Origin of the sequence: Streptomyces sp. A2-16, assembly GCF_018128905.1 — a bacterium.
Lineage (GTDB): Bacteria > Actinomycetota > Actinomycetes > Streptomycetales > Streptomycetaceae > Streptomyces.
In genome coordinates this window covers 7,740,860-8,202,232 of the sequence record NZ_CP063808.1, presented here as the reverse complement: position 1 = coordinate 8,202,232, position 461,373 = coordinate 7,740,860, and the positions used below count along the sequence as shown (strand labels likewise).

Sequence of the window (461,373 nt, the reverse complement as noted above, 5' to 3'; positions counted from 1 at the left end):
CGGGCCGCGGAGGCGTTGGAGGCGTTGCGGTGGTCGTTGGCGACCGGGGTCGCGCCGGTGATGATCACCAGTGCGCTGGCCCAGGGCGTGCGGGCGATCGGGAAGCTGTCGTCGGCTCGGGGCGGGCGGCCCGCTGATCTCGCGCGGGAGCTGGGGATGCCGCCGTGGAAGATCGATCGGGTGCGGCAGCAGATGCGGGGGTGGACTCCGGACGGGGTCTCCGTCGCGCTGCGGGCCGTGGCCGAGGCGGACGCCGGGGTGAAGGGCGGAGGGGACGATCCCGAGTACGCCCTGGAGAAGGCCGTCGTGGCGATCGCCCGGGCGGCCCGATCCCGGGGACGCGGCTAGCGCCGGGCGGCGGCGCCGCTGGGAGGCGGGCCGGCCCGATCGCGGCGTGCCACTCGCCGTACGCCCACTTCACCCACTTCGTCCAGCCCGCCCACTCCTGCGGTGCGTTGGGGTGCAATCCATTGCGTGCGTCTGCGGAGCGCCCCGCATCGCCGGGGAGCCGGCACGCCATCGCTGGCTCCCCTCATGGCCGGACGCGTCGGCGGCAAGCCGTGCGTCCGCGAGGCAATCCGTCTGGCCGCGCGCGCACGAGCAGTACGCGGTACCCCACTCCCCAGCCCTTCATCCGCCAGCCCCCACCTCCCCCAAGGTGCTCCCCCCACCCCCCAGGAGGAGAATCAAGGCGTCAGCCGAACATCGCCGGAATACGGAGAGGTGGCGGTCGTCATGGCTGAGCATCCGCATGCAGTGCTCGTACGCAAGGGGTTCGAGGCGTTCACCCGTGGGGATCTGGACACTCTGCGGGAGTTGATCGCGAAGGACGCGACGCATCACGTGCCGGGCAGTCACCCGCTCTCGGGGGACTTCAAGGGGCAGGACGCGATCATCGACATGTACCAGAGGCTCGGGCAGGAGACCCAGGGGTCGATGCGGCTCGAGATGCTCGGGATCGCCGTGGACGGGCGGGGGCACGCCGTCGGGATGTGCCGGGTCACCGCCGAGCGCAAGGGGAGGCGGCTGGACGACACCGGATGCATCGTCTTCCGGATCGTCGGGGACAAGGTCACCGACCTCGACGAGTGTGTCGCGGACATCGACAAGAACAACGAGTTCTGGTCGGACTGACCCCCTCGGGGACCGCAGCACGACACGCATGCCGAAGGCCCCGGCGCTTCCGCCCTGGGGAAGGGCGAGGCGCCGGGGCCTTCGCTTGAAGCTGTCGAGCCCGTACCCGCGTGGCGAACGCAGGCCGCGTACAGGCTCTGGGTGCCGGTCGGGAGCGGATGAGAGAGGGCCCGCTCTGGGTCCTTCCGGCGGTCAGATCAGAAGGTGTGGCTCAGAGACCCGCGACCTTGGAAGCAAGCGCCGACTTCTTGTTGGCGGCCTGGTTCTTGTGGATGACGCCCTTGGAGACGGCCTTGTCGAGCGCACGCGCAGCAGCGCGCTGGTACTCGGTGGCCTTCTCGGCGTCACCCGCGGCAGCGGCCTCACGGGCCTTGCGGATCGCGGTCTTCAGGGAGGACTTGACGGCCTTGTTGCGCAGCCGGGCCTTCTCGTTGGTCTTGATCCGCTTGATCTGGGACTTGATGTTCGCCACGAATGAGCCTCTACAGGTTCAGGCACGGAGACAGAAGGATTCCGAGCGGAAGAGCAAGGAAGACCCTGGTTCCGTACCAGGTGATTTCTTGGAGTCGCGTCTCGTGCTGAGAGGGCATGAGACACAGCCACCCAGGGTACCAGCGGCTCCGCGAGTGGCCCAAACCGGTCGCCGGTCCCCGCCCGTGGGACCATGGAGGCTACGTATCGATCCGACCCGAGACCGCAGACACTGCGGACGCCTCAAGAATCAGGACCCTGCGTGCCCGCGATCCCCAGCCACGTGCCCGAGCCGAGCCGTACCGACCCGGCTCTGATCCGCAACTTCTGCATCATCGCGCACATCGACCACGGCAAGTCCACGCTCGCCGACCGGATGCTCCAGCTGACCGGCGTGGTCGAGCAGCGCCAGATGCGTGCTCAGTACCTCGACCGCATGGACATCGAGCGTGAGCGCGGAATCACGATCAAGTCGCAGGCGGTGCGTCTGCCGTGGGCCCCGACCCACGACAAGAGCAACACGCACATCCTCAACATGATCGACACCCCGGGGCACGTCGACTTCACCTACGAGGTCTCGCGGTCGCTCGCCGCCTGTGAGGGCACCGTCCTCCTCGTCGACGCAGCCCAGGGCATCGAGGCCCAGACCCTCGCCAACCTCTACCTGGCGATGGAGAACGACCTCACGATCATCCCCGTGCTGAACAAGATCGACCTGCCGGCCGCGCAGCCCGAGAAGTTCGCCGAGGAGCTCGCCAACCTCGTCGGGTGCGACCCGTCCGACGTCCTCAAGGTCTCCGCCAAGACCGGACTCGGCGTCGACGCGCTGCTGGACCGGGTCGTCAAGGAGGTCCCACCCCCGGTCGGTGTGGCCGACGCCCCCGCCCGCGCGATGATCTTCGACTCGGTCTACGACTCCTACCGCGGTGTCGTCACCTACGTCCGTGTCATCGACGGCCAGCTCAACAAGCGCGAGCGCATCAAGATGATGTCGACCGGCGCCACCCACGAGCTGCTGGAGATCGGCACCAACTCGCCCGAGATGCTGGGCGCCGACGGTCTCGGCGTCGGTGAGGTGGGCTACCTCATCACCGGTGTGAAGGACGTCCGCCAGTCCAAGGTCGGTGACACCGTCACCAGCCAGCAGAAGGGGGCGACCGAGGCGCTCGGGGGCTACAAGGACCCGAAGCCCATGGTCTTCTCCGGTCTGTATCCGCTGGACGGCTCCGACTACCCCGAGCTGCGCGAGGCCCTCGACAAGCTCCAGCTCAACGACGCCGCGCTCGTCTACGAGCCCGAGACCTCGGCCGCCCTCGGCTTCGGTTTCCGTGTCGGCTTCCTGGGGCTGCTGCACCTGGACGTGATCCGGGAGCGTCTGGAGCGCGAGTTCGGCCTCGACCTCATCGCCACCGCGCCCAACGTGGTCTACCGGGTGGTCATGGAGGACGGCACCGAGCACACCGTCACCAACCCGAGCGAGTTCCCCGAGGGCAAGATCAACGAGGTGTACGAGCCCGTCGTACGCGCCACGATCCTCGCGCCCACCGAGTTCATCGGCTCGATCATGGAGCTGTGCCAGACCCGGCGCGGCACCCTGCTCGGCATGGACTACCTGTCCGAGGACCGGGTCGAGATCCGCTACACGCTCCCGCTCGCGGAGATCGTCTTCGACTTCTTCGACCAGCTGAAGTCCAAGACGCGCGGATACGCCTCGCTGGACTACGAGCCCACCGGCGAGCAGACCTCCAGCCTGGTCAAGGTCGACATCCTGCTGCACGGCGACAAGGTGGACGCCTTCTCCGCGATCACCCACAAGGACGCGGCCTACGCCTACGGTGTGCGGCTCGTCGCCAAGCTGCGCGAGCTCATCCCGCGGCAGGCCTTCGAGGTGCCGATCCAGGCCGCCATCGGTTCCCGGGTCATCGCCCGCGAGACCATCCGCGCCATCCGCAAGGACGTCCTCGCCAAGTGCTACGGCGGTGACATCTCCCGTAAGCGGAAGCTGCTGGAGAAGCAGAAGGAAGGCAAGAAGCGGATGAAGATGGTGGGTTCCGTGGAGGTTCCGCAGGAGGCCTTCATCGCCGTGCTCTCCAGCGATGACAGCGCGGGGTCGGGCAAGGGCAAGAAGTAACCGCGGGTTACACCCGGTTACCTGTCGAATCGGATGGAAAGGGGTCCGTCGTGCGAAAGTGCGGCGGGCCCCTACGCGTGCGTAACGTCGCGCTCTGTAGGAAGTGACAGGCCGCCGCCCCTTACGAACGGGTCGGCCGCGCTTTACTCTGATCTCTGCTCGATAGTTACTCGCGAGTTAAACAGCAGCCGCAACCAGAGCCAGCCGCACTGTCGCGGGCCCCGGAGGATGTCGTGAGCGACACACAGACACTGATCGAGAACCGTCCGCCGAGTGTGGCCACCCTCTTCCTGGAGCGTGTCGCGGCCACACCGGACGCCGAGGCGTACCGGTACCCGGTGCCGGCGGCCGCCGGCCAGAGCCCGGACGAGTGGAAGTCGCTCACCTGGGCGCAGGCCGCGGAGCGGGTGCACGCCATCGCGGCCGGGCTGATCGAGCTGGGGGTGCAGCCCGAGCAGCGGGTCGCCCTCGCCTCGTCGACCCGCCTCGACTGGATCCTCGCGGACCTCGGCATCATGTGCGCCGGCGCCGCCACGACCACGGTCTATCCGCAGACCAACGCCGACGAGTCGGCGTTCATCCTCTCCGACTCCGAGAGCCGGGTGCTGATCGCGGAGGACGCGGCCCAGCTCGCCAAGGCGGTCGAGAAGCGCGGCGAGCTGCCCTCGCTCACCCATGTCGTGGTGATCGACCCGGCGGGCGTGGAGACCGGCGACTTCGTGCTCACGCTCACCGAGCTGGAGGCCCGGGGCGCCGCCCGCCTGGAGAAGGACCCCGATCTGATCAAGGAGCGGGTCGGCGCGATCACCAAGGACCAGCTCGCGACGCTGATCTACACCTCCGGCACCACCGGCCGTCCCAAGGGCGTACGGCTGCCGCACGACAACTGGGCCTACATGGCCAAGGCGATCGCCGCCACCGGTCTGATCAGCGGCGAGGACGTGCAGTACCTGTGGCTGCCGCTGGCGCACGTCTTCGGCAAGGTGCTCACCTCCGGGCAGATCGAGGTCGGTCACGTCACCGCCGTCGACGGCCGCGTCGACAAGATCATCGAGAATCTGCCGGTCGTGCAGCCGACGTACATGGCGGCCGTCCCGCGCATCTTCGAGAAGGTCTACAACGGGGTCGCGGCGAAGGCCCGTGCGGGCGGCGGCGCCAAGTACAAGATCTTCCAGTGGGCGGCCGAGGTGGGCCGCGAGTACGCCAAGGCCACCCAGGACAACTTCCGGCGCACCGGGGTCGCCTCCGCGCCCTTCGGCCTGAGCGCGAAGCACAAGGTGGCCGACGCGCTGGTCTTCGCGAAGATCCGCGAGGCGTTCGGCGGGAACCTGCGGGCCTGTGTCTCCGGCTCCGCCGCGCTCGCCCCCGAGATCGGCTACTTCTTCGCCGGCGCGGGCATCCACATCCTCGAGGGCTACGGCCTCACGGAGTCCTCGGCGGCCTCCTTCGTGAACCCGGGCGAGGCCTACCGCACCGGCACGGTGGGCAAGCCGCTGCCCGGCACGGAGGTCCGCATCGCCGACGACGGGGAGATCCTGCTGCGCGGCCCCGGGATCATGGAGGGCTACCACGGGCTGCCCGAGAAGACCGCCGAGGTCCTCGAGGCCGACGGGTGGTTCCACACCGGGGACATCGGAGAGCTCTCGCCCGACGGGTATCTGCGGATCACCGACCGCAAGAAGGACCTCATCAAGACGTCCGGCGGCAAGTACATCGCGCCCGCCGAGGTCGAGGGGCAGTTCAAGGCGGTGTGCCCGTACGTCTCCAACATCCTGGTGCACGGGGCGGACCGTAACTTCTGCACCGCGCTCATCGCCCTGGACGAGGTGTCGATCCTGGAGTGGGCCAAGGAGAACGGGCTCGAGGGCAAGCCGTACGCCGAGGTCGTCGCCGCCCCCGTCACCGTGTCCATGGTCGAGGGCTATGTGAAGCAGCTCAACGAGGGGCTTCAGCGGTGGCAGACGATCAAGAAGTTCCGGTTGCTGCCGCGGGATCTCGACGTGGAGCACGGGGAGATCACGCCGAGTCTGAAGCTGAAGCGGCCGGTTGTGGAGCGGGAGTACAAGCACCTCATCGAGGAGATGTACGCGGGCTCTCGCGAGGCGTGAGGGGTGGCAGGGGAGCGTGCGCGACCGGCGGTGCGTCGTGGCCGGTCGCGCAGTTCCCCGCGCCCCTGAGGGGTCTCACCGGTTCTCCAGAAGGTGCCGGAGTTCCTTCACCTGAGTGCGCTGAGATTCCGTCAACTCGTCTTCCAGGGCTGCCAGTCGCTTGCCGACCTCCTCGTAATCGGCCCGTTGCCGTGCCAGCAGTCGCTCCAACTGCTGGTTCTTCCTGTGCAGGTCCAGGAACACGCTCACCTTCGCCCTCAGCACCCACGGATCGAACGGCTTGGTCAGGTAGTCCGCCGCGCCCGTCGCGTAGCCGCGGAAGGCGTAGCCCGAGTCGTCGTCCGTGCCGGTGAGGAAGATGATCGGGACGTCCTTCGTCTGGTCCAGGCGTTTGATGTTGGCGGCGGTCTCGAAGCCGTCCATGCCCGGCATGCGCACGTCCAGCAGGACCAGGGCGAACCGGCGGCGGAGCAGGGCCTTCATCGCCTCCTCGCCCGAACGGGCGCGGACCAGCGGTTCGTTGAGGGACCCCAGGACGGCCTCCAGTGCGATCAGGTTGTCCTCCATGTCGTCGACCAGGAGGATGCCGGCACTGTCGTCGGTCCTTGCCTCAGCGTTCATGTGACTGCCTCATTCAGTCGTCGGTGGGCGGTACCACCGCCTCCTCGGCGTCGGTCCGCTCCTCGGTTCGTGCGCCCTCTGGGTCAAGGAGCGCGCATACCACGGTCAACAGCTGGTCGACGTCCACCGGCTTGGGCACGTAGTCGTTCGCGCCGCGCGCGATCGACTTCTCGCGGTCTCCGGGCATCGCCTTCGCGGTGAGCGCGACGATGGGCAGCCCGGACCAGCGAGAGGTGCGGCGGATGGCGGCGATGGTCTCGTAGCCGTCCATCTCCGGCATCATGATGTCCATCAGCACGAGTTCGACGTCCGGGTTGCGCTCCAGGGTCTCGATGCCCTCGCGGCCGTTCTCCGCGTACAGGACCGGCATGCCGACCCGGCCCAGCACATGGGTGAGGGCGAAGACGTTGCGGATGTCGTCGTCGACGATCAGCACCCGGCGCCCGGGCAGCACCTGCCCCGCCCGGCCCGCCTTCCACGCCTCCAGCTTGGTGGGCGCGGGCCAGGAGTCCTCGGCGTCGTGGGCGGTCGGATAGGGCTCGGTGGACAGGTCCTCCGGGGCCGGCAGGGGGTGGTCCTCGGTGGTCGGGCCGGTCGCCGTGTGGCCGGGGCTGACGACAGGGACGTACAGCGTGAAGGTGGAGCCCTTGCCGGGTTCGCTCTCCGCGACGATACGGCCGCCCAGCAGGCCCGCGATCTCCCGGCTGATGGACAGGCCGAGTCCCGTGCCGCCGTACTTGCGGTTGGTGGTGCCGTCGGCCTGCTGGAACGCCTCGAAGATCACCGGGAGTTTCTCCCGCGCGATGCCGATACCGGTGTCGGAGACCGCGAAGGCGACCACGTCGTCGCTGTCGAGGACGTATGCGTGCTCGGCGTCCTTGACGCGGTTCACGCGCAGTTCGACCCGGCCCGTGGCGGTGAACTTGATCGCGTTGGAGAGCAGGTTGCGCAGGATCTGCTGGAGGCGCTGCTCGTCCGAGTACATCTCGCGCGGCACGTCCTCGCCGACCGCCACCTCGAAGGCGAGCCCCCGGTCCAGGGTGAGCGGGCGGAAGGTGGCGTGGACGTAGTCGAGCAGCTTGATGAGCGGCAGCTTCTTCGGGCGTACGTCCATCCGGCCGGCCTCGATCTTCGACAGGTCCAGGATGTCGTTGATCAGCTGGAGCAGGTCGGAGCCCGAGCGGTGGATCGTCGTCGCGAACTGCACTTCCTGGTCGGAGAGATGGCCGTCCGGGTTGTCGGAGAGGAGCCTCGCCAGGATCAGCAGGGAGTTCAACGGCGTGCGGAGTTCGTGGGACATGTTCGCCAGGAACTCCGACTTGTACTGGGACGAGGTGGCCAACAGGGCCGCCTTCTCCTCCAGTTCCGCGTTGGAGCGCTGCAACTCCGCCTGTTGCATCTGAAGTTCGTCCGAGCGTTCCTGGAGCTGCATCGCCAGGCGCTGGGACTCGCCCAGCAGGGACTCGGTGCGGGAGTTGGCGATGATGGTGTTGATGGCGACGCCGATGGTGTTCACGAACTGGTCGAAGAAGGCCAGGTGGACATCGGAGAAGCGGGAGAAGGACGCCAGCTCGATCACGCCGAGGAGCTTGTCCTCGAAGAGGATCGGGATGATGACGACACTGCTCGGGGCCGCCTCGCCGAGGCCGCTGTTGATCTTGATGTAGTCCGGCGGGGCCTCCTCCACCAGGATGCGCTTCTTCTCGCGGGCCGCCTGGCGCACCAGACCGTGGACCGGCATGCCGCCGGTGTCGACGGTCGCGCCCTGCGCCGAGCCGTAGCCCGCGATGAACGCCAGCCCCTTCGCGGGCACGGTGGTGTGCAGCGAGGCCCCGTCCTCGTCCGGGTCGGCCAGGAAGAACGCCCCGTACTGGGCGTTCACCAGCGGGGTCAGCTCGCGCAGGATCAGGTCGGCGACCTCCATCAGGTCCCGGTGGCCCTGCATCAGGGCGGCGAGGCGCGCGAGGTTCGACTCCAGCCAGTCCTTGGCGCGGGTCGTCTCGCGGAGGTTGGCCACCATCAGGTTGATGTTGTCCTTGAGCTCCGCGACCTCGCCCTGCGTCTCGACGGTGATCGAGCGGGACATGTCGCCCTGGGCCACCGCGGAGGCGACCTCGGCGATCGCGCGGACCTGGGTGGTCAGGTTGGAGGCGAGTTCGTTCACGTTGGTCGTCAGCCGCTTCCAGGTGCCGTACACGCCCTCGACCCGTGCCTGGCCGCCGAGTTGGCCCTCCGAGCCGACCTCGCGGGCCACGCGGGTGACCTCGGAGGAGAAGGAGGAGAGCGTGTCGACCATGGTGTTGATGGCGGTCTTCAGCTCCAGGATCTCGCCGCGGGCGTCCACGTCGATCTTCTTGGAGAGGTCGCCGTTGGCGACGGCGGTGGTGACCTGGGCGATGTTGCGGACCTGTGAGGTCAGGTTGTCGGCCATGTAGTTGACGTTGTCGGTCAGGTCCCGCCAGACCCCGGAGACGCCGAGCACCTGGGCGCGCCCGCCGAGCCGCCCGTCGGTGCCGACCTCGCGGGCCACCCTCGTCACCTCGTCGGCGAAGGCCCGCAGTTGCTCCACCATCGTGTTGACGGTGTCCTTCAGTTCGAGGATCTCGCCGCGGGCGTCGACGGTGATCTTCTTGGAGAGGTCGCCGTTGGCGACGGCGGTGGTGACCTGGGCGATGTTGCGGACCTGCGACGTCAGGTTCAGGGCCATGAAGTTGACGTTGTCGGTGAGGTCCTTCCAGACGCCCGACACGCCCCGGACCTGGGCCTGGCCGCCCAGATTGCCTTCCGTGCCGACCTCGCGGGCGACCCTCGTCACCTCGTCGGCGAAGGCGGAGAGCTGGTCGACCATGGTGTTGATGGTGGACTTGAGCTCCAGGATCTCGCCCTTCGCCTCCACCGTGATCTTCTTGCCGAGGTCGCCCTGCGCCACCGCCGTCGACACCAGGGCGATGTTGCGGACCTGGGAAGTGAGGTTGTCCGCCATGAAGTTGACGTTGTCGGTGAGGTCCTTCCAGACCCCGGACACGCCTCGCACCTGGGCGCGGCCGCCGAGGTTGCCCTCGGTGCCGACCTCGCGGGCGACGCGGGTGACCTCGTCGGCGAAGGCGGAGAGCTGGTCGACCATGGTGTTGATGGTGGACTTGAGCTCCAGGATCTCGCCCTGCGCGTCCACGGTGATCTTCTGACTCAGGTCGCCGTTGGCCACGGCCGTCGTCACCTGGGCGATGTTCCGCACCTGTGACGTCAGGTTCGACGCCATGAAGTTGACGTTGTCGGTGAGGTCCTTCCAGACCCCGGACACGCCCCGCACCTGGGCCCGGCCGCCCAACTGCCCCTCGGTGCCGACCTCGCGGGCCACCCGGGTGACCTCGTCGGCGAAGGCGGAGAGCTGGTCGACCATGGTGTTCACGGTCAGCTTCAGTTCGAGCAGCTCGCCCGTCGCCTCGACCGTGACCGTCCGGGTCAGGTCGCCGCGGGCCACCGCCGTCGTCACCAGGGCGATGTCCCGGACCTGAGCGGTCAGCCGGGACGCCATGGTGTTGACCGCCTCGGTCACATCGCGCCAACTGCCCGAAAGACCCGTCACCTTGGCCCGCCCGCCGAGCCGGCCCTCGGTGCCGACCTCGCGGGCCACCCGGGTCACCTCGCCGGTGAACAGGGAGAGCTGGTCGACCATCTTGTTCACGGCCCGGCCCAGACGCCGCAGATCACCGCGCAGCTGCCGGTTGCCGTCGTGCAGATCGACCCGCTGGGTCAGATCGCCGCCGGCCACCGCGTCCAGGACCCGGGTCGCGTTGGCGGCCGGGGCCACCAGGGCGTCGAGCAGCTGGTTCACGTCGTCGACCCGGGAGGTCCACGTGCCCTGCCCCGGGCTGGGGGAGAGCCGCTCGTCGAGCCGGCCGTGCCGCACCAGCTCCCGCTTGACCCGGTTGACCTCGCCCGTGAAGTGGACGTTGCGGTCCACCAGCTGGTTGAAGACGGCCGTCAGTTCGGCCACGATGCCGTCCCCGGACTCCGGCATCCGGCGGAAGTCGCCGTCCCGGGCGGCGGTCATCGCGGCGAGCAGAGGGCGTAGATCCGATGCTCGAATCCGGTCGGCATTCTGCCCTTCTTCGAGCACAGGCGTACCACTGTTCTCACTCATGGCGGCCCACTTCGGTAACTCGGCGCTTATGGGCGTGGCCAGTCTGTCACTCTGTCCGCATCGACTGAGGTGTATTCGTCCGAACTGCTCGGGGAGACGGACATGGGGGCCATTCCTGTGCAACGGGAGTCCGTTGCCCGTGCGCCCGCCGCGCCCCTGCGCGGCGACGGTGTGCTCCCGCACGCCCCGGCGCACACCCACGCCACCCTCCCCGGCGCTCCGCACGCCCCGGGCGCGGCCCGGGCCCTGTTACGGGCGGCGTTCGCCGAATGGGCGGAACTGGCCCTGCCCGGTACCGAGTTCCTCACCGACCGGCAGGCCGACGACGCCGTGGTCGTCGTCAGCGAGCTCGTCACCAACGCCGTCGTGCACGCGGGCACCGACGTCGAGGTGAGCTGCCGCCTGGAGGCGCACACCGGTGCCCTCGTCGTCGAGGTCCTGGACCGCCACCCCTCGCGCGCCCCTCGCGACGGTGACGCCGAACCCTCGTACGGCACACCGGAGTACGGGCGCGGACTGCGCCTGGTCGCTGCCCTCGCGGAGGCCTGGGGCATCACCTACCGCACCGGCTCCAAGACCGTGTGGGCGCGGCTGCCGGCCGGCGGGAAGGAGGCCCTCGACGGAATCCGGGCGTACGCCGGGGACGACGCCCACGAGCGGGGGCTGCGGGTCGCCGGGATACTCGCCCCGGTACCGCCCCAGCCCCCGGTACCGCCCCAGCCCCCGGAACCGCCCCAGCCCCCGCCCCGGGCCCAGGACCCGCTCGCACCCGTGTCCCGCGGCGAGCCGGGGCACACGGCCTCACCGGTCTCCCGCAGCGAGCCGGAGAACACGCACCCGCCCGTGCATCGCGCAGAGCAGGGACACACGGCCTCGCCGGTCCACGGCGGCGAGCCGGGGGACACGCACCCGCCCGTGTACCGAGCAGAGCAGGGGCACACGGCCCCGCCGGTCCACGGCGACGAGTCGGCGCACACGGTCCGGCCCATTTCCCGCGATGAGTCGGCGCACACGGTCCGGCCCATGTCCCGCGACGAGCCGGCCCACACGGTCCGCCCCGTCTCCCGTGGCGAGCTCGACCGGGACTGGCTCAACCGCGGTGCCCTGTCCTTCCTCGCCGAGGCCTCCGACCTGCTCGCCGGGCAGCTCGACGAGAACCTGGTCGCCGCGCTCGCCGGCCAGCTGATCGTGCCGCGGCTGGCCGACTGGTGCGCGGTGTGGCTGGAGGACGAGGTCGCCGGACGCTGGGGATCCCCGCGCGCGGGTGAGACCGGGAGCGGGACGGCCTGGGGCGAGGCGGGCCTGTCCGGGCCCCGGCTGGCCCGGGTCTGGCACTGCTCGGAGAACCGGATCGAGAGCCTGCGGCGGGCCCTGGAGAAGGAACCGCCCGGCCTGCCGGGACCGGACCACGCCGGCCCGCTGCCGTTCCCCTGGCCCGGCGAGGCACTGGGCCCGCACGGAACACACGGCTCGGCGCTCGCCTACCGCCTCACCGCGGGCGGCCGCCCGCTGGGCACCCTGGTCATCGGCCGGGCCGGGCTGGTCTCCTTCCCCGACGAGGTCACCGGGCTCGTCGAGGACCTCAGCCGCCGGGTGGCGCTCGCCATCGGCGCGGCCCGCCAGTACGCGCGCCAGGCCACCATCAGCGCGGTGCTCCAGCGCGGCCTGCTGCCCGGCGCGGTCGCCGAGATCCCCGGGGTGCGCAGCGCCCTGGTGTACGAGCCGTGCGACAAGGGCGGACCCAGCGGCGACTTCTACGACCTCTTCCCGGCCGGCGACGGCCGCTGGTGCTTCGCCGTCGGCGACGTCCAGGGCAAGGGCCCCGAGGCGGCCGTGGTGATCGGGCTGGCCCGGCCCTGGCTCCGGCTGCTGGCCCGCGAGGGCTACCGCGTCGCCGACGTCCTCGACCGCCTCAACCAGCTGCTCCTCGACGACGCCACGGAGGCCGCTGACGCGGCGGCCCGGGCCCTGGCGACCGCGGGCGGGCGCCCCATGAACCCCGGCGACGGCCCGCAGACCCGCTTCCTGTCCCTCCTGTACGGCGAGCTCGCGCCCTTCGACGGCGGAGTGCGCTGCACCCTCGCCTCCGCCGGACATCCGTTGCCGCTGCTGCTCGGGGCGGGCGGCCAGGTCCGTACGGCCGCCCGGCCGCAGACCCTGCTCGGAGTCGTCGAGGACGAGACGTACACCAGTGAGACCTTCGAGCTGCGGCCCGGCGACAGTCTGCTGTGCGTCACCGACGGGGTGACCGAGCGGCGCAGCGGGCCCCGGCAGTTCGACGACGAGGACGGGCTCGCGGAGGCGCTCGCCGGGTGCGCGGGACTGGACGCCGAGCTGATCGCGGAGCGGATCAAACGGCTGGTCCACGAGTTCGGGGCGCGGCCCCCGGATGACGATCTGGCGCTGCTGGTCCTGCAGGCGGAGTAGGCGTCCGCCGGGGTGCTGGACAATGGAGGACATGCCTTCCGCACTCCCCGACGGCGACCCCGTCCCCGACGACGGCTCGCTCCCCGCGTCCGCGCTCGCCGGGTCCGCCGACCGCCCCCTCGGCTTCTACCTGCACGTCCCGTACTGCGCGACCCGCTGCGGCTACTGCGACTTCAACACCTACACCGCGACCGAGCTGCGCGGTTCGGGCGGAGTGCTGGCCTCCCGCGACAACTACGCGGACACCCTGATCGACGAGATCCGCCTGGCGCGCAAGGTCCTCGGCGACGACCCGCGCCCGGTCCGCACGGTGTTCGTCGGCGGCGGTACGCCGACACTGCTGGCCGCGGACGATCTCGTACGGATGCTCTCCGCGATCCGCGACGAGTTCGGCCTGGCCGCGGACGCGGAGGTGACGACCGAGGCGAACCCGGAGTCGGTGGACCCGGCGTATCTGGCCGCGCTGCGGGAGGGCGGCTTCAACCGGGTGTCCTTCGGGATGCAGAGCGCCAAGCAGCACGTGTTGAAGGTGCTGGACCGCACGCACACACCGGGCCGGCCGGAGGCGTGCGTGGCGGAGGCCAGGGCGGCGGGGTTCGACCACGTGAACCTGGATCTGATCTACGGCACCCCCGGGGAGACCGACGACGACTGGCGGGCGTCCCTGGAGGCGGCGATCGGGGCCGGACCGGATCACGTGTCGGCGTACGCGCTGATCGTCGAGGAGGGCACCCAGCTGGCCCGGCGGATCCGGCGGGGCGAGGTGCCGATGACCGACGACGACGTGCACGCGGACCGGTACCTGATCGCGGACTCCGTGCTCGCCGACGCGGGGTTCGACTGGTACGAGGTGTCGAACTGGGCCACCTCGGAGGCGGGCCGCTGCCTGCACAACGAGCTGTACTGGCGGGGCGCCGACTGGTGGGGCGCGGGCCCCGGAGCGCACTCGCACGTGGGCGGGGTGCGCTGGTGGAACGTCAAGCACCCGGGCGCGTACGCGGCGGCGCTGGCGGCCGGGAGGTCGCCGGGGGCCGGGCGGGAGCTGCTGTCCGACGAGGACCGGCGCGTGGAGCGGATCCTGCTGGAGCTGCGGCTGCGGGAGGGGGTGCCGCTGTCGCTGCTGCGGGAGGAGGGGCTGAGCGCTTCTCGGCGGGCGCTGGGGGAGGGGCTGCTGGAAGCCCGGCCCTATGAGGAGGGGCGGGCCGTGCTGACGCTTCGCGGACGGTTGCTGGCGGACGCGGTGGTTCGGGACCTGGTGGACTGAGGGCCCGAGGGGGTGGGGGCGGTGTCGTCCGGCGGCCGCGAGTTCGTTCGTGGCTTGTCGCGCAGTTCCCCGCGCCCCTGGGTGGGTTTCACTGAGCCGTGACGAAGTCGATCAGTTCCTCCACTCGCCCCAGCAGCTCCGGCTCCAGGTCCTTGTAGGAGTTCACCCGCTTCAGGATCGCCTGCCACACCGCGCCCGTGTTCTCCGACGGCCAGCCCAGCGCCCTGCACACGCCCGTCTTCCAGTCCTGGCCGTGCGGTACCCGGGGCCACGCCTCGATGCCCAGGGACGACGGCTTCACCGCCTCCCAGATGTCGATGTACGGGTGGCCGACCACCAGGGCGTGTTCGCTGGTCACCGACGCGGCGATACGGGACTCCTTGCTGCCCGGCACCAGGTGGTCCACGAGTACTCCCAGGCGGGCGTCCGGCCCGGGGGCGAACTCGGCCACGATCGCCGGCAGGTCGTCCACGCCCTCCAGGTACTCCACGACCACGCCCTCGATGCGCAGGTCGTCGCCCCAGACCTTCTCCACCAGTTCCGCGTCGTGGCGGCCCTCGACGTAGATACGGCCGGCGCGGGCCACGCGCGCGCGTGCGCCGGGCACGGCCACCGAGCCGGAGGCGGTGCGGGAGGGCCGTACGGGAGCCGTGGCCGCGGGTCGCACCAGCGTCACCACCCGGCCCTCCAGGAGGAAGCCGCGCGGCTCCAGCGGGAACACCCGGTGCTTGCCGAAGCGGTCCTCCAGAGTCACTGTTCCCGCCTCGCAGCGAATCACCGCGCCGCAGAAGCCGGTGCCGGGCTCCTCGACCACCAGGCCGGGCTCGGCGGGCACCTCCGGCACCGGCCGGGGCTTCTTCCACGGAGGGGTCAGGTCGGCGGAGTACTGGCGCATTCGGATGACGATAGGAGAAGCCGCACGGGACTCCTCACGACACGCCGAAGCGGGCCGCCAGCGCGTCCCGCTGCGACCGTACGAACGCCGCGTCCACCACCGCTCCGTGACCGGGTACGTACAGCGCGTCCTCGCCGCCCAGGTCGAGGAGGCGGTCCAGCGCGGCGGGCCAGTGGCCCGGTACCGCGTCCGGGCCCGCCTGCGGTTCGCCCGACTCCTCGACCAGGTCGCCGCAGAAGACGACCTCGGGGGAGCCCGGCACGAGGACGGCGAGGTCGTGGGCCGTGTGGCCGGGGCCGACGTTGGCGAGCAGGACCTGGCCGCCGCCGCCGAGGTCGAGCGTCCACTCGCCGGAGACGTGGTGCCGGGGGGAGACCAGGGCGTCCGCCGCCTCGTCGGCGACCGCCGGGTCCAGCCCGTTGCGTACCGCGTCGGCCCGCAGTTCCGCCCGGCCCAGCCGCCCCGCCAGCACCGATTCCGTACCCACGGCGCCGAACACCTCCGCCCCCGCGAACGCCGCCGCACCGAAGACATGGTCGAAGTGGGGGTGGGTCAACGCGAGATGGGTCACACGGTGGCCGGCCAGTTCCTCGGCCTGTGCGCGCAGGCGGGCGCCCTCCGCGAGACCGGAGCCCGCGTCGATCAACAGGGCCGTGCCCTCGCCGATCACCAGGCCCGCCGTGCAGTCCCAGCCGGGCAGCCGGCACCGCCCCACCCCGGTCGCGACCCGCTCCCACCCGAGCTCTTCCCAAGTCACCGTCATACCGCGACGCTAGCCGTACAACCCGTCACGCCAGGACCAGCCTTGCCCGAGGAGTACCCCACCGCCGTACACTGGCCGGGGAGCGTTGGCACTCGGGCGGACAGAGTGCCAGGCGAAGGTGCCAAGGGAACGACCTCTGGAGGTGTGCGCGATGCTGAGTGAACGCAGGCTTCAGGTGTTGCGCGCGATCGTCCAGGACTACGTCGGCACCGAGGAGCCGGTCGGGTCGAAGGCCCTGACCGAGCGGCACAACCTCGGCGTCTCCCCGGCGACCGTCCGCAACGACATGGCGGTCCTGGAGGACGAGGGCTTCATCGCCCAGCCGCACACCAGCGCCGGGCGGATCCCGACCGACAAGGGCTACCGGCTGTTCGTCGACAAACTGGCGGGCGTCAAGCCGATGACCGCGCCCGAGCGGCGCGCGATCCAGAACTTCCTCGACGGCGCCGTGGACCTCGACGACGTCGTGGCCCGAACCGTGCGGCTGCTCGCGCAGCTGACGCGGCAGGTCGCCGTCGTGCAGTACCCGTCCCTCACCCGCTCGACCGTGCGGCACGTGGAGCTGCTCTCGCTCGCCCCGGCGCGCGTGATGCTCGTGCTGATCACGGACACCGGCCGGGTCGAGCAGCGCATGGTCGACTGCCCGGCGCCCTTCGGGGAGGCCTCGCTCGCCGATCTGCGGGCGCGGCTCAACAGCCGCGTCGCGGGACGGCGGTTCGCCGATGTGCCGAGGCTGGTCGAGGACCTGCCCGAAGGCTTCGACGTCGAGGACCGGGGTACGGTCACCACAGTGCTCTCCACTCTCCTGGAGACGCTCGTCGAGGAGAACGAGGAGCGGCTGATGATCGGCGGCACCGCCAATCTCACCCGCTTCGGACATGACTTTCCCCTCACGATCCGGCCCGTCCTGGAGGCCCTCGAGGAGCAGGTCGTTCTCCTCAAACTCCTTGGTGAGGCCGGGGATTCGGGCATGACCGTACGTATTGGTCATGAGAACGCCTACGAGGGACTCAACTCCACTTCGGTGGTGTCGGTCGGCTACGGTTCGGGCGGCGAGGCAGTCGCCAAGCTCGGCGTGGTCGGACCGACCCGCATGGATTACCCGGGAACGATGGGAGCGGTACGCGCAGTGGCACGGTACGTCGGACAGATCCTGGCGGAGTCGTAAGTGGCCACGGACTACTACGCCGTTCTCGGCGTGCGCCGCGACGCGTCGCAGGATGAGATCAAGAAGGCGTTCCGTCGGCTCGCGCGCGAGCTGCACCCGGACGTCAACCCGGATCCGAAGACCCAGGAGCGGTTCAAGGAGATCAACGCCGCTTACGAGGTGTTGTCGGACCCGCAGAAGAAGCAGGTCTACGACCTCGGCGGCGACCCGCTCTCGCAGGCCGGCGGCGGTGGCGCGGGCGGCTTCGGGGCCGGTGGGTTCGGGAACTTCTCGGACATCATGGACGCGTTCTTCGGTACGGCCTCGCAGCGGGGTCCGCGCTCGCGCACCCGCCGCGGCCAGGACGCGATGATCCGTCTGGAGATCGAGCTCGACGAGGCGGCCTTCGGCACGACGAAGGACATCCAGGTCGACACGGCGATCGTCTGCACCACCTGCAGTGGTGAGGGCGCGGCGCCGGGCACCTCCGCGCAGACGTGCGACATGTGCCGCGGGCGCGGTGAGGTGTCGCAGGTGACGCGGTCCTTCCTGGGCCAGGTCATGACGTCCCGCCCGTGCCCGCAGTGCCAGGGTTTCGGCACCGTGGTTCCGACCCCGTGCCCGGAGTGCGCCGGCGACGGCCGGGTCCGCTCGCGCCGCACGCTGACCGTGAAGATCCCGGCCGGTGTGGACAACGGCACGCGGATCCAGCTCGCGGGTGAGGGCGAGGTCGGCCCCGGTGGCGGTCCCGCCGGTGACCTGTACGTCGAGATCCACGAGCTCCCGCACTCGCAGTTCCAGCGGCGCGGCGACGATCTGCACTGCACGGTCACGCTCCCGATGACGGCGGCGTCCCTCGGCACGAAGGTTCCGCTGGAGACGCTGGACGGCATGGAGGAGGTCGACATCCGGCCCGGTACCCAGTCCGGCCAGTCGATCCCGCTGCACAACCGGGGCGTCACCCACCTGCGCGGCGGCGGCCGGGGCGACCTCATCGTCCACGTCGAGGTCCAGACCCCGACCAAGCTGGACCCGGAACAGGAACGCCTGCTCCGAGAACTGGCGAAACTGCGCGGCGAGGAACGGCCTACCGGCCAGTTCCAGCCCGGGCAGCAGGGGCTGTTCTCGCGGTTGAAGGATGCCTTCAACGGCCGCACGTGAGCGGCGGGGCGGCTGCCGGGGGTCCGGGGGTCGTCCCCCGGGCAGACACCGTCAGCCCGGGCAGCAAGGGCTGTTCTCGCGGTTGAAGGATGCCTTCAACGGGCGTACCTGAGTCGTGTGCAGGTCGGATTCGGACTTGTTCGGAGGACGTGACAACATGCCGTCATGTCCTCCGCACTGACCGATCTCTTCCCTCATCCGATCGTGCAGGCCCCCATGGCGGGCGGCGTCTCCGTGCCGCGGCTCGCGGCCGCCGTCGCCGATGCGGGCGGGCTCGGATTCCTGGCCGCCGGGTACAAGACGGCCGACGGGATGTACCAGGAGATCAAGCAGCTGCGCGGGCTGACCGGACGGCCCTTCGGCGTCAACCTGTTCATGCCGCAGCCCGAATACGCCGACCCCGCCGCCGTCGGGGTCTACGCCCACCAGCTCGCCGGCGAGGCCACCTGGTACGAGACCGAGCTCGGCGACCCCGACAGCGGCCGTGACGACGGGTACGACGCCAAGGTCGCCGTACTCCTCGACAACCCCGTGCCCGTGGTCTCCTTCCACTTCGGCATCCCGAGCAGCGACGCCCTGGAGTCGCTGCGCCGCGCCGGCATCTTCACCCTCGTCACCGCGACCACCCCCGAAGAGGCCCTCGCCGTGCAGTACGCGGGCGCCGACGCGGTCATCGCGCAGGGCGTCGAGGCCGGCGGTCACCAGGGCACCCACCGGGACCTCCCCGAGCAGGACGGCTCCGGCCTCGGGCTGCTGTCCCTGGTCGCCCAGATCCGCGAGACGGTCACCCTCCCGATCGTCGCCGCCGGCGGCATCATGCGCGGCAGCCAGATCGCCGCCGTCCTCGCCGCCGGCGCGAGCGCGGCCCAGCTCGGCACCGCGTTCCTCGCCACCCACGAGTCCGGCGCCCACGACGTGCACAAGCGGGCTCTGACCAACCCGCTGTTCGTCCGCACCGAGTTGACCCGCGCCTTCTCCGGCAGACCGGCCCGCGGCCTGGTCAACCGCTTCCTGCGCGAGCACGGACCGTACGCCCCCGCCGCCTATCCCGAGGTCCACCACCTCACCGCCCCGCTCCGCAAGGCCGCCGCCAAGGCCGGTGACGCCCAGGGCATGGCGCTGTGGGCGGGCCAGGGGCACCGGCTGGCCCGCGAACTGCCCGCGGGGCAGCTCGTGGAGATACTCGCGGCCGAACTCGACGCAGCCAGGACAGCGTTGTCGGGCAAGGGGGACCTGCGATGACCGCCCCGGTGTTCGTGGTCGAGCACTTCGACGCGGACGGCGGCGGACGCTACGTCCTCGACGGCCCCGAAGGCCGCCACGCGGTCTCCGTGAAGCGGCTCCAGCCCGGCGAGGAGGTCGTCCTCACCGACGGCGCCGGACGCTACGCCGTGTGCGACGTGATCGCCGCCGAGGGCAAGGACCGGCTGGTCGTCCATCTGACCTCGGTCTCCGAGGAACCGGAGCCCGCTCCCCGGATCACCGTCGTCCAGGCCCTGCCCAAGGGCGACCGCGGTGAACTCGCCGTCGAGACCATGACCGAGGTCGGCGTCGACGCCGTCGTGCCCTGGCAGGCGGCCCGCTGCATCACCCAGTGGAGGGGCGAGCGGGGTCTGAAGGCGCTCGGCAAGTGGCGGGCCACCGCCCGCGAGGCCGGCAAGCAGTCCCGCCGGGTGCGCTTCCCGGAGGTCGCGGACGCGGCGAGCACCAAGCAGGTTGCCGCACTTCTCGCCAAAGCCGACTTCGCCGCCGTCCTCCACTCCGACTTCGAACGCGGCAGCGAGCCGCTGGCCACCGCCGAACTCCCCGCCGAGGGTGAGATCGTGCTGGTCGTCGGCCCCGAAGGAGGCGTCGCCAAGGACGAGTTGGCGCTCTTCGAGGAGGCGGGTGCGCGAGCCTACGTCCTCGGGCCCACCGTCCTGCGCACGTCGACCGCCGGTACCGCGGCGACCGCCCTGCTCCTCGGCCGCACCGGCCGCTGGTCCTGACACCTGGGAGAACGTCCGTGGAACTCGCCCAAGTACGCCTGCTCGTCACCGACTTCACCGCCTGCTACCGCTTCTACGCCGATGTCCTCGGCCTCAAGCCCCAGTCGGGGGCGACGAGCGGGCCGTACGAGAAGTTCAGCCCCGCCACCGGCTCGGCGGGCATCGCGCTCCAGGACCGCTCGATGATGGCCGAGGTCCTGGACGAACTGGGCGACACCGCCACCGGCCACCGCTCCCTGGTGGTGCTCCGCGTCGACGACCTGGACACCTACTGCGAGCAGATCACCACCCGGGGCGCCACGCTCCTGCACGGCCCGGCCCCCATGACGAACCGCATGCGCGTGGCCCACCTCAAGGACCCCGAGGGCAACCTGGTGGAGCTTCAGGAGTGGCTGCTGCTGCGGGGGTGAGCGCGGGCGCTGTTCCGGGCGTGAGCGGCGCGCGGGTGGCCGTATGCGCCCTACCGCCGGACGGCACGTGGTGGCAGGCTGCCCCCATGGTGGCGTTGAGACGGAACAGGCGTCGGCCGCGCGGGGTGCGAGCAGCGGGGGTGACGGGCGTTGCCGTGCTGGCCGTGGGTGCGCTCGCCGCCTGCGATCCGACCGGCGTGGTCAGCTCCGCGACCGTGTCGTACACCACCGACCAGCTGGTCACCAAGGAGCTGAACCGGCAGAAGGCCGACGTGAGTTGGCTGACCTGCACGGCCTCGTACGACAACGGCGACCGGACGCCGAGCGCCAGTGTGAACACCGTGGCCACCGTCGACTGCGACGGCAAGACGCGGGACGGCAAGGACATCACCGTCAAGGGCAAGGTGACCCGGACCGTCAGCGGCGCCTGCGTGCGCGGCGACCTGACCGCCACCGTGGGCGGAAAGCAGTGGTTCCGCGTGGAGGGGCTCGGCGACTGCAACGCCACCCCCACCCCGCCGGTCAACAACCCCGGACAGCCCGGCCCCACCGTGACCGTGACCGTCACCAAGACCATCTGGTGCCAGAACGACCCGCAGTGCTGGCCCGACGGCAAGTGATCGAAACCTCTGTGCACGCGGGGTGCCCGTGCGTAGGGTGATCGGGTGACACAGCCTGCGACGTCTGCATATCTCCGGTTTCCGCATCTGCAGGGCGAGTTGGTGGCCTTCACCGCCGAGGACGACGTGTGGCTCGCGCCGCTCGACGGCGGACGCGCCTGGCGGGTCAGCGCGGACAACGTCCCGGTCACCCACCCCCGCATCTCGCCCGACGGCACCACCGTCGCCTGGACCTCCACCCGCGACGGCGCGCCCGAGGTGCACATCGCCCCGGTCGACGGCGGACCCGGCAGAAGGCTGACCCACTGGGGCAGTGTGCGCACCCAGGTGCGCGGCTGGACCCCGGACGGCGAGGTCCTCGCCATCACCACCCACGGCCAGGCCAGCCTGCGGCGCAGCTGGGCGCACACCGTCCCGCTCGACGGCGGACCCGGCACCACCCTTCCGTTCGGGCCCGTCGGCCATGTCGCCCACGGCCCGGCGACCGTGATCCTCTCCGCGCCCATGGGCCGGGAGGCCGCCTGGTGGAAGCGGTACCGGGGCGGCACGGCGGGCAAGCTGTGGATCGACCGCGACGGCGACGGCGAGTTCGTCCGGCTCCACGACGACCTGGACGGCAACCTGGAGTACCCGGTGTGGGCGGGCGACCGGATCGCCTTCCTCTCCGACCACGAGGGCACCGGAGCCGTCTACTCCTCCCTCGCCGACGGCTCCGACCTGCGACGGCACACCCCCCTCGACGGCTACTACGCCCGGCACGCCTCCGGTGACGGCACCCGGATCGTCTACACCAGCGCCGGTGAGCTGTGGATCCTCGACGACCTCGACTGCGCCGAGCCGCGCCGTCTCGAGGTCCGGCTCGGCGGACAGCGCGCCGACCGGCAGCCGTACTCGCTGGACGCCTCCCGCTGGTTCGGCTCGGCCGCCCCCGACCACACCGCGCGCGGCAGCGCGGTCGCCGTGCGCGGCGCCGTCCACTGGGTCACCCACCGCTCGGGCCCGGCCCGCGCCCTGGCCGCCGAACCCGGCGTCCGGGCCCGGCTGCCGCGCACCTTCCGCACGGAGGGCGAGGAGTGGGTGGTGTGGGTGACGGACGCGGAGGGCGACGACGCCCTGGAGTTCGCGCCCGCCACCGGACTCGCCCCCGGCGCCACCCCGCGCCGCCTCGCCGCCGGACAGCTCGGCCGCGTCCTGGGTCTCGCCATGGCCCCCGACGGCAGCCGGGCCGCGGTCGCCGCGCACGACGGCCGCGTGCTGCTCGTCGAGCGGGAGACCGGCGAGGTCCGCGAGGTCGACCGCAGCGAGGACGGCGACGTACGGGGCCTGACCTTCTCGCCCGACTCGGCCTGGCTCGCCTGGGCGCACCCCGGCCCCGGCCCGCTCTCCCAGCTCCGTCTCGCCAACACCACCGATCTCTCGGTCACCGAGGCCACCCCCCTGCGCTTCCAGGACTACGCCCCCGCCTTCACCCTCGACGGCAAGCACCTGGCCTTCCTCTCCAACCGCGCCTTCGACCCGGTCTACGACGAGCACGTCTTCGACCTGGCCTTCGTGGTCGGCGACCGCCCGCACCTGATCACCCTCGCGGCGACCACCCCGTCCCCGTTCGGCCCGCAGCGCCACGGCCGTCCCTTCGAGGCCCCCGACAAGGACGAGACCCCCGACAGCGAGGGCACCCCGACCACCCGTGTCGACCTGGAGGGCCTCGCCGACCGGATCGTGCCCTTCCCGGTCGAGGCCGGCCGCTACTCCAACCTGCGGGCGGCCAAGGACGGCCTCCTGTGGCTCAGGCACCCCGTGCGGGGCGTCCTCGGCTCCTCCCGGGCCACCCCGGACGACCCCGACCCCAAGACCGACCTCCAGCGCTACGACCTCGCCCAGCAGCGCCTGGAGCACCTCGCCACGGACGCCGACCACTTCGCCGTCAGCGGCGACGGCAAGCGGGTGCTGCTGTGGACCGACGGCCGGCTGAAGGTCGTACCGAGCGACCGGCGTGCCTCCGGCGACGACGACAGCGACACCAACGTCTCCGTCGACCTCGGCCGGGTCCGCCAGACCGTCGACCCCTCGGCCGAGTGGCGGCAGATGTACGAGGAGACCGGCCGCATCATGCGGGACCAGTTCTGGCGCCCCGACATGAGCGGCGTCGACTGGGCCGGGGTCCTCGACCGCTACCGCCCGGTCCTGGACCGTCTGGCCACCCACGACGACCTCGTCGACCTCCTGTGGGAGGTGCACGGCGAACTGGGCACCTCGCACGCCTACGTCACCCCGCGCGGCAACCACGGCCACGGACCCCGGCAGGGGCTCCTCGGCGCCGACATCTCCCGTCACGAGGACGGCCCGCAGGGATCGCCGGTGTGGCGCATCGACCGCATCCTGCCGACCGAGACCTCTGACCCCCACGCCCGCTCCCCGCTGGCCGCGCCCGGCGTGGCGGTCCGCGCCGGGGACGCGATCGTCGCCGTCGGCGGCCACCCGGTCGACCCGGTCACCGGCCCCGGCCCCCTCCTCGTCGGCACGGCCGACAAGCCGATCGAGCTGACCGTCTCCCCGTCCGGCGGCGGCGAGCTGCGCCACGCCGTCGTCGTGCCGATCTCCGACGAGGAGCCCCTGCGCTACCACGCCTGGGTCGCCGACCGCCGCGCCTACGTCCACGAGAAGTCGGGCGGACGGCTGGGATACCTCCACGTCCCCGATATGCAGGCCCCCGGCTGGGCCCAGATCCACCGCGACCTGCGCGTCGAGGTGGCCCGCGAGGGCCTGGTGGTCGACGTCCGCGAGAACCGCGGCGGCCACACCTCCCAGCTGGTCGTCGAGAAGCTGGCCCGCCGCATCGTCGGCTGGGCGGTGCCGCGGGGGATGCGGCCGTACAGCTACCCCTGGGACGCGCCCCGCGGTCCCGTCGTCGCCGTGGCCAACGAGTTCTCCGGCTCGGACGGCGACATCGTGAACGCGGCGATCAAGGCGCTGGGCATCGGCCCGGTGGTGGGCACGCGCACCTGGGGCGGGGTCATCGGCATCGACAGCCGCTACCGCCTGGTCGACGGCACGCTGATCACCCAGCCGAAGTACGCGTTCTGGCTGGAGGGCTACGAGTGGGGCGTCGAGAACCACGGCGTGGACCCGGACGTGGAGGTCGTGCAGCGGCCGCAGGACTACGCGGCGGGCAGGGACGCCCAGCTGGACGAGGCGGTGCGGATCGCGCTTGAGGCTCTGGAGGCCAGTCCGGCGAAGACTCCGCCGACGTCGCCTCGTTAAGATGCCTCAGGACCTCAACGGAAGGAACCACATGGCAGGGGAACCCCAGGACGACTGCCTGTTCTGCAAGATCGTCGCAGGTCAGATCCCGGCGACCATCGTTCGCGAGACAGACACCACCGTCGCCTTCCGGGACATCAACCCGCAGGCCCCCACCCACGTCCTGGTGATCCCCAAGGCCCACTACGAGAACGCAGCGGTTCTCGCCGCCGCCGCCCCGGAACTTGCCGCGGACGTCCTGCGCGAGACCCAGGCCGTCGCCGACGACGAGAAGCTGGAGAGCTACCGCACCGTCTTCAACACCGGCAGCGGCGCCGGCCAGACCGTCTGGCACGCCCACGCCCATGTGGTCGGAGGCCGCGGCCTCCAGTGGCCCCCCGGGTGACTCGGCGTGTCCGTACGTGAGTTGGTCGTCCTCGGCACCGCCAGCCAGGTCCCCACCAGACACCGCAACCACAACGGCTACCTGCTGCGCTGGGACGGCGAGGGCATCCTCTTCGACCCCGGCGAGGGCACCCAGCGCCAGATGCTGCGCGCCGGGGTCGCCGCCCACGACCTCAACCGGATCTGTGTCACCCACTTCCACGGCGACCACTCCCTGGGCCTCGCGGGCGTGATCCAGCGCATCAACCTCGACCGGGTCCCGCACGAGATCACCGCCCACTACCCGAAGTCGGGGCAGCGTTTCTTCGACCGGTTGCGGTACGCGACGGCGTACCGGGAGACCGTCCGGCTCACCGAGGCGCCGGTCGCCGAGGACGGGGTGATCGCACGGACCGGCGGCTGCACCCTGGAGGCCCGCAGGCTCTCCCACCCCGTCGAGTCCTACGGCTACCGCCTCACGGAACCCGACGGCCGCCGCATGCTCCCCGACCGTCTCGCCGCGCAGGGCATCAAGGGGCCCGACGTCGGACGCATCCAGCGCGAGGGTTCGCTCAACGGCGTCCTGCTCGACGACGTCAGTGAGATCCGGAGCGGTCAGCGGTTCGCGTTCGTCATGGACACCCGCCTCTGCGACGGCGTCCACGCCCTCGCGGACGGCGTCGACCTGCTCGTCATCGAGTCGACCTTCCTCGACGAGGACGAGCAACTCGCGGTGGAGCACGGCCACCTGACCGCCGGTCAGGCCGCGAGGGTCGCCCGGGACGCCGGTGTGCGGCATCTCGTGCTCACGCACTTCAGTCAGCGCTACGCCGAGCCGGAGGAGTTCGAACGGCAGGCGCGGGCGGCCGGGTACGAGGGCGAGCTGACCGTGGCCCACGACCTGCTGCGGGTACCGGTTCCGAAACGGCGATAAAGCGGCCGTACGATGCTTTGATGTCCCTCCCCAAAGCTGAACTGCACCTGCACATCGAAGGCACCCTGGAACCGGAGCTGGCTTTCGAGCTGGCCGCGCGCAACGGCGTCGAGCTCCCGTACGCCTCCACGGACGAGCTCCGCAAGGCCTACGACTTCGAGGACCTCCAGTCCTTCCTGAACCTGTACTACGAGCTCATGGCCGTCCTGCGCACCGAGCGGGACTTCGAGGACCTGGCGAACGCCTATCTCGCCCGGGCCGCCGCGCATGGGGTGCGGCACGCGGAGATCTTCTTCGACCCGCAGGCGCACGTCGCGCGGGGTGTGGAGATGGGGACGGTCGTCGAGGGGCTGTGGCGGGCGCTGGGCGACAGCTCGCGGAACCACGGCGTGTCGACGCAGCTGATCATGTGCTTCCTGCGGGACGAGTCCGCGGAGTCCGCCTTGGCGACCCTCGAGGCCGCGAAGCCGTATCTCGACCGGATCGTCGGGGTCGGGCTCGACTCCGCCGAGGTGGGGCATCCGCCGGTGAAGTTCCGCGAGGTGTACGAGGCCGCGGCGGCGCTGGGGCTGCGGAGGGTGGCGCACGCCGGGGAGGAGGGGCCGCCGGAGTACATCGTCGAGGCGCTGGACGTGCTGGGCGTGGAGCGGATCGACCACGGGCTGCGGTGCGTGGAGTCGCCGGAGCTCGTGGAGCGGCTGGTGCGGGACCGGGTGCCGCTGACTCTGTGTCCCCTGTCCAATGTGCGGCTGCGGACGGTCGACGTGCTGGGTGATCATCCGTTGCCGGCGATGCTGGACGCCGGGCTGATGTGCACGGTGAACTCCGACGACCCGGCCTATTTCGGGGGTTACGCGGGGGACAACTTCGAGGCCGTTCAGCAGACTCTCGGGCTCGGCCAGGAGCGGTTGCGGGAGCTTGCCCGCAACTCCTTCCTCGCGTCCTTCCTGGAGCACGACGAGGAGCTGCGGGCTCGGTACCTCGCCGAAGTCGAGGCGTACGAGTTCTGAGCCGACGGCTCCTACGCCGCCGTCGCCCTGTCGTAGGCCTGGGTTTCCACCTGGATCTCCACCACCGGGAGGGTTCGCCTGCCCGCGCCCAGCGCCACCAGCGTCATCGGCACCGCGATCAGCAGCAGGCCCGCCGCCAGGACCGTGCCCATGACCGGGAAGCCGGCCCGGGACGCGAGGAGGCTGCCGGTCAGGGGGCCTGCCGCCGTGCCCAGTGAGGATGCCGAGCCGACCAGGACCGCCCAGCGGCCTCGGGGGTCCAGGGAGGCGGCCAGGCCGATGACGTACGACAGGACGATCGGGTAGAGCGTGTTCCACGCGATCTCACCGGTCGCGAAGGACGTCAGGTCGGTCGCGGAGGCGCTGAGGGTGATGCAGGCGGCGATGAGGACCGTGCCGCCGCCGATGGGCAGCGCGCGGCCGAGCCGGGGGCCGAGGGCGCCCGCGCCGACGACGCCCAGCAGGCCCGCGCCGAGGGCGATCGCGAAGACCGCGCCGACCGTCGCCTCGGAGAGGTGGGCCTGGGCGAGCCCGATGCGGCCGCTGACACCCCACAGGGCGTTCTGGGCGAGGGACCAGCAGAGCAGGGTGGCGGCGAGGAGCAGGCCGGAGCGGCGGTGGGGGAGCGGGGTGGCGGTGTCCCGGCCGCGGGCGGGGGCCGTGCGCAGCGGGAGACGGCCGGTCAGGGGCCAGACCGCCAGCGCGGTGAGGGCGATCGCGGCGAGGGGCCGGCCGTGGCCGGGGCCCAGGTGCGGGACGGCCAGGTAGACGGCGCCCGCGAGGGCGGAGACGCCGAGGAGACCGACCGTGGTGGTGCGGTGCGGGTCCGGCTGGGCGGCGATGCCGGTGGCGGCCACCGCCGTCGACGTACCGGATCCGAAACCGCCGATCAGGGCGCCCACGACGACCGCCGGGACCGCGTGGACGAGGGCGGCGCCGCCGTAGCCGAGGACGGCGAGGGTCAGGCCGATGCGGGCGAGGGTGCGGGGGCCGAAGCGGTCGACGCGGGAGGCGAGCAGGAAGCCCGCCGCCGCCGAACTCAGCAGCAGCGCGCTGCCGACGGCACCGGCCTCGGTGGCGGTGAGCGGAAGCCCCGAGTCGAGCCTGCCGACGGTGGTCGGCAGCAGGTAGGGGGCGAGGTAGCCGGCCGTGAAAAGGGCAATGAGGGGCCAGGGCAGGGTGGAGCGACGGGCGAACACGGGCGTTCCCAGGGCATGCGAAAGAAGCGGCTCGAAAAGGGGGTTGGGCGCAAGCCGTCGACGGACAGGAACGCGCGAGGAATTTGTATCAAGCACGCGGTTGTGGAGACAGCCCGGGTCGCGTGATCTGGATCACGTCCCGTTTGGGGTGGGGGTCGGCGGGTAGAAGAGCGCCTTTTCGCTGTGCCTAACGCCAGTGCGGGGCGCCTCCCGCACCCGGTGCCGTCGCCTCGATCTTGGCCCTGATCTCCCGCATCACCGCGACGATCCGCTGTTCGTGCTCCGGCGTGAGGCGGGCCACGGGGACCGAGCAGCTGATGGCGTCCTGGGCGGGGGAGTCGTAGCGCAGGGCGAAGCCGAAGCCGACGATGCCGAGGACGCCCTCCTCGCGGTCGATCGAGTAGCCGCGGGCGCGCACCTCGGTGAGGTCGGTCAGCAGGGTGTCGCGGGTGGTGTGGGAGTTCGGTGTGAGCGCCTCGTACGGCCCCTCGGGGAGCCGTTCGTCGGGCCGCTCGGCCAGCAGTGCCTTGCCCAGCGCGCCGACGTGCGCCGGCAGCCGGCGGCCCACCCTGCTGATCGTGCGCAGGTACTCGTGCGACTCGCGCGTCGCCAGATAGGCCACGTCCCGGCCGTCGAGCCGGCCCAGGTGGATGGTCTCGCCCAGCGCCTGGGACGCCTCGTCGAGATACGGCCGCACGATCCGTACGCGCGGATCGGAGTCCAGGTAGCTGGTGCCGGTGAGCAGGGCGTGGATGCCGATGCCGTAGAGCGATCCGGTGACGTCGGTGCGGACCCAGCCGCGCGAGATCAGCGTCTGGAGCAGCGCGTACATCGAACTGCGCGGCACGCCCAGCGCGTCCGCGAGCTCCTGGAGCCGGGCCGGGCGGTCGCCGCGCGCGGCCAGCAGTTCGAGGAGCTCGACCGTGCGGGCGGCCGACTTCACCTCGCGGACGCCCCCGGTCTCCGGGCGCTCGGCCCCTGTCTCCGACATGCGCCGATGGTAATCGGACCATCGAACCGGGCACGGCCCATTGACGGGGACGGTTCGCCTACCTAATCTCCATCTTCATACGTAGATATCGTCTACATAGGGAGATGGCGAGGGTGACCTCCGACCCGGACACGGCCCGACGGCTGCGGGAGGGCATGGCACGCGGTGTGCTGTCGTTCCCGCTCACGAGCTTCCACGACGACGGCGGCCTCGACCCGGACGGCTTCCGCGCCCACGTCGCCGCGCAGATCGCCACAGGACCCGGCGCGGTCTTCCCCGCCTGCGGCACCGGTGAGTTCTTCTCCCTGGACGAGGACGAGTACCGCCAGGTCGTCACCATCGCGGTCGAGGAGGCCGGCGGCCGGGTGCCCGTCGTCGCCGGGACCGGCTACGGCTGGGCGCAGGCCGTCCGCTTCGCCCGCATCGCCGAGGAGGCGGGGGCCGACGCCCTGCTGGTCCTCCCGCACTACCTGGTCGCCGCCCCGCAGGACGGGCTGGTCGCCCAGCTGGAGCAGATCGCGGCGCGAACCCGGCTGCCGCTCATCGCCTACCAGCGCGGCCAGGTCGCCTTCGGCCTGGACGCGTTCCGGCGCATCACCGGGATCCCCGGGGTCATCGGGCTCAAGGACGGGCACAGCGACCTCGACCGGCTCCAGCGCCTCACACTGGCCGCGCCCGAGGACTTCCTGTTCTTCAACGGCGCCTCCACCGCCGAGATCCAGGCCCGCGCCTACGCCACCGTCGGCGTCCCCGCCTACTCCTCCGCCGTCCACGCCTTCGCCCCCGAGATCGCCGACGCGTTCTTCGGCGCACTGCGCGACGGCGACCGGGGCCACGGCACCGTCGAGAAGCTGCTGCGCGACTTCTACGTTCCGCTCGTCGAGCTCCGGGACCGGGTGCCCGGGTACGCCGTCTCCCTGGTGAAGGCGGCGGCACGGCTGCGGGGGCGCCCGGTCGGACCCGTGCGCGCACCCCTCACCGACCCGTCCGACGCCGACCTGGCCGACCTGCGCCTGCTGCTGACCACCGGCCTCGACCTCGTAGGAGCCGCGCTGTGAACCTCACCATCGCCGATGTCCGGCTGACACCGATCCTCGTCGCGGATCCGCCGCTGCTGAACACGCAGGGCGTCCACCAGCCCTACACGCCCCGGCTGATCGTCGAGGTCGAGACCGCCGACGGGGTCACGGGGGTCGGGGAGACGTACGGCGACACCAAGTACCTGGAGCTGGCCCGGCCGTTCGCGAGCAAGCTGATCGGACGTCAGGTCGGGGATCTGAACGGCCTGTTCACGCTCGCGGACCAGGTGGCCGTCGACTCCTCCCAGGTCTCCGGCCAGGTCGACGTCGGAGGGCTGCGGGGCGTGCAGACCGCCGACAAACTGCGGCTGTCCGTCGTCTCCGGGTTCGAGGTGGCCTGTCTCGACGCGCTGGGCAGGGCGCTGGGCCTGCCGGTGCACGCGCTGCTCGGGGGCAAGGTGCGGGACGCGGTCGAGTACAGCGCCTACCTGTTCTACAAGTGGGCCGCGCACCCCGAGGGCGTGGCCTGTGAGAAGGACGACTGGGGGGCGGCTCTCGACCCGGCGGGGGTGGTGGAGCAGGCCCGGCTGTTCACCGAGCGGTACGGCTTCACGTCCTTCAAGCTCAAGGGCGGGGTGTTTCCGCCGGACGAGGAGATCGCGGCCATCAGGGCGCTTGCCGAGGCCTTTCCCGGACACCCTCTGCGGCTCGACCCCAACGGGGCCTGGAGCGTGGCGACCTCGCTGAGGGTGGCCGAGGAACTCGGGGACGTCCTGGAGTACCTGGAGGATCCCGCGCTGGGGACCGCCGCGATGGCGGAGGTGTCCGCCGGGACCGGCGTCCCGCTCGCCACCAACATGTGCGTGACGACCTTCGCGGAGATCAAGGAGGCGTTCGCCCGGGACGCGGTCCAGGTGGTGCTGTCCGATCACCACTACTGGGGCGGGCTGCGGAACACCCAGCAACTCGCCGCGATCTGCCGGACCTTCGGGGTGGGGGTGTCGATGCACTCCAACACGCACCTGGGCATCTCCCTGGCCGCGATGACGCAGGTGGCCTCCACGGTGCCGAACCTCCACCACGCCTGCGACTCGCACTACCCGTGGCAGTCGGAGGACGTGCTGACCGAGCGGCTCGCCTTCTCCGACGGCAGGGTCGCGGTGTCCGACGCACCCGGGCTCGGCGTCGAACTCGACCGGGAGAAGGTGGAGTTCCTGCACCGGCGGTGGCTGGACGACGACGGTTCGCTGCGCGAGCGGGACGATGCCGCGGCCATGCGGGTCGCCGAGCCGGGATGGGTGACGCCGGCCGTGCCCCGCTGGTAGGCGCGGCCACGGGACGAAGCCGGGCGCGGCCACGGCCGACCGATGTGGTGGGCGGGTCGGGGGTGAGCGGCGGACCCTTGTCGGCGCTGTGGTGCAGACTGGCCTGATCGGCACCACGCGCAGGGAGCTCACCGTGATCGCGTCCAACGGGAAGGGACCGTCGTACAACGGGAGGGCCGGGCAGTGCCAGGCCCAGCTCGATCCCCTGGCCGCCGTGCGCGCACCCGGCGACCCGCCCTGGGACGTCTACCTCACCGGCACCGTCTTCCTCGACATCATCTTCACCGGGCTCGGCTCCGCCCCCGTGCGCGGGACCGAGTCCTGGGCGCGCGGGATGGGGTCGAGCCCCGGCGGTGTGGCGAACATGGCGACGGCCCTGGCCCGGCTCGGCCTGCGCACCTCGCTGGCCGCGGCCTTCGGCGACGACCACTACGGCGAGTACTGCTGGGACGCCCTGGAGCAGGGCGAGGGCATCGACCTCTCCCCGTCGCGCAGGGTCCCCGGCTGGCACTCCCCGGTCACCGTGTCGATGGCGTACGAGGGCGAGCGCACCATGGTCTCCCACGGCCACGAGCCGCCCTCCGCGGAGCCCGCGCCCAACCGCCCGCCACAGGCGCGAGCGGCGGTGGCGTCGCTGGAGCCGGGCAAGCGCGCCCCGTGGATCGCCCAGGCGGCACACGACGGCACCCGCATCTTCGCCGACGTCGGCTGGGACGAGACCGGTGCCTGGGACCTGGCGGGCCTCGCCGACCTCGAACACTGCGAGGCCTTCCTGCCGAACGCGCAGGAGGCGATGCGCTACACCGGCGCCACCTGCCCCCGCGAGGCCGCGCACGCCCTCACCGAACATGTGCCGCTCGCCGTGGTCACCCTCGGCGCGGACGGCGCCTACGCGGTGGACCGGCGCACCGGTGAGGCCGCCGAGGTCCCGGCGATCGAGGTCGAGGCGCTCGACCCGACCGGCGCCGGGGACGTCTTCGTGGCCGGCTTCGTCACCGGCACCCTCGCGGGCTGGCCGCTGGCGGACCGGCTGGCCTTCGCAGGGCTGATCGCCGCGCTCTCCGTCCAGGAGTTCGGCGGCTCCCTGTCCGCGCCGGGCTGGTCCGAGATCGGCGCCTGGTGGCGCAGGGTCCAGTCCGTCGACTCCCAGGACCCGGCCGCGCTGCGCCGGTACGCGTTCCTGGCGGACCTGGTCCCCGAGGAGGAGGCCCCCGGCTGGCCCCTGCGGAGAGCGGTCCCGACGATCGGGTTCGGCCGGTCGACCTGAGGACACCGGGCCGGGTGGCACCGCGGCCCGTCCTCGTGAGCGCGGTGCGGGCCGGGCCGTCAGTGGTCGTCGGCCCGCTGCAGTGTCGACAGCACCTGTTCCCTGACCACCTCTCGGGCCTCGGCGGGCAGCGCCGCGAGCGCCGTGGTGCCCAGGGCGTCCAGCACGCTGTCCGGGCCCCCGTCGCAGGGGACGCTCTCGGCCAGGAAGTCGTAGCCGTCCCGGACGGCGACCCACAGGACCGGACGGGTGCCGGGGTGCACGGCCGTGGCGACGACCAGGGGCGGGGGGCCGCCGGGGGCCTCGGCCACCTTGCGGTAGCCGCTGACCAGCGGATCGCTCCAGCGCAGGCTCAGCAGCAGCGGCTTCTTCGCGAGCACTTCGCCGAGCTCGGCGTCGAAGGGGCCCTCCGCCGCCAGCACCCGCGCACGGGCGTCCAGGACGAGTGCCGCGGGCAGCAGACAGCGCAGGGTGCTGCCGACGATGTTCCCGCCGACCGTGGCGGTCCGGCGCACCGCCCCCGTGCCGATGCCGGCCGCGGCCCGGCGCAGCACCTCCGGCACCCGCTCGTCGATCCGGTGCAGCAGGACCGCCGCCCCGATCTCCCCGCCCCCCAGGACGTTCGCCTCCGGCACCTCGCGCAGCGACACGGCCTGCTCGGGGAAGCCGTCGCGTTGCCAGGCGGCCCACACGAGCGTGGCGCCGCCGACGGGTATCGCCCCGTCGGTCAGACACTCCTGTGCCTCGGACAGGGAGGTGGGCAGACGCAACAGCACGGGCTTCCCGCTTTCTCCGTACGGACTTCGCGGCCACCGCCGCCGTCCAGGTCTTCGAACACACGTGGTAGCGAACGCAATCCTCCCCGGGGCACGGGGGGAGCATGCAGGGCTCACCGCTGCAGAGAGGGCGCCCTCGTCGTCGAAAAGCCCTACGGCGTTGTCGGTGCACCGTCGTACCCTTGAAACCGCGAGGCCGCCTCCAGTTGCGCGGCCGTGACGAGGAGGAACCGCAGGCCTTCAGCGCCGGCCCATGACTCAGACACCCACAGGTCACACCCCCGCGCAGGGGCAGGCGAGAGCACAGTTCACCGTCCCCGCCCAGCACCCCATGGTCTCGGTCCTGGGGTCCGGAGACTCCCTCCTGCGCGTGATCGAGAAGGCCTTCCCGGCGGCCGACATCCATGTCCGGGGCAATGAGATCAGCGCCACCGGCGAGGCGGCCGACGTCGCCCTCGTCCAGCGCCTGTTCGACGAGATGATGCTGGTGCTCCGCACCGGACAGCCGATGACGGAGGACGCAGTGGAACGCTCGATCGCCATGCTGCGAGCGAGTGAGAACGGGACGAGCGACGGCCAGGAGACCCCGGCCGAGGTGCTCACACAGAACATCCTGTCCTCGCGCGGCCGCACCATCCGCCCCAAGACCCTCAACCAGAAGCGGTACGTCGACGCGATCGACAAGCACACGATCGTCTTCGGCATCGGCCCCGCCGGTACCGGCAAGACCTACCTCGCCATGGCCAAGGCGGTGCAGGCCCTGCAGTCCAAGCAGGTCAACCGCATCATCCTGACCCGGCCGGCGGTGGAGGCGGGGGAGCGCCTCGGCTTCCTGCCGGGCACGCTCTACGAGAAGATCGACCCGTACCTGCGCCCGCTGTACGACGCGCTGCACGACATGCTCGACCCGGACTCGATCCCGAAGCTGATGGCGTCGGGGACGATCGAGGTGGCGCCGCTGGCGTACATGCGTGGGCGCGCGCAACCGCGCTTCACGAACGTACTGACGCCGGACGGCTGGCGTCCTATCGGGGACCTCCAGGTCGGTGACCTGGTTGTTGGCTCCAACGGCGAGCCGACTCCGGTTCTTGGCGTGTACCCGCAGGGCGAGAAGGACGTCTATCGCGTCACGGCCCAGGACGGCTCCTGGACCCTGGCCTGCGGTGAGCACCTGTGGACGGTGAGGACGCGCGACGACAAGCGCCGGGACAAGCCGTGGCGGGTCCTGGAGACCCAGGAGATGATCGGCAATCTGCGGGCGGCGCATGCTCGCAGGTATGAGCTGCCGATGCTCACGGCGCCGGTCAGTTTCCCTGAGCGTCAGGTTCCCCTGGACCCGTACGCCCTGGGACTTCTTCTGGGCGACGGGTGCCTGACGGGAAGTACCACTCCGTCTTTCGCGACCGAGGACCGCGAGCTGGCCGAGGCTCTGGAGGCCGCGCTGCCCGGTGTGGCGGTACGACACAAGAGCGGGCCCGACTACGTACTCAACCGGATCAAGTCCCCCGGCGACGTGGTCACCCTGGAGAATCCCGTCACGCGGGTCATGCGCGAGCTGGATCTCCTGCGTACTCGCTCGCACACCAAGTTCGTCCCGGACGACTACCTGTACAACTCGGCCGACGTACGACTGGCAGTCCTCCAGGGTCTGCTCGATTCCGACGGTGGACCCGTCACGCAGAAAGACCGCACCTGCCGGGTTCAGTTCTCGACCGCGTCGATCCTCCTGCGTGACGACCTCATCGCCTTGGTCCAGTCGCTCGGCGGCGTCGCCTACACGCGTCGTCGTCTCGCCGAAGACCGCAAGCAGGGCACAGCACTGGCTGCCCACCGCTACGACAGTCACGTCGTCGACATCCGTCTGCCCGAAGGCATTGAACCGTTCCGTCTCGCCCGCAAGCGCGACAAGTACCGCGCGGCGGGAGGCGGCGGACGCCCGATGCGGTTCATCGACAGCATCGAGCCCGCGGGCCGGGAGGAGACGGTCTGCATCCAGGTGGCGGCCGAGGACTCGCTGTACGTCACGCAGGACTACCTGCTCACGCACAACACCCTCAACGACGCCTTCATCATCCTCGACGAGGCCCAGAACACCTCCCCCGAGCAGATGAAGATGTTCCTCACCCGGCTCGGCTTCGACTCGAAGATCGTCATCACGGGTGACGTGACCCAGGTCGACCTTCCCAACGGCACCAAGTCGGGCCTGCGCCAGGTCCAGGACATCCTGGAGGGCCTCGACGACGTGCACTTCTCCCGCCTGTCGTCCCAGGACGTCGTACGGCACAGGCTGGTCGGCCGTATCGTCGACGCGTACGAGAAGTACGACAACGAGAACGGTACGGAGAACGGCACCCACAAGGGCGGCCGGAACAAGCGGAAGTAGACAAGCCAGCACCATGTCGATCGACGTCAACAACGAGTCCGGAACCGAGGTCGACGAGCAGGCGATCCTCGACATCGCCCGCTACGCGCTCGCGCGGATGCGCATCCACCCGCTCTCCGAACTCTCGGTGATCGTCGTGGACGAAGATGCCATGGAGCAGCTGCACATCCAGTGGATGGACCTGCCGGGGCCCACCGACGTCATGTCCTTCCCGATGGACGAGCTCAGGCCGCCCAGCAAGGACGACGACGAGCCCCCGCAGGGCCTCCTCGGCGACATCGTGCTGTGTCCCGAGGTCGCCAAGAAGCAGGGCGAGGAGGCCGAGACGCAGCACTCCATGGACGAGGAGCTCCAGCTCCTCACCGTCCACGGCGTGCTGCACCTGCTCGGCTACGACCACGAGGAGCCCGACGAGAAGGCCGAGATGTTCGGCCTGCAGGCGGCCATCGTGGACGGATGGCGGCAGGAGAAGGGGCTGACCGGCCCGTCCCCCGCGCCGACCGTCTCATGAGCCTGCCCCTGGTCTCCGGCGCGATCGCCCTGGTCGTCGTCGCCTGGCTCGCCGCCTGCGCGGAGGCGGGCCTCGCGCGCGTCTCCAGCTTCCGCGCCGAGGAAGCCGTACGGAACGGCCGGCGGGGCAGCGCCAAGCTCGCGCAGATCGCCGCCGACCCGACCCGCTATCTCAACGTGGCGCTGCTGGTGCGCGTCGCCTGCGAGATGGCGGCGGCCGCCCTGGTCACCTACGCCTGTCTCCAGGAGTTCCCGGGCACCACCCGGGCCCTGCTGGTCGCGATCGGCGTCATGGTGCTGGTGTCGTACGTGGCGGTGGGCGTGTCCCCGCGCACCATCGGCCGCCAGCACCCCCTCAACACGGCGACCGCGGCCGCGTACATCCTGCTCCCGCTGGCCCGGATCATGGGCCCGATCCCGTCGTTGCTGATTCTCATCGGCAACGCGCTCACCCCCGGCAAGGGCTTCCGCCGGGGCCCGTTCGCCTCCGAGGCGGAGCTGCGCGCACTGGTCGACCTCGCCGAGAAGGAGTCCCTGATCGAGGACGAGGAGCGCCGGATGGTGCACTCGGTCTTCGAGCTGGGCGACACCCTGGTGCGGGAGGTCATGGTCCCGCGGACCGACCTCGTCGTCATCGAGCGCTACAAGACGATCCGTCAGGCCCTGACCCTGGCCCTCAGGTCCGGGTTTTCGCGCATACCCGTCACCGGGGAGAGCGAGGACGACGTCGTCGGGATCGTGTATCTGAAGGACCTGGTCCGCAAGACGCACATCAGCCGGGACGCGGAGAGCGAGCTGGTCTCCACGGCCATGCGGCCCGCGGCCTTCGTGCCCGACACCAAGAACGCCGGTGACCTGCTGCGCGAGATGCAGCAGGACCGCAACCACGTGGCCGTCGTCATCGACGAGTACGGCGGCACGGCCGGCATCGTCACCATCGAGGACATCCTCGAGGAGATCGTCGGCGAGATCACCGACGAGTACGACCGTGAACTCCCGCCGGTGGAGGACCTCGGCGACGACCGCCACCGGGTCACCGCGCGCCTCGACATCACCGACCTCGGCGAGCTGTACGGGCTCGAGGAGTACGACGACGAGGACGTGGAGACCGTGGGCGGGCTGCTCGCGAAGGCACTGGGCCGGGTGCCCATCGCCGGGGCGTCCTCCGTCGTGGAGCTTCCCGACGGGCGCGGGCTGCGACTGACCGCGGAGGCCGCCGCCGGACGCCGGAACAAGATCGTGACGGTGCTGGTGGAGCCGGTGGGCGCCCAGGAACCGGTGGAAGCGGAGAAGGAGTCCGAGTGACCGCCGAGGAACTGCGCGCCCTGTGCCTGTCGTTCAACGCGGCGGTGGAGGACTTCCCGTTCAGCCCGGAGATCTCGGTCTTCAAGGTGCTCGGCAAGATGTTCGCCCTGAGCTGGCTGGACAACCGCCCCCTGACGGTCAACCTCAAGTGCGACCCCGAGGACGCGATCCGGCTCCGCGCCGACCACCCCGGGCTGATCATCCCCGGCTACCACATGAACAAGCGTCACTGGAACACCGTCACCGTCGACGGCGAGCTCCCGGACCGTCTGGTCCGGGAGCTCGTCGAGGACTCGTACGACCTGGTGGTGGCCGGTCTACCGCGCGCCGAGCGGCTCCGCCTCGACCGCCCCTGAGCGCACCCGCAGACCCACCGCGACCAGGACCGCCGCCGCCAGCACGAGCGCTGTGTCCAGGGCGAGGACCGTGTGGACACCGGACAGCAGGTCGTCCGAGGTGGTGGCGAGGACGCCCAGCAGCGGGATGCCCACGGTCAGGCCCACCTGCTGCGTGGAGGTGACCAGGCCGGTGGCCAGGCCCTGCTCCTCGTCCGGGACGCCGGAGGTGACCGTGACGCCGTACGAGATGATCGCGCCCAGGTGGCACATGCTGGCCAGGGAGACGGCGGCCGTGGCGAGCCACACGGACCAGGTCCCGGAGTCCAGGCCGAGCAGGGCGGCGGTCAGCGCGCCCTGGCCGACGAGCGAGCCGACCAGTGAGCGGCGCGGGCCGAACCGGCCGATGACCTTCGGGGCGTAGGCGCCGGCCACCGCCGACAGAACGCCCTGGACGCCGAAGACGAGGCCGGTCTCGAAGGCCGACAGGTGCAGGATCTCCTGGAGGTAGAGGGTCAGTGCGAAGACGACCGTCGACATCATCGAGAAGGTGACCAGACCGCCGATGTTGCCCCACGCCACCGTGCGGCGGCGCAGCATGGGCAGGGACACCAGGGGCTGCGCCGTACCGGACTCGACCTTGACGAAGGCGGCGAGGAGCAGCAGGCCCGTGACGAGGGTGACGACGACGTCCGGGCGGCCGAAGCCGTGGTCGGCGGCCGTCGACAGGGCGTAGATCAGGGCGAGCAGGCCCGCGGTGACCGTGATCGCGCCGGGCACGTCCAGACGCGGGCGGTCCGGAGTGCGGGACTCCGGCACCAGGGCGGGGGCCAGCGGGAGCACGATCAGGGCGAACAGGGTGAGCAGGCCCATCGTGGAGCGCCAGCCGAGGGTGTCCGTGAGGGTGCCGCCGGCCACCATGCCGACGGTGAAGCCGAGCGAGAGCAGGGTGCCGGAGATGCCCAGGGCGCGGTCGCGGGCCGGGCCCTCCGGGAAGGTCGTGGTCAGCAGGGACATGCCGGTCGGCACGATCGCCGCCGCGCCGAGACCCTGCAGGGCGCGTCCGGCGAGGAAGGACGCCGGGTCCCAGGCGAAGGTCGCGAGCAGGGAGGCCGCGCCGAACAGGGCGAGGCCCGCCAGGAAGAGCTTCTTGCGGCCGTAGAGGTCTCCGATGCGGCCGAACAGCAGCAGGAAGCCGCCGGACGGCAGCGCGAACGCCGTGACCGCCCACTGCAGGGCGGACGGGCTCATGCCGAGGTCCGCGCCGAGGACGGGCAGGGCGACGTTCAGGACGGAGAAGTCCAGCGCGACCATGAACTGGGCGGCGCACAGGACGAACAGGACGAGCTTGTCGCGTGTCGACAGCCGGGGGGTGTCGAGCGAGTCGGTGGTGGGGCTTGTGGTGTCGATCGCCATGGGCAAGAGCCTGCGGCCGGCGGAATAGCCGTGGGGAGCGGCAAGTTGTGCTGGTGGTGGCACCACCAGGCAACAAACGAGGGGGAAGCGTCCGTGCCTGAGGCCGTACCCAAGAGCGAGCGGCACCGTGAGCTGCGCGAGTTCCTGATGAGCCGGCGGGCGCGGGTCTCGCCCGCCGAGGCCGGGCTGCCGGACGGCGGGGCGCGGCGGCGGACGCCCGGCCTGCGGCGCGAGGAGGTCGCCGTGCTCGCCGGTGTGGGCGCCTCCTGGTACCAGTGGCTGGAGCAGGGGCGGGACATCTCCGTCTCCCCGCAGGTCCTCGACTCCGTCGGGCGAGTGCTGCGGCTCAGCAACGCCGAGCGGCGGCACCTGTACGTCCTCGCCGGGCTGAACCCGCCCGCGCCGGAACCGGCCGCCGACCAAGGCTGCGAGGCGCTGCGGCGGCTGATCGACGCCTGGATGCCGTACCCGGCGCACATCATGGACGCGTACTACAACTGCGTGCTGTACAACGACGCCGCCGGGTGGGTGCTCGGGATGCGGCCGGAGAACACCCAGAACTGTCTCGTGGACTTCTTCACCGACCCGCTGTACCGGTCGCGATCACACAGCTGGGAACAGAACGCGCGCACCGTCGTCGCCCAGTTCCGGGCGGCCTCCTCGGCGAGGCCGGACGACGAGGGGTACCAGGAGGTGCTGGCCCGGGTCATGGAGTCGAGCGCCGAGTTCGTCGCGCTGTGGGAGCGGCGGGACATCGAGGACGCCGGGGTGATCCGCAAGGAGCTCGACCATCCGCTGGTCGGGCTGCTGTGCGTGGAGTCCACGGCGATGAGGGTGCCGGCCCGCTCCGACCTGACGGTCGTCCTGCACACCCCGCTGGACGAGGCGAACACCGCCGCCAAACTGGAGTGGCTGGCCTCACCGGAGGGGCGGCGCGGCGCGATGTACCCGGTGGCGGGGTGACGCGCCCGGCGCCGGGCGTGCTTCGTATGCTCCTGTCATGACCGACAACAGCGCGCTTGACCCCGAGGACCGCAAGATCGTCACCCTGGCCCGTTCGGCGCGGGCCCGTAACGGGGTGCCCGAGGGGGCGGCCGTACGGGACGAGACGGGGCGGACGTATGTCGCCGGGACCGTGAGCCTGGATTCGTTGCGGTTGAGCGCTCTGCGGACGGCCGTGGCGATGGCCGTGGCGTCCGGGGCGAAATCGCTGGAGGCGGCGGCCGTGGTGACCGCGGCGGAGGCCGCCGCGCCGGAGGACCTGGCCGCTGTGCGGGATCTCGGCGGGGCGGGCACCCCGGTGCTTGTCGCTGCACCGGACGGGACGGTACGGCTGACCCAGTCGGCCGGCTGACGCTTTTTATTCGCTCAACATTTCCGCCGCGTGACGTTTTGTTTTCCGTACCGGAATAGGGCCGGGTGATTGTCCCTTCGGGGTGGGCACTTGTCCCGGTCGGGGAGAGGACATTGTCACCCGGTGATGGTGACTGCTGTCCGTAGAAGGTTTCCGCGGTGCCGCCATAGAGTCACTTTCTGAAAACCCGGGACGACGGGTCCCCGCGATCGGAAAGGCGGCCGATGAAACGCGTGCACCGAACCGAAGTGAAGGCGGAAATCGTAAGGGAACCGGGCGCGAAGGAAACCACGCACCGGAAACTGATCGACACCCCCGACGGCGCCGACCGCTTCGTCCTCACCGAGTTCGAGGTGGCGCCGAACGGCTCCACCCCACCCCATCACCACGACTGGGAGCACGAGATATACGTGCTCGACGGCTCCATGGGCCTCGTCCTGCCCGACCAGGGCCGCACCGAGCAGGTCGGACCGGGCGAGGCCATCTTCATCCCGCGCGGCGAACCGCACGGCTTCGTCACCGGCCCCGACCAGACCTGCCGTTTCCTCGTCGTCGCCCCGTGCGAACGACCCCCCGTGCGCAACGTGTTCCTCTCCGAGGACCCCTACGAGTACACGCAGATGCCCGAGTACACGAGCCTCCTGGAGCGCAAGTGACCACCACCACGGCAGCCGCGGACCTCGACTCCTCCCGGGTCCACTCCGTCCTGACCGCCTACCTCCAGTCCAAGGCCGTCTTCACGGCGATCGACCTCGGCGTCTTCGAGGCACTGGAGAAGCAGCCCGCCACCCTGGCCGAACTGGCCGACGGACTCGGCCTCGAACGGCGCCCCGTCCGCGCCCTGTTGGTCGCGCTCACCGGCCTGGAGCTGGTGCGCGCCGAGGACGGCAGGTACCTCAACTCCGAGGAGGCCAGCCGCTATCTCGTGGCCGGCCGCCCCGAGTACATGGGCGGGTTCGCCGCCCACCAGAACTCCCACTTCGGCCACTTCGCCCGCCTCGACGAGGCCGTCCGCAGCAACGCCTCGCTCAACCAGCGTGTCCTCAAGCAGGGGTACCGCGACCAGGGCGCCGCCCAGGGCGAGGGCCGCGAGGGCACCGGGCGGCTCATCCAGGCCATGCGGGTCAGCTCCCGGCTCCAGGCGGGCAAGCTCGCCGAGGCCGCCCCGCTGGACGGCGTCCGCCATGTCGTCGACCTGGGCTGCGGCTCCGGCGACTACTCCATCGCGCTGGCCACCCGCCACCCCGAGCTGCGGGTGACGGCCCTCGACTACCCGGCGGTGACCGACCTGGCCCGCGCCAACGTGCGGGAGGCCGGGCTGGAGGACCGCGTCGAGGTCAGGGCCGCCGACATCATGGCGGACGAGTGGCCGGCGAGCGACGCCGTCCTGCTCTCCCACGTGCTCGACGGCTACGGCCCCGAGCGCGCCGCGCACCTGGTGCGCCGTATCCACACGCATCTGCCCGCCGACGGGCTGCTGCTGGTGCACTCCCACATGCCCACCCTGGCCTCCGGACTCTTCCCCGCGATGTTCGGGCTGATCCTCCTGGTCAACACCGAGGAGGGCGAGGTCCGCGACGTGGACGAGATCCGCGGCTGGGTCGAGGACGCCGGGTTCCGCCGGATCACGACCCGGAACGTGTCCCTGCTCTCCGGCCTGCTCACGGCCACCAAGTAGGTACCGGTGATGACGGACGCACCGTCTCCCGCCGAGGCGCTCGCCCGCTACGAGAACGCCCCCGACCCCGGTCCGCTGCTGGCCCTGAACTTCGGCTTCGCCAGGGCCAGGGCGCTCGGTGCGGCGGTGGAACTGGGCGTGTTCACCGCACTGGCCCGGACCCCGCGCACCGCCCGCGAACTCGCCGTGGACCTGGGCTGCGACCCGCGCGGGGTACGCGATCTGCTCGCCGTACTGGAGGAGTTCGGGCTGCTGGCCGCGGACGGCCACGGGCGGTCCGAGCCGGCGGAGTCCGAGCCCCCCACCGCCGACGGCGAGCCGCGTCTCGGGCTCACCGGGCTCGCCCGCGCGTATCTCGTCGACGGCCGACCCGGCTGTCTCGGCGGGCACTTCGCCGACGTGCTCGCGCAGTGGGACCGGTGGGCCACGCTGACCTCGGTCGTCCGTACCGGCGAGCGCTCCGGGGACCTCGGTGCGCCGGCCGCGCGGGGGCGGCATCCCGGGTTGTTCGGGGGCGCGTTCCCGCTCGCCGTCCGGGTCGCCTTCGACGCGGTGCGTGAGCTGCGGCCCGTCCCGGCGGGCCGGGTGCTGGACCTTGCCTGCGGCGCCGGAGAGTGGGGCATCGCGCTGGCCGCCGCCGACCCCGGCGCCCGGGTCACCGCGCACGACGACCCGGCACTGCTGGCCCAAGCGCGGGCGCGGGCCGAGGAGTTCGGGGTGGCCGAGCGGTTCCGCTTCGTGCCCGCCGACTTCGACGCCCCGCCGTTCCCGGACGCCGGGTTCGACACCGTCGTCCTCGCGCACGCCGGCCGTTTCGCCGGACCCGCGGACACGGCCCGGCTGCTGAGGGAGGCCGCCCGTGTCCTGCGCCCCGGCGGCACCCTGCTGGTGGCCGACGTCATGCGCCCGCAGCCGGACGGGCCCGCCCTGAGCCGGCCGATGCTCGCGCTCAGCCTGCTCGTCAACACCGCCGACGGCACGGTCCTGGCGGCCGAGGAATACCGCGCCCTCATGGAAGAAGCCGGCGTCACGGCAAAGGAATGCGTCACACGGGGGCTGGTGACGGCCCAGACAGGTGAAAGGCGATAAAACCATGCGAGAAGTGGTCGTCACCGGGCTCGGAGTAGTCAGCCCGGCCGGAACGGGAAAGCAAGCCTTCTGGGACACCGTCTCGGCGGGCAAGAGCGTCACGAAATCCCTTTCCGACATCACGAGTTCCACCCTTTTCAAGTCCTTCGAATTCGCCTCGGACGCGGTCGCCGAGGTCCCCGATTTCGAGGAGCAGCTCCCCGCGCTGCCCCCGGAGGTGCGGCGCCTCGACCGTTACGTCCAGTTCGCCGTGGTGGCGGCCCTCCAGGCCGTCCGGGACGCCGGTCTCGAGGCCGGCGGCCACACCCCGGAGCGCACCGGCATCTCCCTGTCCACGGCGATCTGCGGCACCCCGAAGATGGAGGAGGAGTTCCTCGCCGTCACCGACGAGGGCCGGCTGCCCATCGACCCCGCCAAGGCCGGCCGCGACCTGTATCTGGCGTCCATGTCGAACACGCCCGGGGCCGTGCTGTCGGCGCTGCTCAACGCGCAGGGCCCCTGTGTGACTCTGTCCACGGGCTGCATCGGCGGTATCGACGCGGTGGGCCACGCCTTCGAGACGATCGCCCACGGCGACGCCGACATCATGATCGCGGGGGCCAGCGAGGCACCGATCACCCCGGTGACCGTCGCCTCCTTCGAGATCATCAACTGTCTCTCCCGCGCCCACCGGGACCGCCCCGAGACGGCCTCGCGCCCCTACGACGCCGACCGCGACGGCTTCGTGCTCGGCGAGGGCTGCGGGGTGGTCGTCCTGGAGGAGCGCGAGCACGCGCTGCGCCGGGGTGCCACGCCCTATCTCCAGATCGCCGGGTTCTCGCACAGCTCCAACGCCATCCACATGACCGACCTGCTCTCCGACGGGGCCGACCTGACCCGCGCCATGAGCCAGGCCATCGAGCGCTCCGGGGTGCGACCCGGCGACATCGACCACGTCAGCTCGCACGGCAGCTCCACCCGGCAGAACGACACCTGCGAGACCAGCGCCCTCAAGCTCGCGCTCGGCGAGCGCGCCCTCCAGGTCCCGGTGAACTCGGCGAAGTCCATGCTCGGTCACGCCCTGGCCGCCGCCAGCGCCATGGAGATCGTGCTGTGCGCCCTCGCCGCGGAGCACTCCTACGTCCACCCCACCGCCAACTACGAGAACCCCGACCCCTCCTGCGACCTCGACTACGTGCCGGGCACCGGGCGTCCCTGGGACGGCGAGGTCATCCTCAAGGACGCCAGCGGCTTCGCGGGGCTGCACGCGGCGATGGTCGCCCGGGCCGAGCGCGCGGGGGTGGCGCGATGAGCGTCGTCGTCACCGGCATCGGCGCCCTCACCCCGGCCGGCACCGGCCTCGACCCCCTGTGGGAGAGCGCCCGCGACGGGGTCTCGCACCTCGCCGCCATCGACCGCTTCGACGCCTCGGCGTACGCCTGCCCGGTCGCCGGCCAGTCCGGCTTCGACGCGGAGAGCGAGCTGCCGTCCCGCTTCGTCAAGCGCACCGACCGCTTCACCCACCTCGCCGTGCACGCGGTCCGCCAGGCGCTGGCGGACGCCCGGGTCGTGGTGGGCGAGGACACCGACCCGGAACGCACCGGCGTCATGGTCGGCAACGTGCTGGGCGGTTGGGAGTTCGCCGAACGGGAGCTGCGCAAGCTGTGGACCGACGGCCCGCGAGCCGTCAGCCCCTACCAGGCCACCGCCTGGTTCCCGGCGGCACCGCAGGGCAACATCTGCATCGACCAGGGCATCAGGGGGCCCGCCCGCACCTTCGTCGCCGACCGGGCGAGCGGGGCGTACGCGTTGATCGGCGGCGCCGAGGCGCTGCTGCGCGACCGGGCCGACGTGGTGCTCGCGGGCGGGGTGGAGGCGCCGCTGTCGCCGTACGGCTGGCTCTGCCTGGAGACCAGCGGGCTGGTCGCCAAGGCCCGCGCCTCGCTCGCCCCGCACGAGCTGTACCGGCCCTTCGACGCGGGACACGGCGGCAGCGTCTTCGCCGAGGGCTCGGTGTTCCTGGTGCTCGAACGCCGGGAGCACGCCGAGGCCCGCGGCGCCCGGATCCTCGGCGAACTCGCCGGCTGGGGCGTCAGCACCGACGGCTACATGCCGTACTACACGGTCGAACCCACCGGACAGGTGCTGGCCCGGGCCATGAGCACCGCCACCGAGCGGGCCGGGATCACGGGCGGCGACCTGGGCGCGGTCTTCGCGCACGGCTCGGCCATCCCCTTCGAGGACGTCACCGAGGGCTACGCCCTGTACGAGGCGTTCGGCGCCGACGCGGGCCGGCTGCCGGTCACCGCGCCCAAGTCCGGCTTCGGGCATCTGCTCGGCGCGGCGGCACCGGCCGACGTGGCGCTCGCGCTGCGGGCCATGGCGGAGGGCTCGGTGCCGCCCACCGTGAACGTGGACCGACCGGCACCGGGCATCGACCTGGACCTCGTCCGCGACGGGGCGCGCCGGGACACCGGCTGGGAGCACACGCTGGTGGTCTCCCGCGGACTGGGAGGGGTGAACGCATGTCTGCTGCTGAGGCGTTGATGGCCCAGGTCATCGGGGCCACCCCCGCGACGGTGCGGGGGGTCGGCATCGACGTGGTCGACGTACAGCGGCTGCGGGCCATGCTGGAGCGGCGCGGACAGCCGCTGTGCGACCGGCTGTTCACCCCCGCCGAGCAGGCCCTGTGCGAGGGCGGCTCGCCGCGCCACCGGGCCTGCCGGATGGCGGGCCGGATCGCGGCCAAGGAGGCGGTCCGCAAGACGCTCGGCGGCTACGGGCAGGGCTGCGGCTGGCTGGACATCGACGTCGGCCGCGCGGTGTCGGGACAGCCGGTGCCACGGCTGTCCGGACGGGCCGAACGGGCGTTCCGGCTGGCCTCGTTCACCGGACTGCATCTGAGCATCACCCACGAGGCGGGCGTCGCCGTGGCGATCGCAGTCGCCGTCTGACGACCGCACAGGAACGACCGAACCGCACAGGAACGACCGAACCGCACAGGAACGACCGAACAGGCTGAGGAGACAGGACGTCATGGACGTACGGGAACAGGTGGTCGCCGTCATGCGCGGGGTCGGGTTCGACGCCGGGGAGCTGGCGGACGACCGGCGGCTGGCGGAGGACCTCGACATCGACTCGACCGAACTGGTGGAGATCGTCGTCGCGTTGGAGCAGCACTTCGGGATCGGTATCGACGCCGAGGCCGAGGGCGGGTTCACGGTCTTCGGGGACCTCGTGGAGTGTGTCGGACGGCTGCTGTCCGCGGGCAGCACGGTACGGGGGTGACGCGGTGCCGCGCATCGAGAACGCCATCGTGATCGGGGCCGACGCCGAGCTCGTCTTCGACCTCACCAACGACATCGCGCGCTGGTCGGAGATCTTCGACGAGTACAGCGACGCCAAGGTCCTCTCCGAGGAGCGCGAGGGCCGGTGGACGGAGATCGTCTTCGAGCTGACCAACGAGGAGGGGGCGAGCTGGCGGTCCTGGCGCATCCTCGACCACCGCGAGCTCGTCGCGGTCGCCGAACGCCGGGACCCGCTCTACCCGTTCCGCTACATGCACCTGCGGTGGAGCTACGAGCCGGTCCCCGAGGGCACGGCGATGACCTGGGTGCAGGACTTCGAGCTCGACGAGAAGTTCCCGGTGCCGCTGGAGACGGTCCTGGAGCGGATGAACACCCACACCCGCCACAACCAGGCCGGCATCAAACGCAAGATCGAGTCCGGAGACGTACGGCCGTGAGGTCCCCGGTGCGGGTCGCCGTCACCGGGTCCATCGCGATGGACCACCTCATGTCCTTCCCCGGCCGCTTCACCGAGCAACTCGTGCCGGACCAGCTGCACAACCTGTCCCTGTCCTTCCTCTCCGACCGGCTGGAGATCCGGCGCGGTGGCGTCGCCGCCAACATCGCCTACGGGCTGGGGCGGCTCGGCGCCGCCCCGGTGCTGGTCGGCGCGGCCGGGGCCGACTTCGCCGACTACCAGGTGTGGCTCAAGCAGCACGGTGTCGACACCGACTCGGTGCTGGTGGTGCCCGGTGAGCACACGGCCCGGTTCGTGTGCACGACGGACGCGGACCACAACCAGATCGCCACGTTCCACGCGGGCGCGATGCGGGCGGCGTACACGATCGCCCTGCGGGACGTACGCGAACGGGTCGGGGCGCTGGACCTGGTGGTGGTGTCGCCGAACGACCCCGCGGCGATGCTCCGGCACACCGGGGACTGCCGTGGCGGCGGGCTGTCGTTCGTCGCGGACCCCTCGCAGCAGATCGTCCGGATGGGGCGGGAGGACGTGCGGTCCCTGCTGGCCGGGGCCCGGCTGCTGTTCACCAACGCGTACGAGTCCGCGCTGCTGCGGGAGTGCACCGGCTGGACCACCGGGGAGGTGCTGGAGCGGGTCGGCACCTGGGTCACCACGCTCGGCGCGGACGGCGTACGGCTCGAACGCGCCGGCCACGAGCCGGTGGTGGTCCCCGGAGTTCCCGAGGTGGCCGTCGCCGACCCGACCGGCGCGGGGGACGCACTGCGCGCGGGCCTGCTCGCCGCCCTCACCCAGGGCGTACCGCTCGCCTCCGCCGCCCGTCTGGGCTGCGTCCTCGCCTCCTTCGCCCTGGAATCCGTCGGCACCCAGACCTACGCCCCGTCCGCCCGCGCGGTGGCGACCCGCCTCCGCGATGTGTACGGCGACCGGACGGCACGGGAACTGGCCCCGATGCTGGGGAGGTCGCGGTGAGCCGGGAGGGACGGCCGGTGGTCGGGCGGGCCGGGGAGGTCGGGGAGCACCCGATGGGTCGGCAACGGCGGCTTCGCGTGGGGCCGTTGCTGATTCCCCTGGTCGTCGCCGGGGCCGTGCCCGCGGTGCTGGGGCAGTGGCTGTCCGGGCCCCGGCTGCCGCTCGCGGGCTGGGCCGCGGCGGTGGGCGGTGGCGCCCTCGTGGTGCCGGGGGGCTGGATGGTCGCCGACGCCGTCGACCGGGTCTATCTGCGGCAGGCCACCCCGCTCGGCGACCGGCCCCCCGAGCGGCTGGTGCGGTCCGGCTGGTACGCGGTGGTCAGGAACCCGATGGCCGCCGGGATGACCCTCGTCCTGGCCGGCGAGACCCTCCTGTGGTCGGCACCGAGCATCGCCCTGTGGGCCGCGTTCGTGCTGGGCGTCTCCTGGACCGCCGTCCGGCGCGTCGAGGAACCGAGCCTGGCCGAGACCTTCGGCGAGGAGTACGCCGCCTACCGGCGCGCCGTGCCCGCCTGGATACCCGGCACCGCGGTACGGCACCGCCCGCACCCGAGCGAGGAGTAGCAGTCGTGTTCGTCGACCTGAGCATCCCCGTCAGCCGCCGGGCCCCCGGCGTCGAGTTCGAGCAGTGGCTCCACCACGACGGCATCCGCCATCTCTCCCGCAGGATCCGGGCGTTGCCCGGCGACAGCCGCAGGGACCGGTTCGTCAACCACCTGCGCTGGCTCACCGGCAGCCGCCGGCTGCGCGCACGGGACCTGCCGGGCGGCTGCTTCCTGTCCAACGAGTTCTACCGGATGTCCGTCCACCAGGGCACCCACGTCGACGCGCCCTTCCACTACGGCCCCGAGTGCGAGGGACGCCCCGCCAAGAAGATCATGGACCTGCCCCTGGAGTGGTTCTGCGGACCCGGTGCGGTGCTCGACGTACGCGGCTGCGGGGGCCGGGTGACGGCCGCCGACGTCAAGGAGGCCTTGCGCACGACGGGCGCGGACGTGGGCCCCGGCTCGGTCGTGCTGTTCCGCACCGACTCCGATCTGCGCCTGGGCACACCGGCGTACTTCACCGAGTCCACGGCCATCACCCCGGAGGCCGTCGACCACCTCCTCGACCTCGGGGTGAAGGTGCTCGGCACCGACTGCTGGAGCTTCGACGGCCCGGCCCGGCGGATGGTCGAGGACTTCTTCGCCGCCCGTGACCCCGAGACCCTGTGGCCGACCCATCTGCACGGCAGGCACCGGGAGTTCATCCAGATCGAGGGGCTCGCCGGACTGCGGGCGCTGCCGGAGGGCCCGTTCACCTTCATGGCTTTCCCGGTCGCCCTCGCCGACGCCGGCGCGGCCTGGTGCCGGGCGGTGGCCCGCACCGGGCCCGCGGAATGACCCACCCGAAGGACCACCGGCATGACGACCCACCGACGCACCGCCCAGCTGTTCACCCTGTCCGCCCCGACCCCGGAGGCGCTGCGCGAGGCCGCGCGGGAGGCCGCCGCCCGGCTCGCCCGGGCCGATGACGCCACCCTGGAGCGGCTGTGCGCGCAGGCCGCGCGAGGGCCGCATTCCGGCCATCGGATGAGCGTCGTGGGCCGGACCCCCGGCGAACTCGCCGACCGTATCCGCGCCCACCTCGCGGGCGAGCCGGTCAAGGAGGTCGCCGCAGGTCACGCGAGCCCCGGGGGAGCACCGCCGGTCGGATTCCTCTTCAGCGGCCAGGGCGCCCAGTTCGCCGGCATGGGACAGGGCCTGTACCGCACGGAAGCGGTGTTCAGGGAGACGTTCGACCGCTGCGCCGAGGCGGCCCGGCCCTTCGTCGCCGTACCGCTGCACGACCTGCTCGACCCCGCCGCCGGTGCCGTGGTGCACCGGCTCGCCCATGCCGTGCTCGGCACGTTCTGCCTGGGCACGGCCCTCGCGGAGCTGTGGCGCGGCTGGGGCGTGGAGCCGGCGGCGGTGCTCGGCTTCAGCTTCGGCGAGTACGGCGCCGCGTGCCGCGCGGGAGTCCTCTCGCCCGAGGACGCCGTACGGCTGCTCGGCACCGCCGTCACCCTCGCCGAGCGGGTCACGGACGGCGCGATGGCGGTGGTGGGCCTGGGGGAGCGGGCCGCGCGGGACCTGCTCGCGGACACCGAGCCGTCAGTCGGGATCGCCGCGGTGATCTCACCGCACGAGGTGTCGCTGTCCGGCCGGGCCGAGGCGCTCGCCCGGATCGTGGACCGGCTCACCGCCTCCGGGGTGCGCACCAGCGCCCTGCCGGTGCGGGCAGGCCTGCACTCGCCGCTCCAGGAGCCGGCCCTGGCCGAACTGCGCGAGGCGGCCGGCACCGTCCGTGCCCGCGCGCCGCGACTCCCGTACGTCTCCACGGTGACCGGCGCCCAGGTCACCGGGCCGGTGGAACCCGAGCACTGGTGTCGTCACCTACGGGGCCCGGTGCGGTTCCCGGACGCCCTCGGGGTCCTCGACGCACAGGGGATCCGGATCTCGGTGGAGGTCGGTCCGGGGCGGGCCCTGGCCGGGCTCGGGGCGCGCTGTCTGCCGGGCGGCGGACGGCTGTGGCCGGCCTCGCTCGGCCGCTCCACCGACGGCACCGGCGCGATGCTCGCGGCGCTGGGGCGGCTGCACACGGCCGGGGTGCCGGTGCGCTGGCCCGCGGTCTTTCCCGGGGCCTCCTCCGCGGTATAGGAGGCCCCGCGGCTCCCTATACTGGGCCCGATGGTTGACGAAGAAATCACCCGCTCGGCTCCGGGGCGGCCCCGCAGCGCGGAAGTGTCCCGGGGAATCAATCTGGCCGCACTGGCCCTGTTGCGGGAACGCGGGCCCCAGGGAGTCACCGTGGAAGCGGTGGCCCAGTATTCGGGTTCCGCGAAGACGACCATCTACCGCCGGTACAAGGACCGTTATGAACTCCTGCGGTCGTCGTTGGCGTTCGTCGAGAATATCCCCGAACCCGAATCCGGGCTTCCGGTACGGGAGAGATTGAACTATTTGCTACGGCAATTCAGGCATGGTCTGGAGGAGGTCGTGGGGCTGCGCGCCCTGGTCGCCCTGCTGCACGGCGACGAGGACCCGGAGTTCACCCGGGCTTTCCGGGAGACCATCCTGCGGCCGCGTCTGGAGACCATCCTCGCCACCCTGCGGGACGGCGTGGCCGACGGGGAACTGCGGCCCGACGCCGACTACGAGACGGTCGTCAGCATGATGGCGGGCTCGTACATCGCCCGCTACGCGGTCCAGGGCACCCCACCGCCCGCCGACTGGGTGGACTCCGTGGTCGACACGATCTGGCCGGCGATCCGCGCCTGAGGTCCGGCCGCCTCGTCGCCCCGGGCCTCACCGGCGTTCGCCCCCGGACCTCACGCGATGTGCTCCGGACGCAGGCCCACCCCGATGAAGCGGGCCGTCCAGCGGGTCAGGAAGGGGAAGCGGCGCACCAGGCGGGCCGCCAGGGGCCGTTCCACCGTGGTGCGGCGGTCCTTCGGGTAGAGGTCCGCCAGCATGTGCACCTGGGCCGTCTGCACCGCCCGCACCGGGAGTTCGCGGCGGCGCTGCACCCGGGCCAGCTCCTGCGGGGACGGGGTGCGTCCGGCGCGCAGGGTGGGGCCGAGCATCCGGGCGGCGGCCACCGCGTCCTGCACGGCGAGGTTGATGCCGACCCCGCCGGCCGGCGACATGGCGTGCGCCGCGTCCCCGATGCACAGCAGGCCCGGGCGGTACCAGGTGCGCAGCCGGTCCACCCGGACGCCGAGCAGCTTCACGTCGTCCCAGTCGCGGATCTCCCGCCGGACCCGGTCGCCGAACGGCGGGTGCACGGACGCCACGTCGGCCCGGAGCCGGTCCAGACCCTCCGCCCGTACGGCGTCGTACTGGCCCTGGGGGATGACGTAGGCGATCTGCCAGTAGCTGCCGCGGTCGATGGTGATCAGCACGAAGCCCCGGCCGGTGTGCAGAAAGCTCATGGTCTCCTCGGGCTCGCGGGGGAGGCGGAACCAGAGCACGTCCATCGGCGCCGCACTGGCCGACACCGGCAGCCCGACGGCCCGCCGCATGGTCGAGTGCCGGCCGTCGGCGGCGAGCACGAGGTCGGACCGGATCTCCAGCGGCCCGTCCGGGGTGTCCGCGCGCACCCCGCGCACCCGGTCGCCCTCGCGGATCACCGAGATCCCCTCGGCCTTCTGGTACAGCCGGAAGCCGGGCAGCTCGCCCGCCTTGCGGGCCAGGAAGTCCAGCACGTCCCACTGCGGCATGAAGGCGATGTACGGGAAGGGGCCGCCGATCCGGGAGAAGTCGGCGAAGGTCACCGGACCCGCGGCGGTGCGCACGGTGATGTCGGTGACCTTGGTGTGCGGGATGCGCAGGAACTCCTCCAGATACCCCAGTTCGTCGATGACCCGCAGGGTCGAGGGGTGCACGGTGTCCCCGCGGAAGTCCCGCAGGAAGTCGCCGTGCTTCTCGAGGACGACCACCTCCACGCCCTGCCGGGCGAGCAGCAGGCCCGCCATCATGCCGGCGGGGCCGCCGCCGACGACGACACACCGGGCGGTCTCGGTCTTCATGGAGTGCTCCTGGGGGTCCGGGACCGGGCGCGGGTCAGTGCCCCGCCGCGATCGGCAGGGGGTCGCCGTCGGGTCCGGTCGTGGTGAGGTCGCGGCCGCGGATCAGCGGGATCACGGCGAGCGCGCCGACGAACGCCACCACCGCCGCCACCGTCAGGATCGAGTTGAGTCCGTCGACGAACGCGGTGTGCGCCGCGTCGGTGAAGAGCCCCCGCTGCTCCGGGGGCAGCTTGGGAAGTACGGCGCCGATCTGGCCCGAGGCCACGGCGTGGCCCAGTTCGTCGGCCCGCCCCTGGAGCGGGGTGCCGGCGAGGGTCTCGGCGACCGCGTCGCGCACCCGGTCGGCGAAGACCGCGCCCAGGGAGGCGATGCCGAGGGCGATGCCGAGCGAGCGGCAGGTGTTGCTCAGGCCCGAGGCCACGCCGACCCTGGCCGGTTCCACGGCGCCCATCGCGGCGGCGACCACGTTGGGGTTGACCACGCCGACCCCGAGCCCGGTGACCAGCTGCCCGGCGAGCAGCGCGGTCCAGTCGTCGGAGGCGTCCAGGCCGCCCATCAGCAGCAGGCCGAGGCCGATGAGGGCGAGGCCCGCGGAGACCAGCCAGCGGGCCGGCAGCAGGGTGCCGGCCCGGGCCGCGACCGCGGAGGCCACGAAGATCGACAGGGTCAGGGGCAGCAGCCGGAGCCCGGCCGCCAGCGGGGCGAGGCCGAGCACGGTCTGGAGGTAGAGCGTCAGGTACAGCAGCAGCGCGAAGGCGGTGGAGCTCATGGCCAGCACGCCCACCGCGGCGCCCGTGGTGGTGACCTTCCGCAGGACGGCCCCCGGCAGCAGGGGGTCCGCGCGGTGCCGTTCGATCAGGACGAAGGCGGTCAGCGCGACGGCCGACAGGACGAATCCGCCGAGCACCGGGGCGCTGTCCCAGCCCTCCTCGTTGGCGCGCAGCAGGGCGAAGGAGAGCGAGCCGAGCGCGGTGCCGAAGGTGAGGAAGCCGGGCCAGTCGATCCGGCCGGGGCGCTCGGCCCGGGACTCGGCGACCCGGGCGGCGGTGGCGATCAGGGCGAGGACGCCGACGGGCAGGTTGACCAGGAAGATCCACCGCCAGCCGGCGCCCTCGACCAGGACCCCGCCGGCCAGCGGCCCGACCGCGAGCGCGGCTCCGCTCACCGCGCCCCAGACCGCGAGGGCGACATGGCGGTCGCGTTGGTCGGGGTAGGCGGCGGCGAGCAGCGCCAGGGACGTGGCGAGCAGTGCGGCGCCGCCCACGCCCTGGAGCACGCGCGCGGCGATCAGCATGAGCGGGTTCTGGGCGATGCCGCACAGCAGTGAGGCGAGCGTGAAGACGGCCATGCCCCAGGAGAAGACGGCCCGCCGGCCGAAGCGGTCGGCGAGCGAGCCCGCGGTCAGCAGCACCGCGGACAGGGCCACGGCGTAGGCCGCGACCACCCACTGGAGATCGGTGAGGGTGGCGTCGAGGGCTTCCTCGATGTCGGGCAGCGCGATGTTCACGATCGTCACGTCGAGCAGCAGCATGAAGCTGCCCACCGACACCACACACAGCGTCCACCACCGGTTGAGCGCCATGTTCCCTCCTCGGTCCGGCGGTTGGGCCGGGGTGATTTAAATACGCTACGAGTAGCGTAGCGTATTTGCCCAGGAGGGAACAGGGCGCACCGGTGGCACCGGTCAGGGTTCGACGGCGGCCCCGGGACGCAGGTGCAGTGAGCGCCTGGCGTAGAGCGCGGTCTGCACCTGGTTCTGGGTGCCGAGCTTGGCGTAGATGCGGCTGAGGTAGTTGCGCACGGTCTTCGGGCTGATCCCGAGGCGTTTGGCGATGCCGTGGGTGGCGTGCTCGTCGGCCATGAGGAAGAGGATCTGCCGCTCGCGCTCGGTGAGCTGGGACAGTGGCGAGGCGTCGTCCTCCGGGTTGCCCGACAACAGCTCCAGTACCTGACCGGCCGCGACGGTGGAGAGGGCGGCGCCCTCCCGGTGCACGGTGAGCAGGGTGTCGCGCAGTTCGTCCGCGCCGATGTCGCGGGAGAGATAGGCGTTGACGCCGGCCGCGAAGGCCTCGCGCATGTAGACCGGTTGCTGGTTGGTGGCGAGGACGACGATCCGGACGTGCCGGAAGTCGCGGCGGATGGCCCGGGCCACCTGGGCTCCGTCGCCCCCGGCGGGGCCGAGCCCCATGACGACGAGGTGCGGTCGCTCCCGCCGGACCAGCTGGAGTGCCGACACCCCGTCACGGGCGAGGGAGACCACGGAGAATTCCGCGAATCCCTCCAGGATTTTCTGGAAGCCCTCGGCCACCAGTCGCTCGCTGTCCACGAGCAGAACTCGTATGGATGACATGCGGTCCCTTCGTTCCCCTCAACATTCGCATGCGTGAAGAGAGCACGTGGGTGCAGCGATGATTGCCCCCGTTGACGTCCCCGCTTCCTTCGCTGGTCGATAAGTTCCGCTGTAGACCGATGTTACACGTAGTCGGAGAATCTTTTCGGTCAGTGTGGGAGGCCTCATTCCGGCGCCCCTGCCTGCGTTTATGGATACTTCACGCAGGTGGGAGCTCTCGAAAGCGCATGCCCGCCGACGGCTTGGATGTTGTCGTTCCGAGAATGAGATCCGGACTTTGTTGTTCCGGTCGACTTCCGCCCAGTGCGACATCTATATGTCGGCGTTCTGAAAATTCCGGAGACGGAGTGTTGCGGTGCGGTGATCGGTCGGTCGTGGCGGTCGGCGGTCCGAATATCGCCCTTGTCGACCCGTGCCCCGTACGCATCAATGGAACCGGTAGTTCCGACGGACCGTCAGATTCCAGCTCGCGCGGCGTCCCGCACCACGCCCGTGAAAGCCGGCCGTTCGCCGGGATGAACCCCCCCCGTCCATCCCCACATGGCAGTCCCCACCACGGGAAGGGAACCGGATTCCATGAAAGGCAAGCGCATAGGCACAGGTGCGGCACTGGCCGTCGGCACGCTCGCGGCCGCCGGACTCGCGTTCGCACCCGCCGCCCTGGCCGTCACCCCCGACACCGCGACCATCGACGCGGACTGCGGCCTGTACGGCAGCGGCCAGGCCACCCTCACCGCCACCCAGGACGGCACCGCCGCCACCGTCACCGTCACCTCGGCGATCAACGCACCGCTCGCGCTCTCCGAGGACTCGATCTCCTCGACCCTCACCTTCGTGAACGCGAACGGCGGCACCACCACCTTCACCGGCACCGAGAACCCCGCCATCGCCGCCGGTGACCCCGTCACCGTCGGTCCGCTCAGTGGCACCGTCAACTCCGGCGACAGCCTGGAGTCGTACGGCGGCTCGCTGCAGATCGTCGTCTTCGGCATCACGGTCACCTGCACGGCGACCGGTCCGCAGGCGCCGGGACCGTTCGTGTTCGACTGATCCTCCGGCAAGTCCCCTGGCTGCCGCAGGAGCTGACGCACTGTCAGGTTTCTGCGGCAGTTCCATTGACTTTTCACGCAATCCGCACATCAATGCCCCCTGTCGGCGCAGGACTTTCAGGAGCTTCCGGAGGGGGCACATCCATGGGTTCGACGACTCGAAGACGCCGTCTGGCGTCCTTTCTCGGGGCGACCGCGCTCGCGGTCACCGCGGGTGGCGCACTGGCCTGTCCGGCCGGTGCCGCCACCGACGTGGACTTCGCCACGCACTGCATCCCGCCCGCGGTCGCGGGCATCCCGCCGATCGACGGCACCACGACGGCCAGGATCGCCGTGGACAACACCAGCCCCAAGGTGGGCGACACCGTCACCGTGACGTACACGGTGGTCAAGCCCGCCGCCAGCAACCCCACGGCCATCGCCCTGCCGGCCGACATCATGACCCCGACCGGCAAGGTCACCCTCGGCGGCGCCCAGAGCGGCGCCGTGACGGTCGCGGGCCCGAAGAAGAACGACCCGGTGCCGGGCAACGGCGCCTTCCCGTCGTTCTCCATGACCGGCACCTTCAAGGTCACCTCACCCGGCGCGATCACCCTCTCGCCCGGCGACTACAACATCCACACCAGCTACATCCTCGAACTGGACACGCCCTGCACGGTGATCACCCCGCCCGCCCCGGTCTCCGAGACGGTCACCGCGACGGACGCCAACCCCGTCAACCAACGGGACATCACGCTGGGTTCGGCCTCCGGGAAGCCCGGTGACAGTGTCACGGTCACCGGCAGCAAGTTCGCCCCGGGCGCGACGGTCACCCTGGCCGGGCGGGCCGGCAGCGCCCAGACCGCGGACACCGCCACCGCGACCGCCGACTCCACGGGCGCCTTCAGCGGCTCGCTGGTCGTCAACGACAAGACGACGACCGGGGTCGTGGCCTACGAGGGCAGCGCGTGGAGCGACGCCAAGGGAGCGGGGCCCAAGGCGTACGTCGTCATCGACGACACGCCCGTCCCCGCCGGCAGCCAGAAGATCACCACCACGGTGAAGGCCGGAACGCTGTCCATGTCCCAGGCCGGGGACACCGTCAGCCTCTCGGCGGTGGACTACGGCAAGGGCGGCGCCTCGACCGGCAACCTGAACCAGGTGACGGTCAAGGACTTCCGCGGCGGGCCCGCCGGCTGGTCCCTCACCGGCAAGGTCACCGACTTCACCGGACCCGGAGCCAAGATCGACGCCGGTGCGCTGAGCTGGAGTCCCGCCTGCGCCACCAAGGCGGGCAGCCCGAGCACCTGCCAGGCCGGTTCCGCCGGCGCGGTCGGATCCTCCGGGGCGACCCTCGCGTCCACGCCCAACTCCGCGCTCACCGGCGGTGAGTTCACCGTGGATGCCGGACTCTCGCTGAACGTGCCGGCGTTCACCCCGGTGGGCACGTACTCCGGCGTTCTCACCCTCACGCTCAGCTGACCGTACGGGCGCCCGCACCCGCCCGTCCCGTCCTTCTCGCACCCGTGGGGGTCCGCACCCATGCGCAAGCTGTACGTCCTCCTCCTGAGCCTGTTCCTGGTCACGGCCGCCGCGCCCGCCCACGCCGCCGACAACGGCAGCTGGTCCGTGTACCCCGCCGCCTCCCAGATCGCCGCGCGGCCCTACTTCTATCTCTCCGCCGACCCCGGGCAGAGCATCGACGACCAGGTGGTCGTCAGCAACAAGACCGGTGAGCCGCTGACCTTCCGGCTCTACGCCGCCGACGCCTACAACACCGCCCGCGACGGCGGCTTCGCCGTGCGCACGGTCGCGGAGAAGCAGCGCGGGGTGGGGGCCTGGGCGAAACCCGCGAAGTCCCGGGTGACCGTCCCCGCACACGGCAAGGTCACCGTGCCCTTCACGCTGTCGGTGCCCGAGGGCGCCGAACCCGGCGACCACCCCGGCGCGTTGGTGGCGCTGGACGAGCGGGTCGACAAGGGCGACGGCGCGGTGGCGCTCGGCGTGCAGCGGGCCGTCGCCGCCAGGATCTACCTGCGGGTGGGCGGACCCACCGTGCCGGCGATCACCGTCGAGGACGTCCGCGTCAGCCATCACCAGCCGCTGGTACCGGGCTTGGGCGACAGCGGCGCGACGATCTCGTACACCCTGCGCAACACCGGCAACGTCACTTTGAACCCGAAGGTGGAGCTGCGGGCGACGGGGTTGTTCGGGCGGACGTTGCTGGCGCGCGACCTCGCGAGGATTCCCGGTGAGTTGCTGCCCGGGCAACGGGTACGGCTGAGCGAGCCGTGGCGCGGGGCGCCGCAACTCGACTGGGGGGATGTGAAGTTGACGGCGAGTGCGAAGGACACGCGGGAGTCGGCGAGTGCGGGGTTCTTCGCGGTGCCGTGGCTGGTCGCGGTGGTGCTGCTCGTGGTGGGTGCCGTGGGAGGGGGGCTGTGGGTTCGGTTGCGGCTGCGGGCCGGTGGGGGCTGGTCGCGCCCACGCGGCGGAGCCGCACATTGACCCAGCCCCACGCCCCCGAAGGGCGCTCCTCGGGCCGTCTCTCCTACAGCGCGTCCGGCCCGCGCTCGCCCGTCCGCACCCGTACGACCGTCTCCACCGGGAGCGCCCACACCTTGCCGTCGCCGATCTTGCCCGTGTGGGCGGCCTTGACGATCGCGTCGATGACCGTGTCCGCGTCGGCGTCGTCGACGACCACCTCGATACGGACCTTGGGGACCAGGTCGACCTGGTACTCGGCGCCGCGGTACACCTCGGTGTGACCCCGCTGCCGGCCGTAGCCGCTGGCCTCGGTCACGGTCAGGCCGTGGACGCCGATCTCCTGGAGCGCGGTCTTGACCTCGTCGAGGCGGTACGGCTTGACGATCGCGGTGATGAGCTTCATGCCTGGGTCTTGGCCTTCTGAGCGGAGGGGACGGAGGACGCGCCGACCGGGGCGCCATGGCCCAGGACGCCGTGATCGTATGCGGTCTCGGCGTGCACCGTAAGGTCCAGGCCGGTGTGCTCGTGCTCCTCGTCGGCCCGGAAGCCCATCACCTTGTCGATCAGCTTTCCGATGCCGTAGGTCATCAGGAAGGCGTACGCCCCCACGACGACCACCGCCACCAACTGCTTGCCGAGCTGGGCGAGCCCGCCGCCGTACAGCAGGCCCTCGGCGCCGCCGGTCATCGCCTTCTCCGCGAAGACGCCGATCAGCAGTGTGCCGATGATCCCGCCGACCAGGTGCACACCGACGACGTCGAGCGAGTCGTCGTAGTTCAGCTTGAACTTCCAGCCCACGGCGTACGAGCAGACGACACCGGCGGCGAGGCCGACGACGAGCGCGCCGAGCAGGGAGACCGAGCCGCAGGACGGGGTGATCGCGACCAGACCCGCGACCGCGCCGGAGGCCGCGCCGAGCGTGGTCGGGTGGCCGTCGCGCTTCTGCTCCACGAAGAGCCAGCCCAGCAGGCCCGTGCAGCCGGCCGCGAGGGTGTTGAGGAAGGCCGCGGCGGCGAGGCCGTTGGCGCCGAGTGCGGAGCCCGCGTTGAAGCCGAACCAGCCGAACCAGAGGAGACCGGCGCCCAGCATGACCATGGGGAGGTTGTGCGGGCGCATGGCGTCCTTCTTGAAGCCCAGACGCGGGCCGAGGAGCAGCGCGAGGGCGAGACCGGAGGCGCCGGAGGTGATCTCGACGGGCAGACCGCCCGCGAAGTCGAGCGCGCCGAGCCTGTCCAGGATCCAGCCGCCCGGGCCCCACACCCAGTGGGCGACGGGAACGTATACGAGCAGCGCCCAGACCGGGACGAACACCAGCCAGGCCCCGAATTTCGCCCGGTCCGCGATCGCGCCGCTGATCAGCGCGGCCGTGATGATCGCGAAGGTGAGCTGGAAGGTGGCGAAGAGGAGGGTGGGGACGGTGCCGTGGACGCTGTCGGGGCCTAGGCCGGACATGCCCGCGTGCTTCAGGCCGCCGATGAGTCCGCCGCCGATGTCCGCGTCGAAGGCCAGGGAGTAGCCGGCGGCCAGCCACACCACCGTGACCAGGGCGATCGACACGAAGCTCATCATCAGCATGTTGAGGACGCTCTTCGTGCGGACCATGCCGCCGTAGAACAGGGCCAGGCCCGGGGTCATCAGCAGGACGAGGGCGGTGGCGGCGAGCAGCCAGGCGGTGTCGCCCGTGTCGATACCTTGCGCGGCGAGGGTCACGGTCGTCTCCAACGGTGTGGGGGCTCGTCAGAGGTTCACCGGCGTGCGTTTCCGGCCGGGCACGCCGGTGTTTCCGTGATGTTTCGTTGCGTGGAGGTTTCCGGGAGCTCACCGGGGAGCGGGTGTGGGGACGCTTGTGCGGCGGGGCTCTGTGGATCAGGGAGAATGGGGCGCATGAGCGTTCGCAGTCAGTCATCCGAGCCGTCGGCCTCGTCGCAGGCACCCCACCGCGCCGGCTTCGCCTGCTTCGTGGGCCGCCCCAACGCGGGCAAGTCCACCCTCACGAACGCTCTGGTCGGCCAGAAGGTGGCGATCACCGCCAACCAGCCGCAGACGACGCGGCACACGGTACGGGGGATCGTGCACCGGCCGGACGCCCAGCTGATCCTGGTCGACACCCCGGGGCTGCACAAGCCGCGCACGCTGCTGGGCGAGCGCCTCAACGACGTGGTGCGCACCACGTGGGCCGAGGTCGACGTGATCGGCTTCTGTCTGCCGGCGAACGAGAAGCTCGGGCCCGGTGACCGGTTCATCGCGAAGGAGCTGGCGGGGATCAAGAAGTCCCCCAAGGTCGCGATCATCACGAAGACGGACCTCGTCGACTCCAAGACACTGGCCGAACAGCTCATCGCCGTCGACCAGCTCGGCAAGGAGCTGGGCATCGAGTGGGCGGAGATCGTCCCGGTGTCGGCGACCGCGAACAAGCAGGTCGACCTGCTGGCGGACCTGCTGATCCCGATGCTTCCCGAGGGCCCGGCGCTCTACCCCGAGGGCGACCTCACCGACGAGCCCGAGCAGGTCATGATCGCCGAGCTGATCCGTGAGGCGGCCCTGGAGGGCGTCCGTGACGAGCTCCCGCACTCCATCGCGGTGGTCGTCGAGGAGATGCTCCCCCGCGAGGACCGCCCCGCCGACAAGCCCCTCCTCGACATCCACGCCTTCGTCTACATCGAGCGCCCCAGCCAGAAGGGCATCATCATCGGCCCCAAGGGCAAGCGCCTGAAGGAGGTCGGCATCAAGAGCCGCAAACAGATCGAGGCGCTCCTCGGCACACCCGTCTTCCTCGACCTGCACGTCAAGGTCGCGAAGGACTGGCAGCGGGATCCTCGGCAGTTGCGGAAGCTGGGGTTCTAGGGGCTTGGGCTTGTCTCCTGGGGGTTCAGGTCCTGCAGGCCCACCACTCTGAGCAGGTGGAGGCGTTCGTACGCCTCCGTTCCCGGGCGGGCCGTGTGGACCACCAGGAGGTGGTGGTGTTCGTGGCTCACCATGACCTCGCAGTCGAGTTCCAGCAGGCCGACCACGGGGTGCACGAACCGCTTCGTGGCCTTGTTGCGCTGGGACACCTCGTGTTCGTCCCACAGACGCGCGAACTCCTCGCTGGCCGACCGGAGTTCGGCGACCAGCGCACTCGGTTCCGGGTCGTCGGGGCGGGCCGCGGCCACCGCGCGCAGGGTCGCGACCTGGGTGCGCGCGTGGTCCGCCAGGTCCTCCTCGGGGAAGAGCGTCCGCGCGGTCGGGTCCAGGAAGAACCGCCGGACCAGGTTGCGGTCCCGCCGCGGGCGTGACATCACGTCCCCCACCAGCGCCCGCGCCATCGCGTTCTGCGCCAGCACCTCCCCGCAGTCGTTCACCACCTGCGCCGGGGTGTCGTGCAGCCGGTCCAGGATCAGCAGCAGCCCCGGCCGGACATGCGCCGACGCCGTCTCCCGGCGCGGGGGCTCCTCGCCGACCAGATGGAACAGGTGGTCCTGCTCCACCGCGGTCAGACGCAGCGCCCGGGCCAGTGCCGTCAGCATCTGGCGGGACGGCCGGGGGCCCCGGGACTGCTCCAGCCGGGTGTAGTAGTCCACCGACATGCCCGCCAGCTGCGCCACCTCCTCCCTGCGCAGTCCGGGCGTACGACGCCTCGCACCCGGCGCGAGGCCCACGTCGGACGGGTTCAGCCGGGCACGGCCACGGCGCAGGAAGTCGGCGAGTTCGGCTCGGTTCACCCCTCCAGCGTGCGGCACCCCGCCCGCCTTATCCAGGGACTGCCGATCCCCCGATCAAGAGGTCTCTCCCGGTGCGTGCGCGGCCGTCCCACGCTGGTCCCGACGAGAGGAGCAGAACATGCTGACGTTGGTGACAGGTACGACGGGACAGGTCGGCCGCCGCTTCGTGCCGAGGCTGATCGCGCAGTCCCGGTCGGGGGAGCGGGTGCGGGTTCTCGTACGGGACGCCTCGCGCGGCGAACCCTTCGCGGAACTCGGCGCCGAGGTCGTCGTGGGAGACCTGAGGGACGCCGAGGCGCTCGGCAAGGCCGTCGCCGGGGTGGACGCGGTCGTGAACGTCGCCGCCTCCTTCCGGGGCGTGCCGGACGAGGAGGCCTGGGCCGTCAACCGGGATGCGGCGGTTGAGCTGGGCCGGGCCGCGGCGGCCTCAGGGGTCCGGCGGTTCGTGCAGGTCAGCACCGGTCTTGTGTACGGCACCGGGCGTGGCCGGCTGCTCACCGAGGACGACGAGAGCCGGCCCGGCGGCTCCATGTGGGGTGCCTATCCCGCGTCCAAGGCGGAGGCCGAACGGGAGCTGTTCGCGCTGGAGGGACTCGATGTGCGGGTCGGACGGCTTCCCTTCGTCTACGGCGAGGGGGACCCGCATCTCGCGCAGTCCCTGATGTGGGCGAAGAACTGGGCGTCGGCGCAGCGGCTGCACATGGGGCACCACGCGGATGTGGCGCAGGGGCTGCTGCGGATCCTGCACGCGCCGGGGATCTCGGGGCGGATCTACAACATCGCCGACGACGCCCCGGTGACGGCGGTGGAGTTGCATCAGCTCAACGGGGCGGAGATTCCCGGGGAGTTGTACGAGCGGGCCGACCCCGATCCGTGGCTGGTGCTCATGTCCACGGAGCGGATTCGGCGGGAGCTGGGGTATCGGCCGGTGTATCCGTCGGTCTATGCGGCTCGGGAGGCGGGAGCGCTGTGAGGCCGGTGGGCGGGTGCGGGTGCGGGTGCGGGTGCGTTGTGGCTGGTCGCGCCCACGCGGCGGAGCCGCACATCGATACAGCCCGCACCCCTGGGCAGTTCTAGTCGACGCCCTTTATACGGTCCACCAGCACCGCCCCCGCCAGACCCACCGCCGCCGCCACCCCGTACAGCACCCGGTACCCCCCGAGGTGTGTGACGATCGGCGCCGCCAGTGCGGGGGCGGCCACCTGGGGCAGGGAGTTCGCCACGTTGATGACGCCCAGGTCCTTGCCCCGGTCCAGGGCCTTCGGCAACACGTCCGTCATCAGCGCGAAGTCGACCGACATGAACACCCCCAGCCCGACCCCCAGCAGTGCCGCCACGATGATCGCGCTCGGCCAGGTCTGCCATACCGCTAGCAGGCCCGTGGCCACCGCCATCAGCACTCCGGACCAGCGGACGAAGGGCTTGCGGCGGCCCACGCGGTCGGACCAGACGCCGCCCACCACGACCGTGGCCAGCAGCGCCACGCTGTCCACCGCGGTGAGGATCAGGACGCCCTGCTCGGGGTCGTCGTGGTGGAGGCGGTCGCGCAGGTAGTAGAGGAGGTAGAGGATCACCAGCGCGTTGCTGAGGTTGATCAGGAAGCGGGTCAGCCAGGCCCAGGCGAAGTCCGGGTGGCGGCGCGGGCTCAGCCAGAAGCCGCGCGCGAACGACCGCCAGGACCACGGCGGTCGGTCCGTGGCCGCCAGTCTCAGATCCCGGTGGCGCAGTACGTACGGCAGCACGCCCGCCAGCGTGAACACCGCGCACGCCGCATAGCCCGCCGCGATGCCGCCCGCCGCCGTCGCGAGGCCCGTGCCGACGACCGCGCCGAGGATCTGCGCCGCGCCGATCCAGCCGCCCACCGCGCCGCGCTGGAGGCGCGGCACCCGGTCCGGCACCGCCGCCGTGACCGCCGCGAAGGCCGCGTTCAGGGTCAGCTGGACCAGACACCAGCCGAGCATCATGAGCCACAGCCCGCCCGCCCCGGCGAGCACCAGCAGCGACAGCGCGCCGCCCGCCGCACCCGCCACGATCCACGGGCTGCGGCGGCCCCAGCGGGCCGTGGTGCGGTCCGACAGCGCGCCGAAGAACGGGTTCGCCGCCAGCGACACCACCGCGCCCACGCCCGTCACCCACGCCAGCAGCGTCTCCTTCGACATGCCGGTGCCCGGCGCGAAGTCCTCCGCCTGCCGGGCCAGCAGGATCTGCAGGGGGCCGTACCAGCCCACCCAGATCGCCACGTTGGCGAGGGAGAGCGACGCCGTCCAGCCCTTGCCGACCCGGTCGACGGGTTCGGCGAGGGCGTCCGAGCGGGTGGTCGTCACTTCTGCGCCCGGAGCAGCTCCCGGTACCAGCCGTACGACGCCTTCGGGGTCCTGGCCAGGGTCTCGAAGTCGACGTGCACCAGCCCGAACCGCTGCGCGTACCCCTCCGCCCACTCGAAGTTGTCCATCAGCGACCACACGAAGTACCCGCGTACGTCCACACCCGCCTCGACCGCCTTGTGCAGGGCGCGGACGTGGCCGTCCAGGTAGGCGACCCGGGCCCGGTCGTCGACGCCCTCGTAGGAGCAGCCGTTCTCGGTGATGACGACGGGCGGGAGCCGGTCGCCGTAGCGCTCGTGGAATGTCGTGAGCAGTTCCGTCAGGCCTTCCGGGACCACCGGCCAGCCGAAGTCCGTCACCGGGACGTCCTCGATCTCCTGGACGGAGAAGGGGAGTTCGGCGGGGATGGTCAGGCCGCCGAACTCGATGTCCTCGCCCTTCGGGGCGCCCACGCGGGTCGGGGCGTAGTAGTTGACGCCGTAGAAGTCGAGCGGCTCGGAGATGACCTTGAGGTCGGCCGCCACGTCTCCGGGCATCAAGTCGCCCAGCCCCGAGGGGTATTCGCCCAGGAGCACCGGTTCGGCGAACAGACGGTTCAGCAGCAGGTCGTAGAAGTCGGCGGCCTCGACGTCGGGTTGCTCCTGCGAGGCCGGCCAGGTCGGGCCGTGCGAGTTGGCGATGCCGATGTCCGTGGCACCGGACGCGCGCAGTGCCTGCACGGCCAGGCCGTGGCCCAGGAGCTGGTGGTGGGCGGCGGGCAGGGCGTCGAACATCAGCTTCTCGCCGGGCGCGTGGGCGCCGAGCGCGTGGCCGAACAGGGTGTGCTCGGCGGGCTCGTTGAGGGTGATCCACTTCTTGACGCGGTCGCCGAGGCGGTCGGCCACGAGGGACACGTACTCGGCGAACCGGTAGGCGGTGTCCCGGTGCAGCCAGCCTCCGTTCGCCTGCAACGCCACCGGCAGGTCCCAGTGGAACAGGGTCGGCACGGGACGTACGCCCGCCGCGGCCAGTTCGTCCACGAGGCGGTCGTAGAAGTCGAGGCCCTTGTCCGTCCGGACCCGCGGCCAGGAGATCGAGAAGCGGTACGCGTCCACGCCCAGCCCGGCCAGGAAAGCCACGTCCTCGCGGTAGCGGTGGTAGTGGTCGCAGGCCACCTCCGCCGTCGAGCCGTCCTTCACCCGTCCCGGCTCGGCCGTGAAGGCGTCCCACACGGACCGCTCACGCTCGTCCGCCGCTCCCTCGATCTGATGGGCCGAGGTCGAGACCCCCCACAGGAAGCCGTCGGGGAACCGGGGGATCGCCTGCTCTTCAGTCGCCATGCGCCGGATCATGCTTACCGGCGGGTAAGGAAGTCAACGGGCAGGCGTGAACAAGCAGTCAAGCGCCCTCTTTGAGTACCTTCGAGATCAGTTTCCGTTGCTCTTCCGTCAGCCGGGGATCGGCCGCGTACACCGTCCTGCCGTCCACGGTGATCTCGTAGTTGAAGCCGTCCGGAACCCCGATCGGGGGAGTGCCCCGGCCGGCGGCGACCGCCTTCTCGGCCAGGGCCTGCCATTCGTGGGCATCGGGCCGCCCGGAGGTGTCGACCTCCTTGTGCCGCTCGATGCCCGCGAACCCGCCCGTGCGCCTCACCTGAATACGCATGGGTCCCTGTCTAGTACGGACTCACAGGATCCGCACCCCGACCTGCTCCCAGGCCTTCGACACGGCCTGGAGTTCCTCGCCGCCGTCCCCGAAGCGTTCGCGCGCGGCCTTGAGGGTGAGCTTCGCGAAGTCGTTGAACAGCGCCCGGTCGGAGAGCTCGCCGCCGGTGAGGACGTCGTACCAGATCTGGCCCGCGCGCTCCCAGGCGTGGCCGCCGAGGGCGGTCGCCACCAGGTAGAAGGCGTGGTTGGGGATGCCGGAGTTGATGTGCACGCCGCCGTTGTCGCGGCCGGTGCGGACATAGTCGTCCATGGTCGCGGGCTGCGGGTCCTTGCCGAGCACGTCGTCGTCGTACGCGCTGCCCGGCTCCTTCATCGAGCGCAGGGCCTTGCCGGAGACGCTGGGGGCGAGGAGCCCGGCGCCGATCAGCCAGTCGGCCTCGGCGGCCGTCTGGCCGAGCGTGTACTGCTTGATGAGCGAGCCGAAGACGTCGGACATCGACTCGTTGAGGGCGCCCGGCTGGCCGTAGTACGTGAGGTTCGCCGTGTACTGCGTGACGCCGTGGGTCAGTTCGTGGCCGATGACGTCGATCGGGATGGTGAAGTCGAGGAAGATCTCGCCGTCGCCGTCGCCGAACACCATCTGCTCGCCGTTCCAGAAGGCGTTGTTGTAGTTCTCGTCGAAGTGCACGGTCGCGTCGAGCGGGAGGCCGTCGCCGTCGATCGAGTGGCGGGTGTAGGCCTTCAGATAGAGGTCGAAGGTGGCGCCGAGACCGGCGTAGGCGCGGTTGACGGTCGCGTCCTGGCCGGGGTCGGAGCCCTCGGCGCGGACCTTCGTGCCCGGCAGGTCGCTCTTGTGCCCGGCGTCGTAGATCGTCCGCAGCGGCTGGTCCGACGGTGCCTTCGCCGTCGGCGCGGCCGCGAGGCCGAACTCGGTCGTCACACGGCGCCTGCCGCGCAGTTCACTGTCGCGCATGAGGGTCTGCTGCGCGGGACCGGAGAGTGCGGGGTCGTCGTTCCGGGCCAGTTTGTCCAGGACATGTGGCGGTACGACGGTGCAGAAGACGGGCCTGAAGCCCCCGTTGGTCGTCATGTGCGGCACCCTTGCACTGAGTCATGACCGTGTCACTACCCGCAACCATGATTGGTGAAATATACGGACAGGGATGCACACGCTCCGTGACGAAGTGGTATGGCGCACTTTTTGTCCCGTTTATCTCTCGGGTCCCGCATACTGATACGGCGCCCCGCACCCGAACCGGCTCGGCTAGCATGCTTCGCATCATGCGTTTCGGGCTGCTTCTTCTTAGCTGCCGCGGCGAGGGCCTGTAGTCCAGGTCGACTCCCTCCCCGCGGAGCTTCGCGTTGCGTGTCGGCCGTCCTTTCCGGACACCTCTAGGAGCCCCGCAATCATGGCGAACCGCCAGCAGCCCAGCACCATGCCGATCCACAAGTACGGTCAGTACGAGCAGGTCGACATCCCGGACCGCACCTGGCCGAACAACCGGATCACCGTCGCCCCCCGCTGGCTCTCCACCGACCTGCGTGACGGCAACCAGGCCCTGATCGACCCGATGTCGCCCGAGCGCAAGCGCCGGATGTTCGACCAGCTGGTCAAGATGGGCTACAAGGAGATCGAGGTCGGCTTCCCGGCATCGGGCCAGACCGACTTCGACTTCGTACGGTCGATCGTCGAGGAGCCGGGCGCGATCCCGGACGACGTGACGATCTCCGTACTGACCCAGGCCCGCGAGGACCTGATCGAGCGGACCGTCGAGTCGCTGAAGGGCGCCAAGCGGGCCACCGTGCACCTGTACAACGCGACCGCTCCCGTCTTCCGTCGCGTGGTCTTCCGCGGCTCCAAGGACGACATCAAGCAGATCGCCGTCGACGGCACCCGTCTGGTGATGGAGTACGCGGAGAAGCTGCTGGGCCCGGAGACCGAGTTCGGCTACCAGTACAGCCCCGAGATCTTCACCGACACCGAGCTGGACTTCGCGCTGGAGGTCTGCGAGGCGGTGATGGACGTCTACCAGCCGGGTCCGGGCCGCGAGATCATCCTCAACCTGCCCGCCACGGTGGAGCGTTCGACGCCCTCGACGCACGCGGACCGCTTCGAGTGGATGCACCGCAACCTGTCCCGCCGCGAGTACGTGTGCATCTCGATCCACCCGCACAACGACCGCGGCACCGCCGTCGCCGCCGCCGAGCTGGCGCTGATGGCCGGCGCCGACCGCGTCGAGGGCTGTCTGTTCGGACAGGGCGAGCGCACTGGCAACGTCGACCTGGTCACCCTGGGCATGAACCTGTTCTCGCAGGGCGTCGACCCGCAGATCGACTTCTCCGACATCGACGAGATCCGTCGCACGTGGGAGTACTGCAACCAGATGGAGGTCCACCCGCGCCACCCGTACGTGGGCGACCTGGTCTACACGTCCTTCTCCGGCTCCCACCAGGACGCCATCAAGAAGGGCTTCGACGCCATGGAGGCCGACGCGGCCGCCAAGGGCGTCACCGTCGACGACATCGAGTGGGCGGTCCCGTACCTGCCGATCGACCCGAAGGACGTCGGCCGCTCCTACGAGGCCGTCATCCGGGTCAACTCGCAGTCCGGCAAGGGCGGAATCGCATACGTCCTGAAGAACGACCACAAGCTGGACCTGCCCCGCCGGATGCAGATCGAGTTCTCCAAGCTCATCCAGGCCAAGACGGACGCCGAGGGCGGCGAGGTCACCGGGTCCGACATCTGGGCGGTCTTCCAGGACGAGTACCTGCCGAACCCCGAGAACCCCTGGGGCCGTATCCAGGTCAAGAACGGCCAGTCGACGACCGACACCGACGGCGTGGACACGCTGAAGGTGGAGGCCACGGTCGACGGCGTCGACACGGTCCTGACCGGTACCGGCAACGGCCCGATCTCCGCCTTCTTCGACGCGCTGGCCAAGGTCGGCATCGACGCCCGGCTGCTGGACTACCAGGAGCACACGATGAGCGAGGGCGCCTCCGCGCAGGCCGCCTCCTACATCGAATGCGCGATCGACGGCAAGGTTCTGTGGGGAATCGGCATCGACGCGAACACGACGCGTGCATCCCTGAAGGCGGTCGTCTCGGCCGTCAACCGAGCCGCTCGATAATCCCTCTGACCGGGGGTTTTGGGGCCTTGATCGCTGTATACGGCGATCAAGGCCCCGTCGTTTATCGGCCATCGGCCCGTGGAGGTCACGAGCAGGTCTCGTCCGGGGTGCTGACTCCACCTCACTCATGTGGCTAACATCACGCAAGCGCGGCGATGTTGCCGCGGGGTTACGCGGAGGTGTGACGTGCTGCCTGGACGGGGACGAAACGGCCGTGCCGCCAGGCCTGCGCGCCTCCTGGGCACCCGTACCGCGTGGACGACCGTCGGCGACGGCGAGTTCTTCTGCCCCGGGTGCGGGGGAGACCGCAACTACCAGCGCCTGACCGGCCGTCGACGCGTGGTCCTGCTGGGTGTTCCGGTCCTGCCGCGCGGCGACACCGGCCCGGTGGTGGAATGCGCGGCCTGCCGCCGCCACTTCGGCACGGACGTCCTCGACCACCCGACCACGACCCGCTTCTCGGCGATGCTCCGCGACGCCGTCCACACCGTCGCCCTCGCGGTCCTCGCGGCGGGCGGCACCTGCTCGCGCACCTCCCTGGAGGCCGCCGCCGTGGCGGTCCGCGCGGCGGGCTTCGACGACTGCACGGAGGACCAGCTGGAGGCCCTGGTCGAGGCCCTCGCCGAGGACACCGGCCGGGTCCACGACCGCCCCTGCGGAGCCGGCCTCGCCATAGAGCTCCACGAGGCCCTCGACCCGCTCGCCCCCCACCTCGCCCCCGCGGGCCGCGAGTCGATCCTCCTCCAGGCGGCCCGCATCGCCCTCGCGGACGGCCCCTACACGCCCCCGGAGCGGGACGTCCTCACGACGGTCGGCACGGCCCTGACCATCTGCGCCGACGACGTCACCAGACTGCTGGCCGCGGCCCGCACCCCGTCCTGATACTCCCCCGGGAGTAGCGCGCGCCCCGGGCCACCCCTGGCAGTACCCCCCGACTCGCCCTCCCGCCCGACGAACGAAGGCCCTTTCGCCGGAAGTCTGGAACCGACCCAGACGTCCGACCGGAGGGAGGCCCGTCGATGGGGGCCGCAAAGATGAGCGCACGGCGGCGACGTGCCGTGCCCTGGCTCGTGCTGGGGCTGTGGATCGTCGTCCTGGCGGCCGTGTCGCCGTTCGCGTCGAAGCTCGCGGACGTACAGCGGGACCGGGCCGTGGACTACCTGCCGGCGAGCGCCGACTCGACGCAGGTCGCGAAGATCCAGGAACGGCTGCCCGGGGGCGAGGCCACCCAGATGGTCGTCGTCTACCACCGGGACGGCGGACTGACGGCGGCCGACAAGGCCACCGCCGCCCGGCAGATCGGGCGGATCGCGGACGAGCACACGCTCACCGCCGTACCGCGCGGCATACCGTCCGCGGACGGCACCACCGTGATGTACCCCGTCGCCAGCACCGAGCCGGGCACCGACGAGAAGGCCCGCGACCGGCTCGTCAACGACGTGCGGGACGTCGCGAAGGGCGAGGACGGCCTGAGCGTCGAGGTCGGCGGGGAAGGAGCCCTCGCCACCGACGCCGCCGAGGTCTACAACTCGCTCGGCGGACCGCTGCTCTACACCACCGCCGCGGTCGTCGCCCTGCTGCTGATCCTCATCTACCGCAGTCCGCTGCTGTGGCTGGTGCCGCTCGGGGTCGCGGGCATGTCGGAGTTCCTCGCGCGAGGCGTGGCCTACGGGCTCAACCAGGGGTTCGGGACGTCCGTCACCGGTCAGAGCGGCGGCATCATGACGATCCTGGTGTTCGGCGCCGGCACCGACTACGCCCTGCTGCTCGTCTCCCGGTACCGGGAGGAACTCCGGCGCACCGAGCGGCCGTACGACGCCATGGCGGCCGCGCTGAAGGGCTGCGGGCCCGCCGTGCTCGCCTCCTCCGGGACCGTGGCCGCGGGCCTGCTCTGTCTGCTCGCCGCCGACCTCAACAGCAGCCGCGGAATGGGCCCGTTGGGCACGGTCGGGGTACTGGTCGCGCTCGCCGCGATGATGACGCTGCTGCCCGCGGTCCTGGTCCTGCTCGGCCGCCGGGTCTTCTGGCCGCTCGTGCCGCGCTACGGCAGCACACCCAAGGCCCGCCGGTCGCTGTTCGCCGCGATGGGCGGCTCGGCCGGGCGGCGGCCGCTCACCGTGCTGGCCGGCGGGGCCGTGCTCCTCGGGGCGCTCGCGCTGGGCGTGCTGAACCTGCCCGGCAGCCTCAAGCAGGAGGACTCCTTCACCAGCAGGCCAGACGCCGTCGCCGCCATGCGGACGCTCGCCGCGGCCTACCCGGAGCGGGGCACCCAGCCCATCACCGTCATCGCCCCGGACGACCGCGCCGACGCGGCCCTCGCCCGGATCCGCGGCACCGAGGGCGTCGACAGCGCCCGCACGGGGCGCACCGGGGACGGCTGGACCGAGATCTCCGTCACCGCCGTGAACGCCCCCCAGTCCGCCGGGGAGACCGCGACCATCAAGGCCCTGCGCGACACCCTCGACGGCTCCTACGTCGGCGGGCCCAGCGCCGAACAGCTCGACCTGAAGGACACCAACGCACGGGACCGCATGATCGTCGTGCCGATCGTCCTCGTCTCGGTGCTGCTCATCCTGATCGCCCTGCTGCGGTCCCTCGTCGCGCCGCTGCTCCTGGTGGCCGCCGTGGTCGCCGTGTGGGCCGCCGCCCTCGGCATCGGCGGGCTGGTCTTCGGGCCGGTGTTCGGGTTCGAGGGCACCGACCCGGGGCTCGGGCTGCTGTCCTTCGTGTTCCTGGTCGCCCTCGGCGTCGACTACGGCATCTTCCTGATGCACCGCATGCGCGAGGAGTCCCTGGCCGGCGTCGAACCGGTCACCGCGGCCCTCACCGCGCTGCGCACCACCGGCGGGGTCATCGCCTCGGCGGGCACGGTCCTTGCGGCCACCTTCGCGGTGCTCACCAACATGCCGCTGGTCCCACTCGTCGAACTGGGCTTCGTGATCGCGGTGGGCGTGCTCCTCGACACCTTCCTCGTGCGGACCTATCTGGTCACCAGCGCGGCCGTCGCACTGCGCCGGAAGGTGTGGTGGCCGGGGCCGCTGTCCCGGGCGCCCGAGCCGCCGGTACGGGCCGAGCGCCAGCCGGAACCCGTGTGACGAGGTCACTCCAGGGCGCCCTTCCCTCCCGGAAGGGCGCCTTCCTCCCCGAGGATGACACCGTGCAGCAGACCACCGGACCCCGACTCGGCGAGCGCGTCATGGCGGCCGTCAACCGCGACCCGCGGACCGCCCCGCACGGCACCCGCAACGACGCGCTGCTCGCCGCCGTGCTGGCGGTGGCCGCCGTGTGCGTCGGACTGTTCACCGACGAGGCCCGCCGCCCGGACGCCCTCGGCTGGACGCTGCTGCTGGCCGCCCACGTGCCGATCGTGTGGCGGCGACGCCGCCCGCTGCTCGTGCTGGCCGCGACGGTGGCGCTGATCGTGCCCTACCACGCCCTCGACAACAACCACCTCGCCCCCACCCCGGTCGCCTACGTCGCCCTCTACACGGTCGCCGTCACCGGCCGCCCGCTGCGCACGGTCCTGACGGGCGTCACCGTCGTCGGCCTCTCCACGAGCGTCATGCTCACCGTCAGCACCCATCAGGCCGTCGAACTGCTGCGGATCTCCGGCTGGATCATCGCCGTCCTCTTCTGCGGCATCGACGTCCGCTACTACCGCCAGTACGTCGCCTCCATCGTCGAACGCGCCGTCCGCGCCGAACGCACCCGCGAGGAGGAGGCCCGCCGCCGGGTCGCCGAGGAACGCCTGCGCATCGCCCGCGACCTGCACGACCTGCTCGCCCACACCATCACCCTGATCGGCGTGCAGACCTCCGTCGCCGCCCACGTCCTGGCCGCCGACCCCGAACGCCTCGACCGGGAGGCCGTCGCCAAGTCCCTCGACGACATCGCCGAGACCTGCCGGACCGCGCGCGGCGAACTCCGTACGACGCTGGAGGTGCTGCGCGAACACGGCCTCACGGACACCCGCGGCCCGCTGCCCGGCCTCGACGGCCTGCCCGACCTCGTCGCGGCCGCCCGACTCGCCGGCGCCCGCGTCGAACAGGACCTGCGCATCCGCACCGACCCGCCGCCCGCGGTGGGCGCCGCCGCCTACCGGATCGTCCAGGAGGCGCTCACCAACGCGGTCCGGCACGCGGGACCCGAACCCGCCGTACGCCTCAGGCTGTACGACGAACCGGGCGCCCTGCGCGTGTCGGTGACCGACGACGGCACCGGGCCCACCCCCGGCCACACCCCAGGATTCGGACTGGTCGGCATGCGCGAGCGGGCCCGCAGCGTAGGTGGCACACTCGACGCCGGACCACGCCCTGACGGCGGGTTCGAGGTGACGGCGGCACTGCCGCTCACCGTGGGGGAGGGAACCGTATGACCATCCGCGTGCTGCTCGCCGACGACCAGACCCTGGTGCGGGCCGCGTTCGCCATGCTCGTCGAGTCGGCGCGGGACATGGAGGTCGTCGGAGAGGCGGCCAGCGGCAGGGAGGCCGTCGGGGCCGTGCGCGAAGTGCGGCCCGACCTCGTGGTGATGGACATCCGCATGCCTGACCTGGACGGCATCGAGGCGACCCGGCTCATCGCCGCCGACGAGGAGCTCGCCGGAGTGCGGGTACTCGTCCTGACCACCTACGACACCGACGAGAACATCGTCGAGGCGCTGCGCGCGGGAGCCTCCGGCTTCCTCGTCAAGGACACCCGGCCCGCCGAACTCCTCGACGCCATCCGCACGGTCGCGGCCGGCGAGGCGCTGCTCTCCCCGGGACCGACGGCCAGGCTGATCGAACGGTTCCTGCGCAGCCCGACGGTCCCCGTGCCGGGCGGCGGCCCCGAGTGCCTCTCCGACCGGGAACGCGAGGTGCTCGCGCTGGTCGCCCGGGGCCTGAACAACACGGAGATCGCCGACACACTGGGCCTGAGCCCCCTCACCGCGAAGACCCACGTCAGCCGGATCATGGGGAAGCTGGGGGCACGGGACCGGGCGCAACTGGTCATCGTGGCGTACGAGTCGGGGATGGTGACTCCGGGGGCCATGTGACGGTGCCCCCGGCCGGAGCGCCCGGAAGGAGCCCGGCCGCGGCCAGGAACTCCCCCACCCGCTCCACCTCCGCCGCCGACAACGGCACCTGTGGCTCCGCCGTCGCCGGGCAGTCGATCACGCCCCGCAGGTGCAGCGCCGCCTTGAACGCGCCCAGGGCCGACGAGGAGGCTCCCATGCGGGCCGGGTCGCCCACGGTCACCATGCCGAACAGGGCGCACAGCCGCTCCTGTTCGGCGCGGGCCCCCTCCAGGTCGCCCGCCCGGTACAGCCGGTCGAGACGGACGTACCCCTCAGGGTCGACGTTGGCGAGACCGGGCACCGCCCCGTCCGCGCCGACCGCGAGGGCCGCGTCGACGACGACCTCGGAGCCGGTCAGGGCGCTGAAGCCGGTGATGCCGGGATGGGCGCGGGCGCCGGAGACGACCGTACGGAAGGCGGCGAGGTCGCCGCTGGAGTCCTTGAGGCCGGCCAGGACGCCCTCGGCGGCCAGGTCGAGGATCAGCTCCGCGGGCAGTTTGGTGTGCACGCCCGTCGGGAGGTCGTAGGCGATGACCGGGACCGGGCTGCTCGCCGCGACGAGCCGGAAGTGGCGGGCGATCTCCGCCGGATGGGTCCGGGTGTAGAAGGGCGCCGTGACGACGACCGCGTCGGCGCCCGCCGCCGTGACGGCCCGCACATGGTCCAGGACCCGGGCCGTCGTCATGTCGATCACCCCGGCCAGCACCGGGAGCCGGCCCCCGACGTGCCCGGTCACCGCCTCGACCACCAGCCTGCGCCGATCGTCGGTCAGGAAGGCCGCCTCGGACGAGGTGCCCAGCACGAACAGCCCGTGCACCCCGGCCGCGACGAGATGATCGACGAGCCTGAGCAGCGAGGGCACGTCCACCTCGCGGTCCGGTGTCAACGGCGTGCAGACGGGCGGGACGACACCGGTCAGCGGGGCGGGAAGGATCATCGGGGCTCCTCGGGATCGGCCGTCCACCGATCCTCCCGCACGAGGTGAGGGGGCGCCGACCCCTGTACGGCGCCCCCACACCCGATGTGCCTCGCTACGGCAGGTCGCGCATGTACGTCTTGTCCTCGTCGGAGTCGTAGATCAGCTTGCCGTCCTTGTCGTAGCCCTTGAGGTGCGGGCTCCTGGTGACCTGCTCGGTCAGGGTGCCGGAGGCGACGAACCAGCCGTGGTCGAGGACCGCCTGGCTGTCGGCGCCGCCGTAGGAGACGGTCACCTTGGCCACCGTCGGATCGACCGTGCCGATGAAGCCCCACCCGAACGGCAGTTTCCAGTGGCCCTTGTCCAGGAACGACTGCTGGTAGAGCTTGTTGGCGTTGATGTCGGCCAGCACGGGCGGGGAGTCCGGCAGCCGGTCACTGCCGACACTGGTGTTCAGCCCGGAAGCCTCACCGTCCTTGATGTTGCAGACCAGCCGGGTCTCCTTCGGCTTCTCCTTCACGGCGACCACGAACATGCCGTCACCGGGCGAGTTGGAGTCACCGGTGCTGTTGAGCGCCAGGATGATCCGGTACTCGTCGGCCTTGCCCAGGTCCGCGTTCGCGGTGCCGCCGTGGGCCACGCGGTCCCGGTCGTAGGCGAGGCACTTGTCGAGCCCCCGCGCCGCCTGGTCCAGCGTGATCCCGTCCCGGAGCTGCCCCGCCGTGGCCGGTCCCGCCGGGCCGCTGGGCGTGGGGGAGGGGGTGGACACCGTCGTGGGGCTCGCGGATGCCGCGGCCGGAGTCGAGGGCTCCGTCGCCCCCGCTCCCGAGCCGCCCACCGCGAACGCCCCCACCGGCACCGCGGCCAGGGTCACCAGGGCCGCCCCGGCCATCACCACCCGGCGGCGCCGCTCGGCCACGCCCTGGCGGCGGATCTGCGGATACGGCACCGGCGAGGGCCGGATCGTGTAGGCGTCCTCGGAGAGCAGTTCCCGCAGTTGCTCCTCGAAGTCCCGCTCCCCTTCACTCATGTCGCTCATTTCGTGCCTCCCTGCGGGGCGCGGTCCATGACCTGCGCGAGCCCCGGATACGTGCGCAACTTCGCCAGCCCCTTGGACGCCTGGCTCTTGACCGTGCCCGGCGAGCAGCCGAGCACCTCGGCGACCTCCGCCTCCGACAGGTCCTCCCAATAGCGCATGACGACCACCGCCCGCTGCCTGGGCGGCAGTCCGGCCAGCGCCCCCAGCAGGACACCCCGCTCGTCGACCCGTGCCACGGACTCGTCCCGGCCCGCCCGCTCGGGCGGCGCGTCGGTGAGCGACTCCTTCACGCGCCGCTTGCGGAATCGGTCGCTGTTGCACGTGACGAGCATCCGCCGGACGTAAGCCTCAGGGTTGTCGCTGCCCGAGACACGCCGCCAGGAGCGGTACGCCTTCGCCAGCGCCGTCTGCGTCAGGTCCTCGGCGTGATGGGCGTCGCCGGTGAGCAGATAGGCGGTCCGCACGAGGTGCGACCATCTGGCTCTGACGAATTCCTGGAACCGATCCTCTTGTTCGGCCTGCATCTAGCACCCTCCCTCGCCCCTCAGACCACGGGGGGAGCCGATTCGGTTGCCCGTGCGACGACGAGGGGTTCGAATGTGTCCATGAACGGGTGGGAGGAACAGGGGCCGGGCATCCTCAGGCTGCCGTCAGGACGCCTGGTGCGGGGACGAGGACTGCGGAACCGGCTGGATCCGGCCGCGCCGACACCGTCGTACGGCGTCTATCTGCTCGGTGACAGGCCGCCGGAGGTCGCCTGGGAGGCCCGCTGGCTTCGCTGGCCGGACTTCCGGCTGCCCGCGGACCGCGCGGAGGCCCGGGAGGTGCTCACCGAGGCCTGGCGGCGGTCCGCCGGCGAACGGGTGGAGATCGCCTGCGGCGGAGGCAAGGGCCGCACCGGAACGGCCCTCGCCTGCCTGGCGGTTCTGGACGGCGTGCCGCCCGGGACGGCGGTCGCCTACGTGCGCGAGCACTACGACCGGCGAGCGGTGGAGACGCCCTGGCAGCGCCGGTACGTCCGGCGGTTCTGAGCCCTCAGCCCAGCACGCCGGCGACCACCGCGGCCGCGTCGGCGACCAGCGCGTCGTCGCGTACGGCGTCCGGCTCGGGCATGGTCGACAGCACGGACAGGACGATCGGGTCGCCGTCCCCGGTCCACACGACACCCACGTCGTTGGCCGTGCCGTAGGAGCCGCTGCCCGTCTTGTCGGCGATCGTCCAGGTCTTCGGCAGACCCGCGTGGAAGCGGTTCACGCTGGTCGTGTTGCTCAGCAGCCAGTGCGTGAGCAGCTCCCGGTCCCGGCGCTCCAGGGCGTCGCCGAGGACCAGCCGGCCGTAGGTGCGGCCGATGGCGTACGGGCTCGTCGTGTCCGTGCGCTGCCACGGCTCGGCGGTGTTGAGCTCGGGCTCCCAGCGGTCGAGCCGGGTCACCCCGTCGCCGAGGGAACGGGCGAAGCGGGTGATCGCGGTGGGGCCGCCGAGTTCCCGCAGGAGGAGGTTGCCGGCCGTGTTGTCGCTGTAGGTGATGGCCACCTCGGCGAGCTCGGCGATCGTCATGCCCTCCGCGAGGTGCTCGGCCGTCCGGTCCGAGCCCGGGATCACCAGGTCGTCCTCGGTGTAGTGGATGCGGCGGGCCAGCACCTCGCCGTGCCGGTCGAGGTCGCGCAGCACGGCGGCGGCCGCGACGGCCTTGAACACGGAACACATGGGGAAGCGCTCGTCGGCGCGGTAGCGGACGGACCGGCGGGTCGGGACGTGGTGCGCGAAGACGCCCAGCCGGGCGTCGTACCGCTCCTCCAGGGCGCGCAGCCGGGCGGCGACACCGTCGGCGGCGTACGCGGCCGTGCCGGTCAGGAGCGTGGCCGCACCGGCCGCACCGGCCAGCAGGGCGCGTCGGGACAGCTTTCCGGAGCCTAAGATCTCGCTCTCCTTCGTTCGGGGAATGAAGTCGATCTCCGCATTGACCGACGCCGCCGGTCATCCCTTGGTTGCGCCGCCGTGGCGAGTGGTGCGCTCACTCGCAGTGGAGGTCCTCGGCGGGGCGCTTGCCGGTGGCCAGGAAGCGGGACACCGCCGCGTCGCCGCACGCCGTGCCGTTGCCCAGGTAGGCGTCATGGCCGGTGGAGTCGTTGAGGACCATGACGGCACGTCGGCCGAGTGCCGCGCGCAGCTTGAGGGCACCGCTGAGCGGGGTGGCCACGTCCCGTTCGTTCTGGACCATCAGGATGTCGGCCGGACCGCGGTCGGTGACATGCACCGGCGCCTCCCTCGGCTCCCAGGGCCAGGCGGCACACGTCATCGCGTTCCTCGGCATGCCCCCGGTCAGCGGGAACGCGGCACGGCTCCTCGCCACGTCCTCGCGGTACACCGCCGGGTCGCTCGGCCAGTCGGCGTCGTTGCAGATGGTGGCGGCGCCGACGGCGGTGACGTTCTGGAGCACGGCCTCGGGCGGCCCGGCCGGCGCGGGCGGGCCCGTGCCCTTGCGTGCGGCGAGGATCAGCTTGGCGAGAGCCGGGTAGTCGTCCGGGTCGTAGAAGGAGTCGAGCATCGTCTGGCGCAGGACGTTGCCGTTCAGTTCCTCGGGGTTGGCGCCGGGCCAGGGGATCGGCTCGCGGTCCAGGCGGGCGGCCAGGCGCAGGAAGAGCGGGCGCACCTCGGCGGCCGTGTCGGCCAGCCGGTCCGGATTGCCGGGCGTGGAGGCCCACTTGGCGAACTCGGGGAAGTTGTCCTCGGCGCCCCGTTCGAACGCGGCGAGCCAGGCCCGCTCCGCGAGGACGGGGTCCGCGTCGTCGTTGCTGTCCAGGACGACCCGGTCGGTGCGCCGCGGGAACAACTGGAGGTAGGCGTCGGTGACATAGGTCCCGTACGACACGCCCCACATGGACACCTTGCGCTCGCCGAGCGCGGCCCGCACGCGGTCGAGGTCACGGGCCTCGTTGAGGGTGCTGATGTGCCGGATCAGCTCGCTGCCGTTGCGCGCGCACGCCTCGGAGACGCGCTTTGCCGCAGCCATGTTCGCCTCGACCGAGCCGTCCGCGGCGGGCCAGGGCAGGAGCGTGGTACGGGCCAGGTCCCGGTGCTCGAGCCCGCAGTCGACGGCCGTCGAGGGCGCCATCCCGCGCGGCGCGAAGCCGATCAGGTCGTAGGCGTCCCGCACTTTCTTCGGCAGTTTCTGCCCCTTGCCGGAGGGGTCGTTCATGCTGTCGCCGCCGGGTCCGCCGGGGACCAGCAGCAGGGCACCGCGCCGGGCGCCGGGATTCTCGCTGCGGATGCGGGAGACGGCGATCCCGATCTTCGGACCGTCCGGGTCGGCGTAGTCCATCGGCACGGCGACGGTCGCGCACCGCTGGCGCGGATCGACGCCGCTGCCCGCGCACTTGGTCCACTTCAGAGCCGGGGCACCGGAGCCGGCGGCGGTGGAGTCGGAGACGGTGGCGGAGGCGGACAGCGGGGTCAGGACACCGAGGACGACACCGGAGGCGGCGGTGATCAGGGCGAGGCCTTTCGTCATCTGCTTCATGGCCATGAGCCTCGCCGAGCCCGCGCGTTCCCCCCATCCGGCCAACTGCCGTGTCGGCACGGGGGTTTACCCCATGCCACCGGCTCCGGAATTCCCCCTGCGCGGACATTCGCCGACCCGCGCAGACATTATCCGCGCGGTTTTCGAATGGCTTGATCGAACTGTCTCGTACAGGTTCCGCACGGACAGCCGCGGTGAACCATTGGCCATGACAAACATCCTTGCAAAGGACGAGTGAAACCCGAAAAGGCGGGGGAGTTCGGGAGAATGGGAGTCGGGAGGGAATCGGTGACGAAAATGCCCGTGGGTTCGTACGTCGTGGACACCCGTACCGGGAGGTTCGGCGTCGTGATGGGGCATGAGGGGCCGTACGTCCAGCTCAGACCGTACGGCGGCGGCAGGGAGTGGGACGCGGCGCCGGACGCGGTACGGGAAGCCGCCCCGGCAGAGCGGCCCACGGTCACCGCGCCGCCACCGGCCACTCCAGCATCCGCCCCTCGTGCAGACGGGGAATCCGGGGGACACAGGTCACCGGGGTCCGCTTCTCCAGTGCCTCGCACAGATCCACGAGCATGAGATCCATGCGCGGCCACAGCATGCGGTACTCGGGATCACCGAACGACATTTCCCCGATTTCTCCCGCGTGCTGCGGCCGGTGGTCCACGAACAGCAGATCCCCGCAGATGTTCCGGGCGAGGGGAACCCACCGGATGTCGGCCGTCCGGCCGACGACCAGGTCCTCCTCGCCCTCCTCGAGGGCGTCCTCCACCGTCGCGACGAGATCCCGGTGCGCCTCCAGGATCCCGTCGACGTCCAGCAGGCCGTAATCGAGGAGAAAGGCGCCGGGTTCGGTACTGGCCCGCCGCGCGACGACTCCGTCGTGCAGCTCCAGAGTCGCAGCCATGTCGTCGTGCACGGCGAAGCCGAGCCCGTCCGCCGGCCGCCCGAGCTCACCGTCCGCGCAGCCCGGCCGCAGCGTGGCGAGGTCCGCCGGTGCGTGCGCGCCGAGCCAGTCGGTGAAGCGCTGCCACAGCGCGACGAGATCAGGTGTTCCGGAGGTCATGGGAGCTGTGTACCGGACTGCGGCGGGCACGGTTCCCGGGTAGGCGAGAATGGGCTCATGCATCTGTTCCGCGACGACGCCATCGTGCTGCGCACCCGGACGCCGGGTGAGGCGGACCGGATCGTGCCGGGCCTCCCCGGGGGGCGGCGACCCCGATCGGGCACCCGCGGGGGTGTGCGATGAGTCTCTTCCGGGACGACGGGGTCGTGCTGCGGACGCAGAAGCTCGGGGAAGCGGACCGGATCATCACGCTGCTCACGCGCGGGCACGGGCGGGTGCGGGCCGTGGCCCGAGGGGTGCGGCGGACGAAGTCGAAGTTCGGCGCGCGGCTGGAGCCCTTCTCACACGTCGACGTGCAGTTCTTCGCCCGGGGGAGCGAACTGGTCGGGCGCGGGCTGCCGCTGTGCACCCAGAGCGAGACCATCGCGCCCTACGGCGGCGGGATCGTCGCCGACTACGCCCGGTACACCGCCGGGACGGCCATGCTGGAGACCGCCGAGCGGTTCACCGACCACGAGGGCGAGCCCGCCGTGCAGCAGTACCTGCTGCTGGTCGGCGCCCTGCGCACCCTCGCCAGGGGCGAGCACGCGCCCCACCTCGTCCTCGACGCCTTCCTGCTGCGCTCCCTCGCGGTCAACGGCTACGCCCCCAGCTTCAGCGACTGCGCGAAGTGCGGCATGTCCGGCCCGAACCGCTTCTTCTCGGTGGCCGCCGGAGGCTCGGTCTGCGTGGACTGCCGGGTGCCCGGCAGCGTCGTACCGTCGCCGCAGACCCTGGAACTTCTCGCCGCGCTGCTTACGGGAGACTGGGAGACCGCGGACGCGAGCGAGCCGCGGCACGTCCGGGAGGGCAGCGGGCTGGTGTCCGCCTACCTGCACTGGCACATGGAGCGCGGGCTGAGATCCCTGCGCTACGTAGAGAAGCAACCCTGAGAGGGAGACGAGAACCACCATGGTCGTACGCGGGATCCTCGGTCGTCAGCGCCGCGAGTACAGGACGCCTGAGCCGCACCCGTCCGGGGCCCGCGCGCCCAAGCTCCCCGGTGAGCTGATCCCCGAGCACGTGGCGATCGTCATGGACGGGAACGGCCGCTGGGCCAAGGAGCGCGGCCTGCCGAGGACGGAAGGGCACAAGGTCGGCGCCGAGCGGGTCCTCGACGTGCTGCAGGGCGCGATCGAGGCCGGCGTGAAGAACATCTCGCTCTACGCCTTCTCCACCGAGAACTGGAAGCGTTCGCCCGACGAGGTCCGCTTCCTCATGAACTTCAACCGCGACTTCATCCGCAAGACCCGTGACCAGCTCGACGAGCTCGGGATCCGGGTGCGCTGGGTGGGCCGGATGCCCAAGCTGTGGAAGTCCGTCGCCAAGGAGCTCCAGGTCGCCCAGGAGCAGACCAAGGACAACGACAAGCTGACCCTCTACTTCTGCATGAACTACGGCGGCCGCGCCGAGATCGCCGATGCCGCGCAGGCCCTCGCCGAGGACGTGAAGGCGGGCCGCCTCGACCCGTCCAAGGTCACCGAGAAGACCCTCGCGAAGTACCTGTACTACCCGGACATGCCCGACGTGGACCTCTTCCTGCGGCCCAGCGGCGAGCAGCGCACCTCCAACTACCTGCTCTGGCAGAGCGCCTACGCCGAGATGGTCTTCCAGGACGTCCTGTGGCCCGACTTCGACCGCCGTGACCTGTGGCGGGCCTGCGTCGAGTTCGCCTCCCGGGACCGCCGCTTCGGTGGGGCCGTCCCGAACGAGGAGCTGCTCGCCATGGAGGAAGCGATGAAGGGCGACCCGGAGGCCTGAGGCCCCCGACCCGCCCTTCGTCACTCAAGGGATCAGCTCGTCGTCACCGCCGTGTCGTCGATCACGAAGCTCGTCTGGAGCGAGGAGTCCTCGACACCGGTGAACTTCAGGGTGACCGTCTGACCGGCGAAGGCCGACAGGCTGAAGGACTTCTGGACGTATCCACTGGCCGCGTTGAGGTTCGAGTACGTGGCCAGGGTCGTCGAACCGGCGGTCACCGTCAGCTTGTCGTACTGGGTGCTGGTGGTGGTCTCCGCCGTGTCGACGTGCAGGTAGAAGGTGAACGTCGTGCCCGTGCAGCCGCTCGGGACGGTCACCGACTGGGAGAGCGTGTCGGTGTGGGTGGAGCCGTAGCCGTCCAGCCACGCCTTGTAGGAGCCGGTGCGGGCGGCCTGGTCGCTGTCGTTGGTGATCACACCGCTGGACGCGGTCCAGGTCGTGTTGCCGGACTCGAAGCCCGCGTTGCCCAGCAGCTGCGCCGAGGTGCAGCTGCCGCCGCCGGCGGCGTTCACGGTCCAGGTGAAGGACGCCGTGCCGGTGGCCCCGGTGCTGTCGGTGACCGTGACGGTCGTGCTGTACGACCCCGCGGTCGTCGGCGTACCGGAGATCGCACCGGTGGAGGAGCTGATCGACAACCCGGTGGGCAGACCGGTGGCCGCGTAGGTCAGTGAGCCGCTGTTGGTGCTGCTCGCGCCGATCTGGAGGCTCACGGCCGTGCCGACCGTCGAGGTCTGGCTGCCCGGGTTGGTCACCGTCACGCCGGTCGACGGCACGGTGATGTGGCTGCCGACGTTGATGCCGGCGAACGCGTTGCCGACTCCGGCGTACTGCGTGGAGCTGCTGCCGTAGAGGGCGGCGGCCGCGTTCAGGGCGGCGGTGCGGGCGCCCGCGTAGGTGGTGCTGGACGTCATGTACGTCGTCAGCGCCTTGTACCAGATCTGCAGGGCGGCGGCCCGGCCGATCCCGGCGACGGCGACCCCGTCGGAGGTCGTGCTGGTGTAGGTGACGCCGTTGATGGTCTTGGTGCCGCTGCCCTCGGAGAGCAGGTAGAACATGTGGTTCGCGGGCCCGGACGAGTAGTGCACGTCGAGGTTGCCGACCCCCGAGTACCAGCTGTCCGCCGAACCGCCGTCCTTGCTCGGCTTGTCCATGTAGCGCAGCGGGGTGCCGTCGCCGTTGATGTCGATCTTCTCGCCGATGAGGTAGTCGCCGACGTCGGAGGAGTTGTTCGCGTAGAACTCCACGCCGGTGCCGAAGATGTCGGAGGTGGCTTCGTTGAGGCCGCCGGACTCGCCGGTGTAGTTGAGGCCCGCCGTGTTCGAGGTGACGCCGTGGGTCATCTCGTGCCCGGCCACGTCCAGCGAGGTCAGCGCGTGGGTGCCGCCCGAGCCGTCGCCGTAGGTCATGCAGAAGCAGTCGTCGTCCCAGAAGGCGTCGACCCGGACAGCGTGGTGCCCAGGGTGACCGTGCCGCTGTACTGGCTGTTGCCGGTGCCGGTCTCGACGCCCTCGAAGCGGGAGAGCTCGGCGCCGGTCGTGGCGTCGGTGATGACGTGCAGCTTGCTGGGAGTGCCGTCGTCCTGGAAGCCGGAGACCACCGTCTCCCAGGCGAGCTTCGGGGTGCCCGAGCCGGCCCAGATCACCTTGCGGGCGCTCTGCGCGGCGGGGTTCTCGGCCTTGAGCGCCTCGGCGGTCCTCAGCGCCTTGGTCTCGGCGGCCGCCTTGCCGAAGGCGGCGGTCGTGGACTTGACCGAGACGGTACGGCGGTTGTTGTTGAAGGTGGTGCTCACGGTGCCGGCGGCCGTCGAGGCCGGGGGCGTGTGCACGACCAGGTCGCCGCCGAGGACGGGCAGGCCGTCGTAGGTGCGCTCGTAGCGGGTGTGCAGGGTGCCGTCGTTGTCCTTGACGACGTCCTTGACGACCAGCTTCTCCTTGGCGCCGAGGCCCAGGGAGTCGGCGGTCGCCCCGGCCCTGCCGGACGCGCTCTTGATCAGTGCCGTGCGCTGGGCCGGCGAGAGCTTGGCCTCCAGGCCGCCGGTGCGCAGCGGGCTGGGGTGGGGGGAGGCGGGCCCGGCGGCGGCGGGGACCGTCTGGACGCCTACGGCGAGGAGGGACGCGGCGGCCACCAGGGACGCGGCGAGGGCGGATCTTCGTGGGGAGGGTCTCACTCGTACTCCTACTGCGACGACGGGGGTGGAGGTGCCGTGCGGGAACTGCGTGAGAGCTGGCAGGAGAGTGGCACGGTTGTCCGGGTCATGTCATGCAGTGGAGTGGGAGCCAAGGGTTATCCCTCGGCTCCGCTGTGAGTCGCTTGTGGGTCAGGCCTGGGCGGCAGCGCAGTCCGCGCAGGTGCCGAAGATCTCCACGGTGTGCGCCACGTTGACGTAGCCGTGCTCGGCGGCGATCGCGTCGGCCCACTTCTCGACGGCCGGACCCTCGACCTCCACGGCCTTGCCGCAGACCCGGCAGACCAGGTGGTGATGGTGGTCGCCGGAGGAGCAGCGGCGGTAGACGGACTCGCCGTCGGAGGTGCGCAGGACGTCGACCTCGCCCGCGTCGGCGAGGTTCTGGAGGGTCCGGTAGACCGTGGTCAGACCGACGGCGTCGCCCTTGTGCTTGAGCATGTCGTGCAGTTCCTGCGCGCTGCGGAACTCGTCGACCTCGTCGAGGGCCGCCGCCACGGCGGCCCGCTGCCGGGTGGCGCGGCCCTTCACGGGCGGTCCTGCGGTCGTCACGGGTTCCTCCTTCGTTCGGCACCTGCCGGGCCATTGTGCCAGCCCGGCCTGTGCCCGGTCAGACGCCGACCGTGCCCTCCGGTTCCCGAGTGGCCGGAATCGCACACTCGGCGGGGTCTCCGGCCGGCTGCCGGGCGGCGAGCGCGCGGGCGCGGCGCCGGGCCAGCGGGGTGGCGAGGGCGGTCAGCAGGACGAAGGCGGCGATGGTCAGCAGCACGATCGTCGCGCCGGGCGGCACGTCCTGGTAGTACGAGGTCACGGTGCCGCCGATCGTCACGGTCACCCCGATCGCGACCGCGATGGCGAAGGTGGCCGCGAAGCTCCGGCTGAGCTGCTGCGCCGCCGCCACCGGCACCACCATCAGCGCGCTGACCAGCAGCAGTCCGACCACCCGCATGGCGACGGTCACCGTCACCGCGGCCGTGACCGCCGTCAGCAGGTTGAGCGCGCGCACCGGGAGACCGGTGACCCGGGCGAACTCCTCGTCCTGGCTGACCGCGAAGAGCTGCCTGCGCAGCCCGAGGGTGACGAGCACGACGAACGCGGCCAGCACGCAGATCGCGGTCACGTCGGACTGGCTCACCGTCGACAGGGAGCCGAACAGGTACGAGGTCAGGTTGGCGTTGGAGCCGCCGGGTGCGAGGTTGATGAACATCACGCCGCCGGCCATACCGCCGTAGAAGAGCATCGCGAGCGCGATGTCGCCCCGGGTCTTGCCGTACCAGCGGATCAGCTCCATGAGGACCGCGCCGAGCACCGAGACCAGGGTCGCCATCCACACCGGCGACCAGGAGAGCAGGAAGCCGAGGCCGACGCCGGTCATCGCGACATGGCCGATGCCGTCGCCCATGAGGGCCTGGCGGCGCTGGACGAGGTAGATGCCGACGGCGGGCGCGGTGATGCCGACCAGGACGGCGGCGAGCAGGGCCCGCTGCATGAAGGCGTAGTCGAGGAAGTCCATCAGCTCAGCAGTCCTGTGCGCATCGGCTCGTGCTCGTGGGGGTGGACGTGGTCGTGGCCGGGCAGGGCGTGCTGACCGACCGCGCGTGGGGGAGGACCGTCGTGCAGGACGCAACCGTCCCGCAGGACGACCGCGCGGTCGATCAGCGGTTCGAGGGGGCCCAGTTCGTGCAGGACGAGCAGGACCGTGGCGCCCTGGGCCACCTGTTCCTTCAGCGTCCGCGCCAGCACCTCCTGGCTCGCCAGGTCCACGCCCGCCATCGGCTCGTCCATGATCAGGAGTTCGGGTTCGGCGGCGAGGGCGCGGGCGATCAGCACGCGCTGGTGCTGGCCGCCGGAGAGGGCGTTGACCGAGTCCTTCGCGCGGTCCGCCATGCCGACCAGCTCCAGGGCCCGTCGTACGGCCTCGTGGTCCGCCCTGCGCAGGACGCCGAAGCGGGCGCGGGACAGCCGCCCGGAGGAGACGATCTCGGTGACGGTGGCGGGGACCCCGCCCGCGGCGGTGGTGCGCTGCGGGACGTAGCCGACCCGCGCCCAGTCCCTGAAGCGCCCGCGCGGGGTGCCGAAGAGCTCGATCTCCCCGGCGGCCGCGGACACTTGGCCGATGATCGTGCGGATCGCGGTGGACTTGCCGGAGCCGTTGGCGCCGAGCAGCGCGACGACCTCACCGCGGTGCACGGTGAGGTCGATGCCCCGCAGGACGGGGCGCGAGCCCAGATCGGCGCGGACTCCGCGCAGCGCGACGACGGGCTCGGTCATGCCGTCCTCCGGTGTCATTTCGCTCCCAGGGCGCCCTGCAGGGCCTTGAGGTTGGCTTCCTGGACCGAGAAGTAGTCCTTGCCGCGGGACTTCTCGGTGATGCCCTCGATCGGGTCGAGGACGTCCGTCTTCAGCCCGGCGTCGGAGGCGATGGTCTTCGCGGTCCTGTCGCTGACGAGCGTCTCGTAGAAGACGGTCGTGACGCCGTCGGCCTTCGCCATCTTCTCAAGGTCCTTGACGCGGTCGGCGCTCGGCTCCGACTCGGGGTCGAGGCCGTTGATGGCCTCCTCGGTGAGGCCGTAGCGCTCGGCGAGGTAGCCGAAGGCGGCGTGGGTGGTGATGAAGACCTTGGTGCCGGTGTTCGCGAGGCCGTCCTTGAACTGGGTGTTCAGGGCGTCCAGCTTCTTCACCAGGGCCGCGGTGTTGGCCTTGTAGTCGGCGGCGTGGTCGGGGTCGGCCTTCTCGAAGGCGGCGCCGACGCCCTTGGCGACCTCGGAGTACTTCACCGGGTCGAGCCAGATGTGGGGGTCCTTGCCGCCGGATTCCTCGCCGTGTTCGTCGTCGTGCTCGGCCGCGTGGCCGCCGACCTCGTTGCCGTGCTCCTCCAGGGAGGTCAGCGCGGCCGCGTCGATCTTGGTCTTGATCTCGGACTGGGAGACCGCGTCGTCGACGGAGGGCTGGAGGTTCTTCAGGTAGAGCACCGCGTCGGACTCCTGGAGCTGCGCGGTCTGCTTGGCGCTGATCTCCAGGTCGTGCGGCTCCTGACCGGGCTGGGTCAGGCTGGTGACGTGCACGTGGTCCCCGCCGATCTGCTCGGCGAGGAAGGCCATCGGGTAGAAGGACGCGACGACGTCGAACTTGTCGGTGTTGCCCGCGGCGGCGCTGTCGGTGGAGCACGCGGAGAGGGCGGCGAGGGCGCCGGCGGCAGCGACCGTGGGTATGAGGCGGCGTCGTACGTTCATGACAGTCATTTTCATCAAATATGGAAACCGTTGTCAACAAAGTCCGGGTCGCGAACCGATTTGATACGGGGGGTGGCGGCGCCGGTAACCTGAGGCATTCGCTGCCGTCCATTCGTCATGAAGAGAGCACCGTGGCCGCCGACAAGATCGACACCATCGTCAGCCTGAGCAAGCGCCGGGGCTTCGTTTTCCCCTGTAGTGAGATCTACGGCGGTCAGCGCGCCGCCTGGGACTACGGACCGCTGGGTGTCGAGCTCAAGGAGAACCTGAAGCGCCAGTGGTGGCGTTACATGGTGACGTCCCGCGAGGACGTGGTCGGTATCGACTCGTCCGTGATCCTGGCCCCCGAGGTCTGGGTCGCCTCCGGTCACGTGGCCACCTTCTCCGACCCGTTGACCGAGTGCACCTCCTGCCACAAGCGGTTCCGTGCGGACCACCTGGAGGAGGCGTACGAGGCCAAGAAGGGGCACGCCCCGGAGAACGGCCTCGCGGACGTGAACTGCCCCAACTGCGGCAACAAGGGCCAGTTCACCGAGCCCAAGCAGTTCTCGGGTCTGCTCTCCACCCACCTCGGCCCGACGCAGGACACCGGCTCCATCGCCTACCTGCGTCCCGAGACCGCACAGGGAATCTTCACCAACTTCGCCCAGGTGCAGACCACTTCGCGCCGCAAGCCGCCGTTCGGCATCGCGCAGATGGGCAAGTCCTTCCGCAACGAGATCACGCCCGGCAACTTCATCTTCCGCACCCGCGAGTTCGAGCAGATGGAGATGGAGTTCTTCGTCAAGCCGGGCGAGGACGAGAAGTGGCAGGAGTACTGGATGGAGCAGCGCTGGAACTGGTACACGGGCCTCGGTCTCCGCGAGGAGAACATGCGCTGGTACGAGCACCCGGCCGAGAAGCTCTCGCACTACTCCAAGCGCACCGCCGACATCGAGTACCGCTTCCAGTTCGGCGGCAACGAGTGGGGTGAGCTGGAGGGTGTGGCCAACCGCACCGACTACGACCTCGGCGCCCACTCCAAGGCCTCCGGCCAGGACCTCTCCTTCTTCGACCAGGAGGCCGGCGAGCGCTGGACGCCGTACGTCATCGAGCCCGCGGCCGGTGTCGGCCGCGCGATGCTGGCGTTCCTGCTCGACGCCTACGTCGAGGACGAGGCCCCCAACGCCAAGGGCAAGCTGGAGAAGCGCACGGTGCTGCGCCTCGACCACCGCCTCGCCCCGGTGAAGGTCGCGGTCCTGCCGCTGTCCCGCAACCCCGAGCTGTCGCCGAAGGCCAAGGGTCTCGCCGCCGCGCTGCGCCAGAACTGGAACATCGAGTTCGACGACGCCGGCGCGATCGGCCGCCGCTACCGCCGCCAGGACGAGATCGGCACGCCGTACTGCGTGACCGTCGACTTCGACACGCTCGAGGACAACGCGGTGACGGTCCGCGAGCGGGACTCCATGAAGCAGGAGCGGGTGTCGCTGGACCAGATCGAGGGCTACCTGGCCGGCCGCCTCGTCGGCTGCTAGGTCCCCTGCTGTCACTGGCCCCCGATACAGGTCCCTCTTTGGTCCTGTATCGGGGGCCGCTGCGTGTCCAGGCTGGCCCCATGAGCCTCGCCTTCCTCCTCACCACCCTCGTGGTGGTCGCCACTCCCGGCACCGGTGTCGTCTACACGCTGGCCGCCGGGCTCTCCCGCGGCCGTCGCGCGAGCGTCGTCGCCGCGTTCGCCTGCACCCTCGGGATCGTGCCGCACGTCCTGGCCGGCGTCACCGGGCTCGCCGCACTGCTGAACGCCAGTGCCGTGGCGTTCCAGGCGGTGAAGTACGCCGGGGTCGCCTACCTCCTGTACATGGCCTGGGCGACCGTGCGGGACAAGGAGGTGATCGACGTCGACCGGGACGGCGCGCCCCGGTCCGCGGGCCGGGTGATCGTCCGAGGGGTGCTGATCAACCTCCTCAACCCGAAGCTGACGATCTTCTTCTTCGCGTTCCTGCCCCAGTTCGTGAGCCCGGCCGAACCGCACGCCCTGCCGCGCATGCTCGCCCTGAGCGGGGTCTTCATGCTGGCCACCTTCGTGGTCTTCGCCGGGTACGGGGTGCTCGCGGCCTCGGTCCGCACCCATGTGATCTCACGGCCCCGGGTGATGGCGTGGCTGCGGCGGACGTTCGCGGGGTCCTTCGTGCTGCTGGGGGCCAAGCTGGCCACGACCGACGTGTGAACGCGGAGGAACGGCGGCGGCAGGTGACGGCGGGCGGCAGCTGACAGCTGACAGATATTGAAATCTGTCAGCTGTCATGGCAGGGTGGGCGGCATGACGATGCGAACCCGAACCCTCGGAACCACCGGCCCCCAGGTCTCCGCCCTCGGCCTCGGCTGCATGGGCATGTCCGCGCTGTACGGCGACGCGGACCGCACGGAGTCCATCGCGACGATCCACGCCGCCCTGGAGGCGGGCGTGACCCTGCTCGACACCGGCGACTTCTACGCCATGGGGCACAACGAGATGCTGATCGGTGAGGCGCTGCGCACCGCGCCCGCCGCACGGCGCGAACAGGCCCTGCTGAGCGTCAAGTTCGGCGCCCTGCGCGGCCCCGGCGGCGAATGGGCCGGCTACGACGGCCGCCCCGCCGCCGTGAAGAACTTCGCCGCGTACTCCCTCCAGCGCCTCGGCGTCGACCACATCGACGTCTACCGCATCGCCCGGCTCGACCCCGACGTCCCGATCGAGGAGACGGTCGGCGCGATCGCCGAACTCGTCGAGCAGGGCTACGTCCGGCACGTGGGCCTCAGCGAGGTCGGCGCCGAGACGATCCGCCGGGCCGCGGCCACCGCGCCCGTCGCGGACCTCCAGATCGAGTACTCCCTGATCAGCCGGGGCATCGAGCGGTCCGTCCTGTCGACCACCCGCGAGCTGGGCATCTCGATCACCGCGTACGGAGTCCTGTCCCGTGGCCTGATCTCCGGCCACTTCACCGCCGACCGGCGGCTCGGGACGGACGACTTCCGCGCCCACTCGCCCCGCTTCCAGGGGGACAACCTCCGGCACAACCTGAACCTGGTGGAGGCCCTGCGCAAGCTCGCCGAGCAGAAGGGCGTCTCGGTCGCGCAGATCGCCATCGCCTGGGTGCTCGCCCAGGGCGAGGACATCGTCCCGCTGATCGGCGCCCGCAGCCGGGAGCGGCTCACCGAGTCGCTGGGCGCCCTGGACGTCGTACTGGACGCGGACGACCTGGCCGCGATCGAGGCGGCCGTGCCCGCCGACGCGGCCGCCGGTGAGCGGTACGCGCCCGCCGCGATGGCCCATCTGGACAGCGAGCGCTGACCGTGGCGCCCGGTACGGTCTAGGACATGGCACCGACCACCGAGACCCTGACCGCCGAGCGCATCCTCGAAGCCACCGAGGAGGTGCTGCGCCGCCACGGCCCGGCCAAGGCCACCGTGGTCGACGTGGCCCGCGCGCTCGGCGTCAGCCACGGCAGCGTCTACCGGCACTTCCGGACGAAGGCGGCGCTGCGGGAAGCAGTGACGAAGCGGTGGCTGGACCGGGCGACGGGCATGCTGGCCGCGATCGCCGAGGCGGACCGCGACCCGCAGACCCGGCTGCGGGACTGGCTCGCCGCGCTCTTCGAGGCCAAGCGCCGCAAGGCGGGCGACGATCCGGAACTGTTCGCCACGTACACGGTCCTGACCGGCGAGAACGTCGAGGCGGTCATCGAGCACATCACCGAGCTGACCGGCCAGCTGACCCGCATCGTCCAGGACGGCGCCGACGCGGGCACCTTCACCGTCACCGACCCGGCCACCACGGCCCGCGCCCTCTTCCAGGCCACCGGCCGCTTCCACGACCCCTGCTACGCCCGGGAGTGGGAACAGCCGGGCGTGGAGGAGGAGTTCACGGCAGTGGTGGACCTGCTCACACGCGGTCTCAGGGCCTGACGGCCGCTACGTCTGGGACGGGTCCACCGTCGCCTGGTGCGCCTGCGCCAGATGTTCCTCCGCCTTCAGCCAGGGCAGGAACTGCGCGGCCTTGCGCCACCCGCAGGTGTCGCATCTGATCGTGCGCTGCGGGCCCTTGCGGAGCACCTGGACGACATGCTCGCGCCCGTGCTGGTCCCACCGGCTCACCTTGCTCGTGCTGGTCTGCACCATGACGCCTCGCCTCCGACGAGGAGTGTGCTGCAAGACCAACATCAACAGGAGAACCTTCACCGTGAGTTGGTCGAATCGTGAGCGGGCTCAGTCGACGACACGCGGCAGCCGCAGGCTCAGCAGTCCCGTCAGCGCCACCCCCACCAACTGCACGAGCAGGGTCGTGACCAGGGCGTCCCGCATGCCCATGCCCGGTACCAGGGCGAGGAAGAGGCTGCCGAGGGTGGCGACGCCCAGGGCCAGGGAGGCCTGCTGGGTGGTCACCATCACACCGCTGCCCACACCGGCCCGCGCGGGCGGCACCTCGGACAGGACGATCCTGAAGACCACGGGCAGTTGGAGCGCCTGGCCGACTCCCGCGATCGCGCCGCCGGGCAGCAGGGGAAGCAGGCCGAGGTCCGGCCAGGAGAAGTGCGCGGCCAGGATCATCAGGCCCAGGCCGACCCCCTGGATCAGCGCGCCCGCGGTCACCACCCGGGTGCCGTACCGGGCGATCAGCCGCGGCCCGGCGATCGACGTGAACAGGAACGTCACCGCCAGCGGGACCAGGGCCAGCCCCGCCTGGACCGGGCTGCGGCCCGCTCCCTCCTGGAGGGCCACCGCGATCACGAACATGAAGCCCGCGAAGCCCATCGAGAAGGGCAGGATCAGCAGCAGGCCGCGGCGCAGCGACACCAGCTCGAACAGGCTCGGGGGAACCAGCGGTGTACGGCCCCGGCGGTCCGCCCCGCGTTCCACCGCGAAGAACGCCGCCGCCAGGAACGGGAACGCGGCCAGCGACAGCCACGTCCACAGCGGCCAGCCCGCCGCCCTGCCCTCGGTCAGCGGGGCCAGCAGCGCCAGCAGGGTCGCCGCCAGCAGGACCGTGCCCGGACCGTCGACCGGCTCGGGGCGCGGCGAGCGGGTCTCCGGGACCGTACGGGCCGCGAGGAGCAGACCGGCCAGCACGACCGGGACGTTCACCAGGAACGCCGCCCGCCAGCTCGTGCCCGCGATGTCCGCCGCCACCAGGACACCGCCGAGGATCTGGCCCGCCACCATCGCCAGGCCGGCGGTGGCGCCGTAGAGGCCCATCGCCCGCGCCCGGCGGGGTCCGGCGGTCGCCGACTGGATGGTGGCGAGGACCTGCGGCAGCATCGCGGCCGACGCGGCGCCCTGCGCGACCCGCGCCGCGACCAGCGTCCACGCGGTCGGCGCGAGCCCGCACGCCAGCGAGGTCAGGCCGAAGGCCAGCATGCCGCCCAGGAAGAGCCGGCGCCGCCCGAAGAGATCGCCGAGCCGGCCACCGAGGACCAGCAGGACGGCGTACGCCAACCCGTAGCCCGCCACGACGAGTTCGAGGACCGACTCGCTCGCGGAGAGGTCCGCGCCGATGGTGGGCAGGGCGACGTTGACGATGAAGAAGTCGATGAGGGGGAGTGCGGCGGCGAGCAGCACCGTGAACAGTCCGAGGCCGCCCAGCTCGGGTGGCGCGGCGGCGCGGACGGGGCGTGGAGTCGTGGTTTCGGTCGTCACACCATGGAGCCTGCGCCCGCTCCCAGAGGGGTACCAGAGTTTTCTTATCCTGGTAGAAGAACCACCTGGCAACAGGGTCCGGGTGGCGGCAGGCTGGAGGCATGACGACCATGGCCCAGGAGACCGCCGTACCCGCGTCCGCGTCCCCCGCGGAGATCCGGCGCCATGAACTCGCCGCCTTCCTGCGCCACCGCCGCGAGCACATCGCCCCCGAGCAGGTCGGCCTGCCCCGCGGCCGCCGGCGCCGCACCCCGGGCCTGCGCCGGGAGGAGGTCGCCCAGCTCTCCGCGGTCGGCGTCACCTGGTACACGTGGCTGGAGCAGGCCCGTGACATCCAGGTGTCGGTGCAGGTCCTGGACGCCCTCGCCCGCGCGCTGCTCCTCGACCCCAGCGAGCGCTCGCACCTCTTCCAGCTCGCCGGGGCGGTCGACCCGACGCCCGCCACCGTCTGCCCGTCGATCACCCCCGCCATCCGGCAGGTCCTCGCACAGCTGGAGCCGGTCCCGGCCTGTGTGCAGAACAGCCGGTACGACATCCTCGCCTACAACCGCACCTACGGCCTGCTGCTGTGCGACCTGGACGCGGTGCCGCCCGAGGACCGCAACTGCATGATCCTCTCCTACACCCACGACGACTGGCGCTCCTCGATCGTCCATCTCCCCGAGGTGCAGCGCCTGATGGCCGCCCGCTTCCGTGCCACCATGGCCGGACACCTCGCCGAACCGGGCTGGAAGATGCTCCTGAAGCGGCTGCGCGCGGAGTCCCCGGAGTTCCGCGAGGTCTGGGACCGGCACGAGGTCGTCGAACACCGGAGCCGCCGCAAGGAGTTCAGGAACCGCTACGTCGGCGATGTCTCCGTCGAGCACACCGACCTGTGGCTGGGTCCCGAGGCCGGGCCGCGCATGGTGACCTACGCCCCCGCCGACGAGGAGTCCCGCCGACGCCTGGAGAAGCTGCACGCGATCGCCCTGGAACGGACGCCCGCCGTCCCGGCGTGAGCGAGATCTCAACAGGCCTTCCCCCACGGCTCCCACCTCCTGCCATGCAGCAGATGGATGCAACATGCACCTGGTGTATTGGATCGCGCCCCCGTCCGCTCGGTGTACTTCCCGGACTGATCGAGACCGCGCCACAAGCGCGGTCCAGTCACACGGGAGAGCAACAGCGTGTACGAGCAGTTCCTGTCGGCGAAGCTGCGTGACCTGCGAGCGGGCGGACAGTACCGGGAGTTCGTGGACATCGACCGGCGGGCGGGGGCCTATCCGACGGCCCTGCGCCGCCTGTCCGACGGCACCCGGCGGGAGGTGACCGTCTGGTGCAGCAACGACTACCTCGGCATGTCCCAGCACCCCGAGGTGCTGGACGCGATGCACCGGGCGGTCGACGAGTACGGGGCCGGGTCGGGCGGTTCGCGCAACATCGGCGGAACCCACGCCCACTACCGGGCACTTGAGGCATCGCTCGCCGAATGGCACGGCAAGGAGGCCGCGCTGGTCTTCCCGACCGGTTACGGCTCCAACGACGCCACCCTCCAGTGCCTGCTCAGGCTGCTGCCCGACCCGATCGTCCTCTCGGACGAGCTGAATCACGCCTCGCTGATCAACGGCATCCGCAGCACCCGCGCCGAGCGTGCCGTTTTCCGCCACAACGACGTAGACCACCTGCGGGAGTTGCTGGCAGCGCAGCCCCACGACCGGGCGAAGATCGTGGTGTTCGAGTCGGTCTACTCCATGGACGGGGACGTCGCCCCGATCGAGGAGATCGTCGAACTCGCTCGTGAGCACAACGCGTTGACGTTCCTGGACGAGGTGCACGCGATCGGCATGTACGGCCCGCGCGGCTCCGGCATCGCCGCGGACCTCGGCGTCGACCACCTCGTCGACATCGTGCAGGGCACCATGGCCAAGGCGATCGGCGTGATCGGCGGCTACATAGCGGGCTCCGCGACCCTCGTGGACGCGGTGCGCAGCTTCGCCTCCGGGTTCATCTTCACCACCTCGCTGCCGCCCGCCGTCGTGGCCGCCTGCCACGCCAGCGTGGAGCACTTGAAGAACTCCGAGGCGGAACGGCTGGCCCTGCACGACAAGACCCGCCTGCTGCGCGACGCGCTCGCCGCGGCCGGGATCACCGTGATGCCGTGCAGCACCACCCACGTGCTGCCCGTCCTGGTCGGCGACGCCACCGCGTGCAAGCGGGCCGCCGTACGGCTGCTGGACGAGTACGACATCTACCTCCAGCCCATCAACTCCCCGACCGTGCCCGTCGGCACGGAGCGGTTCCGCGTCAACGTGACCCCGAACCACACCGACGACGACATCGCCCACCTCGTCGAGGCCCTGTCCGAGGTCCTCGCCCCCGCCGACGCGCGGCGCCCGGCCGAGGCGGTGGCGGCATGACCGTCGTCCGTCCCGCCGGCCTCGCGGACATCGAGGAACTCATCCGGCTGCGCGCCCACCTGCTCGACGCCCCCGACGCCAACCTGCCCTACAAGGCGGGCAGTTCGTCGGCCCGGGAAGCCTGGCGGCGCGACTACCGGTCCTGGCTGACCGAGCAGCTCACCGCACCGGACGGCATCCGGGTCGCCGTCGTCCCGCTGCCCGACGGCACCGGCCTCGCCGCCTGCGCGACCGCGATCGTCGACCGGCGCGCCCCCTCACCGGCCTGCCCCTCGGGCCGCGCGGGCTGGCTCCAGTCCGTCGTCGTCGACCCCGCCTCCCGGGGCCACGGGCTCGGCGCCCGGCTCCTCGAACACCTGCACGGCTGGCTCGCCGGACAGGGCGTCGACGAAGTGCTGCTGCAGACCACCGAGAACGCGACCGGCTTCTACCAGCGGCTCGGATTCGCCCCCAGCGGCGAGGAGTTGCTGTTCCGCACCCTGACCCCGAGGAGCGTCGCCGCGTGAACGTCCTGATCGTCGGCATGGGCTACGCCGGCTCCCGCTTCCTGACCGCCTTCCGCAGCCTGGACCAGTCCTTCGAGCTGGCCTACCACGCCCGGAACCGCACCCGGGAGGACATCCCGTACTTCCCGACCCTGGAGGGCGCACTCGCCGAGCACGCCCCCGACCTCGTCGTGGTGGCCGCCACCGACTCCGCCCACACGGACATCCTCACCCGGCTGCACGGCTACCGCGGCTTCGTCCTCGCCGAGAAGCCCCTCACCTCCCCGCACGACGACCTGGACGCCGTCGTCAAGGCCGTCACTGGTGCCCGCGGCTTCGCCCTGGACCTCGTCGAGCGCTACTCGGACGCCACCGAGGCGCTGCGCAGCTACGTCCACGAGCACGAACTCCGGCTCGTACGCGCCCACTTGACGTGGGGCAAGGACCGCATCAACGACCACCGCCCCACCGTCGGCGTCACCAGCGAGGTCATCCACAGCCTCGACCTGGTCCGGTACGTCACGGGAGGCGACGAGCACCTGGAGGTGCGGGACGCCCTCGGCGTCACCTCCGACTTCTCGGTCTCCGGTCCCGAGGTCCTCGACAGCGTCGCTCTGACCGCCACGCTCGGCGAGGCACCGGTGACGGTGTACAGCAGCTTCACCAACATCGTCCGCCAGCGCACCGTCGACCTCGCCTTCCGGGACCGCGACGGGGGCCTGGTGTACGCCAGTTGCGTCTACGACACCCCCGTCTGGGACGCCGACCACCTGCGCGTGTGGCGGCGCGAGGACGGCCAGGAGCACACCCTGTGCGAGGTCGACACCCGGGACGTCCAGGTGCCCGACGCACAGCGCGCGGTCGTCAAACTCCGCCGCCTCGCCCTGGACGTCGTACGCCACGTCGCCGACGGGACCCCGCCGAGGGTGCCGTTCGCCGACCTCGCCGAGTCCGTCGCGACACAGCGCCTGCTCAACGACATCGAAACCACCGCCCGCACCACCGGCCCGGCCCGCTACTTCCCGCAGGGCCGCACCCCGGTGACCGAAGTGGACTGGGAGCGCCTCGGATGACCACCCCCGCCACCGCCACCACCCCCATGAACCGGCTCTACATCCTGGTCCTGGGCGCCTTCGCACTCGGCCTCGACGCCTACGTCATGGCCGGACTGCTGCCCAAGGTCGCCGCCGACCTGCACACCAGCGAGTCCGCGGCCGGCCAGATGGTGACCCTGTTCACCCTCTGCTACGCCCTCGCCGCACCGGTGTTCGCCACCGCCCTGGCAGGACGGCCCGCCAAGACGATCCTGACCGCGGCCCTGCTGCTGTTCACCGCGGCCAACGCGCTGACCGCCGTCGCCGGCAGCCTGGCCGTGCTGCTCGTCGCCCGGGCCCTCGCGGGTGTCGGCGCGGGCGTCTACTCGCCCATGGCCGCCGCCACCGCCGCCTCCCTCGCCGGGGAGGAGCGGCGCGGGCGGGCCCTCGCGCTGGTCATGGGCGGGATGAGCATCGGCACGGTCATCGGCGTGCCGGTGGGCGTCCTGCTCGCCGACCACGTCGGCTGGCGCGGCACGCTCTGGCTGATCACCGGCCTCGGCGCCGTGGCCAGCGCCGGGGTCGTGCTCGCCCTGCCCCGCCTGGAAGCCACCCCGCCGCCGCCCCTGCGCGAGCGGGCCCGCATCCTGGCCCGGCGTCCCGTCGCCGCGATCGCCGGGGTGTCCCTCATCGCCGGTGTCACCAGCCTCGGCCTGTACACCTACCTCGCGCCCTTCCTCGCCGACGCCGGCGGCATCGACGGGACGCTCGGCGCGATGTGGGCCTGGGGCCTGGGCGGCGTGGCCGGAAGCCTGCTGATCGGCCGGATCGTCGACCGCACGGGACGGCCGTACGCCGTCGTCACCGTCGTCCTGCTCCTGCTGTGCCTCTCCCACCTGCTGCTGCCCCTCGCCGCCCGGTCCGCCTGGGTGCTCGCCGTGCCGCTGGTGGTGTGGGGCGCGACCGGCTGGGCCCTCCAGGTGCCCCAGCAGCACCAGCTCATCGCCGCCCGCCCCGACCAGGCGCCCGTCGCGGTCTCCCTCAACAGCTCGGCCGTCTACCTCGGCAGCGCGCTCGGCTCCGCCCTGGGCGGGGTCGTCCTCTCTGCCGGAGTGGCTCCCGCGGACCTGCCGTACTGGACGGGCGCCCTCGTGGCCCTCGGGCTGGTGCTGCACCTGGTCCTGGTCCGCATGCCCCGCTCCCGGGACGCGGCCGAGGGGCCCGGCCGGAACGCGTCGGTACCGGAATCGGTCACCGCGGGTGAGTAGTACCGTCGGGACAATGGACGTAGGACTGCAACAGCTGCGCTGCTTCCTCACGCTCGCCGAGGAACAGCACTTCACCTGGGCCGCGGAACGGCTCGGCATCGCCCAGCCCACGCTCAGCCGCACCATCCGCAGGCTGGAGGAGCACGTCGGCTGCCAACTGCTCGACCGGACCACCCGCCACCCCCGGCTGACCCCGGACGGCGAGCGGCTGCGGACCGAGCTCCAGGTACTGCTGCCCCGCCTGGAGGCGGCCCTGCGTCCCGTCCCGCAGGACGAACCCCTCAGCCTCGGCTACACCTGGGGCTTCCCCCGCAGGCGCGGCCGGGACGCCATCGACCTCGTCGAACGCCGGCACCACATCCTGGTCGAGCCGGTGCGCCGGGACGAGCGGCTGGCCGGCGTCCACACCGGGGCGGTGGACGCGGCGCTGCTGTGGGGAGCGGTCGAGGATCCCCGTCTGCACACCGTGGAGATCGCCCGCGAGGAGCGAGTGGCTGCGGTGTCGGTCCGCTCGACCCTTGCCACCCGGTCCCGGGTCAGCTGGCGCGATCTGGGCCGCCGCTGCCTGGTCCTCAACACCGTCAGCGGGACCCTGACGCCGGACGACTGGCCGACGGGGGCCCGCCCCGAGATCGGCGCCGAGGCCACCAACCTGGACGAGTACCTGCACGCCGTGGCGGCCCGCCGGGGAGTGGGCGTCCTTCCGGCGTCGGTCGCGAGCCAGCACCCCGACCCCGACGTCCTGTACCTCCCGCTGGCCGGGGCCCCGCCGGCGGTCCTCCACTACGTCTATCCGCGCACCAACCCCCACCCGCACGCGGAGAACCTCGCCGAGGCGCTGCGGGACGCGGCCCGGCCGGTGCTGCAGAGCGCCTGACCTGTTCGCCGGGGAGTGAAGCGTTGAGTCGACCGCGCCGAGTCGTCCGGCCAGAGGGGAGCGGGGTCGCGTCGATGTGCGGCTCCGCCGCGCGGGCGACCGGTCCGCCCGACTACGCGCTGACCCCCGCCGCTTCGCGCACCTCGGCCGACTCCAGCCGCTCGGCCGTGCGCTCAGCGGTCCGCCGCGCCCACTGCCCACTGGTCACGGCGCCGAGAAGCAGCACCGCGAGACCGCATCCGGCCAGAATCCACCACCCCGGTACCGCGGCGGACACGAACGCCTCCCGGTACGACGAGGAACCCACTCCGGACGCCAGCACCGCCCCGACCACCGCGACCCCGAGCGTCTGCCCGAGCTGACGGCTGGTGGAGGCGACGGCCGCCGCGACCCCGGCCTGGGCCCGGGGCATGCCCGACACCGCCGTGTTCGTGATCGGCGCGTTGACGAACCCGAACCCGATCCCGAAGACCACGTACCCGAGCAGCAGCGTCACGTCGGACGTCTCCGCGTCGAAGGCCGCGAAGAGCACCCCGCTCGTGGTCATGGCGAGCCCCGCGACCACCAACGGCAACCGCGGTCCCCGGCTCCCCACCAGCCGCCCGGCCAGCGGCGCGCACAGGAACATCGGCACCGCCATCGGCAGCATCCACAGACCGGCGTGCAGCGCGTCCAGCCCCCGTACGTTCTGCAGGTACAGCGTCGACAGGAACAGGAACCCGCCCAGACCCGCGAACGCGCTGATCGCGATCACCGTGGCTCCGCTGAAGGGCGCGGAGCGGAAGAACCGCAGGTCGATGAGGGGCTCGTCGCGCCGGGGCTCGTACCAGAGGATCCCCGCGAGGGCGACGACGGCCACGACGGCGAACGGCAGCACCGAGGCGAACCCCGAGGCCGGCGCCTCGATGATCGCGTACGTCAGCGAGCCGAACAGCGCGATCACCAGGAGCTGTCCGACCGGGTCGGGGCGGCGGGCCTTGGGCGCACGGGACTCGGGGACGTACCGCAGGGTGAGCAGCAGCGCCGCGAGCCCCACCGGCAGGTTGACCCAGAAGATCGAGCGCCAGCCGACCGAGTCCACGAGCACACCGCCGACCAGCGGACCCGCGGCCATGGAGATACCGACGACCGCGCCCCACACCCCGATCGCCCGCGCCCGCTCGCGCGGGTCCGTGAACGTGTTGGTGATGATCGACATCGCGACCGGGTTCAGCATCGAGCCGCCGACCGCCTGCACCATGCGGAAGGCGATCAGCGCGTCGAGGTTCGGCGCGACGGAGCACAGCGCGGAGCCGATCGTGAAGACGATCAGGCCCGCCATGAAGACCCGCTTGCGGCCGATCCGGTCGGCTGTGGAGCCGGCCAGCATCAGCAGGGAGGCGAGAACCAGGGTGTACGCGTCGATCGTCCACTGCAGGCCCGCCGTGCTCGCGTCCAGGCCTCGCTGCATGGCGGGCAGGGCGACGTTGAGGGCGGTGGTGTCGAGGCTCACGATCAGGAGGCTCATACAGCAGATCGCGAGAACCAGCATGCGTCGGCGAGGGCTGAGCTCGGGCATGCGGTTCATCGTACGCCGACTTCGATAGTGCGTCTAACTAATGGTTGGTACATGATCGATGTACGGGCACCGCGGGGCGTGCGTGACAATGGGGGAATGCCCACGACCGCGTCCGCTGAGAAGACGTCCCTGAAGATCGGCCCGCACGCCGTGCAGCCGCCTGTCGTCCTGGCTCCCATGGCCGGGATCACCAACGCGCCCTTCCGCACGCTGTGCCGGGAGTTCAGCGGGGGCAAAGGGCTGTTCGTCAGCGAGATGATCACCACACGGGCGCTGGTCGAGCGCAACGAGAAGACCATGCAGCTGATCCACTTCGACGAGAGCGAGAAGCCCCGTTCGATCCAGCTGTACGGCGTCGACCCCGCCACCGTCGGCAAGGCCGTCCGCATGATCGCGGAGGAGGATCTCGCCGACCACATCGACCTCAACTTCGGGTGCCCGGTGCCGAAGGTGACGCGGAAGGGGGGCGGGTCCGCGCTGCCGTTCAAGCGTCCGCTGCTCCGGGCGATCCTGCGGGAGGCCGTCAGCGGGGCGGGGGACCTGCCGGTCACGATGAAGATGCGCAAGGGGATCGACGACGATCACCTGACGTATCTGGACGCGGGGCGGATCGCGGTCGAGGAGGGCGTGACGGCGATCGCGCTGCACGGGCGGACGGCCGCCCAGCACTACGGCGGCACGGCGGACTGGGACGCGATCGCCCGGCTGAAGGAGCATGTGCCGGAGATTCCCGTGCTCGGCAACGGGGACATCTGGTCGGCGTCGGACGCGTTGCGGATGGTGGAGTCCACGGGGTGCGACGGGGTGGTCGTGGGGCGGGGGTGCCTGGGGCGGCCGTGGCTGTTCTCGGACCTGGTGGCGGCGTTCGAGGGGCGCGCGGAGTTCCGTCGGCCGGATCTGCGTGAGGTGGCCGACGTCATGGTCCGGCACGCGACGCTGCTCGGGGAGTGGATCGGGGACGAGGCCCGTGGGGTCATCGACTTCCGCAAGCATGTCGCCTGGTACCTGAAGGGTTTCGCGGTCGGCAGCGAGATGCGCAAGCGGCTCGCGATCACGTCGTCGTTGGCGGAGCTGCGGGCCGGGCTGGACGAGCTGGACCTGGAACAGGCGTGGCCGGTGGGCGCGGACGGGCCGCGTGGCCGTACGTCGGGCAACAACCGGGTGGTGCTGCCGGATGGGTGGCTGAAGGATCCGTACGACTGTGCGGGGGTCGGGGAGGATGCGGAGCTGGACACGTCGGGGGGATGACGGATGCCTGCGGCGGCCTGCGCGGGTGGGGTGGGGGCTTGTGCAGCGCGTGCGGTTCGGTGGGTGGGTCGGGGCCGGGGTGGGGGGTATCCGTCCTCGGTCCGGCGGTAGCTGTCCATCGATCAGGGGCCCTGTAACGGACGCCGGCCGCTGCGGGCGGACACCCCCCACCCCGTCCCCTGCGCGCCGTCGGCGGCTTGCGGCCCGTCGTGCCGCACGGTCCGGCGAACGGCTCGTGGTGCCGCGCGTCCGGCGAACGGCTCGTCGTGCCGCGCGGTCCGGCGAACGGCTCGTGGTGGCGCGCGACGTGGCCTTCGGTCCGTTGCGGCGCTCGTGGTGGCGAACGGCCCGTCCGGGCGCAGGGTCACTGCAACCCCCCAGGGGCGCGGGGAACTGCGCGACCGGCCACGACGGACCCGTAGTCGCCCGACCACCTGATCCGGCACCCCTCTAGGCGCCCGGTCCAAGCCCAGCGCAGCTGCCCGCGGGGAACTGCGCGACCGGCCACGACGGACCCGTAGTCGCCCGACCACCTGATCCGGCACCCCCATAGGCACCCGGCACCCCCCTCACCCCTTCGACGGATGCGGAGTCGAGCCGTAGGCCGTCAGGAAGCGGTCTCGGAAGGAGCTCATCTTCCAGACCGGGGCGTTGTGGGCCGGCTTGAGGCCGTCCGTCCAGTTCCAGGACGCGATCTTGTCGAGGACCTTCGGGTCCTTGGCGACGATGGAGATCGGTACGTCACGGCTGGCGTTCTCGCCGCTGACCCGGGCGATCGGCTGGTGGTCGCCGAGGAAGACGAGGACCGTGTCGTCGCTGCCGTAGCGCTCCAGCCACTGGGTGAGTGAAGTCACCGAGTAGGAGATGGACTTGCCGTACTCCTGCTTGGAGCGGGTGGGGTCGGCGATGATGTCGGAGGCCTTGTTGCCGGCCTTCTGGATGGCCTTGAAGACCGAGCCGTCGCCCAGGTCGTCCCAGTCGACCATCTTCGGGATGGGCGCCCAGGGCTGGTGGCTGGAGGTCAGGATGATCTCGGACATCAGCGGCTTGTCGCGCTTCTTGCCGTGGACCTGGCGCTGGTAGGCCTCCAGGGCGTACTGGTCGGGCATCGTCGACCAGCTGAACTTGGGTCCCTTGTAGCCGAGCTGGAAGGCGTTGTAGACCTTGTCGAGGCCGTAGTACTTCTGCTCGGGCCAGCCCTTCTGGACGCCCGGCATCACCCCGACCGTGTCCCAGTCGCCGGTCTTCTTGAAGGCCTTGGTGAGACTGAGGTGGTCGCTGGCCATGACGGTGCGGTAGCGCTGCTGGTTGTCGATCCAGAGGCCGGACAGGGTCGTCGAGTGGCCGAGCCAGCTGCTGCCGCCGTACGTCGCCGAGGTCAGCCAGCCGCTCTTCGCGTGGAAGCCGGCCTTCGCGAGGGCCGCGGTGCTGGTGTCGAGGGTCTTGTCGACGCCGGGCGCGATGCCCGGGTCCTCGACGGCGCTGCGGCCGTAGCTCTCGATGAAGGTGAAGATCATGTCCTTGCCGCGCAGATCGGGCACCAGCTGGGAGCCCGGCGTGTTGCCGAAGGCGTCGACCTTGGCGACCTTCTGGAACTCCGCCTCGTCCCGCACGGTGTACAGCACCCGCTTGGCCTGGAGCGTGGCGAGCGCGGCGGTGTGCTCGGAGGCCAGCGGGGTGCCGAAGACCTGGAGCCCGAGGGCGGAACAGGTGACCCAGACGGTGGCGGCGAGGAGGGTTCCCCGGGTGGCGAGCTGCCGGTCCAGGACCACCAGCAGACTGCTCAGCCTGACCATGGCCCATGTCATCAGGGAGAGCAGCAGGAGCACGAGGACGACCACGCCGACCACGGCTCCGACCGCCACGGCCCCGCCCATCGAGTCCGCGACGTACGACTGGGCGTCGTCGAGCAGTTCCCAGTCGAGGACGACGTTGAAGGGCCGCCCGAGGTAGTCGTTGAACCCCATGTCCAGCAGGTTCAGGATCGTCATCACTCCGAGCCCCACCCCGGACGCCACGGCCACCACCAGCCGCGGCCTGCGTGGCAGCGCGAGCGCCACCGCCGCCCCGAGGATCGCCTCGGCCGGAATCCGCGCGAACTCCCGCGGGTGCAGATAGGTGATCTTGTTCGGCAGCAGCAGGGCGCCGAGGACGAGCAGGAGGGCGAGGACGTCGAGGGCCCGGCGGGCGTTCCGTACGGCGGTGGGGTGGGCGTCCCTCCGGCGGGCGAGACGTGTGCGCAGGGACGGCTTGTCCGTGTCGGTCGCCTCGGTCTCGGGCGACGTGATCTCTGCAAGGGTCTCGGACACCCGAGGGTCCTTCCGTACGGGTCCTGGTAGATGGCGGACCCGATATGGGGTCTCGGATCCGCCACAGTCCCGTACGGCCCGCCTCGGGCCACGGTTCACGCCCCAGGGCAAACACCGGCCCAACGCTTGGTCAACGGTGAGGGTGTCCGGTCAGGCGCCCCCGACCGCCGTCAGCAGCGCGAGGGGTGCCGCCGCGGAGCGGGACTCCCGCACACACGCGTGCGGATACGGCACCGGCTCCCCGTGGGACTCCCGCCCGTACCCCGCCAGCACCTCCGGCAGCCGGTGCCCGGTGGCCGTCGCCGCGTCCACCAGGCCGTGCGCCACCGAGCGGGCCTCGTCGTGCAGTCCGTACCGGGCCAGCCCCAGCGTGATCAGCGCGTTGTCGTGGGGCCACACCGATCCCCGGTGGTACGACAGCGGGTGGTACGCCGCCTGTCCGGCCGCCAGGGTCCGGACCCCCCACCCGGAGAAGAAGTCAGGCTCCAGCAGGCGCCGCCCCACCAGCTCTCCGTACTCCTTGTCGAGCAGCCCCGACCACAGCAGATGCCCGGCGTCGGAGGCCAGCGCGTCGACCTGACGGCCCTCCCCGTCCAGCGCGAGGGCGGGGAAGGAGCGGTCCGGCATCCAGAAGTCCCGCTGGAAGCGGTCCCGCAGGTCCGCCGCGGCCTGTTCGAGGAGGGCCGCGTACGTCTCGTCCTCCCACACCGTGCGGGCCACCCACGCGGTCCTGCGCAGCGCGTCGTACGCGTAGCCCTGGGCGCCCGCCGCCATCACCGGCCCGCTCGGGCGCGTCCCGTCGGCGCCGCAGATCGACCCCGGGGAGTCCTTCCAGTTCTGGTTGGCGAGGCCGCCCTGGTCGGCGCGGTAGACGAGGTAGCCGCGCGAGGTGAGCCCGCCGTGGTCCAGCATCCAGCCGATCGCCGCGCGGGCATGGGGCTCCAGGCGCCGGGCGAGCGAGAGGTCCGCGGTGTGTTCCACGTACGCGCCGAGCAGGACGAGGAACAGCGGGGTGGCGTCCACCGAGCCGTAGTAGCGGCCGTACGGCACCTGCTCGAAGTGCGCGAGCTCCCCGTGCCGTACCTCGTGCACGATCTTGCCGGGCTGGGCCACGGAGGCCGCGCCGGTCTCGGTCGCCTGGGTCGCGGCGAGGGCGGGGAGGGTGGCGGCGGCCAGCTGGGGGCGGTAGGGAAGGGCGAAGAGCGAGGTGAGGAGGGCGTCGCGGCCCAGGAGCGTGAGGAACCACGGGGCTCCGGCGGCAGGGACGCGCAGTTCCTCGCCGTCCGGGCCGGTCGCCGGTACCTGGAGCGAGGCGAGGTCGGCCAGACCGCGGGCACAGGCGGCGGCCAGCTCGGGCCAGCCGGTCGGGAAGGCGACGCCCTCCACGAACTCGCCCTCCATCGCGAGGTGCTGGCGGTTCAGTGCGGCGGGGGAGCTCGGCACCCGCAGGGCCCGCGTGTCACCGTGCGGCCTGGCCATCACGCGCAGGGTCAGCTCGGCCGTGCCGTGCGGCTCCAGATCGAGCGTCCAGACCAGGCGCCTGGCTCCGGTGCCCGTCTCCTCGACGCCGTCCGGGGCGGGGTCGGCCGTCACCGTCGTACGGGACCGCCATTCGCGGCGCTGGTAGCCGAACTCCACTCCGTCGTCGAGGACTTCGCGGGAGCGGGTGGCGCCGGTCTTCGGGTAGGTGCGGTAGTCGGAGCGCAGTTCGAACTGGTCGGTGAAGTCGGCGTCCGCGGTGATCGCGAGCCGGACCGTCGTCGAAACCGGGCGGTTGCTGGTGATCCGCAGGGACTCGACGAACGAGCCGTCCCCCACGGCCTGCTCGCGGAAGAGGGTGTAGGCGGGGGTGTCCTGGCGGCCGCCCCGCGGGACGAGGACACAGCGCGCGGTGTCGCCGTCGGCCACCGGCGACAGCGCTTCCGGTACCGCGCCGTCGACCGTGAGCTGCCAGCGGCTCAGATGCCGGGCGTCGCGGACGAACAGCCCGTCCGGGGAGCTGCCGCCGCCCCGGACGCCGCTGATGTCCCCGCCGTCACCCACGGCAGCGAACGTCCCGCCGTGCACGAGCAGATGATGCCGGTCCGTCATCGCCGGTTCCCTCCCTTGAGTCCCATGTCCGCCGTGACTGTGCTGCCGCTGTGCAGCAGGTCGAGCGCGAGCGCGGCGGTCCAGCTGAAGCCGGTCGCCCCGCAGGCCGCACCGGTGTACGGGTCGACGTACTCCGCGAAGTCCGTCGACTCGGCGAGTCGGAGGACCGACTCCCGCAGGGCGTCGGCCTGGTGGAGCTCCCCCTGGGTGCGCAGTCCTCGCTCCAGCAGCCACGCGGTGTTGAACCAGGCCGGGCCGCGCCAGTAGCGGTGCGGGTCGAAGGCCTCGCCGAGGAGATCGTGGCTGGGCGGCAGGACGGTGGTGGTGCCGAGGCCGAAGTGGGGGCCGCGGGCGGTCCGCACGAGCGTCGTGACGATGTCCCGCGGGAGTCCGGGGAGCAGGAGCGGGATCAGACCGGAGACCCCGCGCTCGGGGATCAGCGTGCCGTGCCGCTCCGGGGCGGGCCCGCGCAGGTCCCGGCAGAGGAACATCCCGCTCGCCGGGTCCCACAGTCGCTCCACCAGCGCTGCCGTCAGGCGTTCCGCGCGGGCGTGGCGGGCCGTGCCGGGGGCGCCCAGCTCGGCGGCGATCCGGGCGAGGGCGTGCTCGGAGGCGATGAGCAGCGCGTTGAAGGCGGGGTCCTCGACGGCGAACCCGCCGGTGCCGACACCACGGCCCCCGCCCACCCCGACACCATGGCCCCCGCCCACCCCGTCCCTGTACCCGGCGTCCCGGTAGTCCGTCGCCAGGCGCACGTACCGCCCGTAGTCCAGATCCGTCGGCCGGTCCTCGGCGGCTCCGTGGTCGAGGTCGGCGCGGCGGAAGGAGCGGGCCGGCGCCGGGGTGACGCGGGAGAGCGGGACGTCCCAGGCGGGGCTGTTGTCCATACCCTGTTCCCAGGGGTGCACGACGGACGCGAGCCCGCCGCCGCCCAGGTCCCGGCTGTGCAGGAGATAGCGGTGCCAGGCGGCCAGGCGCGGGTACACCGTGGCGAGGAAGCCGCGCGCCCGCGACAGGCCGGGGTCGGCGCGGTGGACCAGCCACGCGGCCAGCGCGTGGACCGGTGGCTGCACGATGCCGGACGTCTGTACGGTGCGCGGGGCGCCCGCGGCGCGTCCCGCGGTGGAGGACCGCCAGAAGTCGGGGCTCGGGAAGTACGCGTCGAGGGGCACGGAGGGGTTGAACACGATGTGCGGAACGCGCCCGTCGTCCCACTGGGCCGCCAGCAGGGTCTCCAGCTCGGTCTGCGCGCGCAGCGGGGAGAGGTGGCGCAGGCCGATCGCGATGAACGCGGAGTCCCAGGACCACTGGTGCGGGTACAGGCTGTGCGAGGGGACCGTGGAGGTGCCGGTCCAGTTGCCCTCCAGCACCCTCGCCGCCCCGACCTGCAGGGGATGTGACGAACCCGGCGGATCGTATGCGATCGAACGCTCCGCGGAAGGGGTGATGAGCTGGGCAGTGCGATCCACTCGGGGCTCCCCGAAAGACGTATGGCTGACCGGTTCGGTCAGGGCTACCGTAGGGTTACGTCTATTTAACACGCAAAACCCAATATGTAATGCAGAGTTGAGAAACACAAGGGGGTGCGCATGGCTGGACGGAGTCAGACCGGCGCCGGAGATCTGCTCGAACTGGTCCGCAGCGGGCGAGCCGTCACGCGCGGAGCGCTCCAGCAGGCCACCGGACTGTCCCGGGCGACCGTCGGCCAGCGCCTCGACCGCCTCTTCCGCGCGGGCTGGCTCCGCGAGGGCGCCGGAGGCCCCGTCGACTCCCCGCTGGGCGGCCGCCCCTCCATCACCCTGGAGTTCGACGACGCCCACGCCGTCGTCCTGGCCGCCGATCTGGAGACCCGCCACGCGCGTGCGTGCGTGCTCTCCCTGACCGGCGAGATCCTCGCCGAGCACAGCGGCACCCTGGTGATCGAGGACGGCCCGGACGCCGTGCTCGGCGAGCTGGGCCGCTGGTTCGCCGAACTGCTGGAGAAGGCGGGACAACGGCCGGAAGAGGTCTGCGGCATCGGGCTCGCCGTCCCGGGCCCGGTCGACATGGACAGCGGCCGGGTCGTGCAGCCGCCGATCATGCCCGGCTGGGACGGCTACGACATACGAGGCCGCCTCGCCCGGTCCTTCATCGAGCACACCGGGGCGGGCCCGGTCCCCGTGCTCGTCGACAACGACGCCAACCTCATGGCGTACGGCGAACAGCGCACCGCCCGCCCCGACTGCTCGGCCTTCGTCCTGGTCAAGGTCTCGACCGGCATCGGCGCCGGAGTCGTGGTCGACGGCTCGATCTACCGGGGCGTCGACGGCGGCGCGGGCGACCTGGGCCACATCCGGGTGCCGGCCGGCGCCGAGGCGCTGTGCCGGTGCGGTTCCTACGGCTGTCTCGCCGCCGTCGCGAGCGGCGGCGCCGTGGCCCGACGGCTGGCGGCGGCCGGGGTGCCGGCGGCCTCGGGCTCGGATGTGCGGGACCTGCTGGCGTCCGGGCACCCGGAGGCGGCGGCGCTCGCGCGCGAGGCGGGGCGGCAGGTCGGGGACGTCCTGGCGACCGTCGTGACCCTGCTCAACCCCGGGGTCCTGATGATCGCGGGAGATTTGGCCGGAACCCCCTTCCTCACGGGTGTCCGGGAGCTGCTGTACCAGCGGGCGCTGCCACGCTCCACCGCCCGCCTCGAGGTCGTGACGTCACGGCTGGGGGAGCGGGCCGGGCTGGTCGGGGCGGGTGCGCTGGTGGTGGAGCATCTGTACGCACCCGAGCGGGTCGAGGAGCGGTTGCTGGCGATGGGCGTATGACGTCCGTGTTTCCGTCCCGAGGCGCGTCCGCATGGTGAAATCCGGGCCGCTGTGGCAGCGTGATTCTCGCCACGCCTGATAGGGGTCGCGCTCGAATGAGCGGATCTTGGGCGACTGCACTTCTCCAAGGGGTGGCACTCAGTGCCACCCCTTGATCGTTCATCGACCGAAATCAGGCGTGCCTCATGCCGCTCAGATGAGCGATTCTGGCGGTCTCTGGGGAGTGCTGCGTTCAAGAAGTGAAAACATCAGGGCCCTGTCGCTTGCCAAGCTTTGACTTTCGATCCGCTGGCGGACGACTGGTTACGGGCGTATGACGCCCGAGTAGACGTACCCAGAAGCCTTCGATCTGGGTATGTTCCTCGCCGTCAGGGCAGCCACCGCGTCCTCGAGGGAGTCGAGACCCGTGTCGGAAAACAAAGAACCCCACGTAGCGAAGTTCGTCTACGACTTCACCGAGGGAAACAAGGACCTCAAGGACCTCCTGGGTGGCAAGGGCGCGAACCTCGCCGAGATGACCAACCTGGGACTCCCCGTTCCCCCCGGCTTCACCATCACGACCGAAGCCTGCAAGGTCTACCTCGACAGCGGCGAGGAGCCGGCGGCACTGCGTGACGAGGTGAGTGCGCACCTCGACGCGCTGGAGGCCCGCATGGGCAAGAAGCTCGGCCAGGCCGACGACCCGCTGCTCGTCTCGGTCCGCTCCGGCGCGAAGTTCTCCATGCCCGGAATGATGGACACGGTCCTGAACATCGGTCTCTCCGACAAGTCGGTCCAGGGTCTCGCCAAGCAGGCCGGCGACGACCGTTTCGCCTGGGACTCCTACCGACGCCTCATCCAGATGTTCGGCAAGACCGTCCTCGGCGTCGACGGCGACCTCTTCGAGGAGGCCCTCGAGAGGGCCAAGGAGGTCAAGAAGGTCACGGTCGACACCGACCTGGAGGCCGCCGACCTCAAGAAGCTCGTCACCGCCTTCAAGAAGATCGTCAAGAAGGAGGCGGGCCGGGACTTCCCGCAGGACCCGCGCGAGCAGATGGACCTCGCCATCCACGCGGTCTTCGACTCCTGGAACACCGACCGCGCCAAGCTCTACCGCCGCCAGGAGCGCATCCCCGGCGACCTCGGCACCGCGGTCAACGTCTGCTCGATGGTCTTCGGCAACCTCGGCCCCGACTCCGGCACCGGCGTCGCCTTCACCCGTGACCCCGCCTCCGGCCACCAGGGCGTCTACGGCGACTACCTCCAGAACGCCCAGGGCGAGGACGTCGTCGCGGGCATCCGCAACACCGTCCCGCTCGCGGAGCTGGAGCAGATCGACAAGAAGTCGTACGACCAGCTGATGCAGATCATGGAGACGCTGGAGAACCACTACAAGGACCTCTGCGACATCGAGTTCACGATCGAGCGCGGTCAGCTGTGGATGCTCCAGACCCGGGTCGGCAAGCGCACGGCGGGTGCGGCCTTCCGGATCGCCACACAGCTCGTGGACCAGGGGCTCATCGACGAGGCCGAGGCGCTCCAGCGTGTCACCGGCGCCCAGCTGGCCCAGCTGATGTTCCCGCGCTTCGACGAGAACACCAAGGTCGCGCAGGTCGGCCGGGGCATCGCGGCCTCGCCGGGCGCGGCCGTCGGCAAGGCGGTCTTCGACTCGTACACCGCGGTGAAGTGGTCGCGTTCGGGCGAGAAGGTCATCCTGGTCCGCCGGGAGACCAACCCCGACGACCTCGACGGCATGATCGCGGCCGAGGGCATCCTGACCTCGCGCGGCGGCAAGACCTCCCACGCGGCCGTCGTCGCGCGCGGCATGGGCAAGACCTGTGTCTGCGGCGCGGAGGAGCTGGAGGTCGACACCAAGCGGCGCCGGATGACCGTGCCGGGCGGGCATGTGGTGGAGGAGGGCGACCTCATCTCCATCGACGGCTCCAGCGGCAAGGTGTACCTCGGTGAGGTGCCGGTCGTGCCGTCGCCGGTCGTGGAGTACTTCGAGGGCCGGATGCACGCGGGCGCCAACGACGCCGACGAGCTGGTCGAGGCCGTGCACCGGATCATGGCGTTCGCCGACCGCAAGCGCCGCCTGCGGGTGCGTGCCAACGCGGACAACGCCGAGGACGCGCTGCGCGCCCGCCGCTTCGGGGCGCAGGGCATCGGTCTGTGCCGTACCGAGCACATGTTCCTCGGCGATCGCCGTGAGCTGGTCGAGCGCCTCATCCTGGCCGACACGGAGGCGGAGCGCGAGGAGTCGCTGAAGGCGCTGCTCCCGCTGCAGAAGCAGGACTTCGTGGAGCTGTTCTCGGCGATGGACGGGCTGCCGGTGACGGTACGGCTGCTGGACCCGCCGCTGCACGAGTTCCTCCCCGACATCACCGAGCTGTCGGTCCGCGTGGCGCTGGCGGAGTCCCGCCAGGAGCCGCACGAGAACGAACTCCGGCTGCTGCAGGCCGTGCACCGGCTGCACGAGCAGAACCCGATGCTGGGCCTGCGCGGCGTGCGTCTGGGCCTGGTCATCCCCGGCCTGTTCACCATGCAGGTCCGCGCGATCGCCGAGGCGGCGGCCGAACGCAAGAACGCCAAGGGCGACCCGCGCGCGGAGATCATGATCCCGCTCGTCGGCACCGTCCAGGAGCTGGAGATCGTCCGCGAGGAGGCCGACCAGGTCGTCGCGGAGGTCGAGGCGGCGACGGGCGTGGAGCTGAAGCTGGCGATCGGCACGATGATCGAGCTCCCGCGTGCCGCGCTGACCGCCGGTCAGATCGCGGAGGCGGCGGAGTTCTTCTCCTTCGGCACCAACGACCTCACCCAGACGGTGTGGGGCTTCAGCCGGGACGACGTGGAGGCCTCGTTCTTCACGGCGTACCTGGAGAAGGGCATCTTCGGAGTGTCGCCGTTCGAGACGATCGACAAGGACGGTGTCGGCTCCCTCGTGAAGCTGGCCGCGGAGGCGGGCCGTAAGACCCGCCCCGACCTCAAGCTCGGCGTCTGCGGCGAGCACGGCGGTGACCCGGAGTCGGTCCACTTCTTCCACGAGGTGGGTCTGGACTACGTCTCCTGCTCGCCGTTCCGTATCCCGGTCGCCCGCCTGGAGGCGGGGCGCGCGGCGATCACGGCGAACGGGAGCGACCACCGGTAGGCCTCCACGGCCCCTGCAGCCCCGGAGCCGTCGCCCGTCCCCGACCCTCATCCGATGGGCGACGGCTCCGGACCGCGAAGAGAGGGCGGCACCCTTGTGCGGGGGTGTCGCCCTCTCCAGCATGTGCGGGGGTGCCGGGGGTGCCGGGGGTGCCGGGGGTGTCGCTCTTTCGAGAGGGCTTCCTCGGGAAGTGCGCGGCGGGCTCTCAGCGGGTGATCGGGACGGCGAAGGGCGCGAACCCGCTGGAGCGGATCACGTGCGGCACGAACAGGATCGCGGCCTCGGTCGCCCGCGGTCTCGATCCCGCCGAGGTCCGTGATCCACTCCTGTTGCCGGCCGAGGTCGGCGAGCAGCCCGCGTACGACCTGCTTGGCCTCCGCGTCCTCGCCGGAGAGGAAGGCGGTCGGTGGCTGCGCGAGCGCGGCGAGCGCGGTCATCACCGGGTGGAGCATCGTGTTGAGCGTCTTGACGACCCGGGTGTCGGGGAGAGCTGAAGGGCCGGGCGGCCGGTGGTGCGTGAGATCGCCCGGCATCCCGTGTCCGTGGTCGCGCCTCAGCGCGCGGCGCGGCGCCTGCGCGCCGAGGCCACCAGCGTGCCGCCGGTGAGGAGGACGGCCGAGCCCGCGGCGGCGAGATACACGGTGGTGTCGCCGCCGCCACCGGTCTCGGCGAGGTCCGTGCCCTTCTCGCCGGTGTCGTCGGCCGCTGCCGCCGCCTGGTCGTCGTGCGCCTTGAAGTCCGCGGGCGGTCGGTCGCAGCCGATGCCGTCGCCGTCCCGGTCGAGCCGGCTGCCGTAGTGCTCGTCGCCCTCGGGGATGTTCGCGTAGCCGGCGGCGTACGCCTCGGTGCAGTTCTCGAACGGGTGGTCACCGTCGTGTGCCGAGGCGGCGCCCGGCAGCACGGCCAGCGCCAGCGCGGCGACGACGACGGCGCCGGGCTTGCTGAGCAGTTTCACAGCAGGTCCTTCCGGGTTCATGGCGATATCCGTCTGCATGATCAAGAAGTGCGGATCAGCCGGATATGAGGTGACGAACCTAGTGAGACCCGCATGCCGTGTCGGCGACATGAGAAACCCGTGATGCGAACGTGACGTGACCGGAAGGTAGCTCTCCGCGACCCTCGCGCCGCCGCTTCAGCTGTCGCAGGCCACCCCGTCGTTGTCCCGGTCCAGGTGGGAGGCGTACCCGGGCTCGCCGCGACGAATGGGCGCGGCACCGGCGGCACGGGCCTCGGAGCAGTTGGCGTAGTAGGTGTTGTCGGACCCGGAGTCGGACCCCGCGTCGGACCCGGAGCCGGTGTCCGCCTCGGCGCGGGCCGTGACCGTCCTGGTGACCTTGACCGTCCTGGTGGCGGTCACGGTGGCCGCGGGTTCCGGCTCCGGGGCCGCCGTCGTCGTCGCGGTCGTCGTCACGGTCACCGTCGGCTGCGGCTTGGCGGCGGCCGGCTTCGCGTCGTCCGCCGTCCCGTCCTGGTCACCGGCGCCTATGCCGATGCCGACGAAGAGCGCGAGCGCGAGGGCGGGCAGGACGAATCTCTTCCGGGCCCACTTGGGGGCGGTCCTGGAAGCGGACGGCGGCGCCGGCGGCCACGGCGGGGCGGGCTGGGTCTGGTACGGGTTGGTCATCTCGTCCCCCTGAAGGTGTTACGTGTGGAGGTGACCGTATTGCCGACATCGCGATTGTGGAGGTGAAGTGTTCAACCTGTGACCAATGCATGTCATCCGGTGTGCCGCGCTCGTAGGCTGGAGCCACCCCAGCTGTGGAGGGAGCCCGGTCATGTCAGGGTGGAGTGTCGAGGACGTTCCCGATCAGAGCGGGCGGGTGGCCGTCGTCACCGGGGGCAACAGTGGGATCGGGTACGTCACCGCGCGGGAACTCGCCCGCCGGGGCGCCCGCGTGGTCCTCGCCTGCCGCAGCGAGGCGCGCGGTGTCCAGGCCCGGGACCGGCTGGTCGGCGAGGTTCCGGGCGTGGAGGCGGAGTTCGCCCGGCTGGACCTCGGGGACCTGGCCTCCGTACGGGAGTTCGCGGCGACGTATCCCTACGACCGCCTCGACCTGCTGATCAACAACGCGGGCGTGATGGCGCTGCCGTACGGCACGACCGCGGACGGCTTCGAGACCCAGTTCGGCACCAACCACCTGGGCCACTTCGCGCTCACCGGCCTCCTGCTGCCGACGCTGCTCGCGACCCCCGCCGCGCGCGTCGTGACCGTCTCCAGCACGGCGCACACGCTGGCCAACATCGACATCGACGACCTCAACAGCGAGCGCCGCTACCGGCGTTGGATCGCCTACGCCCGCTCCAAGACCGCCAACCTGCTCTTCGTCCACGAACTGGCCCGCAGGCTGGCGGCGCACGGCTCGGACGTGATCGCGGCGGCGGCGCACCCCGGCTACGCGGCCACCAACCTCCAGGCGACGGGCCCCAGGATGGCCGGCCGCAGGGCGGCGGAACGTTTCATGGAGATCGGCAACCGCTTCTTCGCCCAGTCCGCCGACGCCGGAGCCCTGCCCACCCTCTACGCGGCCACCGCCCCCGGCGTGCTCCCCGACTCCTTCACCGGTCCCGCCCTGGCGGGGTGGCGCGGGTCCCCGGCCCCCTCCAGGCGGGCCTCCTGGACCCGCAACGACCAGGCGTCCCACCGCCTGTGGGTCGCATCGGAGCAGCTCACGGGGGTGGCGTACGACGCGCTGAAGGTCTGAGCCCTCAGTCCTTCCGGCCCGTCACCGCCACCGTCACACCCAGCCCGATCATGGTCAGCCCGCCGACCCCGCCCACCAGGGAGAGGCGGCGCGGCGAGCGCGCGAACCAGCCCCGAGCGGTCGCCGCGACCAGCCCCCACACGGCGTCGGAGATCAGCGCGATGACGTTGAACACCAGCCCGAGCAGCAGCATCTGCGCGGTCACATGACCGTGATCGCGGTCCACGAACTGCGGCAGCACGGCGGCGAAGAACACGATCGTCTTGGGGTTGGTCACCCCGACCGCGAACCCCTCCCCGAACGTGCGCAGACCCCCGTGCCCCGCCGCGGTGGCCGCCACGTCCTCGGCGAACGCCGCCCGCAGCGACCCGCGGCCGCGCCACGCCTTGACGCCCAGGTACACGAGGTAGGCGGCACCGGCGAGCTTGAGCGCGGTGAAGACCAGGACCGAGCGCTCCACGATCGAGCCGACCCCGAACGCCACGGCGAGGACCAGCACGTAGGCGCCGGCCGTGTTGCCCGCCACCGTGGTCAGGGCGGCACGCCGGCCCTGGGCGAGGGCCCGGCCGATCACGAACAGCACGCTGGGTCCTGGGACCACGATCAGCAGGAACGACATGGCCGCGAAGGCGAGGAGACGGTCGGTGGGAACCATGCCCTCATGCAAGCACGGGGCACTTTCACCGCTCCAGCGGATTTCCGGGCCGCCGCCCCGCCGCCCCGCTACACCGCCGCCCCGCTACACCGCCCGCACCTCGTACGTCGTGATGCGCACTGACTCGTCGTCCAGGCACTGCCCGGTCTCCAGGTCGAACCGCTGCTTCAGCAGGGGGGAGGCGACGAAGGGGCGGCCCTGGTGGGTGCCGGTCAGGCCGCGGGAGAGGACCGCCGCCCCGCCGAAGGGGTCGCGGTTGTCGACGGCGTACAGGTTGCCCGCACGGTCGCGGAACAGGGCCGCCTGACGGCCGTCGGGCAGCAGGGCCGCCACCCCCCGGCCGGGGAGCAGCCGGGCCAGCTCGCAGACCGCGAACCAGTCGCCGTTCAGCTGGAGTTGGACCTTCAGGTCGGTGGTCTCGGGTGCCAGGGTCATCGCTGGGCGCTTCCTTCCAGGGGACGGTGGCCGATGGTCAGCAGCGGCAGGTCGGGCTTGATCTGGTCGCGCTCGGGGACGAAGCCGACGACCGGGTCGGGGGTGTCCGGCGCGTTCACGAAGGACACGAACCGGGCGAGCTTCTCGGGGTCGTTGATGGTGGTCGCCCACTCGTCGGCGTAGTGCGCCACGTGGGCCGTCATCAGGGACTCCAGCTCCTCGCAGATGCCGAGGGAGTCCTCCACGACCACGTCACGGACATGGTCCAGGCCGCCGGGGATGCGCTCCAGCCAGGTCGAGGTGCGCTCCAGGCGGTCCGCGGTGCGGATGTAGAACATCAGGAACCGGTCGATCAGCTTGATCAGTTCGGCGTCGGTGAGGTCCTGGGCCAGCAGGTCCGCGTGGCGGGGGGTCGCGCCGCCGTTGCCGCCGACGTACAGGTTCCAGCCGCTGGAGGTGGCGATCACCCCGAAGTCCTTCGACTGGGCCTCGGCGCACTCGCGGGCGCACCCGGAGACCGCCGACTTGAGCTTGTGCGGCGACCTGAGCCCCCGGTAGCGCAGCTCCAGGTCGATCGCCATGCGGACCGAGTCCTGGACGCCGTAGCGGCACCAGGTCTGCCCGACGCAGGACTTCACGGTGCGCAGCGACTTGCCGTAGGCGTGCCCGGACTCGAAGCCGGCGTCCACCAACCGGGTCCAGATGAGAGGGAGTTGTTCGACGCGGGCGCCGAACATGTCGATCCGCTGGCCGCCGGTGATCTTCGTGTAGAGGCCGAAGTCGCGGGCGATCTCACCGATCACGATGAGGCCCTCGGGGGTGATCTCACCGCCGGGGATGCGCGGCACGACCGAGTAGGAGCCGTTCTTCTGGATGTTGGCGAGGAAGTGGTCGTTGGAGTCCTGGAGGGCCGCCTGCTCGCCGTCCAGGACGTAGCCGCTCGCGCCGATCGTCGGGGCCAGGGAGGCGATGATCGAGGCGACCGCCGGCTTGCAGATCTCGCAGCCGTCGCCGCCGCGGGCGCCGTCGCGGCCGTAGCGGTCCAGCAGGTCCTGGTAGGTGTTGATGCGCAGGGCGAGGACGATCTCGTAGAGCTCCTCGCGGGTCTGCGAGAAGCACCCGCACAGGCCCTTGTCGACCTCGACGCCGGACGCCTCCAGCTCGGCGGTGACCAGCTGGCCCAGCACCTTGACGCAACTGCCGCACGTGGTACCGGCCTTGGTGCACTTCTTCACCTCGGGCACGGTGGTGCAGTTGTGCTCGGTGACCGCTCCGCGGATCGTGCCCTTGCGGACGTTGTTGCAGGAGCAGATGATCGCGTCGTCCGGCAGCGCGGTCGGGCCGAGCTGGACGGACTCGCCGGCACCGGCGGGCAGCACCAGCGACTCGGGCTTGACCGGCGGGACCGAACCGGTGAACGCCTTCAGCGTGCCGTACGCCTCCGCGTCACCGACCAGGATGCCGCCGAGCAGCGTGCCGTCGCGGCCGATGACCAGCTTCTTGTACAGGCCCGCACGCGAGTCGGAGTAGACGACGTCGAGGCAGTCCGCCGTCGCGCCGTGCGCGTCGCCGAAGGATGCCACGTCCACGCCGAGCAGCTTCAGCTTGGTGGACAGGTCGGCGCCCAGGAAGGCGGCCTCGTCGGAGGCGATGGTCGCCGCCGCGGTCTCGGCCTGCTCGTAGCCGGGGGCCACCAGACCGTAGACGCGACCGTCGGCGGCCAGCGCGCACTCGCCGATCGCGAAGACGTGCGGATCGGCGACCGTGCGGCACTGCTCGTCGACCGTGATGCCGCCGCGCTCGCCGACCGTCAGGCCGCAGTCCCGGGCCAGCTGGTCGCGGGGACGGACACCGGCGCTGAACACCACCAGGTCGGTGGCGAGTTCGCTGCCGTCGGAGAGCTTCATGCCGGTGACGGCGCCGTCGGAGCCGACGACGATCTCCTGCGTGCCGACGCCCGTGTGGACGGAGAGCCCCATCTCCTCGATGGTGCGCAGCAGCGCCGCGCCACCGCCCTCGTCGACCTGCACCGGCATCAGCCGCGGCGCGAACTCGACGATGTGGGAGGTGAGTCCGAGCCCCTTCAGCGCACCGGCCGCCTCCAGACCGAGCAGACCGCCGCCGACCACGGCACCGGTGGTGCGGGTCTTCGCGTACTCCTCGATGGCGAGGAGGTCCTCGATCGTGCGGTAGACGAAGCAGCCCTGGGCGTCCTTATTCGGGACCGGCGGCACGAAGGGGTAGGAGCCGGTGGCGAGGACGAGGGTCTCGTAGTCGAAGACCTGCCCGGACTTCGCGGTGACCTTCTTCGCCTCACGGTCGATCGTGACGGCCGGGTCGCCGACGTACAGCTCGATGCCGTGCGTGGCGATGAACTCCATGTCCGTCATGGAGAGTTCCTCGGGCGTCTTCCCCGAGAAATACGAGGTGAGCGCGACGCGGTCGTACGCGGGACGCGGCTCCTCGCAGAGCACGACCACACGGTGGGTCGCGGTCAGGCCGCGCTCGGCGAGCGCCTCCAGAAAGCGCTGGCCGACCATGCCGTGGCCGACGAGGACGATCGTGGGGGTGGCCTCCGTGGCCTCCGGGTGGGCGGTCATCAGGAGCCTCCATCGTTGGTGAGCAGGTGGAGCAGCGGTCCGCCGTCGGAGGGGAGCGGCTCTGCTCCCTCCCAGGCGCGGGCGAGCGCGCCGACGGTGCCGAGTTCGCCGACGAGGACCCCGCCGACCAGGCGGTCGTCGCGGACGACGACCTTGCGGTAGGTGCCGCGGGTGGCGTCCGCGAGTTGGACCACGTCGTCGCCCGGGAGCGCCTCGGTCTCGCCGAACGCGGCCAGGTCGAAGGCGGTCTGCCCGGCGAGCGTGAGCCGGGTCAGCGAACGGGTGCCGGTGTAGCGGGCGTTCGTCCGACCGGCGAGCAACTCGGCGAGCACATCGGCCTGTTCGAGGGCCGGGGTGGCGAGGCCGTAGACCGTGCCGTCGTGCTGGGCGCAGTCGCCGATGGCGTGGATGTGCGGGTCGGACGTGCGCAGTTCGTCGTCCACGACGATCCCCTTGCGCACCTCCAGGCCCGCGGTCTGCGCGAGGCCGACACGGGGGTGGACCCCGCAGGCCAGGACCACGATCTCGGCGTCCAGGGCGTAACCGTCGGCCATCTCCACCGAGCGGACCGCACCGCCGACACAGCGCACGTCCCGCACGCGCAGGTCGGTGTGGACCTCGACGCCGAGGTCCCCGAGGTGGCGCCGGACCAGCTTGGACGCGCTCGGGTCGAGCTGGCGCTCCATGAGCCGCTCGGACTGCTGGGCGAGGATCACCTGGGCGCCGCGCTGGGCGAGCGCACGGGCCGCCGAGACCCCGAGGAGCCCGCCGCCGATCACGACGGCCTTCACTCCCGGCCGGACCGCCTCGGACAGACCCAGGCAGTCGTCCATGGTCCGGAAGGCGTGGACGCCCACGGGCAGCTCGTGGTCGGGGGTGAACAGACCCCGCAGCGGCGGCAGCACCGGGTTCGAGCCGGTGGCCAGGACCAGCGTGTCGTACGCGATCTTCGAGCCGTCCGCGCACTCGACGGTCCGGGCCCCGCGGTCGATGCCGGCGACCCGCGCCCGGGTCAGCGCGGCCGGCGCCGGGAGCGCGATCACCTCCGGGGTGTACCGGCCCGCCAGCACCTCGGCCAGGAGCACCCGGTTGTACGGGCGGTGCTCCTCCTCGCCGATCAGCGTCACGGGCGTGCCGAGCTCTCCGAGCCGCCGGGCGAGCCGGACGCCCGCGAGCCCGGCGCCGATCACCACCACACGCGTATTCGAGGTCATGTCCAGGAGCGTGCGTGGTGGGTGTTTCCCGACCGCATCACCTCTGTTTCCCGCGAGGAACGCTGCCCTCAGCAGTGGCCGGGGGTGGGTGTGAGGGTTCGGAGCCGGGGCCGAGGGCGGGTGTGAGGGTTCGGGGCCGGGGCCGGGGGAGCGCTGTGAGGAAGCCGTACGCCCGCGGACCGCGCGTGATCGAGCCGCCCACCATGGTCCGGCCGGGGCGCCCGCCGGCCTTCGCCTCGCGCCGGCCGCCGATATTGCGTACGAACAGGGGCCCGCCTGAGGCTACGGTGACGCCGTGACGACTCAGGTGATCGTGCTCAACGGGGGTTCCAGTTCCGGCAAGTCCGGGATCGTGCGATGTCTCCAGGCGGTCCTGCCGGACCCGTGGCTGGCCTTCGGCATCGACGGCTTCGTGGAGTCGCTGCCGGCCTCGCTCCGGGCGGGCGACGCGGGAATCGAGTTCGCCGCGGACGGCGGGGTGAGCGTCGGGGAGGAGTTCTCGCGCCTGGAGGCGGCCTGGCGGGCGGGGGTCACGGCGACGGCCTGGGCGGGCGCCCGGGTGATCGTCGACGACGTGTTCCTGGGCGGCGCGCATTCGCAGGAGCGGTGGCGAAAGTCGCTGGACGGACTGGACGTGCTGTGGGTCGGCGTGCGCTGCGAGGCCGCCGTCGCCGCGGGCCGCGAGCTCGTCCGGGGCGACCGGGTCAGCGGGATGGCCGAGAAGCAGGCGGAGATCGTCCACCAGGGCGTGGTCTACGACCTCGAGGTCGACACCACCCGCACCGAGGCCCTGGACTGCGCGCGCACCATCGCCGAGGCGGTCGTCAGCGGCTCCCCGTGAGGTGCGCGAACACCACCACGTTGCCCCGGTATCCGGTCGCCCGTGAGTAGCCCCCGCCGCAGGTGATCACCCGCAGCTCCGGTCTCTTCGCGGCCCCGTACACCTTCTCGTCGGGGAAGTCCTTCGCGTCGTACACCTCGACCGCGTCCACCGTGAACACCGCGATGCCTCCGTCGCGCCGGTCCACCTCGATCGCACTCCCCTTGCGCAGTGCGCCGAGGCCGTAGAAGACGGCCGGTCCGTCCGCGTTGTCGACGTGCCCGGCGACGATCGCGGTGCCCGTCTCGCCGGGGGTGGTGCCGGCCTCGTACCAGCCGGCGAGGTTCTTCCTCCTGGCGGGCGGCACATCGAGGCTGCCGCTCGCGGTGAGGGCCAGGGCCGTCAGCGGCGCGTCCACGTGGATCGAGGGGATGCGGACGCGGTCGGGCGGGGACGGCGGCAGGGCGGGCGCGGCGGCCCGCCCGCTGTCCCGTCCCGCGTGCGCCTGGGCGGCGGACGGCTGGGGCGGGGCGTGTGTCTCGGCGCCGCTGCGCAACAGCCACGCGCCGCTGCACAGGGCCACCAGGGTGACGCCCGCTATGGCGGTGTTGCCGAAGCTGCGGTTGCGCACAGGAGCCTCCTCTACGGCTGGCCTGCCCGTCCCCCTCCGGGCCGCGAGGGGCGTCGGACCCGGAGGGGGAGGGGACATGCGGTACCGGCGGACGGACAGCGGAGGGTGTCCGTCAGATCCCGTCGCCTCTCGCCCGGCGATGCAGGAGCCAGGTACCGCCCGCGGCGGCGACGGCGAGAGCCGCCACGCCGGCCGCGGTCTGCACGGGGTCGGGGCCGAGCGCGCCACCGACCCCCGTCTTCACACTTCCTCTGGGATGCACCGGCTGCCGCTGCGAGGTCAGCGTCACCACCAGGTCACCGGTCACCCGCCGGCCGCCCTCCGCGCAGGTCGCGGCGATCTCGTACGTCCCCGGCTGCGCGCTCGGCGGCACCCGGAACTGTCCGATCGCGTCCTCCTCGTGGGTGCTGGGCGCCAGCGTGAAGGTGCCCGCGCCCACCGCGCTGGCGTCGCCGGTCGCCGTGCCGCCGTCCCCGCACGCCGTCGTGTTCACGGTGACCTGCCCGCCGGGCACCACGGAGGACGGGAACACCTCGAGCCCGTCCGTGTCCCCGGCGTGCGCGGGCGCACAGAGGAGACCCGCGGCGGCGACGGCGAGCGCACTGCCGGTCAGCAGGCGGACGGTGGGGCGCATGGTGCTCCTTCGAGCTCTCGGGTGGGTCCCTGTGCCTTCGAGGTAAGTGGCAGTGGGCCGAGCGCGCTTCCTGAGGGTGCGTCAGAAATACGGTGAATGGGTGTCAGATCGGCGCGGACCGAGGCTGATCGCTCGGAGTTTCAGCAGGTCACGGCGGTCTGGCGGGGGTGACGTCGAAGAGAACCCGAAGGGCGCAGGGCGCGCGTGTGAACGGGTGACCCGTCGGCCAGGGGCAGCGCTTGACCTCAACTTTGGTCGAGGTATCAGGCTGTCCTTCATGCAGACACACACCGCTCCTCTTCATGTCGCCCTGATCGTCGGAAGCAACCGCCACGGCCGCTTCGGACCCGTTGTCGCCGACTGGCTCCTGGACCGCCTGCACGACCGCGACGACCTGGTCACCGAGGTCGTGGACGTGGCTGAGGTCCCCCTGCCCATGACCTTCGCCCGGACCGAGGAGGCGGCCGCGGCCCTCGCCTCGGTGACCCCCAAGCTCGCAGCGGCGGACGCCTTCGTCGTCCTCACCCCCGAGTACAACCACAGCTACCCGGCCGGTCTTAAGAACCTGATCGACTGGCACTTCACGGAATGGCAGGCCAAGCCGGTGGCCCTCGTCTCCTACGGCGGCATCTCCGGCGGCCTGCGCGCCGTGGAGCACCTCCGGCAGGTCTTCGCCGAACTCCACGCGGTGACGACGAGGGACACGGTGAGCTTCCACAACGCGGGCGGCTCCTTCGCCGACGGCCGCCTGAAGGACCCGTCGGGCCCGGAGGCGGCGGCGAAGACGATGCTGGACCAGCTGGTGTGGTGGGGGAGGGCGCTCAGGGAGGGGAGGACTGTCCGGCCGTACGGCGGATGAGGTGCGCCGCGGGCGGGGCTACCGTGAGGTGATGGGCATGGAACAGCGCATCACCCTGATCACGCTCGGCGTCCTCGACCTCGCCCGCGCCAAGGCCTTCTACGAGGCGCTGGGCTGGCGTGGCCAGGAGGTCGCGGAGACGGTCTTCTTCCAGGCGGGCGGGCTGGGCCTGGTTCTGTGGAGCCGGGAGAAGCTCGCGGAGGACTGCGGACTGGAGCCGGGCCCCGCGAGCGGCTTCGGCGGCATCGCACTGGCCCACAACGTCCGCTCGGAGGCGGAGGTGGACGACCTCCTCGCCAAGGTGGCCGAGGCAGGCGGCACCATCACCAAACCGCCCGCCGTCAACGCGATCGGCTTCTACTCCAGCGCCTTCACGGACCCGGACGGCCATGCCTGGGAGATCGCGTACAACCCGGGCTTCCCACTGGCGGAGGACGGCTCACTGACTTTGCCGGACTTCGGCTGAGCGACGGGGCGGCCTGGCGATTGGGAGACTGGGCGACCGGGCTGAGGCGAGGAAGGGGGGACACCGGCGGTGGAGCGTATCCGCGCCCGCGAGCCGGATGCCATCGCTCTTCCTCGGCCTCAGCCTCGGTCCCGGCCTCAGCCCCCGCCGCCGGACGAGAACTCCTCCGCGAGCCCGCGATGCCGTTCCGCGACCCGCTTCGCCTCGGTGGGGGTGACGGAGGACCCCGGCAGGCTCCCGAGGCGCTCGATCTCGTCGGCGAAACGCAGATGCTCGGCGCGCGCGTGCTCCCGGCAGGCCAGACACGTCACCCGGTCGGGCCGCGGCGAGGTCATGGCGTACGGCACCCGCAGCCCGCACCCGGTGCCGACGACGCTCGGCAGATCCCCGGCCAGCCCGAACGTGGCCGCGAGCATGGTGCGCACGGCGGCCTCGCCGCGGACCACCTTCACCTCGACATGGATGTGCGGGTCGTTTTTGCCCACCTGCCCCTCCTCCTGCCACCGGTACGGCCGCCCCGGAGACCCGGGGCGGCCGCATCACACGCCGGAAGAGCGGTGGACGTCAGTTCACGTTCACCGCGCTCCAGGCCGCCGCCACCGCGTTGTACTCCGTGCTGCCCGCGCCGTACAGATCCTTCGCCGCGTTCAGTGTGGCCGTCCGCGCCCCCGCGTAGTTCGTCGAGGACGTCATGTAGACGGTCAGCGCCCGGTACCAGATGGCGCCCAGCTTGTCCCGGCCGACGCCGGTGACCGTGGAACCGTTGGACGTCGGCGAGTTGTAGCTGACGCCGTTGATGGTCTTCGGACCGCTGCCCTCCGCCAGCAGGTACGCGAAGTGGTTCGCGACCCCGGAGGAGTAGTGGACGTCGAGGTTGCCGACCGAACTGCTCCAGGAGTCGGCGGAGTTGCCGTCCTTGGAGGGCTTGTCCATGTAGCGCAGGGCGTCCCGTCCGAAGCCGGAGCGGACGATCTTCTCGCCGATCAGGTAGTCCCCGGCGTCCGAGGAGTTGCCCGCGTAGAACTCCACCAGCGTGCCGAAGATGTCGGAGGTCGCCTCGTTGAGCCCGCCCGACTCTCCCGAGTACGTCAGCGCCGCCGTCTTCGACGTCACACCGTGGGACATCTCGTGTCCCGCCACGTCCAGCGACACCAGCGGGCCGAGCTGCGTCCCGTCACCGTCGCCGTACGTCATGCAGAAGCAACTGTCGTCCCAGAAGGCGTTGTTGTACTTGTTGCCGTAGTGGACCCGGTTGTACGAGCCCTTGCCGTCACCGCCGATGCCGTTCCGCCCGTGGACGTTCTTGTAGTAGTCCCAGGTGACGTCGGTCCCGTACTGCGCGTCCACCGCCGCGGTGGCCCGGTCCGAAGTCGCCCCCGTGCCCCAGTGGTTGTCGGCGTCGGTGAACAGGGTCGCGGGCGCCCGGCTGATGCAGATGTTCAGGAAGCACAGGTCGGTCTTGTTGGCCGCGTCGCCGGTGTACGTGTTTCCGCGCGCCGCGTCCTTGAGCTGGTACGTCGACCCCGACTGCGTGGTGTTCAGCGCGACCGTGCCGCTGTACAGAGACTTCCCGTCGCCGGCCGCCTGCTCGATGCTGTCCCACGCGTCGATCTGTGCACCCGTGCGGGCGTCCGTGAGCACCGTCCGCGCGACCGGGTTGCCGAGCGAGTCCTGTGCGGCCGCGTTGGTCTGCCAGGCCAGCTTCGGGGCCCCGTGCAGGGCGTCGACGACCAGCTGCGGCTTGGCGGTGAGCTTCTTCAGCGTCTCGCCCAGGTTGGCCGCCTTGAGCGCGTTCGCCGCGAGGTCGGCCGCCTTCGGGGCGGACAGGGCCGGGGTGACGCTCGACAGGGATATCGCGCGCCTCGTGGCGCGCGAGGAGCTCTCGTACGCCCCGTTCGGCGCCAGGTGGAGCACGAAGTCACCGCCCAGCACGGGCAGTTGGTGGTAGGTGCGGTCGTAGCGCACGTGCTGCGTGCCGTCGGCGTCGACGATCACGTCACGGACCTTGGTGCCCTGGGCGGAGGTGAGCCCCAGCGCCGAGGCCCGGTCGGCCAGGACGGAGGCGGCGTTCTGGAGTGCGGTGGCCCTGGTCGGCTTGTCCGCCGCACCGGCGGCGGGGGAGAGGGCGGCGGCCAGCAAAGTGGCGGCGGTGGCGGCGACTCCGGCGGTGGCGAGACGACGGGAACGGGCACCTCGGACGTACGGCCGTATCCGACTCATCGGTCTCCTCTGAAAGGCGCCAACGCGGCGCGTGGGGGGTGGGGCGGACGTTGACGAAGATTTAAGAGGCCATGACAAGCCATGTCCATACCGCGTCACGTGCAGGTGTGTGAGGGGAGAGAATCGTTTCTGTGACCCCTGCACGACTCCCGTTCTTCGTCTACGGCACCCTCCGCCCCGGCGAGGTCAACCACGACCTCTTCCTGCGCGGCCGGATCTGCTCGGAGGAGCCGGGCCGGCTACCGGGTGCGCTGCTCTACGACGGTCCCGGGTACCCGTACGCGGTGGAGGAGCCGGGCGGCGGACCGGTCCTCGGTGAGCTTGTCACCGCGAGCCCCGAGGAGTACGACGAACTGCTCGCCGCTCTCGACGAGTTGGAGGAGTACGCGCCGGGCGATCCACGCAACCTCTACGAACGGGTCGCCCGCGAGGTGGTGCGCGTCGCCGACGGGACGGCCGTGCGCGCGTGGGTGTACGTGGCCGCGCCCTCCGTCGCCGTACGCCTGCGAGCGCGCGGCAAGCTGATCGAGAGCGGTGACTGGCCGGCGAGGTGAGCTACCGCTCCACGGCCGCCGAGGTGAGCTACCGCTCCACCGCCTCCACCCGCACCGCGCACGCCTTGAACTCCGGCATGCGCGACGTCGGGTCCAGCGCCGGGTTGGTGAGGGTGTTGGCGCGGCCCTCGCCGTACCAGTGGAAGGGCATGAAGACGGTGTCGGGGCGGATGCCCAGCGTGATGCGGGCCGGTGCCACGGCCCGCCCGCGCCGTGAGACCACGGCCACCGGGTCGCCCTCGGCCGCCCCCAGCCGCTCCGCCAGCCGGGGGTGCAGCTCCACGAACGGTCCCGGCGCGGCCGCGTTCAGCTCGTCCACCCGCCGGGTCTGCGCACCGGACTGGTACTGCGCCACGACCCGGCCGGTCGTCAGCAGCACCGGGTACTCCTCGTCGGGCTCCTCCGCGATCGCCCGGTGCGAGACGGGGACGAACCGGGCCCGGCCGTCCGGGTGGGCGAAACGGTCCAGGAAGAGCCGCGGGGTGCCGGGGTGCACGTCCTCGTCACCGGCGGGTGCGTCCTTCTCCGGCGTCGGACACGGCCAGAACACCCCGTTCTCCTCCGCCAGTCGCCGGTACGTGATGCCGGAGTAGTCGGCCGGACCGCCCGCGCTCGCCCGGCGCAGCTCCTCGAAGACCTCCTCGGGGTCCGTCGGGAAGCCCTTCTCCACTCCGAGGCGGTCGGCGAGTTCGTGCATGACCTCCAGGTCGCTGCGGATGCCGACCGGCGGGGTGATCGCCTGCCGGCGCAGCAGCACCCGGCCCTCCAGGTTGGTCGTCGTGCCCGTCTCCTCGGCCCACTGCGTCACCGGCAGGACCACGTCCGCGAGGGCCGCCGTCTCCGAGAGGACTACGTCACAGACGGCAAGGAAATCAAGGGACTTGATGCGCTCCTCGATGTGCGCGGCGCGCGGCGCCGACACCACCGGGTTGGAGCCCATCAGGAGCAGCGACCTGATGTCGGTGCCGAGCGCGTCGAGCAACTCGTAGGCGCTGCGCCCCGGTCCGGGCAGCGAGTCGGGGTCCACGCCCCACACCTCGGCGACATGGGCCCGCGCCGCCGGGTCGTCCAGCTTGCGGTAGCCGGGCAACTGGTCGGCCTTCTGGCCGTGTTCGCGCCCGCCCTGGCCGTTGCCCTGCCCGGTCAGACAGCCGTAACCGCTGTACGGGCGTCCCGCGCGTCCGGTCGCCAGGCACAGGTTGATCCAGGCGCCCACGGTGTCGGTGCCCTTGGACTGCTGCTCGGGCCCGCGCGCGGTGAGCACCATCGCGGACTCCGGCTCGCAGAACATCCGTACAGTGTCCCGGAGTTGGGGCACCGGTACCCCGGTGATCCGCTCCACGTACTCCGGCCAGTGGGCCATCGCGGCGGCCCGGGCGTCCTCCCAGCCGGCCGTGCGCTCACGGACGTACTCCTCGTCGACGAGCCCGTCGGCGACGACCAGGTGCAGCAGTCCGAGCGCGAGGGCGAGGTCCGTGCCGGGGCGGGGCATGAGGTGCAGATCGGCCTGCTCGGCGGTCCTGGTGCGGCGCGGGTCGATGACGATCAGCGTGCCGCCGTTCTCCTTGAGCTCGGTGAAGAACCGCAGGGCGGGCGGCATGGTCTCGGCGAGGTTGGAGCCGACGAGGATCACACAGCCGGACTTCGGTATGTCCTCCAGCGGGAAGGGCAGCCCCCGGTCGAGGCCGAAGGCCTTGATGCCGCCGGCCGCTGCGGACGACATGCAGAAGCGCCCGTTGTAGTCGATCTGCGAGGTGCCGAGGACGACCCGCGCGAACTTGCCGAGCGTGTACGCCTTCTCGTTGGTCAGGCCGCCCCCGCCGAAGACCCCGCACGCGTCCGGGCCGTGCTCCGCGCGCGTGCGGGACAGTCCCTCGGCGATCCGGTCCAGTGCCTCGTCCCAGCCGGCGGGCACGAGTGTGCCCCCGGAGCGCACCAACGGGGAGGTCAGGCGCACCCGGGACGAGAGCACCGCGGGCGCGGTACGGCCCTTGCTGCACAGCGCTCCCCGGTTCACCGGGAAGTCCGCGCGCTCGCTCACCTCGACGGTCCCGTCCGGAGCGGGGGTGAGGTTCATGCCGCACTGCAGGGCGCAGTACGGGCAGTGCGTGGGCGTCGCGGAGTTCTGCATGCCCTTCAGCGTGCTTCGGCCGTGTTACGCCGGGGACGACCCTTTGTTACGCGCCCAAGACGGCGACCTCCCTATCGGCGCCCGGAAGCCGTGAGGCGCATACGCGCCCACCTGAGAGTCGCCGCCGCGCGGCGCGGAAGTTGCCTGCGATGTGAAAGGCGCCACATGTGGCGCATTCCGTCGCGTGCTTGGCCGATCACACATCGTTGAGTGTTGAAAAACCGGGGCTACAGTCGAAAGCGGATCCAGCTTGGCGCCAGGCACACCGTGATGCGAGAAGCCAGCCAGGAGGTTCCGCCAGCATGTCCTTGCGCCACTTGGTCCCCCGCGACCAGCATCTCTTCCGGGCCTACGGCCACGGACCCACCGTTCCCGTCCCCGACCCGCTCGTCCACCGTGCGATCGAGCGCCGGGCGGCCGCGAACCCGCGTGCCGTGGCGGCGGAGCACGCCGGTGCGACGATCACCTACGGCGAGCTCGACCGGTACGCCGACGCCCTCGCCGCCCGTCTGGTCCGCGAGGGCGTCCGCCCGGGCGACCACGTCGGGCTCTTCGTCCGCCGCTCCGTGCCGATGCTCGTCGGTCTGCTCGGCATCCTGAAGGCGGGTGCCGCCTATGTCCCGCAGGACATCGGCCTCACGCCCCCGGCCCAGCTCGCCCATGTGGTCCGGGCCGCCCGCACCCGGATCGTCCTCACCGTCGCCGAGCACGCGGCCCGTGTCCCCCGCGGCCCCCATGTGATCACCCTCGACGAACCGCTGCCGTACGAGCCGACGGCCGCGCCCGCGCGGACGGTCCGCCCCGACGACGGCTGCTATGTCCTGTTCACCTCCGGCACCACGGGCCGCCCCAACGGCGTGAAGGTCACCCACCGCAACGTGGCGAGCCTCCTCCTCACCGAGCCCGGCGGCCTCGGCATCCGGCCCGGCGACCGTGTGGCCCAACTCCTCAACATCGCCTTCGACATGGCGGCCTGGGAGATCCTCGGCTGCCTCACCCACGGCGGCACCCTCGTCATCCGCGGCCGGGACATCACGGCGACGGCCCGCACGGCCGACGTCCTGATCGCCACCCCGACCGTCCTGTCCGGCATCGACCCGGCGCTCTGCCGGCGGGTGCGGACGGTCGCCGTCGCCGGGGAGCCCTGCCCGCGTCCCCTCGCCGACCGCTGGGCGCGCGGGGCCCTCTTCTACAACTGCTGCGGCCCGACCGAGACGACCATCGTCAACACGATGAGCCGTCACGACCCGTCGGCCCCGCTGCTGACCATCGGCCGTCCCACCCCCAACAACACGGTCTACGTCCTGGACGCCGACCGTCGCCCGCTGCCCATCGGGGCCGTCGGCGAGATGTGGGCGGGCGGCGACTGCGTCTCGGCGGGCTACCTGGACAACCCCGCCCTGAACGCCGAGCGTTACGCCCCCGACCCCTTCCTCGGCGGCGACCACCGGATGTTCCGCACCCGCGACCTCGGCCGCTGGACCGCCGACGGCGAGCTCGAACACCTCGGCCGCACCGACGACCAGGTCAAGGTCCGCGGTTTCCGCGTCGAGCTCGACTCCGTCTCCTCGGTCCTGGAGGCCGTCGAGGGCTGCGCCCGTGCGGTGACCCTGAAGCGGGACGCCCGCACCCTGGTCTCCTTCGTCTGTCCGGCGGACGTCGACCCCGAGCGGGCCCGGCGGGCGGTCGCGGACGCGCTGCCGTACTACTGCGTCCCCGAATGTGTCATGCCCCTGCCATTCCTGCCGGAGACGGACCGGGGCAAGGTCGACAAGGAGGCGCTGCTGCGGATGGCCCTGGAAGGGGACCGGGCGACTCTTCAAGGAGCGGTCCGATGACCACATCTCTCGACCGGCAGGACGTCGACCTGCCCCCGCTCGTCCCGAGGCACCGCCGGCTGCTCAAGCACCCCCGCCTGATGCACTACAACCGGCTGGCGGCCCTGGTCGTCATCGCCAACCTCGTGTTCCTGTGCACGAGTTGGGTCCCCTCGGCGCAGACCATGGGCGACGCGGCGCTCGTCAACCTCGCCCTCGCCGTCGTCGTCCGCCAGCAGTACGTCATCAACCTGCTCTTCCGGCTGGCGACCTCGGCCCCGACGAGCTGGCCCCTGAGGATCCGCTGGACGCTCGGGAAGGTCTACCACTTCGGCGGCCTGCACGTGGGCGGGGCACTGGCGGGCACGGCCTGGTTCCTGGCCCTGACGACCGGAACCCGCAACGGCCCCCTCATGGCGGTCGGTTGGACCCTGCTGGCCCTGCTGGCACTCATCGTCGCCACGGCCCTGCCGCCCTTCCGGTCCCGCCACCACGACCACTTCGAGAAGATCCACCGCTTCGGCGGCTGGACGGCCCTGGCCCTGTTCTGGGCGCACACGCTCCTCGCCGCCCCCGGCCCCTTCGAGGTGACCGTCCTCACCGTCGTCACCTTCAGCGTCGCGCTGCCCTGGCTACGGCTGCGCAAGGTGGCCGTACGTCTCGAACGTCCCTCCTCCCACGTCGTGCTGGCCCGCTTCGACCACGGCGAGACCCCCTTCGCGGGTTCCTCGACGGCGATCAGCCGCAGCCCGCTCAAGGAATGGCACTCCTTCGCCAACGTCCCCGCGCCCGGCCAGCCCGGCTTCCGGCTCACCATCTCCCGGGCCGGCGACTGGACGGGGGCCTTCATCGACGACCTGCCGGCGAAGGTCTGGGTCAAGGGCATCACGACCGCCGGAGTCGCCAACATCGAGGTCCTGTTCAAGAAGGTGGTCTACGTGGCGACCGGCAGCGGCATCGGCCCCTGTCTGCCCCATCTCCTCGCCGCCGAGGTCCCCTCCCGCCTGGTCTGGGCGACCCGCGACCCCCGCGCCACCTACGGCGACGCCCTCGTCGACGAGATCCTCGCCGTCCAGCCGGACGCGCTGGTCTGGGACACCTCCCGGCACGGCAAGCCCGACATGGTGCGCCTCGCCCACCAGGCCTACCGGGACTTCGGGGCCGAGGCCGTCATCTGCATCTCCAACAAGAAGCTGACCTGGCAGGTGGTGCACGGTCTGGAGCGGCGGGGGATCCCCGCGTACGGCGCGATCTGGGACTCGTAGAAGGGAAGGCCGATGAACAACCTGAAGCTGGAACGGCACGGCGGCGTCGTGACCGTGCGTCTGCACCGCCCGCACGTCCTGAACGCGCTCAGCTCCGAGTTGCTGACCGAACTCCTCGCGGTCCTGCGCCCGTTGGACGAGGACCGGGAGGTCGGCTGCTTCGTCGTCACCGGTTCGGAGCGGGTCTTCGCGGCGGGCGCCGACATCAAGGAGATGGCCGGGAAGTCGGCCGTGGACATGGCGGCCGAGGACTACTTCGCCGCGTGGGAGGAGTTCGCCGACCTGCGCACCCCGAAGATCGCCGCCGTCAACGGCCCCGCCCTGGGCGGCGGTTGCGAACTGGCGATGATGTGCGACCTCGTCGTCGCGGGGGAGTCGGCGGTCTTCGGACAGCCGGAGATCAAGCTCGGGGTGATCCCGGGCATCGGCGGCACCCAGCGCCTGACCCGGCTGGTCGGCGGGGCGAAGGCCATGGACCTGATCCTCACCGGACGCACGATGGACGCGCGGGAGGCGGGGCGCTGCGGCCTCGTCTCCCGGGTCGTACCCGACGACCGGGTCCTGCCGGAGGCCCTGGAGGCGGCCGCGACGATCGCCTCGTACGGGCGTACGGCGGTCAGGGCGGCCCGTGAGTGCGTGCACCAGGCACTGGAGACCGGTCTGCGAGACGGCATCCGCTTCGAACGCCGGGTCTTCCACGCCCTGTTCGCGACGGCCGACCAGAAGGAGGGCATGACCGCGTTCCTGGAGAAACGCGCCCCGCGCTTCACCGGACGCTGACGGCGCGCCCGGGGACGGGCCTTCGTGGCCCGTCCCCGGGCCCGCCCGCGCACAGGGGCGGACGCGGAGTCGCCCGCCGCCCGCTCGCTCAGCGCGCCGACGCCAGCGCGTTCGTCACCCCGGGTTCCTTGGGCCCCAGGAACCGCGGATCCGGCCGGAACACCGCGTCCAGGGCCGCCTTGCCGGCCGCGAAGACCTCCCGGGTGCCGCCGTAGTACCAGGTGGCGTCGTGCTTGGCAGCCACGCCGACGCCGTACGACGTGACCCCCGCCGCCTGACAGAGCGCCACCGCGCGCCGGATGTGGAACCCCTGGCTGATCAGCACCGCCTTGTGGACGCCGAAGATCTTCCGGGCGCGGACACAGGAGTCCCAGGTGTCGAAGCCGGCGTAGTCACTGACGATCCGTCCGTCCGGGACGCCGTGCCGGGTCAGATAGGCGCGCATCGCGTCGGGCTCGTCGTAGTCCGCACGGCTGTTGTCACCGGTGACGAGGACCACCTCGATCCGGTTCTCCCGGTACAGCTTCGCCGCCGCGTCGAGCCGGTGCGCGAGATACGGCGAGGGCTCGCCGTCCCACAGCCCGGCACCGAAGACCACGGCGACCTCGGTGCGCGGCACGTCGGCCGTCGTCCGCAGCCGGTCGCCCGTCACGACGTACATCCAGGTCGACGGCAGCAGTGCGAGCACGCACCCCGCCATCACGGCCTGCACGAGCCTGCGCCGCCCGGCACGCGTGCGTGGCAGGCGCGGTCTGCATACCCTCGGCAGTCGCATCGGACGTCCCTCCCCGGTCGCTCTCGACAAGCAGAGACGTGCCGTCGGGCCGACCGGTTCGTCCGCCGACGCGTGAGCAGACTCACGTCAGGACGCGAATGCGCAGGTCACGCCTCCTCACACGGCCGATCCCGGCGTGGTGAACCGCTGGAAAGCACGCGTTATTGCTGGGAAACGGGGAGGCAACCTCGGGCCGTCACCATCGATGCATGAACCGGATCAGCAGCCAGCCCAGCCTCGTCTCCCTCGACGACCGGCGCCGCCCCGAGCCGCCCGCGCTCGTCCTGGTGGCCCACGGCAGCCGCGATCCGCGCACCCTCGCCACGGTCCACGGCCTCCTGGACCGGGTCCGCGCACAGCGCCCCGGCCTGCCGGTCCACCTGGGCCACATCGAGCTCAACGAGCCACTGCTCCCGGACACGCTGGCGTCCCTGGGCACGGCGGAAGCGGTCCTGGTCCCCTTGCTGCTGAGCCGCGGCTACCACGTGAAGCGCGACATCCCCGAGATGGCGGCGGCCTCCCCGGCACGCACACGCGTGGCCGCCCCGCTGGGCCCGCACCCCCTCCTGGTGGACACCCTGCACGCCCGCCTGACCGAGGCGGGCTGGAGCACGGACGAGGAGACGCGCCGCACCAGCGCGGTGGTCCTCGCGTCCGCGGGCTCCCGCGACCCCGACTCGGCCGTGGACACCCGCCGCACGGCCCAGCTGCTCTCGGACCGCCTGGGCGTCCCGGTGGTCCCGGCCTACGCCTCCGCGGCGACCCCGACGGTCGACACGGCGATCCGCGCACTGGCGGCGCGAGGCCGCGACAGGGTGGCGGTGGCGTCGTACTTCACCGCCCGGGGCCTGTTCGCCACGCAATGCGCGCAGAAGGCTCCGTGGCTGGCGTCGGCCCCCTTGGGCACGCACCCGGCGATGGCCGACCTGATCCTGCACCGCTACGACCAGGTGGCCGACCTCAGCGGCGCGGGGAGCCGCGCGGCCGGCCACGAACTGCCCGCGCTCGCGGTGTAGCCGGTACCCGGCAGACGTACAGGCGAATTGTCAGTCACTGCCCGTACTGTCAAGACATGCCGTACGACCCGCAGTCAACAGAACGCTGGGCCCCAGAACCCGACAAACGCCCCGGCCGCACCGCCTTCCAGCGCGACCGGGCAAGGATCCTCCACTCCGCCGCGCTCCGAAGGCTCGCCGGCAAGACACAGGTCGTCACCCCGGGCACCCGCAGCCAGGTGTGGGACGCCAGCCCCCGCACCCGCCTCACCCACTCCCTGGAATGCGCCCAGGTCGGCCGCGAGCTCGGCGCGGCCCTCGGCTGCGACCCGGACCTCGTGGAGGCCGCCTGTCTCGCCCACGACCTCGGCCACCCGCCCTTCGGCCACAACGGCGAACAGGCACTCAACGAATTCGCCGACGACTGCGGCGGCTTCGAGGGCAACGCGCAGTCCCTGCGGCTGCTGACCCGCATCGAGCCCAAGCGCTTCACCGAAGAGGGCTCGGTGGGGCTGAACCTCACCCGGGCCACCCTCGACGCGGCCACCAAGTACCCCTGGCCGCGCGGGGCGCAGGCGTCCCGGAAGTTCGGCGTCTACGAGGACGACCGCCCCGTCTTCGACTGGATCCGCAAGGAGGCCCCCGGCACCCGCACCACTTTCGAGGCCCAGGTCATGGACTGGTCCGACGACGTGGCGTACTCGGTCCACGACGTCGAGGACGGCCTGCACGCGGGCCACATCGACCCCAACTGCCTGCACGCCGAACCGGAACGCGCGGCCGTCTTCGAGGTGGCCCTCGGCCGGTACGTACCGCAGGACACCGACCCGGCGGAACTCGCCGCGGCCCTCGACCGCCTCCAGGACCAGGAGTGGTGGCCGCACGGCTACGACGGCTCGGCCGTCGCCCAGGCCCGCCTCAAGGACGCCACCAGCCAGCTCATCGGCCGCTTCTGCCTGTCCGCCGAGGCAGCCACGCGCGCGCGGTACGGCACCGGCAGGCTCACCCGGTACGACGCCGAACTCGTCGTACCGCACGGCACCCGCCTGGAGTGCGCGGTCCTGAAGGCCGTCGCCGACCGGTACGTCATGCAGCGCGCCGAGCAGGAGCGGCTGCGGGCCGACCAGCGGGTCGTCGTCGCCGAACTGGCCGAGGCGTTCACCGTCCGCGCCCCGGACGGCCTCGACCCCCAGTTCCGCGCGCTCTTCGACCGGGCGCCCGACGACCGCGCGCGCAAGCGGGTGATCGTGGACCAGATCGCCTCCCTGACCGACGCGTCCGCCCGCTCGCTTCACGCCCGTCTCACGGGGCACCTGTGATGCTTGCGGGACACAAGTTGTGCGGAGAAGACGGGAGTGACATGGAACGAGTCCGAATGTGACCCTCCGTGGCCTGATCGGGCCACTCCCTCTTCCCCCATCACGCTCCGTGCGGGACGCTCCCATGTGGCGGCACCTTTACGAGGAGGCATCAAGTGGTCGACGCGGATCAGACTTTTGTCATCGTGGGCGGAGGTCTCGCCGGCGCGAAGGCGGCCGAGACGCTCCGGACGGAGGGCTTCACCGGCCGCGTGATACTGATCTGCGACGAACGCGACCACCCCTACGAGCGCCCGCCGCTCTCCAAGGGCTACCTCCTCGGCAAGGAGGAGCGCGACAGCGTCTTCGTGCACGAACCCGCCTGGTACGCGCGCAACGACATCGAGCTGCACCTCGGCGAGACCGTGGACGCCATCGACCGGGCGGCGAAGACGGTCCGCTTCGGCGAGGACGGCACCTCCGTCCGCTACGACAAGCTGCTGCTGGCCACCGGCGCCGAACCCCGCCGCCTGGACATCCCGGGCACCGACCTGGCCGGTGTCCACCATCTGCGCCGCCTCGCCCACGCCGAGCGTCTCAAGGGCGTCCTGGCCACCCTGGGCAGGGACAACGGCCACCTCGTGATCGCCGGCGCCGGCTGGATCGGCCTCGAGGTCGCGGCGGCGGCCCGGGAGTACGGCGCCGAGGTCACCGTCGTCGAGCCCCTGTCGACCCCGCTGCACTCCGTCCTCGGCCCCGAGCTCGGCAACCTCTTCGCCGAACTCCACCGCGAGCACGGCGTCCGCTTCCACTTCGGGGCCCGACTGACGGAGATCGTCGGGCAGGACGGCATGGTCCTCGCGGCCCGCACCGACGACGGCGAGGAGCACCCCGCGCACGACGTCCTCGCAGCGGTCGGCGCGGCCCCGCGCGTCGCCCTCGCCGAGGCGGCCGGACTCGAACTGGCGGACCGGGCGCACGGCGGCGGCATCGCGGTGGACGGACAACTGCGCACCTCCGACCCGGACATCTACGCGGCGGGCGACGTGGCCTCCTTCCACCACGCCCTCTTCGGCGACCGGCTGCGGGTCGAGCACTGGGCCAACGCGCTCAACGGCGGCCCGGCGGCGGCGCGAGCGATGCTGGGCCGCCAGGTGACGTACGACCGAGTGCCCTACTTCTTCTCCGACCAGTACGACCTGGGCATGGAGTACAGCGGCTGGGCGCCCCCGGGCACGTACGACGAAGTGGTGATCCGGGGAGACGCCGGCAAGCGCGAGTTCGTCGCCTTCTGGGTGAAGCAGGGCCGCGTGCTGGCCGGGATGAACGTCAACGTGTGGGACGTCACAGAACCGATTCAGGGACTGATCCGGTCCGGGGCTCAGGTGGACACGGAGGCGCTGGCGGACCCGCACGTTCCACTCGTCAGCCTCGTCCCGTAGGTGTCAGTACCTCCCCGTAGACTTCACGCGTGGCAGGACGGATCAACGACGAGGACGTGAAGGCGGTACGGGACGCGGTCCCGATCGACGCCGTGGTGTCCGAGTACCTCCAGCTGCGCAACGCGGGCGGTGGCAACCTCAAGGGCCTGTGCCCCTTCCACGACGAGAAGTCGCCGTCCTTCCAGGTCAGTCCGAGCAAGGGTCTCTTCCACTGCTTCGGCTGCCAGGAGGGCGGCGACACCATCACGTTCGTGATGAAGGTCGACCACCTCTCCTTCTCCGAGGCGGTCGAGCGCCTCGCCGGCCAGGCCGGCATCACCCTGCGCTACGAGGAGGGCGGCTACAACCCCTCCCACCAGCGCGGCGAGCGGATCCGCCTGGTCGAGGCCCACAAGATCGCCGCCGACTGGTACATGGAGCAGCTGGCGAGCAGCCCGGAGGCCGACACCGGCCGCCAGTTCCTCGCGGAGCGCGGCTTCGACCAGGCGGCGGCCGCGCACTTCTCCGTCGGCTACAGCCCCCAGGGCTGGGACCACCTCACCCGCTTCCTGCGCGGCAAGGGCTTCACCGACAAGGAGCTCCTGCTCTCCGGACTCTCCCAGGAGGGCCGCCGCGGCCCCATCGACCGCTTCCGCGGCCGCCTGATGTGGCCCATCCGCGACATCGGCGGAGACGTCGTCGGTTTCGGCGCACGCAAGCTCTACGAAGCGGACAACGGCCCGAAGTACCTCAACACGCCCGACACGGCGATCTACAAGAAGTCCCAGGTCCTCTACGGCATCGACCTCGCCAAGAAGGACATCGCCAAGGCGTCCCGCGCGGTCGTCGTCGAGGGCTACACCGACGTCATGGCCTGCCACCTCGCCGGCGTCACGACCGCCATCGCGACCTGCGGCACTGCCTTCGGCAGCGACCACATCAAGATCCTCCGCCGGCTCCTCATGGACAACGGCTCGGCCCGCGTGATCTTCACCTTCGACGGCGACGCGGCCGGCCAGAAGGCGGCCCTGCGCGCCTTCGAGGACGACCAGAAGTTCGCCGCCGAGACCTACATCGCCATCGCACCCGACGGCATGGACCCCTGCGACCTGCGCCTCGCCAAGGGCGACGACGCGGTCGCCGACCTGGTCGAACCCCGCACCCCGCTCTTCGAGTTCGCGCTGCGCCAGATCGTCGTCCGCTACGACCTCGACACCCCGGCCGGCCGAGCGGCCGCCCTCGACGAAGCGGCCCCCATCGTCGCCCGCATCAAGAACAGCGGCGCCCAGCACGAGGTCGCCGTCCAGCTCGCCGGCATGCTCGGCATCCTCGACACCCAGTTCGTGGTCAAGCGGGTGGCCCAGCTGGCCCGTTGGGCCCGCGACCGCGGCGGGAAGGGCCCGGCCCCCTCGGGACGCGGCTCGCAGCAGCCGTCGTACGACGGAGCCCACCGCCCCGCCGTCTCCGGCCCCGCCCTCACCCTGCGCAACCCCGTCTACGCCACCGAGCGCGAGCTGCTCAAGCTCGCCCTCCAGCGCCCCGAACTGGTCTCCCCGGCCTTCGACGCGTACGGCATCGACGAGTTCACCGCCCCGCCCTACGCCGCCGTGCGCCAGGCCATCATGGACGCGGGCGGCGCCGAGTACGGCGTCCAGGACTCCCAGGACTATCTGGTCCGCGTCCGCGAGGCCGCCCCCGACGACGCGGTCCGCGCGATGGTCACGGAGCTGGCCGTCGAGGCGATCATGCGCAAGACGGTCGACGAGAACTACGCGGGCGACCAGCTCGTCACCGTCCGCCGCCGCGCCGTCGACCGCCGCATCCAGGAGATCCAGGGCACCCTGATCCGCCTCGGCAACGGCGGCGACCCGGCCCACCTGGCCGCCGTGCAGAACGAGGTGTGGGTCCTGCAGCAGTACGGCCAGGCACTGCGCGAGCGCGGAGCCGCCGCCCTCTAGCCACGTGTACGGCGGAGTAACTGCGCGGTCACGGCCCGATTGCAAAAAGTCACCGCACGCCCCTCGTGGCGGCGATGTGTCGTACTCCACACTGGGTTCCGGTGCCTGAGTCCTCGGAGCGCGGCCGATCCGTCCCCAGCGGGTCCCAGACCCCCGCGATTCCGCTCAACGAGTACGGGACGGACAGCGGCGAGGCCGCCGACTCCGCCCCCGAAGTACCGCTGCCGCACCCCCTGGCAGCGATCATCCTGGAGGTCGCCCCCGTGCAGACCCAGACCCTCACACAGACCGAGAACAGTACCGACGACACGACAGAGCAGGACGCCGAGACCGACGTTCTCGTCGCGGTGCCCCCGCAGAGCCGTGTCGTGCACCACCCCGAGGCGGAGCCGGACGCGCCGCCCGCGGAAGCCCTCGAGCACGTGGAGACGGAGCCGGTCGAACCGCCCGAGCCGCCCCGCGGCCGCGTCGACACCGGCGGCCCGTCCTCGGACCTGTTCCGCCAGTACCTGCGGGAGATCGGCCGGATCCCGCTGCTCACCGCGGCCGAGGAGGTCGAACTCGCCCGCCGGGTCGAGGCCGGGCTGTTCGCCGAGGAGAAGCTGCTCAACACCCCCGACCTCGACAGCCAGTTGGCACTCGACCTGGACCGCCTGGTGGTGCTGGGCCGGATGGCCAAGCGCCGTCTCATCGAGGCGAACCTGCGGCTCGTGGTGTCCGTCGCCAAACGGTACGTCGGCCGCGGCCTGACCATGCTCGACCTGGTGCAGGAAGGCAACCTGGGCCTGATCCGGGCGGTCGAGAAGTTCGACTACGCCCGCGGCTACAAGTTCTCCACCTACGCCACCTGGTGGATCCGCCAGGCCATGTCCCGGGCCCTCGCCGACCAGGCCCGGACGATCCGGGTCCCGGTCCACGTCGTCGAGTTGATCAACCGTGTCGTGCGCGTCCAGCGCCGCATGCTCCAGGAACGCGGCTACGAACCCACCCCGGAAGAGGTCGCCTCCCACCTCGACCTCGCCCCGGAACGCGTCAGCGAGGTGCTGCGCCTGGCCCAGGAGCCGGTGTCCCTGCACGCCCCGGTGGGCGAGGAGGACGACGTCGCGCTCGGTGACCTCATCGAGGACGGCGACGCGGCGTCTCCTGTGGAGTCGGCGGCGTTCCTGCTGCTCAGGGAGCACCTGGAGGCGGTGCTGTCGACGCTGGGCGAGCGCGAGCGCAAGGTCGTACAGCTGCGGTACGGGCTCGCAGACGGCCGGCCTCGCACGCTGGAGGAGATCGGGCGGATCTTCGGCGTGACACGCGAGCGGATACGCCAGATCGAGTCGAAGACCCTCAACAAGCTGCGGGACCACGCCTTCGCGGATCAGCTGCGGGGATATCTGGACTGAGGGAAGGGGCCGCTCGCAGGCGGCCCCTTCCGGCTAGTCGACCTCCGCCACCGCCTGCGCGAACTGTGCCTTGTACAGGCGCGCGTACGCCCCGCCGGCCTCCAGCAGGTCCGTGTGCGTGCCCTGTTCGACGATCGAGCCGTTCTCCATCACGAGGATGGTGTCCGCGTCCCGGATGGTCGACAGGCGGTGCGCGATCACGAACGACGTGCGCCCGTGCGCCAGTTTGGCCATCGCCTTCTGGATCAGTACCTCGGTACGGGTGTCGACCGAACTCGTCGCCTCGTCCAGGACCAGGATCACCGGGTCCGACAGGAACGCCCGGGCGATCGTGATGAGCTGCTTCTCGCCCGCGCTCACCCCGCTGCCCTCGTCGTCGATGACGGTGTCGTAGCCCTCGGGCAGGGTCCGCACGAACCGGTCCGCGTGGGCCGCCCGCGCCGCCTCCTCGATCTCGCCCCGGGTGACCTCGCGCGAGGCGCCGTACGCGATGTTCTCCGCGATGGTGCCGCCGAACAGCCAGGTGTCCTGCAGGACCATGCCGATCCCGGCGCGCAGTTCGTCCCGGGACATCCTCGCGATGTCCACGCCGTCGAGGGTGATCCGCCCGCCCGAGACGTCGTAGAACCGCATCAGCAGGTTGACCAGGGTCGTCTTGCCGGCACCGGTCGGGCCGACGATCGCGACCGTGTGCCCGGGTTCGACCTTCAGCGAGAGGTCCTCGATGAGCGGCTTCTCGGGGTCGTAGCGGAAGGACACGTGCTCCAGGGCGACCCGTCCGCGCAGCTCCTCCGGCTTCTCGGGGACCTGGGGATCCGCCTCCTGCTCCTCCGCGTCCAGGAGTTCGAAGATCCGCTCGGCCGAGGCGACACCCGACTGCACGAGGTTCGCCATGGACGCGACCTGCGTGAGCGGCATCGAGAACTGGCGCGAGTACTGGATGAAGGCCTGCACGTCCCCGATGGACAGCGAACCCGACGCGACCCGCAGCCCGCCGACGACCGCCACCAGCACGTAGTTGATGTTCGAGACGAACATCATCAGCGGCTGCATGACCCCGCTGTTGAACTGCGCCTTGAACCCGGCCTCGTACAGCGCCTCGTTCTGCTCGGCGAACTGCGCGGCCGACTCGTCCTGACGCCCGAACACCTTCACCAGGTTGTGCCCTGTGTACATCTCCTCGATGTGGGCGTTGAGCTTGCCCGTGGTGCGCCACTGCTGCACGAAGTGCGGCTGCGAGCGCTTGCCCACGCGCGTGGCGACGACGAACGACAGCGGCACCGTGACCAGCGCGACCAGCGCCAGCAGCCAGGACACCCAGAACATCATCGCGAGCACCCCGATGATGGTGAGCAGGGAGTTGATGAGCTGGCCCATCGACTGCTGGAGGGTCTGCCCGATGTTGTCGATGTCGTTCGTCGCCCGGGACAGGACCTCGCCGCGCTGGCGCTTGTCGAAGTACGACAACGGCAGCCGCGACAGCTTCGTCTGCACGTCCTCGCGCATCCGGAACATCGTGCGGTTGACGGTCCGGTTGACCAGCCGCGTCGCCACCGCCATCAGCAGCCCGGCGATCAGGAACACCCCGACCGCGAACAGCAGGACATGTCCCACGGCGGTGAAGTCGATGCCCTCGCCGGGGGTGAAGTCGGTGCTGCGGAGCATGTCGGCGACCTGACCCTCGCCGCGGGCCCGCATCTGGGCGAGCACCTCCTCCTTGCTCGCCCCGGCGGGCATCTGCCGTCCGATGATGCCCGCGAAGACCAGGTCGGTGGCCTCGCCGAGGATCTTCGGCCCGACCACGTTCAGGCCGACGCTGACGACCACGCAGGCCAGCATCGCGTAGAGGGTGAAGCGTTCCGGCTTGAACTGGGCGAGCAGCCGCCTTCCGGACACCTTGAAGTCGATCGAGCGGGTCTCGGGACCGCCGCCTGCCATCATGCGCCCCATGGGCCCGGCCATCAGGCAGCCTCCGCTTCCGTGAGCTGGGAGAGCACGATCTCCCGGTAGGTCTCGTTGTCCGCCATCAGCTCGCGGTGGGTGCCGGTGCCGACGACCCGCCCCTCGTCGAGGACGACGATCCGGTCGGCGTCCCGGATGGTGGCCACCCGCTGGGCGACGATCACGACGGTCGCCTCCGAGGTCTCCTCGGCGAGCGCCGCGCGCAGGGCCGCGTCGGTCGCGTAGTCGAGGGCGGAGAAGGAGTCGTCGAAGAGGTAGATCTCCGGCCGCTGCACCAGCGTGCGCGCGATGGCGAGACGCTGGCGCTGCCCGCCGGAGACGTTGGTGCCGCCCTGGGCGACGGGGGAGTCGAGCCCGTTCTCCAACCGTTCGACGAAGTCCTTGGCCTGCGCCACCTCCAGCGCGTGCCACAGCTCCTCGTCCGTGGCGTCCGGATTGCCGTAGCGGAGGTTGGTGGCGACCGTGCCCGCGAAGAGGTACGGCTTCTGCGGGACGAGCCCGACGGTCTTCGCGAGCAGCTTCGGATCGATGGTCGACACCTCGGTCCCGTCGACGAGCACCTCGCCGTCGGTCGCGTCGAACAGCCGGGGGACGAGCCCGAGCAGCGTGGACTTGCCGCTGCCGGTCGAGCCGATCACGGCCGTCACCTCGCCGGGCCGGGCCACCAGGTCGATCGCCTTGAGCACGGGCTCCTCGGCACCGGGGTAGCGGAAGCCCCCGCCCCGGATCTCCAGATGTCCGTGCCGCCGCAGCTCGGTGACGGGCGCCACCGGCGGGACCACGCTCGACGAGGTGTCCAGCACCTCCTGGATGCGCTCGGCGCACACCTCCGCGCGCGGCACCATCATGAACATGAAGGTGGCCATCATCACGGACATGACGATCTGCATCAGATAGGCGAGGAACGCGGTCAGATCACCGATCTGCATCCCGCCGCTGTCGATCCGGTGGGCGCCGAACCACACCACGGCGATCGACGACAGGTTCACCGTCGTCATGACCACGGGGAACATCAGCGCGAGCAGGTTGCCGGTCTTGAGGGAGATGTCCGTGAGGTCGGTGTTCGCCTTCCGGAAGCGCTCCTCCTCGTACTCGTCGCGCACGAACGCCCGGATGACCCGGTTGCCGCTGATCTGCTCGCGCAGCACCCGGTTCACGGTGTCCAGACGCACCTGCATGGACCGGAACAGCGGCCGCAGCCGCCGTACGATCAACGTCACACAGATGCCCAGCGTCGGCACCACGGCCACCAGCACCGCGGACAGCGGCACGTCCAGGCCGAGCGCCAGCACGATGCCGCCGACACACATGATGGGCGCCGACACCAGCAGGGTGAACGTCATCAGGGCCAGCATCTGGACCTGCTGCACGTCATTGGTCGTGCGGGTGATCAGCGTGGGCGCGCCGAACTGGCCCACCTCGCGTGCCGAGAACGACTGCACCCGGTCGAAGACCGACGCCCGCAGGTCCCGGCCGAGCGCGGCGGCGGTCCTGGCGCCGTAGAACACGGCCCCGATGTTGCACACCACCTGCGCCAGCGAGATGCCGATCATCAGAGCGCCGAAGCTCAGGATGTAGCCGGTGTCGCCGTTCACGACACCGTTGTCGATGATGTCCGCGTTGAGCGTGGGCAGGTAGAGGGTGGCGCAGGTCTGGAGGAACTGCAGCAGCACCAGGAAGGCGATGGGTTTCTTGTAGGGCCTGAGGTAGGTCCGCAGAAGTCGTATGAGCACGCTACGTCTCTCGGAGTCGGCGACGGGGCGGTTTGGTTGCCCCTGGCCCCTATCGTCGGACACTCCACCCGTGTTACCTCAACCGATTAAGCCGAGAGCAGTGCTTCGTACGGCCTTACGGGTCCCCCTCGGGCCGGACTCCTACCGGACCCTTACCTTCCGCGGCTTGCCTATCGGAACGCCCCCGGATACGTCTGCTCCCGCACCGACACGAACTGCTGCCGCACCGCCTGTCCCACCGCCAGCTCGTCGCCCGGCTCCAGGACCTGCCCGGCCGGCCCCTGCCACATCGGAGGGGTCCGCGGGTCGAGCGTGCCCTGCGAGGCGCCGAGCGCCCAGGCCGCCTGCCGGGCGGCACCGATCGCCGCGTAGTCCGCCGGCTGCGGCACCACGACCTGCGCGCCGAACAGCGCGGGCGCCGCGGACTGCACCGCGGACAGCTCGGCGGCGGCCCCCAGCAGGAAGACCCGCCGCACCTCGACCCCTCGCCCGCGCAGCACGTCGAGCGCGTCGGCGAGCCCGCACAGCATGCCCTCGAACGCGGCCCGCGCCAGGTGCTCCGGCTTCATCGACTCCCGCCTGAGCCCGGTCAGCGTCCCCGCGGTGTGCGGCAGGTTCGGCGTCCGCTCACCTTCCAGATAGGGCAGCAGTACGAGGCCGTGGGCGCCCGGCGTCGACTTCATCGCCAGGTCGGACAGGCTCTCCAGGTCGCCCAGCCCGAGCATCTCTGCGGCCCCGCGAAGGGTCCGTACGGCGTTCAGGGTGGTGACGACGGGCAGGTGCATGCCGGTCGCGTCGGCCAGGGAGGTGATCATCCCGCTGTTGTCGACGAGCGCCTCGGGGTGCACGGCCATCACGGACCCGGACGCGCCCAGCGAGACGACGGCGTCCCCGAGCCCGATCCCGAGCCCGAAGGCGGCGGCCATGGTCTCGCCGGTCCCGGCGGAGATCAGGAGCCCCTCCGGGGTCGTACCGGCCGCTTCCGCTGGGCCGATCACCTCGGGGAGCATCGCCTGGTGGCCGAGGGCCAGCTCGACGAGGTCGGAGCGGTAGGCGCCGGTGGCGGCGGACCAGTAGCCGGTGCCGGAGGCGCCGCCGCGGTCGGTGGTCCTTCTGACCGGCCGGCCCAGCAGCTGCCACACCAGCCAGTCGTGGGCCTGCAGGAGGACGGCGGTGCGCAGGGCGGCGTCCGGTTCGGTCTTGTTCAGCCAGCGCAGCTTGGTGACGGGCTGCGCGGCCTGCGGCACACACCCCACCGCCTGGGCCCACGCCTCGCGTCCGCCGAGCGCGTCCACTAGGTCGGCCGCGGCGACCTGCGCGCGCTTGTCGCCGCCGACCATGGCGGGGCGCACGGTGTTGCCCTGGGCGTCCAGGGGCACGACGGCGTTCTGCTGCGAGGACACACCGATGGCCTGAACGCCCTCGAGGAGACCGCCGCCGGCGGCTTCGCCGAGGGAGAGGAGCCAGGCCTGGGGGTCGACGTCGGACGGCCGGCCCTCGACCGGATGGGGCGCGTACCCCTGTTTGAGCACGGCACCCGTGTCCGCGTCGCAGACGACGATGCGAGTGAATTCGGGTGAGCTGTCCAACCCGGCGACTATCCCCATGGCGCAAATTCTATGGGCGTAGCGTCGTGGGGGTGCGCGCGGTTTCGCGGGCGCGGGACCGGCGGCGCCGACGGCGCCCCGCGGCGCGGCCGCGGATCGGTCCGGCCCCGTGCCCCCGGGTGGGTCGCGTCACCCTCGGTTCAGGTGTTGCTCGTGCCCCAGTCGTCCTGCGCGGTGCCGTTGGTGTTGCGGTCCCGCAGCGAGCGCACCCGCTGGGTGACGGACTCCGGCACCCGGTCGCCCACCTTGTCGCTGACCGCGTGGTACGCCTTGCCGGCGAACTGGCGGCCCTGCTGGGCGGCGGTCTCCGCGGTGTTGCGGACTGCGGGGTTCTGGGCGACCTGACGGGCGGATTTCTTCAACTGTTCGTAGCGCTCGCGCCCGGCACGGGTGCCCAGCACGTAACCCAGAGTCAGTCCGACCACGAACGTGAGCTTGTAGCGCATGGCGGCCACCCTCTCCTTGCGTAGGTATCCGGTGCGACGTCGGTGTCGGGGGAACCGATTGGCGGAGCACCCCCCTGCTTGCGCTAATGTATGTGTCGCAGCGAGCGCCCGCCCCCTGGCGAATACCCAGGGAGGTACGTTCGATGCAACGAGGCGATCCTCCGTAGCTCAATTGGCAGAGCAGCCGGCTGTTAACCGGCAGGTTACTGGTTCGAGTCCAGTCGGGGGAGCTTCGATCTTCCGTAGCTCAATTGGCAGAGCAGCCGGCTGTTAACCGGCAGGTTACTGGTTCGAGTCCAGTCGGGAGAGCAGGAAGAAGGAGGACCCCGATGGGGTCCTTTTTCATGTCCGCCGCAACCGTGCAGGTCACAGCGGAGTCCTCAAGGGCATGCGAAGTCGCCCCTGCGAAGCAGGAGATCGTATGAGCGGCTATGCTGCGGCAGACGGCGCGCACGCATGTACGCGACACGCCGCTATGGGGCGGTAGCTCAGCCGGTTAGAGCAGCGGACTCATAATCCGTCGGCCGTGGGTTCGAGTCCCACCCGCCCCACCACGCACCCCTGTGACCTGCGGAAACGTTCATTTTTGGGTGGCGGGGCGTCAACTTTGCCTGGACGGACTGAATCCGCTGCTGGTCCATGCTGCCTTCCCGGAGCCTCCTGCCTCAGGGGGCAGGTACTGTCCACGACTGGCCCGTGGGAAGCAGATGGCAGGACGAGTGCGCTGCGGACGCAGCACGCCGGTGGCGGAGCCTTCCTTCACCGACCTGAACGCGTACTTCGAGAAGTGGGGACCCGGACCTCTCGAGCCCGCGCGGCGACGCGCGGCGATCGCCGACTACGTGGCACTCCTGGTCAAACACCGCGCCCTCCTCGCGTTCCTGGCCAAGGAAGGCGACCGCCGGGACCACGAGCCCGTGATGCGCCAGTGGCCGCGGGGCGCGAAGCAGTTCGCCCAGCTCACCTACGGCAACGAGGAAGACCTCAGCGAGCGCCTCTACCTCGCCGCCGCCATCCGAGGCGGCCTTGCCCTCGCACCGGTCGGCTTCCCCGAGGTCGCCGACGACGAGCTGCGCGAGCACCTGCAGGTGGCCGCCGAGCGCCTGCTGGCCCGCCCCCGCCGCCGAACCGCCTGAGCGGCCAGGCGCAGGACGGAAACCGACGACTCGGCCGCGAGCTGTCGCGCTCGACCAGCGCGACCAGGCGCAGCTGCGGGAACCTGCCGCCGCACGGAGCGGCGTAGCAGGCCAGGGTTTCGCTCGTGCGCTCCAGGTCGAACCCCGGGCGATGACCAGGCGCCGCGCCTCGGAGGTGTCGATCGCCCGCAGAACTCGGGCTCGGGTCGGACCGCCCGTGCCGGTGCTGGCCTGGCTGCTGTCGTCGACGGCGGACAGGGCCCTGTGCCGGGCCTTCCAATCCGTGGAAGGAATTCTTCGACAGGCGCCTGGCGGGCGGTGACAGTGGAGATCACATTGTCCGTGATTCCGAGGTGATCAGCGATGACGACTCAGGCAACAGCACCAGTCGGGGCAGCCGAACAAAAAGAACTCCGCCGCGCGTTCTCGCTGTTCCCCTCCGGGGTCGCCGCGGTCGCCGCGCTCGTCGACGGGTCTCCGGTCGGTCTGGCCGTGAGCTCGTTCACGACTGTCTCCCTGGACCCGCCACTGGTGAGCGTCGCGTTCGGGAACCAGTCGCGGACCTGGGCGCGGCTGCGTGAAGTGAGGCAACTCGGCATCAGCGTCCTGGCGGACCAGCACGCGGACTACGCGCGCGTGCTGGCCGGACCCGGCGACCGGTTCGCCGGCGCCGACTGGACCGCCACACCCGAGGGCGCGGTGCACATCGGAGGCAGCGCACTGATGCTGAGCTGCTCGATCGCCGAACTCACCACGATCGGGGACCACGAGGTCGCATTCCTCCTCGTGGAGGACGTGCGTGCGCAGTCGGCCGTCGAACCGGTGCTGTTCCACCGCAGCAGGTTCCGCCGCGTGACCGACAGCATGTAGTGAACGCCCGTTGTCCTGATTAACATCGGGGACATCTAGGTGGACGTACTTGGAGTCTCGATGGCGCAGAAGCCCGGCGGCGAGTCCAACAGCCACGTCGGGCGCGTGTTCGGCCTGATGGATCTCCTCGGCGCGGAAACCTCGCCGCTCACGCTCAGCGAGCTGGCGCGCCGCGCGGACCTGCCGATTTCGACGGCGCATCGGCTGCTGGGCGAGCTCGTCGCGTGGGGCGGCGTGGAGCGCACCGAGTCGGGGACGTACCGGCTGGGAGAGAAGATCTGGCGCCTCGGCGTGTCCTCGGCCTGGGAGCGCGAGCTGCGCAGGACCGCCCTCCCGTTCGCCAATGAACTCGCCGCGCGCACCGGGGCGGCCGTCGCGCTGAGCACGATGATCGGCGACCGGCTCGTGTGCATCGACACCGTGCGCGGCAAGCTCGACAGCATCCGCCTGACGCACGCGGGCGACGAACTCCCGCTGTTCGCGACCAGCGCGGGCAAGCTGTTGATGTCGACGGTGGACAAGACCGCGCTCTCCGAAGCGCTCCGTACGCGCCTGGAGAGGCACACGCCGTACACGCAGGTCCTGCCCCGCCTCGTCGTGGCGCAAGTCGAAGCTGCCCGACAGGCCGGGTACGCCATCGCCCGCGCGGAGAGCTCCCCCGGGCAGTCCTCGCTGTCCGTGCCCGTGGCGACCGGGATCGACCGCACTCCGATGGCACTGACGGCGCTGGTCCCCGCGTCCGACGCGAACCTTCCGCGGCTGATCCCCCCGCTGCGGGAGTACGCCCAGCTGATCTCCCGGGAGATCGCGAACCCGGACTGATCATCCGGGGCGCCTTTCCGCATACTGGAAAGATCTCCTCGACCGTCCTCCCGCCTCCCGCGCATAGTCGTCGCAAGGTCACGAACACCGGGAAGCGGAAGGCCGTCTCATGTCTCTGGAACTAGGCATCTTCGACTCGTTCGATCTCGCCCACGGCAGTGTCGGGGAACTGCTCGACGACCGGTTCCGCTTCGCGCAGGAGGTCGAACGGCTGGGGTTCGGGCACTATCACGTGACCGAACACCACGGCACGCCGCTCTCGGTCGTCCCGTCGCCGAACCTCTTCGTCGCGGCCCTGAGCCGGATCACCAGCACGCTGCGCATCGGCACCCTGGTGAACGTCCTGCCCGCCTACGAGCCGTTCCGCCTGGCCGAGGAGATCGCCGCGCTGGACCAACTCTCGCACGGCAGGCTCGACTTCGGCGTCGGCCCCGGTGTCAGCTCAGCGGAACTCGGGATCCTGGGCGTCCAGGGCGATCAGGCCCGTGCGATCTACGAGGAGACGCTCACGGCGGTGACGACGGCGCTGCGCACCGGCCGGATGAAGCATCGGGGAACCCTGCTGCGCGATTACGACGCGGCGCTGTCCGTGCTCCCGGTCCAGAGCCCGTACCCGCAACTGTGGTACGCCTCCGGCAGCGCGGCCACCGCGGAGTGGGCGGCATCCAACGGCATCAACTTCGTCACGCGCTGGGAGAACGGCCGGGTCGCCGAGGTGGGCAACACCTTCTGGACGACCTGGGAGAAGCACCGCGCCGACGAGGACCGGCTCAATCCCATCGCCGGCCGGCCGCGTCTCGGCATCTCCAGCCCCGTCGTGGTCGCGGGCAGCCGGGCCGAGGCGGAGGACGTCTTCCACCGCGCGAGTGCCCTGCTCGAGCAGCGCATCCTGCACCTGTGGCACGAGAACGACGACCACCGGCTGGACGGTGTCTTCTCCGCTGAGAAGGTCCTGGCCAAGGGCAACGCGTTCGTCGGCACCGCGGACTCCGTGCGCGACGAGATCGTGGCGCAGATCGAGGCGTCCGGTATCAACTACCTCGAACTGTCGATCATCTTCGGCGACATCGGGCTGGCCGAAGCCACCTCCACCGCCAGGGCCGTCGCGGATCATGTCGCCCCGGCAGCCCGCGAGGCCGCGGAGAGGACGCTGCGCCTGCGCGGAGTCCCGGCCGCATGACGAAAGGCACCACGATGCGTGTGCACGTCGAATCAGGAGAGCTCGAAGGGACCGTCGAGGACGGTGTGGCCGCGTTCCTCGGTGTTCCCTACGCGGCCGGGCCCACGGGCGGGTCGCGGTTCCTCCCGCCCACCCTGCCGCCCAGGTGGGAGGGGGTCAGGCCGGCCACCCGATTCGGTGCGACCGCACCGCAGCCGGGAAGCCTTCGGGCTCGGATGATCCTCGGCCGGTCCGGACCCTCCGGCCCCGACTACCTCGTACTCAACGTGTGGACACCCCAGCCGGACCGGCGCGCGAATCTGCCGGTGCTCGTATGGATTCACGGCGGCGGGTTCACCAACGGATCGGGCGACGTGCCCGCGTTGCGTGGAGCGACGCTTGCCAAGGACACCGAAACCGTCGTCGTCACGGTCAACTACCGGCTCGGCCCGCTCGGCTTCGCCTGGCACCCCGAACTGACCGGCGACCACGCCAACCTGGGCCTGCTCGACCAGAGGGCCGCGCTCGACTGGGTCGGCCGCAACATCACCGCGTTCGGCGGCGATCCCAGCCGTGTCACCCTGGCCGGGGATTCGGCAGGCTCGATGAGCGCGGCCATACAGTCCGTACTGCCCGGCGCCGACACACGGATCGCCGCACTGTCCCTGCACAGCGGAGTCCCCCGCCTCACCGAACCGGACCCCGCGGCCGACGTCGTACAGCGCCTGGCCGCACAACTCGACGTACCCGTTCGACAGCTGGCAGAGCTCGACGACAGTACTCTGATCGCCGCCGCGTCCGCGATCGCCCCGACCCACCGCTTCGGCCCTGTCGCCGCGGGCGAACTCGCAGACGGCCTCCCCGCGCCCTCCGCGATCCCGACCAGGCTCAGCACCACGTCCGACGAGGGCACGTTCTTCGTGCTCGACGAACGCTCCCCGCGCCGGCTGACGTCGACCGAGGCCGAAGCCCTCGCCGCCGCGATGCTGCCCGGCGACGGCCATCGCCGCTACAAGGAAGCAGCCCTGTCACTCCCGCCGGCCAGAGCGGACGACCCGCATTGGGCGCTGTCCGCCGCCGTGACCAGCGCCCTTTTCGAAGAACCCGCCGACGCCTGGGCCGGCACCGCACCGAGCCGCGTCCGGCGCACCCGCTACAGCCGCCCCGCGACCCTGTGGCACGGCTGGCTCGGCGCCACCCACACTCTCGACGTGCCCGTACTGTTCGGCAACCACCACCACCCCGAACTCGCCCGCCTCTACGCAGGCGACGAAGGAATCGACGACGTCTCCCTCCGTCTACGACGCGACTTCCGAGCCTTCCTCCACGGTCACCCGCCGACGACAGAACGACCAGACGAGGACCACAGCGAAACCAGTCAAGTCAGCTGAGAAGCCGTTGCCTTTTCGATCGTGAGTGGTGGCGGTCGATCGCATGAGGAAGGGACCTCCTGAACAGCTCGTGGGTGTCGAATCCATGGAGCAACAGGAGGTCCCCTGGTGGCGCGGTCTTCCGTGTCGATTGCCGGGCAGGGTCCAACTCGCCCGCTCCAACGGGTGATTGCCTCGCGCCAACTGCCGGGCCGTCTCGCGTGCTTCACGCCGCGCGAAGCGGTGCGCGATCGCGTCCATCACCGCCCCGAACGCCTTCGCCCACCCCTGCTCGACTATCGCGGCCCCCACGGCCACCGTATGTTGGCTTCGTTCACGAGTTTCGACAGCAGATGTACGCCTCACCGCGCAGCGCGTGGACGGCGGCGTGTTCGATGTTCATGAGAAGTGACAGCGGCCGTGAGGCGGCTGGCCGAGCAGTCGCCTCCGCCGGTCGAGGACTGAGCCACGGTCACGGCCTGGTGGCCAACCAGACGGTCACGGCCGCGGTGGCGGTGAGTGCGACATTGAGTGTGATCCGGCGGTCTTCTCCGGTCAGGTGAACGGCGATCGCACCGGTCTGCAGAAGTACGAAGCCGATGGCTGCGGCCGACGCCAGCCAAGGAGCGGTACCGGTCAGCGGTGGCAGGATCAGACCGGCCGCGCCGAGTATTTCGACCGCCCCCAGCGCCCTGAGGGCGGGCAGGGGAATACGGTCGACCCAAGCCATCATCGGTCGGAGTTGATCGCGGCTGCGGATCACCTTCAGCGTGCCTGCGTAGAGGTAGAAGAGCGCGAGCAGTCCCGCGACGATCCAGTAGGCGATGTTCATGGTTTCCGTTCACGGGGGCCCCGGTTCGCGGGGTCCTGTCGATTGCGTCGAGTGCCAGGGAAGCCCCTGCAGACGGCCGGTCCGTCGCCCGAGGGGTTCGGACGCGAAGGCGGGAGCGCCACGGCCCCAGAGGCCGAAAGGCGGCCGGGCCGTTCCGTCCCGCCGACTTCAGGCGAGGTCGGTCGCGGGCTGTGTCGCGTAGCGGCTCATCGTGTCGATGTTGGCCTGCGGCGTCAGCGGCTGTCCGGATGCGAGCACCTCCTGAAGGTCTCGGAAGTACTGCACATACAGGTCAGGGGTGAATGTGCTGAGCATGACGGCGGGTTGGTCGGTCAGGTTGGCGAAGGTGTGCGGGGTGCCGGGCGGAACCATGACGAGCGTCCCCGCGGCGGCGTCGTAGTCCTCGTCCCCGACGGTGAACCGCACGGTGCCGGAAAGAATGTAGAAGCCCTCGTCGTGCAGGCCATGGCGGTGCTGCGGCGGGCCCTGCGTGTGCGGGGCGAGGACGGACTCGGCGATCGCGAGACGGTGCCCGGTGTGGCTGCCGTCCTCGAGAACGCGCATGCGTGTGGTGCCCAGAACGATCATTTCGCCGTCGTGGGGACCCACCACCGATACGGCGGGGTCGGTCTCCGGCTCGCTGGTCTTCGCTTTTTCGGTCATGGTCACAAGTGCACCGCCGGGACTTCGCCGGTGTCCAAGACCCATTCGGCGGAGCCGATACCTCATGGGTATCGTTGCAGCGTGGAGCTACGAACCCTGCGCTATTTCGTGGCGGTCGCCGAGGAACTCCACTTCGGCCGGGCCGCCACCCGACTGCACATGAGTCAGCCGCCGCTGAGCCGGGCGATCAAGCAGTTGGAAGCCGAGGTCGGGGCCCTGCTCTTCGCCCGCTCGACCACCGGCGTCACGCTCACTCCAGTGGGCGCGGTGCTGCTCGACGAGGCGCGAGCCCTGCTCGACCACGCCGACCGCGTCCGGGTACGTATGAGGACAGCAGCCGGCGTCGCGACTATCACCGTCGGCATCTTGGGCGACGGCGCCGACCCGGGAGTGGCCAGGCTGGCCGCGGCCTACCGCCGAAACCACCCCGGAGTCGACATCCGCATCCGCGACACCGATCTGACCGACCCGACGTGCGGACTGCGCGCTGGACTGGTCGACGTCGCCCTCACCCGGGCACCGTTCGACGAGACCGCCCTGACGGTGCATGCGCTGCGGACCGATCCGGTCGGCGTGGTCCTGCGCGCCGACGATCCGCTGGCCCGCCGCGATGAGCTGCGGCTGGCCGAGCTGCGCGACCGCCGGTGGTTCCAGTTCCCGCAGGGCACGGACCCCATCTGGCAGTCGTACTGGAACGGTGGCAGGCCGCGGGAGGGACCAGTGGTGCGCGCCGTCCAGGAATGCCTGCAGGCTGTGCTGTGGAACGGCACGGTCGGCCTGGCCCCGCTCGGACACGACCTGCCCGCGGAGTTCACCGTGGTGCCGCTGATCGACATGGCGCCGAGCCGAGTGGTGGCGGTGTGCAACGAAGGAGACACCAACCCGTTGACCCGATCATTCATCAAGATCGCGACAGCCGCGTACCGCCACTGAGGATCGGCAATGGCGCTGCCGCAGCTCGTGAACAATTCGAACGCTGCAGCCCTCGTGATCGCCTCCGGAAATGGTGAATATCTGCTGTCGCTTCTCGTGAACAAAGCCAGGCCTCGGTCGCACAGAAGTCGGCGGTCTCGGTGGCTGCCTGCCGGCGGGGCTCTGGCCGCGGCGTCGGTCTCGCTGTGGACGCTTGTCACGCCCAATGGCGCGACGGCCGCGACGGCGCGGGCGGCGCAGGAGGTCTGTCGTGGTCTGGCTGCGCCGTCGGTGGCGGGGGCACGGGTGGAGTCGATCAAGGCGACGGTGCGGCCGGCCGTACGAGCCTGCCTCGTCTCTCCGCCCGCATCGGCGGAGTCGAGTCCGTGCCACGCTGGTCGCCCTGGGCGCCTGCCGGACGGGACGTCCCTGAGCGAGCTGCGCGGGCGGCGCAAGGGTGAGCGGGTGTTTGTGTGCGTGATCGAGTTTCTCCGTCAAAGGCGCCGAGACCGGCATCAGCGAACTCTTCGCGCTGATCACGACCCTGACTGACCACTGAAGATCGAGATCCGCAGGACGCACGCCGGGGACGGCTCGCACGGGAAGGTCCGGCTGCACGCGGGGTGGCCGACGGAGAGAACCTCAACCGGTGTTCTCGGACTCGCCGTTGGGATAAAGCCTTCGTGTCGGCTCGGCGCCCGGCCCGCCCCGGCGAGGGAACCTCAGGGTGCAGTGCCGTCTCCCTGCAGGGTGAGCATTTTGGCGAGCAGACGGTTGAGTTCGGTTCTCTCACTCTGGGTCAGTGACGCCGTCATGGCCTCTTCCACCTGGACTGTTACGGGCAGTGCTTCGTTGAGGGTGCTACGGCCTTCCGGGGTGAGGTGTACGAGCTTGCGGCGCCGGTTGGCCGGGTCGACGGCCGCATGGATGAGGCCGGCGCGGTCCATACGGTCGATGAGGTAGCCGCAGGTCGACTTGTCGAAGCCGCCGCGTTCCCCGATGGTCTGCTGGTCCAGCGGCTGCTCGACGGCGAGCAGGGCCAGGACGGCGAGCTGGGGCGATGTCGGGCCTCCAGGCATGGCGCCGGACCAGAGCGCCGCGAAGCGCTGATTCGCCCGTCGCAGCAGGTGACCCGTCGCTTTGAGGGGGTCGAGAGAGTCAAGTCCCGCCCGACCCGGCCTGTTCGTGTCCTGCTCCTGCATGTCCAGCCCTTCACTTCTGCGCATCGACATTTGCGCTTCGCGCTTCCTCGCTCTACCTTAGTCCAAGCACGGACATTCCGTGTTCTTACATTCCGAGTGCGGAGTGTTGCTGGAAGGAGGGCCGATGCGACTGGTGGTAGGCATGACCGGTGCCACGGGCGCGATCATCGGCATACGGCTGCTGGAGGCGCTGCGCACGCTCGACGTGGAGACCCATCTCGTGCTCAGCCAGTGGGCCAGAGCCACGATCGAGATGGAGTCCGACTGTTCCGTCCGCGACGTCCGTGCGCTTGCCACGCGGACCTACGGCCCGAAGGACCAGGCCGCCGCCATCTCCAGCGGATCGTTCCGCACCGACGGCATGATCGTGGCTCCGTGCAGCATGAAGACGGTGGCCGCCATCCGTATGGGCTACGGCGAAGGGCTGATCGGCCGGGCCGCCGACGTCACCCTCAAGGAACGGCGCCGACTGGTGCTGGTACCCCGTGAGACGCCGCTCAGCGAGATCCACCTGGACAACATGCTGGCCCTGTCCCGGATGGGCGCCTCCATCGTGCCGCCCATGCCGGCCTTCTACCACCGCCCCGAATCCGTCGACGAGATCGTCGACCACACGGTCGCGCGGCTGCTGGACCAGTTCGACCTGGAACTGTCCGACACTCCCCGCTGGGAAGGCCCGCCGCCTCGGAAGAACGCTCCCGCCACCCCAAGCCTCATCTGCACCGAGGGAGACGCACCCGCCTCCCGGGAGGTATCTCATGCAAGCGCCCCATGACGATCTGCGCAGCTTCCTGAGCGCGCTCGAAGCCGACAAGCAGCTGCTGCGCATCGACCGTGAAGTCAAGCCCGAGCCCGATCTCGGCGCTGCCGGCCGTGCCGTCGCCAACCTCGACGGCAACACGGCACCGGCCCTGCTGTTCGAGAACATCAAGGGCTTCAGCGACGCACGCGTCGCGCTCAACGTCCACGGCTCCTGGGCCAACCACGCACTGATGCTCGGCCTTCCCAAGGAGACCTCCCTCAAGGAGCAGTTCTTCGAGCTCGGTGACCGCTGGCAGAAGTTCCCTGTGCCGGTCGACCGCCGCACCGAGGCACCGTGGCAGGAGATCACCGTCTCCGAGGACATCAACCTCTTCGAGCTGCTGCCGGTCTTCCGCCTCAACCCCGCCGACGGCGGCCCGTACATCGACAAGGCAGCCGTCATCACCCGCGACTCCGCCGACCCGGACAACTTCGGCAAGCAGAACGTCGGGATCTACCGCATGCAGGTCAAGGGACCCGACCACCTCGGCCTGCAGTCCGGACCCCCGCACGACTTCGGCCGCCACATCATGGCCTCCGACGGCAAGAAGACCGGCCTGCCGATCGCCATCGCCATCGGCAACGACCCCGTCCTGTCCCTGGTCGCCAGCACCCCGCTGGCCTACGACCAGTCCGAGTACGAGATGGCCGGCGCCTGGCGCGGCGGCGTCCCCTACCCGATCGTCAAGGCCCCGCACACCGGACTCGACGTGCCCTGGGGATCCGAGGTCGTCCTGGAAGGCGAAGTCCTCTACGGGGACCGCGAGTTCGAAGGCCCCTTCGGCGAGTTCACCGGCCACTACTCCGGCGGCCGCGCCCTGCCCGTCGTCAAGGTCCACCGCGTCCACATGCGCCGCAACCCGATCTTCGAACACCTCTACCTCGGCCTCCCCTGGACCGAGATCGACTACCTGATGGCACTCAACACCTCCGTGCCCATATACCGGCAGCTCAAGGAGGCGTTCCCCGAGGTCCAGGCCGTCAACGCCATGTACACCCATGGCATGGTCAACATCATTTCCACCAAGGTCCGCCACGGAGGGTTCGGTCGCGTCGTCGGCCTGCGCGCGCTGACGACCCCGCACGGCATCGGCTACTCCAAGCTCGTCATCGTCGTCGACGAGACCGTCGACCCGTTCAACCTGGAACAGGTCATGTGGGCCCTGTCCGTGAAGTTCAACCCCCAGCACGACGCCATCAGCATCCCGCGGATGTTCGGCAACCCCCTGGACCCTGCAAGCGATCCCCAGGGAATCACGACCCGCCTCGTCCTGGACGCCACGACCCCCAGGTCCCCGGACATCCGCGGTGAGGACGACCAGCTCATCACCCCCTACCCGGAGACCGCCGACTGGGAGCGCACCCTCAAGGAGATGCTGCGATGACCGCCGTGACCACACCTCACATCTGCCCCCGCTGCAGCTCGCCGAACATCAGCCTGGTCGCCGAGTCGCCCCTCCCCGGGCACTGGGTCATGCGCTCCTGCTCCCGGTGCTGGTACGCCTGGCGGTCCACCGAACCCGCCGCCGCCTCCGACCCCGACGCCTATCCCGAAGACTTCCGCCTGACCCCCGACGACATCCAGCACGCCCCGCGCCTCGTCTAGGGCGCGTGTCGAGGATCCGTATCAAGGGCGCCGGTGAACAGTCGGTGGGTTCCGGCAGCTCACGCATGCGCGGCACTTCACTCACGTCCACGTGATCAGCAAATCCCCCAGTCGGTAAGTCCATCGACTTACCTCGCGTCTCGACAAGGAACAGACACATGAATCGTCTTGCGGGCAAGCGCGCCCTCATCACCGGCGGCACGAGCGGGATCGGTCTGGAGACCGCGCAGCGTTTTGTCGCGGAGGGGGCGGACGTGCTGGTCACAGGCGTGACCCCGGCCAGCATCGACAAGGCGCGACAGGTCCTCGGGGACAAGGTGCCGGTGGTCCGGGCGGATGCGCGCGATCTCGATGCGCAGCGCGGCCTGGCGGAGCGGGTGCGTGAGCACTTCGGAGAGCTGGACGTGGCCTTCCTGAACGCCGGCGTCTCGGACTGGCGGCCGTTCGAGGACCACACGGAGGACAGTTTCGACCGGCTCTTCGACATCAACGTCAAGAGCGTCTTCTTCCTCACGCAGGCCCTGATACCCGTGCTGGCCAACCCGTCCTCGGTCATCCTCAACTCGTCCAACAGCGCGCACGGCGGCTACGGGCGGGCGAACGCCTACGCGGCGACGAAGGCTGCTGTCAGCTCCCTGATGCGGTCGTGGAACGCGGACCTGCTCAAGTCGCACGGCATCCGGTTCAACGCGATCAGCCCTGGGCCGGTGGACACCCCGCTGTACTCCAAGTTCGGAGAGCAGCGCGCGGCGATGCTGGAGGCGATCAGCTCCGGCATCCCTGTGGGACGCATGGGTATGCCCGGAGAGATCGCGGAAGCCGTCGTGTACCTGGCCTCCGATGCCTCGGCCTTCACCGTGGGCCAGGACCTTGTCCTGGACGGTGGCCAGGCCGTCCTCTGACAGCGAGGGTGCGCTGGGAGACGGGCGGGGCCGGGTATCACGCGCAGATCAAAGCGGAGTTCCGCGCTCATCATCCGCGCCGCCCGCGACCTCTTCCTCGCCCAGGGATACGACAAGACCTCCCTGGCCCAGAACACCAGGGAGGCCCGCGTCTCCACCGGCACCCTCTTCATGTGCAGTACGTCGAGCCGCCTCCGCCCGGCGATCCCGGAACGGCCTGACTCACATCGGCCGCGACTACACCTGCCTGGTCTCGCGGCCCGGCACGGCGGCGCTGTGCCGCCCCATCAGCACCGAGCTTCCCCAGACGCCGGAACTCGCTGACATCGTCGGCACCGGCTCAGCCGTCGATCGCGGTCCCTTCTTCGACCGGCTCTGCGACTACCTCGAGGCCGAAGTACAAGCCGGCACCCAACTCGTAGGGACCGTGCGCTGAGCGTCGGCGGGCGTCGCGGACGACGTGCCATTCGGCGAACGAGCGGATGAGATTGACGTGCCGTGGTGGCAGTTCGGCCACGGTCCGCGCGACCCAGTCGGTGAAGAGGGCGAGATTCTCATGTCCGGTCGGTAGAAGAGTTCGTGAGTCCATCGAACGGTTGAATGCGGTCCCGGCTTACGGGTGACGCGGAACAGGGCCTCCTCCCGCGAGACTTGCCAGATCGTCGAGCCTGAGTCGCCGATGAATCGCAGATCAGACACGAGGAGAGGACTCCCACCATGTCCAGGGACTTCAGCAGGCGTCGGCTGATCGCCGCAGGCGCGGGCGTCGCGTTCGCCGGGGCCGCCGCCGGGCAGGCGTCTGCCGCGCCCGGCGCCCGAAGCGCCGGGGCTTCCCTGTTCGGAGTCCGTGAGGAGCGGCGCTCCCTGGAAGAGCTGTACGAGGCTGCCGTCGCCGAGGGCGGCAAGCTCGTCCTCTACCAGGGCGGCGACGTCGACAGCCAGGCCGCCGGCGTTCGGACCGCATGGGCCGCTGCCTTCCCCGAGGTCGAGCTGACGGTCGCCGTCGACTACAGCAAGTACCACGACGTCCGGGTCGACAACCAGCTCGCGACCGGCACCCTGGTCCCCGACGTCGTCCAGTTGCAGACCCTCCAGGACTTCACCCGCTGGAAGCGTCAGGGCAAGCTGCTGCCCTACAAGCCGGCCGGTTTCTCCGAGGTGCACAAGGGCTTCAAGGACCCCGACGGCGCGTGGACGGCGTTGATGGTCATCGCCTTCAGCTTCATGTACGACATTCAGGCCGCCGGCGCCCAGGCCCCGAAGACCGCCGCCGACCTGGTCGACGCCCGCTGGAGGAACGCCATCGCGTCCTCCTACCCCCACGACGACGACGCGGTTCTCTACCTCTACAGCCTCTACCAGCGCACCTACGGCTGGGACTGGGTGGCCGCCTTCGCGGCCCAGCAACCGCAGTTCGCGCGCGGCACCCACACCCCTGGCGCCGCGGTCACCGGCCGGCAGAAGACCATCGGCGTCGGTGGCTCCGGCAGCGCGGTCTCCACCTCGACCACACTGAAGTGGGTCCTCCCGGACGATGCGCCCTTCATGGCCTGGGGCCAGCGCGCTGCGATCCTCAAGCAGGCCGCTCATCCGGCGGCGGCCAAGCTCTACATGAACTGGCAACTGTCCGAGGCTCGCCAGAAAGCGGCCTTCAACGGCTGGTCGGTCCGCGAGGACATCACTCCGAACGCGAGCCTCAAGCCCGTCTGGGACTTCCCGAACGCTCACGTCGACGGCTTCCCGAAGTTCATGGAGGACCGGGCCGAGGTCGAGCGCCTGAAGCAGACCTTCGCCCTGTACTTCGGTGAGGTCAAGGGCGACCCGTCGCCGGGGTGGTTGGGCCTGCACCCGGGGCGGTGACCACGTGGAGGGTGGTTTACCGGGGGCACACAGACGCGTCCTAGACTCCTGGCACCGTTGTCGACTGCGTTCGGCCCGCCGCAGGGAGCCCGTGTGTCCCCTTCCCACCCCGTCGCTCAGCGACGGCAGTTCCCGACCGTGCGGCACTTCGCGCACCTGGTCTTCCTGCTTCCGGTCGCGGGCACTCTCGTGCGGCTCGTCGAGCTGAACAGCGAGTTGTGCTGGAGGGTCGCACCGGCCACCGCCGCCCTCGGCCTGCTCTACATGGCCGGGCCGGCCCGCTGGGACCGTTTCGGTGCCGCGGGACGGCCGGTCTGGCTGTGGACGCTGGTACTTCTGTGGGCCTGGACCTCCTGGGAGATCCCGGTACCACTCGCCTTCGCCTACACATGGCTCGCTGTTCCGCTGGCGGTGCTGGCACTGCGGATGCCCGGGCGCGGGGTGACGGTCGCGACGGTGGGCGCGATCACGGCCGGGCTGCTCGCCTCGCTGGTACGGATCGGCGGCGTCGACGCCGATGTGCTGGGACCCCCGCTAGCCGCCCTTGGCGCCACGGTCGTCCTCTACCGTTCCCAGCAACGTTTGAACAGCCAACTGGAGTCCACGCGCGGTGAGTTGGCGAACCGTCAGCGTGAGGCCGGACGGCTCGCCGAGCGGGCGCGAATCGCCCGGGACCTGCACGACACCCTCGCTCAGGAACTCGCGGGCAGCCGCATGCTCCTCCAGGCCGCCGAACGGGACTGGCAGCGCAACCCGGACGCCGCCCTGCGCCAGGTGCGTGCTGTCTCCCAGGCCCTCGGTGCGCACCTGGAGGAGACCCGGAGCATCATCAGCGACCTCACACCGCCCGCCCTGGAGCGGGACGACCTGGAAACCGCCCTGCGCGGGCTGTGCACCCGCCTGCAGTCCGCCACCACCGCACCGCACGTCGCCTTTCGTGCGGAAGGAGCACCTCACCTCCTGCCCACCGAACGTGCCGTGACGCTGCTGCGCGTGGCTCAGGGCCTGCTCGCCAATGCCCGCGAACACGCCCGGGCGACCCACGTCCATGTCACTCTCACCCACGGGGACGGCTGGGCGGCTGTCGAAGTCCGTGACAACGGACGGGGCTTCGACCAACGGATCGCTCAACCCGTACGCCCGAACCGGGGGTTCGGACTGGTCGCCGCCAGGGAACGCCTGAGCTCCCTCGGCGGCACGCTCACCGTCGACAGCACCCCGGGCCACGGCACCAGCGTCCGGGCCGTACTGCCGGTGGCCGACCGCGACCTGGTCGGCGCCTCGTGACCGAGAAGACGCTGCGGGTGCTGATCGTCGACGACCACACCGTTGTACGAGCCGGTCTGCGTGCTCTTCTGGAGGGCGAGCCAGGCCTCGATGTGATAGCCGAGACGGGCGATGGCAGGGAGGCCGTACGGCTGGCCCAGCGACTGCGGCCCGACGTGGTGCTCATGGACCTGCGGCTGTCGGACGCCGCAACGTCGGACGACGGCTTCGGCGGGATCGAGGCGACACGCCGTATCACCGCCGCCGCACCGGGCGTCCATGTCGTCGTGCTGACCAGCTACAGCGGTCGTGGCGATGTCGTCCGCGCCGTCGAGGCGGGCGCCCGGGGTTACATCCTCAAGGCCGGCCCGCCCGAGGAGCTGTTCCGTGCCGTGCGCGCCGCAGCGGCCGGCGGCATGGGCTTGGCCCCCGAGGCGGCGGCTCGCCTCGTGGGTCGGTCCGCCGAACCGGGGCCCGTGTTCACCGATCGTGAGTCCGAGGTCGTTCGACTGCTCGCCGAGGGGCTCAGCAACCGGGCCATCGCCTCGGCCCTGTTCGTCACGGAAGCCACGGTCAAGACCCACCTGGTCAGGATCTATCGCAAGCTCGGCACCGAGAACCGGGCCGGCACGGTCAGTGAGGCCGTGCGGCTAGGACTGCTCGAACTGGACGTGGGCTGACCGTTCGGGGGATACCGCGTGCAGCTCCGTGGCCGTGCTGATCAGCAGGACGCAGAAGCACTCCGGCCGCCGTCGATCCACGGAGCAGCCGGCCCCTGTCATGCGCCGTGCCAGACCGGACAGACGGTCGGAAGCGTCGGCCACGAGCAATGACGAGCCAGGTGCCGTGCCGGGCCGATCCCTCACCTGACTCAGGACGGCCAGAAAGATTCCCAGCACGCCCGGCTGCTCGTCGGTGAGCAACGCGCCGGCCTCTCGGACGACGACCGTCAGGTCGTGGTCCGCGTTGTCCACCACCGTGCGCAGGCAGTCGAGGAAGGCGTCCCAGCGGTGGCCGAACCAGTCCGGGAATCCGAGCCGGGCGCCCATTCGGGTCCTCGATCCGTTGATCAAGGCGTCGGACGGCTCAACTGCGATGCTCCGGAGCCGCGTTGCTCATCCATCCTGCGGTGCTCGACCTGCCGCGTGAACGTCGACAGGTTCGGTGGGAGGGCGGTGCCGGACTGTCATGGTCCGGCACCGCCCTTCTCGCTACGTGGCGCACTGACCCAGTGGGCCGACGCGGTGCGGGTCGGTCACTTCCTACGCAAAGACGGACAACAGGAGGGCCATGCCCAAGCCCAGCACGCTCACCAGGGTCTGCACCACCGTCTGCGTCTTGGTGGCTTGGGTGAGATCCATGCCGAAGGATTCCTTGACCAGCCAGAAGCCGGCGTGGTTCACGTAGTTCAGCCCGAGGGAGCCTGCCCCGATGGCCACCACGAGCAGCGATGCCTCCAGGCCGCCTCCGCTGACCATGGGGGCGATGATGCCGGTGGCGGAGACGATGCCGACGGTGGCGGAACCGGTGGTCAGCGACAGCAGGAGTGCGATCAGCCAGCCCAGCACGATGACGTTCAGATGCGCCCCCTCGGCGGCGGAGGCGATCGCGTCGCCGATGCCGGAGTCCTGGAGAACCTGCTTGAACGCACCACCGCCACCGATGATGAGCAGGATGGCGGCGATGGACTTCAGGCTGTCCGTCAGGGATGCGCGGACCTCCTCGCCGGAGCGGCCTGTGCCCAGAGCGGTCACGCCGAGAGCGAAGAGCAGCCCGGCGAGCATCGCCACGACGGGTTCGCCCAGGAAGGTCAGCGCGGAACTCACGGTGCTCGTCTCGTCGAGCACCGTTTCGGCGAGGGTACGCAGCAGCATGAGGGCGACAGGGACGAGCACCGCGGTGATGGCCAGCCCGGTCGGTATCCGGGAACGGGAGGTGACGTCCGTATCCGCCGATGACGCATGCGGAGCGCCGGCCGTCACGCTGACGGGCGACTTCTCCCGGACGGACTGCGACGCACCCGTGAACTGCGCGACAAGAGCCTCGTCCGGGCGGACCTCGGCAAGGCGCGGCGCGATCCACCGGGCGTAGACGGGGCCGGCCAGGATCACGGTGGGGACGGCGCAGACGAAGCCGACGACCATGGTGAGGCCCAGGTCGGCGTGGAGACCGGTCATGGCGGTGAGCGGCCCCGGGTGCGGCGGCAGCATGCCGTGCAGGGTGGACAGCGCGGCGATGGCCGGTACGCCGAGCAGGACGTAGGGGGAGCCCTTCGTGCCGCCCTGGGCCTCCAGCCGGCGCGCCACGCTGAAGATCAGCGGCAGCAGCACGATCAGGCCGACCTCGAAGAACATCGGGATGCCGATCACGAACGCCGCGGCCGTGACCAGCCAAGGCAGCCTTTGGGTACTGGAGCGGTCGATCAGGGCGTGGGCGAGGGCGTCGGTGGCACCCGAGTCGGACAGCAGGCGCCCGAGCATGGCGCCCAGGGCCAGTGTGATGCCCACGTCCCCGAGGGTGCCGCCGGCACCGTCCTCAAGGGACTCCACCAGTTTGGCGGCGGGCTCACCGGCGGCGAGGCCGGTGCCGACGGTGACGACGATGAGCGCGACGAACGGATGGATGCGCAAGCGGGAGTTGATGAGGTAGATCAGGGCCGTGATCGCGATGGTGAGGATGAGCAGCAACCACCAGGTGTGCGTGGTCATGCGGGTGCCTTTCGACGGACAGGTGATGGGCATGGCGAAGTGAGCCGCAGCGCGGAGGGGTGTTTGTGCGGCTGGTGTCAGGAGGGGCGGGCGGTAGCCCGGTCAGTCCAGTCCGAGATCCCTGACGAGACGGGCCACAGATGTGTCCTGTTCGGACAGGTACGCGGCGAAGGCGTCGCCGGTGGTGAACGCGTCGGTCCAGCCATGGCGGCGGAGTTCCGCTTTCCATTGCCGGGACCGGTGCATCGCCGTCAGCGCTTCGATCCACCGCTTCCGGTCGGCGCCTTTGATGCCGGGCGGCGCCACGACTCCCCGCCAGTTGCTGAAGACCAGGTCGATGCCGGACGCCTTGAGGGTCGGTACTCCGGGCAGTGCGTCGATCGGTCGTGGGCTGGTCACCGCCAGGACCCTGAGCTGACTGGCGTCGATCTGGTCGAGGAACTCGCCGAACCCGGTGGTGGCGAAGTCGACCTTGCCGTCGAGGAGAGCGGGCAGCAGGTCGCCGCCACCGCCGCCATAGGCGACGTAGCCGACCCTATGCGGCTTGATACCGACGGCCTTGGCCAGCTCCATGGCCAGCAGGTGGTCCGGTCCGCCGGGTGAGGACCCGCCCCCGACCTTCAGGCTCGCGGGATTCCTCTTCCAGGCGGCGATCACATCGTCGATCGACCGGTAGGGCGAGTCACGGCGCACGACCACCGCGCCGGCCTCCTCGACCAGCCGGGCCAGCGGAGTGGTCTCGATGACGGACGCCTTCGCGTGTGCCACGTGCGACGCACCGATCACTCCGAGACCCATCTGCAGAGCGAGCCGGCCGTTGCCCCGCTCGTTCACGATGCGCTGCAGGCCGACCGTGCCGCCTGCTCCCGGCAGGTTGAAGACCTGCACGCCGGAGTCCACACCGGTCTCCTGCAGCACGCGGGCCACTGTCCGGGCCGTGGTGTCGTAGCCGCCACCGGGGGTGTTCGGAACCATGATCCGCAGCCCGGTGTCGGCTCCTTCCCCGTCGGGCAGCACCTGGCACCCGGTGACGAGAAACAGTGACAGCGCGAGGATGGCGCCGCGAAGGGCGTGCGAGCGACCTCTCATGGCACCTCTCTTCCGCAGCCGTCGGGATGGACGTCATGATTGTGCGGCCCGTGGTGCGAGCCGCCCAGTTTGTGTCAGCAGTAGAGATTGAGTTCGTTGTGGTCACCAGTTTTCGGCGTCATACCCTCGCGGGCGAGATGCTGGCGCTGCAGCTCGCCATCGTCGTGGTCGTGCTGCTGGCGGTCGCGGCGCTCTCGCTCGCCCAGTCGGAGGCCACCTTCAGCCGGGTCGAGGGCCGCCGCGTGAGTGCGCTGGCCGAGCAGTTGGCCGCCAATCCACTGGTGCGCAACCAGCTCCCACGACCGGCGCCGGAGGAGACGCTGGCCCCGCTGACGCACTCCACGCTGGTGCAGTCCGGGATCACCTCCGTGACGATCGCCGACTCCTCCGGTCGCATCGTCAGTTCGACCAACCCGACGGTCATCGGTGACCGGCTGCGGCTCGGACCGGGGGTGGCCCGCGGACGGGGCTGGTCCGGCTCGCTCACCTGGGACGGCAGCCGCGAACTGGTGGCGCAGGTGCCGGTGCTCGGCGCGGCGAGCGGGGACCTGGGGCGCACCCTGGGCACCGTCATGATCGGGGAGGCGTCCCCGACGGTGTGGCAGCGGCTCAGCGGTGCTTCTTCCTATCTCCTCGCCTACCTGGGCATCGCCAGCGGGCTGGGCCTCGCCGGCTCCTGGCTCCTTGCCCGACGGGTCAAACGCCAGACGCTCGGTCTGGAGCCGCGAGAGATCACCGGGCTCGCCGAACACCGCGAGGCCATGCTGTACGGGATCGCCGAGGGCGTGGTCGCCCTGGATCCCCAGCAGCGCGTCACCCTGGTGAACGAGGTGGGCAGACAGCTGCTCGACCTGCCCGAGGAGTGCGTGGGCCGTACGCTGGGCGAGCTCGGCATCGACGGCCGTCTTCACGACGTACTCACCGGCACCCGGCCCGAAGCGGAGCACGGGCCCGACGAAGTGGTCATCCGGCACGGTCGCGTGCTGGTGATGAACAGGATGACCGTCACGAAGAACGACCGCCTGCTCGGCTCGGTCACCACGCTGCGGGACCGCACCGAACTGGCTCGGCTGGAACGCGAGATCGGCTCCTTCCGCAGCACGTCCGAGCTGCTACGGGCCCAGACACATGAGTTCGCCAACCAGCTGCACACCATCTCCGGACTCATCCAGATCGGCGAGCAGGACGAGGTCGTACGCTACGTTCGGGCGCTCACCCGGCGCCGCCAGTCCCTGGACATGACCATCGGCCGCCGCATCCACGATCCGGCCGTCGCCGCCCTCCTCATGGCGAAGGACTCCCTCGCGGCCGAACGCAGGATCACCCTGAAGATCTCGGACGTCACCTCCCTCGGCCGGCTCGCTTCGGAGGACGCCGCCGACGTGGCGACCGTGGTCGGCAACCTGGTCGACAACGCCATCGACGCCGCAGCCGGAAGCGGCCTCGACGACCGGGAACCCTGGATCGAGGTCGAACTCCGGCAGGACGCGTCCAGCGTGGAGATCGTGGTGTGCGACTCGGGCCCGGGCGTGGCTCCCGAACTCGCCCAGGAGGTCTTCCACCACGGTTTCACCACCAAGGCCGCCGCGGAGGGCGAGCGGGGCATCGGCCTTGCACTCACCCAGCTCGTCTGTGAACGACGGGGCGGGGAGATCAGGGTGACCAACACCGCCGAAGGCGCCCGGTTCACCGCGCGCATGTCCGTGAGCCACTCGACGGAAGCGATCGAGGAAGGAGCAGCACGTTGACGGACACCTCCGGCACGATCGACGTTCTCGTCGTCGACGACGACTTCATGGTGGCTCGGGTCCACCGCACCTTCGTCGAGCGGGTGCCTGCGTTCAGGGTCGTCGGCACCGCGGGCACGGGTGAGCAGGCCATCACCGCAGTCGACGAACTGCGCCCGGATCTCGTGCTCCTCGATCTCTATCTCCCCGATGTCTTCGGCCTGGACGTCATCCCGCGGCTGCGCACCGCGGGACACGACTGCGACATCATGGTCATCAGTGCCGCGCGCGAGGCCGACACCGTGCGCGGCGCGGTCCGCCACGGTGTCGTGGACTACCTCCTCAAACCCTTCGACTACGAGGACCTGAAGCCCCGCCTGGACCGGTACGCCGCACGGCGCGGCCGGCTTCTCACCACGGTGGTGCGCGGCCAGGCCGACATCGACCGGGCTCTGTCCGCAGGGTCTGTCCCCGCTGCTGTCGCCGGACTCCCGAAGGGCCTGAGCGTGGAGACCGCCGACCTCGTCCAACGCACGCTTCGCGATGCGGACGGCACCCTGTCGGCCGCCGAATGCGCGGCCGCCACCGGTATCTCCCGTGTCAGCGCCCGCCGTTACCTGGAGTACTTCCACACCACCGGCACGGCGGCCGTCGCCCTGCGCTACGGCGCGGCCGGCCGGCCCGAGCGGCGCTATGGCTGGCGAGGGTGAGAAAGAGAGTGTCCCTCCCGTCATCGGAATCGGTCTGAAGTGCGACGTAGGGATTGGCATTGATCGACAAGGGGTGCCGAGATCCTCAAAGGACTCATAATCCGTCGGCCGTGGGTTCGAGTCCCACCCGTCCCGCCATGCACCCCTGTGACCTGCGGAAACGTTCATTCTTGGGGCGCTGGGGCGTCAACTTTGCCTGAACGGACTGAATCCGCTGCCTCAGGGGCCGTACAGGGGCCGGGACGGCGAAGGTGGGTCCAGCATCGAGCTCTCGCCGAGCGATCAGCACCAGCGAGAATCCGGCGAGGGTGGCGAACAGCGCCGAGGCCCGGCCGCTCGCCAGCCAGACGAACCAGGTGCCCGCGCCGTCGCTGTTGGTGGGGAAGGGATTGAAGGGGCCGACGTGCACGGCGAACATCCCGAACACGGGCGCCACTCCGACCAACCGTGCGGTCGACGAAGGGCGTTTCGTCGCTGTGGCGGACTCGGGTGCGGGCAAGGGCTGGGCAGGCGCCTTCCTGGCGCTTTCGATCTCGGTCACCGGGACAACCTTGCCGAGGCGGGGGCGCGGTCGACCATCCGCCGTGCTTCAGGAGGTCCCCCGCTGGTCGGCCGACCGGTCCCCTCCGATCGGCGGGGGCCCGGTCTCCAGCACACCTGTGGTGTCGCCGCGGGGCCGCGTCACTCTTACCGGATGTGTCGGGCCAGTCCGGTCGCCCTGCCCATCAGCCATTCGAGCGGTCCTCGCTTCACGAAGCGGGACCAGAGGGTGGCGAGGACGGTGACGGACGCGATGAGGCCGAGCAGGATGTGCAGCGGCGGGACGGCCGATGTCTCGGTGTCCAGGAGCCAGATGGCGACGATGTGGTAGACGTACGCCGTCAGTGACATCGAGCCGACCGCGATGACGGGCTTGGCCAGGCGGCGCAGCCGGGGAAAGGCGTCCATGGCGGCCAGGCACGCGGTGATCACCAGGATCGCCACACCCGTGGCGGCAATGATGGACAGGGTCGCCTCGCTGTGCGGCGCTGAGGCCAGCATCCCGGCGGGGGCGTCGCCGAAGATGCCGATGCTGTCGGGCGACACGGACGACACCGACGACATGCCCGGCCCCTCTTCGGCTTTCCGGACGGCTTCGGCGGCACCGGGTACGAGACGCACCGCGAGCCAGGAGCCGCCGTAGCCGGTGACGGCGAGGGCGACGCCGGTGAGGGCCAGGCGTATCCGGACGGACGTGGCAGCCAGGTCGCAGCGGGCGAGGGCCATTCCGGCGATCACGAACGGAACCCAGGTCAGGGCCGGGTAACCGCCGGTGAAGAACAGTGAGACGGGGCCGTCGGCCTGGCCGTAGGAGAGGAACACGCGGCCGCCGACCACCGGCTTCAGCGCGTACAGCAGCTGCGGACCCACCAGGGCCCATCCTGCGGCGATCAACGCCAGTGGCTTGGCGCCCAGCCGGTACAGGGGCAGCACGAGCAGGAAGAACAGTCCGTAGAAAGCGAGGATCGGCACGACCGGGGTGCCCGTCAGGGTCAGGGCGGTGCCGAGGGCCAGCAGGATCACGGCCCTGATGATCACCTTGGCGACGGCCTGCCGGCCGGCCAGGCCGGTCTTCGGTGTGCGGCGGCCGGTGATGAGGGCGACCGCGAAGCCGGCCAGGACGGCGAACAGGGCGGATGAGCGGCCTTGCGCCAGTTCCATCAGGAAGCCGATGACCCCGCCCTGGCTGGGGGCGGGGCCTACGTGGACCGCGTACATGCCGAAGACGGCCAGGCCGCGGGCCAGGTCCAGCCCGATCAGCCGGCCCACGCCGGGTGCGCCGGTCGAGGGATCGCTGCGCTCGCGTTCGGGGGACGGTGCGTCGGCCGTGAGCGGCGGGGAGTCCGGGTGATGGGTCATGACCCTCAGGCTGGAGACCCGGGCCGATCATGGACCATCCGGCAGAAGGCTGCCGTGTCCCTGCCGGGTGGTGGGTGCTACCCCGCCGTGTGGCTGGAGCTGCCGCTCGCTGGGCCGCAGGAGCTCCACCTGGCTTTAGGGTCGAGTCGACATGAGGCCGGACGGCATGGACGAAGGTGAGGCGGAGCGCGTGATCCGGGTAGTGGTGGTCGACGACGAGGCACTGGTCCGCTCGGGCTTCGAACTCATTCTGGGCGCGTCCGAGGACATCGAGGTCGTCGCGACCGCGAGCGGCGGCCACGCGGTGGAGACCGTCCGGCGGGAGCGGCCGGACGTGGTGCTGCTGGACATCCGGATGCCGGACGTCGACGGGCTCACCGTCCTGCGCGAACTGCGGACGATGCCGGATCCGCCGGTGGTGGCGATGCTGACCACGTTCGACGCCGACGAGTACATCCTGACCGCGCTGAACTCCGGCGCGGCCGGCTTCCTGCTCAAGGACACGGAGCCGGAGCAGCTTGCCCACCTGGTGCGGACCCTGGTCGCGGGCGGTGTGGTGCTGTCGCCCAAGGCGTCGCGGACACTGCTGCACAGCCACCCCGGCACCGAGGCGGCCGTCGACGAGGAGGCCGCGCGGGTCCGGCTGCTCACCGCGCGGGAGCGCGACGTCCTCGTCCTGGTGGCGGAGGGACTGTCGAACGCCGACATCGGGGCGCGCATCCACCTGGGGGCGGGCACGGTGAAGGACCACGTCAGCGCGATCCTCACGAAGCTGCGGGTGACGAGCCGGGTGCAGGCCGCGCTGCTGGCGCAGCGGGCCGGGCTGCTCGACGAGCGCCCGCGGTCGGAGGCCGGCCGATGAGCCGTGCCCGTGCCGTGTGGCAGCGGGTTCCCGCACCGGTCGTCGACATCGTCCTGGTGGCGGTGGCGGCCGTGGATGTGCTGGTGGTGGACATGTGGGAGCAGACGCCTCCCGAGGCCACGCTGGCCGCGGTCGGCTGCGCCGCGCTGGCGTTCCGGCGCAGGTTCCCGCTCGGCGTCTTCCTGCTCACCCTGCCCATCGCGCTGATGCAGGATGTCGCCGTCGCTGTGCTCGCGGCGCTGTTCACGCTGGCCGAGCGCTCCCGCAACCGCCGTCTCCTCGCGGTGTGCGTCGTCCTGGCCGCCGTCGCGAGCAGTACTCCGTGGCCCCTGGCCGCGGCGGACCGGACCATGACGCTGGTCTTCTTCGTGTACGGCCTGGCAACCAGCGCCGCCCCGGTCCTGTTCGGCCAGCTTCTCCAGGCACGACGGGACCTGGCTCGGCGGCTGGCCGAGGTCGAGGAGGCCAGGGAGCACGAGCGGACCCTGCACGCCCAGGCCGTGCTCGCCCGTGAACGCGCCCAGCTGGCCCGCGAGATGCACGACGTGGTCTCCCACCAGGTCAGCCTGATCGCCGTACGGGCCGGGGCGTTGCAGGTCGCCGCCAAGGACGCGGACGCCAAGGAGGCCGCCCGCACCATCCGTTCGCTGAGCGTCACCACCCTCGACGAGCTGCGCACCATGGTCACGCTGCTGCGCGCCTCCGGCGGCAAGTCCACCGAGCTGACGCCGCAGCCCACCTTGGCCGACCTGCGCAGATTGGTGGAATCCAGCGGCACTCACACGGAGCTGACGGGCGAGCTGCCGCCCACCGTGGGCACACCCGCCCAACGCGCCCTTTACCGCACGGTTCAGGAGGCGCTGACCAACGTCCGCAAGCACGCCCCCGGTGCCCACGCTCGCGTCGAGCTGTGGCAGGACGGGGACGCTGTTGGAGTGACCGTCACCAACACCCCTCCCACACGCCCGTCCCTCTCCTTGCCCGGTTCGCAGCAGGGCCTGGTCGGCCTGCGGGAACGGGCCGAGATCCTGCACGGCACCCTGGACGCGGGTCCGACTGCTCAGGGCGGCTACCGGGTGCGGCTGAGGGTTCCCCTGAGCGCGGACTGACGTGCTGTTCAACGCCGCCACTACCAGCGGCCGTTCGGCGAGGACTGCGCGCACCACTCCTCGTATGCCGGGATGGTGGTGGGTCATCGCGCGGGGGTCAGGAGCTGGGTGGCCGCCAGCCGCGCGTACAGCCGGTCCTGGTCCACCAGTTCCTCATGGGTGCCCACGGCCCGGACCCGGCCGGCGTCCATCACGACGATCCGGTCGGCGCCCGTCACGGTCGACAGGCGGTGGGCCACCACCAGCACAGTGGTCTCCCGGGCCACGTCCGCGACGACCTCCCGCAGCGCCAGCTCGTTGACGGCGTCGAGTTGCGAGGTCGCCTCGTCCAACAGCAGCAGCCGGGGCTTCCGCAGCAGCGCGCGGGCGATCGCGACGCGCTGGCGCTCGCCGCCCGACAGCTTCGAGCCGCGGTGGCCTACCGGGGTGTCCAGGCCGTGGGGCAGACGCTCGACGAGGGTGTCGAGCTTCGTGCGGGCCAGGACATCGCGGAGGGCGTCGTCCGTCGCGCCCGGCGCTGCGAAGACGAGGTTCTCCCGTAGCGTGCCGGCCAGCACCGGGGCGTCCTGCTCCACGTACCCGATGGCGGACCGCAACTCGCCCAGGGACCAGTCCCGTACGTCCTTGCCGTCGACCAGGACCCGGCCATCGGTGGCCTCGTGGAACCGCTCGATGAGCGCGAAGATCGTCGATTTGCCCGCACCGGAAGGACCGACGAAGGCCGTCATCCCGGCACCGGGTACCTCGAAACTCACCTGCTGGTGGGTGTACGGCAGGCCCGGACGGTAGCGGAAGGTCACGTCCTCGAAGCGGACCGACGCCGGACCCGGCGCGGCTGTCCCCTGCCGGGGCAGGGCGTCCGCCTGCCGAGCGGGCGATTCCGTCGAGAGGCGTTCCACGGCCGCGATGCGGGAGATCGCCGCCGCCCCCTCCTGATAGGAGGTCACGGCGTCGACCAGCTTGGACACCGGCTCGATCAGATAGAAGAGGTACAGCAGGAAGGCGATGAGGGTGGACACGGGGATCTCCCCGGACGCCACCCGCGCCCCGCCGACCGCCAGCACCGCGAGGAAGGCCAGTTGTACGGCGAGCTCGTCGGCCGAGCCGGCCACGGCCTCCCACTTCGCGCTCTTCACACCGTGCCGCCAGGCCCGCCGCGCCGCAGCCTCCACCCGAGCGGTCTCCCGCTCCTCGGCACCGGATGCCTTCACCGTGCGAAACGCCCCGAGAGACCGCTCCAATCCGACGGAGATCTCCCCGACCGCCTTCTGCGACCGTTCGGTGGCCCGCGCGATCTGTGGCATCACCAGCGCGGCGGCCCCGCCGACCAGCACGACCACACCGAGCGTCACACCCAGCAGCACGACGTCCAGGTACGCCATCATCGCGACGGCCGCCACGAAGGCCACGGCACCCGTGGCCGCGGAGACGACCGCCTGGGTGCTGACCGCCCGCAGCAGCGTGGTGTCCGAGGTGACCCGGGACATCAGATCACCCGGCGGGATCCGCTCCCACTCCGAGATCCGCAGCCGCAACAGCCGCCCCACGAGAGTGCGCCGCGCGGCCAGGACCACCGACTCGGCCGTCCGCTCCAGCACGTACGCGCCGAACGCCTCGACCGCCGTGCCCAGCACCACCAGGACGGTGAGCGCGATCAGGATCCCGGCGATGGTGTCACCGGAGGCCAGCCGGTCCATCAGCGCCTTCGTGGCCAGCGGCTGCAGCAGCCCCCCGGCGGCCCCGACCAGGGCGCACAACAGACCGAGGGCGACCGCCCACCGGTGCGGCCGCACATACGCGCCCAGTGCCTTGATCGTCTCCCGGGCGGACAGGGGTGGCTCATCCGTCGGGGACGGCTCATACGTCGTCGGGGCGGATGCGGTGTTCACGAGATGCTCTCTTCGGCGGTGTGCCGGCTCACGCGGTGTGCCGGCTCAGTGGACGAGTCGGGCCGTGCCCGAGGCGAGGGTGTGCACCAAGGCCTCGCAGGCCTCGGGGTGGAGGACGACCAGGGCGAAGGCGCCGGCCGCCAGCGTCAGACCGAGGAATTCCAGGAACTCGCTCCTGCCGGCGACGGCGTGACGGCCCGGTACCTCCACCGATGACGTGAGGAGAGTGTCGGTCTCCTGGTGCTCCTGGTGCTCCTGGTGCTCCTGATGCTCCTCGTGCTTTGTGTGTCGCGCACGTTGTGTCATGCCTCAAGGCTCGAAGCCCGCTCGCCCCTCGCCCATCCGGCACCTGTCGGTCCCACCCCCGCCAGGTGGCTGGAGCGGATCAGCCTCCGGTAGCACCGAGGACGGGACTCCGCCGGTCGGCGGGGCGTTACCCGCCGACCGGCAGGGCCGATACCGACGCCTGCCGGATGGTCCGCCCCCGGCCGTCCGCGCGAGGTTCTCGATATGACACAGACACAGCCGCCGCAGGAGACATCAGCTCCGCAGGAGAACGCGCCTCCGCCGCCCCAGACCTCCCCCGGGTCCCCGGCCTCGCCCGGTCCCTCGATGGGACGCCTCGTCGGGGTGGACCTGGCCCGCGCGCTGGCGGTGTTCGGCATGTACGTCGTGCACATCGGCCCCCCGCTGTCCGCCACGACTGGCGTCGGCAGCTGGATCCGATACATGTCGGACGGTCACTCGTCGGTCCTGTTCGCCACCCTCGCCGGGTTCTCGCTGATGCTGATCGCCGGCCGCCGTGAGCCGAAGACCGGCCTGGCGGGCCGGCAGGCGAGGGTCCGCATCGCGATCCGCGCCGTGATCCTGCTGGCGCTGGGCACCGTGATGGCGATGGAGTACGGGGGCGTGATCATCCTCGGCTTCTACGGCGTCTACTTCCTCCTCGCCCTGCCCCTGGTGCGACTGAGCGCCAGGACCCTCGCGATCATCGCGGCCGCGTTCGCCCTCGTCACCCCGCAGCTGGCGTTCGTCCTCACTTCGGTGTTGACCCCGTCGGTCCAGCAGAGCATCAACACCTACGACCCGCTCCGTCACCTCAGCGAGGTCGGCGTCCTCGATCTGCTGCTCACCGGCTTCTACCCGGCGCTCACCTGGATGTCGTTCGTCATCGCGGGCATGGCGCTGGGCCGCCTCGACCTCTCCCGCGGCACCGTCCAGAAGCGCCTGGCCGCGCTCGGAGCCACCCTCACCGCGGCCGCCTACGGCATGTCCCTGCTGCTCTCCGGATCGGGCGCTTTGAGGAGCATGGCGGAAGACGGGTCGTCGTCCGGGGGCTCCGGTCCGATGCCCACCGGCAGCGGGTCGATGCCCGCCGATGCAGGGTCGTTCCCCGACATGCCCGCGTCGTTTCTCCTGAAGGCCGGGCCGCACAGCGGCACCACGTTCGACATCATCGGCAGCGTCGGAATCGCGATCCTCGTGATCGTGGGCGCGACGGCGGCGATGGACCGCCTGCCGCGACTGCGCCGCCTGGCCAAGCCGGTCATCGCCGTGGGCACCATGTCCCTGACCGCCTACGTCGGCCACTTCCTCGCACAGTCCGCATTTTCCACGCCCGCCGGAACCGGCACCCAGCAGTCCTGGCTGCCCCTGATCATGTACGTCCTCGGAGCCGTCCTGTTCGCCGCGATCTGGTCCCGCTTCTTCCGCCGCGGCCCCCTGGAGTATCTGCTCAACACCGCCACCAAGCCTGCGAAGCACCTGCGATGAGATCCGGGCCGGGGTGTGAACCACTTCCACACTCCACCCCGGCCCGGGCCGCTCATGCGAAAAGTCCGCCCAGGCGATCGCCGACCGCCTGCGCGCCGATCGTTGGCCTTCGCGGGTGGGGCGAGGCCGGCCCGGGTGCACGGCCCGCATGATCAGGGCGGAGGCGGGGGAGCGTCGCTCATCGGGAGGGCAGCCACGCGTCGACGACGTGCGCGAGTGCGGCCCGGCTGTCGAAGACGTGGCCGTTCGTACCGACGGCTTGCGCCGCGCGGACGTTCTCCTCGCGGTCGTCGACGAAGAGGAAGTCGGCGGGGGCGGCGGGCAGGGCGGTGACGCAGTGGTGGAAGGCGGCCGGGTCGGGCTTGGCGGCACCGATCCGTCCGGAGAAGGTGACGTGGTCGAGTCCGTCCGGAGAAGGTGACGTGGTCGAGGTCGTTCAGCCAGGGCTGGGCGGCGAGGAAGGCGTCCGCGTGGTCCGCGGGGATGTTGGACAGCAGGGCGACCCGGGCGCGGTCCCGCAGGGTGCGCACGTAGGCGATCATGTCCTGGTCGACGCGGGACCAGGCTCCGTCGGCCACCGACTGCCGGGCGTCTTCGAGTGCGCCTGGGCGCCGGTAGCGGGCCGTGATCTCACGCAGGGCAGTGTTGATGGTGTCGCGTTTGGTGGTGGTTCTGGTGTCCAGGATGCCGGCGGCCCACCGTCGCCGTGGCATCACGAGCTGTCGAGCCGATCGTTTGCATTGGGCGAAGTGTCCAACCTTCCCGTTCGATCGACCCCCTGAGTCGCGGGCTCGCCCGCAGATGGCTTGTTCACGCTGCTTCCTCGCCGCGCGATACACAGGGGGCTCCTGGGGCGGGTTAGGATCACGGTGTGATTACGGCCTGGTCGCTTTCCGGTGTGCAGCGGAGCCGCTCGACAGCGGCTCTGTGGCGCGTGCTGGGCCTGGGCCTGTTCCTCTTCGGTCTGCTGTATACGCACGCCGTCAGCCCCGACGCCACGGTGCGTCACCTCGCTTCCGGCGAAAGCGCCACGGTGTCCGACGTTCGTCTCGAGCCCGTCGCGGACCACGAGAAGGTTGCAACTGCCACGTCGGCGGTGCGCGCGAGCGAGACGCCCGACGCTCCGGCGGGCGACCACCACGGCGGACACGGGCAGCATCACGCCGGCGGGGAGTGCGAGTTGGCGCAGCCTCCACAAGGCCCCGACCTCGCCGCGCCCTGTCCGTCCGCGCTGAGCCCGGAGAGCGATGACAGCGGCGTGCCCCAGCCGGTGTACGCCGGTCACGCCGCGGCCCGGGACATGGTGGCCCCGACAGCGCACGCGGCGGACTCCGCGGTTCTGCGTATCTAGGTCAGCGCCGTTCTGGCGTCTGACCTCCTCCGCCCGGCGTTCTCAGGTGCGGTGCGGGGATGGTCGACGACCCGTTCCACCACCCCCCACTGATCCCTGTCCCTGCCGTGATCCCTCCGGCCAGGGCAGCGCCGCGCGGAGGACCTGTGCCCCCCACCCCTGCAACCGTCACCATCCATGCCCCCAGGGCGCGTTCGCACCAGCACAACCGCTTCATCCGGACCATGCTGTACGTCCTGCTGTTCGCGCTGCTGACGTGCCTCAGCGAGCAGCTCCACGCGGCGGATCCGCCGTACGGTCACCTGGCCGCCGAGTCGAGTGAAGTCCCGTCGCCCCCGGACAGCTCCGAGGGCGAGAGCCTCGACGTATCGGACACTCCCGATCGTTGCCATGACACCGGTTCCGGGCCGGTCGCGTTCTCGAAGTCCTCGGCGCGCGTCTCAGCGCCCGCGACCGCCGCCACGTCGCTGAACGACGCGGCGGACCGCCTCTCGCACGATCCCCGTGGTGCCGCGCGAGGACTCCCGCCGAGCGGCGGCCGTCCCGCGCTCGTCTCCCTCTGCCAGTGGCGCATATAGGCGTCGCCCCGGCAGGTCGGCCTCGGCCGGACCGCCGCGCGCCGCGTATCCGCAGGCGCGCGAGATGAGCAACCGCACGCGTCCGCATCGAACGAGAGCGAAACTGATGCACTCTCTGACCACGAGTGACTTCACCCCCGCCGGCTCCACCCTTTCCGGGCTGGTCGGCAACACCCCTGTTCTGCGCGTATCCCAGCCCTTCTCCCCGCCCGACCGCGGCTTCTGGGCCAAGCTGGAGGGCTTCAACCCCGGCGGCATCAAGGACCGCCCCGCACTGCACATGGTCGAACGGGCCCGAGCCCGCGGCGACTTGCAGCCGGGACGGCCGATCATCGAGTCGACCAGCGGCACCCTGGGCCTCGGCCTCGCCCTGGCCGGCATGGTCTACGGCCATCCCGTCACCCTGGTCACCGACCCGGGCCTCGAACCGTCCATGACCCGGCTGCTCACGGCCTACGGCGCCACCGTCGACATGGTCCCCGAGCCGCACCCCACCGGCGGCTGGCAACAGGCTCGCCGCGACCGAGTGGCCGAACTGCTGACGCGGACCCCCGGAGCCTGGTGCCCCGACCAGTACAGCAACCCGGACAACGTCTCCGCCTACATCCCGCTGGCCCTCGAACTCGCCTCGCAGCTGGGCCACATCGACGTACTGGTCTGCAGCGTCGGGACAGGCGGCCACTCGGCCGGCATCTCGCGCGTCCTGCGCCAGCTGTACCCCGGCATGCGACTGGTGGGCGTGGACACCGTCGGCTCGACCATCTTCGGCCAGCCCGCCCGACCCCGTCTCATGCGCGGCCTCGGCTCCAGCATCTACCCACGCAACGTCGCCTACGAGAACTTCAGCGAGGTGCACTGGGTGGCACCGGGCGAATCCGTCTGGGCCTGCAGGCAGTTGGCCACCTCGCACTACGCCACGGGCGGCTGGAGCGTCGGCGCGGTCGCGCTCGTGGCCGGCTGGCTCGCCCGCACGACACCTGCGAGCACCCGTATCGTGGCGATCTTTCCCGACGGGCCCCAGCGGTACCTGGAGACGGTCTACGACGACGAATACTGCGCCGAGCAAGGGCTGTCGGGCGTCATTCCCGCGCCCGAACCCGAGATCGTCGGCCGTCCCGACGAGAAGGAGGTCACCCGCTGGACCCGCTGCACGAGGGTCGGTGATCCGCTCTCCCCGAGGGCCGAGGCGGCCGGTGCCGAAGGCGGGGCGGCGCGGTGAAGGCGACGCTCAGGCAGGTCCGTTCCTACGAGCGGAGCGTCCAACTGCTCATGGTGAACCAGTTCACCATCAACCTCGGCTTCTACATGCTGATGCCGTACCTGGCCGCCCACCTGTCAGGCTCCCTCGGGCTGGCCGGCTGGCTGGTCGGACTCATCCTGGGCGTACGGAACTTCAGCCAGCAGGGCATGTTCCTCATCGGCGGCACACTGGCGGATCGTTTCGGCTACAAGCCGCTGATCGTCGCGGGGTGCGTGCTGCGCACAGTGGGCTTCGCCACGCTCGGTCTGGTCGACTCGGTTCCCGCGCTGCTCGCCGCCTCGGCGGCCACCGGCTTCGCGGGGGCGTTGTTCAACCCGGCGGTGCGTGCCTATCTCGCGGCCGACGCGGGGGAGCGCAGGGTCGAGGCGTTCGCCCTCTTCAACGTCTTCTACCAGGCGGGCATCCTGCTCGGCCCGCTGGTGGGGATGCTGCTGACCGGCTTCGACTTCCGGATCACCTGCCTCGTATCGGCAGCGGTCTTCGCGGTGCTGAGCGTCGTACAGATCCGCTCGTTGCCCGCTCGACGGGCGGACGACGCGTCGAACGCGAAGTCCGGCGCGCGGGAGCGTGTGCTGTCCCAGTGGGGCGGGATCCTGCGCAACCGCGCGTTCCTGCTCTTCTCGACGGCCATGATCGGCTCGTACGTCCTGTCCTTCCAGGTCTATCTGGCGCTGCCGCTGGAGGTACGACGCCTGGGCGGCGACGGCGAGTTCGGGACCGCGGCCGTCGCAGTACTGTTCGCGGCCTCGGGACTGGCCACGATCTTCGGCCAGACCCGGGTGACCGCATGGTGCAAGGAGCGGCTGGAGCCCGGACAGGCCCTGGCCTGGGGGCTGTTGTGCATGGGCGTGGCGTTCGTGCCTCTGCTCGCGGCGACGGCCGTGCCGGTGCCCGACGAGGGGTTGGGGCGCCGGCTGCTCGCCGCCGTCCCGCCGACGCTGGCCGCGCTGCTGCTGGCCCTGGGCACGATGATCGCGTACCCCTTCGAGATGGACACGATCGTCCGACTGTCGGGCGACCGCCTCGTCGCCACGCACTACGGCCTCTACAACACCATCTGCGGCGTCGGCATCACCTTGGGCAACCTGCTCACCGGGGCGGCCCTCGACGCCGCGCGGTCGGCGGGCATGTCCGCGCTGCCCTGGCTGGCGCTGCTGTCTCTGGGGCTGGTGTGTGCAGGGTCCCTTTACGGGCTGCACAGGGCCGGCCGCCTGACCCACGAGGCTCCTGAGCCTCAGCAGGCAGCGGTCTGACGCAGAACCTGTCCTCGGGGCGGGGCGAGGGGCTCAACGCCGCTCGCCCCGCCCCACGACAACTTCAGGAGGACACAACGGGTCTCCGGCCGCCTGTGAAGCCCCGGAACCGGACAACCGCCACGGAATGCCGGCGAGGTCCACCCCTGGATCGCGTTCACGATGTCCCGCAGGCCGTGTCCGGGCGGGCGGAGCCTGACCGCTCAGACGATCCGGGCAGCTCGGCTCCCGCAGACAACCCCGAAGGCCGCTGCTCCCTCATACCAGTCGAACCGCCGGGATTCTCGGAGAGGAGCGTTCAGTGGCCCGTCAGTGGTCCCGCAGGAAGTTCGTGGTCTACTCGCTCGCGGCATCCACGCTGACCGTCGCCGCGCCGCTCGGCTGTGACGCGGCGCCCGCGGAGGGCGCCGAGCCCACCGCGGCCGCCCCGCGCCGGCCGTCCGACGTCCTGGTGACCGGTGCCGACGAGGAGATGCTGGTCCTCGAAGTCACCGAAGCCAACAGGGTCGTCGTACGACTGCCGCGCGTCGAGGTCGGCCAGGGCGTCACCACCGCGGTCGCCATGATGATCGCCGAGGAGCTGGACGCCCGGCTCGCCGACGTCGACATCCCGCTCGCGGACGCCCGGGCCAAGGGCAACCAGTTCACCGGCGGTTCGAGCTCGGTGAGTTCGCTCTACGGTCCGGCCCGTGAGCTGGCCGCTCTGGCGCGCGCCAAGCTGGTGACCGCGGCTGCCAGACGCTGGCACCTTCCCGCGCGGTACCTGCGCACCCGGGACACGAGGGTGATCGCACCGGACGGGCGCTCCGCCACCTTCGGTTCGCTCACCGCGAGCGCCGCCCGGATCACCCGGCCGGCCGTGTCGAGCAAGCCCAAGCCCCCGTCCCGGCACCGGGTGATCGGGCGGCCGACGACCCGGATCGACGCCCGGGACATCGTCACCGGCAAGGCCAGGTACGCCGGGGACCTGGCGGTGGCCGGAGCGAAGCCGACCGTGGTGGCCCGGCCGCCGACGCTCGGCGGGAGGCTCGTCTCCGTCGACTCCCGGGCCGCACGCGCGATGCCGGGCGTGCACGCCGTCGTCAAGGTCGCCGGTGGGGTCGCCGTGGTGGCGGAGTCCTTCCACCACGCCTTCCAGGCGAGGGACGCCCTGCGGATCACCTGGGCACCGGGCCCGCTCGCGGCGCTCTCCGATGCCGCGATCCGCTCGCGGCTGCGGGCCGCCGTCCCCCGGCTCGGCAACCCGCCGGGCGGAACGGCGCAGACGGAGGGCGAGTTCGAGTTCGCCTTCGTCGGCCACGCCCCCATGGAGGTGCTGACCGCGGTGGCGGACGTCCGTGCGGGCCACGCCGAGATCTGGTTCTCCTCCCAGACGCCGATGGACGCGCGGGACAGCATCGCCTCCGCGGTCGGGCTGCCCGCCTCGAAGGTGAAGGTCCACGTCGTACGAGGCGGCGGCTCCTTCGGCCGGCGGCTGAACCACGACGCCGCGATCGAGGCCGCCCTCATCTCGAAGGCGGCGGGCCGGCCGGTCAAGCTGATGTGGAGCCGCGCCGACGACATCCGGCACGGCCGGATGCGCCCGGCCAGCCACCACCGGATCCGGGCCAGCCACGCACGGGGCAGGGTGGTGGCGTTCACCCACGTGATGGCCTCGGTGAGCGAGTCGTACGAAGGGCAGAACCTGTCCGCCCAGGGGAACACCGGCATCACGGTGACGCCGGCCGTCGCACCCGCTTCCGGCCCGCTGCCCAGCGACAGCGGCCTGTACAACTTCGGCCGTGTGTCCGGGGACTCGGGATCGGTCGAACTGGCGATGCCCCTCGGTGCCTGGCGGTCGGTGGACTCGGGGACGATGCGGACCGCTGAGGAGATCGTCGTCGACGAGGTCGCGAGGAGCCTGGGAAAGGACCCGATCGCCTTCCGGCGCACCACCCTCAGGAACAAGGCCGTCAAAGCCGTGCTCGACAAGGTCGCGGACGCCGGTCACTGGGGCCGGGAACTGCCGGCGGGCCGGGCACAGGGCGTCGCCGTCCACGAGGAGTACGGCTCCTGCGTGGCCTGCCTGGTCGAGATCGACGCCACCGACCCGAAAGACCCTCGGGTGACCAAGGTGGTGATGGCGGCCGACGTAGGAACGGCCGTCAACCCGCGCGGACTTGAGGCCCAGCTCATGGGCACTGCGATCGACGGCATCTCCACCGTCCTCCGGGCCGGACTGCACATCGACCGGGGCGCCGTCCGCGAGAGCAGCTACGCCGACTTCCACTACGCCCGCCAGCGGCACGCCCCGTTGCGCTTCGAGGCGCACATCATGCCCTCCCGGCGGGAACCGGGAGGGGCGGGCGAACTCGGCGTCCCGGCCGCGGCCGGTGCCGTCGCCAACGCCTATGCCCGGGCGACCGGTTCCAGGCCCCGCCGCTTCCCGCTCAACTTCTGACCCGACCTCCGAGAAGGTGCCGATGCCCTCCTACTCCTTTCTCCTCAACGGGAAGCAGGTCACCGTCGAGGCCCCGTCCGACATGCCGCTGCTGTGGGTCCTGCGGGACATGCTGAACGTCACGGGACCCAAGTACGGCTGCGGCGTGGGCGTCTGCCGTGCCTGTACGAGCCACCTCGACGGCGAGGAGATCCAGCCCTGTGTCGTGCGGGTCGCGGACTGTGCGGACCGCGAGGTCACCACGATCGAAGGCCTGGCCGACGGCGACAGGCTGCATCCCGTGCAGCAGGCCTGGCTCGAGCGCGATGTGGCGCAGTGCGGCTTCTGCCAGCCGGGTCAGATCATGGCCGCGGTGGCCCTGCTGAAGAAGACGCCCCACCCGACGGACGCCGACATCGACGACATCGAGAACGTCTGCCGCTGCGGTACCTACTCCCGGATCCGCGAAGCGATCAAGAAGGCCGCGGCGAACGGCTGACGGTCGGCGGTGGGGGCATGGGGGCCAGGGCGTCGGTGAGGGTCACCCGCCCGCCCGCTCCGGTGCCGCGGCCGTCGTGGGAACCGCGCGCGCTCGTGGAGCGGTGGGCGCGCTCGTCCGGCAGCAGGAGGCGGGGGCCGTCGTCCGGCAGCAGGAGGCGCCCGCACCGGCTCGGTGAGCGCGTCGACCTCCTGGCACACTGTCGCCTCGACACATCGGCAGGCGAGGGGACGGGTGGGACGGGGTGCGCTCGCGGGACACTCGGGAACGGCCGGACGTCGCCGTCGTCGTGGCGGCGCGGGCCGGGGACCGGCAGGCCTCGGAACAGCTGGTACGGGACTGTCTGCCGTTGGTCTACAACATCGTCGGACGGGCGCTGAACGGGCACGGCGACGTCGACGACGTGGTCCAGGAGACGATGATGCGGGTCCTGGACGGCCTGCCCGGACTGGAGCGGCCGGAGCGGTTCCGGTCCTGGCTCGTCGCCATCACCGTGCGGCAGATCCGTGACCGGTGGCGCACAGGGCGCACCTGGCTCACCGCGGAGCCCCTGGAGGACGCCGCCGAGGCGGAGCCGCAGCCCGACTTCGCCGACCTGGCGATTCTTCGGCTCGCGCTGTCGGGCCAGCGGCGTGAGGCGGTGGAGGCGACCCGCTGGCTGGAGGACGAGGAGCGCGAGATGCTCGCGCTGTGGTGGATGGAGAGCGCCGGTGAACTGACCCGCGGCGAGCTCTCCGCGGCCTGCGGCCTCACACCGCAGCACGCCGCGGTCCGGGTCCAGCGGGTCAAGGAACGACTGGAGACGGCGCGCACCGTCGTACGGGCCGTGACGGCCTCGCCGCGCTGCCCGGACCTGGCCGCCGTCCTCGCTTCGTGGGACGGGCGGCCGTCCGGACTGTGGCGCAAGCGGCTGGCACGCCATGTCCGCGACTGTCCGCAGTGCCTGCGGAGCGCGTCCGACCTGATACCGGCGGAGGGGCTGCTGGCAGGACTCGCGCTGGTGCCGGTGCCCATCGGTCTGGCCGGACTGGTGCTGGCCAGGACGCTGGGGGCGGGATCCGCCGGGGCGGGCGTCGGCGCAGGCACCCGTACGGCAGGCGGTGCGAGCCGTACGGCGCGGACGATCGGCCGGCTGGCCGCCAAGCCCGCGGCGGCGGCAGCCGCGACTGCCGTCACGCTCGCGGCTGCCGGAGTGGCCTGGTACGCCGCCACGGGATCGCACGAGCCGGCCCCGCGGCCCGCCCTGGCGGCCCCGCTGTCGCCGGGCACCTCGACCCCGCCGACGTCCCCGCGAACGTCCGACTCGCCGACCCCGACCCTGACCGCGACCGCGACGCCTGAGCCGAAAGCGGCCCCGGTGACGACGGCCGAGCCGCGCGTTTCGGGGCGGCATGCCCTGCGGTCCGTCGACCACCCCGGTGACTACGCGAGCCAGTCGGACCGGCTCGGCATCCTGGGGCCGGTCGGCGCCACCAGCTCCGAGGCCGCGCGTCAGGCGGCCACCTTCACCTTCGTGCCCGGCCTGGCCGACCCCCACTGCTACTCGCTCAGGGACGCCACGGGCAGGTATCTGCGCCACTACGCCTTCCGCCTCCGGCTGGACACCGACGACGCCTCCGCCCTCTTCCGGAAGGACGCCACCTTCTGTCCCCGTTCCGGTTCCACGGCCGGATCGGTCTCCCTGGAGTCGTACAACTACCCCGGCCGCTACCTGCGCCACCGGGACAACCTCCAGCTGTGGCTCGACCCCGCCCAGAACACGGCCGCGTACCGGGCCAGCCGCTCCTTCGTCCTCGTGGCGCCCTGGACCTGACACCGAACCCCGCTCATGACCGGCGCGGGAAGCGCGGGGATGTCCGATCCCGCGCGTTGCCGCAGAATTGGCGTTATGTCGTGTTCGTCCCGCATGGGAGGCACCCGTGAAGGATCTCAAGTTCGAGCAGAAGAGCTCGCTGTCGCGCATCGAGGCGGCTGATCGGCTGGAAGCGCTCGCGGCCGCGCTGAGGGACGGCGGGGAGGCCGAACTGGAACTCGGCTCCGGAACCACGTTGAGCCTGCGGATTCCCGACGACCTGCGCACCGAGGTGGAGGTCGAGGTCGGTGACGGGGAGATCGAGCTGGAGATCGAGTTCAAGTGGTCGACCGCACCGGCCCGGACAGCACCCTCCCGACCGGCCGCCGCCACGGAGAAGGCCACGGCAGCGAGGAAGAAGAGCGGGCCCGCCAAGCCCGGCGGTAGGGGTACGGGCGCCAGGAGGGGCAAGACCGGCTGACGGGAGACGGACGGTCGATGTGTCAGGCCGGTTCCGGGACGAAGGGGTACAGCTCCTCGGCTCCGGACTGTATGACGCCGTACGTGCTCTCCGGTACCTCGTTCCAGGCGCCGGGCAGGTCACCGAGGGGTTCGGAGACGACGAGCCGGGTGTCGTCGGACACCTCCCGCAGGAAGGCCGCATCGGGGTGCAGCTTGCGCAGGGTGTCCACGCGGGTGCTGTAGAACAGCGACCGGGAAGTGCCCTGGCTCGAATAGCGGAAGGCCCATACGCGTTCGCCGTCGGTCACGCCGATCGTCATCTGCAGAGGGAACTCCACACCGTGGTCGCGGCCGCTGCGCTCCACCGCTCCCACCATCCGGGCCACCGCCTCCGGCGGGTTCTCGTCCAGGCCGAAGGTGAGGGCCAGGTAGAACATGAGCTCCGAGTCCGTCGTCCCCTCGATGTCGGCGTACAGCGCGGGGTCGACGAGCAGGGACAGGTCGCGGCGTACGAGGTGATAGTCCGCGATGGCGCCGTTGTGCATCCACATCCAGCGGCCGTGCCGGAACGGGTGGCAGTTCGTCTGCTGCACCGCCGTGCCGGTCGTCGCCCGTATGTGGGCGAAGAACAGCGGGGAGCGGACATGGTCCGCTAGCTCCCTCAGGTTGCGGTTGTTCCAGGCGGGGCCGACGTCGGTGAACAGGGCCGGGGTGGCGATGCTCTCCTCCGAGTACCAGCCGACGCCGAAACCGTCGCCGTTCGTCGTCTCGACACCCAGTCTGGAGTGGAGGCTCTGATCGATCAGCGAGTGGGCCGGTTTGTAGAGGATGGTGTCGAGAAGCAGGGGTGTTCCCGAATAAGCGAGCCATCGGCACATGAACGATCACCTGTGTTCCTGCCTGCACCTGCGGGCGGCTCTTGTCCTGCCCCCAGTTTCGCCCCCCTCGCACCGCGCCGCCAAGCGGGCGCGGACCGGACGCCCCGAGGGCGAACATGATGAGAGGCAGCCAGGACTGCGGCGGTGGAGGCGTGCGGCGCGTACGGGCTGGAGCGTACGGCCGGGCGTGCCGAGCGGGAGCCGTGGCCGTACCAGGTCGCCGCCCTGCGGGCTGGGGCCTGTCTCCGGGGTGCCGTGTGCAGGATGCCTTCCGGGCAGGATGCGACCCGTTCCCGCAGGCCGACCGGGTCCGTCCGCCTCGACCGTCAGCGTTCCCCGGCGACCGCCGCCATGACCGTCAGCGCCCCCCGGCGACCGCCGCGCTGTCCCGCAGGAAGCCCACGAAGGCCTCGGCGGCCGGGGTCAGGGCGTGGTCGCTCATGCGGACGAGGAGGATGCGGCGCACCGGGGCGGGGGGCAGCAGCGGCAGGACGCTGACGCCTCCTCGGATGCCCTCCAGGGCCAGGGTGGGGGCGAGGGCGACGCCGATACCGGCGGCGACCATGGCCTGGGCCTCCTGGTAGTCGTGGGCCTCGTAGGCGATCTGCGGCTCGAAACCGGCCGTGCGGCAGCTGCGGGCGAGGGCCTCGGCCACCGGGTGGTTCTCCGCACGGGTGATCCAGGCGTCGTCGGCGAAATCGGCGAGGGCGGCCGAAGCGCGGCCGGCGAGGGGGTGGTCCGCGCCGACGAGGAGCGCCGGAGGGTCGTCGACGAGCGAGGTGACGACGATGTCCTCGCGGTCGATGCGGTTCCAGTCGTAGTCCCACATCAGGGACATCTCGATCTCGCGGTTCTCCAGCATCGCCCACAGCCCCGCGATCCGGGAACTGCGCACCGTCAGCCGTACGTCGGGGTGCGTCCGGCGGAAGGCGATCACGGCCCGGGGGAGGAGGGAGGCGCCGACGGTGGGGAAGGTTCCGACGCGCAGCGTGCCCGCGCGCAGTCCCGCGAAGTCGGCGAGTTCGTTCTCCGCGGCCGTCAGCTCGCGCTTGATCCGCTCTCCTCGCTCGGCCAGCGCACGCCCCGCGTCGGTGAGGGTGACCCCGCGCGCGTGACGCTCCAGGAGGGGCTGTCCTGCCTCCGCCTCCAGGCGCCCGACCTGCTGCGACACCGCTGACGGCGTGTAGTTGAGGGCGCGCGCGGTCGCCGTGACAGAACCCCGGCGGGCGACCTCGGCGAAGAGCAGGATGCGCCGGACGTCGAGCATCTCGCCACCTCCAGCGTTCACTTCAGCTTAATACCCATGCAGATTTCCGAGATTGTACTTCACGCTGCCCGCGCCCACTGTGGATCGCAGCCCGCACGGAAGTGCCGTCGGGGTTTCCACGAGGAGTCTGTTGTGTTGCGTCTGCAGGGCGAGATGATCCGCGGGGGTACCAGCAAGTGCTGGATCTTCGACCACCACGACGTGGTGGCGACCGGCGTGGACGCCGACACCCTGCTGCTCGCCGCCTACAACGCCGCCGACCCCCGCCAGATCGACGGCGTCGGCGGTGCCTCCTCCACCACCTCCAAGGCGGCGATCGTCCGGGCCTCGACGAAGCCGGACGTCGACGTCGAGTACGCCTTCGCACAGGTCGGCATCGGCGACGCGCGGGTGGAGTGGACCAGCAACTGCGGCAACTGCGCCACCGCCGTGGCCCTGTACGCCGTCCACAACCAACTGGTGCCCGTCACCTCGGACTCGACCACGGTGCGGATGCTCAACATCAACACCGGAGCCCGGCTCAGCGGCACCATCCCCACCCCGGGGCGGACCGCCCCCGACGCCGGGACGGCCCGGGTGCCGGGCACCGCCGCGCTCGGCGTGCCGGTGCTCCTCGGCTTCGAGGACCCCGCCGGTACGTCGACCGGCCGGGCCCTGCCGACCGGCCACGCCCTGGACACGCTGACCGGGCCCACCGGCACCGTCGAGGCGTCCCTGGTCGACGCCGGCGCCCCGGCGGCGCTGTTCGAGGCCAAGGCGTTCGGACTCGACGGCACCGAGTCCCTCGCCGACTTCGCCACGGCGGTGCCCGCCCTCACCGTGCTGCGCCGGCAAGCCGCCCTGGCCATGGGACTGGTCCAGGAGAGCGACCCCGTCAGCCACGCCGTCCCGAAGGTCGGAGTGGTCGCCCGCCCTGTCGCCTACCGCACCACCGATGGCACCCTCGTCCCACAGGACGAGTACGACCTGGCCGTCCGCATGGTCTCCATGCACGCACCCCACCCGGCGATCGGCCTCACCTCGGCCGTAGCCCTGGCCACCGCGGCCGCCACACCCGGCACCCTCGCCCACCGCGTCGCCCGGCAGACCGCCGACGGGACGCTGCGCCTGGGCACCCCGGCCGGTGTCATCACCGCCCGAGCCGTCCCCGCGGGGGAGGGCGCGTCCCCCACGGTGCTGCTGCACCGCGCCGCCCGCCGCATCGCCCGAGCCGAACTCCTCGTTCCCGTCCTGGAAGGACGCCCCGCATGAGCCGCAACGACGCCGCCCCGGGTACCGTCGACGCACCGCCGAGCCGCTTGCGCAGGCTGCTGTCCCTGCTCTACGTCCAGTGCCTGATCGGCGTCCTGGCCGGGGCCGCCGTCGGCTGGCTGTGGCCGTCGTTCGGGGCCGATCTCAAACCGCTGGGCGACGGGTTCATCGCGCTGGTCCGCATGATGATCGCGCCCGTCATCTTCTGCACCGTCGTCCACGGCATCGCCTCCATGGGCAACGCCCGTGCCGTCGGCCGGGTCAGTCTCAAGGCGCTGATCTACTTCGAGGTCCTGACGACCGTCGCCATGGTGATCGGGCTGGTCGTCGTGAACGTCGTCCAGCCCGGCAGCGGACTGCACGTCGACCCCTCCACCCTGTCGACCAAGGGGCTGCCGCCGGAGGCGACCGCGAGCCACGAGAGCCTCTCCGCGTTCCTGCTCGCCATGATCCCGGACACCCTGCTCAGCGCGCTGACCGGCCACGAGATCCTGCCCGTGCTGCTGATCTCGGTGCTGTTCGGCTTCGGCCTGAACGCCGCCGGCGAGGCGGGCGCGGGGCTCACCCAGGGCATCGAGAAGCTCTCCAGGGTCCTGTTCACGCTCATCCGCTGGATCATGCGGCTGGCCCCCATCGGTGCCTTCGGCTCCATGGCCTTCACCATCGGCAACTACGGCCTCGACACCCTGCGCCACCTCTTCCTGCTGGTCGGCTCCTTCTGGCTCACCGCCCTGTTCTTCGTCCTGGTCGTGCTCGGCACCGTCATGCGCGTCAACGGCCTGCGCCTGCTGCCCTTCCTCCGCTACATCAAGGAGGAGCTGCTGATCGTCCTGGGCACTTCGTCCTCCGAGCCGGTGCTGCCGCGCATGATGGCCAAGCTCCAGCACGCCGGCGCCTCGAAGCCGGTCGTCGGGATCACGCTGCCCGCCGGGTACTCCTTCAACCTCGACGGCACCGCCATCTACCTGACCATGGGCTCGGTCTTCCTCGCCCAGGCCCTCGGCATCGACCTCAGCCTCACCCAGCAGCTGTCCATGCTCGCCGTCATGCTCCTGACCTCCAAGGGCGCGGCCGGGGTGACCGGCTCCGGCTTCATCGCCCTGGCGGCCACCCTCAGCGCCGTGCCGCACGTGCCCGTCGCCGCGCTGGCCCTGATCTTCGGCATCGACCGGTTCATGTCCGAGGCCCGCGCCCTGACCAGCGTGGTCGGCAACGGCGTCGCCACGCTCGCGGTCGCCAAGTGGGAGGGGCAGCTGGACGAGGAGCGTGCCAGGGCCGTCCTGCGCGGCGAGATCCCGTTCACCGCCGTGCCCGAGGGCGACCACACCCCCGGGCCGCAGGCAGGACCGACGTCCGACCCGCACCCCGGGGCGGTCGAGGAGGCCGAACCGAAGACCGCAGCCGGGGCGGTCGAGGACGATCCGAAGGCGCCGACCGGGGCGGGCCGTGAGCCCGTGCCCGCCGCGGGCTGACCCATCCCGTACCGCCGGTCCGGAGCGCGGGCTCCGGACCGGCTTCTTCGCGTGCTCGCCCGGGACGACGGCGGGACCGGTGACAACGGCGGGACCGGTGACGACGGCGGGACCGGTGACGGCGACGGCCCGGAAGCGGCGCGGCCGCTGAGGTCCGGTCCCTGGCCGCGAGGGTCAGTTCACCTCGGACGGCGGCTGCGTACGTTTCCTGCAACACCCGTCCCGTGCAGCGGGAGCTACGAGGAGGCAGGTCCGTGGAGCGAAGCCAGTCGGATACGTGTGTGATCGGGGCGGGACCCGCCGGGCTGGCGGTCGCCAGGGCCCTGGCGGAGCGGAACCTGCCGTACACCCACCTCGAGCGGCACTCGGGGCCGGGCGGCATCTGGGACATCGACAACCCCGGCAGCCCGATGTACGAGTCGGCCCACTTCATCTCCAGCAAAACCCTGTCGGGCTTCGGCGGCTTCCCGATGCCCGACCACTTCGCGGACTACCCGCCGCACCGGCAGATCCTGTCGTACCTGACGTCCTTCGCCGACGCGTACGGGCTGACGGAGCGCATCGAGTTCGGTACGGCGGTCGAGAACGTCGCGAAGAACGCGGACGGCACCTGGACCGTCACCACGTCCGACGGCGGGCAGAGCGTGCACGGGCAGGTCGTGGTGTGCACGGGTTCGCAGTGGCACCCCAACATCCCCGAACTGCCGGGACGGTTCAGCGGAGAGGTCCGGCACACCGTCGGCTATCGCGGCGCCGAGGAGCTGCGCGGCAAGCGGGTCCTGGTCGTCGGCGCGGGGAACTCCGGGTGCGACATCGCGTGCGACGCGGCCCGCAGCGCGGACCACGCGGTGATCAGCATGCGGCGCGGCTACTGGTTCATCCCCAAGCACCTGTTCGGCCGGCCCGTGGACACCATCGCCGCCGGCGGCCCGAAACTGCCGATGTGGCTGGAGCAGCGGCTCTTCGGCGCCCTCCTGCGGATCCTCAACGGCGACCCGACGCGCCTCGGCCTGCAGAAGCCGGACCACAGGCTGTTCGAGACCCACCCGGCCGTCAACTCGATGCTGATCCACCACCTCCAGCACGGCGACATCACCGCCCGGCCCGGCATCGCCGACACCGCGGGCAGGACCGTGCGCTTCACCGACGGCAGCAGTGACGAATTCGATCTGATCCTGCTGGCCACGGGCTATGTCCACAAGGTGCCGGTCGCGCAGAAGTACTTCGGCGACGAGCAGCACCCCGACCTCTACCTGTCGTCGTTCTCGCGCGAGCACCACGGCCTGTTCGGCGTCGGCTTCATCGAGACCAACTCCGGCGCCTACCAACTCTTCGACGCGCAGGCGCAGTTGATAGCCGGCTACCTTGACGACGCCCGGCAGGGGCTGCGGAACGCGGAGCGCTTCGCCCAGATGATCCGCGCGGACCGCCCCGATCTGTCCGGCGGACTCACCTTCGTCGACTCGCCCCGCCACGTCGGCTACGTCGACGGCGGGGCCGTCGTGAAGTACCTTCGCAAGGTCGCCCGCGACATGGGCTGGCGCACCGAGGGACAGCCGCCGCCCGTACGGTCCCCGCGGCACGCGGAGGCGGCGGCGTGAGCGGGTTCGACTTCCCGGGCAAGGTCATGCTGGTGACGGGCGGTGCGGGCGGCATCGGCAGCGCTCTGTGCCGCCGGTTCGCCGAGGGCGGGGCCCGCTGTGTGGTCGTCGACATCGACGAGACCCGGGCCCGGAAGGTTGCCGCAGAGCTCCCGGGCGCCGGGCACACGGGTGTGGGCTGCGACCTCCTGGACCGAGCGCGGGTGGAGCGGCTGTTCGAGCTGGTCGCCGACACCTACGGCCGCCTCGACGTGCTGGTCAACAACGTGGGCATGACCAGCGCGGAACGCTTCGACGAGCGCAGTGTCGAGAGCATCGAGCGGGAGATCGCCCTCAACCTGACCTCGCCGCTGGTCGCCACCCGGATCGCGATCCCCTTGCTGAAGGCGTCCGGGGACGCCCGGGTGGTCACCACCGTCTCGCTCGGCGGGATCTTCCCGCTGGGCGAGACCCCGATCTACACGGCCTCGAAGTTCGGGCTGCGCGGCGCGATGCTCGCCATCGGCCTCGACCTGCGGAGCAAGGGGATCCTGGCCGGCTCGGTGCTGCCGTCGGCGACCGACACCCGGATGCTGCGGCAGGAGGCCGTGGACGGCGGCAACTCGATGCAGTTCCAGGACCGGCCCCAGCAGCCCGCCGATGTCGTCGCGGCCGTGGTGAGCCTGCTCGACCGGCCCCGCCTGGAGGCCTACCCGCGCCCCGGCGAGTCCCGCCTCGTGCGGCTCGCGATGCTCGTGCCGAACCTGCTGCCGAAGGTCTTCCCCCTGTTCCTGAAGCGCGGTGACCGCGGCATGGCCCGCTACCTCGAGGAGCTCCGGCACCGCGGACTGGCCCAACAGGTCGACGGACAATGGAAGTTGGTGGAGGAGGCATGACCGCCCACGACACCCTCCAGGTCGTCAACCCCGCCACCGGGGAGCCGATCACCACACTGCCCGCCGCGAGCGCCGACGACGTCGCCAAGGCCGCCGAGCGGGCCCGGCAGATCTTCGACACCGGGCAGTGGTCGCGGCTGCCGGTCCGGGAACGCGCCGCGGTCCTGCTGCGGCTGGCCGACCTCATGGAACGCGACGCCGAGATCCTGGCCCGGCTGGACAGCGAGGACGCGGGCAAGCCGATCACCGAGTGCCGTACGGGCGACGTACCGGGCGCGATCGAGTCGATCCGCTGGTTCGCCGAGGCGGCCGACAAGGTCTTCGGCCGTGTCGCGCCGGGCGGGTCCGGCGGCCTGGGGCTCATGAGCCGCGAACCGGTCGGGGTGGTGGCGGCGATCCTGCCGTGGAACTACCCGCTGGCCATGACGGCCTGGAAGGTGGGTCCCGCGCTGGCCGCCGGGAACTGCCTGCTGGTCAAGCCGGCCGAGGCGACCCCGCGTTCGGCCCTGCACCTGGCCGTGCTCGCCGCCGAGGCCGGTCTGCCGGACGGGGTGCTCACCGTGCTGCCCGGACACGGGTCCGAAGCCGGGGCGGCCCTCGCCCGTGACCCCGTCGTGGGGGCGCTCTCCTTCACCGGGTCCACCGCGACAGGGCGCCGCGTCCTCAAGTACGCGGCCGACAGCAACTTCAAGCGCGTCTCGCTGGAGATGGGCGGCAAGAGCCCCCAGGTGCTGATGGCCGACGCGCTCGCCTACGGGGAGGAACTCATCGCCGACATGATCCAGGCCGCGTTCCTGACGACGGGGCAGAACTGCACCGCAGGCTCTCGTGTCCTGGTCCACGAGAGCATCGCCGACGAGGTCCTGGACCGGTTCACGGCGGCGGCACGGCACCTGGTGACCGGCGATCCGGCCGACCCCCGCACACAGTTGGGGCCGCTCGTCGACCGCGCCGCCTTCGACCGGGTCGCGGCAGCCGTGGGCGCCGCCCGGGCCGGCGGTGCCCGGATCCACAGCGGGGGACTGCCCCATGGTCTGCCCGCGTACGGTGCCTACTACCCGCCCACCGTGATCACCCGCGCCCCCGCCGGCAGTGACGTCCTGACCAGGGAGCTGTTCGGCCCGGTCGTCACCGTGCAGACCTTCACCACGGAGGACCAGGCGGTCCGCATGGCCAACGCCACCGAGTACGGGCTCGCCGCGTCCGTGTGGACCCGCGATCTCGACAGGGCGTGCCGGCTGGCCCGCGGCATCGAGGCCGGGGTGATCTCCGTGAACGCCTACAGCGAGGGCGACATCACCACCCCGTTCGGCGGCTGGAAGCAGTCCGGGTTCGGTGGCGCGGAGAAGTCCACCAACGCCTTCGACCAGTGGACCAGGGAGAAGACGGTCTGGATCCGCACCCGTTGAACGGGGCCGCCGTCGAGCCGGGCCGCACCCGTTGACCGGGGCCGCCATCGTCGAGCCGGGCCGCACCCGTTGACCGGGGCCGCCCCCGTCGACTCCGGTGAGGGCCCGGGCCTCACCCCCGGCCCCGGGCCCTCACCGGCGCTCCGTGCGCATCCGCTCGCGCAGCTGTACCGGGGAGGTGCCGTGCCAGCGGCGTACCGCGCGGCGCAGCGCGCGTTCGTCGGAGAAACCCGCCCGGCGGGCGATGTCGCGGAGCGTCAGTTCCGGGCGGAGCAGCAGCTGTTCGACGCGTTCCCGGCGCACTCCCTCGACGAGCGCCTCGTACGTCGTGCCGCAGTCGGCCAGCCGGCGGCGCAGCGTCCGCTCGCTCGTGGCGTGGCGCCGGGCCTGCTCGGCGAACGAGGGGATCGCCGGGAGGCTCTGGGCGACGGAGATCTCCAGGACCTCCAGCAGATCCTGCTGGTCGCGGCGCGCGGCCAGCTGCGCGTCGAGCAGCTCCAGCGTCGACGCGTAGGTCACCGGATCCCGGCCGGGCATCCGGGCCCGGGCCCAGGCCGGGTCGATGACCATGCGGTTGGCCGGGGCGCCGAAGCGGACCGGGCAGCCGAACAGGGCGCCGTACGGTTCGCTCCGGCGCGGCGGCGGACAGGCGAACTCCACCGCTCGGGGCGCGAAGGCCGGGCCGACGGTCAGCCGGGACAGAGTGACCACGGAGGCGAACGCCTCCTCGGACAGGAACACGGCGACCGCCGGGTCCATGGCAGGGTCGGGGAGATCGGCGCGCAGCACGAAGGCCCCGTCCTCCTCGGCGACACCGGCCGACCACACCACCATCGCCCCGGACAGGTTCTGGTACCGCACTCCCGTCTCGATGGCGTGCCGCAGGGTGTCGTCGGCCATCAGCGCGAAGCCGAGCAGGCCCCAGGCGGTCAGGTGCTGCGCCGCTCCGACGCGCAGCCCCAGGTGCTCGTCGCCGGTGAGCTCCAGCGCGCGACGGATCACCGCGCTGCCCTGCCGGTACGACACCCGCAGCGCACCCGAGCGCATGACCGTCTCGTCCAGACCGACCTGTTCGAGCTGGGGCCGCAGGTCGAGACCGCGCTCGTCGGCGACCGCGACGAGGTACCACAGGATGTTCGGCTGGATCGTCGCCGAGGTGCTGCGGCTGGTCCCCGGAGGCTTCGCGGGGTCGGGGGCACGGGACGCGGGGGATGCGGGGGACGCAGGGGGCATCGCACTCACCTTCTCCTGGGCGACCACTGTAGGCGGCCGGGCGGCACCGGTCGCCTTGCTGGCCTCCGGAGTCCCTTCTACGGCCTCCCGCGTCCTGCGTTCGCGTCCGGGGCCCCGGCTACGTTTGCCGCGACCTGCCCGCATCGACCGGCCGGCCGTTCCCACGCACACAGGAATCGAAGGCGGGGCACCATCATGTCCTTCAACGCATCACCCCGCTCCGAGTGCGGGCACCCGGTCTCCAGGGCCGCCGCCCGGCGGGTCGCCGCGATCGCGTTCGCCGCACAGGGCGCCTGCGTCGCGGCCGTGTACACGACCGTTCCGGCCGTCACCGAGCGCCTGGGAATGGCTCCGCTCCTGACGACCGCGCTGATGGTCGCGGTGGCGCTGACGGCAGGGGGCGGGAGCTTCCTGGGGCTGGCCGCGATCCGCCGGGCCGGACCCGTCGCCACGACGCGCGGCGCCATGGCGGCGGCGGCCGTCGCGCTGCTGTTGATCGGCTGGGCCCCCGGCCAGGCCGCCGCCGTCTGCGCGTACGTCCTGTTCGGGCTCGCCGTCGGCGCCCTCGACGTAGGCGTCAACACCCGGGCCGCCGAGGTCGAACGCGCCTACGGCCGCAGTGTCTTCGGCTCCTTCTACACGGCGTGGAGCGCGGGCGGAGTGGTCGCGGCGCTGCTCACTGCGGGGGTGGCCCGGCTGGGGTGGCCCGTGGCCGGCGGCCTGGCACTGCAGGCGGGCATCGTCCTGCTGCTCGTCGCGGCGATGCGCACCCACGCCCTCCCCGCGCCTCGGACCCTCGCGGACGCCGGGCAGCCGTCGCCCGGACGTCGTCCATGGGTCCGGCTCCTGCCCTTCGGCCTGGTTCTCCTGGTCGTCTATGTCATCGACTCCACGGTCTCGGCCTGGTCGTCCGTCTATCTGCGCCAGACCCTCGCCGCCTCCCTCACGGTCGCGCCACTGGCGTACGCCGCCTACCAGGCCGGCACCGTCATCGGCCGAGCCGCTGCCGACCGGCTCGTGCAGAACCTCGGAGCGCCAACCGTCGTCCGCGGGGCGGCCCTGCTGGCCGGGAGCGCCCTGGCGGCTCTGGCAGCGGCGCCGAGCTGGCCGTTCGCCGTGCTCGCGGCCGGGGCCGTGGGGCTCGGCGCGTCCGTCCTGGCTCCGCTGTGCCTCGCTTCCGCCGCCCGGCTGAGTCCCACGGCCGCGGAGGCGGTCCTGGCCCGCCTGAATCTCTTCAACTACGTCGGCGTCGTCACCGGGGGTGCCGTGAGCGGGCTGCTCGGTTCCACCGGACACTTCCGTCTGGCCTACGCCGTACCGGCCGCTCTGGCGGTCCTCGTGCCGGCCGCCGCCCGCCATTTCACCCGCCCTTCGAACCCGGTCCGAAGGGAGGTCGTCCCCGAGGCGCTGTGAGAAACGGCCGGGGACGAGCCGGTGGGCTCAGGGAAGGACGGCCCTGCTGCGACGCTCGGCGTCACCGCGCATCGTCAACGTCTCCAGCTCCGTCGGCTCCCTGACCCGCCAGGCGGACCCGGACATCGAGATCGGCCCGGTCATGGCGGCCTACGCGCCGTCGAAGTCGTTCCTCAACGCCGTCACCGTGCAGTACGCCCGGCAGCTCGCCGGTACGGGCATCCTGATCAACGCCGCCTGCCCGGGCCTGGTCGCGACCGACTTCAACGGCTTCCACGGATCCCGCACCCCGGAGCAGGGCGCGGCCTCGGCGATCCGGCTCGCCACGCTGCCCGACGGCGGCCCGACCGGTTCGTTCTTCGAGGACGACGGCGTGGTCCCCTGGTGACATCGAACCGGTCGCGAGCACGCCGTCACCGTGCCGCGTCCGCCTCCGCCCTGCGGGTGGGCCTGCCCAGCGCCCAGAACAGCACGCCGAGGAGCATGAACCCGATGAGCGGTACGAGCTCCGTGAGCAGGTACTTCCCGCGCTCGGCGTGGCTCCAGCCGTCCGGGGCGTAGGAGGAGCTGAACCAGTTGAAGGGGGCGCCCGGCGCGACCAACTGCACGCAGGCGTACAGGACGAGCAGGGTGAGCACGATGCTGATGGCCAGGGGCGCCGGAGCCCGGTAGGGACGCGGGACCTCCGGGGCCTTGTGGCGCAGTACCGCCAGCGCCGGGAAGATGCCCAGGTAGCTGACCAGGGTCGTGGAGACGGCCAAGCCCAGGACCGCGCCGAAGAGCTTTGCCGCACTGCCGTCGGTGAGCTCGTGGGCCAGGACCAGGACCACCGTGGAGACCAGCCCGCTGAGGATGTTGACACGGACCGGGGTGCCGAAACGGCTGGATATGACGCCGAGGAAGCGGGGGGCCGCGCCGTCGTAGCCGGAGACGGCGAGGGCGCGGTCGGAGCCCATCACCCAGGTCACGCCCGAGGACAGCACCGTGAGGATGAACAGGATCGCGGCGAGGTCCCCGAGCGCGCTCCCGGCCCCGCTGAGGGTGGCGGTGCCGTCGCCGGCGACATGGCCGCCGTAGACCGTGAAGACCTGCCGGATCGCGTCGATGAAACCGCCGAGGCCGGTGATGGCCTTGACGGGCAGGACGAGCAGGATGCCGAGGATCGGCAGGGCGTAGAGCAGCACGGAGAGGGCGGCGCTGCGGAAGACGGCGTACGGCACGTCCTTCTGCGCGTCGGTCATCTCGTCGCCCGCGGTGCTGGGCAGTTCGAAGCCGACGAAGTTGAACATCAGGACGGGCACCAGGCCGACGAAGCCCGCGTAGGTCGGGGAGAAGTCGCCGAGCCCGAAGCCGTGCAGGCCGTGCTGGACGCCGTAGACGACGACGGTGACGGTGAACAGGCCGAGCAGGAGGAAGCGGCTCCAGGCGCCGATGGTGGGGATCCACTTGCCGACGTCGAAGGAGAGGATCGCGGCGAGGACGCCGATCCAGACGAACAGCAGGGTGAAGACGTAGAAGGCGGGGGTGCTCAGGTCCTTGCCGTCGTTGAAGAAGGTCGTGTACGCGGTGACGGCGGAGACGGACAGGGTGCCGCCCAGCCACACCGGGTTGGTGATCCAGTAGAGGAAGTTGTTGACCGCGCCGGCCAGGCGGCCGAAGGCGCGGCTGGTCCAGATGTAGGGGCCGCCCTCGTCGGGAAAGGCGGCGCCGAGCTCGGCGGTGAGCAGCGCCGAGGGGACGAAGAACACGAGGGCCAGCACGATGAGCCAGGTGAACGCCTCCGCGCCGGACGAGGCGACCGTGCCGATGGTGTCGACGCCGACAATCGTGCACAGCAGGAAGAACAGGATGTCGAAGCGGCCGAAGTGCTTGCGCAGTTTCTGCCGCTCCGACTGGGCTGCCGCCGGCGGGCCGGCCGGCTCGGTGATCAGGGGGCCAGCGGTCACCAGGGGCTCCTGCGGATGAGCGGGACAGGCGGAATTCGGCCAATGATCGGCGTCACCCGCACAGGCTCACAAGCGTTCATTGGCAAGTCTTGACCGGGTATTGCCGAAATTGAACGGGGATGATTCCCGTCAGAGGGACTTCCCGCCGCCGGGCCGGTCCCGGAGCTCCGTGCGCAGGGTGTCGCGCAGCCGGCGCAGGTCGTCCGCGGGGCGGCCGAGGCCGTTGAGGCGCAGGCGGGCCGCCTCGGTGCGGTCGACGGGGCGGACGGTGCAGGTCAGGTTCATCGAGGCGCGCAGCATCCACAGGTCGTAGGCGAGCAGCCGGGCCGCGCGGGCCTGCGCCGCGACCAGGTCCGGCTCGGTGGTCCCGAGGTCCTGGAGCCGGGTGCGCAGCCGGTGCAGCGTGATGCTCTGCCGCCCGCAGTCCCGTGCCGTCCCGTTCGACACCGGACCGGGTTCACCGCACGCGGCCACCGCCTGGTCGGCCGGCGTCTGCGCGGCCACCGCCTCGTCCAGGACCGCGACGAGCGCCCGCAACTGGTCGGGGCGCGACGGGCGGACGGGGGCGGCCGGCCGACGGGGCCGCAGGAGCGGCCGCACGGCGACGAGCATGCGGACGACCCCGAGCCGCAGCCGGGTTCCGCGCCCTCGTACGGCAGCGCGCCCCCTTGCGGCAGCGAGCCGCCGGGCGGCGTCGAGCCACCCCGCGACATCGAGCCACCCCGCGAGATCGGGCCGCCCTGCGGCGCGGGGCGCGGGCGCGTCCGGCGCTGTGCCTGTGCGCATGGCCCCTCCTGGCGTCCGTGGCGTCCGTGGCGTCCGTGGCGTCCGTGGCGTCCGCGGCGGCCGTGATGTCCGTGGCGTCCCCGGCCACCGGGCCGGTCGGTGCTGCCGCTGGGCGACCGCGGGGACCCGGCCCCGGCCGCCGTGCCCCTCCAGTGTGCGCCTGCGCGCGGTCCGGTGTTCCTGTGCGTCCGTCGGGCAAGGCTTGATCGGGTCTTCTCGGGGGTAGTTCTCCTCCCCCGGGAGTAGCGGCAGGCGGTGCGGTCGTCCCGGGGAGGCAGGACAGGTGCCTTCGTGGGCATGATGTGCGGGCGGGTCTCGAGGGCGAGGCTGGTTCGTGTCGGGGAACAGCAATCCAGGCCCGAGGAGGGCGCCATGAACCGCCAGATCCGCGTTCGCGTCAGCCGTCGGCCCTCGTCCTCCCGTGACACCCGCCAGCCCGAGATCGACCGCAGGACACCGTCGGGACGACTCCTGCCGTACTGAGGGGAGGACCCCCGCAACCGACTTTCGGATCAGGCCGGTTCAGGCCGGTTCAGGCCGGTTCAGGTCGGTTCAGCTCAGTTCAGTTCAGTTCAGTTCAGACAACGGTCTATCGCCGTCCGCAGCGCCTCGCGCAGTTTCGGCGGGGGCAGCGGCCCATCGCCCCCGGCACCGGCCGTGACCACCGCGGCGACCTTGCGCAGCTTGGTGTTGGAGAGCTGGGAGGCCTCCCGCAGCACGTTCCACGCCTGGTCCGGGGAGCAGGCGTGGGTGGCCATCAGGACCCCGCGCGCCTGGTCGATGACCGGCCGGGTGAGGATCGCCTCCCGGAGCTGTTCGACCTCCGTGCGCAGCAGGTCCAGCTGCTGGGCACGCTCCAGGATCACCACGGTGGGCACCGGCTCACGGAGCGTCCCGGGGCCGTGCAGCGGATCGTCGGGATCGAGACCGGCCATCTCCAGTACGCATTGCGGCTGTTCGCCCCAGCCGGTCGCCGTCACCCGTGCGCGCCGGCGGCGGCCGTAGGTGTCGAGGACCTCCAGGAACTGCAGCCCCGTCGTGTCCATGAAGGCGACGGCGGACATGTCCAGATGGACCTCGACGGTGTCGTCCGGCAGCCGGGCCAGGGTTCTGGCCAGGGTGTCCGCACAGCCGTGGATCAGGTCGCCTCGGGGTACGAGGACGGCCCTGCCCCCCTCCACGGTGCCGTCGATGGTCAGGGTGTTCAGTCGCCCTGCGAGCGAGGTGTGTGTCGCTGAGCTCATGTCCGTCTCGCTGCTCCCCACAGTCGTCACGACGTTGAGTCACCGATTGCCGCCGGATTCCGCTCCCTTCCGTGGGTGTGGCGGTGCGGGATCCGACGGTGCCGGGATCCACCTGCCCCGCCCGTCGGGGAGTACACCCGGCCCGCAGGGGAATGCCGGGCGCGCTCCGGGGGTAAGCGCGGTCTCGTACAGGTCTTGACAGGAGACGTTTCGGGAGGGGAGACGTATCGGTAGGGAGAGTGTCCGTTCAGCGGAGAAGCAGGTGGGGAATCGGTGGGGAGATCCGGTACGAGGCGCCGGGGCGCGGGCCTCCGGCGGGCGGGCACGTGGTGACGCCGCTGTGAACGCCGTGACCGGACCCGCGGAGCCGTTCGTGCATCCCGCGCTGTTCTACCGCGACGAGCAGGAGTACCTGGCCGGAGTGGTGCCGTTCGTCCGCAAGGCGCTCGCCGCGGGCGAGCCCGTGGCCGTGGCCGTGCCCGCCGAGAGACTGGGGCTGCTGAAGGCGGAGATCGGCGCCGGGGAGGCCGTACGGTTCCTCGACATGCGGGAGGCCGGGCGCAACCCCGGCCGGATCATCCCGGGAGTGCTGCGCGCCTTCGCCGACGCCCAGCCGTCCGGCACCCGGGTGAGCATCGTCGGCGAACCGATCTGGGCCGGCCGCTCGGCGACCGAGTACCCCGCCTGCGTCCAGCACGAGGCGCTGATCAACGCCGCCTTCCAGGGCCGCGAGGTCACCATCCTGTGCCCGTACGACACTCGCCGCCTCGACCCTCAGGTCGTCGCCGACGCCTACGCCACCCACCCCGTGGTCGTCGACGCCGGCTCCGGGCGTGAGGAGGAGAGCCCGCGGTACGACTTCGAGGGCGTGCACGCCCGCTACAACGCCCCGCTGCCGCCCGCCCCGGACGTGCCGGCCCACGCCTTCGTCGCCGATGTGCTCGGCGAGATCCGGCACTTCGCCTCCGACGCGGCCGAGCGGTTCGGACTCGTGCGGCCCCGGCTCGACGACCTGGCGCTGGCCGTCGCCGAGCTGACCACCAACAGCGTGGTGCACGGAGGTGGTTCGGGACTTCTCCGGGTGTGGGCCGAGGACGGGTACGTGGTGTGCGAGGTCCGCGACCGGGGTCACCTCACCGACCTGCTGGCCGGGCGCCGGCCGCCCACCCGGGACCAGTACGGCGGTCGCGGCCTGCTCATCGTCAACCTCGTCGCCGATCTCGTACGGGTGCACACGGGGCCGGACGGCACCACCGTCCGCTTCTGGTTCGCCCTCTGACGGCCGTCACGCGCACACACGGCGCGAGCTCGCCCCAGTGGCCGAACTGCGCCGCTTTCCCCGGCCCCGATCGCCGTTTGACCTGCGAATTCGTTTCGCCGTGTCCCCGTGTGGGCAGGGTTCGGAGCAGCGTGGCCCGGTCAAGGCCTCGGGTGGGGGGAGCGCGGCGGTGCCCGACCATGTGCGCACGGCGGACGGACGACGGTTACGGGTGGAGGTCTCGGGGGATCCGCACGGACGCCCCGTGTTCCTCCTGCACGGCATGCCGGGCAGCCGGGTGGGCCCCAAACCCCGCTCGATGTTCCTCCACCAGCGCGGTGCCCGGCTGATCAGCTACGACCGGCCGGGATACGGCGGTTCGGACCGGATGCCGCGCCGCCGGGTGGCCGACGTGGCCCAGGACGTCGCCGATGTGGCCGACGCGCTCGAAGTGGACCGGTTCGCGGTGGCCGGCCGTTCCGCCGGAGCCCCGCATGCCCTCGCCTGCGCCGCGCTGCTGCCCGACCGGGTCACCAGGGCGGCGGCGCTGGTGGGCTGGGCGCCGCGCGACGCCGAGGGCCTGGACTGGTACGCGGGCATGGCGCCGTCCAACGTCGCCGCCCTGAGCACGGCCGCCACCGACCCCGAGCGGTTCGCCGCCGTGATCATCCCGCGCTCTGCCGCCATCCGCAGCGATCCCGCCCGCCTGCTGGAGGAGCTGCGCGAGGATCTCACCGCCGACGACCGGCTGATCGTCTCCGACAACACCATCCGCTCGATGCTGCTGCGCAACTACCGTGAGGCGCTGCGCACTTCACCGTACGGCTGGATCGACGACGCCCTCGCCCTCACCGCGTCCTGGGGGTTCGACCCGGCGCGGATCAAGGTGCCGGTGCTGCTGTGGCACGGCAAGGACGACGTGTTCTCCCCGGCCTCGCACGCCTCCTGGCTCGCCGAGCGCATCCCGCGCGCCACGGCCGTCCTGGAACCCACCTCGGCCCACTTCGCCGCACTGCGCGCCCTGCCCGCCGTACTGGACTGGCTGCTCGCCGACGCGCGAGCGGGTTGAGGGCCGGGCGGGTCGCCCCGCGGGGGCGCGGTGCCGTGCGGGTGGTTTCCAGGCCGGGCGGGTCCGCGCGGCCACGCGCCCTCCCGTCACGCGCCCACCCGTCACGCGGCCCACCCATCACGTGGCCCTCCCGTCACGCGCCCACCCATCACGCGGCCCACCCATCACGCGGCCCTCCCGTCACGCGCCCGCGAGGGCACGCACCGGTGCGGCCGTGAATCCGCCCACCGGCGCGCCGCAGGCAGGCGTACCGACAGGCGGCGCCGCCAAGGTCGGCGGCGCCGGACTGTGCGGGGTCACACGGACAGGGGCTCCAGGTCCCGGTAGATCCGTCGCTCGCGGCTGGCCAGGAGGGTGATGCCGTTGTCCTCCCCGAGCAGCAGGCGCAGTTCCGCCATCGCCTCGTCGCGCAGCGCACGGGCCTCGCCGTCCCGGCCCAGGGCCCGCAGGCTGAGCCCCAGGTTGGTGACCACGGCGAGCGTCTCGGGGTGGTGGCCGCCGAGGGCCTCGCGCAGCACCGGCAGCGCCGCCTCGTCGCGCTCCCGCGCCTCCTCGAAACGGCCCTGGTCGTAGAGGACGTTGGCGTAGTTCACGCTGCAGAACACGGCGTGCGGATGGTGCACGCCCAGCACCTCCGCCATCCGGGGCAGCACCTTCAGGAACACCGCCTCCGCCTCGTCCAGGTCCCCGCAGCCCCAGTGGAAGATCCCCAGGTTGTTCAGGGCCGCCTGGGTGTACGGGTGGGCCTCGCCCGGCACCTTCATGTACTCGGCGAGCACCTCCCTGGCCACCTCGCGGGCCCGGTCCCGTTCGTCGGCCGCGAACAGGTCCGCCGCCAGGTTCAGGTCACAGGCCAGCGAGTCGGGCGTGGCGGCCGAGTACTGGTCCTTGTACCGCTTGCGGGTCGCCTCGGTCAGCCGCCGGGCGTCCTCCAGCTGGCCGTTGCGGCGCAGCGACACCGCCAACGACTTGGCGCAGCGCAGGGTGCCGGGGAACTCCACGGTCAGGATCCGTTTGTGGGCCGCGTACGTGCGCGACAGGATCGACACCGACTCCGCGTACCGGCCGACCTCCCGGAGGTCACGGCCGAGGCGCTCGGCCGACGCCAGCGTGTAGGGGTGGTCGGGGCCGAGGACGGCCATGCGCCGGTCGAGCGTGTCCTGGTCGATGCCGCGCGCCTCCGCGTAGTTGCCGACCATCCGCAGGGCCAGCGCGAGGTTGTTGGCCGCGCTCAGGGTGCGCCGGTGCGACTCGTGGAAGATCTCGCTGAAGCCGACGTGCGCCTCCTTGGCCAGCTCGACCGCCTTCGTGTACTCGCCGAGCGCCGCCAGGTCGCTGGAGAGCGCGGACATGGTGGCGTACGTGTGCGGGTGCTGCTCGCCCAGCTCCCGGCGCTGCCGCTCCAGCAGGTCCTCTCCTATCTCCCGGGCCTCCACGTAACGCCCTTGCGAGCGGAGCACGTTGGCGAGGTGGAACCGCAGGTAGAGGTAGTAGACGTCGTCCTCGCCGAGCACCGGCCTCCAGTGCTGGAGCAGGTCCTCCGCGAGCCGCCTGGCGGCCAGGAAGTCACCGCGTTTCCACTGGTAGCGGACCCGGTCGATGAGCAGTCGGCGGGTGTCGGCCTCACGGCAGTTGCGGGCGTCGGAGGCGGCCAGGTGCGGCCAGATGACGGCGAACCGGGGCCAGGTGGTCGGGTCGTCGATGGGTTCGTCGCCGTCGGGCCGGGCGCCCGCAAGGACGGTGTGCACGACGTGCCGGGCCTCCTGCTGCTTCTCCTCGGGCATCTGGGAACGGATCACCGCCTGCACCAGCCGGTGCACCTGGAGGCTGTTGGTCTTCTGGTCGACCTTGGCGAGCGCGAACCGGCCGATCTCCCGGATGACCCGGCCGAGCAGCAGGCTCTCCTGGAGCGAGGGGTCGTACGGCTTGAGCGCCGCGATCATCTCCTTGCTGTAGAGCAGCTGCTGGGAGATCGGCTCGGGTGCCAGGAAGGCGCACAGCTGGAGGAGTCGTACCGCCGCGGGTGATCGTTTCTCCAGCTGTTCGATGGAGACGTTCCAGGTCGCGGCGACCGTCCGCGGGTAGTCGGGCGGCTGGTTGAGGTCCAGGACCTCGGTGGTCTGCCGGGCCAGCTGGCGCAGATAGTCCTCGATCGGAGTGGCGGTCTCGGCCAGCCAGGCCGCCGCCTGTTCGACCGCCAGCGGCAGATCGCCGACGGCCTCCGCCACCCGGTCGGCGTCCTCGGCCGTCAGCCCGCCCTCGGTGCGCCGGGTCAGGTGCTCGACGCTCTCCTTGCGCTCGAAGACGTCGATCTGCTGGGACGCCCCGTGCTGGGACCAGGCCTGGTTGCGGGAGGTGACGAGGATGTGGCCGCCGTCCCCGGTGGGGAAGTAGCGGGTCAGCTCCGCGGGGTCGCCGGCGTTGTCGAAGACCAGGATCCAGCGTTTGGTCGGCAGTCCCCTGGACAGCCGCTGCACGGCTTCCTGGCTGGCCTTCGTCATGTCCTCCTCGGTGCCGGAAGCCCCTATCAGCGGGGCGAGTTCGGCGAGCGAGGCGACCACGTCGTCGATGTGCTCGGCGGACATCCACCAGACCAGGTCGTAGTCGGCCATGAACCGGTGCACGTACTCGATGGCCAGCTGGGTCTTGCCCACACCGCCCAGTCCGAACAGCGCCTGCGGCTGCGGCGGACCGGACAGGTCGCCCAGCTGGGTCCGGATCCGGTCCATGATCGGGGCGCGGCCGGTGAAGGTCGTGTTGCGCTGGGGCGCGTTCCAGATGCCGGGGGTGATGCCGGGGAAACGGGGCGCCGAGGGGCTGTTCTCCGCCTGCTGCAGCGGAAGTTCCAGCGCGCGCTGGAGCGCCGCCACGCACTCCGTCTCGTCGAGCCGGTGCAGGTCGGTGCAGGGCTCCGGGAGCGGGACCTCCTCGACGCGCAGCGGCACCACCGAGCCGCGTGCGCCGTCCGTGCTCCGCTCGCCGAGGGCTCGCCAGACGGAGTCGGCGTAGCGGGACTCCTGGAAGGTCTTCGACAGCAGCACCACGGTGTGGGCGGTGGTCTCCGCCGGTTCGACCGGACCGGTGGAGATCTCGTGCAGCGTGACCTCGCAGCCCGCCCGCTTGAGGAGGTACTCGACCCAGTCGGCCCACATCCGCTTCTCCGCCGCGTACGCGACCACGACGTCGGCCACGCTGGTCAGCGGCCGGCGCCTGAGGTACGCGTCCCGGCAGCGCAGCCGGACCGGCTCGGGGATCTGCGGCAGCGAGGTGACCTCGCGGTCGGAGATGACGGCCGTGAGCCGTTCGAAGGCGGACAGCAGCGAGTTGGCGATGCCGCTCTCGTCGCCGACGGTGGCGAGGGTCTCCTCGTAGGCGTAGTACGGGCGGTAGGGGATCTCGACGTTGCCCCAGTAGGCGCTGAGCTCCTCCTGGCTCAGCGGCCTGCCGTCCGCCCCCTTGGGCAGCCCCTCGAACCGCATGCGGGCCAGCGCGCGACCGGCGTCGACCTTCTCCTTCTCGCCCTCGTCGATGCGCATCGGCACCGGCAGGACCCGTATCCGCCGCGGCCGGTAGCCCTCCTCGACACTGCGGGCGACGACCGCCGCGCCCTCCAGGGCCTGGTCGCTCAGGGTGAAGCAGTCCACCAGGACGTCGGGCATCTCCATGGTGCAGATGTCGGCGTTGTCCGACAGTCCGGTGCGGCTGTCGATCAGCACGTAGTCGTACGTCGCCTTCATGCTGGCCCGCAGGGCCCTGAGGAACGTGCCGCCGCCGAGGCGCTCGTAGAAGTTGTCCCACTCGAACGAGGTGACCGCCGCCGAGTAGGCCCGGTCCTGGCGGCCCGCGGAGAGGAAGTCGAGCGAGCCGCCTTCGGGGAAGTGCAGGTCGAAGCGCTCGGGGCGGATCGACACGGCGTGCTGTTCGACCTGGGCGTAGGACAGGTGCCAGTCGTCGGGGCGCTGGGTTCCGGTGGTCGCGGCCCAGGCGTAGTCCTGGATGATGTTGATGACGCCCGGGGTCGCGGACAGCGCCTTGGGGTCGAGGAACGGGTGGAAGAAGCGGTGCAGACCCGGCGCCTCCAGGTCCCAGTCGACGGCGAGGACCCGTTTTCCGTTGGCCGCGAGGATCCAGGCGGTGTTGGCCAGGGCCATGGTGCGGCCCGTACCGCCTTTGTACGAATAGAAAGTGATGACACGTCCGTCGAGCGGGCCCGTCATGCTTCTCCTCCGTGGTCGGGTCCGCCTTCCGGGTACGGCGGCGGGATGGGCCCCAGCAGTCGGGGCCTTGGCACGTGCGGACCCGGCGGCGGATGGGCCTCCGCGTGTTTCAGGTACTGCCGGGTGGTGTGCGCGACGACGGCGGGCAGCACGTCGGTGAACGCCTTGAGGGTGGGGACGCCGTTGACCGCGGTCCGGCAGTCGGTCCGTCTGCCGCGCTCGAGGAGCAGGGGCAGCGTGCGCTCGAACTCCAGGGTCAGGCGCTGCCCCTCGTCGCCGTGGCACTGCAGGTCGGCGCGGTTCCAGGGGACGACCGCGCTCACCCACGGCTGCGCCTGGGCGTCGAACACCTTCAGCCTGCGCCGCCGTTCCTCGTCCGTCAGCGTCCACCGGTCGACGAGCAGGATGCGCGGGCGGCCCGTCTTGCCGTCCTCGCCGACACCGGCGGAGAGGGGGCCCTCGGTGTCCTCGTCGTCGAAGGAGGAGACGGTGGGCCGGTAGTCCAGCGAGCGGATCAGCTCCTCCGCCAGCGCGGGCAACGGACGGGTCGACTCGGAGTGGTACGGGTTCCAGTCCAGCGGGTCCTCGCCGTACGGGCGCGGGTCCCGGTCCTCGGGGACGCTGTCGAGGGTGGGAGCGGCCACCGTCAGATGGATGTGCCGCGGTTCCTCACCGCGCGGCCGGAACGCGCTCGGCGTCGACTCGTAGTCGCGCAGCCGGCCGGGTGGCAGCGGCCACTCCTCGGCCACCTGGACGATGCGCTGCGCGAGGGTGAGGACGGTCTCCTCGTACTCGTCGCGCAGCCTGCTGAGTTTGATGAGCCCGTAGAAGCCGTTGGTCGCGTAACGGTCGCCGAACGTCGTGCGGTCCAGGTGTATGTGGCGTATGGAGTCCGGCAGTTGATGGAAGTCCACGCGCGTCCACAGGGCCGGCACGATGGCGGACACCTCGCGTCCCCCGGCGGCCTTGGCGTGCAGGAGGCGCTCGTTGAAGGCGTACAGCTCCCGGCCGCACATCTCGCTGGTGAAGTAGCGCGGCGACAGCAGCGGTACGAAGACCCGGCAGCGCGCCAGGTTCTCGCTGAGCTTCCTCGGCCAGCCCACGCCCGAGCCCATCTCCCGGTCGATGAAGCCGACTTCGGCTCCGGCGGGCAGGTCGGTCAGCGCCATGATGTGGTTGCACAGGTCCCGGTAGAGCTGGTGCACCCAGTGATCGGGGTCGCCGCCGCCCGAGCCCCAGGGCGGGGTGTGGGCGTAGCTGAGGAAGAAATAGGGCTGTCCCTCGGCCGGGGCCTGCCCCCACTCTCCGTCAGGTGTCTCCAACACGCCCCCCTGCGCGTCGATGACCCCGAAACCGGGGCCACCTGGAACCGGAAGAACAATGTGCCTGACCGAGGGCCCGGGCGGTTCACTTAATTCAGGTCATTTCGGAGGCGATATCTGGACAGCTGATCGCGTACGTCGTCGACGGCGGCCCGCATTCCGAACAGTGTGACCGCTTTCCCCACCCATTCCCGCCGCGCGAGGAGTTCATCCGGCAGCCGTGCTCCGGCCTCCGCGAAGTCACCGTCGTACAGGGCCAGATCCTCGTACGTGAACCAGTTGCCCTTGTCGCCCACCACACAGCGGTACAGCCGCCGGGGCGGCCTCGGGGTCATGCGGTACTCGGCGAGATGGAAGGCGCTGCACACCTCGAACCCCACGCGCAGCAGCAGCACTTGGGCGTCGGCGGCGTACAGCTCGGCGAGGGGGGAGCGCTCGCCGAGATGGCAGAGCGGATCGTGCCCGGCGAGCAGCTCGCCCGCCCGCGGCCCGATCGCGGCCAGCGAGGTCTGCGGGTGGTCGCTGCGCACGGCTCCGGGAGTGGTCCGCACGCACTCGGCCAGCGCGCCCATCGACGGGCAGGGGGTGGCGTCCGGTTCGAAAGGCGGCATCGACGCCCGGTACTCCGCGGCCTCCTCAGCGCTCAGATGCGCGACCAGTGCCCGGTGGGCGCGGGAGCTGTCCGAGTTCTCGGGCGTGAACGCTGGTACGACGAGCGTGCCATGGGGGCCGAGCGCGTCGAGCAGCACGTCACGGACCCGGGCGGGGGCGAGGCCGGTGCCGCTCAGGGAGGCATGGACCATGAGCGGGGCATCGGCGCGCAGGGGTAACTCCGCGAGGACGTCGGCCAGTTGGGCCGCGCGCGTTTCCGGGGTGGCGGGCGGGCGGGTGTCGCCCTGTCCGCTGTTCGGTGCGGGCGCCGGGGGAACGGTGACCGTCACGCCCGCTCCGCGAGCGTCGTCCACTCCGCGCGCAGCTCGGCGGCCAGTACCTCGCCGCTCTCGGTGAGGTCGCGGGCGGGCAGTTCGGACAGGGCGGCCAGGGCGTGTCCGGCCCGGGCCAGGGCCTGGAGGCCCTCGGGGGTCGCGCGGCCCCAGTACGCCACGTCACCCAGGTGCTCGACGGCCTCGGTGAGCAGCCGGCCGGCCCGGTTGCCCAGCACATGCAGATCGGTCGTCGCGCGCAGTGCGGCCAGCCGGGCGCGGCGTCCGAGGCGCGGCAACTCCCTGACGAAGGAGGCCGGTTCGAAGTCGACGGCCACGCCGAGTCCGCCCAGACCGTCGGCGGCGAGCCGCACCCCGGACCCGGCGACGAGCGGGGTGACGGCGTCGACGAGCAGGGCGTTGCGGTCGTCGTCCGTCTCGTATCCCGGCTCCGCCCGGAGCTCGTAGGCGATCCGCAACCGCTCGCGGAACGAGGCGAGTTGGTCCGGGTCCAGGGGATCGGTGACGGGTGCGGGGTAGACGGCACGTCGGGGATCGGCGTCGTCGATGAGCAGCGGCTCGGTGGCCGCCACCTTCAGCACCGTCAACGGCCGCCAGACATCGGTGAGTTGCTTGCCCGCCTCGAGGTGCTCACCGTCGGCGGTGCGGATGTCGAGACCCTGTGCGCTCACGACGGCCTCCACCCGCCCCGGCGCGGGCAGGGTCAGGGTGCCCAGCGTCGGCAGGTGCAGCTCCCGGTCCTGCTGATCCCAGGCGAGCCGCAGCGGAGCGTGCGCGTGCACGGCCGCCGCCACGGCCACGCGGGCGAAGCGGGCGGCGGTGGTGTGGGCCGCCTCGGCATGCCGCAGGGCCGCACGCAGATAGGGATGGGACAGCACCCGGTTGAGATGCTCCGCGGTGCCCTGGTCCGCGTCCAGCCCGAGCAGTGCCAGCCAGGCCGCGTCCCAGTCGGGATGCCCGGCCAGCCGCTCGTTGGCGTAGGCGAGGAGGGTCCGGTCCAGCTCCTGGCGGGCGAACCGCAGGGCCTCGGGGTCGAGGACGGCGGGGGACAGGGAGCGCTCGGTGATCCGCTCGGCGATCCCGTCGACGAGGGCACGAAGATCACCGCAGAACACGGACGGGTTATCGAACTCGCGTTCGGCGCTGTAGCGGTGGGCGTAGAGGCCGCCACCGCACGACTGGACCACCGGGCACTCGCGGCAGGTCTTCGAAAGCCCGAGCAGACCGCGTTGCCGGGCCTGTACGCCAGGATGCCCCGCCACCTGCTCGAACGTGTGGTGATCGACGTGGAATCCGGTGGCGGGCGCGCCGTCGTAGGCCGTCTTGAGCGAGTCCACCTGTTCGAAGGACCCGTCCGTCTCCACGACCGCCAGGTCGGAGGGGGCCAGGCCCATGGCCTCGGTCAGGCTGGGCCCGCCGCGCAGGGTGCTGAGCACCGAGTCGAAGGTCCGCACCCGCACCTTGCGGCCCTGTTCCGTCCAGCGGTCGAACACGGCCAGCAGCCAGTCGGCGTACGGCGTCGCCGAACCGGAGGAGCCGCGCGGCGGCGGGGTGTCCCAGGTGGAATGGGGGAGCAGGTAGTCGATCCGGGGCGGCGAGAGGGAGGACAGCGTGTCGTGCACGACGACGGGGTCATTGGCCACGTCCACCGTGCACAGAATTCCGCCGAACAGGTGCCGGTACTCCTCGGTGCGCAGCAGGTCGATCGCGCGCAGGACGCGGTCGTAGCTGCTCCGGTATCTGCGGTCGAGCCGGTGCCGGTCGTTCGCGGCCTGGTCCCCGTCGAGCGAGACGCTCACGAGGACGCCGTACTCCCGGAAGACGTCCAGGTGACGGCGGCTCAGCTGCAGGCCGTTGGTGTGGATCTTCAGCTCGAGCTCGGCGACGCCGTCGAACGCCGAACTCAACTCGGCGCAGATGGACCGCAGTCGGGCGGGGCCGGCCAGCAGGGGCTCACCGCCGTGCAGGATCACGGTGACGGAGGTGAGGTCGTGCTCGCGCGCGTACGTGGCGAACCGCGCCGCGGTCCGGCGGACCGTCTCCTGCTCGATCACGACCGGGCGGGTCTTCCAGCTCTTGTCCGCGTGCTCGTACACATAGCAGTGGTCGCACGCCAGATCACATCGGCTGTGGATCTTCAGGACGAGTTGCTGGAGTGGGTGGTCCCCCAGAGAAACGGTCACTTAGCACACGCTACCGCGCGCCGTCACCCCCGCACGACACGTATCGGCCAATTGATATACCGCACACGTGTGTTGTGGTATCGGACCGTACCACCGGCGGACCGACCGCGCCCGCCGCCGTGAGCGGCGAGCGCGGTCGCGGCCGGACGTACGCCCTACAGCGCCGAGTCGAAGGTCGTGGGACGCCTTCCCGGACCGCCTGTGACCCGGTCAGCGGCCTTTGTCGTGGCGCTGGAGTCGATCGCACCCAGGGGGGTGTGCTGTCCGTGGGGGGCGGAACCGGCGGCCGTCGCGCGTTCCGTGACCGTCTGAGCCTTCATCTGTCTGATGTCTCCTTCCGTGGGCACCGGCGTGTCCCCGGCCCTGGGGACCAGAGGCCCGGTGTCGGAAATCGAACCATGAGACAGAGACAACCCGGTTTTAGGCGGACGATACCCCAGCCGACGGCCTCCTGAGCATGGCTACGGCGCGCGTGCGCGCTCATACTCGGACGTCCGGGGGAGCGTGATGTCGGGGGTGGCCATGAGGGTCGGTATTCCGGGGCCGGGCGTGACGTGGAACGACGACGATCTACCCCCGCTCTTCCGCGTTAACGATCAACTCGCGATCACCCATCAGGGTGAATCCTTCCGTGCCGTCCGCGCTCAGTTGATCGTGCTGCTGGCCGCCACGACCTCGGCGATGCTGGCCGAGCGCCTGGACAGTCACGTCCCGGCGCTGCTGGCCGCGCTGCTGTACGCCCTGACCATCGGCATCGGGCTGCGCACCGCGCGGCGCCGGGCCCGCGCACGCTGGCAGGCCCATCGTGCCGTCGCCGAGTTACTGAAGTCGCTGGCGTGGCAGTACATGGTGCACGGGGGCATCTTCCACTCCCAAGTGGCCAACGCGGACGCGCTGTTCGCGGAGCGGGTCGAGGAACGGCTCCGGGAGATGCGCAAGGTGGGCTGGGAGGACTCCCGGAACGGGGCCCATGCCCGCGGCGAGGGGCAGATCACGCCGGTGATGCGGCAGGTGCGGGCGAAGGTCTTCCCGGTGCGGCGGGACGTCTATCTGCGCGAGCGGCTCATGGAACAGCACGCCTGGTACCGGCGTCGCGCCGCCCTGGCCCACCGCGCCTCCGTGCAGTGGTCGTCCGTGACCGCCGTACTGACCCTGCTGGCCCTGCTCGCCGCGGTGCTCAGGGCGGCCGGGATGCTCGGCGGCTGGGACCTGACCGGGGTGCTCAGCGCGGCCGCGGCGGCCGGGGTCGCCTGGCAGGAGGTGCGCCGGCACCGGCCGTTGACGTACGCGCACTCGCTCGTCGAGCAGGACCTGGAGACCCTGCGCGTCGAGATGAGCACGACCGTGACCGAGGACCGGTGGGCGCTCGCGGTGGCGGAGGCGGAGCGGCTGATGTCGCCGCAGCACTCGGACTGGCTCGGCAGGTTCGGCAGTTGACGGACCGTCATGCGGTGCGCCGGACGGCGAGGATGTCCCGCGCCCGCTCGACTCACGGTCCGCGGTGCACGTCCGGCTCCCACAGCACGCTCACCGGCACCCCCGTCCGCCGCGCGTACGCCACCACGTCCCCGGTGCCGCCCAGCCCCCGGGCCGGGCGGCCGTCCCACACGGCGATCAGCCGGTCGCAGTGGTCGACGATCCAGCGGCCCGCGGCGAGGTAGGCCTGCTCGTGCGTCGGTTCGGGCGGGAGGTCGAGGCGGTGTGCGCAGCAGGCGAGGATCCTGCGGTACCCGGCGCGCGCCTCGTCGTCGTCGAGATGGGCCTCGTAGTCCATGCCCGGGATCACCGCGGTCACCGGGACGTCGTTGTCCAGGGCGACCTCCGCGAACAGCTGGTCGGCGCCGGCCGCCAGACAGGTGAACGCCTCCAGGGCGCCACCGCTGAGGTGTTCGCGCATCCGTGCCCGCACACCCGGAAGGACGGAGGCCGGGATGGAGCGGTGGCCCGTCACACCGATCCGGGTGACGGTGGTGAGGGCCGGTGCGGTCGCGGTGGAATCGGTTCCGGTGTGTCGGGTCGTCGCGGTTGCGCTCGTCACGAGAGAGCCTCCCACAGCCGTCGGAACGTCCACCGTAGCGCTGTCGGCGGGGAGCACACAGGGGCGCACCCGCTCACGCCGGGATCGCCGGGCCCGGCGGACGTGATTCCTCCCGAACTCCTCCCGTTTCCCGGGGTGTTTTCCCGGCGCACCCAGAAAGGTGCCAGTCGGTTGGTTTCTTCGTAGATCGGGAAGGCAGTCTGATCCCGAGAGCTCGTCGTGACACAGGCAGGGGTGGGACGCATGGTCAGACAGGAACGCGCGGAGGTCACCCGGTCGGCCATCCTCGACGGGGCCGCCCGTGCCTTCGACGCCGAGGGCTACCACGGGACGTCCCTCGGGGACATCGTCAAGGAGGCCGGGGTGACCAAGGGCGCGCTCTACTTCCACTTCGGCTCGAAGGAGGAGCTCGCCCAGGCTCTCGTCGACGAGCAGTTCTCCGCGCTGCAGCCGGTCGTGGACGCGGCAAGACCCGGGATGCAGACCGTCATCGACATCGTGCACACCATGGCCCGGCGGCTGGTGTCGGACGTCCGGGTGCGGGCCGGCATCCGCCTGGTCATCGACCAGAGCTCCAGGACGGGCATCGTCAGCGAGCCCTACACCCGGTGGATCGAGCTCTTCCGGGAGTGCCTCGTGCAGGCGCAGCAGCGCGGGGACGTCAAGGCCGACCTCGACCCCGGGCGGGTGGCCCGGCTGATCGTCGGCTCCTGGACCGGACTGCAGCTCAGCTCGCAGGTGCTCAGCGGACGGGCCGACCTGACCCAGGAGACCACCCTCATGTGGGAGATGCTGCTGCCGAGCATCGTGCCGCCCCGGCGGCTGGAGCGGTTCCACCCCGAGGGCACGGCCCGCCAGCCCGAGATGGTCTGACGGGGGATCACCGGGGCCCACAGAGCCTCACCGGCGCCCGCAGGGCGTCACCGGGACTCATGGGGCCTCACCGGGCTCACAAGGGTGACTGCCAGGTGCGTGGCTGTTCCTCGGTGCCGCCGTCGTCCCGGACGGTCAGCCGTACGCCGTCCCGCCCGTCCGGCAGCCTGGCCGTCGCGTCGACCGTGACCTCGAGGCGGGAGAGGCCGGGGCGGCGGCAGGCATCCGCGAGGGCGCGGCGCAGGGCGGTCAGGAGGCGGGCGGCGACCTGGTCGCCGACGCGGTTCTCGACGGCGCCGGTGAAGAGGGTGGACGGCTTGAACCCCAGTACGGCGGCCGCGGCCGCCGTCTCCTTCAGCACCCGCGCCCGCAGGCCGGTCGGCGCGTCGGCGGGCGGCTGCTGCAGGGTGAGGATCGCCGTGCGGACCTCCTGGATCGTCGACTGCAGCTCGTCCACCGCCCGCCCCAGCAACTCCCGGACGTCGGTCTCGGGGCAGCGGCGCCGGGTCGACTCCAGCATCAGGCCGGTGGCGAAGAGCCGCTGGACCACCAGGTCGTGCAGATCGCGCGCGATGCGGTCACGGTCCTCGAACACCGCGAGCCGTTCCCGCTGGTGCCGGGCGTCGGCGAGGACGAGGGCCACGGCGGCCTGGGAGGCGAACTGCACCGCCAGCAGCCGCTCCACGGGGGTGTACGGCCGGTCGCCGCGCCGCCGGGGCAGCGCGAGGGTGCCGATCAGCGTGCCGTCCGCCTGCAGCGGCAGCATCATGCTGGGCCCGAACCGGTGCCGTACCCGCGTCGTCATCCGCGGATCGGTCGCCGAGTCCTGGATGAACACCGGCTCCCCGCCCAGGAGTTGCTCCAGTACCGCGCTGCCGGGCTCGATGGTCGTGCCGACGATGTCCCCCGGGTCGTCGTACGTCGATGCGGTCACGATCTCCATGCCGCCCTCCGGGGTGCGTTGCAGGACGACTCCGGCGCAGGCGTCGGCGAGGATGCGGGCCTGTTCGGCGACCGTCCGCAGGGCGTCGGCGGCGCTCTCGCCGGTGAGCAGTGCGGTGGTGACGGCCGCCGCGCCCTCGATCCACCGTTCGCGCTGCCGGGCGGCCTCGTAGAGCCGGGCGTTGCCGATCGCGATGCCCGCCTGGGCGGCCAGGACGTCGAGAAGCTGCTTGTCGGCCTCCGTGAAGGTCTCCTTGCCGTGGAGACGGAGGGTGCCGAAGACGTCGTGCCGCACGCGGATCGGCACGCTGATCCCGGCCGGCGGGCGTGCAGAGGACCCAGGGGCGCGGATCACGCTGAGCCCGTCCTGCCCGGGGTCGGTGGTGTCGAGTGACGCGCAGCGGGCGCCGGTCAGCTCGGCGGCGCTGTCCACGATGTGCTGGAGGGTGGTGCGCAGGTCGAGGTCGGTGCCGACCCCCAGGACGGCTTCGAGGAGGGGCGGGAGAGGGGCCTCGGGCACCGGCCCGCGCCTCAGGTGGCCAGCGGGTCGAGCGACAGCGGTTCGATCTGGCCCTCCAGCATGTACCCCAGTCCCTGTACGGCGCAGACGTCGGGCCGCTCGGCGATGTGCACCGGCATCCCGGTGGCGTGCCGCAGCATCTGGTCGAGCCCGGGGAGCAGGGCCGAACCGCCGACCATCATGATCCCGCGGTCGGCGAGGTCGGCCACCAGGTCGGGCGGGCAGTTGCGCAGCACCCGGCCGATGCCGTCGAGCACGGCGGTCAGCGGGGTCTCGATGGCGTCCCGGACGGCGGCGGTGTCGACCTGCACGGAACGGGCGAGACCGGTGGCGACGTCCCGTCCGTGGATCTCGGTGGAGGCGGGGCCCTGCGGGGTGAGGCCGTTGCCGGAGAGGGCGAGCTGCAGCGGTCGTACGGACTGACTGGGCAGCATCAGCTCGTGCTCGTGACGCAGGTGCTGGACGATCGCGTGGTCGACGGCCTCGCCGCCCACCGGGATGCGCTCGGCGGTCACGATCGACCCGAGGGAGAGCACGGCGACCTGGGTGGCGGCGGCCCCGCACACCATGATCATGGTGGCCTCGGGGCGTTCGACGGGCAGTCCGCAGCCGACGGCGGCCGCGATGAGGGTGTCCACGAGCTCCACGCGCCGTGCCCCGAGGCCCACGAGGGTCTCGATCGCCGCGCGGCGGGCCAGCGGGTCGGCGTCGTGCGGGGTGCAGGCGGCCGCCCGGAGGCGGGGCTTGCGGCGCAGATTGCGGCGGATCTTGTCGCCGAGCAGGTGCCGCAGCATGCGCTGGGCCATCTCGATGTCGACGACCGTGCCGCCGGAGACGGGCCGGACGACACGGATGTAGTCGGGCGTACGCCCCGTCATCTTCTCGGCGAACTCGCCGACCGCGATCAGCGCGCCGGTCTTGGTGTTCACGGCGGCGGCCGACGGCTGGTCGACGACGAGCCCGGCCCCCTTCACGTACACCCGCGTCCTCGCCGCACCCAGGTCGACGGCGAAGTGGCAGCGGCGCAGCTGCTCCAGACTGGCGGTCATGGCAGGTCCTCCCGAGAGCACAGACCGTGGGCCGCGCCGGGTGGCGGGGCTTAGTGGCATCGTGCGGGGGTGGGGGGAGGGGGCGCCTTTATTAGGGGGCCGGGTGGGGTGCCGCTGAATGGGCGGTTTTGTCGCTTATGTCCGATGTAAAGATTTTGTAAGGTTGTATGACCGGGGGTCAGGGACGCCCTGGGCGGCTACGACGGTGTCCTCCCGTCCGCTGCTGCGACCACCCCGAGCTCCACCAGGTCCTGCGGACGGATCCGCAGGTGGTTCGCCGTCGTCTCCGCCTCCTCCGGGGGGCGTTTCAGGATCGCCGCCGCCAGTTCCGGTGCGATCACGGAGAAGTAGCTGTCCGGTGTGGCGTACGTGGTGCCGGGGGCGGCCAGGGCGAGGGCGCCGCCGGAGCCGCCCTCGCCGATCAGGAGGGTGGTGATCGGGGTGCGGGCGGAGGCGACCGTGGTGAACAGCTCGGCGATGGCCGCGCCCGCGCCCTGGCGTTCGGCCTCGGCGTCGTTGGCCGCGCCCGGGGTGTCGACGAGGGTGAGCACCGGGATGCCCAGGCGGTCCGCGAGGCGGATCAGGCGGGTCGCGGTGCGGTAGCCGGCGGGCCGGGTCGCCGTACCGGTCTGGGCTGCGTAGGCCACGGTACGGCCCTCGTGCTCGCCGAACCCGCACAGCATCCCCGGGTCGGTGCCGCCGCAACGGTCACCGGAGATCGCGACGCGGTGACTGAAGTAGGCGTCCAAGTACTGCCCGGCTCGTGGACGTCGGGGAGACCGGGCCCGCAGAACGGCGTCCCAGCCGGTGCCGGGGAGATCGGTGACACCGAGGGGGCGGGGGACCGGGGCGGGCTCGACGCCCGGCACCGGGGGCGCCACGCGGACGGCGTCCGCCGGTGCGGGCACCGTCGTGCCGGTTGCGTCCGCCGGCTCAGGGGCCGTCCCGCCGGCTGCGTCCACCGGCTCAGGGGCCGTCCCGCCGGCTGCCTCCGCCGTCGTGTGGGCCGCGCTGCCGGTTGCGTCTGCCGACCTGCGGCTCGCCCTCTCCGCTGTGTCCGCCGGGCCGGGGGACGTTCCGCCGATTGCGTCCACCGGCTCAGGGGTCGCCCCGCCGGCTGCGTCCGCCGACCCGCGAGCCGCTCCGCTGGCTGTGTCCGCCGACCGGCGTGTCGTCCCCTCCGCTGCGTCCGCCGTCCCGCGAGCCGCCCTGCCGGTTGTGTCCGCCGACCCGCGTGTCGTCCCCTCCGCTGTGGCCGCCAGTCCGGGAGCCGTCCCGCCGGCCGCGTCCGCCGTCCCGCGAGCCGTCCCAGCGCCCGCGTCCGCCGGCCCAAGAGCCGTCCCGCTCGCCCGGCGACCCAGCAGTCGCAGCCACTGGCCCAGCGTCTCCCGCAGGGCCGCCGCGGGCACCACCGTGTCTGCCGCGCCCGATGCCACCTGTGCCTGGGCCGTGTATGCCGTCGGGTCCGCGTTCGGGGGGCGGACGCGGGAGCCCGCGAAGCCGACCTGGGCGTCGGGAAGGGCGAGGATCACGTCCGCGCCGGCGCCCAGGGTGGCCCAGCCGCCGCCCGTGGTGGGGTCGCGCAGGACCGCGATCTGGGGCAGGCCCGCCTCGCGGGTGAGGGCCGACTGGCGTGCCACGCGCTGGAGTTGGGTGAGGGCGAGCATGCCCTCCTGCATACGGCTGCCGCCCGTGGCCACCAACGGGACCACGGGGAGGCGGTGCGCACGGGCGTACGTGTACGCGGCCTCCAGCCGGTCGCCGGTGCGTTCGCCCAGGGAGCCGCCGAGGAAGCCGAACTCGAAGGCGATCAGGACGGCCGGGGTGCCCTCGACGTGTGCCGTGCCGCAGACGACCGACTCCTGCTCGCCGGTGCGTTCCGCGGCGCGGGCGCGCGCGTCGTCGTAGCCCTGCCAGGCGAGGGGGCCGTCGGGCCTCGACTGCCGTTCGGGGTACGGGATTTCGGTGAAGTCGTCGGCCACCAGGGCGACGACCTCCCGTGCGGAAAGGCGCTCAGCCATGCAGTGCCCGCTTCATGATCTTGCCCATGTCGTTGCGGGGAAGGGAGTCGATGTGATGGACGACCCTGGGACGCTTGTGGGGAGCCAGCCGGCGCGCCACATGGTCCGCCAACTCGTCCAGCTGCGGCGGCGATTGAGGGTCCTGCGCGACGATCCACGCCACGATCCGCTCACCCAGGTCCGGGTCCGGTTCCCCGGTCACCGCGGCCTCCCGCACCCCCGGGTGCTCCAGCAGCGCGTTCTCGATCTCGCCCGCCCCGATCTTGTAACCCCCGCTCTTGATCAGGTCGGTGGCCTTCCGGCCGACGATCCGGACGTATCCGTCCGCGTCCCGCACCGCCATGTCCCCCGTACGGAACCACCCGTCCGCCGTGAACGCGGTCGCCGTCGCGTCCGGCCGGTTCAGGTACTCGGTGAACAGGTTGGGCCCGCGCACCTGGATCTCGCCCACCGTCTCGCCGTCGTACGACGTGATCGGCGCCCCGTCCTCCTCCACCAGCCGCAGCTCCACGCCCGGCAGCGGCACGCCCACCGTCCCGGCGCGCGGCTCGCCGTCGGCGCGCACGCTGGTGTTCATGAGGGTCTCCGTCATGCCGTAGCGCTCGATGACCCGGCGGCCGGTCGTGGCCGTGATGCGCTCGTGGTCGTGCACGGGCAGCGCCGCCGAGCCGGAGACGAGGAGCCGGGCCCCGCCCAGGGCCTTCGCCAACTCCGGGTCCTCCGGCAGGGTTTCGGCGATGCGGTGGTACATCGTGGGGACACCGAAGAGCATCGTCGCGCCGTCGTTCAGTTCGCGGGCCACGCCGTCCGTGCTGAACCGGCCGAGGTGACGGACCGAGCCGCCGCGGCGGAGCGGGCCGAGGATGCCGAGGACCAGGCCGTGCACATGGAAGAGGGGCAGACCGTGCACGAGGACGTCGTCCGGCGTCCACTGCCAGGCGTCGGCGAGGGCGTCCAGCGTGGTGGCGACGGCCCGACGGGGGATCACGGCACCCTTCGGCGGGCCGGTGGTGCCGGAGGTGTAGACGACCAGGGCGGGGTCGCCGTCCTGTGCCCGCGGCTCCGGGGTGGCGCCGCCGGTGGCGTGCGCGTCGATGTCGAGGCGCTCCAAGTCGCCCAGGGCAGGCGGGAGTTCGGCGCCGGGCGCGGCGAGCAGCAGGCCCGGCGCGCTGTCGTTGAGGATGTGCCCGAGCTCCTTCTCGCCGGACTTCGGATTGAGCGGCACCGCGGCGACACCGGCCTCCAGCGCCGCCACCACGGCCACCGCGGTCTCCAGTTCCGCGGTCGCCCATACGGCCACGCGGTCGTACCGCGCGAGACGGCCCGCCAGGGCGCCGGTCGCGGCCGCGAGTTGCCCGTAGGTGAGTGAGCGGTCGCCGAACCGCAGGGCGGGCCGGTTCGCCGGGGCGCCCCTGAGGGCCGGGAAGAGAGAGGTCACGCTTCACAACTCCTAAAGCTGTCGTCGCTGTCGGTCCTACCCGAACCCCGGCACGACCATGACGAGCCACACCACCGCAGATGCCACCGTCACCACCATGCCCCCGTGGATCTAGTGCCGGGCGGCCCGCAGCACCGCGTCCACCACCGGCCGCACCGACTCCGGGTGCAGGAACAGGAAGAGGTTCGGCTCGACCAGCTCCAGTTCCATCACCCGCGGCTGCCCGTCCTCCCCGTCGACGAGGTCCACGCGCGCGTACAGCAGCTCCGGCGCCTCCGGTACGGCGGTCAGGGCGCGTTCGGCGACGGCGCGCTCGGCCGGGGTCGGCGTCCAGGGTTCCAGGCCGGGGTGGGCGACCTTGGCCGCGTCGAAGGCCGTACCGGGAGCGAGGACGGCCCGCTTGCGGCTGGCGTGCAGCAGCCGTCCCCCGAAGAACTGCAGTGCCCGCTCACCGCCCGCGTCGATGCTCCGCATGTACGGCTGCACCATCGCGGTCAGCCCCTCCGCATGCATGCGCTCCAGCTGTCGTACGGCACTCCCGTGCTGCTCGGGCGTGTACCGGGCGGCATACCGCGCGCCCGCCCCCGACGTCGGCTTGACGACGTACTCGTGGTCGCCGGGCAGGTCGGCCGGGTCGCCGGGCGCGAGATAGCGGGTCGGCACCACCGGCACCCCCGCCTCGGCGAGCTCCCCGAGGTAGCGCTTGTCGGTGTTCCAGCGCACCACCTCCACCGGATTGGCGAGCCGCGTCGCCTTGCCGCAGCGCTCCGCCCAGGCCACGAACTCGGCCGCCCGCCAGCTGTAGTCCCAGGTGGAGCGGATGACGGCCAGGTCGTAGCCGGACCAGTCGACGTCCTCGTCGTCCCAGGCCACGGCCCGCGCGTCGGCCCCGGCCTCGCGCAGCGCCGCCACCAGCACGGGCAGGTCGGCGTCCTTGCTGGGCTCCGGCCGGGGGTCGTAGGTGACAAGGGCGACTCGGGGCACGGCGGGTTCCTCTCCCGTACGGATCGACACGCGGACACGGATCGACCGGCAGGCTAACCGGGCCGCGGGGAACCGCGGCAACCCCTTTACCTTCCCCCTCGGTGAAGCCCCACCATCGAGACGAGGAACAAGGGAGGGCGCATGGAGTGGCTGACGATCGGGGCCTTCGCGCGGGCGTGCCGGCTGTCCCCGAAGGCACTGCGGCTCTACGACGAGCTGGAGCTGCTGCGTCCGGCACGCGTGGACGCGGGGACGGGCTACCGCTACTACACCCCGGACCAGCTGGAACAGGCCCGCCTGGTGGCCTGGCTGCGGCGGCTGGGCATGCCGCTGGCCCGCATCCGGACCGTGTGCGCGCTCCCGCCCGAAGCCGCCGCCGGTGAGATCCGTGCGTACTGGGCGCAGGTCGAGGCCGAGACGGCCGTACGGCGGGACCTCGCCGCGTTCCTCGTCGACGAGCTGACAGCGGCACCGAGGAAGGACACCACCGTGCTGGAACTGCGCTACTGCGCCCACTCGGATCCTGGCCGGGTCCGCCCCGCCAACCAGGACACGGCCTACGCGGGCGCCCGCCTGCTCGCGGTCGCCGACGGCTACGGCCCGGCCGGCGCCCCCGCCAGCAGCGCGGCCGTGGCGGCCCTGCGGTCCCTGGACGGCGCCGAACTCCCGGCCGGCAACGTCCTCAATGTCCTGGAGGACGCCGTGCACGGGGCGAGCGAGGCGGTGCGGGACGTGGACGCGGGCGCGGACGAGAACGGCACCACCCTGACCGCCCTGCTGTGGACCGGCTCCCGTCTCGCCCTGGTCCACATCGGCGACTCGCGCGCCTACCTGCTGCGCGGCGGCACCCTCTTCCGCATCACCCACGACCACACGGTGGTCCAGTCGCTGATCGACGAGGGCCGGCTCACCGCGCAGGAGGCCGTCACCCACCCGCAGCGAGCCCTGCTCCTCAAGGCCCTCACGACCGGCACCCCGGACCTGAGGCTCCACGACGCCGAGCCGGGCGACCGCTATCTCCTGTGCTCCGACGGCCTGACCGCAGTCGTCCCCGACACCGCCATCCGCGCCCTGCTCTCCGACGCCCCCGCCCCCGACACGGCCGTGCACACCCTGGTCGAGGCGGCGAACACCGCGGGCGGCCCGGACAACGTCAGCTGCGTGGTGGCGGACGTGGTGGAGACGACGGCCTGACCGCTGCATCATGGCCGCCATGGCGATGTCAGGAACCGACGCGTACGACACGGAGGCCCACCTCCCCGCGCTCGTCGTACGCGCTCTCGCCGCGGCCCGTGCGCACGGCTTCCCGTACTCCTGCCGCCCCGAACAGGGCCGTCTGCTGCACGCCTTGGCGGGCGGGGCCCGGCAGCGCGTCGCAGAGACGGGCACGGGCTGCGGGGTCGGCCTGGCGTGGCTGGCCTCGGGGGCGCGGGACGGCGTACGGCTCGTCAGCGTGGAGCGCGATCCGGAGCGTGCGCGCGTCGCCGCCGAGGTGTTCGCCGACCGTCCCGACGTGCGGATCCTCCACGGCGACTGGCGTCGCATCGAGGACCACGGCCCCTACGACCTCCTCGTCCTCGACGGCGGCGGCACCGGCAAGACGCCCGGCGACACCCCGGCCGACCCGGCCCGCCTCCTGGTCCCCGGCGGCCGGATCGTGGTCGACGACTTCACTCCGGCGTCGGACTGGCCGCCCCGGCACGACGGTCGCCCCGACCGCCCCCGCCTGCTCTGGCTGGAGCACCCGGCCCTGGACACGGTCGAGCTTCCCCTGGCCGAGGACCTGGCCACGCTGGTGGGGACGCGGCGCCGGACCGCCGAGGCCGGTCAGCGCACGGTCAGTCGCTGAAGCAGGCCCCATGTGAACTCGGCCGTCACCTCGCGGTGTGCGCCCTGCTGGTCCGGGGCCGTGAAGGTCAGGCCCCAGCGGGTCGGGGCCGTGCCCTCCAGGGGGCGGGCCGGGGGGAAGGCGCGGGCCGCCTCGTCGACCGTGCAGGACCAGGGGGTGAGGTCTTCCAGGGTGCGCAGGTCGGGACCTTCTGCCTCCGGTGCCCTGACCAGCCATTCGTTCCACACCGTCGAGCCGTTCGGTGCCAGGAGCGCCTCGAAGCGGAGATCGGGCCACAGGGGGACGGGCCAGAGCCAGGCCTCGCACTCCAGCTCGCCCACCTTGCGGGTCAGGACGGTCTCCGGAGCGCCGAGAACCGAGCGGTACCGGGACACAGCGGCGCGGGCCCGATGGGGGTGCCCCCGCGCGAGTTCATTCGAGCGTGGGGGAGAACGGACCATCGCCTGCCAGCGCTTGTTGGCCTCTCGCATGTCCGCGATCGAGACACCCAGGGTGTGCCGCGCGTCCTCCACCAGGCCGGGATTGTGGTCGGCCATGCGGCGCAGCAGGACCAGCTGGAAGTCGAGCGGGGTGAACGGCGCGCTAGCCGCCTGCTTTCCGGAGGGCATGACCCCCATCGTCCTCCATCGCACTGACACCGGGCCGGCGGCCGTCGGGGAGGAAGAGGACCGAGTTGATGTAGCGCGGGCGGTGGACGAGCGGCAGGACGCGACGCAGGAGGCCCTGGCCGACCACGTACGAGGCCGTCTCCTGGTGGGCCTCCAGGGGGAAGCCGGACAGCGGGACCCAGGTCGCGCGGGGCAGCACCCAGCCGTCGTAGCCGAGGAGGGAGAGGTAGGTCACCACCGGTGCGATCGGCTGGATCCGGGACTCCAGTTCGACGAAGAGCGCGGGCCGGTCACGCGCGAGGACGCCCGTCGCCCCGCGCAGCACCGCCAGCTCGCTCCCGTCCACGTCGATCTTGATGAAACCGACGTCCTTGAGGCCCAGTTCGTCCAGGGTGACGCAGCGGACGTCCACCGCCCGGCCGTGGATCTCGCGCCGGACCAGGGAGGACACCCCGCGGTCGCCCTCGTCCCCGGGCGGCAGCCACAGCCGGGCGGTCCCCGGACTGTCGGTGGCCGCGGCCTGGACGACCTGTACGTTCGCCGGTGCCGCGGAGGTCAGCAGCCGGGCCAGATGCGGCACCGGCTCGACGGTCACCACGCGCCGCGCCCGCCCGGCCAGCCGGCGCGTCCACGGCCCGTACCAGCCGCCCACGTCCACCGCCGTCCCGCAGTCGGCCGGGCACAGGTCGGCAAGGCGCGCCAGCTCCGGTTCGAAGCGCGGGTACACGGCCCGTGCGACCGCCGCGACCAGGCGGGTGGGCAGCAGGGGGGCCACTCGCGCCGCCCAGGTACGAGCCGGTCCGGTCATGGAGTCATCCGTTTCAGGAAGTCTTCGTGTTCGTCGTCCGTCACCTGCTCGCCGGAGGCCGGCAGCAACTGCGGGATGCCGTCGACGATCGGATAGCGGCGGCGCAGTCTCGGGTTGTACAGGACCTCGTCCGGCGGTACGAGGTGCAGGGGCCCCTTGTCGAGCGGGCAGGCCAGGATCTGCAGCAGCGGGTCGTCGGGGTTCATGGGGGCGTCAACTCCTTGGCACCGATGGGGGGTTTGGGCGCCGGATCATGCTTGGGCATGCTGAGCAGCACGGCGACGGCGAGCACCGTGCCCGCGAGACGCAGCGCGAGCCGCAGCGGGTCGTGGGGCAGTGACTCGCCGAAGGAGAGCGTGCCGAGCACCGCCGTGTACAGGCAGGTCACCGTCGTGCACACCGGCACGATCAGCGAGGCCCGGCAGCGTTGCAGCGCGGCCTGCGACATCACCAGGCCGAATGCCCCGGTGAACAACAGGAGATACGGATACGGGGAGCCCAACAACTCAACTACCGCGCTGCCGAGCCCACTTGAGGTCAGATAACTCGACACTCCCTTGATCGCCAGCGAGCTGACCCCGTACAGCAGTCCCACCGCCACGCCGTACTCGACGCCCGTCGTCGGCAGGCGGTGCCGGTGCCGGGTGCGCCGCTCGGCGGACCCGTACAGCCACACGCCCGCCGCCAGCGACGGCACGCACACCAGCAGGATCAGCTGGTAGGGAGCGTCCCGGCTGACCCGGTCCGACCCCTCCTTCAGGGACAGGACCACCATCAGGAGCGCGGCGAGGATGGCGCCCAGCGCGTACCGCTCCCGACCGGTCGTCTCCTCGCCCAGCAGCCGCGCCGACAGCAGCACCAGCAGCACCAGACCGGAGACGAAGATGCCCTGTGCGGCCGCGATCGGCAGGGTCCGGTAGACCGCGAGCTGCGCCGCGAACCCGGCCGCCAGCGAGAGCGAGCCCCCGATCCAGAGCGGACTTCTGATCACCAGCCCCAGCAGCCGGGCGGGTTGACGGATCGTCACCTCCGGCAGGGAGGTGAGCGCCCGTTTCTCCAGCACGAATCCGACGCTGTACAGGGTGTTGGCCAACAGGGCCGCCGCCACTCCCCACCACATGGTCCACGCCCCCTCAGGGCCTGTCCGGCGGATCATGCCGAGGTCGCGAGCCGTTTCCTTCCTTCGGCCTGATCCGCTGGACAGGCCCTGTCTTGCGCGCATGCAGCAGCAGGATCGACGCGAGCGACGGTCTGGCACACGCCAGCCGGTCCAGCGGGCGCAGCGGACGCGGTACGCCGTGGAAGGGCGCCCCCTCCAGCCGTACGACCTCGAAGCCGGCCGCCGCGACGAACTCCCGCAGTGCCCGCGCCGTGTACAGCCGCAGATGCCCCACGACCTCCCGCCCCGGCCGTCCGTGGATCGCCCGCAGGCTCACCTCGGAGAACACGGGCTGGACGCCGGCGAGCAGCAGTCCGCGGTTGTACCAGGCGGCCAGGTTGGGTGTGGACAGCATGAGATGGCCTCCGGGGCGCAGGATGCGGCGGATCTCGTCCAGCGCGGCATCGGGGTCGACGAGATGCTCGACGACCTCGCTGAACAGCACGGCGTCGACGGAGGCGGCCGCGAACGGGAGTCCGGAGCCGCTGAGTTCACCCCGCACGGCGTACGGCAGCCTGGTGCGGGCGCGTTTGAGGGCGTCCTGGGACCAGTCGACGCCGACGATGCGGTGGCCGGGCAGCAGCGGTGCCGCGGTGGCGGCCGCGGTGCCGTCGCCGCAGCCGATGTCGAGGACGGTGCGCCGTGTCTTTCCCGCTGCTCCGAGGGCCGCGGCCAGCATGCGGGCCTGGCGCAGGGAGCGGGGGGTGCCGGAGGCGACCGGGACGGCGGGGTCCTCGTAGAAGTCCCTGAGGCCGCGGTGCGGGGGCGCGGTGGTGTTCACGGGGCCACCTCCGTGGTGTGCAGGTAGTGCTCGAACAGGTCTCGCAGATGGGCGCCGTCGCCGTGCCCGAGCAGGGCACGTGACCAGCGCAGCGCGAGGTGCAGCCGGCCGGCGGTCGAGGCGGTCGTGACGGTGAGGCCGCGGGGCATCCTGGCGGGCGCCGAGAACCACACGGCGTGCGCGCGGCCGGCTTCCTCGCCGAAGTCCAGGGGGTACGGGACGCGGCCGATGTTGCTGAGGAGGGTGGTGGAGGTCCAGGGGGCGGCGGCCCTGCGGAGGCCGCGGGTGAGGGCGGCCCGCCAGGCGACCGGGGTGACCGGGGCGGTGAGGACGCCTGCGCCGTGGCCGAGCTGGGGGCGGCTGAGGGATTTGAGGGCGCGGGTTCGTTGTGCCGTCCGGCTCAGGAGCTCCGGCATGGCTTCCGGATTCTTCGCCAACTCCTCTGGTGAGAAGGGAACTTCGACCAGACGGGTGCCGTTCCCGATCTCCATCGTCATGTCTCTGGGGCGGTCGTCCACGGGCATCGTGATGCGCAGGGGGCGGGGGGCTTCTCCGTGCTCCCTGTTCCAGTGGGCGATCGTCAGGGCCGTGGCGACCATGAGCTGGTCGTTGACCGTGTAGGGGGAGCCCTTGGGGCGGTGAGGGAGGGCGAGTTCGGTGACGAGGAGGCCGTTGCCGGGGGAGTTCTCGGGGGCGCCTCGCGCGACGCGGGCCGGGCGGGTCCAGTTGGAGGGGGTGTTCTCCGGGGGTGCGGGGGGTTCTTGTGGGCGAGTGGGCGCGGGTGCCGGGGAGTTGTCCTGACCGCCGTAGATCTCTGCGGCTGTGGCGAGGATGCGGAGGCAGGCGGGGCCGTCCAGGGCGGTGTGGTTGATGGTGAGGAAGAGGACGGTCGTGTTTCGGGCGCGGGCCGGCGGGGGCTGGTCGCGCCCCGCGGCGGAGCCGCTTGTCGATACAGCCCCGCGCCCCTTGAAGGGTGGGTGCAGGCCGACCATGTCCGTCGCCTCGCTGCCCTCTGCCGGGCCCGCTCCCTCCACCACCTCCAGTCGGATCGGTGGGGACAGTGACAGCGGGGGTGCCTCGACCAGTGCCCTCGTCCTCGCGTCCCGCAATGAGTTCGGACCCGGCTCCGGAAAGGTCACCACCTCCACATCCGGCTCGGCCGTCAGCTCCCACTCGTAGCGGCGCCGGTACCAGCCCCCCGCGGCCTGCCGCATCAGGATCCGCGGATGCCGGTGCAGGGCCTCCAGGAACGCCTTCCGCAGTCGGGACCGGTCCAGCCGGCCCGGCAGATGCACCTCGATGTGGACCGTCTCCGGTTCCTCCTCCTGGAGGCAGTGCCGGGAGACCTCGTCGACCACCGGGAACGGGATGCGGACAGGAGCCGTCATGCGGGTTCACCCCTGCCCTTCTCCACCTCGACCGGCGGCAGTTGCTGGGTCGGGGCCTCGGACTCGGGTGCTCGCTCACGCTGTTCCGCGGGCTCGTCACGCACACTCACCAGTGCCGCGAACAGGCCGATCAGCGCCAGCAGTTGGGCCACGTGGCCGAAGGCGCCCGCCGCCTCTCCCACCGGCTCGCCCGCACCCACCGCGGCGGCGATCCCCGCCCCCGCCAGGGCCACGAAGGCGATCGGCACCAGCCAGGCGTGCCGTCGGGAGGCGAGCAGCGCCAACGCCGGGACCAGCAGGGCGAACCAGCCCGCGACGACCACGCCCACCAGCGTCAGCGCCACCACCCCGAGCCACACGCCGGGCGCCGGAGGCACCCGCTGTGGTTCGTCGGGGTTCGGGGATCGCCGGCGCCACAGCACCAGGCCGACCAGGACCGCCAGGGCCACCGCGCTGCCGATCAGCGCGCCGTCGTACGTCGTCGCGGGCTCGTACGACAGCTTCACGGTGCCGCCCGCCCCCGCGGGGATGCGCCAGCCCTGCTGCCAGCCGTCGAGCCGCAGCGGGGACAGCGACTTCCCGTTCAGCGTGGCCTTCCAGCCGTCGTTGTAGTTCTCGTACGTCGTGAGGTACGAGGCGGCACCCGAACCCACGGTCACCGCGCGCTTGTCGCCGAGCCAGTCCCGTATCCGCAACTCCCGGGTGAGGGAGGAGGGTTCGGCGACCGTGCCGCGGGTCAGGGTGATGTCCGTCAGGGCGAGCGGTCCTGCGTCCCCGCCCTCGACGACGTGCTCACCGGAGGCGAGGGACAACTCGGCGTCCGAGCGGCCCTGCTGACAGAGCGTCACGGTCAGGGAGCGGCGGTCGGTCAGGTCGCGGACCCGGCCCGAGACGCCGGTCTGGTAGAGCTTCCCGTCGACCGCCAGCACCGGTCCCTTGCCGCACGGCAGCGAGAACGTCCGAGTGGCCTTCGGCTGCGGGGTCCGGTACTGGTCGAGGGCCGGGAGGTAGGCCTCCGTCAGCCCGACCGGCAGCTGGAGATCCTCGTCGGCGACCGGGTTGTGCAGGGTCAGCGGGGCCGTCTTCGTGATGGTGATGTCGAGGCGGTCGGTGGTGATCGCGGGGAAGCGCACCGCGCCGTTCTCGTCGACGCCGGCGACCGTCGCGCCGTCGGGCGAGGTGATGTCCACCTCGGTGGGCCGGGCGGAGAGGCCGCCCGCCGGTGCCAGCACCACTTCCGAGATGGGCTGTTTGCCGCTCCAGCTGAGGTGGATGGTGGGGCGGTCGCCCGCGATCCAGGCGGTCGTGAGGTCGCCGTCGGTGAGGTTGCGGGCGGACAGCCCGGTGCCGAGGGCGGCCGTGGAGTCGGCGGTCGCGGTGATGCGGTTGCGCTGGTCGGGCGCGACCTCGTACAGCAGCTTGTCGAGCTCCTCGCCGCTCACCGGCACGGCGTTCGCCTGCACCGAGTACGTCCCCGAGGACTCGGTGGTGAAGCGGCGGTGCAGGCCGGCCTCGGTGCCGGTCGGGGAGATCCCGGCCGGGTCGGGAACCCGGTGCAGGGAGACGACCTCGGCGGCGGAGTCCGAACCGTCGGCGTCGGTCGGCAGCCGCAGCAGCCGCGTCACCTGCACGTCCGGCAGGTCGATCTCGGAGAACCCGGCCCCGGCGAGACCGGACCGGCGCGCGACCGAGTCGGTGATGGTCAGCTTCATCCAACCCGTCGTGCCGGGCGGTGCCTTGATGCTCTGGGTCGAGCCGTCGGCACGCAGGAAGCTGGTCCGCGACCCGTTCTCCGTCTCCACCCGCACCTTGGTCGCCGCCGACCGCACGCTCTCCTGCGGCAACGGCGTGACCTTGAAGGACGAGGGCATGTCGTACGCGGGATCCGAGAACCGGATCCGCAGCCACTGCCCGTCCGGCGAGCCCGCGTCGCCCTCCGCCCACGCGGTGTCCGGGTTGCCGTCGAAGGCGTTGACCGGGTCGAACTGGGGGAGATGGAAGAGCCAGTTGCCGTACGAGGACGCCGTCACCGAGCGGGCACCGCGCAGTTCGGCGACCGTCTGGTGGTCGAGGCCCTTGGTCGGAAGGATCTGGTGCGGCTTCTCACCGGCGTCCTGGGAGGCACCGGAGGCGTTGCGCTCGTCGCTGGTGTACGTGTACGAGGTGTTCGCGTTGACGAGCCCGAAGCGGGTGTCCGCGCGCCGCAGCCCGTCGCCGACGATCTGCAGCGGCGGGGTGCCGAGCCCCGGATGGTTGTCGCCGGTCAACACCGTTGCCCGGCCCCGCAGTTCGGTCGCCAGCGGCAGCAGCGACTCGGGGCCGCCGGACACCTGGGCCGTGTCGGCGACCGGCAGCAGACCGGCCTGTCCGGGCCGGGGCACGTCCTCGCTCGCCGGACGGTAGATCTCCACCGCCCGCTGCCTCGGGTACAGGCCCTCGACCTGGAGCGGGGTGTCGTGCGCGATCCTGCCGCCCGTCATGAGGGGCCCGAGGCCCGTCACCCGCTCGTAGCCGGACTGTTCGAGGGCCCGTTTGACCACCGAGGACGACACCGCGCCGATCTGGTCCGGGTCGAGGTCGTTGCGGACGACGACGTAGTACACGCCGGCCCGGCTCAGGTAGTCGGCCAGTCCCGGGATCTCGCCGCCGGTCATCAGCGCCTGCTCGACCGCGTCCGTCGCGCGCCGGTTGCCCGGGGTGCCGAAGGGGACGTAGTCCCGCTGCGCCCAACGGGACTCGGCGAGCACGTCGAGGGGCTGGTCGATGGGCGAGCCCCAGGTGTAGATGCCGTGCGCGGTCGCCGGGACCACGAGGGCGCGTGAGTCGGGGGAGTACTTCTCCAGCCAGTCGGCCGTGGTGTGCCAGTACTTGGGCAGCTCCTGGAAGGAACCGGGGTTCAGGATCGAGCCGTTGAGATACGGCCACAGCAGCCCGGGCAGGACCAGTACCGCCGCGATCAGCGGGGCGTACCGGCGACCCCGGACCGCTCTGGCCCGGCGCGGTTCGGCGGCCACCCCCACCAGGTGGGCGAGGCCCAGCACCAGGGCGAGCGCCAGCCCCGGCTGGAACTTGTAGATGTTGCGGAAGGGGGCGAGGCCGCCGTTCAGCCAGTCCTGCACCAGCCCGTGGAAGGGCGCGCCGAACGCGCCGCCGTACCCGGCGAGAAGCACCAGGACCGCCGTCAGCGCGGTCAGCACCAGCCACCGCCGCTCCGGCATGTCCCGCCGTGCCAGCCCCGCGAGACCGAGCCCGGCCGCGAACGCCGAGCAGAGGATCACGACGACCGAGGAGGCCACGGTCCAGCCGGCCGGCAGCCACGCCTCCCCCAGATGCAGATAGGCGACCCAGTTCCCGGCCCCGCGCAGGGCCTCCGTCGCCGACATCGTCTCGGTCGTGGTCTGCGCGCTCTCGACGTACGGCAGGAAGTTCTCGCCGTAGAGGCCGAGCAGCAGCAGCGGGATCACCCACCAGGCGGTCGCCAGGATCACCCCCGGCACCCACCAGGCGATCAGCTTCCGCTGCCGGGGCCCGGGCGGCCGGGACAGGAGGTACAGCCCGACCGGGAGCAGACAGGCGAGGGTGGAGGCCGCGTTGACCCCGCCCATGAACGGGATGATCAACGCCGAGCGCAGGGCGGCGATCCGGGCGCTGCAGCGCTCGTTCGTCAGGGGCAGCAGCACCCACGGCAGGAAGGCGCCGGGCAGGGCGGCGGCGGACGTCGAGCCGATGACGATGGTGAAGGTCGGCCACAGCGCGTACGCGACGGCGGCCAGCAGCCTTCCCGAGCCGTTGCCGATGCGCAGCCGTTCCGCCAGTCGCAGCGCCCCCCAGAAGGCCACCGACACCACGAGCGACAGCCACAGCCGCTCCACCAGCCACACCGGCAACTGGAGGGCGTGGCCGAGCCAGTAGAACGGCAGCATCGGCCACAGATAGCCCACGTACTGGTCCTGTATGCCGCCGAACGACCCCTGGTCGTGCCACAACTGACCGAGATCGCCGAGGAACCGCGCGGGGTCCGTGGTGACACCCAGCTTGGTGTCGAAGGTCTGGCGACCCGGGTGCACCGCCAGGAAGAGCACGAAGACCACGGCCCAGAACCCCAGCAACCAGCGCCGCGACCTCGGGCCCTCGGGCGGGCCCGACATGGTCGCGGTGGTGGAAGCGGCTGCCGGAGGAGGGGCCTGGACCGTGGACGTCGTCATGGTGGACACCGCCGGAGGATGAGGAGGAGGTTCCAGGTGGCGACCTCGCGGATGCCGGGAGCCCTGACGACGGTCTCCGCGAGGAAGGGCCAGTAGCGGGAGCGCGCCGAGACGACCGTGATGTCGTCCCGGGCACGCACCCGCCGCAGGGTCGGGCCGACGTGCACGGCGAACAGGTTCTCGCCGAGGGTGTGCTTGGCGGCCTTTCCGGTACGGCGCCGGTAGCGGGCGCGGGCCCGCTCGGCACCCAGGTAGTGCCAGGGCGCCCACTCGTGACCGCCCCACGGGGACAGCCAGTTGGTGAACGACACGTAGATCAGCCCACCGGGCCGGGTGACCCGGACGAGCTCACTGAGGAAGATCTCCGGATCGGCCACGTGCTCCAGGACGTTGGAGGAGAACGTGACGTCGGCGACCGCGTCCCTGAGGGGCAGCAGGTAGCCGTCGGCGATCACGGTGGAGTCGGGCGGTTTCTCGCCCAGTTCCGCGGGATCCGGTTCGAAGAGGAAGGCGTCCGCGCCCCGTCTGCGGAACTCCGCGGTGAAGTACCCGCTGCCTCCGCCGACATCGACGACCGTGCGTCCGGCGACGGGACCGTCGTAGGCCTCGACCTGGTCGACGGCGTCACGGGCGAGCAGCGCGTAGCAGGACTCGGGGTCGTCCTGCTCCCGCATGAAGGCCCGGAAGAGGGCGAGGGAACGCCGGAACGAGGGATCCTTCGCCTTCGCCTCGGCCTTCGCCGCCCCGGGCCGCCTCACGGCCCCCAGCCCCTCACCGCCTCCGAAGCGACAGCCCGGAACTGTCTGACAGTCCGGTGCCAGCGATAACGGGCCGCGCGATCCCGAGCGGCCTTGCCCATGGCTTCACGGCGATGTCCCGACAGGGCGAGCGTGCACCAGGCGGCGGCGAACGACGACTCGCCCCGCGCCAGGACCCCGGTCTCCCCGTCCACGACGGAGTCCCGCAGCCCGGGCACGTCGAAGGCGACGGTCGGCGTCTTCCGAGTGGCCGCCTCGGTGACCACCAGCCCCCACCCCTCCACGGCGGACGGATGGAGCAGCAACCACGCCTCGCACAGCAGCCGGTGCTTCTCCGCCTCAGACACATGCCCGGTGAACTCCACGCCAGGACCGGCGAGTTGCTCCAGACGTGCCCGCTCGGGACCGTCACCGACGATCACCAGCCGGCCTCCGGTCACCGGCCGCACCCGCTCCCAGAGTCTCAGCAGCAGATCGATCCGCTTGTACTCGACCAGCCGGCCCACGGCCACGAAGAGCGGCTCCGGTGAGCGGCGGACCAGGGGTTCGGGTTCCTCGACGCCGTTGTGCACGACCCGGATGCGGTCCCGTTCGACTCCGATCGCGCGCAGGGCGTGAGCCGTGGACGGAGACACGGCGACCAGCAGACTCCGGTGCCGGGCCGCCGCACCGGCCAGCGCCCAGTGTTCGAGTCTTCGGCCGATCCGGGCCGCCGGGGCCAGGGGCCCGCCGAACCGCATCTTCCACAGGTCGGTGTGCACATGGTTGACCAGGCACAGGGTGGGGCCGTGGTGCCACAGGGGCGCGAGGTACGGCATGCCGTTGCAGACCTCGACCAGCAGGTCGGTCTCGCCGACCTGGCGGGCGAAGGCCGTACGGGCGCGCAGGTAGTGGCCGAACTCGCCGCCCGCCGACACGACCCGGTAGTCCCGGTAGGAGGCCGGGCCTCCGCACAGCAGGGTCACCTGGTGGCCGAGCCGGGTCAGTCCGTCGGCGAGCCGGTCGACGAGGAGCTCGGAGCCGCCGGCGGCCGGATTGTCCAGGTCACGGTGGGCGAGAAAAACGATTCGGCGCGGAGGTGGGGGGAGCGCCGACGAGTGCTGCGAGGTGTGCTGTGGGGCGTTCTGTGGGGCGTGCGATGAGGGTTGCCACTGCGACGCCTGGGGAGACGTCCACAGCGGATGGGGCACGTGCTGGGGCATGGGTGCTCCAACTCGTCTCAGGGTGCGGAACTCAGCAGTGTTTTCAGGCTGGTTGTGGGGGGACTGAGCGTTTCCTAGGAGGAGGGTGTGGACGGGTTGTGCTCGGGTGGGGTGGCACAGTTTTCGCCCACCCGAACGCCCTGGCTACTCACGCACGTGACAATTTCGGGCCTTATTAGAGCTGACGTCCAGTCACATCGTAAGAACGGGCTGGGGCGTTTCGCTCATATCGGTGGACTCGGGGCGCCTGCGTCCCCGTACCACCAAAACGCCCCCCACGGCAGCCAGTACGAATCCAGCCACAGCCGCCCCGATCGGCAAGGTCTCGCCCACCGCGCGCAGCTGTCCGCTGTCCCGCTTGGCCAGCCGCACGGCCTCCTTCTGGGTCGCGGTCGTGAACGCGATCCTCCGGCTGTCCAGCAGGACCACGGCGTCCTTCTTCGCGCCGGGCGCCCGCAGGGTGCGCTTCGGGCCCACCTGCGCGTAGACGACCCGGCCGGTGCGCTGGTCCACGACCAGCTCGATGCCGTGGTTGGAGTACCACTCCTCGGCCAGCACCTGCGGCCGGTCGGGCTCGTCCACGATCGTGCCCGGCACGAGCCGCGTCCCGACCTTCGCCGGGGCGACCGTGCCGGTGAACCGGTAACCCGTGTACCCCTGAACCTTCTTCGTACCCTGGTAGCGCAACGTCACCGTCGAACCCAGGGAGTTGTCCCACCACTGGTAGGAGCGTCGCTGCACGTCAAAGGGGAACTTCAGATAGGCCTCGCCCTCGATGTACGGCTTCTCGCCGCAGCAGTGCACCGGCTTGGTCGTCTTCCGGTCCATGACCCAGCGGTGCGGGATGAACTCCAGGGCGTCGTGCGGGTCCGCGGCCGGCAGCGACTTGTCGGTGTCGACGGTGGTGGTGACGTCCCACACCGCGGCCCGGCCGCTGCGCTCGCTGTCCTGGACGTTGCCGCGCACCCGCTGGGTGACGGTGATCCGCTGTCCGGGAACCGTCTCCAGTTCCTCGGTGTCGAAGACGCTGCCCGTGCCGCGGTAGACCGCGGTCTGGTCGATGTCGATCGGATTCACGGCCGCTCGCGGTGCCACGTACCACGCGAGCAGCGGCGCCAGTACCAGCAGAAACGTGCCGAGTCCCAGCAGAATCAGGGAGATTGGAGAGGCTGTACGGCGCATCCGGACACTCCTGGGGCGTGAGATGACGGAGTTCGGGCCGCTCTATGGGCCGCAGACCGTAGGCGTCTTGGCACGGGGTGTCAATGTCTTGACGGATTGTCAATGTGATGTCGACACTGGGTCGACAGGCAGGGTGGGTACCGGGCTTGGATGCTGGGGTGGGACACCGGACCGAGCCGCTCGAGAGAGGCTGCCCCTGCGATGTCCAGACTGCTCGCCGCCGCACTGACCGTCGTGGTCGCCGCACTGCTCGCCCTCGGTGCCGCACTCGGCATCGTCGCGCTGCTGGAGGCGACGCCCGAGCAGCCCAACACACCTTTGATCACCTACGAGCAAGCGGACCAGGGGAGTTGACCTGTGGCCGCCCGCCCGGCAGCCGTGAACGCCCGCTCGGCCTGGCATGACGTTCCCCGTCTCCAGGTCCGCCGCTTCGCGGCCATCGCCATGTCCGAGGCGCCGGCCCTCGCGGAGGAGATCCTGCGCGAGATCCGCCGCGAGTACCCCCATCTGCCGGTGGTCCTGGACGACTCGGGGGAACCGATGGCGCTGGTCGGCATCCGCCGCGCGATCGAGGTCTTCGTCCAGCACCTGGAGACGGCGGAGGGCCGCCCGACGGTCCCGCCCGGCGTCTTCCAGGAGTTCGGCAGGGGCGAGGGACTGAACGGCCGCAGCCTGGATTCCCTCCAGGCGATCTACCGCATGGGCGTACGCCTGGCCTGGCGCCGATTCGCCGACATCGGCCAGCGGGTCGAGATCCCGCCGCCGGCGATGTACGAGCTGGTCGACGCGGGCTACGAGTATCTCGACGGCCTGGTCGACCAGTCGGTCCGCGGCTACGCCGAGGCGGCGGCCCGGCAGGCGGGCGAACGCCTGCGCCTGCAGCGCCGCCTCATGGAGTTACTCCTCGCCGAACGCCACCGGGGCGATCCGGCGGACGCGCTGACCGAACGCGCGGCCCGCATCGGCTGGCCCCTGCCGAAGAAGGTGGCGGTCGGCGTCCTCCTCCGCCCGGCCCGGGAGTCGGTGCCCCCCGCGGTGGGCCAGGGCGTCCTGCTGGACATGGACTACGAACAGCCCCGCATGGTCGTCCCGGAACCGGACGCGGCGGGCCGCCCCGAACTCCTGCACCGGGCCCTGACCGGCTGGGCGGGCGCGATCGGCCCCCCGGTCGCGCTCGCCGACGCGGCGAAGTCGCTGCGCTGGGCCGAGGCGGCCGTACGCCTGATGGAACGCGACCTGCTCCCCGCCGGGGAGGTCCTGTACTGCACCGAACACACCGAGGCCCTGGTCCTCCTCCAGCCGGAGGAACTCATCGACGACCTGGCCCTGCGCTGCCTGGCCCCCCTGCGCCACTGCGGCCCCACCCACGGTCGCCGCCTCGCGGAGACCCTGCTCGCCTGGCTGGAGACACGGGGCGGAGCCCCGGAAGTGGCCGCCCGCCTGGGAGTCCACCCCCAGACCGTCCGCTACCGCCTCCGCCAGATCCGCGAGCTCTGGGGCGACGAGATAGACGACCCGGACCGACGCTTCGAACTGGAGCTGGTGCTGCGGGCCCGGCGGTTGCGGGGGGAGCTGGCGTGATCGACCCAGTGTGACGTGCCGCACACGGAGTGGGTCAACGTCCCCCTTTCCCATTGCCCGGGGAAACAGCCTGTCGCTAGCCTGTGTTCGTTATGCCGATCGTCTGTTGAAATTTCGAACGCAGACGCCTTAGACGCAAAGGGAGGGGGCCGGTTGTGGGACGCCTTGTACCTGCCGTGACCCGGGCTCTCGACATTCTCGAGCTCTTCCTCGACGGAGACGGGACGCTCTCCGCCCCCGACATCGTGCGCAAGCTCCAACTGCCGCGCACCACCGTGCACGAGCTGGTGACCACTCTCGCCGCCCGGTCGTACATCGTCCAGGTCCCCGGCCAGCCGGGACGCTACCGGCTCGGGGTGCGGCCCTACCAGCTCGGCAGCCGGTACGCCGAGCAGCTCGACCTCGCCGCCGAGGGCCAGCAGGTCGCCCGGTCCGTCGCCGAGACCTGCGACGAGACCGTACACGTGGCGATCCTGGAGGGCACCGACGTCATCTACATCGCCAAGGTCGACTCCACGCACGCGGTGCGGATGGTGTCGGCCGCCGGGCGCCGGCTGCCCGCGCACTGCACCTCCGTCGGCAAGATGCTCCTCGCCTCCCTCCCCGAGCCGCAGCTCGCCTCCCGCATCCCGGAGGACGGCACGCTCGCGGCCATGACGCCCAACAGCATCACCGACCCGGCCGCCCTGCGCGAGGCCCTCGACGAGATCCGGCAGCGCGGTATCGCCGTCGAGAACCGCGAGTCCAACCCGGACGTCTCCTGCGTGGCCGCGCCGGTCCGCGACCGCACCGGGCAGGTCGTCGCCGCGCTCTCCATCTCCGTGCCGATGATCCGCTGGAGCGACGACCGCCGCGGCGAGCTGGAGCAGCTGGCCGCCAAGGGCGCCGCCGAACTGTCCGAGCGTCTCGGCCACCGGAGCGTGGGATGACCCGCATCACGACGTACGAGGTCGCCGTGCGCGCCCAGGCCGCCCTCGGTGAGGGGCCCACGTGGGACGGCGAGCGGCTCCTGTGGATCGACATCCTCGGAGCCCGGCTGCACACCTACGACCCCGTCTCCGGCCACCGCACGGTCCGCGTCCTCGACCAGCACATCGGTGCCGTCAAGCCGCGCGCGGGCGGCGGGCTCGTCCTCAACCTGCGGGACGGCGTGGCCCTGCTGGACCCCGACGGCTCCTTCCGCTGGCTCCACCACGAACCCGTCCCCGGCCGCCGGGCCAACGACGCCGCCGTCGCCCCCGACGGTTCGCTGTGGGCCGGCACCATGCGCTACGACGAGGCCCCGGGCGGCGGCACCCTGTCCCGTGTCACGGCTGACGGCACGCACCGCACCGTCCTCGACGACGTGGCCGTCAGCAACGGCACCGGATGGAGCCCGGACGGCCGGCTCATGTACTACGTCGACTCGCCCACCCGCCGCGTCGACGTCCTCGACCACGAGAACGGGCAGGTCTCCGGCCGCCGGACCTTCGTCGAGATCGAGGACGGCGCTGGCTTCCCGGACGGGCTCACCGTCGACGCCGACGGGTGCGTGTGGGTCGCGCTGTGGGACGGGGCAGCGGTCCGCCGCTACACGCCCGACGGCGAGCTGGACCGGGTGATCACTCTCCCGACCCCACGCGTCACCGCGTGCGCGTTCGGCGGCCCGGACCTGACCGACCTGTACATCACCACGGCCCGGGTGGGCCTGGACGCCCCGCACCCGGTGGCGGGCTCACTGCTGGTGGTGCCGGGTGCGGGCAAGGGCGTGCAGCAGCCGTCGTTCGCGGGCTGACCGACGGCCACCGATGGCTACTGAAGGCCCGCCTTCTTCAACTCCTCGGCGGTCAGAGGCGGTTCGGCCAACGCCGGTTTCAACGGCCCCCGCACCGCCGCCAGCAGCACGGCCGGTGTCAGCAGTACCTCCGCCCGCCGCTCCAGTGACGTCACGTCGGTGACGCGGCGGGCGATACGGCCGTTCCCCGTGGCCGTGCGCATGAGGCGGGAGACGTACGCGGCCACAAGCCGGTCCCGCACGGTCGGCCCGTTCTCCGTCGCCCCGGGATAGAAGACGTCCTGCCCGGTGGCCAGGTCCCACGCCGCCCCCACCGGCCGGGCCACCGCCTTCTGCACCCGACGGGACAGCCCGGCCGCCCCGAACCCGTGCCGCCGGGTCAGGTCCCGCAGGATCAGCGCGCTCTGGGCGCCGACGGCCAGGCCGTGCCCGTAGATCGGGTTGTACGCGGCCAACGCGTCGCCGAGCACCGTGAAGTTGTCGGGCCAGGCCGCCGCCCGCTCGTAGAAGTGGCGCCGGTTGACCGTCGTACGGGTGAAGGCGACCTCGGACAGCGGCTCGGCGCGGGCGAGCAGGTCGCCGATCAGCGGATGTCTGAGTTCCTCGCGGGCGAAGCGCACGAAGTCCTCGCCCGAGGCGTCGGCGGGGGTGGGTTCGCCGCCGCGGGTGCCGTTGAGGGTGGCGATCCAGCGGCCGTCCTCGATCGGCAGCAGGAAGCCCGACCGGCCCGGTCCGGGCATGCGGGCGTCGGGCTGGACGCTGACGACGGGGAAGCCGTCGCGGGCCTGTTCGGGGGCGAGGTAGAGGCGGCTCGCGTAGGCCAGGCCCGAGTCGACCTCGCGCCGCTCCGGCGCGGGCAGCCCGAGTTCCGTCAGCCAGCGGGGCGCTCCGGAGGATCGTCCGGTGGCGTCCACGACCGTCCCCGCCTCGATGGTGCTCTCGCGCCCGTCGGCCTCCCGCACCCGGACCCCGGTGACGGCTTCCGCGCCGCCCACCAGTCCCAGCGCCTCCGCGCCGCCGAGCATCTCGACCCGTTCGTCCGCGAGGACCCGTGCCCGGACCGTGGCGTCCAGCAGGTCCCGGCCGGCCAGGATCACGTGGTGGGACTCGGGCCAGCGCCGGAACCAGCCGTGGGCCGAGTGGACGACCATGTCGGTGGTGACCGGCGCCCGCCGCGCCCCGGCGGCCAGGAGCGTGCCGGTGATGCCCGGCAGCAGCTCCTCCATCGCCCGTACACCGCCCGACCACAGCATGTGGGCGTGCCGGGCCTGCGGCAGCCCTTTGCGCGGGGCCGGCCCCTCGGGCAGTCCGTCGCGCTCCACGACGACCACCCGGTCGGCGAGGCCCGTCAGCGCGGCCGCCGCGAGCATGCCGGTGTGGGATCCCCCGAGGACGACGGCGACTCTCGCGGGGTCGGGACGTTCAGTCATGCGTGGACATGCTCTCTGCCGGGACGGTCGCGCGGGCGCGTACCGCCTTGATCTCGTCGGGGCTGCGCAGGACCTCGGACACGGCCGCGATCTCCTGGAGCAGGTACGTGGTGTCGGGGTCGCCGTCGCCCTCGGGGTCCGGCGCCCGCCGGCCGGCCTCGACGGCGTCCAGGATGGTCACGGCGGCGGCGAGGGCCTGGGCCCGGCCGCGCTCGAAGCCGAGGGCGAGCGCGGTGTCGTAGGCCCGCACGCGCAGGTCCTCGTCGATGAACCGGGACAGCTGGAGCAGCGCGTCGCGGATGAAGGTCTCGCGGCGGATCAGCCGCATCTCGGCGGTGGCGCGCAGGGCGAGCGGCTCGCGGCTGCCGGCGACGGTCCGCATCAGCCGGGCCAGGGCCCTGAGGTCACGGTGGCGGCGCCGGACCAGCCAGCGCTCGTGGAGGTACTGGCCGGCGTGCGGGACGATGAAGCCGACCGCGACCAGGGTGGCGGCGACGCAGGCGGCGGCCGGTGCGATGTTGGTGTTGAGCCAGTCCAGGTCGTGCCCGGTCCAACGGGCCACGACGGCGGTGAGCTTGGCGGCGCTGAAGAGCAGGTTCGTCGCGAAGCCGATCCCGAGGAACCGCAGCCCCCAGCGCAGCCAGGCGTCGAGGCCGGTGGTGCGGATCCAGTTCCACACCAGCCCGGACGTGATCAGGCTGGCCACGGTGTGCGCGAGCAGGTAGAGCAGGATCAGCTCGCGCATGTACGGCGTGCCGGCGTAGTAGGTGTCCAGGTCCCGGATCCGCTCCACGGGTACGTCGGCCAGGGCGAACAGCACCCACATCACGACGACCACGCCCGCGTACACGCAGACCACCCACCGGGTCGCCCGCCGGGTCCGGGCGTGGTGCTCGCTGCGGCCGTCGCGCCAGTGCACGACCAGCAGCAGCCAGGACGCGCACAACGCGGTGAGCAGTGAGTACACCCAGGGCGCGGCGATGTTCGGGACCCCGGTGACCCGGTTCGTCCAGGCGATGGTGCTCGGGGCCGCGAACACGAACACCGCGCAGGCGAACAGCAGCAGGCCGCCCACGGCACGCAGCAGCGGGTCCCGCCACAGCTTGACGATGCTGGGCAGCTTGATCGCCAGGGCCGCTCCGAGGACCAGACCCGGCAGCCAGAAGGGGATGCTCAGACCGGTGAGGGACCCGGCCGCCCCCGCGGTCAGGTGGAGGTGTGTCACCGCGCTCCGCCTCCGCGGTAGCCGAGGGTTCTCTGGACCGTGTCCGGCCGGGCGGCGGCGTTCCGGCCCGACACGAACGGCCGGAACGCCGCCGCCAGCCGGTGCCCGAAGTCGTCCGCCTCCGCCTCGTCCGCCGCCCGGGAGCCGTCGCGGGCGGCGACGGACAGGGCGACGGAGTCCCAGCCGGGCCGTCCGGACAGCGCGTCCGCGGCGGCCGCGTGGTGGTGGGCGTGGCCCGCGTGCAGATGCCACAACTCATGGCCCAGGATGACCAGTTGCTGCATCCCCTCGGCCCGTTCCTCCACGATGACGAGGTCGAAGTCCTGGAACTCGACCCACAGGCCGGTGACCGCGATCTCGTCCGGGAAGCGTTCGAAGCGCAGGTCGACGGGCCGGCCGCCGCGGCGGGTGCTCATCTCCTGGCACAGGGCCCGGCACAGCTCGGGCACATCGGCCGGGAGGCGGGGTCTGGCCCGGACCGCCGCGGTGAGGTGGGAGACCAGATCGCGCATGGCGGAGGTCGCACGAGTGCGTCGTAGCGCCGAGGCGATCCGGGCCGCACTCCTGCGCGCGCCCGCGATGTCCATCCCACCCCCTGAGCTCTCCCGCCGCCACAGGACGGGCTGTTCGAGACTACGCGCCCTGTCCGGTCCCGTCACGCGATCTGATTTTGCTGCGCACCCCATTGACTAGAAAGCGCTTCCTGCCTACGGTCCCGTTCGAAGTTACGGGCGCAATTCGAGATATCGAACAGATGGGCAGGGTATGGGACGACCTGACCTGAGCCGCAGGCAACTTCTCGCCGCAGCCGGCGGACTGGGCGTCGCCGCGAGCTTCGGCTTCGCGGCCCTCGGCACCGGCGCCGACGCGCTCGCCTCCGGCGCGGACACCCGAGTGCGCTACTGGAACCTCTTCAGCGGCGGCGACGGCGCCAACATGATCGCGATGCTGGACGCCTTCCGAAAGGCCCACCCGGACATCGACGTGAAGGACTCCACCCTCCAGTGGGGCAACCCCTTCTACACCAAGCTCGCCATGGCGGCCGCGGGCAACCGCGCACCCGACCTCGGTGTCATGCACATGGGCCGGGTCACCGGCTTCTCGCCCGGCCGCCTCCTCGACCCGTGGGACGTCGACCTGCTCGCCGAGTACGGCGTCCGCGAGGAGGACTACAACCCCGCGCTGTGGAAGCGCGGCGTCATCGACGGCAAGCTCTACGCCCTCCCGCTCGACATCCACGTCCAGCTCTGCTTCTACCGCAAGGACGTGCTGAAGAAGGCCGACCTGCTCGGCGACGACGGCCGGATGATCCCGGTCACCTCCCCCGAAGAGTGGTTCGACGTCCTGAAGAGGGCCAAGGCCGCCCAGAAGAAGGGCCTCCAGACGATCGGCCTGTGGACCAACGACCAGAACTTCCAGTGGTGGTTCTTCGTCGCCTTCTACACCCAGCTCGGCGGCAGGTGGTTCAACGACGACAACACCGAGGTCCTCTTCGACCCCGACAAGGCCACCCGGGTCCTGGAGTTCCTCCGCAAGCACGTCACCGACGGATACGTCGTCCCCGGCGCCCCCACCGGCGAACAGTTCATCAACGGCGCCCCCTTCACCTGGGAGGGCAACTGGTCCGTGCCGGTCTTCACCGGCGCGAAGCTCGACTACGGCGCGACCCCGCTGCCACCCGTCTTCGGCCGGCCGGCCACCCACGCCGAGTCGCACGCCTTCGTCCTGCCGCACCAGGCGGGCCGCGGCGGCGCCGCCGATGAGGGCGCGCACGAACTCGCCGCCTACGTCGTCACGCACGCCCTCCAGTGGGCCGCCGGCGGCCACATCCCCGCGTACACGCCGACGCTCTCCACGGCCGCGTACAAGAGGCTCACCCCGCAGAACGAGTACGTCAGCGCCATGGACCACCAGGCCACCGAGCCGAAGGTGTGGTTCGCGGGCTCCACCGGGGTGCTCGCACAGGACCTCGGCCCGGTCGTCGTCTCCTCCACGATGGGCTCCGCCGCGCCGGCGTCGGTCGCGCAGACGATGAAGAAGCACCTCACCAAGCTCCTCGCCTCGAAGAACCCGATGGACGGCAGGACCGCCGCGCAGGGAGGTGCGGTCGCATGACGACCAGCGCTCACATGACGACCGGAGCCGTCGCCGCACCGGCACGGGCCAGGACCGCGACCGCGACCGCGACCCTGCGCCGCAAGCAGGGCTTCCAGCACGGGGGTTGGTTCGTCGCCCCGTTCCTCGCGCTGTTCGCGCTGTTCGTGATCTGGCCGCTGCTGCGGGGCGTCTATCTCAGCTTCACCGACGCCAACATCTCCGGCGACGGCGCGAGTTTCGTCGGCCTCGACAACTACCGCGAGGCCCTGCACGACCGGGCGATGTGGGACGCGCTCGGCCACAGCGCGTACTTCACGCTGCTGGTCGTGCCGTGCATCACGGTCCTCGCGTTCCTGCTCGCGATGCTCGCCCACCACATCGAGCGGGGCAGGTGGCTGTGGCGGCTGTGCTTCTTCGTGCCGTTCCTGCTGCCCTCGACGGTCGCCGCCAACATGTTCCAGTGGCTGTTCACCCAGGGCATCGGTCTGATCAACGAGACCTTCGGGCTCGACACGCCCTGGCTGACCGACAAGTCGTACGCGATGCTCGCCATCGTCATCGAGACCCTGTGGTGGACCGTCGGCTTCAGCTTCCTGCTCTACCTCGCCGCCCTCCAGGGCATACCCGGCCACCTCTACGAGGCCGCGAAGCTGGACGGCGCGAACGCCTGGCACCGCATGGTCCACATCACGCTGCCGATGCTGCGCCACATCACCGGGCTGGTGATCGCGCTCCAGATCCTCGCCTCGCTGCAGCTCTTCGACCAGGCCGTCGTGATGATGGACTTCGGGCCGGGCCCTGAGGTCAGCACCCGCTCCTTCGTGCAGTACACCCTCGAACAGGGCTTCACCAGCTACCGCGTGGGCTACGCCTCCGCGATGTCCATCATCTTCTTCGTGATCATCGCTGTCGTCGCGCTGGCCCGGATGTGGCTGCTGCGCACGCGTGAGGAGGGCGCCCGATGAGCGGCACCGAGACACGGCTCAGGTCCCGGAGTTCCTGGACGCCCAGCCAGATCGTGCTCACCCTGGTCGGCGTCGCCGTCTCCGCGGTGTTCGTGGCGCCGATCGCCGCGGCGCTGTTCACCTCCCTCAAGTCCGAGGCGGAGGCGGCCGAGATCCCGCCGCACTGGCTGCCCGAGGTCTGGACGGTGCAGGCGTGGAAGGCGCTGTGGGAGACCGGCAACATCACCAACTGGTTCATCAACTCCCTGGTGGTGTCGGTCTGTGTCACCTCCGTCGTGCTGACGGTCGGTGCCCTCGCCGGATACGGCTTCGCCCGCACCGAGTTCCGCGGCAAGAACGTGCTCATGGGCATCGTCATGTCGGGCCTGATGGTCTCCCCGGCGGTTCTCGGGGTGCCGCTGTTCACCACGGTCCAGCAGATGGGGATGGTCGACACCTACTGGGGCATGATCCTTCCCCAGTGCGCGCCGGCCGCGATGGTCTACATCCTCTACAAGTTCTTCCAGGGCGTCCCGCGCGAGCTGGAGGAGGCGGCCTTCATCGACGGCGCGGGCCGCTGGCGGGTCTTCTTCACGATCGTGGTCCCGCTGGCGAGGCCGTCCTTGGCGGCGGTCGGGATCTTCACCTTCATCGCCTCCTGGAACAACTTCCTGTGGCCCTACATGGTGACCAACAACCCCGACCTGATGACCATGCCGAACGGCATCGCGACCGTCATGAACTCCTACGGCATCCAGTGGGCCCAACTCATGGCCGGCGGCCTCATGGCGGGCCTGCCCCTGATCGTCGTGTTCGTCTTCTTCCAACGCCAGATCGTGGCGGGCGTGGCCCACACGGGGCTGGCCGGTCAGTAAGGAGTCCGAGTTGAAGCGCCTGAGATACGTGACCCTCCTGACCGCCGCGCTCATCGCCCTGCTCCCGACCACGGCCCAGGCGGACACCACCTACCCCGATCCGCTCCCGATCACCGGGCAGCAGATCATTCACGACCCGACGGTCATCCAGCTCAAGTCCGGTGGCTATGCCGCCTATTCGACCGGCGGGGTGATCGGTGCCCGGCTGTCCAAGGACCTCCGGCACTGGAGCGACGCGGGCAACGCCTTCGCCGAGCCGCCGAGCTGGTGGTACGAGTACAACGGCACCGGTGACCCCTGGGCGCCGGACGTCCTGTACCGCGCCGGCCGGTACTGGCTGTACTACGCCGTCTCGTCCTGGGGCACCAACCACTCCGCGATCGGCGTGGCCACCTCCCCGTCCGGGCTCCCCGGCACCTGGACCGACCACGGCAAGGCCTTCACCTCCGAGACCTCGGACTCCTGGAACGCCATCGACCCGGCGATCGTCCGGGCGGACGGCCGGCTGTGGATGTCGTTCGGCTCGTACTGGACCGGCATCCGCATGGTCGAACTCAGTCCGGTCACCGGCAAGGCCCTGCCCGGCGCCACCGTCCACCACCTGGCCACCCGCCCGGACGCCCCGTACGCGGTCGAGGGTCCGTCCGTCGTGCGGCACGGCCGCTTCTACTACCTCTTCGCGTCCTACGACACCTGTTGTGCGGGAGTGAACTCCACCTACAAGATCAGGGTGGGCAGGTCGACGTCCGTGACCGGCCCGTACGTCGACAGCACGGGCACGCCACTGCTGGAGGGCGGCGGCGACCTGTTACTGGCAGGACACGGGAGGTACATCGGCACGGGAGGCGAGTCGGTCCTCCGCACCCGCGGCCAGGACTGGCTGGCCTACCACTACTACGACGCAGAGGACGACGGCACACCCAAGCTGGGCCTGAACAGGCTCGGCTGGGTGCGTGACTGGCCCGTTGTCCGGTAACTCCGTTCCTGAAAGGTCCCCATGAGCAAGTCCACCGCCCGCTTCACCCTCGACCCCGCCTTCAAGGTCGGCCAGGTCAACCCCCGGCTCTTCGGCTCCTTCGTGGAACACCTCGGCCGCTGCGTCTACACCGGCATCTTCGAACCCGGTCACCCCTCCGCGGACGAGGACGGAATCCGCACCGACGTCCTGGACCTCGTCCGCGAGCTCGGCGTCACCGCCCTCCGCTACCCCGGCGGCAACTTCGTCTCGGGCTACAAGTGGGAGGACAGCGTCGGCCCGGTGGAGGACCGCCCCCGCCGCCTCGACCTCGCCTGGCGCTCCACCGAGACCAACCGCTTCGGCCTCTCCGAGTACATCGCCTTCCTGAAGAAGGTCGGCCCCCAGGCCGAGCCGATGATGGCCCTCAACCTCGGCACCCGCGGTGTCGCCGAGGCCCTCGAACTCCAGGAGTACGCCAACCACCCGGCCGGCACCGCACTCGCCGACCTCCGCGCCGCCCACGGCGACAAGGACCCCTTCGGCATCAACCTCTGGTGCCTCGGCAACGAGATGGACGGCCCCTGGCAGACCGGCCACAAGACGGCGACGGAGTACGGCCGGATCGCCGCCGAGACGGCCCGCGCGATGCGCCAGCTCGACCCGGGCGTCGAACTCGTCGCCTGCGGCTCCTCAAGCCAGTCCATGCCCACGTTCGCCGAGTGGGAGGCGACGGTCCTCGCCGAGACGTACGACCTCGTCGACTACATCTCCCTGCACGCCTACTACCAGCCCGAGAACGGCGACCTCGACTCCTTCCTGGCCTCGGCCGTCGACATGGAGTCCTTCATCGAGAACGTGGTCGCCACCGCCGACCACGTGGGCGCCAGGCTCAAGTCCAAGAAGAAGATCAACCTCTCCTTCGACGAGTGGAACGTCTGGTACATCTCGGAGTGGCACGAGATCGAGAACTCCGGCGCGCGGGACTGGGCGGAGGCACCCCGTCTCCTGGAGGACAACTACAGCGTCCTGGACGCGGTCGTCTTCGGCTCCCTCCTCATCGCGCTGCTGCGCCACGCCGACCGCGTCACCGTCGCCTGCCTCGCCCAGCTGGTCAACGTGATCGCCCCGATCATGACCGAGCCGGGCGGCCCGGCCTGGCGTCAGACGACGTTCTTCCCGTTCGCCCAGGCCTCGCGGTACGGCCGCGGCGAGGTCCTCGACGTCCGGGTCGACTCGCCGACGTACGACACGAAGAAGTACGGCGAGACGGACCTCCTGCACGCCACCGCGGTGCGCGCCGAGGACGGCTCGGTGACCGTCTTCGCCGTCAACCGCAGCCGGACCGAGTCCCTGCCGCTCGAAGTCGCCCTGAGCGGCCTCGACCTGACGACCCTCGTCGAGCACAGCGTCCTCGCCGACGCCGACCCGGACGCCCGCAACACCCTCGACGAGCCCGAGCGGGTCGCTCCGCACCCGGCCGAGGGCACCGCGCTGCGGGACGGCACCCTCACCGCCGTACTGGAGCCGCTGTCCTGGAACGTGATCCGGCTGAGCTGAACCAGGTCCCCGGGGGCGTCAGCAGGTTTCGCGCAGGAACCCGCCGGCGCCCTCGGGCACGACGTCCTCGTCGCGGCGCACCACGCTGAGCGTGCTGCTCCAGTCGGCGCACGCCCTGGTCAGGCCCTTCTTGGTGTACTCGACCACGAGGACGTTGTCGTCGAAGGCGTCGGCGAACGCCCCGCACTCGTCGTACTCCGCGCACTCCTCCGCGATCGCGAAGTCCAGGCCCACCGACGCGCGGTCGGAGAGGAGCTCCGCGGTGTTCTTCTGCGCGACGGCCAGCCCCCTGGCATGGGCGTGCGCCGCCAGCAGCTTCATCAGGGCCTCGGCCTGGGGGGCCTTGAGATACGACGGGAAGCGGGTGAAGGAGTCGTAGTTGTCGGGCTCCAGGGCCTGGTAACCCTTGGCAGCGCAGGTGTCGATCCAGGTGTCCAGCCTGGCGGCGATGCGCTCGCGCTTGGCGGCCGTACGGATGTCCAGGACGGCCTCGTCCCAGTCCGTGTCGTGGACGACCTTCCCGCCGGCGTCGCGCAGCAACAGGTCGGCGTCCCAGTCGTTCTCCTCGCCCGACTCCGCCTGGTAGGCGTTGATGTTGCAGATGTTGTAAAGACCCGGAGCGGGCGCGTCCTCGTAGCTGCGACTCACCACCCGCACACCCGCCGCCGGAGGGTACGCGCCGCCGATCTGGTAGTCCCAGGGCACGTGCTCGGGCGGGAGGGGCACGGCGGCGGCCGCGGACGGCGACGACCCGGCGCCGGTGGACCCGGACGAGGCGGACGCCGGCCCGGTCGGCGACGGGGACGCGCTCCCGCTGTCCGACCCGGCCCGCACCGCCGCGATGCCCAGCCCGGCGACGGCCAGGACCGCGACAAGCCCGACGAGGAACCGCCGCCCACGTCCCCGGCCGCTGCGGGGGCCGGGGCCGCCTCGGTCGCTTCGGTCGCCCCCGCCCGCACGGGTGCCGTCCGCCACGGCCGCCGTCCGGTGGTGGGTCTCCGCGTCGCCGGACGGCACCGGCGACACCGGCACGGCCGGGGCGCCCGGCGCGTCCGTGTCCGGCAGTGCCCGCAGCAGCTCGCGCAGTTCGCCCAGGTCCGGGCGGGCTGCCGGGTCCTTGTCCAGGCAGCGTTCGGCGATGCTTCGCAGCGGCTCCGCGACCCCGTCCAGGGCCGGCGGCTCGTACATCACCTGGTAGCCCGTCAGATACGGGCTGCTGCCGTCGAAGGGGCGGCTGCCGGTGGCCGCGTAGACCAGCAGGGACCCCAGCGAGAAGACGTCCGAGGCCCCGGTGACCTCGCGGGGCGCGGCGAACTGCTCCGGCGACATGAAGGGCGGGGTGCCGATCAGCCGCCCGGTCATGGTGAGCGCCTCGTTGTCGACGGCGTACGAGATGCCGAAGTCGATGACACGGGGCCCGTCCTCGGCCATCAGGACATTGCTGGGCTTCAGGTCCCGGTGCACCATGCCGACCCGGTGGATGTCCCGCAGCGCCTCGACGAGGCCCAGCGCGAGCACGCGCAGCGCGCTTCCGCGCAGCGGGCCGTCGTGGGCCACGATGTCCGCGAGGGTGCGGCCCGGCACGTACAGCGTCGCCATCCACGGCTGCGGGGCGTCCGGGTCCGCGTCCACCACCGGGGCCGTGAACGCGCCGCTCACCCGGCGGGCCGCCGCGACCTCCTGCCGGAAGCGGGTGCGGAACTCCTCGTCCAGCGCGTACGCGGGGTGCACGAGCTTGACCGCGACCTGCCGCCCGGAGTCCGAACGGCCGAGGTAGACGACGCCCATGCCGCCGCTGCCGAGTCGGCCGACCAGCGTGTAGTCGCCGATGGACTCCGGATCGCCGGGGCTCAGCGACATCGCGAGTCACCCTTCCCGAGTGCGGGTGTTGGAAAGTTCAAGGGCATCAGGCTAACGGCCGGGGGAATCGACCTGTGCGACCGGTACACCTCCGGCGGCCGCCCCCAGCAGCGTCAGGCGTACGTCCCCGGGCCCCGACTCCGTCGTCCCGTCCGACAGCACCGCGAGCGCCAGCGTGTTGGTGCCGCGGGTGCGCAGGATGCCGTTCGGCAGGACGAAGGTGTGCTGCGGGCCCACGTCGTTGACGTACTGGCCCATGTTCCAGCCGTTGAGGAAGATCTGGGCGCGGTAGGCGCGCTCCGGGTCGTCGTCGAGGGTGAGGCCGATGGAGGCGTCGATGCCGGTGTCCACGGCGAGCCGGAACGTCGTCCGGTACCAGGTGACCCCCTGGCGCCGGTCGGCGCGCGGCAACTTCGCGGACTCCCAGTGCTCCTCGCCGAAGTCCGGCAGGTGCCAGCCCTTGCGCTCCCCGTACAGACCGCCGTTGTTGAGCGGCCCGCGCACCGCGTCGGACGCCGTCTCGCCCTGGATGCGCCAACTCACCTTCGGGGAAGCCCCCTTGAAGGTGACCGACGTCAACCCCCGGGCCGCCTTGTGGGAGTCGGCCGAATCGCCGTCCATGTCGTGCGCCATCCGCCGCACCAGGACGGACAGGACGCGCGGCGACCGTCCGGTGGCCGCAGGCACCTCGAAGGTGGCCGTCGCCGTCCAACTGCCCTTGCGGGCGGTGCCCTTGTCCGGCACCGGCATGCGGTGCGTGCCCAGCGGCTCCCCGTCCAGCCACGCCATCAGCAGGCCCTGCGTGCCCGTGCCGTAGGACAGGGACACCGACTCCAACTCGTCCGCGTCCGTCAGGCGTCCGCGGTACCAGACGTCGCCGTAGTGGAAGCCGTAGTCGTCGGCGAACAGGACCGGCTGCCCCTTGGGGACCGGGGTGACGCTGTACGAGCTCGTGCGGTCGGCCGTGGTCCAGCCGGAGTCGTCGTAGTCCGGGAGGGACTCGAAGTTCTCGGTCCGGCGCCGCCAGTTGCCCAGCGCGGGCAGCCGCACCTCGCCCACGGCGGGCACCGGGAGCAGGCCGGGCGTGGCGGGCATGTCGGCCCGCAGACTGCCCATGGGGGTGGCGGAGGTCCGCAGCGGGCGGCCGTTCCAGGTGATCCGGCCCATGCCGCGCGGCCCCCACACCTCCATGCCCGTGCCCTCGATGGTGTCGCCGGTCAGATGGGCGCTCGCGCCGTCCAGCGTGACCCCGCGCACCAGCGAGGGCCCGTACACGAGGACCGTGCCGGTCGGGGTGTCGATCGGGAAGAGCCGCAGCGAGCCCGGGTCGTCGGCGAAGATCAGCAGCAGCGGGGTGTCGCTGCCGCCGGCCTCGACCCGTACCCGGGCCAGGCCGCCGACGCCCATCGGCGCGGTGATCCTGAGCACGCCGAGGTCGTAGTTCCACGCGGGTTCCGCGTCGCCCCGGGTGACCAGCGGCTCCTCCGGGCACTCCAGGAGGACCTGTGCCATCTCGCCGTGCGGGGCCGTGAACACGGCGACGTCCATCCGGCCGACCCTGAGGCACATCATGGGCTGCGCGGTGGCGAACTTGAGGATGCGCCCGCCCAGTTGCAGGTTGGCGGTGAGCAGCCGGGCGTCATGGGGGGCGACGGTGAACGCCACGTCGATCCCGGCGTCCGGGATCGTGGTGGTGATCGGCGCGTCGGTGTCGTTGCGCACGACGTACACCTGGGAGGCGGTGTCCGGGTTGGTCAGGTGGTAGACCTTCAGCCGCTCGTCCGCGGCCCGCACCGCATCCGCCCGGTCCAGCTTGGCGAAGTCCGGCACGGTCCGCAGGAGATGGCCGAGCTGGTGCGTCGGGGCGAGCTTCGGCGTCGGCCGGCGCGCCTCGTCGAAAGCCGCCCCGTAGTCGTACGACGTGTAGACCTGCGGCGCGGGCAGCCAGCCCCACGAGGTGCCGCCGAAGGTCATGTAGACGTTGTGCACGGTGATGCCGTTGGCGAGGTTGGTGAGCTGGAAGCGCCGCTCGTAGGCCGCGTCCCGGGTGCGCCGCGCCTCGGCGTACCCCTTGCCGTCGAAGGCGGCCCCGCCCCACGGGTCGAACCAGCCACCGCCGAACTCCGGGATGAACCCGGGCGTCCGAGGGCTGGCCGTGGCCCCGCCCTTGAGCCCGCCCGCGCCGAAGTCCCCCCAGTCGGGCGGCACTTCGGACGGCTGGGGGTAGCCGTCGAAGCCGTAGAGCCAACCGCGCTCCTCGCCGCCGGTGTTGAAGGAGCCGGGGGTCCAGTAGCCGTTCCTGCCCTTGTCGTTGTGGAACAGCGGGACGTCGATCCCGTCGGCGCGCACCTTCTTGTACAGGTGGGACATGTAGTCGCGGCCGAGCGGCTCGTCGACGAAGGCGTCGTACTCGTTCTCGATCTGGTAGAGCAGGACCGTGCCCCGGCCCTTGGTGAACAGGTGCCGGGCGGCGATGGCGTCGACCGCGGTCAGCCACTCGTCGACGTACGACAGATAGGCCGGGTCGGAGGTGCGGGCCCGGCCCGCGGTCGCCGTGAGCCAGCCGGGGAAGCCGCCGCCGTCGACCTCCGCGTTGATGTAGGGGCCCGGGCGCAGGATCACGTACAGGCCGGTCTCGGTGGCCGTGCGCAGGAACAGGTCGAGGTCGCGGACGCCGGTGAAGTCGTACTGGCCGGGGCCGGGGGAGTGGTAGTTCCAGGCCACGTACACGCTCACCGCGTTGAAGCCGTGGGCGCGCATCTTCTGCAGGATGTCCCGCCACAGTGACGGGCTCGGCAGCCGGAAGGGGTGCATCTCGCCCGACCAGAGCACCAGGCGGCGGCCGTCGACCAGCAGCGAGTGCTTGTCGTAGCCGACCGTGTGCCGCACCCGGTCGGCGGCGGGCGCGCCCGGCGCGGGCCCGGTGGGCACGCTGTGGGAGGCGTAGGCCCGGGTGGTCTCCCCACCACTGCCGCTCAGCGCGAAGCCGAGCGCCGTGGTGCCGGCGAGGGCGCTGAATGTACGTCTGCTCAGCTCCAAGGGAGCGCCTCCTGGTCGTGCCGCGCTTGCGCCAGTCCGTCCGTGGTGTGGGTGGTGTGCCTATTGTGGCGTGGCCATTGTCTCCGTCCGAACGCCGCACAATTGTCGTATGAGGATCTCTGCACGGGCGGACTACGCGGTACGGGCGGTGCTGGAGCTCGCCGTGAGGCGGGACGCGGGGCCGGTGAAGGCCGAGGCCATCGCCGCGGTCCAGGACATTCCGCACAAGTTCCTCGAGGGGATCCTCGGCGATCTCAGGCGCGGCGGGATCGTCGACAGCAGGCGGGGCGGGGGCGGCGGTTACCGGCTGGCCCGCGAGGCCTCGGCCATCACGGTGGCGGACGTCATCCGGGCCGTGGACGGCCCGATCGTGTCGGTGCGCGGCGAGCGGCCCACCGGTCTGGAGTACACGGGCTCCGCACAGCCCCTGCTCCCGCTGTGGATCGCCCTGCGGGCCAATGTCCGCAGGATCCTGGAGGGCGTCACCATCGCCGACATCGCGGAGGACGCGCTCCCCGAGCCGGTGCGGCGGCTCGCCGCGGAACCGGCGGCCTGGGAGAACCCCTGAGTCGCCCAACTGGTCCTGTTTACACGTGAGTTCGGACATCGCCGGAATGGCTTGAGTTCGCTCTGGCGGTGTCGCATGGCGCTCCCTACGATTCCCTCGCCGCGGTGCTTCACAGAAACCACACAGGTTCTCCACGCTTCAACACTTCAGCGCAGAGGAGAGACCCCCCATGGCAAGTGGACTTCTTCTGGGCGGCGCCGTCGCCGCCCTCGTGACCGCGGCGATGCCCGCGCACAACCCGTCCGGCGGGTTCGTCGACCCGCCCCCGGACAAGATCGTCATCAACGTCGCCACGGTGAACGGCTCCGGCTGTCCCGCGGGCACGGCGGCCGTCGCCGTCTCCGAGGACAACACCGCGTTCACGGTCACCTACAGCGACTACCTCGCCCAGGTCGGCGGCAACTCCGACCCCACGGCGTTCCGCAAGAACTGCCAGCTCAACCTGATCGTCCATGTCCCGCAGGGCTTCACGTACGCCATCGCCGAGGCCGACTACCGGGGCTTCGCCTCGCTCCAGGCCGGCGCGAGCGGCGTCCAGAGAGCCTCGTACTACTTCCAGGGCTCCTCGCAGACGGCCTTCAAGACCCACACGTTCCCCGGCGCGTACAACGACAACTGGCAGGCGACCGACACCACCGACTGGGCCCAACTGGTCTGGGCGCCCTGCGGAGTTCAGCGCAACTTCAACATCAACACCGAGGTTCGCGTGAACGCGGGCAGCTCCTCGCCGTCCAAGGTCAGCTTCATGACGATGGACTCGACCGACGGCGACATCAGCACCATCTACCACATGGCGTGGAAGGAGTGCCCCGGCAAGTGAGGTTCTGAGCGGGGTGTCGCCCGCCGCCCGAGGGCGGCGGGCGATTCCGGTCCCGGGTCAGCCGCGCTCGACGCCGAGCGTCAGGGTGCCGGAGTAGCCGGCGGAGGGGCTGCTGCCCAGGGCGGTCAGGGTCAGGAGTCCGGACGCGGCGCCGCCGTCGTCGTAGATCCCGTCCTGGGCGAGGGTGGTGCGGGTGACCGTGTTGGCCGAGTACGGCGAGAGCGCGCCGACCCTGGCCGTGACGGTCTCGTCGAAGAAGAGCTGGCCGGTGTGGAGCTCGGTGCCGCCGGTGAAGGAGCCGTCGGAGGTGAGCGTGACGCCGACATGCACCTTGACGTGGATGTGGACGCAGCGGCCCCGGTACCAGCCCGGGTAGACCGTCGTGATGTCGGCGACTCCGCCGGAGTTCGTGAGGACGCCGCCGCGCAGGAAGGTGCCGCTGTCGGGTTCGTTGTGGCCGTTGTTGCCGACGTAGCCCGAGTACTCGCCGAGCGCGTCGCAGTGCCAGATCTCGACGAGGGCGTTGCTGATCGTGGCGCAGGTGTCGTCGTCGACGACGGTGAGGGCGAGCTTGAGCGGGAAGCCGGTCTTGCCCTCGGTGATGTCGGCGCGGACGTACTGGCCGTCGAGGTAGTAGGGGCCTTCGGTCATCTCCTTGGTGAGGGTGCAGACCGCCGCGGCGGCGACGGGGACCGTGTCGGCGGTGTCGGCTGTGCGGGTCGTGGGGGACTCGGACGCGAGAGTGCCGACGGCGAGGGCCGCGGCGGTGGCGCCGGTGGCGACCAGGACGGTCCGGCGGCCGACGGGGTTGCGCGGCGCGTCGGCCGCGTCTCTCGTGCCGGAGTCGTTCATGACGGTGTCGTTCATGGGGGTGTCTGTCATGGACACGGCACCGTAGGGGCGGTGTCTGTTGATGGGCTGTCGGTTCGGCAAAGTGAGGGACCGTCAAGTTTCTTGCGAGACAGCTTGCCGTGTCGGACCGGGTGGGCGCGGTAGCGTACCGGGGCGTATGCCGACAAGGAGGGTAAATGGGGCTTACCGTGCGGGTCGAACGACGCATCGCGGAGGACTTCCCCGGCCGGGAGGGCGAGGTGGTCGGAGATCTCCTCACCGAGCTGGTCAACCACCTCACCGACCGGGGCGACCGGGAGGACAAGGAGCGGATCGCCGCCGCGACGCTGCTGTGCGGACAGGGCCGGGTGGACCGGCTCCTCGACGCCGTCCAACTCGCCAAGGAGGACTGGCGGGATGTGCTGGTGGGGGCAGGACTGGCGGACGCGGGGTGGAGGGAGCGGTTGGAGGCTGACTTCGGGCCGGCGGTCTCCTCCGGCTGACCGGACCGCGGGTCGAGGGTGCGACCCCGCCGTGGCGCTCGGACCTCCGGGGTCCGGCGCGGCGGCGGGGTCGCGCGCTGTGCGGGCGGTGGCGTGCGGGTGTGTCCTTGGCGCTGAACCAGCCGTGTGACCGGTGCGTCCGTCGCGCCGGGCTGCCTACCCGTCGGGTAATCGACCCCGGTTCGCCCGCGTGCCAGGCTCGTTCGCGTACGGAGCCCCACCGACCGGAAGGACATCATGACCGCCTACGCCATAGCCCACCTGCGGGAAGCCGCGCCGCACCCGGAGATCGCCGAGTACATCGAGCGCATCCCCGCCACCTTCGAACCGTACGGCGGGCGCTTCCTCGTGCACGGCGCGCAGCACGAGGTGAAGGAGGGCGGCTGGCCCGGGCACGTCGTGGTGATCGGGTTTCCCGGGATCACCGAGGCGCGGGCCTGGTGGGACTCGGCCGCGTACCAGGAGATCGCGCCGCTGAGGTCGCGGCACATCGAGGGCGACATCATCCTGGTCGAGGGCGTTCCGGAGGGTTACGACCCGGCGGTCACCGCGAAGGCGATGCGGGACGCGCTCACGTCGTGAGAGGCGACCGGGTTCCTCGACTCCCGTGAGCCGCGGGGCTGTTGGATACTGGGGTGACTGGTGCAGGGAAGGGGGCGGTTCGCGTGCCGGACGGACGTGAAGTGGATCAGGCGGAGTTGCTGGGCGTCGCGAAGGACGAGGAGCGGGCCCGTAGCCTGCTCCGCGCGCTGCGCACCCTGAGCACCGGGGACGATCCGAAGCTGCGGGAGATGGCGCGCGGGGTGCTGCGCGGGGACCTCACCGCCGAACAGGCCTTCACCGACCCGGAGTACACCGCCGCCCTGTTCTCCGGCGCCGACAGGATCCGCCGCGCGGGGGAGCGGCGCACCGAGGCCGAGGCCCGGGAGGCGGGCGAACGGTTCGGTGCGTGGCAGGAGGCGCGTCGCACGGAGGACGAGCGCGAGGAGCGTGGTGAGGAATCGGCCGGGAGCCGGTCCGAGAGCCAGAGCACATCACGCTCCGACCCACCGCCCCCCGCGCCTCCCCGACAGCCCGCGGGACCGTGGCACGACTCCGGCGCGGGAGGCCTGGGCGGACCTGGCGGCCTGGGCGGCTCCCGGCCGACGGGCGGCTTCGGTCCACGCTGAGTCGTGGAGCCGGCGGCTTGGGTGGCTTGCGCCGGGCGGGCGGCTTGGGTCGCCGTTGGGTGGTGGAGCTGGCGGCTTGGGTGGCTTGCGCCGGGCGGGCGGCTTGGGTCAACGCTGAGTGGTGGACCTGGCGGTCTGGGCGGCTCTCGCCCGACCGGCGGCTCCGGTCGCCGCTGAGTGGTAGACCGGTGGCCGGCGGCCGTTGCGGCTCCTGTTCGGCCGGTGATCGCGGTCGCAGCCGGAGGTGAGGTCCTGGCCGCCGTCGCCGTCCAGCGGGCCTCTGCGCCCACCCTCATCCCGAGCCCCCCGGCCGCCGTCGCGTCGCCCTGAGCCCCTCGGCCGCCGTCGCGTCGCCCTGAGCCTCTCGGTCGCCCTCGCCCTTAGCCTCTCGGTCACCGTCGCCCCAGCCCCTCGGCCACCCTCACCCCCCACCCCCTCGGCCACCGTCGATCGCCCCCGCCCCTGATCCACAACCTCCCCCCACCGCCGTTTTCCAGCCGCCGTACGCCGTCCCGTCACCCCCGCCGCGCTGTCCCTTGCACACGAACCACCCCCCGCCCCGCGCCCACCAGCAGAATCCCCCACTCCCTCCCACACCCCCGGCAAATCCGGTCCCCCGTAGTAGAGTTCGGCCGTCGTAAGCGTGACCTGAAATGGTCCTGCCAAGACAAAGGGGGAACGAGCATGGGGGTCGTGCTGCCCGACGAGGCGGCGTGGGTGCTGGACCTCATCGGTATCCAGTGGCCCAACGTGGACGAGGACGACTACCGGGACATGGCCGACGGCCTGCGTTCCTTCGCCTCGCAGATGCGGCAGGGCAAGGACGCCACCGCGAGCGTCGTCCGGGAGTTCCTGGAAGGCAACGAGGGCATCGCGACGGCCGCCTTCCAGCAACACTGGGGCAAGATCAGCGACGTACACCTGGAACGGCTCGGTGAGGCGGCCGACCTCGGGGCGGTGGCCCTGGACGGCGCCGCCGTCGCCGTGGCCGGTGCCAAGGTCGCCGCCATCGTCCAACTGGGCATCCTCGCCGCCGAGATCATCGCCGCCCAGGCCGCCGCCCCGTTCACCCTCGGCCTCTCCGAGGTCGGCGCACTCGGTGCCACCCAGGCCACCCGCCTCATCGTGCGGCGGCTGCTGAAGGAGGCCGAGCAGCTCCTCGTCGAGGAGCTCATGTCCGTCGCCATGGGCCCCGTCTACTCCGCGCTCGGCAACATGGCCGCCGACCTCGTCATCCAGGTCGGCGCCAACGCCGTGGGACTGCAGGACGGTTACAGCCCGGGCAAGACCCTGCGCGCGGGCGGTGAGGGTCTCTCCGAGGGGCTGGACGCCGCCACCGGGACCACGGGAACCTTCGTCCAGAAGGGCGGCGGCGCGTGAGCGACACCGTACGCAGCGACAAGGACCTCCACGACCGGCTGGCCGACCGGATCACCACCCAGGCCGACGAGCACGAGTCCGGTGCCCGCCCCCACCTGCGCCGCAGTCGCGCCGGGCTGGACCGGACCCGGGGCAAGGGCGCCCTGGCGGCGGCCGTCGAGACCGGCGCCGAGAAGATCCTCAGGGCCATCGAGGAGGCCGAGGACCAGCTCCACAAGCACCTCCAGGACGTGTCCAAGGGCGTGCGCGCCATGGGCGACAACCACGCGCGCAACGACAAGAACATCGAGACGATGCTGCAGGGCATCGTCAAGCGTTCCCGCGACCAGGACACGGTCCGGGACGGCGGCGGGATCGGCAAGGACCGGCCGGACACGACCAAGGACCCGCACACCGTCACCCTGGAGTGGAAGCCCGGGATGCCCAAGCAGGCGTTCGAGCGCAAGGCCCGGGCCCTGCAGCGCCTCGGCGAGGAGGGCAAGCTCTTCAAGTTCAAGGGCAAGACCGAGGACTACCGGGACAAGCAGATCACCGCGCAGTACAAGGGCGCGCTGGAAGCACTGATCCGCAGGAACCACAAGGACGACCCCGACTTCGCCGAAGAGGCCGCGGTGGCCGCCCGTAAAATGCAACCCGACCACGTCAACGAACTGCAGACCGGCGGTCCGGACGCGTGGCGTAACCTGCGCATGCTCGACCGGACGACGAACTACGACATCGGCACGCAGCAGATCCGTCCGCAGATCAAGGATCTTCCGGACGGCAATCCGATCAACATCGACATCAAGTGGTGGCCAGATGACTAGCGCGAGCCCGGCGTCCTCCCGTCTGATCGCGACGGTGGACGCTCTGCGGACGGCACTGGCGCAGAGCCCGGACGTGCTGTCGCACACGCTCGGCGGGACGATCGACGAGGAGTCGGCCGCCGCCGCGGAGGCCGACGGGGTGCCCCGGGAGTTCCTGGACTTCTGCCGTGTGCTGGACGGCGCGAGCTGCGGGCCGTCCGTGCAGCTCTTCGGGCTGGAGGAGGCCGAGGAGCACCAGTTCTACTGCGAGCCGGTGGCCGGCTCCCCGCTGCCGCTGTCCCCGGAGAAGCTGTACTGCGTCGGGATGGTCCACGAGGCGCCGGTGTTCCTCGACCGCGCGGGCGGCGGCGTCCTCGGCGCCCCGCACGCGGGCCCCGACTGGGTCGACGCGGAGCGCTTCGACGAACTCGCGCCCGGCGTGACGGCGTACTTCCTGGACCGGCTGGCCACGTACGACGCGTACCGGCGGCTGGCCGAGGTGGACGACGAACTGGTGGAGTACGACGACTGGCTGAAGCTGCTGCGACGGGCCGGTCTGGCCGGCTGAGCCGCCGGACGCCGACGCGCTGGTTCCGGCCGGACGAGTGCACGACGAAGGGAAAGCAGAGGACGCATGGCCACCCATGACGAGATGACGGAGCTGTTCGGCGCGGACCGCGTGGTCACGCTGGACCGGGCCGTCGCCGAGGAGCGCGGACTGTCCGAGGCCGATGCCGAGGTGCTGTGCGAGGTCGGCGTACCCGTCTTCGTCGACGTCCTGTTCACCCTCGACACCGCCGAGGAGGGACCCGATCCCTTCACCGTGGTGCCGGTCGGCGCGGGCGGCGAGGAGACCCACATCCTCGTCCTCGGCGGCCCCACCGACGATCCCGCGATGCGGTACTGCCTCGACATGGACCGCGGCTACGTCATCCTCATGTCGTTCGACGCGGAGCCGCGCGCCGAGATCGTGAACCGCACCCTCGCCGACTTCGTCGAGTTCCTGTACCGCTTCGCCCTGCGCACCGAGCACCTGAAGCAGGCCGCGCCCCAGGACCGCGCCCCCTACACCGACAAACTCGTCGAGTACCTCAAGGCCCGCGACGCCTACGCGTTCGCCCAGCCGGACAGCTGGTGGTCGATGGTCTTCGAACAGGTCGGCTGAGCCCACGGCGTGCGGGGAGCACCCGGCGACCGCTGAGGTGTGCGCGGGTCATTGACGCGCAAGGGGTTCGATTCTACGGTCCCGTCCGAAGCTCTGATCGGTGATCGGCATGTCGAACATCCCCCCACCCGCATCCTCGAAGGAGTCAGCGTGCGCCGCACCTCGCTTCTGGCCGTCCCCGTCGCCTTCCTGCTGGCCCTGATCCCGGGCACGGCCTCCGCTTACCCCAACCCCGGAACCGTCACCGGCGCCACCACCGTCCACGACCCGACGATGATCCGTACGTCGGCGGGCCGCTATCTGCTGTACGGCACCGGCGGCGGCCTCGGCTACCGCACCTCCACCGACCGGATCGCGTTCACGGCCGGCGGCGACGCCTTCTCCACGAAGCCGGGCTGGTGGTCCTCGTACGCCACCGAGGCCTGGGCACCCGACATCTCCTACCAGGGCGGCAAGTACCTGATGTACTACGCCGTCTCGACCTTCGGCTCCAACAAGTCCGCGATAGGCCTCGCGACCTCCGCCACGGGCCTGCCGGGTTCCTGGACCGACCAGGGCACGGTGTACACCTCCACCACCTCCAGCGACTACAACGCCATCGACCCGAACCTGTTCGTCGACGGCGACGGCACGTGGTGGCTGTCCTTCGGGAGCTGGTGGACCGGCCTGAAGATGATCCAGCTCAACCCGGCCACCGGCAAGCAGCTCGCCACCGACACCACCCGGTACTCCATCGCCTCCCGCCCCACCGGGACCAAGGCCGTCGAGGCGCCGTACATCGTCAAGCGCGGCGGCTACTACTACCTCTTCGCCTCCTACGACACCTGCTGCGCCGGCACCGGCTCGACCTACAAGGTCAAGGTCGGCCGGGCCACCGGCGTCACCGGGCCGTACGTCGACAGGAACGGCGTCCCGATGACGAACAACGGCGGCACCCCGGTCCTGGAGTCGCACGGCCGGTACATCGGCCCCGGCGGTCAGTCGATCATGAACGACTCCGACGGCGACCTGATCGTCTACCACTACTACGACGGCAACGACAACGGCACACCCAAGCTCGGCATCAATCTCCTGAACTGGAGCAGCGGCTGGCCGGTGGCCTACTGACGCCGCTCAGCCGACCTGCCCCATGCCCGCCGCGTTGGGCCAGCTCTGAGCGTTGGGCCAGCCGGTGGCGGGGGCCGTCGACAGCTCCTCGGGGACCCCGGGCGAAGGCGCCGTCATCCCCCGTACCTGCGCGGCGGTGAGCCCACCACGGGCCGGAACTCCCGGCGGGGTCGGTCCGCTCGGCGCGCTGAACGGCATCGGCGCCGGAGCGGGCGGCGGGGGAGCGGGCGCGGGCATCGGGGCCGGAGCCGGGAAGGGCGTCGGCGCGGGCATCTGAGCCGGCATCTGACTCGGCATCGGCGCCCCCATGGACGGCGCCGCGGCCACCGCCACCGGCTGCGCGATCGGCATCGGCATGCCGACCCCGGCGCCGGAACCGCCGACGGCCATCGCCGCGAGGTCCTGCATGCCGGCCCCGTTGGTCTGGCCGACCAGGCGGTCCACTGCCGCCGTACCCGAGCTGTAGCTGGTCCCTTGAGCGAGCTCGGGCACGGCGGCTCCCCTCCTGGTCCCGTAGAGCACCTGTTCCAGGCCGGACACCAGGCGACGCACATCCACCTGGGGGCGCACCACGAGCCGCAGGAAGCGGCTGGAGGAACCGATCTTGTTGCCGCACTCGCGGACGAGGATGCGGTGCTCGGTGAGCATCCGGTCCCGGACCACGGTGCCCTCGGCGCCGACGGGCAGGCGCACGAAGAGGAAGTTCCCCTGCGAGGGGTAGACGGTCAGACCGGGCAGCGCGGCGAGCTGGCTCGCCATGTCGAGGCGGTCCCGGCGGACCTGGTGGAGACTCTGCGCGTACTCGGCGCCGTGCTCCTTGAGCATGAACACCACGTACTCGGCGAAGGCGTTGAGGTTCCACTTCGGCAGCATCGAGCGGACCCGGCCCGCCAGCGCGGGGTTGGCGACCATGTAGCCGAAGCGGATGCCGTGCAGGCCGAAGTTCTTGCCGAGGCTGCGCAGGACGATGACGTTCGGCCGGATCATCGCCTCCTGGACGACGCTCGGCTCCTGCTCGGCGTCGGCGAACTCCAGGAAGGACTCGTCGATGACGATGAGGTCCAGGTCGGCCATGGCGTCCATGAACTGCACGAGCGCGTGCTTGTGGAGGAAGCCGCCGTCGGGGTTGTTCGGGTTGCAGATGACCGCGACCCGCGTGCCCCGGGTGCGTATGAACTCGGCGTACTGCGCGAGGTCCAGGGCGAATCCGCTGGACTCCTGGAGCGGGAACATGTCGACCCGCTTGCCGGTCTCCATCGGCTGGTCGGTCCAGCGGCCGAAGGTGGGGACGGGGATGGCGAGGGACTCGCGGACCAGCAGGTGGTCGATCCAGGTGATCAGTTCGGTCGAGCCGTTGCCCATCGCCACGGCCTGTGGCGGCAGTTGGAGCAGGTTGCACAGCTCGGCGGTGATCGTGTCGGCGCTGCTGGGGTAGTAGGTGATGATGTCCTTCAGCCGCGCGGCCATGGTGTCCATCATCGCCGGAGTGGGAAAGTAGGGATTGCAGGGGATACAGAAGTCCACCGGCCCCGTCCCGTCGCCGCCCTCACGTGCCAGCGCCGCCATGGACGGGCTGTGCGCAGCCGTGCTGCGGAACAACGAGGTGACGTTGTCGGCCATGGAACCTCCGTACGGGGCGGGCCTGGCGGGGACGACCGGGCCCGTCGTCATTGGGTGGCCCGCGCGGGGGAGCACGGGCCGCCCTTACATACGGATGCCTGCGTGGCGCTGTTCAACGGGTGTGAAAGAAGTGTGAGTTCGGGAACCCCGGGCCCGATCTCCTCATCTCACCAGGTCAGGAGCCGAATGTGTGGATCGTCGTGGTCCGGTGCTGCTGCCCCGGCCGCAGCACCGTGGACGGGAACGACGGGTGGTTCGGAGAGTCCGGGAAGTGCTGGGTCTCCAGGCACAGCGCGTCCCCCTGGCGGTAGGTGTGGCCGGAGGGGCCGACCAGGGTGCCGTCGAGGAAGTTGCCCGAGTAGAACTGCAGACCGGGCTCGCTGGTGGCGATCTTCAGGGTGCGGCCGGAGTGCGGGTCGCGCAGGCTCGCCACGTGCTCTGGCTCGGCCGTGATCCCCTTGTCGAGGACCCAGTTGTGGTCGAAGCCCTTGGCGATGACCAGCTGGGGGTGGCCGGTGCGGATGTCCCGGCCGATCGCCTTGCCCTTGCGGAAGTCGAAGGGGGTGCCCGCGACCTCCGCCGGCTCACCGGTGGGGATCAGACCCGAGTCGGTGGGCGTGTAGCGCGAGGCGGCGATCCGCAGCTCGTGGTCCTCGATGGTGCCGGTGCCCTCGCCGCCGAGGTTCCAGTACACGTGGCTGGTCAGGTTGACGACGGTGGCCTTGTCGGTGGTGGCCTCGTAGTCGATCCGCCAGTCGCCGTGCCGGGTGAGGGTGTAGGTCACCTTCACCTCGAGGGTGCCCGGGTAGCCCATCTCGCCGTCGACGGACGTGCAGTACAGGTGCAGGCCGACGTCCGAGCCCTTGGTGAACGGCTCGACGTGCCACACCCGCTTGTCGAAGCCCTGGGTGCCGCCGTGCAGGCTGTTGACCCCGTCGTTGACGGAGAGCTGGTGGCTCTTGCCGTCGAGGGTGAACCGGCCCTTGGCGATGCGGTTGCCGTACCGCCCGATCAGCGCGCCGAAGTACGGGGTCCTGGCGACGTAGTCCTCGATGTTGTCGAAGCCCGCCGTGACGTTGGCGTAGCGACCCTCGCGGTCCGGGATCTCCAGGGACTGCACGACGCCGCCGTAGGACAGGACCTTCAGCCGTGTGCCGCCGTTCTCCAGCGACCACCGGTCGACCTCGGTCCCGTCGGCGAGCCTGCCGAAGAGCGTCTTCACCGGTCTTTCCTCTCCTCCCACGGGAAGGGCCCCGCCTTGCGGCGGGGCCCGGTCCGGTCGGTCCGGTCTACGAACCGACCCTGCGCTTGTTCCACACGTCGAAACCGACCGCCGCCAGCAGGGCCAGGCCCTTGATGACCTGCTGCCAGTCGGAGCCGACGCTGAGGAGGTTCATGCCGTTGTTCAGCACACCGAGGACGAGACCGCCGATGATCGCGCCGAGGACGGTGCCGACACCGCCGCTCATGGACGCGCCACCGATGAACGCCGAGGCGATGGCCTCGAGTTCGTAGTTGAGGCCCGCCTTCGGGGAGGCCGCGTTCAGCCGGGCGGCGATCGCCAGACCCGCCAGGGCCGCGAGCGCGCCCATGTTCAGGAAGACCAGGAAGGTGACCTTCTTGTCCTTCACACCGGACAGCTTCGCCGCCGGCAGGTTGCCGCCGATCGCGTAGATGTGGCGGCCGAAGACGGCGTTGCGCATGACGTAGCCGTAGCCGACGACCAGGACGCCGAGGATCAGCAGGATGATCGGCGCACCCTTGTAGCTGGCGAGCAGCATGGTGACGACGAGGGCCGCGGCCACGATGGAGACGAGCTTGAGCAGGAAGATGTTCCGCGGCAGCACATCGAGGGCGAACTCCTGCTGGCGCCTGCGGTCACGGACCTCCTGGACGACCACGAAGACGATCAGGACCAGGCCCAGGAGCAATGTGATGTTGTGGTAGTTGGTCTCCGGGCCGACCTCCGGCAGGAATCCGTTGCCGATCTTCTGCAGGCCGTTCGGGAACGGGCCGAGGGTCTGGCCCTCCAGCAGGATCTCGGTGAAGCCGCGGAAGACCAGCATGCCGGCGAGGGTGACGATGAACGACGGTATGCCGAGATAGGCGATGAGGAAGCCCTGCATCGAGCCCGCCACCGCGCCGACCAGCAGACACAGCGCCACGGCGAGTGGCCATGGCACGTCGTGCCGCACGGTCAGCACGGCCGCGAAGGCGCCCACGAACGCGGTCAGCGAACCGACCGACAGGTCGATGTGTCCCGCGATGATGACCAGCATCATGCCGATCGCGAGGATCAGGACGTAGGAGTTCTGCAGGACCAGGTTGGAGACGTTGCGCGGCAGCAGCAGGTCACCGTCGGTCCAGACGGCGAACAGGGCGACGATCAGGCCGAGGGCGATCAGCATGCCGTACTGGCGCATGTTGCGGCGCAGACCGTCCAGCATCAGCTGCAGCAGTCCGCCGTCGGCGGCCTTACCTCCGCTCTTCCCGGGCGGGGCCACCGCCGGGCCCTTGGTCACGTTCGTGCTCATCGGGTTACCTCTTTGTCCTTGGTCATCTGACGCATCAGCGATTCCTGCGAGGCCTCTTCCCGCGAGAACTCACCGGTGAGCCGCCCGGCGGCCATCGTGTAGATGCGGTCGCACATACCGAGCAGTTCGGGCAGCTCGGAGGAGATGAAGACGACCGCCTTGCCCTGGGCGGCCAGCTGGTCGATGACGGTGTAGATCTCGTACTTGGCGCCGACGTCGATGCCGCGCGTGGGTTCGTCCAGGATCAGCACATCGGGACCCGCGAAGATCCACTTGCTGAGGACGACCTTCTGCTGGTTGCCGCCGGACAGCTTGCCCACCGGCTCGAAGACGGTCGGCGCCTTGATGTTCATGGACTTGCGGAAGCCCTCGGCGACCTTCCGCTCCTCGTGCTCGTCGACGATCCCCCGCTTGGCCACCTTGCCCAGAGCGCTGAGCGAGATGTTGCGGTTGATGGTGTCGATGAGGTTGAGGCCGTAGTGCTTGCGGTCCTCGGTCACGTAGGCGATGCCGTGCCCGACCGCCTCGGCGACCGTCTTGGTACGGATCTCCCTGCCGTCCTTGAGGACCGTGCCCGCTGCGTGCCGGCCGTAGCTGCGGCCGAAGACGCTCATCGCGAGTTCGGTGCGCCCGGCGCCCATCAGGCCCGCGATGCCGACGATCTCCCCGCGCTTGACGTCGATCGACACGTCGTCGACCACCTTGCGCTGCTGGTCGATCGGGTGGTGCACAGTCCAGTCGCGGATCTCCAGCGCCGGAGCCTGGTCCAACTCGCCCTTGTACGCGGTGCGTTCGGGGAACCGGTGGTCGAGGTCGCGGCCCACCATGCCGGAGATGATCCGGTCCTCGGTGGTCTCCGCGGCCTTCACGTCGAGGGTCTCGATGGTCTGCCCGTCGCGGAGGATGGTGACCGAGTCGGCGACCTTGCGGATCTCGTTGAGCTTGTGGGAGATGATGATCGAGGTGATGCCCTGCTTCTTCAACTCCAGGATGAGATCCAGGAGTTTGCCGCTGTCCTCGTCGTTGAGAGCCGCGGTCGGCTCGTCGAGGATGAGCAGCTTCACCTTCTTGGACAGCGCCTTGGCGATCTCCACGAGCTGCTGCTTGCCCACGCCGATGTCGGCGACGCGGGTCTCCGGGTGGTCGCTGAGACCGACCCGGCGCAGCAGCTCACTGGCGTGCCGCAGGGTCTCGTTCCAGTTGATGAGCCCGCCCTTGGCGTGCTCGTTGCCGAGGAAGATGTTCTCCGCGAGGGACAGGAACGGCACCAGCGCCAGCTCCTGGTGGATGATGACGATGCCGCGCTGTTCGCTCGCGCGGATGTCCTTGAACTCGCAGGGCTCTCCCTCGAAGAGGATGTCGCCCTCGTACGTGCCGTGCGGATGGACGCCGGAGAGCACCTTCATCAAGGTGGACTTCCCGGCGCCGTTCTCACCGCAGATGGCGTGGACCTCGCCCTGCCGGACCGTCAGCGTGACGTCCGAGAGCGCTTTGACACCGGGAAAGGTCTTGACGATCGAGCGCATTTCCAGGACGGGTCCCGCCATGGTCGTGCCTTCCAATCTGTGTCTGTTGCAGGCGGGGCGGATTACTTGAGGTCGGCCTCGGTGTAGTAGCCGCCGTCGACCAGAACCTGCTTGTAGTTGGTCTTGTCGACGCTCACCGGCTTCAGCAGGTAGGCGGGGACGACCTTGGAGCCGTTGTCGTACGTCTTGGTGTCGTTGGTCTCCGGCTTCTTGCCGTTGAGGACCGCGTCGACCATGCTTCCGGCGACCTTGGCCAGCTGGCGGGTGTCCTTGTAGACGGTCTGCGTCTGCTGGCCCGCGATGATCGACTTCACCGAGGCGAGCTCGGCGTCCTGGCCGGTGAGGACCGGCAGCGGCTTGGCGCCGGTGCCGTAGCCGTCGGACTTCAGCGCCGACAGGATGCCGATCGAGATGCCGTCGTACGGCGAGAGCACCGCGTCGACCCGGCCGGTCTTGTAGGAGCCGGTCAGGATGTCGTCCATGCGGCGCTGGGCGGTGGCGCCGTCCCAGCGCAGGGTGGTGACCTTGTTGAGCGCGGTCTGGCCGGACTTGACGACGAGCTTCTTGCTGTCGATGTACGGCTTCAGGACGCTCATCGCGCCGCCGAAGAAGTACTTGGTGTTGTTGTCGTCGTTGGAGCCGGCGAACAGCTCGATGTTGAAGGGGCCCTTGCCCTCCTTCAGACCGAGCTTCTCGACGATGTAGTTGGCCTGGAGCTCGCCGACCTTGGTGTTGTCGAAGGAGGCGTAGTAGTCGACGTTCGGCGTGCCGAGGATGAGACGGTCGTAGGCGATGACCGGGATGCCCGCGTCCTTCGCCTCCTGGAGCACGTTGTTCAGCGACTTGTTGTCGATCGCGGCGACGATCAGGGCCTTGACGCCCTGGGTGATCAGGTTCTCGATCTGCGAGACCTGCTGGTCGGGCTCGTCCTCGCCGTAGACCAGCTTGGTCTTGTAGCCCTTGGACTCCAGGTCCGCCACGACGTTCTTGCCGTCGGCGATCCAGCGCTCGGAGGACTTGGTCGGCATCGCGATGCCGATCGTGCCGCCCTTGGCGCTGCCCGACTCCTTCTCGCTGCCGCCCTCGCTGTTCTGACCGCAGGCGGAGAGGGTGAGGGCGAGGACGGCCGAGGTGGCTATGGCGGGGAGTGCGGCTCTGCGGATACGCATGATCATCTTCCTTGATGTCGGGAGGCCGGGTGCGGTCCGGCGGTCTGGGCGCCAGGGGCGGTACGGGTGACGACCGGGAGAGGCTGAGGTGTGTCGGAGTCTGTTCGACTGCGTCGGCTTTTGTGAAGGGGCGTTGTCCGGAACGTTATGCAGGCGTTTCGAACCGCTTCAGCGCGCCCGGCAGCCGGGAGCCGAGCGGCGCCATGTCGCCGTCCGCCCCGTGCCGCGCGAGCAGGTCCAGGGCGAGCCGTCCGCGCCGCACTCTCTCCTTGGCGGTGGAGAGCGTGAGATCGCGCATGTGGTGCCCGTACGGGTAGATCCCGGGGGCCTTCGACAGGCCGAACTTCAGATAGAGCGGTGCGCCGCGCCGGATCAGCTCGGCGACCTCGTACATCCGCACATAGCCGCCGAGATCGTCGGGGGCCTCGATGTACATGTCCATCGGGGCGGCCGACACCCGCCGGATCTCGGTGAGGTGATCGAGCGTCAGATCGCTGGGCACGTTGATCGAGTCGCCGCCGAGGTTCTCGTACACGGCGTACGCGGTCGGGTTCACCGGCCCGATCAGCGCCGACACCTTCAGCGTCGTGTCGGCCGGGATGATCCCGGCGGACCGCGCCCGGTGCAGCGTCCACAGCACACCCTCGTCGGCGACGAGCAGGCACTTCACACCGAGCTCGGTGGCGCGGACGGCGTCCTCGACGCACCCGGCGACCGCGTCGTGGCCCCGGGCGCGCAGCCCTGCCCCCCGGGAGTCGGTGCGGGTGGAGCCGCCGATGTCCCAGGTGCCGCGGGGCCCGGTGAACAGGCAGAGTTCGATGTCGCGCTCGGAGGTCGCCTCCACCATCTCGGTGATCTCGGCGTCGGTGAGCATCCACACGCCCGAGCCCTGGCTGATCCGGTGGATCGGCACATCGAGCCGCGAGGACTCCTTGAGGACCACGCCGAGGGCCTCGGGGCCCTCCACGGAGGGCACCTCGGTGCGCCAGCGTCCGCCACCGGGGAAGGTGTGCGGGGACGCGTCGGAGGGGTCGGGGGCGGGCGTGTTCAGGCCCAGCGCGGCAAGTGCCCGCTCGCCGGGTCGTCGGGCCGCGCTGGCGGTGGTCTCGGTCACAAGCTGTCCTTCATGTTCGGTATTTCGGACGACATTCGCGGCTCTGGGTGCGCAAGGCTCTGGGTGTACGCCGGTACGAAGTCGTCAGGTACCCCGTACCGGCGTACGGCTCAGCGATGTGTCATGGCCGGAGGAGGACCTTCCCGACCTTCGGGTCGCCGGACCCCACCAACTCGATGGCCTGGGGGAACTGGTCCAGCGGCAACTCGTGGGTGACGAGCGGCAGCGGATCGAGGAGCCCGGCCCCGAAGACCCGCACCGTGTGTGCCCAGGCGTCCGGCGGCGCTCCGAACACGGTGTGCACCTCCAGCTGCCGTACGACGAGATCGGTGGGGTCGAGTCCGTCGGCGCCCGCGGCCGGGATACCGGTGAGGACGAGCCGGCCGCCGCGTCTGAGCAGCGAGGCGGCGGTGTTGGCGGCGGACGCCGATCCGGCGGTCTCGATGACGACGTCGAAGTCGTCCGGCAACTCCTGGTCCCGGGTGCGGAAGTCGGTGGCGCCGAAGGTCCTCGAGAGCTCCGCACGGTCCGGGCGGGTGCCCACCACCAGCAGCTCCGACGGGGAACCCGCCTTCAGGAACTGGACGGCGAACATCCCGAGCGTCCCCGTACCCACCACGGCGACCCGCTCGCCGGGCCGCGCGTTCGCCTTGAGAGCGGCGGCGGCGATGCAGGCGGCGGGTTCCAGGAGCGCGGCCGCCGTCAGGTCGGCGTCGTCCGGGAGGGCGTGCAGCAGTCGGGCCGGCAGGGTGAGCGTGGTGGCCATGGCGCCGGGCTGGGTGAAGCCCGTCTCCTCGTAGCCGGCCGTGCACAGCGTGGTCTCGCCCGCGTGGCAGCGGTCGCAGACCTGGCAGTTCCGGAAGCCCTCGCCCACCACCTTGCGGCCGACGAGCGACGCCGGAACCCCGGAGCCGACCGCCTCGACCGTGCCGGACCACTCGTGGCCGGGCGTGAGCGGGTAGCGGACGTACCCCTCGGGCCGGTTGCCCTGGTACACCTCGCGGTCGCTGCCGCAGATGCCGACGGCGTGGACGCGGACCAGCGCCTCGCCGGCGGCGGGCTCACGAGGTGTGTGCTCGACGAGCTGGTGCTCGCCGGGCGCCTCGATGACGACCGCGGTGCTCACTGCGCGGGGCTCTTCGGCTTGCGCTGCTCCCAGCCGTCGGCCCACAGGTCGAACCGGGCCTGCTGCTGCGGGAACTCGGCGGCGGCGTCGACGTCCAGCTCGACACCGAGGCCGGGGGCGTCGGACAGGTGGAAGTAGCCGTCCACGACCTGCGGGGCGCCCTTGACGACCTTCTTGATCTCCGCGTCGGCGAAGTCGTTGAAGTGCTCCAGGATCTTGAAGTTCGGCGCGGTGAAGCCGACCTGGAGGGAGGCGGCGGTCAGGACCGGCCCGCCCACGTTGTGGGGCGCCACCAGCATGTAGTGGGTCTCGGCGGTCGCGGCCAGCTTCCGGGTCTCCCAGATGCCGCCGATGTGGCCGACGTCGGGCTGGATGATGTCCACGGCCTGGCTCTCGAAGAGCTCACGGAACTCGATGCGGTCGTGGATCCGCTCACCGGTGGCGACCGGCATCTCCACCTTGGCGGCGACCTTCTCCAGCGCCTTCAGGTTCTCCGGCGGCACCGGCTCCTCGAGCCAGGCGGGCTTGAAGGGCGCGAGGTCCTTGGCCAGGCGGACGGCCGTGGCGGGTGAGAAGCGGCCGTGCATCTCCAGCATCAGCTCGGCGTCCGGCCCGATGGCGTCACGGACGGCCTCGATGAGCGAGACGGCGTACAGGCTCTGCTCGTGGTCGAGCTCGAAGTGCCCGGTGCCGAAGGGGTCGATCTTGAGCGCCTTGTAGCCGCGCTCCATGACCCCCTGGGCGGCCTTGTGGTAGGCCTCCGGGGTCCGTTCGGTGGTGTACCAGCCGTTGGCGTACGCCTTGACCTTGTCGGTGACCTTGCCGCCGAGCAGCTGCCAGACGGGCACACCCAGGGCCTTGCCCTTGATGTCCCAGCAGGCCATCTCGATCACGGCGATACCGGACATCACGATCTCGCCGGCCCGGCCGTAGTCGCCGTACTTCATACGCTTGACGAGGTCCTCGACAGCGAACGGGTCCGACCCGAGAATGTGGTTGGTCTTCGCCTCGTGCAGATAGCCGAGCAGGGCGTCGGTGTGGCCCAGCATGCGGGTCTCGCCGACTCCGGTGAGTCCCTCGTCGGTGTGCACCTGGACGTAGGTCAGGTTCCGCCATGGCGTCCCGACCACGTGCGTGCTGATTCCCGTGATGCGCACGTCAGCTACTCCCTAGGCTCTCAGCTTGTTCGAAATTTCGGCTCACGTTCGAAATGCTGGCACGACCGTAAGGACGACGCGGTCGGAGTGTCAATGGGTCGGGTGGTCGAACGCGTAACGGTTTCGGAGAGGCGCTCACATGGCCGCACATCGGCGGTGTACGGCCGCGCGAAACCGCCCCCCTCCTCAACTCCTGCAGCTTGAGGCGTTATTCAACCGTGACGACACTTCCCGCTGCAGCCCTCTTGACCGCCGTGAATTGTTAACGCTCACAATTACCTCCGCATTCACCGATCGGTGCCCACCGGCATCCAAGGAGGTACGAGCGTCGTGTCGGCACTGCTCCCAGCCACCCCACCGGTCGATGTCGCGGGGTCGTACGGAACGCCGGAGTGACCCGGGCGGCGCGGAATCGTCCGCCCACCACACAGGACCTGCCCACAAGCGATCGCCAAGGAGGTGCGGCCGTGAACGACGTACAGCTCCGGCCACCCACCATGGCCGATGTGGCACGCCTGGCCGGGGTGTCCCACCAGACCGTCTCGCGCGTCCTGGGGGATCACCCCAATGTGCGGGACGAGACGCGTGCCAGGGTGCTGCGTGCGATCGAGGAGATGGGCTACCGCCGCAACTTCTCGGCGCGGGCCCTGGTGACCCGGCGCACCCGGACCCTGGGTGTGGTCGCCTCCAACACCACCCTCTACGGACCGGCCAGCACGCTGTTCGCGCTGGAGGAGGCGGCGCGCGCCAAGGGGTACACCGTCTCGACGGTCAGCCTGCGCAAGCTGGCGGTGGAGACCCTCTCCGAGGCCCTGGACCACCTCAGCGAGGGCGGGGTGGAGGGGGTGATCGCCCTCGCTCCGCAGCGGTCGGCGGTCGAGGCCCTCGCGGAACTCCGCCATCCCTTCCCGGTGGTGGCCGTGGGGACCGGCTCCGGCGCGGAGATCCCCAGCGTCAACGTGGACCAGCAGCTGGGCGCCAGGTTGGCCACCAGCCATCTGCTGGCTGCCGGTCACCGCAACGTCTGGCATCTCGCCGGACCCGAGGACTGGCAGGAGGCCGCCGACCGGGCCGCCGGCTGGCGGGCGACCCTCGAAGCGGCGGGCGTCGAGCCGCCACTGCCGCTGCGGGGGGACTGGAGTCCGCTGTCGGGCTATCGCGCGGGCCAGGAACTGGCCGGCTGGGTGGGCCGCGGACTGACCGCCGTCTTCGTCGCCAACGACCAGATGGCACTGGGGGTGTTGCGGGCGCTGCGTGAGGCGGGCGTACGCACTCCCCAGGACGTCGCGGTGGTCGGCTTCGACGACATCCCGGAATCGGAGTTCTTCGCTCCACCGCTCACCACCGTCCGGCAGGACTTCGCGACGGTGGGCAAGCGGAGCATCGCCCTGCTGCTGGATCTCATCGAGGGCCGGGCGCCCTCCGGGACGCCCGGAGTCGCCATCGAACCCCAACTCGTCGTCCGGGCCAGCACCGCACCCGACTGACGCGGCACCACGCACTACCCATCGGCAATATTCGCACACCAGTGCGGCCGATATTTCGAATAATGATCGACAGGCTGGACGCAGTGCGATCGGTCCTGGCTCTTCAAAGGAGAAGAACATGCTCAACAGAAGGAACTTCCTCACTGCGGCGGTCGGCGTGGCGGCGGCGGGCACCCTGGCGGCCTGCGCCAAGGAGGACAAGGGATCCAGCACCTCCTCCGACGGCAGCAAGACGATCACCCTCGGCTTCTCCCAGGTCGGCTCCGAGAGCGGCTGGCGCAGCGCCAACACCGACTCGGTGAAGTCCGCGGCCAAGGAGGCGGGTTACAACCTGAAGTTCTCCGACGCCCAGCAGAAGCAGGAGAACCAGATCTCCGCCATCCGCAGCTACATCGCGCAGAAGGTGGACGTCATCGCCTTCTCCCCGGTCGTCGTCACCGGCTGGGACGCGGTGCTCAAGGAGGCCAAGACCGCGAAGATCCCGGTGGTCCTCACCGACCGCTCCGTCGAGACCTCCGACGAGTCCCTGTACGTCACCCTGGTCGGCTCCGACTTCACCGACGAGGGTCGCCGCGCCGCCAGGATCCTGGAGAAGGTCCTGACGAAGGCCGGCCACAAGGGCCCCGTGAAGATCGCACAGCTGGAGGGCACCACCGGTGCCGCCCCGGCGATCGAGCGCGCCAAGGGCTTCAAGGAGGTCATGGACGCGGACCACGCGGACGACTGGAAGGTCGTCGTCAGCCAGACCGGTGACTTCACCCGCGCCGGCGGCAAGCAGGTCATGGCGGCCTTCCTGCAGTCCAACCCGGACGTCAACGTGCTCTTCGCGCACAACGACGACATGGCCATCGGCGCCATTCAGTCCATAGAGGCGGCGGGGAAGAAGCCCGGCAAGGACATCCTGATCGTCTCGATCGACGGCGTGAAGGACGGCTTCGTGGCCATGTCCGAGGGCAAGATCAACGCCATCGTCGAGTGCAACCCGCTGCTCGGCCCCCAGCTGATGGACGTCGTGAAGAAGGTCAAGAACGGCGAGACGGTCGAGCGCTGGATCAAGACCAAGGAGGGCGACTTCATGCAGGACCAGGCCAAGGCCGCGCTCCCCAGCCGCAAGTACTGACCGACCGCGCACGTACGGACCGACCGCGGTACGGACCGACCGCGGTACGGACCGACCGCGGTACGGACCGACCGCGGTACGGACCGACCGCGGTACGGACCGACCGCGGTACCGACCGGCCGCGGTACCGACCGACCGCGGTACCGACCGACCGCACCCACCGGCAGGGAGCCTCCGGCAGGCCGAGCACACCTCGGCTCAAGGAGGCTCCCCGCGGGCCTTGAACGATTCGATGAGTCCATGAGGAGCGCTGCCATGGCAGAGCCGCAGCCCGTCCTGGAGATGACGGGCATAGTCAAAGAGTTTCCGGGGGTAAGGGCTCTGTCGGGCGTCGACTTCCGGCTCTTCCCCGGCGAGATCCACGCCCTGATGGGCGAGAACGGGGCAGGGAAGTCCACTCTGATCAAGGTGCTGACCGGGGTCTACTCCCTGGACGGCGGCACCATCACCCTCGACGGCAAGGCCGTGCGGATCGGCAGCCCGCTGCAGGCGCAGCACGCCGGCATCAGCACGGTCTACCAGGAGGTCAACCTCTGCCCCAACCTGTCGGTGGCGGAGAACATCTTCATCGGACGTGAACCCACCCGCGCGGGCCGCATCCAGTGGAAGCGCATGCGCAAGGAGGCGGCGGAGCTCGTAGACCGCCTCGGCCTCGACATCGACGTCACCGCGCCGCTGTCCTCCTACCCCCTCGCGGTGCAGCAACTGGTCGCGATCGTACGGTCGGTGGGCACCGGTGACAGCGACGGCGAGGGCTCCGGCACCAAGGTCCTGGTCCTGGACGAGCCGACCTCCAGCCTCGACCGCGACGAGGTCCTCGAACTGTTCCGCCTGATGCGGCAGTTGAGGGACGAGGGTGTGGCGATCCTCTTCGTCTCCCACTTCCTCGACCAGATCTACGAGATCTGCGACCGCATGACGGTCCTGCGCAACGGCACCCTGGTGGGCGAGCACATGGTCCGCGACCTCGACCAGGTCGGGCTGATCGAGCTGATGATCGGCAAGGCCCTGGACCAGCTGGAGGAGCTCCACGACCACCAACTCCGCGCGGACGTGGGCGAGTCGCTGATGAAGGCGGAGGGCCTCGGCAGGACCGGCGGCATCGCCCCCTTCGACCTGGACATCAAGAAGGGCGAGGTCGTCGGCCTCGCGGGCCTGCTCGGCTCCGGCCGCACCGAACTGGCCCGGCTGCTCTTCGGCGCCGACCAGCCGGACAGCGGCACGGTCACCATCGGCGGCAAGCAGGTTTCCATGAGCGCCCCGAACGACGCCATCGGCGCCGGGGTCGCGTTCTGCTCGGAGAACCGCAAGACCGAGGGCCTGGTCCCGGATCTGACGGTCCGTGAGAACATCATCCTCGCCCTGCAGGCGGCCCGCGGCTGGACCCGGCCCATCCCCACCGCGCAGCGCGACGAACTCGTCGCCAAGTACATCAAGGCGCTGGACATCCGCCCCGCCAACCCGGAGGCCAGGGTCGGCCAGTTGAGCGGCGGAAACCAGCAGAAGGTGCTTCTCGCCCGTTGGCTGATCACCCAGCCGAAGCTGCTGATCCTGGACGAGCCGACGCGCGGCATCGACATCGGTGCCAAGACGGAGATCCAGAAGCTGGTGGTCTCCCTCTCCGAGGACGGCATGTCCGTGCTCTACATCGCGGCCGAGTTGGAGGAGGTCCTCCGCCTCAGCCACACCATCGGAGTGCTGCGCGACCGCAAGCTGGTGGCACAGCTCACCAACGGGCCCGAGATCACCCCCAGCAAGATCCTCGAGACCATCGCGAGCGGAGAACACCAGTGACCACCACCTCCCGCTGGCGAGCACTGACGCACCATCACCTGTTCTGGCCGGTCGCGGTCCTGGTAGCCCTGCTGCTCGTCAACGTTCCCTTCACGCCCGACTTCTTCGCGATCCACATGACGAACGGCCACCTCTACGGCAGCCTCGTCTCGATCGTGCTGTTCGGCTCGCCCCTGATCCTGGTGGCGGTCGGCATGACCCTGGTCATCGCCACCGGCGGCATCGACCTCTCGGTCGGCGCCGTGGTCGCCATCACCGGGGCCCTGACCTGTTCGTACATCAGCGACCAGGCCGACCAGGGCGCTCTGTCCTCAGTGCTGCTCGCGATGGGCCTCGGCCTGATCGCGGCGGTGGTCTGCGGCCTGTGGAACGGCTTCCTCGTCGCCAGGATGGGCATCCAGCCCATCATCGCGACCCTCATCATCATGGTCGCCGGCCGCGGTGTCGCCCAGCTGATCACCGACGGCCAGATCATCACCATCAACAGCGAGCCGTACAAGCTCATCGGCGGCGGCTACTGGCTGACGCTGCCCTTCTCCATCTTCGTGGTGGCCGCGGTCGTGGCCGTCACCGTCCTGCTGACCCGCCGCACGGCCCTCGGTCTGCTCGTCGAGTCGGTGGGCGGCAACGCCGAGGCCAGCCGTCTGGTGGGCATCCGGTCGATGCGCATCAAGATCATGGTGTACGTGTTCTGCGCGGTGTGCGCGGGGATCGCGGGCCTGATGATCAGCTCCAACACCTCGGCCGCGGACGGCAACAACGCGGGCCTGTGGATCGAGCTCGACGCGATCCTCGCCGTCGTCATCGGCGGCACCTCGCTGCTCGGCGGACGCTTCTCCATCGGCGGCACGGTCATCGGCGCCCTGGTCATCCAGACCCTCACGACGACGATCTACACCATCGGCGTACCCACCCAGACCAACCTGGTCTTCAAGGCAGTCGTCGTCATCGTCGTGTGCCTGCTCCAGTCCCCGAAGTTCCGCGCCAAGGTCTTCGGCGCCCGCGCGAAGACCGCGGCCCCGGCAGCGCCCGCCGCGGTCGCCGAGCCCGCCGACTCCGCTCCCAAGATGGAGGTGTCGTGATGAGTACGACCACCAGGACTCCCGCGACGCCGGGCGCGCCGGAGCGCCGTACGACGTCCAGGTCCGCCCGCCTGCTCGGCGACCGACGGCTGCCCGTCGTGGTCACGGCCGGCCTGTTCCTCGCGATGTACGTCGTCGGCCTCAGCCGCTACCAGAACTACGGTTTCGGCGACTCGCAGGTGTTCCTCAACCTGTTCATCGACAACGGCTATCTGCTGGTCGCCGCCGTCGGGGCCACCTTCGTCATCATGTCCGGCGGCATCGACCTGTCCGTGGGCTCGGTGATCGGTTTCACGACGATGCTCACGGCGTGGCTGGTACAGGACGTGGGCCTGCCCCTGCTCCTGGTGATCCCCATATCCCTGGCCGTGGGAGCGTTCGGCGGCTTCCTCATGGGCTATGTGATCCACAACTTCGAGATCCAGCCGTTCATCGTGACGCTCGCCGGTCTCTTCCTCTTCCGGGGCCTGTGCCTGGTCATCAGCAAGGAGTCGATCGCCATCGACGACTCCGACGTGAGCAGCCTTGCGCAGACGCGAGTGCCGCTGGGCGTGGGGGACTTGTCGATCGGCGCCGTCGTGGCCCTGGTCGTCCTGGCCGCGGCCTTCTACATCCTCCACTACACGCGTTTCGGACGCCGGGTGTACGCCATCGGCGGCAACGAGCAGTCGGCTCTGCTGATGGGCCTCCCGCTGGGCGGCACGAAGATCGCGGTCTACACGATGAGCGGCTTCTGCTCCGCGCTGGCCGGCCTGCTCTTCATGCTCTACATCCAGTCCGGTGACCCGCTGCACGCCGTGGGCATGGAACTCGACGCGATCGCCGCGGTGGTCATCGGCGGCACCCTGCTGACGGGCGGCTCCGGCTATGTCCTGGGCACCCTCTTCGGCGTCCTCGTCCTCGGCCTCATCAAGAGCATCATCCAGTTCGAGGGCACGCTCAGCTCCTGGTGGACGAAGATTGCCACGGGTGTGCTGCTCTGCGCGTTCATCCTGATCCAGCGCGTGATGACGACCCGTAAGAAGAACTGAGCCGACGGGGAACCGGCGATGTCGGATTCGATGCGATGGGGGATGGAACATCCTCCACCCGCCGCGCCGGAAAGGATGGTTCAACACACAACCTTCACGAACGCGGCTATGAAAGCCGCATGAGAGGAACTTAGTCTTCCCGCGTCATGGACTACTGCGACCCGTGCCGAAGGCACCTGAACGGCGCCCTCGCCTGCCCGGGGTGCGGCACCTCGATCGAAGAGATACGCGCCACCCCCCGCGTACCGGCCCAGGCCCAGCCGCAGGAGCCTTCGGTGATCCCGGCGTACACGGCGTACGCAGCCGAGGAGCAGTACGGCGGCCCTTCCTTCGCGGGGGGCGCCCACGCGGGCGCGTACCCGGGCCATGAGGCGACGGCCGGAGGGTTCGGCGGCCATGGGGGCGCGGGCGGGACGGGTGTGTACGGCGGCCAGGGGATGGCCGGGGCGTACGGCACGGGTGCGACTTCTCAGTACGGCGGAGGCGGCGACGAGGTCACGCAGTACGGCGGAGACAGGCACGGCCCCACCTCGTACGGCCCGGGTGGTGTGGCGCACGACGCCGGTGGTCACGGTGGCATGGCGTACGGCGGGGACGGTCGCGGCGCCGCCTCTCCCGAGGGTGATCCCGCAGATGGCCGGTCGGCGGAGGCCGGGGCGGGCTACGGCTCTACCGGGGCCGACACCGGCTCGGACACCGACGTCGAGGCCGACGTGAGCGGTAGCCCCGCCGGCGTGAGCGGTGGCCGGGCCTCGCGGCGGCGAGCGCGTGGCCGCGGTGCGGAGAGGGCCGACGGCCCCACTCCCTCCGCGGAACCCGAGGACGCCCACGCCGACGAGTACGACGAGGACGGCTCCGACGACCCCGCCGGCGGAGCCAGTCGTCGTGATCGCAAAGCTGCGGCTCATCGCAGACGCCGCCGCCGGACCCTGCTGATCGCCGCGGGCTTCGTGCTCGCCGCCGGCGGTCTGAGCCTCGCGGAGCTCGGCATGGACGCCCCGGGATCATCCCCGAAGCCGGCCGCGGCGGGCGGGGAGTCGGCCGAGGGCGGCGCCTCCCCGGAGGCGAGCGAGTCGGCCTCGAAGCCCGCCGGGTCCAAGGGAACCGTTCCTTCGGATTCCCCCTCGGCGAAGCCGTCGGAGTCCCCGTCGGCCTCCGCGTCCCGGAGCGAGGACGCCGACGCGACCACAAGCCCCGACGCCTCGTCGGCGACGACCAGGGCCCCCGGCGGTTCGGCCCCCACCGCCGCGCCCACGTCCACGAGCGGCGGTTCGGCCCCCACCGCCACCCCCACCACGACGGCCCCGAGCCCGGACCCGTCCCCGTCGGAGTGCGAACGCTTCCTCTGGTGGTGCACCTGAGATCGCCGGCCTTCGCCCGTGTGAAGCGAAGCGCTCTCGTGACGAGTCGGCGCGTCCAGGGGTGACGGGAGCCGCGCGACCCGCCACAGCTCACCCGCACCCGTAACCGCCCCCGCCGTCCCGGCAGTGCGGCCCCTTCGACCGGCGGTGCGGCCCCGTCGAGCGGCAGTGCGGCCCCGTCGAGCGCCGCCGCCGCTACGCGTCCCGCATCCTCCGCAGCAGATCCCGCAGCGACTCCCGCTCCCCGGGGGACAGCCCCGCCAGCGGCTCGCGCGCGAACCGCAGTCCCTCCCGCAGCTCCCGGGCCACCTCGAGTCCGGCCTCCGTCGCCGCCGCCACCTTCACCCGCCGGTCCGCGGGATCGGGCCGCCGCTCGACCAGCCCGCGGGACTCCAGCCGGTCCACGATCCCGGTGACGTTCGACGGCTCGCATTTCAGCTTCTGGGCCAGTTTGCGCATGGGCAACGGCTCCAGGGACAGCAGACTCAGCAGCCGCGCCTGCGCCCCGGTGAGGGCGTGCTCCGCGGCCGCGTCCTCGTAGTCCGAGTAGAAGCGGGCCACCACGTCCCCGATGAGCTCCACGACTTCCATGGTCAGCGCGTCGGGCCGGGTCTTGTGAGGAGTGGGCATGCGCTCCAGGGTACCCCTTTACTTGACAACCTGAAATATTCAGGAGCATGGTTGTTTAAGGCACTGAAGTAAATGGAAAGGTCGCAGGCATCATGATCAACCGCGAATGGCACCTCGTCTCCCGCCCGGTCGGCTGGCCCAAGCCCGAGGACTTCGCCCTGGTCGAAGCCGAGGTCCCGACCCCTGGTGAGGGCCAGGTTCTGGTCCGCAACACGTACCTCTCCGTCGACCCGTACATGCGCGGTCGCATGAGCGCCGCGAAGTCGTACGCCGCGCCCTTCGAGCTCGGCAAGGTCATGCAGGGCGGCGCGGTCGGCGAGGTCGTCGCCTCCAACGCCGAGGGCATCGCCGTCGGTGACCACGTCCTGCACTTCTTCGGCTGGCGCGAGTACGCGGTCGTCCGCGCCGAGAACGCCGTCAAGGTGGACGCCGACGCCGCGCCCCTGTCGACGTACCTCGGTGTCCTCGGCATGACCGGCCTCACCGCCTACGCGGGCCTGCTGCGCACCGCCTCCTTCAAGGAGGGCGACTCGGTCTTCGTCTCCGGCGCCGCGGGTGCCGTCGGCAGCCAGGTCGGCCAGATCGCCAAGCTCAAGGGTGCCTCCCGGGTCATCGGCTCGGCCGGCTCGGACGAGAAGGTCAAGCTGCTCGTCGAGGAGTACGGCTTCGACGCGGCCTTCAACTACAAGAACGGCAAGGTCAGCGACCAGCTCCGCGAGGCGGCTCCGGACGGCGTCGACGTCTACTTCGACAACGTCGGCGGTGACCACCTGGAGGCCGCCATCGGCTCCCTCAATCAGGGCGGCCGGATCGCGGTCTGCGGCATGATCTCCGTCTACAACAACACCGAGGCCGCCCCCGGCCCGCGCAACCTCGCCCGGCTGATCCAGACCCGCGGCCGCATCGAGGGCTTCCTCGTCGGCGATCACTACGACCTCCAGCCGGAGTTCGTCTCCGAGGTCGGCCCGTGGGTGGCCTCGGGGCAGCTCAAGTACCGCGAGACGGTCGTCGAGGGCATCGAGAACAACCTGGAGGCCTTCCTCGGGGTCCTGCGCGGCGACAACACCGGCAAGATGATCGTCAAGCTCTGACGGTTCAAGGATTTTCCGTCATGCGGTAACTTCTTTCCGAATTCCACCGTCGATCGTGGGCGCGAGTCGTGGTGGACCGAGGAGGAGACAACCGCATGCCGGAAATCCAGCAGTCCGACGTCCTGTACACCGCCGTCGCCACCGCCGAGAACGGCCGCGACGGACGGGTCGCCACGGACGACGGCACGCTCGACGTGCTCGTCAACCCGCCCAAGGAGATGGGCGGCAGCGGCACGGGCACCAACCCCGAGCAGCTCTTCGCCGCCGGGTACAGCGCCTGCTTCCAGGGCGCCCTCGGTGTCGTCGCCCGCCAGGAGAAGGCCGACATCTCCGGTTCGACGGTCACCGCGAAGGTGGGCATAGGCAAGAACACCGACGGCTTCGGACTGATCGTCGAGATCTCGGCGACCGTCCCGAACGTCGACCCGCAGACCGCCCGGGCCCTGCTTGAGAAGGCCCACCAGGTCTGCCCGTACTCGAAGGCGACCCGCGGGAACATCTCCGTGACGCTCGTCTGACGGAGCTCGTTGGTCGTACACGGCGGAGGCGGTACCCCTGGACGTGGGGTGCCGCCTCCGCTCATGCCGGACGGCCCGGACGGCCCGGACGGCCCCTGCGGCTCACACGGCCAGTGCCGCCCGGTGCACGGCCCGCACGAACCGCTCGTTCTCCGGTGCCGCCCCTCCCGGGAACGCCATCCGGCGGCGGGTGTAGCCGTAGGCCAGGCCGCTGCGGGGGTCCGCGAAGGCCTGCGAGCCGCCCGCGCCGCTGTGGCCGAAGGAACCGGCGCCGAGGAAGGGGTGCCACATGTCGGCCGTGGCCTGGAAGCCCAGACCGTAGGACTTGTGGGCGCGGGCCACCAGGTCGTAGCCGACGGAGTGGATCTGACCCACCTCGGTGATCATGTCGGGCTTCAGGAGCGGCGGACGGTCGGCCACGTCGCTGATCGCCGCCGCGTACATCCCGGCCAGCCCGCGCGCCGCCGCCACCCCGCCCGCCGACGCCGGGCCCTTCGCGCGTACGGCACGGGAGTTGGCGTAGCCGGTGAGATCGCCCGGCTCCGGCACCTGCTGGTTGAAGGCGATCGAGGCCAGGGTGTGCGGACCGGTGGCCGCCGTGTCCAGCAGGGCCTGCTGGGTGGGCGTCGGTGCCATCGGCTGCACGGAGCGGTACCGCGGCTCCAGGGACCCGGGCAGACCCAGGTGGAAGTCCAGCCCGTAGGGGGCACGGATCCGCTCCTCCCAGACCTCCTGGAGCGTACGGCCGGTCGCGCGCCGCACGATCTCACCGGTGAGCGCGCCGATGACGAGCGCGTGGTACCCGAAGGCCGTACCGGGGCGCCAGAACGGCTTCTGGTCCGCGAGCCGTTCCGCCATCGCCCGGTCGTCCGCCAGCTCCTGCGCGCTGAACCCGCCGTCCAGTCCGACCACCCCGGCCCGGTGCGCCAGCAGATCCCGCAGGGTCAGCTGGCCCTTGCCCTCGGCCCCGAACTCCGGCCAGTAGTAGGTCACCTTGCGGTCCAGCTCCAGCGTGCCCTCCTGGACGAGAAGCGCGACCACCAGATGGGCGGCACCCTTGGTCGACGAGAACACGCCGTACAGGGAGTCCGGTCCCGCGCCCGCGCCGGCCCACAGGTCGACGACCCGCCGGCCGTGCACATACGCGCTCAACTGTCCCTCGTAGTCGGGCCGTTCACCGGCCACGAAAGCGGCGAACTCCTCGCGAACCGGCTCGAAGCCGGCCGCGACGGTGCCGTGGATCTCCTGCGTCATCCGCTCTCCTCAACCTCTGCCTCAGCCGCTGCTCGCGTGTGCCATGGTGAACAATGCCCGCCTCGCGGACCACTGGCGGCCGAGGCCCGCCCGGCCGCGGCGACGGGACCGCCCGAGTACCTCCTCCGGAGCTTCCTGAGATCGGTACGGCGAGATGTACCTGTTCGACTCAACCGCAACAAGAGGGAGTTCGTGCCACGGATGCCCCGGATGGCACAACTCGGGTGCCCGGACGGGGCATGCTGGTGACGGCGGAAGCGGGCGGCGAGCGAGCGAGTCCACAGGAGAGGCCCATGGCGACGATCCCTTCGCTCCCCAGCAGGGACGACGTGCTGCGCATGGCACGCAGCACCACCGACATCACCGGCCAACTCCTGGACACGACCCTGAACGTCACCAGGATCGCGCTCAACACCTTCGACCCGAGGGACGGTTCGGGCCCCGAGATGCTGCGGGTGCTGCGCGAGACGACGGCGGAACTGGCCGAGGCGAGCGCGTCCCCGCAGGCCCAGGAGGCGTTCTACCGGATCGTCGACACCCTCACCCGGCTCGGCACCACCGGCGCCCCGCTGGCCGTGCATCCGGTGAGCGAACCGGCGCAGGCACTGCTGGCGGCGCTGGGCGACAGCCTGCTGCCGGTCCTGGACGCGGTGGAGCCGGCCGTCGAGGAGTTCGCGACCGCGCTGGGCGAACTGATCGAGGCGTCCTCCCCGCTGCTGCCCGCGGCGGCGGGCGTGGTCGCGGGGACCCTGCTGGCCCTGACTCCGCTGATCCGCGCGGCGACCGGGGTGCTGCGCGACTCGACCCCCGAACTGCGCCGGATCGCGGACGCGCTGACGGCGGCCCTGGCCCCGCTGATGCCCCTGCAGGTGGCCCTGGCCGAACGCACGGCCGGCACCGGCGCGGAGGCGGTACGGGCCGCGCTCCCGCCCCTCGCCGACCTCACGGACGCGGCGGCGGCCGTGGCGAAGGCGGCCCGGCCGGTGCTGCTCGCCGGGGAGGAACTGTTCGTGTCGGGTCTGGAGCGGCTCCAGCCCGCCCTGACGGCCGCCGCCTCCCGCACGGGCCGGGTGGCCAGGGCGGTCGCGGTGAGGGTGTCGGCGGCGGTGTCCCCGGCGGCGGAACAGGGCGTCGTGGTGGCCGTATCCCCGGCCTGAGCAGCACCCGATAGGGTTCTGGCCATGCGTGATCTCGGGGCGGGCTTCCACTATCTCCTGAAGGGCCAGCGGTGGGTGGCCCGGCATGGCAAGCAGTACGGCTTCGGGCTGATCCCGGGCCTGATCACCCTGGTGCTGTACGTGGCCGCGCTGGTGGCCCTGGCGACCTGGGGCGAGGACGCGGTGTCCTGGTCGACCCCCTTCGCCGACGACTGGTCGAGCCCGTGGCAGGGCCTGTTCCGGGGCTTCCTCGTGGTGGTCCTGTTCGTGCTGGCCGTCCTCCTGGCGGTCCTGACCTTCACGGCGGTCACCCTCCTGATCGGCCAGCCCTTCTACGAGAACCTCTCCGAGAAGGTCGACCGGGACGTCTCCCCGGACGGCACCGCCCCCGAGTCCGGTCTGCCCCTGTGGCGCGAGCTGTGGATCTCGGCGAGGGACAGCCTGCGCATCCTCGTCCGGGCCGCCCTGTGGGCGGTCCTGCTCTTCGCCCTGGGCTTCGTCCCCTTCGTCGGCCAGACCGTGATCCCGGTGATCGGCTTCTTCGTGACGGGCTTCTTCCTCACCGAGGAGCTCACGTCGGTGGCCCTGCAGCGCCGAGGCGTCGAGCTCCGCTCCCGCCTGGCCCTCCTCCGCTCCCGCAGGGCCCTCGTCTGGGGCTTCGGCACCCCCCTCGCCGTGGCCTTCGTGGTCCCCTTCGTCGCGGTGTTCCTGATGCCGGGCGCGGTCGCGGGAGCGACGCTGATGGCGCGGGAGCTGCTGGGCGAGGAAACCCCGGACGGGGACGAGGAGCCCGAGGAGGAGACGGTGCCCGGCGAGCTCGGAACCTGAGCCGACGCGGGCCGACGGAGGGCGGGGGCGGAGCCCTACGCCCCCGCCTCCACCGCCACCGTGACGATCGCCCGTACCTGCGCGATGATGTCCAGCCGGTTCCGCACGAACCCGGGATCGGTCACCGTCCCCGTCGCCGGATCGGTGTTCCCCGCGCCGAACTCCAGCACAGGCGTGTGCACATGCCCACCCGGCAGCACGTCGTGCAGGCCCAGCCGGTCCCGCAGCAGCGTCACCCGGTAGGCGATCTCGTTGGAGAGGTAGTTCCCGCCGCCCCCGGCCCGCGCCTGCGACCCCGCGGTCGGCCCGTCCGGACGGACCACCGGCTGCGTACCGCCCGCCGGGATCTCGGTCACACTCGTGTTGTCGTAGACGGGAAAGCGCCCGGTGTCCGCGTCCACGATCGCCTTGTACGGCAGCGTGGTCGTCGTCCACTGCGGCTGCGAGGCCGGGTCGGAGACCGGCACCGTCCCGGTCACCCCGATGTTGTCGTTGTCCGGGAACCCGCCCCGCCAGGCCCCGTTGGTCCGCTCGACGTCGAACCGCCCCACCCGCCCCTGACTCACGGTCGTGAAGAGGTCGACCTTCTTCAGATACGGCCGCAGCGCCCGCTCCACCGTCCGGTCGGTGAAGTCCTGCCACCGCACGGGAAACACGACGGTCTCCACGCGCGCGGGCCCCTCCGCCGTGCGGATCACCGTCCCGTCGAGCGCGAGCGCACTCGCCCCGGACGGATTGGAGATCCGTATGTCCCGGTCCAGCGTGAACGGATCGAACCCGGTGACCAGCACCCGCTTCACCCGGCCCCCGTCCGGGTACCGCACCGCCGTCTGCCCTCGCGAGGTCCGCTCCAACTCACCCAGCAGGGCGGCGCGTTGTGCGTCCGTCAGCCCGAACGACGGCTCCCAGGTCCGTACTTCACGCGTCATTCCCAACCGCGCCCAGTACAGCGGCCGGTCGTCGTCCCGGCTCAGATCCCCACCGGCCGGTCCCCGCCCCTGCGCCCGGTCCACCGCCCGCTTCCACAGCGCGGACCCCTGCCGTACGACGACCCTCCGGGCCTCCCCGTAGGAACGCGCCGACCCGAGCGCCCGCGTGAAGCGGAGCGGCACGGCGTCGAACCCGGACCGCTCCAGGATCTCCCGCGGCACCGCCTTGTCGAGCCGCTGTTCCTCCACCGTGGGCGAGGGCGCGGCCGCGGCCGCCGCCGGGGTCGCGGGGACCGCCGGTCCCGCCAGCAGTGCCAGTCCGAGGATGCCGAGCCGAACACGTAGAGAAGTCAAGGGAGTTCAGGTCCTTCCGTCGCTGTGGGGCGCGAGTGGTGCGGGACCACGGCAGTATCGCGTGACGCAGTGGTCTACGCCATGGGGGGTGCCGTACGGGGAATCCGCCCGGCCGCCTCCCGCAGCGCGCGAACGAACGCCTCCGCGGCCGGTGACAGGGACCGCCCCCGCACCGCCGCCGCGTACACCGCCCGCGCGGGAGCCCCCTCGTCGAGCACCGGCAGCAGCACGACGTCCGGCCGCACCGACTCCGCGGCCAGCGCCGGCACCAGCGTCACCCCGAGCCCGGCGGCGACGTAGCCCTGCTTGGCGGTCCACTCCCCGACGACATGCGCGATCCGCGGTCGGAAGCCCTGCCGCAGCGCCGCGTCGAGCAGCGTGCCCTCGGGACGCGCGCTCCCGGAGATCCAGTCGGCGTCGGCCAGCCGCCCGAGCCGCACCGGGCCGCCCTCGTCCGCCAGCGGATGCCCGGCCGGGACGGCGACGTACAGCGACTCGTCGAGCAGATGGTGGAGTGCGTACGACGACAGCGGCGCACCCCCTGTCGTCGAGACCACCGCGAGATCCAGACGCCCCTCGGCGAGCCGCTCCAGCAACATCGGGGTCAGCCCCTCCGCACGGGTCACCCGGACCTTCGGATAGCGGCCCCGGAAGGCACCGAGGGCGTGCGGGACCAGCGCCGCGTCCGCCGTCGGGAACGCCCCGAACCGCAGTCGGCCGCCCGCCGCCTCACGCAGCGACGCCAGCTCGCCCGCGGCCGCGTGCAGTGCCCCGGTGACGGTCTCGGCGTACGGCACGAGCACCCGCCCGGCCTCCGTCAGCCGGACGCCCCTCGGCAGCCGGTCGAACAGCGGCGCCCCGCCCAACGCGCCCTCCAGGGAGGAGATCTGCCGGGACACCGCCGACTGCGTCCATCCCAGGGTGCGCGCGGCCACGGTGAACGACTCGTGCCGGGCCACCTCCAGGAAGACCCGCAGCCAGACGGTGGCCAGGTCGGGCGGAAGGCCCGTGCGATGCGGATTCGGCATGGCAGTCATGCTGGACATTCGCTTGTCGCACCGCAAGGGCGGACCTAGCGTCGACGTCATGCGGATCATCCTCGACAACCCCGCCGGCGCGCCCCAGCCGCTGAGCCCCTACTACTCCCAGGTCGCCCGCGTCGAACAGGCCGACGGCAGCGCCCTGTTGTTCGTCTCCGGGCAGATCGCCGAGGGCGACTCCCTCGCCGAACAGTCGCGGGGCGTCTTCGAGACCCTCGCCGCCCTGCTGGCGGCGCACGGCGCGAGCCTGGCCGACGTCATCAACATCCGCACCTGTCTCACCGACATCTCCGAGCTGGAGCAGTACGGCGCCGTACGACGGGAGTTCCTCACCGGCACCCCGCCCACCAGCATGACCTTCGAGGTGCCCCGTCTGTTCCGCCCCGAGGCGCGGATAGAGATCGAAGTCGTGGCGGCGGTGCCTGCGGCCGGGTGATGCTGCGGCCCATGAAGGCAGCCAACTCGGTCGTTCTCTTCCTCGTCGAGCTCGTCGAGCTCGGCGCGCCGGCGGCTGCCGCGTACTGGGGCTTCACCGTGTCCTGGCCGCTCGGTCTCGCGGCGCCCGCCGTACTCGTCGCGTCGTGGGCGCTGTTCGGCTCGCCGCGTGCGAAGTACAAGACGAGGGGGGCCGGTCGCGTGGGCTTCGAGGTGCTCTGGTTCGGTGCGGGCGTGCTCGCCCTGTTCGCCGCCGGAGCCCCTGTCCGGGCGCTCGCCCTCGCCCTTGTCTGCGGGGTGAGCAAGGCGCTGGCCGTCGCCTGGGACCAGTGACCCTCACTCCACGGGCTCGCCCAGCAGCCGCATGAAGTCCCGGAACGCCTCCGGCATGTCCACGGCCTCGGGGTCCAGGAGCCACTGGTACTGCAGGCCGTCCATGACCGCGATCAGCAGGGGCGCGGTGCGTTCCGGGCTCAGCCCGTTCGGCAGGCGGTCGCCGTACTCGGCGCGCAGCGCCACCGCCATCGACGCGCGCACCCGGGTGTAGCGGTCGGTGAAGTACTCCCGCGCCGGATGTCCCTCCGTCACGCTCTCGCCGAGCAGCGCCGAGAAGGTCTGGATGATGCCCGGCCGCATGGCGTTGTACTCGACGAGGGAGGTGAGCAGGTCGACCCGCCAGCTGCCGTTCGGCACGGCGTCCCACTTGTCCCGCTCCTCCAGCACCGCGACCAGCAGCGCGTCCTTGGTCGGGAAGTGGTGCAGCAGCCCCTGCTGGGTCAGCCCGACCCGTTCGGCCACCGCGGCCAGGCTCGCGCCCCGGTAGCCGCGCTCGGCGATGACCTCCAGGGCCGCCCGGACGATCTCGGCCCGGCGCTCCTCGCTTCTGGTCCTGGCGCTCATGGCGTCACCGTACGGCATCCCGACCACCCGAATATAACAGCAAGATAACGAAACCTACCGCTCACCAGGCAACGGATGCACGATGAGAGGACCGCACGGACGTCAACGAGGAGGCACCGCCATGGCGGCACCCGAGGGACCCCAGGGCACCACCCCCGCCGACCGGGCTCGCGAGGCGGCCGTCGAGGCGGCGCTCGCCGGGCTCGACGTCGAGGCCAAGGCGAGGCTCCTCGCCGGCCAGGACATGTGGACCCTGCCCGCGCTCCCCGAGATCGGCCTGGCCTCCCTCGTCATGTCCGACGGCCCGATCGGCGTCCGGGGCGTGCGCTGGAGCGCCGACGACCCGTCGATCGCCCTGCCCTCCCCGACCGCGCTGGCCGCCACCTGGGACCCCGCCCTCGCCCGCCGCGCAGGCGTGCTGCTCGCCCAGGAAGCCCGCCGCAAGGGCGTCCACGTCCTGCTCGCCCCCACCGTCAACCTCCACCGGTCCCCGCTCGGCGGCCGCCACTTCGAGGCCTACAGCGAGGACCCGTACCTGACGGGACGGATCGGCGCCGGGTACGTCACCGGCGTACAGGAGGGCGGAGTCGGCACCACCGTCAAGCACTTCGTCGCCAACGACGCCGAGACCGACCGCTTCACGGTGAACAACCTGGTCTCCGAACGCGCCCTGCGCGAGCTGTATCTGGCGCCCTTCGAGCACATCGTCGAGAACGCCCACCCGTGGGGCATCATGACCGCGTACAACACGGTCAACGGCACGACCATGACCGAGCACCACCACCTGGTCAACGAAGTCCTGCGCGGCGAATGGGGCTTCGACGGCTACAACGTCTCCGACTGGATGGCCGCCCGCTCCACCAAGGCCGCCATCGAGGGCGGCCTCGACGTCGCCATGCCCGGCCCGACGACCGTCTACGGCGAGGCCCTCGCCCGGGCGGTCAGGGACGGCGAGGTCGAGGAGAGCGCGGTGGACACGGCCGTGCGCAATGTGCTGCGGCTCGCCGCCCGCGTCGGCATCCTGGACGGCGCCGAGCCGGCCGTCACCGAACTGCCCCCGCCCGTCGACGGCGAGGCGCTGGCCCGAGAGATCGCCCGCCGCGCCTTCGTGCTGGTCCGCAACCAGGGGGCGTTGCCCCTGCGGCAGGGCACCGTCGCCCTCATCGGCGCCGCCGCCCGCGACGCCCGGGTCCTCGGCGGCGGCTCCGCCACCGTCTTCCCGGACCGGATCGTCTCCCCGCTCGACGGCCTCACCGCCGCCCTCCCCGAGGGCACCCTCAGCTACGCCGTCGGCGCCGACCCCAACACCGAACTCGCCGTCGCGGACAAGGGGTTCGACCTCACGGCGGTCTGCCGGGACACGGCCGGGGAGGTCATCGGCACGGCCTCGGTGCCCAACGGCCACATCCAGTGGATGGGTTCGGACCTGCCCGAAGGCGTCACCCACGACCGCCTGCACACCGTGGAGGTGACCGGCACCCTCATCCCGCGCGAGAGCGGCACGCACACCTTCGGCATCAAGGGACTGGGCGCGTTCAGGCTGGCCGTCGACGGCACGACGTACTACGACGACGTCCAGCGCACCGATGAGGACGACCCCTTCGTCACCTTCTTCGGCGCCCCCGAGCCCCGCGCCCAGGTCGAACTGACCGCGGGCGAGCCGGTCGAGGTCTCGCTGACCCACGCCGTCGTCCTCCCCGAGGACGCCCCGATGAAGGTCATCACCTTCACCCTCGCCCACCAGGACCCCCGGCGCGACCCCGACGAACTGATCGCCGAGGCCGTCGAGGCCGCCCGCGCCGCCGACACCGCCGTCGTCGTGGTCGCCACCACCGAGCGCGTCGAGTCCGAGGGCTACGACCGCAAGGACCTCGCACTGCCGGGCCGCCAGGACGAACTGGTCCGGGCGGTCGCCGCCGCCAACCCGAACACGGTCGTGGTCGTCAACTCCGGCTCCCCGGTGGAGCTGCCCTGGCGCGAGGACGTCGCCGCCGTCCTGCTCGGCTGGTTCCCCGGCCAGGAGGGCGGCGCGGCCCTCGCCGACGTGCTCACCGGCGCCCACGAGCCCGGCGGCCGGCTCCCCACCACCTGGGGCACCCTGGCCGACGCCCCGGTCACCCGGGTCACCCCCGAGAACGGCGAACTCCCTTACGACGAGGGCGTCTTCATCGGGTACACGGCCTGGGAGAAGGAGGGCCGCACCCCGGCCTACCCCTTCGGCCACGGCCTCGGCTACACCGACTGGACCTACGAGTCCGTCGAGGTCCGGGGCACCACCGTCCGGGTCCGGCTGCGCAACTCCGGTGATCGCGCGGGCCGCGAGGTCGTCCAGGTCTACCTGGCGCCCGCCGAACCCGACGCCGAGCGCCCGGCCCGCCGGCTCGCGGGATTCGCGGGGGTGGAGGCCGGACCCGGCGAGAGCGTCGAGGTCACCGTGGAGATCCCGCGCCGGGCCTTCGAGATCTGGGACGAGAAGTCCTCGTCGTGGTCGTATGTGAAGGGTTCGTACGAACTCCAGGTGGGGCGCTCGATCGGGGACCGCCGGGTCACCGTGACGATTAACGTCTGATCCCAGGGGGCAGAGCCCTCCCATGAGCAGCCCCGGCCCGGGACCTGACCCCTGGGCCGGGGCTCGTGCGTTCCTACCGCGTGCCGAAGCCGTACACCGTCTCCGAGCGGTACACCTTGCCCGGCCGCAGGACCGTGCTCGGGAACTCCGGCCGGTTGGGGGAGTCGGGGAAGTGCTGGGTCTCCAGCGCGATGCCGTCGCCCGGGGCGAAGGGCTCGGGCAGATGGTCCGCGGTGTACAGCTGGAGCCCCGGCTCGGTGGTCGCCACCGTCAGCACCCGCCCGGACGCGGGGTCGTACAACTCGGCGACCTGGACGGCCTCCTCGGTGATCCCCTTGTCGAGCACGAAGTTGTGGTCGTAGCCCGCGCCGACCTTGCGCCCCTGACGGAAGTCGAACCGGGTGTCCGCGACCTCCTCGACTCCCGTCGGGATCAGGTCCGCGTCGACCGGGGTGAACCGGGAGGCGTCGATCCGCAGTTCGTGCCCGCCCGCGTTCCCGGAACCGGCCAGGTTGAAGTAGCTGTGGTTGGTCAGGTTGACGACGGTCGGCGCGTCGGTGACCGCCTCGTACGAGATCCGCAGCGCACCCGACTCGTCGAGGCTGTACGTCCCCGAGACCTCGAGACGCCCCGGAAAGCCCTCCTCGCCGTGCGGGCTGACCCGGCTCAGCCGCACCCCGTGGGCACCGGCGGGCTCCATGTCCCACACCCGCTTGTCGAAGCCGTGGTCGCCGCCGTGCAGGGAGTTGGGCGCGTTGTTGGGCGCCAGCGCGTACGTCAGCCCGTCCAGCTCGAAACGGCCGCCCGCGATCCGGTTCGCGTACCGCCCGATGAAGGCGCCCAGATAGGGACCGGGGTGCTCCAGGTACCCGTCCAGCCCGGGGAACCCCAGCACCACGTCCGCGGTCCGCCCGTCCCGGTCCGGGATCTCCACCGACTGCACGATCCCGCCGTACGACAGGATCCGCACGCGGACACCCGCGCGCTCCAGGGTCCAGCGGTGAACCGGGGTGCCGTCGGAAAGTGTGGCGAAGAGTTCGTTCATGTGCGGAACTTTAGGTCACGGACCTGACCTTGCGGTATGCGATCTCCGCCAGCCGCGCCTGTCCGTTCACACTCGGATGGAACCAGTCCCAGTGACTGAGCTGGTCGGTGCCGAACCGGTAGGCGTACACCGCGCCCCCGTCGTACCGGCACCGCTCCTCCTGGGCGCACACCTGCTTCAGCACGGAGTTGTAGGCCTCCACCCGCTCCTGCACGGTGTCCCGCCGCTCGGTCGCCGCCGCGTCCAGGGAGTCCGGGTCGGCCAGCATCGACGGGCACACGCCCAGCTTCCACACCTGCTTGCCCAGCGCATTGGTACGGCCCTCGGACCACAGCCGCTTGAGGTTGGGCACGCTCGCCACGTACACCTGCGCCTTGGGCGCCTTCCTGTGCAGCACGCTCAGCGCGTCCTCGAAGCCGGCCCGGAAGTCGGACACCGAGGTCATCGCCGCCGTGGAGTCACGGCAGGCGTCGTTGGCGCCCACCATCACCGTGACCAGCGCCGGTGTGTGCGAGGCCGCTTGTGTCATCTGCGCGGACAGGTCGGCCATCCGCGCCCCGGACACCGCGTAGTTCCAGCTGCGCTCCGCCGCCCTCGCCCGCCCCAGCAGCCGTACGGCGAGCGAGTCGACCTGGGTGCTGCCGCCGGTGGCCCAGGAGACGTCGGGGCAGTCCTTGAGGATCCCGCAGGCGTCGAAACCGCGGGTGATGGAGTCGCCGACCGCGGCGATCGACCCGGGCTTGCTGTTCCACGCCGATGTGGCCCTGGGCGAGGGCTTGGGCTTCTGGGTCGGCGCCGCCGAGTCGCCCCCCACGGCGTCACAGCCGGCTGCGCCCACCAGAGCCGCCGTCAGGACGGCGACGACGGCCCGCGAGCGGTGGCCCTGCTTCCGCATCCGTGGTGTTCCCCTCGTGAAATGGTGGTCCTCTCATAACAACGCACGAGAGTTCCCGGTGGCCCCGAGGGAACGATCGGCACCCGTACTAGCGTCCTGCCGGGTGAATGGCGGGCGTTTCGGGGCATCGGGACCGACGGTACGTCACACTCCTTGCGCCGCCGCACGGTAGCCTCGCCATCAACGTGGCTGCCTGCCATCGCCGCCACACCAGCCAGCAAGACTTGTCCCGCTCTGCCCGGAGGTCCCGGTGACGACACGTGGAGTTCTGTACGTGCACTCCGCGCCGCGCGCGCTGTGCCCGCACGTCGAGTGGGCGATCGCCGGGGTGCTCGGCACGCGCGTCAACCTCGACTGGATCCGGCAGCCGGCCGCCCCGGGCACCTGGCGCTCGGAGTTCTCCTGGAAGGGCGAGGTGGGCACGGCCTCCAAGCTCGCCTCCGCGCTCAGAGGCTGGCACCTGCTGCGCTTCGAGGTCACGGCCGAGCCCTGCCCCACCGCCGAGGGCGAGCGCTACAGCTGCACACCGGAACTCGGCATCTTCCACGCCGTCACCGGCATCCACGGCGACATCCTGATCCCGGAGGACCGTCTGCGGGCGGCCCTGACCCGCTCACAGCGCGGCGAGACGGACCTGGAGGCGGAGCTCGCGAAACTCCTCGGCAAGCCGTGGGACGACGAGCTGGAGCCGTTCAGGTACGCCGGCGAGGGCGCCCCGGTCCGCTGGCTGCACCAGGTCGTCTGAGCTCTCCGTACACATGAGGGGCCCCCACCGACCGGTGGGGGCCCCTCAGTTGCGTACAGACGATTCTCAGACCGTACGGAAGGCCAGTACGACGTTGTGCCCGCCGAAGCCGAACGAGTCGTTCAGCGCGGCGATACGGCCCTCCACGGGCAGCTTGCGGGCCTCGCCGCGGACGACGTCGGCGTTGGCCTCCGCCTCCGGGTCGAGGTTCTCGACGTTGATGGTCGGCGGAGCCACCCGGTGGTACAGGGCGAGGACGGTGGCGACCGTCTCCACACCACCGGCACCACCCAGCAGGTGACCCGTCATCGACTTGGTGGCGGACACGGCCATGTGGTCCGTGTCGTCGCCGAAGACCTTGCGCAGCGCCTTGAGCTCGGCGATGTCACCGGCCGGGGTCGACGTGGCGTGCGCGTTGACGTGCACGATCTCCGCCGGGTTCAGGTCGGTGCGGTCCAGCAGGTTCTGCAGGGCGTGCGAGATGCCGCGGCCCTCCGGCTCCGGCTGCACGATGTCGTGGGCGTCGGCGGAGATGCCCTGCCCGACGGCCTCGGCGTACACCCGCGCACCGCGCTTGGCGGCGTGCTCGGCGGACTCCAGGACGACGACACCGGCACCCTCGCCGAGGACGAAGCCGTCGCGGGCCACGTCGTAGGGACGCGAGGCGCCCTCGGGGTTCTCGTTGTTCTTGGACATCGCCATCATGTTGCCGAACGCGGCGATGGGCAGCGGGTGGATCGCCGCCTCCGTGCCACCGGCGACGACGACGTCGGCGCGGCCGGTACGGATCATCTCGATGGCGTAGCCGATGGCCTCGGCGCCCGAGGCGCAGGCGGAGACCGGGGTGTGCACACCGGCGCGGGCGCCGACGAGCAGACCCACGTTGGCGGAGGGGCTGTTGGGCATCAGCATCGGCACGGTGTGCGGGGAGACGCGGCGGACGCCCTTCTCCTTGAGCACGTCGTACTGGTCGAGCAGGGTCGTGACACCGCCGATGCCGGAGGCGATGACGGCGCCGAGACGGTCCGGGTCGACCTCGCCGACCGAGCCGTCCTCGCCGGCCTTGCCCTCGAAACCGGCGTCGGCCCAGGCTTCCTTGGCCGCGACCAGCGCGAACTGCGCCGAGCGGTCCAGACGCCGGGCCTGCGGCCGGGGAATGACCTCGGTCGGTTCCACCGCGATCTGCGCGGCGATGCGGACCGCCTGGTCAGCGGCCCATTCCTGCTCCAGGGGCTTGACGCCGGACTTGCCGGCGACCAGACCCTCCCAGGTAGAGGCTGCGTCGCCACCCAGCGGTGTGGTTGCGCCGATACCGGTGACGACCACGGTGCGATTGGTCGGGCTCACGGGAAATCTTTCTCCAACAGTACGAGGATTAAGCGGCGCCACCGCCGGGTGGCGGGGCCGGGCACGTCCGGCCTGGGGGCTCCTGACGGAACCCGGTGGACTCAGGCCTGGTGCTTGAGGATGTAGTCGGTCGCGTCGCCGACCGTCTTGAGGTTCTTGACGTCGTCGTCCGGGATCTTGACGTCGAAGCGCTCTTCGGCGGCGACGACGACCTCGACCATGGACAGCGAGTCGACGTCCAGGTCGTCGGTGAAGGACTTGTCCAGCTGGACGTCCTCAACCGGGATGCCGGCGATCTCGTTCACGATGTCGGCGAGACCGGCGACGATCTCTTCCTGAGTGGCGGCCATGTTGGCGCTCCTTCGTTTTCTTATCCAGAGGGTTGGCAGTGCTTCCCGCACCGGACCGAGTGATCCGGCACGGAGTGCCTAGGGGAGGGTAACGACAGTGGCGGCGTAGACGAGACCCGCCCCGAATCCGATGACGAGCGCGGTGTCGCCGCTCTTCGCCTCACCGGTCGCCAGAAGCCGCTCCATCGCGAGCGGGATCGAGGCGGCCGAGGTGTTGCCGGTGGTGCGCACGTCACGCGCGACCGTGACGTGCTCCGGCAGCTTCAGCGTCTTCACCATCGAGTCGATGATCCGCTCGTTGGCCTGGTGGGGAATGAAGACGTCCAGGTCGTCCGGGGTGATCCCGGCCGCGTCCAGCGCCTGCTGGGCGACCTTCGCCATCTCGAACACGGCCCAGCGGAACACCGCCTGGCCCTCCTGCGTGATCGCAGGGAACTTGTCCGTGGAGCTGTCGTACTCGTTCCACGCCACGGTCTGCTTGATCGTCTCGGACTTGTCGCCCTCGGAGCCCCAGACCGTGGGGCCGATCGCCGGCTCCGTGGCGGGGCCGACGACGACCGCGCCCGCGCCGTCGCCGAACAGGAAGGCGGTGGCCCGGTCCTCCAGGTCGGTGAGGTCCGAGAGCCGCTCCACCCCGATGACGAGGACGTACTCCGCCGAGCCCTCGACGATCATGCCCTTGGCGAGGGTGAGGCCGTAGCCGAAGCCCGCGCAGCCCGCCGAGATGTCGAAGGCGGCGGCCTTGTTCGTGCCCAGCTTGTCGGCGATCTCGGTCGCCACGGCCGGGGTCTGCTTGAAGTGCGAGACGGTCGAGACGATCACGCCGCCGATCTGCTCGGCGGAGATCCCGGCGTCGGCGATCGCCTTGCCGGACGCCTCGATCGACATCGCGGCGACGGTCTCCTCGTCGTTCGCCCAGTGCCGGGTCTGGATGCCGGAGCGCGAGCGGATCCACTCGTCGGACGAGTCGATCGTCTCGAGGATCACCTCGTTCGGCACGACCCGGGTCGGGCGGTAGCCGCCGACCCCGAGGATGCGCGCGTACGGGGCGCCCTTGCTCGGCTTGATCTTCGACATGCTCTCGTGCTCCTTCTCAGGCACCGTGCTCGGCGATGAGCTCGCGAGCAGCGTCGAGGTCGTCGGGGGTCTTGAGCGCCAGCGTCTTGACGCCGGGCAGTGCGCGCTTGGCGAGGCCGACCAGCGTGCCGCCGGGGCAGACCTCGATGAACGCGGTGGCGCCGAGCTCCTTGAAGGTCTCCATGCACAGGTCCCAGCGGACCGGGTTGGCGACCTGGCCGACCAGCCGCTCCAGCACCTCGGCGCCGGTCGCGACGGTCTGCCCGTCCTTGTTGGAGACGTACGTGACCGTCGGGTCGGCCGGCGTCAGATCGGCGGCGGCCTTGGCCAGCGCGTCGACCGCGGGGGCCATGTGGTGCGTGTGGAAGGCGCCGGCGACCTTCAGCGGGACGACCTTGCGGACGCCCTCGGGCTTGTCGTCGTTGAGCGCGGCGAGCTGTTCCAGCGTGCCCGCCGCGACGATCTGGCCCGCGCCGTTGACGTTCGCCGGGGTCAGGCCCAGCTTCTCCAGGTGCGCGACGGAGACCTCGGGGTCGCCGCCGAGCAGCGCCGACATGCCGGTCTCGGTGATCGCGGCGGCGTCGGCCATGGCCAGACCCCGCTTGCGTACGAGGGTGAGGGCGGCGGCGTCGTCCAGGACGCCCGCGAAGGCGGCGGCGGTGATCTCGCCGACGCTGTGCCCGGCGACCGCGCCGGGGGCGATGTCGGTGACGGCACCGAGTGCCGAGGCGGACAGGATTCCGGCCGCCACCAGCAGCGGCTGGGCCACCGAGGTGTCGCGGATGGCGTCCGCGTCGGCCTGTGTGCCGTAGTGGGCGAGGTCCAGTCCGATGGCGTCGGACCACGCGGCGACGCGGTCCGCGGCACCGGGGAGTTCGAGCCAGGGAGTCAGGAAGCCGGGCGTCTGGGCGCCCTGGCCGGGAGCGACGAGTACGAGCACTCTCACACTCTCTCTTGAGGGCGGCCCTAGCCGCCCGTGGGGACAGGGACGAAGAACATGAGGGGGTTTTGTGGGCCCCCGACAAAAGCCTAGGGCTGGGGATCTCCGTCGGCCAGACGCCCCAGGATGAGCGCGATCCGCAGGGTGAACGCCGAACGTACATCGGAGGGCGACCAACCGGTGACGTCAGTCACACGTCGAAGCCGGTAGCGCACGGTGTTGGGATGCACGAAGAGCATCCGGGCCGCACCCTCCAGACTGGACGCCTGTTCGAGGTAGACGGAGAGCGTCTCCAGGAGCGCGGAACCGGCCTCCTCCAGTGGTCTGTAGATCTCCTCCACCAACTGATCGCGCGCATTGGGATCACCGGCCATCGCGCGTTCCGGAAGCAGGTCGTCCGCCAGGACCGGGCGCGGCGCGTCCTGCCAGGCGGAACACGCCCTGAGCCCGGCGGCCGCCGCCTGCGCGGACCGGGTCGCGGCGAGCAGATCGGGTACGACGGGCCCGGCGACCACGGGTCCGGCCGCATAGGGCCCGATCAGCGACTTGGCCACGGCGAGGGGGTTGTCGCTGCCGCCCGCGATGACGACGAGCCGTGCACCGAGCACCCCGGTCAGCACCTGGAGCTTGGCGTGCCGGGCGGCCCGCCGGATGGCCTCGACGGTCAGCTCCGAGTCACCGTCGGGAGCGGTGCCGAGGACCACGCACACGTGCTCCGGGGCGTTCCAGCCCAGCGCGGCGGCCCGGCTCACGGCCCCCTCGTCGGCCTCCCCGCTCAGCACGGCGTTCACGACCAGCGACTCCAGCCGGGCGTCCCAGGCACCGCGTGCCTCGGCGGCCTGGGCGTAGACCTGGGCGGTCGCGAAGGCGATCTCGCGGGCGTAGACGAGCAGGGCCTCACGCAGCACGGACTCGTCACCGGGAGCGGCGACCTCGTCGATCGCGCTCTCCATGACCTCGATGGTGGTGCGCACCATCTCCACGGTCTGGCGCAGCGTGATGGCCCGGGTCAGTTCACGCGGAGCGGTTCCGAACACGTCGGTGGAGATGGCCTGCGGGGCGTCCGGATGCCGGAACCACTCGGTGAAGGCCGCGATACCGGCCTGGGCGACCAGCCCGATCCAGGAACGGTTCTCCGGGGGCATGGCCCGGTACCACGGCAGCGTCTCGTCCATGCGCGCGATGGCCTGCTGCGCGAGCGACCCCGACGACTTCACCAGCCGCTTCAGGGTCGCGGCATGGGCGTGGGCGCCGGGCGCGCCGGGATCTGACTTGCGGAGTTCGGGTTCGGGCACGTGGACAAGACTGCCTTATCCGGACGTCAGTGCGCGCCGCCGGGTCCCGACTGCGACACCACCGGCTGACCACCCGGGGCTACCGTGGTCCCGTGACGGACGTGCGGCGCGCACTGGAGCGCTACCCAGGTGGGGACCCCGGGACCGGGATCGAGTCGTGGCACGCCTTCTCGTTCGGGCCGCACTACGACCCCGACAACCTCCGGTTCGGCGCGCTGATCGCCTGCAACGAGGAGCGGCTGCTGCCCGGCGCCGGCTTCGACGAGCATCCGCACAGCCACACCGAGATCGTGACCTGGGTGGTCGAGGGCGAGCTCACGCACCGGGACTCCACCGGGCACGAGACGGTCGTACGCGCCGGCGACGTGCAGCGGCTCAGCGCCGCCGCGGGCGTGCGGCACGTCGAGCGCAACGACGCCGACACCCCGCTGACCTTCGTGCAGACCTGGCTGGCGCCCCTGGAACCGGGCGGCGAGCCGTCGTACGAGATCGTCCGCGGGATCGCCGACTCGACGCCGTACGCGATCCCGGAGGCGGGCGCGATGCTCCATGTGCGGCGGCTGGCCGCGGGGGAGCGGACCGCGGTGCCGGACGGGCGGTACCTGTACGTCCATGTCGTGCGCGGCGAAGTACGGCTGGACGGCGCGGAGTTGGGGCCTGGTGACGCGGCCCGGGTCACCGACGCGAAGGAACTGGACGCGGTGGCGGTGACCGGGGCCGAGCTGCTGCTGTGGGAGATGTCCTAGAGGCCGGCGAGCACGGCGTCGGTGAAGGCCGGCCACACTTCGACCGCCCAGGGGCCGAACGCGCGGTCCGTCAGCGCCACGCAGGCCGCCCGCGCCTCGGGGTCGATCCACAGGAACGTGCCGGACTGGCCGAAGTGCCCGAAGGTGCGGGCGGACGACGAGGAGCCCGTCCAGTGGGGGGACTTGGAGTCGCGGATCTCGAAGCCCAGGCCCCAGTCGTTGGGGTTCTGGTGGCCGTAGCCGGGGAGCACGCCCTTCGTGCCCGGGTACTGGACCGTCATCGCCTCCGCGACCGTGCGCGGGTCCAGCAGCCGCGGCGCCTGCGCCTCCGCCGCGAACCGGAGCAGGTCCTCGACCGTCGACACCCCGTCCTTCGCGGGGGAGCCCTCCAGGGACGTCGACGTCATGCCCAGCGGCTCCAGCACCGCCTGCCGCAGATACTCCGCGAACGGGATGTCCGTCGCCTTGGCGACATGGTCGCCGAGCTGCTCGAAACCGGCGTTGGAGTACAGGCGCCGCTCCCCGGGGGCAGCCGTCACCCGGTGCTCGTCGAAGGCCAGCCCCGAGGTGTGCGCGAGCAGGTGCCGCACCGTCGATCCGCTCGGCCCGGCCGGCTCGTCGAGCTCGATCGCCCCCTCCTCGTACGCGACCAGCACGGCGTACGCGGCGAGCGGCTTGGTGACCGACGCCAGCGGGAAGCGGTGGGACACCGGTCCGTGGGTGCCGAGGACCGTGCCGTCGGCCCGCACCACCCCCGCCGCGGCGGTGGGAACCGGCCAGTTCTCGATCAATGCGAGGCTCTGCAACGACATGCCGTCGAGAGTAAGCCGCTCACAGCTTCAGAATCATCGTGGGGTCCGGCTTGTGCACGAACCCGAGCGAGACGTACAGCGGCTCGGCCTCCGGGGACGCGGTCAACATAACCTGCCCCGCGCCCCGCTCGCGGAACCACGCCAGCAGTTCGTCCATGCACGCACGCGCGTACCCGCGCCGACGCGCCTGCGGGTCGGTGGCGACGCTGAAGACGTACCCGGCCAGCCCGTGCGGATTGCCCGCCTTCCCGATCCGGTAGTCGACCGTCCCCGCCACCAGCGCGCCCAGCGCCCCCGGCCGGTCCGGGTGGTCGACGACGAAGGCCGCGAAGTCCCCGTCCGCCTCGCCGAGCTTCCTCCGCAGTGACGGCAGCGCCTCCGTGTGCCACGCTGTGGTCCCGTCCCCGCCGGGCAGGGCGTCGATCATCACCTGGCGCAGACGCAGCACTTCTTCGGCGTCCTCGGTCGTGGCACGGCGTACGAGACTCATGAGCCGCACGCTAGCGATCGCGCCTGTGGCGCGTCCTGCCGATTTCTTACCGGTCGCCCTTGCTTGGAGTGCACTCCAAGGCCATAGCGTGGGGCCATGACGGTGATGGAGACCACGGGTACCAGGACCGACAGCTGCGCCGCCCCGCCGCACCCCCACCGGCGACCGGCGGGACAGGACAGCTACACGATCAGCGAGGTCGTCGCCTTCACCGGGCTGACCGCGCACACTCTGCGCTGGTACGAGCGCATCGGCCTGATGCCGCACATCGACCGCTCGCACACCGGCCAGCGCCGCTACAGCAACCGCGATCTCGACTGGCTCGACTTCGTCGGCAAGCTCCGGCTCACCGGCATGCCGGTCGCCGACATGGTGCGCTACGCGGAGCTGGTGCGGGAGGGCGACCACACCTTCGGGGACCGCTTCAAGCTCCTGGAGGCGACCCGCCGGGACGTACTGACCCGGATCGCGGAGCTCCAGGACACGCTCGCCGTGCTCGACCACAAGATCAGCTTCTACGCCGAGGCCGAGCGCACTGACTGGGAGAAGGAGAAAGCAGGATGACCGACAGCAGCATCCCCACCGCACGACTGGGCGGGACAGGCCCGGAGGTCGGCGTCCAGGGACTCGGCTGCATGGGCATGAGCTTCGCGTACGGCCCCACGGACGCGAAGGAGTCCCGGGCCACCCTGGAGCGGGCCCTGGAGCTCGGCATCACGCTGTACGACACCGCGGACGCCTACGGCAACGGGGAGAACGAGAAGTTCCTGTCCCCGTTCTTCAAGGCCCACCGCGACGAGGTCGTGATCGCCACCAAGTTCGCCCTGGCGATACCCCCGGACGACCCGACCCGGCGGATCATCCGCAACGACCCGCCGTACATCCGCCAGGCCGTCGAGGCGAGCCTGAAGCGCCTGGACGTCGACACGATCGACCTCTACTACATGCACCGGCGCGATGTGAACGTGCCGATCGAGGAGACCGTCGCCACCATGGCCGAGCTGGTGCGCGAGGGCAAGGTCAAGCACCTGGGCCTGAGCGAGGTCACCGCCGCCGAGCTGCGGGCCGCACAGGCCGTCCACCCCATCGCCGCCGTCCAGTCCGAGTGGTCCCTGTTCAGCCGGGACATCGAGGCCCAGGTGGTCCCGGCCGCCCGTGAACTCGGCGTCACCCTCGTCCCGTACTCCCCGCTCGGCCGCGGCTTCCTCACCGGCTCCTTCACCAACGCCGACACGGACCTCACCGCCGACGACTTCCGCCGCCACCAGCCCCGCTTCACCGGCGACAACGCCACGGCGAACGCGGCCCTCCTCGCCCCGATCCGTCGGATCGCCTCGGCCCACGACGCCTCGACCGGTCAGATAGCCCTGGCCTGGGTCCAGCAGCAGTCCGAGGTCCACGGCCTCCCGGTCGTCCCGATCCCCGGCACCCGCAAGCCGACCCGGGTGGAGGAGAACGCGGCGGCGACGAGGATCGAGCTCACGAAGGAGGAACTGGAGCTCCTGGAGCCGATAGCGGGCCAGGTGGCAGGCGATCGCTACGCGGACATGCGGTTCTCGTCGGCGGGCCGGGAATGAGCTAGAGCTCCGCCAGCAACTCCGCCTTCTTCACGGAGAACTCCTCGTCGGTCACCAGCCCGGCCTGATGCAGCTCCCCGAGATGGCGAATCCGTTCCGCGATGTCCGCGGGGTCCCGGCGCGGGGTGCTCGGCGCCGGGATCGCCACCGCGGGCCCCCGCTGCCGCACCGCCGCCAGGACCGCCGCCGCGAACGGCAGGGACTCGTGCACGGGTCCGTACCCCAGCCCGAACACCACCGCCGCCGGATCCTGGTCGGCCTGCACCGGCCCCGGCTCTCCGCCGAGCAGCCGCAGATGCCCCTCGAACACCTCCGGCGACCGCCACTCCACACCCGTCAGCTCGGACACCGGGAAACTCTGGTCGCCGGCCTTCCACTTCGCCGAGGACGCCCCCGTCCAGAACCACCGGAAGTGAACGGTACGGCCGTCGAAGGACGCCTTCCCGTCGTACGCCTTGAACTGCAGCGGCACTTCGGGCGCCGGAACCAGGAAACGTTCCGCCGGCTCCTCGTCCTGCTTCAGGAGCGCGCGCAGCTCGTCCGCGTAGTACTCGGCGAGCGTCTCCTTGTCGGCCGGAAGCACCAGCCGGTACGGATCGCACCCGCCCTTCAGCTGCCCCGCCGCCGCCTCCATGAGCGGATCCGCCCCCGGCCGCGGCTCGGCGTGCAGCACCACCGTGCCCCGCTTGCCGGGAGTCAGCGTCACCCCGGAGATCGCCTCCAGGGGGATCCGTCGTTCCCCCAGCGCCTGGAAGAGCTTCGGTGTGCGAATCCCCCGTTCGTAGCGGATGAGCACGGAGTCGGACTCGAACTCCCAGGCGGCATGAAATCCGGCCAGTACGTCACCCATGCGGGTCATCGTATGCGGCACGAGCTCCTTCGTCCCCTCCTCGCGCAGACCGCAGTTCCTGCAGTCTCTACGCGCGTCCGGCCGTGTCCGTGCCGGACAAACCGGCGCGGCAGGCTTCGTCCTCGTGGGCGCAGTGCACCGAGCGGTATGCGCCAATGCCGATCTCGGCGAAGTTGAACAGGCTCTCCGTTCCGGGCTCGAAGTAACCGGCGTGCCCGTCGGCACCCCGTGCGGACAGCACGCGCGCGCCGAACGCGGCGGAGACCGGGTCGGCGCCGTGGCCGAGCCCGCCGACCTCCAGGTACGGCACGTCCTGAATCCAGTCGTCGGCGTCCCGCATCGCCCACACACGCGCGGTGGTGCGCAGATGGGAGGCGTTGGCGACCCGCATCCCCGGGCTGCCGGCCACCGCGATGTCGGCCACCCGGCCGGGCAGCGCGTGCGCGGCCACCCCGCACACCACGGAGCCGTAGCTGTGGCAGAACAGGGAGACAGGTGAGGTGCCGGGCAGCGCCCGCACCAGTGCGTTCAGTCGTACGGCGCCGTTCTCGGCGCGCATCGCGGTGGCCGAGTCGATGCCGAGTCCGGCGGGGGCCGTGTAGTCGGCCCAGGCGATCACCGCGGTACGCGTGGACGGGCTCGCGGTGCGCTCCGCCTTGTAGAGGGCCTTGGCCATGCCGACGGGCGCGGAGTAACTGCGCTTGGTGCGCTGGAAGGTGAGCACGTCGGTGTCGACGCCGGGCACGACGACGGAGATCCGCTGCGCCGTGCCGAGATCACCGAAGACCTCGGCGATCCGGCCGGACCCGTCGGGGTCGAAGGCGAGGATGTGGCGCTCCGGTGCCGTCAGCGACTCGAAGCGGTGCATACGGCGGCCCGCCTCCTGCTGCCCGGCCGGCGTGAGCCGGGGATCGTGCATGCGGGTGCGCTCGACGGCACGGGCCTGGAGCAGCGCGAGGCGGTTGGCCTGGTAGCGCAGTCCGACGGGGGCGCCGTTCATGTTGCCGACCGCGAGCGGGTAGCGCTGGGCGAGGCGGACGCGCTCCTGGGAGGTGAGAGCGGCGAAGAATCGCGTGAGCCGGTCGGGGGCGGTGTCCGGGTCCGGCAGCCGGTGTCCGTGGAGGCGGCCGTGCGACCAGGACTCGAGCGAGGCCTGCAGCGGCGTGGCCTCCCTCTGGTTGCGCAGGGCGGTCCAGCCGGTGGTCGCCAGCATCACGAACACGACGGCCAGCGCGAGCAGTGCGCGCCAGACGTTGAGTTGCGGGGAGGTGTCGAAGGAAGTCACTGAAAGGACACACTAGGAGAACGGGACGGTCTCGGGTTAATCCAGTGACGGGGATCACGTTTTGGTGTACCGCGGCCACTTGCCCGTGAGCTCCGGACCCAGCAGTTCGAGGTGGGAGGCCGTCAGCTCGCGCATCGCCTCCAGACTGAACTCCCCCTCGGACAGCCACTGGCGTTCCGTCACCCGCATCACCCCGCTGAAGACGGCCACCAGCAGCCTGGGGCGCGGGTCGGTGGCCGCGTCGAGGCCCTCGCGTTCGGCGAGCACGCGCGCGAGCACCTCCTCGACCTCCGCGGAGCGCCGCAGGTGGGCGGCGAGCAGCACGGGGGTCGACTCGATCACCCGGTACATCGCGAGGAACCGCTCCACCGGCACCACGGACTCGACGACCTCGTGCAGTGTGTCCCAGCCCTGGAGGACGGCCTGGCGCAGCGCCTCCAGCGGGACCTCGTGCGGCGGGCGCGCCCGTACGCCCTCGACGAAGTGCGCCACCGTCATCTCGTCGAGCGCGAGCGCCGCGTCCTCCTTGCCGGCGAAGTAGCGGAAGAAGGTGCGCTGCGAGACCCCGACGGAGTCGGCGATGTCGTCGACGGTCGTCCGCTCGTAGCCCCGGGTGGTGAACAACTCGATCGCCACCCGCAGCAGTGCCTCACGGGTGCGGTGCTTCTTGCGCTCTCGCAGAGTTTCCATTGGTGTCAGTTACCGACTTGTGAATTGGTTTGTCAATTGTCAGCGGCTGTCACTAGCCTCGAACACATGACTAGTCAGACCACCCTCGACAAGACGGGGCCGGGGGACGGGGCGTCACCGTCCCCGTCGGATCAGGCACCCGCCTCCGGGCTGCGCGGCCACCCGTGGCTCACCCTCCTGACCGTGGCTGTCGGCGTCATGATGGTGGCCCTGGACGGCACCATCGTGGCCATCGCCAACCCGGCCATCCAGGCCGACCTCAAGGCGAGCTTCGCGGACGTCCAGTGGATCACCAACGGCTACTTCCTCGCGCTGGCGGTCGCCCTGATCACCGCGGGCAAGCTGGGTGACCGCTTCGGCCACCGCCAGACCTTCCTGATCGGTGTCGTCGGCTTCGCCGCCGCCTCGGGTGCGATCGGACTGTCCAGCAGCATCGCCGCGGTCGTCACCTTCCGCGTGCTGCAGGGCCTGTTCGGCGCCCTGCTGATGCCCGCCGCGCTCGGTCTGCTGCGGGCCACCTTCCCGGCCGAGAAGCTCAACATGGCCATCGGCATCTGGGGCATGGTCATCGGCGCCTCCACCGCCGGCGGCCCGATCCTCGGCGGTGTCCTCGTCGAGCACGTCAACTGGCAGTCGGTGTTCTTCATCAACGTGCCGGTGGGTGTCCTCGCCCTCGTCCTCGGTGTGCTGATCCTCCTCGACCACCGCGCCGAGAACGCCCCGCGCTCCTTCGACATCCTGGGCATAGCCCTGCTGTCCGCCGCCATGTTCTGCCTGGTGTGGGCGCTCATCAAGGCCCCGACCTGGGGCTGGGGCGACGGGCTGACGTGGACCTTCGTCCTCGCCTCCCTCGTGGGCTTCGCGCTGTTCGCCTTCTGGGAGACGAAGGTCAAGGAGCCGCTGATCCCGCTCGCGCTGTTCCGCTCGGTGGCGCTGTCGGCGGGTGTGGTCCTCATGGTCCTCATGGCGATCGCGTTCATGGGCGGTCTGTTCTTCGTGACCTTCTACCTCCAGAACGTGCACGGCATGAGCCCGATCGACGCCGGTCTCCACCTGCTCCCGCTGACCGGGATGATGATCGTCGGCTCCCCGCTCGCGGGTGTGCTGATCACCAAGCTGGGCCCGCGCATCCCGCTGGCCGGCGGCATGGCGTCCGTCGCGATCGCCATGTTCGGGATGTCGACGCTGGAGACGGACACCGGCAGTGCCGTCATGTCGCTGTGGTTCGCCCTGCTCGGCCTCGGCCTCGCACCGGTCATGGTCGGCGCCACCGAGGTCATCGTGGGCAACGCGCCCATGGAGCTCTCCGGGGTGGCCGGCGGTCTCCAGCAGGCCGCGATGCAGATCGGCGGCAGCCTCGGTACGGCCGTCCTCGGCGCCGTGATGGCCTCCAAGGTGGACGGCGACCTCGCGGCCAACTGGAAGGACGCGGGGCTGCCGGCGCTGACGCCGGCTCAGCTGGACCAGGCGTCGGAGGCGGTGCAGGTGGGCGTGCCCCCGGTCGCCAAGGGGACTCCGCCGGAGATCGCGGCGAAGATCGCCGGCGTCGCCCACGACACGTTCATCTCCGGGATGAGCCTCGCGTCCCTCGTCGCCGCGGGGGTTGCGGCGTTCGCCGTTCTCGTCGCCCTGCTCACCAAGCGCGGGGAGAACGCGGAGGCGGGCGCGGGCGTCGGCCACATCTGACGGGACTTCAGCGTTCTTCGCCTATCAGGGTGAAGAGGCTAAAGATTTCTCGCCCTCGGTACGCGCCGCAGGTCACAGTAAGTCATGCCCTCCGCACGGCACGTTCGTGCGATGCGGGGGGCGGACGGCGCTGCGGCGCGCTGCCGGAGGGGGGCGGCGCGCCGCAAGGCCGGAGAATTGACGGCGAATACCGGGGTACTCGCATCGTTGAACCCGAGACGGACCCAACCAACCAAGGGTGTCAGGGAGTTGATGATGGCGAGCTTCGGACAGGGAACGCGCAAATACCCCCGATCACGTGGCCGGACGGGGTCACGGACCGGGCCGGACCGCGCGACGCTCGGAATCATCGGAGTCATCTGCGCGATCGCCGGTTTCTTCGTACTGGGCATCATCCTGGGCCCTGTCGCGATCGTCTGCGGTTGGCTTGCCATGGGCCGTACGTGGTCGGGCGGCGGCAACCGCGCCTGGCCGGCCCTGGTCGCCTTCGTCCTGGGCGCCATCGACACGCTTCTGGCGATCATCTGGATCGCCGGGGCGGCCACCCCGGGCAGCGGTCTGTTCTGACCCGGGGCGCGTGAGGGAAGGGCCCCCGGTGGGACGACCGGGGGCCCGCCTCGTGTCTGGCGACGACGGGGTCACGGACCGGGCCGGACCGCGCGACGCTCGGAATCATCGCCGGGGGTCTGGGGGTGTCCCCCAGAGGGGTCGGTATCTGCGCGATCGCCGGTTTCTTCGTGCTGGGAATCATTCTGGGCCCTGTCGCGATCGTCTGCGGTTGGCTTGCCATGGGCCGTACGTGGTCGGGCGGCGGCAACCGCGCCTGGCCGGCTCTGGTCGCCTTCGTTCTGGGCGCCATCGACACGCTTCTGGCGATCATCTGGATCGCCGGGGCGGCCACCCCGGGCAGCGGTCTGTTCTGACCCGGGGCGCGTGAGGGAAGGGCCCCCGGTGGGACGACCGGGGGCCCGCCTCGTGTCTGCCGACGGTCGGCTTCTGGTCGAGCCGCGGGCGGGTCTACCCCCCGACGGACGTCCTGCGCAGGGCCGCCACCTCTGCTCGCAGGGCTCGGACTTCCTCTGTCAGGGCCTGGATCGCCTCCGTCTGCTGGCGTTCCTCGACGTCGTCCTTCTCGAAGCGCTCGATGAACCAGGCGGCGATGTTCGCGGTGACGACACCGAGGAGGGCGATGCCGGAGAGCATCAGCCCGACCGCGATCATGCGGCCCAGGCCGGTGGTCGGGGCGTGGTCGCCGTAGCCGACCGTCGTCATGGTCGTGAAGGACCACCACACCGCGTCACCCAGCGTCCGGATGTTCCCGTCCGGCGAGTCCCGTTCCACCGAGAGCACGGCCAGCGAGCCGAACATCAGCAGCCCGACGACCGCCCCGCCGACATACGTCGTCACCCGGATCTGCGAGGCCATCCGCGCCCGCCGCCCCACCAGCAGCAGCGTGGAGACCAGCCGCAGCAGACGGAGGGGCTGTATGAGGGGCAGCACCACGGCGCACAGGTCCAGCCAGTGCTGCCGTACGAATCCACGGCGATCCTGCGAGAGCGACAGCCGCATGAGGTAGTCCACCGCGAAGACCCCCCACACCACCCACTCGACCACCGTGCACGCCGCTGTCAGCGAATGCCCCGCCGAGGTGTCCACGATCGGCACGGCATAGGCGATGGCGAACAACACCGCGAGCGCCAGAAGGGGCCGCTGGGTGCGCTGTTCCCAACGGCCCTGCGCCGACTGTTCTTCCATGCCCGCATCGTAAGGAAACAGTGAAGGGCGGTGAGCCACAAAGCCACCGCCCTTCCGACCCCCAGGGGGCGCGGGGACCGCGCGATCAGTCCCCGGCCCGCGGCGACACGACTACGCGTCGCCCCCGGCCGCACCAGGGTCGGCAGCCGAGACGTCCAGCAACTGGTACCGGTCGATCGCCTGCTTCAGCACCGAGCGGTCCACCTTCCCCTCCCGCGCCAGCTCCGTCAGCACGCCCACCACGATCGACTGCGCGTCGATGTGGAAGAACCGCCGTGCGGCCCCCCGGGTGTCGGCGAAGCCGAACCCGTCGGCGCCCAGCGACTGGTAGGTGCCCGGCACCCACCGCGCGATCTGGTCCGGAACCGCCCGCATCCAGTCGGACACGGCCACGAACGGACCCTGCGAACCGGTCAGCTTCCGCGTCACGTACGGCACCCGCTGCTCCTCCTCCGGGTGCAGCAGGTTGTACTCCTCGCAGGCCACCGCCTCGCGCCGCAGTTCGTTCCAGGAGGTCGCCGACCAGACGTCCGCCTTGACGTTCCACTCCTCGGCGAGGATCTTCTGCGCCTCGACCGCCCACGGCACGGCCACGCCCGACGCCATGATCTGCGCCGGAATCGAGCCCGAGGTGCCCTCGGAGTAGCGGTAGACGCCCTTGAGGATGCCCTCGGCGTCGACGTTCTCCGGCTCGGCCGGGTGCTGGATGGGCTCGTTGTAGACGGTGAGGTAGTAGAAGACGTCCTCGCTGTCCGGCCCGTACATCCGGCGCAGGCCGTCCTGCACGATGTGCGCGATCTCGAACCCGAACGCCGGGTCGTACGCCACACAGCCCGGGTTGGTCGAGGCGAGCAGCTGCGAGTGGCCGTCCGCGTGCTGGAGACCCTCACCGGTCAGAGTCGTGCGGCCCGCGGTCGCACCCAGGACGAAACCGCGCGCCAGCTGGTCCGCCATCTGCCAGAACTGGTCGCCGGTGCGCTGGAAACCGAACATCGAGTAGAAGACATAGACCGGGATCAGCGGCTCGCCGTGCGTGGCGTACGCCGAACCCGCCGCGATCAGCGAGGCCGTGCAGCCCGCCTCCGAGATGCCGTCGTGCAGCATCTGCCCCGTCGGCGACTCCTTGTACGCGAGCAGCAGCTCCCGGTCGACCGACTCGTACTGCTGGCCGAGCGGGTTGTAGATCTTCGCACTCGGGAAGAACGAGTCCATGCCGAAGGTGCGGTACTCGTCCGGCGCGATCAGCACGAAGCGCCGCCCGAGCTCCTTGTCCCGCATCAGGTCCTTGAGCAGTCGTACGAACGCCATCGTCGTGGCGATCGACTGGTGCCCGGAACCCTTCTTCACGGTCGCGTACGTCTTGTCGTCCGGCAGCGCGAGCGGCTTGGAGCGCACCACGCGCGTGGGGACGTAACCGCCGAGACCGAGTCGGCGGTCGTGCATGTACTGGATCTCCTCCGAGTTCCGGCCCGGGTGGTAGTAGGGCGGCGCGCCCGACTCCAGCTCCTTGTCGGAGATCGGCAGGTGCAGCCGGTCGCGGAAGCCCTTGAGGTCGTCGACCGTCAGCTTCTTCATCTGGTGCGTGGCGTTGCGGCCCTCGAAGTTCGGGCCCAGCGTCCAGCCCTTGACGGTCTTGGCGAGGATGACCGTCGGCTGGCCCGTGTGCTCCACGGCCGCCTTGAACGCCGCGTAGATCTTCCTGTGGTCGTGACCGCCGCGGCCCAGGTGCAGGATCTGGTCGTCGGTCATGCCCTCGACCATCGCGCGCAGCCGCTGGTCGTCGCCGAAGAAGTGCTCGCGGATGTAGGAGCCGGACTCGGTCGCGTAGGTCTGGAACTGGCCGTCCGGGGTGGTGTTCATCCGGTTGACGAGGATGCCGTCGCGGTCCTGCGCGAGCAGCGGGTCCCAGGTCCGGTCCCAGATCAGCTTGATGACGTTCCAGCCGGCGCCCCGGAAGACGGACTCCAGCTCCTGGATGACCTTGCCGTTGCCGCGCACCGGGCCGTCGAGGCGCTGGAGGTTGCAGTTGACGACGAAGGTCAGGTTGTCCAGGCCCTCACGGGCGGCGATGGTCAGCTGACCGAGCGACTCGGGCTCGTCCATCTCGCCGTCGCCGAGGAACGCCCACACATGGGACTTGCTCGTGTCCGCGATCCCGCGCGCGTGCATGTAGCGGTTCATCCGGGCCTGGTAGATCGCGCCGATCGGGCCGAGGCCCATCGACACGGTCGGGAACTCCCAGAAGTCCGGCATCAGCCGCGGGTGCGGGTACGAGGACAGCCCGTGCGGCGCCTTCGACTTCTCCTGGCGGAACGCGTCGAGGTTGTCCTCGCTGAGCCGGTCCAGCAGGAACGCGCGCGCGTAGATGCCGGGGGAGGCGTGCCCCTGGAAGAAGACCTGGTCGCCGCCGTCTCCCTCGTCCTTGCCGCGGAAGAAGTGGTTGAAGCCGACGTCGTACAGGGACGCGGAGGAGGCGAAGGTGGCGATGTGGCCGCCGACACCGATCCCGGGACGCTGGGCGCGCGAGACCATCACGGCCGCGTTCCACCGGGTGGCGTTCAGGATCTTCCGCTCGATCTCCTCGTTGCCCGGGAAGAACGGTTCAGCCCTGGTCGGGATGGTGTTCACGTAGTCCGTGCTGCGCATCTCGGGCACGGCCACACGCTTCTCGCGGGCCCGCTCGATGAGCCGCAGCATCAGATAGCGGGCCCGCTCCCGGCCGCGCTCGTCCACGGCGGCGTCGAGGGAGTCGAGCCACTCCTGGGTTTCCTCGGGATCGAAGTCAGGAACCTGACTCGGAAGGCCGCCAATGATGATCGGGTTGCGATCGGATCCGGAAGCCACGCTGTTCCTTACCTGTCAGAGGGCCGTATTTCTGTATGTCTGCACCGCTCCCCATCGTGTACCTCGGGGGGCCAAACGTCATCTCTACTCCGGGGTAACCCGGGGCCCCGCACCCGGGTATGGTTCCCAAACACGCAAAGAGGGCAGAAAGGTGTGGCATGCGTCACGAGGCGACCGCGATGATGTGCCTGTAGTTGCGGTGACACTTCCGGAACGTCACCGTTTCGGCGGTCTGAAACGCCGGGTACTTGCGCGATCCGCCCCGCCCGTGTGGACTACGGCCAATGCTTCGCGCACGCGCGTGGCTGAGACATACCCAAAGACAAGATCAGGAGGCAACCCGTGAGCGCGACCGCGGACCACGCGGAAACGAGCCCTGCCGTGAGGCTGGGGTTCCAGCCCGAGCAGGTGGTCCAGGAGATCGGCTACGACGACGACGTAGACCAGGAACTCCGCGAGGCCATCGAGCAAGTCATCGGCAGCGACCTTGTGGACGAGGACTACGACGACGTCGCCGATGCCGTGGTGCTCTGGTTCCGTGACGAGGACGGCGACCTGACCGATGTACTGGTGGACGCCACCACGTACATCGAGGAGGGCGGCTCGATCCTGTTGCTGACGCCGAAGACCGGCCGGGACGGCTACGTGGAGCCGAGCGACATCTCCGAAGCCGCGACGACGGCAGGCCTGTCCGCCTCCAAGAGCGTCAGCGTGGGCAAGGACTGGAGTGGCAGCCGGCTGGTGACGCCCAAGGCGGCCAAGTCCAAGAAGTAGCCCTGTGGGACCGGACGGGCCGGCGCGACCGGCCCGTCCGTTTCCCCGTGGTGATCGCTGCGTAGGGTGGTCGCGTCACTCGAACAGCCCCCGAAGGGACATCCACGCGATGGCGATCCAGGTCGGCGAAAAGGCCCCCGACTTCGAGCTCAAGGACAACCACGGCCGAACCGTGAGGCTGTCCGACTTCCGCGGCGGCAAGAACGTCGTGCTGCTCTTCTACCCCTTCGCCTTCACCGGCGTCTGCACCGGTGAGCTGTGCGAGCTGCGTGACAACCTTCCGCAGTTCGCCGACCGCGAGACCCAGCTGCTCGCCGTCTCCAACGACTCCATCCACACCCTGCGCGTCTTCGCCGAGCAGGAGGGCCTGGAGTACCCGCTGCTGAGCGACTTCTGGCCGCACGGCGAGGTCTCGCGCGCCTACGGCGTCTTCGCCGAGGACAAGGGCTGCGCGGTCCGCGGCACCTTCGTCATCGACAAGGAGGGCGTGGTCCGCTGGACCGTCGTCAACGCCCTGCCGGACGCCCGTGACCTGAACGAGTACGTGAAGGCGCTCGACACCCTCTGATTGTTCGACACCCGGTGATTGTTCGCATCCAGGGACTGCGTGTGCCGGGAACCCGTCACTAGGATCGAATCGTTGATCCGACAGCATCAGAAACAGCAAACCTATGGAGGACTCGTGGGAGTCAGCCTCAGCAAGGGCGGCAATGTATCGCTGACCAAGGAGGCCCCGGGCCTGACCGCGGTCATCGTGGGTCTGGGGTGGGACGTCCGCACCACGACCGGCACCGACTTCGACCTGGACGCCAGCGCACTGCTGCTGAACCCGGCGGGCAAGGTCGCGAGCGACGCGAACTTCGTCTTCTTCAACAACCTCAAGAGCGCGGACGGCTCGGTCGAGCACACCGGTGACAACCTCACCGGTGAGGGCGAGGGCGACGACGAGCAGATCAAGGTCGACCTGGCCGGCGTCCCGGCCGACGTCGACAAGATCGTCTTCCCGGTCTCGATCTACGACGCCGAGAACCGCCAGCAGTCCTTCGGCCAGGTGCGCAACGCGTTCATCCGCGTCGTCAACCAGGCCGGCGGCGCCGAGATCGCCCGCTACGACCTCTCCGAGGACGCGTCCACGGAAACGGCGATGGTCTTCGGCGAGCTCTACCGCAACGGCGCCGAGTGGAAGTTCCGTGCCATCGGCCAGGGCTACGCCTCGGGCCTGCGCGGCATCGCGCAGGACTTCGGCGTCAACGTCTAGGACCTGCCCCGCCGGGCAGACCCTGGGACCGGCTCGAACGACTCTTCGTCCGGCGCCGCACCGTTTGCGTGCGGCGCCGGACGTGCAGGTACAGCACAGAAGCACACTCTCGGGGAGGGAACAGCACATGGGCGTCACGCTCGCCAAGGGGGGAAACGTCTCCCTGTCCAAGGCCGCACCCAACCTCACCCAGGTGATGGTCGGACTCGGCTGGGACGCGCGCTCCACCACCGGAGCCGACTTCGACCTCGACGCCAGCGCCCTGATGTGCAGCAGCGGTCGGGTCCTGGGTGACGAATACTTCGTCTTCTACAACCAGCTCAAGAGCCCGGACGGCTCGGTCGAGCACACCGGTGACAACCTCACCGGTGAGGGCGAGGGCGACGACGAGTCGATCCTCGTCGACCTCTCCAAGGTGCCGGCCGCCTGCGACAAGATCGTCTTCCCGGTCTCCATCCATGACGCCGACAACCGCGGCCAGACCTTCGGTCAGGTCAGCAACGCCTTCATCCGTGTGGTCAACCAGGCCGACGGCCAGGAACTGGCCCGCTACGACCTCTCCGAGGACGCCTCCACCGAGACCGCGATGATCTTCGGCGAGCTCTACCGCTACCAGGGCGAGTGGAAGTTCAGGGCGGTCGGACAGGGGTACGCGTCCGGCCTCAGGGGCATCGCCCTCGACTTCGGGGTCAACGTCTCGTAACGCGATATGAGCAAAAGCCGGGGCCGGGCAGGGCTTCGAGGGTGCCCGACTACACTTCGCTTCAAAGTTTCGTAAAGCCGAGTGCGGCACGGGGGAACCCCGTACACGTACGGATTGGGTAGCCAGTGGTTCTCAAAACCTTCGGCTGGTCGTTCGCGGTCACCGCGCTCGGCCTGGTCGCTGCGGTCTTCTACGGGGGGTGGGAAGGCTTCGGTGTCGTGGCGATCCTCTCCGTCCTCGAGATCTCCCTGTCGTTCGACAACGCGGTGGTCAACGCCGGAATCCTGAAGAAGATGAATGCCTTCTGGCAGAAGATCTTCCTCACGATCGGCGTCCTGATCGCCGTGTTCGGCATGCGGCTGGTCTTCCCCGTCGTCATCGTCGCGATCAGCGCCAAGATGGGGCCCATCGAGGCCGTCGACCTCGCGCTCAACAACAAGGACCACTACCAGGAGCTGGTGACCGACGCGCACCCGGCGATCGCCGCGTTCGGTGGCATGTTCCTGCTGATGATCTTCCTGGACTTCATCTTCGAGGACCGGGACATCAAGTGGCTGGCCTGGCTGGAGCGGCCGCTGGCCAAGCTCGGCAAGGTCGACATGCTGTCGGTCTGCATCGCGCTGATCGTCCTGATGGTCACCGCCTTCACCTTCGCCACCCACGCCCACCAGCACGGCGGCGCGCATGTCGACAAGGCGCAGACCGTTCTGATCTCCGGTATCGCGGGCCTGATCACCTACATGATCGTCGGCGGTCTCTCCGGCTACTTCGAGGACAAACTCGAAGAGGAGGAGGAACGCGAGCACGAGGAGGAGGAACGGGCCGAGCGCGAGGGCAAGCCCAAGTCGGCGATCAAGCTGGCGGGCCAGGCCGCGTTCTTCATGTTCCTCTACCTGGAGGTCCTCGACGCCTCCTTCTCCTTCGACGGTGTGATCGGCGCGTTCGCCATCACCAACGACATCGTCCTGATGGCGCTGGGCCTCGGCATCGGCGCGATGTACGTCCGTTCGCTGACCGTGTACCTGGTCCGCCAGGGCACCCTCGACGACTACGTCTACCTGGAGCACGGCGCCCACTACGCGATCGGCGCCCTCGCCGTGATCCTGATGGTCACCATCCAGTACGAGATCCACGAGCTCATCACGGGCATGGTCGGGGTGATCCTGATCGGCTGGTCCTTCTGGTCCTCGGTCCGCCGCAACAAGGCGCTCGCGGCCGCCGAGGGAAAAGCCCAGGGCTCGGACGACAAGACTGAGGTCTCGTCCGGGGTGTGACACCCTCCCTGGTGAGGAACGCTCTGAGCGGGGCGGCCGGGCTCCGGCCGCCCCGCGGGTTTTCCAGGTGACGCCGGTTTTCCAAAGCGAGGGTGGGGGCGGGAATGGGCTTCTTGGACGGACTCCGCGGCGGCCGCGAGGTCGACTTCGACTCGGGCAGCGCGGCCAGCAACGCGATCGAACTGACCAAGCGGCACAACCGCGTCTCGCTCACCAAACAGGGGGCGGCGACCGGGAACCTCCGCGTCAACCTGACCTGGCGGATGCGGACCTCCGACATCGGCGGCTCGCAGCGGGAGTCGCTGCTGAGGCACCCCTTCAAGGCGCTCAAGCCGCCGGAGGTCCTCGGGCACAGCCAGAGCATGGTCAACGTCGACCTCGACCTCGGGTGTCTGTACGAGCTGGCCGACGGCACCAAGGGCGTCGTCCAGCCCCTGGGCGGGCTGCTGGGCGACGTGAACGCGCCCCCCTACGTCAAGCTCAGCGGGGACGACCGGTTCGGTTCGGCGTCCGGCGAGACGATGTACGTCAACCTCGATCACCGGGACCAGATCAAGCGGCTGCTGGTCTTCGTGTACATCTACGACCAGACCCCGGCGTTCGACCGCACGCACGCGATCGTGACGCTCTACCCGAGCAACGGCCCGCGGATCGAGATAGGCCTCGACGAGCGCCACCCCCAGGCCCGGTCCTGCGCGGTGGTGATGATCGAGAACATCAAGGGCGAGCTCGTCGTACGGCGTGAGGTGCAGTTCGTGTACGGGTTCCAGGGCGAGCTGGACCGGTTGTACGGGTGGGGGCTCCAGTGGGGGCGGGGCTACAAGACGAAGGCGGACCGGTGAGCGCCGCTACCGCCCGATGAACTGCGGCCCCTGGGGAGGCATGCGGAACTCCGCCCCGGCCGGCACCGGAGCCACCGGCGGCGGATAGCCGTAGCCCGACGCCGGCACCGGGGCCGTCGCCGGGGTCGCCTGCTGGGGGTAGCCGTAGGCGGGCTGGGTGGGCACCGAGGTGGCCGACTGGGCGGGCTGCTCCGGGGGGAGGGGGAACGAGGCGGGCTCGGGCTGGGACGGGACCTCCGCGAGGTCGGACTCGTCGACCACGATGCCGTGGTGCGTGGCCAGGCCCTGCAGGCCCTCCACATAGCCCTCGCCCAGCGCGCGGAACTTCCAGCCCTCGCCGCGGCGGTACAGCTCGCCGCAGATCAGGGCCGTCTCCTGGCCCGTCTCCGGCTTGATGTCGAAGTAGAGCAGCGGTTCTCCGTCGGCGACGGAGGCGTCGTACAGCAGAATGCGCAGGCCCTGTACCCGGCCGAACGTGGCGTCGTCCACCGAAGCGTCGTCCACCGATGCGACCAGGAGAATCTGGCTGACGTCGGGCTCGACACCGGCGAGATCTGTCTGGATCGTGTCGGTGGGACCCTCGGCGACGCGTTTCTTGCCGAGGAGCCAGACCTTCCCGGAGGGGTGCCGGGGCTGGTTGTAGAAGACGAAGTCCTCGTCGGACCGCACGCAACCGTCGGGGCCGAGGAGGAGCGCCGAGGCGTCGACGACCGGGACCCCCTGCCCGGGCGCCCAGCGCAGCACGGCGCGTACCGTGGTGGCTTCCAGCGGGACGTTCGACCCTTTCAGCATGGCGTGCGTCATGCGGTCATCCTGCCCTCTCGGTCCTGGTCACGACAACGCGGGGGTACGGGAGAACGGTTCATGTCGTACCGGTGTCGACATGGCCGTGTTCGTCTGCGTTACCTGAAATTCATGCCCGGTGGGAACCTGAGACATGGGTACCTACGTACTATTACCGGCCACCTGCGAACAGGATCACAGGTGGCACAACTGCCACGGGGGAGTCATATGCGTCATTTCGGGCACATTGCCCCGGAGGTGCGGCAGCGCCTCTTCCACCGGGAGCCCTGCGAGTTCACCGCGGACTCCCCGGCCCGGCTGCTCTCCGCGGCCCTGGGCGCCACGCTCTACAGTCCGGCCACGCGGCCGCGGCTCGCCGACGACATCGTCAAACAGGCAGGGCTCGGCGTGGTCTCGATGGTGCTGTGCCTGGAGGACTCGATCGGTGACGAGGACGTCGCCGAGGGTGAGGAGAACCTCGTCCGGCAGTTCACCGACCTCGCGGACCGGCGGGTGGACCTGCCGCTGCTCTTCATCCGGGTCCGCCACCCCGAGCAGATACCCGATCTCGTACGACGGCTCGGTCCCGCGGTCCGGCTGCTGTCCGGATTCGTTCTCCCGAAGTTCACCGAGGAGCGCGGCATCCCCTTCCTGGAGGCACTCTCCGCCGCCGAGGCCGCGAGCGGACACCGGCTGTTCGCCATGCCCGTGCTGGAGTCGCCGGAGCTGCTCTACCGGGAGACGCGCGTAGAGACCCTGGAGGGCATCGCGCGCGCGGTCGACAAGTACCGCGAGCGGGTTCTGGCGCTCCGCCTCGGTGTCACCGACTTCTGCTCCTCCTACGGGCTTCGCCGCGCCCCCGACATGACCGCCTGGGACGTCCAGATCGTCGCCTCCGTGATCGCCGACGTGGTGAACATGCTGGGCCGCGCCGACGGCACCGGCTTCACGGTCACCGGGCCGGTCTGGGAGTACTTCCGGGTCCAGGAGCGCATGTTCAAGCCGCAGCTGCGCCGCAGCCCGTTCCTGGAGGGCCAGGCCGAGGAACTGCGCGAGGCCCTCATCGAGCACGCCATGGACGGCCTGCTGCGCGAGATCACCCTCGACCAGGCCAACGGCCTGCTCGGCAAGACCTGCATCCACCCCTCCCACGTCCTGCCCGTGCACGCGCTGTCCGTGGTCAGCCACGAGGAGTTCAGCGACGCCCAGGACATCCTGCGGCCCGAGCGCGGCGGCGGCGGAGTGCTGAGGTCGCAGTACACGAACAAGATGAACGAAGTGAAGCCGCATCGCGCCTGGGCCGAACGGACCCTGCTGCGCGCCGAGGTCTTCGGGGTGGCCAACGAGGACATCGGCTTCGTGGAGCTGCTCGCCGCCGGAATCTCCGGCTGATCATCCGTGAACACCAAGGGACGCATGAACAAGGCAGTGAACGACGGGACACCGGGCGAGGTCTGGTCGGGGACGTGGGTCGCCGACCGGCTCGGCGTCGAACTCGTGGGCGACAGCCGGCTGACCGACCTGCTCGGGCTGGCCCTGCGCCGCAACCCCAAGCGGGCCCATCTGCTGGTCTCCAACGTGCTGGGCAAACACGTCCCGCAGTCGCCGTCGGTGGTCTACGGCCATGGCTTCGCGCTGGGCCGCAGGGTCCGCGACCTGCTCGGCGACGAGGAGGCGGCCCGCGCGGTCGTCCTCGGCTACGCGGAGACGGCGACGGGCCTCGGCCACTCCGTCGCCGACGGCATCGCCCTCGCCCCCTACCTCCACTCCACCCGCCGCCCGGTCCCCGGCGTCGCCCCCGCGGGCGGCTTCGAGGAGTCCCACTCCCACGCCACGAGTCACCTCCTGCTGCCGGAGGACCCGGCCCTGCTGGCAGGGGGCGGCCCCCTGGTCCTCGTGGACGACGAGTTCTCGACGGGCAACACGGTCCTGAACACGATCCGGGATCTGCACGGACGGCATCCGCGGGGACGGTACGTGGTGGTCGCCCTGGTGGACATGCGGTCGGAGGAGGACGCGGGGCGTCTGGACGACTTCGCCGGGGAGATAGGCGCGAGGGTGGACCTGGTGGCGGCGGCCTCCGGCACCGTGAAGCTGCCGGAGGGGGTGTTGGAGAAGGGGCAGGACCTTGTGGCGAGGTTCGAGGGAACCCACTCAGGGGCGCGGGGAACTGCGCGACAAGCCCCCACCGGCCCGCACCCGGCATTCGACCGCGTGGATCTGTCCTGGCCCCGTGACCTCCCCGACGGCGGCCGCCACGGCTTCACTCCGGCACACCGAATACGCCTGGAGAACGCCCTCCCCGCGATGGCCGCCCGCCTGGCCGAGGCCCTCCCGGCCGATACGCGCCGCGTGCACGTCCTCGGCTTCGAAGAACTGATGTACGCCCCCCTGAGGCTCGCCCGAGAGTTCGAACAGGTCGCCGCGGACGTCGAGGTGACGTACTCGACGACCACCCGCAGCCCCGTCCTCGCCGTGGACGACCCGGGATACGCGATCCGCACCCGCCTCACCTTCCCGGCCCACGACGACCCGGCCGACGGCCCCGGCGACCGCTACGCCTACAACGTCGCCGGCGCCGGTTTCGACGCGGTGGTCGCGGTCGTCGACTCCACCGCCGACACCCCCGAACTGCACGCCCCCGACGGCCTCCTGGCCCAACTCGCCGCGCACACCCGGCGGGTCGTCCTCGTCGTCGTCCCCAGCCACACCCCCGAAAGGCCCCCCATGCTCCCCGAGCCCCTCCGCGGCCCCGCCTTCTCCTCGTACGCCCCGGAGGACGTCGGCTGGCTGCTCCAGGACCTCTCGGACGTCACCCTGGAGGCGCCGACCGAGGAGCGCGAGGAGGCCATCCAGAGCGGCGGCGCGCACTACGCGGAGTCGCTGCCGATGGAGTACCAGCCGAGCGACCAGTACCAGGAGTTGTTCCGGCTGGCCCTCGAGGAGTCCTCCGCGAGGCTCGCGCAGGCCGTCGGCGCCGTCACGGAGATCGTGCTGCAGGAGCGCTCGCCCCGGCCCGTCCTCGTCTCCCTCGCCCGCGCCGGCACCCCCGTCGGTGTGCTGATGCGCCGCTGGGCGCGGTTCCGCCACGGCCTCGAACTGCCGCACTACGCCGTGTCGATCGTCCGCGGCCGCGGTATCGACGCCAACGCCCTGCGCTGGCTGGCCGAACATCACGACCCGGCCGACGTCGTCTTCGTCGACGGCTGGACCGGCAAGGGCGCGATCACCCGCGAACTGACCGAAGCGGTCAGGAAGTTCGAGGCCGAGGGCGGGCCCGTCGGCTTCGACCCGGAGATCGCCGTACTCGCCGACCCGGGCTCGTGCGTGCGGACCTACGGCACCCGTGAGGACTTCCTCATCCCCTCCGCCTGCCTCAACTCCACGGTGTCCGGCCTGATCTCGCGCACGGTCCTGCGCGCGGACCTGGTCGGCCCCGACGACTTCCACGGCGCGAAGTTCTACCGCGAACTCGCGGGCGCCGACGTGTCGGTGGACTTCCTGGACGCGGTGGCGGCCCGTTTCCCGGAGGTCGCGGACGCCGTTGACGCCACCGTGAAGGAACTGCTCGCCGGTGACCGCGAGCCCACCTGGGAGGGCTGGGCCGCCGTCGAACGCATCAGTGAGGAGTACGGCATCCACGACGTCAACCTCGTCAAGCCGGGCGTCGGCGAGACGACCCGGGTGCTGTTGCGCCGGGTGCCCTGGAAGATCCTGGCCAGGGCCGGAGCGGGCGCGGACCTGGACCACGTACGCCTGTTGGCCGAGCAGAGAGGTGTCCCGGTGGAAGAGGTCGCCGAACTGCCCTACACCTGTGTGGGGTTGATCCACCCCAAGTACACGCGGGGCGCGACGGGCGCCGACGGCAAGGCGGTCACCCTGTGACGACCGCCCAGGCTCCGGTGCTGGTCGCGAGCGACCTCGACCGTACGCTCATCTACTCCGCCGCCGCCCTGGCGCTCACCATGCCGGACGCGCGGGCGCCCCGGCTGCTGTGCGTCGAGGTGCACGAGAGCAGGCCGCTGTCGTACATGACGGAGACGGCCTCCCAACTGCTCGCGGATCTCGGGGACTCGGCCGTCTTCGTGCCGACGACGACCCGCACCCGCAAGCAGTACCAGCGCATCAACCTGCCCGGCCCCGCGCCGACGTACGCGATCTGCGCGAACGGCGGCCACCTGCTGGTCGACGGGGTCACCGACCTCGACTGGCACGCGCAGGTCACCGCCCGCCTCGCCGACGAGTGCGCCCCGCTGGAGGAGATCCGGGCACACCTCCAGGAGACGGCCGACCCCCTGTGGGTGCGCAAGCACCGCATCGCCGAGGACCTCTTCGCCTACCTCGTCGTCGAGCGCGAACTGCTGCCCGAGGACTGGGTGAAGGAGCTCGCGGTGTGGGCCGAGAACCGCGGCTGGACGGTCTCCCTGCAGGGCCGCAAGATCTACGCCGTCCCCAAGCCGCTCACCAAGAGCGCGGCCCTGCACGAGGTGGTCCGGCGCACCGGGGCCGCCCTGACACTGGCCGCGGGCGACTCCCTGCTCGACGCCGATCTGCTGCTGGCCGCCGACCGGGGCTGGCGCCCGGGGCACGGGGAGCTGGCGGACGCCGGCTGGACCGCTCCGGAGATCACCGCGCTTCCCGAGCGGGGAGTCGCGGCGGGGGAGCGGATCCTGCGGGAGTTCCTCAGGACGGCTCGGACGCCTCGGTAGAGGAGGGGCGCCGCAGCAGTCGTACGGCGATGAAGGCCACGACCGCGAGCGCGGCGGCCACCAGGACGACCTTCGAGTAGGCGGACACGACGTCGGTGACCTGGGTCCAGTTGGCGCCCAGGGCGTGGCCCGCCAGGACGAACGCCGTGTTCCACAGGGCGCTGCCCAGTGTGGTCAGCGTCAGGAACACCGGCAGCGGCATGCGTTCGACGCCGGCCGGGATCGACACGAGGCTGCGGAAGACCGGGATCATGCGACCGAAGAACACGGCCTTGGTGCCGTGCCGCAGGAACCAGGCCTCGGTCCTCTCGATGTCCGAGACCTTGAGGAGAGGGAGCCGGGCCGCGAGCGCCACCGTGCGGTCCCGGCCGAGCAGCGCGCCCACGCCGTAGAGGGCGAGGGCGCCGATCACCGAGCCCGCCGTCGTCCACAGCAGCACGGCGACCAGGCTCATCCGGCCGGTGCTCGCCGCGAAGCCCGCGAGCGGCAGGATCGCCTCGCTCGGGATGGGCGGGAACAGGTTCTCCAGGGCGATGGCCACCCCGGCGCCGGGCGCGCCGAGCGTGTCCATGAGGCCGTTGACCCAGTCGATGGCTGACATGGGCCCACGCTAGGGAGGCGGACCTGAAGCCAGCCTGAAGAGGCGCCCGTCGCCGGTTCTCGCCTCCGGTTCTCGTACGGCGGTCAGCCGCAGCAGCCCCCGCCGCAGCAGCCGCCGCCACCGCCCGCCCGGGGGGCCGGCGCCGGAGCGGAGGCGGACGCCGAGCCGCCCACCGCCACGGTCGACAGCAGTTTCACCGTGTCGTCGTGGCCCGCCGGGCAGTCGGCGGGGGCGGCGGACTCGGCCATGGGACGGCTGACTTCGAAGGTGTCGCCGCAGGTCCGGCAGCGGTACTCGTAGCGAGGCATGCGGACAGGTTAACCGGCGCTCCGGCGGGTGCGCCCGAATTCTGATGTTTGTCTGGTTAGCATGCGGGAGTTCTCTGCCGACGATCATGTGGGAGGGGCTCCCTTGGCTTCGCGACACCACCCCGAACTGCGGGCCGCGGCACGCCACTTCGGACGGCGGCACTTTCTCACCGTCACCGCGGCGGCCGCCGCTCTCGCTTTCGGCACCCAGCTGCCGGCCCGGGGTGCGGCAGGCTCCACCGAACTCGACGTGGCGAGGATCCCCAGCGATCCCTTCACGCTCGGCGTCGCCTCCGGGGACCCGCTGCCCGACTCCGTCCTGCTGTGGACCCGCCTCGCCCCCGCCCCGTTCGAGCCCGACGGCGGTCTGCCCCAGCAGTACGTCGTCGTCGAGTGGGAGCTGGCCCTCGACGAACGCTTCGCCGCGCCCGTCCGCAGCGGGGTCGCCATCGCCTACCCCGAGTACCACCACACCCTGCACATCGAGGTCACGGGCCTGGAGCCCGACCGGATCCACTACTACCGGTTCAGGACCGGGACATGGCTCAGTGAGACGGGCCGTACCCGCACGGCACCGGCCGCCGGGACCGACACCGCCTCGCTCTCCTACGCCGCCGTCTCCTGCCAGGCCTACTCCGACGGTTACTTCACGGCGCACCGCCATCTGTCCGAGGACGACGTCGACGTGGTCCTCCACCTCGGCGACTACCTGTACGAGTACGCCGTGAACTCCGCGGGCGGCCACCGCGCCTACACCGACCGGACACTGCCCGACCTCTTCAACCGCGAGGCCAGGACGCTGGAGGACTACCGGCTGCGCTACGCCCTCTACAAGAGCGACCCGGACCTCAGGGCGGTCCACGCGACGCACCCCTTCGTCGTCACCTGGGACGACCACGAGACCGAGAACAACTACGCGGGCACCGTCAGCGAGAACGACGACCCGCCCGAGGAGTTCCTGCTGCGCCGCGCCGCCGCCTACCGGGCCTACTGGGAGAACCAGCCGCTGCGCGCCGCACAACTGCCCAACGGCCCCGACGCCCAGCTGTACCGCCGGCTCCAGTGGGGCACGCTCGCCCGGTTCGACGTCCTCGACACCCGGCAGTACCGCTCCGACCAGGTGTACGCGGACACCAAGCACACCGGCGGCCCCCTGCAGGACGACCCGACGCGCACCATCACCGGGGAGGCGCAGGAGAGCTGGCTGATCGACGGCTGGCGCGACTCACCGGCCCTGTGGAACGTGCTGTCCCAACAGGTCTGCTTCTCGCAGCGCAAGCTCGACCTCACCGCCGAGCCGAAGATGTCCATGGACGCCTGGGACGGCTACCGGGCCTCGCGGCGCAGGGTCCTCGACGGCGCGAAGTCGGCCGGGGTGGAGAACCTGGTGGTGATGACCGGGGACGTGCACGCCGCGTACGCCTTCGACATCAAGGACGACTTCGACGACCCGGCCTCCGCGACCCTGGGCACGGAGTTCACCGCGACATCCGTCGCCAGCGGACGGGACGGCGCCGAGAAGCCCTCCACCTGGGACACGTATCTCAGGGCCAACCCTCATCTGAGGTTCTACGACGGGCGCCGCGGCTATGTGCGGGTCACGCTCGACCGGCAGCAGGCGCGGGCCGACTTCAGGACCGTGTCCGCCGTGACGACGCCGGGTGCGCCGATCACGACCTCCGCCTCCTTCGTGACGGAGGCCGGACACCCGGGCCTCGCACCCGCGTGACCGACGCGGGCCGGGCACCGGTACCCGGTCCACCGGCCCGTCGGCATCCCGTGCTCCGCCGGGCGGCCCCTTCTTGTGGCCCGATGCGCGGAACGGCCGGGCGGCGCACATCCTCGAGGCCGTTCCCGGCAAGACCTAGGGATTCGAGAGCTTTCGAGAGCTTCCGTGTCCCCCGCGATTCCCACCCGAGGAGACGTCCGATGGCCCACAGACACGTTTCAGCCGGCTGTGCCGCGTTGACGGTACTCGGCGCACTCGTGCTCACGGGGCGGCCCGCGGCCGCGGCGGTCGAGCCCCCCGCGCCGGCGCCGGGGCCCTCCGCAGCCGAGACGCTCGGCGCGAACAACCCGTCCCCCGTGGTGCTGCGCGCACTGCAGCGTGATCTGAGCCTGACCGAGGCGCAGGCCAGGACGCGCCTGATGAACGAGGCCGAGGCGGGCACCCGTGCCGGCCGGCTCCAGAACGCGCTGGGCGAGCGCTTCGCTGGAGCGTGGGTGAGCGGTGCCGCCTCCGCCGACCTCACCGTCGCCACCACCGAGATCGCCGACACCCCGGCCATCGAGGCCGTCGGAGCGCGGGCCCTGGTGGTCCGGACCCCGCTGGCGGACCTGAGGGCCGCCAAGGCGAAGCTGGACGCGGTCGTGACCGGCAAGGCCCTCGACACACCGGTCCGGTACGTCGACGTACGGACCAACCGGGTGACCGTGCAGGCGACCAGCCGTGCCGCCGCCGACACGCTCGTCGCGGCCGCCGGCGTCGACAGCGCGCTCGTGGACGTCAAGGTGTCGGCCGACCGGCCGCGCGCCCTGTACGCCATCCGCGGCGGAGACGCCTTCTTCATCGACGGCTCGGCCCGCTGCTCCGTGGGGTTCTCCGTCACCAAGGGCGACCGGCAGGGGTTCGCCACGGCCGGCCACTGCGGGCAGGCGGGGGCGAGGACCACCGGGTTCAACCGGGCCGACCAGGGCACCTTCCAGGCATCCGTCTTCCCCGGGCAGGACATGTCGTGGGTGGGCGTCAACAGCGACTGGACCGCGACGCCCGCCGTCAAGGGCGAGGGCGGCCAGGACGTGCAGACCGCCGGCTCCGTGCGGGCCCTGACGGGCGCCGCGGTGTGCCGGTCCGGTTCCACCACGGGCTGGCACTGCGGCACGATCGAGCAGCACGACACGAGCGTCAGCTACGACGAGGGCACCGTCCACGGCGTGACCCGTACGACGGTGTGCGCGGAGCCCGGCGACTCCGGCGGCTCGTACATCTCGGGAGTCCAGGCGCAGGGCGTCACCTCCGGGGGCTCCGGCGACTGCAGGAGGGGCGGCACGACCTTCTACCAGCCGATCAACCCGGTGCTCAGCGCATACGGCCTCACACTCACCACCAGCACCGCCGAAAGCGGCACCCCCGCGCCGCAGGACAGTGGCCAGGCGGACGCGTGGACCGCGGGCCGGGTGTACGAGGTCGGAGCGCGGGTGACCCACGACGGCCTCGCGTACGAGTGCCTGCAGCCCCATCAGGCGCAGGGCGCATGGCAGCCCGCCCGCACGCCGAGTCTGTGGCAGCTCGTCTGAGGAGGCGGTGGGGCCGCGGTGCGGGGGCGGTGGCTGAGAACCGGCGAGGGCTGAGAACCCCGCCCCCGCACCACGCGGTGACGTCGGCGGTACCGGCCCGTCGTCCCCTGGCCGACGAGCGGGACAAGGCGAGCTGACGGGAGATCAGCATCCCGGGGACGCGCCCTCTCAGTGCGCGCCGCCGCGCTCCTCGCGGATCTGCGAGACCACCCGCGCCACCGACTGCCGTACCGCTTCCGTCTCGGTCAGGAAGTGCCAGTAGTCGGGGTGGCGGCCCTCCAGGGTGGCGACCGCCCGGTCCAGGCGGGCCACCGAGTCGTCCAGGGGGCGCGCGTGTCGCGGGTCGGGGGTGTTGCGGCCGCTCATGGCGAGGCGCTGGGCGTCCCGGATGGCGAAGCGGGTGCGGTCGATCTCCTGCTGGGGGTCCTTCTGCACGGCGTTCAGCCGGTGCAGCCGGTCGCCCGCGGCGGAGACGGACTCGTCGGTGGTGTTCAGCAGCGCCCGGACGGTCGACAGCAGGGAGGTCGCGTCCGGCCAGCGCTGTTCGTCGCGGGCGGTGCGGGCCTCACCCAGCTTCCGCTCGGCCTGCCGTACGTTCTCCGCGGCCTGGTCAGGGACGTGCTGGAGGTCCTGCCAGCAGGCGGCGGTGAACCGGCGGCGCAGTTCGCTGAGCACCGGGTCGACCTGGCCGGCCCGGGTGGTGAGGGCCTCGGCGCGGGTGCGCAGGGAGACCAGCCGGCGGTCGATCTCCGCGGCCCGCTCCGGCAGCCGCTCGGCCTCCGCCCGGATCGCCGCGGCCTCCCGCGCCACCCGCTCGGCACGCTCCAGGGTCTGCGGCACGCCGTGCTGCCCGGCGCCCTGGTTCATCCGGGTCAGCTCGGGCCCGAGGGCGGCGAGCCGGGCGGCGAGGTCGTCCGCCTTCAGCCCCGACTCCCGTACGGCGTCCAGGGCGTTGGAGGCGGCCAGCAGCCCCTGCCGGGCCCGCTCCACGGCCGGGGCGAGCCGGGCGAGCTGGGTCTCGGCCTTGCCGAGCAGCGGGCCGAGGCTGTCGCCGAAACGGTCCAGCTCCCGCTTGACGTTGCCGAGGTCGTCCTTGGCCCGGGTGAGCTCGGTGCGCGCGTGTGCGGCAACCGAGGCCTCCAGGTCGTCCCGGTCGAGGTCATGGGCGTCGACGGCCTCGATGTAGCGCTGGCTGGCCGAGTCGATCCGCCCGCTGAGCGCCTGGAAGTCGGCGACCGCCCGCCGGGCGGCGGGGGAGTCGTCGACGGCCGTGATGGTCTCTATCGAGATCCGCAGATCCCGCTGGGCGGTGTCCAGTTCGTAGAACGCGGCCGCGGCGGCGTCCTTCGCGGCCTGCGCCTCGGCCCGCTGGCTCTCCGCACGCCCGCCGAACCAGCGCCGGGTGCCGCCGCCGGCGAACGCGGCCGGCAACGCGAGGGCGGCCAGCAGGGGCAGGCCGAGGAGGGCGAGGGTGTCCCCGAGTGCCTGACGGTGTGCGCGCGGCACCGACGACGACGAGTACGGCTGCGGTGGTGTCGCCGTCACATCCCTCTCCCGTGCTGTGTCCGTCCTGGCGGTGCCCGGTGTCATTCTCCCACCGGTAAGGGACGAACACACGGGCCGGTTAGTTCGCGGTTCGCACCGTGATCTTCCCGTCTCCGCTCTGGGCGGACACGAAGTGGTCGCTGGCGTCGGAACGGGGCACGGAGACGTCGACCCCGCCGTCGCCGCTCTTCGTGTCGACGCGGTAGGTGGCCTTCGGCAGCTCGACGGTCACGGAGCCGTCGCCGCTGCGGGTCTCCACCCGGTCCGGTACGGCACCGAGTTCGAGGTGGACCGAGCCGTCCCCGGTGCGGGCGGTGACGCGGCGGGAGGTGACGTCCGCGCGCATCGATCCGTCGCCGGTGCGCAGCTCCAGCGGCCCGCTGGAGTCGGTGACCCGTACGGAGCCGTCGCCGGTGCGGATGCTCAGCGGCCGGGTGAAACCCCGGGCCCGCACGCTGCCGTCGCCGTCCTCGACCTTCACGGCGATGTCGCGCGGTACCTCGATGCGGTGCTTGGCCGAGCAGTCGGCTATGACACCGCTGCACTTCATCCGCAGCACCAGCCGATCGCCCTTCATCGACCAGGTCACCTCGGGGTCCTTGCCGACGGCTACGGTCCCCTGGAACCAGCGGGTGACCTCGACCGTGCCCGACTTGTTCGAATCGGTGGCGACGATCTCCAGCGCCGAGTCGTCGGAGTCGACGGTCAGGGTGCGGCCCTGGAGCGCGAAGGACTTGTGATCGGGGGTCTTGTCGTCCCCGGCTGAGGCACCGCAGGCGGTGGCCCCCGCGAAAACGAGCGCGACGACCCCGGCCGCGGCGGCGGCACGTGCGGGAACGGAACGGACCATGACCATCTCCCCCTGATCCAGCCCTGGGCGGGCGGTCGCGGGCAGTCCACGACACTGGTTCGACCCTAGGGACGCGGCCCTCGACGCGGCATCCGGGTCGCTCCCGGATCCAGGGTGGGGTTTTCCCCCGTACCGGCCCTGAGTCCGCCGGCCCCCCGGGTTAAGGGTTTGCAGGGCAGGGCCCCGGGCAAGGTAGGCTGTCGACTCGTCTCGGGTGCGTAGCTCAGGGGTAGAGCGCCTGCCTTACAAGCAGGATGTCGGCGGTTCGAAACCGTCCGCGCCCACACCGGAAGAGGACCCCGGCCGATCTCGGCCGGGGTCCTTCGTCGTTCAGCCCGCTTCCTGCCGGCGCGACGCGTGCTTGAGCACGGTGCGGGCGTCCACGCGCTCCGGTGTCCCGACTTCCCTCCAGAAGCGGTGGGTGGTGACGAAGACCGCGAGTTCGTGCTCGCGCCGCCGGAGCTTCTCCACCTCGGCCTGTTCGTCGGGGGTCCAGCCGGGGGAGGCGGGGCGCTCCACCTTCCGCCAGCCGTTGTCGTCGCTGAAGCCGTCCAGCGGCGCGACCGACCAGGGGAGCCGCTTGAGCAGGGCCGACAGCTCGGCCCGGACCTGATGCAGCTCCTCCTGACCGGCGAGGAGGTCACTCGGAAAGTCATAGGTCTCAGCCACGACGCAATGCTACGCCTGTTCGATTTTGGGTTGCGAGTGGCTTCGGGAGGTTCATGCGAACGGACGGCGGGGCGGCCGCTCTCGCGGGCTCGGCACGGGCGGCCGGCCGGGATCCGGGTCGGTGTGACGCCGGGTCGGTGCGACGGCGGGTCACTTCGATGGCCGGTCACTGCGACGGCGGGTCGGTGCGTTCCGCGCGAGCGGGCAGCGTGCGCCCCAGGCGGGCGAGCGGGGACAGGGCCATCAGCACCGGCGACACCAGCATGCCCGCGGCCGTCACCAGGAGGCTGGTGCGCAACCCCCACTCCTGCGCGAGGAATCCGCCGAGCAGCGAACCGAGCGGGCTCAGGCCCATACCGACGAACGTGATCGTGGCGGCCGCGCGGCCCTGCATCCCGTCGGGAGTGACCGCCTGCCTTATGGCCATGACCATGACGTTCACCAGCTGACCGCCCGCCCCGAACACGAAGCAGACCGCCACGAGCGCGGCCACCGTCATCGCGGAGGAGCCGTGCAGCGCGGGCACACCCAGGAACGCGCCGTCGCCGAGCGCCGCCGCGGACAGGAGGACCGCGCCGTACCCGAAGCGGCTCGGCAGCCGGGCCGCCAGCACCGAGCCCAGGAGCGCGCCCGGCCCCGTCGCCGCGAGCGACAGTCCCACCTCGGTGCCCGACAGGTGCAGTTCTCGCGGCAGGAACAGCAGATGGACGGTCATCAGGGCGGCGAAGGAGAACTGGAACGCGGCCGAGGCGAGACACACGGTCCGCAGCGAGCTGTCGCCGACGACGAAACGCAGGCCCTCAAGAATCCGCCGCCCGGTGCGAGAAGAACGCCCCGTGCGCGGAGGGCGTCCCGTGCGCGGCGGACGTCCTGAGCGCTCCGGGACGGACTCCTCGCGACGGATCCGGCGGATCGACAGGAACGACAGCGCGAAGAACAGAGCGCCCGCGGCGGTGGCGATCGACGCCGACACCAGGGACACCAGCGCACCGCCGAGGGCAGGACCGCCGATCTGCGCCGCGGACCGGCTGCCCTCGAGCGCACTGTTGCCCCGCACCAGCTGATCGTGTCTCACCAGCCGCACGAGAGACGACTGGTAGGCGACGTCGAAGAACACGGACAGGACCCCGACGGCGAAGACGACCACGAACAGCGCGGGCAGGCCCAGCAGACCGAGGAGCCCGGCCGAGGCCGCGGCGCCCAGGACCAGGGCCCGGCCGGCGTCCGACAGGACCATCACCGTGCGGGTCCGCCATCCGTCCACCCACGCGCCGACGAAGAGCGAGAGCAGCAGGATCGGCGCCTGCCCCACCGCCCGCAGGACGCCCAGCTGACCTGCGCCGGCGTCGAGGGTCAGGACGGCGAACAGCGGCAGCACCAACAGACTGGTGTGTTCACCGAGTTGGGAGGCGGTCTGGCCCAGCCAGAGACTGCGGAAGTCGCGGTCCCGCCACAGACCGGACGGGACGGGGCGATCGGATGCGGATACGGCGGAGGAAGCGGAGGAAGCGGAGGAAGCGGAGGAAGCGGACGGCACGAGGATCCCCGGGTCGAAGGCGAGCTGTGCCACACCGTGCGGGGCGGCACGCGATGACGGGCCGAACGGCCCACGACGTCAACGCGTGCTCGGGAGACCGGGCATGTCCTCGCTCCTCCTCGGTGACTCGCCGAACCTGAACATTAGCCGGGCGAGGCGGGGTAATGGGAGGTCGTTCAGCCGCTGGTGCGAAGGAGCCGAGGATGACCGACGACGCCTACCTGTTCCTGCTCGACGACGCCTCCGCGCGGCTCGGCGTGCCCCCCGCCGCCGTCGGCGAGCTCGCCTGCATGGAGACCCCCGCGGTCCGCGCGTGGCTGGACGCCCAGGGAACCACGCCGAACTCCCCGCAGCTGCGCCTGCTGCCGCCGGAGGAGACCGCCGCCGTGCCCGAGGGCGCCGAACGGCTGCCGGTTCCGCTGAGCGACGAGGAGCTGAGCCGGGTCCGCCACCACCTGGCACCGGAGTCGCTCGCCGGGGTCGAGGAGGAGCTGCTCGCCTACCGCGACTGCGCGGACGGCCGCGACGGCCTGATCGGACGCGCCCTGGCCGCCGGCGTGCCACCGCACCGCATCGTCGAACTGACCGGCGTGGACCCCGCGACGGTCACCGCCGCCGCGCAGGGCTGACCGCGAGGGCGGCCGCCGGCTCTCACGCACCCGGGCCGGGATCCGGCAGCACGGCCGACTCGACACCCGCGCGGGCCGCCTCCAGCTGGGCGGCGAACGCGATGCCGACGAACAGCGCGACGGCGGTGAGGTTGGCCCACAGCAGCAGGGCGATGAAGGCGGTGAGCGGTCCGTACACGGCACCGAAGGCACCGCTCTTCGCCACGTACAGCGCGAGCAGCCAGGTGGCCGACACCCACAGCAGCAGATGCACGGCCGAGCCGAAGGCCAGCCAGGTGTAACCGGGCTGCACCCGGCGCGGGGACCAGCGGAAGATCACTGCGGAGGCCACCCAGGCCAGCGCGAGCCCCACCGGCAGGTCCAGCACGTCCCACCAGCGCGGTCCGCCGCCCTCCCGGCCCGCGGACTCGGCCACCGCGTCGCCCACGGCCGCACCGGCGACGAGCACCACGAACCCCAGCACCAGGGGCAGCCCGGCGGCGAGCGCGAGCACGAACCCGCGCGCGTACTTGCGCGGGAAGGGACGGTCGCGCTCGATGCCGTAGATCCGGTTGGCGCCGCGTTCGATCTGGCCCATGGCCGAGGCGAGGTTCAGCAGCGCGAAGCCCAGACCGAGCCACAGGGCGAGCGTGCTCCAGGCACTGCCGTGCGCGGTGCGCCGCGTCCCGTCGAAGGCGTCCTCCACGATGTCGGCGCTCGCGCCCGGCACGATCCGGCCGAGCGTGAGCTCGATGATCCGGCCCACGCCCTCCGTGTGCACCGACGTGGCCAGGCCGACCAGCGCCACCGTGCACGGAACCAGCCCGAGCACCACCTGGAAGGCCAGGGCCCGGGCGTTGGTGAAGCCGTCGGCGTAACGGAACCGCGCGAAGGAGTCGGCCAGCAGCCGCAGGCCGCCGTAGTGACGCAGGGCGGCGAACGCCTCGTCTCCGGAGAGCTCGTCCCCGATCATGTCCCGGGTCTGCGGGACGCGGACGGCGGTTCCCATGGCGTGGACGCTCCTTGCTCGTACGGCTGGTCCCGGGGCGGTTGCCCCGAGAACCGGTTGCCCCGAGAACCGGGTTGTCAGCGTCGTCCGCCGAACTCCCACTCGTGGACCTCCACAGCCGCGTACCGGTCCGCCGTCAGCACGGCCCGAGCCCGGGCCGGGTCCGGGGCGCGGACCAGGGCCGCCGTGCCCAGCCAGGTGGTGCCGTCGTCGGACAGGAGGGGGCCGTAGGCGATCAGGTCGTCCTTCTGCGACGGTACGGCCAGGTCGGCGGCCTCTCCCGTGCCGAGACCGAGCACCAGGTACCGGTCGCCACCGGTGCGGCCGCCGGGGAAGTCCCACATGGTGCGGCCCAGCAGGTTGCGCCAGCGGCGCAGCAGTACGTCCCGGAACGCGCCGGCCTGGTAGCACGGCTCGTCGAACGCGAAAGCGCGGGCAGCCGCGGCATCGGGCAGGTCGACGATGTGCACGCTCCCGGTGGGCGTCTCGCCGTCGGCCGCGAACGTCGGTCCACGGGCGATCAGTTCGGCCGCGTACCCGTCCATGTAGGACCAGTGCGCTTCCGTCAGCTCCTCACGCAGGGGCAGGGAACCGGGCCGGTCACGGTGATAACAGAAGAACTCCATGACCACGAAGCCTCGTCCACGGGCGAGGACATCTCAACCGCATTGGCCCGGCGGTGTGTTCGTCCAAGCGGCGTCGCTGGTTTGTCCATGGACCGCGCCTTGGTCGGGGCGCGAGGGTCGGTTCATGAGGGTGGATCTTGGGGATTGTCGTGCATAGCCCGGCGGGAGAGCGGCGGCGGATGGCGGGCGGGTTGTTCGCGCTGGCCGTCGGCGGGTTCGGCATCGGGCTGACCGAGTTCCTGATCGCGGGGCTGCTGCCGCAGGTGGCGTCGAGTTTCGAGGTGTCCGAGGCGGCCGCGGGCCGGCTGATCTCCGGATACGCGCTGAGCGTCGCGGTCGGCGCGATCGCCCTGACCGCGGCTACCGCGCGGCTGCCCCGCAAGCACGTCCTGGTCGGCCTGCTGGTCCTGTTCGTCCTCGGCAACCTGCTGTCCGCGATCGCCCCGAACTACCCGGTGATGCTGCTCGGGCGGATCGTCGCGGCACTGTGCCACGGCTCGTTCTTCGGCATCGGCTCCCTCGTCGCGAGCTCCCTGGTCGCGCCGGAGCGCAAGTCCCGCGCGGTGGCCGTCATGTTCGCCGGGCTGACGGTCGCGAACGTGCTCGGTGTGCCGTTCGGCGCGCTGGTCGGGGAGCGCTGGGGCTGGCGGGCCGCCTTCTGGGCGGTCACCGCGGTCGGCCTGCTCGCGCTCGCGGGCGTCGTCGTGCTCGTGCCGGGCCGCGCCGGACGGACAGCGCCCACGGCACCCGCCGGTCTGCGCGCCCAGCTCGGCGCGCTCCGGTCCGGGCAGGTCTGGCTGACCCTGGCCGCCACCGCGCTCGGCTACGGCGGGATGTTCGGCGCGTTCAGCTATGTCGCCTACACGCTCACCGAGGTCGGCGGCTTCTCCTCGGCGGACGTCGCCTGGCTGCTCATGGTGTACGGCGTCGGCCTGGTCGTCGGCAACCTGCTCGGCGGGCGGGCCGCCGACCACGACCGTGACCGTGCGCTGGTCCTCGCCCTGACCGGCCTCACGCTCACCCTGACGGTGTTCGGGCTGCTCGCCACCAGCCCCACGGCGTCGGTGGTGCTGATGTTCCTGATGGGGGTGTTCGGGTTCGCCGGTGTGCCCGGCCTGATCACCCGCGTCACCGACCACGCGCAGGGCGCGCCTCTCGCCGCCGGCGCCAACGTGTCCGCCTCCAACATCGGCAACGCACTGGGCGCCTGGGCCGGCGGCCTCGCCATCACGGCGGGCCTCGGCTACACCGCACCGCTGTACGCCGGCGCGCTCATGGTGCTCACCGCCGTCGCCGTGATGGCCGTCGCCGCGCGTCGGGTGAGCTCGTCGGGGAGGCAGCGCCGGGCCGCGGTGGTTCGGCGATGACTTTTCCGGGTGCGTCCGGTCTGCGCCGGCGCGCCCGTCCGCCTCGAGCGCCGTGACGGCGGTGACCGCGCGGCCGTGGTGAACGTGCGCTACCGCCCGCTCAGCACCGACCCCAGCCAGTCGGTCAGGTGACGGCCGACCTCCTCGGGGCGTTCCTGCTGGATCCAGTGGCCGCACCCGTCGAGCAGATGGGCGGCGTGCAGGCCCGGGAGCGTGGTGGGGAAGGCGTCGATCGCGTCGGACAGCCAGGTGGTGGACGCGTCCAGGGTGCCGCCCAGGAACAGGGAGGGCTGGCGGATCGGCGCGCCCGCGTGGGCGGCCAGGTCCTTCCAGTCGCGGTCCATCGCACGGTAGCGGTTCAGGGCACCGGTCATCCCCGTGCGCTCGAACTCCCCGGCGTAGACGTCGAGATCGTCCTCGGTGAGCCAGGCCGGGAGGCGGTCGACGGGGAAGCGGTCGCGCAGCTTCCCGCCGGGTGCGACGAAGTGGGGGTCGGGGGCCGCGAAATGTCCCTCGGCGGCGACGAGGTCCCCGTCGGCGGTCCCGAGGTCCCCGTCGGCCGTGGGCATCGTGTCGGCGGAGAGCGCGGCGTAGAAGCCGGCCAGCCAGCCCCGTACGTCCGGCTCGATCTCCCGTTCGGCCCGGCCGGGCTCCTGGAAGTAGGAGACGTAGAACTCCTCCTCCCCGCCGATCCCCGCGAAGACCTCGCTGGGGCGGGGGCCGCCGGGCGGGGTGTACGGCACGCTCAGCAGGGCGACCGCGTGGAAGACATCGGGCCTGAGCAGCGCCGAGTGCGCGGCGATCGTCGCGCCCCAGTCGTGCCCGACGACCACCGCGGAACGCTCGCCGAGCGCCTCCACCACGGCCGCGTTGTCCTCCACCAGTTCGGTCATCCGGTATGCCGCCACCGCCTCCGGCTTCGAGGAGCGGCCGTATCCGCGCACGTCCACGGCGACCGCGCGGTATCCGGCCGCGGCCAGCACCGGAAGCTGATGGCGCCACGAGTACCAGGACTCCGGGAAGCCGTGCAGCAGCAGGACGAGGGGTCCGGTGCCCTGTTCCACGAGGTGGATCCGGCCGGCGGGACCGGGGACCAGGCGGTGGGTGAGGTGCGGCATGTGTCCTCCGTACGTAAGGATCACGGGTTACGACGATCCTGCGGGGTGACGGCGGCGCGGCGCGAGATCTGTTGCCGGTTCGGCAAATCCGCAGGCCGGGGGCCGTTGTCGGACCCGGCGCCTACGGTGGCTCGCATGGATACGGAGCAGGTGCGGCTGGTGCCCTGGGCGGAGGGCGACTTCTGGCTGCTGCAGCGGACCAACAGTCCGGAGATGACCGCCCACTTGGGCGGGCCCGAGAGCGAGGACAAGCTCGTCGCGCGGCATCGGCGGTACGTCGAGCCGGCCTCGGGGCGGATGTACCGCGTCACGCTCGCGGACGGCGGGGAGACCGTCGGCTCGGTGGGGTTCTGGGAGCGTGAGTGGCGGGACTCCCTGGTCTGGGAGACCGGCTGGGGGATCCTGCCGGAGTTCCAGGGTCGGGGACTGGCCGCGCAGGCGGCCCGCGCCGTCGTGGGGGAGGCACGGGCCGCCGAGGAGCACCGGTGTCTGCACGCGTTCCCGAGCGTGGAGCACGCCGCGTCGAACGGAGTCTGCCGGCGGGCGGGCTTCACCCTGCTCGGACAGGCCGGGTTCGAGTACCCGAAGGGGCACTGGATCACGTCGAACGACTGGCGGTTCGACCTCACCGGCGGGGACGCGGGCTGAGAGCGCGTGTGCGGGCGTGCGGCGGTGACGGTCCGGGTGGGCCGTCAGCCGTCGGTGTCCGTCAGCTCCCGGACCACCCTGGCCGCGACGGGCACCTTCACCCCGTGCCGGTCCGCCGCGCGCAGCAAGGCCCCGCCGATCGCGTCCAGTTCGAGGGGCCGGCCGGCCTCCGCGTCGCGTTGCATCGAGGACTTCGTGCCGGGGGGGAAGGCGTCGTAGCGGGCCAGGGCCTGGGCGGGGTCGGCCGGACCGCCACAGGCCGCGCTGACCGCGGCGGTCTCCTCCACCAGGGCGGTCAGCTCCTCGCGGTGCCGGGTGCGCACCTCGCCGAGGGGGAGGCCGTGGAGCGTGGTGAGGAGGGCGAAGGGGGCCAGGAAGGACATCTTCGCCCACAGGGCGGCCGTCTCGTCGTCCAGGACGCGGGTCCCGGGGCCGGCCGCGGCCAGGGCGGAGGCCAGGGCGTCCAGGCGCTCGCGGGGGACGCCGTCGCCGGTCAGATCGAGTTCGGCGAAGGGGCTGCCGTGCTCGATGACGCCCGGCGCGATCCTCGTCGACTCGACGCGGATCACCGCGGGCGCGACCCGGTCCGGGCGGTAGCGGGCGCGCAGGATGGCCGGATGTTCGACGCCGTTCAGGAGCGGGACGACCAGTCCGTCGCCCAGGGCGGCGGACGGCACGCGGTCGAGGGCGGAGTGCAGGGAGGTGTGCTTGACGGCGATCAGGCAGGCGTCCACCGGTTCGCGCAGTTCGGTGTCGGCCTCGACGGGGGTCGTGAAGTCGCCGAAGGTGCCGCTGCGGACCTGGAGGCCGGACGCGCGCAGGGTGGCCGCGGTGCCGTCGCCGGCCAGGCAGATCACCCGGTGTCCGGCGCGGGCCAGCAGTGCGGCGAGGAGGCCGCCGGTGCCGCCCGGGCCCAGGACGGCCACGGTGGGTTTCCGGTGCGCGGAGTCGTGCGCCATGTCGGGTTGTTCCTCTCGTCGGTCGGCCCCGCGATCGGTGGCCGCCTCGGCGAGGATCATGGCATTCGGAACGGGCGGGCGGAAGCGCCGATCCGCCCGGGGAGGGAGACTGTCGGTATGTGCCGCAGTATCAAGACGCTTCGTCCGCCTGTGTTGCCCGAGGAGGCGACGGAGGAGGAGATCCGGGCCGCCGCGCTCCAGTACGTGCGCAAGGTGTCGGGCTTCCGCGCCCCCGCCGCCCACAACCAGGAGGTCTTCGAACGGGCCGTGGAGGTGATCGCGGAGGCGACCGCGGAGTTGCTGGCCGGCCTTGAGGTCAGGGGAGCGGCTCGGCGCGAGGCGGGGTGATCCGAAACCGGCGCCGGGCGCGGGCCGGGTGCGCCGGCCGGCTTCCGCGGGCCGGGAGCCGCCACCCCGGCGTCCACCGGACCGCCCGCCGCGTACGTCCGGGTGCCGTCGCCGTCAGCGAGCCTCGGCCCCCGGACGCGGCCGCATCACGTACGCCGCTCCCGCGCCCGCCCCGAACAGCGCCGCCACCGACACCCCGGTCGCCAGCCAGGTCGCCCCCAGCCAGTGCGCGCCGAAGTAGCCGAGGGCCACGCTGTACGCGGCCCAGGACAGGCCCGCGAGGGCGGACCAGGGCAGGAAGTCGCGGGCTCGGCGGTGGGCGGTACCGGCCAGGAGGGAGACCACCGAACGGCCGGCGGGGGCGAAGCGGGCCAGGACCACCAGGGCCCCGCCGCCCGCGGAGAGCGCGTCGCCGAGACGTTCCTGCGCCGTGGTCAGGCGACGGGAGCGGGCGATCGCGCGGTCCAGGCGCTCACCGCCCCGGAAGGCGAGGCGGTACGCCGCCAGGTCGCCGAGGACGGAGGCGGTCGTCGCGCACAGGATCAGGGCCATCACGTCCGGGACCTTGCCGGTCGCCGCACTGCCCGCGGCCGCGGCCGTGGCGGCCGTGATGACCAGCACCCCGCTGGGCAGCAGCGGCACGAACACATCGAGGAGCACCGACAGCGCGACCATGGCGTAGATCCATGGACTGCCGGTCAGTGACCCCAGACTCTCCAACACCGCGACTCCCCGTGATTCCCCCGTAGACAGCCATACAGCGTACGCCTGGGCAGTGACAGGAGATTCACGGGGGGCGCATGAGATGGGCGCGACATGTTCACCCGGCTGCCGCGTCGCGGGCGCAGGGATGCGGTCCCGCGCCGCCCGAACGCGCCGGTGCCCTCCCCCACGGACGTGAGGGAGGGCACCGTACACGATCACCTCAGACGGCCACGGGCTCCGCGGCAGGCTCGCGTTCCGTCGCCGAGCGCTTCGCCAGCAGCCGGTCCAGGCCGAACGCGCCGGACCCGGTGAAGACCAGCAGCAGGAAGGCCCAGCTGAACATCGCGGCGGCCTCGCCGCCGTTCTCCATGGGCCACAGGGCCATGGGCTGGTGGACCTTGAAGTACGCGTACGCCATGGATCCCGCGGCGATGAACGCGGCGACGCGCGTGCCCAGGCCGAGCAGCACGAGACCGCCGCCGACGAGCTGGATCACGGCCGCGTACCAGCCGGGCCAGGTGCCCGTCTCGATCGTGCCGCCGTCGGTGCCGGAGGCACCGCCGAGGACGCCGAAGAGGGAGGCTGCGCCGTGACAGAGGAAGAGCAGGCCGACGACTATGCGGTACAGGCCGAGGGCATATGGCTGGGCGCTGTTCAGGCGTCCGGTCATGTGGGGGACTCCTTCGGTCGGGTCGGTCCCACAGGGGGGTCGCCCCAGGGGGATGGAACCGCGTGAGTCATCCACGGTAGGTGGGCCTGATCAACGCTTGCTAGTTCAACATTTGGCCATTGGTTTGCCCCCTCTGCCCCTTCCGTTTCACCCGCAGTCGCACGTTGGAAGGCCGCACCCCGCCGCCCCGGCGACCGAAAGTGTGTCCGAATGTGCATGAACTACCGTGCGTTGAGCCGCTCTTGACGGTCCATCAGCTGGTGAGACGGGACTTCTCGCGGCCGCTCTCGCCCGTGAGTTGGGAGTCCGAGACGGTCTCGAGCCTCGTTTGCCCCTCTCCGGACTCCCGCACCTGGTCCAGCCGCAGCCGCGCCGAACGCCCGCTCAGCGTCAGCGTCATGAGCTGGTTGCCGAACCAGGGACCGCCCGTGTGCCGCCAGGACACCGGCGGCCGCTCGCACCGGCCGTGCCGCGCCAGCCGCCGCCCGAGCGCCCGCGCCGTCGCACTCCAGCCGAAGCGGAAGCCGAACCGCATGTAGCCGGGGACGGAGTTGTGGACGGGTGAGCAGGTGAGCTGCAGGACCCGCGCATCGGGCCCGCCGCTGTACCACTTCGGCTCGGCCACGTACGCGTGGTGCACGTCTCCCGACAGCACCAGCACCGTCGCCGGCGCCTCGGGGCCCGAGCCGACCTCGGCGATCAGGTCGGCCAGTGCCGCGAAGGACTCCGGGAACGCCGCCCAGTGCTCCAGGTCCGCCTTGCGCCGCAGGTTCTCCCCGAACCGGGCCCAGCGCGCCCCGCGCTCCCCCCGGCACAGCGCCGCGTCCCACGCCTCGGCCTCGTGCACCAGGTGCGGCAGCAGCCAGGGCAGCGAGGTGCCGATCAGGAGGTGGTCGTAGGAGGCGCGCTCCATCAGGACCTGTTCGCGCAGCCACTCGGCCTCGCCGGGGTGGAGCATCGAGCGGTTGTCCTCGTCGAGGACGCGGGCCGCGCGGGAGTCCACCATCAGCAGCCGCACCCGCCCGAAGTCGCGCCGGTAGCTCCACCGCGCGGAGGCCGCGTCGGCGTCGGCCCGGCAGGCGAAGGCACGCAACTCGTCGGTGCCGTCGGGGGACTGCCGTACGGCGGCGTAGAGCGGGTCGGCGGCCAGTTCGGCCGGGGGGAGGTTGCCCAGGTGCTGGTAGACCCAGTACGACATCAGCCCGCTCAGCAGCCGCTCCCGCCACCACGAGACGGCGCGCATGTCCTCGAGCCAGGACGCGGAGGTGTTCCAGTCGTCGATCACGTCGTGGTCGTCGAAGATCATGCAACTGGGCACGGTGGACAGCAGCCAGCGCACCTCGGGATCGAGCCAGGACTCGTAGTAGAGGTGCGTGTACTCCTCGTAGTCCGCCACCTGGTCGCCCGGCGGGTCGCTCAGGTCGCGGCGTGCGGACAGCCAGTTCTGGGTGGCCCGGGAGGTCTCGTCGGCGTAGACCTGGTCGCCCAGCAGCAGGAGCACGTCCGGCCGTTCGCCCTCCGGCTCGGCGGCGATCCGGGCCGCGAGGGTGTCCAGGGCGTCGGGGCCGACGGGGTCCTTGTCGCCCTTCGGCGGCGCGGCCCAGCGGCAGGAGCCGAAGGCGACGCGGACGGTGTCGCCCTCGGCGGGCGTGCGGATGACCGACGGGGGGAACGGCGAGTCGGGCGGCGGCCACACGCGTGTGCCGTCCAGATGGACCTCGTACGACCGTGTCGTGCCCGGGGCGAGACCGTCGACCGGGACGAGGGCGTAGTGGTGGCCCGCGATCTGGAAGGTGGGGGTCTCACCGCCGGTGCCGTCCGAGCAGCGCACCTCGGCGGTGCAGGGACGGCTCGTCTCGACCCATACGGTCGCCGACGAGCCGTCGACGTACCTGAGCAGTGGTCCCACCCGCAGATCCGCCACGTGATCCTCCTCCGTCGCCCCGTACGGTACGGAACGACGGAGGTCCACGGGGAGATTCCGGGGCTCGGATTCGTCAGCAGTTGGCCAGGTAGCTCGTCAGCGCGCTCTTCTCCGCGGAGTCGACGGAGAGGTCGTAGTAGTACTTCACCTGGACCCAGGCGCGCACGTAGGTGCAGCGGTACGAGGTGAGGGACGGCATCCAGGTGGCCGGGTCCTGGTCGCCCTTGGACTGGTTCACGTTGTCGGTGACCGCGAGGAGCTGCGGGCGGGTGACGTCGTTGGCGAAGGACTGGCGCCGGGCCGTGGTCCAGGCGCTCGCGCCGGAGTCCCAGGCCTCGGCGAGCGGGACCAGGTGGTCGATGTCGACGTCGGAGGCGGCGGTCCAGGTGGCGCCGTCGTAGGGGGAGTACCAGCTGCCGCTGGTGGCGGCGCAGGCGGAGTCGGTGACGACGTTCGAGCCGTCCCGCTTGAGGATGTACTCGCGGGTGTTGCAGGTGCCGCTGATGGTGATCCAGGTCGGGAACAGGTCCCGGCTGTAGCCGGTGCGGTTCTCGGTCGCCACGGTGAGCGAGGCGAGGTAGGTGCGGGCGGTGGCCGCGCTGACCGGGGTGGGGAGGGCGGCGGAGGCGGTCGGGCCGTTGAGAACCGCGACGGAGGCTATGAGCGCGGTGAGCGCGCCGAGTATGCTGAGCCGTCGACGCGCGTAGAACTTCGGCATGCGAACTCCCTTGGGGGGCGGGGGTGTTGGAGCGCGAGCGTTCGAATGTTCGCGACTCCGTGTTGCGGGGAGATGTGCGTACGGTGAGAAGTTAGTGACGCGTACATGACACGACAAGGTTTACGGCGAAACGATCACGTACGATGGACGGCGTTGAAGGGGAGTAGCTCTTCGCCGGACCGTCGACATACTGCTCAGCTCGTCTGAGCCGGCGCCCGGAGGCAGGTCTTCAGGGATCGGCCAGCGAGACCTTCGGCCAGTAGTGCACTGACTGTGTGCTGCCGTGCCGAGGCGTCGTTTCGCAGGAACACTCTCGGTGGGGCAGCCCCGACCGATTGAGGACTCTTGATCAGCTTCACCGTGACGGCCGTCGTCTTCGGCGTCGTCTTCCTCGCCGAGCTGCCCGACAAGACCGCGCTCGCCGGTCTCGTCCTCGGCACCCGCTACCGCGCCTCCTACGTCTTCGCCGGGGTCGCCGCCGCCTTCGCGCTGCATGTCGTGCTCGCCGTCGCGGCCGGCAGTGTGCTGACCCTGCTGCCGCAGCAGATCGTGCAGGCGCTGACCGGTGTGCTCTTCCTGGGCGGCGCGGCCGTCCTGCTGATGCGGAAGGACGACGGCGACGAGGAGATCCGCAAGCCCGAGGACCAGTCCTTCTGGAAGGTTGCCGGAGCCGGGTTCATGCTCATCCTGGTCGCCGAGTTCGGGGATCTGACCCAGATCATGACGGCCAACCTCGCGGCCCGCTACGACGACCCGCTCTCCGTCGGTCTCGGTGCGGTGCTCGCGCTGTGGGCGGTGGCCGGTCTCGGCATCGTCGGCGGAAAGGCCCTGATGAAGCGGGTCCCGCTGAAGCTGATCACCAAGGTCGCGGCGCTGCTGATGCTGGCGCTCGGGCTGTGGAGCCTGTGGGAGGCCGTGGCCGGGTGAGCTGAACGGCGAGTGAACGGTTCCTGGCGGTTCCCGGGGGTGGTGGCGGGAACCGGCCCAGTTTTGTACCGTAGAGAAACAAAGTGGCCTCCGCCCGTTTCCCCTGACCGGCGGGCGGGGCCGCCTTGTCCCTCCGGGGCGTGCGGGGGAGACACCTCCGAAGCCCCACGTCCCGCGTCTTGGAGCTGCCGATGACGGCCACCGCCGCCCCCACCGTGCTCACCGCCCGCGCCCTCCTGCTCGACATGGACGGCACCCTCGTCAACTCCGACGCCGTCGTGGAGCGCATCTGGCGCCGCTGGGCCGAGCGCCACGGGCTGGACGCCGACGAGGTCATGAAGGTCGTCCACGGCCGCCAGGGGCACGCGTCGATGGCGGTCCTGCTGCCCGACCGGCCCATGGAGCAGAACCTCGCCGACAACGCCCGCATGCTCGCGGACGAGACCGCGGACATGGACGGCGTGGTGGCGATACCCGGGGCGCCGGAGTTCCTGGCGTCCCTGCGGGGACTTCCGCACGCGCTGGTGACCTCGGCCGACGTGCCGCTGTCCACGGCGCGGATGGCCGCGGCGGGCCTGGAACTGCCCGAGGTCCGGATCACCGCCGAGTCCGTGGGCGCGAGCAAGCCCGACCCCGAGGGGTTCCTGAAGGGGGCCGCGGAACTCGGGGTCGCGCCCGCGGACTGCGTGGTCTTCGAGGACTCGGGGGCGGGGATCGCGGCGGGGAAGGCCGCCGGGATGCGCGTGGTGGGGATCGGCCCGCGAGCCGGGCTCCACGACCCGGACGTGACGGTCCGGGACCTGACCCAGGTGCGGGTCGAGCGTGTGGAGGACGGCACGATCCGGCTGCACGTGCAGTAGGGGCCTCTGGGGGAGAGACGGCTTCATGGCCGGTGAGGGCTCCTCGGGGGAGGTGGCTTCATGGCCGGTCGGTGCTCTTCGGGAGGGGCGGCTTCGTGGCGGTGGGAGCCCGCCGGGGGAGACGGCTTCATGGCTGGTGAGGGCCTCTTCGGGGAGGTGGCTTGGTGGCCGGTCGGAGCCCGTTGCTTCGTGGCCGGTGTGAGCCCGTCCGGGCCGGTCGGAGCCCGTCGGAGGAGACGGCTTCGTGGCCGGGGGAGCCCTTCGGTGGGGCCGGGTTCACCTGCCCCGTGCGAGAACGCGCCTAAGCTCCGCGTCCGGTGGAAGCCCTCGGCGGGGTCTGCCCCACCTGCCCCGTCCCCGGGCGCGCGCTTATGGCTCCGCGTCCGGTGGAAGCCCTCGGCGGGGTCTGCCCCACCCGTCCCGACCCCGAGCGCGCGCCTACGGCTCCGCGTAGGTTGGCAGCCCTCGGTGGAGCCAGGCCCACCTGTCCCGTCCCCGAGCGCGCCCCTACGGCTCCGTCGTTTCCGATTCCAGCCGCTCCCGGGTCACAAGGTCGTACACCCCGTACTGCGTCGGCTGGACCCCCCGCGCCCGCTGATACCGGTTCACCGCGTCCTCGACGCCCTCGTTGTAGTGGCCGCTCGCCTTCCTCGTGTACAGGTTGAGCTGGGTGAGCCGCAGTTCCAGCTCGACCACCTCCGGGCCCTCGGAGCCGCGCCGCAGTACCGGCGGAGCCGCCTCGCGGGCCGCGTCGGACCCGTTCGCCTTGTCCGACGCGGCGTCGGACGCCGTCGGGGTGACCGTCGGCCCGGGGGACAGTGACGGGCTCGGTGCGGCGCTGGACCTGGACGGGGACGGGGAGGCCGATGTCGACGGGCTCGCGCTCGCCGTCGGCGACGCGGGTCCGGCGGGTGGCCGTAAGGACACCTCCGCCGTGGACGGGGACGCCGAGGCCGTCGCCGCGGTGGTCGGGGCGTCCGGGACGGCCGGACGCACGTCCCGCGGTGCCGCCGCGTCCCGCGCGGGCGACTCGTACGTGAACAGGCCACTGGCCAAGCCGGCCGCGGCGACCACCGTCACCGCGGCTCCGGCCGTGGCGAGCAGGACGGTCCGGCGCCGGGTCCGGCGCGGCCTGTCCTCGGCGGTCCGGGCGGGGACGGACGGGGCCCCGGTCGCCTCGAACCGGCTCAGGTCGGTGGGATCCGGCCGGGGCGGCACGGCACGCAGCGGCATGGTGACCTCCGGTGCGGGCACCCGCGGCACCGGTGCGGTCTCGTCGTCCAGCTCCACGTACGGCCGTATGCGCAACGGATCGAAGTCCTCCGCCGCGGCGGCCTCCGCCGTACGCGCGTCCCGCAGCGCGTCCGACGCGCGCTGGGTGCACCCGCAGGACGGGGTGTTGTCGGTCCCTCTCGGTGCCCCGCACTCCGGGCACAGATGGCCGTTCGACTCCGCCATGTGTTCGTCCCTCCCCTCACAAACTCCAGAGATTATGCAGACCCCGTCCACAGCGGGCTTTCGGAAGCCCCCGGAATATCGGCTTCCAACAGGACTCAACAGGCCATAAGCGATCAAACCGATCACGATGGAGCTGTAACGGAGAGGCTCGGGAGGTCTTCATGGCCGCGGATGCGCACGGTATGACGGAGGGTGTGCGAGACGCGCGAGAGCACCACGTGTCCGGCAACGTCCTCGTCTCGATCGGGGCCCTGCTCCTCGGCATGCTGCTCGCCGCGCTGGACCAGACCATCGTGTCCACCGCGCTGCCCACCATCGTCAGCGAACTGGGCGGCATGGAGCACCTGTCGTGGGTGGTGACCGCGTATCTGCTGGCGTCCACGGCCGCCACGCCGCTGTGGGGCAAGCTCGGGGACCAGTACGGGCGCAAGCGGCTCTTCCAGACCGCGATCGTGATCTTCCTGATCGGCTCCGCACTGTGCGGCATGGCCCAGGACATGACCCAGCTGATCGCCTTCCGGGCTCTGCAGGGCCTGGGCGGCGGTGGGCTCATGGTGCTGTCGATGGCCATCGTCGGCGACCTCGTCCCGCCGCGCGAACGAGGGCGCTACCAGGGGCTGTTCGGGGCGGTGTTCGGGGCGACGAGTGTGCTCGGGCCCTTGCTGGGCGGGCTGTTCACCGAGCATCTGAGCTGGCGGTGGGTGTTCTACGTCAACCTTCCGGTCGGAGTGGTCGCGCTCGCCGTGATCGCCGTCGTGCTGCGGATTCCGCGCAGGTCGGCGAAGCACGTCATCGACTACCTGGGGACCTTCCTCATCGCCGCCGTCGCCACCTGCCTGGTGCTGGTGGCCTCGCTGGGCGGCAACACCTGGGCGTGGGCGTCGCCCCAGATCGTCGGGCTCGCGGTGCTGGGGGCGCTGCTCGCGGTCGCCTTCGTGGCGGTCGAACGGCGGGCCGCCGAGCCCGTGCTGCCGTTGAAGCTGTTCCGGGTGCGGACCTTCACGCTGTCCGCCGTCATCAGCTTCATCGTCGGGTTCGCGATGTTCGGGGCCATGACCTACCTGCCCACCTTCCTCCAGGTGGTGCAGGGCGTCTCGCCGACCATGTCCGGTGTGCACATGCTGCCCATGGTGTTCGGGCTGCTGCTGTCCTCGACCGTGTCCGGGCAGATCGTCAGCCGTACCGGGCGCTGGAAGGTGTTCCCGGTGGCCGGGACCGCGGTCACCACGCTGGGGCTGCTGCTTCTGCACCGGCTCGACGAGTCCAGTTCCACCTGGGTGATGAGCGCGTACTTCTGTGTGTTCGGGCTGGGGCTCGGACTGGTCATGCAGGTCCTGGTGCTGATCGTGCAGAACGCCGTGTCCTACGAGGACCTCGGCGTCGCCACGTCCGGTGCGACCTTCTTCCGGTCCATCGGGGCGTCCTTCGGCGTGGCCATCTTCGGCACGGTCTTCGCGAACCGGCTCGGGGACAAACTGGCCGAGGCCCTGCGAGGGGCCCAACTGCCGCCCGGAGTCTCGGTGTCGGGGCTCGAGGCGGACTCCCGCGGGCTCGCGGAGCTGCCGGGCTCCCTGCGGCCCGAGGCGCTGCACGCGTACGCCTCCTCGATCACCGACGTCTTCCTCTACGCCGCGCCCGTCGCGTTCGTCGGGTTCGTGCTCGCCTGGTTCCTCAAGGAGGACCGGCTGCGCGGGTCGGTCACGGCGCCCGACGTCACCGAGACACTGGCCAGCAACCCCGTGGAGCGGTCGTCGTACGACGAGGTGTGCCGGGCGCTGTCGGTGCTCGGGACCCGCGAGGGGCGGCGTGAGATCTACCGGGAGATCACCGAGCGGGCCGGGTACGACCTGCTGCCCGCCTCCAGCTGGCTGGTGCTGCGGGTGCGGAAGTACGGCTGGGCGGAGCCGGCGGTGCTCGCCGAGCGCACGTCCGTGCCGCTGAGCGTGATCATCGAGGCGGCGCGGCAGGTGGAGGAGCGCGGGCTGGCGACCAGGGAGGGGCTGGATCTGCTGCTCACCGACTCGGGACGGGAGGTCGCGGAGCGGCTCGCGGCGGCTCGGGAGGCGTCGCTGGGGGAGCTGCTGGGGGACTGGTGGGGGCCTGATCGGCCCACCGATCTGGCGCAGCTGGTGAAGGACCTGAACGACGAGCTGTGCGGGTCGGACCGGGAGCAGCCGCACGAGGGCGGTACGGCTCGGCTGTGACGTGACGGCGGGCGACCTGGGGGCGTCCGTACGCGGCTCGCGGGCCGTCCTGGCTACAGCGTCTTGCCCAGGGTGTGGTCCGCGTAGATGTCGTCGCTGTACGGCTCCGCGTCCGTGTAGCCGAGCCTTCTGTACAGGGCCACGGCCTCGGTGAGGTCCTTGCGGGTCTCCAGGAGCAGGCAGGTGGCGCCCAGGGCCCGGGCCGCGGACTCCGCCGCTTCGACGAGGAGCACCGCGCCGCCCTTGCCGCGCATCTCCTTGTGCAGGTAGACCCTGGTGAGCTCGGCGCTCCCGTCGTGGCGCAGGCGCACGCCCGCCGTGCCGGCCGGTTCGCCCGCGTATCGGGCCACCAGCAACTGGCCTGTCGGAGGGGTCAGTTCGCTGCCCGTGTGGCCGGCCACCTCCCTCTCCAGCTCGACCGGGTCCGTCCTGCGGTTCTCGTGGAGGAGGTAGTAGCGGTCGCTGACCTCCGTGTAGTAGGCGCGCCAGAGTGCCGCTGCCGTGGGGGAGTCGGGGGGCTCCGGGGTGACGGTCCAGGTCATGGCCTGATTGTCGCCTACACATATGCGGAGGTGGTTTGAATTAATTGTTGACGGCAACCCGGCTGGCATGTCAACAGGCCTGATCATCGCTCTGATCGTGATCGTGGCGGCCGTCCTCGTCGTGGCGGCCGTACTGACCCTGCGTAGCCGGGGTCCGCAGCACGGCCGGGGCCTGAAGCGTCGCTTCGGGCCCGAGTACGACCGTGTCGTGGCCCGGCACGACGGGGACGAGAAGGCTGCCGAACGCGAACTCACCGAACGCGTGGAGCGGCATGGATCCCTGCGCGAGCAGCCGCTCGAAGCGGCGGAGCGCCAGCGGTACGAAGACCGCTGGACGGCCGCCCAGGAACGCTTCGTCGACTCGCCCCGAGAGGCCGTCGCCGAGGCGGACCGGCTGCTCGCCGAGCTCGCCGAGGCCCGGGGCTTCCCCGGCGGCGGGCAGTACGAGGAACAGTTCAACGCGCTGTCGGTGCATCACGCGCACCACGTCCACGGCTACCGGCGGGTGCACGTGGTGGCCGGTGCGGGCGCGAACACCCGGCAGGACGGCGACGGCCGGACCGACACCGAGGACATGCGCGCCGCCATGGTCGAGGCGCGGGCCCTCTTCGAGGACCTCGTCGGCCCGCCGAGCAGCCGCGAGGAGTCCCGGACACCCACCGACGAGTCCCACCTGAGTGCGGGCCGGCCCCGTGACGGTCGCACCGACAGCCGGGGCCACCAGCCGTGGGCAACCAACAGGCGTCACGCGAAGGGAAGTTGAGCGACATGACGGATGCCACGAGCAGGCCGGGCGCCGACGGGGCACGGGGTGCGGGAAAGATCGGCAGGGGCACGGGCAACGACCCCGCGGGTTCGCACAGCCCCCTGGTGACGCCCACCGAGACCGAGGCGCCGGACCTCGACCGTGCGGCGGGTACGCCTCGCGGTGAGCGGCGGGACCCCGAGACCGGCGGTGAGGGCGGCTTCGCCGGAGACCCGGACCCGGCGGTCGGCGGCGACAAGGGCTCCGGTCTCGGTGCCGCACGTCGTGACGAGGGCTCCGGTCTCGGTGCCGCACGTCGTGACGAAAGCTCCGGTCTCGGTGCCGCCGGGCGTGACAAGACCTCCGGTCTCGGTGCCGCAGAGCGTGACAAGACCTCCGGTCTCGGCCGTGAGAACGGGCGGGGGGGCGACGCCGGTTCCGATGGCGTGGGAGGTGTCGGACCCGGCGTGGGCGGATCCCACGGGCGTGAGGCGCGGCTGCTGCCGCACGAGGAGTCCGACAAGCTCAGCATGCGGCTCCAGCACGCCGTGGCCGGGTTCGTGGACGAGCCCCGCTCCGCCGTCGAGGAGGCCGACCATGTGCTGGAGGAGGTCGCCGCCCGCTTCGCCGACGCCGTCAAGCAGCGTCGGCACACCCTGCGCAACTCCTGGCAGGGTGGCGACGGCGGCCAGGACAAGGCCGTTGCCGCCGGTGACACCGAGCAACTCCGGCTGGCACTGCGGGACTACCGCGAACTGACGGAGCGGTTGCTGCACAGCTGACGCCTCGTTCACGCGTACGACCGGCCTGTCGCCCGGACTCGGGCGGCAGGCCGGTCTTGCGTGCCTTGCGCCGGACACCGCCGTGCCGGGCGATTTATCATGCGGCGGCGGCAGGTCAACGGGGTTGCCGCGCAAGGAACCTTCAGGAGGAGCGCACGTGCTCGAACTCACCATGGCCGTCGTCACCGCGGCGGAGGAGGGTGCCACGGCCGGGATGCAGATGGCCGACGCGCCCAGTGACCCGGGCACCGTGCTGCGGGTGGGCCGGGACAAGTCCGTGTGCCGGCTCGCGACCCCCGACGACTGGCTGTTCGTCTCCCGGGTGCATCTGGAGTTCCTGTGCGGGCCCGAGGGCGTCTGGCAGGTGACCTGGCTCCAGGGCTCGCAGCCCGATCCCTCGTCCGAGGTGCAGCTCGTGGCCGGCGCCTACGCGCAGCCGCTGGTGTACGGCGGCTCCGTGACCCTGCCCCGGGGCGGCAACGGAGAGATCGTCATCCGCGACCGCACCGCCCCGCGCAGCGTCAACGTCGGCTTCTACCACGAGATCTGAGCGCCGCGGGTCAGGACAGCACCCGCGCCAGCGCGAAACCGTCGTAACCCTTGCTGCCCACCGTCTGGATGGCCGTGGCGCTCAGCCTCGGGTGCCGGCCGATCAGTTCGAGCGCGGTGCGGGTGCCCCGGACGTCGGGGGCGGGGTTGTCGGGGTCGGCCACCCGGCCGCCCCGTACGACGTTGTCCACCACGATCAGGCTGCCCGCGGCGGTGAGCTTGAGCGCCCACTCCACGTAGTGCGGGTTGTTGGCCTTGTCGGCGTCGATGAAGACGAGGTCGAAGGGGGGCGGGTTCTCGTCGGCCAGCCGGGGGAGGGACTCCAGGGCGGGGCCGACACGTACCTCGACGACCTTGTCGAGGCCCGCGCGGGCGAGGTTGCGGGTCGCGACCTCGGCGTTCTTCGGGCTGTACTCCAGTGAGACCAGGCGGCCGTCGGCGGGCAGGGCGCGGGCCATCCAGATCGTGCTGTAGCCGCCGAGCGTGCCGAGTTCCAGGATCGTGCGGGCGCCCTGGATCTGGGCCAGGAGCTGGAGGAGCTTGCCCTGCGGCGCCGTGACGGCGATGGCCGGGAGACCGGCGGCCTCGCTGTCGCGCAAGGCCGCCCGGAGTGCTTCGTCCTCCGGGGCGAGGTGGGCGGTGAAGTAGTCGTCGACGTCGTCCCAGAACTGCGACTCGCTCATACACCTATGCCTTTCATAAGCCTAGTTAGGTCAGCTAACTAGTTGCGCTAATGAATATAGGTGTGCTCCCGACTCCTGTCAGGGAATTACCGCTGAGGCGGTGAGCCGGGCAGCGGCCGGCCCGCGGACTCCGTCATGAACCACACCGCCACACCGCCGACGACGGCCGCGGCCATCATGTAGTAGGCGGGCATCATCATGTTCCCGGTCGCGCCGATCAGCGCGGTCACCGCCAGCGGGGTCGTGCCGCCGAAGAGGGACACCGAGACGTTGAAGCCGACCGAGAGGGAGCCGTAGCGCACCCGGGTCGGGAACAGCGCCGGCAGTGCGGACGGCATCGCCGCCGTGAAGCAGACCAGGAGCAGGCCCAGCGCGCCCATGCCGAGCGCGATCGCGAGCAGGCTGCCCTGGCGGATCAGCAGCAGGGCCGGTACCGACAGGAGCAGGAATCCCGCGCAGCCCGCGGCGATCACCGGGCGGCGGCCGACGCGGTCGCTCAGCGCGCCGGCGAAGGGCTGGACGACCATCATCAGTGCCATCACGGCGAGGACGACCAGCAGGCCGTGCGTCTCGTCGTACTTGAGCTCGCTGGTCAGATAGCTCGGCATGTACGACAGCAGCATGTAGTCGGTGACGTTGAAGACCAGGACCAGGCCCACGCAGAGCAGCAGGGCCCGCCACTGACCGGTGATCATCTCGCGCAGCGGGACCTTCGGGCGGCTCGACTCGGCCTTCTCCGCCTCGGCCGCGAACGCCGGGGTCTCTTCCAGGCGCAGCCGCAGATAGAGGCCGATGGCGCCCATCGGGCCCGCGATCAGGAACGGGATCCGCCAGCCCCAGGACACCAGGTCCTCGGTGGACAGCAGGGCCGTCATCAGGGTGACCAGGCCCGCGCCGGCGATGTAACCGGCCAACGTGCCGAACTCCAACCAGCTGCCGAGGAAGCCGCGCTTCTTGTCGGGGGAGTACTCGGCGATGAAGGTGGACGCGCCCGCGTACTCGCCGCCGGTCGAGAAGCCCTGGACCAGACGGGCGGCCAGGAGCAGCAGCGGGGCGCCGACGCCGATCGTGGCGTACGACGGGATCAGGCCGATGGCGAAGGTGCCGGCCGCCATCATGATCATGGTCACGGCGAGGACCTTCTGGCGGCCCACGCGGTCGCCCAGCGGGCCGAAGACCAGACCGCCCAGCGGGCGGACCAAGAAGGCCGCGGCGAAGGCGCCGAAGGTGGACAGGAGCTGGACGGTCGCACTGCCGGACGGGAAGAAGACCTTGCCCAGGGTGACCGCGATGTAGCTGTAGACACCGAAGTCGAACCACTCCATGGCGTTGCCCAGCGCGGCTGCCTTCACGGCACGCTTCACCAGGGCCGGGTCGACGGTGACGGCGTCGGCGGTGTCGGGACCGCGAGAGGCGCGGACGGGACGGGCGGGGGCGGGGGAGGAGGGGGCGGGGGCACTCGGCAAAACTTCGCTCGCCTGCCTTTCGACGGGGACAAGGGCAAAAAACGACCATAGGGGGACTTGCCGGGTTCACGTGCGGCACAAGTCCGGTCGCGGAACGTACATAAACGTGCTGTATGCAGGTACCCCGTGCCTGGTCACGGACGCGTCTTCCCGCCACGCATGTGATCCATCTCGCGCCTGCGCACGCGACGGCACCCGGGGCGGACTATCGTCATTCGGACAAAAGGTGGGCGCACGTCAGGTGAATGGGGGGTTGCCTGCGTCCCCCCTCACGGAACCGTGGACGAGCGGGACGGGAGGCCACGAGGCGTGGCGAACGCGGACAGTGGGACCACCGAGATCCAGGCGCGACTGCGCGCGGCCAGGCTCGCGCTGTGGCTGGTGGCGGCCGTCCTCGCCGCGAGACAGGTCGCCGTCGTCCTCAGCACCCCCAGAGGCGAGCGGCTGACGGACCTGGAGACCTGGGTCGGCCCGGACGGCGTCCTGCATGTGAAGGGTTCCCTGTACGACTCGACGCAGTTCACCGGTACCCCGTTCGGGGGACTTGTCCTGAAGCCCCTCACCCGTGCCGCCGAACAGGCCCTCGGCTGGGGCTGGACCTTCGGCACCCTGCTCCTGGTCGTCGCCCTCGGCCTCGTCGTCGCCCGCGCCCTGCCCCGGCCGGTCGGCCGCCGCACCTCTCTGTTCGCCGCGCCCGTCGCGATCAGCCTCCTCATGCTGTCGCTGCCCGTGCGTAACACGCTCTACCTCGGGCAGACCAGCATCATCCCGGTCCTGCTGGTCCTCGTCGCCTGCTTCGCCGTACGGGAGGAGCGGGTCGGCGGCCTGCTCGTCGGTCTCGCCGCCGCCCTCCAGCCCACGGTCCTGCTCTTCGCGCCCCTGCTCTGGTTCACCGGCCGCCGCCGGGCCGCCCTGACCGCGGGCGCGACCTTCGCCGGGAGCACCGCGCTCGCCTGGGCCGCGCTGCCGCACGACTCGTACACCTACTGGGTGCACCACATCGCCGGCACCGGCCTGGGCGGCGCCGCCGACGACCTCGCCAACCAGTCCCTGCACGGCCTGCTGCTGCGCCTGGGCATGACGGGGCCGCCGGAGATCTCCCTCTTCCTGGCCCTCGGGGCGGCCGTCGCCGCGCTGGGCGTGCGCCGGGCCGTGCGCTACGCGCGCGACGGCCAGCTGCTGCTCGCCGTCGCGATCACCGGGTGCGCGGCGATCGCCGTGTCGCCGACCACCTGGCAGCACCAGCTGCTGTGGGTGCTGCTCGCGGTCGTCGGGCGGGTCGGCAAGCGGGCCTCCGACCGGTATGTGTGGCCGGTCGCCGTCGTCGTGGTGATGACCCTGCCGGCAGGCATGCTGCTGCCGCACATCGCGGCGCTGTACCCGCTGCGCGACAACATGGTGCTGCTGGCCGCGCTCGCCGCCGCCACGGTGATTCCCTTCCTGCCGCGGACCTCGCCGTACTACCGGACGCCGATCCCCACGCGGTACGCCGCTCCGGTGCCGACGAGGTTCCGGCGCGTGCCGTTGCTGCCGTTCCTGCGGCGGGTGCTGACCCGGCCGAACCTGCTCCTCGAACTGCTGCTGATTCGTGTCACCTACGCCGCCTACCAGCAGGTCAGACTCGCGGCGACCGGGGGCAGCAACTCGGCGGGGCGGGCCACCGCGGAGAAGCACGGTCAGCAGATCCTCGATCTGGAGCGTCTGCTGCACATCGACATCGAGCACTGGGCCAACCACGCGGTGGTCAAGGTCGACTGGCTGCGGAACTTCTTCGACTTCTACTACGAGTCCTTCCACTTCGTGGTGCCGCTCAGCGTGCTGGCCGTCCTGTACTGGCGGCGACCGGTGGACTACCGGTGGGCCCGGGCCTCGCTGGGGTTCGCCACCCTGCTGGCCCTCGTCGGGTTCTGGCTCTACCCCCTCGCCCCGCCGCGCCTGATGCCGGCCCTCGGGATCATCGACACCGTGCACGGCGTGCAGGACTTCTCCAAGCCGGACTACGGCACGCTGACCGCGCTGACCAACCAGTACGCGGCGATGCCCTCGCTGCACTTCGGATGGTCGCTGTGGTGCGGGGTCGTCATCGCGATCGTCGCGCCCAGGTGGTGGATGAAGGCGCTCGGACTGCTGCATCCCTTCTTCACCGTGTCGGCGATCGTGGCCACCGGCAATCACTGGGTGCTGGACGCGGTGGGCGGGGCGGCGGTCGTCGCCGGCGGCTTCGGGCTGTCGTATCTGTTCCAGGGGCCCCGGGCCCGGACGGTGGCCGCGGCGGCGGAGGCCGAGGAGGAACGCGAGCTGGCGAAGCGGTAGGCGCCTGCGGCGCATGCCGTACGACGGGACGCGCAGCCCCGGGCGCCCGGGCACGGCGCCCGACCGACCCCGGGCGTACGGACGGCCGGGGCGGGCCGGCGGCTCGGGAAGGCCGTCGGCCCGCGAGGCCCGGGGCGGGTCAGCCGAGGGTGACCTGGAGTTCCTTGACGCCGTTGATCCAGGCCGAGCGCAGTCGGCGCGGGTCGCCGGCCGCGCGGAGGTTCGGCATGGCGTCGGCGATCGCGTTGAAGATCAGGTCGATCTCCAGGACCGCCAGGGACTTGCCGAGGCAGTAGTGCGGGCCTCCGCCGCCGAAGCCGAGGTGCGGGTTGGGGTCGCGGGTGATGTCGAAGACGTCCGGATCCGTGAAGACGTCCGGGTCGTGGTTGGCGGCGGCGTAGAAGATGCCCACCCGGTCGCCCTTCTTGATCTGCTTGCCGCCGAGCTCGGTGTCCTGGGTGGCCGTGCGCTGGAAGGCGTTGACGGGGGTCGCCCAGCGGACGATCTCCTCGGCCGCCGTCGAGGGGCGCTCAGCCTTGTAGAGCTCCCACTGGTCGGGATGGGTGAGGAAGGCGTGCATGCCGTGCGTGATGGCGTTGCGGGTCGTCTCGTTGCCCGCGACCGCCAGCATCAGCACGAAGAAGCCGAACTCGTCGGAGTTCAGGTTGCCTTCGTCCTCGGCGGCCACGAGCGTGGTGACGATGTCCTTGGCCGGGCACTGCTTGCGGTCCGCCGCCATGTTCATCGCGTAGGCGATGACCTCCATGGCCGACTCCTGGCCGACCTGCTCGGTGATCGCGTACTCCGGATCGTCGTACGAGATCATCTTGTTGGACCAGTCGAAGATCTTCGCCCGGTCGTCCTGCGGGATGCCGATGAGCTCGGCGATGGCCTGGAGGGGCAGTTCGCAGGCGACCTGGGTGACGAAGTCGAAGGAGTCGCCGGGCAGGGTGCGGGCGGTCTCGACGATCGCGAGGGCGCGGTTGCGCAGGCGTTCCTCCAGGGCGCGGATGGCCCGGGGAGTGAAGACCCGTTGGACGATCCCGCGGACCCTGGTGTGCTCCGGCGGGTCCATGTTGAGCAGGATCAGGCGCTGGGCGTCGATCGCGTCGCGCTCGATGTGTTCGTTGAAGCGGATGATCGCCGTGTTGAGGGTCGACGAGAAGATCTCCGGGTGCGTGGAGACGTACTTGACGTCCGCGTGCCGGGTGACCGCCCAGTACCCCTCGTCCTGGAAGCCGGCGACGTTGCCCGGCTGGGGGATCCAGCGCACCGGTTCGGCCCGGCGCAGTTCGGCGAACTCCGGCAGCGGTACGCGGCTTTGCAGCAGGTCGGGGTCGGTGAAGTCGAACCCGTCGGGAAGCGCTGGACAGGTCATCGGCAACTCACTCCAGCTGTCTGGGAGCTTTCTGACGGTTCATCAGGAACAGAGCTGCCGTGAAGGTAGTAACGGGTTCTACAAGAGGCAAGGGGCACGGAGGCCCCAATTGCCTGCAAGACCCTTGCGGTGGCGGCCCGATCGTCAGCAAACTGCAGGCAACGCGCTAACTAGAACACGTACTAGTTCCAGGGATCCGTTCGGAGGAGAGGACCCGCACCCATGGCCGCCGAACCCGTGATCGTCGAAGCCGTCCGCACTCCCATCGGCAGGCGCGGCGGCGCGCTCGCCAACCTGCATCCCGCCTATCTGCTGGGCGAGACCTATCGTGAGCTCCTCGGCCGCGCCGGCATCCCCGCCGACGCGGTGGAACAGATCGTCGGCGGCACGGTCACCCACGCCGGCGAGCAGTCCATGAACCCCGCGCGCACGGCCTGGCTGACCGTCGGGCTGCCGTACGAGACGGCGGCGACCACGGTCGACTGCCAGTGCGGCTCCTCCCAGCAGGCCTCCCACATGGTTGCCAACATGATCGCGGCCGGGGTCATCGACGTCGGCATCAGCTGCGGTGTCGAGGCGATGTCCCGGGTACCGCTGGGCTCGGGGTCGAAGCACGGGCCGGGCAAGCCGTTCCCGGACGAGTGGAACGTCGACCTGCCCAACCAGTTCGAGGCGGCCGAACGGATCGCGCGGCGCCGGGGGCTGACCCGGGAGAACGTCGACTCGCTGGGCCTGATCTCCCAGGAGCGGGCGGCCGCCGCCTGGTCCGAGGAGCGCTTCAAGCGGGAGACGTTCGCGGTCCAGGTGCCGACCACCGAGGACGAACAGCGGGCCGGGCAGGGCATGTGGCGGCTCGTCGACCGGGACGAGGGGCTGCGCGACACGTCCATGGAGGCGCTGGCCGGCCTGAAGCCGGTGATGCCGACGGCGATCCACACGGCGGGCAACTCGTCCCAGATCAGCGACGGCGCCGCGGCGATCATGTGGGCGTCGAAGCGGATGGCGCGGGCGCTCAAGCTGAAGCCGCGGGCCCGGATCGTGGCGCAGGCGCTGGTCGGCGCCGACCCGCACTTCCACCTCGACGGTCCGGTCGACGCGACCCGCGCGGTGCTCGGCAAGGCGGGCATGACCCTCAAGGACATCGACCTCGTCGAGATCAACGAGGCCTTCGCGTCCGTGGTGCTCAGCTGGGCCCAGGTCTTCGAACAGGACCTGGAGAAGGTCAACGTCAACGGCGGCGCGATCGCGCTCGGGCACCCGGTGGGGTCGACCGGGGCCCGGCTCATCACCACCGCGCTGCATGAACTGGAGCGCGCGGACAAGGAGTTCGCGTTGATCACGATGTGCGCGGGCGGCGCGCTGGCGACCGGGACGATCATCCAGCGGCTGTAGACCGGTCTTGATGAGTACTGGTCAACTTGGCCCGTGCTGATCAATGTGCTCCTGCGTGCCCTGCCCTTCCACGTCCGCGAACCGATCATGATCGGGATCTGCCTCTTCTTCTCCGGCCTGGCCCTCTACTGGTTCATCACGGCAGGGGGCCTGGGCCGGGGCGGTTTCGGCCTGCTGTTCCTGGCGATCGCGGTCCTGCGCGGGTACTTCTTCCGCAAGGAGTGGAGAACCCACCGGGCGGCGAAGGAGGCGGGTGTCGCCGCGCAGGCGTGACGCCGCGTGCCGATGAGTTTCCGCCTCCTCCGCGGTCCTGACTGCGAGGAGGTGGTCGCGATGGGCGCGACGGCGCGGCAGGAAGCCCTGGAGCGGTTGCGGGTGCTGGCCGGGGAGTGGGTGGTCGAGGCGGAGTTCCCCGGGCAGGCGGTGGGAGCCGGGCGGAGTGTCTTCGAGTGGGCGCTGGACGGGCAGTTCCTGGTCCAGCGCACGCAGGCGCCGAGCCCCGCGCCGGAGAGCACGGCGATCGTGTCGGTCGAGCCGGAGACGGGGGCGTACACCCAGCACTACTTCGACTCGCGGGGTGTCGTACGGCTGTACGCGATGACCTTCGACGGCGAGGTGTGGCGGCTGCTGCGCGAGGAGGAGGACTTCTCCCCGCTGTCCTTCCGGCAGCGCTTCACCGGACGGCTGAGCGCCGACGGCGATCGCATCGACGGTGTCTGGGAGCGGTCGAAGGACGGGGCGGCCGCGTGGGAGACGGACTTCGCGCTGACGTACCGCAGGAGCCGCTGACATGAGGCCCACGGCCGACAATGCGCGCGGGATCGTCGACGCGAGCCGGTACCTGGTGCTGGCCACCGCGGACGCGGAGGGGCGGCCCTGGAGCACGCCGGTCTGCTTCGCGCATGTGGAGTACCGGGAGTTCTTCTGGGTGTCCGCTCCGGACGTCACCCACTCGCGGAACATCGCGGTGCGGCCCGAGGTGGGCATCGCGGTGTTCGACTCGTCGGCAGGGATCGGCACCGGGCAGGGGGTGTACATGTCCGCCCGCGCCGCCGAGCTCGTGGACAGGGCGGCCTCGGAGAGCGCGCTGGAGGTCTTCTCCCGGCGCTCGCTCGGTCACGGCGGCCGGGTCTGGACCCTCGACGACGTGCGCGGTGACTCCGGGATGCGGCTGTACCAGGCGGTGGCCGGCACCCACTCGATGCTGGCGAAGGACGGACGACCGGATCACCGGGTGACGGTCGAGCTGGACTGAGCGACGCCGATACGGCCCTGACACGGCCGACTCACCGCAGACGGAGGCGGCCGGCCAACGGCAGGGCGGACCGACGACGACGAGCGCGACCTCGCTGCCCTTCGTGCGGCGACTGTTCCGGCGGGCTGCCGGTTCCTTGCGGGCCTCCGGGCGGGCGGCTCTCGGCAGGGGTGCCGGGGTTTCCCTCCGGGTCTTCGAGCGGCCGCTGCGTGGCGAGCGCGGCGGGCTGTCACGGCGGGCCCGCCACGCTTCCGTGCCTCCCCCCTTGCCGCGGCCTTGCGGCGGCTGCCCGGAGCCTCCCCGCCCGCCTCAGTCGATCGGTCCGAGCCGTTCGAGGCCGGAGGCCGCCTCCTTCGCTGAGGTCGTGTCGCCGAACTCCGTGAAGAGGGCGTGGGCGCGGCGGTAGAGCTCGCGGGCCTCGGTCGGGTCGCCGCGGTGTTCCAGGGCCGTGGCGAGGCCGAGCGAGGTGTGGGCCCGGAGGCGGTCGATGCCGGCGTGGGCGGACGGGGTGCCGACGGCCCGGAAGGCCTCCGCCGCCTCGGACCAGCGTTCCAGCGCCAGCAGGTCCTTGGCCGTCTCGCAGCGCAGCAGGGCCGCGACGAACTCGCCGAGGCCGGGCACGTCCCCGGGCCGCGTGCCGAGCAGGGCCCGGTGCAGGGCCAGTGCCTCCTCGGCGCGTCCGGACTCGCGCAGCGCGGTGCCGAGGACGCGCTGGGAGACCGCCTTGCCGGTGGAGTCCCCGGTGGTCTCGAAGAGCCGGGTGGCCCGGGCGGCCGCCTCCGCCGCCTCCGCGGGCCGGCCCTGCCCCATACAGGCCCCGCTGATGTACGACCACGCCCAGGCCTGCTGGTCGACGTCACTGGTCTCCGAGGCCAACTCCAGCGCCCGGCGGGCAAGTTGCTCGGCCTCCGCGTACCGGCAGGCGCCGACGGAGTGGGCCCAGGCGAGGCAGTTGAGCTGATGGGCCTCGGCCGCCCGGTCTCCGAGGGCGGCCGCGGACCGGGCGCCGTGGGAGAAGAGGGTCCGCCACTCGGGCCACAGGCACCAGCGGTCGGAGAACCAGTACAGGGTGCGCGAGACGCGCAGGATCTCCTCGTGCCGGTCGGCCGCGAACAGCACCGGCAGGGCGCCCGCCCAGTTCGCGCGTTCGGCGGTGAGCCACTCCTCCGCCTCCTCCGCGGACTCGGGGGAGAAGGCCGCGGTCTCGCCCGGCCACGGCTCCGGCGCGCCCGGCGCCTCGAACCGCCGCCCCGCCGCCGAGGCCGACCGCAACAGCCAGTCCGCCATGCGCAGCCGCACCTCCCGGGCCGCCGACTCCGTCTCCTCGGCGGCCAGTTGCTCCCGCGCGAAGAGCCGTACGAGATCGTGCAGCGCGTACCGGCCGGATGCCGTCTCCTCCAGCAGACCCCGGTCGACCAGCAGGTCCAGGGAGTCCTCGGTGGTGAGGGGATCGTTGCCGGTCAGGACGGCGGCGAGGTCGGGCCCGGTGTCGTGGCCGGGGACGAGGGCGAGTCGGCGCAGCAACAGCCGGTGCGGTTCGGTGAGTTGGCCGTAGGAGAGGGCGAGCGCGCTGCGTACGGCGAGGTCGCCCGCGACCAGGCCGCTCAACCGGCGCCCCTCGTCAGCGAGATGGCCGACCAGCCGGGCCGGGGTCCAGCCCGGGCGGCTGGAGAGGCGGTTGCCGACGATCCGCAGGGCCAGCGGGAGATGGCCGCACAGCTCGGTCAGCCGGGTGATCGCCTCGGACTGTCCGTCGGTGCGCGGGGCGCCGAGGATCCGCTCCAGGAGCCGCGCCGACTCGCCGCCGCTGAGCCCGCCGAGCCTGATCCGCCGTACGCCTTCGAGGCCGGCCAGCGGCCGTCTGCTGGTGACCAGCACGAAACTGCCCTCGGCGTCCGGCAGCAGGGGCCGGGTGTGGGCCTCGTCGACCGCGTCGTCGAGGACGACCAGTGCTCGCCGGCCGGCGAGCGTGGCCCGGTAGACGGCCTCGCGGGCGACCGGGTCGACCGGGATCCGGTCGGGCGGGTGGCCGAGTGCCGTCAGCAGCAGGACCAGCGCCTCGGCGGCCGGGAGCGGGGTGTCGCTCATGCCGTGCAGCTGGACGCAGACGGTGCCGTCCGGGAAGGCTCCGGCGAGCCGGCGCACCGCTTCCGCCGCCAGGGTCGTCTTGCCCTGCCCGCCCGGCCCGAACAGCACCGCCGCGCGCGTGCGCGTGCCGGTGGCGAGCGTCTGCAGGTCCGCCAGCTCCTGCTCCCGGCCGGTGAAGTCCGCAACGGTCCGCAGCAGGTACGGCGCGGGCGGTGCCCCGCCGCGTTCCCGGCCGGTGTCGGCCAGCCGCTGGAGGCGCTCGCGCTGTTCGGCGGCGAGCCGCAGGGCGCCGGCGAGCGCGTCGACGGTACGGCGCTGCGGCCCCCGGCTGCGGCCGCGCTCCAGGTCACCGAGTGCGCGGACGCTCACCCCGGACGTCTCGGACAGCTCCTCCAGGGTCAGCCGGGCGGCCCGGCGCAGGGAGCGCAGCATCACACCGAAGGCGGTGCCGCCGGCGGGACCGTCGGGGTGCGGTATCTCGTGAACGTGACTGGTCATCATGACAATTAGAACAAGCGCTCCCTACTTCCGCCTGTACTTCTGCCTGGCGACCATGGGCCGCGCCTGGTGTGCTGGAGTCCCCGTCCAAGGAGGAAGAACCCACATGCCGTACATCACCGTTGGCGAAGAGAACAGCGCGCCGATCGAGCTCTACTACGAGGACCACGGCACCGGCCAGCCGGTCGTCCTGATCCACGGCTACCCGCTGGACGGCCACTCCTGGGAGAAGCAGCTGCCCGCGCTCCTCGAGGCCGGCCACCGGGTCATCACCTACGACCGCCGCGGTTTCGGCCGTTCCTCGCAGCCGACCACGGGCTACGACTACGACACCTTCGCCGCCGACCTCGACAAGGTGCTCACCACCCTGGACCTGACCGACGCGGTCCTCGTCGGCTTCTCGATGGGCACCGGCGAGGTGGGCCGCTACCTGGGCACCTACGGCTCGGGCCGGGTCGCGAAGGCGGCCTTCCTGGCCTCCCTTGAGCCCTTCCTGCTGAAGACCGACGACAACCCGACGGGCGTGGACCAGTCGGTGTTCGACGGCATCCTGGAGGCCGTCACCAAGGACCGCTACGCCTACTTCGACGCCTTCTACCAGGACTTCTACAACCTGGACGAGACGCTCGGCAGCCGGATCAGCGAGGCGGCCGTGCGCGGCAGCTGGAACGTGGCGGCGGGTGCCTCGGCGCACGCGTCGGTGGCCTGCGTGCCGACCTGGATCACCGACTTCCGCGCGGACGTGGCGAAGATCGACGTCCCGGCGCTGATCCTGCACGGCACCGGCGACCGCATCCTGCCGATCGACGCGACCGGCCGGCCCTTCCACGCGCTGCTGCCCTCCGCCGAGTACGTCGAGATCGAGGGCGCGCCGCACGGCCTGCTGTGGACCCACGCCGAGGAGGTCACCTCGGCGCTGCTGTCCTTCCTCGCGAAGTAGAACGGCTACTCGCGCCCCGAGGCGGTCACCGCGAGCAGGGCCACCATTCCTGCCGCGACCGCCAGCGGGATCGCGAGGCCGTGGTGGAGCACCAGCCACGCGCCCGGCCCGGCCCCGGCGACCATCGCGACCACGGACGCCGTACGGCGTGGGGAGCGGGTGCCGGGGCCGCCGCCGGCCCGGGAGTCGGCGGCGAGACCGGTCAGCGTCATGGTCAGCACGGTCGTCGTCAGGTCAGGGATGCCGAGCCCGCGGACCGTGGCGTTGCGCAGGCCCATCGCGAAGGCCGTGACGGCGATGAGGGTGTACACGGTGGCCGTGGCGTCGGGCGCGACGAAGGCGACCACGGCCGACACCCCGAGGAGCAGCGCCTCGGTGGCGAGGGTGCGCCGTACCCAGGTGCGGCGGGAGCCGGAGCCGAGCCGTACGGCGACCCGGCCGCCCGCCGCCGCGCCCACGACGAAGGACCCCAGCGAGGTCAGTGTGTGCGCCACCGAGAAGCCGGGTGCTCCGGCCGCGGCGAACCCGAGCACGACCACGTTGCCGGTCATGTTCGCGGTGAAGACGTGTTCGAGGCCGAGATAGCTGACGGCGTCGATCAGTCCGCTGACCACCGTCAGCCCCAACAGCACGGCCACCAGGCGCAGTCCGCGTGCCTCGGGGTCGTCGGCCGGCTTCGTGCCGGTGCTGCTCTGTTCGCTCATCGAGTCTCCGGACGGCCGGACGGGCAGGGTGCACCCAAGTCCACCACGGAAGCGGGGGAGTCTCGGATGTCGGCGCGAACCGCGCGTCCGTAGCGTCGCGGACATGAGTGATGAGACGCGCAAACACCGAGGAGAACGGGCGAGTCGGCGGACGCGGAAGGTGCTCGCCGGAGCGGCGGCCCTGCTGCTCGCCGGTCTCGCCGCGGCCCCGGTGGCGGCGGCCGCCGGTGAGCACGCGCATCGGACGTCACGCGGTGACCTGGTCTCCGTCACACCGGTCGCCGACCGGGGCGCCGGGCAGGTCAGGTCGTTCCTGGCCGAGCAGGGCGTCGACGCCGACGTGGTCCGGTACGGCTTACGGGCGTACCGGCTGACCTACCGGACCGTGGGCCCGCACGGCGAGCCCACCACCGCGACCGGGCTGCTGACGCTCCCCAAGGGCGGCGCCCACCGGCTCGACCTGGTCTCCGACACCCACGGCACGATGGTCGACCGCGACTACGCGCCCTCGGCGAGCGAGGACTTCGGACGGGTGCCGTCGTATCTCAACGCGGCTGCGGGCCGCGCGGTCGTCGCCCCCGACTACCTCGGCCTCGGCGGGGGGCCGGGGTTCCACCCGTACATGGACACCGCCTCGTCGGTGACGGCCTCCGTGGACATGCTGCGTGCCGCCCGGGCGGCCGCGGACCGGCTCGGCCGTCCGCTCACCGGGGACGTGTACGCGACCGGGTTCTCGCAGGGCGGCCAGGTCGCGATGGCGCTCGGCAAGGCCCTGGACGGGGGTGCGGACCGGCACTTCCGGCTCCGGGCGCTCGCGCCGGTCAGCGGCCCGTACGACCTGGAGGGCCAGGAGATGCCCGCCCTGTTCGACGGCCGGGTCAACGACACCAGCGGGGTCCTGTACATCGCGTACTGGCTGGTCGCGCAGAACCGCCTGCACCCCCTCTACAAGGACCCATCCGACGCGTTCCGCGCGCCCTACGCGGGCCGGGTCGAGAGCCTCCTCGACGGCAGCCACGAGCAGGAGGAGGTCGTGAAGGGACTCGCGCCCTCGGTGGAGCGGCTGCTCACGCCCGCCTTCCAGGAGCGGCTGCGGCACCCGTCCGGCGCCGTGCTGGACGCGATGCGCGCCGCCGACCGCACCTGCGACTGGAAACCGCCCGTGCCGGTGCGGCTGTACGCCGGTGACGGCGACACCGACGTGCCCGTCGGCAACACCCGGACATGCGCCCGCACCCTCGCAGGTCAGGGAGCGAGGGTGCGGGTGGTCGATCAGGGGGCCGTGGACCACTTCGGCTCGGCGGTGGTGTCGGCCCCCCAGGTGGTGCGGTTCTTCGACGCCGTACGGCGGTGACGATCGGTTCTTTCCGGGTGTACGGCGGTGAGGCGTGCGGCGGCTCAGTACCAGCCGTTGGCCTGCCAGAACGCCCAGGCGCCGGTCGGGCTGCCGTAGCGGGAGTTCATGTAGTCGAGGCCCCACTTGATCTGGGTCTTGGCGTTGGTCTTCCAGTCGGAGCCGGCGGAGGCCATCTTCGAGCCCGGGAGGGCCTGGACCAGGCCGTAGGCGCCGGAGGAGGAGTTCGTCGCGTTGACGTCCCAGCCGCTCTCGTGCTCGACGATCTTGCTGAACGCGGCGTACTGCGCGGCGTTCGGGATCATCTTGTGCGCGATGGCCTTGGCCTGGGTGGACGAGCTGGTGGTGGCCGCCTGAGCCGGCGCCGCGGTCAGGACCAGGCCGGCGGTGGCGGCGGCCATCGCGACGGTGGTGATGGCCTTCTTCGGGGAAGCGATGCGGCGGGCGATACGGGAGACGGACACGGAGAACCTTTTCTTCGGGGACGGTGGTGTCGCTCGCTGTCCCGGGGGACATGCGTCGGCGCCGAGGCCCGTGGGCTTGTCGGCGCCGTGCGACGTCGTCCAGAGAAACAGGCTCGCCAGGCGTCCGCAATGACCCCTTTTACTAGTTGTGGTCGAATCGCCGGGAAAGGCCGCCTGTGTGATCCGGCTCTCAAAGCGCAGGTCAGAGGGGGTGCGCGCTGGACGATATGTCTGAATTGTTCCTACTGTTCCCTTTAGTAGGTGAGCTGGGTCATGTGGGGCGCTTCACCGCTCGGGCCCCTCGAATGTGACCTGGGCCTCGAAGGCGGCACGGCGGGTGGCCCGGCGCAGCGCCCTGAGCAGGGCCGGCCCGAGGGTGAGTGTCAGGACGACGGTGACCAGGGCCCGGCCGAGGTCCCAGCCGAGGGACGTGGCCAGGCAGTACGCGACGAATCGGGCCAGGTTGGCGGGGACCCCGGCGTGCGGGTCGAAGGCGATGCCCGAGGCCAGGGCGCCCATGAAGGGCCAGCCGGCCATGTTCATCGCGGTGCCGTAGGCGAAGGCGGCGAGGAATCCGTAGCCGGCCAGCAGCCGGACCTCCGTACGGCCCCGCGCACGGGCCGGCACCGGCAGCAGGCCCGCACCCATCGTGAACCAGCCCATCGCCAGCATCTGGAACGGCATCCACGGCCCCACCCCGCCCGTGAGCAGGGCGGACGCGAACATCGTGACGTTGCCGAGCGCGAAGCCGAAGCCGGGGCCGAGGACCCGGCCGCTGAGCACCATCAGGAAGAACATCGGCTCGATACCGGCGGTACCGGCGCCGATCGGCCTGAGCGCGGCGCCGGTCGCGGCGAGCACGCCGAGCATCGCCACGGCCTTGGGGCCGAGGCCCGACTCCGCGAGCGCCGCGGCGACCACCGCGACGAGGAGCACCAGCAGTCCGGCGAAGAGCCAGGGAGCGTCCTGGGTGTGGGTGCCGACCTGGGAGGCGGGCGGGGCGAGGAAGGGCCAGCCGAAGGCGACCACGCCCACGGCGCTGACCAGGGCGAGGGTGACGAGGGAGCGGGGGCCGAGCCGGACCGCCCGGGTCGTGAGCGGGGCGCGGGGCCCGGCCGGGGGGCTGCTGGTGACCGGGGTTCGGGTCATGACAGGGCCCTTCGCACCTGGCCGACCGTGAGCCACCGCTGCGGGGCGAGGATCTTGCTGACCTGCGGGGCGAACGAGGGGGAGGACGTGATGACGTCCGTCGCCGGGCCGTCGGCGATCACCTCGCCCTCGGCCAGCAGGATCACCCGGTGCGCGAGCTCGGCGGCGAGCTCCACGTCGTGGGTGGCCAGCACGATCGCGTGACCGTCGGCGGCGAGCTCCCTGAGCAGGCCGACGAGACGGGCCTTCGCCGCGTAGTCCAGGCCGCGGGTCGGTTCGTCCAGGAGCAGCAGGGGTGGGCGGGCGGTCAGGACCACGGCGAGGGCGAGCGCGAGCCGCTGGCCTTCGGACAGGTCGCGGGGGTGCGTGTCGTCGGTCACGCCGGGGAGGAGGTCGCCGACCAGCGCGCGGCAGGTGCCGGGTGCCGCTCCGGCGTCCTGGTCGGCGGCCCGGCACTCCTCGGCGACCGTGTCGGCGTAGAGGAGGTCACGGGGTTCCTGGGGGACGAGGCCCACGCGGCGGACGAGGTCGCGGGGGGTGGTGCGGTGGGGCGGGGCGCCGCCGACGAGGACTGTTCCGGCGGAGGGTGCCACGAGGCCGACCAGGGTGTTGAGGAGGGTGGACTTTCCGGCGCCGTTGCGGCCCATGAGGGCGATGGTCTCGCCGGGGCGGACGGTGAGGTCGATGTGGTTCAGGGCCCTGATGTGGGCTCGGCGGACGAAGAGGGCGGTGACGTCGGCGAGGTGGGCGGTGGGCGGCGTGGGCGCGGCCGGGGCGGGGTGCCTGCGGAACGCCCGCCTTCGGCGGGGCGTGCCCTTGCTCCCACCCGCACCGTCCGTGCGGGTGCCGTGGTCCACCGCGGGTGGCCCCTGTGGGGCGGTCCCGCTGTCGGCGACTGCGGACGCGGACGCGTTCTCCTTCGGTGCCCGCCCGGCCAGTCGCTCCCTCAGGTCCCCCGCCCGACGCCGAGCGTCCCGGACCGTCATCGGCAAGGGGTCCCAGCCCGCCAGGCGGCCCAGGTCCACCACCGGGGGAAACACCGGGGAGACGGCCATCATCCCGGCCGGGGTGCCCACCCTCAGCTGTGCGCCCGGGGCCGCCAGGAGGGCGACCCGGTCGGCGTACTGGATGACGCGTTCCAGGCGGTGTTCGGCCATGAGGACCGTGGTGCCGAGGTCGTGGACCAGGCGTTGCAGTACGGCGAGGACCTCCTCCGCCGCCGCGGGGTCCAGGGCCGAGGTCGGCTCGTCCAGGACCAGGACGTCGGGGTGGGGGGTGAGGACCGAGCCGATCGCGACGCGTTGCTGCTGGCCGCCGGAGAGGGTGGCGAGGGGGCGGTCGCGCAGGGACGCCAGGCCCAGCAGGTCCAGCGTCTCCTCCACCCGCCGGCGCATCACCGCCGGCGCCAGGCCCAACGACTCCATCCCGTAGGCGAGTTCGTCCTCCACCGTGTCCGTCACGAAGTGCGACAGCGGGTCCTGGCCCACCGTGCCGACCACGTCGGCCAGTTCGCGCGGCTTGTGGGTGCGGGTGTCGCGGCCGGCCACGGTGACCCGGCCGCGCAGGGTGCCGCCGGTGAAGTGCGGCACGAGCCCGCTGACCGCGCCGAGGATCGTGGACTTGCCGACCCCCGACGGGCCCACGAGCAGCACGAGTTCGCCCTCCGGCACCTCCAGGTCGACGCCCCGGACGGTGGGTTCGGCCGCCCCGTCGTACGTCACGGAGACATCCTCGAAGCGGATCACGACGACGGCTCCTCGAAGGCGGAGGTGGGGGCGGGGGCGAGAAAGGCCGGCAACAGGCCGAGCAGGACGGCCGCCGCAGGCCACAGCGGCAGGGCCGGGGCGACCAGGGGCACCGCACCGGGGTGCAGGGCGGCCGGATCGGTGGCGCCCGCGAGGAACATCGCCGTCGCCACGGCCGCGCCGGAACCGGCGATCAGGAGGGACCGGGTGGTCCAGCGGTCCGGGCGGTAGCGGGTGCGCGGGGTGCGGCGGCCGCCCAGCCGCAGGCCCGCGAGGGCGGCGGCGAGACCGGCGAGGAGGACGGGGACGCCGTAGGTGCCGCCCTCGGCGGTGAGGAGTCCGTACGTCCCCGCGCACACGCCGAGCAGTCCGCCGAGGGTGAGCGCGGTGGTCGTACGGCGGACGGCGGGCGGGACCTCGGCCGTACGGCCGTAACCGCGGGCGTCCATCGCCGCGGCGAGGGCGACCGAGCGCTCCAACGCGCCCTCCAGGACCGGGAGTCCGACCTGCAGCAGGCCGCGCATCCCGCTGTCCGGGCGGCCGCGCAGGCGACGGGCGGCGCGCAGGCGTTGCACGTCGGCGATGAGATGGGGGGCGAAGGTGAGGGCCACGACCACCGCGACACCGAGTTCGTAGAGGGCCCCGGGGAGGGACTTCAGGAGCCGGTGCGGGTTGGCTAGGGCGTTCGCCGCGCCCACGCAGATGAGGAGGGTGGCGAGCTTCAGGCCGTCGTAGAGGGCGAAGACGAGGGACTCCGCGGTGACCCTGCCGCCCAGCCGGATGCCCTGGGCCCAGTCGGGGAGGGGGAGTTCGGGGAGCGTGACGAGCACATGGGTGCCGGGGATCGGGGAGCCGAGGGCGACGGCGAAGACGAGACGGATGAGGAGGACGGCCAGGGCCAGCTTCACGAAGGCGGTGTAGGAGCGGGACCAGGGGGAGGGGCGGCGGCAGGTGGCCACCACGTAGGCGGAGACGGCGATGAGGAGGCCGAGGAGGAGGGGGTTGGTGGTGCGGGTGGCCGCGACCCCGAGACAGAGGGACCACAGCCACCAGGCCCCGGGGTGCGGTGACGCGGGCGGCACGGACCTACGGGGCATTCCTGCGCCGCCTCGTCTGCCACACCGCCGCCGCGCCCAGGATCACGACCGCCCCCGCCCCGGCGAACAGGCCCACGGACGGCCCGGAGTCCGATCCGCTCTTCTGCGGACCCGCCTCCTTCCCCGCGCCGGTCCCCTTCTCCGCCACCGGCTCGCCGCACCCCGCCGCCGGGTAGCCCGAGATCGCGCACAGCAGGGCGTTCGTGTTGTACCGGAGGGGTTCGGCGACGGATGCCAGGGCCTCCGCCGTGGTCGCGTCCCGGGGGACGGACGCGCACTCCGTGCGGCGCGCCGGGGGTGTCTCGCCGGACGGGGCGTCCGCGGCCGTGCCGAAGTCGAGGACCAGGGCCACTCGCTTGCGGCCGTCCCGCGCGGGCGTGTCCGCGCAGATCCCCGTGAACGACGCCGGCCCGCGGGGCTTCGTCGCGTCCGCCGAGTCCTCGCTCACCGCGAAGCGGAAACCCTGGACGTCTCCGTCGGAGGGGACCGAGGTCGAGGGGCCCTGGGTGGCGTAGGTCCAGGTCGTGCCGGTGTGCTCCCAGAAGGACCAGTAGCGGTACCCGGTGGCCTGCGCCGGGCTCGTCGTGGCGAGGAACAGGCCCGTCAGGAGGGAGAGGACGACCGCTCGGCGGGTCACGGCTGCTTCTTCTTGTTGCGGCTGCTCAGGAGGAAGCCGATGCCCGCCCCGGCGGCGAGACCCGCGCCGACCATCCACCAGACGGAGGTGCCGGAGTCGGTGCCGGAGTCGTCGTCCCGGGACGTGGTGGCCGGCGCCGGCCCCGTGGCGGCCAGCCGCTTCACCAGGTCCGTGCCGCCGAAGTCGCCCGGGTCGGCGCCGGCCGCCTCGGCGGCGAGGATCAGCTGGGCGTAGGCCGCCGGGCCGTTCTGCCGGGCCCACTTCGCCGAGTTCCGCTCCAGCCACGCCAGGGGCTTGCGCGCGGCCCCGGGACCGTCCTGCACGGCGAGCGCGACGACCGCGTCCGCCGTGTTGCCGTAGTCGGGCTGGTTCTCGGCACCGGGGAGCACGGACTTCAGGTAGCCGTCCTTCGCGACCGCGCCCGCGAGGAAGGAGGCTCCGTTGGCCGCGGCCTTCTCCGGGGTGAGGTCCGGTGCGTCGGTGCAGGTGCTCTCCCTCGTGGTGCCGGCCTTCGCCGTCAGCGGGCCCGTTCCGCGCGCGGCGACGACGGCCGCCGCCGTTGCGTCCGCGTTGGCGCTGAGCTTGCCCTTCTTGTCCGGCTGATAGGCGAAGGCGCCCCCGTCGGCGCACGGCAGGGACAGCTTCAGCAGGGCGTCGTAGGGCGACTCGGCGCCGGCGCGGATCTTCGAGACGGGGACGTCCTGGGTGGCGAGCGCGCCGATGACCACGGACGTCGAGTTGGCGTCGCTGGCCCCGCCGGGGGCGAAGCCCCAGCCGCCGTCCTTGTTCTGGACGGACTTCAGCCAGTTCACCGCCTTCGTGACCGCGGTGCCGTGCCCGCCGACCGCGGACAGGGCCTGGGCGGCCGCGGCCGTGCTGTTGGTGTCGACCATCAGCTTGGCGTCGCAGGCCTTGGCCGGGTCGGCGCGGAACGCCGGGAACGCGCCGCTCTCGCACTGCTGCCCGGCCAGCCAGTCGACGGCCGCGGCCGCGGGCTCCACGTGCACCCGGTGCAGGGCGATGAGCGCGAACGACTGCCGCCAGACCCCGTCGTAGGTGGGGTCGCCGCTGCCGTACAGCCCCGAGGGCAGGGAGGGCGACGGGGACGGTGAGGCGGCGACGGCGGGCGTGGCCGTGCCGATCACGACGGTGGCGGCCAGGACCGCGGCGCTGCGGCGGACGTTCATGATCGGCGGATGCCCTTCTCCCTGCGGGGAGCCGGGCAGCACGGGTGAACCCCCGGGCGGCTCGGCTCCGTATACCTCGACGGTGCCGCGCACCGGCCGGTTGCCGATGCACGCGAGCCGGTCACGAGCCGTACGGGGCGGTCCGGCTCACCGCCCGGCGAGGGCGGATCACGGTTGCGGGTCAGCGCCGGAATTGCACCGGCTTCCCCCTGTACGGGTGTGATGACGACCTGGCCACTGTACTCGCCCGTAGGGAAGCGGCTGAGGGCCGCCCGGGCAACCCCGGGAGGCGGGGGTCGTCAGACGGCCACGTACGTCACCGGGTCGCTCCCCGTCACCGCCTCCGCCCGCCCCAGCTTCACCAGTCGCCGCAGATGCGCCTCGGCCTCCGAGACCGCGATGTTCCGCGATCCGTAGGGGATCTGGTCCCAGGGCCGGTTCCACTCCATGCGCTCGGCGAGCTGCCAGGGGGTGAGGGGCTCGGCGAGGAGGGAGCGCAGGTCGGTGAGGCGTTCCTCGTGATGGGCGAGCAGTTCCCCCACCCGGGCGCTCGCGTCGGTGAAGACGTGCTGGTGGGCGGGGAGGACCTCGGCGGGGGCGAGCCGCCCGACGCGCTCCAGGGAGTCGAGGTAGTCGCCGAGGGGGTCGGTGACGGTGGTGTCGTCGGGGTCCTCGTACAGGCCGATGTGCGGGGTGATCTCGGGCAGCAGGTGGTCCCCGGAGAACAGCCGCCCGTGGCCCGGGAGCCCGGCAGGGTGCTCCTCCTCCAGGTGCAGGCAGACATGGCCCGGGGTGTGCCCGGGGGTCCAGATCGCGCGGAGTCTGCGGCCGGGGAGGTCGAGGAGCTCACCGGGGACGATCTCGCGGTCGGGCAACGCGGGGGAGAAGCCCGGGAGTTCGCGGCGGCGGGCGGTGCGCAGGGGGGCTATGTGCTCCTCGGGGGCGCCGGCGGCCTCCAGCTTGGCCGTCATGTAGGTGAACCAGCGCTCGGCCCGGGTCTCGCGGGTGCGCCGCACGATCGCGGAGTCCGCCGCGTGCATCGCGATCCAGGCGCCGGAAGCCTCGCGCACCTGCCCGGAGAGGCCGTGGTGGTCGGGGTGGTGGTGGGTGATGACGACCCCGTGGATCTCGCCGATGCCGGTCCCGCACGCGGTCAGCCCCTCGGCGAGGGTGTCCCGGGAGGCCGGGTCGTCCCAGCCCGTGTCGACCAGCACCGGTCCCCGGTCGGTCTCGACGACGTACACGAGCGTGTGGCCGAGGGGGTTGTCGGGGATGGGCACCTGGACGGACCGGACGCCGCCGCCATGGTCGTGCACCTGCGCCATGAGCTCCCCAATCACCGCGTCCGCCCACTGCGGCCCACTATAACTAGAACGAGTTTCGACGGTAGCCCGAGGTCACCAATAGCCGTGATGTGCGGCCCGTGGACTCCTCCGAGTGGAACTGGTATCAGTTCCGTATCTGATGGATCGTCAGCAAGCCGCCCCAGGGAGGCGTTCGCCATGACCGAGCTCGTGGAACACGGACAGCTGTTCATCGGCGGGGAGTTGGCCGACCCCCTGGGCAAGGACGTCATCGAGGTGATCTCCCCGCACACCCAGGAGGTCATCGGACGGGTGCCGCACGCCTCCCGGGCGGACGTGGACGCGGCCGTCGCCGCCGCCCGCACCGCCTTCGACGAGGGCCCCTGGCCGCGGATGTCCCTCGACGAGCGCATCGAGGTCGTCACCAGGATCAAGGACGCCATCGCGATACGGCACGAGGAGATCGCCCGCGTGATCTCCTCCGAGAACGGCTCCCCGTACTCCTGGAGCGTCCTCGCGCAGGCCCTCGGCGCGATGATGGTCTGGGACTCGGCGATCACTGTCGCGCGGAACTTCACCTACGAGGAGACACGCGACGGAGTCCTCGGCCGCATCCTCGTGCGCCGCGAGCCGGTCGGGGTCGTGGCGGCCGTGGTGCCGTGGAACGTCCCGCAGTTCGTCGCCGCCGCCAAGCTCGCGCCCGCGCTGCTCACCGGCTGCACGGTGGTGCTCAAGCCGTCGCCCGAGTCGCCGCTGGACGCCTACATCCTGGCCGAGATCACCAAGGAGGCCGGGCTGCCGGAGGGCGTCCTGTCCATCCTCCCGGCCGACCGCGAGGTCAGCGAGTACCTGGTCGGGCACCCGGGGATCGACAAGGTCTCGTTCACCGGCTCGGTGGGCGCCGGCAAGCGCGTGATGGAGGTCGCCGCCCGCAACCTCACCCGCGTGACACTGGAGTTGGGCGGCAAGTCGGCGGCCGTGGTCCTCCCGGACGCGGACGTCGAGGAGGCCGTCGCCGGGATCGTCCCGTCCGCCTGGATGAACAACGGGCAGGCCTGTGTGGCCCAGACCCGCATCCTGCTCCCTCGCTCCCGCTACGACGAGTTCGCCGAGGCGCTGGCCGCGGCGGCGAGTGCCCTGGTCGTCGGCGACCCGCTCGACCCGGCCACCCAGGTCGGCCCGCTGGTCGCCGAACGTCAGCAGCGCCGCAACCTCGACTACATCAGGATCGGCCAGGAGGAGGGCGCGAAGATCCTCACCGGCGGCGGACGTCCGGCCGGTCTGGACCGCGGCTGGTACGTCGAGCCGACGCTGTTCGGGGACGTCGACAACTCCATGCGGATCGCGCGGGAGGAGATCTTCGGCCCGGTGATCTGCCTGCTGCCCTACGGCGACGAGTCCGAGGCGGTGAAGATCGCCAACGACTCGGACTACGGCCTGTCCGGCAGTGTGTGGACGGCCGACGTCGAGCGCGGAATCGAGGTCGCGAAGCAGGTCCGCACCGGCACCTACAACGTCAACACCTTCAGTCTCGACATGCTCGGCCCCTTCGGCGGCTACAAGAACTCCGGTCTGGGCAGGGAGTTCGGCCCGGAGGGCTACGGCGAGTACCTGGAGCACAAGATGATCCATCTGCCGGCCGGCTGGGAGGCGTGAGCGCAGATGGGAGACCGCTGGCACGTCGAGGTCGACCGCTCGCTGTGCATCGGCTCGGCCCAGTGCGTCCACACCGCCCCCGACGGATTCCGCCTGGACACCGCCCGCCAGTCCCACCCCGCCGACCCGGAGACCGATGCCAACGAGAAGATCCTGGCGGCGGCCGAGAACTGCCCGGTGGAGGCCATCATGATCACGCTGCTGGGGAGCGGGGAGCCGGTGTTCCCGCCGGAGGAGTAGGGGTCCGGAACCTCACGGAATGAGGGTTCTCGTCGCCGGGTGCGCGTTCTCCGGACCGTGCCGGCGAGGGGAACCCGTCTCGGGGGTCCCTCGCGTGAGGGCGTACGCTCCTGCGGTCGACCGGGACCGATGGGGTGGGAGAGCGTGGAGAAGTCCGAGGCCAGAGAGCTGATCGAGCAGGCGCGTGCGGCCTGGGACGCCGAGGAGTGGCTGCGCGCCGCCCAGCTGTACGAGCGGGTGCTCGCGCACTTCCCGGACCTCAACGCGAGCGCGGTGTGGTGGTACGACGCCGCGCTCGCCCACAAGTTCCTGCGGAACTGGGCCAAGGCCTACGAGCTCGGCGTCGAGGCCGCGGCCCGGGCCCCGCGCGGCGAGGGCGACCCGGCGTACTGGAACCTCGGCATCGCGGCCACCATCCAGCGCGACTGGGCGACGGCACGCGACGCGTGGAGCGGCTTCGGCATCGAACTCCCCGAAGGGCAGGGGCAGATCGACGCCCGCCTCGGACACGCCCTCGTGCGCATCGAGGCCGGCGGTGAGCGCGAGGTGGTGTGGATCGAGCGGCTGTGCCCGACCCGCGGCCGGGTCGTGAGCGTGCCCGTCACGGGCGGCCGGCGCTACGGCGAGATCGTCGTACACGACGGCGAACCGAAGGGCGAGCGGGTCGTCGAGGGCGCCACCTACCCGGTCTTCGAGGAACTCCTGCTCTTCGAGGCCTCCGAACTGCCCACCCTGGAGGTCACGGTGGCCGCGGGCGAGGCGGCCGATCTGGAGGCGCTCGTCGAGCTGTTCACCGACCACGGCTTCGGCGCCGAACCCGCGAGCAGTGTGCGCATGCTGTGCGCCTGCTGCAGCGAGGGCACCCACGAACAGGAGCGCGCCGTGGAGGCGGGCGCCCAGCAGGTCTCCCTCGCCGCCCCCGAGGAGGAGGCCCGGCGGCTGCTGGAGCGGTGGGCGGGGCAGAAGGAGACCGGACGGAGCTGGAGCGGGCTCGCGGCCGTCGGCTAGGACCGGGGTTCCGTCAGGTCGATCAGTCGGCACACCGTCTCGATGTCGATCTTCACCTGGGCGATGGAGGCGCGGCCCGAGAGCCAGGTGATCAGGGCGGAGTGCCAGGTGTGCTCGATGACGCGGACCGCGGAGAGCTGCTCGGGCGTCGGGTCCTCCAGGCCCATGGCGTCCAGGATGATCAGCGTGGTCTGGTGGGAGACCTGGTCGACCTCCGGGCTCACGCTGCGGTCCGCGAAGGTCAGCGCCCGGACCATGGCGTCCGCCAGGTGCGGTTCGCGCTGCAGGGCGCGGAAGGCCCGCATCAGGGTCTCCGCGACCCGCTCGGCCGCGCTCTCGCCCTGCGGGGGCTTCTTGCGGAGCGTGCCGTGCATGTGCTCCAGCTGGTCCTGCATGGTGGCGACCAGGAGATGGATCTTGGAGGGGAAGTAGCGGTAGAGGGTGCCGAGCGCCACCTGGGAGGACTCGGCGACCTCCCGCATCTGCACGGCGTCGAACCCGCCGCGGCTCGCCAGCTGCGCGCTCGCGTGCAGGATGCGGCGGCGCCGCGCCTCCTGCCGCTCGGTCAGCGGTGGGGTGTCCGCTCGCGCGGTACTGGCTTCCACTCCGGCCGACTTGGCCACCTTGTCCACCTTGGGTTCCGTGACAGTCCGTGAGGGCTTGCGATCACACAGCATGGCAGGGTGCCGGGCCGTGGCGCGGTCGCGGCGTTCGTGGCGTGAATCACCTGATCCACCGCTCACAGGACCCCTACCTGCCGGTAGATTCAGAGCCTCCTGAACGATCAAGTCTGAAACTTGTTCTAGATTACCTTCTCGTCGTAATCTCGCGGGACAGTGCAGGCAGAAGGGGGCCCAGAGTGACCGCTGAGGCCAGTCAGGCAGGGCCCTTCGAGGACCCGGCCGCCGACGGCGAGCGACCGCTCCGTATCGCGCTCCTCACCTACAAAGGGAACCCGTTCTGCGGCGGCCAGGGTGTCTATGTACGGCACCTGTCCCGTGAACTGGCCCGCCTCGGCCACCGCGTCGAGGTCATCGGCTCCCAGCCGTATCCGGTCCTCGACCCGGGCTACGACGGCCTGCGTCTGACCGAGCTGCCCAGCCTGGACCTGTACCGCTCCCCGGACCCCTTCCGCACCCCGAAACGCGACGAGTACCGGGACTGGATCGACGCCCTGGAAGTCGCCACGATGTGGACCGGCGGCTTCCCCGAGCCGCTCACCTTCTCCCTGCGGGCCCGACGCCATCTCCGGGCCCGCACCGGTGAGTTCGACGTGGTCCACGACAACCAGACCCTCGGCTACGGCCTGTTGGGCGACGTCGGCGCCCCGCTGGTGACCACCATCCACCACCCCATCACCGTGGACCGCCAGTTGGAGCTGGACGCGGCCGAGGACCGGTGGCAGCGGCTGTCCAAGCGCCGCTGGTACGCCTTCACCCGCATGCAGAAGCGCGTGGCCCGCCGCCTGCCCTCGGTCCTCACCGTCTCCGGCACCTCCCGCCAGGAGATCGTCGACCACCTCGGCGTCCGCGGCGACCGCATCCACGTCGTCCACATCGGCGCTGACACCGACCAGTTCTCGCCGGATCCCGCGGTGCCCGTCGTCCCCGGCCGGATCGTCACCACCTCCAGCGCCGACGTCCCCCTCAAGGGCCTGGTCTTCCTCGTCGAGGCGCTGGCGAAGGTGCGCACCGAACATCCCGGGGCCCACCTGGTCGTCGTCGGCACCCGGCCGGCCGAGGGCCCGGTCGCCCAGGCCATGGAGCGCTACGGCCTCGAAGGCGCCGTCGACTTCGTCAAGGGCATCTCGGACGCCGAACTGGTCGACCTCGTCCGCTCGGCGGAGGTCGCCTGCGTGCCCTCGCTCTACGAAGGCTTCTCGCTGCCGGCCGCCGAGGCCATGGCGACCGCCACCCCGCTGGTCGCCACGACGGGCGGCGCCATCCCCGAGGTCGCGGGGCGCGACGGCGAGACCTGCCTCGCGGTACCGCCGGGGGACCCGGGCGCACTGGCGGCCGCCCTGAGCCGCCTCCTGGGCGACCCGGACCTGAGAGCGCGACTCGGCCGGGCCGGACGTGAGCGGGTACTGGCGAAGTTCACCTGGGCGCGGGCCGCCGAGGGGACGGTGTCCCGGTACCGCGAGGCGATCGCCGGCTCCGCCCCCACGCCACCCGGCCGCTCCGCGGCCCTCCGGGGTGCCCCCCTTGCACCCTCGACCACAGACACCGGTGTCTACCCCGAAAGCAGGGCCACGTGCTGACCGTCGACTTCTCCCGGTTCCCGCTCGCGCCGGGCGACCGCGTCCTGGACCTCGGCTGCGGGGCCGGCCGGCACGCCTTCGAGTGCTACCGGCGCGGCGCGCAGGTCGTGGCCCTGGACCAGAACGCCGACGAGATCCGCGAGGTCGCCAAGTGGTTCGCGGCGATGAAGGAGGCCGGGGAGGCCCCCGAGGGCGCCACCGCCACCGCCATGGAGGGCGACGCCCTGGCGCTTCCCTTCCCCGACGAGTCCTTCGACGTCGTGATCATCTCCGAGGTCATGGAGCACATCCCGGACGACAAGGGCGTGCTCGCCGAGATGGTCCGGGTGCTGAAGCCGGGCGGCCGGATCGCCATCACCGTCCCGCGCTACGGCCCCGAGAAGGTCTGCTGGGCCCTGTCCGACGCCTACCACGAGGTCGAGGGCGGCCACATCCGCATCTACAAGGCGGACGAACTCCTCGCGAAGATACGCGAGGCGGGCCTCAAGCCGTACGGCACCCACCACGCGCACGCCCTGCACTCCCCGTACTGGTGGCTGAAGTGCGCGTTCGGTGTCGACAACGACAAGGCGCTGCCGGTGCAGGCGTACCACAAGCTGCTGGTCTGGGACATCATGAAGAAGCCGCTGGCGACGAGGGTCGCCGAGCAGGCCCTCAACCCGCTGATCGGCAAGAGCTTCGTGGCCTACGCGACCAAGCCGCACCTGCCCGCCGTGGACGCGCGGTGACGACTTCGCGCACCGAACACCTCGTCCTGCCAGGGGTGCTGACCGCCGAGCAGGCCGTCGAGACCGTCGCCGGAATCCTGGCCGTGCAGCGGGAGGACGGGGCGATCCCCTGGTTCCGCGGGCACCACCTCGACCCGTGGGACCACACCGAGGCCGCGATGGCCCTGGACGCGGCGGGCGAGCACGAGGCCGCCGAGCGGGCCTACGCATGGCTCGCACGGCACCAGAACGAGGACGGTTCCTGGTACGCCGCATACCAGGACGGGGACTTCGCGGAGGTCACCGACCGGGGGCGCGAGACCAACTTCGTCGCCTACATAGCCGTAGGGGTGTGGCACCACTACCTCTCCACCGGCGACGACACGTTCCTCGACCGCATGTGGCCGACCGTGTACGCGGCGACGGAGTTCGTCCTGGGGCTCCAGCAGCCGGGCGGGCAGATCGGGTGGAAGCGGGAGGACGACGGCCGCGCCGTCCCCGACGCACTGCTCACCGGGTCCTCCTCGATCCACCACGCCCTGCGGTGCGCCCTTGCGATCGCCGAGCAGCGCGAAGAGGCCCAGCCCGACTGGGAGTTGGCCCTCGGGGCGCTGCGGCACGCGATCCGCCGGCACCCCGAGCGCTTCCTCGACAAGGACCGCTACTCCATGGACTGGTACTACCCGGTCCTGGGCGGGGCGTTGACCGGAGCCGAGGCCAAGTCCCGTATCGAGGAGGGCTGGGAGCGGTTCGTCGTGCCCGGCCTCGGAGTGCGCTGTGTCGTCCCCAACCCGTGGGTGACGGGCGGGGAGTCGGCCGAACTCGCCCTCGCCCTGTGGGTGACGGGCGAGTCCGACCGGGCGCTGGAGATCCTGCAGTCCATCCAGCATCTGCGGGACGCGGAGAGCGGGTTGTACTGGACCGGGTTCGTGTTCGAGGACAGGGCGGTGTGGCCCCAGGAGCTGACCACCTGGACGGCGGGCTCCCTGCTCCTGGCCGTCGCCGCGCTGGGGGGTCACGAGGCCACCTGCGCGGTGTTCGGCGGAGACCGCCTGCCGCTGGGGCTGGACCCGGACTGCTGCGCCTGAGAACGCGGGGTTCGTAAGCGCCCCAAAGAGGCGCGGGGAACCGCGCGAACAGCCGCGACGGCGCCGCAGACGATGACGGCACCCCCAGCGGAGTGCTCAGTGGCGGTGCGCCCGGTTGGCGATGGCGTGACCCACGAACAGGTAGACCACCGCTGCCAGGCCGTAGCCCGCGACGACCCGGGCCCACGCCTCGTCGAACGTGAAGAGGTCGTAGGACCAGCCGGCGAGCCAGCGGGCGGCGTCATGGATGAACTGCACGAAGTCGTTCGTACGGTTGGCATCCAACAGGTACATGAGGATCCACAGGCCCAGGATGAGGGCCATGATGTCGGCGACGACCGCTATGACCGTCCCCGCGGAGTTGGCACCACGGCGCGTATGAGTGGACATGGTGTTCGAATGGCCGGGAATTCTCTCGCGAAACCTGGCGTCACGCGTTGAGCTCCGCCAGGACCCGCAGCGACTCCCGGTCCGGGGCCAGCGCCAGCAGGTCCGTCACCGGGCCCTTGTGCCACGACTCCAGCCGCTCGGCGATGCGTTCGCGCGGGCCGACCAGCGAGATCTCGTCGGCGAACGCGTCCGGCACGGCCAGTACGGCCTCCTCGCGGCGGCCTTCGAGGAACAGCCGCTGGATGCGGCGGGCTTCGTCCTCGTAACCCATGCGGGCCATGAGGTCGGCGTGGAAGTTGCGGGCCGCGTGCCCCATCCCGCCGATGTAGAAGCCGAGCATCGTCTTGACGGGCAGCAGCCCCTCGGCCACGTCGTCGCAGACCCGCACCTGGGCCATGGGGGCGACGAGGAAACCCTCCGGAGCCTCGGCGAGCGCGGTCTCGTACACCTCGGTCCGGTTCGGCGACCAGTACAACGGCAGCCAGCCGTCGGCGATCCGGGTCGTCTGGGCGATGTTCTTCGGCCCCTCGGCGCCCAGCAGGACCGGCAGATCGGCCCGCAGGGGATGGGTGATCGGCTTGAGCGCCTTGCCGAGCCCGGTGCCGTCCGGGCCGCGGTAGGGGTGGGAGTGGAAGCGGCCCTCCAGGGCGACCGGCCCCTGTCTCCTGAGGACCTGTCGTACGACGTCGACGTACTCCCGGGTCGCGGTCAGCGGCGACTTGGGGAACGGGCGGCCGTACCAGCCCTCCACGACCTGCGGCCCGGACAGGCCGAGGCCGAGCATGACCCGCCCGCCGGAGAGATGGTCCAGGGTGAGGGCGTGCATGGCGGTGGTGGTCGGGGAACGGGCCGCCATCTGCGCAACCGCCGTACCCAGTCTGATCGTCGAGGTCTGTGCCGCGATCCAGGTGAGCGGGGTGAACACGTCCGACCCCCACGACTCGGCCGTCCACACCGAGTGGTAGCCGAGCCGCTCCGCCTCCTGGGCCAGCGGCACATGGTCGGCGGAGGGGCCGCGACCCCAGTATCCGAGCGCAAGGCCGAGTCGCACGACGCCTCCTGACGGTGTGTCAGTTCTTCGGGACCGCTCGCGAATGTACGGCAACGGCCCCCCGCCCGGAAGGGCGAGGGGCCGTCCTACGACCTCGAAGGGCTCAGCCGCGCTGGATGCCGCTGGTGTCCTGCAGCACGCCCCGGCGGCCGTCCTGCGTCTGGGCGACCAGACCCGGACCGCGCTGCTCGACGGCCAGGTACCAGGTGCCCGGCGCGAGTTCGGCGATCGGCGTCGGCGAACCGTCCTCCGCGAACAGCGGACGCGGCACCGGCACGGCGAACCAGAACGGCGAGAACTCCGCGGCGGGCGGCTGGGGGGCCTGCGCCTGCGGCTGGGGCTGCGTGCCGAACGGCTGCCCCGGCTGCGGCTGACCGCCGTAGGGCTGCTGTCCCGGCCCGCCCTGCTGACCCGGCTGGGCGCCCGGGTAGCCGTAACCACCGGGCGGCTGGGCGCCGTAGGGCTGCGGCTGGGGCGGCTTCGGGGCCGGGACGAGACCGGCCTGGAGGGCGGGGACGAGGGGGGTGGCGACGGCGGCGCCGGCCATCACCACCGTGGCGACGAGAGCGAGGATCAGGCCGACCCCGGCGCTGACGCTGTCCGAACTGGAGCCGTAGTCCGCGGCGCTCAGCGGATCGAAGACGTTGCCGAGCGCGCTCCAGGCGGCGAACACCGTGAACGCGGTGCCGACCTGGCCGAGGTCGAGCCCCGCCACCTTGGGAAGCTGCGGCAGGCCTCGCGCCACGACGACGAGGGCGGCACCGATGATGCCCGCGAGGACGACCCCCATGACGAACGGGCCGCTCGCCCAGGCGCTGGGGAGGTCGGCGTCGTCGGGGGCTCCGTCGACCGAGTAGAAGTCGAGGAACGACGCGATGAACAGCAACACCGCTGCACCGATCACCACGCCGTCGCCTCGAGTGAGGGAGCGGATATTCACTTCAAGTCCTTCGTAGGTCGTCTCGTCGTCGGTAGACCCTATCGTCCGCCCGGGCGGAGCGTACGACGGGATCTGCGCGCTGATCGTTACCCGCGCAGGAAACTCACGATTCCCTCAGAGATTCCTTGCGCGGCCTTCTGACGCCAGGCCGCGCTCGTGAACAGTGCCGCGTCCTTGCTGTCGCGCATGTTGCCGCATTCGATGAACACCTTGGGGACCGTTGACAGATTGAGGCCGCCCAGGTCGGTGCGGGTGTCGAGTCCGGTGCCGTGGCCGATGTAGTTGGAGGGCTTCGTGCCCGTGACGCGTCCGAAGTCGTCCGCGATGCGCTCGCCGAGGACGGCGGAGGGGGCGACGATCCGGCGGGTGTCGGCGATGCCCCGGTGGACGCGGCCGGGCAGGATCACGTGGTAGCCGCGCTGTCCGGCGCCCGCCCCGTCCGCGTGGATCGACACCACCGCGTCGGCCTTCGCCGTGTTGCCGATCCGGGCCCGCTCGTCCACGCACGGGCCGTAGGGCCGGTCGCCGTCCTGCGTCAGCTCGACCTTGGCGCCCTGCTTCTCCAGCAGGGTGCGCAGGCGGTGGGCGACATCCAGGGTGAACGCGGCCTCCGCGTAGCCGGAGTTGGTGGACGTCCCCGTGGTGTCGCACTCCTTGCGGTTCGTGCCGATGTCCACCTTGCGGTTGATCTCGGCCGTGTGGCGGAAGTTGGTGAGGTTGTGCCCCGGGTCGATGACGACGACCTTGCCCTTGAGCGAGGCGGACGGTTCCTTGTCGTCGTCGGCGGTGGTGGAGGAGACGGTCGGCGGTGCGCCGGCCCGGGTACGCGCGGACGTCGGCGTCCCGCCGCCGTCTGCCGCCCCGCTCACCCCCTCGTACACGAGCCACCCGAGCAGCGCGCCCGGCACGAGCACGGCGAGGGTGACGGTCAGCGGACGGCGCCGGGGGCGGCGGGGCTGGGGAGGACCGAAGTCGGGGCCTGCGTACGACACGCCTGCCACCCTAACCGCCGTCCATGACGTCCACCGGGTCCGGCGTGCTTGTGGAGAAGCACCCCGGGAGTCCTAGCATCTGCGCATGCCTTTACGTCGTAGACATGACAACCTGGCCGCCCTGCCGCGTGATCCGCGCGCCGACGACTACCCGATGCCGACCGTGCCGTACGGCTGGTACGCGGTGCTGCGCAGCCGCCAACTGCGGCCGGGCAAGGTCGTCGGCCTGCACTACTTCGGGCGCGCGCTCATCGCCTTCCGGGGAGCCGACGGCCGGGCAGCCGTACGGGACGCGCACTGCCCGCACTACGGCGCGCATCTCGGCGCGGGCGGAAGGGTCGTGGACGGCACGGTGGAGTGCCCGTTCCACGGATGGAGGTTCGGTACCGACGGCCGGTGCGTCGAGGCCCCCTTCGCGGTGCGCACCCCCAAGGTCTCCCTCGACGGTTTCCCGGTCCGCGAGCACAGCGGGCTCGTCTTCGTCCACGCCGGGCCCGGCGAGCCGTCGTGGGAGGTCCCGGAGATCCCCGAGACGGGATCGAAGGAGTTCGCCGCGCCCATCGACGACCGCTGCCGGGCACGCATCCACGTCCAGGAGATGCGCGAGAACATCGTCGACGAGTCCCACTTCCACTTCATCCACGGCCAGAGCGAACCCCCCGTCCAGGACTGGCGGACCGACGGCCCCTTCGCCGAGGCCCGCGGCCGCATCTCCCGCCGCGTCCTCGGCCGGGTCGTCGACAACACCTTCGACGCGTTCATGTACGGGCCCGGCGTCATGGTGGTGCGTACCCACGGCCCCCTGCTGTCGGTGACCGCCGTCGCCCTCAGTACTCCCGTCGACGACAGCACCAGCGAACTGCGGATGCTGTACTACCTCCGCAAACCGGCCGGGCTGCCCTTCCTGACCCCCTTGGCCAAGCTCGTCTTCCGCAGGGAGGCACTGGGCGAGGTGCGCGAGGAGGTCGCGATCTGGGACCACAAGATCCACCAGGCGCGCCCCGTCCTGCTTCCGCACGAGAAGGGCATCAAGGCGCTGCGCCGCTGGTACGCGCAGTTCTATCCGTCCGACTGACGGATCGGCCGATCGGCGAGGGCGCCCCCGGACACGTCCGCGCCGGTGCCCCCGCCCCCAGAATCCCGCCCTCAGATCCCCGCCCGCGTCCGGCGCAGCACCCGCAGCGAGTCGGTCGCCGAGACCTCCTCGAAGGCGCCGGAGGCGAGGGCCCGGAGGTAGATCCGGTAGGGCGCCTGTCCCGTGAACTCGTCCTCCGGCTCGGGGAACACGTCATGGATGACGAGCAGGCCGCCCTCGGCCACATGGGGGGCCCAGCCCTCGTAGTCGGCGTTCGCGTGCTCGTCGGTGTGGCCGCCGTCGATGAAGACCAGGCCGAGCGGGGAGCCCCAGACCTTCGCGATCTGCGGCGACCGTCCGACGAGCGCGACCACGTGCTCCTCCAGCCCGGCCCGGTACAGGGTCCTGCGGAAGGTCGGCAGCGTGTCCATCACACCGAGCTCGGCGTCGACGGTCTGCGGATCGTGGTACTCCCACCCCGGCTGCTGCTCCTCGCTGCCCCGGTGGTGGTCGACGGTCAGCGCGACCACCCCGGCCTCCCGGGCGGCGTCCCCGAGCAGGATCGCCGAGCGGCCGCAGTACGTCCCGACCTCCAGCAGCGGCAGCCCCAGCCGCCCGGCCTCCAGAGCGGCCTCGTGCAGGGCCAGTCCCTCGCCCAGGGGCATGAACCCCTTCGCGGCCTCGAAGGAGGCAAGGATCTCGGGCTTGGGTGCGGCCGCGGCCATGGGGTTCCCCTCGGTCGTACGTGTCGATGACGCGGGCGGGCGAACCCCGAAGCCCCGCGCGGACGCCCCATGCTGCCGCACACGCCTTCGCAGGGGGGACGGGGGGCGGGTGACGGTCGTCTTGTGGGTGGTCGTGGCGGTGTGCGGGAGGTGCCGGTCAGGTGGATGTCGGCGTCGTGGCTGTGTGCGGAAGCCGCCGGCCAGGTGGAAGTCGGCTGCGGTGGCTGTGCGCGCGGTGGGTGCCTGTCCCGGTCGGTCCGGGCCCCGGGGCGGGTCGTCGTGCGGACCGGCACGGGTGCGATGACCGGGCGTCGGTCCTACGGCCTTCCGCGCCCCCGACGCACCGCACCCCCGTCCCTGGGGCGGGGCGGGGGTGCGTCAAGGGGGCGTGCGTCAGGCCGTGACAGTCTCGCCCGGCAGGGCCAGGTCCAGGTCCACCGCGCGCTCGTCCCCGGTGTGCGTCGCCGAGGACGCGAGCGGAGCGTGCCCCACGGCTCGCGCCGCGAGCACATACGCTCCCTCGCCCGGCACGCTGAGCGCGTACACGCCGTCCTCGTCCGCGACGGCGGACCCCGCCTGCCGCCCCCGACGGTCGATCAACGTGACCTTGGCCCGGGCGACGGGAGCGCCGGAGGCGTCCAGGACGCGGCCGCGGAAGCCCCGCAGCGCCTCCTCGGCCCGCTCCAGGTTCGCCTCCTCCTCGCTGCTGGCCCGAAGCTGCGGCGCCTTGTTCGGCTTCGGCAGGAACAGCGCCATCAGCAGTCCGAGGGCCACCGCACCGGTCGCGATGAGGAAGGACACCCGGAAGCCGTGCATGGTCGGCACCGCGACGCCCCCGACGTCGTTCGCGGTGTTCGCCAGCACCATTCCGATCACGGCGCTCGACACGGACGTACCGATGGACCGCATCAGCGTGTTGAGACCGTTCGCCGCCCCCGTCTCCGACGCCGGAACCGCCCCGACGATCAGCGCGGGCAGCGACGAGTACGCGAGACCGATGCCCGCGCCGAGGACCACCGCGATCACGAGGCTCTGCCAGGCCGCGCTCATGAGGCCCAGGCCCGCGCCGTAGCCGATGGCGATGATCAGCATGCCGAGGATGAGGGTGACCTTGGGGCCGTACTTCGCGGAGAGCCGGGCGTACACGGGCGCGGTGAACATCATCGTCAGGCCCAGCGGGGCGACCAGCAGGCCCGCGACGACCATCGACTGGCCGAGGCCGTAGCCGGTGGCCTTCGGGAGCTGGAGCAGCTGGGGAAGGACGAGCGAGACGACGTAGAAGGAGACACCCACCATGATCGAAGCCAGGTTGGTGAAGAGAACCGCCGGGCGGGCCGTGGTGCGCAGGTCGACCAGAGGGGCCTTCACCCGCAGCTCCATGACGCCCCACAGGACGAGGACGACGGCGGAGGCGGCGAAGAGGCCGAGCGTGGTGCCCGAGGTCCAGCCCCAGTCGCTGCCCTTGGTGATCGGCAGCAGGAACAGGACGAGACCCGTGGAGAGGCCGATCGCGCCCAGGACGTCGAAGGTGCCCTCGGCGCGCGCCGGGGACTCCGGTACGACGAGGAGGGTGAGCACGATCGAGAGGGCGCCGAGGCCCGCGGCGCCGTAGAAGAGCGCGTGCCAGTCGGCGTGCTGGGCGATCAGCGCGGCGAGGGGCAGCGCGAGCCCGCCGCCGACGCCGATCGAGGAGCTCATCAGGGCCATCGCCGAGCCGAGCTTCTCGCGGGGCAGCATGTCGCGCATCAGGCCGATGCCGAGGGGGATCGCGCCCATGGCGAAGCCCTGGAGGGTGCGGCCGGCGATCATCGTGAGCAGGTCGCTGGTGAGGGCGCTGATCAGGGCGCCCACGACCATCACGGCGAGGCTGAGGATGAGCATGCGGCGCTTGCCGTACAGGTCGCCGAGGCGGCCCATGATCGGGGTCGCGACGGCGCCCGAGAGCAGGGTGGACGTCAGGACCCAGGTGGCGTTGCTGGGCTCCGTGTTCAGCAGCTGCGGCAGGTCCTTGATGACCGGGACGAGCAGGGTCTGCATCACCGCGACCACGATGCCCGCGAAGGCGAGCACCGGGACGACAGCGCCGGACGCTCTCCGGGTGGGCTGGTCGGTCGGCGTGTGCGTCATGTGAGGGAGGCCTCCGGGCCTGGAAGATCGGCTTACGTGTGGCTTGAACTACGTATGCATGGGCAACTATTCCGATGCTTCGGCGTACTAACGATTTCTTTATATTCTCTTGGGGAAGTCGGAGCCGGTTGAGACCATGACCGTCATGCTCGAAGCCGCTGACGCCACCCGCAGACCCCCTCGTCTCCGCCCCGCGCCCCCGGCCTGGCTGGTGGTGGCGCTCGCGTGCGCCGGTCAGTTCCTCGTCGTGCTCGACGTGTCCGTCGTCAATGTGGCGCTGCCCTCGATCCGCGCCGACCTGGGCATGAGCGAGTCCGGCCTCCAGTGGGTGGTCAACGCCTACTCCATCGCCTTCGCCGGGTTCATGCTGCTCGGCGGCCGGGCCGGTGACCTCTACGGCCGCAAGCGGATGTTCCTGGTCGGGCTCGGCCTGTTCACCGTCGCCTCGCTGGCCGGCGGGCTCGCCGAGGGCGGCGGCCAGCTGCTGCTCGCGCGCGCGGCGCAGGGCCTCGGCGCGGCGGTCCTCGCCCCCGCGACCCTGACCATCGTCACCTCGGCCGTCCCGGAGGGCGCCGCCCGGGCCCGCGCGATAGCCACCTGGACGGCGGTCGGCGCGGGCGGCGGCGCGGCCGGCGGATTCTTCGGCGGCCTCCTCGTCGACACCCTGTCCTGGCGCTGGGTGCTGCTGATCAACGTGCCCGTCGGCGCGGTGGTCCTGCTGGGCTCGCTGTGGTGGCTCACCGAGAGCCGCAACGGCGACGGCCGACGCCTGGACCTGCCGGGAGCACTGCTGGTCACCGGGGGACTGGCCGTCCTGGCGTACGGCATCTCGCAGACCGAGGCCGAGGGGTGGACGGCGACCGCCACCCTGGTCCCGCTGGCGGCCGGGCTGCTGCTGATCTGCGCGTTCCTGATCGTCGAGTCCCGTACGACGGCCCCGCTCATGCCCCTCGGACTGCTCAGGGTGCGTGCCGTGGCGTCGGCGAACGCGGCGATGTTCCTCAGCGGCTCCGCCCTGTTCTGCACGTGGTACTTCATCACCCTCTACGCCCAGAACGTCCTCGACTACTCCCCGCTGCAAGCCGGACTCGCCATGCTGCCGAGCTCCCTCGCCATCGTGCTCGGCTCCAAGCTCGCGCCCCGCCTCATGCGCCGGCTCGGGGCGCGTCGGGTGGCGGCCCTCGGGACCCTCGTCGCGCTCACCGGGTACGGCTGGCAGTCGACGATGACCGCGGACGGCGCGTTCGTCCCCTCGATCATGGGCCCGGGCATCCTGATGATGCTGGGCGCGGGCCTCGCCTCGACCCCGCTCGCCTCCCTGGCCACCTCCGGTGCGGCGCCGGGGGAGGCCGGTCTGGTGTCCGGGCTGGTCAACACCTCGCGCACGATGGGCGGCTCGCTGGGGCTCGCGGTGCTGTCGACGCTCGCCGCCGCCCGGACGGGCAACGGGACCTCGGCGCAGGCGCTGACGGAGGGGTACGCGCTGGCGTTCCGGGTGGGCACCGGACTGCTGCTCTGCGGCCTGGTGCTGATGCTGGTGTGGCTGCCGAGAAGAATTCCTCAGGGCTGAGGCAACGGTCCTGGCGGCTCATGGACTCCTTTAGACATCTAGGAGGTGCCCATGGGGGATCGGAAACAGCCTCGGGACGAGGAGTTCCAGAGCTTTGTCATCGGCCGCTGGCCGCGGCTGATGCGGACGGCATTTCTCCTCACGGGGGAGCAGCACGCCGCGGAGGACCTGGTCCAGTCGACCCTCGAACAGGCCTATGTGGCCTGGCGCAGGGTCGGCTCGGCGGACGATCCGGAGGCGTACGTACGGCGCGTGATGATCAACGCGCATGCGCGCAAGCACCGCAGAAGGCTCCGGGAGTTCCTGGCACGGGGGGACGACTCGGGTCTGGTCCGCGAGATCGCCGACACCGGTGACCTCATCGCCCAGGCCGACGACCGAAGCGCCCTGCTGACGGCGCTGGCCCAACTGCCGCCCCGGCAGCGGGAGGCGGTGGTCCTGCGGTACTGGGAGGACCTGACCGAGACCCAGACGGCCGAGGCGATGGGCTGCTCGGTCGGCTCGGTGAAGAGCAACGCGGCCAAGGGGATCGCGAAACTTCGCGCCATACCCGGACTGGCCGACATGGTGACGCAGGGAGGGCGGCAGTGATGAGCGCGGACCGGGAGAGGAACCACGACATGAGCGACAGCGACATCGCCCTCCTGCTGGCCGACGCCGCCGACGAGGTCGAGATCGGCATAGCCCCCTACGACGCGGTGATCCGCGGTGGCCGCAGGCGCCGGGCCCGCCGCTGGGCGGTGGCCGCGGCCACGGCACTGGTCCTGGCGGGCTCCTCGGCGACGCTCGCGGTGGCGGGGCTGCCGGGTGGGGACGGCGGTGGGGGAGCGGTGGCCACCCAGCCACCGGTCACCGGTACGCCCCGCGTGTCCGAGCTCGCCAAGCGGACCACGCTGGCGAGGGGCACGGAGAACGGCAAGGAGTGGCGGGTCACCCTCGACACCTGGCCGGCTCCGGTCGACACCGCGGAGGCCCAGGCGACTTTGAACGCGATGCGGGCGCACGGTGAGGACCCGGCCGACGTCCGCAAGGCCTCGGACCTCGTGGGCAAGATCGCGTACTTCGTGCACCGCGACTACGGCGGCGAATGGACGAAAGCCATGGAGAACGTGGTCCCCGCGTCGGACAGGATGACCACCACGGACCTCATTTCAGGCGCCCTCCCTCTCAAACCGGGTGACAAGGACATCCGTCTCGTCGTCGGTGCCGTCGCCAGGACCGCCCAGCGCGTCAACTGCGACTGGACGAACGGGACGGCGACCGTGGTGGAGCGGGCCGGCACCGGCAGCGGCACCGAGGGCGGGGTGATCCGTTCGGCCGAGGGCTCGCCCTACGACTGGTTCGTGTGCCTGGCGCCCAAGGGGACGCAGTACAAGTCGGTGGAGGTGATCAAGTAGGGACGGCGGGGCTCACAGCCACCCCTGCTGCCGGGCCGCCCGCACCGCCTCCATCCGGTTGCGGGTGCCGGTCTTGCCGATGGCGGAGGAGAGGTAGTTGCGGACGGTGGACTCGGAGAGGTGGAGCTTCTCGGCGATGTCGGCCACCGTCGCGCCGTCCGTGGAGGCCTTGAGGACCTCGCACTCACGCGCGGTCAGGGGGTTCGGTCCTGCGCTGAGGGCGGCCGCGGCGAGGGCGGGGTCGATCACGGTCTCGCCGGTCAGCACCCGGCGGATCGAGGCGGCCAACTCCTCGACGGGACCGTCCTTGACGAGGAAACCGGCGGCTCCCGCCTCCATGGCCCGGCGCAGATAGCCAGGTCTTCCGAAGGTGGTCAGGATCAGCACCCGGCAGTCCGGCGCCTGGTCGCGCAGCTCGGCGGCGGCGTCCAGACCGCTCATCCCCGGCAACTCGATGTCGAGCAGCGCCACGTCGGGGCGGTGCGTGAGCGCCGCGTCCACGATCGCGTCGCCCGCCGCGACCTGGGCCACGACCAGGATGTCCGGCTCCATCCCGAGCAGCAGCGCGAGCGCGCCCCGCATCATCCCCTGGTCCTCGGCGAGCAGCACACGGATCGACTTGGCGGGCCGGTGGTCCCGGGGCATCTCGTTCACGGCCCAAGGGTAGGGCGCGGGGCCGGCAGCGGCGGGGGGAGTACGGAGGAGCGGCCGGGCCCGTACGGCGTCATCCGGCCGCATCGCCGATCCGCGCCCCACGCCCGGCCCCGGCCGGCGCGTCGGCCTCCGCCGGTTCGCTGGGCCGAACGGGCTCGTACGGCTGCATGTGCTCGTCGGGCCGTACGGGCGTGTGGCGCTGCCTCTGCTCGTCGGGTCGTACGGGTTCGTGGGACTGCCCTTGCTCGCCGGGCCGCACGAGCTTGCGGCGCTGCCCCGGCTCGCCGGGCCGTACGGCCTCGTGGGACTGCCCCCGCTTGCCGGGTCGTACAGCCTCCTCGGGTCGTACAGCCTCCTCGGGTCGTACAGCCTCCTCGGGCCGCGCAGCCTCCTCGGGCCGCGCAGCCCCCTCCGGTCGCCCCGGTTCCACCGACTCGACCGGCAACTCGGCCCGCACCACGAATCCGCCGCGTGGGCCCGGCCCGGCCTCCAGTCGTCCACCTGCCGCCGCCAGCCGCTCCCCGAGCCCCTTGAGGCCGGTGCCGCCGACGCCCGGACTCCACGTCGCCGCGGCCGCGGCCGTGTGCGCCCCCGATGCGGTGCCGTCACTCCCGGGAACGGAGGTCTCCACGGCCGTCCCCCGGCCGTCGTCCCAGACGCGCAGCCGGACCCGTTCCGTCGAGCTCTGCACGGAGATCTCGCAGCGCCCCGCCCCGCTGTGCCGTACCGCGTTGGTCACCGCCTCGCGGACCACCCAGCCCAGCAGGGCCTCGGTCTGGGCGGCGAGCGGCTGACCGGAGCGCTGGACGACGGGCTCGATGCCCGCGGCGCGCAGAGCGGAGGCGGCCCGGTCGAGGTCCGCGCTGAGGCTGCCCTCGCGGTAGCCGGTCACCGCCTCGCGGATCTCGGTGAGCGCCTGGCGGCCGACCGACTCGATGTCGCAGACCTGGACGAGCGCCGCGTCGAGGTCGCGCGGGGCGAGCCGCCTGGCCGCCTCCGACTTCACCACGATCACCGACAGGGTGTGGCCGAGCAGGTCGTGCAGATCGCGGGAGAACCGCAGCCGCTCCTCCTCGACCGCGCGCCGGGCCAGTTCCTCACGGGCCTCCCGCAACTGCCGTACCGCCTCGGAGAGGGACATGATCGCGGCCGTCACCATCGTGGAGATCCAGGTGGCGTACGCGGTGTCGAGGCCGCCCCAGCCGTCGCGGACGACGGAGGCCGCGCCGGCCACCACGGTCACGGCCGCTCCCACCCACCGCAGGTGCGGCAGCCGTACGACCGCGCCCGTCGCGAGGCCGAACAGCGGGAAGAACAGCAGCCAGTTGCCGCCGTACCCGATGGCCAGAGCGCAGGTCACCAGCCCCATCAGGACCAGGGCGATCCGCGTGGAGAGCGCCTCCCGGGTCTCCTTGCGGAAGGCGCGGAAGGCGACGTAGATGTACAGCGAGTTGAAGGTGAGCAGACCGAGGCCGCCGATCCAGGGGTCGGGGGCTTCGCCCTGGAAAAGGTTGGAGAAGGCGCCCATCCCCAGCAGCAGCCACGGCAGCAGACCGAACCCGTTGGCGAGGCCGGTTTCCGTGTGGACCTCCCCGGCCTTGCGGGCGGCCTTGCACTCGGCCTTGAGGCGTTCCTTGTTCGCCTTGTACCACCGCTGCTGCTCCCGCGCCGAGTGCACCTCCTCGCGGATCGCGTCGAGGCGGCACGAGAGCTTGCGCGACCAGGACATGAGAGTTCCTCCGCTCAGAGGTTCCCGGCGTGCCGCCGGGACGACAGGACAGCGTACGAAGCGGACAGCAGCGGTGTGCGCCCTCTGTTGTCCCACCGACGACGCTACGCAGCGCGGCCGCAGCCCGGCAGGTGTGCGTGTACGGACTTGGGCAGTACAAATGTCACGGTGCCGGAAGCCGGGCGGCCCGGAAGCCCATACACCTGACACTCCGTCAGGAGCCTTCACAAGTGCGGTGCGCTCGGCTATACAGAGGGCGCCGGACTGGAACGCGTTCTAGATCGGCCCGTGACGACCTCGGTGCGGCCGACGGTGCGGACGGCCGTACCGGGGTCTTGAATCCGTCACTGTCAGGAGCCGTATGCCCATCGACGCCGCCACAGCCCTCGCCGCCGAGCCCCGGACCGGCGAGATCTCCTGGACCTCGAAGGACGTCCAGCTCTACCACCTCGGGATCGGGGCGGGCATCCCTGCCACCGACCCCGACGAACTGCGCTACACCCTCGAATCCCGGCTGCACGTCCTGCCGAGCTTCGCCACGGTCGCGGGCTCGGGATCGCCGGGAGTGATCAGCGGTCTGTCCATGCCCGGCATCGAGGTCGATCTCGCCAAGGTCCTGCACGGCGGCCAGTCACTGGTCATCCACCGCCCCCTCCCCGCCCAGGGCACCGCGACCGCCACCCACCGCATCGCCGCCGTGTACGACAAGGGCAAGGCGGCCGTCCTGGTCCTGCGGACCGACGTCGCGGACGCCGAGGGCCCGTTGTGGACCAACGACGCCCAGATCTTCGTCCGGGGCGAGGGCGGCTGGGGCGGCGACCGCGGCCCCTCCGCCCGTCTGGAACCCCCCACCGGTGAGCCCGACCGGATCGTGGAGCGCTCGATCCGCGAGGACCAGGCCCTGCTCTACCGCCTCTCCGGCGACTGGAACCCGCTGCACGCCGACCCGGAGTTCGCCAAGGTCGCCGGGTTCGAACGGCCCATCCTGCACGGGCTGTGCACCTACGGCATGACGCTCAAGGCGGTCGTCGACACGCTGCTCGGCGGGGACGTGACCCGGGTGCGCTCCTACGTGACCCGGTTCGCCGGGGTCGTCTACCCGGGCGAGACCCTGCGGATCCGGATGTGGCACACACCGCGGTCCACCAGGATCGCCGTCAGTTCCGTGGAACGCGACGACGCGCCCGTCCTCGCCGACACCGTCGTCGAACACTCCTGAACCCAGCACGCCGTACGAGGGGAGCCGCACCATGCGCGCAGCCGTACTGCACGAGACAGGCCAGGAAAAACTCGAGGTCCACGACGACGTCGAGGCGGTGGGCTTCGGGCCCGGCAGGGTGCGGATCCGGGTACGGGCCACCGGACTGTGCCACTCCGACCTGTCCGCCATGAGCGGGGTCCTCCCGCAGCCGGCACCCTTCGTGCCCGGCCACGAGGGCGCCGGCGAGATCCTCGAAGTCGGCGAGGGCGTCAGCCACTTGAAGGCGGGCGACCGGGTCGTCGTCTGCTGGCTGCCCGCCTGCGGAGCCTGTCCCGCCTGCAAGCGCGGCCAGACCGAACTGTGTCTGGCCGGGTTCATGAACGCGGGCACCGCCAACTTCCGGCGTCCCGACGGCGATGTCTTCGGCTTCGCCGGCACCGGCACCTTCGCCGAGGAGGTCGTCGTCGACGCGGGCTGCGCGGTGCCGATACCCGACGACGTGCCCTTCGACATCGCCGCGCTGATCGGCTGCGGGGTCACCACCGGACTCGGGGCCGCGCTCAACACCGCGGACGTGGAGGCCGGTTCGTCGGTCGCCGTCATCGGCTGCGGCGGAGTCGGCATCTCCGCCGTCCAGGGCGCCCGTCTCAAGGGCGCCGCCGAGATCGTCGCCGTCGACCCGGTCGCCTCCCGCCGTGAGGCCGCCCTGAAGTTCGGCGCGACCCGGGCCGTCTCCCCGGACGAACTGGCCGACGCCAAGCAGCAGGTGACCGCCGGCGAGGGCTTCGACTACGTCTTCGAGGTCGTCGGCAGGTCGGCGACCGCCCGCACGGCCTACGAGACCACCCGGCGCGGCGGCACGCTCGTCGTCGTCGGCGCGGGCGCCATGGACGACTTCCTCCAGCTCAACATGTTCGAGCTGTTCTTCGACGAGAAGCGCATCCTGCCGTCCATGTACGGCGGCGGGGACGTGCTGCGCTCCTACGAGCGGACCATCGCCCTGTGGCGGGCCGGCCGTGTCGACCTGGACGGCCTGATCACCCACCGGGTGCAGCTGAGCGAGGTCAACGAGGCGCTGGACCAGATGCGTTCGGGGACCTCCCTCCGTACCTGCATCGAGATCTGAGGCCGCTGCATGACAAGGACAGGGGTGCTGCCGCTCGAAGGGCTCGCGGCGATCGTCACCGGCGCCGGCCGGGGTCTGGGCCGGGCCGAGGCGCTGGAGCTGGCCCGGCTCGGCGCGGCCGTGGTCGTCAACGACTTCGGACAGCCCGGCCGGGACGGCTCCGGCGAGGCGTCCGCGGGCCCCGCCGAGCAGGTCGCCGACGAGATCCGGGCCCTGGGCGGTCGGGCCGTCGCCCACACCGGGGACGTGGCCGATCACCAACAGGCCCGGGAGCTCGTCGAGTTGGCGATCACCGAGTTCGGCAGGCTCGACATCCTCGTCAACAACGCGGGCATCCTGCGCGACCGCATGGTCTTCTCCATGACCGAGGGCGAGTGGGACGCGGTGATCCGGGTCCACCTCAAGGGGCACTTCAACACCACCCGGTTCGCGGCCGCGCACTGGCGGGAGCGGTTCAAGGCGGCGGGCGGGCCGGTGTACGGCCGTATCGTCAACACCTCCTCGGAGGCGTTCCTCGCCGGGTCCGCCGGACAGCCCAACTACGCGGCCGCCAAGGGCGGGATCGTCGGACTCACCACCTCGACGGCCCTCGCGCTCGCCAAGTACGGCGTCACGGCCAACGCCATCTGCCCGCGCGCCCGCACCCGGATGACCGAGGACGTCTTCGCCGGCCTCGAACAGCCCGAGTCGGGGCTCGACCCCCTCGCCCCCGAGCATGTCGCCCCGCTCGTCGGCTACTTGGCCTCACCGGCCGCCGAGCGCGTCAACGGACAGCTGCTCGTCGTACACGGAGGGATGGTCGTCGTCGTCGAACGACCGCGGGTGCAGGCCAAGTTCGACAGCAAGCAGGACACCTTCACCTACGACGAACTGGACGCGCTGCTCACCCCGCACTACGCGCGGCGGCCGGCGGGGGAGACCTTCGCGGCGGCCGAAGTGCTGGGGCTCAAGCGGGAGTAGACGCGAAACGGCCCCGCCTTTTACGAGAAGGGCGGGGCCGTGTGTCGTCGTCTGCCTCAGGCCGCGGCCTCGGTCTGCTCGACCGACTTGCGGTGACGGCCGCGCGGGGCCGTCTCGCTGTCCTGTACCGAGACCGGGCCCCGGTGCTTACCGCGGCCAGTGGACTCCTGGACGTCTGCAGTCGACTGGTTCGTGCTGGCGTCGCTCATGGAAGTAATTCACCCCGTCAACATGATCTTTCTTACAGCGGGGCGAGTTTAACCGGCACACTGCGGGGCGAATCCAGGCGGCCGGACCAACCGGCACTACTTCGTTACAAGATTGCCCAACGGGGCTTGCTGCAAGGGCACAGGACGTGCCACGACAGGACCCGGAGGATCCGGTTCGGGCGACCGCGCGATCGTTTCGCCGCCGCCCTCCGGATCCCCCGGACCCGCGTCCCCCGCCCCCGTTTCCCCCGTTCCCCCAGGGCCCTCCGCTTCCCCGGCGAGGGCCCCGTTCCGCGGAGCCGCCGCCCACCGCGCCACCGCGCACGGCACTTCCGCCGTGGCGTACGGCAGGAGCAGCTCCCCGTCCTCGGTCCACAACCCCGAACCCGCCAACCAGCCCTCGGGCGCCGGGAGATGCTGGATCTGCCGGGCGGCGGGCCGCCACACGCCCAGCCAGCTGCCCATCGGGCCGTCCACGCGCAGCGCCACCCCGCAGCTCTCCGGCATCAGCACCTGCCCGGGCTGGATAGCGAACGGCGTCACCACGCAGTCCGGCACCCGCAGGCACTCCGGGAAGCGCACCGGCAGCGTGCTGCCCAGCACCCCCCAGCCCAGCCGCGCGCGCCCGGGCGACGGAGCGTCCGAGGAGATCAGCAGCAGCCCGCTGTCCGGGTCGGCCAGCAGCAGCCGGTCGTCACTGCCGTCGGTGATCTGCAGCAGGGGCGAGACCTCCCCGCCCCGCTCCAGATCCACCACGACCGCCTTGGTCCGCCCGCCGCTCTCCCGGTCCAGGGCCAGCATCCGCCCGGTCCGGTCCAGCCACACCCCGCCCGAGCAGCGCCCCGGGATCTCCGCGACGTGCTCCGGTCCGAAGGCACCGCCCGCCACCAGCCACACGGCACTGGAGCGCCGGCCGACGGCGAGGGCGTACGCCCGCTCACCGCCCGGCGCCGGCGGCAGCAGCCGCAGGACCGTTCCCTCCTCCGGGCACTCGACCGCGCCCAGCGGGATCTCACCCGTCCCCGGCCCGGTCGGGTAGAGGAGCGAGAAGGCGTGCCGCCCGTCGGCGAACCGCCTGATCAGCACCCGCCCGTCGCCCATCGGCTGCACCTCGGTGCCGGGCTCCTCGGGCTGGTTGCCGGGCAGCGGCACGGCGTAGGGCTCGGGGCCGTCCAGGGTCCAGCGCTCCGGGAACCAGGAGTCGCCGTTGCGGGCGAGTCGCGCCGCGTAGGAGCCGTCGACGGTGATCACGCAATCGGTCCGCCGGGCCGCACCGCCCCCCTGATCGAGCACGCCCTCGCTCCCGGGCATCCGCCCGTCCCGGACGCTCACGTGCTCGACCACCGCGACCACGGGCGCCGCCCTGTTCTGGAAGCTCAAGCTCTCGGTTCCGGGTGCCGCCCTGTCCTGGAAGCTCAGGCCCTGGGTTCCGGGTGTCGCCCTGTCCTGGAAGCTCAGGCCCTGGGTTCCGGGTGTCGCCCCGTCCTGGAAGCTCAGGCCCTCGGTTCCGGGTGTCGCCCCGTCAAGGCCGCTCAAGCTCTCCGTCCCGGCTGTCACCCCGTCAAGGCCGCTCAAGCCCTCGGACGCGGGAGTCTCCCCGTCCTCGGTGTTCAGGTCCTCGGTGATCGCGCGCTCCGTCCGCGGGGTCTCCCCGTCCTCGTTCGCCGCCGCGGGTTCGATGGCACAGGCCGTCATCGTCCGGTCACCTCCGGCCACGAAACTAGTTTTCGCACGCACAGGCGTGGGACGGGCGGGCTTCCGCTTCACACAAAGGTGTGGCCCAGGAACGATTCGCCTGAGGAAACCGGGGCGACTGTGCTGAGCGGGACAGCCGTGGGCGGCTCAGGTTCAACGGGAGAGACCAGGCAGGTAGCCTTTCCCCGTGCCCCGTCTGTCTGAAGTCATCGCCGCGCTGGAGACCCTGTGGCCCACCGAGCGGGCCGAGTCCTGGGACGCGGTCGGCACCGTCGTGGGCGATCCCGACCAGGAGGTCATGCGGGTCCTGTTCGCCGTCGACCCGGTCCAGGAGATCGTCGACGAGGCGGTGAAGCTGGGCGCGGACCTGCTGGTCACCCACCACCCCCTCTACCTGCGCGGCACCACGACCGTGGCGGCCTCCCACTTCAAGGGCCGGGTCGTCCACACCCTCATCAAGAACGACATCGCGCTGCACGTGGCCCACACCAACGCGGACACCGCCGACCCGGGCGTCTCGGACGCCCTCGCGGGCGCGCTCGACCTGCGTGTCGTACGGCCGCTGGTGCCGGACCCGACGGACCCGTCCGGGCGCCGGGGCCTCGGTCGGGTGTGCGAGCTCGACCCCCCGACGACCGTCCGCGAACTCGCCGCGAGGGCCGCCGAGCGGCTGCCCGCCACCGCACAGGGCATCCGTGTGGCCGGCGACCCCGAGGCCACCGTCCGCACGGTCGCCGTCAGCGGCGGCTCCGGCGACAGCCTCTTCGACCAGGTCCGCGCGGCCGGCGTCGACGCCTTCCTCACCGCGGACCTGCGTCATCACCCGGTGTCGGAATTCATCGCGGCCCGCGCCCACAGTCCCCTCGCGCTGCTCGACGCGGCGCACTGGGCCACCGAGTGGCCCTGGTGCGAGCTGGCCGCCGCCCAGCTCGACGAGATCTCCGACCGTCACGGCTGGGACCTGCGCGTGCATGTCTCGAAGACGGTCACCGACCCCTGGACCGCCCACGCGGCGTCCAACCCGACCTCTAGCTCAATGGGAGCCCCCAACTGAACGCCGCGCCCGCCGACCAGATCCGCCTCCTCGACGTCCAGGACCTCGACGTCCGCCTCCAGCAGCTCACCCACAAGCGCAGGTCGCTTCCCGAGCACGCCGAGATCGAGTCGCTCACCAAGGACGCCACCCAGCTGCGCGACCTCCTGGTGGCCGCCCAGACCGAGGAGAGCGACACCGCCCGCGAGCAGACCAAGGCGGAGCAGGACGTGGACCAGGTGCGCCAGCGCGCCGCCCGCGACCAGCAGCGCCTGGACTCCGGTGCCGTGACCTCGCCCAAGGACCTGGAGAACCTCCAGCGCGAGATCACCTCCCTCGCCAAGCGCCAGGGCGACCTCGAGGACGTCGTCCTGGAGGTCATGGAGCGCCTGGAGTCCGCGCAGGAGCGGGTCGCCGAGCTGACCGGGCGCGTCGCCTCCGTCCAGTCGAAGATCGAGGACGCCACCGCCCGGCGTGACGCGGCCTTCGAGACGCTGGACGGCGAGATCGCCTCGGTGACCAAGGAGCGCGAGGTCATCGCGGCCGTCGTGCCCGCGGACCTCCTCAAGCTCTACGACAAGCTCCGCGAGCAGCAGGGCGGCATCGGCGCGGCCAAGCTGTACCAGCGCACCTGCCAGGGCTGCCGCCAGGAGCTCGCCATCACCGACATCAACGAGATCCGCGCGGCCGCGCCGGACACCGTGGTGCGCTGCGAGAACTGCCGCCGCATCCTGGTGCGCACGTCCGAGTCCGGCCTGTAAGGAGCTCGGGGCGTGCGGGAGTTCATCGTCGAGGCGGACGGCGGCTCGCGGGGCAACCCCGGGCCGGCCGGCTACGGCTCCGTCGTGCTGGACGCGGCGACGGGGGAGACGCTGGTCGAGACGTACGAGTACCTCGGCGTCGTCACCAACAACGTCGCCGAGTACCGGGGGCTGCTGGCGGGCCTGCGCGCCGCGCACACCCTCGACCCCTCCGCCCGCGTCCATGTCCGCATGGACTCCAAGCTGGTCGTCGAGCAGATGTCGGGCCGCTGGAAGATCAAGCACCCCGACATGAAGCCGCTCGCTCTGGAGGCGGGGCGGGTGTTCCCTCCGGGGCAGGTCACCTACGAGTGGATCCCCAGGGAGCAGAACAAGCACGCGGACCGGTTGGCGAACGAGGCGATGGACTCGGGGACGTCGGCGAGTTCGGTACGGAACCTGTCGTCCGCCGAGGCCGAGGCCGACGTACGTGCCGCCACTGCCGTCGCCGGTCCCGGCTGGGCCCCTGCCGACATGGGCGCCCCGGCCACCTTCGTGCTGTTGCGGCACGGGGAGACCCCGCTGACGCCCCAGAAGCGGTTCTCGGGGAGCGGCGGTACGGACCCGGCCCTGTCCGAGGTCGGGAGGGAGCAGGCCCGGAGGGCGGCTGAAGCGCTGGCCAGGAGGGGCACGATCCAGCACATCCTCGCCTCGCCCCTGACCCGGACCCGCGAGACCGCTGCAGCCGTCGCCGAACGGCTCGGGATCGAGGTCACCGTCGAGGACGGCCTGATCGAGACCGACTTCGGCGCCTGGGAGGGCCTCACCTTCGGCGAGGTGCGCGAGCGCTACCCCGAGGACCTGAACACCTGGCTGTCCGACCCGGAGGCCGAACCCACCGGCGGCGGCGAGAGCTTCGCGGCCACGGCGACGCGGATCGCGGCGACGACGGACAGGCTCGTGGCGGCGTACGCGGGCCGCACGGTCCTGCTCGTCACCCACGTCACGCCGATCAAGACGTTCGTACGGCTCGCTCTCGGCGCCCCGCCCGAGTCCCTGTTCCGCATGGAACTCTCGGCGGCCTCGCTGTCGGCGGTGGCGTACTACGCCGACGGCAACGCGAGCGTCCGGCTCCTCAACGACACGTCACACCTGCGGCCGTAGCCGCAGGTGCGCGGCCTCGCGGGCCAGCGCCTCCACCCGCCCCCAGTCCCGCGCGGCGATCGCGTCCGCCGGAAGCATCCAAGTCCCGCCCACGCAGCCGACGTTGGGCAGGGCCAGGTACTCGGGGGCGTTCCCGGACCCGATCCCGCCCGTCGGACAGAACCGCGCCTGCGGCAGGGGCCCGGCGAGGGACTTCAGGTACGCCGTGCCCCCGGCCGCCTCCGCCGGGAAGAACTTCATCTCCGTGACGCCCCGCTCCAGCAGCGCCACGACCTCCGAAGTCGTCGACACCCCGGGCAGGAACGGCACCCCGGACCCCCGCATCGCCTCCAGCAGTACGTCCGTCCAGCCCGGGCTGACGAGGAAGCGCGCGCCCGCCGCCACCGACTCCTTCACCTGCCCGGGCGTGATGACGGTCCCGGCCCCGACCACCGCGTCCGGCACCTCGCCGGCGATCGCCCGGATCGCGTCGAGCGCGACGGGCGTCCGCAGCGTCACCTCGATCGCGGGCAGCCCACCGGCGACCAGGGCGCGGGCGAGCGGCACGGCGTCGGACGCGTCCTGGAGCACGACGACGGGGACGACGGGAGCGAGGTCGAGCAGGGAGGTACGCGAGGAGGCATGCGAGGTGGAGGCCATGGCGTCATCCTGCCGAAGCGATGCGGAGTGCGCAAAGGCCGTTGCGCTATGTGCAATGTCTGGGGTTCAGTGAATCTCGTCCACGAGCACGTCCAGCGCCCACGGCTGCCCCGCCTTGGCGGGCGCCTCCGCCTCGACCACGTACCCGAGCTCCCGCAAGGCCTCCACCAGCTCGGCCGGGCCCCCCGGCGCGACGCCCGCCGACAGCAGACTCCGCACCATCCGCCCCTTCGTCGCCTTGTTGAAGTGGCTGACGACCTTCCGGGTCGGCGCGTGCAGCACCCGCACGGTCGCCGTCCGCCCCGCGACCTCCCCCTTCGGCTTCCACGCGGCCGCGTACGCGGAGGACCGCAGGTCCAGCACCAGCCCGTCCCCCGCCACCTCGGTGAGAGCGTCGGCCATCGGCGCACGCCAGTGCGTGCCCAGCGCCCCGAGCCCCGGCAGCTTCACCCCCATCGAGCAGCGGTACGACGGAATCCGGTCCGTCACCCGGACCGCTCCCCAGAGCCCCGAGAACACGAGAAGCGAACGCCGGGCACGCTTCTTCGCGGCCGCGTCGAGAGAAGCCAGGTCGAGGGCGTCGTAGAGCACACCTGTGTAGATCTCCCCGGCGGGCCGCGCACCGGCCGTCCTGAGCTCGACGTTCTTCGCGACCTCGCCGCGCAGGCCCTCGCTCAGCCCGAGCACCTCGCGCGCCTTCTCCTCGTCACCGGTGCACAGTTCGACGAGCGCGTCGAGGACGGCCTCGCGGCTCTCGTGGAGCCCCGGCAACGACAGCGACTCCAGCTTCAGCGGGGCGCCACGGCCGGAGGACGCCTTGCCTTCGGAGGGCGGGAGCAGGACCAGCACGGATGATCTCCTTCTGTTGAGCTCCGGACAGCGTACGGGCCCCGTTCTGCTTACTCTCGCTGTATGCCCCGCCGCCGCATGCGTGTGACCGACGTCCCGCTGCGGGCCGCCTTCACGGCCCTGCGCACCGAGCTGGACGTGCCGACGGACTTCCCGCCCGAGGTGACGGCGGAGGCGGGACGGGTGCCCGACCTGAAGGGGTACGAGGACGTCACCGACCTCCCCCTCTTCACCATCGACCCGCCCGCCTCCACCGACCTCGACCAGGCCATGCACCTCTCGCGGCGCGGCACCGGCTACCGCCTCCGGTACGCCATCGCCGACGTCGCCGCCTTCGTCGTACCGGGATCGGCGCTGGACGCGGAGACGCACCGGCGGGTGATGACCCTGTACTTCCCGGACACGCGCATCCCGCTCCATCCGCCGGCGCTGAGCGAGGGCGCCGCGAGCCTCCTCCCGGACCAGGTCCGTCCGGCCGCGCTGTGGACGATCGACCTGGACGCGGAAGGCCGTACGACCGCCGCCGAGGTGCGCCGGGCCCTGGTCCGCAGCCGGGCCAAGCTGAACTACGAGGGCGTGCAGAAGGCGATCGACACGGGTACGGCGGAGGAGCCGCTCGCTCTGCTGGCGGAGGTGGGGCGGCTGCGGGAGGCGCTGGAGGTCGAGCGCGGCGGGATCTCCCTGCGGGTCCCCGAGCAGGAGATCGTCGAGCGGAACGGCGCGTACGAGCTGACGTACCGCGCTCCGCTGCCCGCCGACGGCTGGAACGCCCAGATCTCCCTGCTCACGGGCATGGCGGCGGCCGACCTGATGCTGGCGTACGGCACGGGGGTGCTCCGCACGCTCCCCGCCGCCCCGGACGGCGCGGTGGGCCGCCTCCGCCGTACCGCCACCGCCCTGCACATCGACTGGCCGCACCATGTGTCGTACGCGGCGCTGATCCGTTCCCTGGACCCGGGGATCCCGTCCCACGCGGCCTTCCTCCAGGAGTGCACGAGCCTGCTGCGGGGCGCCGGCTACACGGTCTTCCGGGACGGCGACCTGCCCTCCCTCACCACCCACGCGGCGGTCGCCGCCCCGTACGCCCACTGCACGGCACCCCTTCGGCGCCTGGTCGACCGGTACGCGTCGGAGATCTGCCTGGCGGCGGTGGCGGGGGAGCCGGTGCCGGAGTGGGTGCTCGCCGCCTTCGATGCGCTGCCGCGCGAGATGTCCGAGGGCGGCCACCGCTCGGCCGCGGTGGAACGGGCATGCGTCGACCTCGTCGAGGCGGCGGTGCTGCAGGACCGGGTGGGGGAGGTGTTCGACGGGTGCGTGGTGGACGTGGACGAACACCGACCGACGGTGGGGACCGTGCAGTTGGAGGCACCGGCGGTCATCGGCCGCATCGACGGGGAGGGGCTGTCGCTGGGGGAGCGGCTGCGGGTGCGGCTCACTCGCGCGGATCCGGGGACCGGGGGCGAGGGGAAGGTGCGGTTCGAGCCTGCGTGACCGCGAGCGCGGGTAGATCCCTTGACGGCTAACGCCGTTAGCCTTACAGTTTCGGCTAACGACGTTAGCCGAGCTTGCCGGAGGGGATCATGAGCACTGCTGCCACCACAGCCCACACCCGCGGTCGGGGTCGGGGCTTCGCTGTCGTCCGCCGTACGGCATGGCTCGCGGGTGCGCTGTTCTGGTCCGCGTTCTCGGTCCTGGAGGCCGTCAACCACGGCTGGCTCGCCGGGACCCTGGCCCTCACCTTCTTCGTCCTCCCGGACCTGACCTTCCTGGTCGCCCTCGATGAGGCGCCCCGGATGGCGAAGGGCCGGCTGCCGCCGCGCGCGGTGCCGTACTACAACGCGCTGCACCGGGCGTCGGTCCCCCTGGCGCTGATGCTGGCGTACACGTTCGGCCCCGTGGCCTGGCCCCCGGCGTTCGCGGCCCTGTGCGGCTGGCTCGCCCACATCTCGTACGATCGCGCCTTCGGGTACGGGCTGCGGACGAAGGAGGGGTTCCAGCGTGGGTGACGGTGAACGCGCGGGGAGGGCCGGTGCCGCCGACCGGCTCACGCCCCGCGCCCGTGAGATCGCGACGGCCGCACGCGAGCTGCTGGAGGAGTCCGGCCCCACCGCCCTCACCCTGCGGGCCCTCGCCGACCGCCTCGGCATCAAGGCGCCCTCCCTCTACAAGCACTTCCCGGACAAGCAGGCCGTCGAGGCCGAACTGATCGCCCAGATGCTGGAGGAGTCGGCGGAGGCACTGGAGTCGGCGGAGCAGCTGGCCCCCGGCTCCCTGCCGGCCCTGGCCGAGGCCTACCGGACGTACGCCCTGGCCCACCCCCACCTCTACTGCCTCAGCACCGAACGCCCCCTCCCGCGCCCCGCCCTCCCCCCGGGCCTGGAGGACCGCGCCGCGATGCCACTGATGCGGGCCTGCGACGGCGACCTGGACCTGGCCCGCTCGGTCTGGGCCTTCGCCCACGGCATGGTGATCCTGGAGATCCACGGCAGGTTCCCGGACGACGCCGACCTGGACGCGGCATGGAAAAGGGGCTTGAAGTCGTTGCACCCTCAGATGTAGCCGGAGTGTGGTGACGAGCGCACGGGGGTGTGGGGATGAGTGCACGGGAACAGGCCCTGTGGACCAGAACGAGGCTGGGCCGCTGCGGCCCGCCGCTCGACCTCCTGACGGCCCGCTTCGACAAGCACGTCTACGCCCCGCACGCCCACGACGAGTACACGATCGGTGTGTGCGTGGGCGGCTCGGAGATCATCGACTACCGGGGCGGTCACATCCGCACGGGCCCGGGATCCATCGTCGTCCTCGCACCCGGTGAGATGCACACGGGCGGCCCGGGGACCGCCACGGACGGATACGCGTACCGCGCCCTGTACGCGGAGACGCCACTGCTCCAGGACGGCTCCATCGGCCGACCGCACTTCCGCGACCCCTTGATAGACGACCCCGAACTCGCTGCGGCCCTCCGCCTCGCACACACCGAACTCAGCGCCTGCCCCGACCCGTTGGAGACGGAGTCCCGTCTTCCGTGGCTTCTGACGGCCCTGTCCTGCCGCCACTCCACGGCCCGCGTGGCGGACTGCGTGATCCCGGGAGCGGACGCGGTCGCCCTTCTGGTCCGCGACCGCCTGGCCGACGAACTGCTGGCACCCCCCTCCCTCGCCGACCTCGCCGCCGGCCTGGGCATGTCCCGCTACCAACTCCTGCGCGCCTTCCGTACGGCGATGGGGATACCGCCGTACGCCTGGCTGGCCCAGTACCGGGTGAACCGGGCCCGCGGCCTGCTGGAGGCGGGCCTCAAGCCGGCCGAGGTCGCGGGAGCGGTGGGCTTCGCCGACCAGGCCCACCTGACGCGCTGGTTCCGCCGCGTGCTGGGGGTGACCCCGGCGGCGTACCGCAACAGCGTTCAAGACGCGAGCCGCTGACTTGTTCAGGATGGCCGCATGACTGCACGCGGCTGGTTCCTGTTCTCCCTGATGGGAGTGGTCTGGGGCATCCCCTACCTGCTGATCAAGGTGGCGGTGGACGCCCCGATGTCCCCGTCGATGGTGGTGTTCACGCGCTGCGCGCTGGGCGCGGCCCTGCTCTTGCCCTTCGCGATACGGCAGGGCGGCCTTTCCGCCACCGTGCGCACCCACTGGCGCCCGATGCTGGCCTTCGCGTGCATCGAGATCATCGGCCCCTGGTGGACCCTGACCGACGCGGAACGCCACCTGTCCAGCTCGACGGCGGGCCTGCTGATCGCGGGCGTCCCGATCGTGGGAGTGGCCCTGGCCCGCTTCTTCGGCGAAACGGAGAGGCTGGGCGCTCGGCGCGTCATCGGGCTCGGCCTGGGTCTGACCGGCGTAGGGGTCCTCACGGTCCCGCACCTGACGGGCGGGGACGCCCGCTCCCTGGCGGAGGTCTTGGTGACGGTGATCGGCTACGCGACGGCCCCCCTGATCGCCGCGCGCTACCTCAAGGCTGTCCCGACCCTCCAGCTCATCGCCCCCTGCCTGGCCCTCGCGGCCCTGGTCTACGCCCCGGCGGCGGCGCTGACCTGGCCCTCGGAGATGCCCTCCCCCACGGTCCTGGCCGCGCTGGCCACCCTGGGCGTGGTCTGCACCGCGGTCGCCTTCGTGGCCTTCCTGGAACTGATCAAGGAGGCCGGCCCGACGAGGGCGACGGTGTTCACGTACGTCAATCCGGCGGTGGCGGTGGCAGCGGGTGCGATCTTCCTGTCCGAGCCATTGACGGCGGCCATCGTGGCGGCGTTCACCCTGATCCTGGCGGGGTCGGTACTGGCGACGGCCTCGGGTGCGGGGGCCGTCTCTCGCCGCCCGGTCCTGGCTGACCCCGGTCGGGGGGTCGCCGCGCGCCCGGTCCTGGCTGACTCCGGTCGGGGGGTCGCCGCGCGCCCGGTCCCGGGGCACGCCGGGTGGCGAGGCCGTGCAAAGCGACTCCGCCGCGGGCCGGAACCCCGGTCGGACAGGCCGGACCGGCCGGACAGAGACGAGGCGTGCGCCCGGTAACATGGTCGACACGGCAGACGAGCCGGGCGGACGGCCGCGTGAAGACCCTCAGGGGCCTTCCCGAGGAACGTCCGGGCTCCACAGGGCAGGGTGATGGCTAACGGCCACCCGGGGTGACCCGCGGGAAAGTGCCACAGAAAACAAACCGCCGGGGACTTCGGTCCTCGGTAAGGGTGAAACGGCGGTGTAAGAGACCACCAGTGCCCAGGGCGACCTGAGCAGCTAGGTAAACCCCACCCGGAGCAAGGTCAAAAGGGAGCACCCCGGTGCTCCTGCGCGGACGATCGAGGGCTGCCCGCCCGAGTCCGTGGGTAGACCGCACGAGACCGGCGGCAACGCCGGTCCTAGATGGATGGCCGTCTCCCCGACCGCCGCGAGGCGGTTGGGTGACAGAACCCGGCGTATAGCCCGACTCGTCTGCCGCTCTCATTTTTGCGGGTCAAATCTTGTGCTGCCCAAATCGGTCGCCATGGAGCAGAGACGCTGTGAGCGTCAGGATGCCTCGGTCGAGCTGACGAGCACGCAGAGGGACGAGCTGCGTCGGCTGCGGTGGCAGAACCGTGAGCAGGCTGAGACGATCGATGGGGTAGAAATTCACGGTCTCCTTCGCGAAGGAGAGCGATTGGTGAGCGCGGTGTACGCGTTCGTCGAGGCGGAGAAGACCCCGCATGGCACTCTGTTGAGCTTGCTACCCGATGGCGGCCCCGGTCCTCTATCTACGTCTGACAGGACGACAAGCAAGCTCGTGGCGCACGCTGAGCCGCCGACGATGTCTGGGCCCGTGAGGTCACTGTGCTCCACATCGTCTGTCGGTGCCCCAATGGGTGTCGCGTGTTGAGCCGAGCCGCGGAGTGGCAGGTCTGCCCGCATGCAATAGGAGCGGATCATGCGCGAGCGTGATGACACTGGCGCCAGTCGCCGAGAACGCCGGTTGCCGCGACGTCCAGCGAAGAACGCGGTCTTGGCCGCGGACCTGATGGGGTGCGGCTTCTCAGCCGACATCTCGGGCATGGGACTGGTTGGTGACATCCCCTCATGGTCGGCGGCAAGGGCTGGCTGTATCTGGCGCCCTGAGATCGATGGTCACCCGATGGCTGACCACCGCCGTGCCTTATCGATAGTTGACGGGCTGTCGATAGCCGCCGGACGTGACTGGTTGCAGCGCGGCTGCATCGCTCATCCACCGATGGCGGGCGCGAGGCGGACGCCCGCGTGGGTGGGGAAACTGTTGGTAGTTAACGCTTCACGCACAGGTGAGCTGACCGTAGAATTCCGCATACAGGGGGGATCAGCGGGACTTGTGCGGCCACCAGGACAGAGCAGACGTCGGTGGCCGCGCTTTGCGTTGGTGGCGGAGGGGACTGCTGTCGACGACAGTGCTCCGTTGGCCCAGACGCGACAACAGCAGGGACCAACGTGACGAACTCGGGTGACTTCGACGGCAGTCAGGAACTTGATCGCCTCAAGGCGATGCTCGAGAGCTGGCGCAGCTCCCTGGTGGACCTGAGCGGCCGCAACCGGCTGCTCAACTTCCGCCACACCAAGTCGGCCACGCTCGAGATCTCGGTCCCGTCGGCCCAGGAACTCCTCAAAGGCCTGGGCCGTGGCTGGGACTTTGCGCCGCTCCCCGACGAAGAACGGGAAGGTGGCGACGGCAGGTCAACCGGTGATGTGGTCCTTGAGAAGAAGGGCGATCGCGCCGATGGAATCGTCACCCATAAGACCACTGCGCCTTCTCTGCTACGTGCGTTGAACAGCCTGCGCACCAAAGCCACTCAGGTCTTCAACGACTATGGCCTGTGGACCCTTAGCCTCGGCGTCGGCATGCTCCGCTGGTGTGAGGACGGGGCAGAGACCAGCAGCGACGCTCCCCTGGTTCTGGTGCCTGTGATCATCGAGCGTGCACGCAACGGCCGGATCCGCCTCAGATCGAGCGACGACGAGGAACCACGTCTCAATCCGGCTCTGAAGGTGAAGCTGCAGCAATTCCATATCGACTGGACACCCGTCGCCGAACAGGACCCCGCGGACTTGCAAGCAGTGCTCTCGGCCACGACTCGCGTCGTGTCGGGCAAGCCAGGGTGGCAGGTCTCCGACCGCGTGGTGCTTGCGCTCTTCGCCTCCCATAAGGAGTCGATGTATCAGGACCTGCTGGACAATGAGGACTCCGTTCTGGGCAGTGACCTTGTGCGCGCGATGGCGCTCGGCCCCAACTCCGGACTCGCCTCCGATCGTTTCGACTTCGAGGAGATCGAGCTCGACCGGATTGACGAGTTGAGCCCGCCGGAAGACAGTCCGCTGGTGCTCGACGCCGATGCTTCGCAGAGGCAAGCCATTGCTGCGGCTGTGGCCGGACAGTCGTTCGTGCTCGACGGACCTCCCGGCACCGGCAAGAGTCAGACCATCACGAACATGATCGCCGGTCTGATGCACGCGGGTCGGAGTGTGCTGTTCGTCAGTGAAAAGGCGGCAGCCCTCGACGTCGTCCTCGACCGGCTGAAGTCCGTCCATCTGGGCTCGTACGCACTGGCCCTCCACAGCCACAACACCAGCCGCAAAGCAGTTGCCCAGGAGCTGGGCCGGGCGCTCGCGGAAGAGCCGCGCGCACCACAACTGTCACCGCAGACCCTGGCGCAGGCCAGGGAACTGCGCCTCGCGCTCAGCGCTTACGCCGAAGCGATGAACGAGGTTCGCGACCCGCTGGGAAGAACGCTGCACGATGTGCTCGGCCGGGTCGGCCGGTTGTCCGAAGCACCCGTGGCCTATCTGAGCCGTGGTGATGAGGCGGCTACGGGGGCGGAGGTCACGTTTCGTGCCGAGACGCTCAGTGGTGAGGACCTGCACCTGATCGTCGAGGCGACGGAAGCCATCGCTGACGCGTGGGAGGCGGTCGCTGACCCGTCGTTCCCCTGGCGTCACTTGCGAGCGGGTATGCCGCATCCACGTCCTGTCTTGGAGCAGGCGCAGGCCGCGAGGGACGCGCTGGCAACAGCCGTCGACCGGTACCGGGATCTCGCGCCGGAGGGAGTGCCCGTCACGGACCAGAGCGGAGTCGACCGTCTGATTGCGCTGCTACGGCTGATCGATGTGCGTAGTCCGGTTCCGGAAGCATGGCTGACCACAGATGCTTTCGCCGACGAAGTCAATGATCCAGTCGACGCCTTCCTGACGGAATTGCGCAAGGCACAGCGCACGAGTTCTGCCGTCCGCGCGAAGGTGGGCGAGCGGTGGCAAGAGCTGTCCAGCAGGCTGAGGGCAGAGCCTGGGGACATCGAGAAGACTCTGTCGGCGATGGCGCCGCGCGGCCTCGACCTCGCCGAGCTAACGGAAGAGCGTGCACGACAGCTCGCCAGGGAATTCGATGCGACCGCTGGTGTGCTGGAACGGGCGCTGCAAAGCCTCACTCGCGTCAGCCACCTCACTGGACTCACGAATCCCAGCACCCCGGAGGAGGCACGTCGTCTGTGTGACGTGATCGCGGTGGTCGGCACCGAACACCGCCCTCTTGAGGAGTGGTTGGTCCCTGATGGTGCGGTGCGCGCAGAGGAGGCAGCGGTCCGGAGTGCAGCCGACGCACTGAACGGATTCTTCTCACGACGGGACCAGGTTCGCTCTGCCCGGGCTCTGGCAATGGAACATGCGGGACCGGGTTGGGCCGAGTTGCTCCCGGAATTGAGTGCGGAACGACCGGCCAACGAGCTGGTTCTCGCCGAACTGGAACCGTCTGGAGCGGACATTGCGTCGCTCACCGGTCGCGAGGTCGCAGAGATGGTCAAACGGTTCGACATGCTCGCTGCCACCCTTGAGTCGGCTGCTGCGCATGCCGACTCAGTGGCCGAGCGTCTTGGGGTCGCTCGACCGGAGACGACTTCCGAGGCCGAGGGGCTGGCCACGCTCACGGAGCTGTCCAAGGCCCCGAATCGCACGCTGGAGGCATGGCTCGACCCCCAGGTGCTCCCCGGTGTTCAAGCAGCAGTCGCGGACATCTCCTCGGCGTACGAAGAATTGACTGCCGCCGAGGTAGAGGCCCGCGATACCTTCCTGCCCGAAATCGTCTCCACGCCCGAACTGTCCGAAGCAGTGCATCGGCTGATTGAGGGCCGACAGGGACTCGCCGGCACGTTGTCCAGCGGCATCCGGGCCGACCGGAAGCTCGTGGCCCGGCTGACCCACGGCGGCACGTGGCGCGGCGACCTGTACGACAAGTTGCCGCTCGCCGATGCTTGGTGTGCCGCGCACCGCAAGCTTCAGGCACTGGCCGTGACGCACGCCGAAGTGATCGGCCGTTATCGGGGCGCGGATTTGCCCGACGTCCCGGCCCTTCGCGAAGCCCTCGCGCATGCCCAGGCCGTCCACGCTCTAGCGTCGGAAACCGTCGCCGACCCCTATCGGAGATGCCAGCTGGCGGCTCACCTGGCCGACGGCCGAGAGCCGGCCCCCGTACTCGTTCAGCAAGGCACGGCGTTGCGCAGCGAACTTGCCGCATGGCGAAGGGGCCTGGGAGGCCCCTCGCTGGCGCCGCATGCAGGCGGCCTCACCAAGCAGCCGCTCGATGCTGCCGCCCGGTGGCTCCGCGCTCACCTTGCTCCATTGCGACAGGCCGTCGCACTCCTGGACACCGTCGCGTCGGTCGGTCGCCGAGACAACGGCCCCGGTTCCGAGCACACGCTTGCCTCCGCACGCACGGCGGTCACAGTCGCGCACGCGGCACAAAGAGAGACAGCAGAGTTCTCCGCTCAGGCCGTAACCGATCGCAGCCTTCTGGGCCCCTGGTACCGAGGCCTCGACACGCAAAGCGACGACCTGCATGACGCCGTACCCAACGGCGTAGGGGGCCACGAACCCATGGGGCAGCTTTTGCGCCGTGCGCTTGACCTGACTCGACAGCAACCGGGCCCGTACGCCACCGAGCAACAGCGGGAGCTGCTGGGCCGGTACGTCTCGCAAGGACATCCCCACACCGAGGCATTGCGGACAGCTCTGGATGCCGCTCGGCTGATCGCCCGACTCGCACCCGACACGCTCACGGATCCAGCGCGCCGGGCCAGTCTCGTCGACGTGCTGGCCGACGGCCGGTCCGAACCACGCGAACTTCTCGCGCAGACGGACCAGATCCTCCACGACCTGAACCTCTGGCAGGAGTACACCGGCCAGCCCCACCTCGCGACGGTCGGTACAGCCCTTGCCGCCCGCCCCCTGGAACGAGCGGCGAGCTGGCTTCGCGCGCATGTGGAGCCCTTTGAGGACGCGGCCGACCTCATCCGTTCAACCGCCCGCGTCATGGACGAGGAGACAGGCCTCACTCTGTCGCGCGCCAGAGAGGCGGTGGCTGCCGTCGTCTCCGCCCGAGCCGTCGAGTCCTCGTTCGCGGAGAACGACGCCACGTACCAAAGCCTTCTGGGTTCCCTCTACCAGGGCACCGAGACCGACCGTGACCTGATCCTGGATTCCATGGACTGGGCCCAGAAAGTCCGTCGTACCGCACCCGGCGGCCGGTCCGCGGCCCTGCCTCCGGCTGCTGCCCGACTGATGCTGGCCGCGTCGGCCGACTCGTCCGTCGCTGACCGCGCCAGTGACTGGAACGGTCAGCGCGAGGCACTCGCCGGTTACTTCGAGCCTGGGCGGGCTGAGAAGCTGCGCAGCGAACTTGCCGAGTCCCTGGCCGCGTCCCAGGTCGTCCTGTCCTGCCTCGACCGCGACTCCTTCGGCCCGGAGGCGTGGACCAGCTGCGCCGACGCACTGACCCTGCTGCGCCGTTTCTACCTCGACGGGTTGCCCGACCAGCTCGCACGCCGCGAGGTTTCCGCCGAGGACTTCCCCGCCGCCATGGAACGCGCAGTGCTCACCGCTTGGGTGGAGCACCAGTTGGCTACCGACGCGAGGCTGAAGCCGATGCGGGCGGTAGAACGCGACCAGTTGGTGGAGCGCTTCCAGAGGGCTGACCAGGACCTGGTCGCGGCGGCACATGCCGAGGTCATCGCGGCGTGCAACTCCCGTCGCCCTCGCCGGACAACGGTGGGACAGGCTGCCCTGATCCGCCGTGAGGCCGAGAAGCAGCGTAAGCACATGCCTGTACGGCACCTGCTGCAGCAGACCCGCGACGTCGTACGGCTGGTCAAGCCGTGCTTCATGATGAGCCCGTTGACGGTCAGTCAGTTTCTGCCGCCGGACTTCCAGTTCGACGTCGTCGTCTTCGACGAGGCGTCTCAGGTCCTGCCCCAGGACGCGGTGAACTCCGTCTACCGGGGCAAGGCCCTCATCGTGGCGGGTGACCAGAAGCAGTTGCCGCCGACGTCGTTCTTCAGCGCGGCCGGCGACAGCGACGAGGGCGATGAGTGGGACGAGGACGCCACCGACAGCTTCGAGTCCATTCTCGACATGTGCAAGGCCAGCGGAGTCCTACGCGGGCTGCCCCTCCGCTGGCACTACCGCAGCCGCCACGAAAACTTGATCGCTTTCAGCAACCACGACTTCTACGACAACTCCATGGTCACGTTCCCGGGCGCACTCGAACAGGGACCGGACATCGGCGTGGAGTTCATCAAAGCGGATGGCGTCTACGACCGAGGCGGGAACAGCGACAACCCCATCGAGGCCAAGAAGGTGGCCCAGCGCGTCATCCACCACTTCGACACACGCCCCGAACACACCCTCGGAGTGGTCGCTCTGTCCAAGGCGCAGGCGGAGGCGATCGAGGATGCTGTGCAGAAGGCGAGGGCAGCTCGCCCTGACCTCGACCACCACTTCACTGAAGGCCGACTCGACGGCTTCTTCGTCAAGAACCTCGAAACCGTCCAGGGCGACGAACGCGACGTCATCATCCTCTCCATCGGCTACGGTCCCGACCACCGCGGCAAACTGCTGTCCGCATTCGGGCCCATCAACAAAGAGGGCGGCTGGCGACGCCTCAACGTCGCCGTGACGCGGGCCCGGCGGCGCATGGAGGTCGTCGCGTCCTTCCACGGAGGCGATCTCCCGGACAGCACCAACAAGAGCGTGCAGCACCTGAAGCGATACCTCCAGTACGCCCAGCACGGTCCTGAGATCCTCCAGACCGAAGCAGCCGACCCGGACGCGGTTCCGGAGAGCCCGTTCGAAGAGGAGGTCATCGACGTCCTGCGCGGCTGGGGATATGAGGTCCAGCCGCAGGTGGGCGTCGCCGGCTTCCGCATTGACATGGCTGTACGACACCCCGGCGCGCCCGGTACGTACGCGCTGGGTATCGAGTGCGACGGCGCCATGTACCACTCCTCACGGGCAGCTCGGGACCGCGACCGGCTCAGGGAGGCAGTCCTGCGTGACCTGGGCTGGAAGTTGCACCGAATCTGGGGGACGGACTGGTATCGCAACCGACGGGATGCGATGGCGCGGTTGCGGGCCGCGGTGGAGGAGGCGTGCGCGAAGGATCCGCATGCGGTGCGAGTGGCGCCGCCGGTGAGGGTGGACGCCGGCAGCGGCCACAGTGACAGTACAGCGGAGACCATGAACAGCTCCACGACCACGGGGATGGAAGAAGCTGCAGAGGTGGCGGCAGGTCCGGCAGTCCCGCGCGTGGAATTCGTGACGGTCGAAGCCGGCCCTGCTCCGTGGAGTCGTCCATACCAGGAGGTCGACCCTGACCTGCTGGCAGAGGTACGCGCTCGATCCAGCAGCCAGCGAGGCATGAGGGGCGTGGAATTGCAGGACCCCGACGCTCTCGACGTAGTGGCGGAGGTGGCGCTGTGCGTGGTGGAGGTGGAAGGACCCGTCGAGAAGGAGGTGATCTACACACGGGTCCGTCTCGCGTGGGGTCTTGGACGAACCGGCCAGGTGGTCCGCGACCGTATCGACCGAGCTCTTCGGCGCCTGCTCAAGCAGGGCAAGATCGTCCACGTCGGTACGGCCTACGACAGGCCCGGCCACGAGACTGAGTTCGCCCGTACGCCGACGGAGCGGTGCGCCCGGCGTGTGGCGGAGGTTCCTGCGGCGGAGCGGCAGCTCGTGCTCAGGAATGTGGTCGAGGAAGGACCGGGTGTGCACCGCGAGGACCTGCTGCGGGAGGCCGCTCGCTTCTTCGGGTGGGCGCGGCTCGGAGCCGATATCCGGGACGCGCTGACGGGCGATATCGACGCGTTGATCTCCGCAGGGGACTTGATTGATTCGGAGGGCGGCCTGATGCCCGTCGAGGGTTTCTGATTCGCGGTGGGCTCTCCTCGTCGGTAGGGGAGACCGGGTACGGCGTCCGCTGCTGCCACTCCGATCACCGGTACGACTGTCAGTACCGCCAGGTACCCTCAGGCACATCGTCAACGCGGCCCGACGGGCTTCCGCTCCACTCCGGTGGAGTCTCGAAGGACATGCCCCCAACCGCACGAGTCACTTCGTGCTGCCTGGGGGAAGTCCTTGCTGTTCCGCGCGTCCGCGAAAACGGTCGCCGTCATGGCACTCGACGGTTCACTGTTCCTGCACCTCACCGACCAGTTCGTCCACATGCACGGCTACCGGCCCGGCACTTCGGAGGTGCGTTCCTGGGAACGCAGCATCCCTCTTCTCGTCGCTGCGTTGAACGACGCAGGCCTGGGCGCCGTCGAGGTCATGCTGGAGTACGCGCTCCCGTTGAACAGCAAGCGGGCCGATGTCGTTCTCGCCGGAGTGCACCCGGTCACGAGTGAGCCGTCATACGTCGTGGTGGAGTTGAAGCAGTGGAGCCAGGCGCTGCCTCACGAGGACGACCCCACTCTGTGCCATGTCGACGCCTACGCGCATCCGGTCCTCAACCCCATCGAGCAGGTCCGCCGCTACTGCGACTACCTCGTCAATTTCAATGGGGCGGTTGCCGAGCACGGCCACCGGGTGGCCGGAGTGGCGTTTCTGCACAACGCGACCGAGTTCGGTGTGAACGGGCTGCGGGAGATCGAGCATGACGGCTACGGACTGCTCTTCACCGCGGAACGCAGGGGTGCTTTCATCGACTACCTGCGTGCGAGGCTGAGCGACAAGCACCCGGGGGCCCGGGTGGCGGACGAACTCCGCGCAGGAGCCAAGGTGCCGTCCAAGCAACTCATGTCCCTGGCCGCCGAGGAAGTGCGGGACCGCACTCAGTTCGTCCTCCTCGACGAGCAGCAGGTCGCGTACCGGATGGTGCTCAACGCGGTGGAGAAGGCGAAGCACGCCGACCGCAAGGAGGTTGTCATCGTCACGGGCGGGCCCGGCACCGGCAAGAGTGTGATCGCGCTCCAACTGCTCGGCGAGCTGTACCGGCGCGGAGTCCCGGCTCTGCATGCCACCGGCTCGCAGTCGTTCACCAAGACGATGCGGAAGGTCGCCGGTGCCCGCAAGCGCGAAGTGCAGGATCTCTTCAAGTACTTCAACAGCTTCATGACCGCCGAGAAGAACAGCTTGGGTGCCCTGATCTGTGACGAGGCCCACCGCATCCGGGAGACCTCGGCCAACCGCTACACCCGTGCCGAGAATCGGACCGGCAGGGCCCAGATCGACGAGCTGATCGACGTCGCCTACGTACCCGTGTTCTTCCTCGACGAGCACCAGGTGGTGCGCCCCGGGGAGATGGGCACAGTGGCCGACATCGAGGAGGCGGCGGCGAAGCGGGACATCCCGTGTCACGTCGTCCCTCTGGACAGCCAGTTCCGCTGCGGCGGCAGTGACGCGTATCTGCGCTGGGTGGTACGGCTCCTCGGCTTGGAGGCCGGGGGCCCGGTCACCTGGGAATCCGACGGCCGCATGCAGCTCCTGGTTGCCGACAGCCCTCAGGAAATGGAGGGGTTCTTGGAGGCCCGACGAGCCGAGGGCTACGGCGCGCGCATGTCGGCCGGCTACAGCTGGCGCTGGTCCCCGGAGCCCAAACCTGGCGCTCCACTGCCGCCCGACGTCGTGATCGGCGACTGGGCCCGCCCGTGGAACCTGCGCGGTGACCGATCCGTGTCCGGTGCTCCCCCGGCCGCCCTGTGGGCCACCGACCCGGCAGGCTTCGGCCAGGTCGGCTGCGTCTATACGGCACAGGGCTTCGAGTACGACTGGTCCGGCGTCATCATCGGCCCCGACCTGCTCTGGCGCGGGGATCGTTGGGTGACCGACCGGGCAGCGTCGAAGGACCCCGTCTTCAAGCGGTCCACCTCCGACGCCGAGGTGGACCGCTTGATCCGCAACACCTACAAGGTGCTTCTGACCCGGGGCATGGTGGGCACGATTGTGTACGCGACGGATCCCGAGACGCGGGAGAAGTTGCGGGAGTTGGCGGGAGGAGCGACACGACAGGCCCTGTCTGTCTGACGCGTGCCCGACCCTGCTGGGCTCGGCGCATGGAGTGGCTCACCTCTGATGCGCATCGAGGGTGGCAGAGCGGCACGGTCGTGTGACCTGCTCAGCTCCGCGTGATCCTGCTGAGTTCGCAGAGGGTCCGGTGGTAGTCCAGGTGTGCTTCGTCTATGGGATGACCGTTGTGCTGACGAAGCCGTCCCACTGACTCATCCCCGTGCGTGTGCCTCACCACGCCGTCGACATCGACGTAGATTTCGAGCCCGTCGAAGAGGACGTGGTGATTGGGACACAGGCAGAGCAGGTTCGGCAGCTCGTCCGGACCGTCGTGAGGCGTTCCGAGACCACGTATGTGAGCGGCCTCGCTGTACGGTCTGCGCTTGTACTGCAGGCGTGTCTCGCAGATCTGGCAGGCGTGGCCGTGCAGCTCCTTGACCCGCGTCGCGATCGCGGCGTCGCGAACAAGCTGTGAGGAGGTGCGCGTCCGTCGTGCGGCTGGACCGGTCGCACGCTCGGTCGCAGCGGCACCCTCTTGGCCGTCAGTGTCCTCCTCCTCGTCCTCGTCGACCAGGCCATCCGCCGTTGCGTACCCGGCGAGGCCTACCCGATTGAGCAACTCACGCAGGTCGACACCGTCGAAGTACGTGCTGCACAGCTTGATCACGGCCTGCAGGCGGATAAGGGGGTCCCTCAGCAGCTCAGCGCTTGTGTGGGTCAGGCCGGCGACGGGCTGGTGCGTGTCGAGGGCGCCTGTTCGGGGGGCGGTACCGGCATCACTCTCCATCCCGTGCACCTCCCAGATGTTGCTGCCACGCAGGTGCCAGAAGGGGTACTCGGGGGTGACCTTGGAACCGGGGAGTCCGAAGTCGGCGAGAAGCGGACTCACCTCCGTTCGGAAAAGGGCCCACGGTGTCAGGCGTGGCCTGTCCGCGGAAATCCGGGATATCGCCCACAGCAGGGCCAATGGCTGGTGGCGGCTGGGCGTTTTGCTTCCTGGTTGGCGATGAGCGCGGAGGGAGCCGAGCCGCTCCAGCAGACCCTCCGCGGTGAGCTGGTCAGCTGTGGCTGTGGCTGAAGGCGGCTTCAGCGGTGACGGAACCACCGGCCGGCTCTTCGCCGGTAGGAGAGGGAGAACGCTGCGGTAGCTCTCGGGGGACCGCAGAGTAAGGCTCCACAGAGGTACTGGAACGTTCATCTGGCGCAGCACTGGCTCTGCGAGGACAGGAGTGGGAAATTCCTCGACGTCACCCAGCGCCATGATGTGTTCCCAAGTGGCGTTGTCACTGTCGGCTCCCCAGACCCTCCGTGCCACAGGCGAGCTGGTGAACAGATGGAGAATGCGTGCGCGAGCGAAGAAATGCTTCGCCGTGTAGAAATACACATCGTCACCGACGCGACGATCTCGCAGTGCGCGTACTTTTTCGTTGTTGGCTTGGTCGGTGGGAGTGGCACCCCACAACCGAGCGATTCCGTCTGGATACAGGGCATTCAGTGTGGTTGCCTGGTCACCAAGCACATCCAGGATGTCCGAGATCCGGATGCCCTGGCGTACCGACTTGGCGAAGTTCTGTGCCCCTCGAAGCCGAGCCCCGCCGCGAGGCTGGAGGAGTATCTGCGGCTCTGCCTGCTGCGGGCTGTCCGCAGCGGTGCTTCCGTCCTCCACGGTGAAGCCGAGTGCTCGCAGACGGTGTGCCACTGTGCGTGCACCTCCGCTGAAGTCGTCGGCCGACAGCAGAGTTCCGACTGAGTACAGATGAGCTACGCCGGCTATGGCCTTCGAGTCGTAGCTGTCACCGTCTACGACCAAGACGTATGTCAATGCCCTGCCGAAGCCGTATCGGCGGCGAAACGTTTCGCGTCCCAAGGCCTGACACTCCGCGACTGCAGCCAGCACGCCGGCGCGCGTGATATCCCCAAGTCCCATGTCGAGGACATTAGTAGGTAGGTATGACAAGTGCCGCCGCATGCCTGCCTGTTGCCTCATTGCCGGCCGCCTGCGCCCTCACTCCTGTTGTGCGTGGGGGCGCAAGCGAGGATCTGCCGCGACTGGCGCGGTAAAGGGGTGTGGTGGAGGGAGTGTCGGCGCGAGTACCAACATCTCTTACGGGGCAAGAAGGATAAATCGACTCAGAGTGCTTCGCCATGTGCGGTGAATGTCCTGTAGTCCCGCTCTTCACGACCTCTTCTCATGCCACTGGCACCCACTAGGATCTGCGTCAGGGGTCTGACCTTGGGCTGAGGTGACCTCGAGGGAAACGAGGAGCGGGGAACAGGCATGCGGGAAGGCCGGTGGGTCACGGTCACCGAGTCCGAGTTCGATCACGAACGCCGCGGCCTGGAGGCGATCCGGGAGCAGCTGCCGGACTCCGACCCCTGGCGTGCCTGGTCGAACTTCACCTTCACCGCGAACACCGGCCACGTGCGCGAGGTGGACCTGCTGGTCGTCGCCCCCGGCGGCGTCTGCATGATCGAGCTGAAGGACTGGCACGGCTCGGTGACCTCGGAGAACGGCACCTGGGTCCAGACCACGCCCGGCGGTCGTCGCCGCACGCACGGCAACCCGCTGCACCTGGTCAACCGCAAGGCCAAGGAGCTGGCCGGTCTGCTCGCAGGGACCGGCGGCAAGCGGGTCTGGGTCGCCGAGGCCGTCTGCTTCACGGACAACAGCCTTCGCGTACGGCTGCCCGCCCACGACCAGAACGGCGTCTACACCGTCCACCAGCTGGTCGAGATGCTGGGGCAGCCCCCGCGCGACGAGCGGCGCCGCATCACGGCGACCGGCTCGCGCGAGATCGAGGCGGCCCTCAAGAACATCGGCATCCGCAAGAGCGACGCGCAGTACAAGGTCGGCCCGTACGAGCTGGAACGGAAGTCCTTCGACTCCGGGCCCACCTGGGCGGACTACCTCGCCCGCCACAGCGACCTCCCCGAGGCCGCCCGCGTCCGCATCTACCTCAGTGAGCGCGGCTCCGACGCCTCCCTGCGCCAGTCCGTGGAGAACGCCGCCCGGCGCGAAGCCGCGGTGCTGGGCCGCTTCAAGCACCCGGGCGCGGTCGAGCTCAAGCAGTACTTCCCCTCCGGGCACGCCGCCGGCCCCGCGCTGATCTTCGACTACCACCCGGCCACCCTGAAGCTCGACGAGTACCTGGTCCAGTACGGCGAGAAGCTGGACATCCTCGGCCGGATGGCACTGGTCCGCCAGCTCGCCGAGACCATGCGCTCCGCGCACTCCAGCCGCATCCACCACCGGGCGCTCGCCGCCCGCTCCGTGCTCGTCGTCCCCCGGCCGCGCGGCGGGAAGGGCCGGGCCGTGGGGGAGGAGGCCGCCTGGCTCACCCCGCAGCTGCAGATCTCCGACTGGCAGATCGCCACGCAGCGCAGCGGCGACTCCTCCCAGGGCCAGGGCATGACCCGCTTCGCGCCGACCGCCCTGTCCGCCATGCACCTGGCCGACGACGCCGACGCCTACCTCGCCCCCGAGCTCACCGCCCTCAACCCCGACCCGGTCTACCTCGACGTGTACGGGCTCGGCGTCCTCACCTACCTGCTGGTCACCGGCAAGGCCCCGGCCGCCAGCCAGGCCGAGCTGCTGGCCCGCCTGGAGGCGGGCGAGGGCCTGCGCCCCAGCTCCCTGGTGGACGGCCTGTCGGAGGACGTCGACGACCTGGTGCAGGCCGCCACCGCCTACCGGCCGGGTCAACGCCTCTCCAGCGTGGACGAGTTCCTGGAGCTGCTCGAGGTCGTCGAGGACTCCCTGACCGCCCCGGCCACGACAGCCACCGGTACGGAGGGGCCCGGCGAGGAGGACACGACCCCCGTCGACAAGGACCCGCTGGAGGCCGTCGCCGGTGACGTGTTCGCCGGCCGGTGGGAGATCCGACGCCGCCTGGGCACCGGCTCCACCAGCCGCGCCTTCCTCGTCCGCGATCTTGAGGCCGAGGCCCGCAGGACCCGCCCGCTGGCCGTGCTGAAGGTCGCCCTCTCCGACAACCGCGGCGAGATCCTCGCCCGCGAGGCCGAGGCCATGGGCCGCCTGCGCCCCCACTCCGGCATCATCCGCCTCGTCGAACCGGAGCCGCTGCACATCGCCGGCCGTACGGTCCTGGCGCTGGAGTACGTCGGTGACGAGCGCGACGACAACGGGCAGGGCACCGAGGCCGGGGTACGCCCGCGCCGCCGTGAGGAGACGGTCGCCCGCCAGCTCCGCGAGAACGGCCGCCTCCAGGTCGACCAGTTGGAGGCGTACGGCGACTACCTCTTCGGCGCCGTCGACTTCCTGGAGGGCGAGGGCGTCTGGCACCGCGACATCAAGCCGGACAACATCGCCATCCGCATCCGCCCCAACCGCACCCGCGAACTCGTCCTCATCGACTTCTCGCTCGCCGGCTACCCGGCCAAGAACACCGACGCGGGCACAGACGGCTACCTCGACCCCTTCGTCGACGTCATCACCCGAGGCTCGTACGACTCGCACGCCGAGCGGTACGCCGTCGCCGTCACTCTGCACCAGATGGCCTCCGGCGAGCTGCCCAAGTGGGGCGACGGCAGTCTCCCGCCCCGCATGACCGACGCGAAGGAGTGGCCGTACCCGACCATCGCGGCCGAGGCCTTCGACCCGGCCGTACGGGACGGTCTGGTCGCCTTCTTCCAGAAGGCCCTGAACCGCGACGCGGCCAAGCGGTACCCCGAGCTGAAGCCGATGCGGGACGCCTGGCGCAAGGTCTTCCTCGACGCCTCCCAGACCGTCCCCTCCAGCCACCGCACCCGCTCCCCGGCCCCGGCGGCCACGACCACGGGGGAAGGGCTGCCCGCTGAGGGCGCCGCCGCGGTGATCGCGGACGCCGAGCCCGAGAGCGCCGAGCAGCAGCGCGACCGCCTCGCCGCCGAGGTCACCCGCGACACCTCGCTGACCGTTTCCGGCCTCACGCTCGCCGCGCAGTCCTTCCTGTACGGCCTGGGCATCACGACGGTCGGCGAACTGCTCGACTACAGCCGCCGCAAGCTCGTCAACGCCCCCGGCCTGGGCGCCAAGACCCGCAACGAGGTCCAGCAGCGCCAGCGCGAGTGGGGCGAGCGGCTGCGCGAGATCCCCGTCTCGCCGCTGACCCCGAAGGGCCGGGCGGAGGCCAAGGAGGAGCTGGATCAGCTCACGGCCGCCGAGTCGGCCTTGGTGGGCCACCTAGCGACAGGCGAGTCGGCGGGCGCGCTGCCCGCCCGCACGCTGCGCTCCGTCAGCCTCGACACCCTCGCCACCATCTTCGTACCCGCCGTCAACAACAACGGTTCCAACCGCAACAAGGCGGAGATGGTACGGCTGTTGCTGCGCCTGCCCGACGAGCACGGCGTGCTGCCCGACATCGGCGTCTGGCCGAAGCAGAAGGACGTCGCCGACGCGCTCGCCCTGAGCCACGGCCGCATCCCGCAGATGCTCAAGGAGGAGCGCAAGCGCTGGAAGGCGGAGCCCGCCGTCCAGGCACTGCGCGAGGAGATCATCGACCTGCTCGTGAGCATGGGGCGGGTCGCCTCGGCGGTGGAGATCGCGGACGCCTTGGCGGTCCGGCGCGGCACGCATCTCGCGGGGCGTGAGCAGCGGCGCGCGATGGCGCTGGCGGCCGTGCGGGCCGTGGTCGAGGTGGAGCAACTGGTGCCGCAGGAGGCCGAGTTCCAGCACCAGCCGAACCGCAAGGCGACGGACGAGTCCCTGGGCGCCGGCCTGCTCGCCCTCGACGTGCGGGAGAACGACGGCCCGGACACCCCGACCGCGCCGGGCCTGCTGGAGTACGCGACCCGTCTCGGCCGTACGGCGGACCGGCTGGCCAAGCTGGACACCCTGCCGACGGCCGCGACTGTGCTGGCCGAGCTGGGCGCGCTGACGGTGCCGCCGGGCGCGGTGAACTGGGACGAGCGGCGGATGGTGGAGCTGGCGGCGGCGGCATCCGTGAACGCCGCCGCCACTCCGCGCCTGGAGATCTACCCGCGGGACCTGTCGCTGGTCCGGGCGCTGCGCCTCACCCAGGCCGGGCTCGTCCGCTGGATCCCGGGCATGCCGGAGGGGCAGCAGCCGGGCCTGACCGGCGAGGCCGTGCACGAACGGGTCCGCGCTCGCTTCCCGGAGATGGTCGTTCCTGACGGGCGTGGCGGCACGCACCACGAACTGCCGACGGGTGGCCCGCTCACCAAGGCGTTGCGCGACGCCGGCTTCGAACTGTCGCTGAGCATGCACGAACGCGAGGGCGTGCTGCGCTACCTGCCGACGCGGGTCGACGACGCGTCGAGTTATCTGACGACGGGCGCGTGGCGGCAGTCGACGCGTACGGGTGCGGTGACGCGGTACGCCGACGACCCGCAGCTCGCGGGTGCGGTACGCGCGGAGGAACGGCTGCTCGCGTCGGCCCGCCGGGACGGCTACCGGGTGCTGACCGTACGGCAGCAGTTGGTGCGGGACGCGGTGCGGGAGCTGGGCGCCGAGCGGCTGGGCGCGGAGGCGGTGTCGGTGACCGAGCTGTTCCTGGAGGCCCTGCACGCACAGGTCACGCCGGGTACCAAGCCGACGTGGGAGACCCTGCTCAAGGCGGATGCCGCCGAGCCGGGTTCGAAGGGTGCGGTGCGGTTCGCGGAGTACGTGCGGACGGCGTGGGGCGCGGTGGAGCCCCGGGTCGCGGAGCTGCTGGGCGGCGGTGGCGGGGGCGGGGCCAGTCCTGTCGGTCCTGTTCTGCTGACGGAGGCCGGGGTGTTCGCGCGGTACGACGCGATGGGAGTCCTGGACCGGCTGGCGTCGGTGGCCCGGCGCGGTGGGCGGGGGCTGTGGCTCCTCGTCCCGCAGAGCGACCCCTCGCGCGAGCCCCGGCTCGGGCAGGTGGCGGTGCCGTACCAGGCCGGCTTGGGGGAGTGGATTCAGCTTCCGGACACGTGGGTGGGCAACGCCCATCGTGGGACCGGTGATGTTGTGGCTAGTGCCAGTGGTGTCGAGGGAGACGCGAAGTGATCGACCGCAAAGCTCTGTTGGACGACCTGAAGCAGCAGGTCAAGGCGGTCGAGACCGACCTCGGGCGCCAGGTGAAGGCGCTGGGGGATGTCGGCGCACGGCTGAAGGCTGAGTACGACCAGGCGCGCAAGCTGGGGCGTACGGCGGCGACGTGGACGTCGTGGCTGGACGAGCGGGTTACACAGATCGCGGTGGCGTGGGTGCTGGGGACTGTGTTCGTGCGGTTCTGTGAGGACAACCGGCTGATTCCGGAGCCGTACCTGACGGGGCCGGACGGTGACCGGCGGGAGCTGGCGGAGTCGCGGTACGACGCCTATGTGGAGTCGGACGAGGACCCGACGTACCGGGGGTGGCTGGAGAAGGCGTTCGAGGAACTGGGGCAGGGGCAGGCGGGTCGGCTTCTTTTTGATAAGCAGCACAATCCGCTGTACCAGGTTCCGCTTTCGCATGACGGTGCGCGGGATCTGGTCGAGTTCTGGCGAGGGAGGGATGAGGGCGGTGTCCTCGTCCATGACTTCACCGATCCGCTGAACGAGGACGGTACGGAGGGGTGGGATACGCGGTTCCTGGGGGACCTGTACCAGGACTTGAGTGAGGCCGCGCGGAAGACGTACGCGCTGCTCCAGACGCCGGAGTTCGTTGAGGAGTTCATCCTCGACCGGACGATGAACCCGGCGGTGCGGGAGTTCGGGTACGAGGAACTGAAGATGATCGACCCCACGTGTGGGTCGGGGCACTTTGTGCTGGGGGCGTTTCGGCGGTTGGTGCGGCTGTGGGGGGAGGGGCAGCCGGGGCGTGATGCGCATGAGCGGGTGCGGGCTGCGCTGGACTCGGTGCACGGGGTGGACATCAACCCGTTCGCGGTGGCTATTGCTCGGTTCCGGTTGTTGGTGGCGGCTATGGCGGCGAGTGAGGTGCGGACGCTGAGGGAGGCGGCGAGGTATGAGTGGCCGGTTCACCTGGCAGTGGGTGACTCGCTCATCAAAGCGCGGCAGTTGGAGCTGACACTGGGCGGGGACGAGGACGCGATGAAGGATCAGTTGGCCTCGTTCGCTTATGCAACAGAAGATGTGCATGAACACCCGGGAATTCTTCAGCAAGGGCGATATCACGTGGTGGTTGGAAACCCGCCGTACATTACCGTGAAGGACAAAAACCTCAATGAACTCTACCGCGATCTATACTCTGCCTGCGCCGGTACATATGCTCTTTCCGTTCCGTTTGCGCAGCGGTTTTTTGAGCTTGCCAAGAGAGGAGGCGCTGATGCGCGAGGGAGCGGCATGGTCGGCCAGATCACCGCAAACTCGTTCATGAAGCGTGAATTTGGCAGTAAATTGATCGAGGAATATTTTGCGCACAAGGTCGAACTCGTAGAAGTAATTGACACTTCCGGCGCATACATTCCCGGCCATGGAACGCCAACGGTCATCCTGGTGGGTAGAAATCGTGGCGGTAATGGGAGAATTGGCACTATTCGCGCGGTTCGAAGTGTCCAGGGGGAGGCAATTGTCCCTGAAAGGGCCGCAGACGGCCTGGTGTGGAACGCAATTGTCAACCAGGTCGATATGCCTGGTTCTGTGAGTCAATGGGTCACAGTGGACGACTTGGAGCGCGGTCGGTACTTCGGCAGGCAGCCGTGGATCTTGGTCGCTGGCGGCCTCGAGATGGTTGAGCAGGTGGGCTCTTCGGTGCAGGCTTCTCTGTCCTCTATTGCGTCAGATATTGGTGCTGGCGCAGTGACCAGGGAAGACAGTGCCTACATGTTGGGTGCTGGCCATTTGACGCGACGAGGTATTAAAGAGGGCGAGTGGCGGCCACTGGTCGAGGGGACGGAGGTTCGTGACTATTCGGTACAAGAGTCCACTGCTTCGCTCTGGCCCTACTCGCCTGAGACTCTAGAGGCAGTCATCTCAGAATCTGGTGAGCGCCTGCTGTGGCCCTACAGGGTCATCTTGTCCGATCGGGTGGCCTTCGGGAAATCGCAGATCGCCAGAGGTCTCAAGTGGTTTGAGTACTCAATGTTCTTCAAGGGGCGATACCGAGATAAGCTTTCAATTGCATTCGCGGAAGTTGCTACGCATAATCACTTTGTGCTGGATCGCGGGGGAAGGGTCTTCAAGCAGACTGCTCCGATCGTGAAGCTTAACGATGAAGCTGGGGAAGAGGAGTATATTCGCATTCTGGGGCTCCTGAATAGTTCCACGGCGGGTCTTTGGTTGAAGCTTAACTGTCACAGTAAGGGTGGGCCTGGGGGCGGATACTCAAAAGGGGAGAAGTGGCGCGACTTCTATCAGTTCAACGGGGCAAATGTTGCGGAATTTCCGCTTCCCTCTGAATGCTCGCTGGAAATGGCTGCCGCCCTCGAGAGGGGTGCTCGCCAGCTCGATGAGTACTGCCCGGCTGCTTGCGTGTCTAAGGTCGTGCCCAGCGCGGATTATCTCCGTCGGGCGCGCTCGTTGTGGGAGTCCACGCGGGCCCGCATGATTGCTCTCCAAGAAGAGCTGGACTGGCAGGTCTACTCCCTCTACAACCTCCACCCTGAAGACATCCGTGTCTCCAAGGACCCAGACGATCCTAATATCCCCGAACTGGCTCTCGGTGAGCGTGCCTTCGAGATCGTCCTAGCGCGCCGCGTTGTAGCCGGTGAGGCCAGCGACGAGTGGTTCAAACGGCACAACTCCACGCCGATCACGCAGATCCCCGTCCACTGGCCCGCCCCCTACCGAGAGATCGTCCAGAAGCGAATTGACGTCATCGAGTCGAACCGTGCCATTAACATGGTCGAGCGACCCGAGTACAAGCGCCGCTGGGCCACCGAGGGCTGGGACGCCCTCCAGGAGAAGGCCCTCCGCTCCTGGCTGCTCGACCGGGTGGAGAAGCGCGACCACTGGTTTGACGAGAACGGTCAGCCCACGATCCTCACCCTGGCCCGACTCATCGATGCCCTCTCCCGAGACGAGGACTTCGTCTCCGTCGCCAAGCTCTACGCGCCCCGCAAGGAACTCGCCAAGGTCGTCGCCGAGCTGATCACGGACGAGCACGTGCCGTTCCTCTCCGCCCTGCGCTACAAGCCCTCCGGCATGAAGAAGCGTGCCGACTGGGAAGAGGTGTGGGACCTCCAGCGCAAGGAGGACGCCGCCCCGGACGAGCCCGCCAAGCGGAAGATCCGGGACTCCATCCCGGTGCCGCCGAAGTACACCTCGGCTGACTTCCTTCGCCCCTCCTACTGGAAGGCGCGCGGCAAGCTCGACGTGCCCAAGGAGCGGTTCATCTCGTACGGGCAGACCAACGCCGCCACCCCCGAGCTCTACGGGTGGGCTGGCTGGGACCATCGGGAGCAGGCGCAGGCCCTCGCCACGTACTTCACTAACACCGCGCTGTCGACCGAGGAGATCACGCCGTTCCTCGCCGGCCTGCTGGAACTTCAGCCGTGGCTGTACCAGTGGCACAACGAGTTCGACATGCTCTACAGCGGCTCGCCAGCAGACTTCTTCGCCGGATACCGCCAGCAGAAGCAGGGCGAGCACGGACTCACCGACGACGACCTCCGTAACTGGCGTCCTCAGGCCGCAACTCGAGGCCGTCGTGCTGCCGTGAAGAAGTAGCCGGAAATGACTCGGTGTTGTGCCCGTGCGCTGATGCCGAGTCTGCCGGACGAAGGGCCACTGGGTGCGTGGGCGGGTGGCCTCCGTTCGGTACGCGCAGCTCGGCCCAGACGGTCTTGCCGGGGGCAGCTGGGCGGGGCGTGAGGCCCCAGTTGTCCGCGAGCGCTGCGACGAGGTGAAGGCCGCGGCCGGACTCGGATGTGGAGTCGGGGGCCGGGGGAGTTGATGGGGGCTGTTTCTCGGCGCGGGTGTCGGTCACCTCGACACGGAACGTGTCCTCGGTCAGGGTGAGTTGGACATGGAAGTCCCGGCCGGGGACGTGGCCGTGGCGTACGGCGTTGGCGGTGAGTTCGGCCGTGATGAGGGTGAGCTTCTCGTTGACCGGGGTCGTGTAGGGGTGGCCCCAGTCGTTCAGGCGGTGCGAGACGAGTCGGCGGGCGAGGCGAGCACCGCGTGGGGTTGAGGTGAACTGCATGGTGAACTCGCGTTCGGGCGCCAGGTGCTGTGGCATATGCCCGTTCGGGGGAGTTGGTGACTTCATACGGTCAATGGTTGCGAACTCTGAGTAGCGTTGAACAGGAGCGATGCGCTGACGGGTGCGGGCTGTACGCGTGGGCGGTGCGCTTGTACGTGGTGTTGGACGTGATTGGTTGCCGGGCCGCGCGTTGGGTGGGCGGTGTCCGGTGACCGTGATGGTCGTACGGGAGGAGCTGCGGCGTGGACGACGAGGTTCAGCAGCCGGAGTACGACGTCGGGACGGGCATGTTGTGCGTGTTCGGGCGGCAGTTGAAGCTGTTCCGGGAGCGGGCGGGTGTGGACCGCGCGAGGCTCGGGTCGCTGACCGGGTACTCGGCCTCGACGATCGCGTCGTTCGAGCAGGGGAGACGTATCCCGCCGCCGAAGTTCATCGACCGAGCTGATGAAGTGCTGGACGCGGGTGGGGTGTTGAGAGCGAGCAAGGAGGAGGTGGCTCGGGCTCAGTATCCGGCGTTCTTCCGGGATGCGGCCAAGTTGGAGTCCGAGGCCGTCGAGCTGCAGGTGTATGACACTCAGTTGGTCAACGGGCTGTTGCAGACGGTGGAGTACGCGCGAGCGGTGTTCGCCATGTGGCAGCCGTTGTTGGACGAAGCGCTCATGGAGCAGCGAGTAACCGCACGACTGGCACGGCAGGAGATCTTCTCCCGACACCCTGCGCCGCATCTGAGTTTTGTGATCGAGGAGGCTGTCCTGCTCCGGCCGCTCGGCGGAGAGGCTGTCTGGCGAGGCCAGTTGGAGCACCTCATGCTGATGGCGGAGAAGCGCAACGTGGTAATCCAGGTGATGCCGTTGTCCCGCCAGGAACATGCGGGACTCGCTGGACCGTTCACCTTGATGGAAGCCAAGGATGGGCGCAGGATCGCGTACACGGAGGTGCAAGGCGACAGCCGTGTGCACACAGAGCGTCCCAAGGTGCGGGAGCTTGAGCGTACGTACGGGATCCTTCGGGCGCAGGCCCACACTCCGACAGAATCGCTGGCGTTGATCGAAAAGTTGCTGGGAGAGAGATGAGCGGGGATAAGACAGGGCCGGACACTGATGCACTGGCATGGTTCAAGAGCAGCTACAGCGCTGGTGACGGTGGCCAGTGCGTCGAGGTCGCGGCTGGTATAGGTGCCGTACACGTCCGCGACTCGAAGGACACAACCCGCGCCGCACTCGCCGTAGAACCCACGGCGTGGACCGCATTCGTCGAGTTCGCGGCACTCTGACAGGGATGGCGCCGATGACAGGGCCTTCCGGTAGGCATGTGCTTGCCGAGGGCCCTGCGCATATCCGCCTGCGCAGCACCTTCAGCAGTCCTCCCGCCCTGCTCGCCGGGTGCCGCGTCGGCGCTGGCTGCCACGGCGATCAACGTCCGCCCAGAGACACGCGGTTCGCGACGGCGGTCGCCTTCCCGGGTGACGATCTACATCGTGATGGACCCAGCCCACACGCCACCGTCACCCACATCAGGAGGCCACAACTGGGCATACGAAGTCCGGCCCTTGGAGTGCGGCGCTACTGTAAGTTCCTGCTATGAAACAGGGCAAAGGCATCGAGAACCCCGAGTCGCGCTTCTCCGCGGTGCTGCTGGCGGCAGCGAAGCTTCCCGGTGTACGCATCAACAGGGAGACGTACCTTCGAAGTGCGCTGGCTCGTCACTGCTCCGAGGACGCCATCCGGAGGGCGATAGAAGAGACCCCTGCCGCGGCGGGCATCCCTGTTGAGGTTCTCGACAAGGTGGCCAACGACTCCATCCGCTTCGAAACCGGCAAGGTCAGCGCTCTCTCCGCCGCTGCCGGGATCCCCGGCGTGCTCGCCCTTCCCGCCACCGTGCCCGCCGACGTGGCCCAGTACTTCGGCCACATGGTGCGTATCGCGCAGAAACTCGCCTACCTCTACAGCTGGCCCGATCTGTTCTCCGACGACGGCGATGACGTCGATGACGCGACCATGGGGGTGCTCACGCTGTTCTTCGGCGTGATGTTCGGAACCCAGTCGGCGAACGCCGCTGTGGGGAAGGTCGCCGGGATGATGTCGAAGCAGGTCGCCAAGAAGTTGCCCCAGAAGGCACTCACCCAGGGTGTCGTCTACCCGATGGTGAAAAAGGTCGCGGCTTACCTCGGCGTCCAGATGACGAAGCAGTCCTTCGCGAAGGCCGTCTCGAAGGCCATCCCTCTCGTCGGCGCCGTGGTCTCCGGCGGGCTCACTCTTGCGACCTACCTCCCGATGGCCAAGAGGCTCAAGAAACACCTCGCCAGCCTGCCGCTGGCGGAGCCGTCAAACCGAGTGATGGATGGGGAAGTCGTGGACGGTGAAGTCGTGGAAGACCACGAGCCTTTCGCCACAGCACACGCCGACCAGCACGGCGCAGACGACACTGCCATCAAGCTGGAGGAACCCCAGTCCTGACACCGCGAGCGCACTCCTCACCCCCGAAGGGGCGGCCGATGCCGCGAGCGTTCTTGTCATCGCCGGGCGCGGTGATCTGTTGGCATGAGGGCTCGCTCGTCATCCCGCTCCGCTGATCACCGCGAACCGCGAACACCCGTCGGAGCACCGGACACCCGGGGCGGGGCCAGGGGGACGATCTCCCGGTCGAAGAAATCGCGGAATTCCTCACCGCGCTCATAAAGCGCATCGAATCCGGCGTTCGTCTCCCGGATCAGTGAGCGGTCGGTGTAACGGTTGGCTCCGGCCGCATTTCCGTCCTCGTCGTAAACGACCTCGTACATGACTACATCGCCGAGAATCACTACCTCTGGAACTGGGCGAGTCCGCTCGATGTGCGAAATATCGCGAGCGTCGAGGACCTTGATGTCGTCGCCCACATCCACGCGTACGCGCAGGACGAACAACTCCCATTGCACATACGGTGTGATCGGGAATTCCACGACACGAAGGCGGCGTTGCGTGACGCCCAGTCGCGACGCCTGGCGGAGTTCTTTGGCGTAGTCCTCGCGCCTCTCGTCGGCCAGGGACAGGGCCCTCTCCCAGTCGCCGTCGGCGAAGGCCTCCCAGCTCGGGAAGCCGCGCTCCTTGAAGTGCTGGCCTCGCTCGAGCTTGTTGAGGAAGCCGATCCCGCTGGAGTAGACCCGGCCTAAGTCCGCGTGGTAGGCGGGGCGGTCCAGGCGTTCGGAGGTGCCGGTGCGGAAGGAGTCAAACATTTGGGATGTCCGGCTTCGCCGCGATGAGCATGTTCCTGGGGATGACCACGAGGCGTTCGTCCGACCCGATCGAGACCCCGTCGGGGAGGTTCCTGCCAAGAGACTGGGTCAGGTCTCGGCCGATGACAGCGATGTCACCGTTGGTGAGTTCCCAGATGTCCGGACAGTCGGGAGTGCCGGTTGTGTTTCCGAGCTCCTGGGGAGTTTTTCCCAGGCGCTGTTTGAAACCTGTGTCCGGATCTGCTTCCCATGGCCTGGCCATTCCCATCGCCCCCTCGATCGATCGGGATGTCTCACTGTAGCGTGCAACTTACCCGTCTGACCATGTGTTAGAACCTGCCCGAAGGGGTAATGGCGAGGATTGATTCCTCCTTGTCTCGTGTCGCTCAGGGCTGGAATGATAATGATCGGAAGGAAAAACACGCCATGCCTGACAGGTGACACTTCCCATCTGTGCTGTCGGATAATCGGGTGAACGGAGGGGCGGCTGTGGACCCAGAAGTGACCGTGCTCGCACAGAGCGCGGGGGCCACCTTGGTCACGTTGATGGCGACCGATGCCTGGCACCGTGTGCGTGACGGGATCACACAGCTCTGGCGCCGGACGCAACCCGAGCGAGCCGAGACCGTTGCCGCCGAGTTAGAGGCCGGCCGTGAGGACATGCTGGCCGCCGTGGCGGCGGACGACCAGGAGACCCTGGACGAACTGCGCCTTCAGTGGCAGGGGTTGGTGCGGCGGCTTCTCGTCGCCCGGCCCGCCGCCGTAGAGGAACTGCGCGCACTGCTGGACCAACTCGATCCCGATGGCTCGGCTGCCCGGCAGATCACCCAGCACGCCACCGCGTCCGGTCAGGCCCGGGTCTACCAAGCGGGACGTGACCAGCACATCGCAGAGCGATGACGGGCGGGACGGACGGCCACGCCGAGGACCATGGACGTGTCTACCAGTCGCGGGGCGACCAGCACATCAGCGAACACCACCACTACGGCGGTGACGGGCCGGCGCACGGCGGACCGGACTCGGTGCGACGCCCGGCGGTCGGCCGGCCCCCCGTCGCGCTCCGCGACCGCAGCGAGGTGATGGAACGCCTGTGGGCGAGCGTCGAGGCGGAGCGCGGCGGCCAGGTCTACGTGCTGTACGGCATGGGCGGCTCGGGCAAGACGGCGGTCGCCTGCGCCCTGTTCCAGGAGGTCACCGGAGCGCAGGGCCGGGTGGGCCTGTGGGTCAACGCCTCCGACCGTGCGAGCCTGCGCGCCGGCATGCTCGCCGTCGCCGCCGACCGAGGGGCGGGCGACGGCGAACTGCTCGCCGCACGCAACGGCCTCAGACCCGCCGCCGATCTCGTCTGGACGTATCTCGACCGTTCCGCCGAACCCTGGTTACTGGTCCTGGACAACACCGACGAGCCCGAGATCCTGCGGGACGGCAACTGGCTGCGCACCAGCCCGCGCGGCACCGTCCTGGTGACCACACGGCGCGCGGCGGCCCGGTGGTGGCCGGGCGCCGAGCTGCAGTACATCGGCGTACTGCCCCGCGAGGACGCCGCGCTCGTACTGCGCGATCTCGCCCCGCACAGCGGTACGACGGAGCAGGCGGCGCGGGTGGCGGACCGGCTCGGCCGGCTGCCCCTCGCCCTCACTCTGGCGGGCGGCTTCCTCTCCCACCAGGTCATCGACCCCTGGACGATGGACGCCTACGGGGACCAGCTCGACGGAGACGAACGGGTCCGGCTGATCGACCGGGGAGCCGACGCGCTGTCCGAAGCGGACCCCCGTCATCTGGTCGGCCTGACCTGGCAGCTGACCCTCGACGCGTTCGAGGCGCGCGGACTGTCCGAAGCGGCGGCCCTGCTCAGACTGCTCGCACGGTTCGCCGCCGAGCCGCTGCCGCTGACCCTGCTCAACCATGCCGGCATCGGCGCCGTACTGCCTCGTGCTCGGACCGAGACAGCCCTCAGGGCCCTCCTCGACCAGTCCCTGTCCGAACTGGTCGACGCCGCCGGCACGCGCTGCGTACAGAGTCACGGGATCCTGCTCGACAGCGTCTCGGCGGCCACCCCGGCGGAGCTGGTGACCGCCCTCGACACGACAGCCGTCCGACTGCTCGACGCGGCCGTGCCCGGCGTACCCGACGCGGGTCCGCACGATCCGCGACTGCGCCTGCTGGTACCTCACGCACTGGCCCTGCTGCGGCACATCGGCGGGCCGTCCGCCGCCGACGCCCTGGCCGTCGCGACGCGGTTGTCGGTCGCCCTGCACCGGACCGGTGACTACCTCTCCGCCTGGGAGACCGCCCGAAGCGCGGCGGACCTGGCAGAGGGACTCCTCGGCGCGGAGCACCGTACCGTTCTCGCCGCCCGTTCCAGGGCAGGGCGGGCACTGTTCCGGCTGGGCAGGTACGCCGAAGCCGAAGCGGCGCTTCGCGCGGTCCGGGACGCCCAGGAGCGCTTGTTCGGTGCCGACGACCCCGACACCACGGACAGCGGCTATGGTCTCCAGCTCGTGCTGGCGAACCTCGGCAGACGCGAGGAATCCGTCGCCCTGCTGCGGGAAAGCGTCGCCGGGCGGCGCTCGGCGCTGGGCCCCACGCATCCGTTGACCCTTCGGGCCCGCGCCAGCCTGCTGGAGACGCTTCCAGCCGCCGAAGTGGTCACCGAGGAAGGCGGCACACTGCTCGCGCTGCCGTCGGAATGCGATCGGTCCCTCGGCCCCGACCACACCGTGACACTGGGCGCCCGACACAACCACGCGTGGGCGCTGTACCTCCTGGGCCGCTTCGACGAGGCCGACCGGGAGATCCGACGGGTCGCCGAGACGTATGTGCGGCGCTTCGGGCCCGAGTACCCGATCGTGCTCGCCGCCCGGCAACTCCTCTCCCGGACCCGGGCCGCGCTCGGACAGGTGGACGAGGGGATCGCGCTGATGAGCGACGTCGTCGAACGGCGGGAACGCGGCCTGGGCCCCGAACACCCCTTCACGGTCGCGAGCCGCAAACTGCTGGACGCCTACCGGTCGGGGCGATGGCGGCCGTAGAGCTCACGGCGGGACGGGGACGGTCCGCACGGACGGTGCGCAAGGGTATACGGCACGGGGTCGATGGGGGTACGGATGTAGGGTGCAATGCGCAGGCCGTATGGGTGACGTTCAGTACGAGGGGGACGAAAAGTGCAGACGCCGTCAACCCGTCTACCTTGACCCGGCCGACGCCGTGAGCGTCCTTCCCGTCCGGTCACCGCACCGCCGGTGCCGTCCTCGCCACCGGCCAGGACAGCCGGCCCGCCGCACCGGCCATCCGTACCCCTGAGCCCCACCCCACCGCCCGAGCCGGCCTCGAGCCTCGGCGGCGGACCCCGCACGGCACCCAGTACGAACAGCAGCACCGAACACCGTCAGGGAGAGCGAGACCCGCAATGGCGCAGCAGCCCCTCCTCCGCGATGTCATCGACATCAAGGAGTCCATCTCCACCTCGGACTTCGTGCTCTCCCTCGCCGAGGCGACGACACCCGAGGGCGCCGAGCACGCGCTCAAGGACTACGTGGTCACCGAGCGGCTGCTGGAGAACTTCGACGAGGCGCTGAAGCTCATCAAGTCCTCGCTCGACGGGCACCGCTCCAAGGCCGCCTACCTGCACGGCTCGTTCGGTTCCGGTAAGTCGCACTTCATGGCCGTGCTGTACGCGCTGCTCAGCGGCGACCCGGCCGCCCGCGCCCGTACCGAGTTCGACCCGGTGCTGACCAAGCACGAGTGGCTGACGACGGACAGCAAGAAGTTCCTGCTCGTGCCGTACCACATGCTCGGCGCGAAGGCCCTCGAACAGCGCGTGCTCGGCGGATACGTCACGCATGTCAAGAAGCTGCGCCCGGACGCCCCGACCCCGCAGGTGTACCGGACCGACTCCCTCTTCGCCGACATCCGCGCCATGCGCGCCAACATGGGCGACGAGGCCGTCATCCGCGGACTGGGAACCAGCGACGCGGACGACGGCGAAGAGGACGAGTGGGGCGAGGGCTTCGCCTGGACCCCGCAGCTCCTGGACACCGCGCTCGCCGCCGAGGAGAACCACGAGGCCGGCACCCCGCTCGACCTCCGCAACCCCTCCACCCCGGCCGAGCTGCGCGCCAAGCTGGTCAACGACGCCAGCACCAACCTCCTGCCCGGCTTCGCCAAGAACGCCGTCGAGGACGAGCACGGCTTCATCTCCCTCGACGCCGGTCTGTCCGTCATCGCCGAGCACGCCAAGTCGCTCGGCTACGACGGCCTGATCCTGTTCATGGACGAGCTGATCCTCTGGCTCGCCACCCTCATCCACGACCAGAAGTTCGTGGCCCGCGAGGCCAGCAAGATCACGAACTTCGTGGAGGGCGGCGACGCCCGCCGCGCCATTCCCGTCGTGTCGTTCATCGCCCGCCAGCGCGACCTGCGCGAACTCGTCGGTGAGGAAGTCTCCGGTGCCGCGGAGTCGTCCATCCAGGACACCCTCAACCTCGCCTCAGGTCGCTTCGACAAGATCACTCTTGAGGACCGCAACCTTCCGCAGATCGCCCACGCCCGCCTCCTCAAGCCCAAGGACGCCGAGGCGGAACGGCTCGTCGACGCGGCCTTCGAGCAGACCAAGCGGGTCGGCACCCAGGTGTGGGACACCCTGCTCGGCTCGGAGAAGGGCACGACCGGCGCGGACGCGGAGTCCTTCCGGCTGACGTACCCGTTCTCGCCGGCCTTCATGGACACCCTCGTCCATATCTCGTCCGCGCTGCAGCGCTCCCGTACCGGTCTGAAGCTGATGGGCCAGCTCCTCGCCGACCACCGCAACGAGATCCGCCTCGGGCAGCTCATCCCGGTCGGTGACCTCTACCCGGTGATCGCCGAGGGCGGCGACAAGCCGTTCACCGACAGCCTGAAGGTCGTCTTCGAGGCCGCCGACAAGCTCTACAAGACCAAGTTGCGGCCGTACCTGCTCAGTTCGTACGACATCACCGAGGACGACGTCGAGCAGTACGTCAACCGGCCCGAGGCCATCACCGACCCGCAGCGCGCCAACCGCTGCCGCATGTTCGTCGGCGACAACCGCCTCGTGTGCACCCTGCTGCTGTCCGCGCTCGCGCCCAGCGTGCCCGCGCTGGCCGAGCTCACCATCCGGCGGCTCGGCGCACTCAACCACGGCTCGGTCCTCGCACCCATCCCGGGCGCCGAGGTCGGCATCATCAAAAACAAGGTCGCGGAGTGGGCGGCCCGGTTCCCTGAGATCAAGGAGACCGGCACCGACGCCAACCCGGGCGTACGGCTTGAACTCTCCGGCGTCGACGTGGACTCGGTCATCGCCAACGCCCAGGTCAACGACAACCCCGGCAACCGGGCCGCGCTCGCCCGCCGCCTGCTGTCCGAGGAACTGGGCGTTGAGCACGGCCAGTTGAGCGACCAGCTCAGTTTCACCTGGCGCGGCACCGCCCGCACCGCCGAGATCGTCTTCGGCAACCTCGCCGACGAGGACGAGCTGCCCGACCACGACCTGATGCCGCAGGAGGAGGGCCACTGGCGTATCGCCATAGACCTCCCCTTCGACGAGGGGGAGTGGGGTCCCGTCGAGGACGTCAACCGGATCCGGCGGCTGCGTGAGCGCCAGCAGGGCGAGCGGTCCCGTACCGTCGCCTGGCTGCCCGCCCACCTGTCCGCGCAGCGCTTCGCCGACTTCCGGCGCCTCGTCGTCATCGACAAGGCCCTCGCCGACGAGCACCGCTTCGACACCCAGTACGCCGGCCACCTCAACGCCGACAACCGCAGCCGCGCCAAGGGCCTCCTCGAAACCCAGCGCGAGGCCCTGCTCAAGCAGGTCAAGGGCGCCTTCAAGCAGGCCTACGGCCTCGCCCAGAAGCAGGCCGCCGATGTCGTGCCCGATTTCGACGACCACCTTGTCGCGCTGCCCGACGTGGACAGCCTCACCCTGTCCTTCGGGCAGAGCCTGCACGACGGCATCCGGCACGTCGCGGGCAAGCTGCTCGCCCACCAGTACCCGGCGCACCCCGACCTCGACCCCGAGGCCACCGGTATCGCCGTCAAGCCGATCGACACGAAGAAGATCTTCACCCACGTCCGGGCCGCCGCCGAAGCCCGTGACGGGCGGGTGGAGGTCCCGGCCGCCGACCGCAAACTCATGCAGCGGATCGCCGGCCCCCTGCGTCTTGGGCAGCAGAAAGAGGCGTACTTCGAGCTGTCCCGCTACTGGGCCGACCACTTCCGCCAGCTCGCCAGCGCCCAGGGCGTCACCGGGGACCTGTCCCTGATCACCCTGACCGACTGGACGGACAGGCCCGACCCGCGCGGCCTGCCCGACTTCCTCGCCCGGCTCGTCGTCGCCGCCTTCGCCGAGATGGACGACCGGGTGTGGGTGCGCGGCGGCACCGTACTCGACCCCGCGCCCGAACTGTCCGCGATCAGGGACCACGACGCGCTGCGCAGCCAGCCGCTGCCCGCCGAGACCGACTGGGACACGGCACGCCAGCGCTTCGAGACGATCTTCGGGCAGAAGGCACCCGCCCTGCGGCGCGGCCGGATGGTCAACCAGTTCGCCCGCCAGATCATCGAGGCCGCCCGCACCCACCGGGACCACGCGGCCGACCTCGTGCACCAGTTGGAGGCCCACGCCTCCTTCCTCGGTCTCGACCAGACCGCCGACACCGGACGACTCGCCCTCGCCCGCCGCTCGCTGCAACTGCTGGACGCGCTCACGGCCGAGGCCGGCAAGGGCGCGGCCGGGGCGAAGAAGACCGTGGAGGCCCTCGCCTCCTTCGACCTGGGCCAGACCAGCGCCGACCGGTACGGGACCTCCATCAAGCAGGCCCGCGGCGTCGCGGAGGCCGTCGCCTCCGCGCCCTGGAGCACCCTGGAGCTCGCCGCCGGACTCGGCCCCGAGGGCGAGGCCCTGCTCGACTCGCTGCGCAACGTGGCCCGCGACGACCAGCGCACCGCGGACCTGCGCGACGCCCTGACCCGCACCCAGCGCGAGGTCGTCGCCCTGGTCAAGCGCAGCCAGGCCGCCGCCCAGCCGTCCGCGCCCGTCACGTCAAATGACAGGGCCGACGACCACTCTTTGAACACGGTGACGAGCGATCCGCGGATCCCCTACGACCCGCAGGGTACGCCCGCCTCGGCGAGCGGAGGCATCACGCACAAGTCCGGCCGCCGCAACACGACCGTGCGGCGGGCCGCCGCCGACCTCCAGGCGGAACTGTCCGACCTGGCCGCCCGCCATCCCGACGCGACCATTGAGATCACCTGGAAGGTCGTCGAATGACGGACACCGTCGCCGTCGCCCCGGGCGCCGTACGGCTGAACACCGCGACCGTCACCCAGTACCTGTCCTCGCAGTCCTCTCTCGCCGCCTCCCTGACGGGGGACGGCCGGGGCAGGCGCCGCGTCGTGCTGCTGCGGTCCGCGCCCCAGTGGGACGGGCCCGCCGAACCCGCCTGGGGCGAGGGCCGGTCGGCCGGTGTCGCGGTGGCGCCTTCGCCGCTCGCCGTCCACGAACTCGTCCTCGAGCACCTGGCGGGCCGGCGCCCCGGCCCCGCCGTCCTGGTCGTCCTCACCGACCGGGAGCAGAACGAGCTCGACCCGGCGATCCTCGCCCGCGTCCACAAACTGCGCATCGACACGGTCGACAGCTGGGACGTCGTCCGTGAGGCGTTCGGCGCCCGGCAGATCGACCCGCGGCTCAAGGACGCGAACTGGGCTGCCGAAGCCTTGCTGGACGCCACTCCGCCCGGTGGCTGGCCGCCCGTGCCAGGCGGCTGGCTGTCCCGGCAGTACGCCCTCACCGTGCTCGCCCAGCGCCGCCTGCGTCTCAGCCGCTACGACCCCGAGGACGACACGCGGCGGCCTGGCGACGACCGGCTCGATGCACAAACCCTGCTGCACTGGTCGACCCGATCAGGCGCTCCTGAGCGGCTGCTGGGCCTGCGGGGTCCCGAGCGGGCCGGCCTGACCGCCTTCCTCGGCGAGGAGGATCAGGCCGGTCTCGCCGGACGCGCCCTGCTCGCGCTCGTCGACGCCGAACGCGGCACGGACGGCGCCGCCTTCGGCCTCGTGTGCGCTGCCTTGTGGCAGCACGCCGAGCCTGCTCCGGAGACCTACCAGGCCCGAGGCCGAGCCGAGCGCTACTTCGGTGACCAGCCCCCGGCGGTCGCCGAACAACTTGACGCCCTCGTCACCGCCTTCGGTAGATCCGCCGAGGAATACGTGACCACGCTGCTGGCCATCGGACATCGCAACGTCGGCGCCGATGCCGACGAGGCCCGTGAAGCGCGCCGCACCACCGGCATGGTGCTTGACCGGGCGGCCGTTCTGGCCCGCCAATTCGGGGCGGATGCAGCTGTGGCGGCGAGCCCAGTGCTGCGCGGCGGACTCGAAGCCCGGTTCACCGCTGTCGGCCAGGCCCTCACGACGGCTGATACGAGCGCAGTGGCAGAAGCTGTACGGCGTCTCACGGATCACCAGCTCGCCAATGATCCGGAGGAGTCGGCCCGTATCGAGCGCGCGCGTATGGCGCACCGTCTCGCCAGCTGGCTGGCGACCGGCCCGTCGATTGATGCCACCAGCGTCGCCGACGCCATACAGCGGCACGTCACCGAGACCGGCTGGGCGGACCTCGCACTTGAGCACATCGAGGCCGGCGGCGACGCGAATCCTGCCCTCAAGGCCGCCTACGACACCATTGGCGTTTGGGCCCGGGACCAGCGGAGGCAGATCGACGCGTCCTTCGCGCGCTTGCTGGCCGGCTGGACGGGGGACGGCACCCCGCCCGGCAGCATGCTCACCGTCGAGACCTTCCTTGACCGGGTGGTCGGTCCTGTCGTCCGGCGCGGTGAGGAGCGGCGGGTGCTGCTGCTCGTGCTCGACGGCATGAGCGCGGCCATAGCGAACGAGCTCGGCGAGGAACTACGCCGTTCCTGGGCGGAGTTCGACCCGATGGCCGAGGACACCCCGCGTCGGCGTGCGATGGCCGCCGCCTTGCCCACGGTGACGGCCGTGTCCCGGACCTCCCTCTTCACGGGCACTCTGATGAAGGGCACCCAGGCCGACGAGAAGCGTCTCTTTCCCGCGCTGAAGGTGTGGGGAGGAGCCCCGGCCGCGGTCTTCCACAAGGACGACCTGCGTACGGAGACAGCGGGTGACACCTTCGGCCCGTTGCTCACGGAAGCGCTCGCCGGCGGCAAGACCCATATCGCCGTGGTCCTCAACGCCATCGACGACCGGCTTGCCAAGGAGCAGAAGCTGGGCGACGGGGCGTGGCGGATCGACGACGTACCCGGACTGCGCGACCTGCTGCGGGTGGCGGCGGCCCAGGGCATGGCGGTCATCGTCACCAGTGACCACGGCCATGTCGTCGACCGTCATGGCACGAAGGTCGACTCCACCACGGAGCCGGCCTCCGCGCGGCACCGCCTGCTCGGTGAAGGCCCGCTCGACGAACGGGAGATCGCCCTCTCCGGTCCGCGTGTGGTGTGGCCCGAACCCGGCGCATCCATCGTCGCGCTCTGGGACGCGGACTCCCGCTATACCGCCCTCAAGGCGGGCTACCACGGCGGGGCTTCCCTCGCCGAGGTCACCATCCCGGTGCTCGCCTTTCTGCCGTTCGGTGCGGAACCGCCCAAGGGCTGGAGGGAATTGGGAGACCAGCGACCGGTCTGGTGGGCTCCGGATGAGACGGGGAGGCCTGTCAAGGATGAGCGTGCGGCTCAGATGGCGGCGGGGGCTACGAAGAAGGCCGTTGCGAAGCCGCGTAGGAAGCAACCCGAACCAGGGACGCTGCCCGACGCGCTCTTCGAGGTGGAGCTGACGGCCACAGGGGACGATGCTCTGCTCACCCCGACCATCGTGTCGCGGACCGATTCGCTCGTGACGGCGCTGCTCGAGTCGGAGACGTACCAGGGGCAGCTCGACGGCTTGGCCCGCAAGCCCCAGCAGGAACAGGTCCACAAGGCACTTGCCGCTCTGTTTGACGCGGGCGGCACTCTGCCCGTGACCGCGCTCGCCCAGCGAGCGGGTATGCCGACGACTCGCGGCGACGGCTTCGCTGCGGTTCTGCGGCAGCTCCTCAACTACGACGGCGTACAGGTACTGGAGACCCTTCCCGACGGGCGCACGCTGCGGCTCCATGAGGCTTTGCTGCGCGAGCAGTTCGCCCTCCGGGCGGGTTGACAGGACAGCGTTTGGGGTGCCTCCGGGCGAACGCCTGAGGCACCCCAAACGCTGTGCTCGCTGCTGCCCTGCCGCTTGCCTACCTCAGGCCACGAATGCTCGCAGCACCTTCGCGAAGGTCGTCAGCTCGTCGATCATCTCCTTTGGAAGCGGCTTCTCGTCGAAGTGGGCGATCCGATTGCGGATGTCCTTCACTCGCTTCAGACGGCCGATGAACTGCTCCCTGGGCATGTTGGGCCACTTGAGGGATTCCCAGTTGGCGTCGGCGGCTTCGGCCAGAGATGTCTTCGTCTGGTCCCCGTCCAGGAGCCTCAGGTAGTCGCCGAACATGAGGTCGGAGACCTGCCCGGTGCGGTGTTCGGCTTTCTTGTTCGTCTGGACGGCCTTGATGGCTTCCTCATTCAGTGCCGCGCCCAGACAGCGGCGCAGCAGTGACTCGATTTCCCCGACGATGAAGAAGGGCCGTGCCGCGCCCTCGAAGCGGTCCGTGACGTCTGCGGCGGTGACCACGCCCGAGAGACAGCCGTCGTCACCGCGGACCAGGAGATAGCCGTGTTCGCGGATGATCGGCAGGGCGGAGAAGAACTCCTGACGGGTGTCGGCGACCGGAAGGGAGTCCTTCTCCATCGCGTTGTCCAGCGTCGGCTGCTTGCCCGCCTCGTACATCTTGGCGACGGACCCCCAGGTGACCACCCCGTGGATCTGAGCCATGCCGGTGGTCACCGGGACCTGCGCGACTCCCTTCGTGCGCATCAGGAACGTGGTCTGCGCCAGGGGCGTGCTGGGACCGACGGACAACAGGCCGCGCCGCGCCGATGGAATGTCCCCGAGCAGAAGGCGCTGTGGAAGGGCGGCTGAGGGCAGTGCCTCCTCCGTCTCGTCCTCCTCCGGGTCGACGGGGGCTGCCTGTGCGGGGATGGACGCGAGCGGCACCACGTCGACGTTGCTGCGCAGGCCGCAGACGGCGAAGTCGGGCAGCGTGGTCAGCCCGGCGTCCGTGAAGGCCTGCGAGATGCGGTGCACCGTCCGGTGGTCGCGGACCCTGACCTGGAACAGGTCGAGGATGTCCTGCACGGGCACGGTCCTGCCCTTGAGCGCGGCGATGTCCTGCCCGCTCGGTGGGGTCGTCATCGGGCGTCGCCCTCCGCGAGATCACGGAGCATGGTCCTCTTGCCCATGGCGGCATGAACGAGGTCCTGCAACTGCTTGGAACGGTCGTTGTAGAACCGTTCGTAGTCGTTGTCGCGAAGTGCTTCCGGGTCGATGAGGTGGGTGGCGAGCACGTCGTCGAACCACTCGGGGCGCATGTCGGAGGCGGCGACCATGGTGGACAGGTAGGACGCCGGCGCCCCGGTCATGTCCATAGCCGCGCGGTAGGACAGAGGGGTCTTGTTCACGATGGAGTTCGTGGGCAGGCCCTGGCTGTTACCCCGTCGGAACCAGGCCTTGGGGAAGATCTGCCGGACGTCCACGCTGTACTCGTCGAGCCTGCCGGGGTTGAGCGGGCTGTCCGTGTAATGCCAGTCCACCGCCCCCTGCTTGACCAGCAGCGCGTAAATCCCCTTGTAGGCGGCGCTGTTGCGGGTGGTGAGGCTGTCGAGACGGTCGGCGAAGAAGAACGCGTCAGTGACGGTGTCGGGCGCGCGGTCGTCCTGCGCGATCCAGGGGACGAGCTGTTCGACGTCACGGGTGAAGCGGGTCTCGGTGGAGCCGCCGTACATCTCGCCCAGGACCCCGCACCAGTACCACTGGTCGGTCTTCTCCTCCGCTCCCAGGCCGTCCAGCGCCGTGTCGAGAATGGCGCGGACGGCTGCCAGCGGGACGAGTTGGGTCTTGTACGGCAGATCGCTCGGGCGGACGATGCACTGCCGTTCCAGGAAGTCGCCCACCCAGGCGAAGGCGTCGGCGAGTTTCGGCGCCAGACGGACGAAGTCGGCCAGTGGAAGGTCCAGCAGATCCCGGCGCTTGCACGACACCGTGGCCCCCGTGCCCGCCTGTTTCCGCTCCCAGGTGCGCACCAGGGCGATGGCCTGCAGGAAGTCGATGCTGCTCAGCCCGTTCTCGATGCCGCTGTCAAGACGGCCGAAGACCGGGTACTTGGCCGCCAGCCCCTGCTTGATCTCCCGCCATACTTCGGGGAGTTGGTAGTAGTCCCCGGTCTGTTCCACGTACTCGCGGTCCCCGGCGTAGGTCGCGGTGAGCAGTTCGAAGACGTTCAGGGGCACACCGCCCGTGTTGACCCGCTCGAACACCGCGCAGACAGCGTCCATGGAGGTGGTGGCGGCCAGCCGGATCATCGGGACCTGGAAGGCACGGACCTGTTGCAGGACGGACTCGTCGAACTGGCCCCACAGGTCCCAGTTCCGATCTTCGTCGGCCTTGATGTAGGACTTCTTCCACTGGTTCACACGCTGGGCGTCGAAGACGAGGTGCAGAGGGAAGAGACCGGCCGCGCACTCGTCCTCCGTGGTGCTCAGATCCAGCACCACCGTGCGGTTGAAGTCGGTGCGGAGCACCTTGTCTGCCGGGACGGACAGGATGGCCTCGTCACGTTCCGCGGACGGTCCGACGGACTTCGCGATGTCGACGTAGTACCACCGCTCGATGGGCTTTCCGCGGGCGTCCGCGGTCTCCACGGGGGCGTCCAGCCACAGGGACTGGAAGAGGGAGGTGAGGCGCTGCTGCCCGTCCAGCAGGAGGAGGTCCGCGGCCGGATCGTCGTCCGGGCGCGCTCCGGTGAGTGTCCGGGAGCGGAACCGGGTGGCGCCCCCGGTCTGCAGGGTCATCACGACGCCGAGCGGGTAATCCAGCGTCACCGTCGCGATGATCGCGCGGATCCGGTCGTCGTCCCACTTCCAGTTCCGCTGAAAGTCGGGCAATTGTAAGGAGCCCGATGCCACGTCCGCGAGTACGTCTCTCAGCTTCACATTGTCCAGTGCCGCCACGTTCGTCCCACTCTCCACCCCGGTCTATGTACGGAGAGTGATTCCAGCAGCGTCTTCAGGTGACCGTCAACCGATTCAACGAAGTAGGTGGCTCTCCACAGCGCCCCGCGAGCCACAGGCCGACCAGCCGTCGGCCTTCGGTCCCATACGGCTGCAGCCCGTGGAAATGGAAGACTGGTTCCTGTGAGCACCACCGGATCCCCGCGCCCCACGCAGGTGAGCGCCGCCCGCCGCCGTACCGTCATCGACGCGCTGCGGCGCGGCGCCGTACCCGACAGCGGACTCGATCTGCTGGCCACCGGACTCGACCGGTTCGAAGGGGCCCTCGACGCGGAACTGGATGCGGTGGCCTCCGGCGGCTCCGTGTTCAAAGCCGTGCGAGGCGAGTACGGGTCCGGGAAGACGTTCTTCACTCGCTGGCTGGGGGAGCGGGCCAAGCGCCGCAACTTCGCCGTGGCCGAGATCCAGATCTCGGAGAACGAGACCCCGCTCCACCGGCTGGAGACGGTCTACCGGCGGCTCACCGAACGTCTCACCACGTCCAGTTTCCCGCCCAGCGCGCTGCGGCCCGTGGTCGACGCCTGGTTCTACGCCCTGGAGGAGGACGCTCTCGCGGCCGGTGCGAGCGAGGACGAGCTTCCTGACGAGGTAGAGAAACTGCTTGTCGCGCGACTCGCCGAGGTCTCCCGGCATGCCCCGTCCTTCGCCACCGCCCTGCGCGGCTACCGGGCCGCCCTCGCAGGTGGCGACGAGGCGACTGCCGCAGCGGTCCTGGCATGGCTCGGCGGCCAGCCCCATGTCGCTGCCGCCGCCCGTCGATCTGCCGGGGTGCGCGGCGACCTCGACCACTTCGGCGCCCTCGGGTTCCTGCAGGGACTCCTCACCGTGCTGCGCGACTCCGGACACACCGGGCTGTTCGTCGTCCTCGACGAGGTGGAAACGCTGCAGCGGGTGCGATCGGACGCTCGCGACAAGGCGCTCAACGCGCTGCGGCAGCTCATCGACGAGGTGCACTCCGGCCGTTTTCCCGGCCTCTACCTCGTCATCACAGGCACTCCGGCCTTCTACGACGGACAGCAGGGCGTGCAGCGCCTCGCTCCGCTGGCTCAGCGGCTGGCCACCGACTTCACGACCGACCCGCGCTTCGACAACCCCCGTGCCGTGCAGATCAGACTGCCCGGCTTCAACCAGGAGTCACTGATCGGACTCGGCGTCACCATTCGTGACCTGTACGCCGATGCCGCGGAGAAGCCCGAGCGCGTGCGGAAGGTCGTCGACGACGCGTATGTCGCAGACCTGGCACTGGCCGTCGGCGGAGCACTGGGCGGCAAGGTCGGTGTGGCTCCCCGTCTGTTCCTGAAGAAACTGGTCGGGGACGTACTCGACCGTGTCGACCAGTTCGACGATTTCGATCCCCGGCAGCACTACCGGCTGACGGTCTCCAGCAGCGAACTCACCGATGTGGAGCGGAACCTGGCCGCCACGGTCACCGGCGGCTCCGCGACGGCCGACGACATCGATCTGGAGCTGTGATGACGGACGGCGGCAATCCCACCGGGACGGGCCCGGGTGAGGGCGAGGCCGACCTACTCGACCGGCTCGATCCCGTCGTGCTGCACCACATCGTCAACACCCTTGGCTGGCCCGATCTGCGTCCTCTCCAGCGGGCGGCGATCGCACCGCTCATGGGGGGACAGGACGCCGTGCTGTTGGCTCCCACGGCAGGTGGCAAGACCGAGGCGGCTTGCTTCCCCCTGTTGTCGGCGATGGCCGAGCAGAAGTGGACAGGCACGTCCATCCTGTACCTCTGCCCGCTCAAGGCGCTCCTCAACAACCTGGTCACCCGCGTCGACACGTACGCCCAGTGGCTCGGGCGGCGTGCGGCGCTCTGGCACGGTGACATCAAGGAGTCACAGCGGCAACGTATCCGCGCGGAAGCGCCCGACGTGTTGCTGACCACGCCCGAGTCACTCGAAGCGATGCTGATCGGCGTCAAGACCGATCACGCGCGCCTGCTGGGAAGCGTTCGGGCCGTCGTCGTCGACGAGGTGCATGCCTTCGCGGGTGATGACCGGGGCTGGCATCTGCTTGCCGTGCTCGAGCGGCTCGAACAGGTCACCGGACGGCCTATCCAACGGATCGGCCTCTCGGCGACCGTCGGCAATCCTGCACAACTGCTGAATTGGCTTCAGGGCGCGGGTGCCGGAAGCCGTAGCGGTCAGGTCGTCGCCCCGGGGGTGCAGCTGCCGCCCGTCTCCGACGCATCCGGGCACCCCGACAAGGGGGCCGTCGGCCGTCTCCGCAAGCCGGCGGGAGAAGTTGAACTCGACTTCGTGGGCTCCCTGGACAACGCCGCCAAACTCATCGCGGCTCTGCATCGAGGAGAGAAACGACTCGTCTTCTGCGACTCGCGCCGTCAGGTCGAGGAGCTGGGCGCCGCGCTTCGGGCCCGCGAGGTGACCGTCTACCTGTCCCACGCCTCCCTCTCCGTCGACGAACGCACTCGCTCCGAGCGGGCTTTCGCCGAGGCGCGCGACTGTGTCATCGTCTCCACGTCCACCCTTGAGCTGGGTATCGACGTCGGGGACCTGGACCGCGTAATCCAGATCGACTCACCGGCCTCCGTCGCCTCGTTCCTGCAGCGCATCGGCCGCACCGGTCGGCGGCCCGGCACGGAGCGCAACTGTCTGTTCCTCGCCACCCGCAAAGACACACTGCTGCAGGCGGCAGGCCTGTTGCTGCTGTGGTCGCGAGGCTGGGTGGAACCGGTCGTCCCCCCGCCGGAGCCACGTCACCTCGTTGCCCAGCAGCTGCTCGCCGTCACCCTCCAACAGCACAAGCTCGGAGACCAGTTGTGGGACCGACAGTGGAACGGGCTGGCGCCCTTCGACCGGTCCGCCGCACCCATCCTGCGATTCCTCACCGAGGAGGGGTTCCTCGACAGCGACGGAGGCATGCTGTTCGTCGGTCCTGAGGCGGAACGTCGTTTCGGCAAGCGGCACTTCATCGAACTCACCGCTTCCTTCACCGCGCCACCGCAGTTCACCGTCCTGTCCGGGCGCATGGAGATCGGCCGTACCGATCCGAGCGTGCTCACCGAGGAACGGCCAGGCCCCAGGCGGTTGCTGCTCGGCGGACGCAGCTGGCAGGTCACCTATATCGACTGGTTGCGCAAACGCGTCTTCGTCGAGCCCGCCGACGGCGGCGGCATCGCCAAGTGGATGGGCGGCGGCGTCGCCGGACTCTCCTACGCCCTGACACGCGCCATGCGCGAGGTGCTGCTGGGCACGGACCCGCCCGTCTCCCTCACCCGGCGGGCGGAGGCATGCTTGGCAGAGCAGCGTGAGACGGATGCACCCGACACCGTGCACCCGGCCGGCACAGTGATCACGCGTGCCGGTTCCGACGTCCGCTGGTGGACCTGGGCCGGTTACCGCGCCAACGCCACCCTGGCAGCCACCCTCCAGTCGGTCACCGACCCGCTGCAACGCCCCACCGACAGCTGGTTGCGACTCCGAGAGAACCTCACCCCGGCCGATTGGCGTGCGGCCCGTGACAACGTGGACGGGAACCTCGTCCTCCCGGACGTGGACCGCCGGGCGGTACGCGGCCTGAAGTTCTCCGCGGCCCTCCCGGAACGCCTCGCGGTGGCCACCGTGGCGGCCCGCTTGGCCGATTTCGAGAGTGCTCGATTGGTCCTTGGCGAGCCGACTCGTTTCCAGCACTTCGGTTGAATCGGAAACTCGCCGAGGCTGTTTCAGGCGGACGCCAGGTGTTGCGCCCTGCCTCTACGGCTCCGCCGCGTCAAGCGCCCGAAGCCTGGGGGTGTCTCCGACAGCGACGACCCGCCAACCTGACGGGGGAAATGGTCTCGTCACCGGGACAGCGCTGAAAGAAGCTAGCGAAAGTGCTGTGCTTCAGGGGTTTTTACGGTGACGCCGTCGCAGTTCTTCCAGTCGTGCGCGGGCCGTGTCGTCCCGGCTTGTCGGTGGGGTTGCGTGTGCCGGACGAGGTACTTGGGGTGGTGTGGGCATGCGCAGAGACGTAGACACCAAGGCGAAAACTGCTTCCATGTCCATGGCTGCGAGGTAGGAGAGGCCGCCCTTGGTCAACCCGCGGAAGCGTGAACCACTCTTGCGGAACGAGGCCCACGTCTGTCCTTTTCGAGTGGTGACGTGACTGCCTTCTTCCTGAGAGGTGCAATCAATGTCGATTTCCAAGCTGAGCTGATCGGCGTGTGACCACCAGGTCCGCCACTGTGGATCGTCGTGGATCATCTCGACTACGGTGCAAGCCGCGTCGAAGTATGCAGTGGGAATGTCGTGGTCGCCGTGCAGCGCGAGGCTGAGCCATCGGGCATTCCCCGTTGCCGTGGCCGCCGACTCGTCTGGTTCGCCCGTACGAAAACCCGGCAGTGGGCCGATCCAGGGCTTTCCGCTGGAGATTTCGTGGGCTTTGGATACAGCTTCCGCGAGGCTGTCCGATTCACTGAAGTCCCAGATGTGTTCAGTCGCTTGACTTGGATTCTCGAGTATGTTCCGGAACTGCGAGACGCCTGAGGCAATCACCGCGAAGTGAAGATTAACAAGAGCGTCACCGGCCAGCGGCACCGGCTGCGCGCCCGATGGGTCAGAAACGTCTTGGACGGGGATTCCCGAAAGAGGTGCCTCGGCGAGTCGGCGCATGTTCTCCGCCAGACTGTCAGCGAATTCTTCGATGCGCGCCTGTCCCTGCTGGACCAGAGCTTCTTCCAGGGCGGGGGTGGTTCGCTCGTTTGCCGCACCTCCGAGAAGGTCGATGAGGGACCAGAAGTCTTCTTCTGTCATGGATCAGGGCTCGTTTCCTTTGGTGGACGCAGCGGGTGGGGCACCTTCGTGGTGCCCCACCCGCCTGTCGTTCGTTCATTCATCCCAGCGTGCGTGGGGCCTTACACGCAGATCTTCTTGGCCTGCCCCGGCGGGCAGTGGCGATGCCTGGCCACGTACTTGAGGATCATGGCTGTTTCCCAGCTGCGGGCGTTGAGCCATCCCGTCATGCGCCTCATCACGGTGTACCGGCAACCACCGATGGTTCCGTAGTACCTGTTGCAGGTGCTGATCTGGCTGGCCGGTCTGCTCGTACCGACACGGGATATCCCGTACTTCCAGATCTTTCCCTTGTAGTGGATCATGTAGCCGATGTATGCGGTTTTCTTGTACTTCTTGGCCGAGTTCGATTTCGCGTTGGGAATGGCAACGTTCGGACCGGGCAGACTGATCGAGCACCCGATTTGTCCACAGATCCAGCTCGTGGCCAGAAGGATGACATAGGCGACCAGGATTGCGGTTCCGACACCGAGAAGGTAGGGGACGCCGAGAGGAATGGCGAACCTGCCGTCCGCATCCATGAAGTTGACCGGGTCAGTCGGGTAGCCGTAGGCGTTGGCGTTTCCTCCCACCACGGGATCGGGAGAGAGGAAGAGCCCCGTTGCCGGGTTGTACACCCGGACTCCCGTGACCAGCAGGCCTCCCAAGGCGTCGTTGGAAACGCCTTGGCTTCCGAGCCAGTTGTAACGGGCTTGGGTCTGGCCGACTTTAGTGTTGCCGTACTCGTCGGCGTCCAAGGCTGTCGGTGCGACGCTGGTGTCCAGTGGGAGCAGGAGACCGACATCCCCGTGGATATTGGTGAGCTGCAGGATCGTACCGCCGGACTTGGCGGTTGTGGCCGCCAGACTGCCGTCGAGACCGCTCACGTTGCGTGTCAGTGCTCCAGTGGCGGTGTCCTCGATGATCCAGCGGGGGCTGCCGCCATCGCTGTCGTAGTGGTTGATCTTGGATGCGGTCTGGGTCCAGGTCGACCCGCTGCCGGTCTCGGTCTTCCAGGAGCGGAAGCGCAGGCTGGCGTCGAGCTGCCAGGTCTGGCGCTTTCCGTTCTCGGTTTGCTGGTAGGCGAGGTCGTTGGTGTAGTACTCGATCGTGCTGTTGGCGGGAGTCGCGGAGGTCCGGCCGAAGGCGTCGTACTTGTAGCCGGTGTCGACGATGCGGTCGGCACTGTCGTAGGTGTGTTTGACGGCGGTGCCACCCGTGGTGGGGCAGTCCAAGCCGGGGGCGCCGGCTGCGGTGGTCAGCGAGGCGCGGTTGTTGCGGTTGTCAAAACCGTACGTCCGCTTGGTGCAGACGGTACTGGTGGTGTCGTCCACGCTGGTGAGGCGACCGAGCTTGTCGTAGGTGTAGGACTGATTGGACCAGCCCGCGTGGGTGGTGGCCTGCCCGAGTACAGAGCGAGTCACGGTGTCTGCCATGACGGTGACGCCGTCGCTGTCGCGGGTGTATGTGCGTCCGACGACAGCCCCAGTCGTGTCCTCCGTCTGCTTCAGGGTGTAGCCACCGGGCAGTTTCTGCGTGGCAAGGGACGCGTCGGCGTCGTACGTGGCCTGGAATACGCCGGCGACGGAGTCGGTCGCCTTAGTGGCGAGGCCACGCGGCTCGACCGAGTGATCGTAGGTGTACGTGACTGTCGAGGGCGAGTTGTCCAGTGTCTTGGCCGGCCGGTCGAGCAGGTCGTACTCGGTGGTGGTGACACCGCCATCGGCGTCCGTGTACGAGATCTGGCGGCCGAGTTTGTCGTACGCCTTGCTGACAGTGCCGCCCGTGGGGGAGGTCAGTTTCACGGGATGACCGGTTGCGGGATCGTACTCCGTGGTCGATTCAGGAACGGCCTGCCCGATGCCTCCGGTGATGGTCGTCTTGGACGGACGGCCGGCCGCGTCGTACTGGATGGTGGTTGTTCGGGTGCTGCCGTTCGCCGTGTCGCGCACCGTCGCCGACCGGCCCCACCAGTTGTACTCGGTGGTGGTGGTCGGCACCTGCGTCGGGTTGGTGCCGCCGCCGGTGATGGCGCCGGCGACACCGGTGGAGCAGACCAAGTCGGCCCATTCCGGACGGCCCTGACAGGTACCGGAGCCAGTAGCGCTCCAGTAAGTCGTCATTCGGGTTGCGGCGTCCGTACCGGTAGCTCCGGGACGAAGCTGCTTGATGACGCGCCCCTGGGTGTCGTACTCGGTGGTGGTGGTGATCGCCAGGCCGCCGGGATCCTGCACGTTCTGTGTGGCCAGCCCCCTTGCCCAGTCGTATGAGACCAGGGACATCTTGGTCTCGCCGTGCACCGTGGGATGCTCCCGGACCTGCGCTCCTACGGTGCTCTTGGTGAGCTGATCCCTGACCGTGGCCGTGCCGTCCGTCGGCCGGCCCGTGTCGTATTCGTTGATGACCCAACTGCGGGCCGTCACCGGGGAGCCCGCCGGGACCAAGATGGTGCTCCCCGACTTCAGGTCGGCGGTCAGGTCGATACGGCGAAGCGGGCCCAGTTTCTCCAGTTCGCGTACGCCGGTCTCGTCGTAGAGGGAGGTCGCGGCCAGAAGGTTCGCTCGTTCGGCTGCGGACATCGATCCGATGCCCAGTTCGGCCTGCACAGCCCGGTCCGCGGCACTGGTTCCGAGGGCGACGGCGCGGTTGCCGGCCGACAGTTCGCGGACGGTGTTGCCGAAGCGGTCGTACTCGGTCGTGCTGATGTACCCGCCCGGAGCCGCTGAGTTGACCTCACGGCCGGACACGCCCAGGTAGCTGATCGTGGCGCGCGTATAGTTGGAGGCGGTCAGGACGCTGCCGTCGTGCGAGGCAGGCACCGCGTCCGCCGGGAAGAGAGCGGTCGCGTCGGTCGGGGCGTCCAACTGGCCCCACTTCTTGACCTCCGCCGCGCTCATGGTGTGAGGTGCGGCAGCGCCGGTCAGCGGGACGTCGTAGACGACCGAGGTGGACGCGGTACCGGCCACGACATCCTTGCTGCCCTGCTGGAGGCCTGAGCGGGACACCTTCAGCAGCATGCCGTCAGCTGCTGTGGCGGCCGTGCCCACCTTGCCGTAGGTGAACGTCCACGGCAGTTCTCCGGCCGGTGTCAGGCTGGTGACCCGCCCCGCCGTGTCGTAGGCGTACTCGGTCTTCAGCGCCGGGCTGATCTGCGGGTTCCACGCTTGACGCAGTCGTCCGGCGGAGTCGTAGGCGAAGGTCTGCACAGTCTTGGAGCTGGCGGAGGCGGCCCCGGGCTCGGTGGACCACAGGCGAACGTCCTTGACCTGGCTGAGGAAGTCACCGAACGCTGAGGAGGTGGCGGTGGTGGAGGTGGCGTAGACGAACTCCACCGAGCGGCAGCCCTTGGTAGACGGCGTGGCGGTGCATGTCGCGGCACTCGCTGCTGAGGTCGGAGCAATGATCCGCTTGGGGCGGGCCAGCACCTGGCCGTCCACCGTCACGGTCTCGGAGACCACCGTGGTGGTGGAGTTGGGCAGGCCCTCCATCAGTGTGGAGGACACTTGCCAGGTCGCGGAGGCCGCGTCCGGCTTGGTGAACGCGGTGACCGTGCCGTCGGTGTCCGAAAGCGTGAACGAACCGCTTACAGCGCCTGCGAGCGTAAGGTACTCGGAACCGGTCTCGGGAACCCACGCCGTCTTGGCGGCGTTGGCCGTGAAGTGCGTCTCCGTACCCTCTACGTCGACGACGGCGACAGCTGTGTCGGAGATCCGACGGATGTGCGAGTAGTCCGACTCCGTCGCCTCCGCCACGGTGCCGGAGACCCATTCCTTGCCGAAGATCGCCGCCTGGCCATCCTGCTGTACGGCGTTGTCCGGGCTGCGGGAGGAGGCCGTACGGGACACCGACAGCCCGAAGCCGGAGGCGTCCTCCGTCGACAGCGTGTAGTCGCCTGTGAGGAGGTTCACCTCTCCTGGCCCGATCTCCTCGGTCGCCGCGCCGGTCGCGTTACGGTCCACGATCACATCGATGGGCCGTGTGCTGCCCGAGGCCGAACTCGGGCCCGTGAAATCAGCCTTGATCTCGACTGTTCCGTCAGGATTCACCGTGTCGGCGGAGTTCCACACCAAGGCGGCGTTCTTGCCGCCGACCAGGGGCACCGGCCAAGACGTCAGAGGCGTCCCACCGGCGGTGACATCACCGGCGGGAATGCGCACCCAGGGGTCGGCCTCGGAGCGGCGCCAGGAGAACGACACCTGGTTGTACGTGCTGCCGTCGGCCTCCGCGACCAGAGGAAGACGGCGGGCGGTGCGTTCGCCGTCATCGGGCTGGACGAAGCCGCCGGGCCCGGCGTGGAAGGTGTAGTCGACCGCCTCGGACTTGTTGTCCGCCTTGTCCACCTGGCGCACCTGAAGGAGGTGGGTGCCGTCCTCGGGCGGGGTGATGCTGATGGCCTTGGCAGCACTGGAGCCGCCGGTCGCAACCTTCGTCCAGGTCACGCCGTCCAACGACCACTCCAGCCAGTTGTGGTCCGTACCGTTCGGCGTGACGCTGAACGTCCCGGCCTGACCCGCGCCCTTGACCCACGTGCTCGACGGATAGTCCGTCGATGTGACGCCGGCAGGGGCGGACGGTGCGGCGGTGTCGACCGTGAAGGTCTTCCACTCCGACCAGCCGGTGTTGTAGTGCGCGCCGTCGTACGGCGAGGTGCGGAACTTGTACGTCTTGCCGCTGCTCAGCACCCCGGAAGGCACGGTGACCGAGGCGACCTGCCCGGAGGGCACGTACGACGACACGATGACGTCGCCCACCTGCGTGTTGGTGGCGTTGTCGTAGATCTGGAAGGTGCCGTTGACCTTGTCACCATCGGCATCGACAAAGGTGTCTCGCAGCGTAGGCGTCGTGGTGTTGACCGTGTAGGCCCCGCCATAGGAGAAGTACGGCGGCCCGGCTTCCTGCTTGGTACCCGTGCGCGGCCGGTAGTTGTAGTTGACGACCAGCTTGGGCGGGTTCGACGCGGCGTTCGCGGAGTTGACCCGCTTCCACTGCGCCACGACCGACTCGCCGACGGCGCGCAGCCCCATGTGGCCGCGGGTGGCCTTGGCCGAAGCCCACTCCTGCACCAGCGTGGTCACGTCGGCGTTGATCCAGCCGTCCGGCTGCGTGGTACATGCGGCATTGCCGCGGGTCTCGGTGGAGGTGGCCTTCTTCGCAGTCCATGACGGCTGCGCCGTCCAGCGCGAGGACGTCGAGGCCGCGCCCGTCGACCACACTTCCCAGGGGTAGAGCGCACAGTCGGTGTTGTTGCCCGAGTGGAAGTTCCACAACGACAGTTTGGCGTCCGTGACCAGCGCGTCCTGGATCGACGTGGTGTTCCAGGAGATGAAGGAGCGCGCCGTGCGGGGAGTGCCGTCGGAGTTGGTCGTACCCGGGTTGCCCAGGTCCAGTTCCGTGTCGGTGGACCAGTCGACCGTCTCGCCCTGCTGGACGTAGGTGTCGAAGACGTTGGACAACGAGGAGGTGGACGGGTCGACCGTGACCGGGTATTGAGTGTCGGAGTCTGCGAGGAACTTCGCGTCCGGGGTGACCACCAGATCGAAGGTGGAACCCTTGCGCACCACCTTCAGCCCGACCTTGGCCCGGTTCGTGTGCTCGCCCGACCGCTTGTCGACGGTGGCGTCCCACATCACCGGCGCGGGCATCACAGCCCGCTTTTTGTTCTTCCTGTCGGTGAACAGGACGCTGCCGTCGGCGAGTTGCTTGGCTTTGAGGCCCTTGGCCTTCAGGGGCAGCGTATAGGAGTAGACGCCGGCGTCTGGGCGCTGCTTGATCTCCACGAACTGCTCGAAGCCCGTACGTGTGGCCTCGACGACCACATCCGCGCCGGGCACCGCGTTGGCGTACTCCGCACGCGTCCCGTCCAGCTTCGGCTTGGGCAGTCCGCCCTTCCACTGAAGAGTGATCTGCTGGTCGCCCTCGCCGAGCGTCACCAGATCGGTGGCCTCGGCCTCGCGCGAGGCGCTCAACGACTTCGCCGGCGTGCCCACCTTGCCCGCGAGCCGCAGCCCTTCGGGGTGCGCGACCGGCTCAACTCCTGATCCCGTTTCGCGCAGCTCGACGTCGACATCGACCCACTTGCCGTCCCGCTCGAAGCGAACAGGGCCCGCGGCGTACTCACTCGTGAGGCTGCCGTCCTTGTTCGCCCACGTCGTCGACGTCTCGGTGCGTTCGGAAAGCGCCTCGACACGTTTGCCGGACAGCCTTGCTGCGACTCGGGCAGACGGTATGTCGGCTGCCTGGGCCGCTGCCGCGTTCTTCGACGCGTTCACTGTTCGGGTTGGCGAGACCGCCGTCGAACTCGTCCCGTCCAGCAAGGTAATGGCTACGGTCAAGGCGACACAGCCTGCTGTCCAACGACCGGCCCCTCCGGGTCGGAGCTTCCCGCGCGGTCGTGGCGCAGGTCTATGAACGGTCATGAGTCCCCGATTTCTCTCACGCTCTCGACATCACCCATGCAATGCCAAAGAGAATGTATGCATTAAGTAAAGATCGGAAATGATGACAAGATCGCAGAAGGCGGGCGGCCGAGCTGGGGGAGTGTGAGTGATCTGCATCACTCACGCCGGGTAACTGCGCTTGAGGGAAGGGAACTTGTGCGTAGAGAGGGGAGCTGTCGGCGCCTCTGGGCGGATGTTGGGCGCGCCAGGGGGTGTTCTTCTTGCGGCGGGTTCGCCCTCGATTGGGTGAATCGACTGCCTTTGAGGAAACCGTGCGAGGCATGTGCAAGTCACACACCTTGCATTGGATGGCATTTGTCTCAGGGGGAACCATGAGCCAACAGCAGTACCCGCCGCAGCAGCCCGGATGGATGGACCTCAACAACCCTTCGGGCAGGCGTCGTTCGCGTCGCCGCCGCCCAAGGAGCGCGGTGCGGGAAAGGTCATCGGGCTGGGATGCCTGAGTCTCGTCGGGCTCATCGTCCTGATCGCCCTCATCGGTGCCGTCGCGAACGGCGGCTCTGGCTCAAAGGACACCAAGAGCGGCGACGACGCCAAGGTCGGCGGGTCCGCGTCCAAGGGCGAAAAAGCGGACGACGGCTCCCGGGAGAGTGGCACCGAGGTCGACAGCGAGAAGAAGGTCGACAAGAAGGTCGTCGTCTTCAAGGTCTGGGGCACCGCTCCCGCCGGCGCCCTTGGACCGCTCAACATCACCTACGGCACCCTTCCCCTCGACCGCGACGCCCTGTAGTTCAACGTCACCGCGCAGCTCCAGGGGGCCGGGGACATCTACTGCTCCGTCACGGTCGACGGGAAGACCAAGAAGGGGCATGCGGCCGGCGACTACAACATCTGTAGTGCGCAGCTCAGTTCGGGCCTGCTGGGCGGGTGAGACTGACGAGGGGCGAGAGTGTTCCGCGACCTCCCGCGGCGCCGCCGCCCGCCGTCCCGCCGCCCGCCGTCCCGCCGCCCGCCGTCCCGCCGGCCGCCTTCCCGACGCCCTGGTCGGCCGAGGCGCCCGTCCTGCCGAAGAATCGCCGCATCAACGCGGTCATCATCGGTTCGGCCGCCGCCGTGATCGTCACCACGGGCATCGTCGTCGTGGGGGCCACGGTGGGGGCCACCGGCGACGACAAGCCGACCACCGGCGCCGCCACCGCGTCGAGTGTCCCGGACGTGGAGTTCGTCAGCCCCGCCACGGAACCGACGTACAGCCAGGTCGACGCCGACAGCTTCTCGATCGACCTGCGCACCACCTCGCGGCAGTGCTTCGGATCGGCGGGCTGCAACGTGACCGTGGAGCCCGACCTGACCTACCTCTGCAGCAGTGGGGACGTCGACCCGGATGCCGTCTACGAGATCACTTACGCGATCCATGGTGACGAGTCCGGGCCGGTCATCCAGACCGCCGAGCTGACGAACCGGGCCAGTCTGAGCTACAGACCGTCTCTGATCAGTACTGCTTCGGCGAGTACAGAGCTCTCCGTAAGATCACCGACGTCCAAAGGCGGTGATGCATCCCCGGCCCCGACCACATGGCGACGAACCCACCTCCGGGCATGAAGGTGGGTTCGTCCAGTAGTGGCTCCGTCGCCGGACCGGTTACCGGTCACGGGTCTTCCGGCTCCCTGCTCGCCGACTTGGCCATCCGCGACTGGCAAACCCACCGAGCCAGCCCGCCCACCGCCAGAGCGACGAGGATGGCGCCCCAGTCGATGACATGCGGCAGTCCGGGGAAGAAGGCGAAAAAGGCGAGCGTGATGACCAGTCCTGCTACGAACGCGATGATGCCCGCTCGGCGCCGACGGTCCTCCCATTCCTGGCCCTGGCTTTTCCTCTGCTGCTGCTCGACCATGTGGGGCTCACTTCGTGATGTGGTGGCATTGGCTCACGCGGCGCACTCCACCGACGTAGAGGTGCGTGCACGCCCTGCCATAACGAGGGAGCGTCTGAGGAGAGTTGTTCCGCATCGGGTCGATCTTGCACTCGTTGTGCGTCTTGCCGCGTGAGGTGCGGTACACGCGGTTGTTGGTGTCGGCGTAGGTGAAGTCGATGCGCCAGTTGCAGAAGCCGCTTCCGAGGGCCGCGACGAAGGCGCAGTCGACGCCGGCGTTCTGGTAGTTGATCCTTTTGCCCTTGCCGCGGATGACGTGGGTGAACATGCACCCCGTCGGGATCTTCATCGTCGCTCCGCCCACGCTGTACTCGAAGGTCTGCACCGGAGTTGATCCGATCGCTGTGGCATGCGCCGTTGTTGGAGCGGTAAGCGCGAGTGCTCCTGCGGCTGCCAGAGCTGTGGTGAGACGCGAGACGTAACCCATGACCAAGGGGCTCCTTCTGGTGATCTTCTGGTGAGTACCTCGGACAACCCGCCCTCGTGGTTTGGGGTTTCGGTGATCTCCCTTGTTCGCCGCGTTTGAGTGATCATGAGTGACCAGGCTCGTCCGTCTCGCGTTCGGAGCGCATGAAGCCTGGCCGCTGGACAACTGGCCATCCAGCGGCCCTCAGAGCTTTGCCGGGATCAAACCATGGTGAGTTCCAGGACGGTGACCGACAGCGGGGGCAGGGTCGTTGTGAAGGTCTGCCCTGCTCCCGCTACTGCCGTGGTTCTCGGGACGAGTGTCGTCGGCTCCGTCAACGTGTTAGCCGCCGTCGGAGACGGACCCGTCAGGACCGTTGCCGTCGCGTTCTTCCTGACTCCCTTGGCCAAGCCCTGGAGTTCCACCGGGACATCCAGCTTCTCCGTCCCGTAGTTCACCACCGCCAAGTACACGTGCTTGCCCGAGCGCGTCGCCACCGTAGCCAGCCCCGGCAGTGCGCGTGCCGTCGCCGGCAGTACCAGCTCGCCCAGCTTGCTCGTCAGCATGTGCTGGGCCCAATAACTAGGCGACACGTAGCTCGTCAGGTTGTCGTAGGCGATCAGATTCGTCGCCCAGACGTTGTTCTTGACGTGGGAGAACAGCGGCGCGTAGCACTCCATCAGCACCTGGTCCGAGTTGCGGATCAGGCCCGCCAGCCAGGACGCGTCGCCCAGCGCCGCGTTCAAGTCGGGCGTCGGGCGGCCCTCCTGTGCCGCCCACTCGCCCACGAAGACCTTCGTCGACGCGCGGTCGCGGTTGTCGTACTTGTGGGTGGCCGCCTGGGCCGCCGACGGGGCCAAGTAGTAGTGCTCGTCGATCAGGTCCGGGGTGCGGCTCGTCACCGTTGTCGTCGCGATCAGCTTCAGGTGCGGGTACTTCGCCTTGATCGCGTCGTGGAACGCCGTGAAGCGGGAGTCGTACGAGCCCGAGCCGTCGAACCAGTCCTCGTTGCCTATCTCCACGTACTCCAGCGGGAACGGCTTCGGGTGGCCGTCGGCCGCGCGCCGGGCGCCCCATGTGCTCGTCACCGGGCCCGTCACGTATTCGATCTCGTCCAACGCGTCCTGGACGAACGGCTGGAGGGCGTCGCCCGTGACGTGGTCACCCTTCAGCGTGTAGCCGGCGAAGACCGCGAGGACCGGCTGGGCCTTCATGTCCTCCACCCACTGCAGGTACTCCAGCAGGCCCAGGCCGTCCGTCGACCAGTAGCCCCACGCGTCGTCCATGTGGCCGGGGCGTTCCCAGACCGGGCCGATCGTGTTCTTCCAGTTGAAGCGGGTCGCGATCGTGTTGCCCTCCAGGAAGTTGCCGCCGGGGAAGCGCAGGAACTTGGGCTTCAGGGCGACCAGCTTCTCCATCAGGTCCACCCGCAGGCCGTTCGGGCGGTTGTTGTACGTCGGGGGGAACAGGGAGACGTGCTGGAGCCACAGCGTCTCGCCCGCGGCGGACGGGTCGGCCGTGGTGACCGTCAGCCGAGCGTCACCGGTCACCGGGGCGTTCGCGCCTGTGCGCAGGGTGAGTTCGAAGGGGCGGTCCGGGAAGGTCGTACCGATGTGCCCGATCCTTGCCGAGGCGTACACCGTCCCCCCGTCCGCCGACTCGATCGACACCGTCAGCGGGCCCATGCGGCGTGACGCCTTCGCGAACAGGCGGGCCGTGTAGGTGGTTCGGGGGCGCACCGGGATGCCCCAGAAGCCGTCGTTCGAGACACCGGAGCGACTCGAAGGACCCGTACCGCTCGGCAGCACCACCTTCAGCGAGCGGTTCAGCGCCTCGTTCAGCGGCGTCGATGTGTCCAGCGTCAGTGTCGTGCCGCCCACCGCCGACCAGTGCACCGGGCTCGTGTCGCTCGCCATCATCGAGCGGTTCTGGACCAGTTCGGCGTAGATGCCGCCCTCGCCGGAGTGGTTGATGTCCTCGAACATCAGGCCCGGGAGGATGGGGGAGACCGCGTGCGCGGGGGTCGACACGTCCACGCTCAGCAGGGGGGTCGTGGACTCCACCGGGACGCCCGCCAGTGTCGCCACCTGGTCCGAGGTGAGGGCGGTCGGGAAGAGTTGTACGTCGTCGATCCGGCCGTGGAACTGGTCCACCTGCCCGCCGCCGTACAGGGCGCGGCCGATCGCCGTGGCCCCCGTGCCGGCCCAGCCCCCGGTGTAGGCCGTCTCGCCTTCGAGTACGCCGTTGACGTAGAGGCGGGTCACGCCGGAAGCCGGGTCGTTGACGCCCACCAGGTGCGTCCAGGTGCCGGCGGCCGGAGCGGAGGCGGCCGCCGCCACCGCCGCACCCTGGGTCGCGTCGGACGCCAGGCGGGCGAAGGCGAACGTGCCCGTGTCGTCGCGCAGGCCCAGGTAGAAGGCGCTGACCACCTTGCCGTCGATGCTCACGGCCGTCTGGTAGCCGCCCAGTTGGGCGAGGTTGACCCAGGCGGACACCGAGAACGCCGCCGAGGTGTCCACCACGGGGACGGGGGCCGTCGCGTTGCCGCCCGCCGTGAGGTTCAGGCTGTGGGCGCCCACCTTTCCGGTGTCCCAGCCGGCCGCGCCCTGGAGCGTGGCGGTGTGGGCGTTGCCGGACGCGTCGGCGGCGGTGGTGCCGGAGCCTTCGTCGAAGGTCCAGTGAGCCGCTGCGGCGGGGAGGGCGACAGCCGCGTCGGAGGCGGAGGCAGCGGAGGTGGACACCGTCGCGGGAGCGGCGACGGCCGGCACGGACCCGGCGAAGGTCCCGGCCAGGGACGCGACACCGATTGCGGACAGGACGGCCCTGCGGGACGGTCCGGCTTCTGAGGGCATGCGCGGTTCCTTTGTTCGAAAGACACGACGGATTCGAAAGACGCGAAAGACGCGAAGGGCGGGAAAGGCTCGAAGGGCTCGAAGAGCTCGAAGGACTCAAAAGAACGGGAGGCGGGACTCCCTACGGACGATCAGGCGCGGGCCCGTCGGTGGGCGGGGGAGGGGGAGGGGGAGAGGGAGGGGACGGGCAGGACCGACGGACCCAGTCCGCCCGCGACCGTCACATCACGGCGCGATGTTCCACTGCTGGCACGTGTTGTCCAACTGCTGCCACTGCCGCACCGCCGTCCCGTTGGCCGTGCCGCAGTTCGCCACGTCCAGCGTCATGCCGGTGTTGACGTTGGAGATCGTGTAGTGGCTGCCGACCTTGGTGACGTCCCACTGCTGGCAGGTGTTGCCGAGGGAGGCCCACAGCTGGACGGCCGTGCCGTTGGACTGTCCGCAGTTCTTGTCGTCCAGGACCGTGCCGCTGTTGACGTTGGTGATGGTGTAGTGGCCGTTGCCCGCGCTCGCGAACTTCCACTGCTGGCAGGTGTTGCCGAGCGAGGCCCACAGGTCGATGGAGGTGCCGTTGGCGGTGCCGCAGTTGACCGCGTCCAGGACCTTGCCGGAGTTGGTGTTGGTCAGGCGGTAGGCGGTGCCGGTGACCGGGAAGTTCGCGGTCGGGGTGGTGTAGCCGACGGAGGTGATGTTGGCTTGTACGGCGTTGTCGGCGGCGTCGGTCGGGTAGCCGGAGGTCATGACGCCCTCGAAGAAGGAGCCGTCGGAGCCGTTGCTGTTGTCACCGCCGGTGCCGAGGACGATGGCGCCCTCCAAGTGCATCGGGGTGTATCCGCCGAGGTTGGGCAGGGCCCCGTTGTACCAGGTGGTCAGTGAGCCTGATTGGGCGTTGCCGCCCTTGATCGCGTAGGTGGTCGTGCCGTTGTTCTTCTCCAGGGCGGTGACGTACTCGCTGGAGTTGCCCTTGTTGTTCGTGTTCGAGCCGTTGCCTCCGAAGAAGAGCCCGTTCTCCAGGTCCGCCTCGACCCAGGGGCCCGATCCGGCGCCGGAGCACGAGAACCAGCACTCCGTACCGAAGTTGATCGCGTCCATGTGGCCGTTGCCGGTGTCGTTGCCGGACGTCTCGGCGTTGCCGTAGTCGAAGCAGCAGCGGTTGTTCACGTGGTGGCCGCTGGTCACCATGTAGGCGCCCTCGGGGGAGCTGCCGGTGGCGATGCCGGTGGTGCTGTTGTCGCGGTAGCCGACACCGGCGTTCACGAAGACGCCGTAGGCCGCGTGGCCGCCCACCGTGACCGGGAGGGCGTCGGCGATCGCGCCCACGTCCTGGCCGCCGTTGCCGCCCGGCCCCTCGATGGTCAGGTCGTTGTGGTTGGCGCTCTGGTCGTAGATCTTGGTGATGACGCAGGTCGTGCCGGAGCAGAAGGAGTCCTGGGCCGCCGCGTTGGCGTAGCCGCCGGTGCTGAGCAGGCCGATGTTCGTGGTCGCCCCGTCCGAGGCACGCTTGACCTGGTAGAGGGAGCCGCCGTACGAGGCGTAGAGCGCCCGCGTGGTGCTGTGTGCCGCGGCGCAGGGGGTTCCCGCGGAGGCGTAGATGTCGCAGGGCAGGGACGAGGCGGCTGCGGCGGTGCCGGCGGTGCCCACGACCCCGGCCAGGATGCCTGCGAGCAGGGTGAGGACCGCGCTCACTGTCAGCAGGAGCCCTCTGAGACGTCGGCGGTCTGTCACTGGACCGTTCACGGTGAACCTCTTCCGTCGTGCGTGCTTCTGGCTGTCGTGGGTGCGTCTGTCGTCCGGTGCCGGTGCCGGTGCCGGTGTCGGCATCAGCACCGGCACCAGACGCTCGGGAGACAGGCGATGTTGGCGCTAACATTCCGGGCCCTCACGAGGCGTAGAGGGTTCCGGGCGCAGAAAAGAGTGCGGGGGAGGGGATGGGAGAAGAGCCGACCTGGGCACATGCTGTTCACGCGTGGTCGGCCGGAGGGAGCGATCGCTCTCGCGGCTCCGTCTTTTTACGGCCGTATGAATTCCGGGTCAACACGGTTGAACAGTCAAGAGTCCCAAAACAAAAGCTGTGCCGTCTGTTTACCCAGGTGCGCGGACGGGCCGGGAGCGATCTTCAATGGCCAAGTAGTGCCAGGTCAGCGGGGACTTGACGAAATCCGCACGGTCGGCGATTCCGCCCTCGGGACGTCCGGATCATCCTTGACCCTCGCAGAATGTGTGCGCTAACAATTCGTCACGACGTACACACCACGAAGACGTGTGAGGAGGCGGACCGTGGACACAGAGCGCGCGCCGGTGATGGCGGACGTGGCCCGGATCGCGGGCGTCTCGCACCAGACCGTCTCCCGGGTCCTCAACGACCACCCCAACGTCCGTCCCCGCACCCGGGAACGGGTCCTCTCCGCCGTACGCGAACTCGGCTACCGGCCCAACGCGGCCGCCCGCACCCTGGCGACCCGCCGCACCCGCACCCTGGGCGTGATCAGCTTCAACACGACGCTGTACGGCCCCGCCTGCATGCTCTACGGCATCGAGCAGGCCGCCAGGGAGCACGACTACTTCGTCACCGTGGCCGCGGTCGGCACCCTCGACCGGCGCTCGGTGCTGGACGCCGTGGACCGGCTGCGGAACCAGGGCGTGGC

General features: G+C 70.9%; 395 protein-coding genes, 4 tRNA genes, 1 other RNA gene, 6 pseudogenes and 1 riboswitch (2 of these 407 only partly in view). Of the genes and pseudogenes, 227 read left to right on the top strand and 179 right to left on the bottom strand.

Features of this window, described 5'->3' with window-relative positions; genetic code table 11:
• Together holA and IOD14_RS36835 are read left to right on the top strand one after the other, a co-directional pair.
• On the top strand, positions 1–348 hold the 3' end of the coding sequence (holA, locus tag IOD14_RS36840; protein ID WP_212672565.1) for a DNA polymerase III subunit delta. Its footprint begins 642 nt before the window's first position; 348 of the gene's 990 nt are visible here — the last part of the coding sequence; its start codon lies beyond the left edge, outside the window; its stop codon occupies positions 346–348.
• A 387-nt stretch (positions 349–735) separates the two neighbouring features.
• A complete protein-coding gene (locus tag IOD14_RS36835) occupies positions 736–1,134 on the top strand; it encodes a nuclear transport factor 2 family protein (protein WP_212672564.1) in 399 nt (132 codons plus the stop codon).
• A 211-nt stretch (positions 1,135–1,345) separates the two neighbouring features.
• On the opposite strand, the gene rpsT is transcribed toward IOD14_RS36835, so the two are convergent.
• Positions 1,346–1,606, bottom strand: a complete 261-nt coding sequence (rpsT, locus tag IOD14_RS36830; protein WP_037716979.1) for a 30S ribosomal protein S20 — start codon at positions 1,604–1,606, stop codon at positions 1,346–1,348.
• 261 nt (positions 1,607–1,867) lie between these two features.
• Here rpsT and lepA point away from each other — a divergent pair, with 261 nt between their 5' ends.
• Both lepA and IOD14_RS36820 read left to right on the top strand, forming a co-directional pair.
• A complete protein-coding gene (gene lepA, locus IOD14_RS36825; protein WP_123989102.1) occupies positions 1,868–3,736 on the top strand; it encodes a translation elongation factor 4 in 1,869 nt (622 codons plus the stop codon).
• Positions 3,737–3,969: 233 nt separating this feature from the next.
• Positions 3,970–5,844 (top strand): AMP-dependent synthetase/ligase, encoded by a 1,875-nt coding sequence (locus IOD14_RS36820; RefSeq protein ID WP_212672563.1) that lies wholly within the window; start codon positions 3,970–3,972, stop codon positions 5,842–5,844.
• Between the two features lie 75 nt (positions 5,845–5,919).
• Here the strand turns inward: IOD14_RS36820 and IOD14_RS36815 are convergent, their stop codons facing one another.
• Together IOD14_RS36815 and IOD14_RS36810 are read right to left on the bottom strand one after the other, a co-directional pair.
• A complete protein-coding gene (locus tag IOD14_RS36815) occupies positions 5,920–6,465 on the bottom strand; it encodes a response regulator (protein WP_123989100.1) in 546 nt (181 codons plus the stop codon).
• 13 nt (positions 6,466–6,478) lie between these two features.
• The gene (locus IOD14_RS36810) at positions 6,479–10,609 is read right to left on the bottom strand and encodes a HAMP domain-containing protein (RefSeq protein ID WP_174269129.1); all 4,131 of its coding nucleotides are present in this window, start codon (positions 10,607–10,609) and stop codon (positions 6,479–6,481) included.
• 102 nt (positions 10,610–10,711) lie between these two features.
• Between IOD14_RS36810 and IOD14_RS36805 the strand changes: the two genes are divergently transcribed.
• Positions 10,712–13,036 (top strand): SpoIIE family protein phosphatase, encoded by a 2,325-nt coding sequence (locus IOD14_RS36805; RefSeq protein WP_212672561.1) that lies wholly within the window; start codon positions 10,712–10,714, stop codon positions 13,034–13,036.
• Between the two features lie 31 nt (positions 13,037–13,067).
• On the top strand, positions 13,068–14,300 hold the full coding sequence (gene hemW, locus IOD14_RS36800) for a radical SAM family heme chaperone HemW (protein ID WP_123989097.1): 1,233 nt from the start codon (positions 13,068–13,070) through the stop codon (positions 14,298–14,300).
• A gap of 88 nt (positions 14,301–14,388) precedes the next feature.
• Here the strand turns inward: hemW and IOD14_RS36795 are convergent, their stop codons facing one another.
• Positions 14,389–15,195 (bottom strand): DUF3097 domain-containing protein, encoded by an 807-nt coding sequence (locus IOD14_RS36795; protein WP_123989096.1) that lies wholly within the window; start codon positions 15,193–15,195, stop codon positions 14,389–14,391.
• A gap of 34 nt (positions 15,196–15,229) precedes the next feature.
• A complete protein-coding gene (locus tag IOD14_RS36790; protein WP_212672560.1) occupies positions 15,230–15,958 on the bottom strand; it encodes an MBL fold metallo-hydrolase in 729 nt (242 codons plus the stop codon).
• Between the two features lie 151 nt (positions 15,959–16,109).
• Here IOD14_RS36790 and hrcA point away from each other — a divergent pair, with 151 nt between their 5' ends.
• From hrcA to IOD14_RS36740, 10 genes are all read left to right on the top strand, one after another.
• Positions 16,110–17,126 (top strand): heat-inducible transcriptional repressor HrcA, encoded by a 1,017-nt coding sequence (gene hrcA, locus IOD14_RS36785; protein WP_037716999.1) that lies wholly within the window; start codon positions 16,110–16,112, stop codon positions 17,124–17,126.
• A complete protein-coding gene (gene dnaJ / locus IOD14_RS36780) occupies positions 17,127–18,266 on the top strand; it encodes a molecular chaperone DnaJ (RefSeq protein WP_123989094.1) in 1,140 nt (379 codons plus the stop codon).
• A 165-nt stretch (positions 18,267–18,431) separates the two neighbouring features.
• Complete coding sequence (locus tag IOD14_RS36775) at positions 18,432–19,508, top strand: nitronate monooxygenase (protein ID WP_123989093.1); 1,077 nt, start codon at positions 18,432–18,434, stop codon at positions 19,506–19,508.
• Positions 19,505–20,254, top strand: a complete 750-nt coding sequence (locus IOD14_RS36770) for a 16S rRNA (uracil(1498)-N(3))-methyltransferase (protein WP_123989092.1) — start codon at positions 19,505–19,507, stop codon at positions 20,252–20,254. Before IOD14_RS36775 ends, IOD14_RS36770 begins: the two co-directional genes overlap by 4 nt.
• A gap of 17 nt (positions 20,255–20,271) precedes the next feature.
• Complete coding sequence (locus IOD14_RS36765) at positions 20,272–20,664, top strand: VOC family protein (protein ID WP_123989091.1); 393 nt, start codon at positions 20,272–20,274, stop codon at positions 20,662–20,664.
• Positions 20,665–20,750: 86 nt separating this feature from the next.
• Entirely contained in the window at positions 20,751–21,284 is a 534-nt protein-coding gene (locus tag IOD14_RS36760) for a hypothetical protein (protein ID WP_174269128.1), read from the top strand.
• Positions 21,285–21,329: 45 nt separating this feature from the next.
• A complete protein-coding gene (locus IOD14_RS36755; protein WP_212672558.1) occupies positions 21,330–24,545 on the top strand; it encodes a S41 family peptidase in 3,216 nt (1,071 codons plus the stop codon).
• A 31-nt stretch (positions 24,546–24,576) separates the two neighbouring features.
• Positions 24,577–24,930, top strand: coding sequence for a histidine triad nucleotide-binding protein (locus IOD14_RS36750; RefSeq protein WP_030314706.1), 354 nt, complete (start codon positions 24,577–24,579; stop codon positions 24,928–24,930).
• A gap of 6 nt (positions 24,931–24,936) precedes the next feature.
• Positions 24,937–25,842: a ribonuclease Z gene (locus IOD14_RS36745; RefSeq protein WP_212672557.1), complete on the top strand. Its 906-nt coding sequence runs from the start codon at positions 24,937–24,939 to the stop codon at positions 25,840–25,842.
• Between the two features lie 20 nt (positions 25,843–25,862).
• Positions 25,863–26,852 carry an adenosine deaminase gene (locus IOD14_RS36740; protein ID WP_174269127.1) on the top strand — a complete coding sequence of 330 codons (990 nt, stop codon included), beginning with the start codon at positions 25,863–25,865 and terminating at the stop codon, positions 26,850–26,852.
• An 11-nt stretch (positions 26,853–26,863) separates the two neighbouring features.
• On the opposite strand, the gene IOD14_RS36735 is transcribed toward IOD14_RS36740, so the two are convergent.
• Positions 26,864–28,051: an MFS transporter gene (locus IOD14_RS36735; RefSeq protein ID WP_123989086.1), complete on the bottom strand. Its 1,188-nt coding sequence runs from the start codon at positions 28,049–28,051 to the stop codon at positions 26,864–26,866.
• Positions 28,052–28,238: 187 nt separating this feature from the next.
• Complete coding sequence (locus IOD14_RS36730; RefSeq protein ID WP_212672555.1) at positions 28,239–29,042, bottom strand: IclR family transcriptional regulator; 804 nt, start codon at positions 29,040–29,042, stop codon at positions 28,239–28,241.
• A gap of 104 nt (positions 29,043–29,146) precedes the next feature.
• On the opposite strand from IOD14_RS36730, the gene IOD14_RS36725 reads away from it, so the two are divergent.
• The 3 genes from IOD14_RS36725 (at position 29,147) to IOD14_RS36715 (ending at position 32,653) form a co-directional block, all read left to right on the top strand.
• Positions 29,147–30,100, top strand: a complete 954-nt coding sequence (locus IOD14_RS36725; RefSeq protein WP_212672554.1) for a 5-dehydro-4-deoxyglucarate dehydratase — start codon at positions 29,147–29,149, stop codon at positions 30,098–30,100.
• Positions 30,097–31,386 (top strand): glucarate dehydratase family protein, encoded by a 1,290-nt coding sequence (locus IOD14_RS36720; RefSeq protein ID WP_212672553.1) that lies wholly within the window; start codon positions 30,097–30,099, stop codon positions 31,384–31,386. The genes IOD14_RS36725 and IOD14_RS36720 overlap by 4 nt, the downstream gene beginning before the upstream one ends.
• A 136-nt stretch (positions 31,387–31,522) precedes the next feature.
• Positions 31,523–32,653, top strand: a complete 1,131-nt coding sequence (locus IOD14_RS36715) for a PfkB family carbohydrate kinase (protein ID WP_249126326.1) — start codon at positions 31,523–31,525, stop codon at positions 32,651–32,653.
• Between the two features lie 59 nt (positions 32,654–32,712).
• On the opposite strand, the gene IOD14_RS36710 is transcribed toward IOD14_RS36715, so the two are convergent.
• Positions 32,713–33,429, bottom strand: coding sequence for an FAD binding domain-containing protein (locus IOD14_RS36710; RefSeq protein WP_212672552.1), 717 nt, complete (start codon positions 33,427–33,429; stop codon positions 32,713–32,715).
• 253 nt (positions 33,430–33,682) lie between these two features.
• Between IOD14_RS36710 and IOD14_RS36705 the strand changes: the two genes are divergently transcribed.
• From IOD14_RS36705 to IOD14_RS36690, 4 genes are read left to right on the top strand one after another with little or no spacing between them, the layout of a single operon-like run.
• Positions 33,683–35,812, top strand: a complete 2,130-nt coding sequence (locus IOD14_RS36705; protein WP_123989081.1) for a PhoH family protein — start codon at positions 33,683–33,685, stop codon at positions 35,810–35,812.
• A 13-nt stretch (positions 35,813–35,825) separates the two neighbouring features.
• Positions 35,826–36,323 carry an rRNA maturation RNase YbeY gene (ybeY, locus tag IOD14_RS36700; protein WP_020136251.1) on the top strand — a complete coding sequence of 166 codons (498 nt, stop codon included), beginning with the start codon at positions 35,826–35,828 and terminating at the stop codon, positions 36,321–36,323.
• The gene (locus tag IOD14_RS36695) at positions 36,320–37,627 is read left to right on the top strand and encodes a hemolysin family protein (RefSeq protein WP_212672551.1); all 1,308 of its coding nucleotides are present in this window, start codon (positions 36,320–36,322) and stop codon (positions 37,625–37,627) included. The genes ybeY and IOD14_RS36695 overlap by 4 nt, the downstream gene beginning before the upstream one ends.
• On the top strand, positions 37,624–37,983 hold the full coding sequence (locus IOD14_RS36690; RefSeq protein WP_123989079.1) for an MmcQ/YjbR family DNA-binding protein: 360 nt from the start codon (positions 37,624–37,626) through the stop codon (positions 37,981–37,983). Before IOD14_RS36695 ends, IOD14_RS36690 begins: the two co-directional genes overlap by 4 nt.
• On the opposite strand, the gene IOD14_RS36685 is transcribed toward IOD14_RS36690, so the two are convergent.
• A complete protein-coding gene (locus tag IOD14_RS36685; RefSeq protein WP_212672550.1) occupies positions 37,945–39,378 on the bottom strand; it encodes an MFS transporter in 1,434 nt (477 codons plus the stop codon). The genes IOD14_RS36690 and IOD14_RS36685 overlap by 39 nt on opposite strands.
• A 147-nt stretch (positions 39,379–39,525) precedes the next feature.
• Between IOD14_RS36685 and IOD14_RS36680 the strand changes: the two genes are divergently transcribed.
• The 15 genes from IOD14_RS36680 (at position 39,526) to IOD14_RS36615 (ending at position 51,513) form a co-directional block, all read left to right on the top strand.
• Positions 39,526–40,341, top strand: coding sequence for a helix-turn-helix transcriptional regulator (locus IOD14_RS36680; protein ID WP_249126325.1), 816 nt, complete (start codon positions 39,526–39,528; stop codon positions 40,339–40,341).
• A gap of 37 nt (positions 40,342–40,378) precedes the next feature.
• Positions 40,379–40,732, top strand: coding sequence for a cytidine deaminase (locus IOD14_RS36675; protein WP_212672548.1), 354 nt, complete (start codon positions 40,379–40,381; stop codon positions 40,730–40,732).
• A gap of 248 nt (positions 40,733–40,980) precedes the next feature.
• Positions 40,981–41,388 (top strand): cupin domain-containing protein, encoded by a 408-nt coding sequence (locus IOD14_RS36670; protein WP_249126161.1) that lies wholly within the window; start codon positions 40,981–40,983, stop codon positions 41,386–41,388.
• Positions 41,385–42,410, top strand: a complete 1,026-nt coding sequence (locus IOD14_RS44615) for a methyltransferase (RefSeq protein WP_123989075.1) — start codon at positions 41,385–41,387, stop codon at positions 42,408–42,410. Before IOD14_RS36670 ends, IOD14_RS44615 begins: the two co-directional genes overlap by 4 nt.
• Before the next feature lie 9 nt (positions 42,411–42,419).
• Complete coding sequence (locus tag IOD14_RS36665; RefSeq protein ID WP_249126160.1) at positions 42,420–43,499, top strand: class I SAM-dependent methyltransferase; 1,080 nt, start codon at positions 42,420–42,422, stop codon at positions 43,497–43,499.
• A gap of 4 nt (positions 43,500–43,503) precedes the next feature.
• Complete coding sequence (locus IOD14_RS36660) at positions 43,504–44,790, top strand: beta-ketoacyl-[acyl-carrier-protein] synthase family protein (protein WP_123989073.1); 1,287 nt, start codon at positions 43,504–43,506, stop codon at positions 44,788–44,790.
• Positions 44,787–46,025, top strand: a complete 1,239-nt coding sequence (locus IOD14_RS36655; RefSeq protein ID WP_212672547.1) for a beta-ketoacyl-[acyl-carrier-protein] synthase family protein — start codon at positions 44,787–44,789, stop codon at positions 46,023–46,025. Before IOD14_RS36660 ends, IOD14_RS36655 begins: the two co-directional genes overlap by 4 nt.
• Positions 46,004–46,432: a holo-ACP synthase gene (acpS, locus tag IOD14_RS36650; protein ID WP_123989071.1), complete on the top strand. Its 429-nt coding sequence runs from the start codon at positions 46,004–46,006 to the stop codon at positions 46,430–46,432. The genes IOD14_RS36655 and acpS overlap by 22 nt, the downstream gene beginning before the upstream one ends.
• Positions 46,433–46,514: 82 nt before the next feature.
• Complete coding sequence (locus IOD14_RS36645) at positions 46,515–46,766, top strand: acyl carrier protein (RefSeq protein ID WP_123989070.1); 252 nt, start codon at positions 46,515–46,517, stop codon at positions 46,764–46,766.
• 4 nt (positions 46,767–46,770) lie between these two features.
• Complete coding sequence (locus IOD14_RS36640; protein WP_212672546.1) at positions 46,771–47,223, top strand: SRPBCC family protein; 453 nt, start codon at positions 46,771–46,773, stop codon at positions 47,221–47,223.
• An 8-nt stretch (positions 47,224–47,231) separates the two neighbouring features.
• Complete coding sequence (locus IOD14_RS36635) at positions 47,232–48,215, top strand: carbohydrate kinase family protein (RefSeq protein ID WP_212673476.1); 984 nt, start codon at positions 47,232–47,234, stop codon at positions 48,213–48,215.
• Positions 48,212–48,778, top strand: coding sequence for an isoprenylcysteine carboxylmethyltransferase family protein (locus IOD14_RS36630; RefSeq protein ID WP_249126159.1), 567 nt, complete (start codon positions 48,212–48,214; stop codon positions 48,776–48,778). Before IOD14_RS36635 ends, IOD14_RS36630 begins: the two co-directional genes overlap by 4 nt.
• Before the next feature lie 5 nt (positions 48,779–48,783).
• A complete protein-coding gene (locus tag IOD14_RS36625) occupies positions 48,784–49,596 on the top strand; it encodes a cyclase family protein (protein WP_123989068.1) in 813 nt (270 codons plus the stop codon).
• Between the two features lie 21 nt (positions 49,597–49,617).
• Entirely contained in the window at positions 49,618–50,892 is a 1,275-nt protein-coding gene (locus tag IOD14_RS36620) for an acyltransferase domain-containing protein (protein ID WP_212672545.1), read from the top strand.
• Positions 50,893–50,922: 30 nt separating this feature from the next.
• Positions 50,923–51,513: a TetR/AcrR family transcriptional regulator gene (locus tag IOD14_RS36615; RefSeq protein WP_123989066.1), complete on the top strand. Its 591-nt coding sequence runs from the start codon at positions 50,923–50,925 to the stop codon at positions 51,511–51,513.
• Between the two features lie 50 nt (positions 51,514–51,563).
• Here the strand turns inward: IOD14_RS36615 and IOD14_RS36610 are convergent, their stop codons facing one another.
• From IOD14_RS36610 to IOD14_RS36600, 3 genes are all read right to left on the bottom strand, one after another.
• Positions 51,564–52,763, bottom strand: coding sequence for an FAD-dependent oxidoreductase (locus tag IOD14_RS36610; RefSeq protein ID WP_123989065.1), 1,200 nt, complete (start codon positions 52,761–52,763; stop codon positions 51,564–51,566).
• Between the two features lie 34 nt (positions 52,764–52,797).
• Positions 52,798–54,345 (bottom strand): MFS transporter, encoded by a 1,548-nt coding sequence (locus tag IOD14_RS36605; protein WP_212672544.1) that lies wholly within the window; start codon positions 54,343–54,345, stop codon positions 52,798–52,800.
• Positions 54,346–54,447: 102 nt separating this feature from the next.
• Positions 54,448–55,113, bottom strand: coding sequence for a response regulator transcription factor (locus IOD14_RS36600; protein ID WP_212672543.1), 666 nt, complete (start codon positions 55,111–55,113; stop codon positions 54,448–54,450).
• Between the two features lie 576 nt (positions 55,114–55,689).
• Between IOD14_RS36600 and IOD14_RS36595 the strand changes: the two genes are divergently transcribed.
• From IOD14_RS36595 to IOD14_RS36585, 3 genes are all read left to right on the top strand, one after another.
• A complete protein-coding gene (locus IOD14_RS36595) occupies positions 55,690–56,163 on the top strand; it encodes a hypothetical protein (protein WP_123989062.1) in 474 nt (157 codons plus the stop codon).
• Positions 56,164–56,306: 143 nt separating this feature from the next.
• Positions 56,307–57,623, top strand: a complete 1,317-nt coding sequence (locus tag IOD14_RS36590) for a beta-xylosidase (RefSeq protein ID WP_212672542.1) — start codon at positions 56,307–56,309, stop codon at positions 57,621–57,623.
• Between the two features lie 60 nt (positions 57,624–57,683).
• Positions 57,684–58,649 (top strand): DUF916 domain-containing protein, encoded by a 966-nt coding sequence (locus IOD14_RS36585; protein WP_123989060.1) that lies wholly within the window; start codon positions 57,684–57,686, stop codon positions 58,647–58,649.
• Between the two features lie 43 nt (positions 58,650–58,692).
• Here the strand turns inward: IOD14_RS36585 and IOD14_RS36580 are convergent, their stop codons facing one another.
• Positions 58,693–59,031, bottom strand: coding sequence for a P-II family nitrogen regulator (locus IOD14_RS36580; protein ID WP_212672541.1), 339 nt, complete (start codon positions 59,029–59,031; stop codon positions 58,693–58,695).
• On the bottom strand, positions 59,028–60,338 hold the full coding sequence (locus tag IOD14_RS36575; protein WP_212672540.1) for an ammonium transporter: 1,311 nt from the start codon (positions 60,336–60,338) through the stop codon (positions 59,028–59,030). The genes IOD14_RS36580 and IOD14_RS36575 overlap by 4 nt, the downstream gene beginning before the upstream one ends.
• A 165-nt stretch (positions 60,339–60,503) precedes the next feature.
• Here IOD14_RS36575 and era point away from each other — a divergent pair, with 165 nt between their 5' ends.
• Positions 60,504–61,472, top strand: coding sequence for a GTPase Era (gene era, locus IOD14_RS36570; RefSeq protein WP_123989057.1), 969 nt, complete (start codon positions 60,504–60,506; stop codon positions 61,470–61,472).
• Here the strand turns inward: era and IOD14_RS36565 are convergent.
• Positions 61,469–62,329, bottom strand: coding sequence for a helix-turn-helix transcriptional regulator (locus IOD14_RS36565; protein ID WP_212672539.1), 861 nt, complete (start codon positions 62,327–62,329; stop codon positions 61,469–61,471). The two genes, era and IOD14_RS36565, sit on opposite strands and share 4 nt — an antisense overlap.
• 118 nt (positions 62,330–62,447) lie before the next feature.
• Between IOD14_RS36565 and IOD14_RS36560 the strand changes: the two genes are divergently transcribed.
• Complete coding sequence (locus IOD14_RS36560; RefSeq protein ID WP_212672538.1) at positions 62,448–63,302, top strand: NAD(P)-dependent oxidoreductase; 855 nt, start codon at positions 62,448–62,450, stop codon at positions 63,300–63,302.
• Positions 63,303–63,402: 100 nt separating this feature from the next.
• On the opposite strand, the gene IOD14_RS36555 is transcribed toward IOD14_RS36560, so the two are convergent.
• From IOD14_RS36555 to IOD14_RS36540, 4 genes are read right to left on the bottom strand one after another with little or no spacing between them, the layout of a single operon-like run.
• The gene (locus tag IOD14_RS36555) at positions 63,403–64,653 is read right to left on the bottom strand and encodes an MFS transporter (RefSeq protein WP_212672537.1); all 1,251 of its coding nucleotides are present in this window, start codon (positions 64,651–64,653) and stop codon (positions 63,403–63,405) included.
• Positions 64,650–65,972: a GH1 family beta-glucosidase gene (locus IOD14_RS36550; RefSeq protein WP_249126158.1), complete on the bottom strand. Its 1,323-nt coding sequence runs from the start codon at positions 65,970–65,972 to the stop codon at positions 64,650–64,652. Before IOD14_RS36550 ends, IOD14_RS36555 begins: the two co-directional genes overlap by 4 nt.
• Before the next feature lie 58 nt (positions 65,973–66,030).
• Entirely contained in the window at positions 66,031–66,297 is a 267-nt protein-coding gene (locus IOD14_RS36545) for a protealysin inhibitor emfourin (RefSeq protein WP_123989052.1), read from the bottom strand.
• A gap of 21 nt (positions 66,298–66,318) precedes the next feature.
• The gene (locus tag IOD14_RS36540; protein WP_123989051.1) at positions 66,319–67,389 is read right to left on the bottom strand and encodes a M4 family metallopeptidase; all 1,071 of its coding nucleotides are present in this window, start codon (positions 67,387–67,389) and stop codon (positions 66,319–66,321) included.
• A gap of 319 nt (positions 67,390–67,708) precedes the next feature.
• On the opposite strand from IOD14_RS36540, the gene leuA reads away from it, so the two are divergent.
• The 5 genes from leuA to IOD14_RS36515 all read left to right on the top strand — a co-directional run bounded on the left by leuA (position 67,709) and on the right by IOD14_RS36515 (position 74,467).
• Positions 67,709–69,430 (top strand): 2-isopropylmalate synthase, encoded by a 1,722-nt coding sequence (leuA, locus tag IOD14_RS36535; protein WP_123989050.1) that lies wholly within the window; start codon positions 67,709–67,711, stop codon positions 69,428–69,430.
• A 186-nt stretch (positions 69,431–69,616) separates the two neighbouring features.
• Positions 69,617–70,312, top strand: coding sequence for a TerB family tellurite resistance protein (locus IOD14_RS36530; RefSeq protein WP_212672535.1), 696 nt, complete (start codon positions 69,617–69,619; stop codon positions 70,310–70,312).
• A 137-nt stretch (positions 70,313–70,449) separates the two neighbouring features.
• Positions 70,450–72,525, top strand: coding sequence for an MMPL family transporter (locus IOD14_RS36525; RefSeq protein ID WP_212672533.1), 2,076 nt, complete (start codon positions 70,450–70,452; stop codon positions 72,523–72,525).
• Positions 72,522–73,805 (top strand): sensor histidine kinase, encoded by a 1,284-nt coding sequence (locus tag IOD14_RS36520; protein ID WP_123989047.1) that lies wholly within the window; start codon positions 72,522–72,524, stop codon positions 73,803–73,805. Before IOD14_RS36525 ends, IOD14_RS36520 begins: the two co-directional genes overlap by 4 nt.
• Positions 73,802–74,467: a response regulator transcription factor gene (locus IOD14_RS36515; protein ID WP_123989046.1), complete on the top strand. Its 666-nt coding sequence runs from the start codon at positions 73,802–73,804 to the stop codon at positions 74,465–74,467. Before IOD14_RS36520 ends, IOD14_RS36515 begins: the two co-directional genes overlap by 4 nt.
• Here IOD14_RS36515 and IOD14_RS36510 read toward each other — a convergent pair.
• From IOD14_RS36510 to IOD14_RS36500, 3 genes are all read right to left on the bottom strand, one after another.
• On the bottom strand, positions 74,421–75,425 hold the full coding sequence (locus tag IOD14_RS36510; RefSeq protein WP_249126157.1) for a dihydrodipicolinate synthase family protein: 1,005 nt from the start codon (positions 75,423–75,425) through the stop codon (positions 74,421–74,423). The two genes, IOD14_RS36515 and IOD14_RS36510, sit on opposite strands and share 47 nt — an antisense overlap.
• A gap of 94 nt (positions 75,426–75,519) precedes the next feature.
• Complete coding sequence (locus tag IOD14_RS36505) at positions 75,520–76,434, bottom strand: hypothetical protein (RefSeq protein ID WP_212673474.1); 915 nt, start codon at positions 76,432–76,434, stop codon at positions 75,520–75,522.
• Positions 76,435–76,439: 5 nt separating this feature from the next.
• Positions 76,440–76,967 carry a SigE family RNA polymerase sigma factor gene (locus IOD14_RS36500; protein ID WP_123989045.1) on the bottom strand — a complete coding sequence of 176 codons (528 nt, stop codon included), beginning with the start codon at positions 76,965–76,967 and terminating at the stop codon, positions 76,440–76,442.
• A gap of 81 nt (positions 76,968–77,048) precedes the next feature.
• Here IOD14_RS36500 and IOD14_RS36495 point away from each other — a divergent pair, with 81 nt between their 5' ends.
• Positions 77,049–77,474 carry a protein phosphatase gene (locus IOD14_RS36495; protein ID WP_123989044.1) on the top strand — a complete coding sequence of 142 codons (426 nt, stop codon included), beginning with the start codon at positions 77,049–77,051 and terminating at the stop codon, positions 77,472–77,474.
• A 4-nt stretch (positions 77,475–77,478) separates the two neighbouring features.
• Here IOD14_RS36495 and bla read toward each other — a convergent pair whose 3' ends face one another.
• Together bla and IOD14_RS36485 are read right to left on the bottom strand one after the other, a co-directional pair.
• Positions 77,479–78,345 (bottom strand): class A beta-lactamase, encoded by an 867-nt coding sequence (gene bla / locus IOD14_RS36490; RefSeq protein ID WP_249126324.1) that lies wholly within the window; start codon positions 78,343–78,345, stop codon positions 77,479–77,481.
• Between the two features lie 112 nt (positions 78,346–78,457).
• On the bottom strand, positions 78,458–79,963 hold the full coding sequence (locus IOD14_RS36485; RefSeq protein WP_212672532.1) for an alpha/beta hydrolase: 1,506 nt from the start codon (positions 79,961–79,963) through the stop codon (positions 78,458–78,460).
• A gap of 267 nt (positions 79,964–80,230) precedes the next feature.
• Here IOD14_RS36485 and IOD14_RS44610 point away from each other — a divergent pair, with 267 nt between their 5' ends.
• On the top strand, positions 80,231–80,539 hold the full coding sequence (locus IOD14_RS44610) for a hypothetical protein (RefSeq protein WP_249126156.1): 309 nt from the start codon (positions 80,231–80,233) through the stop codon (positions 80,537–80,539).
• Here the strand turns inward: IOD14_RS44610 and IOD14_RS36480 are convergent.
• A complete protein-coding gene (locus IOD14_RS36480) occupies positions 80,424–81,026 on the bottom strand; it encodes a hypothetical protein (RefSeq protein WP_212672531.1) in 603 nt (200 codons plus the stop codon). The genes IOD14_RS44610 and IOD14_RS36480 overlap by 116 nt on opposite strands.
• Positions 81,027–81,205: 179 nt before the next feature.
• Between IOD14_RS36480 and recO the strand changes: the two genes are divergently transcribed.
• Together recO and IOD14_RS36470 are read left to right on the top strand one after the other, a co-directional pair.
• Positions 81,206–81,958 (top strand): DNA repair protein RecO, encoded by a 753-nt coding sequence (gene recO / locus IOD14_RS36475; RefSeq protein WP_123989039.1) that lies wholly within the window; start codon positions 81,206–81,208, stop codon positions 81,956–81,958.
• A gap of 19 nt (positions 81,959–81,977) precedes the next feature.
• Entirely contained in the window at positions 81,978–82,826 is an 849-nt protein-coding gene (locus IOD14_RS36470; protein WP_120052350.1) for an isoprenyl transferase, read from the top strand.
• 32 nt (positions 82,827–82,858) lie between these two features.
• Here IOD14_RS36470 and IOD14_RS36465 read toward each other — a convergent pair.
• The 5 genes and pseudogenes from IOD14_RS36465 to IOD14_RS36445 form a co-directional block, all read right to left on the bottom strand.
• Positions 82,859–84,993: pseudogene (locus IOD14_RS36465) on the bottom strand (M4 family metallopeptidase).
• Positions 84,994–85,143: 150 nt separating this feature from the next.
• On the bottom strand, positions 85,144–85,560 hold the full coding sequence (locus tag IOD14_RS36460; protein WP_123989037.1) for a transcriptional repressor: 417 nt from the start codon (positions 85,558–85,560) through the stop codon (positions 85,144–85,146).
• Positions 85,561–85,618: 58 nt separating this feature from the next.
• Positions 85,619–86,521 (bottom strand): metal ABC transporter permease, encoded by a 903-nt coding sequence (locus IOD14_RS36455; RefSeq protein WP_212672530.1) that lies wholly within the window; start codon positions 86,519–86,521, stop codon positions 85,619–85,621.
• Entirely contained in the window at positions 86,521–87,297 is a 777-nt protein-coding gene (locus IOD14_RS36450; RefSeq protein ID WP_174269122.1) for a metal ABC transporter ATP-binding protein, read from the bottom strand. The genes IOD14_RS36455 and IOD14_RS36450 overlap by 1 nt, the downstream gene beginning before the upstream one ends.
• Positions 87,294–88,241 carry a metal ABC transporter substrate-binding protein gene (locus IOD14_RS36445; RefSeq protein WP_123989034.1) on the bottom strand — a complete coding sequence of 316 codons (948 nt, stop codon included), beginning with the start codon at positions 88,239–88,241 and terminating at the stop codon, positions 87,294–87,296. Before IOD14_RS36445 ends, IOD14_RS36450 begins: the two co-directional genes overlap by 4 nt.
• A 131-nt stretch (positions 88,242–88,372) precedes the next feature.
• On the opposite strand from IOD14_RS36445, the gene IOD14_RS36440 reads away from it, so the two are divergent.
• The 4 genes from IOD14_RS36440 to IOD14_RS36425 all read left to right on the top strand — a co-directional run bounded on the left by IOD14_RS36440 (position 88,373) and on the right by IOD14_RS36425 (position 92,165).
• Entirely contained in the window at positions 88,373–89,755 is a 1,383-nt protein-coding gene (locus IOD14_RS36440) for a glycine--tRNA ligase (RefSeq protein WP_123989033.1), read from the top strand.
• Positions 89,756–89,835: 80 nt separating this feature from the next.
• The gene (locus IOD14_RS36435) at positions 89,836–90,447 is read left to right on the top strand and encodes a LysE family translocator (protein ID WP_123989032.1); all 612 of its coding nucleotides are present in this window, start codon (positions 89,836–89,838) and stop codon (positions 90,445–90,447) included.
• A 93-nt stretch (positions 90,448–90,540) separates the two neighbouring features.
• Entirely contained in the window at positions 90,541–91,551 is a 1,011-nt protein-coding gene (locus IOD14_RS36430) for an aldo/keto reductase (protein ID WP_212672529.1), read from the top strand.
• A gap of 26 nt (positions 91,552–91,577) precedes the next feature.
• Positions 91,578–92,165 (top strand): TetR family transcriptional regulator, encoded by a 588-nt coding sequence (locus IOD14_RS36425; RefSeq protein ID WP_123989030.1) that lies wholly within the window; start codon positions 91,578–91,580, stop codon positions 92,163–92,165.
• 6 nt (positions 92,166–92,171) lie between these two features.
• On the opposite strand, the gene IOD14_RS36420 is transcribed toward IOD14_RS36425, so the two are convergent.
• Together IOD14_RS36420 and IOD14_RS36415 are read right to left on the bottom strand one after the other, a co-directional pair.
• On the bottom strand, positions 92,172–92,378 hold the full coding sequence (locus IOD14_RS36420; RefSeq protein ID WP_123989029.1) for a hypothetical protein: 207 nt from the start codon (positions 92,376–92,378) through the stop codon (positions 92,172–92,174).
• 87 nt (positions 92,379–92,465) lie between these two features.
• Positions 92,466–93,893 carry an MFS transporter gene (locus IOD14_RS36415; protein ID WP_123989028.1) on the bottom strand — a complete coding sequence of 476 codons (1,428 nt, stop codon included), beginning with the start codon at positions 93,891–93,893 and terminating at the stop codon, positions 92,466–92,468.
• A 101-nt stretch (positions 93,894–93,994) separates the two neighbouring features.
• Here IOD14_RS36415 and IOD14_RS36410 point away from each other — a divergent pair, with 101 nt between their 5' ends.
• From IOD14_RS36410 to IOD14_RS36385, 6 genes are all read left to right on the top strand, one after another.
• On the top strand, positions 93,995–94,891 hold the full coding sequence (locus IOD14_RS36410; protein WP_174269121.1) for a helix-turn-helix domain-containing protein: 897 nt from the start codon (positions 93,995–93,997) through the stop codon (positions 94,889–94,891).
• 168 nt (positions 94,892–95,059) lie between these two features.
• A complete protein-coding gene (hemA, locus tag IOD14_RS36405) occupies positions 95,060–96,289 on the top strand; it encodes a 5-aminolevulinate synthase (protein ID WP_123989027.1) in 1,230 nt (409 codons plus the stop codon).
• Positions 96,286–96,795 carry a GNAT family N-acetyltransferase gene (locus tag IOD14_RS36400; protein WP_212672528.1) on the top strand — a complete coding sequence of 170 codons (510 nt, stop codon included), beginning with the start codon at positions 96,286–96,288 and terminating at the stop codon, positions 96,793–96,795. The genes hemA and IOD14_RS36400 overlap by 4 nt, the downstream gene beginning before the upstream one ends.
• Positions 96,792–97,847 carry a Gfo/Idh/MocA family oxidoreductase gene (locus tag IOD14_RS36395; protein ID WP_212672527.1) on the top strand — a complete coding sequence of 352 codons (1,056 nt, stop codon included), beginning with the start codon at positions 96,792–96,794 and terminating at the stop codon, positions 97,845–97,847. Before IOD14_RS36400 ends, IOD14_RS36395 begins: the two co-directional genes overlap by 4 nt.
• Positions 97,844–99,076 carry an MFS transporter gene (locus tag IOD14_RS36390; RefSeq protein WP_249126155.1) on the top strand — a complete coding sequence of 411 codons (1,233 nt, stop codon included), beginning with the start codon at positions 97,844–97,846 and terminating at the stop codon, positions 99,074–99,076. The genes IOD14_RS36395 and IOD14_RS36390 overlap by 4 nt, the downstream gene beginning before the upstream one ends.
• Before the next feature lie 13 nt (positions 99,077–99,089).
• Positions 99,090–99,953: a LysR family transcriptional regulator gene (locus IOD14_RS36385; protein ID WP_123989024.1), complete on the top strand. Its 864-nt coding sequence runs from the start codon at positions 99,090–99,092 to the stop codon at positions 99,951–99,953.
• A 112-nt stretch (positions 99,954–100,065) separates the two neighbouring features.
• On the opposite strand, the gene IOD14_RS36380 is transcribed toward IOD14_RS36385, so the two are convergent.
• Positions 100,066–101,511 (bottom strand): MFS transporter, encoded by a 1,446-nt coding sequence (locus IOD14_RS36380; protein ID WP_123989023.1) that lies wholly within the window; start codon positions 101,509–101,511, stop codon positions 100,066–100,068.
• A 96-nt stretch (positions 101,512–101,607) separates the two neighbouring features.
• Here IOD14_RS36380 and dusB point away from each other — a divergent pair, with 96 nt between their 5' ends.
• On the top strand, positions 101,608–102,759 hold the full coding sequence (gene dusB, locus IOD14_RS36375; protein WP_212672526.1) for a tRNA dihydrouridine synthase DusB: 1,152 nt from the start codon (positions 101,608–101,610) through the stop codon (positions 102,757–102,759).
• Positions 102,760–103,328: 569 nt separating this feature from the next.
• Here the strand turns inward: dusB and IOD14_RS36370 are convergent.
• The 3 genes from IOD14_RS36370 to IOD14_RS36360 all read right to left on the bottom strand — a co-directional run bounded on the left by IOD14_RS36370 (position 103,329) and on the right by IOD14_RS36360 (position 108,628).
• Positions 103,329–105,068 carry a CDP-alcohol phosphatidyltransferase gene (locus IOD14_RS36370; RefSeq protein ID WP_174269120.1) on the bottom strand — a complete coding sequence of 580 codons (1,740 nt, stop codon included), beginning with the start codon at positions 105,066–105,068 and terminating at the stop codon, positions 103,329–103,331.
• A gap of 150 nt (positions 105,069–105,218) precedes the next feature.
• Positions 105,219–107,159, bottom strand: coding sequence for a glycogen debranching N-terminal domain-containing protein (locus IOD14_RS36365; protein WP_123989021.1), 1,941 nt, complete (start codon positions 107,157–107,159; stop codon positions 105,219–105,221).
• The gene (locus IOD14_RS36360; protein ID WP_123989020.1) at positions 107,156–108,628 is read right to left on the bottom strand and encodes a hypothetical protein; all 1,473 of its coding nucleotides are present in this window, start codon (positions 108,626–108,628) and stop codon (positions 107,156–107,158) included. The genes IOD14_RS36365 and IOD14_RS36360 overlap by 4 nt, the downstream gene beginning before the upstream one ends.
• Positions 108,629–108,748: 120 nt before the next feature.
• On the opposite strand from IOD14_RS36360, the gene IOD14_RS36355 reads away from it, so the two are divergent.
• Positions 108,749–109,951, top strand: a complete 1,203-nt coding sequence (locus tag IOD14_RS36355; RefSeq protein ID WP_212672525.1) for an ROK family protein — start codon at positions 108,749–108,751, stop codon at positions 109,949–109,951.
• Between the two features lie 406 nt (positions 109,952–110,357).
• Positions 110,358–113,078 carry a pyruvate, phosphate dikinase gene (ppdK, locus tag IOD14_RS36350; protein ID WP_212672524.1) on the top strand — a complete coding sequence of 907 codons (2,721 nt, stop codon included), beginning with the start codon at positions 110,358–110,360 and terminating at the stop codon, positions 113,076–113,078.
• Positions 113,079–113,283: 205 nt separating this feature from the next.
• Here ppdK and IOD14_RS44605 read toward each other — a convergent pair.
• The 3 genes and pseudogenes from IOD14_RS44605 to IOD14_RS36335 form a co-directional block, all read right to left on the bottom strand.
• Positions 113,284–113,569: pseudogene (locus IOD14_RS44605) on the bottom strand (NADP oxidoreductase); the annotation flags it as partial.
• Between the two features lie 62 nt (positions 113,570–113,631).
• A complete protein-coding gene (locus IOD14_RS36340; RefSeq protein WP_123989017.1) occupies positions 113,632–114,033 on the bottom strand; it encodes an excalibur calcium-binding domain-containing protein in 402 nt (133 codons plus the stop codon).
• Between the two features lie 177 nt (positions 114,034–114,210).
• A complete protein-coding gene (locus IOD14_RS36335) occupies positions 114,211–114,702 on the bottom strand; it encodes an excalibur calcium-binding domain-containing protein (RefSeq protein WP_212672522.1) in 492 nt (163 codons plus the stop codon).
• A 151-nt stretch (positions 114,703–114,853) separates the two neighbouring features.
• Between IOD14_RS36335 and IOD14_RS36330 the strand changes: the two genes are divergently transcribed.
• Complete coding sequence (locus IOD14_RS36330) at positions 114,854–115,780, top strand: oxidoreductase (RefSeq protein WP_212672521.1); 927 nt, start codon at positions 114,854–114,856, stop codon at positions 115,778–115,780.
• A gap of 4 nt (positions 115,781–115,784) precedes the next feature.
• Here IOD14_RS36330 and IOD14_RS36325 read toward each other — a convergent pair whose 3' ends face one another.
• The 4 genes from IOD14_RS36325 to IOD14_RS36310 all read right to left on the bottom strand — a co-directional run bounded on the left by IOD14_RS36325 (position 115,785) and on the right by IOD14_RS36310 (position 120,684).
• Positions 115,785–116,435 carry a LysE family translocator gene (locus tag IOD14_RS36325; protein WP_123989014.1) on the bottom strand — a complete coding sequence of 217 codons (651 nt, stop codon included), beginning with the start codon at positions 116,433–116,435 and terminating at the stop codon, positions 115,785–115,787.
• 84 nt (positions 116,436–116,519) lie between these two features.
• A complete protein-coding gene (gene nirD / locus IOD14_RS36320; protein ID WP_123989013.1) occupies positions 116,520–116,870 on the bottom strand; it encodes a nitrite reductase small subunit NirD in 351 nt (116 codons plus the stop codon).
• Positions 116,867–119,470, bottom strand: coding sequence for a nitrite reductase large subunit NirB (gene nirB / locus IOD14_RS36315; protein WP_123989012.1), 2,604 nt, complete (start codon positions 119,468–119,470; stop codon positions 116,867–116,869). The genes nirD and nirB overlap by 4 nt, the downstream gene beginning before the upstream one ends.
• The gene (locus IOD14_RS36310; protein ID WP_212672520.1) at positions 119,470–120,684 is read right to left on the bottom strand and encodes an FAD-dependent oxidoreductase; all 1,215 of its coding nucleotides are present in this window, start codon (positions 120,682–120,684) and stop codon (positions 119,470–119,472) included. Before IOD14_RS36310 ends, nirB begins: the two co-directional genes overlap by 1 nt.
• 295 nt (positions 120,685–120,979) lie before the next feature.
• Between IOD14_RS36310 and cpt the strand changes: the two genes are divergently transcribed.
• The gene (cpt, locus tag IOD14_RS36305; RefSeq protein ID WP_123989010.1) at positions 120,980–121,525 is read left to right on the top strand and encodes a chloramphenicol phosphotransferase CPT; all 546 of its coding nucleotides are present in this window, start codon (positions 120,980–120,982) and stop codon (positions 121,523–121,525) included.
• Here cpt and IOD14_RS36300 read toward each other — a convergent pair.
• Positions 121,509–122,135 carry a class F sortase gene (locus tag IOD14_RS36300; protein WP_212672519.1) on the bottom strand — a complete coding sequence of 209 codons (627 nt, stop codon included), beginning with the start codon at positions 122,133–122,135 and terminating at the stop codon, positions 121,509–121,511. The two genes, cpt and IOD14_RS36300, sit on opposite strands and share 17 nt — an antisense overlap.
• 112 nt (positions 122,136–122,247) lie before the next feature.
• Positions 122,248–122,769: a hypothetical protein gene (locus IOD14_RS36295; protein ID WP_123989008.1), complete on the bottom strand. Its 522-nt coding sequence runs from the start codon at positions 122,767–122,769 to the stop codon at positions 122,248–122,250.
• A 277-nt stretch (positions 122,770–123,046) separates the two neighbouring features.
• Between IOD14_RS36295 and IOD14_RS36290 the strand changes: the two genes are divergently transcribed.
• Positions 123,047–123,628, top strand: a complete 582-nt coding sequence (locus tag IOD14_RS36290; protein WP_212672518.1) for an NAD(P)H-dependent oxidoreductase — start codon at positions 123,047–123,049, stop codon at positions 123,626–123,628.
• 37 nt (positions 123,629–123,665) lie between these two features.
• Positions 123,666–124,094, top strand: a complete 429-nt coding sequence (locus IOD14_RS36285) for a VOC family protein (protein ID WP_123989006.1) — start codon at positions 123,666–123,668, stop codon at positions 124,092–124,094.
• Positions 124,095–124,231: 137 nt separating this feature from the next.
• On the opposite strand, the gene IOD14_RS36280 is transcribed toward IOD14_RS36285, so the two are convergent.
• Both IOD14_RS36280 and IOD14_RS36275 read right to left on the bottom strand, forming a co-directional pair.
• Positions 124,232–124,579 carry a hypothetical protein gene (locus IOD14_RS36280; protein WP_212672517.1) on the bottom strand — a complete coding sequence of 116 codons (348 nt, stop codon included), beginning with the start codon at positions 124,577–124,579 and terminating at the stop codon, positions 124,232–124,234.
• Positions 124,580–124,658: 79 nt separating this feature from the next.
• Entirely contained in the window at positions 124,659–126,314 is a 1,656-nt protein-coding gene (locus IOD14_RS36275) for a M4 family metallopeptidase (RefSeq protein ID WP_212672516.1), read from the bottom strand.
• A 131-nt stretch (positions 126,315–126,445) separates the two neighbouring features.
• Between IOD14_RS36275 and IOD14_RS36270 the strand changes: the two genes are divergently transcribed.
• Positions 126,446–126,868, top strand: coding sequence for a gamma-glutamylcyclotransferase family protein (locus tag IOD14_RS36270; RefSeq protein WP_212672515.1), 423 nt, complete (start codon positions 126,446–126,448; stop codon positions 126,866–126,868).
• 28 nt (positions 126,869–126,896) lie between these two features.
• Here the strand turns inward: IOD14_RS36270 and IOD14_RS36265 are convergent, their stop codons facing one another.
• Positions 126,897–128,999, bottom strand: a complete 2,103-nt coding sequence (locus tag IOD14_RS36265; protein ID WP_212672514.1) for a molybdopterin oxidoreductase family protein — start codon at positions 128,997–128,999, stop codon at positions 126,897–126,899.
• Between the two features lie 302 nt (positions 129,000–129,301).
• Here IOD14_RS36265 and IOD14_RS36260 point away from each other — a divergent pair, with 302 nt between their 5' ends.
• From IOD14_RS36260 to IOD14_RS36250, 3 genes are read left to right on the top strand one after another with little or no spacing between them, the layout of a single operon-like run.
• The gene (locus IOD14_RS36260; protein WP_212672513.1) at positions 129,302–130,837 is read left to right on the top strand and encodes an amino acid adenylation domain-containing protein; all 1,536 of its coding nucleotides are present in this window, start codon (positions 129,302–129,304) and stop codon (positions 130,835–130,837) included.
• Positions 130,834–132,081 (top strand): hypothetical protein, encoded by a 1,248-nt coding sequence (locus IOD14_RS36255; protein WP_212672512.1) that lies wholly within the window; start codon positions 130,834–130,836, stop codon positions 132,079–132,081. Before IOD14_RS36260 ends, IOD14_RS36255 begins: the two co-directional genes overlap by 4 nt.
• Before the next feature lie 12 nt (positions 132,082–132,093).
• Positions 132,094–132,861 (top strand): enoyl-CoA hydratase-related protein, encoded by a 768-nt coding sequence (locus tag IOD14_RS36250; protein ID WP_123988999.1) that lies wholly within the window; start codon positions 132,094–132,096, stop codon positions 132,859–132,861.
• Positions 132,862–132,949: 88 nt separating this feature from the next.
• On the opposite strand, the gene IOD14_RS36245 is transcribed toward IOD14_RS36250, so the two are convergent.
• Complete coding sequence (locus IOD14_RS36245) at positions 132,950–133,636, bottom strand: ElyC/SanA/YdcF family protein (RefSeq protein WP_212672511.1); 687 nt, start codon at positions 133,634–133,636, stop codon at positions 132,950–132,952.
• Positions 133,637–133,845: 209 nt separating this feature from the next.
• Here IOD14_RS36245 and IOD14_RS36240 point away from each other — a divergent pair, with 209 nt between their 5' ends.
• From IOD14_RS36240 to IOD14_RS36220, 5 genes are all read left to right on the top strand, one after another.
• The gene (locus IOD14_RS36240; protein ID WP_123988997.1) at positions 133,846–134,652 is read left to right on the top strand and encodes a sirohydrochlorin chelatase; all 807 of its coding nucleotides are present in this window, start codon (positions 133,846–133,848) and stop codon (positions 134,650–134,652) included.
• A 56-nt stretch (positions 134,653–134,708) separates the two neighbouring features.
• A complete protein-coding gene (locus tag IOD14_RS36235; protein ID WP_123988996.1) occupies positions 134,709–135,950 on the top strand; it encodes a deoxyguanosinetriphosphate triphosphohydrolase in 1,242 nt (413 codons plus the stop codon).
• Between the two features lie 155 nt (positions 135,951–136,105).
• Positions 136,106–137,371: an FAD-dependent oxidoreductase gene (locus IOD14_RS36230; protein WP_212672510.1), complete on the top strand. Its 1,266-nt coding sequence runs from the start codon at positions 136,106–136,108 to the stop codon at positions 137,369–137,371.
• A gap of 29 nt (positions 137,372–137,400) precedes the next feature.
• Positions 137,401–139,308, top strand: a complete 1,908-nt coding sequence (dnaG, locus tag IOD14_RS36225) for a DNA primase (RefSeq protein ID WP_212672509.1) — start codon at positions 137,401–137,403, stop codon at positions 139,306–139,308.
• A gap of 101 nt (positions 139,309–139,409) precedes the next feature.
• The gene (locus IOD14_RS36220) at positions 139,410–140,699 is read left to right on the top strand and encodes an RNA polymerase sigma factor (RefSeq protein ID WP_212672508.1); all 1,290 of its coding nucleotides are present in this window, start codon (positions 139,410–139,412) and stop codon (positions 140,697–140,699) included.
• A 33-nt stretch (positions 140,700–140,732) separates the two neighbouring features.
• On the opposite strand, the gene IOD14_RS36215 is transcribed toward IOD14_RS36220, so the two are convergent.
• From IOD14_RS36215 to IOD14_RS36200, 4 genes are all read right to left on the bottom strand, one after another.
• Entirely contained in the window at positions 140,733–142,661 is a 1,929-nt protein-coding gene (locus IOD14_RS36215; RefSeq protein WP_212672507.1) for an ABC transporter ATP-binding protein, read from the bottom strand.
• Positions 142,661–144,394 carry an ABC transporter ATP-binding protein gene (locus tag IOD14_RS36210; protein ID WP_123988991.1) on the bottom strand — a complete coding sequence of 578 codons (1,734 nt, stop codon included), beginning with the start codon at positions 144,392–144,394 and terminating at the stop codon, positions 142,661–142,663. Before IOD14_RS36210 ends, IOD14_RS36215 begins: the two co-directional genes overlap by 1 nt.
• 170 nt (positions 144,395–144,564) lie before the next feature.
• The gene (locus tag IOD14_RS36205; protein WP_174269118.1) at positions 144,565–146,001 is read right to left on the bottom strand and encodes an FGGY family carbohydrate kinase; all 1,437 of its coding nucleotides are present in this window, start codon (positions 145,999–146,001) and stop codon (positions 144,565–144,567) included.
• Between the two features lie 140 nt (positions 146,002–146,141).
• On the bottom strand, positions 146,142–146,447 hold the full coding sequence (locus IOD14_RS36200; RefSeq protein WP_123988990.1) for a YtxH domain-containing protein: 306 nt from the start codon (positions 146,445–146,447) through the stop codon (positions 146,142–146,144).
• Between the two features lie 157 nt (positions 146,448–146,604).
• Here IOD14_RS36200 and IOD14_RS36195 point away from each other — a divergent pair.
• The 8 genes from IOD14_RS36195 to IOD14_RS36160 all read left to right on the top strand — a co-directional run bounded on the left by IOD14_RS36195 (position 146,605) and on the right by IOD14_RS36160 (position 151,825).
• A tRNA-Asn gene (locus IOD14_RS36195) sits at positions 146,605–146,677 on the top strand.
• A 6-nt stretch (positions 146,678–146,683) separates the two neighbouring features.
• Positions 146,684–146,756 (top strand) — tRNA-Asn (locus IOD14_RS36190).
• 168 nt (positions 146,757–146,924) lie between these two features.
• A tRNA-Ile gene (locus IOD14_RS36185) sits at positions 146,925–147,001 on the top strand.
• A 153-nt stretch (positions 147,002–147,154) separates the two neighbouring features.
• On the top strand, positions 147,155–147,583 hold the full coding sequence (locus IOD14_RS36180) for a hypothetical protein (protein ID WP_123988989.1): 429 nt from the start codon (positions 147,155–147,157) through the stop codon (positions 147,581–147,583).
• A gap of 363 nt (positions 147,584–147,946) precedes the next feature.
• Positions 147,947–148,453, top strand: coding sequence for a flavin reductase family protein (locus tag IOD14_RS36175; RefSeq protein ID WP_212672506.1), 507 nt, complete (start codon positions 147,947–147,949; stop codon positions 148,451–148,453).
• Between the two features lie 60 nt (positions 148,454–148,513).
• Positions 148,514–149,275 (top strand): IclR family transcriptional regulator, encoded by a 762-nt coding sequence (locus IOD14_RS36170; protein WP_123988987.1) that lies wholly within the window; start codon positions 148,514–148,516, stop codon positions 149,273–149,275.
• 109 nt (positions 149,276–149,384) lie between these two features.
• Positions 149,385–150,455 carry an LLM class flavin-dependent oxidoreductase gene (locus IOD14_RS36165; protein WP_212672505.1) on the top strand — a complete coding sequence of 357 codons (1,071 nt, stop codon included), beginning with the start codon at positions 149,385–149,387 and terminating at the stop codon, positions 150,453–150,455.
• Positions 150,452–151,825 carry a carboxylesterase family protein gene (locus tag IOD14_RS36160; RefSeq protein ID WP_212672504.1) on the top strand — a complete coding sequence of 458 codons (1,374 nt, stop codon included), beginning with the start codon at positions 150,452–150,454 and terminating at the stop codon, positions 151,823–151,825. The genes IOD14_RS36165 and IOD14_RS36160 overlap by 4 nt, the downstream gene beginning before the upstream one ends.
• Positions 151,826–152,276: 451 nt before the next feature.
• On the opposite strand, the gene IOD14_RS36155 is transcribed toward IOD14_RS36160, so the two are convergent.
• Positions 152,277–152,636 (bottom strand): DoxX family protein, encoded by a 360-nt coding sequence (locus IOD14_RS36155; RefSeq protein ID WP_212672503.1) that lies wholly within the window; start codon positions 152,634–152,636, stop codon positions 152,277–152,279.
• 168 nt (positions 152,637–152,804) lie between these two features.
• Positions 152,805–153,299, bottom strand: a complete 495-nt coding sequence (locus tag IOD14_RS36150; RefSeq protein WP_174269117.1) for a cupin domain-containing protein — start codon at positions 153,297–153,299, stop codon at positions 152,805–152,807.
• An 81-nt stretch (positions 153,300–153,380) separates the two neighbouring features.
• Between IOD14_RS36150 and IOD14_RS36145 the strand changes: the two genes are divergently transcribed.
• Positions 153,381–154,232 carry a LysR substrate-binding domain-containing protein gene (locus IOD14_RS36145; protein WP_249126154.1) on the top strand — a complete coding sequence of 284 codons (852 nt, stop codon included), beginning with the start codon at positions 153,381–153,383 and terminating at the stop codon, positions 154,230–154,232.
• Between the two features lie 701 nt (positions 154,233–154,933).
• Here IOD14_RS36145 and IOD14_RS36140 read toward each other — a convergent pair.
• The gene (locus IOD14_RS36140) at positions 154,934–155,443 is read right to left on the bottom strand and encodes a MarR family transcriptional regulator (protein WP_123988981.1); all 510 of its coding nucleotides are present in this window, start codon (positions 155,441–155,443) and stop codon (positions 154,934–154,936) included.
• A gap of 94 nt (positions 155,444–155,537) precedes the next feature.
• Between IOD14_RS36140 and IOD14_RS36135 the strand changes: the two genes are divergently transcribed.
• The 8 genes from IOD14_RS36135 (at position 155,538) to IOD14_RS36100 (ending at position 162,528) form a co-directional block, all read left to right on the top strand.
• Positions 155,538–156,188 carry a UbiX family flavin prenyltransferase gene (locus IOD14_RS36135; RefSeq protein ID WP_212672502.1) on the top strand — a complete coding sequence of 217 codons (651 nt, stop codon included), beginning with the start codon at positions 155,538–155,540 and terminating at the stop codon, positions 156,186–156,188.
• Positions 156,172–157,599 (top strand): non-oxidative hydroxyarylic acid decarboxylases subunit C, encoded by a 1,428-nt coding sequence (locus IOD14_RS36130; protein ID WP_212672501.1) that lies wholly within the window; start codon positions 156,172–156,174, stop codon positions 157,597–157,599. The genes IOD14_RS36135 and IOD14_RS36130 overlap by 17 nt, the downstream gene beginning before the upstream one ends.
• Positions 157,596–157,820 carry a non-oxidative hydroxyarylic acid decarboxylases subunit D gene (locus IOD14_RS36125; protein WP_212672500.1) on the top strand — a complete coding sequence of 75 codons (225 nt, stop codon included), beginning with the start codon at positions 157,596–157,598 and terminating at the stop codon, positions 157,818–157,820. Before IOD14_RS36130 ends, IOD14_RS36125 begins: the two co-directional genes overlap by 4 nt.
• Before the next feature lie 158 nt (positions 157,821–157,978).
• A complete protein-coding gene (locus tag IOD14_RS36120; protein WP_123988977.1) occupies positions 157,979–158,722 on the top strand; it encodes an SDR family oxidoreductase in 744 nt (247 codons plus the stop codon).
• A 36-nt stretch (positions 158,723–158,758) separates the two neighbouring features.
• Positions 158,759–159,046 carry a helix-turn-helix domain-containing protein gene (locus tag IOD14_RS44600; protein WP_349252451.1) on the top strand — a complete coding sequence of 96 codons (288 nt, stop codon included), beginning with the start codon at positions 158,759–158,761 and terminating at the stop codon, positions 159,044–159,046.
• 393 nt (positions 159,047–159,439) lie between these two features.
• The gene (locus IOD14_RS36110) at positions 159,440–160,582 is read left to right on the top strand and encodes an ABC transporter substrate-binding protein (protein ID WP_123988976.1); all 1,143 of its coding nucleotides are present in this window, start codon (positions 159,440–159,442) and stop codon (positions 160,580–160,582) included.
• A 93-nt stretch (positions 160,583–160,675) separates the two neighbouring features.
• Positions 160,676–161,869, top strand: coding sequence for a sensor histidine kinase (locus tag IOD14_RS36105; RefSeq protein WP_123988975.1), 1,194 nt, complete (start codon positions 160,676–160,678; stop codon positions 161,867–161,869).
• Complete coding sequence (locus IOD14_RS36100) at positions 161,866–162,528, top strand: response regulator transcription factor (protein WP_249126153.1); 663 nt, start codon at positions 161,866–161,868, stop codon at positions 162,526–162,528. Before IOD14_RS36105 ends, IOD14_RS36100 begins: the two co-directional genes overlap by 4 nt.
• Here the strand turns inward: IOD14_RS36100 and IOD14_RS36095 are convergent.
• The 3 genes from IOD14_RS36095 to IOD14_RS36085 form a co-directional block, all read right to left on the bottom strand.
• Positions 162,499–162,897: a barstar family protein gene (locus IOD14_RS36095; protein WP_123988973.1), complete on the bottom strand. Its 399-nt coding sequence runs from the start codon at positions 162,895–162,897 to the stop codon at positions 162,499–162,501. The two genes, IOD14_RS36100 and IOD14_RS36095, sit on opposite strands and share 30 nt — an antisense overlap.
• A 213-nt stretch (positions 162,898–163,110) precedes the next feature.
• Positions 163,111–164,556: a gluconate:H+ symporter gene (locus tag IOD14_RS36090; protein WP_212672499.1), complete on the bottom strand. Its 1,446-nt coding sequence runs from the start codon at positions 164,554–164,556 to the stop codon at positions 163,111–163,113.
• A 102-nt stretch (positions 164,557–164,658) separates the two neighbouring features.
• On the bottom strand, positions 164,659–165,645 hold the full coding sequence (locus IOD14_RS36085; protein ID WP_212672498.1) for a tripartite tricarboxylate transporter substrate binding protein: 987 nt from the start codon (positions 165,643–165,645) through the stop codon (positions 164,659–164,661).
• Positions 165,646–165,743: 98 nt separating this feature from the next.
• Here IOD14_RS36085 and IOD14_RS36080 point away from each other — a divergent pair, with 98 nt between their 5' ends.
• Both IOD14_RS36080 and IOD14_RS36075 read left to right on the top strand, forming a co-directional pair.
• Positions 165,744–167,393, top strand: coding sequence for an ATP-binding protein (locus IOD14_RS36080; RefSeq protein ID WP_212672497.1), 1,650 nt, complete (start codon positions 165,744–165,746; stop codon positions 167,391–167,393).
• Positions 167,390–168,082, top strand: a complete 693-nt coding sequence (locus IOD14_RS36075; protein ID WP_123988969.1) for a response regulator — start codon at positions 167,390–167,392, stop codon at positions 168,080–168,082. Before IOD14_RS36080 ends, IOD14_RS36075 begins: the two co-directional genes overlap by 4 nt.
• 271 nt (positions 168,083–168,353) lie before the next feature.
• On the opposite strand, the pseudogene IOD14_RS36070 reads toward IOD14_RS36075, so the two are convergent.
• Together IOD14_RS36070 and IOD14_RS36065 are read right to left on the bottom strand one after the other, a co-directional pair.
• A pseudogene (locus IOD14_RS36070) lies at positions 168,354–168,623 on the bottom strand (hypothetical protein); the annotation flags it as partial.
• 146 nt (positions 168,624–168,769) lie between these two features.
• The gene (locus tag IOD14_RS36065) at positions 168,770–169,981 is read right to left on the bottom strand and encodes a DUF418 domain-containing protein (protein WP_123988968.1); all 1,212 of its coding nucleotides are present in this window, start codon (positions 169,979–169,981) and stop codon (positions 168,770–168,772) included.
• A 166-nt stretch (positions 169,982–170,147) separates the two neighbouring features.
• Here IOD14_RS36065 and IOD14_RS36060 point away from each other — a divergent pair, with 166 nt between their 5' ends.
• On the top strand, positions 170,148–170,843 hold the full coding sequence (locus IOD14_RS36060; RefSeq protein ID WP_123988967.1) for a response regulator transcription factor: 696 nt from the start codon (positions 170,148–170,150) through the stop codon (positions 170,841–170,843).
• Positions 170,840–171,952 carry a sensor histidine kinase gene (locus IOD14_RS36055; protein ID WP_212672496.1) on the top strand — a complete coding sequence of 371 codons (1,113 nt, stop codon included), beginning with the start codon at positions 170,840–170,842 and terminating at the stop codon, positions 171,950–171,952. The genes IOD14_RS36060 and IOD14_RS36055 overlap by 4 nt, the downstream gene beginning before the upstream one ends.
• 83 nt (positions 171,953–172,035) lie before the next feature.
• Here IOD14_RS36055 and IOD14_RS36050 read toward each other — a convergent pair whose 3' ends face one another.
• Positions 172,036–173,841 carry an ABC transporter ATP-binding protein gene (locus tag IOD14_RS36050; protein ID WP_123988965.1) on the bottom strand — a complete coding sequence of 602 codons (1,806 nt, stop codon included), beginning with the start codon at positions 173,839–173,841 and terminating at the stop codon, positions 172,036–172,038.
• A gap of 45 nt (positions 173,842–173,886) precedes the next feature.
• Positions 173,887–174,147 carry a hypothetical protein gene (locus tag IOD14_RS36045; protein ID WP_212672495.1) on the bottom strand — a complete coding sequence of 87 codons (261 nt, stop codon included), beginning with the start codon at positions 174,145–174,147 and terminating at the stop codon, positions 173,887–173,889.
• A gap of 204 nt (positions 174,148–174,351) precedes the next feature.
• Here IOD14_RS36045 and IOD14_RS36040 point away from each other — a divergent pair, with 204 nt between their 5' ends.
• Positions 174,352–175,614 carry a DUF418 domain-containing protein gene (locus IOD14_RS36040; protein ID WP_212672494.1) on the top strand — a complete coding sequence of 421 codons (1,263 nt, stop codon included), beginning with the start codon at positions 174,352–174,354 and terminating at the stop codon, positions 175,612–175,614.
• Between the two features lie 178 nt (positions 175,615–175,792).
• On the opposite strand, the gene IOD14_RS44935 is transcribed toward IOD14_RS36040, so the two are convergent.
• Positions 175,793–175,990 carry an HAD-IA family hydrolase gene (locus IOD14_RS44935; protein WP_349252450.1) on the bottom strand — a complete coding sequence of 66 codons (198 nt, stop codon included), beginning with the start codon at positions 175,988–175,990 and terminating at the stop codon, positions 175,793–175,795.
• A 495-nt stretch (positions 175,991–176,485) separates the two neighbouring features.
• Between IOD14_RS44935 and IOD14_RS36030 the strand changes: the two genes are divergently transcribed.
• The 8 genes from IOD14_RS36030 (at position 176,486) to IOD14_RS35995 (ending at position 185,248) form a co-directional block, all read left to right on the top strand.
• Positions 176,486–176,965 (top strand): hypothetical protein, encoded by a 480-nt coding sequence (locus IOD14_RS36030; RefSeq protein WP_123988963.1) that lies wholly within the window; start codon positions 176,486–176,488, stop codon positions 176,963–176,965.
• Between the two features lie 146 nt (positions 176,966–177,111).
• Positions 177,112–177,543: a hypothetical protein gene (locus IOD14_RS36025; protein WP_212672493.1), complete on the top strand. Its 432-nt coding sequence runs from the start codon at positions 177,112–177,114 to the stop codon at positions 177,541–177,543.
• A 106-nt stretch (positions 177,544–177,649) separates the two neighbouring features.
• Positions 177,650–178,762, top strand: coding sequence for a PLP-dependent cysteine synthase family protein (locus IOD14_RS36020; RefSeq protein ID WP_212672492.1), 1,113 nt, complete (start codon positions 177,650–177,652; stop codon positions 178,760–178,762).
• Positions 178,759–180,057, top strand: coding sequence for an MFS transporter (locus IOD14_RS36015; protein WP_123988960.1), 1,299 nt, complete (start codon positions 178,759–178,761; stop codon positions 180,055–180,057). Before IOD14_RS36020 ends, IOD14_RS36015 begins: the two co-directional genes overlap by 4 nt.
• Positions 180,058–180,388: 331 nt before the next feature.
• A complete protein-coding gene (locus tag IOD14_RS36010) occupies positions 180,389–182,497 on the top strand; it encodes a molybdopterin cofactor-binding domain-containing protein (RefSeq protein WP_212673470.1) in 2,109 nt (702 codons plus the stop codon).
• Positions 182,498–182,519: 22 nt separating this feature from the next.
• Positions 182,520–182,975 (top strand): (2Fe-2S)-binding protein, encoded by a 456-nt coding sequence (locus tag IOD14_RS36005; protein WP_123988959.1) that lies wholly within the window; start codon positions 182,520–182,522, stop codon positions 182,973–182,975.
• 244 nt (positions 182,976–183,219) lie between these two features.
• A complete protein-coding gene (locus tag IOD14_RS36000; RefSeq protein WP_212672491.1) occupies positions 183,220–184,788 on the top strand; it encodes a sigma-70 family RNA polymerase sigma factor in 1,569 nt (522 codons plus the stop codon).
• A gap of 106 nt (positions 184,789–184,894) precedes the next feature.
• A complete protein-coding gene (locus IOD14_RS35995) occupies positions 184,895–185,248 on the top strand; it encodes an amphi-Trp domain-containing protein (RefSeq protein ID WP_123988957.1) in 354 nt (117 codons plus the stop codon).
• A gap of 22 nt (positions 185,249–185,270) precedes the next feature.
• Here the strand turns inward: IOD14_RS35995 and IOD14_RS35990 are convergent, their stop codons facing one another.
• Both IOD14_RS35990 and IOD14_RS35985 read right to left on the bottom strand, forming a co-directional pair.
• On the bottom strand, positions 185,271–186,107 hold the full coding sequence (locus IOD14_RS35990; protein WP_123988956.1) for a class II glutamine amidotransferase: 837 nt from the start codon (positions 186,105–186,107) through the stop codon (positions 185,271–185,273).
• A 358-nt stretch (positions 186,108–186,465) separates the two neighbouring features.
• On the bottom strand, positions 186,466–187,374 hold the full coding sequence (locus IOD14_RS35985; protein ID WP_123992619.1) for a LysR family transcriptional regulator: 909 nt from the start codon (positions 187,372–187,374) through the stop codon (positions 186,466–186,468).
• Between the two features lie 132 nt (positions 187,375–187,506).
• Here IOD14_RS35985 and IOD14_RS35980 point away from each other — a divergent pair, with 132 nt between their 5' ends.
• The 5 genes from IOD14_RS35980 to IOD14_RS35960 all read left to right on the top strand — a co-directional run bounded on the left by IOD14_RS35980 (position 187,507) and on the right by IOD14_RS35960 (position 193,982).
• Positions 187,507–188,625 (top strand): PrpF domain-containing protein, encoded by a 1,119-nt coding sequence (locus IOD14_RS35980; RefSeq protein ID WP_123988955.1) that lies wholly within the window; start codon positions 187,507–187,509, stop codon positions 188,623–188,625.
• On the top strand, positions 188,622–190,097 hold the full coding sequence (gene dctA / locus IOD14_RS35975; protein ID WP_212672490.1) for a C4-dicarboxylate transporter DctA: 1,476 nt from the start codon (positions 188,622–188,624) through the stop codon (positions 190,095–190,097). The genes IOD14_RS35980 and dctA overlap by 4 nt, the downstream gene beginning before the upstream one ends.
• Positions 190,098–190,351: 254 nt before the next feature.
• Positions 190,352–191,698 carry an NAD(P)/FAD-dependent oxidoreductase gene (locus tag IOD14_RS35970; RefSeq protein WP_212672489.1) on the top strand — a complete coding sequence of 449 codons (1,347 nt, stop codon included), beginning with the start codon at positions 190,352–190,354 and terminating at the stop codon, positions 191,696–191,698.
• Positions 191,695–192,573 (top strand): SDR family oxidoreductase, encoded by an 879-nt coding sequence (locus IOD14_RS35965; protein ID WP_123988953.1) that lies wholly within the window; start codon positions 191,695–191,697, stop codon positions 192,571–192,573. The genes IOD14_RS35970 and IOD14_RS35965 overlap by 4 nt, the downstream gene beginning before the upstream one ends.
• Positions 192,570–193,982: an aldehyde dehydrogenase family protein gene (locus tag IOD14_RS35960; protein WP_212672488.1), complete on the top strand. Its 1,413-nt coding sequence runs from the start codon at positions 192,570–192,572 to the stop codon at positions 193,980–193,982. Before IOD14_RS35965 ends, IOD14_RS35960 begins: the two co-directional genes overlap by 4 nt.
• A gap of 132 nt (positions 193,983–194,114) precedes the next feature.
• Here IOD14_RS35960 and IOD14_RS35955 read toward each other — a convergent pair whose 3' ends face one another.
• Positions 194,115–195,215 carry an AraC family transcriptional regulator gene (locus tag IOD14_RS35955; RefSeq protein ID WP_123988951.1) on the bottom strand — a complete coding sequence of 367 codons (1,101 nt, stop codon included), beginning with the start codon at positions 195,213–195,215 and terminating at the stop codon, positions 194,115–194,117.
• On the opposite strand from IOD14_RS35955, the gene IOD14_RS35950 reads away from it, so the two are divergent.
• Positions 195,123–196,628, top strand: a complete 1,506-nt coding sequence (locus tag IOD14_RS35950) for an MFS transporter (protein ID WP_349252449.1) — start codon at positions 195,123–195,125, stop codon at positions 196,626–196,628. The genes IOD14_RS35955 and IOD14_RS35950 overlap by 93 nt on opposite strands.
• A 43-nt stretch (positions 196,629–196,671) precedes the next feature.
• Positions 196,672–197,016: pseudogene (locus IOD14_RS35945) on the top strand (SDR family NAD(P)-dependent oxidoreductase); the annotation flags it as partial.
• 25 nt (positions 197,017–197,041) lie between these two features.
• Here the strand turns inward: IOD14_RS35945 and IOD14_RS35940 are convergent.
• From IOD14_RS35940 to IOD14_RS35930, 3 genes are all read right to left on the bottom strand, one after another.
• Positions 197,042–198,574 (bottom strand): APC family permease, encoded by a 1,533-nt coding sequence (locus tag IOD14_RS35940; RefSeq protein WP_123988949.1) that lies wholly within the window; start codon positions 198,572–198,574, stop codon positions 197,042–197,044.
• A 129-nt stretch (positions 198,575–198,703) separates the two neighbouring features.
• Positions 198,704–199,360, bottom strand: a complete 657-nt coding sequence (locus IOD14_RS35935) for a hypothetical protein (RefSeq protein WP_249126152.1) — start codon at positions 199,358–199,360, stop codon at positions 198,704–198,706.
• Between the two features lie 572 nt (positions 199,361–199,932).
• Positions 199,933–200,604 (bottom strand): ANTAR domain-containing protein, encoded by a 672-nt coding sequence (locus IOD14_RS35930; RefSeq protein WP_123988948.1) that lies wholly within the window; start codon positions 200,602–200,604, stop codon positions 199,933–199,935.
• A gap of 349 nt (positions 200,605–200,953) precedes the next feature.
• Here IOD14_RS35930 and IOD14_RS35925 point away from each other — a divergent pair, with 349 nt between their 5' ends.
• Both IOD14_RS35925 and IOD14_RS35920 read left to right on the top strand, forming a co-directional pair.
• Entirely contained in the window at positions 200,954–201,883 is a 930-nt protein-coding gene (locus IOD14_RS35925) for an anti-sigma factor RsbA family regulatory protein (RefSeq protein ID WP_174269299.1), read from the top strand.
• 169 nt (positions 201,884–202,052) lie between these two features.
• Positions 202,053–202,931 carry an alpha/beta hydrolase gene (locus tag IOD14_RS35920; protein WP_123988946.1) on the top strand — a complete coding sequence of 293 codons (879 nt, stop codon included), beginning with the start codon at positions 202,053–202,055 and terminating at the stop codon, positions 202,929–202,931.
• A gap of 296 nt (positions 202,932–203,227) precedes the next feature.
• Here IOD14_RS35920 and fxsT read toward each other — a convergent pair whose 3' ends face one another.
• From fxsT to IOD14_RS35895, 5 genes are all read right to left on the bottom strand, one after another.
• A complete protein-coding gene (gene fxsT, locus IOD14_RS35915; RefSeq protein ID WP_212672486.1) occupies positions 203,228–207,148 on the bottom strand; it encodes an FxSxx-COOH system tetratricopeptide repeat protein in 3,921 nt (1,306 codons plus the stop codon).
• A complete protein-coding gene (locus IOD14_RS35910; protein WP_160160127.1) occupies positions 207,145–208,470 on the bottom strand; it encodes a TIR-like protein FxsC in 1,326 nt (441 codons plus the stop codon). Before IOD14_RS35910 ends, fxsT begins: the two co-directional genes overlap by 4 nt.
• Before the next feature lie 89 nt (positions 208,471–208,559).
• On the bottom strand, positions 208,560–209,321 hold the full coding sequence (locus IOD14_RS35905; RefSeq protein ID WP_249126321.1) for an AAC(3) family N-acetyltransferase: 762 nt from the start codon (positions 209,319–209,321) through the stop codon (positions 208,560–208,562).
• 86 nt (positions 209,322–209,407) lie between these two features.
• The gene (fxsB, locus tag IOD14_RS35900) at positions 209,408–211,597 is read right to left on the bottom strand and encodes a radical SAM/SPASM protein FxsB, inactivated metallohydrolase extension form (protein WP_249126151.1); all 2,190 of its coding nucleotides are present in this window, start codon (positions 211,595–211,597) and stop codon (positions 209,408–209,410) included.
• 155 nt (positions 211,598–211,752) lie between these two features.
• Entirely contained in the window at positions 211,753–211,917 is a 165-nt protein-coding gene (locus IOD14_RS35895; protein ID WP_160160126.1) for a hypothetical protein, read from the bottom strand.
• 202 nt (positions 211,918–212,119) lie between these two features.
• On the opposite strand from IOD14_RS35895, the gene IOD14_RS35890 reads away from it, so the two are divergent.
• Positions 212,120–213,034, top strand: coding sequence for a DUF4231 domain-containing protein (locus tag IOD14_RS35890; RefSeq protein WP_123988944.1), 915 nt, complete (start codon positions 212,120–212,122; stop codon positions 213,032–213,034).
• Positions 213,035–213,086: 52 nt separating this feature from the next.
• Here the strand turns inward: IOD14_RS35890 and IOD14_RS35885 are convergent, their stop codons facing one another.
• Positions 213,087–213,554: a hypothetical protein gene (locus IOD14_RS35885; RefSeq protein ID WP_212673466.1), complete on the bottom strand. Its 468-nt coding sequence runs from the start codon at positions 213,552–213,554 to the stop codon at positions 213,087–213,089.
• A 324-nt stretch (positions 213,555–213,878) separates the two neighbouring features.
• On the opposite strand from IOD14_RS35885, the gene IOD14_RS35880 reads away from it, so the two are divergent.
• Positions 213,879–214,508, top strand: coding sequence for a ScbR family autoregulator-binding transcription factor (locus tag IOD14_RS35880; protein WP_123988943.1), 630 nt, complete (start codon positions 213,879–213,881; stop codon positions 214,506–214,508).
• A gap of 76 nt (positions 214,509–214,584) precedes the next feature.
• On the opposite strand, the gene IOD14_RS35875 is transcribed toward IOD14_RS35880, so the two are convergent.
• The 6 genes and pseudogenes from IOD14_RS35875 to IOD14_RS35850 all read right to left on the bottom strand — a co-directional run bounded on the left by IOD14_RS35875 (position 214,585) and on the right by IOD14_RS35850 (position 221,462).
• Positions 214,585–215,970 (bottom strand): GAF domain-containing protein, encoded by a 1,386-nt coding sequence (locus tag IOD14_RS35875; protein ID WP_249126150.1) that lies wholly within the window; start codon positions 215,968–215,970, stop codon positions 214,585–214,587.
• An 11-nt stretch (positions 215,971–215,981) separates the two neighbouring features.
• Positions 215,982–217,019, bottom strand: coding sequence for a rod shape-determining protein (locus tag IOD14_RS35870; protein ID WP_123988942.1), 1,038 nt, complete (start codon positions 217,017–217,019; stop codon positions 215,982–215,984).
• 197 nt (positions 217,020–217,216) lie between these two features.
• Positions 217,217–217,888, bottom strand: a complete 672-nt coding sequence (locus IOD14_RS35865; RefSeq protein WP_249126320.1) for a carboxyl transferase domain-containing protein — start codon at positions 217,886–217,888, stop codon at positions 217,217–217,219.
• Positions 217,889–218,377: 489 nt separating this feature from the next.
• A pseudogene (locus IOD14_RS35860) lies at positions 218,378–219,040 on the bottom strand (carboxyl transferase domain-containing protein); the annotation flags it as partial.
• Positions 219,033–220,478 carry an acyl-CoA synthetase gene (locus IOD14_RS35855; RefSeq protein WP_212672485.1) on the bottom strand — a complete coding sequence of 482 codons (1,446 nt, stop codon included), beginning with the start codon at positions 220,476–220,478 and terminating at the stop codon, positions 219,033–219,035. The gene IOD14_RS35855 and the pseudogene IOD14_RS35860, both read right to left, overlap by 8 nt.
• 111 nt (positions 220,479–220,589) lie before the next feature.
• The gene (locus IOD14_RS35850; protein ID WP_212672484.1) at positions 220,590–221,462 is read right to left on the bottom strand and encodes a hypothetical protein; all 873 of its coding nucleotides are present in this window, start codon (positions 221,460–221,462) and stop codon (positions 220,590–220,592) included.
• Between the two features lie 141 nt (positions 221,463–221,603).
• Between IOD14_RS35850 and IOD14_RS35845 the strand changes: the two genes are divergently transcribed.
• Together IOD14_RS35845 and IOD14_RS35840 are read left to right on the top strand one after the other, a co-directional pair.
• Positions 221,604–222,656: a MerR family transcriptional regulator gene (locus IOD14_RS35845; protein ID WP_212672483.1), complete on the top strand. Its 1,053-nt coding sequence runs from the start codon at positions 221,604–221,606 to the stop codon at positions 222,654–222,656.
• Positions 222,657–222,675: 19 nt separating this feature from the next.
• Entirely contained in the window at positions 222,676–223,311 is a 636-nt protein-coding gene (locus IOD14_RS35840; RefSeq protein WP_123988937.1) for a class I SAM-dependent methyltransferase, read from the top strand.
• Here IOD14_RS35840 and IOD14_RS35835 read toward each other — a convergent pair.
• The 10 genes from IOD14_RS35835 to IOD14_RS35790 form a co-directional block, all read right to left on the bottom strand.
• A complete protein-coding gene (locus IOD14_RS35835; RefSeq protein ID WP_123988936.1) occupies positions 223,290–223,928 on the bottom strand; it encodes a hypothetical protein in 639 nt (212 codons plus the stop codon). The two genes, IOD14_RS35840 and IOD14_RS35835, sit on opposite strands and share 22 nt — an antisense overlap.
• Entirely contained in the window at positions 223,894–224,727 is an 834-nt protein-coding gene (locus tag IOD14_RS35830) for an FkbM family methyltransferase (RefSeq protein WP_123988935.1), read from the bottom strand. Before IOD14_RS35830 ends, IOD14_RS35835 begins: the two co-directional genes overlap by 35 nt.
• Positions 224,724–224,933 carry a Trm112 family protein gene (locus IOD14_RS35825; RefSeq protein ID WP_123988934.1) on the bottom strand — a complete coding sequence of 70 codons (210 nt, stop codon included), beginning with the start codon at positions 224,931–224,933 and terminating at the stop codon, positions 224,724–224,726. Before IOD14_RS35825 ends, IOD14_RS35830 begins: the two co-directional genes overlap by 4 nt.
• Positions 224,930–225,835 carry a hypothetical protein gene (locus tag IOD14_RS35820; protein WP_123992611.1) on the bottom strand — a complete coding sequence of 302 codons (906 nt, stop codon included), beginning with the start codon at positions 225,833–225,835 and terminating at the stop codon, positions 224,930–224,932. The genes IOD14_RS35825 and IOD14_RS35820 overlap by 4 nt, the downstream gene beginning before the upstream one ends.
• A gap of 25 nt (positions 225,836–225,860) precedes the next feature.
• Positions 225,861–226,667, bottom strand: coding sequence for a class I SAM-dependent methyltransferase (locus tag IOD14_RS35815; RefSeq protein ID WP_249126149.1), 807 nt, complete (start codon positions 226,665–226,667; stop codon positions 225,861–225,863).
• A complete protein-coding gene (locus IOD14_RS35810; protein ID WP_212672482.1) occupies positions 226,664–228,055 on the bottom strand; it encodes a condensation protein in 1,392 nt (463 codons plus the stop codon). The genes IOD14_RS35815 and IOD14_RS35810 overlap by 4 nt, the downstream gene beginning before the upstream one ends.
• The gene (locus IOD14_RS35805; protein ID WP_123992610.1) at positions 228,052–232,260 is read right to left on the bottom strand and encodes a DUF3367 domain-containing protein; all 4,209 of its coding nucleotides are present in this window, start codon (positions 232,258–232,260) and stop codon (positions 228,052–228,054) included. Before IOD14_RS35805 ends, IOD14_RS35810 begins: the two co-directional genes overlap by 4 nt.
• Complete coding sequence (locus tag IOD14_RS35800; protein ID WP_249126319.1) at positions 232,257–232,934, bottom strand: class I SAM-dependent methyltransferase; 678 nt, start codon at positions 232,932–232,934, stop codon at positions 232,257–232,259. The genes IOD14_RS35805 and IOD14_RS35800 overlap by 4 nt, the downstream gene beginning before the upstream one ends.
• Before the next feature lie 80 nt (positions 232,935–233,014).
• Positions 233,015–234,220 carry a glycosyltransferase family 4 protein gene (locus IOD14_RS35795; RefSeq protein WP_123988931.1) on the bottom strand — a complete coding sequence of 402 codons (1,206 nt, stop codon included), beginning with the start codon at positions 234,218–234,220 and terminating at the stop codon, positions 233,015–233,017.
• Between the two features lie 192 nt (positions 234,221–234,412).
• Positions 234,413–235,402 (bottom strand): DUF3068 domain-containing protein, encoded by a 990-nt coding sequence (locus IOD14_RS35790; protein ID WP_212672481.1) that lies wholly within the window; start codon positions 235,400–235,402, stop codon positions 234,413–234,415.
• Positions 235,403–235,603: 201 nt separating this feature from the next.
• On the opposite strand from IOD14_RS35790, the gene IOD14_RS35785 reads away from it, so the two are divergent.
• From IOD14_RS35785 to IOD14_RS35770, 4 genes are all read left to right on the top strand, one after another.
• On the top strand, positions 235,604–235,756 hold the full coding sequence (locus tag IOD14_RS35785; RefSeq protein ID WP_174269114.1) for a hypothetical protein: 153 nt from the start codon (positions 235,604–235,606) through the stop codon (positions 235,754–235,756).
• Between the two features lie 3 nt (positions 235,757–235,759).
• Positions 235,760–236,983 carry a helix-turn-helix domain-containing protein gene (locus IOD14_RS35780; RefSeq protein ID WP_123988929.1) on the top strand — a complete coding sequence of 408 codons (1,224 nt, stop codon included), beginning with the start codon at positions 235,760–235,762 and terminating at the stop codon, positions 236,981–236,983.
• Positions 236,984–237,138: 155 nt separating this feature from the next.
• Positions 237,139–237,912 carry an IclR family transcriptional regulator gene (locus IOD14_RS35775; RefSeq protein WP_053846047.1) on the top strand — a complete coding sequence of 258 codons (774 nt, stop codon included), beginning with the start codon at positions 237,139–237,141 and terminating at the stop codon, positions 237,910–237,912.
• Complete coding sequence (locus IOD14_RS35770) at positions 237,909–238,757, top strand: SMP-30/gluconolactonase/LRE family protein (protein WP_212672480.1); 849 nt, start codon at positions 237,909–237,911, stop codon at positions 238,755–238,757. Before IOD14_RS35775 ends, IOD14_RS35770 begins: the two co-directional genes overlap by 4 nt.
• A gap of 17 nt (positions 238,758–238,774) precedes the next feature.
• Here the strand turns inward: IOD14_RS35770 and IOD14_RS35765 are convergent, their stop codons facing one another.
• The 3 genes from IOD14_RS35765 to IOD14_RS35755 are packed head-to-tail and all read right to left on the bottom strand — an operon-like array spanning position 238,775 to position 241,999.
• Positions 238,775–240,187: an FAD-dependent oxidoreductase gene (locus tag IOD14_RS35765; RefSeq protein ID WP_174269113.1), complete on the bottom strand. Its 1,413-nt coding sequence runs from the start codon at positions 240,185–240,187 to the stop codon at positions 238,775–238,777.
• Entirely contained in the window at positions 240,180–241,397 is a 1,218-nt protein-coding gene (locus IOD14_RS35760; RefSeq protein ID WP_174269298.1) for an MAB_1171c family putative transporter, read from the bottom strand. The genes IOD14_RS35765 and IOD14_RS35760 overlap by 8 nt, the downstream gene beginning before the upstream one ends.
• Before the next feature lie 11 nt (positions 241,398–241,408).
• A complete protein-coding gene (locus IOD14_RS35755) occupies positions 241,409–241,999 on the bottom strand; it encodes a toxin-antitoxin system, toxin component family protein (RefSeq protein WP_123988926.1) in 591 nt (196 codons plus the stop codon).
• Between the two features lie 178 nt (positions 242,000–242,177).
• Between IOD14_RS35755 and IOD14_RS35750 the strand changes: the two genes are divergently transcribed.
• Genes IOD14_RS35750 through IOD14_RS35730 form a run of 5 tightly spaced genes read left to right on the top strand, consistent with a single transcriptional unit; the run spans position 242,178 to position 247,843 of the window.
• The gene (locus IOD14_RS35750; RefSeq protein ID WP_212672479.1) at positions 242,178–243,527 is read left to right on the top strand and encodes an extracellular solute-binding protein; all 1,350 of its coding nucleotides are present in this window, start codon (positions 242,178–242,180) and stop codon (positions 243,525–243,527) included.
• Complete coding sequence (locus tag IOD14_RS35745) at positions 243,524–244,474, top strand: sugar ABC transporter permease (protein ID WP_212672478.1); 951 nt, start codon at positions 243,524–243,526, stop codon at positions 244,472–244,474. Before IOD14_RS35750 ends, IOD14_RS35745 begins: the two co-directional genes overlap by 4 nt.
• Positions 244,471–245,328 (top strand): carbohydrate ABC transporter permease, encoded by an 858-nt coding sequence (locus tag IOD14_RS35740; protein ID WP_212672477.1) that lies wholly within the window; start codon positions 244,471–244,473, stop codon positions 245,326–245,328. The genes IOD14_RS35745 and IOD14_RS35740 overlap by 4 nt, the downstream gene beginning before the upstream one ends.
• Positions 245,329–245,338: 10 nt before the next feature.
• Entirely contained in the window at positions 245,339–246,304 is a 966-nt protein-coding gene (locus tag IOD14_RS35735; RefSeq protein WP_212672476.1) for an arabinan endo-1,5-alpha-L-arabinosidase, read from the top strand.
• A 21-nt stretch (positions 246,305–246,325) separates the two neighbouring features.
• Positions 246,326–247,843 carry an alpha-N-arabinofuranosidase gene (locus IOD14_RS35730; protein ID WP_123988921.1) on the top strand — a complete coding sequence of 506 codons (1,518 nt, stop codon included), beginning with the start codon at positions 246,326–246,328 and terminating at the stop codon, positions 247,841–247,843.
• Between the two features lie 18 nt (positions 247,844–247,861).
• Here IOD14_RS35730 and IOD14_RS35725 read toward each other — a convergent pair whose 3' ends face one another.
• Both IOD14_RS35725 and IOD14_RS35720 read right to left on the bottom strand, forming a co-directional pair.
• A complete protein-coding gene (locus IOD14_RS35725) occupies positions 247,862–249,703 on the bottom strand; it encodes an endo alpha-1,4 polygalactosaminidase (RefSeq protein ID WP_212672475.1) in 1,842 nt (613 codons plus the stop codon).
• Between the two features lie 51 nt (positions 249,704–249,754).
• On the bottom strand, positions 249,755–252,742 hold the full coding sequence (locus tag IOD14_RS35720; RefSeq protein WP_212672474.1) for a beta-galactosidase: 2,988 nt from the start codon (positions 252,740–252,742) through the stop codon (positions 249,755–249,757).
• A 109-nt stretch (positions 252,743–252,851) separates the two neighbouring features.
• Between IOD14_RS35720 and IOD14_RS35715 the strand changes: the two genes are divergently transcribed.
• A complete protein-coding gene (locus IOD14_RS35715) occupies positions 252,852–253,310 on the top strand; it encodes an Rrf2 family transcriptional regulator (RefSeq protein WP_123988918.1) in 459 nt (152 codons plus the stop codon).
• A gap of 169 nt (positions 253,311–253,479) precedes the next feature.
• The gene (locus IOD14_RS35710; protein WP_123988917.1) at positions 253,480–254,130 is read left to right on the top strand and encodes a DUF4360 domain-containing protein; all 651 of its coding nucleotides are present in this window, start codon (positions 253,480–253,482) and stop codon (positions 254,128–254,130) included.
• Positions 254,131–254,187: 57 nt separating this feature from the next.
• Here the strand turns inward: IOD14_RS35710 and IOD14_RS35705 are convergent, their stop codons facing one another.
• Entirely contained in the window at positions 254,188–254,982 is a 795-nt protein-coding gene (locus IOD14_RS35705; protein WP_212673464.1) for an intradiol ring-cleavage dioxygenase, read from the bottom strand.
• A gap of 176 nt (positions 254,983–255,158) precedes the next feature.
• Between IOD14_RS35705 and IOD14_RS35700 the strand changes: the two genes are divergently transcribed.
• The 8 genes from IOD14_RS35700 (at position 255,159) to IOD14_RS35665 (ending at position 261,070) form a co-directional block, all read left to right on the top strand.
• The gene (locus tag IOD14_RS35700) at positions 255,159–255,464 is read left to right on the top strand and encodes a hypothetical protein (RefSeq protein WP_123988916.1); all 306 of its coding nucleotides are present in this window, start codon (positions 255,159–255,161) and stop codon (positions 255,462–255,464) included.
• Between the two features lie 237 nt (positions 255,465–255,701).
• The gene (locus tag IOD14_RS35695) at positions 255,702–256,046 is read left to right on the top strand and encodes a DUF1330 domain-containing protein (RefSeq protein WP_123988915.1); all 345 of its coding nucleotides are present in this window, start codon (positions 255,702–255,704) and stop codon (positions 256,044–256,046) included.
• An 83-nt stretch (positions 256,047–256,129) separates the two neighbouring features.
• Positions 256,130–256,633, top strand: a complete 504-nt coding sequence (locus IOD14_RS35690) for a hypothetical protein (RefSeq protein WP_249126148.1) — start codon at positions 256,130–256,132, stop codon at positions 256,631–256,633.
• 684 nt (positions 256,634–257,317) lie between these two features.
• On the top strand, positions 257,318–258,013 hold the full coding sequence (locus IOD14_RS35685) for a hypothetical protein (protein ID WP_123988913.1): 696 nt from the start codon (positions 257,318–257,320) through the stop codon (positions 258,011–258,013).
• Entirely contained in the window at positions 258,010–258,819 is an 810-nt protein-coding gene (locus IOD14_RS35680) for a hypothetical protein (protein ID WP_123988912.1), read from the top strand. The genes IOD14_RS35685 and IOD14_RS35680 overlap by 4 nt, the downstream gene beginning before the upstream one ends.
• The gene (locus IOD14_RS35675; protein ID WP_249126147.1) at positions 258,812–259,366 is read left to right on the top strand and encodes a hypothetical protein; all 555 of its coding nucleotides are present in this window, start codon (positions 258,812–258,814) and stop codon (positions 259,364–259,366) included. Before IOD14_RS35680 ends, IOD14_RS35675 begins: the two co-directional genes overlap by 8 nt.
• A 66-nt stretch (positions 259,367–259,432) precedes the next feature.
• Entirely contained in the window at positions 259,433–259,963 is a 531-nt protein-coding gene (locus IOD14_RS35670; protein ID WP_123988911.1) for an SUKH-4 family immunity protein, read from the top strand.
• 150 nt (positions 259,964–260,113) lie between these two features.
• Entirely contained in the window at positions 260,114–261,070 is a 957-nt protein-coding gene (locus IOD14_RS35665; RefSeq protein WP_212672473.1) for an arabinan endo-1,5-alpha-L-arabinosidase, read from the top strand.
• Positions 261,071–261,076: 6 nt separating this feature from the next.
• Here the strand turns inward: IOD14_RS35665 and IOD14_RS35660 are convergent, their stop codons facing one another.
• The 8 genes from IOD14_RS35660 to IOD14_RS35625 form a co-directional block, all read right to left on the bottom strand.
• Positions 261,077–262,690 carry a histidinol-phosphate transaminase gene (locus tag IOD14_RS35660; protein ID WP_212672472.1) on the bottom strand — a complete coding sequence of 538 codons (1,614 nt, stop codon included), beginning with the start codon at positions 262,688–262,690 and terminating at the stop codon, positions 261,077–261,079.
• 175 nt (positions 262,691–262,865) lie between these two features.
• Positions 262,866–263,933 carry an aldose epimerase family protein gene (locus IOD14_RS35655; RefSeq protein ID WP_249126146.1) on the bottom strand — a complete coding sequence of 356 codons (1,068 nt, stop codon included), beginning with the start codon at positions 263,931–263,933 and terminating at the stop codon, positions 262,866–262,868.
• Positions 263,934–263,979: 46 nt separating this feature from the next.
• Positions 263,980–265,224: a multiple monosaccharide ABC transporter permease gene (mmsB, locus tag IOD14_RS35650; protein WP_123988907.1), complete on the bottom strand. Its 1,245-nt coding sequence runs from the start codon at positions 265,222–265,224 to the stop codon at positions 263,980–263,982.
• Complete coding sequence (gene mmsA / locus IOD14_RS35645) at positions 265,221–266,771, bottom strand: multiple monosaccharide ABC transporter ATP-binding protein (protein ID WP_123988906.1); 1,551 nt, start codon at positions 266,769–266,771, stop codon at positions 265,221–265,223. Before mmsA ends, mmsB begins: the two co-directional genes overlap by 4 nt.
• 41 nt (positions 266,772–266,812) lie before the next feature.
• Positions 266,813–267,919 (bottom strand): multiple monosaccharide ABC transporter substrate-binding protein, encoded by a 1,107-nt coding sequence (gene chvE, locus IOD14_RS35640; protein WP_123988905.1) that lies wholly within the window; start codon positions 267,917–267,919, stop codon positions 266,813–266,815.
• Positions 267,920–268,064: 145 nt separating this feature from the next.
• The gene (locus IOD14_RS35635) at positions 268,065–269,033 is read right to left on the bottom strand and encodes a hypothetical protein (RefSeq protein WP_212672470.1); all 969 of its coding nucleotides are present in this window, start codon (positions 269,031–269,033) and stop codon (positions 268,065–268,067) included.
• Between the two features lie 121 nt (positions 269,034–269,154).
• Positions 269,155–270,159, bottom strand: a complete 1,005-nt coding sequence (locus IOD14_RS35630) for an alcohol dehydrogenase catalytic domain-containing protein (protein ID WP_123988903.1) — start codon at positions 270,157–270,159, stop codon at positions 269,155–269,157.
• Positions 270,156–271,316 carry a mandelate racemase/muconate lactonizing enzyme family protein gene (locus tag IOD14_RS35625; protein ID WP_123988902.1) on the bottom strand — a complete coding sequence of 387 codons (1,161 nt, stop codon included), beginning with the start codon at positions 271,314–271,316 and terminating at the stop codon, positions 270,156–270,158. The genes IOD14_RS35630 and IOD14_RS35625 overlap by 4 nt, the downstream gene beginning before the upstream one ends.
• 467 nt (positions 271,317–271,783) lie before the next feature.
• Between IOD14_RS35625 and IOD14_RS35620 the strand changes: the two genes are divergently transcribed.
• The 6 genes from IOD14_RS35620 (at position 271,784) to IOD14_RS35595 (ending at position 279,191) form a co-directional block, all read left to right on the top strand.
• Entirely contained in the window at positions 271,784–272,803 is a 1,020-nt protein-coding gene (locus IOD14_RS35620) for a LacI family DNA-binding transcriptional regulator (RefSeq protein WP_123988901.1), read from the top strand.
• Between the two features lie 118 nt (positions 272,804–272,921).
• A complete protein-coding gene (locus tag IOD14_RS35615; RefSeq protein WP_123988900.1) occupies positions 272,922–273,923 on the top strand; it encodes an ABC transporter substrate-binding protein in 1,002 nt (333 codons plus the stop codon).
• Positions 273,924–274,178: 255 nt separating this feature from the next.
• Positions 274,179–275,717, top strand: coding sequence for a sugar ABC transporter ATP-binding protein (locus IOD14_RS35610; protein ID WP_212672469.1), 1,539 nt, complete (start codon positions 274,179–274,181; stop codon positions 275,715–275,717).
• Entirely contained in the window at positions 275,714–276,799 is a 1,086-nt protein-coding gene (locus tag IOD14_RS35605) for an ABC transporter permease (protein ID WP_212672468.1), read from the top strand. Before IOD14_RS35610 ends, IOD14_RS35605 begins: the two co-directional genes overlap by 4 nt.
• Complete coding sequence (gene yjfF / locus IOD14_RS35600; RefSeq protein WP_123988897.1) at positions 276,799–277,830, top strand: galactofuranose ABC transporter, permease protein YjfF; 1,032 nt, start codon at positions 276,799–276,801, stop codon at positions 277,828–277,830. The genes IOD14_RS35605 and yjfF overlap by 1 nt, the downstream gene beginning before the upstream one ends.
• Before the next feature lie 146 nt (positions 277,831–277,976).
• Positions 277,977–279,191, top strand: a complete 1,215-nt coding sequence (locus IOD14_RS35595) for a hypothetical protein (RefSeq protein WP_212672467.1) — start codon at positions 277,977–277,979, stop codon at positions 279,189–279,191.
• Positions 279,192–279,386: 195 nt separating this feature from the next.
• On the opposite strand, the gene IOD14_RS35590 is transcribed toward IOD14_RS35595, so the two are convergent.
• Positions 279,387–279,821 (bottom strand): MarR family transcriptional regulator, encoded by a 435-nt coding sequence (locus tag IOD14_RS35590; RefSeq protein WP_212672466.1) that lies wholly within the window; start codon positions 279,819–279,821, stop codon positions 279,387–279,389.
• Positions 279,822–279,913: 92 nt separating this feature from the next.
• Between IOD14_RS35590 and IOD14_RS35585 the strand changes: the two genes are divergently transcribed.
• Positions 279,914–280,912 carry an NADP-dependent oxidoreductase gene (locus IOD14_RS35585; RefSeq protein WP_123988895.1) on the top strand — a complete coding sequence of 333 codons (999 nt, stop codon included), beginning with the start codon at positions 279,914–279,916 and terminating at the stop codon, positions 280,910–280,912.
• Positions 280,913–281,007: 95 nt separating this feature from the next.
• On the top strand, positions 281,008–281,430 hold the full coding sequence (locus IOD14_RS35580; protein WP_123988894.1) for an organic hydroperoxide resistance protein: 423 nt from the start codon (positions 281,008–281,010) through the stop codon (positions 281,428–281,430).
• Between the two features lie 102 nt (positions 281,431–281,532).
• Here the strand turns inward: IOD14_RS35580 and IOD14_RS35575 are convergent, their stop codons facing one another.
• A complete protein-coding gene (locus tag IOD14_RS35575) occupies positions 281,533–282,684 on the bottom strand; it encodes a serine hydrolase domain-containing protein (RefSeq protein WP_123988893.1) in 1,152 nt (383 codons plus the stop codon).
• A 293-nt stretch (positions 282,685–282,977) separates the two neighbouring features.
• Between IOD14_RS35575 and IOD14_RS35570 the strand changes: the two genes are divergently transcribed.
• Together IOD14_RS35570 and IOD14_RS35565 are read left to right on the top strand one after the other, a co-directional pair.
• A complete protein-coding gene (locus IOD14_RS35570; protein ID WP_123988892.1) occupies positions 282,978–283,841 on the top strand; it encodes a hypothetical protein in 864 nt (287 codons plus the stop codon).
• Between the two features lie 24 nt (positions 283,842–283,865).
• Positions 283,866–284,669, top strand: coding sequence for an EI24 domain-containing protein (locus IOD14_RS35565; RefSeq protein WP_123988891.1), 804 nt, complete (start codon positions 283,866–283,868; stop codon positions 284,667–284,669).
• A 35-nt stretch (positions 284,670–284,704) separates the two neighbouring features.
• Here the strand turns inward: IOD14_RS35565 and IOD14_RS35560 are convergent, their stop codons facing one another.
• Positions 284,705–285,952 (bottom strand): pyroglutamyl peptidase, encoded by a 1,248-nt coding sequence (locus IOD14_RS35560; RefSeq protein WP_123988890.1) that lies wholly within the window; start codon positions 285,950–285,952, stop codon positions 284,705–284,707.
• Positions 285,953–286,026: 74 nt separating this feature from the next.
• Positions 286,027–286,980, bottom strand: coding sequence for a LysR family transcriptional regulator (locus IOD14_RS35555; RefSeq protein ID WP_249126145.1), 954 nt, complete (start codon positions 286,978–286,980; stop codon positions 286,027–286,029).
• Between the two features lie 58 nt (positions 286,981–287,038).
• Here IOD14_RS35555 and IOD14_RS35550 point away from each other — a divergent pair, with 58 nt between their 5' ends.
• Together IOD14_RS35550 and IOD14_RS35545 are read left to right on the top strand one after the other, a co-directional pair.
• Positions 287,039–287,428 (top strand): RidA family protein, encoded by a 390-nt coding sequence (locus tag IOD14_RS35550; RefSeq protein ID WP_212673461.1) that lies wholly within the window; start codon positions 287,039–287,041, stop codon positions 287,426–287,428.
• 11 nt (positions 287,429–287,439) lie between these two features.
• Positions 287,440–287,760, top strand: a complete 321-nt coding sequence (locus tag IOD14_RS35545) for a YrdB family protein (protein ID WP_212672464.1) — start codon at positions 287,440–287,442, stop codon at positions 287,758–287,760.
• Positions 287,761–287,763: 3 nt separating this feature from the next.
• Here IOD14_RS35545 and IOD14_RS35540 read toward each other — a convergent pair whose 3' ends face one another.
• Positions 287,764–288,345: a TetR/AcrR family transcriptional regulator gene (locus IOD14_RS35540; protein ID WP_123988887.1), complete on the bottom strand. Its 582-nt coding sequence runs from the start codon at positions 288,343–288,345 to the stop codon at positions 287,764–287,766.
• A gap of 103 nt (positions 288,346–288,448) precedes the next feature.
• On the opposite strand from IOD14_RS35540, the gene IOD14_RS35535 reads away from it, so the two are divergent.
• Positions 288,449–290,896: a glycoside hydrolase family 3 C-terminal domain-containing protein gene (locus IOD14_RS35535; RefSeq protein WP_212672463.1), complete on the top strand. Its 2,448-nt coding sequence runs from the start codon at positions 288,449–288,451 to the stop codon at positions 290,894–290,896.
• Positions 290,897–290,969: 73 nt separating this feature from the next.
• On the opposite strand, the gene IOD14_RS35530 is transcribed toward IOD14_RS35535, so the two are convergent.
• Positions 290,970–291,941: an aldose epimerase family protein gene (locus IOD14_RS35530; RefSeq protein WP_212672462.1), complete on the bottom strand. Its 972-nt coding sequence runs from the start codon at positions 291,939–291,941 to the stop codon at positions 290,970–290,972.
• Between the two features lie 10 nt (positions 291,942–291,951).
• Positions 291,952–292,836 carry an SGNH/GDSL hydrolase family protein gene (locus IOD14_RS35525; RefSeq protein WP_123988884.1) on the bottom strand — a complete coding sequence of 295 codons (885 nt, stop codon included), beginning with the start codon at positions 292,834–292,836 and terminating at the stop codon, positions 291,952–291,954.
• Positions 292,837–293,086: 250 nt separating this feature from the next.
• On the opposite strand from IOD14_RS35525, the gene IOD14_RS35520 reads away from it, so the two are divergent.
• Positions 293,087–293,581: a DUF3145 domain-containing protein gene (locus IOD14_RS35520; RefSeq protein ID WP_123988883.1), complete on the top strand. Its 495-nt coding sequence runs from the start codon at positions 293,087–293,089 to the stop codon at positions 293,579–293,581.
• 66 nt (positions 293,582–293,647) lie between these two features.
• Here IOD14_RS35520 and fabF read toward each other — a convergent pair whose 3' ends face one another.
• From fabF to IOD14_RS35495, 5 genes are all read right to left on the bottom strand, one after another.
• Positions 293,648–294,928, bottom strand: a complete 1,281-nt coding sequence (gene fabF, locus IOD14_RS35515) for a beta-ketoacyl-ACP synthase II (protein WP_123988882.1) — start codon at positions 294,926–294,928, stop codon at positions 293,648–293,650.
• A gap of 101 nt (positions 294,929–295,029) precedes the next feature.
• The gene (locus IOD14_RS35510; RefSeq protein WP_007381745.1) at positions 295,030–295,278 is read right to left on the bottom strand and encodes an acyl carrier protein; all 249 of its coding nucleotides are present in this window, start codon (positions 295,276–295,278) and stop codon (positions 295,030–295,032) included.
• A 78-nt stretch (positions 295,279–295,356) separates the two neighbouring features.
• Positions 295,357–296,355: a ketoacyl-ACP synthase III gene (locus IOD14_RS35505; protein WP_123988881.1), complete on the bottom strand. Its 999-nt coding sequence runs from the start codon at positions 296,353–296,355 to the stop codon at positions 295,357–295,359.
• A 16-nt stretch (positions 296,356–296,371) separates the two neighbouring features.
• Positions 296,372–297,295: an ACP S-malonyltransferase gene (locus IOD14_RS35500; protein ID WP_123988880.1), complete on the bottom strand. Its 924-nt coding sequence runs from the start codon at positions 297,293–297,295 to the stop codon at positions 296,372–296,374.
• An 89-nt stretch (positions 297,296–297,384) separates the two neighbouring features.
• Positions 297,385–298,590 (bottom strand): helix-turn-helix domain-containing protein, encoded by a 1,206-nt coding sequence (locus tag IOD14_RS35495; protein WP_123988879.1) that lies wholly within the window; start codon positions 298,588–298,590, stop codon positions 297,385–297,387.
• A 92-nt stretch (positions 298,591–298,682) separates the two neighbouring features.
• Between IOD14_RS35495 and IOD14_RS35490 the strand changes: the two genes are divergently transcribed.
• The gene (locus IOD14_RS35490; RefSeq protein ID WP_123988878.1) at positions 298,683–299,336 is read left to right on the top strand and encodes a pirin family protein; all 654 of its coding nucleotides are present in this window, start codon (positions 298,683–298,685) and stop codon (positions 299,334–299,336) included.
• Here IOD14_RS35490 and IOD14_RS35485 read toward each other — a convergent pair.
• Positions 299,333–300,148, bottom strand: coding sequence for a serine hydrolase domain-containing protein (locus IOD14_RS35485; protein WP_212672461.1), 816 nt, complete (start codon positions 300,146–300,148; stop codon positions 299,333–299,335). The two genes, IOD14_RS35490 and IOD14_RS35485, sit on opposite strands and share 4 nt — an antisense overlap.
• 19 nt (positions 300,149–300,167) lie before the next feature.
• On the bottom strand, positions 300,168–300,638 hold the full coding sequence (locus tag IOD14_RS35480) for an N-acetyltransferase (RefSeq protein ID WP_123988876.1): 471 nt from the start codon (positions 300,636–300,638) through the stop codon (positions 300,168–300,170).
• A 96-nt stretch (positions 300,639–300,734) separates the two neighbouring features.
• Here IOD14_RS35480 and IOD14_RS35475 point away from each other — a divergent pair, with 96 nt between their 5' ends.
• Entirely contained in the window at positions 300,735–301,202 is a 468-nt protein-coding gene (locus tag IOD14_RS35475) for a MerR family transcriptional regulator (RefSeq protein ID WP_123988875.1), read from the top strand.
• The gene (locus tag IOD14_RS35470) at positions 301,199–302,215 is read left to right on the top strand and encodes an aldo/keto reductase (RefSeq protein WP_212672460.1); all 1,017 of its coding nucleotides are present in this window, start codon (positions 301,199–301,201) and stop codon (positions 302,213–302,215) included. Before IOD14_RS35475 ends, IOD14_RS35470 begins: the two co-directional genes overlap by 4 nt.
• Before the next feature lies 1 nt (position 302,216).
• Here the strand turns inward: IOD14_RS35470 and IOD14_RS35465 are convergent, their stop codons facing one another.
• From IOD14_RS35465 to IOD14_RS35455, 3 genes are read right to left on the bottom strand one after another with little or no spacing between them, the layout of a single operon-like run.
• On the bottom strand, positions 302,217–303,074 hold the full coding sequence (locus tag IOD14_RS35465) for a DUF4429 domain-containing protein (protein ID WP_212673460.1): 858 nt from the start codon (positions 303,072–303,074) through the stop codon (positions 302,217–302,219).
• Positions 303,075–303,132: 58 nt separating this feature from the next.
• Positions 303,133–304,350, bottom strand: coding sequence for an alpha/beta hydrolase (locus tag IOD14_RS35460; protein ID WP_123988873.1), 1,218 nt, complete (start codon positions 304,348–304,350; stop codon positions 303,133–303,135).
• A gap of 54 nt (positions 304,351–304,404) precedes the next feature.
• On the bottom strand, positions 304,405–305,040 hold the full coding sequence (locus IOD14_RS35455; protein ID WP_212672459.1) for a TetR family transcriptional regulator: 636 nt from the start codon (positions 305,038–305,040) through the stop codon (positions 304,405–304,407).
• A 66-nt stretch (positions 305,041–305,106) separates the two neighbouring features.
• Here IOD14_RS35455 and IOD14_RS35450 point away from each other — a divergent pair, with 66 nt between their 5' ends.
• The 3 genes from IOD14_RS35450 to IOD14_RS35440 all read left to right on the top strand — a co-directional run bounded on the left by IOD14_RS35450 (position 305,107) and on the right by IOD14_RS35440 (position 307,649).
• Positions 305,107–306,726, top strand: coding sequence for an MFS transporter (locus IOD14_RS35450; protein WP_123988871.1), 1,620 nt, complete (start codon positions 305,107–305,109; stop codon positions 306,724–306,726).
• A 252-nt stretch (positions 306,727–306,978) separates the two neighbouring features.
• Complete coding sequence (locus IOD14_RS35445) at positions 306,979–307,293, top strand: small hydrophobic protein (RefSeq protein ID WP_123988870.1); 315 nt, start codon at positions 306,979–306,981, stop codon at positions 307,291–307,293.
• A gap of 56 nt (positions 307,294–307,349) precedes the next feature.
• Positions 307,350–307,649: a small hydrophobic protein gene (locus IOD14_RS35440; RefSeq protein WP_123988869.1), complete on the top strand. Its 300-nt coding sequence runs from the start codon at positions 307,350–307,352 to the stop codon at positions 307,647–307,649.
• A gap of 94 nt (positions 307,650–307,743) precedes the next feature.
• On the opposite strand, the gene IOD14_RS35435 is transcribed toward IOD14_RS35440, so the two are convergent.
• Positions 307,744–308,481, bottom strand: a complete 738-nt coding sequence (locus IOD14_RS35435; protein ID WP_212672458.1) for a potassium channel family protein — start codon at positions 308,479–308,481, stop codon at positions 307,744–307,746.
• Between the two features lie 111 nt (positions 308,482–308,592).
• Positions 308,593–311,325, bottom strand: a complete 2,733-nt coding sequence (gene aceE / locus IOD14_RS35430) for a pyruvate dehydrogenase (acetyl-transferring), homodimeric type (protein ID WP_212672457.1) — start codon at positions 311,323–311,325, stop codon at positions 308,593–308,595.
• Positions 311,326–311,667: 342 nt separating this feature from the next.
• Here aceE and IOD14_RS35425 point away from each other — a divergent pair, with 342 nt between their 5' ends.
• The 6 genes from IOD14_RS35425 (at position 311,668) to IOD14_RS35400 (ending at position 316,176) form a co-directional block, all read left to right on the top strand.
• Complete coding sequence (locus IOD14_RS35425; RefSeq protein ID WP_020116104.1) at positions 311,668–312,099, top strand: DUF3052 domain-containing protein; 432 nt, start codon at positions 311,668–311,670, stop codon at positions 312,097–312,099.
• Positions 312,100–312,208: 109 nt separating this feature from the next.
• Complete coding sequence (locus tag IOD14_RS35420; protein WP_212672456.1) at positions 312,209–312,667, top strand: peroxiredoxin; 459 nt, start codon at positions 312,209–312,211, stop codon at positions 312,665–312,667.
• A gap of 114 nt (positions 312,668–312,781) precedes the next feature.
• Entirely contained in the window at positions 312,782–313,357 is a 576-nt protein-coding gene (locus IOD14_RS35415) for a TerD family protein (protein WP_123988865.1), read from the top strand.
• A gap of 127 nt (positions 313,358–313,484) precedes the next feature.
• Positions 313,485–314,060, top strand: coding sequence for a TerD family protein (locus IOD14_RS35410; RefSeq protein WP_212672455.1), 576 nt, complete (start codon positions 313,485–313,487; stop codon positions 314,058–314,060).
• A gap of 125 nt (positions 314,061–314,185) precedes the next feature.
• Entirely contained in the window at positions 314,186–315,334 is a 1,149-nt protein-coding gene (locus IOD14_RS35405) for a DUF475 domain-containing protein (protein ID WP_123988863.1), read from the top strand.
• Between the two features lie 104 nt (positions 315,335–315,438).
• Positions 315,439–316,176: a Tellurium resistance gene (locus IOD14_RS35400; protein WP_123988862.1), complete on the top strand. Its 738-nt coding sequence runs from the start codon at positions 315,439–315,441 to the stop codon at positions 316,174–316,176.
• 6 nt (positions 316,177–316,182) lie between these two features.
• Here the strand turns inward: IOD14_RS35400 and IOD14_RS35395 are convergent, their stop codons facing one another.
• Positions 316,183–316,980 (bottom strand): TerD family protein, encoded by a 798-nt coding sequence (locus IOD14_RS35395; RefSeq protein ID WP_212672454.1) that lies wholly within the window; start codon positions 316,978–316,980, stop codon positions 316,183–316,185.
• Between the two features lie 207 nt (positions 316,981–317,187).
• Between IOD14_RS35395 and IOD14_RS35390 the strand changes: the two genes are divergently transcribed.
• From IOD14_RS35390 to IOD14_RS35380, 3 genes are read left to right on the top strand one after another with little or no spacing between them, the layout of a single operon-like run.
• A complete protein-coding gene (locus IOD14_RS35390) occupies positions 317,188–318,351 on the top strand; it encodes an HpcH/HpaI aldolase/citrate lyase family protein (protein WP_123988860.1) in 1,164 nt (387 codons plus the stop codon).
• Between the two features lie 24 nt (positions 318,352–318,375).
• Positions 318,376–320,844: a phosphoribosyltransferase gene (locus tag IOD14_RS35385; protein ID WP_212672453.1), complete on the top strand. Its 2,469-nt coding sequence runs from the start codon at positions 318,376–318,378 to the stop codon at positions 320,842–320,844.
• Complete coding sequence (locus IOD14_RS35380; protein ID WP_123988858.1) at positions 320,841–321,668, top strand: HAD family hydrolase; 828 nt, start codon at positions 320,841–320,843, stop codon at positions 321,666–321,668. The genes IOD14_RS35385 and IOD14_RS35380 overlap by 4 nt, the downstream gene beginning before the upstream one ends.
• On the opposite strand, the gene IOD14_RS35375 is transcribed toward IOD14_RS35380, so the two are convergent.
• Both IOD14_RS35375 and IOD14_RS35370 read right to left on the bottom strand, forming a co-directional pair.
• Entirely contained in the window at positions 321,643–322,269 is a 627-nt protein-coding gene (locus tag IOD14_RS35375; protein ID WP_212672452.1) for a DedA family protein, read from the bottom strand. The two genes, IOD14_RS35380 and IOD14_RS35375, sit on opposite strands and share 26 nt — an antisense overlap.
• A gap of 83 nt (positions 322,270–322,352) precedes the next feature.
• On the bottom strand, positions 322,353–322,577 hold the full coding sequence (locus tag IOD14_RS35370) for a zinc ribbon domain-containing protein (protein WP_123988856.1): 225 nt from the start codon (positions 322,575–322,577) through the stop codon (positions 322,353–322,355).
• 103 nt (positions 322,578–322,680) lie between these two features.
• Here IOD14_RS35370 and IOD14_RS35365 point away from each other — a divergent pair, with 103 nt between their 5' ends.
• On the top strand, positions 322,681–324,306 hold the full coding sequence (locus IOD14_RS35365; protein ID WP_249126144.1) for an alkaline phosphatase D family protein: 1,626 nt from the start codon (positions 322,681–322,683) through the stop codon (positions 324,304–324,306).
• 200 nt (positions 324,307–324,506) lie between these two features.
• A complete protein-coding gene (locus IOD14_RS35360; protein WP_212672450.1) occupies positions 324,507–325,874 on the top strand; it encodes a carbohydrate-binding protein in 1,368 nt (455 codons plus the stop codon).
• A 168-nt stretch (positions 325,875–326,042) separates the two neighbouring features.
• On the opposite strand, the gene IOD14_RS35355 is transcribed toward IOD14_RS35360, so the two are convergent.
• Entirely contained in the window at positions 326,043–327,419 is a 1,377-nt protein-coding gene (locus tag IOD14_RS35355; protein WP_123988853.1) for a hypothetical protein, read from the bottom strand.
• 79 nt (positions 327,420–327,498) lie between these two features.
• Positions 327,499–328,269, bottom strand: a complete 771-nt coding sequence (locus tag IOD14_RS35350) for a DUF4097 family beta strand repeat-containing protein (protein WP_123988852.1) — start codon at positions 328,267–328,269, stop codon at positions 327,499–327,501.
• Positions 328,270–328,481: 212 nt separating this feature from the next.
• Between IOD14_RS35350 and IOD14_RS35345 the strand changes: the two genes are divergently transcribed.
• Positions 328,482–328,553: transfer RNA gene (locus IOD14_RS35345), tRNA-Val, on the top strand.
• A gap of 46 nt (positions 328,554–328,599) precedes the next feature.
• On the opposite strand, the gene IOD14_RS35340 is transcribed toward IOD14_RS35345, so the two are convergent.
• Together IOD14_RS35340 and IOD14_RS35335 are read right to left on the bottom strand one after the other, a co-directional pair.
• Positions 328,600–328,938: a hypothetical protein gene (locus IOD14_RS35340; protein WP_123988851.1), complete on the bottom strand. Its 339-nt coding sequence runs from the start codon at positions 328,936–328,938 to the stop codon at positions 328,600–328,602.
• Between the two features lie 166 nt (positions 328,939–329,104).
• Positions 329,105–330,394, bottom strand: a complete 1,290-nt coding sequence (locus IOD14_RS35335; protein WP_249126318.1) for an MFS transporter — start codon at positions 330,392–330,394, stop codon at positions 329,105–329,107.
• A gap of 284 nt (positions 330,395–330,678) precedes the next feature.
• Here IOD14_RS35335 and IOD14_RS35330 point away from each other — a divergent pair, with 284 nt between their 5' ends.
• Entirely contained in the window at positions 330,679–331,104 is a 426-nt protein-coding gene (locus IOD14_RS35330; RefSeq protein WP_212672449.1) for a DUF6003 family protein, read from the top strand.
• Positions 331,105–331,126: 22 nt separating this feature from the next.
• Here the strand turns inward: IOD14_RS35330 and IOD14_RS35325 are convergent, their stop codons facing one another.
• Together IOD14_RS35325 and IOD14_RS35320 are read right to left on the bottom strand one after the other, a co-directional pair.
• A complete protein-coding gene (locus IOD14_RS35325; RefSeq protein ID WP_212672448.1) occupies positions 331,127–332,092 on the bottom strand; it encodes a YihY/virulence factor BrkB family protein in 966 nt (321 codons plus the stop codon).
• Positions 332,093–332,169: 77 nt separating this feature from the next.
• Positions 332,170–332,718 carry a YciI family protein gene (locus IOD14_RS35320; RefSeq protein ID WP_123988848.1) on the bottom strand — a complete coding sequence of 183 codons (549 nt, stop codon included), beginning with the start codon at positions 332,716–332,718 and terminating at the stop codon, positions 332,170–332,172.
• 179 nt (positions 332,719–332,897) lie between these two features.
• Here IOD14_RS35320 and IOD14_RS35315 point away from each other — a divergent pair, with 179 nt between their 5' ends.
• On the top strand, positions 332,898–334,085 hold the full coding sequence (locus tag IOD14_RS35315; RefSeq protein WP_212672447.1) for an MFS transporter: 1,188 nt from the start codon (positions 332,898–332,900) through the stop codon (positions 334,083–334,085).
• An 89-nt stretch (positions 334,086–334,174) separates the two neighbouring features.
• Here IOD14_RS35315 and IOD14_RS35310 read toward each other — a convergent pair whose 3' ends face one another.
• Entirely contained in the window at positions 334,175–335,203 is a 1,029-nt protein-coding gene (locus tag IOD14_RS35310; protein ID WP_123988846.1) for an alpha/beta hydrolase, read from the bottom strand.
• Between the two features lie 135 nt (positions 335,204–335,338).
• Between IOD14_RS35310 and IOD14_RS35305 the strand changes: the two genes are divergently transcribed.
• Entirely contained in the window at positions 335,339–335,851 is a 513-nt protein-coding gene (locus IOD14_RS35305) for a GNAT family N-acetyltransferase (protein WP_212672446.1), read from the top strand.
• Positions 335,852–335,895: 44 nt separating this feature from the next.
• Here the strand turns inward: IOD14_RS35305 and IOD14_RS35300 are convergent, their stop codons facing one another.
• The gene (locus IOD14_RS35300; RefSeq protein ID WP_212672445.1) at positions 335,896–336,810 is read right to left on the bottom strand and encodes a 2-dehydropantoate 2-reductase; all 915 of its coding nucleotides are present in this window, start codon (positions 336,808–336,810) and stop codon (positions 335,896–335,898) included.
• A 117-nt stretch (positions 336,811–336,927) separates the two neighbouring features.
• Between IOD14_RS35300 and IOD14_RS35295 the strand changes: the two genes are divergently transcribed.
• Entirely contained in the window at positions 336,928–337,158 is a 231-nt protein-coding gene (locus tag IOD14_RS35295; protein ID WP_057615221.1) for a DUF2277 domain-containing protein, read from the top strand.
• Positions 337,159–337,272: 114 nt separating this feature from the next.
• On the opposite strand, the gene IOD14_RS35290 is transcribed toward IOD14_RS35295, so the two are convergent.
• The 4 genes from IOD14_RS35290 to IOD14_RS35275 all read right to left on the bottom strand — a co-directional run bounded on the left by IOD14_RS35290 (position 337,273) and on the right by IOD14_RS35275 (position 341,175).
• Complete coding sequence (locus tag IOD14_RS35290; protein WP_123988843.1) at positions 337,273–337,881, bottom strand: VTT domain-containing protein; 609 nt, start codon at positions 337,879–337,881, stop codon at positions 337,273–337,275.
• Positions 337,882–338,083: 202 nt separating this feature from the next.
• Complete coding sequence (locus tag IOD14_RS35285) at positions 338,084–338,533, bottom strand: DoxX family protein (protein ID WP_123988842.1); 450 nt, start codon at positions 338,531–338,533, stop codon at positions 338,084–338,086.
• A gap of 253 nt (positions 338,534–338,786) precedes the next feature.
• Entirely contained in the window at positions 338,787–340,457 is a 1,671-nt protein-coding gene (locus IOD14_RS35280) for an alkaline phosphatase D family protein (RefSeq protein WP_212672444.1), read from the bottom strand.
• A 73-nt stretch (positions 340,458–340,530) separates the two neighbouring features.
• Entirely contained in the window at positions 340,531–341,175 is a 645-nt protein-coding gene (locus tag IOD14_RS35275) for an HNH endonuclease family protein (RefSeq protein ID WP_123988840.1), read from the bottom strand.
• 345 nt (positions 341,176–341,520) lie between these two features.
• Here IOD14_RS35275 and IOD14_RS35270 point away from each other — a divergent pair, with 345 nt between their 5' ends.
• Together IOD14_RS35270 and IOD14_RS35265 are read left to right on the top strand one after the other, a co-directional pair.
• Positions 341,521–342,102, top strand: a complete 582-nt coding sequence (locus IOD14_RS35270; RefSeq protein WP_123988839.1) for a TMEM165/GDT1 family protein — start codon at positions 341,521–341,523, stop codon at positions 342,100–342,102.
• Between the two features lie 191 nt (positions 342,103–342,293).
• Positions 342,294–342,962, top strand: a complete 669-nt coding sequence (locus tag IOD14_RS35265; protein WP_123988838.1) for an HAD-IA family hydrolase — start codon at positions 342,294–342,296, stop codon at positions 342,960–342,962.
• Positions 342,963–343,469: 507 nt separating this feature from the next.
• Here the strand turns inward: IOD14_RS35265 and IOD14_RS35260 are convergent.
• Positions 343,470–344,420, bottom strand: coding sequence for a peptidoglycan-binding domain-containing protein (locus IOD14_RS35260; protein ID WP_123988837.1), 951 nt, complete (start codon positions 344,418–344,420; stop codon positions 343,470–343,472).
• A gap of 161 nt (positions 344,421–344,581) precedes the next feature.
• On the opposite strand from IOD14_RS35260, the gene IOD14_RS35255 reads away from it, so the two are divergent.
• On the top strand, positions 344,582–346,624 hold the full coding sequence (locus IOD14_RS35255; protein WP_212672443.1) for an MDR family MFS transporter: 2,043 nt from the start codon (positions 344,582–344,584) through the stop codon (positions 346,622–346,624).
• A 53-nt stretch (positions 346,625–346,677) separates the two neighbouring features.
• On the opposite strand, the gene IOD14_RS35250 is transcribed toward IOD14_RS35255, so the two are convergent.
• On the bottom strand, positions 346,678–347,166 hold the full coding sequence (locus IOD14_RS35250) for a GNAT family N-acetyltransferase (protein WP_212672442.1): 489 nt from the start codon (positions 347,164–347,166) through the stop codon (positions 346,678–346,680).
• A gap of 67 nt (positions 347,167–347,233) precedes the next feature.
• Between IOD14_RS35250 and IOD14_RS35245 the strand changes: the two genes are divergently transcribed.
• The 3 genes from IOD14_RS35245 to IOD14_RS35235 all read left to right on the top strand — a co-directional run bounded on the left by IOD14_RS35245 (position 347,234) and on the right by IOD14_RS35235 (position 349,243).
• On the top strand, positions 347,234–347,929 hold the full coding sequence (locus tag IOD14_RS35245; RefSeq protein WP_212672441.1) for a hypothetical protein: 696 nt from the start codon (positions 347,234–347,236) through the stop codon (positions 347,927–347,929).
• A gap of 5 nt (positions 347,930–347,934) precedes the next feature.
• On the top strand, positions 347,935–348,693 hold the full coding sequence (locus tag IOD14_RS35240) for a hypothetical protein (RefSeq protein ID WP_212672440.1): 759 nt from the start codon (positions 347,935–347,937) through the stop codon (positions 348,691–348,693).
• A 157-nt stretch (positions 348,694–348,850) separates the two neighbouring features.
• Complete coding sequence (locus IOD14_RS35235; RefSeq protein ID WP_123988832.1) at positions 348,851–349,243, top strand: hypothetical protein; 393 nt, start codon at positions 348,851–348,853, stop codon at positions 349,241–349,243.
• Between the two features lie 10 nt (positions 349,244–349,253).
• On the opposite strand, the gene IOD14_RS35230 is transcribed toward IOD14_RS35235, so the two are convergent.
• Both IOD14_RS35230 and proP read right to left on the bottom strand, forming a co-directional pair.
• Positions 349,254–349,925, bottom strand: coding sequence for an O-methyltransferase (locus IOD14_RS35230; RefSeq protein ID WP_123988831.1), 672 nt, complete (start codon positions 349,923–349,925; stop codon positions 349,254–349,256).
• Between the two features lie 86 nt (positions 349,926–350,011).
• On the bottom strand, positions 350,012–351,391 hold the full coding sequence (proP, locus tag IOD14_RS35225) for a glycine betaine/L-proline transporter ProP (protein ID WP_249126143.1): 1,380 nt from the start codon (positions 351,389–351,391) through the stop codon (positions 350,012–350,014).
• 309 nt (positions 351,392–351,700) lie between these two features.
• Between proP and IOD14_RS35220 the strand changes: the two genes are divergently transcribed.
• Positions 351,701–353,704, top strand: a complete 2,004-nt coding sequence (locus tag IOD14_RS35220; protein ID WP_123988830.1) for a bifunctional glycosyltransferase 87/phosphatase PAP2 family protein — start codon at positions 351,701–351,703, stop codon at positions 353,702–353,704.
• Positions 353,705–353,843: 139 nt separating this feature from the next.
• Here IOD14_RS35220 and IOD14_RS35215 read toward each other — a convergent pair whose 3' ends face one another.
• Positions 353,844–355,082 carry a cytochrome P450 gene (locus IOD14_RS35215; RefSeq protein ID WP_212672439.1) on the bottom strand — a complete coding sequence of 413 codons (1,239 nt, stop codon included), beginning with the start codon at positions 355,080–355,082 and terminating at the stop codon, positions 353,844–353,846.
• Between the two features lie 222 nt (positions 355,083–355,304).
• Here IOD14_RS35215 and IOD14_RS35210 point away from each other — a divergent pair, with 222 nt between their 5' ends.
• The 4 genes from IOD14_RS35210 to IOD14_RS35195 are packed head-to-tail and all read left to right on the top strand — an operon-like array spanning position 355,305 to position 357,729.
• The gene (locus tag IOD14_RS35210) at positions 355,305–356,474 is read left to right on the top strand and encodes a steroid 3-ketoacyl-CoA thiolase (RefSeq protein WP_123988828.1); all 1,170 of its coding nucleotides are present in this window, start codon (positions 355,305–355,307) and stop codon (positions 356,472–356,474) included.
• 33 nt (positions 356,475–356,507) lie between these two features.
• Positions 356,508–356,747 carry a hypothetical protein gene (locus tag IOD14_RS35205; RefSeq protein WP_123988827.1) on the top strand — a complete coding sequence of 80 codons (240 nt, stop codon included), beginning with the start codon at positions 356,508–356,510 and terminating at the stop codon, positions 356,745–356,747.
• A 60-nt stretch (positions 356,748–356,807) separates the two neighbouring features.
• Positions 356,808–357,263: a hypothetical protein gene (locus IOD14_RS35200; protein ID WP_212672438.1), complete on the top strand. Its 456-nt coding sequence runs from the start codon at positions 356,808–356,810 to the stop codon at positions 357,261–357,263.
• A 1-nt stretch (position 357,264) separates the two neighbouring features.
• The gene (locus tag IOD14_RS35195; RefSeq protein WP_212672437.1) at positions 357,265–357,729 is read left to right on the top strand and encodes a pyridoxamine 5'-phosphate oxidase family protein; all 465 of its coding nucleotides are present in this window, start codon (positions 357,265–357,267) and stop codon (positions 357,727–357,729) included.
• A 309-nt stretch (positions 357,730–358,038) separates the two neighbouring features.
• On the opposite strand, the gene IOD14_RS35190 is transcribed toward IOD14_RS35195, so the two are convergent.
• Positions 358,039–360,318, bottom strand: coding sequence for a helix-turn-helix domain-containing protein (locus tag IOD14_RS35190; RefSeq protein ID WP_249126142.1), 2,280 nt, complete (start codon positions 360,316–360,318; stop codon positions 358,039–358,041).
• A gap of 103 nt (positions 360,319–360,421) precedes the next feature.
• Here IOD14_RS35190 and IOD14_RS35185 point away from each other — a divergent pair, with 103 nt between their 5' ends.
• Positions 360,422–361,255 (top strand): alpha/beta hydrolase, encoded by an 834-nt coding sequence (locus tag IOD14_RS35185; protein ID WP_123988824.1) that lies wholly within the window; start codon positions 360,422–360,424, stop codon positions 361,253–361,255.
• A 5-nt stretch (positions 361,256–361,260) separates the two neighbouring features.
• On the opposite strand, the gene IOD14_RS35180 is transcribed toward IOD14_RS35185, so the two are convergent.
• Positions 361,261–361,959 carry a YoaK family protein gene (locus tag IOD14_RS35180; protein ID WP_212672436.1) on the bottom strand — a complete coding sequence of 233 codons (699 nt, stop codon included), beginning with the start codon at positions 361,957–361,959 and terminating at the stop codon, positions 361,261–361,263.
• 103 nt (positions 361,960–362,062) lie between these two features.
• Between IOD14_RS35180 and IOD14_RS35175 the strand changes: the two genes are divergently transcribed.
• Positions 362,063–363,313, top strand: a complete 1,251-nt coding sequence (locus tag IOD14_RS35175) for an alpha/beta hydrolase (protein ID WP_212672435.1) — start codon at positions 362,063–362,065, stop codon at positions 363,311–363,313.
• A gap of 44 nt (positions 363,314–363,357) precedes the next feature.
• Here the strand turns inward: IOD14_RS35175 and IOD14_RS35170 are convergent, their stop codons facing one another.
• The 7 genes from IOD14_RS35170 to IOD14_RS35140 all read right to left on the bottom strand — a co-directional run bounded on the left by IOD14_RS35170 (position 363,358) and on the right by IOD14_RS35140 (position 370,917).
• Positions 363,358–363,777 (bottom strand): transglycosylase SLT domain-containing protein, encoded by a 420-nt coding sequence (locus IOD14_RS35170; protein WP_123988821.1) that lies wholly within the window; start codon positions 363,775–363,777, stop codon positions 363,358–363,360.
• Between the two features lie 285 nt (positions 363,778–364,062).
• Complete coding sequence (locus IOD14_RS35165) at positions 364,063–364,926, bottom strand: ECF transporter S component (RefSeq protein ID WP_212672434.1); 864 nt, start codon at positions 364,924–364,926, stop codon at positions 364,063–364,065.
• Positions 364,923–366,671 carry an ABC transporter ATP-binding protein gene (locus IOD14_RS35160; protein WP_212672433.1) on the bottom strand — a complete coding sequence of 583 codons (1,749 nt, stop codon included), beginning with the start codon at positions 366,669–366,671 and terminating at the stop codon, positions 364,923–364,925. Before IOD14_RS35160 ends, IOD14_RS35165 begins: the two co-directional genes overlap by 4 nt.
• Positions 366,668–367,768 (bottom strand): energy-coupling factor transporter transmembrane component T, encoded by a 1,101-nt coding sequence (locus IOD14_RS35155; protein ID WP_123988818.1) that lies wholly within the window; start codon positions 367,766–367,768, stop codon positions 366,668–366,670. The genes IOD14_RS35160 and IOD14_RS35155 overlap by 4 nt, the downstream gene beginning before the upstream one ends.
• Positions 367,758–368,405 (bottom strand): SCO2322 family protein, encoded by a 648-nt coding sequence (locus IOD14_RS35150; RefSeq protein WP_123988817.1) that lies wholly within the window; start codon positions 368,403–368,405, stop codon positions 367,758–367,760. Before IOD14_RS35150 ends, IOD14_RS35155 begins: the two co-directional genes overlap by 11 nt.
• Positions 368,402–369,592 (bottom strand): prenyltransferase/squalene oxidase repeat-containing protein, encoded by a 1,191-nt coding sequence (locus IOD14_RS35145; RefSeq protein WP_123988816.1) that lies wholly within the window; start codon positions 369,590–369,592, stop codon positions 368,402–368,404. The genes IOD14_RS35150 and IOD14_RS35145 overlap by 4 nt, the downstream gene beginning before the upstream one ends.
• Positions 369,593–369,710: 118 nt before the next feature.
• Positions 369,711–369,841: riboswitch (cobalamin riboswitch) on the bottom strand.
• Positions 369,842–369,891: 50 nt separating this feature from the next.
• Positions 369,892–370,917: an MBL fold metallo-hydrolase gene (locus IOD14_RS35140; RefSeq protein WP_123988815.1), complete on the bottom strand. Its 1,026-nt coding sequence runs from the start codon at positions 370,915–370,917 to the stop codon at positions 369,892–369,894.
• 177 nt (positions 370,918–371,094) lie between these two features.
• Between IOD14_RS35140 and IOD14_RS35135 the strand changes: the two genes are divergently transcribed.
• The 3 genes from IOD14_RS35135 (at position 371,095) to IOD14_RS35125 (ending at position 373,800) form a co-directional block, all read left to right on the top strand.
• Positions 371,095–372,552 (top strand): aldehyde dehydrogenase, encoded by a 1,458-nt coding sequence (locus tag IOD14_RS35135; protein WP_212672432.1) that lies wholly within the window; start codon positions 371,095–371,097, stop codon positions 372,550–372,552.
• Between the two features lie 6 nt (positions 372,553–372,558).
• Positions 372,559–372,792 (top strand): ferredoxin, encoded by a 234-nt coding sequence (locus IOD14_RS35130; protein WP_123988813.1) that lies wholly within the window; start codon positions 372,559–372,561, stop codon positions 372,790–372,792.
• 144 nt (positions 372,793–372,936) lie between these two features.
• The gene (locus IOD14_RS35125; protein WP_123988812.1) at positions 372,937–373,800 is read left to right on the top strand and encodes a tetratricopeptide repeat protein; all 864 of its coding nucleotides are present in this window, start codon (positions 372,937–372,939) and stop codon (positions 373,798–373,800) included.
• Here the strand turns inward: IOD14_RS35125 and IOD14_RS35120 are convergent.
• A complete protein-coding gene (locus IOD14_RS35120; RefSeq protein WP_123992601.1) occupies positions 373,797–374,405 on the bottom strand; it encodes a TetR family transcriptional regulator in 609 nt (202 codons plus the stop codon). The genes IOD14_RS35125 and IOD14_RS35120 overlap by 4 nt on opposite strands.
• 254 nt (positions 374,406–374,659) lie before the next feature.
• Between IOD14_RS35120 and IOD14_RS35115 the strand changes: the two genes are divergently transcribed.
• From IOD14_RS35115 to IOD14_RS35105, 3 genes are read left to right on the top strand one after another with little or no spacing between them, the layout of a single operon-like run.
• On the top strand, positions 374,660–376,060 hold the full coding sequence (locus IOD14_RS35115; RefSeq protein ID WP_123988811.1) for a glycosyltransferase family 4 protein: 1,401 nt from the start codon (positions 374,660–374,662) through the stop codon (positions 376,058–376,060).
• Positions 376,054–376,788 carry a class I SAM-dependent methyltransferase gene (locus IOD14_RS35110; protein ID WP_123988810.1) on the top strand — a complete coding sequence of 245 codons (735 nt, stop codon included), beginning with the start codon at positions 376,054–376,056 and terminating at the stop codon, positions 376,786–376,788. Before IOD14_RS35115 ends, IOD14_RS35110 begins: the two co-directional genes overlap by 7 nt.
• Positions 376,785–377,855 (top strand): prenyltransferase, encoded by a 1,071-nt coding sequence (locus IOD14_RS35105; protein WP_123988809.1) that lies wholly within the window; start codon positions 376,785–376,787, stop codon positions 377,853–377,855. The genes IOD14_RS35110 and IOD14_RS35105 overlap by 4 nt, the downstream gene beginning before the upstream one ends.
• 96 nt (positions 377,856–377,951) lie before the next feature.
• On the opposite strand, the gene IOD14_RS35100 is transcribed toward IOD14_RS35105, so the two are convergent.
• The 4 genes from IOD14_RS35100 to IOD14_RS35085 form a co-directional block, all read right to left on the bottom strand.
• The gene (locus IOD14_RS35100) at positions 377,952–378,245 is read right to left on the bottom strand and encodes a hypothetical protein (protein ID WP_123988808.1); all 294 of its coding nucleotides are present in this window, start codon (positions 378,243–378,245) and stop codon (positions 377,952–377,954) included.
• 40 nt (positions 378,246–378,285) lie between these two features.
• Entirely contained in the window at positions 378,286–379,296 is a 1,011-nt protein-coding gene (locus IOD14_RS35095; protein ID WP_212672431.1) for an LLM class F420-dependent oxidoreductase, read from the bottom strand.
• 103 nt (positions 379,297–379,399) lie between these two features.
• The gene (locus IOD14_RS35090) at positions 379,400–380,236 is read right to left on the bottom strand and encodes a DUF5336 domain-containing protein (protein WP_123988806.1); all 837 of its coding nucleotides are present in this window, start codon (positions 380,234–380,236) and stop codon (positions 379,400–379,402) included.
• Between the two features lie 86 nt (positions 380,237–380,322).
• The gene (locus tag IOD14_RS35085; RefSeq protein WP_123988805.1) at positions 380,323–381,228 is read right to left on the bottom strand and encodes an N-acetylmuramoyl-L-alanine amidase; all 906 of its coding nucleotides are present in this window, start codon (positions 381,226–381,228) and stop codon (positions 380,323–380,325) included.
• An 85-nt stretch (positions 381,229–381,313) separates the two neighbouring features.
• Here IOD14_RS35085 and IOD14_RS35080 point away from each other — a divergent pair, with 85 nt between their 5' ends.
• On the top strand, positions 381,314–382,303 hold the full coding sequence (locus IOD14_RS35080) for a Rieske 2Fe-2S domain-containing protein (protein WP_249126140.1): 990 nt from the start codon (positions 381,314–381,316) through the stop codon (positions 382,301–382,303).
• A 71-nt stretch (positions 382,304–382,374) separates the two neighbouring features.
• Here IOD14_RS35080 and IOD14_RS35075 read toward each other — a convergent pair whose 3' ends face one another.
• The gene (locus IOD14_RS35075; RefSeq protein WP_123988804.1) at positions 382,375–383,028 is read right to left on the bottom strand and encodes a class I SAM-dependent methyltransferase; all 654 of its coding nucleotides are present in this window, start codon (positions 383,026–383,028) and stop codon (positions 382,375–382,377) included.
• A gap of 393 nt (positions 383,029–383,421) precedes the next feature.
• Positions 383,422–385,155 carry an MFS transporter gene (locus tag IOD14_RS35070; protein ID WP_123988803.1) on the bottom strand — a complete coding sequence of 578 codons (1,734 nt, stop codon included), beginning with the start codon at positions 385,153–385,155 and terminating at the stop codon, positions 383,422–383,424.
• Positions 385,156–385,300: 145 nt separating this feature from the next.
• Here IOD14_RS35070 and IOD14_RS35065 point away from each other — a divergent pair, with 145 nt between their 5' ends.
• The 3 genes from IOD14_RS35065 to IOD14_RS35055 are packed head-to-tail and all read left to right on the top strand — an operon-like array spanning position 385,301 to position 388,122.
• Positions 385,301–386,725, top strand: a complete 1,425-nt coding sequence (locus tag IOD14_RS35065; protein ID WP_212672430.1) for a DHA2 family efflux MFS transporter permease subunit — start codon at positions 385,301–385,303, stop codon at positions 386,723–386,725.
• A 51-nt stretch (positions 386,726–386,776) separates the two neighbouring features.
• The gene (locus tag IOD14_RS35060) at positions 386,777–387,316 is read left to right on the top strand and encodes a SigE family RNA polymerase sigma factor (RefSeq protein ID WP_212672429.1); all 540 of its coding nucleotides are present in this window, start codon (positions 386,777–386,779) and stop codon (positions 387,314–387,316) included.
• A gap of 29 nt (positions 387,317–387,345) precedes the next feature.
• Positions 387,346–388,122, top strand: a complete 777-nt coding sequence (locus IOD14_RS35055; protein ID WP_249126139.1) for a hypothetical protein — start codon at positions 387,346–387,348, stop codon at positions 388,120–388,122.
• A gap of 12 nt (positions 388,123–388,134) precedes the next feature.
• Here IOD14_RS35055 and IOD14_RS35050 read toward each other — a convergent pair whose 3' ends face one another.
• Both IOD14_RS35050 and IOD14_RS35045 read right to left on the bottom strand, forming a co-directional pair.
• Complete coding sequence (locus IOD14_RS35050) at positions 388,135–388,767, bottom strand: response regulator transcription factor (protein WP_212673456.1); 633 nt, start codon at positions 388,765–388,767, stop codon at positions 388,135–388,137.
• Positions 388,768–389,200: 433 nt separating this feature from the next.
• Positions 389,201–390,505 (bottom strand): annotated as a pseudogene (locus IOD14_RS35045) (sensor histidine kinase); the annotation flags it as partial.
• Positions 390,506–390,866: 361 nt separating this feature from the next.
• On the opposite strand from IOD14_RS35045, the gene IOD14_RS35040 reads away from it, so the two are divergent.
• Genes IOD14_RS35040 through IOD14_RS35030 form a run of 3 tightly spaced genes read left to right on the top strand, consistent with a single transcriptional unit; the run spans position 390,867 to position 393,792 of the window.
• Positions 390,867–391,724, top strand: a complete 858-nt coding sequence (locus IOD14_RS35040; protein ID WP_123988799.1) for a MaoC/PaaZ C-terminal domain-containing protein — start codon at positions 390,867–390,869, stop codon at positions 391,722–391,724.
• Between the two features lie 31 nt (positions 391,725–391,755).
• On the top strand, positions 391,756–392,832 hold the full coding sequence (locus IOD14_RS35035) for a Zn-dependent alcohol dehydrogenase (RefSeq protein WP_212672428.1): 1,077 nt from the start codon (positions 391,756–391,758) through the stop codon (positions 392,830–392,832).
• 9 nt (positions 392,833–392,841) lie between these two features.
• Positions 392,842–393,792 (top strand): 3-oxoacyl-ACP reductase, encoded by a 951-nt coding sequence (locus tag IOD14_RS35030; RefSeq protein WP_212672427.1) that lies wholly within the window; start codon positions 392,842–392,844, stop codon positions 393,790–393,792.
• Between the two features lie 56 nt (positions 393,793–393,848).
• Here the strand turns inward: IOD14_RS35030 and IOD14_RS35025 are convergent, their stop codons facing one another.
• Both IOD14_RS35025 and IOD14_RS35020 read right to left on the bottom strand, forming a co-directional pair.
• Positions 393,849–394,001 (bottom strand): hypothetical protein, encoded by a 153-nt coding sequence (locus IOD14_RS35025; protein ID WP_212672426.1) that lies wholly within the window; start codon positions 393,999–394,001, stop codon positions 393,849–393,851.
• Positions 394,002–394,097: 96 nt separating this feature from the next.
• Positions 394,098–395,312, bottom strand: coding sequence for a hypothetical protein (locus tag IOD14_RS35020; RefSeq protein ID WP_249126317.1), 1,215 nt, complete (start codon positions 395,310–395,312; stop codon positions 394,098–394,100).
• A gap of 571 nt (positions 395,313–395,883) precedes the next feature.
• Between IOD14_RS35020 and IOD14_RS35015 the strand changes: the two genes are divergently transcribed.
• From IOD14_RS35015 to IOD14_RS35005, 3 genes are read left to right on the top strand one after another with little or no spacing between them, the layout of a single operon-like run.
• A complete protein-coding gene (locus IOD14_RS35015; RefSeq protein ID WP_212672424.1) occupies positions 395,884–396,750 on the top strand; it encodes a Nif3-like dinuclear metal center hexameric protein in 867 nt (288 codons plus the stop codon).
• On the top strand, positions 396,747–397,490 hold the full coding sequence (locus IOD14_RS35010; protein ID WP_123988794.1) for a C4-type zinc ribbon domain-containing protein: 744 nt from the start codon (positions 396,747–396,749) through the stop codon (positions 397,488–397,490). Before IOD14_RS35015 ends, IOD14_RS35010 begins: the two co-directional genes overlap by 4 nt.
• Positions 397,491–397,502: 12 nt before the next feature.
• The gene (locus tag IOD14_RS35005) at positions 397,503–398,633 is read left to right on the top strand and encodes a bifunctional RNase H/acid phosphatase (protein ID WP_212672423.1); all 1,131 of its coding nucleotides are present in this window, start codon (positions 397,503–397,505) and stop codon (positions 398,631–398,633) included.
• On the opposite strand, the gene eda is transcribed toward IOD14_RS35005, so the two are convergent.
• Both eda and yaaA read right to left on the bottom strand, forming a co-directional pair.
• Complete coding sequence (eda, locus tag IOD14_RS35000; protein WP_212672422.1) at positions 398,616–399,272, bottom strand: bifunctional 4-hydroxy-2-oxoglutarate aldolase/2-dehydro-3-deoxy-phosphogluconate aldolase; 657 nt, start codon at positions 399,270–399,272, stop codon at positions 398,616–398,618. The genes IOD14_RS35005 and eda overlap by 18 nt on opposite strands.
• A gap of 66 nt (positions 399,273–399,338) precedes the next feature.
• Entirely contained in the window at positions 399,339–400,121 is a 783-nt protein-coding gene (gene yaaA / locus IOD14_RS34995) for a peroxide stress protein YaaA (protein WP_212672421.1), read from the bottom strand.
• Positions 400,122–400,184: 63 nt separating this feature from the next.
• On the opposite strand from yaaA, the gene IOD14_RS34990 reads away from it, so the two are divergent.
• The 8 genes from IOD14_RS34990 to IOD14_RS34955 all read left to right on the top strand — a co-directional run bounded on the left by IOD14_RS34990 (position 400,185) and on the right by IOD14_RS34955 (position 414,898).
• Complete coding sequence (locus tag IOD14_RS34990) at positions 400,185–401,612, top strand: RNB domain-containing ribonuclease (protein WP_212672420.1); 1,428 nt, start codon at positions 400,185–400,187, stop codon at positions 401,610–401,612.
• Positions 401,613–401,701: 89 nt separating this feature from the next.
• Complete coding sequence (locus IOD14_RS34985; protein WP_212672419.1) at positions 401,702–402,127, top strand: DUF4260 family protein; 426 nt, start codon at positions 401,702–401,704, stop codon at positions 402,125–402,127.
• Positions 402,120–402,680, top strand: coding sequence for a TetR/AcrR family transcriptional regulator (locus IOD14_RS34980; protein WP_212672418.1), 561 nt, complete (start codon positions 402,120–402,122; stop codon positions 402,678–402,680). The genes IOD14_RS34985 and IOD14_RS34980 overlap by 8 nt, the downstream gene beginning before the upstream one ends.
• A 35-nt stretch (positions 402,681–402,715) precedes the next feature.
• A complete protein-coding gene (locus tag IOD14_RS34975) occupies positions 402,716–403,543 on the top strand; it encodes an AraC family transcriptional regulator (protein WP_212672417.1) in 828 nt (275 codons plus the stop codon).
• Between the two features lie 18 nt (positions 403,544–403,561).
• Positions 403,562–404,629: a DMT family transporter gene (locus IOD14_RS34970; protein ID WP_249126137.1), complete on the top strand. Its 1,068-nt coding sequence runs from the start codon at positions 403,562–403,564 to the stop codon at positions 404,627–404,629.
• An 18-nt stretch (positions 404,630–404,647) separates the two neighbouring features.
• An RNA gene (rnpB, locus tag IOD14_RS34965) (RNase P RNA component class A) lies at positions 404,648–405,049 on the top strand.
• Positions 405,050–406,045: 996 nt separating this feature from the next.
• On the top strand, positions 406,046–412,804 hold the full coding sequence (locus IOD14_RS34960; RefSeq protein WP_249126136.1) for a DUF3320 domain-containing protein: 6,759 nt from the start codon (positions 406,046–406,048) through the stop codon (positions 412,802–412,804).
• Between the two features lie 207 nt (positions 412,805–413,011).
• The gene (locus tag IOD14_RS34955; RefSeq protein WP_212672416.1) at positions 413,012–414,898 is read left to right on the top strand and encodes a DUF2075 domain-containing protein; all 1,887 of its coding nucleotides are present in this window, start codon (positions 413,012–413,014) and stop codon (positions 414,896–414,898) included.
• Positions 414,899–414,989: 91 nt separating this feature from the next.
• On the opposite strand, the gene IOD14_RS44595 is transcribed toward IOD14_RS34955, so the two are convergent.
• A complete protein-coding gene (locus IOD14_RS44595; protein ID WP_249126135.1) occupies positions 414,990–416,807 on the bottom strand; it encodes an HNH endonuclease in 1,818 nt (605 codons plus the stop codon).
• Positions 416,808–417,158: 351 nt separating this feature from the next.
• On the opposite strand from IOD14_RS44595, the gene pglW reads away from it, so the two are divergent.
• The gene (gene pglW, locus IOD14_RS34945) at positions 417,159–421,868 is read left to right on the top strand and encodes a BREX system serine/threonine kinase PglW (protein WP_212672415.1); all 4,710 of its coding nucleotides are present in this window, start codon (positions 417,159–417,161) and stop codon (positions 421,866–421,868) included.
• Positions 421,865–425,473 (top strand): BREX-2 system adenine-specific DNA-methyltransferase PglX, encoded by a 3,609-nt coding sequence (pglX, locus tag IOD14_RS34940; RefSeq protein ID WP_212672414.1) that lies wholly within the window; start codon positions 421,865–421,867, stop codon positions 425,471–425,473. The genes pglW and pglX overlap by 4 nt, the downstream gene beginning before the upstream one ends.
• On the opposite strand, the gene IOD14_RS34935 is transcribed toward pglX, so the two are convergent.
• The gene (locus IOD14_RS34935) at positions 425,400–425,948 is read right to left on the bottom strand and encodes an ATP-binding protein (protein WP_212672413.1); all 549 of its coding nucleotides are present in this window, start codon (positions 425,946–425,948) and stop codon (positions 425,400–425,402) included. The two genes, pglX and IOD14_RS34935, sit on opposite strands and share 74 nt — an antisense overlap.
• A 242-nt stretch (positions 425,949–426,190) precedes the next feature.
• On the opposite strand from IOD14_RS34935, the gene IOD14_RS34930 reads away from it, so the two are divergent.
• The 3 genes from IOD14_RS34930 to IOD14_RS34920 all read left to right on the top strand — a co-directional run bounded on the left by IOD14_RS34930 (position 426,191) and on the right by IOD14_RS34920 (position 428,404).
• A complete protein-coding gene (locus tag IOD14_RS34930) occupies positions 426,191–427,021 on the top strand; it encodes a helix-turn-helix transcriptional regulator (RefSeq protein WP_212672412.1) in 831 nt (276 codons plus the stop codon).
• Positions 427,018–427,221, top strand: coding sequence for a DUF397 domain-containing protein (locus IOD14_RS34925; protein ID WP_212672411.1), 204 nt, complete (start codon positions 427,018–427,020; stop codon positions 427,219–427,221). Before IOD14_RS34930 ends, IOD14_RS34925 begins: the two co-directional genes overlap by 4 nt.
• Before the next feature lie 307 nt (positions 427,222–427,528).
• Positions 427,529–428,404, top strand: coding sequence for a hypothetical protein (locus tag IOD14_RS34920; protein WP_212672410.1), 876 nt, complete (start codon positions 427,529–427,531; stop codon positions 428,402–428,404).
• 116 nt (positions 428,405–428,520) lie between these two features.
• On the opposite strand, the gene IOD14_RS34915 is transcribed toward IOD14_RS34920, so the two are convergent.
• Both IOD14_RS34915 and IOD14_RS34910 read right to left on the bottom strand, forming a co-directional pair.
• Positions 428,521–429,159 (bottom strand): DUF6879 family protein, encoded by a 639-nt coding sequence (locus tag IOD14_RS34915; RefSeq protein ID WP_212672409.1) that lies wholly within the window; start codon positions 429,157–429,159, stop codon positions 428,521–428,523.
• Positions 429,152–429,421 carry a hypothetical protein gene (locus tag IOD14_RS34910; protein ID WP_142152595.1) on the bottom strand — a complete coding sequence of 90 codons (270 nt, stop codon included), beginning with the start codon at positions 429,419–429,421 and terminating at the stop codon, positions 429,152–429,154. Before IOD14_RS34910 ends, IOD14_RS34915 begins: the two co-directional genes overlap by 8 nt.
• Before the next feature lie 227 nt (positions 429,422–429,648).
• Here IOD14_RS34910 and IOD14_RS34905 point away from each other — a divergent pair, with 227 nt between their 5' ends.
• The 4 genes from IOD14_RS34905 to pglZ all read left to right on the top strand — a co-directional run bounded on the left by IOD14_RS34905 (position 429,649) and on the right by pglZ (position 439,350).
• Positions 429,649–430,059 carry a hypothetical protein gene (locus IOD14_RS34905; protein ID WP_212672408.1) on the top strand — a complete coding sequence of 137 codons (411 nt, stop codon included), beginning with the start codon at positions 429,649–429,651 and terminating at the stop codon, positions 430,057–430,059.
• The gene (locus IOD14_RS34900) at positions 430,056–432,191 is read left to right on the top strand and encodes a tetratricopeptide repeat protein (RefSeq protein WP_212672407.1); all 2,136 of its coding nucleotides are present in this window, start codon (positions 430,056–430,058) and stop codon (positions 432,189–432,191) included. The genes IOD14_RS34905 and IOD14_RS34900 overlap by 4 nt, the downstream gene beginning before the upstream one ends.
• Before the next feature lie 377 nt (positions 432,192–432,568).
• Entirely contained in the window at positions 432,569–436,447 is a 3,879-nt protein-coding gene (locus IOD14_RS34895; protein ID WP_212672406.1) for a phage resistance protein, read from the top strand.
• Positions 436,444–439,350 (top strand): BREX-2 system phosphatase PglZ, encoded by a 2,907-nt coding sequence (gene pglZ / locus IOD14_RS34890; RefSeq protein WP_212672405.1) that lies wholly within the window; start codon positions 436,444–436,446, stop codon positions 439,348–439,350. Before IOD14_RS34895 ends, pglZ begins: the two co-directional genes overlap by 4 nt.
• Positions 439,351–439,434: 84 nt before the next feature.
• On the opposite strand, the gene IOD14_RS34885 is transcribed toward pglZ, so the two are convergent.
• Together IOD14_RS34885 and IOD14_RS34880 are read right to left on the bottom strand one after the other, a co-directional pair.
• Complete coding sequence (locus tag IOD14_RS34885; protein WP_212672404.1) at positions 439,435–440,481, bottom strand: CBS domain-containing protein; 1,047 nt, start codon at positions 440,479–440,481, stop codon at positions 439,435–439,437.
• Complete coding sequence (locus IOD14_RS34880; protein WP_212673453.1) at positions 440,478–442,295, bottom strand: DUF262 domain-containing protein; 1,818 nt, start codon at positions 442,293–442,295, stop codon at positions 440,478–440,480. Before IOD14_RS34880 ends, IOD14_RS34885 begins: the two co-directional genes overlap by 4 nt.
• A gap of 183 nt (positions 442,296–442,478) precedes the next feature.
• Here IOD14_RS34880 and brxD point away from each other — a divergent pair, with 183 nt between their 5' ends.
• Entirely contained in the window at positions 442,479–443,828 is a 1,350-nt protein-coding gene (brxD, locus tag IOD14_RS34875) for a BREX system ATP-binding protein BrxD (protein WP_212672403.1), read from the top strand.
• A complete protein-coding gene (locus tag IOD14_RS34870) occupies positions 443,828–446,029 on the top strand; it encodes a DEAD/DEAH box helicase (protein WP_212672402.1) in 2,202 nt (733 codons plus the stop codon). The genes brxD and IOD14_RS34870 overlap by 1 nt, the downstream gene beginning before the upstream one ends.
• Before the next feature lie 183 nt (positions 446,030–446,212).
• Here IOD14_RS34870 and IOD14_RS34865 read toward each other — a convergent pair whose 3' ends face one another.
• Positions 446,213–447,121, bottom strand: a complete 909-nt coding sequence (locus IOD14_RS34865; RefSeq protein ID WP_212672401.1) for a DUF4240 domain-containing protein — start codon at positions 447,119–447,121, stop codon at positions 446,213–446,215.
• Between the two features lie 101 nt (positions 447,122–447,222).
• Positions 447,223–453,408, bottom strand: a complete 6,186-nt coding sequence (locus IOD14_RS34860) for a DNRLRE domain-containing protein (protein WP_249126316.1) — start codon at positions 453,406–453,408, stop codon at positions 447,223–447,225.
• 535 nt (positions 453,409–453,943) lie between these two features.
• On the opposite strand from IOD14_RS34860, the gene IOD14_RS44590 reads away from it, so the two are divergent.
• Entirely contained in the window at positions 453,944–454,327 is a 384-nt protein-coding gene (locus IOD14_RS44590; protein ID WP_249126133.1) for a hypothetical protein, read from the top strand.
• A 137-nt stretch (positions 454,328–454,464) separates the two neighbouring features.
• Positions 454,465–455,139: a hypothetical protein gene (locus IOD14_RS34850; RefSeq protein WP_249126132.1), complete on the top strand. Its 675-nt coding sequence runs from the start codon at positions 454,465–454,467 to the stop codon at positions 455,137–455,139.
• Positions 455,140–455,185: 46 nt separating this feature from the next.
• Here IOD14_RS34850 and IOD14_RS34845 read toward each other — a convergent pair whose 3' ends face one another.
• The 4 genes from IOD14_RS34845 to IOD14_RS34830 all read right to left on the bottom strand — a co-directional run bounded on the left by IOD14_RS34845 (position 455,186) and on the right by IOD14_RS34830 (position 460,453).
• Positions 455,186–455,431, bottom strand: coding sequence for a hypothetical protein (locus IOD14_RS34845; RefSeq protein WP_212672399.1), 246 nt, complete (start codon positions 455,429–455,431; stop codon positions 455,186–455,188).
• A gap of 7 nt (positions 455,432–455,438) precedes the next feature.
• Positions 455,439–455,897: a hypothetical protein gene (locus IOD14_RS34840; protein WP_212672398.1), complete on the bottom strand. Its 459-nt coding sequence runs from the start codon at positions 455,895–455,897 to the stop codon at positions 455,439–455,441.
• Between the two features lie 200 nt (positions 455,898–456,097).
• Entirely contained in the window at positions 456,098–458,728 is a 2,631-nt protein-coding gene (locus IOD14_RS34835; protein ID WP_212672397.1) for a LamG-like jellyroll fold domain-containing protein, read from the bottom strand.
• 225 nt (positions 458,729–458,953) lie between these two features.
• Positions 458,954–460,453, bottom strand: a complete 1,500-nt coding sequence (locus IOD14_RS34830; protein ID WP_249126131.1) for an arabinofuranosidase catalytic domain-containing protein — start codon at positions 460,451–460,453, stop codon at positions 458,954–458,956.
• Between the two features lie 552 nt (positions 460,454–461,005).
• Here IOD14_RS34830 and IOD14_RS34825 point away from each other — a divergent pair.
• Positions 461,006–461,373, top strand: partial view of a substrate-binding domain-containing protein gene (locus IOD14_RS34825; protein WP_249126130.1) — the beginning only. Its footprint extends 682 nt past the window's final position; 368 of the gene's 1,050 nt are visible here — the first part of the coding sequence; its start codon is at positions 461,006–461,008; its stop codon lies off the right edge, out of view.

Coding starts and splice junctions, on each gene's coding strand:
- IOD14_RS36835 (WP_212672564.1), top strand. CDS start 736: ATGGCTGAGCATCCGCATGCAGTGCTCGTACGCAAGGGGTTCGAGGCG.
- IOD14_RS36815 (WP_123989100.1), bottom strand. CDS start 6,465: ATGAACGCTGAGGCAAGGACCGACGACAGTGCCGGCATCCTCCTGGTC.
- IOD14_RS36810 (WP_174269129.1), bottom strand. CDS start 10,609: ATGAGTGAGAACAGTGGTACGCCTGTGCTCGAAGAAGGGCAGAATGCC.
- IOD14_RS36805 (WP_212672561.1), top strand. CDS start 10,712: ATGGGGGCCATTCCTGTGCAACGGGAGTCCGTTGCCCGTGCGCCCGCC.
- hemW (WP_123989097.1), top strand. CDS start 13,068: ATGCCTTCCGCACTCCCCGACGGCGACCCCGTCCCCGACGACGGCTCG.
- IOD14_RS36795 (WP_123989096.1), bottom strand. CDS start 15,195: ATGCGCCAGTACTCCGCCGACCTGACCCCTCCGTGGAAGAAGCCCCGG.
- IOD14_RS36790 (WP_212672560.1), bottom strand. CDS start 15,958: ATGACGGTGACTTGGGAAGAGCTCGGGTGGGAGCGGGTCGCGACCGGG.
- hrcA (WP_037716999.1), top strand. CDS start 16,110: ATGCTGAGTGAACGCAGGCTTCAGGTGTTGCGCGCGATCGTCCAGGAC.
- IOD14_RS36775 (WP_123989093.1), top strand. CDS start 18,432: ATGTCCTCCGCACTGACCGATCTCTTCCCTCATCCGATCGTGCAGGCC.
- IOD14_RS36770 (WP_123989092.1), top strand. CDS start 19,505: ATGACCGCCCCGGTGTTCGTGGTCGAGCACTTCGACGCGGACGGCGGC.
- IOD14_RS36760 (WP_174269128.1), top strand. CDS start 20,751: ATGGTGGCGTTGAGACGGAACAGGCGTCGGCCGCGCGGGGTGCGAGCA.
- IOD14_RS36750 (WP_030314706.1), top strand. CDS start 24,577: ATGGCAGGGGAACCCCAGGACGACTGCCTGTTCTGCAAGATCGTCGCA.
- IOD14_RS36740 (WP_174269127.1), top strand. CDS start 25,863: ATGTCCCTCCCCAAAGCTGAACTGCACCTGCACATCGAAGGCACCCTG.
- IOD14_RS36730 (WP_212672555.1), bottom strand. CDS start 29,042: ATGTCGGAGACAGGGGCCGAGCGCCCGGAGACCGGGGGCGTCCGCGAG.
- IOD14_RS36725 (WP_212672554.1), top strand. CDS start 29,147: ATGGCGAGGGTGACCTCCGACCCGGACACGGCCCGACGGCTGCGGGAG.
- IOD14_RS36705 (WP_123989081.1), top strand. CDS start 33,683: ATGACTCAGACACCCACAGGTCACACCCCCGCGCAGGGGCAGGCGAGA.
- ybeY (WP_020136251.1), top strand. CDS start 35,826: ATGTCGATCGACGTCAACAACGAGTCCGGAACCGAGGTCGACGAGCAG.
- IOD14_RS36695 (WP_212672551.1), top strand. CDS start 36,320: ATGAGCCTGCCCCTGGTCTCCGGCGCGATCGCCCTGGTCGTCGTCGCC.
- IOD14_RS36685 (WP_212672550.1), bottom strand. CDS start 39,378: ATGGCGATCGACACCACAAGCCCCACCACCGACTCGCTCGACACCCCC.
- IOD14_RS36680 (WP_249126325.1), top strand. CDS start 39,526: ATGAGCCGGCGGGCGCGGGTCTCGCCCGCCGAGGCCGGGCTGCCGGAC.
- IOD14_RS36675 (WP_212672548.1), top strand. CDS start 40,379: ATGACCGACAACAGCGCGCTTGACCCCGAGGACCGCAAGATCGTCACC.
- IOD14_RS36665 (WP_249126160.1), top strand. CDS start 42,420: ATGACGGACGCACCGTCTCCCGCCGAGGCGCTCGCCCGCTACGAGAAC.
- IOD14_RS36660 (WP_123989073.1), top strand. CDS start 43,504: ATGCGAGAAGTGGTCGTCACCGGGCTCGGAGTAGTCAGCCCGGCCGGA.
- IOD14_RS36655 (WP_212672547.1), top strand. CDS start 44,787: ATGAGCGTCGTCGTCACCGGCATCGGCGCCCTCACCCCGGCCGGCACC.
- acpS (WP_123989071.1), top strand. CDS start 46,004: ATGTCTGCTGCTGAGGCGTTGATGGCCCAGGTCATCGGGGCCACCCCC.
- IOD14_RS36645 (WP_123989070.1), top strand. CDS start 46,515: ATGGACGTACGGGAACAGGTGGTCGCCGTCATGCGCGGGGTCGGGTTC.
- IOD14_RS36620 (WP_212672545.1), top strand. CDS start 49,618: ATGACGACCCACCGACGCACCGCCCAGCTGTTCACCCTGTCCGCCCCG.
- IOD14_RS36615 (WP_123989066.1), top strand. CDS start 50,923: ATGGTTGACGAAGAAATCACCCGCTCGGCTCCGGGGCGGCCCCGCAGC.
- IOD14_RS36610 (WP_123989065.1), bottom strand. CDS start 52,763: ATGAAGACCGAGACCGCCCGGTGTGTCGTCGTCGGCGGCGGCCCCGCC.
- IOD14_RS36605 (WP_212672544.1), bottom strand. CDS start 54,345: ATGGCGCTCAACCGGTGGTGGACGCTGTGTGTGGTGTCGGTGGGCAGC.
- IOD14_RS36600 (WP_212672543.1), bottom strand. CDS start 55,113: ATGTCATCCATACGAGTTCTGCTCGTGGACAGCGAGCGACTGGTGGCC.
- IOD14_RS36595 (WP_123989062.1), top strand. CDS start 55,690: ATGAAAGGCAAGCGCATAGGCACAGGTGCGGCACTGGCCGTCGGCACG.
- IOD14_RS36590 (WP_212672542.1), top strand. CDS start 56,307: ATGGGTTCGACGACTCGAAGACGCCGTCTGGCGTCCTTTCTCGGGGCG.
- IOD14_RS36585 (WP_123989060.1), top strand. CDS start 57,684: ATGCGCAAGCTGTACGTCCTCCTCCTGAGCCTGTTCCTGGTCACGGCC.
- IOD14_RS36580 (WP_212672541.1), bottom strand. CDS start 59,031: ATGAAGCTCATCACCGCGATCGTCAAGCCGTACCGCCTCGACGAGGTC.
- era (WP_123989057.1), top strand. CDS start 60,504: ATGGGGCGCATGAGCGTTCGCAGTCAGTCATCCGAGCCGTCGGCCTCG.
- IOD14_RS36560 (WP_212672538.1), top strand. CDS start 62,448: ATGCTGACGTTGGTGACAGGTACGACGGGACAGGTCGGCCGCCGCTTC.
- IOD14_RS36550 (WP_249126158.1), bottom strand. CDS start 65,972: ATGGCGACTGAAGAGCAGGCGATCCCCCGGTTCCCCGACGGCTTCCTG.
- IOD14_RS36545 (WP_123989052.1), bottom strand. CDS start 66,297: ATGCGTATTCAGGTGAGGCGCACGGGCGGGTTCGCGGGCATCGAGCGG.
- IOD14_RS36540 (WP_123989051.1), bottom strand. CDS start 67,389: ATGACGACCAACGGGGGCTTCAGGCCCGTCTTCTGCACCGTCGTACCG.
- leuA (WP_123989050.1), top strand. CDS start 67,709: ATGGCGAACCGCCAGCAGCCCAGCACCATGCCGATCCACAAGTACGGT.
- IOD14_RS36525 (WP_212672533.1), top strand. CDS start 70,450: ATGGGGGCCGCAAAGATGAGCGCACGGCGGCGACGTGCCGTGCCCTGG.
- IOD14_RS36515 (WP_123989046.1), top strand. CDS start 73,802: ATGACCATCCGCGTGCTGCTCGCCGACGACCAGACCCTGGTGCGGGCC.
- IOD14_RS36510 (WP_249126157.1), bottom strand. CDS start 75,425: ATGATCCTTCCCGCCCCGCTGACCGGTGTCGTCCCGCCCGTCTGCACG.
- IOD14_RS36505 (WP_212673474.1), bottom strand. CDS start 76,434: ATGAGTGAAGGGGAGCGGGACTTCGAGGAGCAACTGCGGGAACTGCTC.
- IOD14_RS36500 (WP_123989045.1), bottom strand. CDS start 76,967: ATGCAGGCCGAACAAGAGGATCGGTTCCAGGAATTCGTCAGAGCCAGA.
- IOD14_RS36495 (WP_123989044.1), top strand. CDS start 77,049: ATGAACGGGTGGGAGGAACAGGGGCCGGGCATCCTCAGGCTGCCGTCA.
- IOD14_RS36485 (WP_212672532.1), bottom strand. CDS start 79,963: ATGAAGCAGATGACGAAAGGCCTCGCCCTGATCACCGCCGCCTCCGGT.
- IOD14_RS44610 (WP_249126156.1), top strand. CDS start 80,231: ATGGGAGTCGGGAGGGAATCGGTGACGAAAATGCCCGTGGGTTCGTAC.
- IOD14_RS36480 (WP_212672531.1), bottom strand. CDS start 81,026: ATGACCTCCGGAACACCTGATCTCGTCGCGCTGTGGCAGCGCTTCACC.
- recO (WP_123989039.1), top strand. CDS start 81,206: ATGAGTCTCTTCCGGGACGACGGGGTCGTGCTGCGGACGCAGAAGCTC.
- IOD14_RS36470 (WP_120052350.1), top strand. CDS start 81,978: ATGGTCGTACGCGGGATCCTCGGTCGTCAGCGCCGCGAGTACAGGACG.
- IOD14_RS36455 (WP_212672530.1), bottom strand. CDS start 86,521: ATGGACTTCCTCGACTACGCCTTCATGCAGCGGGCCCTGCTCGCCGCC.
- IOD14_RS36450 (WP_174269122.1), bottom strand. CDS start 87,297: ATGACACCGGAGGACGGCATGACCGAGCCCGTCGTCGCGCTGCGCGGA.
- IOD14_RS36445 (WP_123989034.1), bottom strand. CDS start 88,241: ATGAACGTACGACGCCGCCTCATACCCACGGTCGCTGCCGCCGGCGCC.
- IOD14_RS36435 (WP_123989032.1), top strand. CDS start 89,836: ATGAGCCTCGCCTTCCTCCTCACCACCCTCGTGGTGGTCGCCACTCCC.
- IOD14_RS36430 (WP_212672529.1), top strand. CDS start 90,541: ATGACGATGCGAACCCGAACCCTCGGAACCACCGGCCCCCAGGTCTCC.
- IOD14_RS36425 (WP_123989030.1), top strand. CDS start 91,578: ATGGCACCGACCACCGAGACCCTGACCGCCGAGCGCATCCTCGAAGCC.
- IOD14_RS36420 (WP_123989029.1), bottom strand. CDS start 92,378: ATGGTGCAGACCAGCACGAGCAAGGTGAGCCGGTGGGACCAGCACGGG.
- IOD14_RS36410 (WP_174269121.1), top strand. CDS start 93,995: ATGACGACCATGGCCCAGGAGACCGCCGTACCCGCGTCCGCGTCCCCC.
- IOD14_RS36400 (WP_212672528.1), top strand. CDS start 96,286: ATGACCGTCGTCCGTCCCGCCGGCCTCGCGGACATCGAGGAACTCATC.
- IOD14_RS36390 (WP_249126155.1), top strand. CDS start 97,844: ATGACCACCCCCGCCACCGCCACCACCCCCATGAACCGGCTCTACATC.
- IOD14_RS36385 (WP_123989024.1), top strand. CDS start 99,090: ATGGACGTAGGACTGCAACAGCTGCGCTGCTTCCTCACGCTCGCCGAG.
- IOD14_RS36380 (WP_123989023.1), bottom strand. CDS start 101,511: ATGCCCGAGCTCAGCCCTCGCCGACGCATGCTGGTTCTCGCGATCTGC.
- dusB (WP_212672526.1), top strand. CDS start 101,608: ATGCCCACGACCGCGTCCGCTGAGAAGACGTCCCTGAAGATCGGCCCG.
- IOD14_RS36365 (WP_123989021.1), bottom strand. CDS start 107,159: ATGACGGACCGGCATCATCTGCTCGTGCACGGCGGGACGTTCGCTGCC.
- IOD14_RS36355 (WP_212672525.1), top strand. CDS start 108,749: ATGGCTGGACGGAGTCAGACCGGCGCCGGAGATCTGCTCGAACTGGTC.
- IOD14_RS36335 (WP_212672522.1), bottom strand. CDS start 114,702: ATGACCAACCCGTACCAGACCCAGCCCGCCCCGCCGTGGCCGCCGGCG.
- IOD14_RS36330 (WP_212672521.1), top strand. CDS start 114,854: ATGTCAGGGTGGAGTGTCGAGGACGTTCCCGATCAGAGCGGGCGGGTG.
- IOD14_RS36325 (WP_123989014.1), bottom strand. CDS start 116,435: ATGGTTCCCACCGACCGTCTCCTCGCCTTCGCGGCCATGTCGTTCCTG.
- nirD (WP_123989013.1), bottom strand. CDS start 116,870: ATGACCCTGGCACCCGAGACCACCGACCTGAAGGTCCAACTCCAGCTG.
- nirB (WP_123989012.1), bottom strand. CDS start 119,470: ATGACCGCCCACCCGGAGGCCACGGAGGCCACCCCCACGATCGTCCTC.
- IOD14_RS36310 (WP_212672520.1), bottom strand. CDS start 120,684: ATGACCTCGAATACGCGTGTGGTGGTGATCGGCGCCGGGCTCGCGGGC.
- IOD14_RS36295 (WP_123989008.1), bottom strand. CDS start 122,769: ATGCGCCCCACCGTCCGCCTGCTGACCGGCAGTGCGCTCGCCGTCGCC.
- IOD14_RS36290 (WP_212672518.1), top strand. CDS start 123,047: ATGCAGACACACACCGCTCCTCTTCATGTCGCCCTGATCGTCGGAAGC.
- IOD14_RS36285 (WP_123989006.1), top strand. CDS start 123,666: ATGGAACAGCGCATCACCCTGATCACGCTCGGCGTCCTCGACCTCGCC.
- IOD14_RS36275 (WP_212672516.1), bottom strand. CDS start 126,314: ATGAGTCGGATACGGCCGTACGTCCGAGGTGCCCGTTCCCGTCGTCTC.
- IOD14_RS36265 (WP_212672514.1), bottom strand. CDS start 128,999: ATGCAGAACTCCGCGACGCCCACGCACTGCCCGTACTGCGCCCTGCAG.
- IOD14_RS36260 (WP_212672513.1), top strand. CDS start 129,302: ATGTCCTTGCGCCACTTGGTCCCCCGCGACCAGCATCTCTTCCGGGCC.
- IOD14_RS36255 (WP_212672512.1), top strand. CDS start 130,834: ATGACCACATCTCTCGACCGGCAGGACGTCGACCTGCCCCCGCTCGTC.
- IOD14_RS36250 (WP_123988999.1), top strand. CDS start 132,094: ATGAACAACCTGAAGCTGGAACGGCACGGCGGCGTCGTGACCGTGCGT.
- IOD14_RS36245 (WP_212672511.1), bottom strand. CDS start 133,636: ATGCGACTGCCGAGGGTATGCAGACCGCGCCTGCCACGCACGCGTGCC.
- IOD14_RS36240 (WP_123988997.1), top strand. CDS start 133,846: ATGAACCGGATCAGCAGCCAGCCCAGCCTCGTCTCCCTCGACGACCGG.
- IOD14_RS36235 (WP_123988996.1), top strand. CDS start 134,709: ATGCCGTACGACCCGCAGTCAACAGAACGCTGGGCCCCAGAACCCGAC.
- IOD14_RS36215 (WP_212672507.1), bottom strand. CDS start 142,661: ATGGCCGGGCCCATGGGGCGCATGATGGCAGGCGGCGGTCCCGAGACC.
- IOD14_RS36205 (WP_174269118.1), bottom strand. CDS start 146,001: ATGGGGATAGTCGCCGGGTTGGACAGCTCACCCGAATTCACTCGCATC.
- IOD14_RS36200 (WP_123988990.1), bottom strand. CDS start 146,447: ATGCGCTACAAGCTCACGTTCGTGGTCGGACTGACTCTGGGTTACGTG.
- IOD14_RS36180 (WP_123988989.1), top strand. CDS start 147,155: ATGGCAGGACGAGTGCGCTGCGGACGCAGCACGCCGGTGGCGGAGCCT.
- IOD14_RS36175 (WP_212672506.1), top strand. CDS start 147,947: ATGACGACTCAGGCAACAGCACCAGTCGGGGCAGCCGAACAAAAAGAA.
- IOD14_RS36170 (WP_123988987.1), top strand. CDS start 148,514: ATGGCGCAGAAGCCCGGCGGCGAGTCCAACAGCCACGTCGGGCGCGTG.
- IOD14_RS36165 (WP_212672505.1), top strand. CDS start 149,385: ATGTCTCTGGAACTAGGCATCTTCGACTCGTTCGATCTCGCCCACGGC.
- IOD14_RS36160 (WP_212672504.1), top strand. CDS start 150,452: ATGACGAAAGGCACCACGATGCGTGTGCACGTCGAATCAGGAGAGCTC.
- IOD14_RS36155 (WP_212672503.1), bottom strand. CDS start 152,636: ATGAACATCGCCTACTGGATCGTCGCGGGACTGCTCGCGCTCTTCTAC.
- IOD14_RS36150 (WP_174269117.1), bottom strand. CDS start 153,299: ATGACCGAAAAAGCGAAGACCAGCGAGCCGGAGACCGACCCCGCCGTA.
- IOD14_RS36140 (WP_123988981.1), bottom strand. CDS start 155,443: ATGTCGATGCGCAGAAGTGAAGGGCTGGACATGCAGGAGCAGGACACG.
- IOD14_RS36135 (WP_212672502.1), top strand. CDS start 155,538: ATGCGACTGGTGGTAGGCATGACCGGTGCCACGGGCGCGATCATCGGC.
- IOD14_RS36130 (WP_212672501.1), top strand. CDS start 156,172: ATGCAAGCGCCCCATGACGATCTGCGCAGCTTCCTGAGCGCGCTCGAA.
- IOD14_RS36125 (WP_212672500.1), top strand. CDS start 157,596: ATGACCGCCGTGACCACACCTCACATCTGCCCCCGCTGCAGCTCGCCG.
- IOD14_RS36120 (WP_123988977.1), top strand. CDS start 157,979: ATGAATCGTCTTGCGGGCAAGCGCGCCCTCATCACCGGCGGCACGAGC.
- IOD14_RS36110 (WP_123988976.1), top strand. CDS start 159,440: ATGTCCAGGGACTTCAGCAGGCGTCGGCTGATCGCCGCAGGCGCGGGC.
- IOD14_RS36095 (WP_123988973.1), bottom strand. CDS start 162,897: ATGGGCGCCCGGCTCGGATTCCCGGACTGGTTCGGCCACCGCTGGGAC.
- IOD14_RS36090 (WP_212672499.1), bottom strand. CDS start 164,556: ATGACCACGCACACCTGGTGGTTGCTGCTCATCCTCACCATCGCGATC.
- IOD14_RS36085 (WP_212672498.1), bottom strand. CDS start 165,645: ATGAGAGGTCGCTCGCACGCCCTTCGCGGCGCCATCCTCGCGCTGTCA.
- IOD14_RS36065 (WP_123988968.1), bottom strand. CDS start 169,981: ATGACCCATCACCCGGACTCCCCGCCGCTCACGGCCGACGCACCGTCC.
- IOD14_RS36060 (WP_123988967.1), top strand. CDS start 170,148: ATGGACGAAGGTGAGGCGGAGCGCGTGATCCGGGTAGTGGTGGTCGAC.
- IOD14_RS36055 (WP_212672496.1), top strand. CDS start 170,840: ATGAGCCGTGCCCGTGCCGTGTGGCAGCGGGTTCCCGCACCGGTCGTC.
- IOD14_RS36045 (WP_212672495.1), bottom strand. CDS start 174,147: ATGACACAACGTGCGCGACACACAAAGCACGAGGAGCATCAGGAGCAC.
- IOD14_RS36040 (WP_212672494.1), top strand. CDS start 174,352: ATGACACAGACACAGCCGCCGCAGGAGACATCAGCTCCGCAGGAGAAC.
- IOD14_RS36020 (WP_212672492.1), top strand. CDS start 177,650: ATGCACTCTCTGACCACGAGTGACTTCACCCCCGCCGGCTCCACCCTT.
- IOD14_RS36005 (WP_123988959.1), top strand. CDS start 182,520: ATGCCCTCCTACTCCTTTCTCCTCAACGGGAAGCAGGTCACCGTCGAG.
- IOD14_RS35990 (WP_123988956.1), bottom strand. CDS start 186,107: ATGTGCCGATGGCTCGCTTATTCGGGAACACCCCTGCTTCTCGACACC.
- IOD14_RS35985 (WP_123992619.1), bottom strand. CDS start 187,374: ATGCTCGACGTCCGGCGCATCCTGCTCTTCGCCGAGGTCGCCCGCCGG.
- dctA (WP_212672490.1), top strand. CDS start 188,622: ATGAGCCGCAACGACGCCGCCCCGGGTACCGTCGACGCACCGCCGAGC.
- IOD14_RS35960 (WP_212672488.1), top strand. CDS start 192,570: ATGACCGCCCACGACACCCTCCAGGTCGTCAACCCCGCCACCGGGGAG.
- IOD14_RS35955 (WP_123988951.1), bottom strand. CDS start 195,215: ATGCCCCCTGCGTCCCCCGCATCCCCCGCGTCCCGTGCCCCCGACCCC.
- IOD14_RS35935 (WP_249126152.1), bottom strand. CDS start 199,360: ATGCGCACAGGCACAGCGCCGGACGCGCCCGCGCCCCGCGCCGCAGGG.
- IOD14_RS35930 (WP_123988948.1), bottom strand. CDS start 200,604: ATGAGCTCAGCGACACACACCTCGCTCGCAGGGCGACTGAACACCCTG.
- fxsT (WP_212672486.1), bottom strand. CDS start 207,148: ATGACGGGCCCGCTCGACGGACGTGTCATCACTTTCTATTCGTACAAA.
- IOD14_RS35895 (WP_160160126.1), bottom strand. CDS start 211,917: ATGAAGGCTCAGACGGTCACGGAACGCGCGACGGCCGCCGGTTCCGCC.
- IOD14_RS35890 (WP_123988944.1), top strand. CDS start 212,120: ATGAGGGTCGGTATTCCGGGGCCGGGCGTGACGTGGAACGACGACGAT.
- IOD14_RS35880 (WP_123988943.1), top strand. CDS start 213,879: ATGGTCAGACAGGAACGCGCGGAGGTCACCCGGTCGGCCATCCTCGAC.
- IOD14_RS35870 (WP_123988942.1), bottom strand. CDS start 217,019: ATGACCGCCAGTCTGGAGCAGCTGCGCCGCTGCCACTTCGCCGTCGAC.
- IOD14_RS35845 (WP_212672483.1), top strand. CDS start 221,604: ATGGAGTGGCTGACGATCGGGGCCTTCGCGCGGGCGTGCCGGCTGTCC.
- IOD14_RS35840 (WP_123988937.1), top strand. CDS start 222,676: ATGGCGATGTCAGGAACCGACGCGTACGACACGGAGGCCCACCTCCCC.
- IOD14_RS35835 (WP_123988936.1), bottom strand. CDS start 223,928: ATGGGGGTCATGCCCTCCGGAAAGCAGGCGGCTAGCGCGCCGTTCACC.
- IOD14_RS35830 (WP_123988935.1), bottom strand. CDS start 224,727: ATGACCGGACCGGCTCGTACCTGGGCGGCGCGAGTGGCCCCCCTGCTG.
- IOD14_RS35825 (WP_123988934.1), bottom strand. CDS start 224,933: ATGAACCCCGACGACCCGCTGCTGCAGATCCTGGCCTGCCCGCTCGAC.
- IOD14_RS35810 (WP_212672482.1), bottom strand. CDS start 228,055: ATGACGGCTCCTGTCCGCATCCCGTTCCCGGTGGTCGACGAGGTCTCC.
- IOD14_RS35805 (WP_123992610.1), bottom strand. CDS start 232,260: ATGACGACGTCCACGGTCCAGGCCCCTCCTCCGGCAGCCGCTTCCACC.
- IOD14_RS35800 (WP_249126319.1), bottom strand. CDS start 232,934: ATGCGGGAGCAGGACGACCCCGAGTCCTGCTACGCGCTGCTCGCCCGT.
- IOD14_RS35795 (WP_123988931.1), bottom strand. CDS start 234,220: ATGCCCCAGCACGTGCCCCATCCGCTGTGGACGTCTCCCCAGGCGTCG.
- IOD14_RS35790 (WP_212672481.1), bottom strand. CDS start 235,402: ATGCGCCGTACAGCCTCTCCAATCTCCCTGATTCTGCTGGGACTCGGC.
- IOD14_RS35785 (WP_174269114.1), top strand. CDS start 235,604: ATGTCCAGACTGCTCGCCGCCGCACTGACCGTCGTGGTCGCCGCACTG.
- IOD14_RS35770 (WP_212672480.1), top strand. CDS start 237,909: ATGACCCGCATCACGACGTACGAGGTCGCCGTGCGCGCCCAGGCCGCC.
- IOD14_RS35765 (WP_174269113.1), bottom strand. CDS start 240,187: ATGACTGAACGTCCCGACCCCGCGAGAGTCGCCGTCGTCCTCGGGGGA.
- IOD14_RS35755 (WP_123988926.1), bottom strand. CDS start 241,999: ATGGACATCGCGGGCGCGCGCAGGAGTGCGGCCCGGATCGCCTCGGCG.
- IOD14_RS35750 (WP_212672479.1), top strand. CDS start 242,178: ATGGGACGACCTGACCTGAGCCGCAGGCAACTTCTCGCCGCAGCCGGC.
- IOD14_RS35745 (WP_212672478.1), top strand. CDS start 243,524: ATGACGACCAGCGCTCACATGACGACCGGAGCCGTCGCCGCACCGGCA.
- IOD14_RS35740 (WP_212672477.1), top strand. CDS start 244,471: ATGAGCGGCACCGAGACACGGCTCAGGTCCCGGAGTTCCTGGACGCCC.
- IOD14_RS35730 (WP_123988921.1), top strand. CDS start 246,326: ATGAGCAAGTCCACCGCCCGCTTCACCCTCGACCCCGCCTTCAAGGTC.
- IOD14_RS35725 (WP_212672475.1), bottom strand. CDS start 249,703: ATGTCGCTGAGCCCCGGCGATCCGGAGTCCATCGGCGACTACACGCTG.
- IOD14_RS35715 (WP_123988918.1), top strand. CDS start 252,852: ATGAGGATCTCTGCACGGGCGGACTACGCGGTACGGGCGGTGCTGGAG.
- IOD14_RS35710 (WP_123988917.1), top strand. CDS start 253,480: ATGGCAAGTGGACTTCTTCTGGGCGGCGCCGTCGCCGCCCTCGTGACC.
- IOD14_RS35705 (WP_212673464.1), bottom strand. CDS start 254,982: ATGAACGACTCCGGCACGAGAGACGCGGCCGACGCGCCGCGCAACCCC.
- IOD14_RS35700 (WP_123988916.1), top strand. CDS start 255,159: ATGGGGCTTACCGTGCGGGTCGAACGACGCATCGCGGAGGACTTCCCC.
- IOD14_RS35695 (WP_123988915.1), top strand. CDS start 255,702: ATGACCGCCTACGCCATAGCCCACCTGCGGGAAGCCGCGCCGCACCCG.
- IOD14_RS35685 (WP_123988913.1), top strand. CDS start 257,318: ATGGGGGTCGTGCTGCCCGACGAGGCGGCGTGGGTGCTGGACCTCATC.
- IOD14_RS35675 (WP_249126147.1), top strand. CDS start 258,812: ATGACTAGCGCGAGCCCGGCGTCCTCCCGTCTGATCGCGACGGTGGAC.
- IOD14_RS35670 (WP_123988911.1), top strand. CDS start 259,433: ATGGCCACCCATGACGAGATGACGGAGCTGTTCGGCGCGGACCGCGTG.
- IOD14_RS35660 (WP_212672472.1), bottom strand. CDS start 262,690: ATGGCCGACAACGTCACCTCGTTGTTCCGCAGCACGGCTGCGCACAGC.
- mmsB (WP_123988907.1), bottom strand. CDS start 265,224: ATGAGCACGAACGTGACCAAGGGCCCGGCGGTGGCCCCGCCCGGGAAG.
- mmsA (WP_123988906.1), bottom strand. CDS start 266,771: ATGGCGGGACCCGTCCTGGAAATGCGCTCGATCGTCAAGACCTTTCCC.
- chvE (WP_123988905.1), bottom strand. CDS start 267,919: ATGCGTATCCGCAGAGCCGCACTCCCCGCCATAGCCACCTCGGCCGTC.
- IOD14_RS35615 (WP_123988900.1), top strand. CDS start 272,922: ATGCTCAACAGAAGGAACTTCCTCACTGCGGCGGTCGGCGTGGCGGCG.
- IOD14_RS35610 (WP_212672469.1), top strand. CDS start 274,179: ATGGCAGAGCCGCAGCCCGTCCTGGAGATGACGGGCATAGTCAAAGAG.
- yjfF (WP_123988897.1), top strand. CDS start 276,799: ATGAGTACGACCACCAGGACTCCCGCGACGCCGGGCGCGCCGGAGCGC.
- IOD14_RS35595 (WP_212672467.1), top strand. CDS start 277,977: ATGGACTACTGCGACCCGTGCCGAAGGCACCTGAACGGCGCCCTCGCC.
- IOD14_RS35590 (WP_212672466.1), bottom strand. CDS start 279,821: ATGCCCACTCCTCACAAGACCCGGCCCGACGCGCTGACCATGGAAGTC.
- IOD14_RS35585 (WP_123988895.1), top strand. CDS start 279,914: ATGATCAACCGCGAATGGCACCTCGTCTCCCGCCCGGTCGGCTGGCCC.
- IOD14_RS35580 (WP_123988894.1), top strand. CDS start 281,008: ATGCCGGAAATCCAGCAGTCCGACGTCCTGTACACCGCCGTCGCCACC.
- IOD14_RS35575 (WP_123988893.1), bottom strand. CDS start 282,684: ATGACGCAGGAGATCCACGGCACCGTCGCGGCCGGCTTCGAGCCGGTT.
- IOD14_RS35570 (WP_123988892.1), top strand. CDS start 282,978: ATGGCGACGATCCCTTCGCTCCCCAGCAGGGACGACGTGCTGCGCATG.
- IOD14_RS35565 (WP_123988891.1), top strand. CDS start 283,866: ATGCGTGATCTCGGGGCGGGCTTCCACTATCTCCTGAAGGGCCAGCGG.
- IOD14_RS35555 (WP_249126145.1), bottom strand. CDS start 286,980: ATGCCGAATCCGCATCGCACGGGCCTTCCGCCCGACCTGGCCACCGTC.
- IOD14_RS35550 (WP_212673461.1), top strand. CDS start 287,039: ATGCGGATCATCCTCGACAACCCCGCCGGCGCGCCCCAGCCGCTGAGC.
- IOD14_RS35545 (WP_212672464.1), top strand. CDS start 287,440: ATGAAGGCAGCCAACTCGGTCGTTCTCTTCCTCGTCGAGCTCGTCGAG.
- IOD14_RS35540 (WP_123988887.1), bottom strand. CDS start 288,345: ATGCCGTACGGTGACGCCATGAGCGCCAGGACCAGAAGCGAGGAGCGC.
- IOD14_RS35535 (WP_212672463.1), top strand. CDS start 288,449: ATGGCGGCACCCGAGGGACCCCAGGGCACCACCCCCGCCGACCGGGCT.
- IOD14_RS35530 (WP_212672462.1), bottom strand. CDS start 291,941: ATGAACGAACTCTTCGCCACACTTTCCGACGGCACCCCGGTTCACCGC.
- IOD14_RS35525 (WP_123988884.1), bottom strand. CDS start 292,836: ATGCGGAAGCAGGGCCACCGCTCGCGGGCCGTCGTCGCCGTCCTGACG.
- IOD14_RS35510 (WP_007381745.1), bottom strand. CDS start 295,278: ATGGCCGCCACTCAGGAAGAGATCGTCGCCGGTCTCGCCGACATCGTG.
- IOD14_RS35505 (WP_123988881.1), bottom strand. CDS start 296,355: ATGTCGAAGATCAAGCCGAGCAAGGGCGCCCCGTACGCGCGCATCCTC.
- IOD14_RS35485 (WP_212672461.1), bottom strand. CDS start 300,148: ATGTCGTTGCAGAGCCTCGCATTGATCGAGAACTGGCCGGTTCCCACC.
- IOD14_RS35480 (WP_123988876.1), bottom strand. CDS start 300,638: ATGAGTCTCGTACGCCGTGCCACGACCGAGGACGCCGAAGAAGTGCTG.
- IOD14_RS35475 (WP_123988875.1), top strand. CDS start 300,735: ATGACGGTGATGGAGACCACGGGTACCAGGACCGACAGCTGCGCCGCC.
- IOD14_RS35470 (WP_212672460.1), top strand. CDS start 301,199: ATGACCGACAGCAGCATCCCCACCGCACGACTGGGCGGGACAGGCCCG.
- IOD14_RS35465 (WP_212673460.1), bottom strand. CDS start 303,074: ATGACCCGCATGGGTGACGTACTGGCCGGATTTCATGCCGCCTGGGAG.
- IOD14_RS35455 (WP_212672459.1), bottom strand. CDS start 305,040: ATGGAAACTCTGCGAGAGCGCAAGAAGCACCGCACCCGTGAGGCACTG.
- IOD14_RS35450 (WP_123988871.1), top strand. CDS start 305,107: ATGACTAGTCAGACCACCCTCGACAAGACGGGGCCGGGGGACGGGGCG.
- IOD14_RS35445 (WP_123988870.1), top strand. CDS start 306,979: ATGATGGCGAGCTTCGGACAGGGAACGCGCAAATACCCCCGATCACGT.
- IOD14_RS35435 (WP_212672458.1), bottom strand. CDS start 308,481: ATGGAAGAACAGTCGGCGCAGGGCCGTTGGGAACAGCGCACCCAGCGG.
- IOD14_RS35420 (WP_212672456.1), top strand. CDS start 312,209: ATGGCGATCCAGGTCGGCGAAAAGGCCCCCGACTTCGAGCTCAAGGAC.
- IOD14_RS35410 (WP_212672455.1), top strand. CDS start 313,485: ATGGGCGTCACGCTCGCCAAGGGGGGAAACGTCTCCCTGTCCAAGGCC.
- IOD14_RS35400 (WP_123988862.1), top strand. CDS start 315,439: ATGGGCTTCTTGGACGGACTCCGCGGCGGCCGCGAGGTCGACTTCGAC.
- IOD14_RS35395 (WP_212672454.1), bottom strand. CDS start 316,980: ATGACGCACGCCATGCTGAAAGGGTCGAACGTCCCGCTGGAAGCCACC.
- IOD14_RS35390 (WP_123988860.1), top strand. CDS start 317,188: ATGCGTCATTTCGGGCACATTGCCCCGGAGGTGCGGCAGCGCCTCTTC.
- IOD14_RS35385 (WP_212672453.1), top strand. CDS start 318,376: ATGAACAAGGCAGTGAACGACGGGACACCGGGCGAGGTCTGGTCGGGG.
- IOD14_RS35375 (WP_212672452.1), bottom strand. CDS start 322,269: ATGTCAGCCATCGACTGGGTCAACGGCCTCATGGACACGCTCGGCGCG.
- IOD14_RS35370 (WP_123988856.1), bottom strand. CDS start 322,577: ATGCCTCGCTACGAGTACCGCTGCCGGACCTGCGGCGACACCTTCGAA.
- IOD14_RS35360 (WP_212672450.1), top strand. CDS start 324,507: ATGGCCCACAGACACGTTTCAGCCGGCTGTGCCGCGTTGACGGTACTC.
- IOD14_RS35350 (WP_123988852.1), bottom strand. CDS start 328,269: ATGGTCCGTTCCGTTCCCGCACGTGCCGCCGCCGCGGCCGGGGTCGTC.
- IOD14_RS35330 (WP_212672449.1), top strand. CDS start 330,679: ATGACCGACGACGCCTACCTGTTCCTGCTCGACGACGCCTCCGCGCGG.
- IOD14_RS35325 (WP_212672448.1), bottom strand. CDS start 332,092: ATGGGAACCGCCGTCCGCGTCCCGCAGACCCGGGACATGATCGGGGAC.
- IOD14_RS35320 (WP_123988848.1), bottom strand. CDS start 332,718: ATGGAGTTCTTCTGTTATCACCGTGACCGGCCCGGTTCCCTGCCCCTG.
- IOD14_RS35315 (WP_212672447.1), top strand. CDS start 332,898: ATGGCGGGCGGGTTGTTCGCGCTGGCCGTCGGCGGGTTCGGCATCGGG.
- IOD14_RS35310 (WP_123988846.1), bottom strand. CDS start 335,203: ATGCCGCACCTCACCCACCGCCTGGTCCCCGGTCCCGCCGGCCGGATC.
- IOD14_RS35305 (WP_212672446.1), top strand. CDS start 335,339: ATGGATACGGAGCAGGTGCGGCTGGTGCCCTGGGCGGAGGGCGACTTC.
- IOD14_RS35300 (WP_212672445.1), bottom strand. CDS start 336,810: ATGGCGCACGACTCCGCGCACCGGAAACCCACCGTGGCCGTCCTGGGC.
- IOD14_RS35295 (WP_057615221.1), top strand. CDS start 336,928: ATGTGCCGCAGTATCAAGACGCTTCGTCCGCCTGTGTTGCCCGAGGAG.
- IOD14_RS35285 (WP_123988842.1), bottom strand. CDS start 338,533: ATGACCGGACGCCTGAACAGCGCCCAGCCATATGCCCTCGGCCTGTAC.
- IOD14_RS35275 (WP_123988840.1), bottom strand. CDS start 341,175: ATGCCGAAGTTCTACGCGCGTCGACGGCTCAGCATACTCGGCGCGCTC.
- IOD14_RS35265 (WP_123988838.1), top strand. CDS start 342,294: ATGACGGCCACCGCCGCCCCCACCGTGCTCACCGCCCGCGCCCTCCTG.
- IOD14_RS35260 (WP_123988837.1), bottom strand. CDS start 344,420: ATGGCGGAGTCGAACGGCCATCTGTGCCCGGAGTGCGGGGCACCGAGA.
- IOD14_RS35255 (WP_212672443.1), top strand. CDS start 344,582: ATGGCCGCGGATGCGCACGGTATGACGGAGGGTGTGCGAGACGCGCGA.
- IOD14_RS35250 (WP_212672442.1), bottom strand. CDS start 347,166: ATGACCTGGACCGTCACCCCGGAGCCCCCCGACTCCCCCACGGCAGCG.
- IOD14_RS35245 (WP_212672441.1), top strand. CDS start 347,234: ATGTCAACAGGCCTGATCATCGCTCTGATCGTGATCGTGGCGGCCGTC.
- IOD14_RS35240 (WP_212672440.1), top strand. CDS start 347,935: ATGACGGATGCCACGAGCAGGCCGGGCGCCGACGGGGCACGGGGTGCG.
- IOD14_RS35230 (WP_123988831.1), bottom strand. CDS start 349,925: ATGAGCGAGTCGCAGTTCTGGGACGACGTCGACGACTACTTCACCGCC.
- IOD14_RS35215 (WP_212672439.1), bottom strand. CDS start 355,082: ATGACCTGTCCAGCGCTTCCCGACGGGTTCGACTTCACCGACCCCGAC.
- IOD14_RS35210 (WP_123988828.1), top strand. CDS start 355,305: ATGGCCGCCGAACCCGTGATCGTCGAAGCCGTCCGCACTCCCATCGGC.
- IOD14_RS35200 (WP_212672438.1), top strand. CDS start 356,808: ATGGGCGCGACGGCGCGGCAGGAAGCCCTGGAGCGGTTGCGGGTGCTG.
- IOD14_RS35195 (WP_212672437.1), top strand. CDS start 357,265: ATGAGGCCCACGGCCGACAATGCGCGCGGGATCGTCGACGCGAGCCGG.
- IOD14_RS35190 (WP_249126142.1), bottom strand. CDS start 360,318: ATGATGACCAGTCACGTTCACGAGATACCGCACCCCGACGGTCCCGCC.
- IOD14_RS35185 (WP_123988824.1), top strand. CDS start 360,422: ATGCCGTACATCACCGTTGGCGAAGAGAACAGCGCGCCGATCGAGCTC.
- IOD14_RS35180 (WP_212672436.1), bottom strand. CDS start 361,959: ATGAGCGAACAGAGCAGCACCGGCACGAAGCCGGCCGACGACCCCGAG.
- IOD14_RS35175 (WP_212672435.1), top strand. CDS start 362,063: ATGAGTGATGAGACGCGCAAACACCGAGGAGAACGGGCGAGTCGGCGG.
- IOD14_RS35165 (WP_212672434.1), bottom strand. CDS start 364,926: ATGACCCGAACCCCGGTCACCAGCAGCCCCCCGGCCGGGCCCCGCGCC.
- IOD14_RS35155 (WP_123988818.1), bottom strand. CDS start 367,768: ATGCCCCGTAGGTCCGTGCCGCCCGCGTCACCGCACCCCGGGGCCTGG.
- IOD14_RS35145 (WP_123988816.1), bottom strand. CDS start 369,592: ATGAACGTCCGCCGCAGCGCCGCGGTCCTGGCCGCCACCGTCGTGATC.
- IOD14_RS35140 (WP_123988815.1), bottom strand. CDS start 370,917: ATGGCGCAGGTGCACGACCATGGCGGCGGCGTCCGGTCCGTCCAGGTG.
- IOD14_RS35135 (WP_212672432.1), top strand. CDS start 371,095: ATGACCGAGCTCGTGGAACACGGACAGCTGTTCATCGGCGGGGAGTTG.
- IOD14_RS35130 (WP_123988813.1), top strand. CDS start 372,559: ATGGGAGACCGCTGGCACGTCGAGGTCGACCGCTCGCTGTGCATCGGC.
- IOD14_RS35100 (WP_123988808.1), bottom strand. CDS start 378,245: ATGTCCACTCATACGCGCCGTGGTGCCAACTCCGCGGGGACGGTCATA.
- IOD14_RS35080 (WP_249126140.1), top strand. CDS start 381,314: ATGCCTTTACGTCGTAGACATGACAACCTGGCCGCCCTGCCGCGTGAT.
- IOD14_RS35075 (WP_123988804.1), bottom strand. CDS start 383,028: ATGGCCGCGGCCGCACCCAAGCCCGAGATCCTTGCCTCCTTCGAGGCC.
- IOD14_RS35070 (WP_123988803.1), bottom strand. CDS start 385,155: ATGACGCACACGCCGACCGACCAGCCCACCCGGAGAGCGTCCGGCGCT.
- IOD14_RS35065 (WP_212672430.1), top strand. CDS start 385,301: ATGCTCGAAGCCGCTGACGCCACCCGCAGACCCCCTCGTCTCCGCCCC.
- IOD14_RS35060 (WP_212672429.1), top strand. CDS start 386,777: ATGGGGGATCGGAAACAGCCTCGGGACGAGGAGTTCCAGAGCTTTGTC.
- IOD14_RS35055 (WP_249126139.1), top strand. CDS start 387,346: ATGAGCGACAGCGACATCGCCCTCCTGCTGGCCGACGCCGCCGACGAG.
- IOD14_RS35050 (WP_212673456.1), bottom strand. CDS start 388,767: ATGCCCCGGGACCACCGGCCCGCCAAGTCGATCCGTGTGCTGCTCGCC.
- IOD14_RS35040 (WP_123988799.1), top strand. CDS start 390,867: ATGCCCATCGACGCCGCCACAGCCCTCGCCGCCGAGCCCCGGACCGGC.
- IOD14_RS35035 (WP_212672428.1), top strand. CDS start 391,756: ATGCGCGCAGCCGTACTGCACGAGACAGGCCAGGAAAAACTCGAGGTC.
- IOD14_RS35030 (WP_212672427.1), top strand. CDS start 392,842: ATGACAAGGACAGGGGTGCTGCCGCTCGAAGGGCTCGCGGCGATCGTC.
- IOD14_RS35025 (WP_212672426.1), bottom strand. CDS start 394,001: ATGAGCGACGCCAGCACGAACCAGTCGACTGCAGACGTCCAGGAGTCC.
- IOD14_RS35020 (WP_249126317.1), bottom strand. CDS start 395,312: ATGCCCGGGAGCGAGGGCGTGCTCGATCAGGGGGGCGGTGCGGCCCGG.
- eda (WP_212672422.1), bottom strand. CDS start 399,272: ATGGCCTCCACCTCGCATGCCTCCTCGCGTACCTCCCTGCTCGACCTC.
- IOD14_RS34990 (WP_212672420.1), top strand. CDS start 400,185: ATGCCCCGCCGCCGCATGCGTGTGACCGACGTCCCGCTGCGGGCCGCC.
- IOD14_RS34985 (WP_212672419.1), top strand. CDS start 401,702: ATGAGCACTGCTGCCACCACAGCCCACACCCGCGGTCGGGGTCGGGGC.
- IOD14_RS34975 (WP_212672417.1), top strand. CDS start 402,716: ATGAGTGCACGGGAACAGGCCCTGTGGACCAGAACGAGGCTGGGCCGC.
- IOD14_RS34970 (WP_249126137.1), top strand. CDS start 403,562: ATGACTGCACGCGGCTGGTTCCTGTTCTCCCTGATGGGAGTGGTCTGG.
- IOD14_RS44595 (WP_249126135.1), bottom strand. CDS start 416,807: ATGGGACTTGGGGATATCACGCGCGCCGGCGTGCTGGCTGCAGTCGCG.
- pglW (WP_212672415.1), top strand. CDS start 417,159: ATGCGGGAAGGCCGGTGGGTCACGGTCACCGAGTCCGAGTTCGATCAC.
- IOD14_RS34935 (WP_212672413.1), bottom strand. CDS start 425,948: ATGCAGTTCACCTCAACCCCACGCGGTGCTCGCCTCGCCCGCCGACTC.
- IOD14_RS34925 (WP_212672411.1), top strand. CDS start 427,018: ATGAGCGGGGATAAGACAGGGCCGGACACTGATGCACTGGCATGGTTC.
- IOD14_RS34920 (WP_212672410.1), top strand. CDS start 427,529: ATGAAACAGGGCAAAGGCATCGAGAACCCCGAGTCGCGCTTCTCCGCG.
- IOD14_RS34915 (WP_212672409.1), bottom strand. CDS start 429,159: ATGTTTGACTCCTTCCGCACCGGCACCTCCGAACGCCTGGACCGCCCC.
- IOD14_RS34910 (WP_142152595.1), bottom strand. CDS start 429,421: ATGGCCAGGCCATGGGAAGCAGATCCGGACACAGGTTTCAAACAGCGC.
- IOD14_RS34900 (WP_212672407.1), top strand. CDS start 430,056: ATGACGGGCGGGACGGACGGCCACGCCGAGGACCATGGACGTGTCTAC.
- IOD14_RS34895 (WP_212672406.1), top strand. CDS start 432,569: ATGGCGCAGCAGCCCCTCCTCCGCGATGTCATCGACATCAAGGAGTCC.
- pglZ (WP_212672405.1), top strand. CDS start 436,444: ATGACGGACACCGTCGCCGTCGCCCCGGGCGCCGTACGGCTGAACACC.
- IOD14_RS34885 (WP_212672404.1), bottom strand. CDS start 440,481: ATGACGACCCCACCGAGCGGGCAGGACATCGCCGCGCTCAAGGGCAGG.
- IOD14_RS34870 (WP_212672402.1), top strand. CDS start 443,828: ATGACGGACGGCGGCAATCCCACCGGGACGGGCCCGGGTGAGGGCGAG.
- IOD14_RS34865 (WP_212672401.1), bottom strand. CDS start 447,121: ATGACAGAAGAAGACTTCTGGTCCCTCATCGACCTTCTCGGAGGTGCG.
- IOD14_RS44590 (WP_249126133.1), top strand. CDS start 453,944: ATGGATGGACCTCAACAACCCTTCGGGCAGGCGTCGTTCGCGTCGCCG.
- IOD14_RS34845 (WP_212672399.1), bottom strand. CDS start 455,431: ATGGTCGAGCAGCAGCAGAGGAAAAGCCAGGGCCAGGAATGGGAGGAC.
- IOD14_RS34840 (WP_212672398.1), bottom strand. CDS start 455,897: ATGGGTTACGTCTCGCGTCTCACCACAGCTCTGGCAGCCGCAGGAGCA.
- IOD14_RS34835 (WP_212672397.1), bottom strand. CDS start 458,728: ATGCCCTCAGAAGCCGGACCGTCCCGCAGGGCCGTCCTGTCCGCAATC.